Source organism: Janthinobacterium kochi (genome assembly GCF_051380715.1).
Taxonomy (GTDB): Bacteria; Pseudomonadota; Gammaproteobacteria; order Burkholderiales; family Burkholderiaceae_D; genus Janthinobacterium.
The window spans coordinates 56,397-517,769 of record NZ_JBNYXO010000003.1 but is presented as its reverse complement, the minus strand read 5'-3'; the positions used below and the strand labels follow the sequence as shown (position 1 = coordinate 517,769).

The window sequence follows — 461,373 nt, the reverse complement described above, 5'->3', positions numbered from 1 at the left end:
CAGGTTGCCGCCCAAGGCCCCGGACGGGCAGTTCGAGTACTGCGCCGCCAGTTCGCCGAAGCGTTCCGGCGCCAGTTTGAGGGCGTCGAGCACGGCTTGCGCCGTCGTGCGCAGCAGCTCCAGCGGCGCCTCGGGCGTCACCTGGAACAGGATGTGGCGCGCCTCGACCAGCGCCCCGCTGCAAAACAACTGCGGGCGCTGCGCATAAAAGGTGCGGCAAGCCGCATCGTCGGCGGGCGGCACGCGCACTTCCTGCGCAAACAGCGCTTCGATGCGGTCATCAATACTGCCGCCCTGCACGCCGAGGCGTTCGGCCTCGTCTTGCAGCAGCCGGCGCAGCACCAGCTCATGCACGGCCTGTTTCAGCGGATTGCCGGCGCTGTCGTGATGCGGCAGTTCCTGCGCGATGTCGGCATCGTCGATGTCGATGCCATTGACAGAGATTCCCATGATATTGCTCCTTTCTTAGCGGCGGCGCACCAGTTGATAAGCACGGCCAAGGTATCCGATGGCGCCAAAGCCGCTCCACACGTGCACCAGACGGGTGAACGGGAAGATGACAAACAGCGACATGCCCATGAACAGATGCAGCTTGAAGATCAGCGGTGCATCAACGATGAAGCTGGCGGCGTCAGCGCGGAAGGTGACGATGTGCTGCGCCCAGTTCATCAGCAAGACCATCATGTGGCCATCCATGTGCGAAGCCGAGACAAAGATCGACGACAGGCCCAGCAGCAAGGTCAGCAAAATCCACAGCATGACCAGCTTGTCGCCGGCCGTGGTGACGGCGCGCAGCCGGTCATTGGAAAAGCGGCGCACCAGCAGGATCAGCAGGCCGGCCAGGCACAGGCCGCCCATGATGCCGCCGGCCGCCATGGCCACGCCCTGTTTCAGGCTGTGCGTCACGCCCAGCGTATCCCACACCCAGACGGGCGTGAGCAGGCCTGCCGCATGGCCGAACAGCAAGCCAATGATGCCGATGTGGAACAGGATATTGCCCAGGCGCAGGCTGCCACGGTGCAGCAGCTGGCTGGAATCGGACTTCCACGTGTATTGCTCGCGGTCGAAGCGGATCAGGCTGCCGAGGAAAAAGATGGCCAGCGCGATGTATGGATAAATGCCATACACAAATTGATGCAAGTAATTACTCATGATGTACTCTCCTCATGCGGGCGCGCTTCAAGCGGCGCGGCGCGGCTGCGGGTGAAAATGCACGGGATGGACGCCGCCCGGGGCTTGACGCAGCAAGGGCTCGACGCCATCCGCACCGGGACCGAAGGTTTCCAGCGCTTCATCCATGTCGCGGATCGGCGGTTCGGCCAGCATTTCGGCCGCCACGGGGCTGAGGCGCTCGAGCACCGTGAAGACGGGCGCATATGGGCTGCCGTTGACCGTCAGCTTGCGGCCGATATGCGCCAGCACGTGGACCGCGTCGCCCAGCAGCGGCGCCGATGCCGCCTCGTCGAGCTGCGCCAGAAATTCCAGGAACAGCGGCACGAAGTCGGGCAAATCGTCGCCCGTCATCTGCAAGCCATGGCGCTTGTATTCCTCCATCAGGTCGACCATGGCCTGGCCCCGGTCGCGCGATTCGCCATGGATATGCTCGAACAGGTGCAGCGAATGCGACGGATTGCGGTCAAACGTGGCCACGTACTGCTGCTGCAGGTCGATCAGGCTGCTGCTTTCCAGGTGCGCCAGCAAGGGCAGCAGCAGCGCGTGCTGCTCCGGCACGGCCGCCAGCGCAGCATCGAGCTGCGGCAGGTGCGCGATCAGCTCGGGCTCCGGATACAGCAGCAGGCGCGAGAGGATTTGATAGTGATTCATAGCGTGTATCATCTCAGCTCCTTAAGCGCCTGGCGCCGTTTTGCGCGACTTCGGCATCTGCATGAAGATGGCCGAACCGTGTTTTTTCTTGCCGAACAAGGTCGGTTCACTGGTGCCGTCCGAGCAGCCGTTGCCGAAGCTGAAGCCGCACGAACCCTTCTCGTTGAAGCTGTCCTCGGCCATTTCCTTGTGGCTGCTGGGGATGACGAAGCGGTCTTCGTAATTGGCAATCGCCATGATGTGGTACATGTCCTCCACCTGCGCCTTGGTCAAGCCCACCTGTTTCAGGACCGTGAGGTTCTCAACTTTTTCGACGGTCTTGCTGCGCATATAGGCACGCATGGCCAGCATGCGGTCCAGCGCCGTGACGATGGGCGGCTGGTCGCCGGCCGTCAGCAAATTGGCCAGGTACTGCACGGGAATGCGCAGGCTTTGCGTATCCGGCAGCATGCCGTTCACACCCAGCTTGCCCGATTCGGCGGCCGCCTGGATCGGTGACAGGGGTGGCACGTACCACACCATCGGCAAGGTGCGGTATTCGGGATGCAGCGGGAACGCCACCTTCCACTCGACAGCCATCTTGTAGACGGGCGACTTGACGGCCGCTTCCAGCCAAAGGTCAGGGATGCCCTGGCGGCGCGCCTCGGCGATGATGGCCGGGTCGTGCGGGTCGAGGAACAGGTCGAGCTGCGCCTGGTACAGGTCCTGCTCTTGCGGCACGGAGGCGGCAGCCTCGATCTTGTCGGCGTCGTACAGCAGCACGCCCAGGTAGCGGATGCGGCCCACGCACGTTTCCGAGCACACGGTAGGCTGGCCAGCCTCGATGCGGGGGAAGCAGAACGTGCACTTCTCGGCCTTGCCGGACGACCAATTGTAGTAAATCTTCTTGTACGGACAACCGGAGATGCACATGCGCCAGCCGCGGCACTTGTCCTGGTCGATCAGCACGATGCCGTCATCTTCGCGCTTGTACACGGAACCGGACGGGCAAGACGCCACGCACGTCGGATTGAGGCAATGCTCGCACAGGCGCGGCAGATACATCATGAAGGTGTTTTCGAACGTGCCGTACATTTCCTTCTGCATGTTGTCGAACAGCTTGTCCTTGCTGCGGTGGGCGAACTCGCCCCCCAGGTCATCCTCCCAATTCGGACCCCATTCGATCTTTTCCATCTTCTTCCCGGTCAGCACGGAGATGGGACGGGCGGTCGGCGGCGTCTGCGACAGCGGTGCGCTTTGCAGGTGCTCGTAGTCGTAGGTGAACGGCTCGTAGTACTCGTCGATGGCCGGCAGGTTCGGGTTGGCAAAGATATTGGCCAGGATCTTCAAACGGCTGCCCTGACGCGGCTCGATCTTGCCCGCGTCCGTGCGGCGCCAGCCGCCATTCCACTTGTCCTGATTTTCCCACTGCTTCGGATAGCCGATGCCCGGTTTGGTTTCAACGTTGTTGAACCATGCGTACTCGACGCCGTCACGGCTGGTCCACACGTTCTTGCACGTGACGGAACAGGTGTGGCAACCGATGCACTTGTCCAGGTTCAGCACCATGCCGATTTGCGCTCTGATTTTCATACTATGCTCCTTCTTCCTGCAACGGGCCTTCCAGCCAATCGACCTTGTTCATTTTGCGCACCAATACGAATTCATCGCGGTTGGAGCCCACCGTGCCGTAGTAATTGAAGCCGTACGCCAGTTGCGCATAGCCGCCGATCATGTGCGTCGGCTTGGGCACGGCGCGCGTCACGGAGTTATGGATGCCGCCCCGCTTGCCCGTCATCTCCGCGCCAGGCACGTTGATGATCTTTTCCTGCGCGTGGTACATCATCGTCATGCCGGACGGGATGCGCTGGCTGACGACGGCCCGCGCCGTCAGGCTGCCGTTCACGTTGAAGACCTCGATCCAGTCGTTGTCGACGATGCCGGCCGTCTTCGCGTCGATTTCCGACAGCCACACGTGCGGTCCGCCGCGCGACAGGGTCAGCATGCGCAGGTTGTCCGAATACGTGGAGTGGATGCCCCATTTCTGGTGCGGCGTCAAAAAGTTCAGCGCCAGTTCCTTGTTGCCGTTCGGTTTTGTGCCCAGCAGCGCTTCCGTCGTCTTGGTGTTGATCGCCGGCTTGTACACGCACAGGCCTTCGCCGAAATCGCGCATCCACAGGTGATCCTGGTAAAACTGCTGGCGGCCCGTCAGCGTGCGCCATGGGATCATTTCATGCACGTTCGTATAGCCGGCCGTGTAGCTGACTTCTTCGCTTTCCAGACCCGACCAGGTGGGCGAGGAAATGATCTTGCGCGGCTGCGCCTGCACATCGCGGAAGCGGATGCTGTCATGCTCGCGCGGCTTGGCCAGATGCGTGTGCTCGCGTCCCGTGATGGCCGACAGCGCGGCCCAGGCTTTAACGGCCACGTGGCCATTCGTTTCCGGCGCCAGCGTCAGGATCATCTCGGCTGCATCGATGGCCGTGTCCAGGCGCGGCTGGCCTTTCGACACGCCGTCATCGAGCACCGTGCGGTTGATGCCGCGCAACACGTCGACTTCATGCCCCGTTTTCCAGGAAATGCCCTTGCCGCCGTTGCCGATGGTTTCCAGCAGCGGTCCGATCGAGGTGAATTTCTTGTAGACGTCGCGGTAATTGCGCTCGACCACGGTCATGTTCGGCATGGTCTTGCCTGGAATGGCGTCGCATTCGCCGGCGCGCCAATCCTTGGGATCGAAAGGCTGACCCAGTTCACCGGGCGTATCGTGCATCAGCGGCGTGAGGATGATGTCTTGCTGGGTACCCAGCAGTTCGCCGCCGATTTCCGAGAATTTCTCGGCCAGCCCTTTGTAAATTTCCCAGTCCGACTTCGATTGCCACAACGGTTGCACGGCTTCCGACAGCGGGTGGATGAAGGGATGCATGTCCGAGGTGTTCAAGTCATCTTTTTCGTACCAGGTGGCCGTCGGCAGCACCACGTCGCCGTACAGGCAGGTGGTCGACATGCGGAAGTCCAGCACCACCAGCAGATCGAGCTTGCCTTCGGCGGCAGGACGCACTTTCACCTGTTTCGGCGTGATGCAGTCATCTTCGTCGCTGAGCAAACCATTCTGCGTGCCCAGCAGGTATTTCAGGAAGTACTCGTGGCCCTTGCCCGAGCTGCCCAGGATATTCGAGCGCCAGACAAACATATTGCGCGGGAAGTTGGCCGGATTGTCCGGGTCGTCGCACGAAAACTGCAGCTGGCCCGCCTTGATCTGGTCGAGCGCATACGCGGCTGGCGCCTGCCCTGCCGCCTTGGCGGCCTTGGCCACTTCCAGCGGATTGGTTTGCAGCTGCGGTGCCGATGGCAGCCAGCCCATGCGCTCGGCCTTGGCGTTGTAGTCGAGCAGGGTCAGGTCGCCCGTGCCGCTGGCCGCCGATGGCGAGGCGATATCGCCCGTTTCCAGCTTTTCGTGGCGCCACTGACTGGTGTGCGCATAGAAGAACGAGGTGCCATTCATCTGGCGCATCGGGCGTACCCAGTCCTGGGCGAAGGCCAGCGGCGTCCAGCCCGTTTGCGGACGCAGTTTTTCCTGGCCCACGTAATGCGCCCAGCCGCCGCCGGACTGGCCGATACAGCCGCACATCATCAGCATATTGATGATGCCGCGATAGGTCATGTCCATGTGATACCAGTGATTCAGGCCGGCGCCCACGATGACCATGCTCTTGCCGCGTGTCTGGTCCGCGTTCTGCGCGAACTGGCGCGCCACGGTAATCACGTCGGCGCGTTTCACGCCCGTGTGCTTTTCCTGCCATGCGGGGGTGTACGGCACGTCGTCGTCATAGCTTTCCGCCACGTTTTCGCCGCCCAGGCCACGGTCAATGCCGTAGTTGGCCAGCGTCAGGTCAAACACGGTGGTGACCAGGGCAGTCGTGCCGTCGGCCAGGCGGATGGTTTTCACCGGTACCTTGCGCAGCAGCATGTCGGACGCATCCTTGCCGCCGAAGTAGGCGAAACCCACTTCCGTGACCGCGTCGCTGTCGTTGATCATGGACAGCATCGGCACGATGGGCACGCCGCTGCCGCCGGCCTTCTGTTCCAGGTTCCACTTGCCCGACTCACCCCAGCGGAAACCGATGGAGCCGGCCGGCGCGGTAATCGCACCCGTGGTTTCGTCGATGACCAGGGTTTTCCATTCAGGATTGTTGGTTTCGTCGAGGTTGTTGTCCAGGTGCGAAGCGCGCAGGAAGTAATCGGGCACCAGTGTGCCGTTATGCTCCTTGAGCAGCACCAGCATGGGGAAGTCCGTGTATTGGCGCGCATAGTCGCGGAAGTAGGCGCTCTGCCCTTCCGAGTGGAATTCCTTGAGAATGACGTGGCCCATGGCCAGGGCCAGCGCCGCGTCCGTGCCCTGCTTCGGGGCCAGCCAGATGTCGCCGAACTTCACCATTTCGCCATAGTCGGGCGAGATGGCCACGGTTTTCGTGCCCTTGTAGCGCACTTCCGTGTAGAAGTGGGCGTCCGGCGTACGCGTCATCGGCACGTTCGAGCCCCACACCATCAGATAGGTCGAGTTGTACCAGTCGGCCGATTCCGGCACGTCCGTCTGTTCGCCCCACACTTGCGGGCTGGCGGGCGGCAAGTCGCAATACCAGTCATAGAAGCTCAGGGCCACGCCGCCGATCAGGGACAGGTAGCGCGTGCCGGAGGCATAGCTGACCATGGACATGGCGGGAATCGGCGAAAAGCCGACAATGCGGTCCGGGCCGTATTTCTTGATCGTCAGCGCATTCGCGGCGGCGATGATTTCATTCGATTCTTCCCAGGTGGCGCGCACGAAGCCACCCAGGCCGCGGATGGACTTGTATTGCTGCGAGCGCACGGGGTCCTGGCTGATCCAGTCCCAGGCGGTGACGGGGTCCATGGTCTTGCGCGCTTCGCGCCACATTTCCATCAGGCGGCCGCGCACCATCGGATACTTCACGCGCTGGGCCGAATACACATACCAGGAATAGCTGGCGCCGCGCGGGCAGCCGCGCGGTTCGTGGTTGGGCAGGTCGGGTCGCGTGCGCGGGTAATCGGTTTGCTGGGTTTCCCAGGTGATCAGGCCATTCTTGACATACACCTTCCAGCTGCAAGAGCCGGTGCAGTTCACGCCATGCGTGGAGCGCACGATCTTGTCGTGCTGCCAGCGCTGGCGATAGGCGTTTTCCCAGGTGCGGTCTTCGTCGACCACGGTGCCATGGCCGTTCGAGAACGGCTCGGCAGGCTTGCTAAAAAATTTAAGACGGTCCAGAAAGTGACTCATGCTACCTCCACATTGCGCCGCAGGAGCGGCGCCAGGTCATAAAAACGCTGCAAGCAGGATGGCTCAAGCGTCGATACAAACAGTCTATCGATGCGCCCCGCTCGGCGGTATTGGCAAGAAGTCGGTTTCATGCGCCAGGAATGCATATACCCATAGTCACTAATGCCTATGGGCTGCGCGGGCGCGCTGCGGTATACCTACGGGTCTCGATTAAGCACCTACTTCAACTGAAACAAAGAGGACCAGCATGACCAGCACCAGCATCACCGACTTCGCCAGCCTGCTGCGCAGCGCCGGCACACAAGATCAGCCGCAACGGCTGCTGTTTACCTTCACCCAGGCCCAGGCCCAGCCAGGCGGCCAGGGCAAGTCACTTACGCCCGTGATGTGCGCCGACAAGCTGCCCGATGAACTGGACAGCTTCGAGACATTGATGGAGGAGTCGAAACAGATGCAGACGCACTGGGACGTGGTCTTCGTGGCGGGATTGGCGGGCCAGGAGGGCCAGCCGCCAGCCGCGCAGGACTGCGAGGCGCCCCTGCGCGCCATGGTAACGGCCATCGAGCAAGGGCGCATCGACGGCCTGCTGGCGTTTGATCGCAGCGGCGATCTGTTACGTTTTAGCTGAATCCGGCCAAGGGCGCTCGTGCAGATGACGCGCCCTCTCTATCGGACACACCAGCGGCAAAAACTGCTGCTGGCGCGCCGAATACGCCATCAGGGCGCCGCTGTCGATGTCGAAATACCAGCCATGCAATTTCAATAAGCCCTGCTCGACCCGGCGCTTCAGCCAAGGGTAGGTCAGCAGGTTGTCCAGCGACTGCAGGATGCTGGCCAGCTCGCACGCATGGTGCTGCTCTTCCGACGAGCGGTGCGCCAGCTCGCGCCGCACGCGCTGCGCCACCGGTTCGGCGATGCGCATCCACTGTCCCACGAAGTCCGTTTCCTGCCCTTGCGCGCGCGGCTGCGGTTCCAGCAGCGCACGGATGCCCCCGCAGCGCGCATGGCCCAGCACGATGACCCTGGCCACTTCGAGCTTGCAGACGGCAAACTCGATGGCCGAGCTGACTCCGGGCGGCGCGTCGGGCGTGCACGGCGGCACCAGGTTGGCGATATTGCGCACGACGAACATGTCACCCGGGTCGCTGCCAGTCAGCAGCATGGGGTCGACGCGCGAATCGCAGCAGCCAATCAGCAAGGTCGTGGGACGCTGCCCGTCGCGCAGGCTGTCGTACAAGGTCTGCGGCTCGCTGAAGTACTGCTGCTGAAACAGGCTGAAGCCGTTGACGAATTTTTCCAGTTCTTCCATGACATACTCTCATTTCCTCAACGTCTGGCAAGAACGACTTGCCAGACATTCCAACTTTAGCAAGGCATCGGCGCATTCTTGCGCGCATAGCACCACCAGGTGATCGCGATGCAGCTGACATAAAAGCCGATGAAGCACCACAGGGCCGCGTCGGGGCTGCCCGTCAGCGAGATCGAGGTGCCATAGCTTTTCGGAATGAAGAAGGCGCCGTAGGCCGCCACGGCCGACGTGAAGCCCAGGACTGCCGCGCCTTCCTTGTTGGCGTCGACGATGGCCTGCTCCTGCGCCGCCTTGCCCTTGCCGGCCGCCGCGCGCTGGTGCTCCGTCAAAAAGATCACGGGGATCATGCGGAAGGTCGATGCATTGCCGATGCCCGTGCCGGCGAACAGCAGCATGAACATCCAGAAGAAGCCCTTGAAACTACCGCCTAAACCCGCTTGCGGCATGAAGTACAGCACGCCCAGCACGGCGCCTATCATCAGCAGGAAGGACCACAGGGTGACGCGGGCGCCGCCCAACTTATCGGAAATCACGCCGCCGGCCACACGCGCCAGCGCACCGACCAGAGGACCGAGGAAAGCGTAATCGAGGGGATTGACGTCGGGGAACTGGATCTTGATCAGCAGCGGGAACGCGGCCGAATAACCGATGAAGGAGCCGAAGGTGCCCGTGTACAGCCAGCACATGAGCCAGTTGTGCTTGCGCTTGAAGATCACGGCCTGTTCGGAGAACGAAGCCTTGGCCGAGGCCAGGTCATTCATGCCGAACCAGGCCAGCAAGGTACTCAAGGCGATGAATGGCACCCAGATGAAGCCCGCGTTTTGCAGCCACATGTCCTTGCTCACGCCATTCTTGACCCAGGTGAGCGAATCGCCACCCCAGGCGCCGAAGACGGCGAAGGTGATCACCAGCGGCACGACGAACTGCACCACCGACACGCCCAAGTTGCCCAGGCCCGCATTCATGCCCAGCGCGAAACCCTTGCTCGCCTTCGGATAGAAAAAGCTGATATTGGCCATCGACGAAGCGAAATTGCCGCCGCCGAAGCCGCACAGCAGCGCCAGGATCAGCATGGTCGGATAGCCCGTGTTCACATCCTGCACGGCCAGACCGATGCCGATGGCGGGAATCAGCAGCGACCCCGTAGAAATGGCCGTCCAGCGGCGGCCGCCAAAGATCGGCACCATGAACGAATAAAAGATGCGCAAGGTGGCGCCGGACAGGCCCGGCAAGGCCGTCAGCCAGAACAGCTGGTTATTACTGTAGGTAAAGCCGATGTTGGGCAGGTTGACCACCACCACGCTCCACACCATCCACACGGCGAACGCCAGCAGCAGCGCGGGAATCGAAATCCACAGATTGCGCGCGGCCGTGGCCTTGCCCGTGCTTTGCCAGAAGCTCGGGGTTTCGGGCTCCCACGTATTGATCATGTAGCGGCTCATTGGTTTGCTCACAGCGTTACTCCTGCAGGTTGAGGGATAGTCGCCGCACGCAGCGGCTTGAACGAGAAATACATCCAGACGAGGGAAACGCAAACGGTGCCGTACAAGAGCATGAAGGCGCTCGAACGTACACCGGTGAAGTCCACCAGGGCGCCGAACATCACGGGCAGGATGAAGCCGCCGAGACCGCCGGCCAGGCCCACCACGCCCGAGACGGCGCCGATGTTGTCGGAAAAATCATCGCCGATGAACTTGAAGACGGAGGCCTTGCCCACGGCCATGGCGATGCCGACGATGAACAGCAGCACGGTGAACCACAGCGGCGACAGGCCGATGTGGATGGCCAGCGGCCCCGTGACGGTCTCGATCACCATCTGCGTTTGCGGATACGACAGCAGGAAGAAACACACCCAGCACACCCACATCACGGCCCAGGTGACTTTCGCCGCACCGTATTTATCGGAGATCCAGCCGCCAAATGCGCGCAGCACGCCACCCGGCAGCGAGAAGCAGGCAGCCAGCAGCGCCGCGTGCTTCAAATCAAAACCGTATTCGGCCACGTAGTACTTCGTCATCCACAGCGCCAGCGCCACATAGCCGCCAAACACCACCGAGTAGTACTGGCAGTAGCGCCACACGCGCGGATCCTTCAGCACCTTCATCTGCGCCGAGAAGCTCTCGCCAGATGGTGCCAAATGCGATTTGTCCGTGTACGAAAACAGCCAGAAGATGATGGCCGTGGCCAGCATGGCTACCGCATACACCTTGGGCAGCATTTGCCAGCCGAAGGCGGCGACGATGCCCGGCGCGACGAACTTGGTCAGCGCGGAACCGGAGTTACCGGCGCCGAAGATGCCCATCGCCAGGCCGCGGCGCTCCTTTTCATACCAGCGCGCCACATACGGCGTGCCGACGGAAAACGAGCCGCCTGCCAGGCCCACGAACATGCCCAATACGAGGAAATGCCAGTAGGCAGTGGCGTAGGAAATCAGGTAGATCGGCACCACGCTGGCCAGCATCAGCCAGAAGAAGACGCGGCGTCCGCCGTATTTGTCCGTCCAGATGCCCAGCGGCACGCGCACGAGGGAACCCGTCAGCACGGGCATGGCGGCCAGCAGGCCGAATTGTGTTTCAGTCAAGCCCAGGCTGGTCTTGATGGGGATGCCCAGCACGGCAAACATCATCCAGACCGCAAAGCAGATGGTAAATGCGAAGGTACTGCTGATCAGTACGGACGCCTGCTTGCGCCGCATGCCGGGTTCGATTGCCTTGTTACTACTGTTGTTCTTAGTGCCATCTAGGGTAGCCACAATGTTTCTCCATGAATGCACTGGCCGTCTGGCCAGCCGTCCCGACCAGCTTACGTGGCAGAGGGGAAAGGCACTATCGGCCACAGGGTGATTCTGGAAAGGCAATCTGGATAGCCGTATCGGCAAAAGTGACTAGATACAGGCACCCGGACCTAGGCTGGATGGCGGCGTTTTACAAACGCAGGTATTTTTGGCTCACTCGGCGTCTGGAGAAAAGGAGCGGCATGCAGCACAGAGACGCAACAGACGCGGTCATCACCCGCGTGGCCCAGGCTGGCGATGTGGCAGCCATGCTGGCCACCTGGCCGGCTATGTCCTCACACACGACGACTTCTTTGGCTACGGTTTTGTCTCGCTCCCGATGGCCTATGGCGCAGCGCGCCAAAGGCGGCTATGCTGGCGCCATTGTCAACGCCTGTAAAGTCACCGCATGGATTACCTGAGTCTCAAGCATTTCCACATGGGCTGCGCCGCGGCCAGCGGCTGTCTTTTCCTCTTGCGCGGCGCCTGGATGCTGCGCGCCTCGCCGCTGCTGCAACAGCGCTGGGTGAAAGTGCTGCCGCACCTGATCGACACGGCCTTGCTGGCCAGCGCCATCGCCCTGGCCGTGTGGAGCGGCCAGTCGCCGGGCAGCCAGCCCTGGCTGGCCGCCAAGCTGTGCGCGCTGGTAGCCTACATCGTGCTGGGCACCATCGCGCTCAAACGGGGCAAGACGCCGGCCGTGCGCGGCGCCGCCTTCGCGCTCGCCGTGCTGGTATTCGGTTACATCGTCGCCGTGGCCGTCACCAAACAGGCCTGGCCATTCTGATGCTTCGGTTCTGCGGAACGCGCCAACTTCCCTTTGATGGGAGTGACAATAGGTCGGCCGCTCACCTGCTATCGCGGCATCGAAGCGATGCCGCGCAAGCGACCGGGCTGAGAATCTACGCCTATTGCATCGGCAAAGCGCTTACGTCGACGGAGGGCAGCAGGCCCGTGGCCGGGCGCGTGAAGTTCTGGCCGGTTTTCACGACCTCGGCGAAGAAGCCGCCGTTACGCAGGTAGAACTTGCCGTTTTCCAGGCCGCCCGCGTAATCCATGCGCTGCGCATTGGTGGCCGTGGCGTCGCCCGTGTAGCGCCCTGCCGTCACTTCGGACCAGATGCCGGAAACGTTCCTGGCCCACTGGTTGCCGAACTGGACGCGGCGCTCCGTGTAGCCCAGGGTATCGATGAAGTTCTCGAGGAAGGAATGCACCCGCGTCAGATACGTGGAAATCGCCGGCCGCTTCCAGGTGGCGATGTAGCGCCACTTGCCCGTTTCCGGCGCAAAGAACCAGGCCGAATAGTCGCTGCCGCCCTTGCCGTCGGGCCGCACGCGCGTGATGAAGCGGTACGTGGTGCCAGCCGCCCAATTATATGAAAGGTAGGTTTGCCCACCTGTGCCCTCGCCGCCAAATGCATTGTCGATGACGCCCTCGCCCTTGCTGACCAGGGTGGTCTTCGCGCCATTCTCGGCGTCCCACACGGAAAACAGGATCCAGCGCTCGCTCGGTGACTTCACCTGGATGCCCATGTAGCCCTGGCCGAAGCCGTTGGCCATGAAGTAGGAACCGATGGTGTCCTGTCCCTTGGGGATCGTCATCTCGTTATAAAAATACTCGGTATTGGCCGGCACCGTATAGCCCATGTGCACGGACGGGCCGCGCCGCGACCAGTAGTAATTGGCCGGGTCGTTGGCATAGTTCAGCGTGGCACCGGCCGTCACCGTCAGTGCGGCGACCTCGCCGAACGTGGCCTTGGCGCGCGTCAATCCCTGCAAGTCCACCTTCACATAGCCGGCCGCCGGCACACGGACCGTACCGACGGCGTAGGTCCTGCGCGCCTTGCCGGCCAGCTTGACGTCGAACGGCTTGCCGTTGATCTTCACGCGGATGGTGCTGTTGCCGCCATCGGCCAGGCTGGCGTCGAGCGCCACCTGAACGGGACCCGCCCCGGCCACGCGGAAATACGCGCTGGCGACGGTAGCCGGATTGCTCCAGCCGGCCAGGCCATGTTCGCCGATGACGGCGCCCTTGTCTGCACTGGTGATGAAGGCATTGCCGGCCAGTTCCACGCTGGCGGGCCTCGCGCACGCCATGGGCGCGGCCACGCTGGCGGCCAGCAACAAGGGTATGGCGGGAAGGACTGCGTAGCGCAATGAACTTGTGTGTTTCATCAACGTCTCCTGGGCTGGAAAAAACCCGCTACGGCGGCAGGCGCGGTAGCGGGCGAATGGTGCTTAGTACTTGCCGTCGAGGGCGAAGATCGGCTTGCGTGATTTCCACTGACCGCCCGTGAAGTCGGGGAAGTCCAGGGTCTGGAAGTTGGCGGCGATCGATTGCTCGGACAACGGCGTGATGGCGCTCCACGTCACGGCATCGTAGATATCGATCGGCATCGGCGCATTGGCCTTGAGCGCTTCGACAAAGGCGTGGATGACGAAGAAGTCCATGCCGCCGTGGCCCGCGCCTTCGGCCTGCGCCGCATATTTGCGCCATACCGGGTGCTCATACTTGTCCTGGTAAGCCTTGAAGTCATCCCACTGGTGCGGCTTGCTGACGCCTTCGATGTGGATGGAGTTGTTCAGGTCCATCCACAGGCCGTCCGTGCCTTGCACGCGGAAGCCCAGCGAATACGGGCGCGGCAGGCTCGTATCGTGCTGCAGGATGATGGTTTCACCGTTCTCGCACGCCAGGGTCGTGGTGACGATGTCGCCCAGCTTGAATTTCACCTTGGCGTTCGCATGCTGCGCGCCGCCCGGCTGCTTGACGATGTAGTCGTGCAAGCCGCGCGCCTTGGTGGCAAAGGCGTTGATGCGCGTAAAACGGTTGCCGCGGTTGATATTCGTGTACATGGCGCACGGGCCGATGCCGTGGCTAGGATACAGTTCTCCATTGCGCTCGACCGAGTGCTGCGTGCGCCAATGGGCTTCCGACCAGCCCTTTTCGCCGAATTCCACGCCGCCGCCATAGGGCTTGGCCGGATTGCCGCTGTTGAATTTGACGGCGCGCAAATCGTGCTGGTAGCCGCCCTGCAGGTGCAGCAGTTCGCCGAACAGGCCTGCGCGCACCATCTGCAGCGCAGCCATCACGTCGCGGCGGTAGCACACATTTTCCAGCAACATGTACGGAGTGCCCGTCTTCAGCTGGGTATTCAGGACATCCCAGTGGTCTTGCAGGGTAATGCCGGCCACCACTTCGCAACCGACGGGTATCTTTGCCTGCATGGCGGCAATCGCCATCGGTGCATGAAATTCCCACGGCGTGGCGATGATTACGCCATCCAGGCCGCCCGCGTCCAGCATGCGCTTGTAGGCTTTCTGGTCGCGGTCTTCGCCATACGTACGCGGACGCGGCTTGCCGGCCTTTGCCACCTGGCCCAGCGCGTGTTTCAGCATGATCGGTTCGATATCGCACAGGGCGACCACTTCCACGTCATCGCGGCGCACCAGTTCGGCCAGCAGCACCTGGCCGCGCATGCCCGTGCCGATCAGGCCCAGGCGAATTTTGTCACGGCCGGTGGCGGTTGCGGCGTTGGCGTCGCCAGGCAGCAAGGCGCTGCCGGCCATGGCGCCACCAGCCAGCGCTGCGCTGGCGGACAGGAAATTGCGTCGATTGATTTGTGTCGTCATTGGTCTCTTCTCGCTTCCATTGGTAATGATCGTCACCGGCCCGCCGTGCAGCAGGCCGGCTGCAGTTTAATAGGTGTATTCCGCCGTAAAGCGCACGGAACGCGGTGCCGTGCGTCCATCAACCTGTTGGTAATTGCGGGAGATGGCGCCATGGTCTTCGCGCGTTTCGGTATAGCGGGTGACGGTCTGGCTGTTGAACACGTTGAACACGTCCACTTTCAGGCTCAGGCCTTTGACGGCGCCGGGAGTATAGGCCACATTCATGTCCAGCTGGGCTTGCCACGGCAGGCGGCCCTGGCTGCCGCGCGGCGCCGGCTTGCCATTGCAATAGAAGTAGGAATCATCGTAATCGTTCTCGAACTTCAGGTTATCGGGCAGCGCGCCGATGCAGTTGCGCGGCGCGCCCGAGGTCAGCGACAGGTTGGCGCCCACCGTCACGTCCGGGATGACCTGCATGAAACCGTAGGCCTTGAACGCGTGGCGGTGGTCGCCCGGCAGGTAGCCATAGGCGTTGTACATCAGTTCCTTGTGGTCGTCGCTGACCGTCAGGCCCACGTCGCCGCCGCCGATGCTGTCCGTCTGGCCTTCCATATTGCCCTTCAGGCCGGACAAGGTGTAGGTCAGCTTGCCGTACCAGCCGTTCGTGTACGGGTGCTCGACGAACATGTTCAAGGCGCGGTAAGTGCGCGATGGCAGCGGGTTACCCCACTCTGCCGCCGAAATATCCACGCGGCGCAAGCCCTTGCCATCGTCAAAGTCCACCATCAGGCTATTGTCGCGGCCCGGATTGATGATGGCGCACTGGAAGCCGCTCCAGTTAGCCGTATCGACGCTGTTGCGCGTGGCCCAGGCTTGCAGCGGACGCGCGTCACAGACGTCATCGTTGGTGTCGTTCAGCTTGCGGTACAGGACGCTGGCGCCCACCACCAGCTTCTTGCTCAGGGCACGTTCGAAGCCCAGCGAAAATTCATCCTGCGACAGCGGTTTCAGGCCGATGGCCGTCACTTCGCGCGCATCGCGGCTCTGGCCATACGCATTGTTGGCCGAATACGGCTTGCTGATCGCGTGCAGGCCCGTCGGGGCGCCCGTGACCGGATCGACGCCCGTGTAGGTGTACATCTCGCTGGTGGCCAAGAAGGGGCTGGCCATATTGCTCGACAAATTCGATGGCACGGGCAAGTGGTAGCGGCCACCGTTGGCGAAGAATTTCAGGGTGCCGTCGCCCAGGTAGTCCCAGGTGGCGCCGACGCGCGGGGCGATCATGTTGCGCTGCGAGATAAAAGCCACGCCATCGGTGCTGTAATTGGTGAACTGCTCGCGGCGCAGGCCCAGGTCCAGCAGCACCCGTTCCGTGACCTGGTAATGATCCTGGATGTACTGCGCCGACTGCACGCTGGTCGGACGCGCCAGGTTGGCATTCAGGTCCTTGCTGACGTAATAGCCTTCCTTGCCGTGGCCGCCGCCCTGGTACGGCGTTTCAAAGGCGCCGTTGATCGGCAGATTCGGATCCGTGGCCCGCAGGTAGTTCCAGCGGTAGCCGCCGGCCAGGCTCAGTCCCACTTTCGATTCCACGTCGATGCGGTCGATGCCGCCGCGCAGCGAGTGCTTGCCCAGCTTGTATTCGAGGTCCAGGCGCTTGGCCTTCTGGCGGTCTTCCGAGGAAGGATCGGTCAGGGTGCCGGTGACCGATTGCGGATTCACGTAGACGAGGCCGGGTACCTGCGTCGATTGGATGGACCTGGTTTGCGCCAGGGTCGGGTCATAGCCTTCGGGCGTGCGGCGGTGGCTGGTGCGCGACTGGCCCATCATGGCTGTCACCGTCAGGTTGTCCGTCAGGTAGCCTGTGTACTTGAAGATGTCGACATTCGCGCCTGGCGCAGCCGACGAGCCGCAGCAATTGATGGTGGTCTCGCTGCCACCGCCAGGCACGTTGTTGCGTTTCAGCGTGGCATAGTCGAAGCCATAGCTCTGGCTATCCGTAGTCGTGCGGTCATACAGCTTGGTATATTCAAAGTGATGGTCGTCCGTCAGGTTGTAGTCCAGCTTGGCCATCATGCGGTCAACCTTGCTCTTGCTCTCGCGCCAGCCGTTCGGCAGCACCTTGTCCGAGTCGTCGCGCGCACCGGCGACGGCGCCGCCGTCCGTGCGCGTCTGTTCCAGCGCCACGAAGGCGAACAGCTTGTTCTGGATCAGCGGCCCGCTGCCGTACAAACCGACGACCTTGCTGGTGCTGCCATTGTCGCGGTTCCAGTACTTCAAGGTGCCATCCGTGTCCGGATTGGCGCCCGTGTTCGGGTAATACCGGTTTTCCGTTGTCCCCCTCAGCGAACGGGGGATGATGGCGACCTTGCCGCCGAATTCGACCTTGTTGCCGCCGCTCTTGGTGGTGATGTTGATCACGCCGCCCGTGGAGCGGCCAAACTCGGAACCGTATCCGCCCGACAGCACCTGCAGGTTGGAGATCGCGCCAAACGGCAGCTCCGACGCGCCCACCTGGGTCAGGATGTTCGTGATGGGGAAGCCGTTGACGTAGAACGCGTTTTCCGACTGGCCCGAGCCGCCGATCGACGGCGCATTGCCATACACGCTGTTGGTGCCGCGCGCCACGCCCGGCGTCAGCTGCACGATGGAAGCCACGTCGTTCCCGACCGGCAACGCCTTCAACTCCTTGGCCGTGAAGATCACGCCATTATTGGTGTTCGACACGTCGATCGGATTGCGCGACGCCTTCACCACGACGGTTTGTTCCTGGCCCACGGAACCGGCCGCGCTGGCCGCACCGAAGTTCGCTTCCGCGCCGGCGCCGATCAGGGCTTCGACTTCCTGCGACGCTTCCACCGAACCGGCACGCAGCACGCGCACCGCATAGCGGCCTGGCGGCATGGAGTTGGCCACATAGCGGCCCGACGTATCGGGCGTCAAGCTGCGCCGCACGCCCGTCGCCAAGTTTTCCAGCACCACGGTGGCGCCGGCCGGCGCGCTCACTTCGCCGAAAATGGTACTCGTGGCGTTCGACTGTGCCCAGGCCTGGCCTGGCACGCCGGCCGCCAGTGCGATCACGATCGCGGCTGCGCGGCTGATGTCGCGCAATTTGAGTCCGGTGGTATGCATGCTGTCTCTCCGTCTATATCGAGGGTTATACGCGCCCTCCCCGCTCCGGGGCGGAGTCGGGGGGACGCAATTTTTATGGTGTTCGTCGGAAGGTAGCGCCAGACAGCCACACCTTTCGGGAAATCAGTCCGTATCGGCTGATTTTCGTTTTCTTGGGATTACTTTAAAAAGAAAAATAAGTATCGTCAACAAAAAGAAAGTTATAACGCGAATTTATCGCTCAACCAGGCAAATAAACGCGATTTATCTTTCGACTCAATGAGTTGTGCGGCATATAACTTTCGTTATCGTGGTGTGGCAGATACACACGTAGGCTGGGAGGTGAGCAGAAATGGTGAAACGGACCAAAAATCCGGGAAGAAAAACGCGAAAGCAGCCCTGATGGTCTGCTTTCACTTACGTTTATCTTTCGTATTGCATATTTCAAAATATTGTTTTTCTTTTCCACGGCAATACCCCAGCCCGCATAGGCGGGCCGGGGCAACATCACGCCTTAAAAGAACTTGTAGCTGGCCGAGAGCGCAAACTGGCGGCCGAACAGGTCCTGGCTATGGTTGTAGCCTTCCCAGCCATTCGGGTCGTAGTACGGCTGCTTGTTGAACGCGTTTTTCACGTTCAAGCCCACGTCCAGGTTCTTGAGCGGCTTCCAGCTGAAGGCCAGGTTCACCGTGGTGTACGACGGCGCGCCCTTGCACTGGCCGGACGGCAGCGATACCGAGGCGGCGGTGCAGTTTTCCGGCGTGTTGTCCTTGTCCCAGGGACCATACGCCCAGCGCGTCTTGCCCGAGTAGTTGACGAACACGCTGCTGACGAAGTTGCGGTAGCTCCAGTCGGCGTTGACTGTAGCGCGGTAGCGCGGCGAATCGTAGTAGCCGACGGTATTGCCCTTGATGTCGCTGCCGTCTTCGCTGTCATGGGTATCGCGCTTGCGGATGGTGGCGGCGATGCCGGTGCTCAGCTTGCCCCAGTCACCGAGCGCAAAGCGCGTGCGCGCGTCGATGTCCACGCCGTCCATCAGGGTGCGGCCGCGGTTCGAATACGAGTTGATCAAGCCGCCCAGGTTGCCCACCGAGTAGCCCGGCACGCCGCCCGCGCACACGCCCGCGTTGGCGGGGTTGGCGCACATGGCCGCCACCGCCGCCACGTTGCCCCGGTCCGTATCGGTCAGGTCGTTGCGGATGGCGTTAGGCGTGCCGGCCAGGGTCGGGCCGTACTTGTCCACCAGTTCCGTAAACAGCTCGTTGAAGTCCTGGCGCACGATTTCGTCGCGGCGGTTGATGAACCAGTAATCGATGGAGATGCTCACGTCCTTGGCCGGCTGCAGCACCAGGCCCACGGTGGAAATCTTGGCCTTTTCCGGACGCAGGTTCTGGTTCGGCGGCGTCAGGCCGCCCACCGTCGTCGAGCAATTCGAATTGAGCAGGCTCTTGCCCAGGTCCGCATCCGTCGCCACCCTGGACTTCAGCAAGGCGCGCGCCATGGCATTCGTTTCGTCGCAGCGCACCGTGTCGCGTATGCCGCCCACCTGCGCAAAGACGCCGCCCGTGCCCGATTCGGCCAGGTTGGGCGCGCGGAAGCCTTCAGAATACGTCCCGCGCAGCATCAGGTCGGGCCGCGCGCGCCAGATCACGCCCAGCTTGGGCGCCAGGTTGGCGGCGAAATGCGGATATTTGTCCAGGCGCGCGGCCGCATTGACTTCCAGCGTGTCGCTGAGCGGCACCACCACTTCGCCAAACACGGCCGCGATGGTGCGCTTGCCATCGAACCAGGAGCCGCCCTGCTGCGTGATCAAGCCATTGGCCGCATCGGCGTTGCCGGGGGTGAGAAAGCTCTCGCGCATGATGTTGGTGCCCACGGCAGCGCGCACTTCACGCTCGCCCAGCTTGAACAGGGTGCCTTCGACCTTCGCGTCCCAGGTCATCAGCTTGGTCCATGATTCGATGGCGAAGGTCGGGTAGGCGCCGCGCAGCAGCGCCGCATTGGCCGCGCTGATTTCACCGAACTTGTAGGCGGGATTGTCCGAGATGTAGGTGCGGCCGCTGATGGGGTCTTTCGTGAACGGGCCAAACGCCTGCTCGAAACCCTTGATGTTGATGTTCGCCGTCTGGAACAGGGTGGAATGGCTACCCGCCACGCTGAGCGCAGTTTCAAAATCCCAGCCGCCGCCGATGCCGCCGCGCAGGCCGACGAGCGCGCGGTAGTTTTCGTCGACATTCTTCTGGCCGAAGTGGCCTTGTGCATCCTGCAGCAGGTAATTCAAGCCGGCCGCGCCGCCCATCTTGGCCACCATGTCGGCATCGAGCTTGCCCTTCAGGTAGACGTTGTTCGGACTCAGGAAAGGCGTGGCGAAGGTGTTCAGCGTATTGCCCGTATTGCGCGCGAACCAGTTGTTCGTGCTGCCGCTGTTGAAGCTGGACGGACCATTTTCGCCGCGCATCTTGATGTGGGTGAAGGCGCCTTCCGCGAACGCTTCCATGTCGCCGCCCAGTTTCAGCCGGCCGCTCAGGTAGGCGGTGGCCCGCTCCGAGGTAGGACCCGTGTCGAGCTGGTTGGGCAGCGCATTCCACACGCAGCGGCTACCCGACGCCTCGGTGATGCTGGTGTTGCAGCCGGGCGCGGCGCGCTGGGTGCGCGCATTGTTCTTCGCCTTGTCGAAGACAAAGAAGGTCCCCGGGTTCATCACGCCCGGTTCGCTGCCGACGCCCACGCGCATGTTCGGGATGAAATTGGGATTGTTTGCATAAAAATACGAAGGACGCTTGCGCCAGGTATCGGCAAGCGCGATGCGGTCACGCTGGTAGACGTTCACGGAACCGTAGATATTGTAGCCGTCGCTGGCCAGGTCGCCCAGGCCATACAGCACGCTGGCCTGGCGCTCGCCATAGGCTTTCACACTGGGCGAAAACTCGCCGTTGGCGCGCGCTTCCAGGCCTTGATACGACTTCTTGGTAATGACGTTGATGACGCCGGCGACGGCGTCGGAGCCATACACGGCAGACGCGCCATCCGTCAGGATTTCCATGCGCTCGATGGCGGCGGCGGGAATGGCGTCGATATTGACGAACATGGTCTGGAAGCCGGCCGGCGCGCCATAGAACGACAGGCGGCGACCATTCAGCAGCACCAGCGTGCCCTGCGCACCGAGGCCGCGCAAGTTCGCCTGCGAACCGCCATCCGAGCCGGTGAACATGGAACGGAAATCCTGCTGCGCCGGACGGGCCGCGGGCAGGTTGTCGAGCACTTGCAGCAAGGTGAGCGCGCCCATGTTTTCTATCTGCTTGGCGTTGATCACCTGTACCGGTGACGCCGTTTCCGCGTTGATGCGCTTCAGGCTGGAACCCGTCACCTCGACGCGCGCCAGCTTCTCCTCCTCCGCTGCCAGCGCAGTTGAGCCCAATCCTACCGCCACCATGGCGGCCATCAGTTTTTTCAAGTGCATTCCCGACTCCCTTTTATAAGTGATTTGTTTTCGCAAGGCTGCAAGAACCCCTCCCCGGTCCGAAGAGGGGTTCGTTTTTGGTGAAATGATGAGTGTCTAGCGCGGCTTGACTGTCGCGCCTTCCGTGCCGGTCAACACGGCGTTGGCCCAGTTACCGCAGACCTGGGCCGGGTGGGCGCCGCGCGCGCCCAGGGTGCGCAAACTGAGCAGGCTCAGGCCGCGCACGTCGATTTCGGGTTTGACCACCCCGGGAGCCGTGACCAGGCCGCTGTCATACAGCAGCCGCTCACCGCTCCAGACCTGGAATTGCAAGCCGCCCGCGCTGCGGCAGCTATCGTCCACGCCCAGGTCGGCGCGCAGCAGATTCCAGTTGCCCGCCAGCTGCAAGTCGATGCGGCCGGCCGGTCCCACGCCGAGGCCCTTGCGGAACCACAGCCCGTTCATGCGCATCTCGGCCGCCTTGCCGGCTGGCCGGTCTCTCGCGATATGCTTCGGCAGCGCCAGGTCCGACAGATAGCGCTGCACCTCCTCGCCTTCGGCCACGCGGTGCTCGAGCACGCGGAACTCGGACAGGGTGACGGGCGCCACGTCGGTCGCCAGCGCCGCGTCGAAGGCGCGCGCCACCGGCGCACCTTGCGCCGCCGTCACCATCGGGTCGGTGGACGCCGCGCCGTCGCCTTCCGGATTTTGCGTGCTCATGACGCGGAAGCGCAGCAAGCGCCCGGCCGTGGCGGGGAAGTTGATCGTCTGCGCACCCTGTTCCAGTTTGAGCGTGCCGCGCGCAAGCGCCGCGCCCCAGTCGCCATTGTTGTCGCCGATATAGATCTCGTAATCGCGCACCTGGCCATGCTTCCAGTGCTGGTCGTTGCGCGGCGCCAGTTCGATGCCGTCCACCAGGCGCCGCTCCGTAAAGCCGATCACCCATTCATGCGGTCCGCTTTTCACGGACGGGCTGCGCACGGTGCGGAACCACGTCTCCGGCTTGCCATCGAAGGCGTTTTCCAGCGGGTAGCCGCTTTCCTCAAAGGGACGCGCCACCACCTGCATGGCGTCGGCCGGCAAGGCGCGGCCCGGCACGGGGGCGGCCGGCAAGTCGGCGTCGATTCTGGCCACGGCCAGCGCACCGGCGACCTGCAGCATCAAGGCCTGGCGGATGTCCTGCGCCGCCACTTTCACGTGCAGGGTGCCTTGCCGGTCGGCCGCGTCGAAATACCAGCCTTCGACCGCCTTGTCATAGGCGGCACGCTCGCCGGATGCCGCGATCAGGCGCTCGCCAGCGCGCACCGCTACCGGTGCCTGGCCCGCCAGCATGCGCAGCGCATAGCCGCGGCGCGCTTCCTGACCCTGGTACTTGCCATCGACGGCGCCGATATCGACCTGCACATCGCCGCCCGTCTGGCGCATGCGGATGACTTGCTGGCTGAAGGCGCCGCCCTGGTACTGGCGCGTGTTGCCGTCGTCTTCATACAGGATGTATTCTGAATCGCCGTGCGGGTAGATATCGAGCGTGAGCTGATCCTTCGGCTTCTGGCCGTCGTACAGCATTTCCGGATACATGGGCAGGATGGCGCCGGCGCGGACGAACACGGGCAGCTTGTCCAGCGTCACCTGCATATCCAGGTCGCGGCCCTTGGCGTCGGCCGTGGCCTGGCGGCCATCCCAGTAGTCATACCACGTGCCCTGCGGCAGGTGGATGCCCTTGCGCCAGCCGCCGCTGACGGCCTGACTGCGGTAGACGGGCGCCACCAGCACGTCGCGCCCCAGCAGGAATTGATACTTATAGGCTTCCGTGTAGGCCGCCGGGTCTTGCGGGTAATCCCACATCAGACCGCGCACCAGCGGCGCGCCCGATAGCTCCGCTTCGCGCACCAAGGTATACATATACGGCGTCAAACGCATCTTCAGCTTCAGGTAGCGGCGGTTGATGTCGCGGTACGGTTGCTCGAACCACCACGGATGCTTGCGCTCGGCCGCAGCCCAGCCGGACATGCCCATCAGGACGGGCGTAAAACTCTTCCACTGCAAATCGCGCAGATAGGTTTCCGGGCTGCCGCCGAAGATGGCGTCCACGTCGCCCGATGCATACGCCTGGCCGGACAGGCCCGAGCCGATCAGGGTCGGGATGTGCCAGCGGATGTAATCCCAGCTGGCGCTCTGGTCGCCCGTCCACGCCACGGCATAGCGCTGGATGCCGGCCCAGCCCATCACCGTCCACAAAAATGGCCGGCTGTCGGAATTGTTCAGGATGCCGTCATAGGCCGACTTGTTCGCATCCATGGCGAACTGGTAGCCCTTGCCCGTCCACGCCACGTCCAGCTTTTGCACGCGGCTGCCCGCCTGGCCCACTTCCCAGGCGATCTTGTCGACGCCATTTTCCGTCCACAGGCCCGTGCGAAAGCCATAGCCGGCCAGGCCCTTCACCGTTTCCGGCAAGTTCGTGTAGCCGCAGCCATAGCCGTCGTTGGGCAGTATCCAGCCGCCCGGCATGTCGTGTTCACGGTACTGGCGCGCCACCGTTTCCACCACGTCGGGCGTCTTGCCGGTCGGGCCATCGCTCCAGCCCTTGGGCACGGAGCCGGGCTTTTTCACATTGTCGCCATCGTTGTAGCAATCGGCGTCGCCATATTCCAGCGCCCAGCGGGGCAGCATACGCGCGCGGCCCGTCAAGTTCTTGTAGCGGGCGACGACGTCGCGCAAGTCCTTGCCGACAAAGAAATACGCATCGAAGCGGCCTTCCGCGTGCTGCAGCGAGATCTGCTCCTTATCGCGCAAGTCGTAATTCCCGTCAGACCAGGTGTTGCGCAGCATGCCCCATCCACGTGAACTCATCAAAAATGGCGCGGGATTCGGGCGGTCGCCCTCTTCCCAGCCGCCCGAATACGACACGGGCACCTGCTTGCCCTTGAATTCGAAGCGGCCATTTTGCTGGCCGCCGCCAAAGTAACGCTCGCCCGGCAGGCTCGATAGCACTTGCACGCCCTGCTTGTCGTCGAGCGACAGGGGCTGCACTTCGCGCCACAGCGGCACCGCGTCGCCCTTGCGCAGCAGGGTAAAGCGCAGCGGTTTGCGGTCGATGCGCAGGCTCAAGGCTTCGGTGCTGATCAGGATATGCCCGGCCTGCTCGCTGATGGTATAGGCCACCTGCGCGGCAGGCTGACCCACGACGATGGGCGCGGCCTTGTCGCCCGGCCCCGTCAAGCCGGCCTTGCCGCCCGCCTCGATACGCAGCACGTCTGCCTGCGGCAGGCTGACACGCAGCTGCATTCCAGTGTCACTGCGCAAGTCCCAGCCCAATGCCTCGCCCTTGGCCACGTCGGCCGCATGCATGGCGGAAATCGTCTGCAAATTGCCGATAGTCGCGGCCTGCAGGCCCGGCGCGGCCAAGGTGGCGAGGGCGGCGAGGACACAGGCGGCAAGGGCGCGACGGGGAAGCGGGAGAGGTTTCATCTGCTGGCTTTCAGAAAATCGAAGTGATGGAAATACTTTAAGAAGAAAAATAAATATCGTCAATCAAAAGAAAGTTAAAGCGACAATTTATTAATAAAATGCCTAAAATTTGCGCAACTTTCTTACGTTTCACTAAAACTATACAAAACATACTTTCGTTATCGTCGCATTTCAGCGACAAACCGCAGCAACCCTGGGTTTCATGCGGCAATGCAGCACGCTCTCAAGCCATCACCATCCTTTGAAAAACGACATTATTTCGCAAACCACCAAACAATTTACTTTCGTTTTACTTTCGTATTTGACTTTTCGAAATTTAGTATTTATGCTTTCTCCAACAAACACTTTACTGACCTCTCATGACTACCCTTCTTCAGCGTGACACTCAAACCTGGCGCGACATCGGCGGCCTGCACACGGCCGAGGAAATCGCCCACCAGCCGGCCATCTGGCGCGCGCTGGCCAGCATTTTGCGCAAGGAACAAGCCAGCCTGGCCGCCTTCCTGGGCGGCGCGCTGGCCAATCCCGCGCAGCGCGTCATCCTGACGGGCGCAGGCAGCTCGGCCTACGTGGGCGAAATCGTCGTCGACACCCTGAATGCCGCCTGGCCCGCGCAGATCCGCGCCATCGCCACCACCACCCTGCTGACGCACCATGAGTTGTACCTGGAAGCGGACGCGCCCACCCTGCTCGTCTCGTTTGCCCGCAGCGGCGACAGCCCGGAAAGCCTGGCCGCCGTGGAACTGCTGCGCCAGGTCGTGCCCGGCGCGCGCTTCCTCAACATCACCTGCAACGCGGACGGCAAGCTGGCACGCCAGGGCGCCAACGACGCCAATACGTATAACCTGCTGATGCCGGAAGGCAGCTGCGACCGCGGCTTCGCCATGACCAGCAGCTTTAGCAGCATGCTGCTGGCGGCCCTGTCGGTACTGGGCAAGGAGTCGGATCTGGCGCGCCTGGAGACCCTGGCGCAACTGGGCGAGCAAGCCTTGCGCGACTGGTCGGCGCCCGTGGCGGAGCTGGGATCAACTCCCGTGCAGCGCGTCGTCTACCTGGGCAGCGGCCCGCTGGAAGCGCTGGCCAAGGAAGCGGCCCTGAAAATCCTGGAATTGACGGGCGGCCGCGTGATGGCGATGGCAAATACCCCGCTCGGTTTCCGCCACGGCCCGAAATCGGCCGTCACCACGGAATCGCTGGTAATCCTGCTGCGCAGCAGCAAACCATTGGCGCGCCAGTATGAAGACGACCTGTTGAAAGAGCTGCAGCGCGATAGCGTGGCGCAGCGCTGCCTGACGGTGGGCATCGGCGGCGACTTTTCTGCCAACTTATCTGCCAACTTATCTGCCAACTTATCTGCCAACTTAGCGGCCGACGCGCCGGCCTGGCCCGACGCCTGGCTGGCGCCATTGTGGCTGCTGATGGCGCAGCAATATGCGCTGCACCAGTCCGCGCTGCTGCAACTGCGCCCCGACAATCCATTCGCCGGCGGCATCGTCAACCGTGTCGTGCAGGGCGTCACCATCTATGGCCATGACCAATTCTAACCACACGGCCGGCTTCCACGGCATCGACATCGGCGGCAGCAAGATGGAGCTGGTCGCCTTTGCAGACCGCGACGGCGCGCTGGCAGAGGTGTTCCGTGAGCGCGTGGCCACGCCGGGCGACGATTTTGCCGCCTTCGTGCAAGCCATCGTCGAGCTGGTGGCGCGCGGCGACGCCGCCCTGGGCACGACGGCGCCCGTCGGCATCGGCTTGCCCGGCGTGATCGACAGCGCCAGCGGACGCCAGCTCAGTTCCAACGTGCCAGCCCTGAACGGCCGGCTGGTGGCGCAAACGCTGCAGCAGGCCTTGCAGCGCCCTGTCGCCATCGGCAACGATTGCCAGTGCTTCGCCCTGTCGGAAGCGCAAGGCGGCGCGGCCGAGAATACCGCCAGCATGTTCGGCGCCATTCTCGGCACGGGCGCCGGCGGCGGCTATTGCGTGGGCGGCCAGCTGCTGCGCGGCTTTAACGGCGTGGCCGGCGAATGGGGCCACTGGAGCCTGCCCGCCACCCTGCTGACGCAACACGGCCTGGCCGAATACCCCTGCCCATGCGGCAAGGCGGGCTGCCTGGAACGCTATGTCTCCGGCCCCGCCATGAGCAAGTTATATGCGCATTTTGGCGGCGAAGGCACAGAACCGTTGGCCACGCTGGCCATTATCGGCCGCGCCAACATCGGCGATGCCGTGGCCCAGCGCACGGTGGCCGTGCACCTCGATGTGCTGGGCCATGCGCTGGCCGGCCTGGTGCTGGCCTACGACCCGCACGTCATCGTGCTCGGTGGTGGCCTGTCCAAGCTGCCGCACCTGTACGACAAGCTGCCGGCCGCCGTCAAGCGCCACCTGTTCCCCGGCGTGCACGTGCCGCCCATTTTGCCGCCCCGTTTCGGCGACGCCGGCGGCGCGCGCGGTGCGGCCCTCTTGATACGACAACATACAAAGGCGTGAACATGATGAAGCAAGTGGAAAACCCGACTTTTACCTTGTCCCCGATCCAGCAAGTGATCAAGGCGCACCGCCGCGGCGAGCGCGTGGGACTGTACGCCGTCTGCTGCAGCCACCCCAGCGTGCTGCGCGCTGCCATGCGCGTGGCCAGCGAGTACGACACCGTGCTGCTGGTCGAGGCGACCTCAAACCAGGTCGACCAGTTCGGCGGCTACACCGGCATGACACCAAACGTCTTCCGCGACACCATGCTGGCACTGGCGCGCGAACAGGGCTTCCCGATCGAGCGCCTGGTGCTGGGCGGCGACCATCTGGGCCCGAACGCCTGGCAGCACCTCGATGCAGCCACCGCCATGGCCCACGCCGAGACCCTGATCGCCGCGTATGCGTCGGCCGGTTTCCACAAGATCCACCTCGATTGCAGCATGCGCTGTTTTGATGACCCTTTGCAGCTCGACGATGAAACCGTGGCCGCCCGTTCGGCGCGCCTGTGCAGCGTCGCCGAAGCGGCCGCCGCCGCGGCCGGCTTCGCGCCGCCCGTCTACGTGATCGGCACGGAAGTGCCGATACCCGGCGGCGAAGCGTCGCTGGCGCAGGCCGGTGCCGTCACCAGCCCGCAAGCGGCGCGCCGCACCCTGGACGTGCACCGCAGCGCGTTCCTGGAAAATGACTTGCACGGCGCCTGGCGCCGCGTCATCGCCATGGTGGTGCAGCCGGGCGTCGACTTCGACCAGAGCAGCATCCAGCATTACGACGCGCCGGCCGCTGCCGATCTGTCGGCATTTGTTGCCGAGCAGCCCGGCCTGGTGTTCGAAGCCCATTCCACCGACTACCAGCGAGAAACGGCCCTGCACGCCATGGTGCGCGACCATTTCGCCATCCTGAAAGTAGGCCCGGCCGCCACCTTCGCCCTGCGCGAGGCACTGTACGCGCTGTGCCAGATCGAGGAAGAACTGCTGCCGCCGCACGCCACGTCGCAGCTGATGCAGGTGCTCGACGATGTGATGCTGGCCAAGCCGAAGAACTGGATCAAGCACTACCTGGGCACGCTTGACGAACAGCGATTGATGCGCCGCTACGGCTTGAGCGACCGTTGCCGCTATTACTGGGGCGAGCCGGAAGTGGCTGCCACCGTCGACAAGCTGCTGGCCAACCTGGACGCCCTGACGATTCCGCTGCCACTGCTGAGCCAGCATTTGCCGGAACAGTACCTGGCCGTGGTGCAGGGAAGCTTGACAGCCAAGGCGCCGGCTTTGATCGAGCACAAGATCGGCAGCTTGCTGGCGCAATATGCGCGCGCCTGCAACCGCAATGCGGCAGTCCCCGCCGTTGCCGAAGCGGCAATCTGTTAAGCTCGGTATTTTCATTTTTTACTGAGCCCGCCACCATGCGAAATACCAGCCAACGCCGTGAATCCATCCTCCACATGCTTGCCCAGCAGGGCTCGGTGCAAGTGACCGATCTGGTGGAAAAACTCGGCGTGTCCGCGGTCACCATCCGCAGCGACTTGAATGCGCTGGAAGCGCAAGGCATGGCCACACGCAGCCACGGCGGCGCGACGCTGACGCGCACGCCGCCGCTTGAACACACGATACGCCAGAAAGATGCCATCAACCACGAGCAGAAGGAGCGCATCGGCGCCTATGCCGCGCGGCTGGTGGAACCGGGCGACAACATCATCATCGACTCGGGCACCACCACCATCTCGCTGGCGCGCCATTTGCGCGATGCGACTGGCGTGACGGTGGCCACGAATGGCCTGAACATCGCATGGGAACTGGCGGATGCACCCGGCGTGGATCTGATCCTGACGGGCGGCCTGCTGCGCAAGCAGTCGCTGTCGATCCAGGGCAGCCAGGCCGAAACCTGTTTGCAAGCCTACAGCTTCGACAAGCTGTTTCTGGGCGTGGACGGCTTCGACCTGCAGTTTGGCGTCACCACCCACCACGAAGCGGAAGCGAGCCTGAACCACAAGATGGTGGAACGGGCCAAGAAAATCATCGTCCTCACGGACGCCTCCAAGTTCGGCCGCGTCAGCCTGCACCGCATCGTGCAGCTGGACCGGGTCGATACCGTCATCACCGATGCCAGCATCAGCCAGGAATACCGCGAAGGGCTGCAAAAGCTGGGCATCGAACTTTTTATAGCGGAATAACACATGCTGAGCGGCAGAATCCTTACCCCATCTGGCTGGATCACGGGCACCATCACTTTTGACCAGCGTATCGTCCAGATACAAGAAGACCCTGCCGCCGACAGCGCGCTGACCATTCTGCCCGGCTTCATCGACCTGCACGTGCACGGCGCAGCCGGCGTCGACATCATGGAAGGCGGCGAAGCGGGCGCCACCGTGGCGCAGGTACATGCGCGCCACGGCACCACGGCCCTGCTGGGCACCACCCTGACGGCCAAGGAGCCCTCGATCCTGCATGCCCTGCAAGGTTTGGCCGGGGTCATCGCCGAGCGCCCGGCCAACGGCGCGCGCATGCTGGGCGTGCACCTGGAAGGCCCTTTTTTGAACCTGCACCGCCTGGGCGCGCAGCCGCCCGACGTGGTACAAGCGAGCCTGGCGCTGGTGCAGCGCTTCCACGCCATCGCTCCCATCAAGGTGCTCACCATGGCGCCGGAAATCCCCGGCCACCTGGAATTGATCCCGCAACTGGCGGCGATGGGCATCCGCGTGCAGATCGGCCACAGCGCCGGCACGTATGACGAAGGCGTGGCAGCGCTGAAAGCCGGTGTCTCCGGTTTTACCCACCTGTACAACGGCATGACGGGCATGACGCATTACGACCCCGGCATGGTGGGCGCGGCGCTGGCGCATGCCGAGTATGCAGAAATCATCCCCGACCTGCAGCACGTGGCCAAGGGCGCCTTGCGCGCGGCCCTGCGCGCCATCCCGCGCCTGTATGGCGTGACGGACGCCACCTCGGCCACCGGCATGCCCGACGGCGAATACGGCCTGGGCACGCAGCGCGTCTACAAATGCCTGGGCTGCGTGCGCCTGGCCACGGGCTCCTTGGCCGGCAGCGTGCTGACCATGGACCAGGCGCTGCGCAATTTCGTCGAGCTGGGCCTGGACCTGGCCGACGCCTCGAACCGTTTGTCGCTGTACCCGGCCGATTACCTGGGCGAATTCGAACGGGGCCGCCTGGCGCCCGGCGCCTGGGCCGACATCGTCGTCCTCGATGCCACACTACAGCCAGTGTCCGTCTTCGTCGAAGGCGCGGCCATCGATCTTTCCACCCGCTAGACCCAGACCATCCCACCTCAACCCCGTCCCGGAGTTTTCATGCACGACACGTCACACAAGGCCCCCGTGTGGGCCATGCGCTACCTGCTATTTATTGCCGGCATGGGGGGATTGCTGTACGGCATAGACATCGGCATCATCGCCGGCGCCCTGCCCTACCTGGAATCGACGGCCTCGGTGGCCTGGAAACTGACGGCACAGCAGCTGAGCTTTATCGTCGCCGCCGTGCTCTTGGGTTCGGTCCTTTCTTCGCTGTTCGCCGGCGCCCTGGCCGACCTGCTGGGCCGGCGCTGGGTGATGTTCCTGGCCGGCGCCCTGTTCAGCGCCAGCATCCCGCTGATCGCCCTGGCCGACGGCTACACGCCGCTGCTGCTGGGCCGTCTGCTGCAAGGCATCAGCGGTGGCTTGATCGGCGTCGTCGTGCCCCTGTACCTTGCCGAATGCCTGCCCGCGCAACAGCGCGGACGGGGCGCCGCCCTGTTCCAGCTGCTGCTGACCATCGGCCTGGTGGCCGCCGCCCTGATCGGCCTGGTACAGGCGCAGACGGTGGAAACGGCCACGCAGGCGGCGCAAGCGTTGCCGGAAGCGGGCCGCAGCGCCGCCATCTTCGCGGCCAAGGACCAGGCCTGGCGCAGCATCTTCTGGGTCTGCCTGACGCCGGGCCTGGTGTTTACCGTCGGCGCCCTGCTGCTGGCCGAATCGCCGCGGTGGCTGGCGCAACGGGGCCGCATCGCGCAGGCGCGCCAGTCGCTGCTGCGCACGCGATTGCCCGCTGCCGCCGAGCTGGAACTGCGCGAGATGCAAGATACGCCAGAGAACGCGGCCAAGGCGAGTGGCAAGGCCAGGGATCCGCTGCTGAGCCGCCGCTATGTGCTGCCCTTCCTGCTCGCTTGCCTGATCCTCGCCTGCACGCAGGCGACGGGCATCAATTCCATCCTCGCCTACGTCGTCAATATTTTGAACCAGGCGGGCCTGTCGGGCGCCTCGGCCAACATGGCAGACGTGCTGCTGAAAGTACTCAATGCCGTAATGACGGTGGTGGCCGTGCTGCTGGTCGACCGCAAGGGCCGCAAGTTCCTGCTGATGCTGGGCACGGGCGGCATCGTCGTCTCGCTGCTGGCGGCCGGCCTGCTGTTCCGCACCGCCGAAGCGCACCTGGCCGACGTGCGCCCCGCCATCGCCGCGCAAGTGCAGGCCGACGGCCTGACCTTGCAGCTCGATGCGCCCACCTTGACGGCCCTGGGCGCGTCCGCCGACGGCACGCCGCAGCAGCTGACCATCGCCTATGCCTACGGCCCGTTCACCAACGTGAAAAGCCTGCGCAGCGACGACCCCGTGCTGCATCAGGTCAGCATCGCGCGCGACGACGCGGTGCAGGCAGACAGCGTGATCGGCGTCTTCTTCCGCAAGCTGCACCTGAACCCGTTCGCCGACCCGGCCGCCGGGCGCGAAGCGCCGCTGCGCATCGAGAAGGCCAGCCTGGGCCCCGTGCCCTCGTCCACGCATGGCTGGCTGGTGGCGATTGCCATCTGCGTGTTCGTTTCCAGCTTTGCCGTGGGACCGGGCGTGTGCGTGTGGCTGGCCCTGTCCGAGCTGATGCCGACCCGTATCCGCTCGAACGGCATGAGCATCGCCCTGCTGGTGAACCAGTTCGTCTCGACGGTGATCGCCGCCATCTTCCTGCCGACCGTGGGCTTGCATGGCTACTCCACCCTGTTCTTCTTTGGCGCCGGCTGCACGGTGCTGTACTTCCTGGCGGCCGCGTTTTTGCTGCCGGAGACCAAAGGTAAAACTCTGGAAGAGATCGAAGCGCACTTTGCCAGGTAACCATTTGTAGCAGTCTCCTTTCCAGCCCCGGCCCACATCCGGGGCTGTTTTTTTGCCTGCCTGGCAAGTTTACAGGGCTGGCGCGCACGGCACTGCACAGTTTTCCTTCTGGAATCTCGGCCGCCTGGGCTAAAATCTGGCTGCGTCGTGCTACTCACGAGGCGGCAATGGCGCCATGACAAAAACCACCAGGAGACACAGTGAGCTTATTTAGAACCAAGAATTTGGATGACATGATCGCCCACAGCAAGAAGCCAGGAGGTCTGGCCAAGGTGCTGGGGCCGTTCGACCTTGTCCTCATGGGCATAGGCGCCATCGTCGGCACCGGCATTTTCGTGCTCACCGGCACGGGCGCGCTGACGGCCGGCCCGGCCCTGTCGCTGTCGTTCGTCGTGGCCGCCGTCGCCTGCTGCTTCGCCGCCCTGTGCTATGCGGAATTCGCCTCCACCGTGCCGGTGGCCGGCTCCATCTACACCTACAGCTATGCCACCCTGGGCGAGCTGGCCGCCTGGATGATAGGCTGGGACTTGCTGCTCGAGTACGGCCTGGCCGCTGCCGCCGTCTCCGTCGGCTGGTCCGGCTACTTCCAGTCGCTGCTGTCGGGCTTTGGCATCGCGCTGCCCGCCGCCCTGACGGCCGCGCCGGGCGCCCTGCCCGGCGTGACGACCTTCATCAACCTGCCGGCCCTCGTCATCATGCTGCTGCTGACGGCCATGCTGGGCTGGGGCGTGCGCGAATCGGCGCGCCTGAACAACATCATGGTGGCCATCAAGGTGGGCGTGGTGCTGCTGTTCATCATCTTCGGTGCGCGCCACGTGCAGCCGGCCAACTGGCAGCCCTACATGCCGTTCGGCTACCACGGCATGCTGAGCGCCGCCGCCCTGGTCTTCTTCGCCTTCATCGGCTTTGACGCCGTCACCTCGGCCGCCGAGGAAGTCAAGAAACCGTCGCGCGACTTGCCGATCGGTATCATCGGCTCGCTGGCCGTGTGCGCCGTGCTGTACGTGGTGGTGTCGGCCATCATGACGGGCATCGTGCCGTATCAAAAATTCCTCGGCGTCGACCATCCCGTCTCGCTGGCCCTGCAATACGCGGGCGAAAACTGGATCGCCGGCTTCGTCGACCTGGGCGCCATCCTGGGCATGACTACCGTGATCCTGGTGATGGCCTTCGGCCAGACGCGCATCATCTTCGCCATGTCGCGCGACGGCCTGCTGCCAAAGCGCCTGTCGACCGTCCATCCGCGCTTCCACACGCCGTTCTTCGCCACCTGGCTGGTCGGCATCGTCTTCGGCCTGATCGCCGCCGTGATCCCGCTCAACATCCTCGCCGAGCTGATCAACATTGGTACTTTGGCCGCCTTCACCATGGTGTCGATTGCCGTGGTGGTGCTGCGCAAGAAGCGTCCCGACCTGCCGCGCGCCTTCCGCTGCCCCGGCGTGCCATATGTGCCGGCGCTGGCCGTGATCCTGTGCGTGGGCCTGATGACTTTCCTCAGCTGGGTCACCTGGGTGGCCTTTACCATCTGGCTGGTGATCGGCCTGGTCATCTACTTCGGCTACGCGCGCCGGCGTTCGCTGCTGCACCCGCCGCAGTAAAAAGTCCCCTGCAGCGACATATTCTGTCGCTGCCGCAGTTAAGATGGCGGTCTCGCAACCAACGCAGACCGTCATCCATGCAACGTTCCCCCGACCTCATCGAACAACTGGACCAGAGCGCGGACCAGCTCAAGCGCGCGCGCCTGCGCAGCATGCAGCTGCTGGCCGTCGGCTTGCTGCTGCTCGCCGCGCTGGTCTTCGCAGTGGCCCGCTCGCAGCGGGGCGGCCATCCCGCCTGGGGTTATGTGGAAGCGTTCGCCGAAGCGGCCATGGTGGGGGCGATTGCCGACTGGTTCGCCGTCGTGGCCCTGTTCCGCCACCCGCTCGGCATCCCCTTGTGGCATACGGCCATCATCCCGAACAGCAAGGCGGACATCGGCCGCAGCCTGGGCGCCTTCGTGGAAAACCATTTCATTACCGAGCAAGGCATCGCCGAGCGCATCGTGCAAGCCGATCCAGCCGCGCGCCTCGGCGCCTGGCTCAGTGACGAGCTCCACGCGCAGCAACTGGGCATGGCCAGCGCCGGCGTGGTGAAACAACTGCTGGCGGTGGCCGACCATGACAAATTGGGCCGCCTGTTGCGCGAACAGGCCAGCAACTACCTGGGCCAACTGAATCTGTCGAACGTGGCGGCCGAATGCATCGACGCGCTGATCGCCGACGGCAAGCCGCAGGAACTGCTGGACTTCCTGCTCGACCGCAGCGCCGCCTACCTGGACGACGAGGCGCACCACGCCGCCATCGGCGACTTCGTGCTGGGCGCCTTCCAGATCGAGAACGCGCTGGTCAAAAAAGCCGTGAAAGCGTATGAACCGCGCATGATCGCCTCGCTGCAAAAGTTTGCCCTCGCCGTGCGCGTCGATGCGCAGCACCCGCTGCGCCAGCGCATCGCCGGCTGGATCGCCGACAGCGCCTTGCACCTGAAGGCCGACCCGCAGTGGCAAGAGACGGTGCGCCGCTACCAGCTGCAGCTGATCGCCAGCGATACGGTGCAAGCCATGTTGGGCGAGCTGTGGAACCACATCGGCACGCGCCTGCTGGCCGACCTGCACGCCGACCAGCCCGTGCTGGCGCAAGCCATCGCCAGCCTGGCGCGCAACACGGGCCAGGTACTGGGCGAGGATACGAGCGCGCGGGAATGGCTGAACGGCGCCATCGTCGCCGGCAGCGGCACGCTGGTGCGCCGCTACCGGGGCGAAGTGGGTGCCTTCATCGCCGCCCGCCTGGACTTGTGGAGCAAGGACGAAATGAGCGAGCGCATCGAACTGGCCATCGGGCGCGACCTGCAATTCATCCGCATCAACGGCACCATCGTGGGCGGCCTGGCCGGTTTGCTCATTTACGCAGCCAGCCAGGCGTTCTAAACATCGTTACCAGCGTGGCACGGCGCTGGCCAGCGCCGCATGCGACGGAAAATGCGGCAGCACCTCTTCGGCCAGCTCCTGCAGCACGTCGATGGCCGGGCGCTGTCCATGCTGGATGCCCAGCGCCGCATGGTTGACGCCCGCCGCCCGCCATTCACCGAGCAAGTCGATCAGTCCCCTGCGCCCCGTGCGCAGCACGTAGCCGCTGCGCACGGGGGTGCGCGGATAATCTGGGTCGTCTACCAGGTCCAGCCACTCATTGCACATATGCGGGCGAAAGCCGCCATCCGGTATGCAGGCGCGCCAGGCGCGGATTTTTTCCGCCAGCCGGCGCGGCCCGTCCGGCGTATCCGTCGCTTCCGGATACGTCAGCCAGCCATCGGCATGGCGTCCTATCCATGCCAAAGGCTGGCCAGAGGAACTGGTGACGACCAGGGGAATGGCGCCCACCACGGGCTTGGGCAGCAATTCGAGGCCATCGACCCTGCCCAGCGGGCCTTTGACGCTGGCGGCACCTGCCTGCAGCAGTTGGCGAAACATGTGCACCGCCTGCGCATAGCGCTCGCCCCGCGTGGCGTATGGCACGCCATATGCGGGATACTCGCTGGCCCGGTCGCCCGACGCCGTGCCCAGCACAAGGCGCCCGCCCGATAATTGGTCGATGCTGGCGGCCGCCTTGGCCAGGTCGATGAGGTGGCGCAGGGTGAAAATGGCGCTGCCCGTGGCCAGGGCCAGCGATTGCGTGCGCGCCGCGAGGTACGCCAGGTAAGTCCACGGGTCGAACAGCTGGCCCGCATCGCCGAAACGCGGGTCAAACAGGGGAATGTCGCGCACCCAGGCGGCGGCAAAGCCTTGCCGGTCCATGGCGACGACCAGGTCGGCCTGGCCGGCCAGCGCCTGCATGTCGCCCTGGTAAAAACGCAGCGGCAGATAAATGCCGAGGGTGAGCGCGCCGGGCGCGAACATGCGGCGGTAGCCGCGGTGCAGCGTAAAGGCCTGCGACGAAGCGCCTTCTGTGATGTCTATGTTCATGTTGTTCCTTGATAGAAATCAGGCGCCCGTGGCGGGCGCGGGGAGCGTGACGCCCAGCTGCACGGCCGGGCGGGCCGCCACGCGGGCATACCAGGCGCCCACGTGCGCCCAGGCGGAAAAATCGAAGCCAACCAGCTGCGCGATATGCAGCCAGCCAAAGCTGGCGATGTCGGCGATGGAATAGTCGTCGCCGGCCAGATAGGCGTTGCCGGCCAGGCGGCCATCCATGGTGGCCAGCGCGGCCTCGCTCAACTGGCGAAAATGCGCCGTGGCGGGTGCATTCGCACCAGCGTCCGCGATCTCGAAATGCACGCGCTGGCCCAGCAGCGGCCCCATGCTGGCCGCGTGAAATTGCAGCCAGGTGATGGCGGCCCAGCGCGGCGCGGGTGCCTTGGGCAGCAGCCGCCCCGTCTTTTCGGCCAGGTACAGCAAGATGGCGGCCGATTCGAACACCGTGATGCCCGTGTCATGGTCGACCAGCACGGGGATGCGCCCGTGCGGATTGAGGGCCAGGAAGGCGGGCAGCCGGTGTTCGCCCTGTTCGATGCGCACATGACGCAGCCGGTACGGCAAACCCAGTTCGGCCAACGCAATCGTGGCCTTGAAACCGTTGGGCGAGCTGTCTGTGTACAAGTTCATCATGGCGCCGCCTTCTGGCGCGCGGCCTTGCCGGGCAGGATGGCGATGGCGCAGGCCAGGCCCGCGGCCACCAGGCAGGCGGAAACGAGGATGGCGCTGCCATAGCCTTGTGCGGCCGTGCCGCCGCCTGCCAGCACGGCGATGCTGACAGCCACACCCACGGCCAGGCCGACGGCCGAGCCGACTTCCTGCGTGGTAGTGAGCATGCCGCCCGCCAGGCCATGATCCGCTTCCGGCACGCCATCGATGCCAGCCACGGTCCAGGCGGGAAACGCCAGGCCATAGCCGATGCCGGCCAGTACCGTGCCGGGCAGGATGGAGGCGGCCCAGACAGACAGCGTCGCCAGCGAACTGCCCAGCAGGGCCAGACCGCCGATGAACAGCAGCATGCCGCCGACGATGACGGGCTTGGTGCCGCAGCGGGCGATCAGCGCCGGCCCGGCCCACGCGCTGGCCAGGGTAAAGGCGACAGCCATCGGCAGCAAACCCAGTCCGGTGCGCGTGGCGGAAAATGCCAGGACTTCCTGCATGGCCAGCGCCACCACGACAAAGGTTGGGCCCAGGGCCGTATTGGCCAGCAGGGAGACGATATTCGCGCCGCCCGTCGAGCGGCGCCAGAACACGGCCAGCGGCATCAGCGGCGCGGCCACGCGTCCCTCCACCCACACGAACAACGCCAGCAAGGCCAGCGCCAGCGCGACCAGGGCAAACGTGAACGGATGCGCCAGTCCCACATGCTCGCTATTGGCAAAGGCAAACACCAGCGTCGCCGCGCCCGACGCCACCAGCAGTGCGCCCCGCACGTCGAGCGTGCCGGAAGCCGCAGCGGTATCGGCATCGGGCCGCCCCATTGGCAAGGCTGGCGACAGGGCCAGCACCAGCAAGCCGACGGGCACATTGATCCACAACACCCAGCGCCAGCCCAGCAGGTCGGTGATGAAGCCGCCCAGGATCAGGCCCGCGACAAAGCCGCTGGCCGCCACGGCCGTCCAGGCACCGAGCGCCCGGTTGCGCTGGGACGGTTCGGGAAACACGGCCAGCAGCAGGGAGAACGCGGCCGGCGAAAACATGGCGGCGCCAAAGCCCTGCAGCGCGCGCGTGGCCACCAGCATGGCCGGGCTGTGCGCAAAGCCCCCCAGCAGGGACGCCGCCGTAAACAGGACCACACCCATGAGAAAGACGCGGCGGCGGCCGAACAGGTCGGCCGCACGCCCGCCCAGCAGCAAAAAGCCGGCAATGGCCACGCCATACGCATTGATCACCCACTGCAGGCCGCCTGGCGTAAAGCCCAGGCTGTGCTGGATGTGCGGCAAGGGGATCATGGTGATGGAAAAATCGAGCAAGGCGACGAATTGCGTGGTGCACAGCAAAACCAGGCAAAGTTGCCTATTTGAAAGTAACATGGGGGTCCTATCGATATAGTTTTACTCGACGTCAAAACAACGCCGCATACCCCTATAATGCGTTTTTTAAGAGTGAAACTGAAACGATGATTTTTCGCTCACAACTATAGAAAAACTATATCGATGACGCACCCTTTACCGCTCCAGGCGCTGCGCGCCTTTGTCGAAGTGGGCCAGCGCGGCAGCATCAAGGCGGCCGCCGAAGCGCTGCACGTGACGTCGGGCGCCGTCAGCCAGCAAATCCGCCTGCTGGAAGAGCGGGTCGGCATGCCCCTGTTTACGCGCGAACGCCAGGGCTTGCGCCTGACCGAAGCGGGCGCCATGGTCCACCCCGCCCTGCTGGGCGCCTTCGCGCAGATCGCCAGCGCCAGCCAGGCATTGGAAGACATGGGTGGGCGCCAGACGCTGACCGTCAGCACGGTGGCCACTTTTGCCGCCGCCTGGCTGGTGCCGCGGCTGGGCCGCTTCAACCAGCGCCATCCGCATATCGAGGTGCGCGTGGAAGCGACATCCGCACTGGTGGACCTGCGCCGCGACCGGGTCGATGTGGCGCTGCGCCACGGCCTGGGCGACTATCCGGGCCTGCAGGTGACGCGCCTGATGGCGCCCGTGCTGGTGCCCGTCGCCAGCCCCGCCCTGATGGCGGGCCAGCCGCCCATCGCCACGCCAGCCGATTGCCTGCACTACCCGCTGCTGCACGATACGGACCGCGCCGACTGGCCATTGTGGCTGGCTGCGCATGGCGCGCCGGACGGCAGTGCCGATGCGGCGCGGGCGCTGCGCGGCTCGGCCTTCGAAGATGATTTTCTGTTAATCCGCGCAGCCGAGGCGGGCCAGGGCCTGGCCCTGGTGCCGCAGTTGTATGCGCAGGAGGAAATCGCCGCCGGGCGCCTGGTGCAAGTGCTGGACTTGCCCTGGCCCGCGCGCTTTGCCTATTACCTGGTGGCGCGCCCCGACGCGGCCACGCGCCCTGCAGTACAGGCATTCATGGCCTGGATCAGCGAGGAAGCGCAGGCCACAGTCGCAGGCGGCTAAAGCGCCCCATCCCCGGCCGCGCACGACACCACGCCGCACACGGTGCTGAACAACATCGGCACGCCGGCGCGCCCCGTGGCGATGCAGGCCACGGCCGGTATCACAGCCAATAACAGGGCCAGGTAAACGATCGCCTTCAGACGCCGCGCGAGTGAGCTGAACACGCCCGCGCCCGGCCCTTGCGGATGGCGCACGCTGCCGGACGGCGGCAGGTCCTTGTACACCGCTTCACTACCTCTTGCCGGTATTTTCGTAAGCATGTCCGCCTCCTCCATCCACAGTGACCAGCCTGGCATGTCAGGCCGGGCGCGCCCCACGCGTGCCGAACTGCATGCATTGTATTTTGCCGAATAAATTTACCAAATACAATAAATATATCCACAAATAAAATAGTTCCCTCTATCTATAAGCAAGCAGCATGACGGAAAAATTTGCCCTAACAGAGAGCAAAAATGCTTACAACACGCTGCCGTTCCCGTCAAGAATTAAATCATTTTGTGCGAAAAACCAAATAAATCATGAAAATCATAATATTTGTTGAAATCATTTTTATTTGATGTATGATGATTTACAAGGAAATATCAAAGCGATGCAGCGGCTCTCTTTGCTTTGATCGCCCGACATCTCTGCCTTCTTTGTAGGGGACAAGCACATGAACACAATTCTGGCCTTGCGCCTGCTCGACGCCGCCGATGACGCCGCCATCATCATCGATGCCAGCTCGCGCATCCGCTATGCGAACGACGCCATGTATGCACTGAGCGGCTATGCCCCGGACAGCCTGACGGACCGGCAGCTCGAAGCGCTGCTGCCCGACTCGGTGCGCGAGCAGCATGGCGCGCAGATCGGCGCTTATCTGATAGGCGAAAAGAAGTCCACGGTGCTCGGGCACAAGCGCCATTTCGCCATACGCCACCGCGATGGTTCGATGCTGCCCATCGTGCTCAAGGCCATGGATCTGGGCAAGCTGGGCGATGAGAACTACCTTGGCGCCTTTTTCATCGACCAGCGCCACGAGCGCGCCATCGAACAGCAGAATGCGACCCGCTGGCAGCAGTTGCAGCGCATCGCCCTGAGCGATCCTCTGACCCTCCTGCCCAACCGCCGCGCCTTCGAAATCGACGCCGTGCGTGCGGCGGCGCGGGCCCGGCGCGCGGGCAGTCCGATGACCATCGGCATCGCCGACATCGATTTCTTCAAGAAGGTCAATGACCAGCATGGCCACGCGGCCGGCGACGCCGTGCTGCAAGCCATCGCTGCCGTGCTCCAGTCCCAGGCGCGGGCATCCGATGTCGTCGCCCGCGTGGGTGGCGAGGAGTTCGGCCTGCTGTTCCCCCATATGGACATGACCATGGCGCGCCAGGTGGCCGAACGCATCCGCCTGGCCGTGGCCGCAACGTGCGTCGCCTTCGAGCAAACGGCCATCACGGCAACGATCAGCATCGGCCTGGCGCCGCTTCCCCACAACGGCGACTGGAAAGCTGCTTTCATGCAAGCCGACGCCGCGCTGTACCAGGCCAAGAAGAATGGCCGCAACCGCGTCGAGGAAGCGTGAGCACCGCCTCCTTATCCGCTATTTCTTTCATCCAGCATCAAAACTGACAGGAGCAAGCACATGGAAACGACCACGACACATGCCGCAGCAGCGAGCCAGCTGGCGCAAGCGGGCGCCCGGGAATTGCTGGTCTTTGGCCTGGGCACTGAGGAATACGCCATCGACATCGGCCTGGTGCAGGAAATCCGCGGCTACGGCGCCGTGACCCGCATCGCCAATGCGCCCGCTTTCCTCAAGGGCTTCATCCACCTGCGCGGCAGCATCGTGCCGCTGGTCGACCTGCGCATCGCGCTGGGCCGCGCCGAACCCGCGTACGACGCCTCGACCGTGGTGATCATTCTCGTCTTCGCGCAGGGCGCCACCGGCATCGTGGTCGACCGCGTGGCCGATGTGGTGCCGCTGGCACCGGCACAGCTCAAACCCCCACCGCAACTGCATGGTTCGGCGATGGCCGGCCATGTAACGGCCATTGGCAGCCTGGATGAACGGCTGCTGATCGTGCTCGACATGGACAGCCTGCTGTCTGGCATGGGCATGGCCGCCACGGGAAAACTGGCTGCCTGAGGCAGCCATCGCCATTCCGCCCGCCACCTGACCGCCATCCGGAGACACCATGAGCATCCTGATCGTCGATGACAACGACACCAACCTGAGCCTGCTATCGACCTTGGCGCGCAAGGCCAGCTGCATAGCCCCCGTCTGCATGAACGACCCCATCGATGCGCTGACCTGGTGCGAGACGCATGTGCCGGACCTGGTCCTGCTCGACTACCGGATGCCCAGCCTGTCGGGCAATGAATTTCTCAGCATCTTCCGCAAGATGCGGGGCATGGCCGACATCCCCATCATCATGGTCACCACCGAGAACGACCGCGCCGTGCGCAAGCAAGCCTTTTCGCTCGGTGTCACGGAGTTTCTCACCAAGCCAGTCGACACCATCGAGTTCAGCCTGCGCGTGCGCAATCTGCTGGCCCTGCGCATGGCGCAAACCTTGCTGGCCGACCGCGCCAAGCTGCTCGAGCATGAAGTGCGCCAGGCCATCGCCAACGTCACGGCGCGCGAGATGGAACTGGTCACGCGCCTGGCGCGGGCGGCCGAATTCCGCGACCCCGAAACAGGCGCCCACATCATGCGCATGGCGCGCTATTCGGCGCTGATCGCCAGGAACCTGGGCATGGATGGGCAATGGCAGGAACTGCTGCTCAAGGCTGCACCCATGCACGACGTGGGCAAGCTGGCCACGCCCGACCATATCCTGCTCAAGCCGGGCCGGCTGGACCCCGAGGAAATGGCCATCATGCGCCAGCATGCGGAAATCGGCGGCAAGATCCTCGCCGGCAGCGATTCGCCACTGATCCAGCTGGCCGAGGAAATCGCCTGCGGCCACCACGAAAAATACGATGGCAGCGGCTATCCGCGCCACCTGGCGGGCGAACAGATACCGCTGTCGGCGCGCATCGTCGCCGTGGCCGATGTCTTCGACGCGCTCACTTCGGAACGCCCGTACAAGCCGGCCTGGCCAGTGGAACAGGCGCGCCTGTACCTGCAACAGAACAAAGGCAGCCATTTCTGCCCGCGCTGCATCGACGCCTTCCTGGGCGCCTGGGACGAGGTGCTCGATATCCGCAACAGCCTGCCCGACCCCGTCCAGCACCACGCCCACCCACTGTCAGCGAGGACCCTGCCATGCGCGTACAACAACTGATCCTGAAAAACCGAGCCCACCTCGATGCCGCGCTGGCTCCCCTGGTTGCCATGCAGCCGCAACTGGTGCTGGTCTTTGGCGCCTGCGCCTACTTTGCCACCCCCGGCTTGAGCGCGGCGCTGCGTCGCCAACTACCCGGCGCCGTCATCGCCGGCTGCTCCACGGCCGGCGAGATCGCCGGCAAGCGCGTCTACGACGACAGCTGCGTCATCACCGCCATCGGCTTCGCGCACACGGAGGTGGCCATCGCCGACGCCATCATCTGCGACATGGCGGATTCGCACGAGGCGGGCGAGCGCCTGGCGCAGGCGCTGCCGCAAGAAGGCCTGGCGGCAGTTTTCATGCTGGGTACGGGCGTGGCCATCAACGGCAGTGCCCTGATTGCCGGCCTGCAGGCGCATCTGCCCCCGGGCGTCACCATCTCCGGCGGGCTGGCCGCCGACGGCGGTGCGTTCCGCCAGACCTGGACCCTGGGTCCGCGCGGCGCGGCCGACAATACCATCGTCGCCGTCGGCCTGTACGGCGAGCATATCCGCCTCGGCTACGGCAGCCATGCGGGCTGGGAGGCGTTCGGCCCCGCGCGCAAGGTGACGCGCTGCGTCGGCAACGTGCTGTATGGCCTCGATGGCGCGCGGGCGCTGGACATCTACAAGCTGTACCTGGGCGACCATGCGCGCGATCTGCCCCGCTCGGGCCTGCTGTTTCCGTTTGAAATGCTCTCGGCGGCGCATGAAAAAAGCAATGTCTTCCGCACCATCATCGCCGTCGACGAGGAACAGGGTTCGCTGACACTGGCCGGTGACATCCTCGCCGACGGCTACCTGAAACTGATGCATTCCAGAACCAACCGGCTGATCGACGGAGCCGAAATGGCCGCGCGCGGCGTCCAACCCCACGCCGATACGCTGGGTGACCAGCTGGCCCTGCTGGTCAGTTGCGTCGGGCGCAAGCTGGTCATGGGCGACCGGGTCGAGGAAGAGGTCGAAGCGGTGGCCGACGTGCTGGGCAGCGGTGCCACCTGTATCGCCGGTTTTTACTCGAACGGCGAAATCGGCATCACGCAGCAGCATGGCGCATGCCAGTTGCATAACCAGACGATGACCGTGACGGTGCTGAGCGAAACATGAACCGCACCCTGGCACGCCAATTGAGCCGCGTCTGCGATATCGACTCGGAAAGCGCCTGCATCGCCTTGCTGGAGCAGGCGCAGGCATTGGGGGCGCAAGCGGGCACGCCGCCCGAACTGGCCGCTTTCCTGGCCGGCCTGCCGGCCCTGCTGTTGCGCATCGACAACGCCTACGAACAGTCCGAACGGGACCTGGACTTGCGCTCGCGCAGCCTGGAACTGAGTTCGAATGAACTGAGCATGACGAATGACCTGCTGCGCACGGAACTGGCCAGCCGCAACCGCGTGATCCAGTCGCTGCGCGCGGCGGCCGTGCGCCTGCTCGACAACGACGATTCCGGCCTGCGCCTGCCGCAGGAAGGCGATATCGAGGGCCTGTCGGTGCTGCTGGCCAAGCTGGTGTCGCTGCAGGAACTGCGCCGCATCGAACTGCAAAACCAGCGCTTTGCGATGGACCAGCACGCCATTATCAGTATCACCGATACCGCCGGCGTCATCATTTACGTCAACGACAAGTTCTGCGCCATCAGCGGGTACACGCGCGAAGAGCTGATCGGCAAGACGCACCGCCTGATCAATTCGCACACGCATCCGGACGCCGTCTTTGCGCAGATGTGGCAAACCATTACCGCCGGCCAGGTCTGGCACGGGGAAATCTGCAACCATGCCAAGGATGGCGGGCAATACTGGGTGGACGCCACCATCGTGCCCTTCCTCGATGCCGCCGGCAAGCCCTATCAGTACATCGCCATCCGCACGGAAATCAGCGACAGCAAGCGCATGGCAGAGACCATCGCGAAAAGCGAGCGCGAATACCGCAACGTCGTCAATAGCCTCAATGAAGTGGTCTTCCGCACCGACTTGAACGGCGCCTGGACCTTCCTGAACCCCGCCTGGCACACCATCACCGGTTTCAGCGCCGCCGACAGCCTGGGCAAGCATGTACTGCAATTCATCGATGCACGCGACCGGGAACGCGCCGCCGCCGGCCTGTCCCAGCTGCTCGGTGGCCAGGTGGACAGCATGCGCCATGAGGCGCGCTACCTGACCAGCGATGGCAACGTGCGCTGGATCGACGTGTGTGCGCGCGCCGAACGCGATGGACAGGATCGGCTGACAGGCATCACCGGCAGCCTGACCGACATCACCGAGCGGCGCCTGGCGGCGCGCGAGCTGCGGCATAACCTCAACTTTGTCGACGCGCTCATCGAGACCATTCCTATCCCTTTGTACCTGAAGGATGTACAGGGCCGCTACCTGCGCGCCAACCGCGCCTATTGCGCCTTCTTCCAGCGCGCGCAGGCGGACATCCTGGGCAAGACGGTAGCCGACATCCTGCCGCAGCAGCAGGCGCAGCAAGTGCTGCAGCGCGACCTGGAGCTGCTGCAGGACCGGGGCAACCAGACGTATGAAGACCGGCTGAGCGTCGGCACGCGGCAAGTCGATGTGCTGTTCAGCAAGGCGGCCCTGCTGAAGTCCGATGGCAGCCTGCACGGCCTGGTCGGCACCATCGTCGACATTTCCAGCCAAAAGGCGGCTGAACGGGCGCTGCTGCTGGCCAAGGAAGTGGCCGAATCGGCCAGCCGCTCGAAGAGCGAATTCCTGGCCAACATGAGCCACGAGATCCGCACGCCGATGAACGGCATCCTGGGCATGACGGATTTGGTGCTCGATTCCGAACTCGACGTCCACCAGCGAAAATACCTGGAAATCGTCAAGGCGTCGGCCGACGCCCTGCTGTGCATTATCAACGACATCCTCGATTTCTCGAAGATCGAGGCGGGTATGCTGACCCTGGAGAGCATCCCCTTCAAGCTGCGCCAGCTGATGCAGGAAACCATGCGCGCACTAGCCATACGGGCCGAGGCCAGCGGCCTGGAACTGGTGCTCGACGTCGATCCCGCGCTGCCACACACCTTGCTCGGCGACCCTGGCCGGCTGCGCCAGGTGCTGACCAACCTGGCGGGCAACGCCATCAAGTTCACGCCGCGCGGCGAAGTCACTGTCAGTGCCCGGCTGCGCGCCAGCGGCGATGGCATGGCCCAGGTGCAGCTGTGCGTGCGCGACACCGGCATCGGCATCGCCGCCGACATGCAGGAGGCCGTCTTCGACGCCTTCCAGCAGGAAGACGGCTCGACCACGCGGCGCTTCGGCGGCACGGGACTGGGCCTGTCGATCACGCGCCGCCTGGTGACGATGATGAAAGGCAGCATAGTCCTGACAAGCGAACTGGGCAAGGGCAGCAGCTTCACCGTGGACCTGGCCCTGCCCATCGGCGAGCATCAGCCTTGCCTGCCGCCGCCGGGCGCCTCGCTGGCGGGGCGGGCGATCCTGCTGGTCGACGACAATTCCAGCAGCCTGACCATCCTGCGCAAGATCTTCGAGCACAGCGGCGCCGCCGTCACCGCCTGCGAGTCGGGCGAGACGGCGCTGGAGCACTGCCGCACCGCCCTGCCGGCCGACTGCATCATCATGGATTTTGCCATGCCCGGCATGAATGGCTTCGACACGGCATCGGCCCTGGCCGCCCTGCCCCACTGGAGCCAGGTGCCCATCGTCATGCTGTCTTCCAGCGGCAGTCTGGGCGACGCGGCGCGCTGCCGCGAACTGGGTATCGACGGCTACCTGCTCAAGCCTGCCAGCCCCGAAGAACTACTGGCCATCACCTTGAGCGTGCTGGGCACCTGCCGCGGCATGCCCAACGCCAGGCCCGTGGTGACGCGCCATTCCATGCGCGAAGGCACGCCCGGCCTGGACATCCTGCTGGTCGAGGACAACGCCATGAATTGCGAACTGGCCACCGTGCTGCTGTCGAATGCGGGCCACCGGGTCACGCATGCGGCGAATGGCCGCATCGCCCTCGATTGCCATGCCGCCGGCCATTTCGACATCATCCTGATGGACCTGCAGATGCCGGAAATGGGCGGTTTCGACGCCACCGCGCAGATACGCCAGCGCGAAGCGCAAGGCATGCCGACGAGCGTCATCATCGCCATGACGGCCAGCGCCTTCGAAGGCGACCGCGAACGCTGCATCGCCGGCGGCATGGACGACTACCTGTCCAAGCCGTTCCGCACCGCCGCCTTCCACAGCCTGATCGAGCAGCATGTATTGCACATCAGCAAGCTGCCGATGCCGCCCGCCATGGCGTCGCAAGTGGCAGTGCTGGCCACCGGCAGCGCGCCGCGCTTCGACTACGGCGCCGCGCTGGCGAGCGCCGACGCCGACGTGATCGCCATCATCGGCGCCTCCTTCCTGGCCGGCTTGCCGGAGCAGCTGGCGGCCTTGCGCGCAGCCCTGCAGGCGGGCGACCGGCCCACGGCGAGCCGGCAGGCACATACCCTGGCCGGCTTGCTGGCCAACTTCCATGCCATCCCCGCCGTCGCCATCGCCGCCGCCATCGAGCGCGAGGCGGCACAGGTCCCGCAGGAGGCTTTGCTGGCGCGCCTCGCTGCGCTGGAGGAGCAGTCGCGGCTGTTCCTGCAGGAAACGGGCGCGGCCATCCAGGCAAACTTGATGTAGATCATAATTTTTTGAACAAGCTCTTGCTATCCTGTAAAAAAATGACAGGAGTCCTGAATGAGCAAGACGCAGGCGAGCAATGCGGAGCAAAACGTTGAACATGAGCGCCAGGGCAGCGCCTGGCAAGGCGTGCCGGTGCCCGACTATCCGGAGAGCGCACCGGAAGGCGCCACTCTGGACCTGCTGCTGAATGCCTGGCTGGGCAAGTTCACGGGCGGCATTTCGCCGGCGGCGCTGTGCAACGCCTATGCTGACTGGCTCAGCCACCTGGCGCTGGCGCCATCGAAGCAGCAAACCCTGCTGCAGGAAGCGTGGAAGAAAATCGGGCGCTGGCAACAGTATGCACTGCAATCTGCACTGCAGTCGGCCCAGGCCGGCAGCGCCAGCGAACCGCCGTGCATCGCGCCGCTGCCGCAGGACCGGCGCTTCGAGGACCCCGCGTGGCAGCGCTGGCCGTACAACCTGGTCTACCAGGGCTTCTTGCTGCAGCAGCAATGGTGGCACCGCGCCACCACGGGCGTGCGCGGCGTCTCGCCGCACCACGAAGATGTCGTCACGTTCACCGTGCGCCAGTGGCTCGACATGCTGGCGCCGTCGAACTTCATGCTGACCAATCCCGTGGTACAGCAGGCAACCCTGGCAAGCGGTGGCGCCAACCTGGCGAACGGCGCGCAGCACCTGGCCGACGACTGGCGCCACGCCGCCATGGGAGCCTATGCACCAGACCAGCGCACCTACAAGGCAGGCGAGAACGTGGCCGTCACGCCCGGCAAGGTGGTCTACCGCAATGACCTGATCGAGCTGCTGCAATACGCGCCGGCGACAGCGACAGTGCATGCCACGCCCCTGCTGTTCGTGCCGGCGTGGATCATGAAGTACTACATACTCGACCTGTCGCCGCACAATTCGCTGGTGCGCTACCTGGTGGAGCAGGGCCACACGGTGTTCATGATTTCATGGAAAAATCCGCGTGAAGAAGACCGCGAGCTGTCGCTGGAAGACTACCGCCAGCTGGGCGTGATGGACGCGCTCGACGCCATTGCGCGCATCACGGGCGCGCCGCAGGTTCACGCGACCGGCTACTGCCTGGGCGGCACCCTGCTGGCGATTGCTGCCGCAAGCATGGCGCGCGACGGCGATGCGCGCCTGGCCAGCCTGACCATGCTCGCTTCGCAGGTAGACTTCAAGGAACCGGGCGAACTGTCGCTGTTCATCGACGAGAGCCAGGTGAGCTTCCTGGAAGCGGCCATGTGGAAACAGGGCTACCTCGATACGAAACAGATGGCGGGCGCCTTCCAGCTGCTGCGCTCGAACGACTTGATCTGGTCGCGCCAGCTGCGCCATTACCTGCTGGGCCTCGATGACCAGGACAACGACCTGATGGCCTGGAACAGTGACGCCACGCGCATGCCCTGCCGCATGCACTCGGAATACCTGCGCCGCCTGTTCCTGCACAACGACCTAGCCGAAGGGCGCTACCGCACGGCAGGCCGGCACATCGCCCTGCCCGACATCGACGCGCCCATCTTTGCCGTGGGCACGCTGACGGACCACGTGGCGCCATGGCGCTCCGTCTACAAGCTGCAACTGCTGACCGACACGGACGTCACCTTCCTGCTCACCTCGGGCGGCCACAACGCGGGCGTAGTCTCGCCGCCGGGCCAGGCGCGCCGCAGCTACCAGCTGGCCACGCACCGCCACGACGCGCCCTACATCGACGCGGACAGCTGGCAGCGCGACGTGCCGCGCCACGACGGTTCGTGGTGGCCCGCCTGGCAAGCCTGGCTGGCAGAGCGCTCGGGCGCGCAAGTGGCGCCGCCGGCCATGGGCCCGGACCTGGGCGACGCGCCGGGCAACTATGTGCGGCAGACCTGACAACCGACAACCGACAACCAAGGAGAACGCCATGCCCTACACTACCCTGCTGGTCCACGTAGACAATTCCCACCACTGTGCCCAGCGCATCCGCCTGGCTGTGCGCCTGGCCATTGCCGAAGGCGCCCACCTGATCGGCTCGGCCATGAGCGGCATCTCGCGCTACGCGTATGGCGGCGGCGTCAACGCGCTGCAATTCGCGCCGGCGCAGATGCAGGCGCTGCGCACCCAGGCCAGCGAAGCCTTGCATGAATTCGAGCGCATTGCCCGCGAAGAAGGCCTGGGCACCTACGAAACGCGCTTCGTCGACGACGACGCGCAAGGCGCGCTGCTGCTGCAAGCGCGCTATTGCGACTTGCTGATCCTTGGCCAGACCGACGCGCAGGATACGCCATCGCGCGTCATCGCCGGCACGCCCGAATACCTGATGCTGCATTGCGGGCGGCCCGTGCTGATGGTGCCGCATGCGCCATCGGCTGCGCTAGCGGGCGGCGCGCAGCATCCCCTGCTGGCCTGGAACGGCAGTGCCGAAGCGCTGCGCGCCATCACCGATGCGCTGCCGCTGCTGCAACGGGCACGACAAGTCACCCTGGCCGTCGTCAATTCGCACGCCCAACCGGCCGCGCATGGCGAGCAGCCGGGCGCCGACCTGGCCCTGTACCTGGCGCGCCACGGCGTCAACGTCGAAGTGCTGCAGCACGACACGCCGCACGGCCAGGACGTGGGCGCGGCCCTGCTGGCCATGGCGACGCAGCGCCAGTGCGACCTGATCGTGATGGGCTGCTACGGCCACATGCGCCTGCGCGAGGCGCTGCTGGGAGGCGTCACGCGCACGGTGCTGCAGGAAATGACCTTGCCGGTGCTGGTGTCGCACTGACAGAGTTAGCCCACCGTGGTGCCAAACAGGGCGCCGATGCCCGACGCCGCCGCCATCGATAGCGCGCTCCAGAACACCACGCGCAGCACGCCCCGGCCCACGCGCGCTCCGCCTGTCCTGGCCGCCAAGCCGCCGAGCAGTGCCAGGAACAACAGCGAGGAAGCAGCGATGGCTGGCGCCAGCATGGCCATGGGCGCCAGCAGCACCACCAGCAGCGGCAGGGCCGCGCCGATGGCAAAACTGAGCGCCGAAGCCAGCGCCGCCTGCAGCGGGCGCGCGCGCATGCTCTCGGTGATGCCCAGTTCATCGCGCGCATGTGCGCCGATGGCGTCATGCGCCATCAGCGCCGTGGCCACCTGGGCGGCCAACGCTGGCGCCAGGCCGCGCTCTACATAAATGTGCGTCAGCTCGCGCAACTCGCCCTTCGGATCGTCACGCAGCTCGCCACCCTCGCGCTCCAGCGCCGCCTGCTCCGTGTCCGCCTGCGACTGCACCGAGACATATTCGCCCGTCGCCATCGACATGGCGCCCGCCACCAGGCCCGCCACGCCGGCCACAAGGATGCTGTCGTGCGTGGCATGGGCCGCCACCACCCCCAGCACCAGGCTGGCCGTCGAGACGATGCCGTCATTGGCGCCCAGCACGGCGGCACGCAGCCAGCCCACATTGTCCATTCGGTGAAACTCACGGTGTCGCAATGGCATGGTCAACTCCCTTCAGTCATGGAAATGGCGCGCTGGCGGGCGCGGGAAAACGCACCGTCACCACCAGGCCCGTACCATCGGGCCCGGCGGCCAGCTGCACGCTGGCGCCATGCGTTTCGGCGATGCGCCGCACGATCGACAAACCCAGTCCGCTGCCTGGCTGCTGCGCGCCGGCGGCGCGGAAAAAGCGTTCGAATACGCGCTCGCGCAACTGCTCTGCAATGCCGGGCCCCGTATCGCTCACGCGCAGCAGCACGCCATCGGCCTCGGTGCGGCAGGCCAGCGCCAGCGTGCCGCCAGCCGGGGTGTAGCGCATGGCATTGTCCATCAGGTTGCGTACCAGGATCAGCACATGGTCCGCCTGCAGGCGGCACGGCGCCGTGGCCAGGTCGGCCCGCAGCAGCAGATCCTGGCGCTGCGCCTGCGCCATCCAGGCGGGCAGCTGTTCGGCCAGCACGGCGGCCAGGTCCAGCACGGGCAGGTCGGGCGGCGGCTGCGACTGCGGGTCGAGCCGGGACAAGGTCAGCAACTGCCCCACCAGGCGCGTGGCGCGGTCCACGCTCAGGCCCAGGCCCGTCACGGACTCGCTGCGTTCCGCATCGCTGCGCGCGCGCTGCAATACCTGCAGGTTGGTCTTGATGGCCGCCAGCGGCGTGCGCAATTCATGCGCGGCATCGGCCGTGAAGCGCTGCTCCTGCTCGCGCGTCTGGCGCACGCGCAGGAACAGGCGGTTGATGGCCTGCAGCAGCGGCTGCACTTCCAGCGGCGCGCCAGTCACGCTGACACTGGCGAGATCGTCGGGCGTACGCTGCGCCACTTCATCGGCGGAACGGCGCAAGGCGCGAAACACGCGGTTGATGCTCCACCAGATGGCCAGCGCCGCCAGGGCGGCCATCGGCAAGCCGATGGCCAGCAGCTTGAGGGCAAACCGGCTGCTGATTTCCTGGCGGTGGCTGGCCGGTTCCGCCACCTGGATCTGCAGCTGCGCGTTGTGATTCCAGCTCGTGTAGATGCGCCACAGGCGGCCATCGTTGTCGTGCCAGCTGTAGCCGACATCGGCCGGCGCGGCGAACGCCTGGTCGGGCGCACCGGCGTTCTTGTACAGCAAGCGGTGCTGCGCATCCCACACCTGGAACAGCAGATACTGGCGGTGGTTGCGGTTCTGCGCCACCGGCATCACCAGCGACGTGCTCGCGCCATGCTCCTGCACTTCGTGTTCCGCCAGGGAGAGCAGCAAATGCCCCGTCTCGGCCAGCGACTGGTCGAACAGTTCCTGGCTTTCGCGCCCCGCTTCCAGGTACACGATGGCCGCGCTGAAGCCCCAAAGCGTGAACGTCAGTCCCAGCAGGACGGCCAGCAGCGTGCGCCGCAGCGACCATGCGCCGGCGGCGCGCGGGGTGGACGCTGTCATGGACCCGCCTGCACATCGTGCGTAGCAGGCCTGTCGATGCTGTAGCCGATCGCATGCACGGTGCGGATCAGCGCCTTGCCCAGCTTGCGCCGCAAATGGTGGATATGCACCTGCAGCGCGTTGCTGTCGACTTCCTCGCCCCAGCTGTAGACGCCCTCTTCCAGCTGCACGCGGCTCAGGATGCGCCCGCGCTGTTCGACCAGCATCAGCAGGATGCTGAATTCCTTGCCCGTCAGGGGCACCTCCACGCCAGCCTGGCGCACCTGGCGCGCGGCGACATCGATGACGATATCGCCATGCACGAGTTCTTCGTGCGTGCGCCCGGCCGCACGGCGGCAGGCGCTGCGCATGCGCGCCGCCAGCTCATCGAGATCGAAGGGCTTGACGATGAAGTCGTCCGCGCCCGCGTCCAGGCCCGCCACGCGGTCGATGATCTGGTCGCGCGCGGTGACGATCAGGATCGCTCCGTCATAGCCGCCGCGGCGCAAGGTCGCCAGCGCCTGCATCCCATCCTCGCCCGGCAGGGCCAGATCGAGCAACAAACAGCCATAGCGGTGCAGGCGCACGGCCATATGCGCGCTTTCGGCCGACTGCACCCAGTCGACCGCATAGCCGGCCTGCTCCAGCCCCATCTGCGTGGCCCGCCCCAGCTGGGGGTCGTCTTCTGTCAGCAATATGCGCATCGTGGCCTGTCCTGTCGGAGTTTCATGCTCGCAGCGTAGGCGCCGGACATTAAGAACTTCTTAACATCTGCTGGCGACCATCCTTCCATCGTCCACTTCCGGCTGCCTCCCATGCCCGCTTCCCTCCATCTTAACCGCTGCCAGCCTTGCTGGCCAATACTCGCCCTGCTCGGCTGGCCACTGCTGTCGGCCGCCGCGCCGCAGCAACTGCTGCTGAGTCCACAACAAATCAGCCGTGCCGGCATCGCCACCACGCCAGCCGTCGCGACGCTGGCCGGCAACGATACGCCGGCCGGCAACGACCTGGTCCTGTCGGGCACCGTGGTGGCGCCGCCCGGCGCAAGCGCCATGGTCAGCGCCATGCCGGGCGGCGTGGTGCAAGCCGTGCACGTGGCAACCCTGCAGCAGGTGCGGGCAGGCACGCCGCTGCTGACGCTGTTCAGCCAGTCCTGGCTGGAATGGCAGCGCGAGTATCTGGAAAAATCCAGTGCGGCCAGGCTGGCCAGCGCCAGGCTGGCGCGCGACGAGGCGCTGTACGGCGATGGCATCATCGCCCGCGCCCGGCTCGACGCCAGCCGCGATGCGGCCCAGCTGGCCGTGCTGGCGGCGCGCGAGCGCGAACAGGCGCTGCGCAGCGCCGGCCTCGATACGACGGCGCTGCGGCGCCTGCGCGACAGCCACGCGCCGTCGCCCTTGCTGACGGTGCGCGCCAGCCAGGCCGGCACCGTGCTGGAACTGCCGGTCCAGCAGGGACAGCGCGTCGAGGCGGGAGAGTTGCTGGCGCGCACGGCTGCCAGCGGCCCCCTGTGGGTGCAATTGCAAGCCTCGCGCGCGCAACTGCCGCTGCTGAGCGTGGGTGACCTGCTGCAGGTGGAAGGCTGCGCCAAGCTGCGCGTGACGGCCATCTCGCCCGTCGTCGACGCCGCCACGCAAAGTGCGCAGCTGCGCGCACAGCAAGTGGGCCAGGAGCCATGCCTGAAGGTGAATGCATTTGTCGAAGCGCGCTTGCTGCGCCCGGCGCAGAAAGCGGGTGCGGTGGGCGGCGTGGCCGTGCCGGCGGCGGCGCTGGTGCGGCGCATGGGCGAGGCGCGCCAGGAGTACGTCTTTGTCGCCAATGCCAGGGGCTTCACGGCAGTGCCCGTGCAAGCGACGCCGGCCGGCGGCGGCATGGCGTGGGTGCGCGGCGCTGTGGCGCCAGGCGACGCGGTGGCCGTGCGCGGCCTGGCGGCGCTGAAAGGCAGCTGGAGCGGCCTGGGTCCCGCCTCGGATGCACCCGTCCAGGGAGGCAAGTGATGCTGGCCCGTCTGATCGCCCTGTCGCTGTCGCAGCGCCTGCTGGTGCTGGTGTTGGCGGCGCTGATGGCTGCGGCCGGCGTGCAAGCCTTTCGCGCGCTGCCCATCGACGCCTTCCCCGATGTCTCCGGGACCCAGGTCAAGCTGATCCTGAAGGCGCCCGGCATGACGCCGGAAGAAGTCGAGGCACGCATCGTCGCCCCGGTGGAGCAGGAACTGCTGGGCATACCGCGCCAGGCGGTGCTGCGTTCGCAGTCAAAGTATGCGATCGCCGACATCACGCTGGACTTCCAGGAGGGCACCGATGTCTTCTGGGCGCGCCAGCAGGTCAGCGAACGGCTGGCCAGCGTGCTCAAGGACTTGCCCGCCTCCGTCAGCGGCGGCCTGGCGCCCATCACCACGCCGCTCGGTGAAATCTTCATGTTCACCATCGAGGGACCCTTGAGCCTGATGGAAAAGCGCACACTGCTCGAATGGACCATCCGCCCCCAGCTGCGCAACATCGCCGGCGTGGCCGACGTCAATTCGCTCGGCGGCATGGTGCGCAGCTTCGAAGTGGTGCCCGACCTGGCCGCCCTGGCCGCGCGCGGCCTGTCGCTGGCCCAGCTGCAGCAGGCGCTGGAAGCAAACAACCGCAGCGACGGCGCGGGCCGCCTGGGCAGCGGCGAGGAGGCGCTGCTGATCCGCAGCGACGCGGGCATCCGCACGCTGGCCGACGTGCGCGCCATCGGCATCGACCGGCGCGGCGGCATGGCGGTGAGCGTGGGCCAGGTGGCCACGGTGCGCATCGGCCAGCTGACGCGCTACGGCGCCGTCACCCAGGACGGGCGCGGCGAAGCCGTGCAAGCGCTGGTGCTGTCCATGCGCGGCGCGAATGCGCAGCAAGTGGTGCAGCAGGTGCGCGCGCGCCTCGACGCGCTCGGCCCCACCCTGCCCAAGGGCACCACCATCAGCACCTTTTACGACCGCGGCAAGCTGGTGGAGCGGGCCGTGGCCAGCGTCACGGGAGCGCTGGCCGAGGCGACCGTGCTGGTGATCGTGCTGCTGTATGTTTTCCTGGGCAACCTGCGCTCGGCGCTGGTGGTGGCCTGCATCCTGCCGCTGGCAGCGCTGGGCACCTTCCTGCTGATGCAGGCATATGGCCTGAGCGCCAACCTGATGTCGCTGGGCGGCCTGGCCATCGCCATCGGCATGCTGGTCGACGCGGCCGTGGTGGTGGTGGAAAACATCGAAGCCCATGGCGCCCACGCGCAACCGGGAGTGCCGCGCCTGCATCGCATCTACCGGGCCGTGCGCGAAGTGGCGCTGCCCGTCAGCGCAGGCATGCTGGTGATCATGATCGTCTTCCTGCCCCTGCTGACGCTGCAGGGCCTGGAAGGCAAGCTGTTCGCGCCCGTGGCGCTGACCATCCTCTTCGCGCTGGCCGCCTCGCTGCTGCTGTCGCTGACTGTCATTCCCGTGCTCGCCTCGCTGCTGCTGCCCGAAAGCCACGCCGGCACGCCGCGCCTGGTGCAAAAGATGGAAGCGGCCTACCTGGCCCTGCTCGGGCGCGCCCTGGGCCGCGAGCGCCTGATCGGCGGCGTGGCCGTGGCGGCCCTGCTGCTGGCCGCTGGCGTCTTCCTGCAGGTGGGCAAATCGTTCATGCCCACGCTGGACGAAGGCGACATCATCATGCAGATCGAAAAACTGCCATCCGTCAACCTGCAAGAGTCGGCGCGCCTGGACATGGCCATCCAGCGCCGCATCCTGGAACAAGTGCCCGACGTGCGCCGCATCGTGGCGCGCCTGGGATCGGACGAACTGGGACTCGATCCCATGGGCCTGAACGAAACGGACTCCTTCCTCGTGCTCAAGGCGCGCAAGCAATGGCACAGCGCGAACAAGGAAGCGCTGATCGATGCCTTGCGGGCGGCCACGGCGAGCTTTCCGGGCGTCAATATCAGCTTTACCCAGCCCATCGAGATGCGCACCTCGGAAATGCTGTCCGGCGTGCGCGGCGACGTGGCCGTCAAGATCTACGGCCCGGACAACAAGGCGCTGGGCGCGCTCGCCGCGCGCATCGTGGCCCAGCTGCACACGCTGGCCGGCAGCGAAGATGTGCTGACGACGCAAAACTCGGGCGTGCAATACCTGCAAGTCGATATCGACCGCGTGGCCGCCGCCCGCCTGGGCCTCTCCGTGGAGCAGATCCAGGGCGATTTGCGCACCCTCATCGAAGGGCGCCAGGCGGGCATCGTCATCGAAGGCGGCAAGCGGCTGCCCCTGCTGCTGCGCGGCGGCGAACAACTGCAGCTGTCGGCCGATCTGTTCGGCCAGCTGCGCCTGCCCATGGCGGACGGCCCCGCCATCGCCTTGAGCCAGGTGGCCAGCCTGCGCACGGTCGACGGCCCCGTCAAGGTGGAGCGCGAAAACGCCTCGCGCCTGGTGGTGGTGCGCGCCAATGTGCGCGGGCGCGACCTGGTCGGCTTCGTCGACGAAGCGAAGGCCCTGGTGGCGCGGCAAGTGCCGCTGCCGCCCGGCTATCGCATCGCCTGGGGCGGCCAGTTCGAAAACCAGCAGCGCGCCGCCGCACGCCTGGCGCTGGTCGTGCCCATCGCGCTGGCGCTGATCTTCATGCTGCTGTATACGACCTTGCGCAGCATCCGGCAAACCCTGCTGGTGCTGGTCAACATCCCGTTCGCGCTGACAGGCGGCGTGTATGCGCTGGCCCTGACGGGCGAATACCTGTCCGTGCCCGCCTCGGTGGGCTTCATCGCGCTGATGGGCATTGCCGTGCTCAATGGCCTGGTGATGATCACCTGCTTCAACGACCTGCATGCGCGCGGCGTGCCGGTCGGTGAGCTGGTGCTGCAAGGCGCCGTGCGGCGATTCCGCCCCGTCATGATGACGGCCTGCATCACCGGCCTGGGCCTGGTGCCGCTGTTGCTGGCCACGGGACCCGGCTCGGAAATCCAGAAGCCGCTGGCCATCGTCGTCATCGGCGGCCTGCTCAGCGCCACCGTGCTGACCCTCGTACTGTTGCCCCTGCTGTTCCGCCGCTACGGCGTGGCGCAGCCATCTGTCCCTACCATTGCCCTCACTGGAGCCCACCATGCAGCACCCTGACCGTTCCCCCTGCGACGCCATGCTGACGCTGGCCATGCCCGTAGCCCTCGAAGAGGACGTCCTCGATTTCCTGCTGCTGCACCCGGCCTGGGCTGCCGGTTTTTCCGTGCTCGAGGCGCAAGGCATGGGACCGGGCGCCGCCTACCCCTCCAGCCTGGAACAGGTGCGGGGACGGGGGCGGCGCAAGCTGGTCCTGATCGCCGGCATCGACGCCGACTTGCGCCTCCTCGTGCAGGCACTGGCGGCGCAACTGCCCAAGCCCGACATCGCTTACTGGATCAGCCCCGTGCTGTGCCACGGGAGACTGGCATGAAGGCGCGCGCCCTGGTACTGCTGCTCTTCGCGGCGGGGGCGCAGGCAGCGCCTGGCGCCCCTTCCGCGCTGCCGCCCGAAGCCGAGGTGCGGCGCGTGCTGGCCAGCCTGCCGGCGCTGCGCCAGGGGATGCTCAATACGCAACTGGCCGGCGCGGAGCGCGACAAGCTGGCCGCCGGCCCCTATGAATGGACGGTGCGCGCCGGCGCCAACCGGCGTAGCGCGCCCGGCGCGGAACGCTACCGGGAACAGGAAGTCGCGCTGGAACGGCCCCTGCGCTGGTTCGGCAAGGCCGGCCAGGATCAGGCGCTGGGCGAGCAAGGCATGACTGTCGCGCGTGCGCTGCATGGCGACGCCTGGCATGAGGCGGGGCGCGCCCTGCTGCGCGACTGGTTCGACGCGCTGCGCGAGCTGGCCGGCGTGGCGCGGCTGGAAGAGCAACTGGCCGTGACGCAGCGCTTGCAAGCGATTGCCGCGCGCCGCGTGCAGGCTGGCGACGGCGCCGCGCTCGACTTGCTGCAGGCCGACACGGAACAGCGGCGCGTGCTGGCCCTGCTGCAACAGGCACGCCAGCGCAGCGACCAAACACTCGCGCTGCTGATCATCAGCTACCCCGGCTTGCCGCGTCCGCAGGCCGAATCGCTGCCCCTGCCGCAGGCCGATGGCGAGAGCGTATCGAGCTGGACCGAGCGCATCGTGCACGACAACCACGAACTGCAGCTGGCCCAGGCGGAAGCGGACCTGTACGCCATGCGCGCCAGCCGGCTGGCCAGCGACGCCATGCCCGACCCGACGCTGGCACTGCGCGCCGCGCGCGAGCGCGACGGCCAGGAGCGGGTGTTCGGCGTCAGCCTGTCGTTTCCCCTGCCCGGCGCCGGGCGTGCAGCCGACAGGTCGGCGGCGGCCATCAAGGCCTCGATGGCGCGCGAACGGGTCGCGCAGACGCAGCTGCGCGTCGCCCTGGCGGCCCGGCGTGCCGCCAGCGACAGCGTGCATAGCCATGCGATATGGACTACCTTGCAAGAGGTACAACAACAAACCATCCGCCAGGCGGAGCTGATGCAGCGCGCCTACCAGGCAGGCGAATGCACGCTGGCCGAAGCGCTGGCCGGCAGGCGGCAGGCGCTCGACGCGGCACTGACGGCCCAGACGGCCCAGATCGAGGCGCTGGCGGCCCAGGCGCGCCTGCAGCTCGACGCGCACGCCATCTGGTCCATCGACTGAGGCGGCGCCGACACGATTCATCCACGCGACTCACCGAGAAGGAAACACCATGAACACCAAGAAATTGACGACGCAAGGCTGGCGCCATGCGGCCCCGGCACGCCTGCTGCACTGGCTGATGGCCGTGCTGATCCCCGCCATGCTGGCCCTGGGCTGGACCATGATGGAAGTCGAGGACGAGCCCGGCAGCGAGGTGTATTTCAATTTGCATAAATCGCTGGGCTTGCTGCTCCTGCTGCTGCTCGCCGCGCGCGCCGCCTGGCGCCTGAGCCACAGGCCGGCAAGCCTGCCCCTGTCCGTGGCGCCGTGGCAAGCGGGCCTGTCGCGCCTGGGCCACGCCCTGCTGTACGCGGGCATGCTGCTGGTACCGGCGACCGGCCTGGCGGGAGCGTTGCTGAGCAAGAGCGGCGTGGCCTTTTTCGGCCTGGCCCTGCCACGCTGGTTCGCGCCCGACCATGCGCTGGCCGAACAATGGTTCGAACTGCACGAACTGGCCGCCTGGACCCTGGCCGGCCTGATCGTGCTGCATGTGCTGGCGGGCCTCAAGCATCTGCTGCTGGACAAGGACGGGGTTTTCCAGCGCATGCTGTAGACGGGCGGCGTGCCATGATGGTTATGAGATAACAGCAAACGATGGCGGTCCCGGCTGGACTCCAGCCCGCGCCGTCCGCAAAGCCCGGCGCGCCGTACCGATGCCGCCGATGACGGTCTGTCCCGTCTGCGCGGCGCAATGATCGAGCGCCTGACGTAGCAAAGTGTCGACATTGCGCAGCGAAATGCCGTGGCGCGCGGCCACCTCGTCGCGCGTGGCGTCCTCCAGGCGCAGGCCGAACAGCACCTGGCGGTGACGCCGCGGTAGACACGCCACCGCCCGGTCGACGGCGGCCAGCTCGGAGCGCACTTCGGCCAGCGTGGCCGGTCCCGCCGCGCCGTCTGCCAACTGTTCTAGCACGGCTTCGGCGCCGTCCGCGTATTGCCAGGGCCGCGCCTGGCGCAGCCGGTCCACGGCCAGGTTACACGCCACGCGGCAGACGTAGGCATCCATGCTGCAGGCGGGCGGTGCAGGCTTGCCCGCCAGGCGCAGCCAGGCGTCGTGCAGGCTGTCGCTGGCCAGCTCCGCGCAGCCCAAGTAGCGCGTCAAGCGACGGTGCAGGCGCACGTAGTGCGTGGCCAGGTGTGTCTGCAGGCACGGCGACAACGCTTCCACGCTGGCCATCACAGGTCCAGCTCCTGCTGCTCCTGGCGCGTCAGGTGGGCGCGCTGAGTGGCACCCGTCCCGCCGAGGCCCAGGATGGCGACGGGGCTGTCCGGCCGGTAGCTGGCTGCCTTGCCGCGCTTGTCGCCGTCCTCGATCGGCTCGTCGCCAAAGCCCAGCACGCGCACGGAAAAGATCGATGGCAAGCTACCGCGCGCCGCAGCCCGCTCGCGCTGCAGCGCTTCCTGCGCCGCCCCCGTCGCCTGCGACGCCGCCGCACTGGCGTTGCTCAGGGCGGCCACATTCACGGCAGCAAGCACCGGCATGCCACTCGATTTCCCCTGCACCTGGATGTTCGCCGCGTTCACCACCTGCAGCGCCGCCAGGTTGATATTGCCCGAGACGCGGATGCCCGCCTCGCCCGCGTCGATGGTGCCGAGAGGAGCAATCAGGTCGATATCGCCGGCCGGCACTTCCGGAATCGGCGCCAGCGTGGCGATGCCGGCGCCCGTGCTCGGTACGTCGGACGCCAGCGTCACATTACCCCATTGGTCATACACGCGCTTGGGCGGCGTGTAGACGATGGTCGACTTCGAACCGCGCCCCGCATTGATGTCTCCCAGCGCCGACCAGCCCAGGATGGCGCCGCCGAAGGTCGTCATGATGCGGCTTTGGCCCAGCAGCATGCTGTCTTGGGCGTACAGCGCGATATCGCCAGCACCCTGCGTGAGCACGCCAGGCACCAGGCCAGGCACCGCGAGCGGTGCCTGCCCCTCCGTGCCGAAGACCTGCTTGCCGCCCGGCGCCAGCATGCTGATATCGCCGCCAAACAGGGTATTCACGCCGGACGGGCCATACAGGCTGATATCGCCCTGATAGCGGATGCGCGCGCCGTTCGCATCCTGCGCGGTGAACAGCGCCGCGATGGCGTTGCGGCCGCGCAGGTAGCTGCCGAAACGCGGACCTTGCGCATCGTTGTACTCGCGCCCGCCCGCCTTCAATTCATCGAAGAAGACCTGGCGCGCGAAGATCCGCTGCTGCTCGGGCGGCAAGGCGGCAAAGCGCGTGCGCGCCTGTTGTGGCGTGCCGGAAAAACCCTCGCGCGCCGCCAGCCAGGCGGCCAGCTCCAGCGCATAGGTCCTGGCGACCTTGCCCGCCTGTTGTGCCAATGGCACGCCAGGCTGGGCCAGGTTGGCCGGGTCCAGGTAGCGCTGCGCGAAGGCGGCGAAATCGACGCCATTGACGCCGGCTTCGCCCAGCCCCGCCTGCAGCACGATGTCGGCGCCGGGGCGTTTATCACCAGCAAGCACGGCGCCCAGGCTGACCAGCGCACCCTGCTCTTCCATGCGGATATGGCGCCCCGCCGTCAGTTCCAGCGTGCCGGGACCGGCCACGTTGAAGCTGCTATGCAGGATGTCGCGGCCGGCCGAGACGATGGACACGTCCGTGGCGCGCGCATGCACGAACAGGTTGCCCGTGCTGCCGCCATTGCCATACACATTCTCCCGGGTATTGGCGATGTCCTTCGGCAGCGCCGTCGGCTGGCCCGGCTGTGTGCCGGAGTTGACAATGTCGCGCCCGGCCCTCATCCACACGGGCGCGGCACCCTCGTACCACGTCTGTCCGGCCCGCTGGCCGTTGGCAAACGCCAGGAGCTCGCCGCTGCGCAAGCCGACGATATCGCCTTTGCCCGCGTACAGGCGCGACGGCGTGCCGGCGATGTCGCCGAGCGGCGCGGCGCTGGGGCTGCCGAACGCGAACAGGGGAAAACGCACCAAGCTCGATACGATGCCGTCAACGCTGCCATTGCCCGCCACGTAGGTGGCTGGCTGCTCATAGCCGGCGAAGGCGGGATGAACGGGCGTGGGCAGGCTGGACGCGGCGGTGCCCGAGCGGCTCACGGCATAGCCACTGGCATACAGCGAATCGCCCGCCAGCAAGTCGAGCCGGCCGTTGGCCGACGGCGCCAGCAGCATGGAATAGCCTGGCGCGTAGTAGTCTTGCCCGCCCAGCGCCGACTTGCCCAGGAAGATACTGCCGTTGGCGGCCACCGCCCCCAGCTGCGAAGGAAACAGGAAACGCCCGTCCGAATCGGCATGGTTGCCTTGGCTGGCCGGTGTCCTGCCAAAATCGACATCGCCCAGTTGCACGCTCGGCGCCAGGCTGCCGCCGGCGGAGAACAGGTCGATCGCCGTGCCGTCCGTCCACAGCGAGAACCAGCCGTAGCCGCCCTGCGCATAGGCCTTGCCATTGGCCGTGAACGCGGACGAATAAGGCGTCTTCACGCGGCCCGGATCGCCCGTGCCGGCCAGCACCAGGTCGCCCCGCGTGGACACGCGCGCCGCCGCATCGCCCAGCATCAGCGTCGCGCCGCCGGTGGCCGTGCCCAGCGTGGCGCCATAGGGATCGTAGGCGCGCTGCTCCTTGCTGTCGTGCTGCTGCGGCATGCCGCCATAGTTGAAGGCGACGCCGCCCAGGCTACCCGTCTGCAGGGCCAGGGCGCCGCGCAGATTGCTCAGCACGCCATTCAGGTTCAGGTTCTGGTTCTGGTAATCCGTCGCCGCGCCCAGCTGCATGCCAAAACCGTTGTTGACAGCCGCCCTGGACTGCAGGCCGGGATTGAGGTCGCCGCCGATGCGCACGTCCATGTCGCCGCCGCCCGTCAGCAGCAGGCCGCCGTCGGCGCCGACCCGGCCCGTGCCGGCCACGGCCAGCACCAGTCCTTCGCTGCGCGGCGACTGGTCGCCATCGGCCGAGCCGCGCCGCGCCTGCATGCCCGCATGGCCGCCCACATCGACGCTCAGGTTGCCGCCACCCAGCGTGCCCATACCCGTGAAGCCCACCAGCATGGGCAGCTTGTCGATGATCGGCTGGTCGGGCTGCAAGACGCTTGCGCCACCGGCTTCCTTGATATACGTGCCAAAATTGATCCACCAGCTGGCGGGTATGGGGTCGACGCCGGCCGTGCCGCCCGTGCCCTGGCGCCACAGCCAGTTGCCCACGTTGGCGCTGGCCGCCTGCCTGCGCAAGTCTTCCTGGCGCGCAACGCCGAACGCACTGACGATGTCGCCCGTCAGGTTGCCGCCCGCGCGCAGCAGCACATTGCCGCCAAGGTCAGGGTACCAGGCCGCATAGGCGCTGGCCGCGCCGCCATCGACCAGGGATTCATACGCCGCGCCGCCGCTGCCCAGCACCGTAGCACCATCGCCGGCGCGTCCGCGCGCCTGATTGTAGGCGGCATTGCCCATACTGGCGGTGGAGGTGCCCGCCGTATAGATGCCATATGGCGACAGGGTACTGACGTTGCCGGCCGCAATCAGGTCCAGGTCGCCCGTCCCCGTACGCAGCACACTGAAATGCTGGGTCGCAGGCGTCACGCTTTTCAGCGCGCCGATTTCCACCCGGTCCGGCGTGCCGGGAATCGCCTTGCCCAGCGGGATGCAGAGGTCCGCGTCGCACTGTCCTTCCACATCCAGCGGCACCGGCTTGCCGGCCAGCCAGGCGGGATCAAACAGGCTGGCGCTGTCGCTCCAGGCATAGTTGTAGCGGTCGCAGGCGCCTGCGTCGCACCAGTCTTCAAGATCTGGCGCTACCGGCGTGCCTGGCTCGTACCCCAGCTCGCCCCCGAACGCATTCCAGAACCAGGCACCGCCCGGCCGCGCCGGCGTGCCCGGGATGATTTTCCGGTCATACGTTTCATACAGCGCGTAATGGCTGTCGGCCAGCCGCAGGTCGCCCGCCAGCACGGGCCGGATGCTGCGCGTGTCGGCCGCGCCGGTATCGGCGCCGGACACGAGCCGCATCGACCACGACAGCGAGCCTTCCGGCAGCATGGGCGCCACCGCCCAGTTACGCCCCTGCACGCCGCCCGTGATGGCGCGCAGCGGCACGCTGAGGGCGCCGCCCGGCAACTTGACGCGGGTATCGGCGGGGATCAGCGCACCGACGCGCAAGGCCAGCGCACTGGCCAGCATGACCCCGTTCGGCTTGAGGTAGTTATCAAACTGCGCCAGGCTCGGCAGTGGCACGCCGGCCGGCCAGGTCAGGCCTTCCAGCGCGACCATCCCGGGCAACTGCGAACCGGCGCCCAGCTGCGTGCCTTTCGGCAGCAGCAGCGGCTGGCCCGCAACCAGCGTGCCGGCCGCATGCAGCAGGCGGCCGGCGCTGTCGCGCACGTCCGCGCGCAGCACCGTATCGACTGGCACTTCCAGCGCCGCCGCCAGGCTGGCCGCCACCGGCAGCACCGTGCCCACGGCCAGCGTCGCCGACTGGATGGGCAGGGCATAATTCAAGACCTTACCGGCGGGAAACAACGTTCCCTCGGCCAGCACCACGCCGTGGCCCGGCACCACCACGTCGCCGCCGTAGGCCTGGCGGCCCGGCGTCAGCACCCAGCCCTTGTCGTCCGGCGTGGCGGGCGGCGGCGCGAAACCGTCGTTGATGCTGCCAAAGATGTCGAGATTACCGCCCGCGCGCAACACCAGGCTGCCCGGTTCGCCCGAGCCGGCCACGGCGGTTGTTTTTGGCGTCTTCGCGTTCACGCCCGCATAGCGGTGCGCGGACAGGTCGATGTCGCCGCTGACCACAAGGTCGCCCTGCGTGACGATTTCCACGCCGGGCCGCACATGCAGCGCCTCGGCATGCGCGGCCGTCCGCAAGCCTACCAGCTTATTTTCCAGCAAATTGGCGTTGGCCAGCGCCGCCGCCATGAAGTCCGTGCTGTCGTCATGCTTGCTATCGAGGTAAGCCTGGTCGATGAACTGGTACGGCCGTCCACCCGCCGCCAGGTCCGCCTGCGTCAAGCCGTCCGGGCCCGGCACAACCTGGCCATTTGCATCCTTGAGCACGCCTTGTGGCGCATCGCTGTAGCGCACCGTGCCGTGCACGGCGATCTCGCGCGCGCCTTCAATGCGCAGGCCTGCGCCGGCCGCGATGGCGATGTCGCCGTGCGTAGCCGCGTCGGCGTCGTTGGCGCCACCGGCGCTGCCCAGGCGCGCTGCGTGCAAGTCCAGCGTGCCGCGCGCCTTGCCGTCATGCCGGCCCTTGCCCGCGCCGCTGGCGGCTGCCGTGCCGTGGCGCAAATCAAGCCGCGCGCCGCTGTCCAGGGCCAGCACGCCATCGCCCGCATTGATTTCGATCAACGCCCGGTTCGGCGCATCGATGATCTTGCCATAGCTGTCGACGCGCAGCGTGCTGCCATGCGCGTCGAGCACGGCCGTGCCGGCCAGCGTCACGCCATGCTTGCCAGCCAGGCGGATGGTGCCCACGCGCTCGCCGCTGGCGTCGATGGTGCCGGCCACCGTCAGGCGGCCATTATCGAGCGAAACATTGACGCTGCCCGCCCTGATCTCGTCGCCGATGGTCAGATCGCCCCGCTTGATCTGGAAACTGCGTTCGCCGTCGACCTTGCCGTCATTCAGGCGCCGGTTCAGGGCCGCGAAATCGCCCACGTCCTGCGCGCGGATATCCACGACGCCGCCCTTGTAGGGCAAGACGGTGCCACCCGCGTCATAGCGGCCGCTGGCGCCGCCCAGCAGCCGGCCCTGCAGGTCGACCTTGCCTGCGGCCGCATCGAGGGCGATGGCTTGCACCTTGCCGCCCTGGTTGTTGCGGGCCGACACATCGATGCCGGCGGCGGCGGCCTGCGCGATATTGCCGCTGCGGCTGGTCAGTATGACCTCGCCGCCCCAGCTGTATTTGTCCGCATCGTGGATGCTGACCTTGCGTCCCGCCAGGTCCAGCTGCGCGCCGTCAAGCAGGCGCACGTCATCCGTGGCGGCCAGGGTCAGTTTGCCGCTAGGCAACACCACGGCCGTATCCAGCGTCACGCTATTGCCCGCCAACAACAGTTCCGCGCCCAGCGCGTCGCTGCCGGCAAGCGCCGCCGGCCCGCCAGCGCCCGCTCCCGCGATATTGAGCGCCCCGCCTGCCGTGATGCGGTTGACGGAACCGGCTTGTCCCGTCAGCAGCGGCGTATTCAGGTACAGGTCGCCGCCGGCGTAGGCGTAGCCCTTGCCCGTCGCATAGGCGCCCTGCGACTGGTGCACGGCCAGGCTGCCCTTGTGGTTGGCCGTGATGCGCTCGCTGGCATTGAGCCTGACGTCGGCGAAGCCCAGGACCAGGCGCTGCGCGTCGGCCAGCGGGTCCGGGCGCGTGTCGGGGCCATAGCCGAACTCGATGCGCCGCGCGCGCACGTCCAGCGTGCCGCTGCCCGTGCCGGCACCGCCGGCCAGCACGGCGCCGGGCAGCGCTGCCGGGCCGGCCGTGCCGCCATTCCAGACGAGGATATCGGTGACGATGCGCGCCGCCTCGCCCGCCTTGCCGCCGCCATACATGGCCGGCGTCGTCAGCGACAACTTGTCCAGCAGCGACTTGCCGCTGGCATCCATGGTACTCAGGGTCGCGTCGCCGTAGAAATTGAGCGACTGGGCCGCCGTCAGCGACAAGGTCTGCAAGGCCGGCGCGCCCGTGCCGGCATCGCCGCGCAGCAGGCGGTCCAGGACCTCCTGGTTCAAGGTCAGCCCCGGCGGCAGGGCGCCGCGCGCGGCGGCCGCATCGAGCGCCTGCACACTGCCCACATTGATGCCGCCGACCGCCAGGGTCAGGTGACGCGTGCCGTAGCGCACGGCGTCGCCGAGCTCGAAGGCACTGCTGGTGGCAAAGGCGATCGAGCCTTCCGAATACAGCGAGGTAGCGCCAGCGCAGGTGGCTTGCGCGCAAGTGCCGATGCGGATGCTGGCCGGCGTTCCCGCACTGTCGTATTCCGGTGCCAGCATCTGCAGGCGCCCGTTGGAAACGGCCAGCACGCCGCGGTAGCCGGGCTGGTAGACGAAGCCGTCGTCGGCATCGAAGGCGGACTTGCCGCGCCCCAGCGTGCTGATGGCAGCCCCCTGCTCGACCTTGATGCCGGCGCCCTGGTTTGCCACTGTTGAGTTAGCGACGAGTAATACTTCGGCTGCCGACAGCGACGCCCCGTCACGCACGGTGATGGCGCCGGCTGCCCCGCCAGTGGAGAAGTCGAGCAGGTTGCCGCCCTGGCCGTAGCGCACCACGGGCAAGCTGCCCAGCGACAGGCGCGCCGCGCCCACGGCGTTGACGTCAGCGGCGCGCAGCGATACGGTACCGATGTCGGCGCTGGCCTGGCCAGCGGCCGCCAGCACTTCCAGATGCCCGCCGTCCATCGGGAAGGCCAGCGTGCCGCCATGTCCCTTGTCGGCGGGCTGAAAGCGGGCCTGGCCCTGGAAATGGAAATCGATGGCGTTGCCATTGCCTGGCATCAACTGAACCACCATGGTCCGCGCATCCGCTTCCAGCATGGCGCGCGGCACATCCAGCCTGGCCGCGTCGGCGCGCACGAAATCGGCATAGCTGGTTTCCCGGTACTGCGAATAACTGCGCAACACGCTGGCCGGCGTCACGATCAGCTGTCGCGACAGCGAGTCGCCGATGCCCGTGCCTGCCACGGACAGGCGGCCGCTGGCGGCCCAAGAACCATTGCGCATGGCATTCGGCGCGGCCGGCGCGATGCCGGCCTGGCCATTGAACTCGACGCGAAAGGCGCCCGGCAGCAAGGCGTAGGTCGACGGCAGCAAGGTGTAGCTGCCGGCCGGCAAACCAGGCACGCCGGCGCCTATCGTCACCTGCTGGCCCGGCACGGGCACACTGGCGCCGCGCTCGCCATCGGCGGGGGCCACCGGCGCCTGCGCGCCCGGCACAATCGCGTACAAGGGATTGCTGGCCAGTTCAGGCAGGATGAAGCCGCCGTTGGCCCGCGTCTGCACCAGCGGATGGTAGCGCGCATCGGTGGAGCCGCCGCGGCCGGCCACGAAGGCGGCGCCCAGCAACTGGCCGCCGCCCGACAGATCGAGCACGGAGCCCGGCTGCACGTCGACCGCGCGGCTCTTCATCGCCAGTCCCACCTTCAGATTGGCCGTCGTGCCATAGGTGCCGCCCGCGCCCAGCAGGCTGACATCCTGGCCATCGTAGCGCCAGCTGACGCCGTCGGCCGTGCCGCCATACGGCAGCATCAGGCCGGCGCCGCTGACCGAAGTCACGCTGCCCGGCAGGAAGCGCAAGGAACGCGTGTCCGACATGCTGGCGCCCGTACTGGCGCCCAGCACGAGGCTGCCCAGCGGGGCCAGCAACACGCCGCCCTGCTCGATCGCGGCGGCGCCCAGTGTCAGCGCGCCAAAGGCGGAAGGTGGCGGCAGCGGCGGCGCTGCGCCCTCCGTACCGGCGCGGCCTATGCGCAGCAGGCGCTGCTGCGCATAATCGCTGCCCCCGCCCAGGTAGCCGGCCCGCACGATGGCGCTGGCGCCTGTTGCCGGATAAATGCGGGCCGCCGTCAGCGACAGGTCGGCCGGCGTGTTGAGGGCGGTATTCTGGCCGCTGACGGTGGCGCCCAGGAAACGCAAGTCGCCCTGGCTGGCCAGTTCCACGCTGTCGAAGGCACGCCGGTCGAGCACCATCGGCAGTCCTTGCGCACGCTCCTTGCCGCCATGCACACCCGTCGTCAGCACGTCGCGCACGTCGAGCAGCTGCGTGGCTTCCAGGCGCAAGGTGCCTGCGGCCGGCTGCGTCGATACGCCGCCCGTCACAGTGGGACGTATCTGGCCATCGCCCGCGCCGACGGCGCCGATGCCGGCCAGGCGCATGTATGGCGCCGCCAGCAGCACGCGCGTTGCCGCTGCCGCGCCGTCGGCCAGTACCAGGGTGGGTGCGTACAGATGCAGGCTCTGGCCCAGCGACAGGGACAGGTCGCCATCGAAGCCGAGCATGCCGTTGCTGAGGATGGACAGATTGCCGAAGCCGCCAGCGGCCACCTGCGAGGCGGCCAGCGCCGCGTGGCCATACACGAACTGCGCGGCCGCCTGTTCCGGCTGGGTGGCGGCCAGCGTGCCGCCGGCCGGTTGCTGGCGCAGCATGAACTCGCGCGCCTGGCGCACGCGCGCACCGGCGGTATCGCGGTACTGCGGCGTTTCCAGCGCGAGAGCGAGCGTGCCGCCGGCCGCGCCGGCGCCGCCCGCGCCGGCTTTCATCTGGCCATCAAGATACAGGCCGTTGTTCGACGCCAGCGCAATGCTGCCGCCACGGCTGGCCACTTGCGTGGCGCCCAGGCCCGCCACGTCGAGCTGCGCCTGTGCGCCGGAAGCGTCGAGCAGCGCGCCTTCGCGCACGGCCACGAACAGGTGCGCCGCATCGGCCTTGCCCGTGGCCTGGTCGAGCGTGCCGCCCACCACGATGCTGCCGCCGTCGCGCACCAGGCCATAGCGCTGGCCGCGCGCATCGACGGCCGTGGCGGCGCGCGCCGCCGCGTCCAGCACGGCCCCGTCGCCGATCCAGATCGAGCGGCCGTGCCCGGCGCCGTTGGCCGTCTCGGCCGCCTGCACATCGCCCGCCATGCCTTCCAGCACGATCTTGCCGCCCCAGGCGTTCAGGCGGCCATCGAGCGTCAGCTGGCCGATGCCCGCTACCGTGATCGACTGGCCAGGATCGACTTCCAGCGTGGCGCCGTGGCCGATGCGCGCCTGGACGCTGGCCATGTCCGCGCCGCCGGAGACGTCCGCCACACCGGCCTGCAGCCGCAAGCTGGCGCCAAGGCGCTGCGTCAGCACGCCCTTCCTCGCGTCTTCGCGGTATACGGGCGACAGCCACGCTTCCACCTCCTGCCCGGCCATGCGCAGCAGCGGCATCGTCACCGCGACCTGCGCGCCGTCGGCCACCGTCAAGCCGCCGTTGCCGCCGATATCGTAGCGGGAAAACCCCTTGTCAAAAAAACCGCTGTCCAGCTGCAGCGTGTCGGCCGCCGCCTGCGCCGCTCCGCCGATCAGCACCTTCGCCGCGCGCACCTGCAGCGTGCCACCGCCCTCCATGCCCTGGCCCAGCAGCGCGCCGTCGAAACCCAGGCTGGCTGCACGGTCGCTACCCTGCATGCGCGTTTCCAGCGTCACGCTGCCGCCCTTGCCGCCACGTACCGCACCGCCAGCCAGCTGCGCCGCACCCGAACGCACGTCGATGCGGCTGTCCTTGCGCAGCAGCACGTCGCCGCTGCTGCGCAGCGAAACACTGCCGCCATGCCTGTATGCCAGCCTGGCGCCAGGCAATGATACTTCCTCCTGCAGGGACTGGCTCCACAAGCCGCTCGCGTCCAGCGTCACGCCGCCGGCCACCAGCACGCCGGCCTTGCCGCCGGCGGGCGCCTTCAGCACGCTGTCCTCGATGCGGTCGTTGACAGCCTGCCGCAGGATATTGCCGATCTGGATGCCGCCCGCATGCGCCGTCACGTCGGCTTTGACCGCCACGTCGCTGCCGTACAGGGTCACGTTGCCGCCGTCGGCCACGCGCACGGCGCCATTGACGGCGATCGTATCCGTGGCGGCAATGCGCAGGGCGCCCAGTTCGAAGCCATTCAGGCGTGCCGTATCGAGCACCAGGCGACCCTGGCGCGACGTTGGCAGCAGCGTGTCCAGGTCCAGGCCTGCGGCGATATCGTCCGCGCCGCCGGCCAGTTGCACGTCGCGCATGACGGCGCCCAGGCTGTCGTGCGTCAGGCCCGTGCTCTTTTCGAACATGGGCACGGAGCGGCCAACGATCAGCTGGCCGCGCGTGGCGGCGGCCTTGTGCGACTGATGGTAGCCATCGACACCGGCCTGCGCCGCCTGCTGCTGACCCGGACCCTGGACGGCGCTGGCGTCGATCAGCCCTTCCAGCACGGCCGCCTGCGTGCCAATCACCAGCTTGCCGGCATCGCGCCCCACCGTATAGCCGTTTTCCAGCCGCTGCATCGGCGCGATCAACGGACTGCGGTAGGAAGCCGTGGCAGACTCGCCCCAGCGCGCGTGCAGCTCTTCAAAGCCCCGGTACAGGCCCGTGTACAGCAGGTCGCCGGGCGCGCGCGATGCTTCGTACTGGCGGCCATCGGCCCCATTGACCCAGGTCTGGCGGATCGAGCCGCCTTCCACCCGCAAGGTGCCGCCCGACAGGTTGATGCTGGAGCCGGCCTGCGTGACGACGTCCTTGCCGTCAAAACTGAGCGTGCCGCCCTGCGCCATCCATTCTCCCACCGTGTGTCCCTGCATGCCCAGGTAGCCGCCCACCTCCAGCAAGCCGCCCGCCGTGTACCAGCGGTCGCTGTCATAGCCATTCGTTCCCTTGGGAACAAACACGAGGCTGCGCCTGTCCAGCCAGATATCGCTGCTATTGAGCCCCTTGCCATCGCGGTTGCCTGGTGCGTCGCGCTGTTCGTTGCCCTGCACGTTGACCTTGACGTTGTTGCTTTCCATGGCCAACCTGACCCCGGCCGCGCCCGCCACGTCGATCCGCGCGCCATCGCGCACCAGGCTGCGGCCGGCCGCATTGACGCTGATCTGCCCACCTGTGGCCAGCGTCAGCGACGCGTCCTGGAAATCCACCGTGCCGGCGCTGTCGATGGCGATGCGCGACTGGTCGCGCCGGTCCGCCAGCGGCAGCATGGACGCGGCGCCGGCCAAGGCCGGGGCGCGCAAGCCGTCGCGCTGGCTGTCGAGCGCCGTGGTCCTCGCATCTTCCTCGATCAGGACGGCTGTCGTGGCTCCCTGCCCCAGCACCACGGCGGCCTGCTCACCCAGCGCCTGCAGGTGCACCGTGCCGCGCGCATTGACGCTGGTGCTGGCAAGCAGCACGCCATCCTGGCGCACCTCGCGCCCGGCCAGGGTCGCATCGCCTTCGCGCGCCTGGATCAGCCCCGAATTGGCGACCTTGCCTGTCACACCCGCCACGCCGGACCGGGGCACGACCTCATTGCCACGCGTGGTGGACAGCGCATTGCCATCCGTGCCCGCGCCCTTGCGGATGACGAAGCTGTCGCCAGCGGCCAGCAGCACCTGTCCCTTCGGCGCAAGGATCTCGCCGCCGTTATGCACCTCGGCGCCCGCCAGCAGCACATAGCCGCCCCCCTCGGTGGAATTGGCGGGCGCGCGCGTGGCGAGGCGTGCGCCGCGCAGCACCTCGACCTTGCCCAGTGCATCGCTGATCGATGGCGTGCTGCCATTGCTGTAAATGCCGCGCTCGCGGAACTGCACGTCGCCGATGCCGGCGGCGGCAGCCACCAGGTTGCGCGTATCGACCTGGCTGGCGCCATGGAAGACGATGCCGTTGCGGTTGACCAGCAGCACCGTGCCGTCGCCCTCGATGCGGCCCTGGATCTGGCTGGGACGCGCCAGCGGATCATTGACCCGGTTCAGCACGGCCCAGTCCTTCTGCTGCTGGAAGGACAAAGTCGTATCCTTGCCGACATTCAACGTTTCCCAGTTCAGGATGGCCTTGTCGGCCGTCTGCCGCACCAGCACCGTCGTCTTGCCTCCCTGCACCGTCTGCACGGGCGCCTGGGCGTTGAGCCAGCCAGCCGTCAGGCTGTTGGCATCGATCTTCAGGCCGCCATTCACCAAGCCGTCGGGCACGCCGGGCGCAGCGGCCGCTGCCTGGCGCGCCTGTGCCTGCGCCGCCTGCTGCGCAGCGATGGCGCGCGCGGCCAGATTCAGGTTGTTGAGCGAACGCTGCAACTGCTCGCCAGTCTGCGGGCCAGGCGCCGCCGGCCGTCCGGCCAGCGGCACACCGCCGGGCTGCCGCCCCGTTTGCACCACTGTCGCCTGCGTCGCGCCCTTGCCGGCAAACCAGGCGCCGCTGAACGCCTGCTGCGCCTGCGCCTGCTGCACCGTGCCACCCGCCGCCAGCAGCACGGCCACGGCATAGGCGAGTGGCGTAAGCCGCATGGCCGCTTGCGGCGCAGGCACGCGCAGCGTCTGTGTCATGGTCTTGCGCCGGGCAGTGTGAAACATGGTCATGGCAATGATTTCCTGGAAAAATGAACGTGCTGGTTGGTCAGGGAAAGCGCGCTGAAAACGCGCTGCTCATGACTGGGACGCATGGTGCCCGCCTAACCCGCATTTATTTTTTCCAGAAACACTATCGAAGGCAACGCTGGGAGCATTCCCATAGTTGACGGCGAGATACGCTGTGTCCACGCCCGGCTTGATGCGCGCGCGCGTGACAGGGCCTAGCTGAGCAGGACCAGATTGCCAGGCAAGTAGGTGAGCCGGGCGCCGTACAGGTCGCGGATCAGCGCCAGGGCGACATCGAGCTTAGCGATGGAAAACTGCGCCTGGACGCGGCGCATGCCCAGCTCTTCGCTTTGCAGGAAGATCCTGCCGGGCCGGTATCGGTTGAGCTCCTCGACCACCTGCGCCAGCGGCGTGTCATTGAACAACAGCAGGCCGCGGCGCCAGGCCAGCACGGCATTGGAATCGGCGGGCGCGGCCAGGCGCAGCACGGCCGGGCCGTAGCGCAACTGCTGCGACGCGGACAAGGTGGTGCGCCGCTGCGGGTGGTCGACCTCGACCAGGCCTTCCAGGCAGCTCAATTCCACGTCGCCATCCGGAAGGCAGCGCACGTTGAAACTGGCGGCGCGCGCCTGCAGCCGCGCGCCGCCGGCCAGCACGGTACACGCCTCACGGCCACCCGTCACGATCTGCGCTTCACCGGCCAGCAATTCGATGAACGTGGCGTCATCCGCGCCGCGCAGGTTCAAGCGTGTCTGCGTATTCATGCGCACTTGTGCGCCGCCGGCCAGCGCCAGTTGGCGCTGCTCGCCCGTGCCCGTGCGATAGTCGGCGGCCAGTTCGCCCACGGACGGCCACAGGGCCAGCGGCGGACGCAAGGCCAGCAGCGCCACGCCCGTGGCCAGCGCGCCACCCAGGAAGGCGCGTCGGCCGCGCGACGGTGCGCGCATGGCCTGCTCGCGCGCCACCGCGGGCGCCGCCATGCGCAGGCCGCGCCACAGCTGTCCCAGTTCCCGCGCCGCCCGGGCATGGCCGGGACTTTGCGCACGCCAGCGGGCGAATGCGTGCGCATCGGCCTCGCTCGCCCGGCCCGAGCGCAGGCGCACCAGCCATTGCCTCGCCTGTTCCTCGATATCGCCGTCGCTGTCGTTGCTGTGTTGGGTCATGATGAAGAATCGTATCAGAAGCGGCGCGGGCCGCCACGGGCTGCCATGTCGGCCGGCGCGCCCACGTATTGCTGGCAATGTCGCAGGGCGTGCCGCAACTCTTTTTCCACCAGGCTCAGCGAAATATCCAGGCGCGCGGCGATCTCGCGATTGAGCTGGCCATCGATATGCGCCGCCAGCAGGATCTCGCGCTGGCGCGGCGTAAGCTGGCGCAGCGCCGCTTCCAGGGCAATGATCTCGCTGCGCGCCGCGACGATGCGTTCGGGATCGGCCAGTTCGTCTTCCACGTCGAACAGGGCGTCGATATCGGCATCGTTCAATTTCCGGTGTTCGCGGCGGTACTGGTCGGTGGCGACGTTGACCGCCATCTGCAGCAGATAGGCGTCGGGATTTCGCACGGCGGTATTGCCGGGCATCGACTCCAGGCGCAGCCAGGTCTCCTGCAGGGCATCGGTCGCGCGCTCCCCGGTGCCGACGATGTATTCAAGCTTGCGGCGCAGCTGGCCATAGCGCGTCACCAGCACGCCGCGCAGACGCGCGCGCAAGCTATCGGGCATCAGCCTGGTCCTCCGCGGGCGCGGGCTGGCAGGCGCCGCCAGCGTCATCCGGGCGCAGCAGAATGGTGATCGGCTGCGGCATGGCCGGCGGCGGCGGCTCGAATACCTGCACACGCAAGCTGCGCGAGATCACGGCATCGCGCAGCGGGCGTCCCGTGCTGCCCGCCTGTTTCAGCGTCGCCACGCTGCCCGACGCGGCGATGCGCAAGCGTAGCGCCAGACGGTAGCTGCCGGGGCGCGTCAGGGCCGAGCGGCACAGGACGCGCAGCAATTGCGCCTGCACGCCACTGACATAAGCGCCATAATCAGCACCGTCCGCATGCACGGCATCGATGGCGTCCAGGGCGATGGGACCGCTTTCCGGTGACAGTGGCGGCGTAGCCGGAGTATCGCCGGAAGGCAGCTGAATGATGGCGGCATTCGCCGCCGGAAAACGCGCATGCAGGCCGGTGCCCGACAGCAGGCGTTGCAGCGCCTCCGGCGCCGCAAAGCTGCCTTGCACGGCACTGCTGTAGCGCTGGCGCAAGGCGCCGCTGGGCGCCAGCACGGAAATCCCCGTGATGAGGCCATACGCCCTGAGCGCATCGGCCAGCGGCTGGGCAGGAATCTGGAACGCATACAGCGGCGGCGCGGCGTGCGCCGCTCCTGCCGCGGCGAAGCCGGCCAGCAGCAGGCATGCGGCCAGCGCCAGCACACTGAGCGACGCCGGGCTTGCTGTCATCACGCTATCGTCCTGTTCTCGAAATGGGGCTGTTGCCGACGGATACTCCATCGACAGCAGCAGGCTACACGGCAAAAGTGACACCATCGTGACACGCCGGGACCGGCCGCCGCCTTCAGCCATTGCTCACCCCATGCTCATGCCCGCCGGCGCCTGCTGCTCGGCACCGCTGCGCTGGTGGCCCTCGCCGCCTGCGGCGTTGCCAGCGTCGACCCCGGCACCTTGCGCAACTTGCTGCCATGGCTGTCGCCGAAGTCCGATCCCGAGATCGTGGCGGCCGGGCAAGCATTTTTCGATGTTTTTTGCCCGCTGCGCCTGGAATGTGGCGAGTGCCTGGCCAGCGCCCTGCCCGACCGCACCCATCTGCTCATCCGCAACGGTTTCCACAGCGATTTCTTGATCAAATAGGCATCCGCCGTGATGGGCGCCATCGAAGCCATGCGCTGGAAAAAGTAAGGCAACGGCGGCGCAGGCGCCGGAAGGTCTACAATGGATGCGCACTTGTCCGCTGCGCTATTATTCATTTACAACTGCGAGATTTCCTCCGTCTCCTTCGCCACCAGGAGTATCCGCATGAGCCAGCAAGCCACCATCGTCCTGGTCCACGGTTTCTGGGGCGGCACCGCCCACTGGAGCCGCGTCATTGTCGAATTGCGGCGCCAGGGCCACACGGCCATCCGCGCCGTCGAACTGCCATTGACCTCGCTGGCCGACGACGCCGAGCGCACGCGCAAGATGGTGGCGCAAGTCCATGGCCCGGTCTTGCTGGTAGGACATTCCTACGGCGGCGCCGTCATCAGCGTGGCCGGCAATGCGCCGAATGTGGCGGGCCTCGTGTACATCGCCGCCTTCGCGCCCGACGTGGGCGAAAGCCCGGGCAGCATCACGCAGGAACACCCGCCCCTGGGCGCGGCCAGCCTGGAAGGCGACAGCGACGGCTGTCTGTGGATCAAGCCCGAGCAATACCATGACAGTTTTTGCCAGGACCTCGATGCGGAAGAAGGCGCCGTGCGGGGCGTGATCCAGAAAGCGCCGCTGGCCAGCACCTTAGGCGATACCATCAGCGACCCGGCCTGGAAACATAAACCCAGCTGGTACCAGATTTCCACTGCCGACCACATGCTTCCCCCGTCAACCAGGAACGCATGGCAGCGCGGTGGCGGGCGCGTAAGGCGGCGGCCTACAGCCAGCCCTCGCGCTTCAGGCGCCGGTGCAGCCAGTAGCAGCCGGCGACGATGACGACGATCACGGCCGGATAGCTGCCGCGCCACTTCAGTTCCGGCATGAATTCGAAGTTCATGCCGTACAGGCTGAAGACCATGGTGGGCACGGCCAGGATGGCGGCCCAGGCGGCCAGGCGCTTGACCACCTCGTTCTGGCGGATCGAGATTTGTCCCAGCGCCACCTGCATGGCCGAATTGACCAGTTCGCGCATCTGCCCCGCCGTGTGCGTGACCCGTTTGACGTGGTCGAGAATGTCGCGGTAATAGATGCGGTTTTCCTTGGGCACGATGTCGCCATGGAAACGAATCAGCTGGGTGCAAATGTCATGCAGGGGATTGACGGCTGCGTCCAGCTTCAGCAGCTCCGTCTTGAGCTGGTAGAAATCCTGTAGCTTGTCTTCGGAGAGACTGGGCTGGAACAATTGCAGCTCGTAGTGCTGGAAGCGGGACTGCAAATGGTCGATGCAGGGCTGGTACTGGTCGACGATGAAGTCGATGATGGAATACAGCACGTAGCCGGGGCCGCTGGCCAGTTTCTCGGGCACGCTTTCCTTGCGCTCACGCAACTTCGCATAGCCTGCCGAGGCGCCATGGCGCACCGTGATGATGAAGCGGGGGCCGAGAAAGACGTGAGTTTCGCCGTACACGATGGCGTCGCCGTCCAGGGTGGCCGTGTGCATCACCATGAACAGGGTGTCGCCGTATTCTTCCAGCTTGGGTCGCTCGTGCGCGCCCTGCGCATCCTCGACGGCCAGTTCGTGCAAGCCAAACGCCGATTGCAGCGCCTGCATGGCGATGCTGTCGGGACTGGCCATGCCGATCCAGACGAAGCAATCGGGGTCGCCGAGAAAGTCGCCCACCTTGTCGATATCAAAGTGCGCGATCTTCCTGCCGTCGCGATACGCTTCGCAATTGACGACGGCGGCGTGGGTACTCAGGTCCATGGTGATTTTCGGCTAGTGGCGGCAATATTGGGGGGCCAGTATAGCGGAAAGGACGGCGCCCACTGCGGGCCGGGCGCCAAAGGCGTGCCGGGACGAACACCCGGAGTCTCGGTATGGCCCTAGCCCGTCGACATGACCGCATTCAAGGCGCGCCGCAATTCCTTCAGCCGGGGCGGCTTGCCCAGCACGCAGTCGACGTGTTCGGGATAGTCGCTGTCGGCCGCCAGGCGCTGGCCCCAGCCCGTGAGCATGATGATGGGCGTGGCCGGCGAATGCTGGCGCACCGCGCTGGCCACCTTGCGCCCGTCCACGTGGGGCATGCCCAGGTCCGTGATGACCACCGCAAAGTGTTCGTGCCGGTCGTGCGCGGCCAGGAAGCAGTCGATGCCGGCCTGGCCCCCGTCGGCGGACACCACCTCGTGACCATCGATTTCCAGGATGTCGCGCAGGGACTTGAGCACCATCGGGTCGTCGTCCACCACCAAAATGCGCAAGCGCGACGGCACGGCGTGGGCCGCCTCGGGCGCTTGCTCCCCCTCGCCCACCGCGCAGGCGGGAAAAGCCAGGCGTACCACCGTGCCCTGGCCCGGCGCCGTGACGATGTCGATGCTGGCGCCATGGCGCTCCATCATGCCATACACCATGGCCAGGCCCAGGCCCGTGCCCCGCTCGCCTTTGGTGGTGAAAAACGGTTCCAGGCAGCGGCGGCGCGTGTTCTCGTCCATGCCGACGCCCGTGTCGCCCACCTCGATGCGCACCTGCCGCGCCTCTCCCGCTGCGCCGGTACAGCTGGTGCGCACGCTCAATGTGCCGCCGTCCGGCATGGCGTCGACGGCGTTGAAGACCAGGTTGGTCAGCGCTTCGCGCAGTTCGCCCACGCTGCCAGGCAGCATGGGCAGAGCGTCCGCCAGCTCCGTGCGCAGGGCGATGACGATGCCGCGCTGCTGCGGCATGTCGCTCCAGCGCGCGCGCGTCAAGTCCAGCACCTGCTGCACCACCAGATTGGCGTTGATGGGCGACAGCGCCAGTTGCGGTTCGCGCTGGCGGTAGAATTCGCGCATGCGCGCCACGGTGGCGGCCACGTCGTCGATGGCGCGCTCGATGACTTCCAGGCAATGCCGGCCCTGTGGACTCAGGTTGGTTTCCGTCTCCAGCAAGGACTCGGTGTACAGGGCCACGGGGGAAATGGCGTTGTTGATGTCGTGCGCGATGCCGCTGGCCATCTGCCCCAGTGCGCGCAGGCGCTCCTGCTGCATCACCGACTGCTGCGTCTGGCGCAAATCGTCATATGCGCGCTGCAGCGCGCCGTAGAGCTGCGCCTGGTTGGCGGCCAGTGCCACATGCTCGCTCAGCTGGCTGAGGAATTCGCATTCGCCGCTGGTAAAGCTGTGTGCGGCATGGCGCGCCACGATCAGGATGCCGAAGACTGTGTTTTCAGCCAGCAGCGGCGCCATGACGAGGGCGCGCAGTCCCCCTTGCGCCAATCGCTGCGGAAACGGAAACGCCACCTCGGCGATATCGGCTTCATACACGAGCTTGCCCCGCACGCAGCTCGACAGGCCATTCTCGTCGATGGGAATGTGCGCGTGTTCGCTCATCATGAACGACTGCGCCAGCGCCTCGCTGCGCACGCCCACGCACGTCACCTGTAGCGCGTGCTGCGACGGTTGGTACAGGCAGATGCAGCTGAAATCGATGGGCAGCTGCTCTTCCAGGCTGCGCACCACCACCTGGAAGATGCTGCGCAAGTCCTGCCGCTCGCCGATCGAGCGCGTGATCTGCTGCAGCAGGTTCAGGCGCTCGATCTGCTCATGCACCTTGCGCTCGGCCAGCTGGCGTTCGGCGATCTGCGTTTCCAGCGCGGCATTCGTGTGGGCCAGTTCGTCGCGCGAGACGGTGGTGCGGCGCAGCTTGTCCGTCATGCCGTCGAAGGCGCGCGCCAGGTCGCCGATTTCATTCTTGGTGTGTACGCCGAGCGCAAAGTCGAGCTTGCCGGCGCCGACGATCAGCGTGCCCTGGCGCAGCTTCTCCAGCGGGCCCGTGACGCTGGTCATGGTGAAATAGATCAGGCCGGCCACCAGCGCGATGATCATGCCGCCAAACAGCAGCACGGCCACGTTGGCCCGCTGCTGCGCGTCCAGCACGCCTTGCCGGCTCAATTCGGACAGCCGCATCGCATCCGAGATCATGCCCTGCACCTTGCCCATGATCTGGCCGGACAGGCGCGACTCCAGCTCGCCCAACACCTCGCGCCGCTGCGGATCCTGCCCCAGCTCGCGGTGATTCGCCACAAACAGCTCGAACAGAGCGCCCACGCCGGCCAGGTCGCCCTGCAATTCGCGCAGCAGCGCGCGCTCCTCGGCGGCGCTGAAGGCGGGCGCGGCCAGCAGGCCCGTGGCCAGCGATTCGCTGCGCAGCTGCCACTGGGCCCGCGTGCGCGCGCCATGATGCAGCGCATATTCGATCGACAGGTAGCGCAGCGACGTGACGGCTTGCAGGATATCGGCCGCCGCCTTGTTCTTCGCCAGTTCGCGCTGCATCGCCATGGTGGTGGAGAACAGCACGGCGACGATGATGGCCACGAGCGCCACGCAAAACAGTTGGGCCAGCTTGAAACGCGTGACGATTTTCACGGTGGCCTTTTCAATGAATGACCGTCACGGCCGACGACGCCACGGCTTCCAGGCCATCGAGGTAGACGGCATCGAGGAAATTCGGCATGTCGCTGCGGCCGGCCAGCCGGTTCTTGATGGCCCAGCGCGCCTCGTCTTCCAGCGCCAGCAGCAAGCCCTGGTCGAGCACAATGCCAAACTGATAACCATGCCAGGCCGCCTGCAGGCGCGCCGCCTCGCCGGCCGATGCCGTGGTAAACAGCGCGCGCGCGGCGCCGGGCTGGTCGCGGCAAAAGCGCGCGCCGGCGATCAGCGCGCGCAGCACCTTGCGTATCGTGGCCGGGTGGCTGCGCACATACTCGCCCGTGCCAGCCACATTGAACAGGCCCGCATACACGTCCTCGCCATAGAAAATGGCCGCGTTGCCCGCGATCGCACGCGCCATGCCCGTCAGGAACGGCTCCCAGCCGGCCGCCGCATCGACCTCGCCGCGCGCCAGCGCACCGGCCAGCTGGTCCGGTGTGTAGTTGTGCAGGGTGACTTCGCCAGGCAGCAGCTTCTGGCGGTTCAGGAAGGCGTCCAGCGTGAAATGGCCGGAGGTGCCCAGGGTCACGCCGATGCGCTTGCCTTTCAGGCTGGCGGGCGTGGACACGCCGCGGTCCAGACGCCCCACGATACCGTGGTCGCGCTCGGCCTCGAAGAGGCTGGCGATGATGACGACGGACTGGTCCTTCAGTCTGGCCAGCACCACGGGAATATCGGAAACGGTGCCCAGGTCGGCACTGCCCTGCAACACGGCTTCCAGCGACGCCTTGCCGGACGAATACGGTTGCAGCAGCGCGTCGATGCCCTCGCGCGCGAAATAACCGTGCGCGCGCGCGGCCAGCATGGGGCAGCTGCCCACGTATTCCGCATTCACGGCCAGGCGCAGCACTTCCACGGGGCCGGGCGGCGCAGCGGGACGGGCATTGAGCCGCCAGATGGCCGCGGCGGCCAGCGCCAGCAACAGCGCGATGGCCGCCAGCCAGATCGCCCGCCGCACTGGCGCCGCGCCGTTCATGCGCTGCGCTGCGCCGTGGCCGACTCCAGCGCGCTGTTGATGGCCTCGGAAAACGCCTGCACGTCGATCGGCTTGGTGAGGTAGCGGTAAAAGCCCGCCGCCAGCCCCTGGCGGATATCGCCCGGCCCGGCCACGGCCGTCAGGGCGATGACGGGAATATGTGCGGTGCGGGCATCGGCGCGCAGCAGCTGCATGACTTGCGTGCCGCTGATGTCGGGCAGGTCGCTATCCATCAGTATCAGCTGAGGGACATGGCGGCGCGCCATGTCCAGGCCCGTTTGCCCGTCGCCGGCCGACAACAGGTCGAGGTCGGGTCGAAAATGGATCAGGCCCGCCACCAGGGCCAGATTCAGGGGATTGTCTTCCACGTACAGCAGCGTCTTGCGGTCCGGCAGCCGTACCGTTTCTGCGGGCCGGGCGATGGCGGACAGGCGAGAACTTTCCTGCATCGGCTGGCGCGCCGGGCAACTGGCGATATCGAGCCAGAAGGTGCTGCCGCGTCCGGGCGTGCTGGCCACGCCTATCCTGGCCTGCATGGCTTCGGCCAGGCGCTTGCTGACCACCAGCCCCAGGCCCGTACCCTCCTCGTCGCGCGCATCGCGTCCCAGACGGTTGAAGGGCTGGAACAGCGCTTCGAGCTGCGCGGCGCTCAGCCCGCCGCCCGTGTCGCGCACGGACAGGCGCAGCTGCCGCGCATCGACGGGCTGGCAATCGACGTGGATCTCGCCCTGTTCCCGGTTGTATTTGACGGCATTCGACAGCAAGTTGAGCAGTACCTGCTTGAGGCGCGTACGGTCGGCCAGCACATGCAGGCCGACCGCTTCCACGAACGTCAAGGTGATGCCGCGCTTCTTCGCCAGCGGTTCCATCATTTGCCAGCATTCGTGGTAGATGCCGGCCAGGTCCACGGCTTCCATAGCCAGCGACATATTACCCGACTCGATTTTGGCGATATCGAGGATATCGTTGATCAAAGTCAACAGGTGCCGGCCCGCGCCGAAGATGTGCGAGGCAAAGGTTTTCTTTTCCTGCGCCGTCGAGGGGATGGAGTCGGACATCAGCATCTGCGAAAAGCCCAGGATGGCGTTGAGCGGCGTGCGCAGCTCATGGCTCATGCTGGACAGGAAATTGGTCTTTTCCTGGTTCGCCCGCTCGGCCACTTCGCGTGCCAGCTGCAAATCCTTGTTCATGGCGTCGAGTTCGTCCGTGTGCTGGCGCAGCAGCAATTCCAGGCGCGCATTGGCGATGCGCAGCCGGCGCGTTTCCAGCGCGCGCGCCAGTATCAGCAGGATGCCCGATACCTTGAACGGCTTGACGACATAATCGAGCGCACCGGCCTGCATGGCCTGCACGGCCGAGGCGATCGTGCCTTCGCCCGTCATGATGATGCAAGCCAGGTCCGCATCGATCTGGTGCGCCGCTTCCACCACGGCGATGCCGTTCATGCCCGGCATCATCAGGTCGACCAGCAGCAGGTCGAACGATTCGACGGCCAGCAGCGCTAGCGCCGCCTCACCCGAAGCGAGCCCCGTCGTCTCGTAGGCCTGCCCCCGCAAGGTGTCGCACAGCGCGCGCATGTGCGCCAGCTCGTCATCGACGATGAGGATACGCGGCGGCATTGATGAGCTGTTCATGCATTCTCCTGGCGGCATGACCTTGCGGGCCGGGAACTTGCCCCGCAACATGCGTTCCGAGCATAGCACCTGAAAATTACCAAAAATACACGCATTGTCACGCGCGCAAGAAAGCAGGGGCAGCCCTGCGCGAGATTGGGCGGCCGCCATGCCGCAGATGCCCGGCTCGCCCAAGCCCTTCGCTTTCATGGACGAGGCTGACGGGCCGAATCCTACGCGTCAGTACGCGAACGAACGTTCAACCTCAGACTGCGCCTGGTCGTGCCGACGCCGCCCAGCGCCGCGTGGCCCGTGTGGCGCGCGCAATGGTCGAGCGCCTGGCGCAAGGCCGTATCGACATTGCGCAGCGACATGTCGTGCCGCTCGGCCACTTCCTGGCGGGTCAGCTCGTCCACGCGCAGCGCTTCGAGCACTTGCTGGTGGCGCCGCGGCAGCAAGTCGACGGCCTGCGCCAGCCGGCGCAGGTCGGCATGCAGCTCGGCCAGGCGTTCCGGCCCCGCCGCCGTATCGGCCAGGAAATCGACCAGGCCAGCCTCGCCATCGCCCTCGTCCGCATACAGCCAGGCGCGGTTGCGGCGCAGGCTGTCCATGGCCGCATTGCAGGCCACGCGAAACACATAGGCGACGGGGCTGTGCGCCAGCGGCGCCCCATCACCCGCCGCCAGCGTGCCCAGGCGCAGCCAGGCGTCGTGCAGGCTATCGCTGGCCAGCTCGGCGCAACCCAGGTGGCGCGTCAGACGCCGGTGCAAGCCCCGGTAATTGCTTTCCAGCACAGCCTGCATCTGCCTGCCCTGCCCCGGCAACGACGCTGGCGCCATGTCGTTGGCCGCCCGCAGACGGGGCCGGATGGCCGGCCGGTACCAGGCCATGCCTGCATGCCCCACGGCGCGCAAGGGCAAGGGTTCGGCCAAGCGGGCCATCATGGCGACAACCTGCTGCGCTCTTGCGCCGTCAACTGGCGCGTAGCCGATTCCGGCAGCGGGCCCAGGCCCAGCACGCGCACGGCGCTGCGCGGGTTGTAGTCGCCCGCCTCGATGCGTGCGCCGTCCTGCGGCATCGCTTGCGCGCTGTCAGGCGGTGCGTCGCTGCCAAAGCCCAGCACGCGCACCGTAAACACGGATGGCTGCGCCGAACGGGTGGCGGCGCGTTCGCGCTGCACCACGTCCTGCGCCGCCGCCGTCGCCTGCGTGGCGGCCGCGCTGGCGTTCGTCATGGCAGCCACGTTGACGGACGCCACCGTCGGCATGCCCTTGGCTTCTCCCTTGACCTGGATATTCGCCGCGTTCATCACCGTCAGCGCGGCCAGGTTGACGTTGCCCGAGACGCGGATGCCCGCCTCGCCCGCGTCGATGGTGCCCAGCGGCGCCAGCAAGTCGACGTCGCCGGCCGGCACTTCGGCAATCGGCGCCAGGGTGGCGATGCCGGCGCCCGTACTCGGCACGTCGGACGACAGGGTCACGTTGCCCCAGTTGTCATACACGCGCTTGGGCGGCGTGTAGACGATGGTCGACTTCGAACCACGTCCCGCGTTGATGTCGCCCTGCGAGGACCAGCCCAGGATATCGCCGCCAAACGTGGTCATGACGCGGCTCTGGCCCAGCAGGATGCTGCCGTGCGAGAACAGGTCGATATTCCCGCCACCCTTGGTGATGACACCCGAGGTCGACGGCGGCGCCTCGCCTTCGATGCCGAACACCTGCTTGCCGCCCGGCGTCAGCAGCGCGATGTCGCCGCCGAAGTTGGTGTGCACGTAGCCACTGCGGGGAACGATGCGGTCGTTTCTTCCCGAGTCCGGGTTGTAGAGACCAAACGTGCCGCGGTACATGACGATGTCGCCCGCATAGGAAATCGCCTTGCCGCTGGCGTCGGTGGCCGGCGCCAGGCCCGCGATGGCGTTGCGGCTGCGCAAAAAGCTGCCGTAGCGGGTGCTGTCCCGGTCGTTGTACTCGCGTCCGCCCGCCTTCAGTTCGGCGAAATACACCTTGCGGGAAAACACGCGCTGCTGCGGCTCGGGCAACGCCAGGTAAAAGGCCAGCGCTTCGGCGGGCGTGCCCTTGAAGCCGTAGCGCTCGACTAGCCAGGTCGCCAATTCGGTCTCGTACGATTTCACCACCTTGCCGGCCTGGTCGGCCAGCGGCACGCCCGTCTGCGCCACGTTGGATGAGTCCAGGTAGGGCTTGACGAAGCGCAGGTAATCGAGGCCGGCCGCGCCCACGCCCGCCTGCATGGCGATGCCAGCGCCCGGACGCTTGTCGCCCTGCACAATGGGACCGAGGCTGACGACGCTGCCCTTGTCCTGCATCAGGATATTGCGCCCGGCGCTGATGTCGAGCGTGCCGGGACCGGCCACGTTGAAGGAGCTGGTCAGGATATCGCGCCCGGCCGAGACCACCGACACGTCATACGCATTGTTATGCACGAACAGATTGCTGCTGTTGTTGAATAACACGTCGCTCTCGCTGCCGCCCACCCCCTCCAGCAACGCCGTGCCGCTGCTGACGATGTCGCGGCCGGCCTTCATCCAGACCGGTTGCGCGCCCTCATACCAGGTGATGCCTGCATGCTTGGCGTCGTAGAACTCGACGATGCGACCGACGTTGACGCCGAGCAAATCGCCCTTGACGGCATAGATGCGGGCCGCCTGCGTGCCGCTGTTGCCAGGGCCGGCGGCCGAATCTGGACCGAAGGCGAACAGCTGGTACACATCTGCCCTCGCCGGCACCCCCGTGCTGGACAGATTGCTGGCCAGGGGACCGGTCGACCACGAATTCGGGGTCAGGGCGAGATAGGCGGGCTTGAACGGCGTCGCCATGCTGCCCGCCGCCGCGCCGGACTGGCCGATGGTAAAACCGCCAGCATAGATGGAGTCACCGGCCAGCCACTGCAGTTGTGCATTGGGCGAAGGCGCCAGCAGCAAGGGGGCCGCATAGCTGTTGGCAGCATTGCTGTTCACGATCGCCTTGCCGTAGTACAGGCTGCCATGCGCGGCGGCAACGCGCACGATGGATGGGTAGATGGTGGCAAAGTCGGTTTCCGTGCCGATCGACGCCGTCAATGGCGTCAGATTGCCGCCGGCGGAGAACAGGTCGAGCGCCGTGTGCGGCGTCCACAGGCTGAACCAGCTGTTGCCAATGCCCAGTTCGCCCGATGGCGCAAGCGCCGATGTCGGGTTGACCATCAGTACGCGACCGGGATCGGCCACATCCTGCAGCACCTGGTCGCCCAGGGTCGCCACGCTGAACGTGGCGTCGCCCGGCACCAGCGTCATGCCACCCTGCGGCGTGGCGCGCGTGGCAGTGAAGGCATCGTAGGCGCGTGTTTCTTTCGGCGCGTGATCGGTACTTTGTGTGCCATATTGCAGCTTCAGGCTGCCCAGCTGCGCGGCCGACGTTTCCGCGTGGCCGCGCAAGTCGACCAGGGCGCCATTCATGTGGTCAGCATTCGACGTGCCTGCCGGGTTGATGGCGCCGCCCACGCGCAGGTCCAGATCACCGCCGCCCGTCAACAGCATGCTGCCATCGGCATTCACACGGCCCGTACTGCCCACGGCCAGCAGCAAGCCCTGCGAACGGGTATTGATATTGCCGTCATAGCTGCTGCCCTGCGCGAGCGCCAGCGCGCCGGCGTCACCCGCCACGTCGGCGCGCAAATTGCCGCCACCCAGGGTGCCAAAACCCGTAAAGCCCAGGACGTCGTCGGCCAGGGTGCTGCGACCCACATAGGTGCCGAAATTGACCCACCATGCCACCGGCTGTGACAGGCCGCCGATGGCGAGACCACCGCTGCCCTGGCGCCACAGCCAGTTGCCCACGGCCGTACTGTCGTAGCCCGCGTCAGCGGTAACGGGACGCAAATTGGTTGCGGCACTGCGGCCCAACAAAGAACCCGTAAGGTCGCCCGCTACCTTCAGCAGCAGATTGCCACCCTGGTCGGGGTACCAGGCGCGGTAAATGCTATCGGCGCCGCCATCGACCAGGTGTTCATGCTCGCCGTCCGGATTGTTCAATACCTTGCCGTCGGCATTGCGCGCCCGCGCCTGGTTGAACGGGTCACCTGGCAACGTCGCCGTGGACGACATGCCGGCCGTGTACACGCCATACAGGCTGTCCATGCGCAAGTCGCCGCCGCTGACCAGGTCCAGGTCGCCCGTGCCCGTGCGCAGCACGCTGTAGCGCAAGCTGGATGCCTTGTAGTCAAACGTGGGGCTGGAGGTGCCGCACCAGGTAGGATACTCCTCGCACAGGGTAGGCCAGCCTATCGCCACGGGATCGAGCAGGTCGCCCGCCTTGACGCTGGGGTCGGCATACTCTTCCGCGCCAGCCTTGGTCCACACGTAGGCTACCTTCAGCACGCACATGGTCGGGTCGCCGGCGCAGAAATCCACGATATTGGTACCGAACTGGCTGAGGAATTCGTCGGTGATAATTTCACCGGCCACGATGCCGTCGATACCCAGGTCCGCAGCTGCCTGGCTCCAGTACTGCACGCCCTTCGGCGGCACCAGCACGCCGTACATGCCGTAATGGCTGTCGGCCAGGCGCAAGGTGCCATGCTCGGGATGCGCCTGCACGCTGCGCGTGTCGGCTGCATCGAGGTCGGCGCCGGCCACCAGGCGCATACCCCACGCTTGCGAGCCTTCGGCCAGCATGGGCGCGATGGCCCACAGCTTGCCCTGGCTGCCCGCCACTTCCGGACGCAGCTCGATAGCCGCCACATTGGCCATCAGCTTGACGTCGGTGCCGGACGGGATCAATGAGCCCACGGCCAGCGCCAGGTTGCCGTTGAGCGCGAAGACCGAGCGTTCGCCCGCCACGCCAGGCAGTGGCACGCCCTTGGGCCAGGTCATGGCGCTCACTTTCACCGTTTGCTTGAGCACGCTGCCTGCGTCAAGGCGCATGCCGGCGTCCAAGGTGTGCGCCGTGGCCAGCAGGCTGCCGGCCGCATGGATGATATTGCCGGCGCTGTCGCGCACGGCGGCCGCCAGCACCGTGCCGGCCGGCAAGGTCACGGCCTGGTCCAGAGCCACGGCCACGGGCAGGCGCGTATTGGCGACCAGATTGAAGCCCTTGACGGGCAGGTCGTAATTGAGCACGGCGCCGCCCGGGAACAGGGTGCCGTCGGCCACAGTCACGCCCTGGCCCGGCACGATGACGTCACTGCCATTGATGTCGCGGCCCGGCAGCAATACCCAGCCTTTGTCATCCTTGGTGGCGGGCGGCGGCGCGAAGCCGTCATTGATGCTGCCGTAGATATTCAAGTCGCCGCCGGCGCGCAGCAGCAGGCTGCCCACCTCGCCCGAACCGCGCACGCCCGTCTGCTGGAAGCGCGGGTTCAGGCTGGCATAGCGCAGGTTTGAGAGATCCAGGTCGCCCTGCACCACCAGGTCGCCGTCCGGCGTCTTGCTGACGATATCGACGCCGGGACGCAAATGCAGCGCATCGGCATACGCGGCCGTCGTCAAGCCCGCCAGTTTGCCGTTGCGCAAGTTCGTGTTGGCCAGCGCCGCATCGATGAAGTCCGTGCTGTCGGCGTGCTTGCGGTCGAGATATGCCTGGTTGATCACCTGGTACGGGCGGCCGCTGGCCGACAGGTCTTGCACCGGCTGCCCGTTGGCACCTGGCGCCGTGGCGTAGGCCGCGTCGTCATAGCGCTGCATGGCGTTGACGGCGATCGATTTCGCGCCGCGCACGGTGAAACCGCCACCTGCCGCAATGGCGATGTCGCCAAAGGTGGCAGCGTCCGCATCCGTGCGCGTGCCGCCGCTGCCAAGGCGCGGCGCGCTCAGTTCCAGCGTACCGCGCGCGGCGCCGTCGTGTTCTCCCTTGCCCTTGCCTGCCACGGCCGATGTGCCGTGGCGCACGTCGATCTGCGCGCCGCCGGCCAGGTCCAAGGTGCCCTGGCCCGAGTTCAGTTCCACCGTGGCCCGGTTCGGGCTATCGATGATCTTGCCATAGCTGTCGACGCGCAAGACGGTGCCATGCGCATCGAGCACGGCGTTGCCGGCCAAGGTCAGGCCCTGCTTGCCGGCCAGGCGGATACTGCCCACGCGCTCGCCACTGGCGTCAATTATGCCGGCCACGGCCAGGCGGCCGTTGTCGACAGATACCTGCACTTCACCGGCCTTGAGTTCATTGCCTATCGTCAGATCGCCCTGCTTCAGCTGGAAGCTGCGCCCGCCCGTCACGCCGCCTTCGTTCAGACGCGTGTTCAGCGCGGCGAACTGGCTGTCCAGCGTGCCGCCGGTGCCCAGCGTTTGCGCGCGCACGTCCACGCTGCCTTTCTTGTACGGCACCACGGTGCCGCCCGCGTCGTAGCTGCCGCTGGCGCCGCCCAGGATCTTGCCCTGCAAGTCCACCATGCCGGCCGCGCCATCGAGCGCCACGGCCTTCAGGCTGCCGGCGCGGTTGTTCTCGGCCGACAGGTCGATCACGGCGCCGCTAGCTGCGCGGATATCGCCGGCGCGGCTATCCAGGGTGACGTCGCCGCCCCAGCTGTATTTATCCACGTCGAAGAAGGTGCTCTTGCGGCCCGCCATGTCGATGCGCGCAGCGTCGGCCAGACTGATGTCGTGCTGCGCGCTGATAGTCAGCTTACCGCTAGGCAACACCACCGCCGTGGCCACGCTCACGCTGTCGCCGTTCAAGGCCAGCTGGGCGCCCAGTCCATCGTTGTTCTTGACGGCAGCCGCTGGCGCCGCGCCGGCCGGCGCCACCACCGTCAGCGCGCCGCCCGCCGTATAGCTGTGCGCGGAACCGGCGTCGCCCGTCAACAGCGGCGTGATGATGTTCAAGTTGCCGCCGCCGTACTGGTAACCCTTGCCCGTTTCGTAGGCGCCCTGCGCCTGATAGACGGACAGGCTGCCCTTGTGATTGGCCGTGACCTGGCCCGACGCCTTCAGGTTGACGTTGGCAAAACCCAGCGCCAGGCGGTCGAACGAGGCGACGCCGGCCGGTTGCGTGAACGGGCCGAAACCGAAATCGATGCGTTCCGCTTCCAGGTTCAGGGTGCCGCTACCCGTGCCGGCGCCATGCGCAATGATATTGCCGGCTGGCGACAGCGCGCCGCCCCAGACCAGGTTAGCCGTGCGGATGGTGGCCACCGTGCCGGCATCGCCCTGGCCATACATGGCCGGCGTGGTCAGCACCAGGCGCTCCAGCGTGGATTTGCCCGTGGTCTTGTCGTAGGTATCGAGCACCACGTCGCCATAGAAATTGACGCCGTCTGCCGCACTCAGCATCAGCGCTTGCAGCGCCGGTGCGCCCGTGCTGGTATCGCCGCGCAGCAGGCGATCCAGCACGCCCTGGTTCAGGGCCAGGCCGCTGGACCGCGTGCCGCTGGCCTGCGCCGCCGCCAGCGCTTCGCTGCTGCCCATGTTGATGGCACCCACGGACAGGCTCAGGTTGCGCGTACCGTAGCGGGCCGAGTCGTCCAGCTGGAAACTGCCATTGGTCGACAGCAGCAGGGTGCCTTCCGAGTACAGGCTCGCCGTACTGGTGCCGGCGCACGCGTCGTCGCACACGCCGATGCGGATGCCGCCACGCGCCGAACCACCGACCGGCGCCACATTGAGCAAGCCGTTCGAGGCGGCCAGCACGTGCATGTCCGCGCGGGTCTTGTAGATGAAGCCGTCGTTGGCGTCATACGCGGCCTTGCCCCGTCCCAGAGTGCTGATGCCCGCGCCAGGCGCGATATCGATCACGCCATCGCCCAATTCGTAATTGCCCGGGTCCTGGGCCACCAGGAATACCTCGGGTGCCGACAGGACGGCTCCCGCGCGCAGGTAGATGGCACGCGCCGAGTTGACACTGAAGTTCACGTAATTGCCGCCCTGCCCGTATGCCACCGTCGGTGTGTTGCCCACCACAATGCGGGCCGCACCGATATTGTTCAGGCTCGAGGCGCGCACGCTGACCAGCCCGGCGCCGCTGGTGGCCGGCGCGCCATCGGCGAGAATTTCAATCTCGCCAGTGGAGACATTGCTCGATCCCAGCATCACGGTGCCGCCATAGCCGCCTTCGGCTGCGGCGAACTTGCCGGTGCCCTTGAACTGGAATGTGTCCAGGCCGCCATCTTGCGCCAGGGTCAGCTTGAGCGTCTTGGCATCGGACGGCAGCATCGCGCGGGGAATGCCGCGCGTCTGCGCATCGGCCAGGGCGAAGGCGGCATAGCCCGTTTCGTTGTACTGGGAATAGGTGCGCAAGACCTTGGCCGGCGTGAGTATCAGCTGGCTGGCCAGCGGCGCGCGGATGTCCGTGCCGGCAATCGACAGGGTACCGGGCGCGGCCCAGGAGCCGTTGCGCAGCTGCTGCGCCAGGGTGCCTGCACTACCCTGGCCCGCCAGGCCGTTCAGTTCGACGCGGAAGGCGCCCGGCAGCAAGGCATAGGTCGAGGGCATCAGCGTGTAGGTGCCGGCGGGCAAGCCCGGCACGCCGCTGCCTATCGTCACCTGCCGGCCCACGGCCGCATCGGCAGCACCCTTTTCGCCACCCACAGGCGCCTGCGGCGTTTGCACGCCCGGCACGATGGCGTACACAGGGTTGGTCGCCAGGCCCGGCAACACGAAACCGCCGTTGGCGCCCACCTGCACCAGCGGATGGGTGCGCGCGTCGGTGGAACCGCCGCGGCCGGCGATGAAACCGGCGCCCGTCAGTTCGCCGCCGCCGGACAGGTCGAGCAGCGCGCCCGGCCGCACGTCGACGGCCATGCCGGCCATTTCCACGCCGACGCGCAGGCCGCCCTGCGCACTGAAGCCGCCCACGCCCATAAGGGAGGTCAACTTGCCATCCACGTTCCAGGCCTGGCCATCGACGGTGCCGCCATACGGCATGACCAGGCCAGCACCGCTGACCGAGGTGACGCTACCAGGCAACAGATTGACCGTCAGGCTCTTGTCATTGTTATAGCCGGCCGCGCCGATCGACAGGCGGCCCAGCGGCGCGCGCACCACGCCACCCTGCTCGATATGCGCAGCGCCCAGCTCCAGCGAGCCGAAGGCGGAATACGGCATGGCCGGCACGCCATCGGTCGTGCGAGCAATGTTCAGGCTGCGCGCGGGGTCGTAGCCCATGAAGCCATTGAGCTTGGCATAGCCGGCGCGCACGGCGGCGCCGGCGCCCGTTTCCGGATACAGCTGGGCCGCACTGAGGGTCATGTCGCCCGGCGTGGACAACACCGTCGTCGCTTGATTGCCATCCCAGCCCAGCGGGGACAGCAGGAAGCGCAGGTCACCGCGGCTGGTCAGGCGCGCATCGTCGGCCAGAATATTGACCATGCCGCGCACATCGATCAGGTCGCCCGCTATGCTGATCTGGCTGGCGACCGGCGATGTTCCCGCACTGCCTGGCGTCGTATAGAAATCGCGGCCAACGGGCTTGATGCTGGCCAGGCGCACATACGGTGCCGCGATGCTGACCTTCGCGCCGGGCTTGCTGCCAGGCGCCAGCATCGGCGCACCGTACAGCTGGAAGCTTTGCTGCAGCGTCAGCGACACGTCGCCATCGAAGGAGGCGGCGCCGAGCAGAGCCAGATTGCCGAAACCGCCCGCGTCCACCTGTTCAACGGACAAGCGGCCATGGCCGTACTGCAGCGCCTGCGCCCCGTCCTGCGCACTGACGCCATCGGCCAGGTCGCTGGCGACCTGCTGCTGCGTCAACCTCAACTGGCGTCCCTGCAGCACCCTCGGCGTGGCCAGCTCCTTGCGGTATTCGGGCGTGCCCGTGGCCACGGACAGGCTGCCGCCGGCCGCACCCGCGCCGCCCGCCCGGGCCAGCAACTGGCCATCGAGGTACAAGCCATTGTTCGATGCCAGCGCGATGCTGCCGCCCGCGCTGGTCACGTCGATGGCGTCGCCGTTCACGTCCAGCACGGCGTGCGCACCGGAAGCGTCGAGCACGGCACCGTCGCGCACGACGACAAACAGGTTGGCCGCCGAGGTACTGCCCTGTGCATGGTTGATTTCGCCGCCGACGACGATGCTGCCGCCATCGACCACCTTGCCGTAGCGCCGGCCTTGCGCATCCGTGGCGCTGACGGCGCGCGACGCCACGTCCAGCACGGCATTTTCGCCGATCCACAGGGAACGGCCATGGCCGGCCGCTTCCACCGCTTCAGAAACAGGCGTCTCGACGGCCACGCCACCCAGGCTGATCTTGCCGCCCCAGGCATTCAAGCGCCCTTCCACCGTCAGCTGGCCCACGCTGGACAGTTTGATGGCCTGGCCCGCATCGACATTCACGACGGCATTCTTGCCGACCAGCAGTTCGGCGATGGCCATGTCGGCCGCGCCGGACTGGACATCGCCTACCTGCAGGGCCAGGCTGGCGCCCTTGCGCTGCGTCAAGGTACCCTTCAATGCGTTTTCCGTGTATTGCTCTGGCATCCACAGGGCCAATTTTTCATTGTCCACCACGCGCAACACGGGCATGCGCACATCGACCTGCGTGCCGTCCGCTACCGTCAAGCCCTGCTTGCCGAGCAGGCTATAGCTGGAAAAACCCTTGTCAAAAAAATCGCCGCCCAGTTGCAGGGTACCTTTCTGTGCGGCATCGGCTGGGCCGACCAGTATCTTGTTCGCCTGCAATTCCAGCTTGCCGCCGCCGGCAACGCCATGGCCGCGCACTTGGGCGCCTTCGCCCAGCAGCAAATCGGCCTGCGCGCCATAACTGGCCAGTGTCAGGTTGCCGCCCTTGCCGCCCTGCTGTTTCGCCTGCGACAGGATGGCTGCGCCCGAGCTGACGTCGATCAGGCTGCCATTGCCGATGCGCACGTCGCCATATGCCCGCAACGATACATTGCCGCCATTCAGGTAAGGCAAACCGGCAGCGGCCAGCGGGTCGCGCAGCACATTGGCCAGCAAGCCGCTGGTATCCAGGCTCACGCCCTCGGCCAGCACCAGCTTGCCCAAGGGTGCACCCGGATTGACTAAGGTGTCGTTCATCCCCAGCGCGCCGATCTGGTTCAGCACGTTGCCAGCCATGATGCTGCCGCCACGGCTGCGCAGGCTGCTATTGATGGCCACGTCCTTGCCAAACAGGGTGATATTGCCGCCGTCGGCCACCTGCAGCGCGCTGTCGACCGTGATCGAACCTTTCGCGGCGATGCGGATGGCGCCAAGCTGTTGTTCGTTCAGCAAGTTGGTGTCCAGTAGCAGCTTGCCCTGGCGCTCTACTGCCAGCACGTCCGCCACCTCGAGGCCGGCGGCGATGCCATCCTGCACGCGCGTCAGGCGCACTTCGTCCATGACGGCCGACAGCACATGCTGCAGCACGCCCGTGCGCTTGTCGAACATCGGCTGATACTGGCCAACGATCAGCTGGCCCCGCTGCGCGGCCGCCAGTTGCGACTGCTGGTAGCCGTCGAGCAGGGCCTGCGGCGCCTGCGCTTGGCGCTCGCCCTGGAAGACATCGCCCGCGATGCCCCCTTCCAGCACGGCCGACCCGGTGGCGACCACCAGCTTGCCCGCGTCGCGGCCCACCGTGTAGCCGTTTTCCAGGCGTTTTTGCGCGGCGATCAGGGGGCTGGCGTAGAAGGCGCTGGCCTCCTTGCCCCAGCGCGCGTGTTCTTCCTCGTACCCCTTGTACACGCCCGCATACTGCAGGTCGGCGGGCGCGCTGCTCGCCTCGTACAGCTTGCCATCGACGCCTTTCAGCCAGGTCTGGCGCAGCGCGCCCGTCTGCACGTCCAGCGTGCCGCCCGACAGGTTGATGCCGGAGCCGGCTTGCGTGACGACATCCTTGCCGCCGAAGCTGACGGTGCCGCCCTGCGCCATCCATACACTGACGGAATGGCCTTGCGTGCCCAGGTAGCCGGCCACTTCCAGCAAGCCGCCCGCCGTGTACCAGCGGTCGCTGTCGTAGCCGTTCGTGCCCTTCGGTACAAACACCAGCTTGCGGCGGTCCACCCAGATATTGTTATTGATCAAGGCCTTGCCGTCGCGGTTGACGGGCGCATCGCGCTGCTCGTTGCCCTGCACATTGATCTCGACATTGTTCGCCTCCATCGCTACCTTCACGCCCACGGCGCCCGAGACGTCGAGCTGGGCGCCACCGCGCAGCAGGCTGCGGCTGGCGGCGTTGACGGCGATCTGGCCGCCCGTGGCCAGGGTCAGGGAATCGCCGAGCAATTCCACGGTGCCGGCGCTGCCGATCTCGATGCGCGACTGATCGCGACGGTCGTTCACGGCGAGAATGTTTTCCGTGGACGTCACGGCCGGACCGCGCATGGCGTCGCGCTGGCTGTCGAGCGCCGTCGTCTTGCCGTCGTCCTCGACCAGGATGGCCGTGGTGGCGCCGCGTCCCACGGTGACGGCCGCGTCGCTACCCAGCGCATTCAGGTGGATCGTGCCACGCGTGGCCGTCGTGGTGGTGGCGAGCACGACGCCTTCCTGGCGCACTTCGCGGCCGGCCAGGGTGACGTCGCCTTCGCGCGCCTGGATCAGCCCCGTGTTGACGACCTTGCCCGCCGTGCTGGCGGCCGCGAACCGCGGCGTGACTTCGCTGCCGCGCGTGGTCGACAGCGGGTTGCCATCCGTGCCCACGCCTTTTTTAATGCTAAAGCTGTCGCCGGCGGCCAGCAGGGCCTGGCCCTTGGGCGTGTTGATTTCGCCCCCGTTGTGGACTTCCTTGCCCAGCAGCATCACATAACCGCCGCCTTCCGTGCTGCCCTTGGGTGCATTGCTGGCGATGCGCGCACCGGCTTGCACCTGCACCTTGCCGGCCGCATCGGCAAACGTCGTGGCGCCGGCCGTGCCGGGGCTGTAGATGCCGTCCTTCTGGAATTGTGTGTCGCTGATGCGGGCTGCGGCCGCCACCAGACTGCGCGTGTCGACCTGGCTGGTGCCATTGAAAACAATGCCGTTGCGGTTGACGAGCAGCACCGTGCCGTCAGCCTTGATCTGGCCCTGGATCTGGCTGGGTCGCGATTGCGGATCATTGACCCGGTTCAATACGGCCCAATCTTTTTGTTGCTGGAAGGTCAGGGTCGTGTCCTTGCCCACGTTAAACGTTTCCCAGTTCAGGATGGCCTTGTCCGCCGTCTGCTGCACCAGCACTGCCGTCTTGCCCGCCGCCACCGTCTGCACAGGCGCCTGGGCGTTGAGCCAGCCGGCCGTCAGGCTGTTGGTGTCGACTTGCAAGCCGCCTTTCACGAGACCATCGGCTGCGCCGGGCACGCCGGTCGCCGCCTGGCGCGCCTGCGCCTGGGATGCTTGCTGCGCGGCAATGGCGCGCGCGGCCAGGTTCAGGTTGTTGATCGAGCGCTGTAGCGGTTCATTTGCCCGCTGGCCCTCGGGCCGGCTGCCCAGCGGCAGCGGCTGGCCATTCGGCAGGCGGCCCGCCGTGGCCGCCGTATTTTGCGCCGCACCCTTGGCCGCGAACCAGCCGCCGCTGAACGCCTGCTGCGCGCGCGCCGGCGTGGTAAAGGCGCCCGCCATCAGCATGGTGGTCAGTGCGTAAGCGAGCGGCGTGAGCCGCAAGCGGCTGCCCAGCGTGGAGGACCGCTGCGCGCCCGTGTCTATGTGTGGAACTGGGCGCTGGGCAGTGTGAAGCTTGGTCATGGCAATGGTTTCCTGGCTAGAGAGTAGGGAACGGAGCCTGGCGGTGGCGCAGGCGTCCATGCCTCCATGACGTAGCTCGATGGCGGAAGGGATAATGCTTTTTGAAAAATATTTTTAAATATTTTTAAATAAGCCTGCCAAAGGGAAACCTGGAATCAGCTCAGCAAGACAATGCCGCCTGGCAAGCTGGTCATTTGCGCCCCGTACAGGTCGCGTATCATCGCCAGCGCGGCATCCGTTTGCCCGATGGAAAAGCGCATGCGCACGAGGCGGCGGCCCAGTTCGGCATTGCGCAGCAGCACCCGGCCGGGCCGGTAGCGGTTGATTTCATCGACTACCTGGGCCAGCGGTTTGCCGACAAACGACAGCGCGCCCGTGCGCCACGCGTTCGCCTCGCCCGCTGGTGCGGCCGTGGCCGCCTGCACGCCCTGCTCGTCGTACACCAGTTGCTGCCCCGCATCGAGGGTTTGGCGCCGCTGTTGCCAGAGCACGTCCACGGCGCCGGCCAGGCAGGTGACGCACACGGCATCGCCCGTGTGGCGCACATTGAAGCGGGCCGACTGCGCCAATAACCGCCCCGCGCCCGCCAGCACCGACACGGGCTGGCGCGCGCCGCTGGCAAGGATTTCCGCCTCGCCACCCAGCAGTTCGATGACTTCCGGCGCCCGCACATTGATGCGCGTCTGCGTATTCATCTGCACTGACATCTGTTGCGACAGGGCCACTTGCCGCTGCTCCCCCGTGCCCGTGCGGTAGTCGGCGGCGAACTCTTGCAGCGACGGCCAGGCGCCCAGCGGCGGGCGCAAGGCCAGCACGGCCACGCCGGCCGCCAGCGCGCCGCCGAGAAAGGCACGCCGTCCCGGCCGGAGGGGAAACGCCAGCACGTTCGCCCGCTGTGGGGCGGCGGCGCGGCTCAAGGCGGGATCGAGCGCCTGCCACAGCTGTTGCAGTTCGCGCCAGGCGCGCGCATGGTCGGCGCTACGCGCGCACCAGGCGCGCAAGGCGTCGGCGTCGGCCCGCGTAAAATCGTCGGCACGCAGGCGCGCCCACCAGGCAGCGGCTTGCTGGCCGATGGCAGTGTCGGTATGTTCTAGAGGGTCGCGTGGATCGCGGTCAGGAGCAGTCATCAGATTCATCAATATTTACGGCGGCCCGACACATCGCTGCGCTGGGCGGCATCGGCGTCGGCCATGCACGTTTTACAGTGTTGCATGGCGGCCTGCAATTCTTTTTTCACCATCGCCACGGAAATGCCGAAGCGCTCGGCGATCTCCGCGTTGAGCATGCCATCGATGCGCGCCGCCGTCAGGATGGCGCGGCGGCGCGGCGACAGGCCCGCCAGGGCAACGTCGAGCGCCTGCACATCGAGTCGCGCCGAGACGATGCGGGCCGGGTCGCTGATGTCGTCGCCAATCTCGTCGGCCATGTGCATCAGTTCTTCACGTTCGCGCTCGGTGACGATGATGCGGTCGCGGCGGTAGGCATCGGTGGCGATGTTGGCCGCCATGCGCAGCAGATAGGCGTCGGGGTTGTGGACGGGCGCGGCGGCGGGGCCAGGCGCCACCATCGCTTCGAGGCGCAGCCAGGTTTCCTGCAGTGCATCGGCCGCATTGTGCTTGCAGCCGACCACCCTTTCGAGGCGCCAGCGCAGCACGGCGTAGCGCGAGCTGAGGTGGCGTTTGAGCTTGGTGCGCAGGTCGGGCATGCTCATGGGGCGTTTCTACCCGGCGCGCTGGCGGCGCAATCGACTTCGCTACCCGGCCCTTGCGGCAGCAGCAAGATGGAGACGGGCTGCGGCATCGACGGCTGCGGCGCGGCGCCCACGCGCATGCCCAGCACCAGGCGCGCGATGGCCGTGTCGCGCGCGCGCAATCCCGTGCTGTCGAGCAAGTGCACGCGGTCCACCACGCCGGCGCGGTTCAGATACAGTTGCAGGGCCAGGCGGTAGCCGCCGGGACGCGTCTGCGCCGCGCGGCACAGCAGCCCCAACAACACATGCTGCAGCCGGCTCACATAGGCCGCATAGTCGCCGCCGCCCTGCGTGGCGCCGGGGATGTCGGCGGCGGCCACCACGGCGGCCTGCGGCAAGTCCGCCGCAGTTGCAGTTGCTGCGCCGGCCGGGGCATACACGATAACGGCTTGCGCGTCGGACAGACGCGATAGCAGCCCCGTGCCCTCCAGCAAGGCTTGCAGGGCCGCGCCCGCCGCATACGCGCCGCGCACGGCGGCCGACTGGCGCTGCGCATAGCGCTGGTCCATCAAGACGGCGATGCCCGTGCGGCGGCTGTACAGGTCGAGCGCATCGCCCAGGTTTTGCGCAGCAATATCGAACTGCAGCACGGGGCCCTCGGCCGACTGCGCCCGTACGGGTCCCACCGCGGTCAGGAAACCCAGCAGTACCAGGTATCCCGCCAGCGCAAGCACATGGACGGATGCCGGGCTGCCTGTCATATTGCAATCGAGTCGCTATCGTGTGAGGGTGGAACTGCGTGGAAACAAGGTATTGCCAAGTAACAATTCTTGTGCCAACTGCAATAGCGTACACAGAAAAAATGACGGCTTCGTGACATGCATGCCATGCATATATTTCGCCATGCGGGACGTCTGGTGCGGCGCTTATTTCGGCTACACTGGCTGTCACTTTCCCTTTCAGACGCCTGATGATCGAAAAGAATCTGCCCGAGCTAGTCATGCTGAAGCGCCTCATCGACGAGGGCGGCAGCCACCTGGAAGTGGCCGCACCCTGCAGCATCGCCATGGATGGGCGCACGTTTCCCGTGTACACGATTGCGTTGGGCAACCCCAGCCCCGACGTGCCCGTGCTGGGCTTTTTTGGCGGCATCCACGGCCTCGAACGCATCGGCACGCAAGTACTGCTGTCTTTCCTGGAAAGCCTGATCGCCCGCCTGCGCTGGGACGCCACCCTGCATCAGCAGCTGGAAAGCATGCGCCTGGTGTTCATGCCGCTGGTCAATCCGGGTGGCATGTGGCAAGCCACGCGCTGCAATCCGCGCGGCGTGGACCTGATGCGCAACGCACCGCTAAGCGCGCGCGAAAAAGTACCGTTCATGCTCGGCGGACAGCGCTACAGCGCCCGCCTGCCTTGGTACCGGGGCGCGGCCGGGGGGCCGATGGAACTGGAAAGCCAGGCTGTGTGCGACCTCGTCGAGCGCGAATTGCTGTCGCGCCAGTTCAGCATCGCCCTCGATTGCCATTCCGGTTTCGGCTTGCGCGACCGCATCTGGTTTCCCCATGCACATACCAAGGTGCCGATAGCCCACCTGGCCGAGATCGGCGCGCTGGAAGAACTGTTCAGCCAGAGCTACCCCAACCACAACTATGTGTTCGAGCCGCAAAGCCGGCAATACCGCACGCATGGCGACCTGTGGGATTATCTGTACCTGAACGGCACCAGTTACAGCGGGCGCGTGTTCCTGCCGCTGACCCTGGAGATGGGCTCGTGGCTGTGGGTCAAGAAAAACCCGCGCCAGCTGTTCAACCGGGTCAGCATCTTCAACCCCACGGCCGCGCACCGCTTGCAGCGCGTGCTGCGCCGGCACCTGGTCTGGTTCGATTTCCTCATGCGCGCCGCCAGCAGCCACGGACGCTGGATGCCGGAAGGCTTGCTGCGCAAGGCGCAGCGCCGGCGCGCCCTGGCGCAATGGTATGAGTCATGAAAGCACACACCTGGATTTTATTGCGCGGCCTGATGCGCGAACAGCGCCATTGGGGCGAGTTTCCCGCCATCCTGGCGCGCGCCCTGCCCGGCGCCAGCATTGTCACGCCCGACTTGCCCGGCAATGGCAGGCGGCACGCCATGGACAGCCCCACGCGGGTGGCCGAGATGGTGGAATTTTGCCGCCAGGATTTATCCGAACGGGGCATCGCGCCGCCCTACCGCCTGCTGGCCCTGTCGCTAGGCGGCATGGTGGCCGTGGAATGGGCTCACCGCTACCCGCAGGAAATCGCCCGCTGCGTGCTGCTCAACACCAGCATGCGGCCGTACAGTCCGTTTTACTGGCGCCTGCGCTGGCAAAACTACCGCGCCCTGCTGCGCCAGCTGCTGCTGGGTGATGCAGGCAGCCAGGAAGCGCTGATATTGCGCCTGACCAGCCGCAGGCATGCCCATGGCAATCCCGCGCTGCTGGCCGACTGGCGCGCATATCAGCAGGAATATCCGGTGAGCCGGCGCAATGCGCTGCGCCAGCTGCTGTCGGCCGCCCGCTACCGCGCCCCCCTCAGCCGCCCGGCCATGCCCGTGCTGGTGATGGCCGGCGCGCTAGACCGACTGGTCGACCACCGCTGCTCGCAGCATCTGGCGCGCGCCTGGCAAGCCGATTGCCTGATCCACCGCGATGCGGGCCATGACTTGCCGCTGGACGAGGGGGAATGGGTGGCGCAATCGGTGGCGCGCTGGCTGGGAGTGGCAACGCCAGACTATGACAAAACAGGCACAATACAGTCATCATGCAGATAACAAACCATACCGACCAGTTGGCTACACTAATCGAGGCCGGCGTGCAGGAACACATTTTTCCAGGCGCGGCCTGGGCCATGGGCACCATCCACCACAGCGTGGCCGGTGCGGCCGGGCGGCTCACGCCCGAGCCCGCCAGTGCGGCGATGCAGATCGACACCCTGTTCGATATCGCTTCCCTGACCAAGATCATCAGCGTCTGGGCGCTGACGGGCAGACTGGTGAACCAGAAACGCCTGACCCTGGACAGCCGCCTGGCCGAGGTGCTGCCCGGCACGGCAGGATACGCGCTGGCGCCCGTCACCATTTTCCAGCTGCTCACCCATACGGCCGGCTTGCCGCTGCGCGCCCGCTTGCGCGCCAGCTATGGCGAGGTGTACGACGATATCGTGCGCGGCGTGCTGCGCGAACCGCTGGAAGGCACGCCAGGCCAGGCTGTCGAATACACGGACCGCGCGGCCCTGATCCTCGGCCTGGTCATTGAACGGCTGCTGGGTCTGCCACTGGACCATGTGCTTGAAGAACACATTTTGCGCCCGCTGGGCATGGCCGCCACGCGCTTTGGCCCTTTGGCGCCCCGACACGGCCAGTTGGTCGCGCCGACCGAATATTGCGAGCAGGCGGGCGCGCACCTTTCCGGCGTGACGCATGATTTCTCGACCCGGCTGCTGGGCGGCGTGTGCGGCATCTCCGGTCTGTTTTCGAACGTACCTGACTTGCAGCGCTTCCTGCGGGCGATGCTGGCGCCGCAAGCGGACCGCCACGGCGATGTGTTCGACCCCGCCTGGGTGCGCGCCTCGCTGACGGTGCAGACAGGTGCCCTGACTCCCTCGCGCGGCCTGTTCTGGCACCCGGCGGCAGGCACCGTGCCGGAAGACGACGTCTGGTGCCATCTGGGTTTCACCGGCACCGCCCTGTGGCTCAGCCCCCGGCGCGGCAGCTATGCGGTGCTGCTGACGAACAAGCTGTACTACACGCGCGATTTCAGCAGGATCAACGCGCTGCGGGGCGACTTCATGCGCTGCGCGTTCGGTCTCTGACTTTTACAGCCGCAAACTCACAACGATGGCCAGCAGCAGCGCGCCAGCGGCCGCCAATAGCGCGCTATTAAAACTGTGCGACTGCGCATACAGGCTGCCGGCCAGCACGGGGCCGACGATCTGCCCCACTCCATACACCACCGTCATGATGGCCATCATGTTCGAGCCAAACTTAGCTGCCTTGACGGCGGCCCGCTGCGCGGCCGGCATGGCGATGGTCACCGTGCCGACAAAGGTACCGCCGACGAGGATGGCGCTGAGCAAGTAAGCCGTGGCCGAAGGCGCCAGCACGGGCAGCGCCACGCCCAGCGCCTGCAGCAGCAGATTCAGCCGCAGCGCCCGGCGCGTGCCGAGGCGCTCGTGCAGCCGGTGCCACAGGAAACACGACGGCGCCGCGCCCAGGCCGAACACGGCCCACACGTGGGCGGAATTGAGCCCGGGCAAGGCCGCTCCCACCAGCACGGGCAGATAGGTGGCAGTGACGATATAGCCGAACCCAGCCAGTCCATAGATCAGCACCAGCGGCCAGGGCGCCACCGGTGCCAAGGTCGATGCTGTGGCTTGCGACGGCGTATCCAGGGTCGCCTGGCCACTGGCGGCAATGGCGGGCGCCGCCGCCAGCCCCAGCAGCACGGTGACGCCGGCCAGCAGCAGCCACATGCCGGCGCTGTGCCAGCCCAGCCGGGCCGCCAGCACCAGCAATTCGGCCGACACGGCAATGCCCGCGCCCACGCCCGCGTACAGCAACGGCGCGCCGCGCGCATGCCGGCGCTGTTCCAGCAGCCACAAGGACGCAGCCACCATGGCCAGGGCGCTGAAGACGCCCGCCACGCCCCGCACCGTCACGATCAGCCAGACCGGCATAGTCAAGGCCAGCACGCCCAGGCACAGCGCCGTACCGGCCACCGACCACAGGCACAGCCGGTGCGCGCTGTGCGCCCGTGCGCGCATGGCCAGGATGGCCCCCAGCAAGTAACCGGCATAGTTGGCCGAGGCGGCCAGGCTGCCATCGCGCAAGCTCAAGACGCCTTCCCCGAGCATGTGCGGGTAGATGGCCGTGAAGGCAAAGCGGCCGAAGCCCATGCCGATGGCGAGGATGGCCGCCGCGGCAATGGCTGCGCGCAGCCTGGCGGCCGCGCTCATGGCGCCACCTCGCCGAGTTGCGCCAGCAAGTGCTGAAAAGCGGGTACGTCGAATCCCGCGCGCCACACCAGCAAGGTGTCCGCTTGTCCAGCGGACAGCGTCGCCAATGTAGCAGGCGCGTCGGAGAGCGCCAGCACGCTGGCCGGCAGCAGGGTCACGCAGGCGCCGGCCGCCACGCAGGCGATCATGGTGTGATACGAACTCAGCTCCTGCACCCGCCACTGCGTGATGCCGGCCACGCCCAGCAAATCTTCGGCGATGCCACGGTAGGTGCAGCCCTGCGGAAACGCCGCCAGCGAGCGCGTGCGCACATCCACGGCGCGGCGCGCCTGCGCTTCGCTGGCCGGCAGCAGCAAACACAGTTCTTCGCGCCACACGGCGGTCGATGCCAGGCCCAGCTCCGCCAATGCGGCGGCGCCGCCGAAGGCTGGCGGCAAGGCCACGAAGGCGCAGTCGAGCAAACCCGTGCGCACTTGCTCGATCAGGGGGCGCGACGGCCCCGTGCTCAGCGCCAGGCGCGTCGCCGGATAGCGGGCGTGATACGCGGCCAGCAGCGCCGGCAGGCGGCTGGCCGCCGTGCTTTCCATGCTGCCGACGCGCAAGGTGCCACCCTCGCGCCCGCCCGTAACGACATGCCGGGCCTCTTCCGCCAGCGCCAGCAGGCGCTGCGCATACTCGAGAAAGCGCTCACCCGCCGCCGTCAGGGCCATGCGCTTGTTCGTGCGCACGAACAGTTCGGCGCCGATATCGGCTTCCAGTTGCTGGATGCGCGTGGTGACGCTGGACGGCGCGCGGCCCAGCCGGGCTGCGGCCTGGGTGACGCTCAATTCACTGGCCACCGCGCAAAAAATCGTCAATGACTCCATCTCCATCACGTTCTTTCCTTTAGAATGATTATGTTATTATATTCTCAGAATAAGAATTGAATACGGCATCCTCAACTTGATGAAGGAAACATCATGACCACGTCCCAGCACTTCCTCGACCGCCTTGGCTTGCAATTGCCCATCATCCAGGCGCCGATGGCGGGCGTCTCCACGCCGCGCCTGGCCGCCGCCGTGTCGCATGCGGGCGGCCTGGGCTCTCTGGGCATCGGCGCCGGCACTGTGGCGCAGGCGCGCCAGATGATAGCCGACACGCGCGCGCTGACGAACAAACCCTTCAATGTGAATGTGTTTTGCCATGCCCCTGCGGTACGGGATGCGCGGCGCGAAGCGGCCTGGCTGGCGCATCTGGCGCCCCTGTTTGCGGAGCTGGGCGCGGCCGTGCCAGTGGAACTCGACGAGATCTATCCAACGTTTATCGGCGACGAGGCGGCATACTCCCTGTTGCTGGAATTGCGCCCTGCCGTCGTCAGCTTTCATTTCGGCTTGCCAACGGCGCAGCAGATTGCCACTCTGCGCCAGGCCGGCATCTACACCATGGCCACGGCCACCAATCTGCGTGAGGCGGCCCTGATCGAACAGGCCGGGGTCGACGCCATCGTGGCGCAGGGCGTGGAAGCGGGCGGCCATCGGGGCGTCTTCGATCCGCAAGCGCAGGATGAGCGCCACAGCACTGCCGTGCTGCTGCGCCTGCTGGCGGGCCGCACTGCCCTGCCCCTGATCGCCGCAGGCGGCATCATGGATGGAGCAGGCATCCGCGCCGCGCTGGACCTGGGCGCCGTCGCCGCCCAGCTGGGCACGGCGTTCGTGCTGTGCCCGGAATCGTCGGCCAATGCGACCTACCGCGCGAACCTGAAAAGCGCGCGGGCGGCCACCACCCGCCTGACCAGCGTGCTCTCGGGCCGGCTGGCGCGCGGCATGGTGAACCGCTTGATCGAACACGGCGAGGCGCCAGGCAGCCCGCCGCCGGCCGACTACCCGGTCGCCTACGATGCCGCCAAGCAATTGAACGCGCTAGCGAGCCAGCACGGCAACAGTGAATTTGCCGCGCAATGGGCCGGCCAGGGTGCGCCGCTGGCGCGGGAAATGGGGGCGGAGGAACTGGTGTTGACCTTGGCAAGGGAAATGGCTGCCTGATGTCAGGATGCCGCTGACATGGGACGCCGCCATGGGCACCTATGCAACAGGCGGCATGCCATCGAAAGAGAGAGAGAGGGCTTGACGCTGCGACCGCATTGTAGTGTCCGCTTTCGCCCCATCTCGGAGCTTCACGCTGTCAACCGTCAACGGGACTATTCATCGAGCACAACCTGGGGCGAAACGAAAAGCTGCGCAGGATCCGGTAGCTTTCCTGCGTCGCGTTTCCGAGGGGAAGATTACTGCTGGGCAGGCTTTTGCGGCTGTCATCGAACCAACTGCCCGGAGCAGCTCAGGGGCTGTCGTCGATGCCGTTTGCCTGGACGGCCAGACTCACGATTACTCGCTGCGACCCGAAATAAGGTTTGCATTGATCCATGATGCCACATCGGTGACAGGAAGGGTGCGGAGTTGATTGAACGTGCCGCGCTTGTCCCAGGCGACACCCCGTCCCTGAGCAAAGGCCGCACGATACTTACGCATCATGTTTTGCGGGTCGCGCGCCAGTTCGTCCAACAAATACTGCTCGCTCCACTCCGAACGCCTGAAGGGGCGGCCGAGGGCCGCTTGAAGCTTGTCGGCGACCTCCCCGTAAGTCACGGTGTCGCCAGCCAGATACACGACCTCGTTCCGGATACGGGGTTTGGCAAACACGATCTCGGCAGTCAGTACTCCGATATCGTGCGGAGTCGTCAGCGTCACAGCGGTGTCAAGGCTGCCCAGGGCGTGGACTGTGTCGTTGTGCAGGTCAACAACACCGAATTCCGGCTCAAACAGGTAACTCATGAACATCCCGGTCGAGATGATGACCCACTCAGTCTGGTGCTGACTTCGCAGCAACTCGCGCACGTCCAACTGTGCGTCGAAGATGTCCTGTGGACTGCCACGACCGATCACGTCAAAATCGACCCCGAACTGCCATGGGAAGTACCTCGGGATGCGTGCCTGCAAGGCTGCCCGCGCCAGCTTCATTGGCGTGTCGATTCCCGCGGCATAGCCTGCGCAACCGATTACTGTGTCATATCGCGCAAATACTCCGGCGAGCTCATCAATGGAGCTCTTCACAAGGTCGCCTATGACGATCTCGATCCCAAGATCTCGGATCTCAGCGATATCATGTCGCCTGCCCGATGCACTGGACTCAACGGCACTTGCGCGCAGCAGTACGCTGATCTTTGCACCGTCCACGTCCTTCGCGCGGCGCGCAAGATTGCGTAGCACCGGAAGGCCGAGTTCCCCGGCACCGAGCACGAGAATGTTTTGAGACGTGGCGTTAGGATCCGTTTGGTTCATCGGATAGCTTGGCGGCACCAGCAGTTGGCGGTCCAGATCGGACATTGTTGTTTCTCCTGTAAGTACGATGCCTGCACTGTAGCAGGTGCCGCAACGCAGAAAAAGCAGCCCAGGAGGTTTTCAGCATGCAGAAAATCCGAACAATATTGGGGTATAGTGCCGTTTCCTTAAGCGCCACACGGACAAGACATGGATCGCGTACAAGCAATGCAGGTATTCCTTCGCGTGGTCGAAAGCAAGAGTTTTGTACGCGCAGCAGAGACCTTGGGCTTGCCCGCATCGTCGGTCACCGGCATCATCAAGCGGCTGGAAAAACACTTGCAGACGCGCCTGCTGAACCGTTCCACCAGAAACCTCAGCGTGACACCGGAAGGCGAGCGCTACTTCCACCGTTGTCGCGAAATACTCGACCTGATAGCCGACACCGAATCGAGCCTGCAAGGCTCAAGCGAGCGCCCGCAAGGACGCCTGCGCGTAGATATGCCTGGCGGCATTGCCCACGCCGTGATACTGCCGCAGTTGCGGCAATTCCAGCAGCGGTACCCGGATATCTACCTGATGATCGGCGTGAATGATCGCCAGGTGGACTTGATACAGGAAGGCGTCGATTGCGTCATCCGCACCGGCAGCCTCGATGACTCGGCGCTGGTCGCGCGACGCCTGGGCGAGCTGAGCTGGATCACCTGCGCGGCGCCTTCCTACCTGGCAGAACACGGTGTTCCCGATGTCCTGGCCGATTTGCCAGGACACCGGGCGGTCCACTACTTTTCCAGCACGACGCGGCGAGGGAGCGATCTGCATTTCGTCGACGAGGGCATCAGCATTGCCGTCCCGGTGCCGGGCACGGTCGCGGTCAATGAGACTGGGCTCTACATCAAGCTGTGCCTTGATGGCCTCGGCTTGATGCAGTTAGCTGAGATTCTGGTAAGGGACCATTTGCAGGCTGGAAAATTGATCGAGGTGCTGGCCGACAGCCGGCCGGCGCCGGTGCCGGTATCATTGCTCTACCCCCATCACCGCTTTCTATCTCCGGCGATGCGAGCGTTCGCCGACTGGACGACTGAGCTGTTCAGCAACACCGAACTGAAGTGAAATCAGTTGCCACTCAACACTAAGCGTCTGCCTGCGCAGCTTTTAGCTCTTTGTGAGTGCGACAAATTCGAAACAGCTACCTGTGCTTGACGCGCGGGATTTTTATTGCGAGCTATCGTTGCCTTGAATAATCAGTCCCCAATGTCCGAAAATGGCCGGTTGCCGTCGTTTATGTGCGACAGCTTACGACTCAAAGCGGAAGTAGCCATTTCATCAGGAGCAGACTAAGGCCCGTTCAGAGTGATGCTCAACTAGGATAGTAAAGGCCGATTCGATAATTGCGTTCTCGTTCTCGCATACCCAGCAATCAAGCCCCTTCATTGCCTCCAGGTCGTGCCCATGCACATTGCCACAGACGTATTGCTGCTGAAGGTCTACTGCTTTGAGCAACGCGAGTGTGGCGAGAACACTGTCCTGACGGGCCGCTGGCGTCGCCTCATAGCACGTCCATACACCTGAACGATCCGACTGGGCCAACCATTACTGGCCGCTTGCCGCCATTGGCAGTCTTAGCCGTCAAGACTTAATGGGTACCATTCACTGTGCGACACGCACAAAATCCATAGTCCAGTTCGTTTCCCATGTTCTTCCTTGGTCCTTGGAAAAAGCTTGATCCCAACAAGGATTTTTTCCAGGTATGGCAGTCCAGGTAAAGCGCACTTTTATTGCTTGACCATCGAGTATGTCATCTGCGAAAAATACGCCGATGTGATTGGAAAATTTTCCAACAACAGGGACGTCAAGCGTTGTCGGGTTGCGTGCATCGAGCCACCAGATCGACCAAGTTTCGGATTTCATGCAAAACGAGCGCAATGCAAGGGCGCGGAAGCTGCCTTCCGGGAAGTAGAGAACGTTGTCCTCCAGGTTGCCAAAGCCACCCAGTGTCTTGACGGTCGAAGAGAGGCCGTCAAACTGCGTCCATTCCTTGCAATGGGTGAATCTGGAATTGAGCCGGCGATGTTTCACCAGCCAATCACCGATGATGAAATCAAAATCTCGGGGGGCGTTTTTCTCAGCTGGCAAGTGCATTGACGGTTTCCTGAATTGAATTTAACACGATGCTCATCCTGGCTTTTCATTGCCGGCATCTGTGAGCGCCCCGCTACGGCAGCCGGTGCCGCAAAGTCGGCTCGATATTGCGCGCATGCAGCCAGCGCACGATGTCTTCCAGCGTGGCATCCTGCAGCAGCAAGCCTGGCTGCGCAAGTGGCTGAGACATTACCGCTGGAAATGGGGCGGCGACGGGAGCGGGCACGGCATCAAGCAGCCCCGTATGTCCCTGCAACTTCGCCAGCGCCTGCGCGAACTGAGCCGCGTTGATGCTGCGCAAACTTTCCAGGAAGCCCAGCTGGGCGGCTGGCGGCGGCGCCATGTCCAGCCCCGGTTCGTCGACAAAGGCGGCACCCATGCTGGGGTGGATGAAGGCGGCCCACTTGCCCGATGGCTGCAGGCATGGCGGCAGCGCCACCTGCTCCACGTCGGCGGGTGGTGCTGCGGCGAGGATATCGGTCGAGGCGGGTAAAAAGGTCGAACGCAGCAGCTGCACGAACTGGCGCGCCTGGGCGACTGGCACGGGCGTGGCCAGCGACAACCATAACTGGAACGCCGTGCCCGAGATGCTGACGGCGGGCGCCGGCAAGTCCAGCTCGTGCTGCACGGCATTGGCGATCATGCACAGCGCGCTCCAGTGCGCTTCGCCGCCGCCCTTGCCCCCAAACTCCAGTACCAGCGCGCGCGTCAGACCGCCCTCGCTCACCAGGCGCACCGCCACCGTCTGCTCGCCCGACAGATGGCGCGCCAGCACGGCCGGCATCAAAGGCTGCGTGCCGCCCTGCGCATCGACGTAGTGCTGCTGTTCCTCGAACAGGTACAGGCGGGTGAGTTCGGAAATCAGTTTATGCATGGGCAGCCTCGTAATGACGTTGAGCAACACTTGTCAACGTGCCCAGATTATAGCCCCCCCGCCCTAAGCGCGCCCTCCCGCCCGGCGCCAAACACCAGCCAGCTGGCCACGGCAAACAGGCAGGCGGCTACGCCGCCGTACAGCATCACGGCGCCAAAGCCTTGTGCCAGCGCAAGCTTCGCCATGGCGCGCAAGGCGGACTGGATGGCTTCGACGAGGATAAAGCCCATCAGCGCGATATGCACCGACAGGCTGATCATGCGCGCTGATGTCGATGCTGGAAGCCATGCCGGCCCGTTCGCCGGGCACGGCGCCCGTCGTCGTGTGGGTGACGGGCGCGCTGGTCAACGGCAAGGGCGAACACCGGCGCGCTCCATCGCCGTGACAGACGCTACAACAGACGATGGCTGGCCCCCCACCCCGCGCTGTGCGAAAATGCCCGCCTTCGCCATTGCCGGATTCCGCCCATGCCGCACCCTGTCACTGATACCCTTTCCGAGCGCGACGCGCGACGCATCGCGCGCCATGCGCCGGCGGCCGACGCAGCGCGCTTCCTGCATCCGGCCCAGCAAGCCTTGCTGCACCGGCGTGGCTGGCTGACGATGCTGGCGCCGCGCAGCGCCGGCGGCGCCGAGCTGCCCTTGCCGCAAGCGGTGCGCCTGGAAGAAGCCGTGGCTACCGTCGACGGCAGCATGGGCTGGGTACTGACCCTGTGCGCGGGCGCGGGCTGGTTCGCGGGCTTTCTGGCGCCCGACATGGCGCGCAGCATCATCGGCACGCCCCGCGTCTGCCTGGGCGGCAGCGGCGCGGCCACCGGTTACGCCGAGGAAGAAGGCGACGGCTACCGCATCACGGGTAGCTGGGACTACGCCAGCGGCGCACCGATGTCTACCCACTTCACCCTGAACGCCCGGCTGCAGCGCGCTGGCCAGCCCCTGCTCGACGCAGATGGAAAACCGCGCATCCGCGCCTTCCTCGTGCCCGCCGCGCAGGTGCAGCTGGTGCCGTCGTGGAGCAGCATCGGCATGCGCGCCAGCGCCTCGCACAGCTACCGCATCGACGCTCAATGGATTGCCAAGGAACACGGTTTCGCCATCGATGCGACCGCCGCGACGGCCGACGGCCCCCTGTACCGCTACCCGTTTTACTCGCTGGCCTACGTGACCCTGGCAGCCAACGTGGCCGGCATGGCCGCGCATTTCATGGAATTGGCCGAGGAATGCATGCGCCACCGCCGCCATGCGCGCGCCGGCTTGCCGCTGCTGGAGGTGCCGGAAGTGGCAGCCATGCTGCAAAGCAAGAAAGACGCCTTCGCCGCCGCGCGCGCCCGTTTTTACGCCGTGCTGGACGACAGCTGGGCAACGGTGGCCGCCGGCGCGGCGCTCGATAACGACGCCATGCAGGCCGTGCAAGCCAGTTCGCTGGCCCTGGTCGCCGTGTGCCGCGCAGCCGTCGATGGCCTGTACCCGTATTGCGGCCTGTACGCGGCCCGCGAAGACAGCACCATCAACCGCGTGTGGCGCGATTTTCATACGGCCAGCCAGCATGCATTGCTGCTGCCTTGACATTGCCGACCTCGGCAACGCCGCGCAACAGCTTGCCCCCCGGGCAGGCACATGGCTGAAAAGGATGCCGGACACCATGCGGGCCGGATTGCCTGATAATATGGGGGCATTGCTACTTCACGCCCCCTATCCATGCACGTCAACACGCTCAGCAGCCTGGCGCAACTCCTGGCCAGCGCCGAAACGGAAACCCTGGCCTTTCCCACCAGCATCAATACAGCCCTGCTGCTGCAAAAGGAACTGGCCAACCCCGATTGCCATTCAGCCGACATCAGCCGGCTGCTGCTGTGCGAACCGACCTTGTCGGCGCGCGCCGTGGCGCTGGCCAATTCGGCCATGTTCGCGTCCGGCCAGGCGCCTGCCATCACCAGCGTACGCGCTGCCGTCGAACGGCTGGGCCACCGCAACCTGTATGCGCTGGCGACGGCGGCCGTCATCCGCCAGCTGAACGCAGGTATCCGCGATGAAGCCTTGCGCGACCGCGCCACCCAGCTGTGGGCGCACACCGTGCATGTGGCGGCGCTGGCGCATGCGCTGGCCGGCGCCGTCACGCACATGGATGCCGATACGGCGCTGTTCGCCGGCATCGTGCATGAAGTGGCCGGCTTTTACATGCTGGCCCAGGCCGACAAGACCCCGGGCCTGTACGCCCAGCTGGAAACGCAGATGGCGTCCACCCTGGAAGTGATCGGCCGCGCGCTGATGCGCCAGCTGGGCGTGCCGCTGCCCGTGGCCGATGCCGTCAATGCCTTGCCCGGCTCGACCATCATGCTGCCGCCCGAAGGCTTGCGCGACACCCTGTTGCTGGCCAAGGCGCTGGCCCCCGTTGCCTCGCCGCTGCCGCAGGCCAGCGTTACCGTCAGCGCGCCGCTGCAAGCCTACCTCGAGCACGATCCCGTGCTGCAGGCACTGCGCGCGCAGCCGTCGGCCGAAGCAAAAGCCCTGATCGAGGTACTGCTCAGCTGATGGCCGATCTGCTATGATGGCGCTGGCCGGGATGAACCCGGCCCGCTTTCATTGATGTAATGGCTACGGCTACTCAGTCCACTGGAAAACTGCCTTGACTACCTCCTTACGCATGCTCGGCCTGGCCGCAGCACTGACCGTGGCGTGCAACGCCAATGCCGACAGCTTCGTTTCCTCGGCCTCCAGCGCCGGCTCCCAGTCGAGCGGCAGCATTTCCGATTCGCTCAACGGTTCGAGCAACAGCTCCTCGCGCGACAACAAGGTGGCCAATGGCCCTTACCGCATCATCGACGTGGCCGCCGTGCCGGGCCGCGACGGCATGACGCGTTTGACGATGCAGGCCGACGCCACGGCAACGCCGCTGGTGCTGGACTTGCCGCAAGCGGCCCTCGACAAGCAGCAACTGGCGCAGGGCGACGTGGTGCATGCGCAAAACCGTGCCTACGGCATCGAATTTTCGCGCAACGACACGCGCGCCGCCTTCTTCCTGGTGCTGGCCGACGACTGGTACGGCGAAATGGCCACGCGTCCCGTCAGCCTTTGATTCCAGGCGTGACGCTGCGCAAACTGGCAAGACTTCTGGCCGCCTGCGCCGCACTCTGCCTGGCTGGCGCTGCCCAGGCAGGCGGCTCCTTCGCCTCCGCGCGCTTTTGCGACCGCGCGCAGGAACTCACGGCGACCGAGCAGGATCGCCTGTTGCGCTTTGCCGCCGTGGTGCGCGAGGAACTGGCCGCCAGCGAAGGCAGCGTGGCCCTGATCAGCCGCTCCGGCCTGGACCTGGCGCGCTTCGGCATCCGCTATTCGCACGCGGCCCTGGCCTGGCGCCACGACAATGACAATGGCTGGTCCGCGCGCCAGCTGTACTACGCCTGCGACGAAGGCCGCCCGCGCATCTTCGACCAGGGTACGGCCGGTTTCGCCATGGGCACGGAAAATCCATCGCTCGGCTACATCTCGCTGGTAAAACTGCCGGCGGAAACCGTGCCGCCCCTGCGCCGCGCCCTGCTCGACCCCGTGGGCGTGCAGCAATTGCTGGCGGGCCGCTACAGCGCCAATGCGTATGCATTCAGCCTGAAATACCAGAATTGCAATCAGTGGGTGGTGGAATTGCTGGCCGCCGCCTGGGGTGAACTGGCCGCGGGCGGCGACTTGCGCGCGCGTGCCCAGGACTGGCTGCGCGCCGCCCAATATGCGCCCGCCCCCGTCGACGTGGGCGCGCGCTGGCTGATGCTCGGTTCCCTCTTCGTGCCCCTGGTGCACATGGACGACCATCCGCCCGAGGCCATCGGCACGATGCAGCTGGAAGTGAGCCTGCCGGCCAGCCTGGAAGCGTTCGCGCGCCAGCACCTGCCCGCCAGCGAACGCGTGGAAATCTGCCACGACGGCAAGCAGGTGGTGGTGCACCGGGGCTGGGAAGCCATCGCCGACGGCTGCGTGCCAGGCGCAAACGACCGGGTCATCGCCCTCGACTGATCAAGTCTGCGCGTCGAGCGCCTCGCCGATCGCATAAAAGCGCCCGCCCGCGATGTAATGCAAGCTGCGCCAGGATGGATCGGCCTCCTCGAAATGCCAGTGTCCGTCGCGAAACACGCGCGTGTCGGCCCAGGCGCCCACCACTTCACCAATGAACAGGTCGTAGGCCGCCTGATTGTGCGGCTCGGGGATCAAACGACAGGCCAGCCAGGCGGAGCATCCCGCCACGAACGGCACATCAAAGCCTTCCATGTGAAACAGCTGCACGCCGGCGCGCGCCAGTTTATCGGGCTGCGCGTCGAGGCTGTGCGTGCCCACGGCGTGCGTCAGCTGCAATTGCGCCGCCGTCGGCACCTGGATGACGAACGTGCCGCTGCCTTCGACCAGCGCGCGCGTGCGCGTGGCCTTGTCCAGCACCACGGTGAGTTTCGGCGGCGCGAAATCGAGGGCGCAGGCCCAGGCGGCGGCCATTACGTTGTCGACGCCAGCATGGCGCGCCGAGACGAGGATGGATGGGCCGTGGTTGAGCAGGCGATACGCCTTTTCCAGTGGCACGACGGCGATATGGCCACGTTCAGCTTCCTTGCTTTTCAGGGACAGGACCATGTCCCACTGGTCGATGCCGGGTCCGAAGCCATCCGGCGTCACCTTCACTGGCACGAAGCCGAAGCGCGCATAAAAGCCCTGCGTATGCTGGCTGGTATTCATGCTCACGCTGGCGACTCCCGGCACGGCACGGATGGCGTCCAGGCGCGCCTGCGTCAGCGCGCGGCCCAGTCCCTGCCCGTGCACATCCTGCGCCACCATACCCCAGCACAGGCTGGCGACGGTGCCGCCCGCCTCGAGCGCATGGCCGCCGCAGGCGACGACTTTCCCGTCGCGTTCGATGACCAGATACGGCTGCGTCGAGGCTTCCAGCCAGGCGGCAAAGCCGGCGCGCTCGGACGGGTCGAAAAAGCGCGGCGTGTTGCCATCAAAAAGGGCCAGGCAGGCCTCGCGGTCACTGGCCCGGTAAGGACGTACTGTCTGCATTGATATCCTTTCAAAAACAGGAAGGGAAATTATACGGGCCTACGCTCACAGCAGCTGCTCCGACGTCACCACGTGCACGCCCGGCGCGCCGGCCAGCGCCGCTTCCAGCAGGGCTTGCGCAATGCGCGGCGCCGGATTGATACGCCAGCGGCGCGGCAGCACGGGACCCAGCACGCGCAGCAGGCGTAATGCAGCCCCCTCGCCCGCCCGCGCCACGTCGCGCGCGCCGCCAATCAGGCCCGGTCGCACGTGCGTGAGCGATGCAAAACCCAGCGCTTCCAGGTCGCGTTCCAGCTCGCCCTTGACGCGGTTGTAGAAGATGCGCGACGCGGCGTTGGCACCGGCGGCGGAATTGAGCGCATACGTGCGCGCGCCCGCCGCCCGCGCCAGGCGCGCCACGGCCAGCGGATAGTCATGGTCCACGCGTGAAAATAGTTGCCGCGTGCCGGCCACCTTCATGGTCGTGCCCAGGGTGCAGATGACGGCGTCCGCCTGCCACCAGGGTGCATCGGGCGGCAATCGATCGAAATCAACGAGGGGCGCTTGCAGTTTCGCATCGGGCGGCAAGGCCTTGCGCACGGGCGCGACGACCGTGCTGACGCGCGCGTCGGCGAGCGCCAGGCGCAGCACTTCGCGGCCCACCAGGCCGGTGGCTCCTACAAGTAGTAGTTTCATCGTTTCCCAGTAAAAAGCTGCTGTCAGCCACTACCATACACGGAACTCAGGACAGGCGCAGCGCCAGCGCCGCCAGGGTCAGCAGCAGCACGGGCACGGTCAGCACGATGCCGACGCGGAAATAGTAGCCCCAGGAAATGTGGATATTCTTGCTGTCGAGCACATGCAGCCACAGCAAGGTAGCCAGGCTGCCGATCGGCGTGATCTTCGGCCCCAGGTCGCTGCCGATGACGTTCGCGTAGATCATCGCTTCGCGCACGGCCCCCTGCGCCGTCGTCGGGTCGATGGCCAGCGCACCCACCAGCACCGTCGGCAGGTTGTTCATCACGGACGACAGCAAGGCCGTCAGCACGCCCGTGCCCATGGCCGCGCCCCACACGCCGTACTGCGCAAAGTGATTCAGCATGCCCGTCAGGTAAGCCGTCAAGCCCGCGTTGCGCAAGCCATACACGACCAGGTACATGCCCAGCGAAAAGACGACGATCTGCCACGGCGCATGGCGCAGCACGTGGCGCGTGGAAATCACGTGGCCCTTGCCTGCCACGCCCAGCAGCAGCGCGGCGCCCACGGCGGCGATCAGGCTGATGGGCACGCCCAGGTGTTCCTGCGAGAAAAATCCCACCAGCAGCAGCGCCAGCACCAGCCAACCGGCGCGGAAGGTGGGCAAGTCGCGGATGGCGGCGTCCGGGCGCTTCAGCTGCGCAATTTCATAGTCGCGGGGAATATCCTGGCGGAAAAAGAGCAGCAAGGCCGCCAAGGTGGCACCCACGGCGACGACGTTGACGGGCACCATCACGGACGCGTACTCGGCAAAGCCGATCTTGAAGAAATCGGCCGAGACGATATTCACCAGGTTCGACACCACCAGCGGCAGGCTGGCCGTGTCGGCGATGAAGCCGGCCGCCATCACGTAAGCCAGCGTGGCCCTGGCGGAAAACTTCAGCGCCCGCAGCATGGCGATGACGATGGGCGTCAAGATCAGCGCGGCGCCGTCATTGGCGAACACGGCGGAAACCAGGGCGCCCAGCAAGACCAGCAGCACGAACAGTTTTCTACCGCTGCCGCCGCCCCAGCGTGCCACGTGCAAGGCGGCCCACTCGAAAAAGCCTGCCGCGTCCAGCAGCAGGCTGATGATGATCACGGCGATGAAGGTGCCGGTGGCGTTCCACACGATATGCCAGACGACGGGGATGTCGCCCCAGTGGATCACGCCGGCCAGCAAGGCGACACCAGCGCCGATGACGGCGCTCCAGCCGATGCCCAGGCCGCGCGGCTGCCAGATGACCAGGGTTAATGTGGCGAGAAAGATCAGGAAAGCGGTCAGCATGGGGCAAGGTTCCGTTCGATGCGGCATCGCGGGCACCATGCGCCGCAGCCTGTGAATGTCAACAATAATTCCATAATACTGGAATTATTGAATGAATGCAAAAACCGCTGCGGAACTGCCCCTGTTTCAGCGCGATGGCGACGGCGGAAACGGGTAGCAGTTAGGTAAATGGCAAGGATGGCAGCGGGGGCATGAGCGTGACTGCGCCAAGTGAGTGAATGAGTCTATGGAAGTGCCGCCCAAGCCGCTATTGCAGCGGCGCAAAAAAAATATTCCCGCCGCCGTTTGCGATTGTCTTTAAGCAACTTAATCGGTGTATAGTCGCAGGCACGATTCAAACAGGGATCAGGACAAGTGGCGCGCATCTATCAGACCAACAACATGGGCGAAGCGGACGTGCGGGTGGCCATCGCGCAGCGCGGCAACGCCGACTTGCTCGTGCACCGCGCAGCCAGCTGGGACCTGGCGCATGGCGATGCGCAATGGTTCATCACCCGTGAGCGCCAGAATGCCACGGCCGGCGTGTATTTCACCTCGCAAGGTTTTGCGCAGCTGAGCATCTGTTTTGTCGACCACACCAGCGAGGCTGGCTGGACCCGGCCACATCGGCTCAAGGGCTGCCTGTCGCAAGGCGGCGCCTGACATCAAGCGGAGGAGCGCATCATGGATTTGATTTTGCTGGAACCCGGCAACCCTGAACTCGTGTTCGGCAAGACGCCGGACGGTGGCAAGGCCGGCATCGACGCCATCTGGCGCGACGCCGCTGCGCTGCAGGGCATGGGCCAGTGCATCGAGCTGGTGTCATTACATCAAGGCATGAAGCAGCAAGTGACGACCGACGTCAGCAATTCGGCGCGCAACTCCGGGCGGCCCATGATCACGGACTTTACCTGTGTCAAATATGTCGACCAGACGTCCGTCAAGCTGTATGAACTGTGCCTGCGGGCGCAGCCGCTGGGCAGCGGTGCGGACCAGCCGACAAAACTGTACATCGCCCGCAACTCGGGCGACAAGACAGCCAACATCATCACCATTGCCCTGCGCGACGCCCTGATCACCGAAATGCAGCTGCAAACCCATCCCGACGACGTGCCCACCGAGCAGTTCAAGCTGAGCTTTACGGAAATCCTCTGGACCTACAGCCTGCAGCAGGCGGACGGCCAGCCTGGCCCCCGGAACACCGTCGCGCGCAAGCGGCCGATCGGCGCCTTTACGGGCTAAGCCCGCAAGGCGGCTACTCTTCCAGCCCTCCCCCCAGCGCCTTGTACAGCGCCACGGCAGACTTGAACTGGTCGCGCCGCGCGTCGAGCAGGGTTTGCTGGGCCACATACGACTGGCGCTGCGCGTCGAGCAATTCCAGGCGGCTGTCCTGGCCCGCGTCGTAGCGCAGCTGCGACAGCCGCTGGCGCTGCTGCGCCGCCGTCACCACGCGTTCTTGCGCGGCGATCTGCTGCGCATACGTGGCGCTGCCGGCCAGGCCGTCGCGCACTTCACGAAACGCCGCCTGGATCGCTTGCTCGTACTGCAGCACGGCCACGTCCTTACGCAGGCGCGAGAGCTGCAGTTCCGCGCGCAGCTGGCCGCCCTGGAACAGCGGCTGCGTCACTTGCGGCGCGAACGACCAGCTGCGCGCGCTGCCGCGGAACAAATCGCCAAGTTCCGGACTGGCCAAGCCCAGCTGCGCCGTCAGCGACAGACGGGGGAAGAAGGCGGCGCGGGCGGCGCCGATTTCCGCATTCGCCGCCACCAGCGCATATTCGGCCTGCAAAATATCGGGACGGCGCGCCAGCAAGTCCGACGGCAGGCCGGGCGGCAGCTGCGTCAGCACGGGCTGGCCATCGAGCGGCCGGCCAGCGGGCAAGTCGGTTGGCAGCGGCGCGCCCAGCAGCAATTCCAGGTTGTTGCGCGCCAGTAAGCTGGCCCGTTCGCGCGCCTGCACGTCCGCTTCCGCCGTGGCAGCCTGCCCTTCCGCTTGCGCCACGTCCAGGCCGCTGCCCTGCTGCGCGCCGTGCAGACGCTGCGTCAGCAGCAAGGCCTGGCGCCAGTCGGCCAGGGTTTGCCGCGCCAGCGCCAGCTGCGCCTCGGCCAGCCGCTGTTCCAGATACGCATCGGCCACGCCGCCGATCAGGGCCATGTGCGCGGCGCGCTGGCCCTGCTGCGTGGCCAGGTAGCGGGCAAACGCAGCATCCGACAGCGAGCGCAGGCGGCCAAACAGGTCGAGCTCGAACGCGCTCATGGCGATGCCGGCCGTGAACGTGTTTTGAACAGTAGCGTCGGCGCCGCGCTGGCGCACGCCGCCCGCATGGGCGCCGATGGCCGGGTAGCGGCCCGCATCCTGGATCTGGTACTGGGCCCGCACGGCATCCACGTTGAGGGACGCCACGCGCAAGTCGCGGTTGTTTTCCAGCGCCAGGCTTACCAGGCGCTGCAGGCGCGCATCGAGCAGCATCTGGCGCCAGCCCAGGCCCGCTGCAGTGTCGGCCGTGGCTGACGCGGCGACCTCGGCATAGGCAGCAGGGATGGGCGGCGCCGGCTTGACCAGCGGCGGCGTCAATGAACACGCCGACAAGACCAGCGCGGCCAGCGGCGTGATAAAGATCAAACGCATTACAACTCCCCTTCCACCGCCTTGACGGCGGTGCGATTACTGCGTTTACTAAAGTAACTGCCCATCTTGTCGACGGCGCCCAGCACCACGACAAAGAACACGGGCACGAAAAACACGGCCAGCACGGTGGCGGTGATCATGCCGCCAAACACGCCCGTGCCGATCGCGTGCTGCGTTTCGGCGCTGGCGCCCGTGGCCAGCATCAGCGGCACCACGCCCAGCGCGAAGGCCAATGACGTCATCAGGATCGGACGCAGGCGCAAGCGTGCCGCCTCCACAGTCGCCTCGACCAGGCCACGCCCTTGCGCCTGCAACTGGCGCGCATATTCGACGATCAGGATCGCGTTCTTCGCCGACAGGCCGATGATCGTGATCATGCCCACCTTGAAGAACACATCGTTCGGCATGCCGCGCAACATCACGGCCAGCACGGCGCCCAATAGCCCCAGCGGCACCACCAGCATCACGGAGACGGGAATCGACCAGCTTTCATACAGGGCGGCCAGCACGAGGAAGACCACCAGCATCGACAGCGCCATCAGCATGGGCGCTTGCGACGCCGATTCCTTCTCTTGCAGCGACTGCCCCGTCCACGCCAGCGCGAAGCCGGGCGGCAATTGCTTCACCAGCCGTTCCATTTCCAGCATGGCGTCGCCGCTGGACACGCCGGGCGCCGCGCTGCCGGAAATGCGCGCCGCCGGATAACCCTGGTAGCGCACCAGTTGCAGCGGCGATTCGCTCCACACGGGGCGCACCAGCTCGCCCAAGGCCACCATGCCGCCCGCGTTATTGCGGATGCGCAAGGCCAGCACGTCGTTCAGTTGCATGCGCGACGGCGCATCGGCCTGGATGATCACTTGCTGCATACGGCCCGCGTTCGGAAAATCGTTGACATAGGTCGAACCCATGGCCGCCGTCAGCATGTCGGCAATGGCCGTAAACGACACGCCCAGCGCCTCGGCCTTGGTGCGGTCGATATCGAGGCGCACGCTGGCGCCGGGCGGCAAGCCGTCCGGATACACGCCCGCCACCTTGGCGCTTTGCGCGGCCAGGCCCAGCAACTGGTTCTGCGCCGCCTGCAAAGCGTTGACACCCTGGTTGGCGCGGTCTTGCAGGCGCATGGAAAAGCCGGACGAATTGCCCAGTTCATCGATGGCGGGCGGCATCAGGCTCATGATCACGCCCTCCTTCGCCTGCGCCATGGCAGCCTGCGCCAGCGCCACTTCTTCCTGCGCCGTGGCGCCGTTGCGCTCTTTCCAGTCCTTCAGCATGGTGAACGCCAGGCCCGCATTCGGCCCCGCGCCGGAAAAACTGAAGCCGAGGATCGATTGATTCACTTCGATGCCGGGCCGCGTTGCCACGTGCTGCTCGTACAATTTGACGACATCGAGCGTGCGCTCCATGGTGGCGTCGGACGGCAGCTGGATCGAGGTGATGAAGTAGCCCTGGTCTTCTTCTGGCAAGAAGGCCGATGGCAACTGCATGAAGGCCACGCCCAGCGCCGCGACGATGGCGCCGTACACGACCATCGAGCGGCCCGCGCGTTTCAGCATCGCCACCACGCCCTTTTCATAGCGCGCCGTCATGCGGTCAAAACAACGGTCGAACCACAGGAAGAAACCCTTCTTGTCATGATCGTGCGGGCCGATGGGTTTCAACATGGTGGCGCACAGGGCCGGCGTCAGGGTCAGCGCCAGAAAGGCCGAGAACAAAATCGACACGGCCATGGCCAGCGTGAACTGGCGGTAGATGGCCCCCACGGAACCGCTGGCCAGGGCCATCGGGATGAACACGGCCGTCAGCACCAGCGTGATGCCCACGACCGCACCGGTGATTTCGCGCATCGCTTTCGACGTCGCTTCCTTCGGCGACAAGCCTTCGGTGGCCATCAGGCGCTCGACCGCTTCGACCACCACGATGGCGTCATCGACGATGATGCCGATGGCCAGCACCATGCCGAACATGGTCAGCACGTTGACGGAATAGCCGGCCAGCAGCATCACCGTGAAGGTGCCCATCAGGGCTATCGGCGCGACGATGGCGGGTATCAGCGTATAGCGTATCTTTTGCAGGAACAGGTACATGACGAGGAACACCAGCACCATCGCTTCCAACAAGGTGACGATGACCTTCTCGATCGAGATTTTCACGAACGGCGCCGTATCGAACGGCACCGAATACTTGATCCCGGACGGCATGGTGTGCGCCAGTTCGGCCATGCGTGCGCGCACGGCGGCCGCCGTCTGCACGGCGTTGGCGCCCGGCGACAGCATGATGGCGGCGCCGGAAGCCGCTTGCCCATTTTCGCGGATGCTGAAGTTGAAGCTTTGCGCCCCCAGCGCCACTTTCGCCACGTCGCCAATCGTCACTTTCGAGCCATCCGCATTCGCGCGCAGCACGATGGCGGCAAATTCGGCCGGCGTTTGCAGCTGGCCCTGCACCGTCAGCGGGATGGTCACGCGCTGGCCTTCGACGGCGGGCGAATCGCCCAGGCGACCCGGCGCAATCTGCGCATTTTGCTGCGCGATGGCGGCCGTCAGCTCGCCCATGGCGATGTTGTACGATACCAGTTTGGCCGGATCGACCCAGATGCGCATGGCCCGCTCGGAGCCGAACAGCTGCACCTTGCCCACGCCGGGAATGCGGCGCAGTTCTTCCGTCACGTTGCGCGCCAGGTAGTCGCCCAGCGCCACTTCATCGTGCTGGCCATTCTCGGAAATCAAACTGACGATCATCAAAAAGCCGGACGACGCCGACTCCACCGTCAAGCCATTTTGCCGCACGGCTTGCGGCAGGCGCGGCTCGATGGCTTTGAGGCGGTTCTGCACATCCACCTGCGCCATTTCCGGATTCGTGCCGGGCTGGAAGGTGACGCTGATCGAGGCCGAACCCGAGGTATCGGTGGACGACTCGAAATACAGCAAGTGCTTGACGCCCGACAGTTCGCGTTCGATCAGGCCCACCACGGAATCATTCATGGTTTGCGGCGTGGCGCCTGGGTAGTTGGCGCTGATGCTGACGCTGGGCGGCGCCACGGAAGGGAAGCGCGCAATCGGCAATTGCGGTATGGCGATCAGTCCGAACAGGACGATGAAGACCGCCACCACCCACGCAAAGACGGGGCGGTTGATGAAAAATTGAGGCATGTGCTTAGGCTTTCATTGTATTCAAAGTGTGCATCAACGGGCCTTGGCGGCAGCCGCCGTTGCCACGACAGCTGGCTTCCACGGTTGCGGCGCGGCCGTGGCGCCCGGCTGCAAGCGTTCCTGGCCTTCGATGACGACGGTGTCGCCCGCCTTCAAGCCGCCGTTGACCACGTACTGGTGCTCGACCACGTCGCCCACGGCAATCGGGGTCAAGCTGGCTTTGTGCGTGCCATCGAGCACCCAGGCCTGGGCCTGGCCATCGCTGCTGCGCAAGACGGCTTGCTGCGGCAAGAGCACGGCATGCGCTTGCATGGCGCGGGCAATGCGGGCGCGCACGAACATGCCGGGCAAGAGCTGGCGCTGCGGATTGTCGACCAGCACGCGGATGACGGCGTCGCCCGTGCCCGCATCGACGCTGATGCCCGAGAACAGGATGCGCCCCGTGACGGGATGCGGCTGGCCGTCGGCGCCCAAAATGGTCACGGGCAGCTTGTCCGCGCCTCCGTTGCTGTCCGAACCGGAGGCTTGCAGCGCAGCCAGCGCGGCGGCCGGCTGGCGCACGTCGACATACACCTTGTCGATCTGCTGGATGCGCGCCATCGGCGTGGCATCGGCCAGGCCCACCAGCGCGCCTTCCGTCACCAGTTCGGAGCCGATGCGCCCGGCAATCGGCGCCTCGATGCTGGCAAAGGCCAGGTCCAGGCGGCGCCGCGCCAGAGCGGCACGCGCCTGCGCCACGGTGGCCACGGCTTGCTCGCGCTGGGCCACGGCATCGTCATACGCCTGGCGGCTGATGGCGTCCGCTTCCACCAGCGGTTTTAACCTGTCGGCCTGGCTGCTGGCGCGCTTCGCCGTGGCCACCGCATGCTGCAGCGCGGCGGCGGCCGAATCGACGTCCGCCTGGAATGGCGCCGGGTTGAGCTGGAACAGCTTCTGCCCCGCCTGCACCTCGGCGCCCTGCTCGAACTGGCGGCGCAGCACGATGCCGCCCACCTGCGGGCGGATGTCGGCCGTGCGGAAAGCCGCCACCCTGCCCGGCAATTCATCACTGAGGACAATGGGCGCCGCTTGCAGCTTGAGCACAGTGACCGCAACGGCGGCGGCAGCCGGTGGCGTGGCAGCTTCCTTTGGCGCGGGTCTGGAACAGGCGGCAAGGCTGAGCAGTGCCGCGGCGATCAACGTGTTTTTGCTGGTGAAGTACTTGACTGGCATGACTCTCTCTATGACTGATCCCAACCGGCGGTCCGGTCGACAGATACGCGCAGCCTAAAAGGATTGCGTGGATATTTCGTCAAAGAAATGTGGAGATTCGATGGAGAGAAAGAAGAATGCTAGACTATTTATATGAACTATCATCACAGCGCCAGCCAGCCCTCCTTCCTTGCCACCACGCCGCCCTCCGCCCTCATCCTGATTGCCGAAGATGAACCGCAAATCGCCCGCATCCTCGCCGGTTACCTGGAGCGCGACGGCTACCGCACCGCCTTCGCCCTCGATGGCCAGGAGGCGCTGCAGCAGCACCTGGCGCTGGCGCCGGACCTGCTGCTGCTCGATGTGCAAATGCCCAGGGTCGACGGCTGGGGCGTGCTGACGGAAGTGCGGCGGCGCGGCGAAACGCCCGTCATCATGCTGACGGCGCGCGACCAGGATGCGGACAAGCTGGCTGCACTGCGCGTGGGTGCCGACGACTACATCATCAAGCCTTTCAATCCGGCCGAAGTGGTGGCGCGCGTAGCGGCCGTGCTGCGCCGCTCGCGCGTGCGCCACCACCCGGTGGGCGGCCAGCGCCTGCGCTGTGGCCCCATCGAGATCGACCAGGAAACGTATGTGGCCAGCGTGCTGCGCGACGGCGCGCCCGTGCCTTTGAGCCTGACCTTGACGGAGTTCCGCCTGCTGGCGCACCTGGCGCGCACACCGCGGCGCGTCTGCAGCCGCCTGGAATTGCTGGAGTCGTGCATGCCCGAGAGCAATTCGATGGAACGCACGGTGGACAGTCATGTCAGCAAGCTGCGCAAGAAGCTCGAGGAAGCGGGTGTGATGAACATGCCGGCCAGCCTGCGCGGCGTGGGCTACCGTCTGGAAAGCGACGCCTGATGCGCTTCACAGGCCTGAACCGGCAGATCGTGCTGTCGATGTCCGTGCTGATGGTCAGCAGCATCCTGATCATCTGGATGGGCTCCTGGATCTTCTTTGCCGTCGCCTTCAAGATCGACCCCGGCATGCTGTCCGAGCCCGACGACTGGTCGCCCAGCACCGTCGAGTGGCTGTGGATCTTCGCCATCACCATCTTCGGCTTGCTGCTGGCCGCGTTTTTCGCCATCAAGCTGGCCGCGCGCATCTTGAAGCCGATCAATTCCGTGATGGACAGCGTGCGCCGCGTGGCGCATGGCGACCTGTCCGCGCGCGCCTTCGCAGGCGACCGCAGCCTGGGCGAGACGGCCATGCTGGTCGATGACTTCAACAGCATGGCCGAGCGCCTGCAGCGGGCGGCCAAGGAAAGCGAAACGTGGAATGCGGCCATCGCGCACGAACTGCGCACGCCCGTGACGATCCTGCGCGGCACCTTGCAAGGCGTCGTCGATGGCGTCTTCAAGCCCGAGGAAGTGCCGTTTACCAGCCTGCTGTCGCAAGTCGAGGACCTGGGACGCCTGATCGAGGACTTGCGCACCCTGAGCCTGGCCGACAGCGGCTACATGCAGCTGCGCATGGCGTGGACGGACCTGACCCTGGAAATCGAGGAAGTGGGCCGCCTGCTGGCGCCGGACATGGAAGCGGCCGGCTTTGCCCTGCAATTGCACCTGTCCGACCATCCCGTCTGCTGCGACGCGGCGCGCATCCGGCAAATCGTGCTGGCCCTGCTCGACAACGCGCGCCGCTATGCGCATCCTGGCCTGCTGCGCGTGCGCACGCGCGTGCAGGCCGGCCAGTACTTCCTCAGCGTCGAGGATGCAGGCCCCGGCATTTCCGACGAACTGGCGGCGCACGTATTCGAAGCGTTTCGCCGCGGCGACAGCGCGCGCGTCGACCTGAACGCGGGCAGCGGTCTGGGACTGGCCGTGGTCGAAGCCATCGCGCGCGCGCATGGCGGCAGCGCGCTCTGCACGCGTGGCAAGGCCGGCGGCAGCCTCTTTACGGTGAAATGGCCGGTGGAGCATGGCGCGTTGCCGGCCGCTGGCTGACTATATCGCCGGCGCGCGCAGCATGTCGACGAAAGCGCGCAAGACGGCCGGCATCTGCCGCCGGCTCGGGTAGTACAGGAAGTAACGGGACGGCGGCGGCAAGCAGCGCTGCAGCACGCGCGCCAGACGCCCCGCCGCAATATCGGCGCGCGCATCGGCCTCGTACACATACGCCAGTCCAGCGCCATCGCGCGCCGCGCGCAGCATCAGTGCATCGTCGTCGAACACCAGCGGGCCGTTGACGGCGATGCTGACGGCGTCCCCCTCATGCTCGAACTCCCACGCATACTGGCGTCCGCTGGGAAAACGCCGGACCATGCAGGCATGCTTCAGCAAATCGCGCGGCGTGGCTGGCGCGCCATGCGCCGCTAGGTAGACGGGCGACGCCACCACCACGAACGGTTGCGGCGCACCCACGGGCACGGCAATCATGTCGGCCGCCACCTGCTCGCCAAAGCGGATGCCCGCATCAAAACCGTCGCGCACGATATCGATCATGCCGTCATCGGTCACCACTTCCACCTGCACGCGCGGATAGAGGGCAACAAAATTGGCCAGCATGGGCGCCAGCAGCAGCCGCGCGGCCGGACGGGGCGCGTTCAGGCGCAGCTTGCCTGCAGGCACATCCTGCAAGGTGCTCAGGTCGAGCAAGGCATCATCGATTTCGCGCATGGCCGGCGCGAGGCGCGCCAATAGCTGCTGCCCCGCCTCGGTCGGCGTGACGCTGCGCGTGGTGCGGTTCAGCAGGCGCACGCCCAGGCGCTCTTCCAGCGCGCGCAGCGCATGGCTGAGGGCAGAGGCGGACACGCCCCGTTCGAGGGCCGCCTGGCGAAAGCTGCGCAAGCGGGCAACGGCGGCAAAGGCCGTCAATTCGTTGAGGTCAGCCATTGTTGAGGAAAAGATTCATGAGCCATATTCAGTAATTCATGCAGGATTAGCGATCTTATCGCATGCCGTTGCTTCACCCATACTCCTCGCATCTTTTTTTTTGACGAGGAGTGAAAAATGGAACACAGAACACTGGGCAAGTCCGGCTTGCGCGTTGCCCCCATCGGCCTGGGCTGCATGGGCATGAGCTTTGCCTACGGCGGCGCCGACGAGGCTGCCTCGCTGCGCGTGCTGCACCGCGCCGTGGAACTGGGCGTGACCCTGATCGATACGGCGGAAGTCTACGGGCCCTACGCCAACGAGGAACTGGTAGGCCGCGCCCTGAAGCAGTTGCGCGGCAAGGTCAATATCGCCACCAAGTTCGGCTTCAAGATCCTGCCCCACGGCCAGGGTGTGGAACGCATGGCGGGGGTGGACAGCCGCCCGGAGCACATCGTACAGGCCGTGGAAGGTTCGCTGTCCAGGCTCGGTATCGATTGCATCGACCTGCTGTACCAGCACCGCGTGGACCCCGCCGTGCCCATCGAAGACGTCGTCGGCGCCATGGCGAATCTGGTGCGGGCGGGCAAAGTACGCCACCTGGGGCTGTCGGAAGTGTCGGCCGCCACCCTGCGCCGCGCCCACGCCGTGCACCCGATTGCGGCCGTGCAGTCCGAGTATTCGCTGTGGAGCCGTGACGTGGAAGCCGAGGTGCTGCACGCCTGCCGCGCGCTCGGTATCGGTTTCGTGCCCTACAGCCCGCTGGGCCGGGGCTTCCTGACGGGCCAGCTCACGTCCAGCGCCGCGCTGGCACCGGATGATTACCGCCACAGCCTGCCCCGTTTTCAGCCGCAGGCGATGGCGGCCAACGCGAACATGGTGGCCGAACTGCAAGGCCTGGCGGCCGCGCGCGGCGCCACGGCGGCCCAGCTGGCCCTGGCCTGGCTGCTGGCGCAAGGCGACGATATCGTGCCGATTCCCGGCGCCCGCAGCCTGGCGCACCTGGAAGAAAATGTCGCCGCCGCGCAGATCAAGCTCAGCGAAAGCGATCTGGCTGCCATCGGCGCCGCCATCGCGCCCGCCAGCGTGCAGGGCGCGCGCTACCCACAGCATGAGCTTGCCATGCTTGGCCTGTAGACAACAACACCTGAGTGCGCTAATTTGAGTACGATAAACAGGTTCTTTGCCGCTTTGCACTTGAAATGCCTGAATCCGCTATCATTTCCAATCTGAACTATTCATTATGAAAGAAATTTATATGTCCGATTTGCTCGAAACACTGCAATGGCGCTACGCCACCAAGAAGATGGACCCGACGAAAACGGTGCCGCAAGACAAGGTCGAGCGCATCCTGGAAGCCGTGCGCCTGACGGCCAGCTCCAGCGGACTGCATCCTTACGAAGTGTTCGTCGTAACGAATCCGGCCCTGCGCGAGCAGATCAAGCCGCATGCATGGAACCAGTCGCAAGTGACGGACGCCTCGCATCTGCTGGTGTTTGCTGCCTGGGACAATTACACGGTCGAACGCATCAACAAGATGTTTGACCTGGTCAATACCGTACGCGGCTTCAAAAATGAAGGCTGGGAAGCGTACCGCCAGCAAATCCTGGCCACGTATCCGCAGCGCGACGCGGAAACCAACTACCAGCACGCGGCGCGCCAGGCGTATATCGGCGTGGGCACAGCCCTGATCGCCGCAGCGCAGGAAAAAGTCGATTCGACGCCGATGGAAGGTTTTGATCCGGCCAAGGTCGATGAAATCCTGAACCTGCGCGAAAAAGGCTTGCGTTCCGTCGTCATGCTGCCGCTCGGCTATCGCGCCGACGAAGGCGACTGGCTGGTGGACTTGAAAAAAGTGCGCCCTGCGCGCGAGCAATTCATCACCGAGCTGGCGTAAGCGCTTCGCCCGTGACTGAAAAGCGGATGCCGGCGACGGCAGCCGCTTTTTTTTTGCTGTCAGGCGGGCTGCGGGAAGCGCACCGTTACCAGCAGGCCCCGCCCCGCTTCCCCTTCGGCCAGCGCGATATCGGCCTGATGGTGCTCGGCGATATGGCGCACGATGGACAGGCCCAGACCACAGCCCCAGGCGTCGTTGCCGTCGGGGCGGAAGAAGCGGTCGAACAGGCGTGCATGGTGCTGCTGCGGCACGCCGGGACCGTTGTCGGACACGCGCAGCAAGGGCCTGCCCTCTTCCACCGCCGCCTGCAAGTCGACCCTGCCGCCTTGCTGCGTGTAGCGCAAGGCGTTGTCGATCAGGTTATTCAGCAACACTTGCAAACCGTCGGGATCGGCCTGCACCAGCACCCTGGCCGGCGCCGTTTCCACCAAGCCCAGGTCGATTTCGCGGCTGTCGGCCAGCGCGCTGTGGTCGGCCACGGCCGCTTCGAGCAACTGTCCCAGGTCCACCGTGTGCAGCTGGCTGGCCGTCAGCGCCGTTTCATGGCGCGCCAGGCTGAGCAGCTGACGTACCAGGTGCGTGCTGCGGTCCAGCCGTTCATGCAGCCGCGCCAGCGCCACGCGGCGTTCTTCCTCGCTACCGGCGCGTTCAGCCACCTGCAGCTGCAGTTTCAATGCCGTCAACGGCGAGCGCAATTCATGCGCGGCATCGGCGACAAAGGTGCGCTGCGCCGTCAGCGCCGCCTCGAACTGCCGCATCAAGCTGTTGAGCGCCAGCGCCACGGGCCGCAGTTCGGGCGGCATCTGCTGCGCCTCCAGCGGCGTCAGGGCGTCCGGCGAACGGCCCGCCACCGATTCGGCCAGCCGGTGCAGGGGCGCCAGCGCGCGCCCCACCACGACGACAATCAGCAGCGCCAGGATCAGCGCGAACACCAGCAGGGGTGCGCCGGCCCGCATGGTCATCTGCCAGGCCAGCTGGTCGCGCACGGCCTGCGCCTGCGCCACCTGCACGTAACGGCCACGCCGCGTCTCGCCGTACAGACGCCAGTCCTCGCCGCGCAACGTGACATCGGCAAAGCCGGCCAGCGCATAGCGCGGCAATGCTGGCTGGCCCTGCAGGACGGGCAATGGCTGGCCGTCCTCGTCCCACGCCTGCAGCACGAACGCTTCTTCCGGCTCTTGCGCGGCGGCCAGGCCCGCCTGCGGCTCGAACTCGTCGGGCAAGGCCACGGCCAGCTGACGCAACTGCAAATCGGCCAGTTCATTGGCTTCTTCCAACAGCGAGCGGAACAGCGAAATGCCCGCGCCGAGCACGCACAGCAAGGTGGCTGCCAGCAAACCGAGCAGCAACTGGCGGCGGATGGTCAGCAAGATGCCACCCGCATCTTGTAGCCCACGCCGCGCACGGTCTGGATGCTGTCCGCGCCGAACTTCTTGCGCAGCTGGTACACGTACACGTCGACGGTATTGCTTTCCACTTCGCTATCCCAGCCGTACAGCTTTTCGCTCAGTTGCCGCTTCGACACCACCTTGCCAGGATGGTCTAGCAAGGCGCGCAGCACGGAAAACTCGCGCGGCGGCAGCTTGATCTGCTCGCCCTCGAACGTGACGTCGTGGCTGGCCAGGTCCAGGGTCAGCGCGCCATGCTCGATGACGGAGCGCGAACGGCTGACCCTGCGGCGCAGCAGTGCGCGTATGCGCGCCAGCAATTCATCGAGGTCGAACGGTTTCACCAGGTAATCGTCGGCGCCACTGTCGAGCCCCTCGACGCGGGCCCGCGTGCCATCGCGCGCCGTGATGATCAGCACGGGCAAGTCGGCGCCCCGCGCACGCATGGTGCGCAACACGTCCATGCCCTCCTTGCCGGGCAAGCCCAGGTCCAGCAGCATCAGGTCGTAGGCGAAACCGGCCAGCGCCAGCTCCGCATCATGGCCGTCGCGCACCCAGTCCACGGCATAGCACTCGCCGCGCAAGCCCTCGACCAGGCTTTCCCCGATCATCGGATCGTCTTCCACCAGCAACACGCGCACCCGGGCCCTCACAATCGCACAAAATAGCGATATCTTACCTTGGCTGGCGCAAGCCGGCTTGGCGCTGGCTGCGCGGCCGCGGCCATCCCCGCCAGGTGGCAAGGATTGCCAGTGTTCCTGTACGCCTGAGCAGCCTCCCGCGGATAATTGACGTCAGCCAAAGCCGGCGCCGCAGTCAATGTCTTACAGATCCTGGTTGCGGTTCAAGGTCACGTCCCCTTCGGGGGCAGTGGCTGGCACCACGGACTGCGTCGTGGCCGAGTACGCATCGACATATTGCATGTTCACGACGGGCCTGGCGTTGACGTACCAGTTGCTGTCGAACTGGATAAAGGGATTGGTCCTGGGGATCACGCCGCCCTGCTGCGGCGTCAGACTGGCCTGTGGTGGCTGTGACTGGCGCTCCGGCGTCATCTTCATGTCATCACCGGCGCCATGGCTGCGCATGTCGAGCGCGATTTGATGGTCGTAGACGAATGATTCGATGGGGCCAGGCACGCCCTTCAACGCTTGCCAGGCAGGATTGCGGTAATTGCTCTGCGGGTTCTGCGGTTTCTGGAACACCAGCGCGGTCTTGCCTCGCATTTCGTCCGATTCCACGTTGTAGCTGATGTTAATTTGCGTAACCATCGTTTGCTCCCTGCTCTGGCTCTGCCCGGACTCAAGAAAAACAGCGCCGGACGACGAGTCCGTGATTTCCTCTGGCGCTGGTCATCACTGCAAACGATGCGGCGGCGCTCGCCTGGCACTGCCCGCAACAGGCCCTGGCGGATGCAGGGCCTGCGCGGCAGCTTACCGGACGATTACTGCGCCAGGTAGCGTTCCGAACGTGGGCCGTACAGCAAGCCGTTCGGCACGCCGGCCGACAGCAGCCGCGCATTTGCCGTGCCGGCGATAGGATGGCTGGCATCGGTGCTGGTGTTGATGATTTGCTTGACCGCAGCCGTCACCAGGGCGCCGATCAGGCCGCCGCCACCGCTGTTATTGCCTTCATTGCTCGAAGCGCTGGCCGCGCCCTGCCACAGCAAGGTACCCGTCTTCAGGTCGACCAGCTTGGCATCGACCGACACCACCGTCACGCTGTCGATCACGGCGTAGGTCGTACCGTACTTGGAGATCGTCACATACAGGCCCGCATCGGCGCCAAAGATCTCGTTGAGCTTTTTCGCATCGACACCGTGGATATCGGCGGCATTCGTCAAGCCGTTCTGCTTGAAGGTTTCACCGACCACGGCTACCGGCAGCACGTAGTAGCCCGCTTCGGCCAGCGGATAGGTCACTTGCGCGTAGACGCTGTTGCCGGCATTGACTTCCGGCGAGTTGTTCAAGGGCGGCAAGACCACGATGGAACGCGGCTTGGCCGCCTTGAAGGCCGTATAGTCATACGCGGCCTGCTTGGTGGCGCAGCCGACCATAAAGATGGCAGGAGCCAGGCACAGGGCCATTTTCAACATGCGCGACATCATAATTTCTCGCCTTTTTTCAATTTACCCAACAAGAAATCCATATACGGCGTCGATTCCGGGAAGAGTTTTTTCTCGTCTTCGAACTGCGCGGCAACCTGCTCCGGCTTGCCGGCAATCGAGTACAGCATGCCCAGGTGGGCATGGTAGCCCGGCGGCGCGTGATTGCCCTTCGCGCCAATCACTTGCAAGTCTTTTTCCATGGCGGCGATCTGCTGCTCCGGGCTTTCACCTTTCAGGTATTCGTACACTTGCGGCTGGTAACCTTCCCATTGATACAGGGTCTTCGATTGCGTGGCGCAACCGGTCAGGGCGGCACAGGCGAGCAGCGCCAGCAGGGCAGCGCCCTTGTTCATCATTGTCTGTTTCATGGGATACCTTATTGTTTGCGCAGTGCGCCCGCTTCGACGCCCGCCACCAGGCGCTCGACGGCTTCGCGCATGGCCAGGTCCAGGACTTTGCCGTTGAGGGTGGCGTCATAGCTGGCGGTGCCGCCAAAGCCCAGTACTTCGCGGTTCGACAGGCTGTATTCGCCGGCGCCCGAGCTCGAATACACGACTTCCGAGGTGGCGATGTTGACAACGTTCAAGGTGACTTTGGCATACGCCACTTGCGTCTTGCCGCGGCCCATGATGCCGAACAATTGCTTGTCGCCCACTTCCTTGCGGCCAAACTCGGTCACGTCGCCAGTGACGACGAAATCCGCACCCTTGATGTTCTGGCCCTGCTTCTTGAATTCGGCTTCTTGCTTGAGCTCGGCCATGTTGTCGCGGTCGAGCACGTTGAAACGGTTGGACGTCTGCAGGTGCGCAATCAGGATCGTTTTCGACTGGCTGCCCAAGCGGTCGACGCCATCGGAAAAGATGCCGCGCATGAAGTTCGAGCGGTTGTCGAATTTACCGACAGCGATCAGGGTGCGTGGACCAACGTAGGGACGGGCTGCGCTGGCAACCGTGGGGACAGCCAGGGCTTGCGACGATTCGGAAGCGCAGCCAGCCAAAGCCGCGCCAATCAGCGCTGCAATCAACAACGCGCCGGGTTTATTCTTGTTCATAGTGCCCTTATGATATGGAGGATCAGGAGCAACCTGCGAAATTGATTTTAGGCAAGTTAATTTCCTAATTGCAATTATATGGTATTGCATGTCTCACAATTCTCTCCAAAAGTAACGATGGCAAGGATTGCATGATTGCCAGCGCCATGCATGCTTGACTTCCCGGGGCCGATTCGTTAACTTGGTAGTAAAAAAGCGTGTCGTCAGCGCCCTATGCCACTGTCCCTCACAGACCTCGCCCGCCGGCCTGTTCCACCCCGGCGCCAACGCCACGCTTTTCACATAGACGGATCCCAAGGCCATGCCGACACACGATCATTCCCCGGCCCATCCGCTGGCCACGGCGCTGGCGCTGTCGCTGGGCGCAGCCGTCGCCCTGGGGCTGTCGCGCTTTTCGTATGGCTTGCTGCTGCCGCCCATGCGCGACGACCTGGACTGGTCCTACCTGCTGGCCGGGGCCATGAACACTTTCAATGCCCTCGGCTATTTTCTGGGCGCCCTGGCCACGCCAGCGCTGATGCGCCGCCTGGGCGTGTGGCGATTGCTGATCGCCGGTTCCGTGCTGGCCAGCATCTTCATGCTGATGTCGGGCCTGGTCAGCGATACGACCGCCCTGTTCCTGCAACGCGTGTGCGCGGGCGTGGCCAGCGCCTTCATATTCATCGCCGGCGGCGTGCTGGCGGCGCGCCTCGGTTCCATGCATAGCCAGCACGCCGGCTTCTACATAGGCCTGTATTACGGCGGCACGGGCTTCGGCATCGCGCTGTCGGCCCTGCTGGTGCCGGCGGCGCTGGCCGCCGCACAGGAGCATGGCGCCGCGCACGCCTGGCAATGGCCCTGGCTGGCACTGGGCATCGCCTGCCTGGCCGCCACCGCCATCATGGCCGTGCCGGCGAAGGCGATCGGCGAAGCGCCGCGCGCCCTCGACACGCCGCGGCGCTTCGCCTGGCGCGATTTCGCCCCCAGCCTGGCCGGCTATTTCATGTTTGGCGTCGGCTACATCGGCTACATGACCTTCGTCATCGCCCTGCTCAAGCAGCAAGGCATGCCACCCACCCTGATCACCGTGTTCTACACTTTATTGGGTCTGGCGGTGGTGGCGTCGTCGCGCATCTGGGCGCGCATGCTGGACCGCTACAGGGGCGGCGAATCACTGGCGATCCTGAATGGCGTGCTGGGCATAGTGACCATCCTGCCCGCGCTGACGAGCTTTGTACCCGTCGTGTTCCTGTCCGGCCTGGTCTTCGGCGCCGTATTCCTGTCGGTGGTGGCCTCGACCACGGCCCTCGTGCGGCATAACCTGCCGCAGCAATCCTGGACGGCCGGCATCAGCGCTTACACGACAGTATTCGCGCTGGGCCAGATCGTCGGCCCCATCGTGGTCGGCTGGATCGCCGATGGACCGGCTGGGCTGGAGCGGGGATTGATCGCCTCGGCCATCGCCCTCTTCATCGGCGGCGCGCTGGCCGCGCGGCAAAAAGCGCTGGCGCCGGCCGCATAGTAGACTACAGGCATGGCCCACCTTCGCGGAAAGCACACGATGAACACCGATGCACGAAAAATCCCGGCAACAATGGATGCCGAAACGCTGGAATTCATCCAGGGCCTGTTTGCCCTCGTGCGCGAAGGCGATACGCAGCAACTGGGCGCCATGCTCGCGCACGGCGTGCCAGTGAACTTCCGCAACGAAAAAAGCGACAGCCTGATCATGCTGGCCAGCTACCATGGCCACCTGGAAACATCGCGCCTGCTGCTAGCTGCGGGCGCCGACGCCAACGTCCCCAACGACCAGGGCCAGACGCCGCTGGCCGGCGTGGCCTACAAGGGTTACCTGGGCATCGCCGAACTGCTGCTCCAGCACGGCGCCAGCGTGGAAGGCAACAGTCCCGATGGCAAGACCCCCTTGATGATGGCCGCCATGTTCAACCGCCTGGCCATCCTCGAGCTGCTGCTGCAACACGGCGCCCGCATCGATGCCGTGGACAGCCGCGGCATGACCGCCGTTTCACTGGCCAAGAGCATGAATGCGCAGGAAACCCTGGGCCGCCTGGTCAGTTTGGGGCAGACGACATAGCCAACGCTGACATCACCGACAGCTTGCCGGTGTCGTTGAGCCGGCGTTAGCTGACGCTGACGAATGAACAATTATTCCCACTCGATGGTCGCTGGCGGCTTGCCCGAGATATCGTAGACGACGCGGTTGATGCCGCGCACTTCATTGATGATGCGGTTCGACACCTTGCCCAGCAGGCTGTGCGGCAGGTGCGCCCAATGGGCCGTCATGAAGTCTTGCGTTTGCACGGCGCGCAAGGCCACCACGTATTCGTAGGTGCGGCCATCGCCCATCACGCCCACCGATTTGACGGGCAGGAAGACGGCGAAAGCCTGGCTGGTCGCTTCATACCAGTTCGCTGGCAGCGCGTCCGGGTCAACGGCCTGGCCGGCGACGAATTCATATGGCGTGTTGCGCAGCTCTTCGATGAAGATGGCGTCGGCGCGGCGCAGCAGGTCGGCGTAGTCTTTCTTGACTTCGCCGAGGATGCGCACGCCCAGGCCAGGGCCCGGGAACGGGTGGCGGTAGACCATGTCATGCGGCAAGCCCAAGGCCACGCCCAGTTTGCGCACTTCATCCTTGAACAGTTCGCGCAAGGGTTCGAGCAACTTGAGCTTCATGGTGTCCGGCAAGCCGCCCACGTTGTGGTGGCTCTTGATGGTCTGGCCTTTCTTGCCTTTGCCGGCCGATTCGATCACGTCCGGGTAAATCGTGCCTTGCGCCAGCCATTTGGCGTTGACCAGCTTGCCCGATTCGACCTGGAACACTTCGACAAATTCGCGGCCGATGATCTTGCGCTTTTGCTCGGGGTCGGTGACGCCGGCCAGGTGGCCCATGAACTGGTCTTCCGCATCGACGCGGATGACTTTCACGCCCAGGTTCTTGGCGAACATGTCCATCACCATCTGGCCTTCGTCCAGGCGCAGCAGGCCGTGGTCAACGAAGACGCAGGTCAGCTGGTCGCCGATGGCGCGGTGGATCAGGGCAGCGGCCACGGAGGAATCGACGCCGCCGGACAGGCCCAGGATGACATCGTCGGTACCGACTTGCGCGCGGATTTTTTCCACTGCTTCGCTGATGTAGTCGGGCATGTTCCAGTCCGATTTGCAGCCGCAGATTTCATGCACGAAACGGCCGATCATGGCCTTGCCCTGCACCGTGTGCGTCACTTCCGGGTGGAATTGCACGCCGTAGAACTGGCGTTCTTCGTCAGCCATGGCGGCGATCGGGCAGCTCGGGGTGTTGCCCATCAGCTTGAAACCTGGCGGCATTTCCAGCACTTTGTCGCCGTGGCTCATCCACACTTTCAGCATGCCGTGGCCTTCGTCGGTGACAAAGTCGGCAATACCGTTGAGCAACTTGGTGTGGCTGCGGGCGCGCACTTCAGCGTAGCCGAATTCGCGCACCAGGCCGTTTTCCACCTTGCCGCCCAGCTGGGCCGCCATGGTTTGCATGCCGTAGCAGATGCCCAGCACGGGCACGCCCAGTTCGAACACGGCTTGCGGCGCGCGCGGCGAATCGCCGTCCAGGGTGGAATTGTGGCTACCCGACAGGATCACGCCGGCGGCGCCATAGTTGCGCACGAATTCGTCGCTGACGTCATACGGGAAGACTTCGGAAAACACGCCGGAATCGCGCACGCGGCGGGCGATCAACTGGGTGACTTGGGAACCGAAATCGAGAATGAGGATTTTAGAATGCATGATGGGGACTTTATCTGGAGGCTATTGCAAAACCGGCGCCGGGGTGTTTCACCCTTGCGCCGGTCTGGACTTTCCTTACCGCTTACTCGGAGCGATAATTTGGCGCTTCTTTCGTGATCTGCACATCATGGACATGCGACTCGCGCATGCCGGCCGAGGTGATTTCCACGAATTCCGCCTTTTCGCGCAGTTCGTCGATGGTGGCGCAACCGCAGTAACCCATCGATTGACGCACGCCGCCCACCAACTGGAAGATGATCGCCAGCACGCTGCCTTTGTAGGCCACGCGGCCTTCGATACCTTCAGGCACGAACTTGTCGGCCTTCATGGTGGCGTCCTGGAAGTAACGATCTGCCGAACCATCGGACATCGCACCCAGCGAACCCATGCCGCGGTACGATTTGTAGCTGCGGCCCTGGTACAGGATCACTTCGCCTGGCGCTTCTTCCGTGCCGGCAAACATGGAACCCATCATCACGGTGGAGGCGCCAGCGGCCAGCGCTTTGGAAATATCACCCGAGAAGCGGATACCGCCGTCGGCGATACATGGCACGCCCGTGCCTTCCAGTGCTTCGGCGACATTCGAGATGGCTGTGATTTGCGGCACGCCCACACCGGCGACGATACGCGTGGTGCAGATCGAGCCAGGACCGATGCCGACCTTGACCGCATCGGCGCCGTATTCCACCAGCGCCTTGGCGGCGGCGGCGGTGGCGATATTGCCGCCAATTACTTCCACTTGCGGGTATTTGGTCTTGATCCAGCGTACGCGGTCCAGGATGCCCTGCGAGTGGCCGTGGGCCGTGTCGACCACCAGCACGTCGACGCCAGCGGCGACCAGCAGGTCGATGCGCTCTTCATCCTTGGCACCGACGCCGACGGCAGCGCCGACCAGCAGCTTGCCCTGGCTGTCTTTCGACGCGAACGGGTGGGAAGTCGATTTCTGGATATCCTTGACGGTGATCAGGCCGCGCAATTCGAAGGCGTCGTTGACGACCAGCACGCGCTCGAGGCGGTGCTTGTTCATCAGGCGCTTGGCTTCGGCCGTATCGGCATCTTCATTGACGACCACGAGTTTTTCGCGCGGGGTCATCTTGGCGGAGGCTTCAGCGTCGAGTTCCTTTTCAAAGCGCAAATCGCGGTTGGTGATGATGCCGACGACTTCCTTGCCCTTGACGACGGGGAAACCGCTGATGCCGTATTGTTCCGTCAGCGCGATGACGTCGCGGATTTTCATTTCTGGTGGAATCGTGATCGGATCACGCAGCACGCCAGCTTCGAAACGTTTTACGCGGGCCACTTCACGTGCCTGGTCCTTCGGATTCAAATTCTTGTGGATAATGCCGATGCCACCTTCCTGGGCCATCGCAATCGCCAGGCGGGCTTCCGTCACCGTATCCATGGCTGCGGACAGCAAGGGAATATTCAGTGTGATATTGCGGGTCAGGCGAGTTTTGAGGGACGTATCGGCGGGCAGAACGTTGGAGTAGGCTGGGACGAGCAGCACATCATCGAATGTGAGTGCTTTTTGAAGTAGACGCATAGCATTTCCTATTGGCGCAAAAGCAGATTATACAGAAAAAAGTACCTTCCGTCCTTGCAGCATAGAAAAGATATTTGAAAATAGCAAAAAATGGCGTGCACCAGACAGCGCCCGCGCCGCCGCCCTGCCCGCTCAGCCCTTCGCCGACTTGCCGCTGGCACGGCGCCGGCGCGCCTCCTTCGGGTCCGCCTGCAAGGGGCGGTACACTTCCACCCGGTCATGCTCATGCAATACGGTATCGAGCGGCTTCCTCTTGCCATAGATGCCCACCATATGGATGGCAAGGTCGATGCCGGGGATGGCTTGCAGCAAGCCGCTCTGCGCCACAGCCTGTTCGATGGTGGTACCTGCAGGCACGCGCAAGGCGCGCAGGAAGGTGCTGTCCGGCAGCGCGTGGCAAACCTGCACCGTGATATCCGCTTCAGCCATACACCGTCTCCGCGCGCTTGCAGAAGGAATCGACCATGCTGTTGGCGATCATGCCGAAGACGGGACCGATAATCTGTTCGAGCACGCGGCTGGAAAACTCGTAGTGCAGGTCCAGTTCGATCTTGCACGCATCTTCGCGCAGAGCCTTGAAGGTCCACACCCCGTCTAGGGTCTTGAAAGGACCGTCCACCAGCTTCATTTTGATGGAAGTCGGCGGCACGTTCTCGTTGGACGTGGTGAAGCTTTGGCGCACGCCGTGGTAATGTATGCCCACGCTGGCGACAACCGTGTTCTCGCCGCGCTCGCGAACCTCGACAGCACCGCACCAGGGCAGGAATTTGGGATAATCCTCCACCGCCGCCACCAGCGCGAACATTTGTTCGGCGCTATAGCCGAGAAAAACTGATTTATGTACTACTGCCATTGAAGAACCATTTGCTATGATGTTGGATATAGTGATTTTATCGCGCTTGCGCGAGACAGTAGTTTAACCGACCCGCGCACATTTACCATCTCATGACCATAGCAGACAACAGAAAAGCCTTCCACGACTACTTTATCGAGGATCGCTACGAAGCGGGCATCGTGCTGGAAGGCTGGGAAGTCAAAGCCATCCGCGACGCTCGCGTACAAATCAAGGAAGCCTACGTTGTCGTCCGCGGCGACGAACTCTTCCTGTTCGGCGCGCATATCAGCGCCCTGCCGACCGCCTCCACCCATATCCATCCGGAAGCCGTACGCACGCGCAAGCTGCTGCTGCACCGTACGGAAATGGATAAGCTGATCGGCAAGGTGGAGCGCTCCGGCTATACGCTGGTGCCGCTCAACCTGCACTACAAGGGAGGCCGCGTGAAATGCGAAATCGGCTTGGCCAAGGGCAAGAAGCAGCACGACAAGCGAGCCGCAGAGCGCGACCGCGATGGCGCGCGCGAAGTCCAGGCGGCAATGAAGTCGCACCGCCGCTGATCCTCCATTACGCGCAGGGTGCTGCGTCCACATCCACAAACCCGGCTATATGCCGGGTTTTATTTTGCCACTATCTGCGGCAAGCGGAAAAAAGCTCGGCGCGACGGGATGAAAACAGGGAAAGCAAGAGATACGGCGGGAATAAGACGAGTATTAGGGAAAATACCGTGGAGATAAGCGATGTGAATCAGCTTTGCCTGTCTGGCCAAAGACGATAAATCAGGAAAGTTCCGGATGCTTGCATGCTGCCTTGTACTACACCTGTACCACTCCACAGGACAAGCATCCGAATGAACGGTTTTTTAAACCTTCAGGATTACACCTTCAGCAGATCGCGCGACTTGCCCGAATCGGTCCACTCTTTGACCCATTTCGGTTGACGGCCACGGCCAGTCCATTGCTGCGTCGCATCGTCCGGATTGCGATAACGCACTGCGACCGTGCCCGTTTTAGCGCGAATCCCTGTACCAACCAGGTCTTTTACCGAAACGCCGACGCTCTGGGCAATGGCCAGGATTTGCTCGCGCGCTTTGGACATATCATCCTGTTCGCGTTTCTTCATTTGCTTCTTGATGTCGTCCTGCAAGGTGCGCAGTTCGGACAGGGATAAGCTCGACAGATCCATGATATTTCCTTGTGTGAGTTGAAAAATATAACTGAACAGTTAAATTCTATCCAATTGTAACGCGACTGAGGTGATTTTTCTTAAGATTTGATTGTTTTTTACAATTCTTTTACCAAAAAACCTGTTTCCCTGGCTTTCAAGCACTGCAAGCCTCCAATCAAGGGGAGCGGGCATCACGCGTGGACCGTCTACGCAAGCGCCGCTGCTTTGTGCGGCTGCGATTCAATACAGCGCCATCGGCAGTATTTATTTTGCAGTACTTTTTGTTTCATTGCAATTTATAGTAATTATAAATTGCAATTCAAAATATACACGGGTCCAATACTATCGCCAATCGCGTATCGCCGGCAAATGCCACCCGGGATCCTGCGCGGAAGATGTTACGCCAAACAAAGAAATAAGCGCCGCATGACAGCACATAATCCCGAAAGTGCGCATAGCATAGCATGAAGAAAATATTTTCAACGTAATTCATTCAGCCGCCGATACTCTCGCCCTGTCTCCAGCAGATAATCGGAACGGCGCAAATGCAAACTGCCCGCTATGCAGCGGGCAGTATTGACGAGACCTTGCTACGGGCTTGCTATTCACCCAGCCAGTCAGGTAATCAGGGCATCGCCACGCTGCCTTTCGGCTTCTGCGTTTTCACCACCTGCATCGCCGTGGCGATCAAACCACTCATATCACCCAGATTGGCCGGCACGATAATCGAATTATTCGTTTTCGCCAATTGCGCGAACGCGCCCACATACTGCTCGGCTACCTTCAGGTTGACGGCATCTTCACCGCCCGGCTCGCGGATGGCGGCGCCCACCTGGCGCAGCGCTTCGGCACTGGCTTGCGCCAGCGCAACGATGGCCGTAGCCTGGCCTTCGGCACGGTTGATCGATGCCTGCTTCTCGCCTTCCGAACGGGCAATCGCCGCTTCCCGCTCGCCAGTGGCGATATTGATCTGCTCCTGCTTGCGCCCCTCCGATGCAGCAATCAGGGCGCGCTTCTCGCGCTCGGCCGTAATCTGCGCCTGCATCGCATGCAAAATTTCCTTCGGCGGCGTCAAATCCTTGATTTCATAACGCAATACCTTGACACCCCAATTCGCCGCCGATTCATCGATGGCATTCACGATGGCCGTATTAATATGGTCGCGTTCTTCAAATGTCTTGTCGAGTTCCATTTTACCGATCACCGAACGCAAGGTCGTCTGCGCCAGTTGCGTAATGGCGGCAATATAATTCGACGAACCATACGAAGCACGCATGGCATCGGTAATCTGGAAATACAGAATGCCATCGACCTGTAATTGCGTATTGTCACGCGTAATGCACACCTGCGGCGGCACGTCGAGTGGAATTTCCTTGAGCACGTGCTTGTAAGCGATGCGGTCAACGAAAGGCACAACGATATTCAGGCCAGGACCCAATACCGCATGGAACTTGCCCAGGCGCTCCACCACCCAGGCATGCTGCTGCGGCACCACATTGACCGTCTTGAAGACAAATACCAATGCCAGCAATAACAAGATCAGCGACATGCTTCCGATGCTTACTTCCATAATTTATTCTCCAGGTTATCCAACAATCAAACGGCTGCCACGCACGGCACGTATGGTGTAATGGCCAGCTTGCGCGTCGCTGCCGGGAATCAGTTCCACATCCCACAAGGCGCCGCGATACATGACGCGCGCCGTGCCATCGACCCAATGCGCTACCGCCACGCTTTGACCGATATCGAGATTGACATTCGGGTCTTGCGCCGCATCGCGCCGCGCCGCCTTGCCAAAACGGCTGCGCCGCAATAACAGCGTGGCCGCCACGCCGACAATGGCGGCCGTCACGGCCTGCCAGCTACCATTGCCGCCCGCCAGCGCCACCAGCCCTCCGGCACTGATACCGATGGCGATCATCAGCAAATAAAACGTACCCGTAAACAGTTCCAGGATCAATACCGCGCCAGCTGCCACGAACCAGCCTATCCATTCAGCCATGATGCCTCCACCCTTGCGATTCCAAAAATAAAAAACCCCGCAGCCTATATAAGCGACGGGGTTTAATGCGCAGTGCTGCCTGATATTCTTCTTGCCAAACACCTATATGCAAGCAGTCTAACGCAATTCCTGATGGCGTCAATAGCCGGGGGCGAATTAGCGCCGCCGGTCCGGCATTTATTCTTCCAGCAGACTGCGCAGCATCCACGCCGTCTTTTCATGCAAATCGAGGCGCTGCGTGATCAGGTCGGCCGTCGGCTGGTCATTGGCTTTTTCCAGCAGCGGGAACAAACGACGCGCCGTGCGCGCAGTCGCTTCCTGCGCCGATACCAGGTGGCTGACCATGTCCAGCGCCGGCGGCACGCCGTCGATTTCCTTGATCGAGGCCAGCTTGACGAATTCCTTGTAAGTGCCCGGCGCCGGATAGCCGAGGGCGCGGATGCGCTCGGCGATCAGGTCCAGCGCACCCCACTGCTCCGTATATTGGGTCATGAACATCAGGTGCAGGGTGTTGAACATCGGCCCCTTGACGTTCCAATGAAAATTATGGGTCATCAGGTACAAGGTGTAGCTGTCGGCCAGCAGGCCGGACAGGCCTTCCGCGATCTTCGCGCGGTCCGCTTCGGAAATGCCGATGTCGATCTTTGCCACTTTGCTCGGTTTCTTGCTTGCCATGAGAACTCCCGTTTCAATGTATTGGTGGAATCATTTTAGCTGATCTGGCGCAAGCCCATCAAATACTGCCGTGCGCCGCATGGCGGGCGTAAAAAAACCCGCTGCCAGGTGAGCGGCAGCGGGTTTTCAGAGGGCAGATGCTTACGCTTTCAGCGCAGCGAGCTTTTGCCAGGTGTCGATCACCGAGTCGGGATTGAGGGACATCGATTCGATGCCCTGCTCCATCAGCCAGACGGCGAAGTCCGGATGGTCGGAAGGACCCTGGCCGCAGATGCCGATGTACTTGCCGCGTGCCAGGCAAGCCTTGATGGCCAGCGACAGCAGGGCTTTCACGGCGGGATCGCGCTCGTCGAAGTCGGCCGCCAGCAATTCCATGCCGGAATCGCGGTCCAGGCCCAGGGTCAGCTGGGTCAGGTCGTTCGAACCGATCGAGAAACCATCGAAATGGTCGAGGAACTGGTCGGCCAGGATGGCGTTCGACGGCACTTCGCACATCATGATGACGCGCAGGTCGTTCTCGCCGCGCTTCAAGCCGTTTTTCGCCAGCAGGTCGATGACTTTCTCGGCCTGGCCCAGGGTGCGCACGAATGGCACCATGATTTCCACGTTCGTCAGGCCCATGTCATTGCGCACGCGCTTCATCGCTTCGCATTCCATGTTGAACGCTTCGGAGAAGTCGGCCGACAGGTAGCGCGCCGCGCCGCGGAAGCCCAGCATCGGGTTTTCCTCGTCAGGCTCGTAGCGCGAACCGCCGATCAGCTTCTTGTACTCGTTCGACTTGAAGTCGGACAGGCGCACGATGACTTTTTTCGGCCAGAACGCGGCAGCGATGGTGGCGATGCCTTCGGCCAGCTTGTCGATGTAAAACGCTTTTGGCGAAGCGTGACCGCGCGCCACCGATTCCACGGCCTTTTTCAGGTCGGCATCGATGTTCGGGTATTCCAGGATCGCGCGCGGATGCACACCAATATTGTTATTGATGATGAATTCCAGGCGCGCCAGGCCCACGCCGGCATTCGGCACGGACTGGAAGTCGAACGCCAGCTGCGGATTGCCCACGTTGAGCATGATCTTGGTGTCGAGCTTCGGCAATTCGCCGCGCGACACTTCCGACACTTCCGTTTCCAGCAAGCCATCGTAGATCTTGCCTTCGTCGCCTTCGGAGCACACCACGGTGACAAAGGTGCCGTCTTTCAGCACGTCGGTGGCGTTGCCGCAGCCGACGACGGCAGGCACGCCAAGTTCACGCGCAATAATTGCTGCATGGCAAGTACGACCGCCGCGGTTGGTGACGATGGCCGAAGCGCGCTTCATGACCGGTTCCCAGTTCGGGTCCGTCATGTCGGCAACGAGCACGTCGCCTGGCTGCACGCGTTCCATGTCGGCCGGGTCGTGAATCACGCGCACGGGGCCGGCGCCGATCTTCTGGCCGATGGCGCGGCCGGACGTCAGCACGGTGCCCGTGCTTTTCAGCTTGAAGCGTTCCTGCACGTCGGTCGCCTTTTGCTGCGACTTGACGGTTTCAGGACGCGCTTGCAGGATGTACAGCTTGCCGTCGCGGCCATCCTTGCCCCACTCGATGTCCATAGCACGGCCGTAGTGGTTCTCGATGATGACGGCGTATTTGGCCAATTCCACCACTTCGCTGTCGTTCAGCGAGTAGCGATTGCGCATTTCGACGGGCACGTCGACGGTTTTCACGGAACGGCCGGCTTTCGCTTCGTTCGTAAATTCCATTTTCAGCAGTTTCGAGCCGATATTGCGGCGGATCACAGGCGACTTGCCTTTTTCCAGCATCGGCTTGTGCACATAGAATTCGTCGGGATTGACGGCGCCCTGCACCACGGTTTCGCCCAGACCATAGCTGGAGGTGACGAAGACCACGTCCTTGAAGCCCGATTCGGTATCGATGGTAAACATCACGCCGGCCGCGCCCAGGTCGGAACGCACCATGCGCTGCACGCCGGCCGACAAGGCCACTTCAGCGTGCGTAAAACCCTTGTGCACGCGGTACGAGATGGCGCGGTCGTTGTACAGCGATGCGAACACCTGTTTCATGGCGTCGAGCACGTTGTCGATGCCGACCACGTTGAGGAAGGTTTCTTGCTGACCAGCAAAAGACGCGTCCGGCAAGTCTTCCGCCGTGGCCGAGGAACGCACGGCAAACGACATTTCGGTATCGGAATCGGCTACCAATTTGGCGTAGAACTGGTCGATTTCGGCGGCCAGGCGTGGCTGGAATGGCGTTTCCACGATCCATTGACGGATCTCGGCACCGGCTTGCGCCAGCGAGCGCACGTCATCGATGTTTAGGCCTTCGAGGCGCTGGGCGATGCGTTCGGCCAGCGGCAAGCCGCCATTGGCGCTATACGACAGGAAATCGCGGAATGCCTGCGCCGTGGTGGCAAAGCCACCGGGCACGCGCACGCCGGCTTCCGCCAGTTGGCTGATCATTTCGCCCAGGGAGGCGTTCTTGCCGCCGACGGATTCAACATCCGTCATGCGCAAATGCTCGAACGAGGCAACATACACCGCGTCCTTGTCTTCCTGCTGTTGCGATACTGCGTTGGTCATAATGACACCCTTACTGATGATAGAAATCTTTACGCGCGGCGCACAGACAGTCTTCTTGTTATTCTTGGCGTCGTGCAGCACAATCATACCGTTGCAGCCATTTTACCTTGTGCGGCGCAAATTGACGACGCACAATCTTGATCCGAAAACCCATGACACAAGATCCACGCCCCCATCTGCCCTCCGCGGCCCGCACCGTCTTCTTCGTTTCCGACGGCACCGGCATCACCGCCGAGACCTTCGGCCACTCGGTGCTGACGCAGTTCGATCTGCGTTTCCGCCAGATCCGCCTGCCCTTCATCGATACCATGGACAAGGCCTACGAGGCGGCGCGCAAGATCAACGAAGCCTTCGCTGCCGATGGCCAGCGCCCGATCATTTTCTCCACCCTGGTGAAGAACGACCTGTCGGCCGTGATCCGCAAGTCCAGCGGCATGCACATGGACCTGATCCAGACCTTTGTCGCCCCGCTGGAGCAGGAACTGGGCGTGATGTCGACCCACACCATCGGACGCTCGCACAATATCGTCGACAGCGAGGAGTACAAGAACCGCATCGAAGCGATCAACTATTCGCTGGCGCACGACGACGGCCAGTCGCACAAGAACCTGTCCTCGGCCGATGTCATTCTGGTGGGTGTTTCGCGCTCTGGCAAGACCCCGACCAGCCTGTATCTGGCCATGCAATACGGCATCAAGGCGGCCAACTATCCGCTGATTCCCGACGATTTCGAGCGCGACAAGCTGCCTTCCGCCCTGCTGGAATTTAAGAATAAAATTTTCGGATTAAGCATTACGCCCGAACGTTTGTCGGAAATACGCAACGAAAGACGCGCTGGAAGCAAGTATGCGGCCATCGAAAATTGCCGGTACGAGGTCAACGAGGCGGAAAAAATGATGAAACGCGAAGGTATCCGCTGGCTCTCCTCGACCACCAAGTCGATCGAAGAGATCTCCACGACGATCCTGCAAGAGATCAAACCTAACCGCCGCGATTACTAGAACACCTGACCAGACCTGCTGCGCGTCCGCTCGCTACGGTTTTGTCAGGCGTTCGCGTCGCAGGAATTCGCCTCGCTGGACAGCACTGTCAATGCCGCCACCAGCTGATCCAGTTCGCTGGTCTGCGTCGTGATGGCCACCGTGGCGCGCACGATATCGGTGTCGCCGATATTGCGTTCCACCGTGAAGATGTTAAAGCGCTGCAGCAAGGCCTGTTGCAGCGTGCGCGCGCTCATGCCGTTGACGGCAAACGCCACCAGCGCCGTGCCGCGCACCGCGTCCTGCGGCGACAGCAAGCGTACGCCTGGCAGTTGCGCGGCGCGGCTGACCCAGTAATTGCGCAGCCAAGCCAGACGTTCGTTCTTGGCTGGCGTGCCGCCCAGACGTTCATGAAAGTCGAGCGCAGCAGGCGCGGCCAGGATGGCGCCGATCGGCGGCATGCCCATGTGCAGGCGGCTGCGGATATCGTCCAGCGGATAATCATCGTCGCCAAAATGCGGCTCGATCTTGTGCAGTTGGGATGCGCGGATATACACGACACCCAGTCCCGCCGGCGCCCCCAGCCATTTGTGCAGATTGAAACCGGCGAAATCAACACCCATGGCCTGCACGTCCACGTCGACCTGCCCCAGCGCATGGGCGCTGTCGAGCAGCACATCGATGCCGTGGTCGCGCGCCAGCGCCATGATGTCCTTCAGCGGCAGTTGCTGGCCATTGGCCGGCGTCACCTGCGACAGCAGCAGCAATTTGGGCTTGACGGCCTGGCGCATGGCTTGCGCGTAACTGGCGATGATCTCGTCATCGCTGATGGGCAAGCTCAGTTTGACTTGCGTGCTGGTGACGCCACGGCGCTGCGCCAGCCAGCGCATGGCCGTGCGCGTGGCCGGATAATCGAGATTACTCCACAACACGGTATCGCCGGGCGCCAGGCCGTGGTATTGCGTGATCAGCACCTGCATAGCCTCGGTGCCGCTGCGCGTGAGCAGGATCTCGTGCGGCTGCGCATGGATCAGCGTAGCGACGCGCTGGCGCAGGATATCCACATGCGTGCGCGTGAACTCGCCGCGCACGAACGGACTCAGCTGTTCATTCGTGTAGCGCACGGCCTGTTCGAAGGCCGCTTGCACGGGCGCGGCCATGGCGCCGAAATAGCCGTGTTCGAGATTGACGATGGCGTCCGGCGGCGCAGGATAAAACGCGGCCACCTGGCGCCACCAGGCTTCGTCACGCGTGGCGCCGTCGGCGAGCGGAGGGAAAGACATGGCTACCCGGTTCAGGACTGGCCCTGGCGCAGCTGCTCGAAGAAGCAGACGGCGGCGCAGGCGGCCACGTTCAGCGATTCGATCTGGCCCAGGTGGGGAATGACCACCTGGTGCGTCGCCATCGAAAGCAGGTCGCCGGCCACGCCCTGCCCTTCATGGCCAAACAGCCAGGCAACGGGCTGGCGCAGGTCGACATCGTACAATCGCTGCGTGGCGTAGCCGCTGGTGGCGAGGGTGGCCACCTTGGCGCCGGCAACCAGCGCGGCCAGGTCGACGTTCTCAAAGATGTCGAGCACGAAGTGCGCGCCCATGGCCGCGCGCAGCACCTTAGGCGACCAGCAAAAGGCCGTGCCGGCGCTGCAGTACACCTGCGTGATGCCGGCGGCGGCCGCACTGCGCAGGATGGAGCCCACGTTGCCCGGGTCTTGCAGGTTATCGAGCAGCACGGCCGACACGCTCAGCGGTGCGGTGACGGCCCGTTCCGGCGTCTCGACGAGGAACATCACGCCCACGCCGTGTTCGACCTGGCTCACGGCGTTATACAGCGCATCGGGCAAGCCCAGAACGTGTGCGCGCTGGCTTTCCAACTGGCCGACGATGTCCGCCACTTCCGGGTTCTGCAAGGCGCTTTCGCTGACGATGCACTGCTCCGGCATGCCGCGCAGTGCCAGGAAAGACTGGCACAGGTGCACGCCGTCGAGCAAGGTACGGCCCGACTTGCGGCGCGCCTGCGAACTGCCCGCCAGTTTCAGCAGCTCCTTGTATTGCGCATTGTCGCGCGAGCTAATCGTCTTCATGCCACCACCTCCTGCGCGCCGAACAGGGCGATCACATTGCGCACTGGTGCGAACGAACGGCGGTGCACGGGCGAGGCGCCGTGCAGATGCAAGCGCTCCAGGTGCAGCTTGGTGCCGTAGCCCTTGTGCTGGTCGAAGCAGTACTCGGGATAAGCCGCATGCAGGTGCACCAGGGCTGCGTCGCGCGCCGTTTTGGCCAGGATCGAGGCGGCGGAAATCGAATCGACCTTGTCGTCGCCGCCGATGATGGCCATGCCGCGTATCGGCATCACGGGGCAGCGGTTGCCGTCGATCAGGGCCAGGGTCGGCACGGTGGCCAAAGCCTCGACGGCGCGGCGCATGGCCAGCATCGACGCCTGCAAAATGTTCAGGCGGTCGATTTCCTCTTCCGACGCTTCGGCGATGGCCCAGGCCAGGGCCTTGGCCTTGATCTGCGGCGCCAGCAGGTCGCGCCTGGCCTCGGTGAGTTTTTTTGAGTCGCGCAAGCCGTCGATCGGCTGGTGAGGGTCGAGGATCACGGCAGCGGCGAACACGGGGCCGGCCAGCGGACCGCGTCCTGCCTCGTCGACGCCGCAGATGATTTCATCGAGCGAGAATGGCAAGTCGTCAAACAGGCCGGGATAGATATTTTTCACGTTGAATCTTTGGTTGGTACTGCGGTTGAAGCGGTGATCGGGGCTTACTTGCGGTTGGCGGCAATGACTTGCATGACGGCGTTGGCGCTCTCGCGCGCGCTGTCGCGCAGCAGGCTGTGGTGCATGTCCGTGAAGCGCTGCACCAGGCGCAGGCGCCCCGGCACGTCGCTCAGCTGCTGCCACATGGCCTCGGCCAGGGCCTCGGGACTGGCCGCGTTTTGCAGCAACTCGGGCACCAGGTAGTCGCGCGCCAGGATGTTCGGCAGGCCGATCCACGGCTGGTAGCCCATGTGGCGCATGATTTCCCACGAGGCGCGCATCATCTTGTATGCGATGACCATGGGCTTCTTGTACAGCGCCACTTCCAGCGACGCCGTGCCGGATGCCACCAATACCGCATCGGCAGCGCAGATGGCCGTGTGCGAACCGCCATCAGTGAGCAAAATCTCGACGTCCTGCAAGCCTGCTTCGCGGATCAGCTGCAGGAAGTACTGGCGCTGCTTCTCGCCGGCCATGGGCGCGACAAAACGCAGCGAGCGGTCGCGCGCCAGCAGCAATTTGCAGGCGGCCACGAAGGCCACCGCATTGTATTTGAGTTCACCCATGCGGCTGCCCGGCATCAGGGTCACGACATTCGCGTCTTGCGGCAAGCCCAGATTGCGGCGCGCGGCCGCTTCGTCGGGCTGCAGGGGAATCATTTCAGCCAGCGGATGGCCGACATAGGTGACGGGCACGCCCGCCTTGCGGTAGATCTCTTCCTCGAACGGGAAGATCACCAGCATGTGCGAGACGGCCTTGATGATTTTCTTGATGCGTCCACCGCGCCAGGCCCAGATCTGCGGCCCGATGTAGTGCACGGTGGGGATGCCGCCCGCCTTCAGTTGCTGCTCCAGCCCCAGGTTGAAGCCGGGATAATCGGCGCCGATGAAGACGGCGGGCCGCTCCGCCAGTAGCTGGTCGCGCAGCGCGTTCTGGATGCCCTTGATTTCGCGGTAGCGGGGAATGATCTCGAACAGGCCGCGCACGGTCAGCTTGTCGAGCGGCCAGTCGGAAACGAAACCCTGCTGGGCCATGTGCTCGCCGCCGATGCCGTGGAATCGCGCGCCGGGCAGCTGCGGCACCAGGCCGGACAGCAGCCGGCTGGCCAGCAGGTCGCCCGACACCTCGCCGGCGACGATGGCGACATTGGCGACCGGCAGGCCGCTGGCCTGATCAGCGGACGATGCCACGCGACGCCACGCCCAAAAATTCGCGCATGGCGCGAATGTGTTGCGCCACCTCGGGCGACGACGCCGCTTCTTCTTCGAACAGGGCTGCCTTGGCTTCTTCCAGGGTCAGTCCCGAGCGATAGATGAGTTTATACGCGATGCGGATGCCGTTGATCTGCTCGCGCGTAAAGCCGCGGCGTTTCAAGCCCTCGATATTGACGCCATGCGCCTGCGCCGGATTGCCATTCAACAGAACAAAAGGCGGCACGTCCTGCGTCAGGCTGGTACTCATGCCGACAAAGGCGTGCGCGCCGATCTTGCAGAACTGGTGCACATTGGCGAAACCGCTCATGATGACCCAGTCGCCGATCTCTACATGGCCCGCCAGCTGGGCATTATTCGAAAAAATCGTGTTGTTGCCCACCTGGCAGTCGTGCGCCAGGTGCACATACGCCGAGATCCAGTTGTCATTGCCCAGGCGCGTCACGCCGCCGCCTTGCACGGTGCCCGTGTTGAAGGTACAGAATTCGCGGATGGTGTTGCGGTCGCCGATTTCCAGGCGCGTCGCCTCGCCCGCCCATTTTTTATCCTGCGGCTGCGCGCCGATGGAGGAAAACTGGAACAGGTGATTGTCGCTGCCGATCGTCGTGTGGCCGTCGATGACCACGTGCGGGCCGACCCTGGTGCCAGCACCGATGCGCACGTGCGGACCGATGATGGTGTACGGACCCACCTCGACCGAGCTGTCGAGCTCAGCCTTCGGGTCGATCACTGCCGTCGAGTGGATGGCCGCCATCACTGCCCCGCTGGCTGGCTCGCAGACTGGCTTGCATCCTGCGCGCTGCGGATGGTGCACATCAGTTCCGCTTCCAGCGCCAACTTGCCGTCGACCGTACCGACAGCCTTGTATTTCCAGATGCCGCGCGAGACGCGCAGGATTTCCACATCCATCTTTAGCTGGTCGCCTGGTTCGACAGGACGCTTGAAGCGCGCATTGTCGATGCCGACAAAGTACACCACCGAATTTTCGTCGGGCTTGACGCCCATCGACAGGAACGACAGCAAGGCCGCCGTCTGCGCCAGCGCTTCGATCATCAGCACGCCGGGCATGACCGGCTTGTGCGGGAAATGGCCCTGGAAGAACTCTTCGTTGACCGTCACGTTCTTGATGGCGGTGATGGTTTTGTTCGCTTCCCAGTCCAGCACGCGGTCAACCAGCAGCAGCGGGTAGCGGTGCGGCAGCAGCGATTTGATGGCGAGGATGTCGAGGGTCTTTTTTTCAGTAGTCATTTTTCGTCTTGCGTGGTCAGTGTTTTAATTGTTTTTTCAAGCGCGCGGATCTTCTCGCGCATGCTTGACAGGTTGCGCACGATGGCGGCGCTCTTTTCCCAGTCGGCGTTCTTGGCCAGCGGATAAAAACCCGTGTACTGGCCTGCTTCGAGAATCGAACGCGAGACCATGCTGCCCGAGCCCACGTGGACGCGGTCGGCAATGGTCAGGTGGCCCAGCACCATGGCGGCGCCGCCAAAGGTGCAATACTTGCCGATGATGGCGCTGCCGGCCACGCCGACGCAGCCGGCCATGGCCGTATGCGCGCCGATGTGGCAGTTGTGGCCAATCTGGATCTGGTTATCGAGCTTGACGCCATCTTCGATGATGGTGTCGGCCAGTGCGCCACGGTCGATGGTGGTGTTGGCGCCGATATCGACATCGTCACCGATCACCACCCTGCCCGTCTGCGGAATCTTGATATACACGCCGCCTTCATTGGCGAAGCCGAATCCATCGGTGCCGATCACGGCGCCCGAATGAATGATGCCGCGCTGGCCGATCACGCAGCGCGCGTGGAAGGTCACGTTGGCGAGCAATTGCGTGCCCGCGCCGATGACGGCGTCGCGGCCCACCACGCAGCCAGGGCCGATGACGCAGCCGGCGCCAATGACGGCGCCCGCTTCGATCACCGCATGCACGCCGACAGAGGCGCTGGCATCGACCTGCGCGCTGGCGTCGACAAAGGCGCCCGGATGAATGCCGATTGGTGCCTTGATCTCGTGCAGGGCGGCGAAATACTGCGCCGCGCGCGCGAAATAGACATAGGGATTCGGAGTGACGATGCGCGCACCGGCATACTCGGCACCGATCAGCGCATAGTCAGCCGGCGTAAGGATCAGCGCGGCAGCGCCGCTCTGCGCCGCCTGTGCGCGGAATTTGCTATTACTGAGAAAACTGATGTGCGAAGCGCCGGCATCGGCCAGCGGTGCGATCCCTGTGACTTCCAGGTTGGGATCGCCCGCCAACTGTCCACCGAAGCGTTCGACCAAATCTCCTAGTCGAGTGCCCATCGATATACCCTTATAAAAACGCCTGACTATGCCTACTGCGCGGCGCGATTTGCAGTCTCCGATGCTCACTGTGCTTTAGCACAGCTCCGCTTCTCAACCACAACTCACCTCCGCTCGCTACGGCACTGTCAGGCGTAAAACTATTACAGTTACTTGTCCAGCGCCTTCAAGACCTTGTCGGTAATGTCGATGCGCGGGCTGGCCCACAGGGCTTCCTGCAGCACAATGTCATATCCTTCGATATGCGCCATCTGCTGGATGATGGTGTTGGCTTTTTCCGCGATGGCGCTGCGCTCTTCGTTCGTGCGCTGGCTCAAGTCTTCGCGAAATTCGCGCTGGCGGCGTTGCAGCTCCTTGTCCAGCTCGAAAAACTCGCGCTGGCGCTTGGCGCGCTCGGCCTCGCTCAGGGTGGGCATGTCCTTTTCCAGGGCTTCGTTGGCCACCTTGAAGCGGCTGCCCAGTTCCTGCACGGCTTTTTCGCGCGAGCGGAACTCTTCGGCCAGCTTGGCGCTGGCCGCTTTGGCCAGCCTCGATTCGTTATAGATACGTTCGCTGCTGATCCAGGCGATCTTCGACTCCTGAGCCTGCGCCTGCACCGGCAACAGCGAACTCCAGCACAATGCGATCACGGCAAGGGACTTGGGCAGGGTAGCGGATGCGGTGTTCATGATACTCCATGGTCAAAAGGTAAAAGCTGTCGCCCCGGTTCAGATGGCCGGTCAGAAACCGGTGCCCATCTGGAACTGGAAGCGCTCCAGGCGGTCCGTCGGCTTGGCGTTCAACGGCTTGGCATAGCTCAGCTTGAGCGGGCCCACCGGTGAAATCCAGCTGATCCCCAAGCCAGCAGAATAGCGCAATTGCGAAATACGCATTTTTTCGCCTTCCTGGTAGACCTGGCCGCCGTCAAGGAAACCGAACCAGCGCAAGCTGCGGTCATTGCCCGAACCGGGGAATGGCATCTGCAACTCGGCGTTACCGATCAGGCGCGAAGCGCCGCCCAAGGCATCGTTGGTGCTCGGTTCGACCGCGCCCAGCGAGGAACTCAGGTAGCCGCGCACGGAACCGATGCCGCCGCCGTAGAAGTTCTTGAAGACCGGATACACGTGCTTGCCGATGCCATGGCCGTAATCGATCTCGCCCTTCAGCGCCAGGGTGACTTTGCTGAACAGGGGACGGAAATACTGGTGCTCATAAATGGCACGGAAGTATTTCTGGTCGCCGATCACGTCAGCCTCCAGGTTGACGCGCTGGTAGCGGCCGATCGATGGCGTCAGGGCGCTGTCGCGGCTGTCGCGTTGCCATGCCGCCGTCAGCGGAATGGAGTTCGTGGTGGCCGAACCGATACCGTCCGACGGGCCGCCATTGTCGACCACATACTGCTTGAAGCGGACCGGGCTGGTGAGGTCGGTTTCGATGCGCGAGCGCTCGGCGCCGATGCCGAAGAAGACGGTGTCGACTTCCGAGAATGGCACGCCGAAACTGACGCGGCCACCGGTTTGCTTGATCTTGTAGCTGCCAATGTTCAGCGCCGGCGGTTCCGTCGTACGCAGGTAAACTTCAAAGCTGCGCGAAATGCCATCGTCCGTAAAGTACGGATTGGTTTGCGAAAACGCAATCGTGCGACTGTAATGACTGGTATTGAGCTCGATGCCGACCGTGTTGCCGCTACCGGCGAAGTTGGCCTGCGAAATCGATGCCGACAGGGTGAACTTCTCCGATTGCGAGAAGGCGCCACCGATCAGGAAGTTGCCCGTTGGTTTTTCCACCACCGTCACGTTGACGTCGACCTGGTCGGTCGTGCCCTGCGCTTCCGGCGTGTCGATGGTCACGTCCTTGAAGTAACCCAGGCGGTCGACGCGGTCGCGCGACAGCTTGATCTTGTTGCTGTCATACCAGGACGATTCGAACTGGCGGAATTCGCGGCGGATGACTTCATCGCGCGTGGTGGTGTTGCCGGCGATATTCATGTGGCGCACGTACACGCGCTTGCCCGGATCGATGAAGAAAGTAAAACCCACTTCATGCTTTTCACGGTTGATTTCCGGGTTGGCGTTGACGTTGGCGAAGGCATAGCCAAACGTGGCCAGGCGGTCCTGGATGCGTTTATTCGTGGCCGTCAGGCGCGCGCCAGAGTAAATCTCGCCTTCGCGCATCAGGTTCAGGGCCTTCAGCTCTTCTTCGCGGCCGAACATCTCGCCTTCGAACTTGGTGCCGGCGATCTTGTACTTTTCACCTTCGGTGATATTGATCGTCAGGTAGATGTCTTTTTTATCGGGCGTGATCGACACTTGCGTGGAATCGACCTGCATCTCGATATAGCCGCGGTCCAGGTAGTAGGACTTGAGCGACTCGATGTCGCCCGTCAGCTTGGTCTTCGAATACTGATCGGCCTTGGTGTACCAGCTGAACCAGCCGCCCGTGTTCAGGGCCAGCTGTTCGCGCAGTTCCTTGTCGCTGAAGGCCTTGTTGCCGACGATGTTGATCTGCTTGATGCGGGCCACGTCACCCTCGTCGACGGCGAACACCACGTTGACGCGGTTACGCTCGATCGGCGTGACGGTGGTGGTGATCTTCACGCCGTACAGGCCATGCGACAGGTACTGGCGCTTGAGTTCCTGTTCCGCGCGGTCAACGGATGCCTTGTCGAAAATCTTGGCTTCACCCACGCCGATTTCCTTCAATGCCTTGACCAGCACATCTTTCTCAAATTCCTTGGTGCCCGTGAATGTCACCGCGGCGATGGCCGGGCGTTCCTCGACCAGCACCACCAGCACGTCGCCATCGACTTCCAGGCGCACATCCTTGAAAAAACCCGTCGCGTACAGGGCTTTGATGGCGGCGATACTCTTCTCGTCGGAGAACGTTTCGCCGACGCGCACTGGCAGGTAGCTGAAAACAGTACCCGCTTCAGTACGCTGGATCCCTTCGACCCGGATATCCTTGACAGTAAATGGCTGGACGGCCAGCGCATGGCCGGCACACAAGGCCATGACGGCGGCGCCGATCAGGCTGCGACGAAAGGAAGGCAAGGCAAAACGAGCAGAATGTAATTTCATTGGGGTTATTCAATGGGTAAATCAATGGACAACATACACAAAAGATTGCTTGTGCGACTCACGCAATGGCATCAACCACCGCCCTAATTCAGCAATCGCAACACGTCATTAAAGACGGCAAGCACCATCAAGGTCAGCAACAAACCGATCCCCAGGCGCTGGGCAATCTCGCCTACGCGCTCCGGCAAGGGGCGTCCGGTCAAAACTTCCAGCGAATAATACAGCAAATGCCCGCCATCCAGAACAGGAATGGGTAGCAAATTCATCACGCCCAGACTGATACTGATGAAGGCGATGAAGCTAAGGTAGCTTACCAGGCCGATGCGCGCCGTCTGGCCCGCGTAATCGGCGATGGTAATGGGCCCCGTCACATTCTTCAGCGAAACCTGACCGGTGATCATTTTACCCAGCATTTTCAGGCTCATGACGCTGGTATCCCAGACCTTGGCGGACGCCTTTCCCACAGCAGAGAACGGTCCGGAGGCCACGGTGATCATATCCGGCACCTGCCCAAGCTTTGCCTGGATCTTACCAACTGTTACAGCTCCCTCGGTCCCGGCGCCCGGCACGGCGTCCGGCGTAATGGGCAAGGTCAGGTCCTGGCCCTGGCGCAACAGTTGCAACTGCAAGGTCCGGCCAGGCGCCTGACTCAGGGTGGCGATGACCGCCGCCACATCGTGCACGGGCTGCTCGTCAATGGCCAGAATCTGGTCGTTTTTCTGCAGGCCGGCGCGCGCGGCGGCGCCGCCAGGCATGATTTCCATCAGGGTGGGCGCGGAACGGGCCAGGGTCAAGCCCAGCTTGCCCAGCACGTCGCCTTCCAGGTCCGTTTCCGTCAGGCTCGCTGTCGGCAAGGTCGCTTCCTGCTGGCCACGGTCGGGACGGCGCACTTCGATGCGTGCCGGCTGCTTGTCGAGGGTGGCCTGGATCAGTTCCCAGCGCAACTCGGACCAGCTGGCCACGGTTTTGCCATTCACCGTTTCAACCGTATCGCCGCTGCGCAAGCCAGCCGCATAGGCGGCCGTCTGCTCGGCCACGGGACCGAGCTTGCTCGACGGCTCTTCGATGCCATGCATGAACAGACCCGCGTACAGCACGATGGCGACGAGGAAATTGGCCAGCGGGCCGGCGGCTACGATGGCGATGCGGCGCCACACGCTCTGGCGCGTGAATTCACGGCGCAATTCGCTTTCCGGCAAGTCGCTGAGGTCTTGCGCGCGGCTGTCGAGCATGCTGACATAGCCGCCCAGCGGCAGCGCGGAAATCGCCCATTCCGTCTGGTCCTTGCCAAACTTGCGCGAATACACCACTTTTCCCATGCCGATCGAGAAACGCAGCACTTTCACGCCGCACCAGCGCGCCACCAGATAGTGGCCCAGCTCGTGCAAGGTAATCAGTGAACCGAGCGCGACAATAAAGGCCAGCAAGGTGGTAATGAGCGTCATGCGGCCAGCCTTTGGGCGATATACGCGTGTGCGGCCACTCTGGCCAGGCGGTCCTGCTCCATCACGGCCTCGATGCTGGAGGCGGCGCCATGCGGCACCGTCTCGATCACATGCGCGATGACGCGGTCGATCTGGCGGAAGCCGATCTGCTCATCGAGGAAGGCTTGCACGGCCACTTCATTGGCCGCGTTCAGCAGGGCCGGCGCCGTGCCGCCCGCGCGCAAGGCGTCGAACGCCAGCGCCAGGCAGGGGAAACGGCGGAAATCGGGACGTTCAAACTGCAGGGTGGCCACTTGCGCCAAATCGAGCTGCGCCACGCCGGAAGCGATACGCTGCGGATAGGCCAGCGCATGCGCGATCGGCGTGCGCATGTCCGGATTGCCCAGCTGGGCCAGCACGGAACCGTCGACATACGACACCATCGAATGGATCACGCTTTGCGGATGGATCAGCACTTCGATCTGCTCGGCCGGCGCGCCGAACAGCCAGTGCGCCTCGATCACTTCCAGACCCTTGTTCATCATGGTGGCCGAATCGACGGAAATCTTGCGTCCCATGGCCCAGGTCGGATGCTTGCACGCCTGATCCGGCGTGACCGCGTCGAGCGTCTCGACGTCGCGCGTGAGGAAAGGGCCGCCGGAAGCCGTCAGCACGATTTTTGCCACGCCCGCGGCGCCTGGCGCGCGGCCATGCGCGTGCGGCAGGCATTGGAAGATGGCGTTGTGTTCGCTGTCGATGGGCAGCAGCACGGCGCCGTTATCGTGCACGGCATCGATGAACAGCTGGCCGGACATGACCAGCGCTTCTTTATTTGCCAGCAATACTTTCTTGCCAGCACGCGCCGCCGCCAGGGTGGGCGCCAGGCCGGCCGCGCCGACGATGGCAGCCATCACGCCCGTCACTTGCGGCGCGCTGGCGATGGCGCACAGGGCTTCCACGCCGTACTCGATTTGCGTATCGACGCCCTGCCCGCGCAGCAGGCGCGTCAGTTCAAGGGCGGCATCCGCCGTGCCGACGACGGCGCGCTGCGGACGGAATTGCAGGCACTGCGCGGCCAGTTCGGCCACGCGGCTATGCGCGCTCAGCGCATACACGCTGTATTGCTCGGGATGACGCGCGAGCACGTCCAGGGTGGACACGCCGATCGAGCCGGTCGCGCCGAGGATGGTGATGTATTGCATGGGTTTCCTTAAAGCCAGCTGGCCACGAGGGCGGCAAATGGCAGGACCGGGATCAGCGCGTCGATACGGTCGAGTACGCCGCCATGGCCAGGCAGCAGCTTGCTGCTGTCCTTGATGCCGGCGCGGCGCTTCAATTGCGATTCGAACAGGTCGCCGACGATGCTGGCGGCGACGATCAGCAGCAGCACCAGCAAGGCCACCATCCAGCCGCGGCGCAATTGCAGCTGCACGGCGAAGGTATCTTGCAGCACCGGCAGCGATGGCGCGGCAACGATGGTGATGGCGGCGATGAGCAGCACGGCGATCCCGCCGCCGATGGCGCCTTCCCAGGATTTCCCAGGAGAAATACTTGGCGCCAGCTTGCGCTTGCCGAAAGCCTTGCCCGAGAAATACGCACCGATATCGGCGATCCACACGAGAGCCATGACGGACAGCAGGTACAAGGGGCTATGCAGGAACAAGGCGATCATGGCGACGAAGCAGCCGACGATGGTCACCGGGTACACCAGGCTGAGCAGGGTATTGCCCAGGCCTTCGGTGGGCGGCAAGCCCGTCGCCAGCGAGGGCACGAAACGGATCAGCCAGATGGCCACGCACAGGGCAAACCAGAAATTGAGCTGCGCCATGCCGTTACCGACAAAAAACGTATACGCGAAGGCGGCAGTCCAGACGGCAGCAATCAAGAGCGCCTGGCGATTTTTAAAAATGCGGAAACTTTCCCAGACGGCGGCGCCAAAGAACGCCGTGGCGATCACGGCGAAGGCGGGGAAATAATTCAGATACAGAACCGGCAGCAAGACCGCCAAGAGGACCAGGGCGGTGATTATCCGTGTTTTCAGCATCAGTTTGTCTTTTCAGTTAATTGCGCGCTGGTGCGGCCAAAGCGCCGCTCGCGCTGCTGGTAAGACGCGATTGCCGCGTCGAGGCACTCGTCATTGAAGTCGGGCCAGAAAGTCTCGGTAAAAAACAGCTCAGTGTACGCCAGTTGCCACAGCAGGAAATTGGAAATGCGCTGCTCGCCGCCCGTGCGGATGAACAGATCAGGCTCCGGCGCATAGGCCATGGCCAGGTGCGGCGCCAGTTGTTCTTCCGTGTAAGCCTGTCCGGCAGGCTGGCCGTTGGCGGCAGCCTCGAGCGTCATTTTGTTGACTGCCTGCATGATGTCCCAGCGGCCGCCGTAATTGGCGCAAATCGTCACCGTCAGACGCGTGTTGCGCGCCGTCTTGCGTTCCGCATTGGCGATCAGGGTTTGCAGCTGCTCATTGAAGCGCGACAGGTCGCCCACCACCTTCAGGCGGATGTCGTTGGCATGCATCTTGACCACTTCGCGTTCCAGCATGGTGACGAACAGGCGCATCAGCATCGACACCTCTTCTTCCGGGCGGCGCCAGTTTTCCGAGCTGAAGGCAAACAGGGTCAGGTATTCGACGCCCCGTTCGAGGCAGGTCTCGACGACACCGCGCACGGCGTCAGCGCCCTTGACGTGGCCAGCCACGCGCGGCAGGAAGCGTTTGGTTGCCCAGCGGCCATTGCCATCCATAATGATTGCCACATGGCGCGGCACCGTGCCCACCTCAGGTACTGCCGTTGTCGAACTCGAATAGATCATGAAAACACGAATACCAAAAATAAAAGATAACTATTATGCGCCAAATAGCACTGCCCGGAAAAGCCATGCTTTCCCGGGCAGCGTCAAAAGGACTGAAAACTAGACCGTCAGCACTTCTTTTTCTTTGTCGACCACCATTTTGTCGATGTCGGCAATAAACTTGTCCGTCAGCTTCTGCACTTCTTCCGACGAGCGGCGCTCATCGTCCTCGGAGCAGGCTTTTTCCTTGACCAGTTTCTTCAGCGACTCGTTCGCATCGCGGCGAATGTTACGCACGGCAATCTTCGCGTCTTCCGCTTCGGTCTTGACCAGCTTGACCATTTCCTTGCGACGCTCTTCCGTCAGCGGCGGCGTCGGGACGCGGATCAGGTCGCCCTGCGCCGATGGATTCAAGCCCAGGTCGGCGTCGCGGATGGCTTTTTCGATGGTGTTGGCCATCTTTTTTTCGTACGGCTGCACACCGATGGTGCGCGCGTCGATCAGGGTCACGTTGGCGACCTGGGTCAGCGCCGTCGGCGAACCGTAGTAATCGACCATCACGTGGTCCAGGATACCCGTATGGGCGCGACCGGTACGCACTTTGGCCAGATCGGCCCGCAGTGTTTCCAGCGACTTCGTCATGCGTTCCTGGGTGTTCTTTTTAACGTCTGCTAAGGACATTACTGTACTCCTTGTCTTGATAATAATGAATATTCTATTGCGCTTGCGGGTTGAATGCTACCGCAGCCGGGAGTGCCGAAAACCGTTCAGGGCAAGGCGCGGCGCCGAAGACAGTACTTAACGTACGGCGAGGCGCTGCAACGCAGCCATGGACGGTTTCTCGGTGCTCCGCTTCCCTTATACGTGAACCAGGGTGCCTTCGTCTTCGCCCATGATGACACGCATCAGCGCGCCTGGTTTCGTGATCGAAAACACCTTGATCGGCAGTTTCTGGTCGCGGCACAGGGCGAATGCGGTGGCATCCATCACTTGCAGGTGCTTGGCGATGGCGTCGTCGAAGGTAATCGTGTGGAACAGGGTAGCGTTCGGATCCTTCTTCGGATCGGCCGTGTAGACGCCGTCGACCTTGGTGGCCTTCAGGACGATCTCGGCACTGATCTCGGAACCGCGCAGGGCGGCTGCCGTATCGGTGGTGAAGAACGGATTGCCGGTGCCGGCGGCGAAGACAACCACTTTGCCTTCTTCCAGGTATTGCAGGGCTTTCGGACGGACGTACGGCTCGACAACTTGCTCGATGCCGATGGCCGACATGACGCGCGCGACGATGCCGACGTGGCGCATGGCATCGGCCAGGGCCAGTGCATTCATCACGGTGGCAAGCATGCCCATGTAATCGGCGGTGGCACGGTCCATGCCTTGCGCGCCAGGCGCGACGCCGCGGAAGATATTGCCGCCGCCAATCACGATTGCCAGTTCCACACCCAACTTCGCCACCTCGGCCACATCGGCCACCATGCGCTCGATCGTGGCGCGGTTGATGCCATAGGGATCATCGCCCATCAGGGCTTCGCCGGACAACTTGAGGAGGACGCGCTTGTAGGCTGGTTTTGACATGAGCTGGGGCTCCATAAATGAGGTTATTCGAGTATGACATGGCGCAGCGCCTTGCAGCGCCGGATAGGCGCGCGGGGCTGCCCATGCCGCCGCCCGGCACGACAGGTGCGGGCGGGCCAAAAAAACGGGCCTCTCGGCCCGCTTTACTTACGCTCCCTGGGAGGCAGCCATCTGTGCTGCGACTTCTGCTGCGAAGTCGTCTTGCTTCTTCTCGATGCCCTCGCCTACCACGTACATGGCAAAACCTTTGACGCTGGTATTAGCCGCCTTCAGCATTTGCTCAACCGACAGCTTGTCGTTTTTCACGAAAGCCTGGTTCAGCAGCGATACTTCTTTCAGGAACTTCTGTACGGAACCTTCCAGGCGCTTGGCCAGAATTTCCGGCGATTGCGCTGGCTTGCCTTCGGCGGCCGCTTTGACTGCGTCTTCTTCGGCTTTCAGTTGTGCAACCGAACGCTCTTTTTCGATCAGTTCCGCAGGAACTTCGTTCGAAGACAGCGACACTGGCTTCATGGCAGCGATGTGCATGGCCACGTCTTTGCCTACTTGCTCATCGGCACCGTCGAATTCGACGATCACGCCAATGCGCGCACCGTGCAGGTACGACGCCAGCTTGTTGCTGGTTTCGAAACGCTGGAAGCGGCGGATGGTCATGTTTTCGCCGATTTTACCGATCAGGGCAGCGCGCACTTCGTCCAGGGTCTTGCCATCGAGTGGCAGGGCCAGCAGGGCAGCTACGTCAGCCGGGTTGTGTTCTGCTACCAGACGAGCAGCGTTGTTGGCCAGTGCCAGGAAATCATCGTTTTTCGCAACGAAGTCGGTTTCCGAGTTCACTTCGACCAGGGCGCCGACGCCATTGGCGATGTAGGTTGCCACAACGCCTTCAGCGGTGATGCGTGCCGATGCTTTCGATGCCTTGCCGCCCAGTTTGACGCGCAGGATCTCTTCCGCACGCGCCATGTCGCCGTCGGCTTCGGTCAGTGCTTTTTTGCATTCCATCATTGGTGCGTCGGTTTTGCCGCGCAATTCGCCTACCATCGCTGCTGTAATCGCTGCCATGTGTTTCTCCTGATTCGGTGAGTCGATAGTCGCGGCCGGGCATGCATGCCTCGCCAGCGGTCACTATCGTTTTTTTGTTAAAAAAAAGGGGGAGCTGCTGCCACCCCTTTTCCCTTACTGCTGTGCTTACAAACGGCTATCTCGCGATAGCCTGGCCATTAAGCCTGTTCGTTTACTTCGACGAATTCGTCGCCAGCGGCTGCTTTAACCATTTCAACAACTTCGTTACCGGCAGCTGCACGGCCTTCGATGATTGCATCAGCAACACCGCGAGCGTACAACATGATGGCTTTCGAGGAGTCATCGTTACCTGGGATCACGAAGTCCACGCCTTCTGGGGAGTGGTTGGTATCGACAACGCCGATGACCGGAATACCCAGTTTAGCTGCTTCGGTGATCGCACCTTTGTGGTAACCGACGTCCACGACGAAGATTGCGTCAGGAATGCCGCCCATGTCCTTGATGCCGCCGATCGATTTTTGCAGCTTGATCATTTCGCGGGAGAACATCAGCGCTTCTTTTTTCGACAGCTTCTCGATCGAACCGTCTTCAACCATGACTTCCATGTCTTTCAGACGCTTGATCGAGGTTTTGATCGTTTTGAAGTTGGTCAGCATGCCGCCCAACCAACGTTGATCAACGAAAGGCACACCAGCGCGTTGTGCTTCAGCAGCGATGATTTCGCGAGCTTGACGCTTGGTGCCAACCATCAGGATGGTGCCACGGTTTGCAGCCAGTTGACGCACGTGCTTCATTGCGTCCTGGTACATCGCCATGGTTTTTTCCAGGTTGATGATGTGGATCTTGTTGCGATGGCCGAAGATGAACGGTGCCATTTTTGGATTCCAAAAACGGGTTTGGTGACCAAAGTGGACACCGGCTTCCAGCATTTCGCGCATTGTTACGGACATTATTAACTCCAGGGTTGGGTCTGGAATCCGATCAGTCACCATACAGGCACCCTTGTCGACCGGATTCGCGTGTTTATATAAATTAAAGACACTGTTTTACTGCATTGCTCAAAAGAGAATTCAAGCAACCCAGGATTCTACACCGAAATGACCGCCGCATCAAGTCCGCACTGCAAATCGCGCGCCCTGCGGAAACGCCCAATGCACCACTCTGGTGCAAGGCGTGGCGGCGCCGCCGCTTCATCCCCATTTCCCCACAAATCCCTGCCCGGCCATAGGAAGGAGGCGGCGGATTCAGGGCGCCTCGTTTATAATTTCGACATATTTGCAGACTTTTCCCCGTACCGCAGGACTCGTCTGTGCTTTTCACCCGTGCTTTTTTCAGCCGACTATCTTGCAGATTGCGAATTACACCATGCCTACCATCCGTATCAATAGCGCCGCCGACATCGAAGGCATGCGCGTTGCCGGCAAGCTCGGCGCCGAAGTACTCGACTACATCACTCCCTTCGTCAAGGTCGGCGTCACGACCGGCGAACTGGATCGCCTGTGTCACGAATACATGGTCAATGTGCAGGGCACCATTCCTGCCCCGCTGAACTATTGCCCACCAGGCTACACGCCTTATCCAAAGGCCATCTGCACTTCCGTCAACGACGTCATCTGTCATGGCATTCCCGGCGACAAGGTGCTCAAGAGCGGCGATACCGTCAACCTCGACATCACCGTCATCAAGGATGGCTACCACGGCGACAACAGCCGCATGTTCCTGGTTGGCACGCCCACCATCCTGGCCAAGCGCCTGTCGGAAATCACCTATGAATGCATGTGGCTGGGAATCGACCAGATCAAGCCGGGCGCCCACCTGGGCGATATCGGCCATGCCATCCAGCAGCACGCGGAAAAAGCCGGCTACAGCGTGGTGCGCGAATTCTGCGGCCACGGCATCGGCAAGGTGTTCCATGAAGAGCCGCAGGTGTTGCATTACGGCAAACCAGGCACCCTGGAACGCCTGGAAGCGGGCATGATTTTCACGGTCGAGCCGATGATCAACGCCGGCCGCCGCGAAATCCGCGAAATGAACGATGGCTGGACCATCAAGACCAAGGATCGCAGCCACTCGGCGCAATGGGAACACACGGTGCTGGTGACGGAAACCGGTTATGAAGTGCTGACCGTCTCTCCCGGCATGCCGCCACCGCCGGACTTCATCACGAACAAAGCCTGATCCCGCCATCCAGCCAGCCAAACGCACCGCCACCCCAGGGCCCAGATGAAAAAGCAAGTTCGGGAACAGCTGAAACAGCAACTGAAAGCCGACCGCCAGGTCGTCATTGCGGCCTTCCACGCCGACGGCAAGCCTGAAAAACTCTTGCGCAGCCTTCGCCACAGCGTCGATGGGGTGCTGGCGCGCGCCTGGCAGGAAGCGGGACTGCCGCCCGGCACGGCTCTGGTGGGCGTGGGTGGCTACGGCCGCGGCGAACTGTTTCCGTATTCCGACGTCGACCTGCTGATCCTGCTGCAGCAGGCGCCGGACGCGGCGACGCAGGGAAAACTCGAGGAACTGGTGCAGCTGCTGTGGGACCTGGGCCTGGAAATCGGCCACAGTATCCGCACGGTCGAGGAATGCATGGTCGAATCGAAAGCCGACATCACCGTGCAAACCAGCCTGCTCGAAGCGCGCCTCGTGTGCGGCAACGCGGACTTGTTCGCGCAATTGCAGCAGCGCTACGAGGCGGCAATGGACCCGCAGGCGTTTTTCCAGGCGAAAACGGCGGAAATGCGCCAGCGCCATGCCAAATACGAAGACACGGCCTTCAGCCTGGAACCGAATTGCAAGGAAAGCCCGGGCGGCCTGCGCGACCTGCAGGTCATCCTGTGGGTGGCCAAGGCGGCCGGCCTGGCCAATTCCTGGCGCACCCTCGCCACAGGCGGCCTGATCACCCTGACGGAAGCGCGCCAGTTGATGGAAAAGGAGCGCGCCTTCAAGGATATCCGCGTGCGCCTGCACCTGCATGCGGGCCGGCGCGAAGACCGCCTGGTGTTCGACGTACAAACGGCGATCGCTGAATCGCTGGGCTTGCAAGCCACGGGTAGCGGGCCGCACATGCGCCGCGCCAGCGAATTCCTCATGCAGCGCTACTACTGGGCCGCCAAGACGGTGACCCAGCTCAACACGATTCTGCTGCAAAACATCGAAGCACGGCTGTTTCCGCAAGACGATGTGGCCGTGCCCATCAACGAACGCTTCAATGAAGTCAACAGCCTGATCGACATCAGCGCCGACGACACGTTCGAGCAATATCCGTCAGCCGTGCTGGAAATCTTTGTCTTGATGACGGAGCGCCCGGCCCTGAAAGGCATGACGTCGCGCGCCACGCGGGCCCTGTGGCACGCGCGCTTCAAGATCGATGCCGCCTTCCGCCAGGACCCCGTCAACCGCGCCCTCTTCCTGCGCATCATGCGGGCGCCCGTGGGTATCATCCACGCGCTGCGGCGCATGAACGAGATGAGCATCCTGGGGCGCTACCTGCCGAACTTCCGCCGCATCGTGGGCCAGATGCAGCATGACCTGTTCCACGTGTACACGGTCGACCAGCATATTTTGATGGTGGTGCGCAACATGCGCCGCTTCACGATGAGCGAACACGCGCACGAATACCCGTTCTGCAGCCAGCTGATGGCCGATTTCTCGCAGTCGTGGCTGCTATACGTGGCGGCCCTGTTCCACGACATCGCCAAGGGCCGCGGCGGCGACCATTCGAAGCTGGGCGTGGCCGACGCCACCCAGTTCTGCCAGGACCACGGCCTGTCGGACGAGGATACGGAACTCATCGCTTTCCTGGTGGAAAATCACCTGACCATGTCGCAAGTGGCGCAAAAGCAGGACCTGTCCGACCCCGACGTCATCGCCGCCTTTGCGAAAGTGGTCAAGGACGAGCGCCACCTGACGGGTTTGTACCTGCTGACGGTGGCCGACATCCGCGGCACCAGCCCGAAAGTGTGGAATGCCTGGAAGGGCAAGCTGCTGGAAGACCTGTACAAGATCACCCTGCGCGTGCTGGGTGGCGAGCCGCACACGGCCGACCGCGAGCTGAAAAACCGCCAGCAGGAAGCGCTGGCCACCCTGCGCCTGTACGGTTTGCCGCCAGACGCGCACCTGAAACTGTGGCAGCAGCTGGACGTGGCGTATTTCCTGCGCCACGACGCTTCCGACATCGCCTGGCAGACGCGCTCGCTGTATGACAAGCTCGACAGCAAGTTGCCGGTGGTAAAATGCCGTCTGGCGCCCATCGGCGAAGGCTTGCAGGTGGCCGTGTACATTCCCGACCAGCCCGACCTGTTCGCGCGCATCTGCAGCTATTTCGACCGCAAGAATTTCAGCATTCTCGACGCGAAGATCCACACGACCAGGAATGGTTATGCGCTCGACACTTTTCTTGTCACCGAGCAGAACTTTGCCAAGAGCTACCGCGACATCATCAGCCTGATCGAGCATGAACTGGGCGAACTGCTGCAGTCGCAAACGCCGCTGCCGCCGCCGGGCAAGGGACGGCTGTCGCGCCTGTCGCGCACCTTTCCCTTCCAGCCGACCGTGGATTTGCGGCCCGATGAAAAGGGCCAGTACTACTTGCTGTCGGTGGCCGCCAACGACCGCACGGGCCTGCTGTATGCGATCGCCAACGTGCTGACCAAGTACCGCATTAACTTGCACACGGCCAAGATCATGACCCTGGGCGAGCGGGTCGAAGACGTCTTCCTCGTCGACGGTCCCGCGCTCAATAATGCCCGCAACCAGATATTGCTGGAAACCGATTTACTCGATGCGCTGAAAGTGTAACGACCTCCGCGCAGCGCCTACCCTTACTGAAACTGAAACAACATGACCGAAGAATTATTACGCTTGTCCAAACGCATGTCCGAACTGGGCCTGTGCTCGCGCCGCGAAGCCGATGAGTGGATCGCGCGCGGCTGGGTCCGCGTCGACGGCAAGGTGGTATCCGAGCTGGGCAGCAAGGTTTACCCGAGCCAGAGAGTCACCGTGGAACGCCAGGCAGCGGCCGAACAGTCGAAACGGGTTACCGTGCTGATCAACAAGCCAATGGGCTATGTCAGCGGCCAGGCCGAAGATGGCTACACGCCTGCCGTGGCCTTGATCAAGGCCGAGAACCGCTGGGCGGAAGACCGCAGCCCAGAACAGTTCCACCCGACCCAACTGCGCAGCCTGGTGGCGGCCGGCCGCCTGGACATCGATTCCGTCGGCTTGCTGGTCTTGACGCAGGATGGGCGCGTGGCCAAGCAGCTGATCGGCCACGATACCGATATCGACAAGGAATACCTGGTGCGCGTGAGCTACACCAAGGGCGACACCCTGCCCGACAGCGAGCTGAAAAAGCTTAACCACGGCCTGTGGCTCGACGGCAAACCGCTGCTGCCGGCCAAGGTGCGCTGGCAAAATGAAGACCAGCTGAGCTTTACCCTGCGCGAAGGCAAAAAACGCCAGATCCGTCGCATGTGCGAAGCCGTCGGCCTGAAGGTGCTGGGACTGAAACGCGTGCGCATTGGCAAGGTCAAGCTGGGCGACTTGCCGACGGGCCAATGGCGCTATCTGAGCGCGGACGAACAATTTTAAGCAGCGACAGCAGGATGGCATGCCGCGCGGCATGCCATCCTGCATAAGCAACAGGAATACAGTGATATAAAATCAATTATTGTGATTTACTTAGTAAATATTGCCTTAAACCTATACACTATTCCCCATCAGAACAAAAGAGATACGCTGTCGTGAACGATCCCATTCCCAATCCCCTGCGCAAAGGCGCGCCCAGCCTGGCCGACGTAGCCGAGCCGATGGAGCCAGGCACCAAGCCGCACCATATGAGCGATCCGTGGGATATCGGCGAAACCCTGTGCAGCCTGGCTGATAACGGCGATGCCATTTCCATCTACCCGACGGGTGGCGAAGACGTCATCATGGCGCGCATCTTGTCCGTCGACGACGACTTGCCGCAATTCGTGCTGGAACTCAATGAAGGTGCCACCCTGCCCGAAGGCGGCGCCACGTTTGTGTCGTGGGTGCAGAGCGCCAAGCTGCAATTTACCCTCAATGGCGAATGGGAGGCCTATCCCGAGCGGCCAAACGTCTACCTGACGAACTTCCCCAGCCATTGCCTGGTACTGGAACGGCGCGAATCGACGCGCCTGGAAACGCCGCTGGGTGTGTACTACCTGGCCGCCTTCGTGCTCGAGGGTCGTCCGTATGAACTGCAGCTGTATGATTTCTCGGCCGGCGGCATCGGCATGCGCGCCCACCCGCGCGATACGGTCGGCCTGTACGTGGGGCGCAAGCTGTCGCGCGTGCGCCTGGAACTGGGACCGGACAAGGTCATGATCGCCGACCTGGAAATCCGCCTGTCGCGCACCTTCCGCTCTTTCCTGCTGGGCGAGCAAGTGCAGATCGGCTGCCGCTTCCTGAACCTGACGGATGCCATGCAGGATGAATTAAAAGCCTTGCTCGATAACCTGGGCAGCAGCCGGAAGGTGCGCTAGGTTTGCTTCACGTATAAAAAGTGGCCGCCCAGCTCATGCTGCGCGGCCATTTTTTGTTTAACAGCCAAAGTCACGAGGCGCCTGAAAAACGTTCAGGGTAAGGCGCATTGCCGAAGACAGTACGAATAGTACGGCGAGGCAATGCAACGCCGCCATGGATGTTTTCTCAGGCGCGGATCAATCGTCGTCGTTCGGATCCAGGTCGGGAAACATGACTTCCGTGTAGCCAAACTGCGTAAAATCAACGATACGCATCGGATACAAAATGCCGTGCAAATGGTCCACTTCATGCTGCACCACGCGCGCATGGAAGCCGTCGCAGTCGCGGCTGATGGGCTGGCCGAACTGATCCACGCCTTCATAGTGCAACTCGCTCCAGCGCGGCACGCTGCCGCGCAGGCCCGGCACGGACAGGCAGCCCTCGAAGCCCTCTTCCTTGCGTTCCGACAGCGGCGTCAGCACCGGGTTGATCAACACGGTTTCCGGCACTTGCGGCGCATCGGGATAGCGCAGGTTCTGCTTGAAGCCGTAGATCACCAACTGCAGGTTGACGCCGATCTGCGGCGCCGCCAGGCCTGCGCCATTGGCGGCATACATGGTGTCGAACATGTCGGTGATCAAGGCATGCAATTCGGGCGTATCGAATTCACGCACGGGCTCTGCCATGCGCAGCAAGCGCGGATCGCCCATTTTCAGAATTTCACGTACCGTCATTTTGCTTCCAGTGTCAATTGCAGTTCTTGCAGGTAAGCGCGGAAGGCAGCGCCCGTTTCCGGATGTTTCATGCCCATCGCCGTCATTGCCTTCAGATAACCAAGCTTGGAGCCGCAATCATAACGCTGCCCCTGGTAGCGGTAAGCCAGCACGCGCTCTTCGCGCATCAGAGCGGCGATGCCGTCCGTCAACTGGATTTCGCCGCCGGCGCCCGTGCCGATATTTTCCAGGTGGTTAAAGATACGGCTGGTCAACACATAACGGCCCACCACGGCCAGGGTCGACGGTGCCTCTTCGGGCGCGGGCTTTTCCACGATGGCCGAGACCAATTCCAGGTCGGGCTGATAATTCTTTGCCGACACGATACCGTACTGCCTGGTTTCCGCGCGCGGCACATCCTGCACCGCCAGCAGCGAGCAATTTTCATACTGGAAGACATCGGTCATCTGCGCCAGCACGGGGCGCACGCCCTCTTCCACATCCATGAAATCGTCGGCCAGCAAGACGGCAAACGGTTCGTCGCCGATCACGGGACGGGCGCACAGCACGGCATGCCCCAGACCCAGCGGCGCCGACTGGCGGATGTAAATGCAATTGATGTGCTTGGGAATGACGTTTTGCACCATGTCGAGCAACTGGCGCTTGCCGGCCGCTTCCAGTTCCGACTCCAGCTCATAAGCCGTATCGAAATGATCTTCAATGGCGCGTTTGTTGCGTCCCGTGATGAAGATCATTTCCGTGATGCCCGCCGCCACCGCTTCTTCCACTGCGTACTGGATCAATGGCTTGTCGACGATGGGTAGCATTTCCTTCGGTTGCGCCTTGGTCGCAGGCAAGAAACGGCTGCCCAGGCCGGCGACGGGAAAGACTGCTTTTCTGATTTTTTTCATGGGTCTTCTATAATATTTTAATGATTAGTCTTGCGCGAGCAAGGCCAGCAAACCAGCCTCGTCAAGGATGGCCACGCCCAGTTCCTGCGCCTTGGCCAGCTTGCTGCCTGCGTCCGAACCGGCCACGACGTAGCCCGTCTTCTTCGACACGGAACCGCTGACCTTGCCACCGGCTGCCTCGATCAGCTCCGCGGCCTCGTCGCGGCTCATATTGGGCAAGGTGCCCGTCAAGACGAAAGTCTTGCCGTCCAACTTGCCGCCAGCGGCTGACATTTCAGGCAATTGTGACAGTAATTCATTGCGCAGGGCGTCCAGTTGAGCCAGCAGCTTGACATTGCCCTCATCGGCCAGCCATTGCGCCAGCGCTTCGGCCACGGCGGCGGGCAAACCCGCGTGGAAGCTGGCGCCTTGCGCCGCCAGGCTGGCCAGGGTCACGCCCCGTTCCACCAGCTGCTTGCTGCGCGGTTCCGTCAGCTTGGGGATGCCGATGGCCGCCAGCAGCGTGGTTTGCTCCAGCTGCGTGCGCAGCTTGGCGCTGGGTGCGTGTTCGCCCTGCGGCGTGACGCCAGCGTCCAGCAATGCCTGCAGCGCCTGCTGGTTCTTTTCTTCGGCAAAGAAATCGGCAATCGACACGGCCACGGTACCGCCGATGTCGGGCAGCACGCGCAGCAAAGCCGCCGGCGCGCGGCGCACATAGTCCAGGCTACCCAGCCATTCGGCCAAGGTCTTGGCCGTCGATTCACCCACGTGGCGGATGCCCAGCGCAAACAGGAAACGCTCGAGCGGCGGGCGCTTGCTCGCTTCTATGCCAGCCAGCAAGTTTTCCGCCCATTTGGTTGGAATCTTGCCTTGTTGCACTGTTTCCGGCGTGGAACCATCGCGCTCGTCGGCGCGCACTTTCATTTCCAGCAATTTATCGAGGGTCAAGCTGTACAGGTCAGCCAGGCCATGCACGTATTCGAGTTCGACCAGAGTGTCGATATAACGTTCCCCAAGGCCTTCGATATCCATCATGCGGCGGCCTGCAAAATGGCGGAACGCTTCCTTGCGCTGCGCCGAGCAGAACAGGCCACCCGAGCAGCGGGCGATCGCCTCGCCCTCTTCGCGCACCACGTGCGAGTCGCAGACCGGGCAGCGCTCCAGCATCTTGAACGGCAGCGGCGCCGGTTCCGGCCGTTTTTCCAGCACCACGGACAGCACTTCGGGAATCACGTCGCCGGCGCGGCGCACGACGACGGTATCGCCCACGCGCACATCCTTGCGCAGCACTTCGTCTTCATTGTGCAAGGTGGCATTGGTCACTGTCACGCCGCCGACGGACACGGGCGCCAGGCGCGCCACGGGCGTCATGGCGCCCGTGCGGCCTACCTGGATGTCGATGCCCAGCACCACCGTCAGCGCCTCTTCGGCGGGGAACTTGTGCGCGAGAGCAAAACGGGGGGCGCGCGACACGAAGCCCAGCTCCTGCTGGTCTTGCGTCGCGTTCACCTTGTAGACCACGCCGTCGATTTCATAGGGCAAAGCGGGGCGGCGCGCGCCGATATCGGCGTAGTATGCCAACAAGCCCCGGGCGCCCTGCACCACCTGGCGTTCCTTCGACACGGGTATGCCCAGCGTTTCATACCAGTCCAGCAAGGCCGAATGCGAGGCCGGCATGGCGGCGCCATCGAGGGCGCCGATGCCGTAGGCATAGAAACGCAGCTTGCGCTGCGCCGTGATGCGCGAATCGAGCTGGCGCAGGCTGCCGGCCGCCGCATTGCGCGGGTTGGCGAATTCCTTGTGCCCTGCTTCGCGCTGGCGTTCGTTCAGGCGGGCAAAATCGGCCTTGAACATCATCACTTCGCCGCGGACATCGAGCACGGCGGGAATCTTGTCGCCATGCAGGCGCAAAGGGATGCCGGAAATGGTGCGGATATTCGCCGTCACGTCTTCCCCCGTAGCGCCGTCGCCGCGCGTGGCCGCCTGCACGAACAGGCCATTTTCATAGCGCAGGTTGATGGCCAGGCCGTCGAATTTCACTTCGGCCGCATACGCGACTTCCTGCGTATCAAGGTCCAGGCCTTCACGCACGCGGCGGTCGAAATTGACGATATCATCGTCGGAGAAACCATTGTTCAGCGACAACATCGGCACCGTGTGCGTGACTTGCTCGAATTGCGGCAAGGGCGCCGCGCCCACGCGCAAGGTGGGCGAGTCGGGCATGCGCAGTGCAGGATGGGCAGCTTCCAGCGCCTGCAGTTCGACAAACAGCTTGTCGTACTCGGCGTCGGGAATGGTGGGATTGTCGAGCACGTGGTAAGCGTGCAAATGCCGATTGAGTTCGGCAGTGAGTGCCAGGACGCGTGCAGTCGCGTCCTGGTTGATCGGATCAGTCATTGTTGCGGGATTCTTCAGCTAAATAAACGCAGGGCGCGGGTGGAGCCGGCCGGAATGTCGGCCGCGTCCATTTCCTGGTAAAACTCTTGCACCTGGCCGGCGATCTCGGCCAGCGCCGCGTCCGACAGGGCCTGATTGTAATCGTCGACGATGGTGGCGTCGAGGCGGCCCACCAGCGCTTTGGCACAAGCGACCATGGCGCCAAAACCATCACGCGCGGGCGCCACGCATGGCACGTCCAGCAGCAGGGTCAAGCGGGGCGTCGTTTCCTCGGCCAGCGTGACATTCGTCGACAGCGAGAACAGATAACTGCCATCGCCGTCCGGCATGACGAAACGGCCGTCCGGACGCACGTCAAAGCCTTGTTTTTCCAGCGCGAACAGCAAGGTGGAAATGGCCCATGGCGCACCGTTCGTATGCAGGTTGACGCCCAGCTGGGCATCGTGGCCGGCGACAAAGCGGTGCAGATTGCGCGCTTCGGCCATTACTTCCATCATGTCGGGCACTTCCGGCTCGGCACCGATCTCGTCGGCCACGCCACGCAGGCGCGTGACCAATTCCGAGTATTCGAGTTCATTCAAGGCCGTGCTGCGGCTGGCCAGCTGCACGCCGCCCTGCATCTTGGTATAGACACCGCCATGCGTGATCGGTTCCCAGTCGCCATTCACGTGCAAGCCGATGAAGTGCACGGGCTTGTTGCCCACCAGGCGCAGGGTTTGCAGCACGGGCAGGATCTTGTCGCCGCGCACGGGCGCTTCCAGCGACAGGGGCAACAGGCAATCGATCAGCGGGTCGACCAGGCTGGTCGCCTGCTCGCTGGCGGCACTCACTTCTTGCACGGGTTCGGCGGCTGGTGCAGGGACTGGCTCGGCAGGGGTATCCCCCAGCGACGGTTCCGCATGCACGGGGGCGTCGGACACGGGCGCCGCTGGCGGCGCGCCGAACGACGGTTCGGCCTTGGCGGCAGGCGCGGCATCAAAGCGCGGCTCCTGGCGCAAGACGGGTTCCTGGACATCCGCCACGGGGGCGTCACCCTCACGCATCAGCACGTCGTCATGGTCGGTGGAAAAGGCCCGCTCCACGCTTTTCTTGGCCTTGTATTCCTGCCATTTGTTGTACGAGAAAACGCCGACAATAAAGACGCCGCCGGCGCCGAACAAGGTAATTTGAAGGTCTGTCATGCTGCTTGTGCCTCGGTTGCAAAATTTGCGGCGGACTCCATGTCCACCGCCACGATGCGCGATACGCCCTGCTCCTGCATCGTCACACCGATCAATTGATGGGCCATTTCCATCGCAATCTTGTTATGCGAAATGAAAAGGAATTGGGTCTGGTCGGACATGCGCTTGACCATGCGGCAGAAGCGTTCCGTGTTCGAATCGTCCAGCGGTGCATCGACTTCGTCGAGCAGACAGAACGGCGCCGGATTCAGGCGGAACATGGAAAACACCAATGCGGTCGCGGTCAGCGCCTTCTCTCCACCGGACAACAGGTGGATGGTGGCATTTTTCTTGCCAGGAGGCTGCGCCATGACTTGTACACCGGAATCAAGAATCTCGTCGCCCGTCATGGTCAGCTTTGCCTGGCCGCCGCCAAACAGGATGGGGAACAGCTCGGAAAAGTGGTGGTTGACCTTGTCGAACGTGTCTTGCAGCAAGTCGCGCGTTTCCTTGTCGATCTTGTGGATCGCGTCTTCCAGCGTATTGATCGCTTCCGTCAAGTCGGCATTCTGGGCGTCGAGGAAATTCTTGCGCTCGGACGCCTGCGCCAGTTCGTCCAGCGCGGCCAGGTTGACGGCGCCCAGCGACGTGATGGCATTCGTCAAACGCGTCACTTCGCCCTGCAGATACGATGGACGCATGTCCGGATGCAGCTTTTCGCTCAAGACAGCCTCGTCGGCGCCAGATTCCAGCAATTGCTGGGCGAATTGCTCCTGGTTCAGCCGCGCGGCCTGTTCCTTGAGCTGCATTTCCATGATCTTGTCGCGCTGCGGCTGCAAGCTGCGCTCCGATTGCGTGCGCGCATCCTCGGACAGACGCAGCTGCTGCGTGATCTGGTCCAGTTCATGGCGCGCGTCCGCCAGCGCCCGCTCCTGCGTGGTGCGGCGCTCGAGCAAGTCCTGCAAGCCGTCGGCGGCCGCGCCGCTTTCCAGGTTGGCCAGTTCCAGTTCGCCAGCCTGCAGGCTGGCCGTCACTTGCTGGGCCTGCGTGCTGGCCGTGGCGATGTTGCGGCGCAATTCCTCGATCTTCGCGCGGTGTGCTTTTTCCGCATATTCCGTATCCTTGGCGGCCCGCTCCAGGTCGCGCAAAGCTTCGCGTGCCTCGGCCAGACGCTGTTCCTTCAGCAGGAAATCGGTATGACCGTCTTCGTGCGCTTCCTGCAAGTTGCCCAGTTCCATGTCCAGCTGTTCGAATTTTTCTTCCGACTCCAGCTTGGTCTGCATCTGTTCCGCTTCCTGCGCGGCGATCTCCGCCAGGTCGGCACCGATCTGCGTGCTGCGCTGGTTGAAACGCGCTTCGACTTCCGACAATTTCACCACATCCAGTTGCAAGGTATGCACGGACGACGTCAGTTGCTGTATGCGCAGGCGCAAATCGGACAGATTGCGCGTCAAGGTCCCCACGGCCGCATCGGCCCGCACGGAACGGGCACGCGCTTCTTCGGCCAGCAATTGCTGGGCGCGCAACTGTTTGCCGATATTCTCGATTTCCTGCTGGCGGCCCAGCATGCCTTCCTGCTCCGAATCGGCCGCATAGAAGCGCACGCTGGTGGCCGTGACCACGTGGCCAAGCCGCGTGACGAAATAGCCGCCCGGCGGCAACTTGCTACGCTCGGCCAGCGCTTCGGCCGCGTCTTCCACGGCGTAGGCGTTGTACAGCCAATCCTGCAGCAAGCCGCGCAAACCGGGATCATTGAGTTTCAACAAGTTCAGGAACGGCTTCAGGCCTGGCACGTCCGGCAGGGGCAGCGGCGCCACGGTGGACGGCGCGTACAGGGCCAGCTTGGCTGGCGGCGCGTCGGCAAAGAATGCCTTGGCCCAGTCGATATTCGACAGTTGCAGGGCCGACGTACGCTCGCGCAGGATCGATTCCATGGCCGCTTCCCAGCCCGCTTCGATCTGCAGCTTTTGCCACAGGCGCGGCAAGGTGTCGAGCTCGTGCTTTTTCAGCCACGGCTGGACCTTGCCCTGCGTCTGTACCCGCTCCTGCAATTGTTTCAAAGCGGAAAGACGCGCCTCCAGCTGGGCGTTGGCGGCCGTTTCGGCATTGACTTGCGCCTGCGCCTCCATCCGTTCCTGCTCCAGCTTGGGCTGTTGTTCCAGCGCTTCTTCCAGGTAAAAACCCTGCTCTTCCAGCGTCTGCTGCTTTTCTTCCAGCTGCAGTTTCAGGTTTTCCAGGTGACTGCTGTCGGGCAGGCTCAGACTGTTCTTTTCCTGCTGCAGACGTTCGCGGCGCGTCAAGAGGCTGGCCAGGATGTTCGAAGCGTTGCGCTGGTGCGCCGATTCCAGTTCCAGCTGCTGCTGGGCCTGCATAATCCGCGCGCGCGATTCCGTGCTCTTGTTTTGCGCGGCGCGCCAGGCGGCGTCCAGTTCGGGCAATTGCTCGCCCTTCTGCTCGGCCATCATTTGCGATTGCTCAACCTTGGCGGCCAGTTCCTCGAGGTGGAATTCCGCCTCTTCGATCTGTTCCTGGTACTCGCCGCCTTGGCTGTTCCACTGGTCGCGCTGGGCCGTCAAGGTGGCCAGCTGGGCCTGCAGGCGGGCGCGCGATTCGATGACGAACTTGATCTGCGCTTCCAGGCTGCCGATTTCCGCATTCGTCTGGTACAGATGGCCTTGCGCCGTATGCAAACGGTCGCCCACGGCAAAGTGCGCCTGGCGCATCTGTTCCAGGGTCAGTTCCACGTTGCGCAGCTTGGCCGTCTGCTCTTCCAGGTCGGTCTGCGCCTGTTCCACTTCGCGGAAATAGCGCGTCTGCTCGTTTTGCGCCTCGTTCTTGCGCAGCAGCCACAACAGTTTCTGCTTTTCTTCCTGGTCCGCCTGCAAGGCGTGGAAACGCGTGGCCACGGCCGCCTGCGCTTCCAGCTTTTCCAGGTTGGCATTGAGTTCGCGCAAGATGTCTTCCACGCGCAGCAAATTTTCGCGCGTGTCCTGCAAGCGGTTTTCCGTCTCGCGGCGGCGTTCCTTGTATTTCGACACGCCGGCCGCTTCTTCGAGGAAGACGCGCAATTCTTCGGGACGCGATTCGATGATGCGCGAAATCATGCCCTGGCCGATGATGGCGTAGGCGCGTGGCCCAAGGCCGGTGCCAAGGAAAATATCCTGGATGTCGCGCCGGCGCACGGGCTGGCCGTTGATGTAATAGGTGGACGTGCCGTCGCGCGTCAGGGTGCGCTTGACGGCGATCTCGGCGTACTGACCCCACTGGCCGGACGCCTTGCCGTCATTATTGTCGAACACCAGTTCCACGGAAGCGCGCCCGGCGGGCTTGCGGTGGGTGGAGCCGTTGAAAATGACGTCCTGCATCGACTCGCCGCGCAGTTCCGACGCTTTCGATTCGCCCAGCACCCAGCGCACGGCGTCGATGATGTTCGACTTGCCGCAGCCATTCGGCCCGACCACGCCCACGAGCTGGCCTGGCACCTGAAAATTGGTGGGATCGACGAAAGACTTAAATCCCGACAACTTGATGGAAGAGAGACGCACGTGTTTTAGAGTTCCTGGCCTATGCTGGCGGTTGAGATCGGCGAACCCGGTTCGTATTCAGTTCAGATACACCATGGCGACGGCAGTCTGGCCGCTCACCGCAAAAAAGTGGTCCATCATACCATTTCCCGATGCTTTTCTGGCCAAAAAACAGCAGCATCAAGTGCTGGCCAGCGCCATTTTAACGGGCTGGGTGTCCATCCTGCGCCAGTTTCCAGTCTTCACGGGAGAAAACGCGCTCATGGCCGGACAGCACCATGGCCAATTTTTGCAGCCACTGCTCGGTCGGCATGGGTTCCGCCTTGAAGCTGAGCACTACCATCAGCACCAGGCTGGCCAGGGCCAGCGCATGGCTGACGGCGAAATTGACGGCGCCACGGGCATTCCACATGAAGCCCAGCGCCAACGCCAGGCCCAGCACGCAGCCGCTGACCGCTTCCGACACGCTGTGCGCATGCACGACGACACGCGATATGGCTACCAGCACGGCAAATGCCACGCCGACGAGCACGCCGGCATGGCGCCAGTGCGGTGCGGCCCGCTGCAGCAGCACATACATCAGCACGGGAAATACGGCGCCGGCACGCATGGCGTGGCCGCTGAAACCCGTAAAATCGAGCGCGCTGCTGCCCACGCCCCAGCTCATGAAAGCCAGCTTCGACAGCACTACGAGCGCCAGGCCGCCGCCGTACCACATGCTCCAGCTGAGCACCAGGCGCCACTGGCGCGACACGAGCAGCCACAGGGCAATCGCTACGCCAGCCGGCCCCATGACGGACATGTCGGCCGCAAAAGAAATTCCATTCCACCAAGTCATCGTACGTGCGCTTATTTCATGATCAGCGTGCACTATGCCACGACTCTGTCCTGTTCCGCGCGGCTTTTGCTGTGCTGCAGCGAAGAATTACATTCCATTACAAAATTCCCGCGCAAAAACCATCCGCCTGGAAAGAGCCGGAGCGTCAGATATTCGTCAGACGCTTGCCTTTGGGCGGAGCAAAGTCGCGGATCGATTCGATCATGCCCACCTCCAGCGCCTGATCGGCCGTCAGGTGCAGGTCGGAATACGCATGCACCTGCCATTGCTCTTGCGTCAGGTTGACCTGGCCGCGCAGGATGCGCTCGGTACGCATGTCGTCGGCGCGCAAGCCCTCGACGATGATGCTGAGCGCATCGGGCCGCGAACCGGGCGAAGCCGTCGCATGCGATTTGTGCACCATGAAGCGGGCCGTGTCGCTGGCATAACGGTGCCGCCCCGCCAGGAACAAGGTGACGGCGATGGACGCCACGGCGCCTGCGTTGTAGGTAATGATGTCGAGCGGCAACTTGCTGAGGAAGTTGTACAGGCAGATGCCATCGCTGACATAGCCGCCGTTGGACTGGATCAAAATGTGCGCGGTGGTGAGCTTGTCTTCCGTGATATCGGCCACGACATTGAAGACGCGCCGCACCATGTCGCTGTTGACGTCGCCCGAGAGGGTGAAATAACCGTGCTGCTCGGTGTTGTTTTGTGTCTCGTGTTGTGTCTCGTGCTGTATCCCGCTCTGTGTCGTGTTCATGGCAGCCGCCCGCAAGAAAGCCAGAATTTCATCATAGCGCATTCGCGCGCGGTGCAGCGCCCTCTTGCGCTGGAACGCAGCGCCTTCCCGCCCGGCAAACTGCGGCTTTTGCTGCAATTTGGCAACGTCTTTTCAGATTGACAGAAACACCCTGCTGGCATATATTCCTTCCACTTGATCGGGAGAGGGCAACCCAGCGTTGCCGCCGAAGGGGCACTACCCAAAAACTCTCAGGCAAAAGGACCGATCAGGCGGACTGAAGATGTTGCTTACGCAACATTTTTAGCTCAACTCTGGAGAGCGGCCGCGGCTATTGCCGGCGGCCCACCGAAGGGGCGCACGGGGCAAGCCCCCGTAATCTCTCAGGTACAAAGGACAGGGGGGTCAGTGATCACGATGGAGTGCCGTTTTGGCTCTCTGTATTGCGTGTTCTGTTAACTTCCCCTTTACCTTCGTCCCGAGGAATCCATGACGCTCAAAGCGACCCCACTCAACAACGCCCACCGTGCCCTCGGCGCCCGCATGGTCGATTTCGGCGGCTGGGACATGCCCGTCAACTACGGCTCGCAAATCGAAGAGCACAACGCCGTGCGCAGCGATGCCGGCATGTTCGACGTGTCGCATATGTGCGTGGTCGATATCGAAGGCCCGAACGTGCGCGCCTTTTTGCGCGGTCTGCTGGCCAATAACGTCGACAAGCTGCAAGTATCGGGCAAGGCGCTGTATTCGTGCATGTTGAATGCCGAAGGTACCGTCATCGATGACCTGATCGTCTACTTCTTCAATGAAAACTGGTTCCGCCTGGTCGTCAACGCGGGCACGGCGGAAAAAGACGTGGCCTGGATGCAGCAGCAAAATACAGCCACCAACAGCGGCCTGACGATTACCGAACGCCGCAATGCCAACGAGCCGATGGCCCTGGTGGCCGTGCAAGGCCCGAACGCGCGCGCCAAGGTATGGCAAGTGCTGCCGGAAACGCAAGCGGCGTCCGAAGCCATCAAGCCGTTCAACGTCGTCATCGTCAAGGACACCGCGTTTGGCGAAGTCATGCTGGCGCGCACCGGCTACACGGGCGAAGACGGCTTTGAAATCGGCGTGGCCGCCACCCAGGTGGAAGCGCTGTGGAACGCCCTGATCGCCGCCGGCGTCAAGCCGGCCGGCCTGGGTGCGCGCGACACCCTGCGCCTGGAAGCGGGCATGAATTTGTATGGCCAAGACATGGACGAAAGCGTCAACCCGCTCGACGCGGGCCTGGCGTGGACCATCGACCTGGTCAGCGAGCGTGACTTCATCGGCAAGGCCGCCCTGCTGGCCAAAGGCCAGAACGCGCAATTCGTGGGCCTGATCCTGCGCGAAAAAGGCGGCGTGCTGCGCGCCCATCAAAAAGTCATCATCGCCGGCAACGACGCCACGGGCGAAATCACCAGCGGCACCTTCAGCCCCACCATGCAGGAAGCGATTGCCCTGGCGCGCGTGCCCAACGGCGTGAACGTGGGCGACAGCGTGCACGTGGAAATCCGCGGCAAGCAACTGGCCGCCTCCGTCGTCAAGCTGCCTTTCGTGCGTAACGGTAAAATCCTGGTTGCGTAAGCGATTCGCGATAGAGAGCCACCGCCCGCAAGACCGAACAACCATCATCAATAACGAACACTTACCATCTGGAGCCACACATGAACATTCCTGCAGACCTGAAGTACACCGCCTCCCACGAATGGGTACGCCTTGAAGGCGACGGCACCGTCACCGTCGGCATCACCGAGTACGCGCAGGACGCCCTGGGCGACATCGTCTTCGTCGAACTGCCAAGCGTGGGCAATACCTATGGCGCCGGCGACGACGCCGCCGTGGTGGAATCGGTCAAGGCAGCGAGCGACATCTACGCGCCGATCGCCGGCGAAGTCGTGGCCGTCAACGACGACGTGGTCAACTCGCCAGAGTCGATCAACGCCGACGCCTACGCCAACTGGCTGTTCAAGATCAAGCCAGCCGACGTGTCGGCCCTGGACGGCTTGCTCGACGCTGCCGCCTATGGCGCCACCACCAGCGCGTAATCGCGTCTGACTCACGGGCCGCGTTTGCGGCCCGTTTGCTTTGGTTGCAATAAATTACCGCAGCGCCCGCGCGCCGCCTCCCGGTTTTTCAGTCTTTTTTGGCCTCTATATCATGACCCGCACCAGCCTGACCCAACTCGAAGCACGCGATGCCTTCATCGCCCGCCACATCGGCCCTTCTTCCACCGAACAGCAAGCCATGCTGGCGACCCTCGGCTATCCATCGCGCGCCGCGCTGATCGACGCCCTGGTGCCGGCCAACATCCGCAACAAGGGCGCCCTGCCCCTGGGCGCCTACTCGCAGCCGATGCCGGAACAGGAAGCCTTGTCGCGCCTGAAAGCCATCGCCGGCAAGAACCAGGTATTGAAATCCCTGATCGGCCAGGGCTATTACAACACCTTCACGCCAGGCGTCGTGTTGCGCAACATCTTTGAAAACCCGGCCTGGTACACGGCCTACACGCCTTACCAGCCAGAGATTTCGCAAGGCCGCCTGGAAGCGATTCTGAATTTCCAGCAAGTGATCACCGACCTGACCGGCATGGGTATCTCGAACGCCTCGATGCTGGACGAAGGCACGGCCGCCGCCGAAGCGATGACCCTGATCCAGCGCGTGGGCAAGTCGAAGTCGAACGTGCTGTACGTCGCCAGCGACGTGCTGCCGCAAACGCTGGAAGTGGTGCAGACGCGCGCACAGCCGATCGGCATCGAGGTGCGAACTTTCGATCCGGCGGAAATCGAGTCGCTGGACGCGTGCTTCGGCGTGCTGCTGCAATACCCTGGCGTCAACGGTGTCGTGCGCGACTACCGCGCCGGCGTGGAAAAACTGCACGCGAATGGCGCCATGGTCATCGTCGCAGCCGACCTGCTGGCCTTGACCATGCTCACGCCTCCTGGCGAATGGGGCGCCGACGTCGTCGTCGGCAACAGCCAGCGCTTCGGCGTGCCGCTCGGTTTCGGCGGCCCGCACGCCGGCTACCTGTCCACGCGCGATGAATTCAAGCGCAATATGTCGGGCCGCCTGGTGGGCGTGACCGTCGATGCGCAAGGCAACAAGGCGTATCGTCTGGCCCTGCAAACGCGCGAACAGCATATCCGCCGCGAAAAAGCCACGTCCAACATCTGCACGGCGCAAGTGCTGCTGGCCGTGATGGCGTCGATGTACGCCGTCTACCACGGCCCTGCCGGCCTGCTGCAGATCGCCCGGCGTGTGCACCGTTACACGGGCGTGCTGGCCGCCAACCTGAAGACCCTCGGTTATGGCGTCGTCAACGCGACCTACTTCGACACCCTGACCATCAACGTCGCCGATGCAGCGCAACTGCACGCGACCGCCATCCACCACGGCGTCAATCTGCGCAAGATCGACAACACCCATGTGGGCGTGTCGCTCGATGAAACCACCACGCGCGACGATATCGCGCTGCTGTGGAAGGTGTTCGCGCACGGCCTGGTCAACGCGCCTGCCGCCCCTGACCTGGACAGCGTGGAAGCAAGTGTGACCAGCGCCCTGCCGGCCAACCTGGTGCGCGAGAGCGCCTACCTGACCCACCCCGTCTTCAACAGCTACCATTCGGAACACGAGATGCTGCGCTACCTGCGCAGCCTGGCCGACAAGGACCTGGCGCTGGACCGCACCATGATACCGCTCGGTTCGTGCACCATGAAGCTGAACGCGACGAGCGAAATGATTCCCGTCACCTGGCCCGAGTTCTCCAACATCCACCCGTTCGCGCCGGATGCGCAAACGGTCGGCTACCGCGAAATGATCGCGCAGCTGGAAGAAATGCTGTGTGCGCTGACGGGCTATGCCGCCGTCTCGCTGCAGCCGAACGCCGGCTCGCAAGGCGAATACGCGGGTCTGCTGGTGATCAAGGCCTACCACGAATCGCGCGGCGAAGGCCACCGCAACATCTGTTTGATTCCTTCGTCGGCGCACGGCACCAACCCCGCATCGGCCAACATGGTCGGCATGCAGGTGGTCGTCACCAGCTGCGACGCCAACGGCAACGTGGACCTGGTCGACCTGAAGGCGAAAGCGGAAAAGCACAGTGCCAACCTGGCTTGCGTGATGGTCACCTACCCGTCCACCCACGGCGTGTTTGAAGAAGGCATCCAGGAACTGTGCGAAATCATCCATTCGCACGGCGGCCAGGTCTACATCGACGGCGCCAACATGAACGCACTGGTCGGCGTGGCCGCTCCCGGCTCGTTCGGCGGCGACGTCTCGCACCTGAACCTGCACAAGACCTTCTGCATCCCGCACGGCGGTGGCGGACCAGGCGTCGGACCGATCGGCGTCGGCGCGCACCTGGCGAAATTCCTGCCGAACCAGCGTTCGTCGGGCTACCAGCGCGACGCTGCGGGCATCGGCGCCGTCAGCGCCGCGCCATTCGGCTCGGCCAGCATCCTGCCGATTTCGTGGATGTACATCGCGATGATGGGCGCGGAAGGCTTGACGGCCGCGACCGAGACGGCGATTCTGGCGGCGAACTACATCGCGCGCCGCCTGGCGCCGCACTACCCGGTGCTGTACTCGGGCCACGACGGCCTGGTCGCGCACGAGTGCATCCTCGACCTGCGCCCGATCACGGACGCCACCGGCATCAGCAACGAAGACGTGGCCAAGCGCCTGATGGACTTCGGTTTCCATGCGCCGACCATGAGCTTCCCCGTACCGGGCACCCTGATGATCGAGCCGACGGAAAGCGAATCGAAAGTGGAGATCGACCGCTTCATCGACGCCATGATCGCCATCCGCGCGGAAATCGCCAAGGTCGCCAGCGGTGAATTCGACCACGACGACAACCCTTTGAGGAACGCGCCGCACACGGCGCAGGTGCTGATGTCGGACAACTGGGAACGCAAGTACAGCCGCGAAATCGCCGCCTACCCCGTCGCTTCCTTGCGCCAGCGCAAATACTGGCCACCGGTCGGCCGCGCCGACAACGTGTACGGCGACCGCAACCTGTTCTGCGGTTGCGCGCCAATCAGTTCGTACGAAGAAGAGTAAACGCCACGCGCCCGCTTCCGCGGGCGTGCCGACGACAAGAAGGCAGGCCAGACGGCCTGCCTTTTTTCATCGTAGGTCGGATTAGGCCCGGAGGGCAGTAATCCGACAACATGGTTGGCGTGTGTGGTGACGTCGGATTACGCTCCGCTAATCCGACCTACGCAACCGGCAACGCCAGCAAGACCGCACCCGGCAAGCCCAGCACGGTGCCCAGTATCGTCAGGCACACGACATCGCGCCGCTCGCAGCGGGCGCGGTACGAGCTCCAGGCGGCAAACAGCAGCGCGACGGCTACGCCGCTGAGCGAAATTCCCACTTCCGTCATGCCAGTTCTCCCGTCATTGTTTCGTTCTTCATTGCTCTCATCCCTTTCAAATTATTGAACAAGCTACCTACCGGTAGGCAGTAAGTGTACAATAAAAAACACGGTGGCGTCCATGCCCCGGTTTTTTGACGATACGAAGGAAATGCAATGCAGCAGCAAACCACTCTCCCCGCCGCCAGTCCTGGGCTGGCGGCTTCCCTGGCCCTGGTGGCCGTGCTCGGTCCAGCCGGCATCGACATGTACCTGGCCTCGATGCCCGCCATGGCGCGCGAACTGCACACCTCGTATGCGAATGTACAGCTGAGCCTGACCGTTTTCCTGCTGGCGCTGGGCGCAGGGCAACTGCTGTGCGGGCCCCTGACGGACATGCTGGGCCGGCGCCGTCCGCTGCTGGCCGGCATCGCCGTCTACATCGTGGCGGCCGTGTGGGCGTCGCAGGCGGATCAACTGGCCACCCTGCTGCTGGCGCGCACCTTGCAGGGCCTGGGCGCGGCGCTGACCTTGGTCGTGGTGATGAGCATGGTGCGCGACGTGGCCGATGGGGTTAAAGCGGCGCAGCTGTTTGCCCTGTTGATGACCATCGTGGGCCTGGCGCCCATGCTGGCACCCGCCGTGGGCGGCTTGCTCGATGCGCACTACGGCTGGCGCGCCGTGATGCTGTCCCTGGCCGCGCTGGGCGCCTTGACCCTGCTCAATAGCGCGCTGTTTCTGCCGGAAACGCTTCCCCACGCCCGCCGCGTCTCGCCGCGCGGCCTGCACCGCACGTATGCGCGCATCGCGCTGGACCGTGCATTCCTGCTGCCCGCGCTGGCCCTGTCCGCCACTTTCTTTTTCCTGTTTGCGTATATCGGCGGGGCGTCGCTGGTGTATCAGCGCGATTTCGGTCTGTCCGCCGGCAGTTTCGGCCTGGTGTTCGGCGCCACGGGCATAGCCGTGCTGCTGGGCGCGATGGCCAGCGGCCGCCTGGTGGAAAAGCACGGCGTGGCGCGCCTCTGCTTGGCGGGCAGCGCCGCCATGCTGGGCGGCGCCGTGCTGGCCCTGCTGAGTGCCTGGGCGGGAGGGGGAATAGCGGCCGTCGTGCCAGGCATGTTCGTGGCCCTGTTTGGCCTGGGCATCGCGGAAGCGGCGCTGATGGCCATGGCCATGGGTTCGCAACAGCGTGCGCTCGGTTCCACGGCGGCATTACTGGGCGCCATCCAGATGACCTTGTCGTCGCTGGCCACGCCGCTGGCGGCCAGCCTGTCCGAACGGGGGCCGCTGCCCTGGCTGCTGTTCTTGACGGCGGCCGGCCTGCTGGTATCATGGCTGACCCTGGCCACTGCGCGCATCCATCCGGCACACGCCACCAGCCTGGGGGCGCACTGACGCCCGACCCAACCACTACCCTCATATGAAGAAACGCTCGGCCTCGGCCGATAACATCTGTGCTGTCGCCGTCGTGCACTTTTCCGAACACGGCTACGATGCCTCGTCCCTCAGCGACATCGCCGCGCAAGCCGGCATGCGCAAGGCGTCGCTGTACTCGCACTTCGCCGGCAAGGACGCCCTGTTCCTCGACGTGTTTGCCGACGCGCTGGCCGAAGAGCAAGCCTTCATGGATGCCTGCTTCGTCGATGAAGCGGCGCTGGCGGCGCCCGGCGGCCAGCGAGCTGGCGCCCTGTACTGCGACCGCATGGCACAGCGTTACGGGGATTCGGCCCATCTGCGCTTTTTGCTACGCACGGCTTACCTGCCGCCTGCCGCCCTGCGCATCGAAGTCGGCACGGGATACGAAGCCTTGCTGGCACAGTTGCAGCAGCATTACGTGGCCAGCCTGGGCCGCATGGCGCCCACTCTGGCGCCGCAGCGTATCGACCTGTATGCGCAAGCCTACCTGGGCATCGTCGACAGCCTGCACGTGGAACTGATCTACGCGGGCGGCGCCGCCCTGCAGCAGCGCCACGCGGCCCTGTGGCAAATCCTCTCCGATTCGCTGGCGATGGCGGCACAATCGGCCTGATGCGGCATAGCTTACCGCCACACTGTGCACCGACGAACAGGTCTGACACAGGCCGCTATCGACTCTTCGAAAACGCCGGTTTGCCACATTCAAATGTCGTACGGCTCGCTGCCGGATTTTTCGCATGCGAAGTTCCGCTTGCCCCAAAGCAGTCACTGCAAGAACATAAAGCGAATTCTTCACCAATTGCAACCCTTGCGAGAGTGCTTCACCACTCTTCCTGGAAACCGTAAATACATACAAAGCCACCGATTTATGCGCAGAGAACTTCCGAGCTGGCAAGCGTACAGCCACGCCCCTGCGACTTGGCTTTGTAGAGGGCGACGTCGGCACGCTGAAGCATATTCTCTATGGTGTCGGTATTGTGCATGCGCATGGCGATGCCTCCGCTGTAAGAGAGTTCAAAACCCAGTTCCTTGAGCGAATGCCGCGCCAGCCACTGCCGCATGCGTTCGTCGTAAGCTACGATCGAGGTGCAGTCAGCACAGTTGAGTAGCACGCAGAATTCCTCGCCGCCGTAGCGGCAGAACATATCTCCGACACGGCTCACAGCCCTTAGACCAGTGACGAAAACTTGCAACGCCCTGTCGCCACCTGCATGGCCGTGCTTGTCGTTGATTTGCTTGAAATAGTCGAGATCAAGCATCAACACACCCAGTGGCTGCTTGCATCGCAAACTTCTGGCCAGGTCGATTTCGGACTGTAGTACCCAAGCGCGGCGGTTCAAAGCGCCGGTCAGACCGTCTAGCGTAGCCAAACGTTCCAGTTCCCGGGCTGCCTCGTCGCGGTGCGCAAGGAGAATGGCCACCACCGACATCATCATCATCGAGTTCGATGACAAGGCAAACACTCGGTTGACCAGGTACGGACCAAAAAAATTCGGAAACTCAGCGGTGTAGAACACACCCAGCACGGCGCGGCCGGCAAGTACTGCCATCTGAACTGTAAGGCATATGATTAATAACCAACGCCAGCGTCCGACTGCCACCTGTGGCGCGCGGCACAGGGGAACTATGATGCTTGCAATCTGCAATGCCAGCAGGCCATTCGCCCAGCCTACCCGGAACGGATAGTCGGAAAAGCCGATGCAGTAGCCGACTGTCATCAGTACGGCTATGGCGGCTGGCGTGCGAGCACTCGCCTTACGGCCGTACCACAATTGAAAGGCCATGGCATTGAATACCATGCCGCCCGAGACGCTACCCATTGCCATCGTTGACAATAGGTGGTCGGCCCAGCCGCCCCGTTCGAAGGTGCTTGACCACAGCAGGAAAATCCAACCCACCGTTTGCAGTATGATGCCGGCTTGTGCATACCGCGCAGCACGGTTCACCCGCCCCATGAAATAGGGCAGCGCCACGGCCATGATCGACAGGTTAAGTGTCATGCCAAAGAATAGGGTCGATACGTCCGTTATAGCCACTATCGCACTTTCAAAATAAGCCAAGGGGCCGCATTATCCCAATAAACCCGCATTCCCATAAAGAATCGGCAATAATTTACATGAAGAAACTTTAGTTTGGTCTCTCTCTTTTGGGGGCCAACTGAATTCGTGGTTAGCGTGCGTAAGCTGTTTCTCGGTGATAAAGCGACCGTATGCTCTTGGCCGGGCGCTGACGTCACGTCAACTGGGTAATATTTCTCGGCTGCGTCAACGTCGAGTTTGTCGTTCATGATCAATGCAGAAATACCGTTGCGAGTGAACGATCACCGACTGCCTGGAGGTCTGAGACCTTCCGAAATTATTACCGCTCAGCTTATTCAACGCAATAGGCCGAAAGACATTCGTCGCTGCCAATAGTGCTCGCCGTAAAACAGTCACCCGCCGGTTTCCAGACATACTGAGCAGCAACATCGTAGAAGCTGGAAAGGGATGAGAGGTTTGTGGCCAAGCGCAGCACGCCAGAAATGGATCAGGCATACGCGTACACCAGTAGAAAGCCAGCCAACGGAACGACGGCAAGCAGCACAACAACGCCAAGGCATCCTGATTTGGATCCAGATCTGGAACCGGCAGGAGAAGTGCTACGCGCACGCTCTCGTGGCGCCCTCGCATGTACCCATTGGATATGACAGGACTGGCAAAAGAATGTGGTTTTGTTGTTACGCCAAGCGTCAATGGTTCGATCAGTATGGCGTGCAACCGTGCCGCAACGGGCACATTCGAAATGTGTTTCTTTGGGTAGTTTTTTAGAAAAGTGCTTGCCGACAAAGAACATGACAACAAGTCCGGCTATTATTGCCCCAACGATCAATTCCATAGACATTTGTTTTTCTGTATATGCATGGCGTTTGGCATGGCTATTTCTAGCCAATCAGCGTACCCGAGCATAACGGATTGCCAAGCTGCAAAAAATCACACATTGTCACATCAACGCGAATGGCCGCTCCTGACCAAAGCAAAAGTCCCACGATCATGACCACCCGCACTACGTGCATCAACCTTTACTATTTGGCATCTTACGTTCATATTCACCCACACCCACATTACACTTTGGAAACCTAAGATTTCTTCCGTTGACACCCTTGCAGCCCATCCATAAGATGCCCTCATTATTCATTTACGGAGTCCCACGTGGGTACTTGTTCTAGTGACAGTAGCCGATCTTGTCTCGGTGATTGCCTCGGCAGCTAAACAGCAAGCAACGCGGAACTTCCTTTCCTCCGTGCCTTGCTGAGCAAGGTGCGGTGTCTCGCGCGGCCAAGTGGCCGTGCGCCTCTCCCCCCTCTTTCCGATCGCGACCGGCTACTGACCCGGATTGCCCGCCAGCACTATTGTGTCTTGGCGGCACGCAAGTCTTGCCTGCGGCTGCGCCGCCCGTCAACACCTCGTCGTGAAAGGAAGAGCCATGAATCTCTTCACCCGCTTATTCGAATCATTCCTGCGCAAGCGCCATACGGCCGGCCATTTCCGCCGCCGCGCGATGCCGCTGGAAAACAGCACGGCCCGCCCCGTGCCCGATCATCTGGCGCGCCAGTTGCTGTCCGCCGCCCATGAAGACCTGGACAGCGCCCTGAACCGCCTGCATACGCGCCTGGAAGGCTTGCGCGATGCCGAGGCGCAAGTCATCGGCGCGCAAACGGGGCCAAACGAGGTCGAGCATGAAAAACCGCTGGCCTGGTATCAGCACCTGTGGCTGTGCTACAAGAATCCGTTCAACCTGCTGCTCACCGTGCTGGCGATTGTTTCCTACCTGACGGAAGACCCGAAGGCCACCATCGTCATCGGCACCATGGTGATTTTGTCGACCCTGCTGCGCTTCGTTCAGGAAGGCCGCTCGAACCGCGCCGCCGAGCGCCTGAAAGCCATGGTCAGCAATACAGCCACTGTGCTGCGCAATGGCCAGCAGTCCGAGCTGCCCATCCGCCAGCTGGTGCAGGGCGACATCATCGTGCTGTCGGCCGGCGACATGATCCCCGCCGATTGCCGCCTGCTTTCCGCGAAAGACCTGTTCGTCAGCCAGGCCGCCATGACGGGCGAATCCTTGCCCGTGGAAAAGATGGCCGAACTGGCCGATGCCGCCGGCCGCGACCCCATGGAGCTGACCAATTTGCTGTTCATGGGCACGAACGTGATCTCGGGTGCGGCCACGGCGCTGGTCTTGGCGACCGGCAACCGCACCTATTTCGGCACCATCGCCACGCGCGTGACGGCCACCGAGCGCACGCCGACGGCATTCGAGGCGGGCGTGAACAGCGTCAGCTGGCTGCTGATCCGCTTCGCCCTCGTGATGGCGCCGCTGGTGTTCCTGATCAATGGCTGGACCAAGGGCGACTGGATGGAAGCGTTCCTGTTTGCCCTGTCCGTGGCCGTGGGCCTGACGCCGGAAATGCTGCCCATGATCGTCACCAGCACCCTGGCCAAGGGCGCCGTAAAACTGTCGAAAAAGAAAGTCGTCGTGAAACGCCTGGATGCCATCCAGAACTTCGGCGCCATGGACGTGCTCTGCACGGACAAGACGGGCACCTTGACGCAGGACAAGATCGTGCTCGAGCGCCATACGGACGTGTTTGGCCAGCCCTCCGATGAAGTGCTGCAATTCGCTTACCTGAACAGCCATTACCAGACGGGCCTGAAAAACCTGCTGGACCGCGCCGTGCTCGACCATGTGGAATTGCAGACGGAAATGCAGCTGGCGCGCGATTATGTGAAAGTCGATGAAATCCCGTTTGACTTCGTGCGCCGCCGCATGTCCGTCGTCGTTTCCGAAAAGAATGACCACCATGAGCTGATCTGCAAGGGCGCCGTCGAGGAAATCCTCGCCGCCTGCAGCCATTTGCGCCTGGGCGGCGTGAATATTGCACTCGACGCCGCCCTGCTGGCGAAAGTGCTGGAAACCACGCATGGTTTGAACGCGGAAGGCTTGCGCGTGGTGGCCGTGGCCGTCAAGGAAGTGCCGCCGCATAAAACCGTGTACGGCGTGGCCGATGAAACGGCGCTGACCCTGATCGGTTACGTGGCCTTCCTCGACCCGCCGAAGGAATCGACGGCGCCAGCCCTGCGCGCGCTGGCGGAACATGGCGTCACCGTGAAAGTCTTGACGGGGGACAACCACCTGGTGACGGCGAAGATTTGCCGCGAAGTGGGCCTGGCCGTGCATGGCGTGCTGCAAGGCCCGCAACTGGACGACATGGACGACGCCACCTTGGCCCGCGCGGCCGAAGAGCACACGGTGTTTGCCAAGCTCAGCCCGCTGCACAAGGAACGCCTGGTGCGCGCCCTGCGCGGCAACGGCCACATCGTCGGCTTCATGGGCGACGGCATCAATGACGCGCCCGCCCTGCGCGCGGCCGACATCGGCATTTCCGTCGATTCGGCCGTGGATATCGCCAAGGAGGCGGCCGACATCATCCTGCTGGAAAAAAGCCTGATGGTGCTGGAAGAAGGCGTGCTGGAAGGCCGTCGCACCTTCAGCAACATGCTCAAATACATCCGCATGACGGCCAGCTCGAACTTCGGCAACGTGTTTTCCGTGCTGGTGGCCAGCGCCTTCCTGCCGTTTTTGCCGATGCTGCCGCTGCACTTGCTGGTGCAAAACCTGCTGTACGACGTGTCGCAGATCGCCATTCCCTTCGACAATGTCGACGCCGAACTGATCCAGCAGCCACTGAGCTGGAACCCGCGCGACATCGGCCGCTTCATGGTGTTCTTCGGCCCCATCAGCTCGATCTTCGACATCAGCACCTTTATCTTGATGTGGCATGTGTTCGGCGCGAATACCCCGGAACAGCAGACCCTGTTCCAGTCCGGCTGGTTCGTCGTGGGCTTGCTGACGCAAACCCTGATCGTGCACCTGATCCGCACGCCCAAGCTGCCCTTCATCGACAGCATCGCGTCCTTGCCCCTGCTGGTGGCCACCACCGCCATCATGGCCGTGGGCGTGTTCCTGCCGATGGGACCGCTGGCGACCTACTTCAAGCTGCAAGCCTTGCCCTTAGGCTATTTCCCCTGGCTGCTGGGCATCCTCGTCTGCTACACCGTGCTGACGACGTTCATGAAACGCGTGTACCTGCGCAAATTCGGCTGGCAATAGTATGATGGAACGCTCTTTCTCCCCACAAAGGCACGCATGAGCGGTTCCCCCCTTTCCAAACGCACACAAGCCCTGCTGCTGTCCGCCCTGGTGTTTCCCGGCAGCGGGCATTTCGTACTCGGGCGCAAGGCGCGCGGCTGCCTGTTCCTCGTGCCGGCACTGGTCGCGCTGGTGCTCGTATTGCGCCAGATCATGGCACGTTTGGACCAAGTTATGGCACAGATTGACAGTGGCGCCCTGCCCCTCGACGTGCAGTTGATCGTGGAAAAAGTCGATTCGCTGTCCGCCAATGACGGCCCCGCCATGACGCTGGCCGTGAGCGTGCTGGTGGCCTGCTGGATAGGCAGCCTGATCGATACCTGGCTCATCAAGCCATGACGGCGGAAGCGCAGGCGCGCAAACAGCGCAAGGAAGCAAAGATGCAGGCGCGCCGCGCGCAGCTGGCGCTCAGCCGCCAGGACCACGGCGGCCCGCAGGCCTGGCGCGGCTGGTTCGACGGTTCCGCCCATCCGAACCCGGGCAAGCTGGGCATAGGCGCCCTGCTGCTGGGGCCGGACGGCGAGCGCATCGAAGTGTGTCAGGCGGCGGGTTATGGCAGCAGCAGCGACGCGGAATATGCGGCCCTGACGGCCGTGCTGCAGGCGGCACTCAGCGTACGCCCGCAGCCCGTGCAACTGCTGCTGTACGGTGACAGTCAGGTGGTGATCAATGATGTGCTGGGAACGACGCCGGTCGGCGCCAAGGGGCTGGAAACGCAGCGGGCCACCGTAGTGGCCCTGCTGGAACAATTCAATGACGTAAGCTTGCGCTGGCTGCCACGCCACAGGAATGGCGAGGCGGACCGGCTATCGCAGCTGGCGATCGCCGGCTTCACCCCAGAGGCTTAAATACCGGGGTAAGCAACTTAAGCGGCGCGGCCAATCCGCAAGGCATCTTGCGGAGTTTTGGCCGCCGGGCGTTGCATCCCCTTCAAACCGCTGACCGTGGCCTGCTGACCATTCAATTTAAAGACGCTGACCACTTGCGCCAGGTTGTGCGCCTGATGCTGCATCGATTCGGCAGCCGCCGCAGACTCTTCCACCAGAGCCGCATTTTGTTGCGTCACGGCATCCATCTGGCCGATGGCGCGGTTGATCTCGTCGATGCCCACGCTTTGCTCACTGCTGGCCGCCGTGATTTCCGTGATGATGTCGCTCACGCGCTGCACGCTGTCGACGATATCGTTCATGGTCGAACCGGCTTGCGCCACCAGCATGCTGCCAGCATTGACTTGCTCCACCGACGCGCCGATCAGGGTCTTGATCTCTTTTGCCGCCGAAGCCGAGCGCTGCGCCAGATTGCGCACTTCGGATGCCACCACGGCAAAGCCACGGCCCTGCTCGCCCGCGCGCGCCGCTTCCACTGCCGCATTCAGTGCCAAAATGTTGGTCTGGAAGGCAATGCCATCGATGACGGAAATGATGTCGACGATCTTGTTCGACGACGTATTGATCGATTCCATCGTGCCCACCACCTGCGCCACCACTGCGCCACCCTTGACGGCCACTTGCGCCGCCGACGCCGCCAACTGGTTCGCCTGGCGCGCATTGTCCGCATTCTGCTTCACGGTCGACGTCAGCTCTTCCATCGACGAGGCTGTTTCTTCCAGGGAACCAGCCTGCTCTTCCGTGCGGGAAGACAAATCCTGGTTGCCGGCGGCAATCTGCGTCGAGGAGGTGGCGATGCTGTCCGTGCCGCTGCGCACTTCGCCCACGATGTTGAGCAAGCTGGTGTTCATGTCTTTCAGGGCCAGCAGCAATTGCCCGGTTTCATCCTTGGCGCTGGCGTCGATCTGCGCCGTCAAATCGCCATCGGCCACCTTGCGGGCGATGTCCACGGCCGTGCGCAGGGGACGCACGATGCCCATCGTCAACAACCAGGCGCACACTACGCCAAAGGCCAGCGCCAGCAGAGCCAGAGTCAGCAGCAAGTTGCGGCTCGTCTTGGCGACTTCGTCGATCTCGCGTGCCGTCTTGTCGATGCTGGCGCGCTGGTGCTGCAGCATGTCGTTGACCACTTTCAGGTATTTCGTCGAGCCGGGCACGAAGATGCCCTGGAAAGCCTGTTCCGCTTCCGCTTCCTGTCCATCCGCCTTGAGCTTCGACACTTGCGCGCGCGAGTCAAGGTACACCTTGCGCTGTTCGCTCACCAGGCGGAACATTTCCTTTTCTTCCGGGCTGGAAATCAAGGCTTCGATCTTCTTTTGCAGTTCGCCCGACACGACGGACGATTGCTTAGCTTCTTCCGCAAAATACGCGCCCAGTGTCGTGTCGCTGCTGCGCGCGATGGCCGTGGTGCGGCGCACGCCGCTATCGATTTTCGCGTACCAGTCGGAAATATAGCGTTCCTTCGCCAGCGGCAATTCCATCATGGTGCGCGTGGCCATGGCCACGTCATGCAAGCGCCACACGCTGATGCCGGTGATGAGCATGGAAAACAGCAAGATCACGGCAAAACCCAGACCGAGACGCACACCAATACTGACGTTTCTTAACAAATTCATATGAATATCCTAAAAAAAGCGGAACCAGACTATATAAAAAAGGGGACAGCAAAAGGGGGACAGCAGAAAGCGGCTGCTCGGGGCAGCCGCGGCGCGATCAGCGTGTGCCGATACGCAAGGTGATGTGCGGCGCTGCCGGGCGTTTCAGCGCCTGCTGGCCATTCAGTTTAAAAACGCTGACGACCTGCGCCAGGTTATGCGCCTGGTGCTGCATCGATTCGGCAGCCGCCGCAGACTCTTCCACCAAGGCCGCATTTTGCTGCGTCACGGCATCCATCTGGCCGATGGCGCGGTTGATCTCGTCGATGCCCACGCTTTGCTCACTGCTCGCTGCCGTGATTTCCGTGATGATGTCGCTCACGCGCTGCACGCTGTCGACGATATCGTTCATGGTCGAACCGGCTTGCGCCACCAGCATGCTGCCAGCATTGACTTGCTCCACCGACGCGCCGATCAGGGTCTTGATCTCTTTTGCCGCCGAAGCCGAGCGCTGCGCCAGATTGCGCACTTCGGATGCCACCACGGCAAAGCCACGGCCCTGCTCGCCCGCGCGCGCCGCTTCCACTGCCGCATTCAGTGCCAAAATGTTGGTCTGGAAGGCGATGCCATCGATGACGGAAATGATGTCGACGATCTTGTTCGACGAAGCGTTGATCGATTCCATCGTGCCCACCACCTGCGCCACCACTGCGCCACCCTTGACGGCAACTTGCGCCGCCGAGGCCGCCAACTGGTTGGCCTGGCGCGCATTGTCCGCATTCTGCTTCACGGTGCTGGTCAATTCTTCCATCGACGAGGCTGTTTCTTCCAGGGAACCAGCCTGCTCTTCCGTGCGGCTCGACAAATCCTGGTTGCCGGCGGCAATCTGCGTCGACGAGGTGGCGATGCTGTCCGTGCCGCTGCGCACTTCGCCCACGATGTTGAGCAAGCTGGTGTTCATGTCCTTCAGGGCGAGCAGCAATTGCCCGGTTTCATCCTTGGCGCTGGCGTCGATCTGCGCCGTCAAGTCGCCATCGGCCACCTTGCGGGCAATGTCCACGGCCGTGCGCAGGGGGCGCACGATGCCCATCGTCAAGACCCAGGCGCACACGACGCCAAAAGCCAGTGCCAGCGCAGCCAGCACCAGCATCAGGTTGCGGCTGGTATTGGCGACGGCGTCGATTTCGCGCGCCGTCGTGTCGATGCTGGCGCGCTGGTGTTCCAGCAAGTCCAGCACCATCTTCTGGTATTTCGCGGCGGCCGGCACGAAGGTCTTTTCGAACACCTCATTGGCGGCATCGACTTGCGCTTCGCCCTTCAGCTTGTAGACCTGGTCACGCGAGCTGATGTACACCTTGCGCTGTTCCAGCAAGCCCGCGAACATGGCTTTTTCCGCCGGCTTGTCGATCAACGCCTCGATCTTCTTTTGCAGTTCGGCCGAGCTGGACGAGGAGACTTTCGATTCTTCGGCGAAATAGCTACTGAGCGAGGTATCGCTGCTGCGGGCGATGGCGATGGTGCGGCGCACGGCGCTGTCGATACGGCCATACCAGTCGGAAATGTAGCGTTCCTTGGCCAGCGGCTGCTCCATCATGACGCGCGTGGCGCTGGCCACGTCGTGCAGGCGCCAGACGCTGATGCCCGTAATGAGCATGGAAAACAGCAAAATCACGGCAAAACCGAGTCCAAGGCGGACACCGATGCTGACGTTGCGTAATAAATTCATGTGACTATCCTAAAGAACGCCGATGCCATGGCGACCTGGCTGGCGGTTTCGCGCCGGTGCAGGTTGGCTGCCGTGGCGAAACGGGCGTAAAAGTGAAACTGAAGTGAAACTGGCGCACGGTTCAGCTGAACCGTGCGCCAGGAAATGCGCCAGCGTGCGCCTTGCAGAAGAACCAGGCAATGCCGAGAGTCAATTGTTTCCGACAAACTTGGCCGACTGACCTTCAGCAAGAACTTAGGCGGCAAGCTTCTCGATGAGGCCCATATCGGCGCTCGACATCAGCTGGTCAATATCGACCAGAATCAGCATGCGCTCGTCGATGGTGCCCAGGCCGATCACGTATTCCGTGTTGATCGAACGGCCCATATCCGGCGCCGGCTTGATCTGTTCCGGCAGCAAGGTAGTGACGTCGGACACGCGGTCCACGACCATGCCGACGACGCGGTTGCCGATATTGAGGATGATGACGACGGTAAATTGGTCATAGCTGGGCGTGCCCAGGTTGAACTTGATGCGCATGTCGACGATCGGCACGATGATGCCGCGCAAGTTGACCACGCCCTTGACGAACTCGGGCGCGTTGGCGATGCGGGTCGGCGTTTCATAGCTGCGGATTTCGCTGACTTTCTGGATGTCGATGCCGTACTCTTCCTGGCCCAGGGTAAAGGCCAGGTATTCGGCAGCCTTGGCAACGCTTGCGCCAGTATCGCTGGAATTGGTGTTCATGATAATCCTTTCGTTAATTCGCCTGGGGCGCAGGCCAAGGCACGCTGCATGCAGGCCCTGGACGTGACGAGCCATGCACGATGGAATGGCCGCCACTTGTATGTTTTGCAAATACTTTCTCGCAATTAGCTTATGCTTCTAATTTCCGTGTGGCAATGTTACCTCATGTAAATTTTACATGCACTAAAAAAGAGCAATCGGTGGGCTGATACTTTCCTAAAACATAATCCATGTGGCAAATACGGCACGCCGGAGTGCCGGACAGCCCGCCGCATGCGGCGGCGTTTTATGCCACACTGGCGGCCCCTGCTTTTTAGGACTTTGCACCATGCACTCTTTGCTTTCTCAATGGCAACCACGCCTGCTGGCACTGGCCACGGCCGGCCTGGGCGATGACAGCGCCCACGACATCAACCACTTGCAGCGTGTCTGGCGCAATGCCAGCGTCTTGCTGCAAGACCATGCGCAAGCCGACGCTCTCACCGTCATGGCCGCCTGCTATCTGCACGACTTGGTCAACTTGCCGAAAAACCACCCCGAGCGCCACCTGGCTTCGCGCCAGGCGGCAACCCTGGCTTGCCGCCAGCTGGCGGAGCGCGATTTTCCGGCAGAAAAATTGGCGGGCGTGGCCCACGCCATCGAGACCCACAGTTTTTCCGCCAATCTGCTGCCGCACACCATTGAAGCGCAAATCGTGCAGGATGCCGACCGCATCGATGCGCTGGGGGCCGTGGGACTGGCACGCCTGTTCTATACGGCGGCGCGCATGGACAGCGCGCTGGCGCATGGCAGCGATCCGCTGGCCGAACATCGCGCACTCGACGACAAGGCCTACGCGCTCGACCATATCGTCACCAAGCTCGACAAACTGCCCGGCAAGATGCAGACGGCGGCGGGCCGCGCCTTGGCGCAACAGCGCCTGGCCATGCTGACGGATTTCCGCGCCGCCTTTGCCGGCGAATGGGGAAGTGCCGGCTAGCATGGTGGCGATAGCCAGCATGGCCCATGCTGTCTATAATGCAAGGCTCAGCTATCGCGCCGCGCGTCAGCAGGAAGCTGCAACGCACCGGCGCAACGCCAACGCGCCGAAAGCATGCATGTCCGATAAAACCAACCCCGACAGCCATTCCCCGTCGTCCCCCGCCACGCCCGCGCGCACCGGCAACCTCAATTTCATCCTCGTCTGCGTCTTCATCGACATGCTGGGCATCGGCTTGGTGGTGCCCGTGCTGCCCATCCTGATCGGCGACTTTGTCAGCGGCAAGGAGGCGCAAGCGTTCTGGTACGGCATCATGGCGGCCGTCTTCGGCTTGCTTCAGTTCATCTTCATGCCCATGCTGGGCGCCATCAGCGACCGCGTGGGACGCCGTCCCGTGCTGCTGTATTCGATGGCCGGCATGGCCGTCAATTTTCTTGCCACGGGCTGGGCGCCGAACCTGGCCTGCCTGTTCATCGGCCGCATCATCGGCGGCGTCTCGTCGGCCAGCATGTCGGTCGCGTCCGCCTATGCCTCCGACATTTCCACGCCGGACAACCGCGCCAAGAGCTTCGGCAAGATCGGCGCCGCCTTCGGCCTGGGCTTCATTTGCGGCCCCATGCTGGGTGGCCTGCTGGGCGAGATCAATCTGCACCTGCCGTTTTACGTGGCGGCGGGCCTGTCGGCAGCCAATTTCATCTACGGCTATTTCTGCGTGCCCGAATCGCTGCAGCCGGGTGCGCGCGCGCCATTTACTTTGGCGCGCATCAATCCGTTTGCCGCCCTGCTGAAACTGGTGCGCCGCGTGGAAATCCGCGGCCTGGTGCTGGCCTTCGGCCTGATGACGTTTGCGCAAATGATGCTCAATACCACCTGGGTGCTGTACACGCATTTCCGCTTCGACTGGACGCCGCGCCAGAACGGCATCGCCCTGTTCTGCGTGGGCCTGTGCGCGGCCGTCGTGCAGGCAGGCTTGCTGGGCATTTTGATCAAGCGTTTGGGCGAAGTGCGTCTGTCGCTGCTGGGCATGGCCTCGGGCGCCCTCACCTACCTGCTGTACGGCCTGGCAACGCAAGGCTGGATGATGTATGCCTTGATTATGTGCAACCTGCTGGCCTTTGCCGCCGGCCCCGCCCTGCAAGGCATCATTTCGAAGGCGTCCGCCGCCAACGAGCAGGGAGAACTGATGGGTTCCCTGCAATCGATCAGCAGCCTCGGCATCATCATCATGCCCTTGCTCGGCAGCATGATCCTCGGCGAAGTGAGCCACTTGCCGCCACAGGATTGGCGCATCGGCAGCACCTTTTATCTGTGCGCCATCATGCAAACCCTGGCCATCCTGGTGGCCTGGCGCTACTTCAAGGCGCAACGCCAGACAAGACTTGCGGTTTCCACCACAAAGTAGTCGGTGGGATAATATTGTATTTGAGAAATAAATAGGCGAGAATGGGGTAATCAACCGCGCGTTACCGACGCCCGGCATTCGATGGTGAGCAAGGATGGGTATGACTGACTTTTATTCCAGCGCCTGGCGCCGAACCGTGGCCATGCTGGCGCTGGCACTGCCGTCCCTGGCCGGCGCGCAATGCTCGCGCGACATCCAGGTACCCATCTCGGCCATCGGCGCCAGCGTGGTGGTGAATGGCGCCAGCATCGGCGGAATCTATCCGGACTTGCTGCGCAGCTTGGGTGCCAAGCTCGGCTGCAACTTCATCTTCACGGCCGTGCCCCGCGCGCGACTGGAGGCGATGTTCGAGACGGGCAAGGCCGACCTGCTAATCCCGGCCAGCAGCACCTTGCGGCGCGATCAGCATGGCCTGTTCATCCCCATGCTGGGCAGCCGCCCCCTGCTGATCTCGCTGCAAGGCGCGCGCGCGCCCATCAACACCATGCAGGAATTGATCGAGCGGCGCGAATTGCGCGTGGCGCTGGTGCGCGGCTATGACTATGGCGCATCATACCAGGCGCTGGCGAAGGAACTGAGCAGCCAGGGACGCCTGTTCTACGAAGTCGATGCGCTCTCCGTGGCACGCCTGATGCAAAGCGGCTTCATCGACGCCACCATCATGGCGCCCACCATCCTGGCAGGCGTGGCGCAAAACGATGCGCGCGTGTACGGCCTGGCCGACCGCTTGCGCCTGGAAGCGCTGCCTGAATTGCCGTGGGGTATGAGCGGCGTCTACCTGTCGCGCAAGTCGCTGACCGCGGAAGATCAGGCGACCCTGCGCGAACTGCTGGACAAGGCGGGCCGCTCGGGTTCCCTGATGGAGAGTTTCCAGCGCCATCACCGCCAGGAACTGTTGTCGCTCAGCATACGTCCGCGCTAAGGACACTGGCATGTCGGGGCTGGTCGTCGCCGTCGTTCTGTTTGCCGCCCTGTTGCACGCCAGCTGGAATGCCATCGTCAAGTCGGGCAAGGATACCTTTCTCAGCACGGTGCTGGTGTCCGTGGGCGCGGCCCTGATCTCGCTGGCCGTGCTGCCGTTCATCGATGCTCCCGCGCCCGCCAGCTGGCCCTACCTGGCCGCCTCGGCCGTGGCACAGCTGGCCTACTATTCTCTGCTGGCGGCCGCCTACCAGGCGGGCGACATGAGCCATGCCTATCCGCTGATGCGCGGCAGCGCGCCATTGATCGTGGCGCTGGCCAGCTGGCCGCTGATCGGAGAACGCCTGTCTGCCATGCAGATGGCTGCCGTCGCCTGCATCTGCGCGGGCATCTTCGGCCTGTACTTCGCCGCCCGCCTGCCCGCCACGGCCAGCATCGCGAAAAGCACAGGACACGCCACCGCCTTTGCGCTGGGCAACGCCTGCGTCATCGCCAGCTATACCCTGATCGATGGCATCGGCGTGCGCCTGTCCGGCGCGCCGGCCGCCTACACCATGTGGATTTTTGTCTTGAATGGCGCGGGACTGCTGCTGTGGACAGCATTGCGCCGCCCTGCCGACTTGCTGGCGTATGCGCAAACGCAATGGCGTCTGGCCGCCTTGGGCGGTTTTGGCACCCTCGCTTCGTATGGCCTGGCCTTGTGGGCCATGACACAGGCGCCCGTGGCCGCCATCGCGGCCCTGCGCGAGACGTCGATTCTGTTCGCCATCGCCATTGCCGCCCTGTTCCTGCGCGAAAAAATCAGCCCCCGCCGCTACCTGGCCATCACCCTGATCGCGGCGGGTGCGGTGCTGATGCGCGCCGGCTAGCGCGCGTCGAGCGGCGCTATCGGCAACTCGATCGCGCTGGCCGCCCCTGCCGCGTGATACACGCGCTGCGTGGCCTTCTTGTAATCGCCAGGCTGGGCCAGGAAGATGTTCGGCACGAAGGTTTGCGGGTTGCGGTCGTACAGGGGGAACCAGCTCGACTGGATTTGCACGGCGATGCGATGGCCAGGCAGGAAGACGTGGTTGGCGTTCGGCAAGGCGAAACGGTAGCGCTCGACCTTGCCGGCAGGAATGGCCGTCGGATGTTCGCGGCTGTCCCGATAACGGCCGCGGAAAATATCCATCGCCACGCCCAGCTGGTAGCCGCCCATGGCCGGCTGCGACGGCACTTCGTCCGGATACACGTCGATCAGTTTCACCACCCAGTCGGCATCCGTGCCGCTGGTGGCGGCGAACAGCTTGACCATCGGCGCGCCGGCGATGCGCACGGCCGTCTTCAACGGTTCGGAAACATAGCTGAGCACGTCCGTGCGGTCGGCATAGCCGCGCTGGTCGCTGACCAGCCATGGCTTCCATTGGTCGCCATCGCCGAGGCGCACGGGACGCGCCACGAAGGGTACGGGTTTCGCGGGATCGGCCACGTATTCATCGAAGGCGCCGCTGGCAGAGTCTGACGCCGCTTGCGCTGGCGCAAAGCCCAGCTTGTAGCCATCCTGCAGGTAGATCGGCGTCAGCATGGTCTCGCAAGTGTCGCAAGCCAGCGGCCACTGCGACAAGCGCTGCCACTGGTTCGTGCCGCTCTGGTACGACACCACGGGCGCCGTGTTCGCGTCCGGCGCGCCATCCTTCAGGTATTGATTGAGGAATGGCTGCATGACTTTTTCACGGAACTGGCGCGCCGTGTCGCCGTCAAACTTCAGGGCGCCCAGGCTGGAACCGTCGTAGTTGACGCCGCTGTGGCGCCACGGGCCAATGGCCAGGTAATTGAGGTTGTTGCGCTTGTCGCGCCCCTCCATCGCCGTGTAAGTGGCATAGGGGCCATAGATATCTTCCTGGTCCCACTGCCCCACCACGTGCATGGTGGGCACGATCAGCTGGCGCTTGGCGAGGATCTTGTCGAGCGCTTGTTCCTGCCAGTAACTGTCGTAAGCCGGGTGTTCAAACAGCTTTTTCGTGTAGGTCAGCTTGTCGATGCCGAACTTTTTCGCGTAGTCGGCGGCCGAGCCTATGCGCAGATACGCGTCGTAGTCGTCGTAGACGCCCGTCACGGGCGCCTCGCCGCTGCCGCGCACACTCGTCTGCCACGCCAGGTAAGACAAGCTCGGCATGCGGAAGGCGCCGTTATGGAACCAGTCGTCGCCGCGCCAGCCATCGACCATGGCGCTCATGGGGATGGCCACCTTCAGCGCCGGATGCGGGTCGACCAGGGCCATCAGCACCGTATGCCCCTCGTACGAGGAACCCAGCATGCCCACCTTGCCATTGCTTTCCGGCACGTTCTTCACCAGCCAGTCTATGGTGTCCCAGGCATCCGTGACATTGTCGACCTTGGTATTGTTGAGCGGACCGCGCACGGGGCGCGTCATCACATAGTCGCCTTCGGAGCCATGCTTGCCGCGCACATCCTGGAACACGCGGATATAGCCGTTCTCCACCAGGGTATCGTCGCCCTGCGGCAAGGTGGCCAGCATGCTGGGACTGGCGGCGCGCTGGGCGCGACGGGCCGCATTGTAGGGCGTGCGCGTGAGCATGATGGGCGCTTTTTGGGCGCCTTTCGGCACGACGATCACCGTGTACAGCTTGACGCCGTCGCGCATGGGGATCATCACCACGCGCTTGACGTAGTCATTCAGGTCGGGCATCACCAGCTTGGCGCCGATATCGGGCGTCATCGGCGGCGTTTGCGCCAGCACGGGTGCAGCAAACAGGGAACTAATAACAAGGGCCAGGCCGGTGAGCCGGACGGGGGACGACACGCGCATACTGTTCTCCAATGATTCATGCCACGCAAAAGTGGCCGAACGGCAATAGTACCCGGAAAGCAAGTTCCACAGTAGGCCAGCCTCTGACGCGGTGCAGCAGATATATCGGCACGCAACTTGACAGAACGCGCACGAACTGCAACCATAACGCCATGAAATTTATCCCGTCACAACACGCCTGCTTGAATTGGTGGTCCCGCTCACTTTCGCGCGGCCACTCTATAGTGATGTGAATTTGATCCACGCCGCCTCGATCGGTGGCGTAACAGGCTCAGCCTGGATCATCCCCGATGCAGGCGGCTCAAAAGGAAACTTGATGAGCTTGCCTAATACTCCCGATACTCCCGACACCGACAACACCCCGGCAGCACCGCTGTCCGCTGCCGCCATCGCTTCGCAATCCGTGATCCTGACGGGCGACCGCCCGACCGGCCCCTTGCACCTGGGCCACTACGTGGGCAGCCTGCGCGACCGCGTGCGCTACCAGAACAGCTACAAGCAATTCATCATGCTGGCCGACGCGCAGGCGCTGACGGACAATATGGATGACATCGACAAGGTGCACCGCAACGTCGTCGAAGTGGCGCTCGATTACCTGGCCGTCGGTATCGACCCGACGAAAACCACGGTGTTCATCCAGTCGCAAATCCCGGAACTGGCCGAGCTGACCTTTTACTACCTGAACATCGTCACCGTGGCGCGCCTCGAGCGCAACCCCACCGTCAAGGAAGAAATCCGCCTGCGCGGCTTCGAGCGCGACATTCCGGCGGGCTTTTTGACCTACCCGGCCAGCCAGGCGGCCGACATCACGGCCTTCAAGGCGGGCGTGGTACCCGTGGGCGAAGACCAGATCCCGATGATCGAGCAAACGAATGAAATCGTGCGCCGCTTCAACCGCATGTACAACCGCGAAGTGCTGATGGAATGCAAGGCGCTGGTGCCGGACATCGGCCGCCTGCCCGGCATCGATGGCAAGGCCAAGATGAGCAAGTCGCTGGGCAACACCATCAACCTGGGCGCGACCTCGGCTGAAATCACGGCCGCCGTGAAAAAAGTCTATACCGACCCGCTGCACCTGCGCGTGGAAGACCCGGGCCACCTGGAAGGCAACATCGCCTTCACGTACCTGGATGCGTTCGACCCGGAAAAAGCGGCGCTGGCCGAAATGAAAGCCCATTACGTGCGCGGCGGCCTGGGCGACAGCATCGTCAAGAAGCGCCTGGACCTGGTCTTGCAGGAAATGCTGGCGCCGATCCGCGCCCGCCGCGAAGAGTTTGCCAAGGACAAGGGCCAAGTCATCCAGATGCTGAAAGAAGGCACGTTCCGCGCACGCGAAGTGGCGGCCCGCACGGCCGATGAAGTCAAGTCGGCGCTGGGCCTGAATTACTTCTAATTACCACCCCCGATAGCAAACTGATGCGCCCTGCCGGAGTCGGGTAGAATCCCGTCTCCGCCGGGCCATTTTTTTGCTTAACCCAACAGCAGAGTCTGGGGTCGGACCCTAAGGGTCCGACCCCGGCACTTGTCTTAGTGTCACCATATATTGAAACATAGCTAATGACCGACTCCGCTATCGAACAGCTGCTGCAGCAGCATTTTTCCATCGATGCGCTACAGCAAGCACCAGCGCCCCTGCAGCAGGCGCTGCGCATGCTGGGCGGCTGGCTGGCCGCCGAACGCGACACGCCGTACCCGCACGTGCCGTATGCTGAACTGCTGACGCAACTGTCCGATACCTGCCTGCCCGCGCACGGCATGCCCGTGGCGGCATTCCTGCAAGAACTCGATACTACCGTGCTGGCCAATACGGCCCAGCTGAACCATCCCCAATACATCGGCCACATGACGCAGGCCCTGCCCTGGATCAGCGTGCTGGCCGAAGCGTTTACAGCCACCCTGAACCAGAACCAGGTCAAGATCGAAACGGCGTATGTCTCGACCCTGATCGAAAAGCAGATCCTCGGCTGGCTGCATCGCCAGGTATACCAGCAGCCCGAACATGTCTACACGCAAGCGATGGGCGCCACCAGCGGCGCGCTGGGCAATGTCGTCAATGGCGGCACCATGGGCAACTTGACGGCCCTGGCCGTGGCGCTGGAACAGCAGCTGCCCGGCACGCGCAAGCGTGGTTTGTTTGCCGTCATGCAGGACTCCCCTTACGCGGGGCTGGCCGTCATCGGCTCGGCCCGCAGCCATTATTCCGTGAAAAAGGCGCTGGCGACCCTGGGGCTCGGTGAAAACGCCCTGCACCTGGTGGCCGTCGACCGCGACAACCGCATCGATGTCGCCGCGCTGGAAGCGACCATTGCCGATTTAAAACAGCGCAAGATCAAGGTCGTTGCCATGATCGGCATTGCCGGCACGACGGAAACGGGCGCCATCGACCCGCTGGCCGCCATGGCGGCGATTGCCGCGCGCGAATCCATCTGGTTCCATGTGGACGCGGCTTGGGGCGGCGCCCTGCTGATCGCGGAACAGTACCGCGCGCTGTACGACGGCATCTCCCTGGCCGACTCCGTCGTCATCGACGGGCATAAGCTGCTGTGGGTGCCGATGGCGCAAAGCATGGTGCTGTTCAAGGACAGCGCCAGCCTGAACTTGCTGAAACATAACGCCAACTACATCTTGCGCGACAATTCGGGCGACCTGGGACAGACGTCGCTGGAAGGCTCGCGCCGCTTCGACGCCTTGAAGCTGTGGACTTCGTTCAAGGTGCTGGGCGTGTCCGGCTACACCACCTTGCTGCGGCAGGCGGCCACGCTGAGTGGCCAGTTGCAGGACTTGCTGGCCGACCAGCAGGACTTCGAACTCGTCACGCGCTCCGACACCTTCATTCTGACTTACCGCTACGTGCCCGCGCACATGCGCCAGCGCATGGAAAGCTTGCTGGCCAGCGGCCAGCTCGATGCGGCGACGGAACTGAACCAGCAGCTGAACACCTTGAACGCCAAGCTGCAAAACCGGCAAAAGGCGCAAGGCCACAGTTTTGTCTCGCGCACCGTATTGGAATCGACGCGCTACCCAGGCCCGACCAATGTGCTGCGCGTGGTCATGACGAATGTCAAGACGCGCCCCCACCACCTGCGCGTCATCCTCGCCGAACAGCGGGCCATCGGCCAGGCGCTGGTAGCGGAACTGGGCTGGTAGAACCGGGAAGTGGTGACCTGGCTGCATCGAAACACGGCCTTCGCGATGCGCAGGCCGATGTCAATCGGTCAGCGCTTCCACACCCGCCATTTATTCATGCCCATGCGCTTTTCGGCTTCCCATTTCAGCAGGGTAAACAAGGTACAGGAACTGGCAAAGTCACCGCTCAGGCAACCGGCGGTAAACTGATGGCAATTTTCCAGCAAGAGGTGATACTTCCTGCTTTCACCGATACTCTTACGCGCGCGTTCGGCAACGGCAAGACTCCCCACCGGATTGCCATCACGGCACGAAACATAGATTGATATGGCGGAGTTCCACCCTCCGAGGCGCGCCAGGAACGTGGCGGAGCTAACTGCTTCAATGTCACCGGAACCGTCCAGATGCACGATGGTGTCGTCGCCGATGTACACACCCGAATGCTCTGCCTGGCCAAGCACCAATTCGCAGAAGACTACGCTGCCGATTGCAGGCCTGTCGACGGTATCGCGGATGACATTGTCGATAAAGCTGCTGGCCGCGTTGCTGATTGGGCTGGTCAATATCGAAACAGGATTCAAGAGGATGTCGAACAGTCCCATAAGGTCCTTGGTCATGTTTCCAGGCCGCCGCGCGGCAAGCCATGAAATTAGTGATTAAAAGAAATATTTTACTTCAATCAATGCGATATCCAATGTTTCTGTCAATGCCAGCAGCACATTCCATCCCAAATGATGTCAGCGATGCTAAAATTTCCCTTGGAGATGGCATTCCTCCCGCGCAAGACTTCGTGAACCGCCTTCGGGCTGATGATGCCTGCACGCTTTCCTGGATGATCGGAAAGATGCAGGCGCACACCCGGCGCCCAGACATCGCCCTTCGCCTGTCCAGGTTCTATCCACGCCAAACTGGACACGCATGATGAGCCGCCTTACCGCTTTCACTGAACTATTACAGCACCTGTTGAAATGGCTGCTGCTGGCCTTTGTCGTGGCCGTGCTGGCAGGGTCGGCCTCGGCCGGCTTTCTGTTCGCCCTGGACTGGGCCACGCGCACGCGCCTGGCGCACGCCTGGCTGACCTGGCTGTTGCCCGTGGCGGGCTTTGCTGTCGGCTGGCTGTATCTGCGTTATGGCAGCTCGGTGGAAGGCGGCGCGAATCTGCTCATCGATGAAATCCACGACCCGAAAAAAATCATCCCGCTGCGCATGGCGCCGCTGGTTCTGGGCGGCACCATCATCTCGCATTTGTTCGGCGCTTCTGTCGGGCGCGAAGGCACGGCCGTGCAAATGGGCGGCGCGCTGGCCGACCAGCTGACGCGCATGTTTTGTTTGAACAATGAAGACCGCCGCATCATCCTGATGGCAGGCATCAGCGCCGGCTTTGCCTCCGTCTTCGGCACGCCGCTGGCGGGCGCCATCTTCGGCCTGGAAGTGCTGGCCATTGGCCGCCTGCGCTATGAAGCGATGCTGCCCTGCCTGGCCGCCGCCGTCATCGCCGACCAGGTGGGCTTGCTGTGGGGGCAGTTATTGAACATTCACCACACGCATTACGCCGTGCCTTTGACCCCCGCCATTTCCGCCTGGACCCTGGGCGCCATGGTGATCGCGGGCGTGCTGTTCGGCGTGACCGGTAAAATTTTTACACAAGCCACGCACGGCTTGAGCGGGCTGATGAAGCGCTGCATCAGCTATGCCCCGCTGCGCCCACTGGCGGGCGGCCTCGTCGTCGCCATCGCCGTGTGGCTGCTGGGCACGGACAAGTACATCGGCCTGGGCATCCCCACCATCGTCGATGCCCTCAAGGAGCCGCTGCCCGCCTGGGATTTTCTCGGCAAGCTGGCGTTTACCATCGTCTCGCTGGGCACCGGTTTCAAGGGCGGCGAAGTGACGCCCCTGTTCTTCATCGGGGCGACCCTGGGCAATGCGCTGGGCCCGCTGCTGCACCAACCCGTCACCCTGCTGGCCGCTATCGGTTTTGTCGCCGTGTTTGCGGGCGCCGCCAACACGCCCATCGCCTCGACCCTGATGGCGATGGAACTGTTCGGCGCCGAGATCGGCGTGTATGCGGCCATTGCCTGCGTCGTGGCGTATCTGTTTTCCGGCCACGCGGGCATTTACCGGGCGCAACGCAGCGGCCACGTCAAGCGCACGGCCCCCAAGGATGCAGACACATGACACAGAATATCTATGACAACGACGCCTTCTTTACCGGCTACAGCCAGCTGCCCCGCTCCATAGGCGGCCTCGACAGCGCACCCGAATGGCCGGCCCTGCGCGCCATGCTGCCCGCACTGCAAGGAAAAAGCGTGCTCGACCTTGGTTGCGGCGATGGCTGGTTCTGTCGCTGGGCGGCTGACGCTGGCGCGGGGCGGGTGCTGGGCGTGGATGTGTCGGAAAAGATGCTGGCGCAGGCGAATGCCATGGGGATGCACGCGGCCTGATCAAGCAGCACAGCGCCCTGGGCACGACCTTGAACGCCTTGCTACACGCCGGTTTCCAGCTGGAACATGTGGAGGAATGGGGACCGACAGACGAACAGGTCGCGCGGCAGGCGGCCCTGGCGGAAGAGCACAAGCGGCCGATGCTGTTGCTGGTGGGGTGCGGCCTGCCCTAGGCCCGGGTCCGTTCAAACAATTTTTCCGCCAACTCTTCGATATCGCTGCGCATGGCCAGCGCATTCAGCCACGCCGGTGGAATTGCCAGGGCGCCATAATACGCGCCGGCAAGCTGACCGACGATGGCGCCGGTGGTATCGGCATCTTCGCCCAGGTTGACGGCGCGCAGCACGGCGTCTTCCAGGCTGTCCGTATTGAAGAAGCACCAGAGCGCCGCTTCCAGCGACTCCACGCAATAGCCCGTGCCGCGTATCTGCTGCTCCGTTTTGGCGACGAAACTGCCGCTTGCCAGCTCCACCAGCCTGGGTTCGGCAGGCCGGTACGCGATACTGCCGATCAGCTCTTCTTTCGGCGTGCCCGCCAGCGCGCTGCACAGCAAGGCGGCAAACAACTGGCAGCTGTCGACCGCTTCCGCTGCCGCATGGGTCGTGCGCGAGCTATCGGCGGCGTAGGCCACGGCCGCCCTCACATCCGGATAGGCAAACAGCACGACGGGAGCCAGCCGCATGAGCGAGCCATTGCCGGCTGAATCCGGCGCGGTGGAACCACTCCAGGGATTGCCAGTTTCCTGGAAACTGGCCAGCGCGGCTCTTACCGTGGCGCCAATATCGAAGCAGGCGCCGGTGGAGCTCAGATAGCCCCATTGCCACCAGTTCAGATACCGTGCCATCTGGTCTTCCGGCGCGAACGCCCCTTTGAGTACCAGGCTCTCGGCCAGGCACAGCGCCATCGAAGTATCGTCCGTCCATTGTCCCGGCTGCAGACCGAACGGGCCGCCACCAGTCATGCCCGTCACCGGCGCGAAGCTGCCGCGCGGAGAAAACTCCACGCTCGTGCCGATGGCATCGCCACAGGCCAGCGCCAGCATGGCGCCCATATAACGATTGTGCAAGCTGGTGGTGATCATTGCTCTCCATGGCGATGCGGTTGCGGACGAGGAGACATAATAGCAAGCGGGACGATAATGCCCCGCACTGTCTGCAAGCCGATGGCAAGGCCATCGCGCCATCCGATTACGCCACGGTACGCCGCAGCGCCGCCCCGCCATGCAGGGCCAGCGGCACAGCCCTGGCCCAGCGGTTCGAGGATAGCGAAAACGTCAGCGCGCGCACCTGGTGATACCAGCCGGCGGGCACGTACAGCATGTCGCCCGGCTCGACGATGCATTCGATCATGCTGGCCTGGCGCGCCAAAGGGAAACGCTCGAAATCGGGCGCTTCCGGGTCGAACGGCGAGCCGAAGAGGATGGCGTTCGCTTCGCTGGGATACAAAAAGGCATCATGGTGCGGCGGCGACAGAAAGATGCGCTTGCGGCCCCACACTTGCGCGAAAATATTGTCGTCGTAATCGCAATGCAAAGGCGTGACCGTGCCAGCCGGCCCCACCCAGAAGCGTGGCGGGCCCATCTTGTCGAAATACGTGGGCCAGTGACACAGGCGGTTCAATTCGCGCAATTCCAGGTTGCCCAGGTAAGGCGGCAACGCGTACTTGCCCTCCGCTACCAGGTCCAGGTATTGCCCCATCGACATATCCTGCATGGCGCGGTCGGCCGCAAACGCCGTGTTAATGTAGTCGCCCACCCGCGCGCGCACGGGCACATGGCTGAATTGTTCGCGCAAGACGTCGGGCTCCAGCCGGGACAAGGGCCAGCGCTGCACCAGCCCGCGCATCAGGAAGGGCAAGCCCAGCGCGGCGCGCGCGCGGAAGGCGGCCGCGTCCAGCATGCCCAGGCGCGGCACTTCGGTGATGGCAGGCAAGTCACGCGCCGCCTGCTTGATGGCCTCGCGCATGGCATCGATGGACGTGACGCCGCGCACCTGCGCATCCTTGTCTTCACGTGCTTGCTTGCGCGCAAGCGCCGCTTCGGGCGAACTGCATTCTGCTGGCGGCCTGGGCGGCAAGGCGCGCGGCGAGATGGGGGTGGCCGCAAGCTCGGGCGGCACTTTTTTTTCTACGAACATAAACCTTCTTTGCGATCAAGGCGTCGGGGGGCATGGCGCGACGGTGCGCCATTTTAAGCCAGCAAGGCCCGTTCAGCACGCATGACAGATTCCCTACGACGCATCGACACCTGACAAAACCGTCGCGAGCGGCAGTGATTTGTGGCTAAGAAGCGCAACCGTACTTCAGTACGGTGAGCATCGCAGGCCGCAAAGCGCGACGCGCAGCAGGTTTGGGCAGGTGTTCCTACACAGGGGTTTTGAAGATGGGATCGACGATGAACTGCTGCGCCTTGATGCGCAAGGTGCGCTCTTCGTCCAGCTCGGCGCGCGTTTCGCCCAGCTCTTCGCGTTCCGCTTCCAGTTCCAGGCGCGCGGCCGCCAGTTCCGTTTCCACGCGCGTCAAGCTTTCCAGTTTCAGCTGGGCCTGGATCAATTCAGCGCGCGCCGCTTCGGCAGCCTCTTCCAGGCGGGGAATGCCTTCGAGCTTGAATTGCGCCTTGGCCAGGTCCATGCGCGCCTGTTCGGCTGCCTCTTCCAGACGCGGCAAGCCTTCCAGGCGCAACTGCGCCTTGGCCAGGTCCGTACGTGCCTGGTTGGCCACTTGCCGCTCGCGTTCGAGTTCCTCGCGCAAGGTTTCCAGCTCGCCCGCCTGCAAGTCGAGCAACTCTTGCTGGCGCTCGTTCTCGCTGGCCAGGTCCATCAATTCCTGTTGATTGTCGTTCATCTCGGCTTCATGCGCGCTGTGGCTCGCGCTTAATTCCTGTCCTACATAATCGAGGATGGCTTGCTGCAGCACGGGCGACAGTTCGGCGGCGGCAGCGATCTGGCGCTGCGCACCCGCCTTGCGGCGCAGCAGCAGCTTGCTGACGGTGCCCAGGCAGGCGCCGTTGCCCAGCCGTTCGCGCAAGGCGCGCACCGTGATGGCCTGGCCTTCGCCCGCCATCGCTTCCATTGCCGCATTGATCTGTTCCGCGCTTACTTTTGCCATTGTCGTGTACTCTTGAATGTTGCTCAGGGCAATCTTGCCCAAGGGCATTATCTTATGCCAGCGGCGGCAAAGCGTAAAGTATTTCTCAATAGAAATTGCAATTGCACAACGGAACGTTGTGTAAACATGCGGCCTGGGATGTTTTACTCTTCGAGTAGACCATTTTCCGTGAGCATGTCCTGCACCAGCTCCAGGCGCAGCACGGGATTGTCCTGACTGAGCAGCAATTGCTTTTGCATGGCGCTCAAGGACAGCAGTTCGCACCAGCGGTTCGCCACCCAGCCGCTCTCGTCGAGCCGGTATGGCGGCTGCAGGGGCATTTGTTCGGGCGGAATCTTTTGCTCCTGCAAGGTGCGGATCAGGGCGCCGAGCGCGTCGGCCACGTTCTGCTGCTCTTGCGGGATGGGAATGGTTTTATCGGGCGGCAAGGTTTCAATCTGCGCCATCCACAAGCCGTGCTTGAGCTGCTCGCTGGAAAGGATATGAAAGCGCTGCATGCCCATGCATTTGATTTGCAGCAAGCCCGACAGGGGAGCGGCCCAGTCGATGACGCGCGCCAGGGTGCCCACGGGCGCCAGGGTGCCCACGGGCGCCAGGATTTCGTGCTGGCCCGGCTTGCGTACTTCTGCACCGTCCCGCAGCTGCACCACGCCAAACGGCTGTTCGCCCATGATGCATTTACGTATCATGTCCAGATAGCGTACCTCGAAGATCTGCAAGGGCAGATAGCCATCGGGATACAGCACCGTATTGAGCGGGAACAAAGGTATCGAGGTCATAGCCGCATGATGGCACGAATGCCATATCCTTGCAGCGCGCCTTGCACCTCCAATTATGTATAAAAACGGCGCTTCTTGGCCCGCTCGGCCGCCTTCGGCGCCAGCACCTTGACGGCCTTTTTCTGGATGGTGCCGCCGGCGGACGTGCCCGGCACGCGGTGTTCCGCCTCGAAACCGGGTTCTTCGCCGCGTTTGAGGGTTTGCCGGGTCAGCGCTTCGACGGCCGACAGCAACTCCACTTCATCGGCGCAGACGAGCGAAATGGCGACACCCGAGGCGCCCGCGCGGCCCGTGCGGCCGATGCGGTGGATATAGTCTTCCGCCACGGTGGGCAAGTCGAAATTGACGACGACGGGCAATTGATCGATATCGAGGCCGCGGGCGGCCACGTCGGTGGCCACCAGCACCTGCACCTCGGCAGATTTGAAACGGGCCAGCGCGCGCAGACGATTCGGCTGCGTCTTGTCGCCGTGGATGGAATCGGCGCGCACGCCCTGCTCCAGCAAGGTGTTCACCAGTAACTCGACGCCCTTGCGCGTCTTGACGAAGACCAGGACCTGGCCCCAGCGCTTTTTCTTCAGCAGGTGCAGCAATAGTTCCGGCTTGCGTTTCTTGTCGCACACGATGACCGACTGTTTCACGGCCTTGACCGTACTGTTGCGCGCGCTCACTTCCACCGAGACGGGGTCCTTCAACATGGTTTTGGCCATGGCGCGGATGGCGTCCGAGAAGGTGGCCGAGAACAGCAGGGTCTGGCGTTGCTTGGGCATCGTCATCAGCAATATATCGAGCTCGCGCTCGAAGCCCAGGTCCAGCATGCGGTCCGCCTCGTCCAGCACCAGCGTCTGCACCTGCTCGAACTTGACGGCGCCCTGCGTTTGCAAGTCCAGCAAGCGGCCCGGCGTGGCCACCAGCACATCGAGGCCCTTGCGCAGCTTGCTGATCTGCGGCTCGATGGGCACGCCGCCGTAGGCGACAAAGCTGCGCAGCGGCAAGTTGCCGCCATAGCTGCGGAAGCTGGCATAGACTTGCTCGGCCAGTTCGCGCGTGGGCACCAGCACCAGCACGCGCACGCACTGGGGCGCCACCACGCCTTCCAAAGTCAGGCGCTGCAGCAGGGGCACGGCAAAGCCGGCCGTCTTGCCCGTGCCCGTCTGGGCGGCGGCCATCAGGTCGCGCCCGGCCAGCACGGCAGGAATCGCCTGCGCCTGCACGGGGGTCGGCTTGGCATAGCCGAGCTCGTCAAGTTTGCGGACCAGGGGGTCGATCAAGCCGAGGGAGGAAAACGTCATGGGGAAAGCAATCTTGGCAAAGTAAAAGGTGGCGCGCACGGACTGGCCGTGCGCGCGATTGCCGAGATTATAGGCCAGCGGGGATACCGGCCGGGGTTTCACCGCGAAAGTAGCAAGTAAGCAGACCCGTCAGAACTTCATTTCCAGGGTCGCGCGCGCCTGCGGTGAACTCGGTGAAATGCTGTTGCGGGCTATCGTGCCGCTGGCATCCGCATACGTGGTGGTGCTCTCGAAGTCTTGCGCCAGCAAGTTCGACACGGCCAGGCGCAGCTGGTTCTTCGCATCGAATTTCCACAGTGCATAGATGTCGAGGTCGCGCCGCGGCGACGTATAGGCGCTCTGGCGTTCGGTGATACGCACCGGGCCGCCATTGCGGAAATTGAAGCTGCCGCCAGTCGTCAGCATGCCATCGGCCGTCTTGTAGTCAAGACCGACATTGCCGCTGACGGGGGTTTGCTGGTCGAGCCGGTTGTTTGGCCCCGGTACCTGCTCCACTTGCGACCAGTTGCGGCTGACGCTGGCGCGCAAGTCGATGGCCGGCACGGGCGTGGACAATACGGCGCGCAGCGGGAACTTCGCTTCCAGTTCCAGTGTCTGCGTATTCGCGCGGCCATCGTTGACGGGCGTGGACACCCAGCGGTCATTGATGAACAGCAAACCCTGGCGCGTGTAGCCGTCGATGCGGCGGGCCGAGGCGCGCGCGCTGAGCAAGGCGCCTTCGGCCCAGTAGTGCTCGTATGAGGCATCGATACCCAGCGCCAGCTCCGGCTTCAGGTAGGGATTGCCTTCGCGGTCGGGGTCGGTCTGGCTATTGTTGGTCGAGGTATTGCGGCGTGGAATCAAGCTTGACGTGGGCTGCGCCTTGTAGGTGCGCGTCAGGGCCAGGCGTACCTGGTCGCCCTTGGTATCAGGCAGCTTCCACAAGGTTTGCAGCAGCGGGCTCCACACGCTGGTGCGCTGCTGCACTTCCTCGTAGGTATCGCCCGCGCTGCGCGTATCGATGCCTTCCCAGCGCACGCCCGCATACATCGACCAGCGCGGCGTGATTTCCCAGTCGTCCTGCACGTACAGGGCCAGGCGCTCGATAGTGGCGTCGAAACCTTCGTCGCTGTTGAGGGGCGGGCGTGCACCCAACGCGCCCAGGGCCGCTTCGCGCTGCTGGCGCGATTCCTCGCGCTCGGTGCGCGCGCCATCCCAGCCCATCGACAGGGCATGGCCGGGCAGCAAGGGCGTGGAATACTTGCCGGTGGAGCTGACGCCGTTTTCCGTCGCCCTCACGCCCACCTTGCGCTCGAGCGCCAGGCCGCTGCCATCGACAAAGCCTTGCTGCAGGCTGTCAGACGTATTGCGGGCGGCCGAGGCGCCAATTTTCAGCTCCAGCCTGGCGCCGCCGGCCAGCTTGTGCATCCACGTCAGGTCGCTGCGGCCAAAGGCATTGTGGTTGCAGGAGCTACCCGTATTGGTGTCGTAATCGGGGCGCAAGCCCTGCTCCGTCTCGGCGCGGCTAACATTGCGGTGGTTCGAGCGCCCGCCATTGAAAAAGAATTGCGCCGTCACATTGTCGCCGCCGGCCAGCACCCAGTTCAGGCGCGGCGACAGATTGATGCCTTCCGGACGCCCATCGCCGGTGCCATTCGTGCGGCGCAGCAGGTTTTGCCGGCCATCGGGCGCGTAGCCCAGTTCCAGTCCCGGATTGTCGTAATGGTAGTCATAGCGGAACAGCGAGGCGGCCAGCGAATACGAGAAATTGCCGTCGCGGTCGGACAGTTGCACGTTGACACTGGGTGAAAAGCTCACGTCGCTGCCCTGCACGCCCAGCTTGAGCTCGCGCTGTGCTGTTTTGACGGCCTTTTTCAGCACCACGTTGATGGTGCCGGCGATCGACTGCGTGCTGTACTCGGCGCTGGCCGCGTGCAAAATCTCGATGCGTTCGATCACGTCGGGCGACAGGGTGTCGAGCGAAAAACCGGCCGGGGCCCGTTCGCCGTTGAGCAAGATCTGCGTATACCCGCTGCCCAGGCCGCGCATGCGGATTTCGCCGCCCGAGCGCCCGGCCGCGCCGGACACGGTAATGCCGGGCAAGCGCTTGAGCACGTCGGTGACATTGCTGTCGCCATACTTGAGGATTTCTTCGCTGCTGACGACCATCTTGCTGGCCGTATCGTCACGGCGCGGATCATAGCCGCTACCCTTGACTTCGACGGTTTGCATGGCAGGCGCGGCGGGCTTTTCTGCCTTCAGCGGCGCGCCAGCGGCCTCAAAGGCCGGCGCTTCGGATTGCTGGGCCTGGGCATTCCAGGCAAACACAACAGCGGAACAAACAACGGTAAGACGAAGGCAACGGCGTGGCATCATGACCTGGCTGAAAAAAGTTGGCTAAATAAAAATGGCTAAAAGCTAAAAAACAGGCCATTGTATTGTGCTGCAATTTTTTCCGACTGGCACAGTTTCCTGAAAATATTTCCCACAGCAAATTAAATTCGGTGACAGGCAGCGATACGCACGCTTGCATACGGCGCATATCATTGCGCACCACATCGCCGCTATAATGCGTTTTCGCCATTATTCTCATCACCCCCGTCAAAGGCTTCCCATCGTGTCTGACCGTCTTGCCGTTTTGCCTCAATACCTGCTGCCCAAGGGAGCGTTGACCAATTTTGCCGGCCGTGTCGCCGGCGCCAAAGGCGGCGCCATGACCACGCGTTTGATCCGCTGGTTCGTCGGTCGCTACAACGTCAACATGGATGAGGCACTAGACCCGGATATCACGCACTACACGAGCTTCAACGACTTTTTCACGCGCGCGCTGCGCCCCGATGCCCGTCCGCTGGCCAAGGCCGACTACGTCTGTCCCGTCGATGGCCGCATCAGCCAGTTCGGCAGCATCGACAAGGACCAGATCTTCCAGGCCAAGGGCCACAACTTCAGCACCACGGCCCTGGTGGGCGGCGATGCGGCCCTGGCGGCGCAGTTCGAACACGGCAGCTTCGCCAATCTGTACCTGAGCCCGCGCGACTACCACCGCATCCACATGCCGTGCGACGGCCGCTTGACGCGCATGATTTATGTCCCTGGTGAATTGTTCTCCGTCAACCCGACGACGGCGCGCGGCATTCCCGGCTTGTTCGCCCGCAACGAGCGCGTCGTCTGCGTGTTCGACACGGCCAACGGCCCCTTCGTCATGACACTGGTGGGCGCCACCATCGTCGGCAGCATGGCCACCGTCTGGCACGGCGTCGTCAACCCGCCCCGCACGGGCCAGGTGCGCGACTGGAGCTATGCCAACGACAATGTGGTGCTGAAACAGGGCGAAGAGCTGGGCCGCTTCCTGCTCGGCTCCACCGTCGTCATGCTGTTCCCGAAAGACACCGTCAAGTTCAATGCCAGCTGGCAACCGGCCGGTCCCGTGCAGCTGGGTGAAGTCATGGGCAACGTGCCCAAGTAAGACAGCAAGACGCGCTCCTACACGGGCGCGTCCGTTTTGTACATCTCTTCCATCAAGTCCAGGAATGCGCGCGTCTTGGCCGGCATCAATCGCCGGCCGGGAAACACGGCCCAGCCCGTGACCAACGGGAAACTCCATTCGGGCAACACGCGCACCAGTTCCCCCGTCGCCACATACGCCTTGGCAAAGCGGTCCGTGCTGGCCGCGATGCCCACGCCCGTGCAGGCCATACGCACCAGCAATTCCGGCGAGTTCGCCACCAGACGCACGGGCAAGTCGCGCTCCCACGTCGTCTTGCCGCGCATCAAAGTCCAGTGCACGAGGCCATGCACGGCCCGTGGCAAGCTGAGCAAATCGTGGCCATATAAATCGTCGGGATGCTCGGGCAAGCCGTGCACGCTCGTGTATTGCGGCGAGGCATACAGGGCCAGCGTACTGAAGGCCACGCGGCGGGCCGCCAGGCTGGCATCGTCGGGCAAGTTGCCCATGCGGATGGCCAGGTCAAAATTTTCTTCCAGCAAATCCACGCGGCGCGCCGACAAATCCAGTTCCAGCGAAATGGCCGGATAGCGGCGCACGAACTCGGCCAGCACCTGGCGCATCAGGGCGTCGCCGAAGTCGGCTGGCATGGAAATGCGCAGCAAGCCGCTGGGCCCCGCCTGGCGGTGCTGCGCCAGCGCGCCGGCCGCTTCCGTTTCCTCGACCACCTTGCGCGCATGTTCGAGCAGGCTGGCGCCAAATTCTGTCAGCGCCAGCTTGCGCGTGGTGCGCAGCAGCAGCCGTTCGCCCAATTTCGCTTCCAGCAGCGAGATGCGGCGCGACAGGGTCGACTTGGGCAAGTCCACACGCACGGCGGCGCGACTGAAACTGCCGCACTCGACGACGCGCGCAAACAGCAGCAAATCTCCGGGATCGATATCCATATGCCTTCATTGTTCCATGAGTGGATTAATGTTATCCATTTTAACGGCTTCCGCATCAATTTTGGAATTGCTATAGTTCATCCATCGCAAGACACCTCACACGGAGAAACAAGATGAACATCCTGCAGATCAATTCCAGCGCCCGCAGCACCGGTTCCGCCTCGACCCGTTTGGCTGACGCCATCGTTGCCCGCGTACAAGCGGCCAACCCCGGCGCCGCCCTGACGCGCCGCGACCTGGCCGCCGCACCGCACCCCGTGCTCGACGAGCCGACCCTGCAAGCGCTGTTCACGCCAGCCGACAAGCGCACGCCGGAACAAGCGGCCCGCATCGCCCTGGACGATGCGCTGATTGCGCAAGTGCAAGCGGCTGACGTGATCGTCATCGGCGCGCCCATGTACAACTTCGGCATCACCGTGCAACTGAAAAGCTGGTTCGACGCGATTGCCCGCGCCAACGTCACCTTCAAGTACACGGAAAACGGCCCGGTGGGCCTCTTGACCGGCAAGAAAGTCTACGTGGGCCTGTCCCGCGGCGGTTTGCACCGCGATAGCGCCAACGATAGCCAGGTGCCGTACCTGAACACCATGTTCGGTTTCCTGGGCCTGACGGACGTGCAATACGTGTATTCGGAAGGCATGGGTATGGGCCCGGAAGCCGTGGCCAAGGCCCAGGCGCAAGCGGACGCCGAGATCAACGCCATCCTGGTGTAATGCACGTACCAAACTGGGGTCAAACGGAGACGCCGAGTTCCGCCGGGTCTGACCCCAAACAGGAGAGAACAATGAGCGACATCACCACCGTCAACAAGCCACGCGGCGTCGAGCGCGTGATTGCCGGCCAGGCCGTCATGGATGGCGCCGGCGTGAAGATCAACCGGGTGCTGACGCAGCAGTTGCAGCGTCGCCTCGACCCGTTCTTGATGCTCGACAATTTTGCCAGCGACAAGCCGAACGACTATATCGCCGGCTTCCCCGAGCATCCGCACCGCGGTTTTGAAACCGTGTCGTACATGATTACGGGGCGCATGCGCCACAAGGACAGCGCGGGCCACGAAGGCTTGCTGACCTCGGGCGGCGTGCAATGGATGACGGCCGGCAGCGGCGTGATCCACTCGGAAATGCCGGAACAGGAAGAAGGCGTGATGGAAGGCTTTCAGCTATGGCTGAACCTGCCTGCGCGCGACAAGATGCGCACGCCGTGGTACCGCGACTTTACGAGCGATGAAATCCCCCGCTACACGACGGACGACGGCGTGGCAGTGCAAGTGATCGCCGGCGAGAGCCATGGCGTGACGGGCGCGGTGCAGCGCGAGCTGACGCAACCGCTGTACCTCGATATCGACTTGCCGGCCGGCAGCAGCTTCGAGCAGCCATTGCCGCCGGGCCATAACGCTTTCATCTACACTTTCCGTGGCGAAGTGCAGGTGGACGGCAAAGCCGTGCCCGCCCTGCGCATGGCGATCTTCTCCAACACGCCGGGCAGCGACGGCGTGCGCATCGAAGCGCCGCAAGGCGGCCGCGTGATCCTCGTCGCCGGCCGGCCCTTGAACGAGCCCATCGCGCAGTACGGCCCGTTTGTCATGAATACCCAGGCGGAAGTGTTCCAGGCCGTGCAGGATTTCCGCGAAGGCAAGTTTGGCGAGACGGCGGCACAGTAAAAATGTTTGCTTAAGGAAAAACCTGCAGTGCCTCATGGCCTGCAGGTTTTTTTACGCGCCGACTATGTTGTTGCTTTTCAATTACACTGACGGCAACCTCATTCCACAAAGCATTCCATGCCGCCGACGCACACCGAACACGACGCCACCCATTTGCACGCCCACCTGAAGGGCGACGCCGAGCACACCCATTCGTTCGAAGGGCGTAGCCAGAGCATCCTCGCGTGGGCGCTGGGGCTGACCCTGTCGTTTGCCGGCATCGAAGTGGCGGCCGGCTTCCTGTCCAATTCGCTGGCGCTGATTTCCGATGCGGGCCACATGGTCACGGATGCAGCCGCGCTGGGCCTGGCCCTGCTGGCGCAACTGATCGCGCGCCGCCCTCCTTCGCCGCGCCACTCGTTCGGCTTTGGCCGCGCCGAGGCACTGGCCGCCTTCGTCAACGGCCTGGCCATGCTGTGCGTGGTGGGCTGGATCTGCTATGAAGCCGTGCAGCGCTTTTCCGCCCCGCAACCCGTCAAGGGGGGCATGGTCTTCATCGTCGCCTTCATCGGCCTGGCGATCAACGTGGTGGTGGCGTGGGTATTGTCGAAAGACAAGCAAAGCGTCAACACGCGCGCCGCCCTCGTGCATGTGATGGGCGATTTGCTCGGTTCGGTCGCCGCCATCATCGCCGGCGCCGTGATTTACTTTACGGGCTGGATGCAGATCGACCCGCTGTTGTCCGTGCTGGTGTCCCTGCTGATCCTGAAATCCACCTTCGGGGTATTGAAAGAGTCGTATCACTTCCTGATGGAAGGCGTGCCCATGCACATCGACTATATCGCCGTGGGCACCGACGTGGAGCAAGTGGACGGCGTGATTGCCGTGCACGATTTGCATGTGTGGGACATGTCACCGGGCCAGCCAGCCCTGATCGGCCACGTGGAAATCGAGCACCTCGACCATTGGCCGAAGGTCTTGCGGGCGATCAAGAAGATGTTGTTGGTCAAGCATGGGATTGATCACATCACATTGCAGCCTGAGACGGCGGCGATGGCGGGCTTGCATCAGGGTGACAAAACCCACTAGCAAGGACTTGGGTCAGACCCTCGGCCATGTCAGCGCAGAGCTCTGCGTTAACGGGCTTGGGGGTCTGACCCCAAGATACGCTAACTTCTGCGCGCCTCAAGCACGCCGCTGACGTCCTTGATCACATTTAATGCCTTCAACAGCTGCGCTGTCGAGCTGATCTCGGCCGTAAAGGTCATGCGGGCCTGGCCCTTGGCGCTTTGGGTGTTGACGCCGATGACATTGATTTTCTCGCGCGAGAAAACTTCGGAGATGTCACGCAGCAAACCCTGGCGGTCGCCGGCGAGAATGAAGACATCGACCGGATATACCGTGTCGTGGCCGCCCGTGCTGCCCCACTCGGTGAAGATCACCCGTTCAGGCGACTTGGCGCGCATTTCCTCGAAATTCTTGCAGGTGGCGCGGTGGATCGAGACACCCTTGCCGCGCGTGACGAAACCGACGATGCTGTCCGGCGGCGCCGGTTTGCAGCACTTGGCCAGCACCGTCATGAGGCCTTCCGTGCCCACCACCAGCACGCCGGACTTGGCGCCCTGCTCCACGCTGGAAGCGCGGCTCTTGCCGACCAGCACGGCGTCTTCCGGCACCACCACTTCGCCATTGTCGTGCAGCGCCTGCTCCACGTGACGCAGGCTGAATTCATCCTTGCCGACCGACAGGAACAGTTCGTCGACTTTCGCAAAGCCCAGCTTTTGTGCCAGCGCCTCGAGGTTGACGGCCGTCTTGCCTTCGCGCTGCAAGGATTTCTCCACCAGCGCGCGGCCGTGGGCCAGGGTTTCCTGCATGTCGATGGCATGGAACCACGCGCGAATTTTGGAACGCGTGCGCGTGCTGACGGCATAGCCGGCTCCCAGCCAGTCGCGCGACGGCCCGGCCGTGCCCGGCGCGCCCTTGGCGGTGATGATTTCGCAGGTCTGGCCGTTTTTCAGCTGGGTATTCAGGGGCACCATGATGCCGTCGACCTTGGCGCCGCGGCAGCGGTGGCCCACGTCCGTGTGCAGGTGATACGCAAAATCGACGGGCGTGGCGCCGACGGGCAATTCCAACACCCGGGCCTGCGGCGTCATGACGAAGATGCGGTCGTCCAGCGTGGCCGATTTGAGCTTTTCCACCCATTCGCGCTGGATTTCTTCCTGGCCCACGACAGCATCGGCCACTTCGGTCTTCCAGGCCAGCAACTGGCGCAGCCAGGCGATCTTTTCGTCGTATTTCTGGCCGGCAAAGTTTGAGCCGCCCTCTTCCTTGTAGCGCCAGTGCGCGGCCACGCCGTATTCGGCAAAGCTGTGCATTTCATTCGTGCGGATTTGCACTTCCAGCGGGCGGCCATCCTCGGCCGTCACCACCGTGTGCAGCGACTGGTAACCGTTGGGTTTCGGCCGCGAAATGTAATCGTCGAATTCTTTCGGGATGGGGGTCCAGATATTGTGGACCACGCCCAGTACCGTGTAGCAAGTTTTCACGTCGGAAACGATGACGCGGAAGGCGCGCACATCGTACAGGGCCGTGAAATCGAGTTCCTTGCCGCGCATCTTGTTCCAGATGCTGTAAATGTGTTTCGGACGGCCAAACACTTCCGCCGGGATGCCAGCCGAAGCCAGTTCCGTCTGCAGGCGCAGAATCGCCGAGGAAACAAAGCCCTCGCGCATCATGCGCTTTTCTTCCAGCATCTTGGCGATGCGTTTATACGCTTCCGGTTCGATGAAGCGGAACGACAAATCTTCCAGTTCCCACTTCAGTTGCCAGATGCCGAGGCGGTTGGCCAGCGGCGCGTACAAATCCAGCGTTTCCTTGCCATATTCACGCGTCATTTCGTTGAACAATTTTAGTTCGGCAAAGTAACGCAAGGTCGTCACGCAAGCGGCCAGGCGCACCAGCACGACGCGCATGTCGGACGCCATCGCCAGCAGCATCTTGCGCAAGGTTTCCACCTGGGCCACGGCTTGCTGAGCCGCATTCTTGCCACGACCGGCAGCGCTGCCGTGCTGTGCCTGGGTCAGCGCGCGCAGGCGGATCAGCTGGCGCACGCCTGTCGCCAGGTCGCACACCTGCTTGCCGAAGCGCGGCTCGATATCGGCCGCCGTATCCGGGTCCAGCAAGGTCAGCTCGAACATCAGGCCAGCAATGCGCGTTTCCGCATCGCTGCGCAGGAAAGCCAGGGTGGTGGCCACGCCGATGGCGAATTCCAGCGCAGAACGGCCGGCAAAGGTCTGCTTGTCGCCATACGCTTCGGTGGCATACGCGAGCGCGTCCAGCACGCGCGCGCTGTCCGGCGCACTCAAGCCCTCTACCAGTTGTTCCGAGGTGACGCTATTCGGGGCCGAGATGGAAACCATGTGATGCCTTATAAACTGAAAAACTAAATAACTGAATAACCTAGCGCTCTGCAGCGATGATGACGATTTCAACCAGGCATGCCGGATTGGCCAGTTTCGCCTCCACGGTGGCGCGCGGCGGCGTGTGCCCGGACGCGACCCAGTCATCCCACACTTCATTCATGCCGGGGAAGTCTTTCATGTCGGCGATGTAGATCTGGCACGACAGGATGCAGGTCTTGTCGCTGCCCGCTTCCATCAGCAGGCGGTCGACGTGAGCGAGCACTTCGCGCGTCTGGCCGACGATGTCTTGCGTGGTGTCTTCGGCAATCTGGCCAGCCAGGTAGATGGTGTTGTTATGTATCGCTACTTCGGAGAGGCGTTTGCCTACGTGCAGTCGTGTAATTTCCATGCTTCTTCTTTCGGTTGTTTCAAAATCTGTACAGCGTTATTACTTACCACTACTTACTTGCCCAGCAAAAACTTGCGCGCGATGGCGATCTGGTCGTCGTGCACGAAGGTGGGCGCATGGCCCACGCCGGCGATTTCCACCAGCTGCGCCTTTGGGCCGCGGCCCAGCATACTTTGCGCCGTCGCGTGCGACAGCAGGTCGGACTCCGACCCGCGCACCAGCAAGGTGGGGCAGCGCACGGCATCATACGCGGCCCACAGCATGGCTTCGTCGCTGGCCGCCGATTCCGGCGTGGCCGAGCGGAACGGCATGGCCAATCCCATATCATAGTGGCGGCGCCAATGGCCATCCTTATCCTGGCGCAACACGTCCACTGCCAGTTTATGCCATTCCGCGTCCGTATGCGGGCCGAAGCTGGCGGACACATCGCGCACAAATTTGGCGCCCTGCTCGAACGTCTCGAAACGCAAGTCCTGGCCGATGTAGTCGCCGATGCGCTGCAAGGCTTCGGGCGCCAGGGTCGGGCCGATATCGTTCAGGACCAGCTTGCTGATCGGGCTGTTTGGCAACGATGCCAGGCCCAGGCCGATCAAGCCGCCCATCGAGGTGCCGAACCAGTCCACCGTCTGACGCTCGCCGTTGGCCAGCACGCGCGCCAGCAGGGTCACCATGTCGCTCACATATTGCGGTACGCGGTAGAACTGCGGATTGGCCAGCCAGCCCGACCGCCCGCGTCCGACCACGTCGGGGCAGATGACGCGGTAATCGCTGGCCATGGCGCGCGCCAGGTTGTCGAAGTCGTCGGCCACGCGCGTCACGCCGTGGACGCAGACGAGAACGTTCGGATTGTCGGGCGCGCCCCACTCTTTATACGACATGCGGTGCAAGCCCGCCGGCGAGATGCATTGCACTGACTTGATGCTGGCTTCGATCATGCGATTTCCTTATTTGATATAAAAAGAGCACCGCTTTCTGCCTGCCAAGGGGTGTCCCGCGCGCGACGCTACGGCAGTGTAGCGCAGCGCGGGCAATGCTCCAAGCGCACGGCTGAAATGCTGCGCCGCAGCATAGCGCTGGCACCTTCGCCATGGCGCAATACCCGATATAGCGAAAGTGCATATCTGCGGTTATCCACAATTGAGCCGGCCCGGCAATGGGCGGATGATCGCAGCATCAACCCGCAAGAGGAGACCACTCGTGAAAAAACCGTTCTATAAAATCCTGTACGTGCAGGTGCTGTTCGCCATCGTGGCAGGCGTGCTGCTGGGGGTGTTCTACCCCTCGAACGCCGTCGACATGAAACCGCTGGGTGACGGCTTTATCAAACTGATCAAAATGATCATCGCCCCGGTGATCTTCTGCACCGTGGTCTCCGGCATTGCCGGCATGCAGGACGTCAAGAAAATCGGCAGAGTGGGCGGCAAGGCGCTGCTGTACTTTGAAGTGGTCTCCACCTTCGCGCTGGCCATCGGTTTGCTGGTTGCCAATATCCTCAAACCGGGCGCCGGCTTCAACGCCGATCCAGCCCACCTCGACGCCAAGTCGATTGCGCAATACACGCACGCCGAAGGCTTGACCACCGTCGACTTCCTGATGAACATCATCCCGAAGACCTTCGTCGACGCTTTCGCCAAGGGCGACATCCTGCAAGTGCTGCTGATCGCCATCCTGTTCGGCTTCTCGCTGTCCCTGCTGGGCGAGCGCGGCCGTCCGGTCACCAAGCTGATCGATGAACTGTCGCATGCCATCTTCGGCATGGTCAACATCATCATGAAAGTCGCTCCCATCGGCGCGTTCGGCGCGATGGCCTTCACCATCGGCAAATACGGCCTGGCTTCGCTGATCCCGCTGGCTAAACTGATGGGTTCGTTCTACCTGACCTGCTTCCTGTTCGTCTTCGTCGTGCTGGGCCTGATCGCCAAGTACACGGGCTTCTCCATCGGCCGCTTCTTGCTGTACATCAAGGAAGAACTGCTGATCGTGCTGGGCACGAGCTCGTCGGAATCGGCCCTGCCGGCCCTGATGAAAAAACTCGAGCGCCTGGGCTGCTCGAAACCGGTGGTCGGCCTGGTCGTGCCTACCGGCTACTCGTTCAACCTGGACGGCACCAATATCTACATGACCATGGCGGCCCTGTTCGTGGCACAAGCGACCAACACGGAACTGACCATCTGGCAGGAACTGACCATCCTGGGCGTGGCGATGCTGACCTCGAAAGGCGCCTCCGGTATCACGGGCGCCGGCTTCATCACCCTGGCCGCCACCCTGGCCGTGGTGCCGACGATCCCCGTGGCCGGCATGGCGCTGATCCTGGGCATCGACCGCTTCATGAGCGAATGCCGTGCGCTGACCAACTTCGTCGGCAACGGCGTGGCCACCATCGTCGTGTCGAAATGGGAAAAAGAACTGGACATGGACAAGCTGCACAGCGAGCTGGCCAATCCCACCCACCCTGCCGACGACGCCCACGTTGCACCGGCCGTGAGTATCGTCAAGTAAGCCGACCTCTCCATTGGAAAGCCCCGCAGAGCGGTCTGCGGGGCTTTTTGCATTAAGCGCAAGCTTCATCATCAACCAACAGTAAATCATGCATCAATATTTATCATGATGATCAACGAATCAAAAACCATTACAGTGCTGTCACTTGTTCGCCGCCAGGCTCGCGCATAATGACATTGCGTTAATGCAAGCCTGACACCGAGCCATCCACCTTTTTGAATGGAGTACGTCATGTCCCTCTCGCCCGCCTTCTACGCCACCTGGAACCCACGCCTGCTGGGCCTGCTGCGCATCATCCTCGGCTTTCTCTTCCTGCAGCACGGCACCGCAAAACTGTTCGGCGCGCCGCATGTGGCCATGTTCGATGGCCTGCAACTGTTGTCCGTGATGGGCGCGGCCGGTGTCATCGAACTGGTGGGCGGCAGCTTGCTGCTGGTCGGCCTGTTCACGCGCCCCGTCGCCTTCATCCTGTCGGGCCAGATGGCGGTGGCTTATTTCATGATGCACGCACCAAACGGCTTCCTGCCGATCCTGAACGGCGGCGAAATGGCCGTGATGTACTGCTTCACCTTCCTGTACTTCGCTGCGGCGGGTGCCGGCGCCTACAGCCTCGACGGCTTGCGCGGCAAGGCGGGCGCATAAAAAAAAGCGGACATCGCTGTCCGCCCTGCTTCAATACGACGATCCGCTTATATTCCGCTTACACAGCCGATACGTCCAGCTCAGCGCCCGTGGCCGCCTGCACTTGTTCCTTGGTCACGCCCGGCGCCAGTTCCACCAGCTTCAAGCCGTTTTCCGTCACGTCGATGACGCCCAGGTCACTGATGATGACGTCGACCACGCCCACGCCCGTCAGCGGCAAGTCGCACTGTTTCAGCAGCTTGTGCGAGGTCGTGCCATCCTTGGCCGTGGCCAAGTGTTCCATCAGCACCACGACACGCTTGACGCCGGCGACCAGGTCCATGGCGCCGCCCATGCCCTTGACCATCTTGCCTGGGATCATCCAGTTTGCCAGGTCGCCCTTTTCCGACACTTGCATGGCGCCCAGGATGGCCAGGTTGATCTTGCCGCCACGGATCATGCCGAACGAGTCAGCCGAGCTGAAGTAGGCGGCGCCGGGCAAGGCCGTCACCGTCTGCTTGCCGGCGTTGATCAGGTCGGCATCGACTTCCGCGTCGGTGGGGAACGGGCCGATGCCCAATAAGCCGTTTTCCGACTGCAAAAACACTTCCATATTGTCCGGCACATAGTTCGCCACCAGGGTCGGCAAGCCGATACCCAGGTTCACATAAAAGCCATCCTGCAGCTCTTTCGCCGCGCGCGCGGCCATTTCATCACGTGTCCAAGCCATAATCATCTCCCAATCTTGTATTTAGTCGGCGCGCACGGTGCGCTGCTCGATGCGTTTTTCCGGGTTCGCGTTGACCACGATGCGGTGCACGAAGATGCTCGGCGTATGCACCTGGTCCGGGTCGATCTCGCCCACTTCGACCAGTTTTTCCACTTCGACGATGGTGATCTTGCCGGCCATGGCCACGTTCGGGTTGAAATTGCGCGCCGTCTTGCGGTAAACCAAATTGCCCGCGCGATCGGCCATGTAGGCTTTCACCAGCGACACATCGGCCACCAGGCTGCGTTCCATCACGTATTGTTCGCCGTCGAATTCGCGCAGCTCCTTGCCGTCGGCAACGATGGTGCCCACGCCCGTCTTGGTGAAGAAAGCGGGGATGCCGGCGCCGCCGGCACGCAGTTTCTCGGCCAGGGTGCCTTGCGGCGTGAATTCCAGTTCCAGTTCGCCGGCCAGGTACTGGCGCGCGAATTCCTTGTTTTCGCCCACATAGGAGGCGATCATTTTCTTGATCTGGCGTGTGGTCAAGAGCTGGCCCAGGCCGAAGCCGTCCACGCCGGCGTTGTTGGAAATGGCCGTCAGGCCCGTCACGCCCGAGTCGCGCAAGGCAGCGATCAGTGCTTCGGGAATGCCGCACAGGCCGAAGCCGCCGACGGCGATGGTCTGGCCATCTTGAACGATACCGGCCAGCGCCGAGGCGGCGTCAGGATAAACTTTATTCATGAGTGTCCCTCTATCTTTTGTTAAGCTTTGGTCTTGAGTCCATAACTCAGGCAGCTCCTCAGCATAAAATACGCGAGTGGAAAGTACAATACCGTAGAACTACCGGCGCCGTGCCAGCAATCCCACTGTGAGAGTGATACGTATCAGATGAACGCCGCGTCAGCCATCGATTATGAAAGCATCTTCCTGCACGCGCCCGTGGGCATGTGCATGTCGGAAAACCGCATCATGCGCAGCTGCAACGAGGCGCTGGCAGCCATGTTCGGCTATGCCCGCGCCCAGCTCGACGACCAGTCCTTCGAAGTACTCTACCCCACGCACGACGAATTCCTGCGCACGGGTGAGCGCATCATCCCCATCATGAACACCAAGGGCCGCTATTCGGACGAGCGCATCATGCGCCGCAGTAATGGTGAATTGTTCTGGTGTCATGTCACGGGCCACGCCATGCTGCCGGGCCAGCCACTGGGAGCGGGCATCTGGACGTTCGAGGATGTCAGCGAGAAACGCCCCGTGACGGCCCAGTTGACCCCGCGCGAGCGCGAAATCGCCGCCCTGCTGGTGGAAGGCAAGACCAGCAAGGTCATCGCCCGCCAGATCGACCTCAGCCCCCGCACGGTGGAAATGCACCGCGCCAAGCTGATGCGCAAGTTTGCGGCCGCCACCTCGTCCGAACTGGTGCACAAGCTGGTGGGACTGCAGCTGCAGCGCTAGGGGGCGCAGCTGCCGGTTTCATCGCGGGGCTTAAAACGTGCTCATGCCGCCATCGGCAGAAATAATCGCGCCATTGATGAAGTGCGAATCCTCGCCCGCCAGCAACAGCAGCAGGCCGTCGAGGTCTTCCGGCTTGCCCGGGCGCTTGTTCGGCAGCATTTCGATCAACTTCTTGCCCTGCTCGGTGGCAAAGTAATCTTCGTTGATCTCGGTGGAAATGTAGCCGGGGCAGATGGCGTTGGTGTTGATGCCATACTTGCCCCACTCCACGGCCATGGCGCGCGTCATGTGCACCATGCCGGCCTTGCTCATGCAATACACGCCGATCTGCGGCAGCACCTGCAAGCCCGCCATCGAGGCGATATTGATGATGCGGTGCTGTTTCTTCGGGTCGCCCTTGGCGCGCGCGATCATGCGCTTGGCCGTCTGCTGGGCCACGAAGAACGAGCCGCGCAGGTTGGTGTCCATCACGAACGAGTAATCCTCGGGCGTGACGTCGACCAGGCGTTGCGTGGTGGAGACACCGGAATTGTTGACGAGGATATCGATGGGGCCCGCTTCCGTTTCCGCATGCGCGATGGCCGACTTGATGCTGGCGAAGTCAGTTACATCGAGCGACACCACGTGCGCGGCGCCGCCATCGGCTTCGATTTCGGCGCGCAATTCCTTCAGGCGTTCGGTGCGGCGCGACGCCAGCACGACCTGCGCGCCCGCCTGGGCCAGCACTTTCGCAAAGCGCGCGCCGAGGCCGCTCGATGCGCCGGTAATCAGGGCAATCTTGCCCTCGAAATTGACTTCTATGCCCACGAGCTACTCCTGTTTTATTTTAGACAACACTTTACACCGTGCCACTGGCACAGGGGCAAAATACCCTGCGTCACACTTGAGCAAAGGTAAACGCCATCATTACACAAAATGGCCGGATTTAGATTGCGGCGAGGGGCAATGTCACGCAAAATGGCGCCAAAGTTGCAATCCTCGCCAAAAACAAGCACACTCGTGCTTAAATTTATTCGAAGATTCCTCACCCACCCATTTAGTGACTAACAATCGAGACCATGACACAGCCTAATAACTTAGTTGAACAGTACGGACCGCGCGAGACCATGGAGTATGACGTGGTGATCGTCGGCGGTGGCCCCGCAGGCTTGGCGGCGGCCATCCGCCTGAAGCAGCTGGCCGCTGAAAAGAGCCAGGAAGTGTCCGTCTGCGTGCTGGAAAAAGGCGGCGAACTGGGCGCGCATATCCTGTCCGGCGCCATCATGGACCCGAAAGCGTTGAGCGAATTGATTCCGAACTGGAAAGAACTGGGCGCGCCCCTGAACACGGCAGTGACGGAAGACCGCATCCTGTTCCTGACGGAAACCAAAGCGTATAAAACGCCGAACTTCGCCGTGCCGGCCTGCTTTGAAAATCACGGCAACTACATCGTCTCGCTGGGCAATGTGGTGCGCTGGATGGGCCAGCAGGCGGAAAACCTGGGCGTGGAAATCTTCCCCGGCTTCCCTGCCGCGGAAATCCTCTACAACGACGATGGCTCCGTCAAAGGCGTGGCAACCGGCAATATGGGTGTCAAGCGCGACGGCGAACCGGGTCCCGACTTCCAGCTGGGCATGGAATTGCACGCCAAGTACACCCTGTTCGCCGAAGGCGCGCGCGGCCACCTGGGCAAGCAATTGATGGCCAAGTATGACTTGAACGCCGGCAAGGACCCGCAATCGTACGGCATCGGCATCAAGGAATTGTGGGAAATCGACCCGGCGCTGCACCAGCCGGGCCTGGTGATCCACTCGACGGGCTGGCCGCTGGACGCGAAAACCTACGGCGGCTCCTTCCTGTACCACCTGGAAAACAACCAGGTGATGGTCGGTTATGTGGTGGGCCTGAACTACGAGAACCCGTACCTGTCGCCCTACGAGGAATTCCAGCGTTATAAAACGCATCCGGAAATCCGCAAGTTCTTCGAAGGCGGCAAGCGCATTTCGTACGGCGCGCGCGCGATCACGGCCGGCGGCCTGCAATCGTTGCCGAAACTGGTGTTCGCCGGCGGCGCGCTGATCGGCTGCGATGCGGGCTTTTTGAACATGAGCCGCATCAAGGGCAGCCACGCAGCCATCAAGAGCGGCATGCTGGCGGCGGACGCGGCCTTCGGCGCCCTGGGCGAACAGCGCCAGCACGACGAACTGACGAGCTACCCCGTTGCGTTTGAACAATCCTGGCTGCATGAAGAGCTGCACGTGGCGCGCAACGTCAAGCCTTGGCTGTCGAAGGGCCTGTACCTGGGCAGCCTGATGACGGGCATCGACCAGATCCTCTTCCGCGGCAAGGCGCCCTGGACCCTGCATCACACGCATGGCGACCATGAATGCCTGAAGCCGGCAGCCCAGTCGAAAAAGATCGTGTATCCGAAACCCGATGGCAAGCTGACCTTCGACAAGATGTCGTCCGTCTTCATCTCGAACACGAACCACGCGGAAGACCAGCCCATCCACCTGACGTTGAAAAACGCCAGCGTGCCCGTCGACGTCAACCTGGCCACGTATGCGGGCCCGGAAGCGCGTTACTGTCCCGCCGGCGTGTACGAGTTCGTGAAAAACGACGACGGCGCCGAACGCCTGCAGATCAATGCGCAAAACTGCGTGCACTGCAAGACCTGCGACATCAAGGACCCAACGCAGAATATCGTGTGGGTGACGCCGGAAGGTGGTGGTGGGCCGAATTATCCGAACATGTAATTGACTGCGACAAACGCAGCAGCCCGATACAACAGCGAACAGCGCGCTCTCACCAGCGCGCTGTTTTTTCATCAAATACATCACAATTTTCAAGCTTTGACCCAACAACAACGACATGTTTGCATTACGACAGCATGAACATAAAAATTCCACTTGGAAAGTTTCTCATAAGCACTTCTAACAGTTACAATCCCCATTGATAAACATTTCCACTCCCTTCCTGCCATGCATGCGAACGTTCCTCCAGCCGTCCTCCTCGATACCGAACTGCAGCAAGCCATCGCCGAGCATCAGGCGGGCAATTATTCAAATGCTGAAGAGCTTTATCTGACAATTTTACGGACACACCCCTATCACGCCATTACCAATCATAATTTGGGTTTATTGGCAGGACAACAAGGGAAATATGAAGCAGGACTGCCTTTCCTGCGCACGGCGCTGTCGGCCGCCCCCGACGAAGGCCAGTTCTGGCTTTCCTATGCAAATGGCTTGCTGCAAGCAAGGCAGCTCCAGGAGGCGCTCGACATCATGGACACGGCGATTGCTCGCGGACTCGATAACGAACAATCACAGAATCTACGCCTGCTGATAACAAAGGAAATTGCTTTGGCAGCCCAGTCGCCATCGCAGCATGACGTCGATCAGATCGTGGCACTGTATCAGCGCGGTGAATACTTGGAGATGGAGGCGGCTTGCCGCCAATTGTTGCAACAATTTCCAGAAGCACCATTTGCCTGGAGCGTATTGGGCACAGCCCTGCAGGTGCAAGGCAAAGATGCCTTGCCTGTGCTAAAAAGAACCGCAGAACTGACGCCAGATGATGCTCAGGCACATGGCAACCTGGGCAATGCCTGGCAAGCAGCAGGCAAGCTTGACAATGCCTTGGACAGCTATCTGCGCGCACTGGAAATCGACCCGTCGTTCGCGGAGGCACACAACAATCTGGGAAGCGTACTGCGCCTGATGGATCGCCAAGATGAAGCCAAGGCCTGTTTCCACAAGGCGATTGCCTTACGTCCCGACTATGCCAAAGCCATGTTTAATCTGGCCAATGTTCTGAAGGAATTAAAGGAATATCCACTAGCGGTGGAACAATATCGTGCCGTGAGCCTGCTGATACCAGAGGATGCGGAAGTCCAGAATAGCCTGGGCTCTGCGCTGCGCCTGGACAAGAACTATAGCGAAGCCATCGAATCTTTCAAGCAAGCCATCTTGTTGAAACCCGACTACGCCGATGCGCACTTTAATCTGGGCACGACCTTGTTGGCGGCAGGGCGCGACGCCGAAGCAGTCATCAGTCTGGAGCAGGCGCTGGAGAATGAGCCCGATAACAATGAGCTTCATTTTTATCTGGGCAATGCGCTGAGAAACAGCAGCCACCCGGAAAAAGCCTTGGAAAGCTTCCGCAAGGCCCTGTCACTGAAACCAGATTTCCACGCGGCTGAAATCAATTTATGTTCACTGCTACAGGTGCATGGCGCCATCGACGAGGCCATCGCCAGCGCCTATCGGGCTCGCGACATGGCCCCTGCCCTAATGGTCAGCCATACTAATTTGCTGTTTTGCTTAAGCCATAGCGTCGAAGTGGATGCCGCAACAATGTTTGCCGAACATTGCGCATTTGGAGAACAATTCGAACGCCTGAGTCGGCCCAACTGGCCAAAGCATGGTAACGACCGCGACCCGCAGCGCTGCCTGCGCATCGGCTTCGTCTCGGGCGACTTCAATGAACACGTCGTGTCCAATTTTGTCATGCCAGTACTAGCCAAGCTGGCCAACAGCCCTCGCTTATCTTTGTACGGCTATTACAACAACAACCGCAATGACAGTAGCACCGAACGTTTGAAGCAATATCTGACCCATTGGAATGACGTGATGGAACTGTCCGACGCAGAGCTATCAGAGAAGATACAGCAAGATAAAATCGATATCCTGATCGATCTTTCCGGGCATACGGCTTACAATCGTCTACAAACATTTGCTACAAAACCAGCACCGATTCAGGCAAGCTGGATAGGCTACCCTGGCACTACAGGGCTGCAAGCGATGGACTATTACATATCGGATCGTTTTCTGACACCGCCCGAGATCGTCGGAAAATACATGACTGAAAAGCTGGCGCTGCTACCTGCGTGCCTGCCTTTCCTGCCATCCGCTCTTGCACCGGCAATACAACAAACGCCCGCTCTCTCAAATGGATACCTGACATTCGGAAGCTTTAACCGGTTAAGCAAACTGAATCGCAAAGTGATCGCTCGCTGGGCAAAATTACTACACGGAGTACCTACAGCCAAAATGCGTTTGGCTGCCATGCACAAGCAGTCGGATCACACCACGCTGGCGCAATGGTTTAAAGATGAAGGCATCGCCGAAGAACGGCTGAGCTTTTACCAACGAACACATCTGGGGGATTACCTGGAAATGCATCAGCATATCGACGTATGTCTCGATACCTATCCTTACACGGGCGGCACGACCACCATGCACGCGCTCTGGATGGGCGTACCGACATTGACATTGGCCGGCGATACAGTTGCCAGCCGGGCTGGGGCCTGCATCATGGAACACGTCGGACTCAACGCCTTCGTTGCCCTCGATGACGAGGATTTCGTTCAAAAAGGTATTTTCTTATCAAATAATATAGTTCAGTTGGCCGCCTTGCGCGCCACCATGCGCCAACGCCTTGAGGAATCTGCAATCGGTCAATCTGGCCTGATCGCTGAAGGATTCGAACATGCTCTGCGTGCTATGTGGCAACGCTGGTGTGCGGAACTGCCCCCAGAGACGTTTGAAGTTGAACGCTACGATTGCGATATGCAAATGGAAGGAAGTACTTCATGACGCCAGCCAAATTGCCACACCCCATCTACGTCACCCAGCCATTGTTGCCAGAGCTAAAGGATTTTCTCCCTTATCTCGAAACGATCTGGGAGAATAAAATTCTCACTAATGGCGGCCCGTTCCACCAACAGCTCGAACAGGCGCTGTGCGAGTACTTGGGCGTCAAGCACATTTGCCTGTTTACAAATGGTACGCTGGCGCTGATGACAGCCCTGCAGGCGCTGCGCATCACCGGTGAAGTGATCACCACGCCCTACTCTTTCGTGGCCACCGCCCATTCCCTGCTGTGGAACGGTATCAAGCCCGTCTTCGTCGACATCGACCCCAACAGCATGAACATGGACCCGGCCAATATCGAGGCGGCCATCACGCCGCAAACGACCGCCATTATGCCTGTCCATTGCTACGGGCGACCTTGCGACGTTGAACGCATCGAAAAGATTGCCGACAATTATGGTTTGAAAGTCATCTACGACGCGGCGCACGCATTCGGCGTGCGTCACAACGGGGGTAGCGTACTGAACTATGGCGATCTGTCCGTGCTGAGCTTTCACGCCACGAAGATTTTCAACACTTTCGAAGGCGGTGCGATTATCTGCCCCGATGGCAAAACCAAACAGCGCATCGATCATCTGAAAAATTTCGGTTTCGTCGACGAAGTGACGGTAGTAGCCCCCGGCATCAACGGCAAGATGAGCGAAATCAATGCCGCCTTCGGCCTGCTGCAATTAAAAGGCATCGACGCCGCGCTGCTGCAGCGACGCGCCATTGATGCGCGCTACCGCAAGAACCTGGCGGGGATCGCCGGTATCGCCTGCCTACCGGCATGCGAAGAGCAGATGACGAACCATGCCTACTTCCCCATCCTGGTGCGGCCGGAATACGGCGTGCGGCGCGATGAGCTGTACCAGGTGCTGCGCGACCACGATATCTTTGCGCGCCGCTATTTCTATCCTCTGATCAGCGATTTCCCCATGTATCGCGGCATGCCATCGGCGGCGCCCGCCAATCTGCCGCAAGCGCGCCAGGCAGCGGACCAAGTGATCTGCCTGCCCATCTACCCCGGACTGAGCGACGAACAAATCGACACTATCAGTGCCGTCATCGCCCATACCGCCGCCAGCTGACCCCTATTTACCCACGTTTTGCCCATGATTATTTCCACCGGCCACGATTTCGCTAGCACCAACGATACTCATCCATGGGCAGCACAATTACCGTGCAGAGTCAGTCTGATCCTCCCAGATTTTTTCCGCACCTGACGCGACCAGGCTGTCGAACATTGTAATTTTCACTTTGGGCGCCAACAGGCAGTGGGTATCGGCTCCATCGTCAAATACGACAGCCCCACGCAATCGCCGCGTAGCGGAAGACGGCTGCGTCAGCGCCACGCCTTCGGTCTGGCCTCCCAACTTCCACTCCAAACCCGATGGCATACACGCGGGACAGCCGAAAAAATCGGTCCGTTTCCGCTTCTCAGAGGCCGTCCGCGCAGTGCTGGTCGAACAAGCCTGGCGGGGCATGCCCCTGAGATGGACATGACAACAATGATGCATTCCTGCAAGACCTGACGACCAACGAGCCAACCGCAAATACTCCGAGGCGGAAAATGCGGCCACCTGACTTCACGGCCAGCGGCCGGTGGCCACGCCCTTCCTACAAATATTTATCACCGGCAACACGGCTGCGGATAACCCTGGCAGGCGCGCCATAACTGACACACATATCGGGGACGCTCCGCGTCACCACGGCGCCAGCGCCGACCACGCTATGCGCTCCGATCCGCAGGCGCTGCAGCAACAAGCCGCCCATACCGAGGGCACTGCAACTGCCGAGATGACAATTGCCGCCCGTAGCGGCCGCCGGCGCCAGACTGGAAAAAGCGTCCATCACGCTATCGTGATCCAACGATGCGCGCGTATTGACAATGCAGCCGGGTCCCATTTCACATCCCGGATTGACTACAGCACCGGCCATCATCACGCTGCCGGCGCCAATGCGCACCCCCCTGGCCACGCTGGCTTGCGGATGCACGGCGGTAATGAACCGCAGGTCCGGGCACAAGGCGGCCACGCCAGCTGTCACCCTTGCCCGCACATGGTTGTCGCCGATCGCCACCAGGACGCCACCCAAGGCATGCTGTTCAGCCAGTACAGGCAAATCCGTCTCGGCACCCAGCACGCGATAGCCCATGGTTTCCTCCCCATGCGCCCGAAAGGCATCGATCAGGCCAACGATGTGGTGCTCGCCTTGCCGTTCGACGACATCGATGACCACCTTGGCGTGGCCCGACGAACCAATAATTACAATATTCATTTTCATATCAAAAAATCAGGCTTGGTGCAATCTCTGCGATACGTGGCAGTATGCAGCATCTCCCTATTGCCGCACCAGCGGCGCGCCCGAGCCTTCGCATAAATTTAATGCACCTAGTATAACAGTCGTCTTTGTCCAGTACGGAAAACCATTCCAGACGGATTCCGGATAGATTGAAGCGAGCCGACTGACATCATACAAAATCATCTTGCAAAAAAGAGGGGGCATAGATTTTTTTGGAGCGGCGGTAAAAAATTTCCACAAAGAATTTAATAATGAAACCTGCCTGGTCGTCTTGTACTGATGAGGGCAACAATGCCACTCAACGAATTTACCTTACAGGAGCACCATATGCTGAGCCTTCACACCAACAACGCATCGCTGTCCGCACAGAACTCGATCGCCAAGACACAATCGCAACTGTCGACTTCGATGACCCGCCTGAGCACCGGCTACCGCATCAACTCGGCCATGGATGACGCTGCCGGCCTGCAGATCGCCACCCGCCTGAAAGCCCAGACCAGCGGCATGACCGTTGCCATGAGCAATACGCAAAACAGCACCTCGCTGCTGCAAACGGCTGAAGGCGCGTTCGGTGAAGTCACCAACATGCTGGTACGCATGAAAGACCTGGCCACGCAAGCTGCCGATGCTTCGTCGAACGGCTCCGACAAAACCGCCATGCAGGCGGAATTTGATGCCTTGGGCCTGGAACTGAAAAACGTCATGAACAACACCACTTTCGGCGGCGAACCACTGCTGAAGGGCGGAACGCTTTCCAGTACCATGACGTTCCAGATCGGCGCTGCAAAGTCGGAAACCATGAGCATCAATCTGTCGGCAGGGATGAGCGCCATCAGCACCGCCCTGGGATCGGCAACCGCCAATTTCGCTGGCGTAGCCGGCGGTACCGAACTGACAAGCGCTGCCAATGCGGCGATTGGCAGCCTGGTGTCTGCCATCGAGAGCGTTAGCACCGTGCGCTCCGCCTTGGGCGCCGCCGCCAACCGCCTTGACCACGTCAACAGCAACCTGTCGAACATCGCCACCAACACCAAGGCTGCTACCGGCCGCATCATGGATGTCGACTTCGCTACCGAAAGCTCGAACATGACCTCGTCGCAAATGCTGCTGCAAGCTGGCACCGCGATGCTGAAACAAAGCAACAGCATGTCCTCGATGGTCATGTCCTTGCTGCAATAAGATCGAACGCCACAGGCGAACGAACAGGCCCCGGCAAGCGATTGCCGGGGTTTTTTTATGGTTACAAAAAATTTCCACAAAGAATTTAATAGTGGAACCTGTCTGGTCGTCTTGTACTATTGAGGGCAAGAATGCCACTCAACGAATTTACCTTACAGGAGCAACACATGCTGAGTCTTCATACCAACAATGCATCGCTGTCCGCACAGAACTCGATCGCCAAGACGCAATCGCAACTGTCGACCTCGATGACCCGCCTGAGCACCGGCTACCGCATCAATTCGGCCATGGACGACGCTGCAGGCCTGCAGATCGCCACCCGCCTGAAAGCCCAGACCAGCGGCATGACGGTCGCAATGGCCAACACCCAGAACAGCACCTCGATGCTGCAGACGGCCGAAGGCGCCTTCGCCGAAGTGACCAACATGCTGGTACGCATGAAGGATCTGGCCACGCAAGCTGCCGATGCATCGTCGAACGGCTCCGACAAAACCGCCATGCAGGCAGAGTATGATGCACTGGGTCTGGAATTGTCGAACGTGATGAAAAACACCACTTTTGGTGGCGAAACACTGCTCGCCAGCGGCACCGTTTCCAAGAGCATGACCTTCCAGATCGGTGCTGCGAGCTCGGAAACCATGAGCATCAATCTGAGCACCGCCATGAGCAGCATCGGCTCTGCCTTGAGCTCGGCAGCTACCAACTACAGCACCGCTACTGTTGGCACGGAACTGACCGCCAACGCCAACGTGGCCATCGGCAGCCTGGTGTCGGCCATCGAAAGCATCAGCGTTGTACGCTCCGCCCTGGGCGCCGCCGCCAACCGCCTCGATCACGTCAACAGCAACCTGTCGAACATCGCCACCAACACCAAGGCCGCTACCGGCCGCATCATGGACGTTGACTTCGCTACGGAAAGCTCGAACATGACGTCGTCGCAAATGCTGCTGCAAGCCGGCACAGCGATGCTGAAACAAAGCAACAGCATGTCCTCGATGGTCATGTCCCTGCTGCAATAATCACTGGCGCTTCACCCAGCAAAGCCCCGGCAAGCGATTGCCGGGGCTAATGAGATGGCCACCCTCCACCCTATAAGTTACTAAACTTATAGGGTGTTTTCATTTCTGAAGGAGGCCATCATGGAAAACGTTATGCTCATCGGCATCGATCTCGGCAAACACAGCTTTCATGTCCACGGACAGGATCGCCAAGGTAAAACACTGCTGCGCAAGAAGTTCAGCCGCCCACAACTGATCGCGTTTGTCGCCACTTTTCATCCCTGCACCATCGTCATGGAGGCCTGTGCCGGAGCGCACTTCATAGCCCGGCAACTGGCCGGCTTTGGCCATGAGGCCAAGCTGATCTCGCCGCAGTTCGTGCGCCCCTTCGTCAAGAGCAATAAGAACGACTTCATCGATGCCGAAGCAATTTGCGAGGCGGCCAGCCGTCCCGCCATGCGTTTTGTCACGCCCAAGAACGAGGCTCAACAGACGCTTTCGGCACTGCACCGCGTGCGCGAATCGCTGGTACGCGAGCGTATCAAGGCGAGCAACCAAATCCACGGCTTTCTGCTGGAGTTCGGTATCAGCTTGCCCGTCGGCCACGCCGCGATCAAACGCTTGCCTTCCGTGCTGGCAGAACAGCGCCTGCCAGCACGGCTGGTACAAGTGCTGGAGCGACTGTATGCCATTTCAAGTACCTCGACCAGCAGATCGCCGAGATCGAGAAGGACCTGACCCGGCAAGTCACTGAAGATGATCTGGGCCAGCGGCTCATGACGGTACCGGGTATCGGACCGATCACCGCCAGCGTGCTGGCCGCCGAAGTCGGTGACGGCAAGCACTACCGCTGCGGCCGTAACTTCGCCGCCGCCGTCGGGCTGGTGCCACGCCAGTACAGTACCGGCGGCAAAAACAAGTTGCTGGGCATCAGCAAGCGCGGCGACAAGAATCTGCGGCGCCTGCTGGTGCAGTGCGCGCGGGCCTACATGCAGAGACTGGAGCGACAACGCGGACAGCTGGCGCAATGGGTCCGCTCCATGCTCACGCGTCGCCACTCGAATGTGGTGGCGTGCGCCCTGGCCAACAAACTGGCGCGCATGGCATGGGCCATCGCGGCCCACCATACCGAATTTGAAATAAAAGAGGCCCCCATGACAACATGAGGGCCTCCCAGACTCACTGTTTTACAGCACACCTACCTGGTTTTGCGACTGCTGACATTGGATGACGTGAACGGCACACCGGCCTGATGGATAACCTGGCAAAAAAATCGGCTATGCAAGGCCGAGGGGCTTTTCAGGACCGACAGGCGCGACTCTCATCGTGGCGCGGAGAACTTTCTCCAATCAGACGCCGGACAGATTTAAGCGAGCCTACTGACATCATACAAAATCAGCTTGCAAAAAGGAGGGTGACCATAGATTTTTCATGGCGGCGCGCCAGATAAAAAATTTCCATGTGGAATTTAATTAAATGCGCGCCCATGTCGCCTTGTAGGGGTGAGGGCAAGAAATTACCTGCCGCTCGACGAATTCATTTACCAGGAGCAATACAATGCTGAGCCTTCACACCAACAACGCATCGCTGTCCGCACAGAACTCGATCGCCAAGACACAATCGCAACTGTCGACTTCGATGACCCGCCTGAGCACCGGCTACCGCATCAATTCGGCCATGGATGACGCTGCCGGCCTGCAGATCGCCACCCGCCTGAAAGCCCAGACCAGCGGCATGACCGTTGCCATGAGCAATACGCAAAACAGCACCTCGCTGCTGCAAACGGCCGAAGGCGCGTTTGGCGAAGTGACCAACATGCTGGTACGCATGAAGGATCTGGCTACGCAAGCTGCCGATGCATCGTCGAACGCCTCCGACAAGACCGCCATGCAAGCGGAATACGATGCACTGAGCCTGGAACTGTACAACGTCATGACGAACACCACGTTCGGCGGCGAAAAATTGCTGGGCAAAGGCACGGCTGGTAATGGCACCCTGTCGGAAACCAAGATGACCTTCCAGATCGGCGCCGCCAAGTCGGAAACCATGGACTTCACCGTGCAAACCGACATGCTTGCACTGGATGGCTTGCTGGTCGGTCTTTCGGCGACCAACTACAAGGCTGTTGCTGGCGCCGTAGGCACCGAACTCACGGGCGCGGGCGCAGCAAATACTACCATTGACGCTCTGTCCACTGCCATTGGCAAGGTCGGCACCATCCGTTCGGCTTTGGGCGCCGCCGCCAACCGCCTCGACCACGTCAACAGCAACCTGTCGAACATCGCCACCAACACCAAGGCCGCTACCGGCCGCATCATGGACGTTGACTTCGCCACCGAAAGCTCGAACATGACCTCGTCGCAAATGCTGCTGCAAGCTGGCACCGCGATGCTGAAACAAAGCAACAGCATGTCCTCGATGGTCATGTCCTTGCTGCAATAATATTTGCCTGGCCGCTTGCGGCCAGCGACGCCAAGCCAGACTGCGGTCTGGCTTTTTTTATGTGCGAAACGTATTAATTTGACTATATTGCCTTTCGATTTAACAATGCCGGCGCCACAGTCGCCTATACAAGGTAGACCCGTTTCACCCTCACCGCCCACCGGAGCCGCCACGTGCTGAGCATTCACACCAATATCGCCGCACTGTACGCCCAGAACGCCGCTGCCGGCGCGCAAAGGCGGCTATCGACGTCTATGCAGCGCCTCTCCACCGGCTTTCGCATCAACTCGGCCATGGACGACGCTGCGGGCCTGCAGATCGCCACGCGCCTCAGTGCCCAGGTGAGCGGCATGACGGTGGCCATGCGCAATACGCAGAACAGCACCTCGATGCTGCAGACGGCCGAAGGCGCGTTCGGCGAAGTGACCAACATGCTGGTACGCATGAAAGACCTGGCCACGCAGGCGGCCGACGCTTCGGCCAACCAGACCGACCGCGACGCCATGCAGTCCGAATACGATGCGCTGGGGCTCGAGCTGTACAACGTCATGACGAATACCACCTATGGCGGCAGCCTGTTGCTGGGCAACGGTAGTGCCGGCAAGGGCACGCTGTCGGAGGCGATGACCTTCCAGATCGGCGCCAGCAGCAGCGAAACCATGAAGTTCGACGTGTCAGGCAAGATGGGCGGCCTGGACACGATACTACAAGCCATTTCGGCCAACTTTGCCGCCACCGGCACGGCCGGCAGCGAAATCGGCACGAATGGCGGCGCCAACAGCATGATCGACCAGCTCGCGGCGGCGCTCGACCAGGTCGGCGGCGTGCGCTCGGCCCTGGGCGCGGCGGCCAACCGCCTCGACCACGTGCACAGCAACCTTGCCAATATGGTCACCAATACCAAGGCCGCCATCGGCCGCATCATGGATGTCGACTACGCGGCGGAAAGCGCCAACATGGTGTCGGCGCAAATGCTGCTGCAAGCCAGCACGGCCATGCTCAAGCAAAGCCAGAGCATGCAGAAAATGATACTGTCCCTGCTGCAGCCATGATAGCTGATGCAGCCTGATTCACCCGCTCGTATAGACTCTCTTCCGGACATAGTGGCATGGCGATAGACCGCATTTCATCGGGCAACCCGGTGCCCCTGATTACCCAACGCTTTGACGTCAGCCCCGCGACGCCGATGGTGCCGGGCGTGGTCCAGCCGCTGGTGCCCATCGGCCCCTACATGGCGCCCGCGCCCGACGCCGGCACCCTGCCCGCCCAGCTGCAGCAGAAGGGGCAGGACAGCCTGGCGTCCCTCATCAAGCCGAATGCCGACGGTACGGGCGGCGCCATGCCGCGCGACAGCAGCGCGATGCAGGTTAATCAGCTGTTCTTCACGCGCCAGCTGGTCTGGCAGCCGCCCGACGCGGCGCAGCTGGCCGCCTCGTGGCGCGTGATGGTCAAGACCTATGGCGAGCAATATGCGGCCCTGCAGGAACAGGCGCGTGGCCAGCACGTGCCAGGCAATCTGTTCATGGCCGAGCAGCAACCTGCCCTGCTGCGCGAAGGCGCCCGTCCGCCACTGACGGTGGACAGCGAAGCGTGGCGCTTTGCCGTGTATGGCTGGGGCGGCCAGCGACTGCTGCTGCGCGTGCTGGCCAGCGACGAGGACGAGGAGGCCCCGCCCAGACGGCGCGGCAAGGTGGCGCTGCGCGTCGAACTGATCATCATCGGTATCGGCCGGGTCGTGATCCAGATGGAACCGGCCGGCGACGGCGTGCTGCTGGAGCTCGCTGCCGACGAGGAAGCCGCATTGCGCCATTTGCGCCTGGCCCTGCCCGAGATCGCCGACGCCGTGCGGCGCGCCGGCCTGCGCGTAGTGCGCTGCCGCCTGAACCGCCAGTTGCATGCACAGCGCGTGCACGGCAATTACCCGATGCAGGCGGGTGCCGCCGCGCTGTCGCTGGCCCTGTTCCGCGCCATGGCCGAAGTGGCACTGCTGCTGACGCAGCCGGAAGCGGAAGTGGCCGCCGATCCCGACGCGCCCGCAGCTCCCCCGGCCCAAGCCGAAGAGGAAACCATCATCGTCTCGAAGGAAGTGGCGGCGCCGCTCGGTTACGACTATGGCGATGAAGAAGAAACGGCGCAAGGCAGCACCGTGCTACTGCTGGCCGATGGCCAGCAGCACGACCTGTTGCCGCCCATCGACGAGCAGGATTGACGCTGCATAAAAAACGGCGCCCGAAGCGCCGTTTTTGTTATTTATCCTACCGTTTACCCCACTGTGCCGATAATGCTCACTTCGCGGTTTTCCGGGATTTCGTTATACGACAGCACATGCAGGCCCGGTGCGAACAGGCGCGCATAGCGGGCCAGCAGCGGACGAATCTGCGGCAGCACCAGCAGCAGCGGCGGCGTGGCTTGCTGTTTCATCTGCTCGCGCGCCACCGGCATGTTCACCTGCAACTGCGACAGCAGATGCGGGTCGATCGGGTAATTATCCAGGGTCACCTTGCCCGACTGGCGCGCCTGGTTCAGCGAACCGAGCAGCATATTTTCCAGCTCGCCACCCAGGTTAAACGCCTGCATTTCCATCTTCTGGCCAAACAGGCCGCTGACGATCTGGCGCCGCAGCGCGCAGCGCACTTCGGCCGCCAGCAGGATCGGGTCCTTGGTCGTTTCCGAACTGTCGAGCAAGGTGGTAGCGATGGGCACGATATCCTTCAGTGACACGTTTTCTGCCAGCAAGACGCGGAACACGCGCAACAGCTGCGTGTGCGTCAGAGCCTTGTCGAGCGCGCCGGCCAGCTTGGGCGACAGGGCCGTCAGGCGTTCCATCATGTTCGAGACGTCTTCGTGGCGGAACAGCTCCGGCAAGTATTCGCGCACCATCTTCGACAAGTGCGTGGCGATCACGCTGGGCGCCTCGATGACCTGGTAACCGAGACCCAGCGCATGCGCCTTTTCACTCGGTTCGATCCAGGTGACGGGCATGCCGTACGCCGGTTCGATGCCGGGAATGCCATCGAGCTGGCCATACACGTTCGGTGACGGGATCGCCATCAGGCGGTCGGCCTGCACTTCCGCCTGCGCCACCACGGTGCCCGACAGCACGATCGCGTACTGCGACGGTTTCAGGGCCAGGTCGTCGCGCACGCCGATGTTCGGCAGCAGTAAGCCCATGGCTTCGGACAGACTCTGGCGCACACCCTTGACGCGCTTGGTCAAGGGTTCGCCTTGGGTTTTATCCACCATGCCGACCAGTTTATAGCCGAGCATCACCATCAATGGCTGCACGGCGGGCAGTTGCTGCCACTCCAGTTCGGCCGGGCGCTCGTCGCGCAAGGCCGCCTCGATGGCCGCCATGCCGGCCGCATCGGGCCCCTTCACGCGCTTGGTCAGGCGCCAGGCCACGAAGGCCAGCACGCCCGCAAAGGTCATGAACATGAACCACGGCATGCCCGGGATCAAGGCCAGTGCCACCATCATGCCGGACGCGCTGTAGATCACCGTTGGCGAAGTCAGTACCTGGCCCGCCACTTGCTGTTCGAAGTCGCCCGAATCGCTGATGCGGGTGACGAGAATGGCGGCCGCAGCCGACAGCAGCAGCGCCGGAATCTGCGCCACCAGGCCATCACCGATGGTCAGCAGTGCATATTGACGGAAAGCATCGCCAAACGACAGGTCGTGCATCAGCGAGCCGATGGCCACACCGCCGACCATATTGATGATCAGGATCAGGATACTGGCGACGGCATCGCCGCGCACGAACTTCGACGCGCCATCCATGGCGCCATAGAAATCGGCTTCAGCGGCCACATCCTTGCGGCGGATCTGGGCTTTTTCCTGGTTGATCAGGCCGGCGTTCAGGTCGGCATCGATGGCCATCTGCTTGCCTGGCAAGGCATCGAGGGTAAAGCGCGCGGATACTTCCGAGATGCGCTCGGCACCCTTGGTGACGACGGCGAAGTTGATGATCATCAAGATCACGAAAACCACGATACCGACGACGAAGTTACCACCGATCACCACGTTACCAAACGCCTCGATCACTTTACCGGCCGCGTCCGCGCCCGTATGGCCGTGCAGCAACACCACGCGCGTGGACGCCACGTTCAACGTCAGCCTGAGCATGGTGGTGGCCAGGATCACCGTTGGGAAGACGGAGAAATCGAGCGGCCGCTTGGCCGACACGCTGACCAAAATGACGATCAGAGCCAGCACAATATTGAAAGTGAACAAGATATCGAGCAGCACCGGCGGCAGCGGCAGGATGATCATCGCCAGGATCACCAGCAGGAACAGCGGCGTGGCGAACTTGTGGCGGCGCATTTCGGCAACCACGCGGTTCAGGAAATTCATGAAGGTACTACCTCGCTCAAATGAGATGGCACGACCACCTCGGTGGGAAATGGGGGCTGGGCGGCACGCTGCCCAGTACGGAATGCTTTCAGCTGCAGTATGTAGTTGAGCACCTGCGACACGGCCTGGTACAGCTGCACGGGAATCTGCTGCTGCACCTGGCTGGTGTTGTAGATGGCGCGTGCCAGCGGCGGCAACTCCAGCGTTTCAATATTGTGTTCCTTCGCCACTTGCCGGATATACAGCGCCATTTCGTCGACGCCCTTGGCAACGACAAACGGCGCCTCGGCGCGGTCCTGGTCATACTTCAGCGCGACGGCGTAATGCTCGGGATTGACGATCACCACGTCGGCGTCGGGCACAGTCTTGCGCACGCTGCGCCGGCCGATCTGCTGCTGCAGCTGGCGGATGCGCTGGCGCACTTCGGGCCGGCCTTCGCTGCTCTTGTGCTCTTCCTTGACATCCTGTTTGCTCATGCGCTGGTTGCGGGCAAAGAAAAACGCCTGCGCCGGCACGTCGATGATGGCAAACAGGACGAAGACGGAAATGAGGGCCATCAAGCCGTCGAGCATCAGCGCGGAACCATCGAGCATGGCTTGCTGCAGCGGCCGGTGTTGCAAGTCCACATACTGCCTCAGGCTGGAACGGCTGACATGCACGAGCACCATGCCCAGCACGGCGGCCTTGGCGATGGACAAGCCGAATTCAAAGCCATGCTTGGGCGCAAACAGACGGCCCAGGTTCTTGGCCGGGCTCAGGCGCTCCATCTTCGGCATCCAGTTCTTCGTGCTGATGACCCAGCCGCCGGGGATCAAGGAACCGAGCACGACGAACAGGGGCACGCAAAACAGCGGCACGATCATCTTGATCAGCAAGCCCACCGACGTCGTAAACGCCATCGACATGGCATTTTCCAGCGCGCCCTTGCTGTCGAGCGGCATGAAGGCCATGGCGAACAGCTCGCGAAAGCTTTGCAGATAGCCCGGCAGCAGATAAATGAAGACCTTCATGCTGATCAGGATGCCCAGCGCCGTCGACAGGTCGCGCGAACGCACCACCTGTCCTTCCTGGCGCGATTTCTTCAGCTTTTGCTGTGACGCCTTCTCTGTCTTGTCGCCAGTGCTGCTATCCGCCATGGGCCACCCGCATCTGTTCGGAGAGCATGTCGAGCACCCGGTTGGTCATGGCGATATAGTGCTCCGGGATAAAGCGCACGATCTGTATCAGCATCAGCAGGCCGAACATGGTGATCATGGAAAAGCCCAGTGAAAACAGGTTCAGCGACGGCGCCACGCGGTTCAGAAAGCCGAAACCCAGTTGCACCACCATGGTGGAAAAGACGATGGGCAAGGCCAGCAGCATGGCGGCGGCGAAGATCCACGCCACGTTATAGGCCACCGTCTGCAGCAGCAGCGGTCCGTAGCCCTGCCCTACGGGCCAGGCCGTGAAACTGGCGCCTATCACACCCGTCAGCACGAGGTGGCCGTCGATGGCGAAAAACACGATCATGCACATGATGGTGAGTAAACCCGTGATCACGTCCGACGAGGTGCCGTTGAGCGGATCGTTCATGACGGCCATGGAAAAGCCCACCTGGCTCGACACCAGGTAACCGAGCACCGACATGACCGACATGGCAAAGTGGAAGGCCAGGCCGAGGACGAAGCCGATGATGGCCTGCTCCAGGGTGGCGACGACGGCGTGCAGGGAAAACGGATCGATTTTCAACAAGTCCTGCGAGATGCCCGACGCCTGCATCACGGGCAGCATCAGGATCGCCAGCACCAGCGACAGCAGCACCCGCACGGGGACGGGCACCATGGCGTCGCCGATCACGGGCGAGGCGCTGAGCATGGCCAGGATGCGGCAGAACGGCCACCACACGGCCAGCAGAAACGGCAGCACCTGATTGAAAATCTGATCCATGGGCGCGCGGCGCTATCCGACCAGGGTGGCCGCGCGCTGAAAAATGGACACGCAATAATCCATCAGGTAACCGGCCATCCAGCGTCCGGCCAGGATCAGCGCCAACAGGGTGACCAGCAGGCGCGGCAGGAAACTCATGGTCTGTTCATTGATCGAGGTGGCCGCCTGCACCAGCGCGACCAGCAGGCCCATGAGCAAACCTGGCACGACCAGAATCACCACCAGCAGCATGACGACATGCAGCGCTTCGATGATCAGGTCGACGGCGACTTCAGGCGTAAACATGGATCAATAGCCCTGTATGCTGGTAACTAAAGTGTTGACGGTCAGGGTCCAGCCGTCGACCAGCACGAACAGCAGCAGCTTGAACGGCAACGATATCACCAGCGGCGAGAGCATCATCATGCCCATGGCCATCAGCACGGACGCCACCACCAGGTCGATGATGAGGAACGGTATGAACAGCATGCAGCCGATCTGGAACGCCGTCTTGAGTTCGGACAACACAAACGCCGCCAGCTTGACCGTGAAACTGTGGTCTTGCGGGCGCATGCTCGACGGCTCGCCAGCCAGGTGCGCGATCTGCGCCAGCGCAGCCTTGCTCGTCTGCGCCAGCATGAAGCGCGAAATCGGCACTTCGGCGATCTTCAGCGCTTCCTGCATGCCGATCTGGTCGCGGTCGTAGGGCACGAACGCGTCTTTCCACACCTGGTCGCCGATGGGGCGCATGACCAGCAAGGTGAGGATCAGGGCGATGCCCGTGACGATGCGGTTGGGCAAGCCCTGCTGCAGGCCCAGGGCCTGGCGCAGCAGGGACAGCACGATGACGAAGCGGGTAAAGCTGGTCATCATCATGACCATCACGGGCAGCAGCCCGAGCAGGGTCATGACGACGAGGATCTGCATCTTCACCGACAGGTCGGTCTTCGCGCCCGGCACCACGCCGGACAACAAATCCTGCGCCCCGGCGGCGCTGCAACACAGCATCAGAACAGGGACAGCCAGCGCGGCAGCCAGCGCGCCGCGGCGCCGGCTCAAACCGGGGACCGCCAGCTTCATGCTGTCATCAGGTCGAGATTGAGGCCGTCGAGGTCGATGACTTTCAGGCCATAGTTCTCGCCGGCCACCACCACTTCGGCACGGCCGATCGGCGTGCCGTTGACCTTGATCACCAGCGGTTCGCCGGCCAGCATGTCGAGTTCGATCACGCTTTCCGGGCCGATGGCCATCAGCTCTTCCAGCGAAATGCGGGCCGAACCCACTTCCAGCGTCAGGGTAACGGGAATCTTGCGCATCATCTGCGGAATATCGCGGCGCGCGCGGGTGCTGGCCACGTCGGACACGTCGCCCTGGTCGATGATCATGTCATCGCCCAGGTCTTCCAGCAGGGTTTCGCTCTGGTTGGTATCGGTGATATTCATATTATTCGACATCTTCAAATGAGGTTAAACAGAGCTTGCCCTTGTGTTCGGAAACAGCCGCGGTAAATAAACGGGAGTCGTCCAGCATGACGTCGGTGCGGCTCAGGCTGACGGGAATCACGTCACCCACGCGCAGGTCGAACAAGGCGCCCAGCTGCATCTGCTTGCTGACCAGCCTGCCTTCCAGGGTCACTTGCAGGCGCGAAGCGAGCGGGCGCACGCTGCGCAGCGCCTTCTTCGCTTGCGCGCGCTCGGGCAGCAGGCCGCGCAGCACGTCGACCATCAGGCGCTTGTCCAGCGAGAACCAGAAGTGGCCGCTCTGCCCTGCCGCGACGTCGCTGAGCGCCACGGTGACGATCCAGCTGCCGCGCGGCGGGTGCACGCCGGACTGCACGGCGACCTCGGCACTGGTGTCGATGTCGCTGCTCTTGCCCAGCGTTTGCAGGTTCTTGTGGACGCGGGAGAACAAACTGTTCACCAACTGTTGTCCCAGCACCACAGCGAGACGCTCTTCCGTGGCCGTCACGCGCACCTGCGCCGGATCGGGCAGCGCACCCTTGGCGCCGGCACTACCGTAGCGATAGTTCAGCACGCTCAAGAGTATCTGCCGTTCGAGCGTAAAGCCCGACTGGCCGGCCGGCGTGGAAAAACTCAGCCAGCGATTCACGCTGTCCTCGTTTTCTACGCGCGACAAAGTCACGCCGTCGATCTGGAAATTACCCCAGTAGCGGCGGCTCATAGGTTGGCGCAGGGCCACAGCCAGGTCGTCGCGCAGCTGGGCGCCGAATACATGCAGCAAATGGACAGGACGTCCAAGCAGACAGGAATCGAGGACTTGATGGCGCACAGTTTGATCTGTCTTGGTAATGATTGTCATGTAGTGGTCATGTCGGTATTGCGGTGGCAGAACAAATTATACGGATCGCCCGAAATTAAATACAGCATCATCTTGGCTTTCCCCACAGGTCCGCAAGCAAACGATTGCACATCGTATCGCATGCTAGATGACTACGGTGCTGAACAATACATGAAAAAGCTAAATATTGCCATGTATCAATATTCCTTGAGCCAATCCTCTCTTTACTTTATAGTTGCCTCGAGGTAAGCTTATAGCGACAAAATAGTGATTTGCAGTGCGCCATTCCGCTTACCTGATTCCGGTTTTTATGGCAGTTTTCAGTCCGTTTTATTGCCACCAGCAGAAACTTTTATCAGATAAATATTAGTTGTCATGGCCATGTAAATCATGTCGGCGTGGGTTTGTTTGATTCTGCTTGAGCGGATGGTGTGGCAACTGATAAAACTGATGGGTCCTGCGGATCGGGCCGGGCGGGATGGCATTCACATGCACGACTGCCGGATTGGCAACACCAGTAATTCTGATTGATACGTCACCGCATATTGAAAGTAGAGGGCAAGATGAGCAACGAACTCGCAGGTCTGATCAAGGCCGATCTGGCAGCACTGAGCAATGACGCGCACGCCCTGGGCACCAGCATCGCGCCCGCCGCCCAGTTCGGCGCGCCGGAACAATCCGGCTTTTCCTTCGCGCAAAGCATGCAAGACGCCATCGGCAAGGTCAATGGCGACGACCGCATGGCCGCGCAGAAAATGAGCGACGTCGACAGCGGCAAGAGTGACGACATGGTCGGCGCCATGCTGGCCAGCCAGGAAGCAAGCCTGTCCTTCTCCATGTTGATGCAAGTGCGCAACAAGGTCATGGGCGCCGTCGATGAGCTCATCAAGTTGCCTCTGTAATCTTCACGTCCTGATCCACGCCCAGCCTCCCAGCGAAAGTTACCCCAAGTGATTACCCCCATGAAGTCCGCATTTGCGCGCTGGCGCCTTGGTGCCCAGCCCGCCATCCCGCCCGCCCTGCTGAAAAACCTGGTTCCCATCATCGTGCTGGCCATCGGCATCACCGCCATGGTGACCATGTATGCCTGGCGCGACCAGGCCAACTACAAGCCGGTGTTTGGCGCGCGCGAAAAAGTGGCCGTGACGGACATGATGGCAACCCTGGACGCCGAGCACATTCCCTACCGTTTGCATCCGGACAGCGGCCAGGTGCTGGTGCCCGACGCCATGCTGGGCAAGGTGCGCATGCTGCTCGCCTCAAAAGGCGTGACGGCGCAACTGCCGGCAGGCCTGGAACTGATGGACAAGAATGACCCGCTGGGTGTATCGCAATTCGTGCAGGACGTGCGCTTCCGCCGCGGCCTGGAAGGCGAGTTGGCGCAAAGCATCATGACGATGGACGCGATCGCTTCGGCGCGCGTCCATCTGTCGATTGCCAAGTCGACCTCGTTTGTCGCCAGCGACGGCGACAAATCGTCCGCCTCCGTGGTGGTGGCGCTGAAGCCGGGCCGCACCCTGGCGCCGGAACAGATCGCCGCCGTCATCAACATGGTGGCCGGCAGCGTCGCCAGCCTGGCGCCTACGCGCGTGAGCCTGGTCGACCAGGGCGGCAACCTGCTGTCCTCGCACGTCGACCTGACGGACGGTTTCGACGCCTCGGCCGCCGGCAATGAAGGTGCGAAACGTTTCCAGGATGAAATCCGCCGCAATGTCACGGGCTTGCTGGGACCCGTCATCGGCGAAGACAACTTCAAGCTCAGCGTAACGGCCGCCGTGAATAACGACCGCGTGGACGAAACGCTGGAAAAATACGGCGAAGCCCCGAAAGTGACCAGCGAAGCGATGCGCGAAGAGCAGGAACGCAACCGCACCGTGGCCGGCATTCCCGGCAGCCTGTCGAACCGGCCGCCAGCAGCGGCCGTGCCGGCACCGGCCGACGCCGCTGGCGCCGCACCGGCCGATGGCGCACCGAAGCCGTCCGACGATGGCACGGCCCGCAAGAACGCCACCACGCGCCAATACGCGTATGACCGCAGCATCACGCAGATCAAGCGCAGCCGTGGCCGCCTGGAAAAACTCAGCGTGGCCGTCGTCCTCAACAGCGCCGCCGCACCGAATCCAAAAACGGGCTGGACACCTGCCGAACTGGGCAATATTGAAAAAATGCTCAACAGCGGCCTGGGCATCAACGCCCAGCGCGGCGACACCCTGAGCCTGACGGCGCTGGCCTTCCCTGCCAAGCCGCCCGTGGCGCAGTGGTGGGAAGAGCGCGACACCGTCGTCGATTTCAGCAGCTGGCTGCTGTACGCCCTGGGCGCCGTGCTCGGCTACTTCCTGATCCTGCGTCCGCTGCTGCGCCTGCTAACCACGCGCCTGGCGCCACCGGCACTGAAACAGCTCGATCCTGCCATGGCACTGGGCGCCGGCAGCAGCGCCGGCGCGAATGGCGCAGCGGCCGCCGGCGCGCCAGCCCTGGGCGCGAATGGCAGCCCACTGGCGCTCGAAGGCGAGGCCGGCGCTGGCAACATGCCGGTCGTGCCCCTGCTGGAAAACTATGACTTGCCACCACCAGGCTCGGCGGTCGACGTGATGGTCGATCACCTGAAAGTGCTGGCTGAAAAAGAACCCGAGCGTGTCGCCGAAGTCGTCAAACAATGGATGCAGAAAAATGGCCGAACTCAACAACAATAATTCCTCCGACGGCGCTGAGTACGAAAGCGTCAGCCTGAATCCCGTGGAACAAGCCGCCATCGTGCTGCTGAGCATAGGCGAAGAGCAGGCAGCCAACGTGCTGCGCTGCCTGTCGCGCGAAGAATTGCTGGAAGTCACGCAAGTGATGTCGCGCATGAGCGGCATCAAGGTCGAGTCCGTGAAAGCGGCCATGCAGACCTTCTTCGACGACTACCGCCAGCAAAGCGGCGTGCACGGCGCCTCGCGCAGCTACCTGAAACGCTCGCTGGACATGGCGCTGGGTAGCGATATCGCGAATAGTGTGCTGAACAACATTTATGGCGACGCCATCCGTCCGAAAATGGCGCGCCTGCAGTGGGCCTCGCCAAAATGGCTGGCCGAATACATCGTCAACGAGCATGTGCAGATGCAAGCCGTGTTCCTGGCCTTTTTGCCGCCCGCGCTGGCGGGCCAGATCCTCGATGCCCTGCCCGTCGAAGGCCGCGACCTGGTCTTGCTGAACCTGGCGCGCCTGGACGAGATCGACCGCGACCTGCTGGTCGAGCTCGACGAACTGGTGGGCCGCTGCCTGGGCACGCTCGACACGCAAAGCACTAGCGTGGAAGGCATCCGCCAGGCTGCCGAGATTCTCAACCGCATGCCGGGCAACCGCGCCGCGCTGGTCGAGCTGCTGCGCGCACACGACCCGGATGTGGTTTCGGAAATCGAACTGAGCATGTACGACTTCCTGATTCTGTCCACGCAGAGCGATGTCACGCTCACGCGCATCCTGGAAGACGTGCCGATGGAACAGTGGGCCATCGCCCTGAAGGGCGCGGAACCGGCTATCCGCGACGCCGTGCTGAAAACCATGCCACGCCGCCAGGCACAAAGCTTCGAAGACATGATGCGCCGTTCCGGCCCCGTGCCACTCTCCCGTATCGAACAAACGCGCCAGGAAATCATGGCCACCGTCAAGGGCCTCGCCGATGCGGGCGAGATCGAAGTGCAATTGTTTGCTGAAGCGGTGATCGAATGAAACACTTCCGCTCGTATCGTTTCCCGCCCCTGTCGCAATTCATCGCCGCCGGCCAGCGCGCCTCCAACGAGGATACGGATGGCCAGTGGCAGGCATCCGTCTCGGAAGGTTTCGAGCAGGGCCAGCGCGACGGCTACGAAGTGGGCCTGGTGCAAGGCCAGCAGGACGGCTACGACACCGGACGCAGCGATGGCATGGCGCAGGGCCGCGAAGAAGGCCGCAATGAAACGCTGGTGGCGCTGGACCGCCTGGCGCGCCCCGTCGACGCTATCCTGCGCGACCTGAAAAAGGTGCGCGCCGATTATCGCGAAGCGCAGCGCAAGGAAGTGGTCGACCTGGTGGCCAAGGTGGCGCGCCAGGTGATTCGCGCCGAACTGGCGCTGCAACCGGTGCAATTGCTGGCCCTGGTCGACGAGACCCTGGCCTCGATGCCGCCCACGCGCGAAGAAATCGATGTCTTCCTCAATCCGGAAGAACTGAAACGCATCAGCGAACTCGATCCGAAGCGCGCCAAGCGCTGGAACCTGATCGCCGACGCCAGGCTCGACGCAGGCGAATGCCGCATCAAGGCGGGCGACAATGAAGTCGACGCGGGCTGCCATCAGCGCCTGTCGGCCTGCATGGAACAGGTCAGCAGCCACCTGGCGCTGGCCGCCGAACACGCGGACCAGGGCGCGCCTGCATGATCGCCGACACGCTGCGCAGCTTCGAGATCGGCGATATCCCGGTCGCGACACCCACCGGCCGCCTGGTCGGCGCGTCCGGTTTGCTGCTGGAAAGCGCCGGCTGCCGCCTGCACACGGGCCAGCGTTGTCAAATTGAAACTGTGAGCGGCGAGTGGCTCGATGCGCAAGTCGTGGGTTTTCGCGAAAAACTGTCCTACCTGATGCCGTTCAAGAAGGCGACAGGACTGACCACCGGCGCGCGCGTGTTACCCCTGCCCGACAAGGCCAGCCTGCAGATCGGCCCGTCGTGGCTGGGCCGCATGGTGAATGGCCTGGGCGAGCCGATCGATGACCTGGGCCGTCTCGGTGGCGAACACATCCTGGAAGTCACGCCACCGAAGATCAATCCGCTGAAGAAACAACCGGTGGTCGAGCCACTGGACGTGGGTGTGCGGGCGATTAACAGCATGCTGACCCTGGGCAAGGGCCAGCGCGTGGGCCTGATGGCCGGTTCCGGCGTGGGAAAAAGCGTGCTGCTGGGCCTGATCACGCGCCAGACAGTGGCCGATGTCGTCGTCGTCGGCCTAATCGGCGAACGGGGCCGCGAAGTGCGCGAATTCGTCGAAAAGTCGCTCGGTGCCGAGGGCTTGAAGAAAGCGGTGCTGGTGATTGCGCCAGCCGATGAATCACCGTTGATGCGCATCATGGCCACCGAGCTGTGCCACTCGATTGCCGCGCATTACCGTGACCAGGGCAAGCATGTGCTGCTGCTGGTCGACTCGCTGACGCGCTATGCGATGGCCTTGCGCGAAGTGGCGCTGGCCCTGGGCGAGCCGCCGGCCACGCGCGGCTATCCGCCGTCTGTCTTTTCGAACCTGCCGCAACTGGTGGAAAGCGCCGGCAATGGTGCCCACCCTGACGGCAGCATGAGCGCCATCTATACGGTCTTGGCCGAAGGCGACGACCAGCAAGACCCGGTGGTCGACACGGCGCGCGCGATTCTCGACGGCCACATCGTGCTCACGCGCGAACTGGCCGAGCGGGGCCACTACCCCGCCATCGACATCGCCGCCTCGATCAGCCGCTGCATGGCGCAAGTGATCACGCCCGAGCACATGCAGGCGGCGCGCGCGCTGAAAGCGTCGATGGCGCGCCATGCGCGCGTGCGCGACCTGATCCCGCTGGGCGCCTACGTACCCGGCGCCGACCCGATTACCGACCGCGCCGTCCAGCTGCACACCCCCATCGAAGCCTTCCTGTGCCAGGGCACCAAGGAAGAGGCGCCGATGGGGCCGTGCATAGCACAACTTGAACAGATCATGGCCTAGGAGCATATGTGAGCGACGCGCATACCATCCGCAACCTGACCACCCTGGTCGGCCTGCGCAGCACCGAAGTGGAACGCCTGCAAGGCGAAATGGCGGCGCAGACGGCCGTGCGCGAGCGCTACCAGAAAAACCTGGAACGCTTGACGGGCCTGTACACGGACAGCGGCCCCAGCGGCGCCCTGCCCCTGGCCCTGTCCGTCAATTGCGGCAACTTCAAGCAGGCGGTCATGCAGATGGCCGACCAGCACCGTACCGACCTGCACCTGCACGAGGCCAACATGGCGGTCTCGCAGCGAGCCCTGAATACGGCCTGGGCCAAGCGCGAAGTACTGGACCAGGTGCTGACGCAAAAACAAAAACATGTTGCAAATGAGCAACAACGTGTCGATGCCAAGCGGCAAGATGAGTTGGCGACGCAATTCTGGTTCCGCGGACAGGTAAAATGAGGCTTGTGTAAGTTTCTTTCAGGAAAACTTCACGAAACGGGAATAGGGGTCGCCTTGTACCGGTATATCCCTTTATTCAGGAGTCTGGCATGGCAAGCGTAATTACCTCACCGCAATACGATCCGATCCCAACGGCTGAAAAACTGGCGACCAAGGCAGTTGCCGGTCAGAAAGCTGCCCTGGCGGCGCAAACGGCGCTGGCCAATAACACCAGCACGGCGCTGGGCAACCTGAAGTCGGCCATCTCGACCTTCCAGAGCGCCATGTCGGCCATGACCAGCAGCAAATCGGTGCTGAGCCAGTCCGCCACCTTCCCGGCCGCCGGCTACGGTTCTGCCACGGCCGGCATCAATGCGACGCCGGGCACCTATTCCTTTTTTGTTGAAAAACTGGCCACTGCCAGCCAGATGTCGTATGGCGGTCTGAGCAGCGTCAATACCGCCGATGGCACGGGTACGCTGAAAGTGAAAATTGGCGATGGCGTGGGCGACAACACGCTCGACATCGACCTGGCCGCCTCCGACAAGGATGGCAACGGCACAGTGACCCCACAGGAAATCGCTGCCGCCATCAATGGCAACAGCAAGAACAATTCGCGCGTAACCGCGTCCATCGTCACCATCGACGGCACTGCGCAAATGGTCCTGACGTCGAATGCGACGGGCATTGCAAACGCTGCCACGCTCGACGCCAGCGGCGTCACCAACGTCGCGCTGAAAGGCGCGCTGATCGCTCCGGCCAACATCAAGGAAGTCGTCAAGGCTGACGATGCCATCGTCTGGCTGGGCGGCAAACCCGGCGGCACGGCCATCACGCAAGCATCGAATACCTTCACCAACGTGCAGGATGTGAAAATTACGTTCACCCGCGCCATGACGGCTGCCGAAGCACCCGTGACGCTGACCGTCGCCACCGACAGCAGCGGCACCGCCGCCAACGTGCAAGCGTTCGTCGATGCCTATAACAAGCTGAAAACCCTGATGGATGGCCTGGCCAGTCCCGGCAACCCGGAAAAGAACATCGCCGCAGGCATCTTTGCCCATGATTCCGGTCTGAATGCCTTGCGCAGCAGCATGGGCGACGCCCTGCGCCTGAACGTCAATGGCATATCGCTCGTGTCCTACGGCATTACGGCCCAGCGCGACGGCACCATCAGCCTGAATACGGCCAAGCTGACGGCCAAGCTGGCCGACAACCCGACAGGCCTCGACAAGCTTTTTGGCAACAACAGCCTGTCCGCCCCTGCCGGTGTGCTCGGTGGGCTGGACAAGGTGCTGGGCCAGTGGGGCAATATCACCAAGGGTCAGATCACCCAGCGCCAGGCCGCCACGGAGAAGCTGCAGAAAAGCCTGGTCAAGAGCGGCGAGCGCCTCACGGCCCAATATGACACGGCATACAAACGTTTCCTCGATCAATTTACACGCCTGCAAGTATTGCAGGAACAAATGAGCAAGACGTCCGATATGTTCGATGCCATGTTTAGCAACAACAAATCCTAAGGCGGATGCGTCTGCCGCGCCGCCCCACGTTAACATAGCGAGAAGATAATAATGTTAAACAATGAAGCTTACGGCAATTACCACGCCGTCAACCTGGATTCCCAGACCGCCCGCGCTACACCGGTCGAGCTGGTACTGGTGCTGACGGACGGCCTGCTGGAAGAACTGGCGCGCGCGCGCGGGCATATCGTGGGCAAGCGCTACGAGCAAAAGGCTGTCAGCCTGGATAAATGCACGCAAATCATCAACGGTCTGTCGAGCTCGCTCGATTTCGACAATGGCGGCGAAGTGGTGGTCAACCTGGCGCGCCTGTACGACTACTGCGTGGCGCGTCTGTACACGGCCGGCATCAAGCTGGACCCGACGCTGATCGATGAAGTGTCGACCTTGATGACCACCATCAAGCGTGGCTGGGTGGGCGTCCAGGCGAACAATGCCTAGGCGCGCTGCGCTGCAGCTGCTGAGCCGGCAATTGAGCGCGGCCGTCGCGCAGCCGGACTGGGATGCGATGGAAAAACTCTCGGCCAGCCTGGCGAAAAACATCCCGCTACTGGCTGAACGGGGCGCATGGACTGCGCTGGAACAAACAGAATTGTTGGAATTGCGCAAAATTCACGCGCAAGCGGTTAAAATTTGCTCTGAGGAAAAAGAACGCCTGGGCTTACACCTGGGTGCATTACAGGCAAATAAGGAAGGTTGGGTCGCCTACGCCGCGCTCGGCGAATACGACTCGGACGGGAATCAAGCATGATCATGAACTTCAACACGGCACCGGCCGCTCCGGCACCGGCGGCTACTGCGGCGCCAGCGCCGGCGCCGGCACCAGCACCGGCTCAGACGACCACCTTGCCCGGCACACCGGGCTATGGCAGCAGTACGCCCGCCGCCACCAATGGCGCCGTGCCCGCTGCCCTGCCCCTGTTTGCGCAGGTGCTCGATGGCGCAGGCGAGCCGACGACCGAAGCCGTTATGGCTGAACCTGCCAAAGAGAGCGATAGCCAGGGCGACAGCAGCCTGCCAGCCATGGCTGCCCCCGTCCTCGGTTTGCCCGTGGCGATGCTGCCACCAACGGACGCTGCCTTCGCGGAGACACGCGCCGCCGCACAGGCGCAAGTACAGACACAAATGCAGGCGAATGTGGCGCAGGCGAACCCGGCACTCAACATCAGCCTGCATCCGGCGGCCATCACCCTCACCGCGCAAGCAACGGCGCAACCGGCAGGGCGCGACATGCGCGAACCGCTGGTTGCAGCCAACCCGGCAACGGCTGCCAAAGGCAGCGTGCCGACACAGCCTTTCGAATCGCTGCTGCAGCAAAGCACGCCGGCAACAGCCGTCGCCGCCCCAGCCGTTGCCGCGCGCGAAGGCGAACGTGGCGCCGCGACGCCGGCGCCCAACCTGGGCCTGACGGGCGCGGTCGGCAATACCGCCATGGCGGCCCCGGCCGGCGATACCATCAAACTCAACGGCCCTGCCCAGCAATGGCAGGAGCCGCTGCGCGAAGCGCTGGGCGAACGCCTGCAGACGCAGATCGGCCGCAACAGCGAACACGCGACAATCCGCCTCGATCCGCCCATGCTGGGCCGCATTGAAATTTCCATCCGCCACACGGCCGGGGCGCTGCAGGTGAACGTCACGGCGTCGAACTCGGAAGTCTTGCGCCAGTTGCAAGGCATCGGCGAAAACATGCGCAGCGACCTGGCACAGCGTCAGTACACCGACGTGGCAGTGAATATCAGCGCCACCCCGCGCAGCCCTGCCGCCCAAGCGTTTGCCGAAGGCGATGCGCGCGGCCAGCGTCAACCGGGCCGCCAGCAGGACGATGCCGAGCCGGGCCGCGCTCTGTCCGACGGCAGCACTGCCGCTACCACTTATGCCATGCACGAGCGAGAGACTGCCTGATGAATATGAAAATGAAACTGATCGCCGGCTTTATCGCCGTGGCAGTGCTGGCCGCCGGTGCGGCTGGCGGCGCCATGTGGTACCTGGCCAAGCCGGTCGCCGGCCATGCCGAGGTTGCCGAAGCAAAAGCCCCGCCACCGCCTGCCACGGGCAAGAAGGCCCGCAAGTTCCTCACGCTGGACAAGGTCATCGTGATGCTGCGCCGCGGCCCCGGCGAAGCTGAGACGCATTACCTGTCGGCCGACCTGGTGATCGCCACCACCGAGGAAAAGGAAAAGCTGACCAAGGACCACTTGCCGCTGATGCGCTCGATCGCCGTCAGCACCCTGTCGAGCTTCCCCATGGATAAGGCACAATCCATGACGGTGGAGCAATACGCCGAGCAGCTCAACAAGGCCTTCAATCTCAGCTACGAACGTGAACAGATAGAAAAACCCTACACCGAAGTCATGGTCGGCAAGCTGATCATTGAATAAGCCAACACGCCAGCCGACCTAGTGGGAGATCCCGTGGCCTATGTAGAGCAATACCAGGAAGCGTATGGCGCCGGCGAATACGCCGCTGCCAGCGCTTGCGCGGCCGTGCTCAGCGTTGCTGAAGAGCAACAACATCTGGTGGCGTATGCCCCTTTGGTGAAGCGCATCGTGCGCCAGCTCAATTCGCAGGTATCGGGCGCCATCGACCGCGACGACATGGAACAGATCGGCCTGATGGGCTTGCTCGAAGCGCTGCGCCGCTACGGCGTGCCGGACCAGTCTTTCGGCAGCTATGCCAGCCTGCGCATCCGTGGCGCCATCCTCGATGAATTGCGGCGCCAGGACTGGCGCCCGCGCGCGGTGCGCCAGGAAAGCCATCGCCTGCGCGACAGTGTGCGCGCCCTGACCCGGCGCCTGGGGCGCGAGCCGCTGGAAGCGGAAATCATGGCCGCCCTGAAGCTGACGCCGGAAGCCTTCCAGGAATACCAGTTGGCGGAAAATGCCGAGCTGATCGTCAGTTTCGACGAAGTGCTGCAGGAAAGCCTGGGGCAGGCCGACAGCGCACCGAGCCCGGAAGAGCAATTGATGGTGCGGCGCAGCCTGGAGCAAGCCCTGCGCGCGCTCGACGAACGCGAGCAGCGCGTGATTCAGATGTATTACGAATTCGAACTGAGCTATAAAGAAATTGCCGCCGTGCTGGACCTGAGCGACGCCCGCGTCTGCCAGCTGAACAAGACGGCGCTGGGCAAGATGAAAGCCATGCTGCAAGACGCATAAGTATCAAGCACTATCCATCAAATTGACGCAGCACAATGACGCAGAAAGGCAGTTGACATGGTAATTATCGGTATCTTAATCGTGATGGGGTGTGTATTCGGAGGCTTCGCCCTGATGGGCGGCACCGTCCACGCGATCTGGCAACCGGTCGAGTTGATCATCATCATCGGCGCCGCCGTCGGCGCCTTGGTGCTGGGCAACCCCAAGCATGTACTCGGGGAAATGCTGCACCAGATGCGCAAGATCGTCACGCACAAGAAGCAAGGCTCGGAATTCCAGCGCCAGTTGCTGCTGCTGATGTATGAACTGCTGCAAACGGCGGCCGGCGGCCTGAAGGCGCTCGACGCCCACGTCGAGGCACCGCGTGAAAGCGCCTTGTTCCAGCGCTATCCGCTGGTGCTGGAAGAGCCGAAGCTGCTGGCCTTCATCGTCGACAACTTCCGTTTGATGGCGATGGGCAAGATCAACGCGCATGAGCTCGAAGGCGTGCTGGAACAGGAACTCGAAGCCATCCACGACGAATTGCTGCAACCGTCGAAATCCCTGCACAAGATCGCCGAAGCCATGCCCGGTTTCGGTATCCTGGCCGCCGTTCTGGGCATCGTGATGGCCATGAATTCCGTGGCCGACGGCGCCGATGCGGCGGAAATTTCGGAAAAAGTGGGCGCCGCCATGGTCGGTACCTTCATCGGTATCTTCTTTTGCTACGGCGTACTCGATCCGATGTGCAACATGATGAAACAGCTGGTGGGCGAGGAAGGCTCGACCATGGAATGCGTGAAGGTCGTGCTGGTCACGCACGTGGCGGGCAAGCCGCCCCTGCTGGCCATCGATGCGGGCCGCCGCCTGGTGCAACTGAACATCAAGCCGAGCTTCGCCCAGCTGGAAAGCTGGATCAATGCGCTCGAAGCTGGCGGCGCCGAACAAGAGCAGGGCCAAGGCCGGGGAGGCCGCCGTGCTAAAGCCGCATGAGAAACATGAACAGGCCATCATCAAGCGTGCTGGTCGCAAGCATGACGACGATGGCCACGGCGGCGCCTGGAAAGTAGCGTTCGCCGACTTTTGCCTGGCCCTGCTGTCGCTCTTCCTCGTGCTGTGGCTGATGGCCGCGCGCGAGCAGCAGGCGATGAAGGAAATCATGATGGACGCGTCGGCCAGCAGCCGCCAGGGCGAAGGCCAGGGCGTCATGCCGGAACAGAGTGGCGGTCCGCGTGGCAGCCTGATCGAGCGCTTCCCCATGCCCCGCAAGGGTTCAGGCGACACGCGCACGGAAGGCAAGCAGACGCAGGACGGCAAGGCCGGCGCGGCGCCGCAAAACCAGACCAAGGTCAGCTACCAGTCGCCGGAAGACCTGCTGTCGCTGTCGCGCGCGCTCGACAAGCTCAGCGACGAAGCGGGCTTGAAGAGCAATCTGCAATCGGTGATCACGCCGTACGGCTTGCGCGTCATGCTGCACGATACGGACAAGCAAGGCATGTTCGTGCGCGGCAGCGCCGTGCCAACCGACCGTTTCCGCAAGCTGCTGCGCCAGATGGGTCCCGTCTTCGCGCAGATGGACAACCAGATGCTGATCGTCGGCCACACAGACTCGATGCAATACGCCAATAACGGCTATGAAGGCTATTCGAACTGGACCCTGTCGGCCAACCGCGCCATGTCGGCGCGCGCGCAATTGTTGATCGGCAGCATGAATCCGGAAAGCGTGCTGCAAGTGGTGGGCATGGCCGACCGCGCGCCGCTGGACGTGAAAAATGCCAGCGCCGGCATCAACCGCCGCATCGAACTGTTAATATTGACGCGTGGACAGGCAGACAGCATCGCCGCCATGTTCGGCATGGCCGGGCAAAAGGCACAAGGCGAAGAGCTGCAGGTGGGCGAACCGGACGCGGGAACGTTGCAACGCCTGCGCGAAAAACTGGGCCTGCCCGCAAAGAAGGAGCGCGATGAGCATGCAAATTAAGGGCAAGGGACAACGTATGAAAATCTCCTCCGGCAATACCGGCGCTGCCGTACGCAGCAGCGCCATCGTGCCGGCCGAGGCGATCGCCGAGAACGCGGGCGCCGCCGGCGCCATGGGTGGCTCGTCGGCCGGGGCAGAATTGCAATCGGCCGTGCTGCAGCCGGCCATGGCCGCCCTGCGCGCCATGCCCGAGATCGACCACGAGCGCGTGGCCATGCTGCGCGATGCGCTGGCCAAGGGCGAATTGCCATTCGATCCAGCGAAACTGGCTGGCCTGATCCAGCGTTTCCACGGCGGTGAATCGTGACCGCGCCGCGCAAGGGCATCACGCGCCAGGAAGCCATGCGCCGTATACTGCAAGGCATGACTGACGACAACGTCGGCTACGCCGTCCTGAAAACATTATTGGAAGAGCAATTCCAGGCCACCTTGCACCACCAGAGCGCGCAGCTGACGGCGCTGGCCGACCAGGTCATCGCCGCCGTCGAGCCACTCGATGCGCGCCGCCGCCAGCGCGTCTGCCTCGTCACTGCCCTGCTGGGCCAACAAGGCGATATGGCGCAGTTGTTTGCGTTGTTGCAAGAAGACGCGCGCAACAAGGCCGAGGCCGACTGGGCCGCGCTGGAGCAGATGGTGCTGGAATGCAAGCGATTGAATACCCGCAACAGTGATTTATTAACAGAGCAGTACAGCATCATGCAGCGCGTGCTGCATGGCGAGGAAGATACGTATGCGCCAGGCTGATTTCCCCACACCCCGCGCCACGGCGGCGACACCATCGACGGCGGCAACGCATGCCGTGCAAAGCAATATGCGCGCCACTGACGCCACCAGCTCGAGCGGCAATTTCAGCAGCGTGTTCCGGCAAGTACAGGGCGAGGTGGCCCGCTTCATCGAACAGGGTGGCGGCAACGCCACCAGCCTGAGTCCGCAAGGACGCGCCTACCTGGAGCAGAGCCAGCCCGTCAATGTGCTGGGAAGCATCAACCAGGGCGGCGAGATCGGCGAAACGCAGCAGCAGTTCCTCGCCTCGATCAAGCCGTGGACGCAAGAAACGGGCGCGCGCCTGGGCGTGGCGCCGGAAATTGTCGCCGCCCACGCCGCGCTGGAATCGGGCTGGGGCCAGCGTCCGCTGCGCCAGGGCACGGGTGCGGACACGAATAATCTGTTTGGCATCAAGGCCGGCGGCAAATGGCAGGGCGACGTGGCCAGCAATGTCACCACCGAATACGAGGCGGGCAGCGGCACGGCGCTGAAGAAAACCGAGCGTTTCCGCAGCTACCCGGACCAGGCCAGCGCCTTCCGCGACTATGCCCAGGTATTGCTCGACAACCCACGCTACCGCGCTGCCCTGAACACGGGTACCGACGCGGGCGCCTTCGCGCAAGGCCTGGCGCGCGGCGGCTATGCTACCGATCCCCACTACGCCACCAAGCTGACACAGCTGGCGACGCGCTTGCAGCGCACGGCCGCCGCAGACTGACCTTCCTTAACGGCCGGCCATATCGGCCGGTTCGACCACGCCCGCATCGACCACCCTGGCACGTATCACCGTGCCGCTGGTGGCGTTGCGCACGCGAATCACCTGCCCCAGCGCTCCCGGGTCCATCGCTTCGCCGGCCATGCTCACTTCCACCTGCTCCTTGCGCGCCACGATATTTACCGCACTACCCCGCTTGATCAGCATGGGCGCAGCCAGCTGCCCCTGGCGCAGCACTTCGCCGGCGCGCAGGCTGCGCCGGCTTGACAGGCCGACGGCGCCGGGCAAGGAAGAAATACTATCCGGCACCATCGTCACGTCGCGCCGCGCCAGCGTCACGTCGTCCGCCTGCAACGGCGTATTCGCCGTGACGGGTGCGCTGGTGACGGCGACCTGGGCCGTGATGCTGCCGCGCGCCAACATTTCGTAACGCCAACCGTTGCTTCCAGGACACACTGCGACAAAGCGCATGCGCTGCGCCGAACGGCTGTCCGCCGTTTCCAGCGCGACAGGCGCCGCGCAAGCCGGCATGGGGCGCGTGCTTTTCACCACGGCCACCTGAAACTGCGGTTCCAGCAACCCTGCCGTGGCTGCCTGCTGCGCCAATTGCTCTCGCGCTAACTGTTCCACACGCGAAAATATATTGTCGGCTGGCAATTCTGCGCGACCTGCACTACTATATAGGCTGGTCAGTAAAATTAGGCCAGAAAGCAGTATCTGACGACATGGCGCCTTGTTCGACATCATGGAATAGTTCTCAAAGTAAATCATTGCTAACCTTAATCAAAGATACTGAAGCGGCATGACCATACCATGCGTCAACATGACCAGGCTGGCATTTTACCTCTGCACCACCTATTTTCTGGCCCGAACCGCAAAAAGCACGAACGAATTCAACACAAAGGATGACCATGGGGATTAATTTCAAGGATGCGCTGGGCGTGCACGCCGATGCACTCGCGCTGCGTGCCGACCGTACACGCGTACTGGCCGCCAACATCGCCAATGAAAACACGCCCGGCTTCCAGGCCATGGACATGGATTTCGGCAGCGCCCTGCAGCAGCTGCAGGACAACGAGGCCGGTCTGCTGTCGACCGACGACGATGCCAGTGCCCTGTACCGCGTCCCCTACCACCCTAGCCGCGACGGCAACACCGTCGAAATCGGCGTCGAGCAGGCGGCGTTCTCGCAGAATGCCACCGACTTCCAGACCAGCCTGACTTTCGTCAACATGAAACTGAAGGGTCTATCCAAGGCCATTTCCGGACAATAAGGATCAGCATGAGCTTCCAGGATATTTCCAAGATCGCCGGTTCGGCGATGGCGGCGCAAACCGTGCGCCTCAATACCATCGCCAGCAACCTGGCCAATGCCGATTCCGTTGCCGGTTCCGAAGGCGAAACCTATCGTGCGCGCAAACCCGTGTTTGCGGCCGTGATGGATGGTCCCGGAGCGAGCGGCGCCGGTGGACGCGTGCAGGTACTCGACGTGGTACAAAGCGACGAGCCGCTGCGCAAGGTGTATGAACCGGGCCACCCGATGGCCAATGCCGATGGCATGGTGTTCTACCCCAACGTCAACCAGGTAGCCGAGATGACCGACATGATGTCGGCTTCACGCGCGTTTGAAACAAATGTCGAAGTTCTGGGCCGCATCAAGTCGATGCAGCAATCGCTCCTCAAATTAGGTGAAGCATAATCCATGGAAACCAATCTCTTTACAAATAACAACAGCGGCAGCAACAGCAACAGCAATGCCGTCAAGTCGCAAGGCAATGCCACCCAGGATATGTTCACCAAGTTGCTGGTCGCGCAGATCAAGAACCAGGATCCCCTCGCGCCGACCGATCCGAGCCAGTTCGTCAATCAATTGACGCAGCAGGCGCAGACGGAAGCGATGCAAAACCTGTCGGCGCTGACCAGCGCCAATGCCAGCGTGCTGCAGTCGATGCAAGTGCTGGCCCTGGGCGCGCAAGTGGGCTCCGAAGTGATGGTCAACAGCGAAACCGTCCAGCTCGACAAGAGCAAGGTCAGCGGCAGCATCGCGCTGGCCGCCAGCACCACCAAGACCACCGTGACCCTGAAAGGGCAGGACGACAAGGAATACAAGATCGAACTGGGCGCCAAGTCGCCCGGCACGGTGCCGTTTACCATCGATCCCGTGGCCCTTGGCTTACCTGCCGGCACCTACAGCATGAAGGTCAGCACCAGCGGCACTGAAAAACCGACGGTCGACATCGCAGGCAAGCTCAACAGCGTGCGCCTGTCGTCCGGCGGCAGCATGATACTGAGCGTGTCGAACCTGGGCGAAGTCAACCCTGGCGCGATCACCGGCTTTAACGGCAAGACGGCCTGATCCGCTCGCCCCTTCGTTTCCTGCACACTAATCTCGTCCTTCACTAAAGGAAGTCAACATGAGTTTCGACATCGCCCTGTCCGGTATCCAGTCCATCAACCAACAGTTGAACAGCACCAGTAACAATATCGCCAATGCCGGCACCTACGGCTTCAAGAGCAGCCGCGCCAACTTCTCGGCCATGTATGCCGGTTCGCGCGCCACGGGTACGGAAATCGGTTCGATCACGCAAAGCATGTCGCTCAATGGCGGCGTGCTGAACACGGGCCGCGCGCTCGACGCGGCCATCGACGGCCGCGGCTATTTCGTCGCGCGCGATGCGCAAAACACCATGAGCTACAGCCGCGTCGGCATCTTTTCGGCCAGCAATGACGGCAAGCTGATCGACTCGAACGGTCGCCTGGTGCAGGGTTATGCCGCCGTCAAAGGCAGCACCACCCTGGGCACCATGGGCGACATGCTCATTCCGACGGGCCAGATTCCCGCCGTGGCGTCGACCAAGCTGGCGTATGCCGCCAACATGTCGTCCGAATGGACCATCAAGGCTGTGCCCTTCAACAAGACCAATGAACTGAGCTACAACAGCGCCAAGTCGTCGATCGTCTACGATTCGCTGGGTGCCAAGCACTCGCTGGGCCAGTACTTCGTCAAGACGGCAACGGGCGTGGACGTGCACTACACCTTGGACAACGCCGATCTGGCGCCAGTGACGAGCATGGCCTTCGACACGAACGGCAAGCTGACGATGACCGCGCCGGTCCCGCTGGCACTGGGCACGCCGACCGGCGCCGCGCCGCTGTCGATCGCCATCGATTACACGGGCACGACCCAGTTCGCCGGCGAAGCGACCACCTCGACCGACCGCGCCGACGGCTATGCCTCGGGCACCTACACGGGCGTGGAACTGGCCGATGACGGCTCCGTCGTCGCGAAATACACGAATGGCCAGAAGCAAAGCATCGGCGTGATCGCCCTGGCCACCTTCCCCGACGAAGGCGCCTTGACGGCCGTCAACGATACCAGCTGGGTCGCCTCGACCACGTCCGGCACCGCCATCTATGACCGTCCGGGCGTCGGCATGGCCGGCAAACTGGTGACGAGCTCGCTGGAACAGTCGAACGTCGACATCACCTCCGAACTGGTGGGCCTGATGACGTCGCAGCGTAACTACCAGGCGAACTCGAAGGTCATCTCGACCGAGAACGCCATGCTGCAATCGCTGATGCAAGCGCTGTAATCCACGATACGCAAAGGTAAAGAGCAATGGATGCGCTGATTTATACCGCCATGAGCGGGGCCGACCGTGCCCTGCGGGCACAGCAGGTACACGCCAACAACCTGGCCAATATCGAGACGGGCGGCTTTCGCGCCAACCTGGAAGTGTCCACTGCCCAGCCGTTACAAAACGGCTATGGCTACGACGACCGCCACATGACGCAGACGCAATCGAGCGCCATCGGCACGCGCACGGGCGCCATCAAGGAAACGGGACGCGAGCTCGACGTTGCCATCACGGGCCCCGGCTTTCTCGCGGTGCAGTGGCAGAACGGCGAAGCCTACACGCGCGCCGGCGCCATGGACCTCGATGAAACGGGCGCACTGACCCTCAACGGCCGGCCCGTGCTGGGCGAAGGCGGTCCCATCACGATTCCCGAGCACACCAGCCTGTCGATCGGCGCCGATGGCACGATTTCCATCCAGGTGCCGGGCACCGCGCAAATGCAGACCGTCGACAAGCTCAAGCTGGTCAACGCCGAAGGCGGCGAACTGACCAAGAACGAGGCGGGCCTGATCGTGGCGCGCAGCGGCGAAGACTTGCAGGCTGACCCGACGGTACGCCTGCGCGACCGTCACCTGGAAGGCAGCAACGTCTCGGCCGTCGAGGAAATGGTCGCCACCATGAGCCTGAACCGCAGTTTCGAGATGCAGATGAAAGTATTCAAGGCCAGCGATTCCATGACCGAGTCCGGCAACCGCCTGCTGGGCGCTTAAGCCCAACGCCAATCAATTACTAGGAGCAACACATGAATCCAGCAATGTGGATCAGCAAGACCGGCGTGCAGGCACAAGATGCCAAACTGCAAGCCATCGCGAATAACCTGGCCAACGTCAACACCGTCGGTTTCAAGCGCGACCGCGTCGTCTTCGAAGACCTGTTTTACCAGGTCGAGCAGCAGCCGGGCACGCAGCGCGCCGACAACACCCTCTCGCCATCGGGCGTACAGCTGGGTAACGGTACGCATATGGTGGGCACGCAAAAGGTGTTTACCACCGGCAGCCTGCAAACGACGAGCCGTGAATTCGACGTCGCCATCACCGGCAACGGCTTTTTGCAAGTGCTGCGCCCGAACGGCGAAGCTGCCTACACGCGCGCCGGCCAGTTGAGCCTGAATGAAAATGGCGTGATGGTCAACGCCCAGGGCTTGCCCCTGGTGCCGCAGATCACCGTGCCGAACAATGCGACGGCGATCACCATCGGCGAAAACGGCATGGTCACGGCCACTGTGCCGGGCAATGTAACCGGCACTCAGCTGGGTCAGCTGAACCTCTCCAGCTTTGTCAACCCGACCGGCTTGCTGGCGCTCGGTGAAAACCTGTTCCAGGAAACGGCATCGAGCGGCACGCCGACGGAAGGCCGTCCCGGCGAAGGCGCACTGGGCAAGCTGAAACAGTATGCGCTGGAAGGCTCGAACGTGCAGGTGGTCGAAGAGATGGTCGACATGATCGCTGCCCAGCGCACCTATGAAATGAACACCAAGGTGCTGTCGGCAGCCGACAATATGCTGCAATACCTGGCGCAAGCGGCGCGCTGATGACAGTCGCCATGAAAGCCACGGCGGCCCTGCTGCTGGTGTTGATGGCCGGTTGCGCCAGCCAGCCGGCCGCGCCGGTGGCGCCCAGCTTTTCCGACACGCCGCTGCCCGTGGCGCCGCGCAGTGCGGCGCGCGGCGGCGTGGGCGGCGGCGTGTTCAATCCCGATGCGGGCCTGGACCTGATCTCGGACAGCCGCGCCTTCCGCGTGGGCGACGTCGTCACGGTGGCCCTGCAGGAAACCACACAGGCCAGCAAGAAGGCCGGCACCTCGTTCAACAAGGGCTCGTCCGTCGGCGTTCAGGCTGCCAACATCCTGGGCAAGACCTTCCCCAAGACGGGCATCGACCTGTCGGCCGACCGCAACTTCGCCGGCGACTCGACCAGCACGCAGCAAAATGCGTTGTCCGGCGCCATCACCGTGATCGTGCAGGAAGTGCTGCCGAACGGCTTGCTGCGCGTGCAGGGCGAGAAAACGCTGACCCTGAACCAGGGCGAGGAATTCGTGCGCCTGCGCGGCTACCTGCGCGCGGCCGACATCGATTCCAACAACCAGGTGTCTTCGTTGCGCATCGCCAATGCACAGATCGCCTATTCCGGCCAGGGCACCCTGGCCGAAGCCAATACACCAGGCTGGCTGACGCGCTTTTTCGTCGGCCCATGGATGCCGTTTTAAGGTGAACTCATGAAATTTCGTTCCGCCCTGCCCCTGGCAGCCATGCTGGCCGTACTCTCCGGCTTTGCCCTGCCCGCCAGCGCCGCGCAAGTGCTGCGCAACCTGGTCAGCATCGAGGGCGTGCGCGACAACCCGCTGGTCGGCTACGGCCTCGTCGTGGGCCTGAACGGCAGCGGCGACACCACCCAGGTGAAGTTTTCCAGCCAATCCGTAGTCAACATGCTCAAGCAGTTCGGCGTGAAGATGCCGGACGGCGCCGAAGCGAAAAGCAAGAACGTGGCCACCGTCATGGTCAGCGCCGTATTTCCACCTGGATACCGCCGTGGCCAGGCCATCGACGTCACCGTCTCGTCCCTGGGCGATGCGAAAAGCTTGCGCGGCGGCACCTTGCTGCTGACGCAATTGCGCGCCGCCGACAATGAAACGTATGCGCTGGCGCAAGGCAACGTGGTCGTCGGCGGCTTGAACGCCACCGGCAAGAGCGGCTCGTCCGTCACCGTCAACACGCCCACCTCGGGCCGCATTCCCAACGGCGCCAACATCGAGCGCGAGATTATCAGCGACTTTTCCACCAAACCTTCCGTTACCCTGAACTTGCGCCACCCGCATTTCGAGACGGCCATCAATATCGTCGAAGCCGTCAACCGCCGCTTTGGCGCCGTCGCCACCACGCGCGACGCCACCAGCGTGGACGTGCTGGCGCCGGAAAACCCGACCCAGCGCGTGGCGTTCATGGCCAAGCTGGAAGCCTTGAGCGTCGATGTGGGCGTCGACACGCCGAAAGTGGTCTTCAATTCGCGCACCGGCACCGTGGTCATCGCCGAAGGCTTGCGCGTCAAGGCGGCCGCCGTCACGCACGGCTCGCTGAAAGTGGTCATTTCCGAAAGTTCCAACGTCAGCCAGCCGGCACCGTTCGGCCGCGGCCAGACCACCGTGACGCCGCAATCGAAAGTGTCCGTCGACCAGGGCAATGGCAATATGTTCAAATGGCCGGCCGGCGCCAAGCTGCAGTCCATCATCGACGTGGTCAACAGCCTGGGCGCCTCGCCCGATGACATCATGGCAATCTTGCAAGCCCTCGACCAGGCTGGGGCTATCGAAGGCGAACTGGTGGTCATCTGATGCTTAATGTAAACGACAGCAGCAGCGCCCTGCCCTCGGCGCTCGACGACAAGACTCCCGCCGCGGCCACGCCGGCCGATCCGCGCTACGCGGCCAAGGCCACCGAAGCGGCCGTCAAGTTCGAAGCCTTCTTCATCTCGCACATGCTGCGCCAGATGCGTTCGGGCACGCGCGAGATGGCGGGCGAGGACAGCGTCTTCAAGGACCCGATCAACAGCGACATGCTGGAAATGGCCGACAACCTGGTGGCCGACAAGATGGCCGGCCAGCGCGCCTTCGGCATCGCCGACGCCATCCTGCGCCAGTTGCTGCCGGCCGCTGGCGCCCCCGTGGCCGCCAGCAGCGCTGTCAAGAGCGACAATATTGCGGCGCCGCTTAATAAATCTGTCTGAAGCGTCGCCTGTACAAGGTAAGAACGATTCAATGCCTGCCCACCCGCACGCGCCACACTCTTCACGAAAGAAACTTGCCCAATGAGCATCATCAGCAATGCATTGTCAGGCAGCATCGCCGCCCAGGCCGCACTCAATGCGGCCAGCCAGAACATCGCCAACCTGCAAACGGCAGGCTACACGCGCCAGGGCGTGCTGCTGTCCTCGCTGGGCGCCACCGCCGGCGTGCGCTCGGCCGGCAATGGCGTGGAAGTGTCCGCCTTGCTGCGCTTTGCCGATGCGTATAAAAGCCAGCAAATGTGGCGCGCAGCGTCCGACCAGGGCGCCCGTTCGCAGACCCAGCCTTACCTGACCCAGCTCGAGCGCGTGATGGGTGACGATGCCTCCAGCATCAGCAACGGCATCGACGGCTTTTTCGCCGCCCTCAACGCGGCCGCCGTTGACCCGACCTCGACACCGCTGCGCCAGCAGATTGTCACTTCCGCCGACGCCATGGCGCAGCGCTTCAACAGCATCAGCACCGTCATGGCCAACCAGTTGCTGTCGGTGCAGCAGCAACGCGCAGCGATCGTGCCACAAGCCAATACCACCCTGGCCAATATCGCCGCGCTGAACCAGCGTATCAGCACCTCCACGGCCTCAGGCACGAACGTGTCGTCGCTGATGGATGCGCGCGATCAGCTGATCGATGGCCTGGCCTCGCAAATGGGCATCGACGTCCTCGACCAGCCGGACGGCTCGCGCAATATCGCGCTGAAGTCGGGCCAGCCGCTGGTCATCGGCAGCCTGGCCGGCACGCTGACCAGCGGCATGACGAACACGGGCGACCAAACCCTGAGCCTCGATTTCGCCAAGTCCTCGTACAACCTCGATATGGCAGCCATCGGCGGCCAGATGGGTGGCCTGGGCGAATTCGAGAAAAATACCCTGAAACCGCTGCAACAGTCGCTGCAAGACGTGGCCACGCAGTTGACCAGCCAGGTCAATGCGCAGCTGGCCCTGGGCAAGACCATGGCTGGCGCCGCCGGCGGCCCCCTGCTGGCCTACGCGAACGGCAAGCTGAGCATTACCCCCGGCTTCAACGCCAAGGACCTGGCCCTGTCGCTGACGGGCGCGGCTGGCGACAGTGGCAACTTGCAGGAATTGATCAATATCAAGAATAAACCGATCACCGTCAGCTGGGTTGGCTCCGTCCTGATGAGCGACGCCGACACGCAGCTCGTCGGCAAGCTGGCCATCTATAGCCAGCAGAACCAGTCCTTGCTGAAGACGTCCAACACGGTGCGCGCGCAAGCGATCGATGACTGGAAGTCCACCAGCGGCGTAAACAAGGACGAGGAAGCGATGAACCTGGTCGAATTCCAGAATATGTATCAGGCAAACATGAAAGTCATTTCCGTGGCGAATACCTTGTTTGATGCCACTTTGCAAATGATGGGTTAAGGAGAAGAGCATGCGTGTCGCCAGCAGCCAGTACCAATCGCTGATCAATATATCGCTTCAGCAAAATCAGGAACGCATCAACTTCCTGACCCAGCAAATGTCTTCCGGCTTGCGCATCCAGCTGCCATCGGACGATCCGATCGGCAACGTGCGCATTTCGCGCCTGACGCGCGAGCAAGCCATGGTCACGCAATACCAGGACAATATCGCCACGGTGAAAGTGCGCCTGCTGAAAAACGAAAACTACCTGTCGAGCATGGTCACCGACATGGGCCAGGCGCGCGACCTGCTGGTGTGGGCCGCCGACGGCGGCAATGCGCCGGACGACCTGAATGCGATGACGCAATCGCTGATCGCCATGCGCGACAGCGTGCTGTACACGGCCAACCTGAAGGACCAGGAAGGCCGCTACATGTTTTCCGGCACGGATACGGACAAGCCAGCCATCGCGTTCAATTCCGCCGCGCTCCCCGGCTTGCGCTACACTTATAACGGCAACACTGCCACGCAGACCGTGGTGGTAGGCAATGGTGTGACACAGGCGGCCAACGTCGACGTGAAGAACCTGGAAGTGTGGTTGAACAAGATCGACCAGGCCATCGACACGCTGGGCAAGCCTGGCGTCAGCCCGAACGATCCGGCCGTGCGCAGCGTGGTTGGCGCGGCGCTCGATGGCACCGATGACGGCATGGATTTACTCTCTGGCAAGATCGCCATCTTCGGCGGCGCGCAAAACATCCTCACCACGCTCTCCGGCAACCTCTCCAATGTGTCGCTGTCGAACAATTCTGCCCTGCTGGACCTGAAAAAGACCGACATGGGCGCGGCGGCCATTGAACTGACCGGCTACCAGACGGCCCTGCAGGCAACCTATAAAGCCTACGCCAAGGTTGGCACCATTTCCCTGTTTGATCTTCTCTGACCATCATGCAAATCGTTCAGACCTCCTCCTCTTCCGGCGTCAATGCCAAAGGCGCCGGCACAGCCCGCGTCGTCGATGACGCGTCCGCCGCGGTCAAAGGCAGCGCCAGCGCGCGCAGCGAGGCGCCGGCAGCGAGGAGTTCGACGGCGAGCCTGCAGCGTGGCCTGAGCAACTGGGATCACCAGTTGCAGGGGGAAATTTCTAACGCACAACAAACCCTCGACTACCTGGAACGCAGCAGCAGCCAGTTGCAAGCGCTGAAAAGCGAGTTGGCGGCCAAGCTGGCCGCGCGCCAGGGCCGCGAAGGGCAAGTCGAGGCGAGAGTACGCCAGTTCAGCAATACCTGGCGCCAGCGCGCCAGCGCTTCGGGCGGCACGCTCGATGCACAGCTCAGCTATACCAGCCCGCAAGCGGCACAGCAAAACTTCAGCATCCGCGGCCTGACCATGGCCAGCCTGCAGGAAGGACCGCAGGAAGTGCTGGCGTTTTCCGTCGGCGGCGCGAACCAGACCTTGCGCTCGGTGAATATTGAACCTGGCCTGAGCCAGAGTGAAATCGTATCCCGCTTCGACCGCGCATTCATGCCGTCAGGCATCGGCGTCAAGCTGGGCGAGAATGGCGAGCTGGTATTCAGCACGTCGGAAGCCGGCTGGGCCAACGTGCGCGACAGCCTTTCCGTGCGCGGCAGTGGCATCCGCTATCCGACCGGCCAGATGAGCCGTGTGCGCACGGATGCCGAACCGGCCGCCATCGCCCCGGAAGAATGGCATACCGGCGACGTGGAAGCCTTGCGCGCCACCTTGCAGCAAGTGGTGCAGGCGCTGGCGCAGTTGCAGGCGGCACGCAGTTCCGTCAGCCTCGCCCTGGCGCAAGCGACGGGCCGGGTCGCCCGCGCACAACCGGTGCAAGTGAGCGTCAGCATGGATACGCTGGCGGAAAACTTCACGGAAAAGGCCAGCCAGCCCGGCTATGAATCGCTGCTGGCGATCAGCTCGGCGCTCGTCGGCATCAGCCGTGAGCGGGTCGTCGCCCTGCTGGGTCTGGAATAAGCCCCCTCCCGCGTGCGCTGCCCTGGCGCACGCGGCACTAAATGGGGCATAGCCCCTGGCTCAGGACGGTGGACATCCGCAAGATGCTGCTGTTGCTGGCCTATTACCCCATACGCCAGCGCATTGCGTCATCCACTTCCGTAGTTACCTTGATAGGAAGCGCCGTCCGGCTGGCCAGGCCTGCCCCAGGTCAGCGCCGCCGCGACTCTGGCTGGCGTGGAACAGCTGATGGAAGGCGACAGGCAGGCGCAGGCGACCGGTCAGGCAGCCGGCTGAGCCGCCAGCAGGCGGTCCATCTGCCCTGCCGGCAACGCGCGGGAAAAGAAATACCCCTGCGCATAATCGCAGCCGGCAGCCCGTAGCAGATCGCGCTGCGACGCCGTCTCCACGCCTTCGGCCACGACTTTCAGACCCAGCCGCTGCGCCAGCGCGATGAGCGCCATGCACAGGCTCTGCCCGGCATCATCGCGCCCCAGTTCGCCTACCAGCGAACGGTCGATCTTGAGAAAGTCGATATCGGCCGTTTTCAGGCACGCGAGCGACACCTGGCCGCGGCCGAAATCGTCGAGCGCCAGCGCCAGGCCCATGGCGCGGAACTGGCGCAGGCGGTCAACCACCTGGCGCGCCTCGTCGAGCAGCACCGCTTCTGTTGTTTCGATGATGATGGCGCCCGGCGCCAGGCCCTGACGCGCCAGGTGCCCGCCCCAATCCTGGTACAGCGCGGCGTCGCAGCAGAATTCCACGGCCGACTTGTTGATGCTGATCTGGAACGCGGCGCCATGCTCATCTTGCCACTGCCGCGCCTGGCGCACGACTTGGCGAAACACCCACTCGCCGATATCGATGATCAAGCCGTTCGCCTCCGCAAAAGCGATGAAATCGGCGGGCAGCAGCAAGCCGCGCAGCGGATGACGCCAGCGCAGCAGTGCCTCGGCCCGCTCGATGGCGCCATCGCGCAGGCGGATAATGGGCTGGTAATGCACTTCGAACTGGTCCTGCGCCAGTGCCAGACGCAACTCGCGCACGGTATTGCGGCGCACTTCGGCCGCTTGCTGCAAGGCCGGCGTGAAATAGCTGTAGCCGTTGCGCCCCGCACTCTTGGCCGCATACATGGCTTGATCGGCATGCCGCAACAAGGCATCCGGCGCCTCGGCATCGGCCGGATATAGCGCCACGCCCACGCTGGCTGACACTTGCACCGTGTCGCCGTCGAGCATGAAAGGCAGGGCCAGCGCCGCCGTCAGTTCCTGCAGCACGCGCTCGATGCCGCCCAGCTGCCCCACGCCGGCCAGGATGACGGTGAACTCGTCGCCACCCAGGCGCGCTACCGTATCGGTGGCGCGCACGCGTTCGCTGATGCGCAGCGCCGCCTGGCGCAGCAACATGTCGCCCTTCTCGTGGCCCAGGCGGTCATTCACCTGCTTGAAATGGTCGAGGTCGATGAACAACAGGGCCAGGCAAGCGCCTTCGCGCCTGGCGTGGTGCGCCTCGTGCTGCAGCCGGTCGAGAAACATGTGGCGGTTCGGCAACCCCGTCAGCTGATCGAAATTGGCTTGCCGCCAGATGCGCTCGGACGCTGCCCGCTGCACCGTGATGTCGCTGACCAGCGCCAGCGCACCCAGGTAGGTGCCGCCAGAGTCGAAGATGGGATTGGTGGCCAGCGTGGCCCACAGGGTGCTGCCGTCACGCCGCAGAAACTTGAATTCGTGGCGTTCGGCAATGCCATCCTGGCGCCGCGCAATGTTGCGCTCCAGAATGGCGCGTCCCTCGTCATCCATGAAGGCCGCCAGCGGCTGGCCCAGCATATCCTCGATCTGGCAGCCCAGCATCTGCGCCATCTTCGGATTGACAAAGCTGGTCAGCGCCTGCGCATCGATTTCCCAGATACCCTCCTCGGCGCTGTGTACGATGCGCCGGAAGCGTTCTTCGCTGCGTTCAAGCGCGGCCAGCTTGCCCTCGGCCTGTTCCAGCACCAGGCGCAGCGCCTGGCCGTTCGGGTCGGCGCTGCCCAGCAGGCTGACGGGCAAGCCGGCCTCGCGCGCGCCGGGATGCAGCCGCACCTGCAGCTGGATGCGCTCGGGCTCGCTGCTATTGAGCACGCGCTGCACGAACTGCTCGTAATCGTGGCGGAACGCCTCGTGCACATAGGCGCGGAACAGCACATGGCCGGGCCGTTCCCGCGGCAGGCCGAACAGCTCGGCCGCCACCAGGTTGACTTGCAGGATCACGCCATCGAGGCCCAGCACGAAATAGGCGACGGGCGCCAGCAGGTATAAATCGTTGAAATAGGCTTGCTCGCGTTCAGCCTTCACCCGCTCCGGGCTGAAGACGCCATCGTCAAGCAGGGGCGCGGCATGCTGCGGCATGCCGTCGTGGCAGCGTGGAGAGGAATCCGGAGCAGGTACCGCTTGCGGTGGTGTATGCATGGCTATCCTTTGCACTGCCGCCCTGGCAACCAGGTGGGTGCAGTACCGAGACTAGCATGCGCGATGCGCAGTGTCGAGCGATGCATGCCGGTATGCCACTTTCACCACAAGCGCGCCCCGGCGCACCGCCGTCAGGACAGCCGTGCTGGCAGCGCAGCGGCGCGCGAGTGGCCACGCGTGAGCGCAAGCCAGCCGGCGCGCAAGGCAAGCAGGCAGGCGTCGGCGACCATGGCGGCGCCACCGTTGAGGCGCCGGCGCAATACGCGTGCCGTCATCCGGTAGCGGCCGGAGCGATACAGCTGCTTGATCAGCCCGCGCACGGCTGGCGCATGCATTATGGCATCGTCGCACAGGAGCAGGTAGCCGGTCAGTTCCGCGTCATCCAGCACCCGGCCAAAGTTGAAAAATCCATGGAAGCCGAACGTGGGAGCGGTGGGCACAATGCCCTCGAAGGCAAAGCTGGACGCCAGGCCGGCGTCGGCAAAGCGCACGCCGAAATCCTCGCGCAGCTGGCCGCCATGCAACTCACAGATCGCATAGTCCTCGGGATGGGGCTGCTCGATGGAGAGCTGTGGCAAGACCTCGTACAGGCGCCGCGATCGCAGCGAAAAGCCGCCATTGCCGACGGCCACCGGGCGATGCGACCACGGTGCGCCTATGTAATCACAGTCCAGGAAAGCGCTCTGCCATTGACGCGCATCGACGATGAAACTGTCCCACTGCATGATGAGCACATGCGTGCCGCTGAAATGGGCGCCCAGCTCATGCACCATGAATGCCGAATACGCCTCCACGCTCTCGATGGGAGCAATCAGCACCTGGCGTATATGCGGGGGCAAGTCATGCAGGCGGGAAGTGAACAGCAGGCATTCCTTGAAATCGGCACCGGCCAGGCAGCGCTCGATGGCAAAGCTGGCCAGCGCGGGGTAACGCGTTTCCACGCACACCAGGCTGATGTTGCGGAGGTCGAGCTTGTCATTATGCATCGCAGGCTTTTCATCGGAGTGTACAACGGAAGGCATGCCATGCGCGGGCATGGCATATTTTGCAACGCACACATCATACAGCGCAAACCGGAGCCGGACAAGGGGCATGGCCGCCCGGCACCACCACCGTCCGAACGGTTCAGCGGCCCATGCTGCGCCGGCGCAATCCGAAATCATGGCCCGCCACCAGCAAGGTGCTGGCCACCAGGCTGGACAGACCCACGATCAGCTGGATCAGTTTGTCGTCAGGCAAGATCCACAACGACGAGTCCGGCGCCTCGCAGCCCGTCGCCGCACTGATGAGGGGCGAGACCCAGGCCGCGTCCGGCGTCACGTCGAGCACGACGGCGCCGTCGGCGCTGGTCTGCATATAAATGTCACCCCCTTCGGCCAGGGTAAAACAGATGCCCACGCCCGTTTCCGTGGCGCGGATATTGTCCTGCATGCTGCGGTTATGCTCCTCGATCCACACTTCCACGTCGTACGGCGTTTCCAGGTGCTCCCAAGGACGGGGGCGAAAACGGGGACGTTCGTCCGGGCTGGCGGGGGTGTCGGGGATGTTGCTGTCTGCTGCGCCTTGCATGCTCGTTGACCTCTTCTGCGGTGATGCGGCGGGACCGGTTGCCCGCCAGCCGCCATTATCCACCGTTCACGGGCAGCCTGGTATTGCTGGCGCACATTCATCAGAAAAACTGATGACTATTAACTTTTAACATCAGCGTGCCTGACTTAAAATGGCCGCCATCTCTTCTTTACGGGCTTTACATGCAAGGTATCAAACGCAAAATCGTCTACGTCAGCGCCTTTGAAATCATCGGCATGGCCATTTCCACGGCCTGGCTGACCCTGCTTTCGGGCGAATCGCCCACCAGCACGGGCCCGCTGGCGATCATGATTACCACCATCGCCGTGATCTGGAACCTGCTCTACAACACGGCCTTCGAGTACTGGGAAATCCGCCAAGTGTCGCGCACGCGCACCGTCTGGCGCCGCATCCTGCATGCGATCGGCTTCCAGATCACCCTGGTCATCTACCTGATCCCGCTGATCGCCTGGTGGCTCAACATCAGCCTGTGGCAAGCCTTCGTACTGGACTTCGCCCTGATGCTGATCATCCCGTGCTATAGCTTCATCTTCAACTACTTCTTCGATAGCCTGTTCGGCGTGCCCCTGTCTGCCCAGCAGCCGAAGGAAGAGCCGGCCGGACTTCAGGGTGCCTCTGCCGGCACCTCGGTCAGCAACTGAAGAAAGGACCGTGCCGCCATGCCCAACGGCCGGTCCTTCATCCACACCAGATGGATGGGCACGACCAGACCATTGCCCGTATTCTTGAATGCCACGCGGCGCACCCTTCCTGCCGCCAGCGAGTGGGCGATGGCCGAGGCGGCAAAGTTGCCCCAGCCCAGTCCGGCCTCCACCATCGCCAGCGCCATCGGCAAACTGTCCGTGCGCCAGTAGGACAAGCCCACCACGGGGCGCGCATCGGCCAGGTCGAGTTCGCGGCTGGCCACGATGATCTGGCGCAAATTCACCAATTCCTCGATATACAGGGGCCGGCCCGCCGCGCTGGGCGGATGCTGGGTGGAAATAATCGCCAGCAAGGCGTCGCTGCCCACCAGCTGGAACTGTTCCTCGTGATTGATGCGTCCGCCAGCGAAGGCCATGCAGGCGCTGATGCGGCCCCGGTGCAGCATGTCGAGCACATCGTCCTGCGGTGCCGTCAGCACCTCGATGTCGAGCAGCGGATGGCGCTGCGACAGTGCGCGCACCGCTGCCAGGAAGGGCGCATGGTCGAGCTCGGCCGCGATGCCCAGCGAAATGCGGCTTTCCAGTCCCTGCGACAATTCCTGCACGTGCAGGTGCAACTGCTTTAACTGCTCGGCGATCAGGCGCGCGTGGGGAATCAGCGCCATCGCGGCCGGCGTGGGCACCGCTTCGCGCGCGCCACGGTCGAACAGGGCGATGCCCAGTTCCGCCTCGATGTTGGCCATCGCCATGCTGACGGCTGACGGCGCCCGCCGCAGGGCGCGCGCGGCGGCCGAGAACGAGCCGCCGTCGACGACGGCCAGGAACAGTTCGATGTTATGGCTGGAGAGTTTCATGGAGTGGAAAAGGATGGCACTTTTTGACGCGCCGGCGGTCAAATCGGCAATGACCGAAGTCAACATGCCTCATCCACTGCCCTACCGCGACGGCGGCTATATAGCACCTGCCTGGCGTGGGCGTTTACCCCTTCCAGGTGCGCTGCAAGCCCGTATCCGCATGGATCCAGCCGCCACGCGGGCCAGAGCGGTAATAGAAGCCCACGCCGCCCTGCTTGAAGCTGCGCACCAGGGAACCGAGCACTTCCGCGTTCAGGTTGGCCACGCGGATGTCGGCGGCGCGGCCCGAGATATGCAGCGACTGGCGCGCAGCTGGCACGCCCGCTTCGCGCAGGCGGCTGTTCGATTCGGCCGTGCGGTAGCCCGACAAAATCTCCAGCGGCTGCTCGATGCCGTAGCGGGCCACGAATGCTTGCGTGCCCCACAGGGTTTCCAGCAGTTTCGGGTCGATGGGTGCCGTCTTCTTGCCGTTCACGTCGCGCAGCAAGTGGCACAGTTCCTGGTAAGCCGAATCGATGACTTCGCCATCTTTCCAGTACAGCAGCCTGGCCTTTTCATTGCTGGCCGGGCGCACCACTTCCAGGGTGCGGGGCTTGAGCCAGAATTCCAGGTCCAGCGCCTGCGCGTCGAAGATGTCGGGAGGCGGTTCCAGCTCCGTGATGACCTGGCGCGACTGCGACGTGATCGAGCGGTCGACGCTGGCCAGTTGCGTCGGCTGCGGCGGCACGCCCGTGCGCGGCGCACGCGGCTTGGCGCTGGCCGAAGCCGAGGCGGGAGCAGCCGTGCGCGAGGCGCAGCCGATGAGCGGGGTGACAACCAGGCCCAGCGCGGCCAGGCCCATACCGTGATGTAGAAAATTTCTGCGCGATGCCATAGTCAGTCCAATTTAGCGATGGGAATACTATAGCGTATTGTGCCGCGAAGAAAAACCCTCAATGCCTATCGTGTCGCCCTCATTTCAGCATCTGGCGCCCTACGCGGCGGCGGCGCTGGCCGCGACCTCCCAGTTTTCCTGCGCCAGCGCCGTCAAGGGCTTGTCCTGCAAATAGCCCTGGGCCACGATGGGCAAGCCCGTGAGGACGGCGACGCGCTGCAGCGCGGACAGCGCGGTCGGCGTGTCGAGGCGCTTGAAGATGACGCGAATTTTCGCCGCATGGCATAGGGTGACGAAGCTGGCAACGGCCTGCTCGTCGCTGAGGTTGCCCGCGTCGAGCTTGAACGCATGCGGGTGCAAGCGCTCCAGCATGCCGCTTGCCTCGTGCACGCTGGCCACGTTGATGGCCAGGCGGAAACCGTTGCGCCGGTAATTGTCGGCCACGTAATTGAGCAGCCAGCCCTGGTTCGGCGTCACCGCCGGCAATTGCAGCACGATGCGCTCGATGGGCAAGCCCAGCGCATCGAGGATGCGATGGAAGGCGTGGCCGTGATTGCTGCTGACAGCACTCAGCAGGCGGTCATGCACGTTCAGGTACAGGTCGGACCGCTCCGCTTCGCTCTGGCGGAAAAAATTGATCGCATGCAACATGCGGCACAAACGGTCCAGCTCCACCGATTCATCGTCGCTGGCCGCATGGTCGAGCAGGCGCCACAGCGACAAGCCCTCGTCCGCCTTCGACACGCTGCGCGCCAGGCCCTCGAACGCCACCAGCTTGCCGCTGCCCAGTTCGCGCAGCGGCTGGAAGGCGCTCGTCATGGTGCAATTGAAAAAGCGTCCCAGCGCCCTGCCCTCCCCGTCGAGCCAGACGCTGGTGCCGGCCTGGGTTTGATGCGACAGGCGGGCCAGGTAATTATTCAGGACGGGAAATGGCATACGTGCTCCTTCATCGGGCTGCGCCAGCGTCCCGCATGGAGAAGATGGCGCCAAAGTGTGCAGAGTAAGGCAGCGCCATGCAAAGGAGAACGAATGGTTTCGCCATTTGATATGCCCCCAGCAAATAAGAACACCGCAATGGACAGCGCATAACGATAGTCGGAAACATTCCTTCCAGCGACCTGCCCCGGCCTTTACTGTGGGCATGTGCCGACACCATCAGGAAGGGCCGCCATGTGCCAGTTACTCGCAATGAACAGCAGCAAGCCAGCAGCGCTGGGATTTTCCTTTGCCGGTCTTGCCGAACGGGGCGGACGCACGGACGAGCACCGCGACGGCTGGGGCATCGCCTATCATTCCAGTAGTGGCTGCACCTTGCTGACGGACCACCTGGCGGCCGTCGATTCGCCGCTGGCCGCCACCGTGCAGCAGCATCCCGTGAAGGCGAAAAACATCGTCGCGCACATCCGCAAGGCCACGCAGGGCCGCATCGCGCCGGAAAACACCCACCCGTTCGCCCGCGAACTGTGGGGCAAGACCTGGTCCTTCGCCCACAATGGCGACCTGAAAACCTGGCGCCCGCCCGCCAATGCCTACTACCGCGCCAGCGGCGACACGGACAGCGAACAGGCCTTCTGCCACCTGCTGGCCCGCTTGCGCACGCAGTTTCCCGCAGGTGAACCCACGCGCGCCGCGTTGCGCGCCGCCATCGGCGACGTGGCGCGCGAGCTTGCCATGCACGGCAGCTTCAATTTCATCCTGTCGGATGGCGAACTGCTGTTTGCCCACTGTTCCACGCATTTGCACTATGTAATACGCGAATACCCGTTTTCCGTGGCGCAACTGATCGACTGCGAGCGCAGCATCGACTTTCGCCAGCACAACCACCTGGACGACCGCATCGCCGTCATCGCCACGCATCCGCTGACGCAAAACGAGGATTGGCTGGCGTTCGCGCCCGGCGAACTGAAACTGTTTGCCGGCGGCACCTTGCTGCCAGCAAACGAAAGCGCACAGCCGGGCGTGTATATCCAGATCAGTTACTGAAGGGAAATAGTCAAAGTAAGGGAAAAGCCCGCCGCCGGATGGGCGGGCTGAAGTGCAGGTTAGCCGTCAGGCCGAATTGCAGTTGCAAAAGCGCTTGCGCTTGGGGTCGCCACTAGCGATACCTGCGGGATCAATCTGTTTCCAGCAAAAAACCGTTTCCACGCCATACGGCGAACGCACATTGCCCGCCTCGAGATACCCCTGCTTGACGAAAAAGGCCTGGCTGCTGGCCGTGCTGTGCAATTGCAGGGCCTTGATGCCCCACTCGCGCGCCTGCGCTTCCAGTTGCTCCACCAACTCCTTGCCGGCGCCGCGGCCTTGCGCCTCGGGCAGCAGGTAGCACAGGGCCAGCTTGCCGGCGCGCGTCAGCAAGCCGACGCCGACGACGGCGCCCTGCTCGACTGCGACCAGCGAAAAATTGGTAGGCGACGCAAACCAGCACGCCACCATCTGCGGTGTTTTATTGCCCAGCCAGGCTTCCAGGATGGCCGGATCGTCCCGATGATCGAGGCTGCAACATTCGACGATGGAGCGTCGTAATACGTTGCATGCCTCGAAAGCGTCGGTCGATGTTGCAATACGAATTTCAAGACTCATGTACGCTCACAAAATATTCCAGTTGCCGATGCAGACGGTTTTACCCCTGTATCGCGCCGTTCGACTATACACCAAGCAGCGCGATCGGGTTTTTTCGCGCCACGCCACAGGATGGTTTCGCCTATGACGGAACCCTTGCAGGCTAAGCCTTGACTGTCGTCTTGCCCACGAATCATTTCAAAAATCGATATCTGTTTTTCAGCAGAAACGGGAATCGGATCTAAGCATATTACGAAAAATTCGTTTCTTTTCCGGCCGGAATTTTAGACTATGCCTGTCTATTCTCACAACAAGAGTTCAACATGACCCATTCCAAGGCCGTATCGACTGGCGCAGCGACGCTCACCCAACGCTCGCGCCGCTGGTTCCTGGCCAGCGCCCTGGCCGCTTCGGCTACCGCCATGAGCCTGCCGATGGTCGCCAATGCGGCCGAACCCGTGGTCTTGCTGAACGCCTCGTACGACGTAATGCGCGAATTGTTCAAGGACGTGAATCCTGCATTTGTTGCTGATTGGAAAGCCAAAACGGGCGAAACCATCACCATCAAGCAATCACACGGCGGTTCCAGCAAGCAGGCACGCTCCGTCGCCGATGGCCTGGAAGCGTCCGTCGTGACCATGAACCAGGCCAATGACATCGATATCCTCGTCGACCGCGGCCTGGTGGTGGCCGACTGGGCCAAGAAATTCCCGAACAATGCGGCCCCGTTTTACTCGACCATGGTGTATCTGGTGCGCAAAGGTAACCCGAAACACATCAAGGATTGGGACGATCTGGCCAAGCCCGGCATCAAGGTCATCGTGCCGAATCCGAAAACCTCGGGCAATGGCCGCTACACCTACTTGGCAGCCTGGGGCTATGCTGTGAAAAAGGGGGGCAGCGAAGCGCAGGCGCGCGAGCTGGTGACCAAGCTGTTCAAGAACGTGCCCGTGCTCGACGGCGGCGGCCGCGGCGCCACCACCACCTTCACGCAGCGTGAAATCGGCGACGTGCTGGTGACGTTTGAAAATGAAGTGCAACTGGTGCGCGCGGAATTCGGCGACAACTTCGAAGTGGTGTATCCAAGCATCTCCATCCTGGCCGAGTCTCCAGTGGCCGTCGTCGACAAGGTCGTCGACCGCCGCGGCATCCGCAAGCAAGCCACGGCCTACCTGCAATACCTGTACTCGGAAGCAGGCCAGGAACTGGTCGCCAAACACTACCTGCGCCCCCGTTCAGCCACGGTAGCGAAGAAATACGCGGCCAGCTTCAAGCCGATCACCCTGTTTACCATCGATGACGTCTTTGGCGGCTGGAAACAGGCGCAAAAGAAACACTTTGACGATGGTGGCGAATTCGACAAAATTTATCAGAAGTAATCTGATCTGCATCAACCAACAACCGGGACTTGTCCCGGTTTTTTTATGGCGGTGCGCCAGCGTCCCACTCCAGTGCGCTAAACAGGCTGGCGATCTCGCTGCTGCGGCGTGTGCCCGTCTTGGCCAGGATCGCCTGGATCTGGCTGCGAACGGTACTGATGCACACGCCCTTGCGCTGCGCGTACTCGGCAGGCTCCACGCCGTCCGCCAGCGCCAGCGCCAGCGTCCACTCGGCGCCCGTCAAACCGCATGGGCGCTCGGCCGTGCCCGGCCAGTGCCGCCGCCCTGCGCGGAACAATGGCCGCAGGGACAGCATGACCATCGCCGCCCCATCGCCGGCACCGTCCTGTCCTATGCGCACGGGCAATGGCAGGACGCCAATTTCCAGCGCCGGCCGTCCATCCTCATCGCAGGCATACAAGGGAGCGGGACGGTGGCAGGCCAGCCCTGCGCACGCTTGCCGCACGCGTTGCGCCAGTTGCTGCTGCAGCTGGCTTGCGCGCACGTCCACGCTGCCGCCGCGCAAGGCAAGCAGCGGGCGCGTCGGGGGCATGGCGGCCAGCAGGCGCTGCGCCGCCTGGTTCATGAAGGCCAGCCGCAAACCCGCATCAACGAGCAAGATGGCGCGCGGCAAGGCATCAAGCCCCTCCCAGGCCAGCGCGCCATGCGCCTGGGCTTGCTGTGCCGTATCGCGCAGGCGAAACACCTGCGGCAAATGATCGAGCACGCGCTGCAACTGGCCGCGCGTGTTCCGATCATAGGGACCTTGGCCGGCGGCGCGGTGCGCCGACAGGATGGTGAGCGCGCCGTTGTCGCGCACGACGCCGCTGCATGAAAAGCGCACGCCCGCGCGCAAATAGAAATCCTGGAAATACTCGCTGCGCGCCACGGCCTGGTCGCTGAAATAGTCTTGCATCAAGTGCATGCGCCCAGGCGGCCTCTGGGTGAGGACCACATAGCCGGGATCGAGCGCGTGATAGTAGCGGCGGTAACCGTCCTCCCAGGCACTTTGGTCCAGCCCGGTCACATAGCCGCGCGACGGCACCGCGCCCGTTTCCGCCTTCAGGAAACAGCAGGCGACTTCACCGCCCGCCAGCCGGGCGAACGCGCGCATCGCCACGCTCCACTGCAGCGGTTCCAATGCCGCCCGGTAAAAGGCGGCGATGACAGGATCGGCGCCTTCTGTATTCACGCCCCCCTCCCAATAGCACCACATCCTTCATATGAAGGATGTGTACGCGCACCAAGCCATGCACCATGTTGTCAATGGCGGCGGCCTGCGGCGCTGTCGCCAGCCGATCAATGCAACCATCAACGTTCAAGGAGTCAGATCATGCCCGCCATACACACCAGCGTTTCCGACAATACTGTGTCGGCTCGCCTCACCCATACCTCTTGGCGCCTGGCAGTGAGCAGCGCGGTAATGCTGTCGCTCTCGGCCTGCGCCAATTTCAACACCATCGATCGCACTACGGCACTGCCCAAGCATGGCACTGCGATACATCTAGATGCGCCGCAACGCCTGGCATATGCCGATGCCGAAGGCGTGATCTGTGCCGAGCCTACCCCCGACGCCTTGCAAGCCTATATTTCATCGCTAGGCGCATCTGTCAGCACCGAAGGCAACGCAGCTTCGGTATCGAATGCGTTGCAGGCCAATTCGCAAAGTATCGGCCTGCATTCGCAATCGATCACCTTGATGCGCGAGCATCTATTCCGTATCTGCGCATACGCACAAAACAATTGGCTTTCCGACGGCGATGTAATGATGCTCATGGCGCGCTCGCAGGATCTCACATTGGGAGTATTGGCCATCGAGCAATTAACGGGCGTGATGACTCCGCGCAAGACAGCCAAATTGCCGCTTTCAGACACGGAGGCCACCAAGCAATTGCAAAACACACTCGAACAGGCAAAACTTGATCTCAACGACAAGAAAACAGCTCTGACACAATTGAACGACACGGCAGGCACGCAAAACGCGCGTACCGGCGATCACCCCGACAGAGCGGCGCTTCTTGAACATCAGACCAAAGACGGCAAGAACAGTTCCGCGCCGACTGAGGTAATAGCCGCGCGACTGGCGGTGGTATCTGCCCAGGACAAGGTATCGTTACTGGAACGACAAGTCGAAGCAAGCAAGGTACAAGCCGGGTTTATGACCTTGCCCGATGAGAGCGGTAATCAGCTTTCTCCAACAGCAGCAGAGCATATCGCTAAGGCCACGGCGCATATCGTTGAGCAGATTTTGCAGAAAAATCATCTGACTGACATGTGCATCAATATGCTCAACCGCTTCAGTCGCAACAAGCAGCTGCCCGACAAATATATGGACATGATGGCGCGATGTGACCTCGTCCTTAAGAACGCGATCACGCACCTTGCTGCTACGCCTTGACGCACTTCCACATGAACCTTTTCGCATATCGATATGCGCATCGATTCGTGGTCAAAAGCGCGCGCGCGCCGTACTCTGGCCTTGTCGCGCCGCATGGCGTATTACAGGCACAAAGGAAACATCATGGCTATCTCGGAAGTGAATGTACGCAACCAGTTCAGCGGCAAGATCAAGGAAATCATCTTTGGCCCCGTGGTGTCGGAAGTGGACGTGGAAACGCCGCACGGCATCGTCACATCGGTGATCACCTCGCGCTCGATCAAGGACCTGGACTTGAAAGTGGGCAGCGAAGTCATCGCACTGGTCAAGTCGACGGAAGTGTCGATCGCCAAGATCCAGTAAGCGTTGTCCACCCACTGACGCCGCGCCCCTTGCCATCCGGCAGCGGCGCGGCGTTTGCATTGCAGGCTAATCGCGAAACAGATATGTAAACGTGCGGCTGACGGGCAGCTTTTCCGTGCTGCCACGCAGCAGGACCTGCATGCGCTCGGCATTGATGCGCTCGGCCGCCTCGATGGCTTTCACGTTGACCATGGTGCCGCGGTGGATTTGCCAGAATTGGTCGGGATCCAGGCCGCCCAGCAAATCCTTCAGCGGCGTGCGCACCAGCGCTTCCGAACCGGCCAGCACCACGCGCGTGTACTTGGTGTCAGCCTGAAAGAACAGCACGTCATCGATGTCGATCAGACGGATCTGCTTGCCCACGCTGGCCCTGATCCATTTCAACTTGTCGCGCGGCGGCGCTGGCAAGGCAGCGCGCAGCGAATGCAATAGATTGGCCATATCGGCTGGCTGCGCGCCCAGCTTGTCGCGCAGGCGGGCCAGCGTCCGCTGCAGCCGCTCGGCCTGCACGGGTTTCAACAGGTAGTCGACGGCACCGGCGTCAAACGCGTCAACGGCGTACTGGTCGTAGGCCGTGACAAACACCACGTGGGCGCGCTTGCCGATGCGCTCGGCCACTTCCAGACCCGACAGGCCAGGCATGCGGATGTCGAGGAAGACCACGTCCGGCTCGTGCTCGAGGAAACCGTCCCAGGCGTCGTTGCCGTTTTCCGCCACCAGCACGATGCGCGCCTCGGGCCAGGCCAGCGCCAGCATCGTCTGCAGGCGCTCGCGCATCAGCGGCTCGTCTTCGGCGATCAGGATGGTGGAGTTCATGCGGCAGGCTCCTTCAGGCTGGATGCAATTTTAATGGGCAACAATATGTCAGCGATCACGCCGCCCTCCTCTCCATCGCACACGGTCAGGCTGGCGGACGGATCGGACAACAGCAGCCGGCTGCGCACGTTTTCCAGGCCCAGGCCGCCTCCCGGCGCGCTGCCCGCGTCGCTTTCCGGCAAGCCCATGCCCGTATCTTGCACGCGCAGGCGCAGCATGCCGTCCACCCGCAACGCCGACAGACTGATCTCGCCACCGCGCAAGGACGGTTCAATACCGTGTTTGATGGCATTTTCCGCCAAGGTCAGCAAAATCATGCTGGGAATCGTCGCGTGTGCAAATTCGGCCGGCAAGTCCAGTGCATAGCGCAGGCGGGAGCCCATGCGCGCCTGCATCACGCGCAAATACGCGGCCACCATGTCGAACTCGCTTTGCAGCGGCACTTGCTCGCAGCGCATCTCGGCCAGGCTGGCGCGCAGGAAAGCGATCAGGTCGGCAGTCAGCGCCGCAGCCCTGGGCGCTCCCTGCTCGGCCAGCTGCTGCACCGCGCCCAGGGTATTGAACAGGAAATGCGGTTCGATCTGCGCGCGCAGCAGGCGCAGCTGCGACTCGCTCAATTCGCGCGCCAGGCGGTCGCGCTCGGCATCTTGCTGCAACTGCAGGGTCAGCGCTTCGTATTGCCGGTTGCGCCAAGTGGTCACGATCGCCAGCGGCACCATGTAAAACAAGCCTGCCACCAGCAAGGCGATGCCACCCACGCGCAGCAAGCGCTCGAAGGCCATGCCCATGGAACCGGTATCGCTCAAGCCGGCCAGCAGCACGCCGGTTGCCACCCCTGCCGCGCAGGTAGACACGATCAGCAAGAGTTTCTTGAACTTGTAGCGCACGGACCTGCGGTAATTGAACCAGACGCCCACCAGGCCCCACGCCAGCGCAAAACCCAAGCCGTTGCTGAAGACAAGGGCCTTGAGCAACTCGAACCTGGCCGGCAGCAGCAGGTGCAGGGCGACGCCGATGGCGCTGAACAGCAGCATCAGCTTGAACGCGGCAATGTAAAACCCGGCGCCACGGTACTTGAGCAGGAAACCGTGCAGCTGCTGGCGCTCGATCGGCGTCAGCCTGGCCAGCTTCATGGCGATGTAGCGGCGCGCGCGGCCCTGGACCTGCACCGCCATTTCGGGGTGTTTCAGCACCAGCAGCGATTCTTCGTCGATGCTGCGGTACCAGTCCGTATATTTTTTTAACACGATGCGTTCTCCGTGGTCTGTAATTCAGGCATGAACGCAGTCTACGGTGCCCCTGTTGCAGAGCATAGCGCCGGGCGACGAAGCACGAAGGGGCAGGCATCAACGACGAAGCGCACGCGGCCTGCCAGACCATCGCTGCTCATCTTGCTGAAATAATACGAAGTTTCCATAACGAAATCAATAAATACGCAACAATTTTCACTACGGCAAGATTAGCCATTTTTATTTGCCAAATTGGCTGCAACACCGCTTGTCACGGGCCTGTACCGTAGACATCGTTTGATCTTTAATGGTATTGTTTAAGCTTGGCAAATATTGCCTCCGAGATACACGCCGCGTCCCCGCGCGGCCCGCTTCCGGATTTGCGCGCAGCGCCCTTGATGGCGCCCCAAAACTGCTTTTCCACATACGATCCCATGCTCAAAAAAATGTTCGCCGCAGTGCTGATGACGCTTTCGACAGCGGCCATCGCCGTGCCCTTCGGTTCCCAGTCGATCCTGGTAGTCGAAGATGGCACAGGCAAAGTCTTGCTTGAAAAAAATTCCAACGTGGTGGTGCCCATCGCCTCGCTGACCAAACTCATGACGGCCATGGTCGTGCTCGACTCCAAGGCCAACATGCAGGAAGAGATCAGCATCGACCGCGAGGATGTCGACACCTTGAAACACAGCACCTCGCGCGTGCCCGTCGGCGCCACCCTGAGCCGCCACGACGTGCTGCAATTGGCGCTGATGTCGTCCGACAACCGCGCCGCCGCCTCGCTGGCGCGCACCTTCCCCGGCGGCCCGACGGCGTTTGCCGTGGCCGTCAACGCCAAGATCAAGGCGCTGGGCATGCGCCAGACCGTCATCGAGGAGCCGACGGGCCTGTCGCCGAACAACCAGTCGACGGCAGCGGATCTGGTCAAGATGGCCGTGGCCGCCTCGCGCTACCCGGAAATCAGCCGCATCACCACCGATTCGAAGGACGTGATCCAGATCAAGGGCCGCGACGTGGAATACCACAACACGAACCGCCTGGTGGGCGCCAAGGGCTGGGACATCGGCCTGTCGAAGACGGGCTACACGAATGAGGCGGGCCGTTGCCTGATCATGCGCATCAAGTCGGCCGGCAAGTTCGCCACCATGATCTTGCTCAATGCGCGCGCCAATTCCGTGCGCGCCATGGACGCCGTCAACATCCGCCGTCTGCTGGCGGCAGAGAACGGCATCGAAGAGCCGAAAGTGATGCGCGCGTCCGTCAGCCGGCACAAGAAGGCGCCGGTGAAACCATCGAAACGCCGCCGCGCCCGCTGAGCTATAAGTTAACCCCAGAGCTATTTCGCTTGCCGGTTGGTCATCACCACGCCGGCTATCGTCACCGCGCCGCCCACCAGCATCGAGACCAGCACCGGTTCGCCCAAGAGCGTCGCCGCCAGCACGATGCCGAACACGGGCACGAGGTTGTTGAACACGGCCGTACGCGATGGTCCCAGCGCTTTCACGCCTTCGTAATACCAGACAAAGCCGATCACCGTGCCGAACACGCCCAGGTAACCGATGGCGGCCCACACTTGCCAGCCAAAGCTGTGCCATGGCACGGTGGGGAATTCCACCACCGCCCCCACCAGCAAAAAGGCCAGGCCCCACATCGCCGCATACGTGGTTGCGGCAATCGGGCTCAAGCCCTTCAGCGCGACGCGGCCGATCAGCGTATAGGCGGCCCAGCTGGAAATGCCGCAAAACATGAACACTTCACCCATGCCGATGCCGCCGCCCGTACCATGCAACACGCCAGCGAGATCGCCGCGCGTGATGACGATGGCAGTGCCGCAAAACGCCAGCATGATGCCCAGCCACTTGAAGGAACCGAGCCGTTCGCGAAACAGCATGGCCGAGGCGAGTGCCGTGACGATGGGGTTCAGGGCCACGAACAGGGCCGTGCGCCCCGCCGGCATGCGCGACAGGGCCGCCAGGAAGCACAGGTTGTATAGAAAAATGCCCGTCAGGCCCAGCGCCGCCGTCGTCATCAATTGCTTACGATCCAGGCGCGGCAAGCCGCCTTCGAGTTTCCAGGCCAGCACGACGAGCAGCAGCACGGCCACGCCGAAGCGTCCGCTGGCAGCCGTCATGGGCGGCATCTGCTGCGCCAGCACGCGACCGGCGATAAAGGTGCCGCCCCAGAACAGGGCGACGAAAATCAGTTTGAGGTAGACGAGCGGCGATTGCACGGCAGGCAAGGCGGCGGAAGGTACGGCGGAAGTACGCATGGAAAGTCCTATGATGTCGCTTGTGCAGCGGACGCTGCACATATATATTAATACTAATATCAACTCATTAAATAATGAGTAAATACTCATACCATAGGAAAGCCACACCATGACCTTCACGCAACTGGAAATCTTTACCCTGGTGGCCGAACTGCACGGCTTTTCCGCCGCCGCCGCGCAGCTGGGCATCAGCCAGTCGGCCGTCTCGCATGCCTTGAAGGCGCTGGAAAAGGAAATGGGCGTGGACCTCATCGTGCGCCACCAGGCCTCGGCCGAGCTGACTGACGTGGGCCGCCAGTTGCTGGTGCGCGCGCGCGAAATCCTGGGGCTATCCGAAGCCATGCGCCAGGAAGCGGCCGATGTGCTGGGGCAGCGCCAGGGCAGCTTGCGCATCGGCTCGTTTGGCCCTACCTCGTCGTTGAATCTGCTGCCGGCCATCACGGCGCAATTCCGCCTGCGCTATCCGGGCATCACCCTGCGCATCGATGAAGGCGCCGACCATGAAGTGGTGCAATGGATACGCGAGCGCAGGGTTGACGTGGGCTTCGTCGTGCTGCCCGACGAGCGCTTCGACACGGCGCCGCTGGTGGAAGACCAGATGATGGCGCTGGTGCCGCGCAGCCATGCGCTGGCCAGCGAAACGGCCATCACCCTGGCGCAATTGTGCGAAGGTCCGTTCATCATGTCCGAGGCGGGCTGCGCCTGCCTGATCGAACCTCTGTTCGCCAACGCGGGACTGCAGCCGCACGTGCCCTACCGCATCAGCCAGGTGATCACCATCCTCGACATGGTCAGCCGCGGCGACGGCCTGTCCATCGTGGCTGAGCTGGCCCTGCCGCAGCGCTTGCGCGAGCAGTATCCGGAGCTGGTGGCCCTGCCGCTCAATCCGCCCGTCAGCCGAAAAGTGGGCCTGGCCGTGCGCGACCGGCGCCAGAACACGCCGGCCACCAACGCTTTTTTTGAGGTGGCGAAGCAGATGGCGCCGACCCTGGCGCCCCGCCGCGCTTGAACGCTGCTTAGAAAGTCTCCCACTCCTCGCTGCGTTCCGCCGTCTTGCGGCCGGCCGCTTTGGTGACCGGGCGGCTGGCGATGCGCGGCGCGATGGGCGCGCGCACCACGGGCCTGGCCAGCTGCGATGCTGGCGCCTGCCCGTCATCGAGCTTGAACACGCCCACCACCTGCGCCAGAGTGCTGGCTTGGTCTTGCAGGCTTTCGGCGGCCGCCGCCGCCTCTTCCACCAGGGCCGCATTCTGCTGCGTCACCTGGTCCATTTGCGCGATCGCCTGGTTCACCTGTTCGATGCCGGAACTTTGTTCGACGCTGGCGGCCGTGATCTCGCCCATGATGTCGGTCACGCGGCGCACGCTGTCGACGATTTCCTGCATCGTCGCACCGGCCTCGTCGACCAGGCGCGCGCCCGAATCGACCTTGCCCACCGAATCATCGATCAGCAGCTTGATTTCCTTCGCTGCGCCAGCGGATCTTTGCGCCAGATTACGCACTTCCGTCGCCACCACGGCAAAGCCGCGTCCCTGTTCGCCCGCGCGCGCCGCTTCCACGGCCGCATTCAAGGCCAGGATATTGGTCTGGAAGGCGATGCCATCGATGACGCTGATGATGTCGACGATCTTCTTCGATGAGTCGTTGATCGAGGCCATGGTATCGACCACCTGCGCCACCACTTGCCCGCCCTTGCTGGCCACGCCGGATGCCGATTGCGCCATCTGGTTGGCCTGGCGCGCATTGTCCGCATTCTGTTTCACCGTGCTGGTCAGCTCTTCCATCGAGGCGGCCGTCTCTTCCAGCGAGCTCGCTTGCTGCTCCGTGCGCGACGACAGGTCCTGGTTGCCGGCGGCGATTTCCGACGACGAGACTTTCACCGATTCGCTGGCCGTGCGGATTTTCACGAGCACGGCGGCGATCTTGTCGATGAAGCGGTTGAAGGCGCCGGCGATCTGCGCCAGTTCATCGACACCGGAAGCGTCGAGGCGGCGCGTCAAATCGCCTTCTCCGGAAGCGATATCGTCGAGCGCATCGCGCACCAGCTCCAGGCGCTTGAGCATCTTGAACACCAGCAGCGACAGCAGCAGCGCCGCCAGTCCGGTCAGCAGCGCGGCCGTGACGGTTGCCGTCGTCAGCATCGTCTGCAAGGCTTGCATGGCTTCCTGCTGATCGAGCACCACGGCCAGCAGCCAGTCAGTGCCCGCCACGCGCGTGACGTACAGCATGCCGTCGCGGTCATTCAGACGCACGGCCTCGCTTGTGCGCGTGCCTTCCAATCGGTTGACCTGCGCGGCCGACAGCGCCGCATCGATTTTTCCCACCGGCTGCAGGCTCAGGTCCTTGTTGGCATGGGCGATGATGGTGCCGCCCTGGTCGACCAGGAAGGCAAAACTGTGCGGCGTCGGCTTGATCGCCACCACGTTGGCGATCACCGTATCGAGCAGCACGTCCGCGCCCGCCACGCCAACCAGCGCCTCTTTTGGCCCCACGGGCCCCGTGAACGACACCACCAGCTTGTGGCTGGCCGCGTCCACATACGGCGGCGTCAGCATGGGCACGCCCGCCTTGATGGTGTCCGTGTACCAGGCACGCGCCGTGGGATCGAAGTCGGCCGGGCGCCCCGGATGGGTAAACACGGAGCGCTTGTCCGCGTAGCCGATGAACACTTCGGCAAAATCGCCGGCCTTTTCCGCGATCTGGAAGGCGCGCAGCGGATCGGGCGTCTCGGCCGACATCACGACGGATGCCATGACCTTTTTCTTGCCATCGACCCATTGCGCCAGCACGGCCGACTGGCTCTGCAGCAGTTGCTGCATCTGCTGGTCGGACGACGCCAGCATGCTGCTGCGCGTGGTGAGGTAATTGGCGACCGACAAGGCCAGCATGGACAGCACGACGATGGAAACGCAAATGAGCACCAGACGCGTGCGCAACGATGAAAACATGGTGTACTCCTTTGTGGTGATTTTTATGGTGTGAAGCAGAGGCCTTGCCACGCACACTCCGGCTCCATTCTCACACAAAAATCGGAACAATTTCACTCAATATTCGGAATACAACACATATATTTCCATGCGGAAACCTACCACCTCCTATCAATCCATCAGCCGAGCAGCCGCCTCAAGCCGCTGGCGCGCTGCGTGCGGCGCAGAATCGCGTCGAACAGCACGGCTTGCGTGGGCGAGACGAGGGTAAAAAAGTCGCGCGCGCGCGTGATGCCCGTGTAGACCAGTTCACGCGCCAGCATGGCGCCGCCTTCCTGCGGCAGCACCAGCGCCGTGTGGCGAAACTCCGAGCCTTGCGATTTATGCACCGTCATGGCGAACGCCGTCTCCACGTGGCGCAGGCGCGTGGCCAGCACGCTGCGCACGTTCTCGCCTTCCAGGAAATACACGCGCAGGGAGCCGGGCCGCGCAGGGTCGCGCAGGGTCAGTCCGATGTCGCCATTGAACACGCCCGTGCCATAGTCGTTGCGCGTGACCATCACGGGGCGTCCCACATACCACTCGCTGCGGCGTATGAGTCCATCCTTTTCCAGCCGCAGCTCGATGGCCGTGTTCAAGCCCGCCACGCCCCACTCGCCTTCGCGCACGGCGCACAGGATGCGGAACGATTCAAAGCTGTGCAGCACGGCGCGCACCCAGTCGTCATGCTGCCCATACGCTGCTTCACCGGCATTCACCAGTTCCAGGTAGGGCTGATAACCGCCCGGCGCCTCCGCACGTCCGCGCAAGGCCAGGCGCAGCACGTCCTCCTGTTGCGCCGGCACCGTCCACGCCAGTTGGCCGCCGCTATCGCTGACGAAACACGCCTTGACCAGATCGGGCCTGCCGCCATTTACGGCCAAGGCCAGCTCGCCGATCGGGCCGCTGAAACGGTGGCTGTGGCGCAGCATCACCGTCTGCTGCGCCAGCGCGCCGGCCGCTCCCGCGAAGGCGGGCGGAATGGCCACGCCGCTGGCCGCCTGCGCATACGCGATGGTGGCGTCCGTGTAGCCGCCAGCCTGCGCGTCGTGGCACAAGTCGCCCAGCACGGCGCCCGCTTCCACCGATGCCAGTTGATCCTTGTCGCCGAGCAGTATCAATATCGCCGCCGGCGGCAAGGCATCGAGCACCGAGGCCATCATTTCCAGGTGCACCATCGACGCTTCATCGACGATCAGCACGTCGACGTCGAGTGGATTGCCCGCGTGGTGGGCAAAGGCGCGCGTATCGGGCCGCGCGCCCAGCAAGCTATGCAGGGTGCGCGCGGCACCCATGCGCCGCGCCAGTTCCAGCAGGGGCAACGCATCGCCGGCCTTCGCCGCCAGCCCTTCGAGCGCCTTGTCGATCGACTGCTTCAGGCGCGCGGCCGCCTTGCCGGTCGGTGCGGCCAGCGCGATGCGCAGCTGCTCCGGCTGCGGCGAGACGGCAAACAGCAAGGTCAACAGGCTCGCCACCGTGTACGTCTTGCCCGTGCCGGGACCGCCCGTGATGATGGCGACCTTGCCGCGCAGGGCGATGGCGCACGCCACCTTTTGCCAGTCCGGGCCACCGTCTTTGGTCGGCTGATCGAACAGGATATCGAGCCATTGCCGCACCTGCGCCAGCGGCGGATTAGTCAAACTCAGCGCGCGCACGGCGATTTTCTCGCCGACCAGGGTTTCGTCACGCCAGTAGCGGCGCAAGTAAAGGCGGTCGCCCTCGAGTACCAGCGGCTGGCGCACATCGGCCGCGCCCACCTGCCACACCTGCGGCGCGCCGGCCAGCAGCGCGCGCCAGCCATCGACGCTGCCCGGCAGCGGACCGGAAACGGCCAGCACGCCATGCCACAGTTCCTCGCTCCAGCCCAGCAGTTGCGACGGTTCGTTGGCCAGCTCAAACAGCATCAAACAACTGTGCCCCCGCCCTTCCAGTTCGGACAGCACCACGCAGGCCACGGCCACGGCGGCGGCATTCGGCGCCTCCTCGTCCAGGCTGGCGATAAAACGGGCAAAAGCGGCGCTCAGGCGGCGCAGATGGCCCGCCTCGGCGAGGCCGTCGACATGGGTAAACAAAGCGTTCATCTGCTCATCAGGCTGCATGGTGTTCCGTTTCTTCTAACAGTTGATCGAGACCGTCCAGCAGTTCCAGTTGCGGCGCCAGCCAGTAGCAGCCATGCGTGTCCGCGTTCGCGATACCGCGCAGGAACAGGAAGATGGCGCCGCCCAGGTGCTCGGCCGGGTCGTACGCATCACCGAGCCGGCTTTTCAGCAGCCGGTGCAGGGCCAGCATATAGATGGCGCCCTGGATATCATAGCGGTGCTGCGCCATGCCGGCCGCCAGCGCTTGCGTGTGGTAGGCGGCGTCGTTGGCGCCCAGCGCATTCGACTTGTAGTCGAGCACCCAGTAGCGGCCATCCTTTTCGATGACCAGGTCGGCAAAACCTTTCAGCATGCCGTGCAGCTGGCGTCGCGGCAGCACGGGGCGCGGCGCGCCATCAAGCAGCAAGCGCGTGCACAGCTGGTCGAGCGCCCCCGTGGACAAATGCTCGCTGGGGAACCAGAACTCCATCTCGGACAGAGTGCTGCCCAACTGCGACAGCGAGGCATCGAGCAGCGGCAGCGGCGTGATGGCGATTTCCCTGAGCCAGGCGATGGCGTCTTCCTGGCGGTGGCCCCAACCCGCCCGCTCGCAGCGCGCAGCCAGGCGCGTAGTGAAATTGTCGTCGTGGACGCTGTCAAAACCTTCGCCGCCCATCCACTCGAGCTGCTCGTGCAGGAAATTGCCGGGCACGGAGCCGCGCGGGAAGCGGTGCCATGGCGCGTCGCCCATTTGCAGCGGCGAGGAAACTGGCACGCCTGCACCATCTTCCAGCAAGGTTTCTTCCAGCGCCCGCTGCGGCACGTGCGCGGCCGCCACGGCGCCGATCTGGCGCGTCAGCGAAGTAAAGCTGCCCACCGACCAGTCGCGCTCGAATTCGCCCACGAACACGGGCGCGGGCCGCAATGCGGGACGGCGCTCGATGCGATCCAGCACCGTGCAGGCGTCGGGCTGCGCCAGCGCGCTGACATAGATGGCGTCGCAGCTGCCCGCCACCTGCTGCCAGCGCAGCAAAAGCTGCTCCGCCGGCAGCTTGTCGCCGCCCGTCAGCATGTAGCCGAGCGCCGATTCGTGCAAGGTATTCTCACCCGCCTTGCGCGCCGCCTGGGCGGCCACACCCAACCACAGGAAATGGCGCGCGCGCGTCAGCGCCACGTACAGCAGGCGCAAGTCTTCATCGATGCGCGCTTCTTCGACCGCCGCCATGGCCTCGTCGGACAGCGACAAGTCGAGGCGGCGTTCGCCATCCTTGCCCGCATAGTCGAAGAAGCTGCGGTTGCGTTTATCCACCTTGCGCGCCGTCACGGCGAACGGCAGATACACGAGCGGGTATTCGAGGCCCTTGGACTTGTGCACGGTGATGACTTTGACCAGCTCTGCATCGCTTTCCAGGCGCAGCACGCGCTCGTCGCCACCCTCGCCTTCGCCGGCGATCTGCTCGGCCAGCCAGCGTATCAGCGCCTGCTCGCCATCGAGCTGGCGACTGGCCGATTGCAACAGTTCGGCCAGATGCAGCAGATTCGTTAAACGCCGCTCGCCGCCCGTTTGCTGCAGCAGCATGGCCGGCAGCTGCAATTCGTGGATGAAGCGGCGCAGCATGGCCAGCACGCCCTGGCGCTGCCAGATCAAATGCAGGGTCTTCAGTTGCTCGACGCGGCGCTCCCATTCCAGCTCGTCGCTCGACAGGCGCGCCAGCTCGCCCAGCGACAGGCCGATGGTACGTGTGGCAAACGCGGCGCGCGCCAGGCCCCCGTCGAGCGGATTGGCCAGCGCCGCCAGCCAGCGCAGCACGTCTTGCGCCTCCTCGCTGTCGACGACGGAATCCTTGTCGGACAGGTAGACGCTGGCGACCCGGCGGCGCGCCAGCGCGCGGCGGATGGCTGCCGCTTCCTTGCGGTCGCGCACGAGGATGGCGACGTCGGCCGGCTGCAGCCGCACGAAGCCATCGGGGCCAGCGAAACCGGCTTGCGCATCGCCCAGCATGGCGACGATGTGCTCGGCGCAATGCTGCGCGAAATACTCGCGGTAGCTGTCGCCGCGCAGTCCGTCATCGCTGGCGCAGGCGGCCAGCAGCGCCGGCAGCGGGCCGCTGGCGTTCACCAGGTGCTCGGCGCGGCCCTTGGCATCGACGGCTTCGAACGGCAGCGGGTTCTCGCCCTCTTTCCGGTAGCGGAAGGCACCAAACGGCACTTCCTCGCGCTCGGCATGCAGGAACAGCTGGTTGACGGCCGCCACCAGAGGCGCCGTCGAGCGGTAATTGGTGCCCAGCTGGTAGTGGCGTCCTGCCGTGGCGCGCCGCGCCGCCAGGTAGCTCTGGATGTCGGCGCCGCGAAAGCCGTAGATCGACTGTTTCGGGTCGCCGATCAGGAACAGACCCAGCGCCGGATCGTTGTCGGCAATGCGGTACAGCAGGTTGAAGATCTGGTACTGCGCCGGTGCCGTATCCTGGAATTCATCGACCATCGCCAGCGGATACTGGTCGACGATGCGCTGGCGCAGGGCCGCGCCGTTGTCGCCCGCCAGCGCGTCGTGCAGGCGCTGCAGCATGTCGGCAAAGCCGAACTGGCGCGACTGGCGTTTTAACTGATCCATGCGCCGCGCGATGGCCGCCGCCGCATGCAGGTGCAGCGTGTGCGCCAGCGGCGTCAAGGCCGCCAGGGCGATCCCCAGCGCCTCGGTATGCGCGAAGCACTCGGGCACCTGGGCCGTGAAACTCTTGGCAAACGCATCCTCGATGCCAAACGGCGTCAAGCGTTCCCACGCCTTGGCCGTGATGGCCGGCTGCAGCAAGAGCGGATCCTGCGCCCAGCGGCGCAAGCCGTCGAACCATTTTGCCAGGTTCTCCGGCTTCATCTTGACGCCGTTAAAACACTTGGGATTGGCGGCGCGGTGGTCGTTGATCCACGCGGCCATCCGGTCCACGCGCTCGACCCAGCCCGCCTTCAGGGAGGCCAGCTGCGCGGCCAGCGCCCGCTGTTCGCGCGCGATCAGCGCGGACAATGGTTCCTCGTGCGCCATGCCCATGATGTCCGCGCGGCGCGCCAGCTCGCGCGCGCCTTTCTTCAGCGCCCCCACGTCGGGCCAGCAGGCCAGCAGCACGTCGAGCGCCTGCGGCGGCAAGGGATAGACTTGCTGGCGCCAGTAATCGTGGGCCGCATCCTCGAACAGGGCTTGCTCGTCGCTGACCAGTTCTTCGTCGAACAGGCTGCCGCTGTCGAACGCATGCTCGCGCAGCATGCGCTGGCACCACGCGTCGATGGTGAAGATGGCCGCTTCATCCATCGTCTCGGCGGCCAGCATCAGCCGGTGCGCGGCCTTTTGCCGTTCGCTCTCGTCCGGATAGGATACCAGCAAGGCGTCGAGAAACGGGTCGCCGCCGCCGAACTCGTGGCGGAACTCATTGCGAAAATAAGCGGCCGCCTCGATCAGGCGCTCGCGCACGCGGTTCGACAATTCGCGCGTGGCGGCGCGCGTAAACGTCATCACCAAAATGTCGGCCGGCAGCAGCGGACGCGTAAAGCGGCTGTCGTCGTCGCCGTGTCCCAGCACGAGGCGCACGTACAACGCGGCGATGGTCCAGGTTTTACCGGTGCCGGCCGAGGCTTCGATCAGGCGCGAGCCGTGCAGCGGGAACGCCAGGGGGTTGAGCAGATGGCTCGTCATTGTTCTTCTCCCGCGCCATCATTGGGCGCGCTGATCGGGTCGATCGTGATGTGTTGTTGCAGCCAGTCGGCCAGCGGCCCATACAGCTCGCGCGTGCAGTCTTCCCATGCTTCCTCAAGAGCCAGCGCGGAAAACTCGGGCCACAGACGCGCCAGGCACAGTTCATCGCGCTCGCCCGAAATGTCGAAGCCGCCGTCATACACGGCGCGCGGGTCGCCCTGCTGCACCAGCGCCAGGCCAGTCTTGCACGCCGTGGGCAGCGGATGGTTCATGCCTTCGCGCCACAGCGCCAGCAAGGTGGCCAGCGCATCGCGCGACGTGGCGGGATCGAGCGGCGCCATGCTGACGATGGCGTCGCGCGCCACCAGATAGCCGGTGACGGGAAAGCCGAGGGCGGCGGCGGCCAGCTGGCGCAGCCACATCAGCATCAGCTTGTCGCCGCGCGCCAGGCCGCTCTTGTCCGTCACCTTCGAGGAAATCTGCATCAGCCAGGCCGTCTCCTGCCCGTTGCTGCACAATTTGTCGAGCCAGTCGTCGATCTGCAGCTCACCGAACGGCAAGGTGATGGCGCGCTTGTCGGCCGCCAGCGGGAAGGAGGCGCGCAGCGACAGCCACGCGCTGCGCACGGGCACCAGCGCCTCGACCAGCTGCGCCTGCACCTGCTGGCCGATCAGGCCGATGGGCAGCACGCCTTCGCGCGCCAGCTTCTGCGCGCGCGCTTGCAGGCTGGTACGCACGTCGTCCAGCGCTTCGACGGCGCCGCCGTCGTCGAGCATGGTGTCTTCCAGCAGATAGCGTTCGAGCGCATTCAGGCCGAACGGCTCTTCATCCTCGCCCAGCATGGCCGCGTCGGCAAAATACACGCTCAGGCGGCGGCGGAAAAAGTACTTGACGGGCTGGCGCAAAAAGCTGGCCAGCTCGCCCAGTTTCAAGCGCGTGCCGGGATCGAGTTCGTAGGGGCCCAGCGGCAGCGCGGCGGCCTGCGCCGCCGCATCGGCCGCATCGGCATGCGCCACGCGCCATTCGCGCGCGTAGGTCAGCAAGCCATCGGCCTCGAAATAGCGGCGGCTGAACGGCTGCAGCGCGTGCTCGGTCGTCAGGCTTGCCAAATGCCGGTCCAGCGACCAGCCGGCCGCCAGGTAATCGCGCAACTGCGACACCAGCACGGACGGCGGCTGCTCGGAATTGTCGCGCACATTGCGCCCCACCCAGCTCACATACAGTTTGTCGCGCGCGGCCAGCAAGGCTTCGAGCATCAGGTAGCGGTCATCGTCGCGGCGCGAACGGTCGCCCGGGCGCGCCATGCCTGGCAGCGCCAGCAAGTCGAAATCGGCCTTTTGCGCGCGGCGCGGAAAATCGCCATCGTTCATGCCCAGCAGGCACACGACGCGGAACGGCACGGCGCGCATCGGCATCAGCGTGCAGAAGGTGACGCCGCCGGAGACAAATTGATGGTTCAGGGTCGGCTCGTCCAGCGCGCCCAGCCACGCCACGCGCAGCACGGACAGCGGCACCTGCTCGACAAAGCCCGCATGCTCGCAGGTTTCCAGCCAGCCCTGCAAGGCGCCTTCCAGCTGCGCCAGGGTCAAACGGTCGCCTTCGTCGTCGGCATCAAAGAAGGCGGCCAGCAGCGCGCGCGCCTGCACACCCCATTCGGCTGGCGCGCGCGCGTTGGCCAGCACGCTGCGCCAGTGCAGCAGGGCCTCGACCAGCTGCGCCAGCGAGCCCGCCAGCGCCGCATCGAGGCCGCCCACTTCCGCATACGGCTCGATGCCGCCAAAGCTGGCGCCACTGCCGCTGGCATAGCCGAGCAGCATGCGCCGCACGCCGAAAATCCACGCATTCTGTTCCCCGGCCGCGCCCAGCCCCAGGCCGGCGCGGTGCGCCTGGTCCAGGCCCCAGCGCACGCCCGCCCCTTCGATCCAGGCGCCCAGGGTGGCCAGGTCGTCCGGCTGCAGGCCGAAGCGCGCCGCCAGCGCCGGCACGTCGAGCAGGTCGCGCACTTCGCTCTGGCGGCAGCGCTGCTGCGGCAGCTGCAGCAGCCATTCGAGCGCGACGAGCAGCGGATTGACGCTGCGGTCCTTCACGTCGCCGATCTCGAACGGGATGAAACGCTCGTCATTGCGCCGGTACTGGCCGAAGACAGCGTGGATGGCGGCCGTGAACGTGTCGATGTCGGGCACCATCACTACCACGTCGCGCGGACGCAAGCCCGTCTCGGCGCTGTGCGCGAACATGGCCAGCAGCTGGTCATGCAGCACTTCCACTTCGCGCTGCACGCTGTGCGCCACGTGAAATTCAATCGAGCGGTCGCCGGCCTCGGGCGGCGTTTGTTCGTGTTCCGCCAGCGGACGCAGTTCGCGGATGGCCACCTGCACCTGCTGCAACAGAGTCTCGCCCGTTTCCTCGCCAAACAGGTCGATGCGCAGGCTGTCGTCGCGCCCCTCGGCTTGCGCGTGCTCGTCGAATTCGTCGAGCATGCGGATGAAGTCGCGTCCTTGCCTGCCCCAGCTGGCCAGCAGCGGGTGGCTGTGCGCATGCAGTGCTTCCAGCGGAATCTGCGCCAGGTCGGTGCCATTGCGCTGCCGCTGGCGCTTGTTTTGCGCGCGCAGCAAGTCGCGCCCGTCGATGATGTCGCCCCAGTAAAACTGGCACGGGTTGGGCACGGCCAGCACCACCTGAGTGTGGCGCGCCAGCGCGGCCAGCGCCTGCAAGGTCTGGTACGGCAAGGCCGACACGCCAAACAGCACCACGCGACGCGGCAGCTTGCCGGCAGGCCGCTCGCCAGCGGCGATCGCCGCCAGGAAGGCGTCGTGGATGTCGGCGCGGCCCGTGGCGCGCTCAAACGGTTCCACGTCGGCAGCCACGGCGCGCCACAACTGCGCCTGCCAGCGCTGGTCTTCCTTCAAGGCGATGGAGTCGCCGCGCGCCGTGCGCAGCTGGTCGCGCCCAGCGGCCCAGTCGGCCAGCCAGTCGGCGCGGTAGACCTGGTACTGGTCGAACAAATCAGCCAGGCGCTCGGCCAGTTGCAGCCGGCGTTCGCTATCGCCATCGGCAAGGAAGTAGCGCAGCGGCGCAAACACCGGGTCGGCCAGCAAAGACGGTAAAAGACGCATCAAACGCCAGGTCAGCGGGGATTTATCGAACGGCGACACGCGCGGGACCCGCTCGCGCCCCAGCATGCCCCGGTAGCTTTCCCACAGCAGGCGCGCCGGCAGGGCGATGCGCGTGGCGGCGCACACTTTCATCTCCTCGGCCAGGGCGATCTTCAGCCATTCGGCCACGCCGTTTGACTGCACCAGGAAGATATCCGTTTCCAGGGGCGCCAGCGGATGCTGGCGCAGCCACTGGAAAACGGCGGCGCGCAGCTGTTCCAGCTGGTTGCCATGCAGGATGAGGAGGCCGGGCGTGACGGGAGTATGCATGCTGATCCGATGGGTTGCCGCATCCCCTGCCGTGTGGCCGGGGATGCAATACACGTATAAACGCGTATTATCGCCGCTGCCTGCGTCAGGGGGCGTCGCTGGCGGCAAATTCCAGTGAAATTTGTTCTGCCACCTGCGCCAGCGCCGGCTCCAGCGCCGCCAGCAAGGCGCGCGCCTGCGGCAGGTCGCCGCCCAGGCGCAAGCGTTCGATCGACGTGCACAGGCCGGCAAAAGCATGCGCGCCCACGGCCAGCGCCGACGATTTGCTGCGGTGCCCCAGGTCGGCCAGGCGGCCCAGGTCTTCCAGCGCCATGGCCTGCTCCATTTCAGCGATGCCGTCGCGCGCCGTATCGAGAAACAGCTGGGTGTATTTGCGCATCTTCACGGCGTCATTGCTGAACGTAAGCGCCAGCGTGGCCAGGTCGAGGATGGCCGTGTCGCGCAACTCCAGCAAGGCAGCCGATGGCGGCGCTTTCGGCACTGCCACCAGCCTGTCGCCCGCATGCGCACGGCCGATGCTGCCGATGCCGCCAATGCCTCCACGCAGGCGGAACCATTTCGCCAGCAGGTGAAACAGCAGATTCGGGGCGATCGGCTTGGTCACGAATTCATCCATGCCCGCCGCCAGGCAGCGGGCACGGTCTTCGCTGCCCGCATTGGCCGTCATGGCGATCACCAGCAGGCCGCTGAGCTTCGGGTCGGCGCGGATGCGGCGCGTCGCCTCGAAGCCGTCCATCTCCGGCATCTGCACATCCATCAGCACGCAGTCGTAGCGCTGGTGGGCCAGCAATTCCAGCGCTTCGCGGCCATTGCAGGCGACGCAGACGGTGGCGCCGGCATCCTCCAGCAATTCGCAGCCCACCTGCTGGCTGAAGACGTTATCTTCCACCAGCAGGATGGATGCGCCGCGGATCACGCCCAATACTTCGGGCTCCACTTCGGCGATAAGCTCGTCGCCCGCTTGCGCGCTTTTCTCCAGGCGCGCCGTGAACCAGAAGGTGCTGCCCTGGCCCGGCTGGCTGTACACGCCCACCTTGCCATCCATGAGTTCAACCAGCTGCTTGCTGATCACCAGCCCCAGGCCGCTGCCGCCATACTTGCGCGTGGTCGAGGGGTCGGCCTGGTGGAAGGAGCGGAACAGTTGCGCAACCTCTTCCTGCTTCATGCCGATGCCCCGGTCCTGCACCTCGAAGCGCAGCATGGCGTGGCTGCCGCGCTCCTCTGACTGGCGCACGCGCACGAAGATGCTGCCATTATCGGAAAACTTGATGGCGTTGCTGGTCAGGTTCAGCAAGACCTGCTCCAGGCGCAGCGGATCGCCGCGCCAGCGCTGCGGCAGCTCGGCCGCGATATCGAACTGCAGCGCCAATCCCTTGACGGCGGCCGCATCACCAAGCTGGCTGGCAATATTCGCCAGCAGGGTGTCGAGACGGAAGTCCAGTACTTCCAGTTCCAGCTTGCCCGCCTCGATCTTGGAAAAATCGAGAATGTCGTTGATCAGGCCCAGCAAATGCTGGCCCGAATGGAAGATTTTTTGCAGATAGTCACGCTGGCGCGCATCAGCCACCGATTTCAGCGCCAGGTGCGCCATGCCGATGATGCTGTTCATCGGCGTGCGGATTTCATGGCTCATGTTCGACAGGAAGTCGCTCTTGGCCTGACTGGCCGCGTCGGCCTGCTCCTTCAGGCGATGCAGTTCCGTCACGTCGGTGGACAGGCCGATCAGGCCCGTGACGGGACCAGGCAAGCCCAGCGGCACCTTCACGCTCCACAGGTGGTGCACCTGGCCCTGCGCATCGACGAAGCGCTCTTCGCCGACGAACTTGGCGCCGCTGTCGAACACCTGGCGCTCGGTCAGCTGCGCGGCGGCAGCTGCATCGCCGAGCATCAACTCGCCATCCTGGCGGCCGATCAACTGCTCCGCCGAGCGGCCCAGTATCTTCGCCGTGCGCGCATTCACGTAGCGGTAGCGCAGGTCGGCATCCTTCATGTAAACATAGGCATCGACGCTGTCGAGTACCGTATCGAGCAGGGTGCGCTGCGCCACCGCGTTGCGGCGCGAACGGTACAGGGTAAAGATATAGCCATAAATGAGCAGGGTGCCGGCCACGCCGACGGCCAGCGCCAGCCACGGAAAATAGCGGTCGAAGCTGCTGTACAGCTCCACCTTGCGCACGCGGAAATGGGCTTTCCATACGCCGCCCTGGTAGGCCACCGGCAGCACCTGGTCGAAATAAGCGGCATCGCTGCCCGGTTGCGGCGCCGCCGCCGCCAGGTCGCCGCCATCGTTGAACAGCAGGCGGTCCTGCGGCGTGATGCGCCATGCGCCATCGGCAGGCCGAGGTTCGGCCGCGCTGTACAGGGTCAGGTGCAGCGGCGCCAGGGCGCTGCGTTCGAGCGCGCTGTGCACCAGCTGCGCCACGCCAAAGCCGATGCCCACTGACCCCTGGTAGGCGGCGCGGCGCTCGGCCACGCTGCCTTGCGGCATGCCATTGCGGTACACGGGCAAGCGCATGCCCAGGCCCACATGCGCGGGCGGTCCCTTGATCATGATCACCTGGCCCGAGGCACTGACCTTGCCGGTGTCGCGCGCCTGCGCCAGGGCCTGCGCCACCAGCGGGTTGGCGCCGATATCGATGCCCATGCGTTCGCTCAGCAGGGAATCGGGCTCCAGGTAAGTGAGCACCGTGTATTCCGGCCGCTCGCCGGGCGGGCGGATGGTGAAGGCGGGATACCCTCCCGGCGCCAGGCTGGTGTCACGGCGTACATCGGCGACATAGGCCGCGCGCTGCGCCTGCGTCAGCGCCACCGCATAATTGAGCGATTCGATGGCGGGGAACTGGCGCACGATATCGAGGCCGGCTACATAATCGTGGAACTGGCGGCGCGTCAGCTGCTCGCTGGTGCGAAACAGCGCTTCGAGGCCACGCAGCAAGTCGGAATAGCTTTTTACGCGCGTGGCCAGACTATGCTGGGCGCCATGCGTGAGATTATCGAAACGCTGTTCGGCATCGTCATTGACCGTGCGCGCCGCGCCCGCATACAGGGCGCCGCCCACCGCCAAGGCCAGCAACAGGCCGCCTGCCCAAATTCTGATGCCTGATCCCGCCCCGCCCTTGCTCAAAGTGTGCATTGTCGATCGCTTATTCCGGTTTCCTCGAATGTGCGGCACTCCGGCCACCCAGCAAGCACGAGGATACTATCAAAGCTCACGCCCGACGCGCTTGTGCAAGAAAAAAAGCGCGCACCATGGTTGCACTGGAAAACACCTGGTGCTTAAGCCTCCCGCAGCACGCCTGCCAGTAAGGTGCCCGCGCCATGGTTATCCCAGGCATCGGCGCAGCGCACTACCTCACCCACGACGATGATGCTGGGACTGCCCAGGCCGCTGGCCAGCAAATCGTGCGGCAAGGCGTGCAAGGTACTCAGCAACTGGCGCTGCGCCGGCAGGCTGGCCGATTGCACCACGGCCACGGGCGTGCCGGGCGCCATGCCGCCGGCCAGCAATCCCGCCTGGATGGCAGCCACCCGGGCCACGCCCATGTAGATGACGAGCGTGAGCTTGCTCTGCGCCAGCGCCGCCCAGTTCGGTTCCGAGGCGCTATCCTTGCCATGCCCCGTGACGAAAATGGCGCCCTGGCTCCAGCCGCGGTGCGTCAGCGGCACGCCGATGCCGGCCGGCGCGGCCAGGCCGCTGCTGATGCCGGGGATCACTTCGACGGCCACGCCGTGGCTGCGCAGATAGGCGCGCTCTTCGCCGCCGCGCCCGAACAGATAAGGGTCGCCCCCTTTCAGGCGCACCACATGCAAGCCGGCGCGCGCCTCGGCCAGCATCAGGCGCTCGATGAAGGCTTGCGGCGTGGACGCGCAGCCGCCCCGCTTGCCCACCTCGACCACGCGCACGCCAGGCGCCGCATGCGCGAGGATGGCCGGGTTGACGAGGTCGTCGATCAGCACCACGTCGGCCCGTGCGATGGCCTTTGCTGCCTTGATGGTCAGCAGGTCCGGATCGCCGGGACCGGCGCCGACCAGGGTAACGCTTCCAAGTTGCGCCATGATGCAGTCTCCAGTCAGAAATTCAATCAAAAACACTGGCCGATGGCAAACGATGCCGCGTAGGCTTCCGGCGCGCTGCCGTCCCACACCACGCCGTCGCACAGGGTGGAACTACGCATCGGTGATGCGGGCAAGGGCGTGGCCGTCATTTCCGCCGCCTGGCGGTACAGGTCGATACGGCTGACTTGCCGCGCCACTGCCAGGTAATCGGGTTCATCGCGCAGCAAGCCCCAGCGCCGGTGCTGGGTCATGAACCACATGCCGTCGGACAGGTAGGGGAAATTGACGGCGCCGCCGTGGTAAAACTTCAAACCGTGCGCCTCGTCCCAGGTCTTGCCCAGGCCATCCTGGTAATGGCCGAGAATGCGCGGCACCAGCATTTCCTGCGGCGCATTCAAATAAGCGGGCTCGGCCAAGGTAGCCGCCATGGCCAGCCGGTTGGCATCGCTGGCGTCGATCCAGCGCCCCGCCTCCAGCACGGCCGCGATCAGGGCGCGGCAGGTATTCGGATGCTGGCGCGCAAACGCGGCGCTGGTGCCCAGCACCTTGCCAGGATGGTCGGGCCAGATGGCGCCGCTGGTGGTAGCCGTCACGCCCACGCCATCGACGATGGCCTTGTAGCCCCACGGTTCGCCCGCGCAAAAGCCATCCATCTGGCCAGCGCGCAAGGCTGCCACCATCTGCGATGGCGGCACCGTCATCACGCGCGCGTCGCGCAGCGGATCGATGCCATGCGCGGCCAGCCAGTATTGCAGCAGCATCGCGTGGTTGCCGGTCGGGAAAGTATGCGCAAACGCAAATGGCCGCGCCGCGCCGCGCATGTACCGCGCCAAGGAGGGGCCATCGTGGGCGCCCTCGCGCGCCAGCGCCGCCGACAGGGTGACGGCCTGGCCGCTGTGGTTGAGGTTCATCAGCACGGCCATGTCGTGCTGATGACCGCCAATACCCATCTGCACGCCATACACGAGACCGTACAACACGTGGGCCGCATCGAGTTCACCGTTATTCAATTTGTCGCGCACGCCGGCCCAAGACATCTCCCGGCTCAGTTCGATCTTGATGCCATATTTCTCGTCCAGGCCCAGCTTGGAGGCCATCACCAGCGAGGCACAATCGGTCAGCGGCAGATAGCCGATGCGTATCGTCTGTTTTTCCGGCTGTACTGATCGCATCACCTGGGCGCTGCGTTCTGCCTGCCTGCCCGCTTGCTCTGTCATACCATTCCTTGCTGATAAATACTGTTTTGCCGCGCCGATATGAGCAAGGCCATGCCCATCCTGCAGCAAGGACCGTGCCTGAGCAGTCCCTGTTCGAGGCCGCTGGAAATGCACTGGAATGGTGCGCTGCACCAGCATGTGTCAGGAAATGTGCTATTCATCCCAGCAAGTCCTCCACGTCGAGGATGCGCTGGGCAATTTCCGCCAGTTTCAGTTTCTTGTTCATTGCCATGCTGCGCAAGCGCTGGTAAGCCTGGTCTTCCGTCAAGCCGTGATGCGTCATCAACAGGCCCTTGGCCCGTTCGATCACCTTGCGCTCAAACAGCTTGTGCCGCGTGTCGAGCAATTCGGCGCGCAGTTTTTCTTCCTGGCGAAAGCGCGCCAGCGCCACGTTCAGCACGGGCAAGATGCGCTCGGCCTGCAAGCCGGCGACGATATAGGCGGACACGCCGGCCGCCATGGCCGCGTCAATGCTCGCCGTGGCGCCGTCTTCGGTAAACAGGACGATGGGGCGGCGCTCGTCGCGCGTGGCAATGACGATGTGCTCGAGCACGTCGCGCGCGTCCGATTCGGCATCGATGATGATGAGGTCAGGCTGCAGTTGCGCGATGCGCTCGGGAAGGTAGAGGTCGGCTGGCAGCGAGGCGACGATGTCGAAACCCGATTCCAGCAAGCCGATGCGCAAGGCATTGCCGCGCTGCACTTGGGCAGCCAAGGCCGCATTCGCGTGCACGCCGTGCTCGACAATAGTGTTGACGACAACGATGCGCAAAGGCTGGGTACGGCTGGACGTCATGGGAGCGATCTGCAATGGCTAAACGATTAGCCATTGCAGTAAGCAAGAAACGAACCAGATCGCTTTACTTCAGGGTCGGCATGGCAAATTCGGCCCCGGCAGCCGTCGAGGCGGGCCAGCGCTGCGTGACGGCCTTCTGTTTCGTGTAGAAGCGCACGGATTCCGGGCCATGCGCGTGATGATCGCCGAACAGGCTGCGCTTCCAGCCGCCGAAGCTGTGGAAAGCCATCGGCACGGGAATCGGTACGTTCACGCCCACCATCCCGACCTGCACCCGGTGCGTGTATTCGCGCGCCGTGTTGCCATCGCGCGTATAGATCGCCGTGCCGTTGCCGTACTCATGCGCGTTGACGAGGTCCAGCGCCGTCGTAAAATCGGGCACGCGCACGATACACAGGACTGGCCCGAAAATCTCTTCCTTGTAGATCGTCATTTCCGGCGTGACATGGTCGAACAGGCTGCCGCCAAGGAAAAAGCCGTTTTCATGGCCGGGCAAGACGAAACCGCGCCCGTCGGCCACCAGCTTGGCGCCTTCCTTGACGCCCGTGGCGATGTAGCCGGCGATCTTCTCCTTGTGCACCTGCGTGACGATGGGTCCCATTTCCGCGCTTAAGTCCATGCCTTGCGTGATCTTTAACGCCGCGATACGCGGCACCAGCGCTTCGACCAATTGATCCGCCACATTGCCGACCGCCACGACGACAGAAATGGCCATGCAGCGCTCGCCCGCCGAGCCAAACGCCGCACCCATCAGGGCGTCCACCGTTTGCGGGATATCCGCGTCCGGCATGACGACCATGTGGTTTTTCGCGCCGCCCAGCGCTTGCACGCGCTTGCCCTGCGCGCAGCCGGTGGCGTAGATGTATTCGGCGATCGGCGTGGAACCGACAAAGCTGACGGCGCGCACGTCCGGGTGATGCAGCAAGCCATCGACAGCTTCCTTGTCACCCTGCACCACGTTGAAGACGCCGTCGGGCAAGCCCGCGTCCGTCAACAGTTGCGCCAGCAACAGGCTGGCCGACGGGTCGCGCTCCGACGGTTTGAGTACGAATGTATTGCCGCAGGCAATCGCCATCGGGAACATCCACATGGGCACCATGACAGGGAAGTTGAAGGGCGTGATGCCGACGCAAACACCGAGCGCCTGGCGGATGGACCAGGCGTCGATACCGCCGGCCACCTGTTCCGAATATTCACCTTTCATCATTTGCGGGATGCCGCAGGCAAACTCCACCACTTCGATGCCGCGCGTGACTTCCCCTTTCGCGTCCGTGAAGACTTTGCCATGTTCCGCCGTGATCAGGGCAGCCAATTGATCAGCATGTTCTTCCAGCAACTCCTTGAACTTGAACATCACGCGGGCGCGGCGCAGCGGCGAGGTCTGCGACCAGGCGGGAAAGGCCGCATGGGCGGCGGCCACGGCCGCGTTCAGCTCGGAAGGCGTGGCCAGCGCCACCTTGGCCGTCACGGCGCCCGTGGCGGGATTAAACACATCGCTCGTGCGCTCGGAGCGCGAAGCCATCGGGTTGCCACCAATAAAGTGGCCAATCATCGGGGTAGTCATCTCTTGTCCTTGGTTATTTCGTCATCAGCCACTCATGGGCCGGGTCGTTTTTAAAATGCCACACGCGTTGCGGGCCGGCCATCACGTTCAGGTAATAGCCGTCATAGCCATACGGCACGGTGACGGGGTGGTAGCCCCTGGGCACCATCACCACGTCGTGGTTTTCCACGGCCATGGCTTCGTCGATGGAACGGTCATCCGTATAGACTCTTTGAAAGGCAAAGCCCTGTTCGGGATTGAGGCGGTGGTAGTACGTTTCCTCGAGCGAACTCTCCAGCGGGATATTGTCGCTGTCGTGCTTGTGCGGCGGATAGCTCGATGAATGGCCGGACGGCGTCACCACCTCCACCACCAGCAAGCCATCGGCCTCTTGCGTCTGCGGCAGGATGTCGCACACATAGCGGGTATTGGCGCCCTTGCCGCGCACGGAGCGCGTCATGCTGGCCGGTTCGATCAGGCGCGCCGGACGATGCGTGGTGGCCGGCGCGCTGCACAGGGCCACTTCGGCAGCGCTTAGCGCCGTAATGCTGACTTTCGTATCCAGTGGGACATACACGGCATACGGCGAGCAGTCCTCGAAGACGCTTTGGCGATTGCCGATATGTTCCCAGGTCTGCCCGCCCGCCTGGACGGTGACCGTGCCCGTCAACACGACGATGCACAGTTCGCGGCTGCCCGTCTCCAGGCTGATGTGCTCGCCAGCTGCCAGGCGGTGGGCGGCAAAGCCCACATACGTCCAGCCGGCCGACTCGGGCGTGACTTCGACGATCGTGGAGCCAGGCCGGGCCTTGACCAGCAGCGGGCTCATGCCGCCTCCCGGCCCAGGCGCGGAATGGTATCGACGAGGTGAGCCAGGTAATCGTGGCCCATCTTTGCATACTGGTAACTGGGCGCCACGGCCGGGTCTTGCTCCGCTTCCACCACCAGCCAGCCTTCGTAGCCGTGCAGATACAAACGCGTCAGGATCGCTGGAAAATCGATGCTGCCATCGCCGGGCACGCTGAAGGCGCCATTGATGACGGCCTGCAGGAAGCTCCAGTGGCCATTGCGGGCCAGTTTCACCACGTTGGCGCGCACGTCCTTGCAATGTACGTGGCAAATCCTGTCGATATGATGATTGAGCACCGCCAGGGCATCGCCGCCGGCAAAGGTGATGTGACCCGTGTCGAACAGCAAGCCCACTTCAGATCCCGTCAAGGCCATCAACTGGTCTACGTCCGCCGGGGTTTCCACGTAGGCGCCCATGTGATGGTGGTACGCCAGCCGTACACCGTGCGCCAGCAGGTGCTTGGCAAACGCCGTCAATTTGTCTGCGTATGTCTGCCATTGCTGCTGGGTCTGGAAGCGGGGGCGTTTGTACAAGGGGCGCGCTTCGCCCTGGATGGCGTCGGCCACTTCGCCGTAGACCATGACGGTGGCGCCGCTGTCGGCAAGCAGACGCAAGTGCGATGCCACGGAGGCGATTTCTTCTTCCACAGACCGATGGGCCAGCCGTCCCGAATACCAGCCGGAGACACACGCCAGGCCATACTTGCCCAGCACAGCGTTCAGGGCAGGGGCGTCCTTGGGAAACTTGTTGCCCAGCTCGAAACCCACGTAGCCGATCTCGGCGCCCTCTTTCAGCGCTGTCTCCAGGGGCGTCTCGCCGCCCAGGCTCGGCAAATCGTCGTTCATCCACGAGATCGGGTTGATGCCGATCTTCACATTCCAGCTTGGTGCGTTCATTTTTGTTGTCCTTGGCGGTCAAGTTCATAACGGATGCGGGCAGCTTGCACGCCGGCTTGCGTGGAGACCTCGGGCACGGCCACTTCCCACCAGCACCCCCCCTCTTCTGTCGTGCGCGTGTCGTCCGTGTCGATGCAGATCAGATACGTACGCGGTGCGGCCCGGGCGCGCAGCATGGCTTGCTCCAGTTCGGAGATATTGCCAACGTGCTCGGAGAGCGCGCCCAGCGACTGCGCATGCAGCGCAAAGTCGATCACGGGGGCGCTATCGGGCAACATATTGTTGAACGAGGCATTGCCGCAGGCCTGCTGCAATCGGTTGATGCAGCCGTAACCGCGATTATCGAGCACGACGATGATGAGTTTTTTGCCCAGCATGACGGAAGTGGCGATTTCCGAATTCATCATCAGATAGCTGCCATCGCCCACCATGACGATGACTTCCGATGCCGGTTTCGCCATCTTGACACCGAGGCCGCCGGCGATCTCGTAACCCATGCACGAGTAGCCGTATTCCATGTGGTAGCCGCCCGGTGTTTCCGTGCGCCACAGTTTATGCAGTTCGGCTGGCAAGGTGCCGGCCGCGCAGACGACGATGTCGCGGGTGGTGGAGTCCTTGGATGAACGCTGCACGGCGCCGATGACTTCGCCGTCGTACGGCAAGCCGGCCACGTCGCGCCGGCCGGTGATGGACGCCACCGTCGCGCACCAGGCATTGCCCGCCTGCTGCGCCCGGTCCAGCCAGTGGCCCGCGCTGTTCCAGTTGCCCAGCAGCGGCGACAGGCCCTGCAAGCCGAGTGTCGCGTCCGCCTGCAGGCCCAGGCCGCGGCGTTTCAGCGCGTCAAAGGCATTCACGTTCAGGCTGACCAGTTGCGCCTGCGCAAACAGGGAATTCGAGCCGGTCGTAAAATCCTGCAGGCGCGTGCCGATGGCCAGCACCACGTCCGCCTCCGCCGCCAGCGCATTCGCAGCGGGCGAGCCCGTCACGCCGATGGCGCCCAGCTGCAAAGGGTGGTTCCATGGCAAGGCACTCTTGCCCGCCTGGGTTTCCGCCACGGGAATGCCGTGCCGTTCGGCAAACGCCTGCAAGGCGGCGCTGGCCTTGCCGTACAACACGCCGCCACCGGCCACGATCAGCGGCTGTTTCGCGTTGTTCAACAGCGCGGCCGCTTCTTCCAGCTCCTGCTCGACGGGCGGCACGGCGCGGAAGCGCACGATGCGCGGTTCAAAGAAATCGGCCGGATAGTCATACGCCATGGTTTGCACGTCTTGCGGCAAGGACAAGGTCACGGGACCGCAGGCGGCCGGGTCCGTCAAGGCGGCAATGGCGCGTGGCAAGGCGGTGAGCAATTGTTCCGGATACACGATGCGGTCAAAGTAACGCGACAGCGGCTTGAATGCATCGTTCACCGAGACGCTGCCGTCGCTGGCGTCTTCCAGTTGCTGAAGCACCGGGTCCGGCGCGCGCGACACGAACACGTCGCCGGGCAACAGCAGTACCGGCAAGCGGTTCACGTGCGCCAGCGCGGCGGCCGTCAGCAGATTGGTGGCGCCCGGGCCGATGGAACTGGTGACGGCCATCATGCGCCGGCGCATATGCGCTTTCGCGTAGGCAATGGCTGAGTGCGCCATCGCCTGCTCGTTGTGTGCGCGGTACGTGGAAAAGCTGTCCCGGTACTGGTACAGCGCTTCGCCCAGGCCAGCCACGTTGCCGTGGCCAAAGATGGCGAAGGCGCCGCCAAATAAAGGTTCCCCCCCTTCCACCCGCAAGGCCGCCAGGTAGCGGACCAAGGCTTGCGCCATGGTCAATCTGATCGTGGCGCTCATGCTGCACGCTCCAGGTGCTTGCGCGTGCGTTGCCACAAGCTAATGAGTTGTTCGAAGTTGGCGCGCACGGCGGCAATCAGGCCCGCATCGTCCAGGTCTCCGGCCAGCCAGCGGCGGCTCGGTTCCTGGAAGATGGTGCGGCCCACCATGAAGCCGCGGCACGTCGTGCTGGCACTGGCTTCTTCAAAACTGGCAGCCAGTTTCTCGATCGGGGCATTCAGGCCCAGCAAGACAACGCCACGGCAATACGGATCGCGCTCGTGCACGAGGGCATCGATGGCTTGCCATTGCTTGGCCGACATGCTTTCCAGCTTCCACCATTCCGGATAGATGCCCAGGTTGTACAGACGTTTCACAGCGCGCAAGACCGTGTCGTCACTTTGCGGCAGGGATTCCGACGGTATGACTTCGAGCAACAGTTCGTGACCGCTCACTTGCGCCGCGTCATACAGGGCCTTGATCTGCGCTTCCTGTTCCAGCCGGTTTTCCACGGCGTCGTCCGGATGCAGCTGCACCAGGCATTTGATCACGTGTTCCTTTGGCCAGCTGAGCAGATGCGAGCCGATGGAGCGGCCCCAATCGAATTGCAGCGGGTTCGAGCCCGGCAATTCCACGGGACGGCCTATCCACCAGCCTCGCCCCGTCGCATCATTGAGCGCATCGACGCCATAGCGGCCATCGATCAGCACGCCCGTCTTGCCGGCCAGCTGCAAGGCCGTTTCCGTCTGCACCACGGCTTGCACCATCAATTGCTTCAAGGCCGAGATACGCGATTCGGCTGCGCCCGTTTGTTGCGCCAGCTCAAAGAACTGCGTGCGGTGATCAAAAGCAAACACGCACAGCTCGTCCCATTGCTGGCGCGCGACCGTCGTGCGGTGCAAGCGTGACAAGGTGGCGTCCTGGTCCGGCTGCGTCAGCTTTGTCGTATTGGCTAGGAAATAGTCGAGCTCGACGGGCGACGGCATGGCCGGCGCGCAGCCGTGGCGCGACACGACCAGGGCGCCGCAGCCATTCGCATAGCGGCAGCACGCTTCGTAATCCTCGCCGCGCAGCCAGCCTTTCAGGAAGCCGGACAGAAAGGCGTCGCCTGCGCCCAGCACGTTGAGCACTTCCACGCGCACGCCACGGTAGTTATACGCGTCATCTAAACTGGCCGGCACCACATTGTCGATGACAGCGCTGCCCAGCGGGCCCCGCTTGACGACCAGCGTGGCGCCGCTCACTACCCGCACGGCGCGCAGGGACGCCATGATGTCCGCGCCGCCGCCGGCGATCATGAATTCCTCTTCCGTGCCGACGATCAGGTCGAATTGCGGCAGGATCGCTTGCAAATGGCTGGTCACGCCGTCGTTCGAGACGAAACGCGTTTCGCCGTCCGCCTTGCCCGACAAGCCCCACAGCACGGGCCGGTAATCGATGTCGAGCACGGTGCGCACCTTGTTGGCACGCGCCAGCTTGAGCGCCTGCATGCTGACGGCGTACATGGCGGACGTGGAAAAATGCGTGCCGGTGATCAAGAGCGCTTTGCTTGAGGCAATGAAGGCAGCATCCACCGACGACGCTTCGATGGCCATGTCGGCGCAATTTTCACGATAAAAGATCAGGGGGAAGGTGTTCTTATCCTTGATGCCCAGCATGACGAGGGCGGTGAGCCTCTCGCGGTCGATGCCAACGTGGCTGACGTCGCAGCCTTCTTTCGACAAGGTATCCGTCAAGAAACGGCCCATGTGGTCGTCGCCCACTTTCGACAGCATGGCCGATTTCAAGCCCAATCTAGCCGTGCCGAAGGCGATGTTCGCCGACGAGCCCCCCAGGTACTTGGCGAAACTCGTCGCATCTTCCAGCGGGCTGCCGATTTGCTGCGCATACAGGTCCACCGCCAGGCGGCCCAGGCAAATCACGTCGAGCGCGCGCCCCTGGGCAAATTGTGTCGGGTTATTCATGGTTATCCTTAAATCGTGACACCGTCGAGTTCAGCCATCAGCGTTTGCATTTCCGCACCGCCCGCCATCATGTCGAGTACTTCATCCTTGGAAACGGTTTCCTTGGTGTAAGTGCCCAGCGACTTGCCCCGGTTCAAGAGGGTGAACGAGTCGCCCACGGGGTAGGCATGGTGCACATTGTGAGTAATAAAGATCACGGACAAGCCCCGTTCGCGCGCCTTGTAGATCAGTTTCAGCACATTGAACGATTGTTTTACGCCCAGCGCGGCCGTCGGCTCGTCGAGGATCAGCACGCGCGCGCCGAAGTGGATGGCGCGGGCAATCGCCAGGCATTGGCGTTCGCCGCCCGACATGGTGCCTACTGCCTGGTGCGGGTCGCGCACCATGATGCCCATTTCGGCCAGCTTGTCGCGCGCCGTGGTGGCGGCGTACTCCATATCCATCACGGGCAGCATGCCAAACATTTTCCTGATCGGCTCGCGGCCCATGAAGAAATTGCGCGCGACCGACAGCAATGGCACCAGCGCCAGATCCTGGTAGACGGTGGCCACGCCCAGGTCGAGCGCCTCTTTCGGCGAATTGAAGCTGACGCTCTGGCCGTCGACCAGATATTGCCCGCTGGTAGGCCGGTGCACGCCGGCCAGGGTCTTGATCAGGGTCGACTTGCCGGCGCCGTTGTCGCCCAGCAGGCAATGCACTTCGCCCGGTTTCAAACGCAAGGTGACGTTTTGCAGGGCGATGACGGAGCCGAAACGTTTGCTGATGTTTTCCAGCGCAAGGATGTATTGGCTCATGGCTTATCTCGCTTCCGTGACACGCGCACGGACAAAGTTGTTGAACAGTACCGCGATCAGCAGCATGACGCCGAGGAAGACGCGGAACCAGTCCGAATTGATATTCGTATAAGTAATGCCGATCTGCACCACGCCGAAGATCAGCGCGCCGAAGCAGGCGCCGACGACAGAACCGTAGCCGCCCGTCAGCAAGGCGCCGCCGATGACGGCCGCGATGATGGCTTCGAATTCCTTTTGCATGCCGCGGTCAGCGGCAGCCGAACCCACGTCAAATACTTGCAGCGTGGCAAACAGGCAGGCGCAGAAGGCGGTGAAGACAAACAGCGATACCTTGATGGTTTTCACGGGCACGCCCACGTTCTTGGCCGCGTTGGCGTCGCCGCCGACGGCGAAGATCCAGTTGCCGATGCGGGTGCGGGCCAGCACGAAGCCGGACACCAGCGCCAGGCCGGCCCACCAGACGATGACCTTGGGGATGCCCTTGACCAGCGGCGCGCCGCTGTCGAGCGCCGTGATCCAGCCGGCCTTGGCCATCCAGGCGAACAGCGAGGTGCCCACTTCGCCATGGAACAGGGTCATGGCCAGCCAGTCGTCGGCGGCCAGCGCGCCGATGCCGCTGACGATGGTGCGGTTGGCAAACATGATGGACAGGGCCAGGGTCAGGCCGCGCAGGATGAACAAAAAGGCCAGGGTGACGATAAACGACGGCAGGCGCGTCTTGATGACCAGGTAGCCGTTGAGCCAGCCCAGCGCCATCGAACCGGCAAAGGCGAACAGGATGGCGGCCCACACGGGCCAGTGGAAATACACGGAAGGGATGGCGATCATCATGCCGGAAAAGCCGATCATGGAGCCGATCGACAGGTCGAATTCACCGGCGATCATCAGGACGCAGGCGCCGATGGCGATGATGCCCAGGTAGGCGGCCACTTGCGCCCAATTGACCACGCCGTCGAGGTTGAACATGCCAGAGTCGCCGGCCGTCAGGATGAAGAAGGCGAACACCAGGATGGCGCCCGAGATCGAGGCGAATTCCGGACGGCTGAACAGCCGCTTGACCCAACTGACCTGCCCCACGCGCTCATCAAAGCCCTGCTTTTGCGGCGGCGTGCCCGAGGCGGCCATGGCACCCTGTTCCACGCTAAATTTCACGGTACTCATGCTATGTCTCCCTTGTTTTATAGCAACCTGCCAGCCTCGACAACAATTCCGGGGCGGCAGGACCCGCTCGCCGGCAAGCTTGGCATGCGCGCGGGGACAACGACTAAGGTATTGATTGAATTGAAAAGCGGGTGCTTAACGGAACTGGCCGGCGTATTTCTCTACCTTGCCGATATTGTCCTTGGTCACATACCCAGGACCGGAACCGATATGGCGCGGGCCATACGATGGTGCCAGGCCGTACTCGGCCAGGCGCGCCTTGAACTTGGCGTTATTGATCAGCTTTTCGCGTACCTTGGCCAGGTCCGTGGTCTTGTCCTGCTTCATGATGGCCAGCACGGCAACAGGGATATAGCCTTGCAGGTAGGGTTGCTGGTCGATGGCGAACTGGATGCTGCCATCCTTGATCGCTTTCGAGATGTCATCGGACAGGTCAAACGTGGCAAACCACATCTTGCCCTTCAAGCCCATTTTTTCCAGGGCCTTCAGCGAAGCGTGGGCCGAGGTGGGACCCAGCGCCAGCACGGCTTGCGTCTTCGGATTGTTGCGCAGGTAGGCGCTCAGCTTGCTTTCGATGGTGGTCGGATCTTCGCCCGCATCCAGGGTGGCGGCCTTGAAATCGACACCGATGGCTTCGGCAAAGCCGCGGCAGCGCTCGAACGACGACGGGTTCGTCGCGTAATGGTTGACGCACACGAAGGACTTGATGCCGGCGGCCTTGGCTTTTTCGCCAGCGCCCTTGCCTGCCTCGTATTCAGGCTGGCCCACATGCATCACGGCGCCCAGCTGCTCGCTTTGCGCCAGGGTGCCGGAATTAATCGTCACAAACGGAATCTTCTTGGCAGCAACCAGGCCCAGCGGTTTTTGCAGCACGCTGAAGTCGGCGATGCTGACAATCACGCCGTCGTAGTTGCGGGCGGCCGATTGCTCGACCAGGCGCGCCATGTCGGCCAGGTCGCCATTCGGCGGATTGCGGTAATCGACGCTGACATTGAAGTCTTCGCCTGCTTGCTTGACGGAATTCTTGATCGTATTCCACCAGGAATCGGAATCAGGCGCATGGCTGATCAACACGAATTTCTCGCCCGCCGCGTGGCTGGCGCTCATGCCCAGACCCAGTCCCAGGCCGAGGCCCAGCATGGCCAGGCTCTTCAGAAATCCCTTACGCTTATTGCTTTGCATGAATGTCTCCTTGAAGGATTAATTTTTATAGTTGCCAGCTTTTGTCGCGTGTCAGCGGGGAACCGGAAAACCGGCAAGACCCGATGCACTGCGCACAGCTTAGGCCACAAAAAAGACAAATGCAATAAAATTTTCAATATAAATATAAATAGAAAATCATTTCTATTTTCTGGATTCACTCCTATAATTCTCGCCAGAACCAGCCGTAGCAATCACGCGGCCCAGCAAGCACACAGAGGAAAAAAACCATGGCAGCCACCGCCCCCATCGAACAGCTGATGCAGCATATTGCCGCCGAGTACGACAATCTGTCGCGCCAGTTGAAAGTCATCGCCCAATACATTGAAAAGCACCGCGCCAGCCTGATGCTTGAGCGCATCAGCGACATCGCCACCGCTTGCGACGTGCAACCATCGGCCATCGTGCGCTTCGCGCAGCGTTTCGGCTACACGGGCTTTTCCGAAATGCAAGATGTGTTCCGCCAGGCGTACACGGACCAGGCCGGCGCCACGCCCGACTACCAGCAGCGCATCCGCAAGCTCATTTCCACGCGCGACGCCGCTCTGAGCGCAGGCGACCTGACGCGTGAATTCGTCGGTGCCAGCCGTGCCGGCCTCGACGACCTGGCCGCCGGTCTCGACGACGCGCAGCTGGAAGCGGCCGTCAACCTGCTGTTGAAAGCGGAGAATATCTATGTGATCGGCGTGCGCCGGTCCTTCCCGATCGCCTCCTACATCGCCTACGCGCTCGAACACACGGACAAGCGCGTGCACCTGATCAGCGGACTGGGCGGCATGCACCGCGAACAGATGCGCAGCGTGCGCGAACGCGATGTGGCGATCGCCATCAGTTTCTCGCCTTACGGCAAGGAAACCCAGCAGTGCATCAAGGCGGCGCAAGACAAGGGCGCCAAGGTCCTGGTGATTACCGACAGCAAGCTGGCGCCGCTCGCGCGGGCCGCCGACGCGCTGCTCACCGTCACCGAGGGTAGCGCCTTCGCCTTCCGCTCGCTGACCAGCACCATCTGCCTGTGCCAGGCGCTGTTCATCGCGCTGGCATACAAATTAGAGCTCGACATCGAAGAAATCCACACCCCAGGAGAACATGATGATTGAAGTAGCATTGTTTGGCGCCGGACGCATCGGCAAAATCCACGCGGCCAACCTGGCCGCGCAACCCGGCGTGCAGTTCAAGTACGTGGTCGACGTCAACCAGGAAGCGGCCGCCGCGCTGGCCGACTTGCATGGTGGCAGCAGCGCCACGGTGGAAGCGGCGCTGGCCGACCCGGCCATCAAGGCCGTCGTCATCGCCTCCAGCACGGACACGCACGCGGACCTGATCCTGCGCTCGGCCACCGCCGGCAAGGCCATCTTTTGCGAAAAACCTGTCGACCTGACGCTGGAGCGGGCGCGCGCCTGCGCCGCCGCCGTCAAGGAAGCCAGGGTCATGTGCATGCTGGGTTTCCAGCGCCGCTACGATCCCACCTTCAATGCCGTCAAGACACGGATTGAGGCGGGCGAAATCGGCACGCCGGAGTTGCTCATTGTCACCAGCCGCGATCCGGGCCCGCCACCCGTCAGCTACATCAAGGTCTCGGGCGGCATCTTCAAGGATATGCTGATCCACGATTTCGACATCTTCCGCTGGATACTCGACGATGAAGCCGTCAGCGTGCACGCCACGGGCAGCTGCCTGGTCGATCCGGCCATCGGCGAGGCGGGCGACCTGGACACGGCCGTCGTCACCATCCGCACGGCCAAGGGACGCTTGTGCCAGATCAATGCCTCGCGCCGCGCCGCGTATGGCTACGACCAGCGCTTCGAAGTGCTGGGCAGCGCAGGCATGCTGCAAGCGGGCAACCACAAGCCGACGGAAGTGACGGCGTATGGGTCTGTGAACGTCAGCGTGGACAAGCCGGAAGACTTTTTCCTGGAACGCTATCGCGTAGCGTACGCGCAGGAAATGGCGCACTTTTTTGATGCCCTCAGCCACGGCACGCCGCTGCGCACCACCGTCCACGATGGCTTGAAGGCGTTGGAACTGGCCGAGGCGGCGACGCTGTCGTGGCGCGAAAGTCGTGTTGTAAACCTCGTGTCGTGACCCTGGCGTCGTAACTTTATAAACAACAATAAAAAATATGGAGACAGCATGTCATCCCCAACATTAAAAGTCGGCATCGTCGGCCTGGGCAGGCTGGGCCAGCGCCATGCCATCAACCTGGCGCAGCGCGTGCCGAATGCCGAAGTCGTGGCCGCCTGCAGCCCCGTGGCGGCCGAACTGGACTGGGCTGCCAGCCAGCTGGGCATCACCACCGGCTATGCCGACTACGACGCCCTGCTGACCCATCCGGGCCTGGACGCCGTGTTCCTCGTCACGCCCACCTCGCTGCATGCGGACCAGATCATCGCCGCCCTGCGCGCCGGCAAGCACGTATTTTGCGAAAAACCGCTGTCGCTGGACCTGGCCGACTGCCTGAAAGTGGAAGCGGAAGCGGCGCGCCACCCGCAGCTGACCATCATGATCGGCTTCGTGCGGCGTTTCGATGCCAGCTACCATGACGCGCAGCAAAAGATCGCCCAAGGTTGCATCGGCAAGCCGTATCTGGTGCGTTCGCAAACCTGCGACCAGAACGACCCCAGCGGCGCCTTCATGCGCTTCGCCCCCACCAGCGGCGGCATCTTCCTCGATTGCAGCGTGCACGATATCGACCTGGCGCGCTGGCTGCTGGGCAACCCCGTACCCAGGCGCGTGTATGCGAGCGGCACCAACGCCATTCACACGGGCTTGCAGGCGTTCGGCGACGTCGACAATGGCCTGGCCACGGTGGAATTCCTCGATGGCAGCATGGCCAGCTTCATGGCCTCGCGCACCATGGCGCACGGCCATGAAACCCTGACGGAAGTGTTCGGCACGGCCGGCCGCCTGGCCGTGGGCAGCAATCCGCGCCTGAACCGCGTGGAAATTTCGGATGCGCACGGCGTGCGCAATGAATGCACGCCGGACTTCTATGCCCGCTTCGCCGATGCCTTCTTGATCGAGGCGCAGGAATTCACGGATGCGGCACTGGGCCGGCGCACCTTGTCGCTGACCTTGCACGATGCGACGGAAGCGACGCGCATCGGCCTGGCCATGACGCAAGCGATGCGCGAAGCGCGGCCTATCGAGTTTTAAGCGCCGGCGCCGGCGTGCCTATACGCCGGCGCCATTTTCCGGCAGCAGGCGCCAGCCTGTCTGCAGTTTTATCATGCCACCTGCACCCCTTGGCCAGACGTACCAAACCGCTGCCGCTGGCCAACGATTTCCCTGACAATAGTGATAATTGCATGCGCGCGCAATGGAATCGCGCTTGCTATACAAAAATTTCTGGTGTGAAATGCCCGCAAGAATATTTTTTTATTAACTACGCTACCGGGAATGTTGCTGCGAGGAACGTTACTTGCCGTGCTGACACACTTGTTATCTGGCCTGGCCATACGCAGGCGTATCGGCTACTACTGGCGAGCGCCCCCTCGGACCCGAGCAACTGCTGGAAGCAGACCAGAAAACAGTAAGCCGGAGCCCAAGCCATGAGCCAGAATCTTGTCGACGAGATTGTCGAATTTTTCAAGGACCTGATCCTGGGCGACTTCGAGGATGACCAGGGCAAGGCCGCCATGATCGTCGGCGGCGCCATTTCCCTGATCCCCGTGGTTGACTAGGTGATGGACGTGCGCGATGTCTCGGGCATGATCTACCGCGTCGGCAGGAAAGGCGTGTCTCGCGCGACCCGCGATGACTGGGTCGACATGGCGCTGGCGGCGTTCGGCTGCATTCCGGAAGTCGGCAGCCTGTTCAAGACCATCATCAAGCCTTTGCGCAAGTACCGCAAAGAGGTCGGCGCGGCCGCCGCTGGCGGCAATGTCATGATCGAAGCGATGCTGGGCAAGAGCAAGGGCGCCGCGATCAAATTCCTGAAAACCTTCCAGTGGGCGCAAAACACCCAGCTGGCAATCAGCACGGCGATGAGCGCACTGGACAATTGCGTGCAATTGCTCGGCTACCTGTCGACCAGCCATTGGTGGCTGCCGTCGGACTTGCAGCATCTGGCGCGCGACATGAAGCCGCAAGTCGAAGCGGTGCGTGGCCCGCTCAAGGCCGGCATTGCGCAAGGCGCCAAGGCGCTGCAGGACTTGATCGAGGACATGCTGGGCGAAGACGCATTATGGGCGGCAAAAAAAATCGCTGTAGCGGCCGGCACCGGCGCCAATACGGCAGCCAGGCACAATCACAAGCCAGGCAACACGCATCCGCACAGCGCCAACGCCCAGTTTAAATCGTCCACGACAAGCTCAGATAAAAAGTCCAAGGGCGTGGATGCCAAAGCAAAAACCAAAGAACGGGACTCGCCGGGCAAGGGCAAGGAACACAAACCCGTGGACGACTCGCACCGCCAGAGCAGCGACGGTGGCACCGCGCCGGTGAAGAATACGTCGCGGCCGATTCGCGAATTGCTGTCTGAAATCAAATTTGGGCCGCGGGGACTGGTCGGTGAGCATATGGCCGACTACTACCATATGGATCATGTGCTCAAGAAAACAGGTGACTGGCCACACGACAACATCCACGGTAAATGGCGCAGCAAATATCCGCGCATTGTCGGACCAGACAGCAAACACAAGCGCCCCACCGAACTGGTGCCGGAGGACCTGGCCAAGGTGACCTTGTCCGGCGTCGATACCATCTGGCAGACCGATGCCACGACCTACCAGTTTATCGAGGCGAAGTTCAGCGAGAGCATTTATAGCCTGCATGCGCGACTGAAAAGAAATACAGGAAACGGCACAATCCCGAAGGCGCCGGCGTCACTGAACGACAGGCAATTGATGCTGTGGACGTTGCTGGGAGAGCCGAAAAAAGGGACGCAGATGAGTAAAGAATGGATTACCAACAGCGTCAAGGACAAAACCATGCAAAATCCGGCCAATTTGAAAAATCGATGGGTTTATCTTATGCTGGGTACCCCTGCTGCCTCAAACCCGTTCGTGACAAAAACCCACCCGCAAAGTAACCTCAAGCTCACGGCTGCACCCGGTGTGATGGATCATCTTGAAGCAATCCTGGAGCTTATCGGCTCAGGTGACCATTACAACATTAAATTACATGACAAACACAAGCCCACACATGGCATCACTGATACTTTCGACCGTTTTGAAATAGATAAGATAGAGACTGGCAGAAAACTTGCGCTCACCTCGCAGCCCAAAAAAACCGGGGCCGAAAAAGATGAAAAACCCAAGACTTCCCCTTCCCCGAGAGCAAAGGCAGAAAAAAGAAAAGGCACCTGAGAATGAGCCATCCCTCATTTCACGAAAAAAGAAGGCAACAATTTCTCTATGAAGAGCTGTATATAAAAACGAGGGAAAATCAACTGGCTTTAATCGAAGGACAACAGGAAAACAAGGACATTGCTGAAACAGCACAAGATGCAGCGCTGGCTTACCATTTTTTATATCTGGAAACATTCTGGCTATGGATGCTCGACTACACCGCCGGAGTGGAGATCGACGAACTGGCGCCGCGTATTTCCGGCATTGTCGATCTATTTGAAAAATGGAATGAAGTTGATCAGGTTTACCGGCAGCAAGCTGTGCTTGAATACCCGGAATATGGCCCCTATGAATATGAGGGCGCACCTCAGTTTTCCATTCTCTCCGATTATGAAAACACCTTGCAATTACTCAGCATTGCAATATTGCTGCGTGACCGACGATCAGTCATGCGGCTGGTTGATATGCTGCGTAGCCATCGCGGCCTTGACGGACTGTACGAGCAATTGATTGGCGGGTATGTAGACAACGAAATGGCGCTCGACACGTGTATCTTGGGCAAGCCCTACGATACCCTGCTACAAGTGTTTTACGAGGAAGACGAGCAAGAGACACTGCACTTGCTGAAACAGTACCTGAAACAATGGTATCCCGCGATGAAAGATCATCCGCGCTGGCACGACGAGCATTTGAAGATCAGCGACGAAGGCTACGCTGGGTATTATGGCTATTGGGCATTTGAAGCAGGTGCGGCGGTATTTTTACTTGATCTCAACGACAGCGGGATAGACCATATGGTCTATCCGAAAGACTTGGTGGATTACGCTCGTAAACTACGTACGGAAAATCGCCATACCAGTCTTGATGCTGCCCTTGTAGCCGATGGGGGGCGCATCGAAGGTGGTCAGCCATGTCCGAAAGCGGGCTTCTGGGAAACACCGGCCAGCTTGCATGGCCGTCGCTATTTCGAGCATGGCGAAGTGATGCCAGCGTTCGAAGATGCCGCGTATGGTCAGACAATCTGGCAGTGGAGTGCCAAGCAATAAAGCGTTGCGAGCCCGTGCCTGACAATCAGGCACGGGCTTCATTGATCACGCTGATTCAGCGCTGCTTAGCCTGGTCACAGCCATATTTCCAACGCCGCGGGACTGCTATACTGCTTCTTCGATTCCCTTCTTCCTGCCGCCATGCCCGCTTTCCTGTCCGATATTGCAGAACGCTATGTGCATCTGGTGCTGGCCATCGGCCAGCATGACGCCTCCTACGTGGACGCGTATTACGGCCCGCCCGAATGGCAAGCGGCGGCGGCGACTGCGCCCTTGCCGCTCACACGGATCAGCCAAGACATCGCAGCAGCGCTTGCGCTGCTGGTGCAGCGACCATTGGCCACTGACCAGGAAACGCAGCTGCGCGCGCGCAGCCTGCGCAGGCAATTGCTGGCAATGCAAACGAAGGTGGCGATGCTCGGCGGCGAGAAACTTGGCTTTGACGAAGAAAGTACGCAGCTCTACGACGCCGTTTCTCCCCATCACACCCGCGCCTGGTATGAAGCCATCGTTGCGCAAGTGGCCGACCTGTTGCCCGGCAAACAAGCGGTGAGCGAACGTGTGCAGCAATTTCGCAGCCAGTTCATCATTCCGCCAGAGCGATTGCAGGACGTCATGCAGGCCGCCATCAGGGATGGCAGGGAACGCACCTTGCAGTACATCACCCTGCCCGACGGCGAAGATTTTGTGCTGGAATTCGTCACCGGCAAACCGTGGAGCGGCTACAACTGGTACAAGGGTAACTACCAGAGCGTGATCCAGATCAATACGGACTTGCCCGTGTACATCGATCGCGCCGTCGACCTCGGTTGCCACGAAGCGTATCCGGGGCACCATGTCTACAACGTGCTGCTCGAACGCGACCTGGTGCGCGGCAAGGGCTGGGTGGAATACTGCATCTATCCGCTGTATTCGCCGCAATCCTTGATCGCCGAAGGCACGGCCAATTACGGCATCGAACTGAGTTTCACGGATGAAGAACGGCTGGCTTTCGAACAGCAGGTGCTGTACCCGCTGGCCGGTCTGGACCCTGCGCTGGCACCCCGCTATGCGCAACTCAACGCGCTGCTGGCCAGACTCGGTTATGCCGACAACGACATCGCGCGCCAGTACCTCGAAGGCGGCCTGAGCCGCGAAGAAGCGCTGGAATGGCTGGTCAACGTGCGCCTGTACCCAGCCGAAAAATCCGCGCAGCGCCTGCAGTTCTACGATGCCATGGGCGCCTATGTCATCAACTACAACCTGGGCCAGGACATGGCGAAAGCCTATGTCGAACGCCAGGGCAGTACGCGCGCCGAGCACTGGGCCGCCTTCCGCGATTTGATGTCCTCGCCGCGCGTGCCCAGCGCGCTGCTGGCATGAGGCGCACACGATAAAGGAGAGTCGCATGCACATCACGCACACCACCAGCGCCCTGCTGCTGGCCCTGTCCTTCAGCCATGCGGCGTGGGCCAGGGATGCCGCCGTCGCCACGGCGCCCGCGCTGAGTGCGCGCCAGCAGGCGCTGATGGCCACCGTCGTGGGCAGCGCCGCCCATCCGCGCATCCTGCAGGTACACCTCGATGAACTGCATCCGACCCAGCCAGCCATCGGCTACGACCAGGTGTACTACAAGCTGGGACGCTATGCGGCCGAAGAAAAGCACGTCGCCGACATCGCCAAGCCGAAGAAATATGCCGACCTGTGTGAATCCAATGGCCAGGGCGACGTCTTGCCCAACACGGCCAATGTGGCCGGCGCCAGCCTGGCCGCGCCACCGGCCGGCTACCGCTGCAAGGCGGCCGTGGGCAGCCGTCCGGACGACATGAAGAGCGTCGTCATCGGTCCGCGCGGTGTCGTGTACCTGACCGATGGCCACCACACGTTTTCCACTTTCTGGGAGGCCGACGGCGGGCGCAATCATCAATTGAAAGTGTGGGTCAAGGTCAGCGACAATTTCAGCGCGCTGGGCGAAGCGGCGTTCTGGACGCGCATGCGCGCAGAAAACAAGGTGTGGCTGAAAAATGGCAGGAACCAGGCCATCACGCCGCAGCAACTGCCACCCGCCATCGGCCGGGCGGCGCTGGGCGACGACCCGTACCGCTCGCTCGTCTACTTTACGCGCGAGATCGGCTACAAGCCGCCCGCGCAGGCCACGGAATTTCTCGAATTTTACTGGGCCGGCTGGCTGCGCGACAAACCGGCGCTGGACCTGGCGCGCATCGACCTGCTCGATCGCGCCGCGTATGCCAGCGTCATCCTGCAAGCGGCGCAGGCCATGGTGGCGCTGCGGCCTGATGACATCGTCAGCGGCGGCAAGCGCGCCGCCGACCTGGGTGCACTGGACAAGGTCGACCGCGAAACGCTGGAAGAATTGACGCAGAACAAAGGCAAGCTGAGCTACGCCATCGCGTACAGGAAATCGCTGGCGCAGTAAGCGCGGCGACGTAAACGACAACGGCCCGCCTGTCAGCTGACAGGCGGGCCGTTTTCTATTGCGGGTGCCGCTTACGCGATGCGTTCGCCGTTGGCCGGATCAAACAGCGCCGCTTTCGACAGGTTGAACGACAACTGCATGGTCTGCCCCGGCAGCACCGCTTCGCGCGGGTGCGTGCGGCAAGTCACAGCAGCGCCGTTCAAGCGCGTCGTCAGCAAGGTATCGGGGCCGGTCGGCTCGACCAGGTCGATCAGGCAGCCCAGTTCCTGGCCCACGTCGCCGTGCGCGCTGCTCATGTCCGTAATCTGTTCCGGGCGCACGCCCAGGATCACGTCGCGGCCCGAATAGCTGCGCAGCTTCTCGGCGTCGAAAGGCAAGGCCAGGCGCATGCTCTTGCCCGCGTTTTCGATGGCGACCAACACCGCGCCGCCCTCGATGACAGGCTTGACGGTGATGAAGTTCATCGATGGCGAACCGATGAAGCCGGCCACGAACAGATTCGCCGGATTGTCATAGATTTCCTGCGGCGTGCCCAGTTGCTGCACCACCCCATCCTTCATGACGGCGATCAAATCGCCCATGGTCATCGCCTCGATCTGGTCATGCGTGACGTAGACGATGGTGGCCTTCAGGCGCTGGTGCAGCAGCTTGATCTCGGCGCGCATTTCCACACGCAGCTTGGCGTCCAGGTTCGACAGCGGTTCGTCGAACAGGAACAATGACGGCTTGCGCGAAATGGCGCGGCCCATGGCGACGCGCTGGCGCTGGCCGCCCGACAGCTGCGCCGGACGGCGGTCCAGCAAGTGCGTGATTTGCAGGGTTTCGGCGACGCGGGCGACGATTTCCTCCTGCTCGGCCTTCGGCACTTTTTTCACGTTCAGGCCAAAGGCGATGTTTTCGCGCACCGTCATCGACGGATACAGCGCGTAGGACTGGAACACCATGGCGATGTCGCGGTCCTTCGGCGGCAAGTCGTTGACGACCTTGCCATCGATGAGGATTTCGCCCGAGGTGACGCTTTCCAGGCCGGCCACCATGTTGAGCAAGGTCGATTTTCCGGAGCCGGAGCCGCCGACGAGGATCAGGAACTGGCCATCCTTGATCTCGATGTCGATGCCCTTGAGGACTTCGACGCCATTCGTGTACACCTTGCGGATACCGCGTATCGATAAACTGGACATATTATTTCCTTAACCTTTGACTGCGCCTGCGGTCAGACCGCGCACAAAATAACGGCCTGCGACCAGATAGACCAGCAGGGTAGGCAGCGCGGCAATCACCGCGGCCGCCATGTTGACGTTGTATTCCTTCACGCCCGTGGACGTGTTGACCAAGTTGTTCAAGCCCACCGTAATCGGCTGCGAATCGCCGCTGGCGAAGACGATGCCGAACAGGAAGTCGTTCCAGATCTGCGTAAATTGCCAGATGACGCAGACGACGAAAATCGGACCCGAAATCGGCAGCACGATCTTGCGGAAGATCAGGAAGAAGCCGGCACCGTCGATGCGCGCCGCCTTGATCAATTCTTCCGGCACGCCGATGTAGTAGTTACGGAAGAACAGAGTCGTGAAGGCCGTGCCATACACCACGTGGACGAAGACCAGGCCGGTAGTGGTATTGGCCAGGCCAAATTCGCCCAGCAAGCGCGCCATCGGCAGGATCACTACCTGGAACGGAATGAAGCAGCCCACCAGCAAGGCGGCAAACAGCATTTCCGAACCACGGAAGCGCCAGTGCGCGAACACGTAGCCGTTGAAGGCGCCCAGGAAGGTCGAGATCAGCACGGCGGGTATCACCATCTTGATCGAGTTCCAGAAGAACGGCTGCATGCCGTCGCAAGTGACGCCCGTGCAGGCGGAAGACCAGGCCTTGGACCAGGAATCGAACTGCCACACCTGCGGCAAGGCCAGCAGGTTGCCGCTGCGGATCTCGTCGAGCGACTTGAACGACGTCGACAGGGTCACGTACAGGGGCACGATGTAATACACCGCGAACAGAATCAGCAGCAGGTAAAGCACCACCCGTCCCAGGGTGAGGCTGTTGTTACGTGTAGGAGTGTGTGTCATCTCATCGCCTTTGCGCTGCGCGTTTCCAGGTACATCAGCGGCACGAGCACGGCCACGATGGTGGCCAGCATCATCATGGCTGATGCCGAGCCCAGGCCCAACTGGCCGCGGGTGAAGGAAAACTGGTACATGAAGATGGCCGGCACGGACGACGAGTTGCCAGGTCCGCCAGCCGTCAATGCGATGACCAGGTCGAAGCTCTTGATGGCGATGTGCGCCAGGATCAGCAGCACGCTGAAGAACACGGGACGCATGGCGGGAATCACGATGCGCCAGTAGATCGTCGGCAGGGATGCGCCATCGACTTGGGCCGCCTTGATGATTTCATCATCGATGCCGCGCAGGCCGGCCAGGAACAGCGCCATGACGAAGCCCGACGATTGCCACACGCCGGCGATGACCACCGTGTAGATAGCCATGTCGGAGTTCACCAACCAGTCGAAGGTAAACGACGTCCAGCCCCAGTCGTGCATGACCTTTTCCAGACCCAGGCTGGGATTGAGCATCCATTTCCAGGCCGTGCCGGTGACGATGAAGGACAAGGCCATCGGGTACAGGTAAATGGCGCGCAACGCGCCTTCGGCGCGGATTTTCTGGTCCAGCAGGATCGCCAGGAACAGGCCGATGGCGATGCTGCAACCGATGAACAGGACACCAAAGATGCCGAGGTTCTTGAGCGAGGTCCACCAGCGCTCATTGTCGAACAGCTCGACGTATTGCACCAGGCCGGCGAACTCGTAGTTCGGCATCAGCCGCGATTCGGTCAGCGACAGCCAACCGGTCAAAAAGATAAAACCATAGACGAACAGCAGACTGGCGATGAGCGTGGGGCCCAGCACCATCTGCGGTATCCATCGGTCGAATTGCTTGCGTATGGACATAGGAGAGCCGTAGAGAGAACTGCGTGTGGCGCCCGCCTGGGCGGGAGCCTGCGGTGCATGCGATGCAGCGGGCGCCGGCGGGGAAGCCGGCGCCGTCTTGATTACTTCACTTTTGCCGCTTTGGCCAGCGCTGCAACCGCGTCTTTCGAGCTCATGTTGGTATTCATGAACTTGGCGATGACGTCGGTGACGGCGCCTTGCGTGGCCGATGCCAACGCCATGCCGTGCGCGAACGATGGCACCAGGCCGCCGGTCTTGTTGGTGGCGTCCATGTCTTCCATCGATTTCAGGGCGCAAGCGTCAAACTTGTCCTTGGAAACGCCGGAACGCACGGGGATGGAACCCTTGTTCAAGTTGAAGATCGACTGGAACTTCGGATTCATGATGGCGTTGGCCAGAGCGATCTGACCTTTCTTCGCATTCGCATCCTTTTGCGTGAACATGGCAAACGAATCGATGTTGAAGGTGTAAGCCTTGTCGGTGCCAGGCGCCGCCACGCACAGGTAATCCTTGCCCGGCACTTTGCCGGCGGCCGTGAATTCGCCCTTGGCCCAGTCGCCCATGAACTGGAAGCCGGCCTTGTTGTTGATGACCATGGCGGTCGCCAGATTCCAGTCGCGGCCAGCCGCATCCTTGTCGATGTAGGTCTTCACCTTGCCCAGGGTATCGAACACCTTGAGCATCGTCGGGCCGGTCAATTCCTTCTGGTCCAGCTTGAGGATGGCCTTCTTGTAGAATTCGGTGCCGCCCACGCCCAGCGCGACCGATTCAAACACGGTGGCGTCCTGCCATGGCTGGCCGCCGTGGGCAATCGCGATGCCGCCCGATTTCTTGATTTTCTCGGCCGCGACGAAGAACGCATCCCAGGTGGTCGGGGTGGTGGCCACGCCGGCTTTTTTCAGCACTTCCGGATTGACCCACATCCAGTTGACGCGATGGACGTTGACCGGAGCGGCAACGTAGTGGCCCTTGTACTTCATGATGTCGGCGACCACTTTCGGCAGCACGGCATCCCATTTGCCTGGGATGGCGGCATCGTCGATATTGGCCAGCACGCCTTCCGCGCCCCACTCCTGAATCGATGGGCCCTTGATCTGGGCGGCCGTTGGCGGGTTGCCGGAAATGACGCGGGTTTTCAATGCGGTCGCGGCGTTTTCGCCAGCGCCGCCAGCCACGGCGAAGTCTTTCCAGCCGAAGCCGCTTTCTTTCACGATTTGCTGCAACTGGCCCACGGACTTCGCTTCGCCGCCGGAGGTCCAGTAGTGCAACACTTCCACGTCGGTCGCAAAGGCGCTGCCGGCAAATGCCAGGGTGGTCAACGCGGCCAGTTGGGTAATCTTGAATTTCAGTTTCATCTCCACATTCCTTTTTTGATCAAGCTTTTAGGGGGCTTCGGCATACGGGGGCCGAAAAAGGTGATAGTGCGCCTGTACCGACGCTCTTGTGCTCAGACCCGCTTGCAAACGGGCATCATCTTCAGTGAAAAGACGGCGCCGTGATCCATGACATGCTTACATTGTATTTATATCACGGGACGGCGCCAAAAACGCATCCGCGAAGGATGCGCCAGGTTGATCTAGACTGACAACGCCTGCAAACTTAGAACCAGGTTTCCACTTGGAAACCATACGACGTGCCGCTGGTATTGTTGTTGTAGATCGGGCCACTGTTGTTCGACGCATTGACCGAGGCGGTGGCCGCATCGTTCCATTTGCCGTAGGTCACAAAAGCGCGCAATTCAGGGCGCGACCACAGGCCAGGACCGGCGGAGATCGTCGGTGCAATGGTCAGCTTGGTCAAACGCTTGGCCGGCAGGCCGCCCGCTTGCGTCACGCGGTCTGTGCCCAGTTCGCCCACCAGCTTGAAGTTGTCGGTGAAGGCGTACACGGGACGCACGCCAACCGAGGTCCAGGTAGAGGAACCGGTGGCATTCGACTCGTCTTTTTGCCACAGGGCGACGAATTCCATGCCGAAGTTGGCCATCGGCTGGATCGCCATGTCATTGAAGACGCGCGTGCGCTTGCGGTCCGAACCGTCGCCGGTGTCGCCCGAGGCGCCGAACTGGCCGTTGCCCGCGCCACCGACACCAGGACCGACGCCGTACTGCACGCCGAAGGTGTTGCCGCCGCCGAAGACTTTCGCTTGACGGTGGAAGGCCGACAGCTGCCAGCCGTTATTGCGCTTGCCCAGGATGGCGTCATCCTTGCCTTCGCCGATGATGTAGGTCGCGGCCAGGTCCAGCGTGCCGTTGTTGTTGACAGGAATTTCACCGTAGATGAAGTTCTGGCGCACGGCCGATTTGGTGCCCAGGTAAGCACCCGGTACGCCGCTGCGCGTGCCTTTGTCGTCATCGCGCTGGGTCTTATCGTTGTCCTTGAAGAAGGCATACGAGAATTTACCCGGGCCCGCAGGAATGCGGTCCAGGCCGGCGCCCGTGCCGTTCATGTTGATGTATTGCAGATCCAGCATGTGGATGTCAGGACGGTAGTAGAAGCGTTTACCGATCCAGGCCGTGCCGCCGTTCAGGAAATCGAGTCCCTGCGCTTCGACGTAGGCCTTGACGATGCCCAGCTTGTTGTCGCCGAAATCGGAATTTGGCGCGTAGGCGTTGACCCAGATGGTGGCCATGTAGTTCACGCCGCCGGACTTGGCGACGGACTTGGTGTAGCCGAATTCCGTGTAGGCGTCGCACTCATTGCCCAGACGGTATTTCATGGTATTGCCGCCCAGACCGAAGCAGCCTTGCGAGCCGCCGTCGCCCGACGTATTGCTGCCGGCGCCGGCGCGCAGGTAGCCATGGAAGCCTTCGGAGTCACTTGGGTACATGGGGTCGGCAGCAGCGGAACCGCTGGCGATGGCTAAGACGATGGCAGCTGGCAGCGTTTTCAACACGGCCTTGAACATGGTGCGATGCAGCATGGTAAGTCTCCTCAGTAGTTATTTTTTATCTAGTCATTCGTGGCCGAATGTACTGGCCAGAATTCTTTCCAGCAGGGACATAGTAACTATACTACGAACAAATATCAACATATTATGTTGTAATCCTACGACTACTCTGCGACACTTTATTTGCGTACCAATGGGTGAGTTGAAGCCCTGTTTTTTCCGCTGGCGCCAGCGTTTCCGGCACTGGGGACAAGCATTTGCGCAGGCACCCTGCATTTTTCGGCACGCGGCACGTATACGAATTAAAATCCTTGGTTTTCGCCCATAACGACAGTGCGCCGCCACGACCGCGCACGCAAACGAGACTCAGCACCGCCATGAAAATTGATGAAAAAATGGAAGTAGCAGGCAGCGATCCGGCGGAGCGTTTCAGTGAAGGGCCGCGCCTGCTGGCAGACATCGGCGGCACCAATGCCCGCTTCGTGCTCGAAACGCGCCAGGGCCACCTGGAAGCGGTGGCCGTGCTGCCCTGCGACGACTACGCTTCGCTGCTCGACGCCATCACCGCCTATATGGATAGCAGCGAGGCGCGCGCCGCCGGTTCGGCGCGCGTGCGCCATGCGGCCATCGCCATCGCCAATCCCATCGACGACGACAATATCCGCATGATGAACCATCACTGGTTCTTCTCGATAGAAGCGATGCGCGCCGCGCTGGGCCTCGACACGCTGCTGGTGGTGAATGACTTCACGGCGCTGGCCATGGCCCTGCCCTATCTGCGGCCCGACCAGCGCCTGCAGATCGGCGGCGGCATGGCGCGCGCCGACAGCGTCATCGGCCTGCTCGGTTCGGGCACGGGCCTGGGCGTGTCGGGCATGATCCCCGCCGAAGACCGCTGGATTGCGCTGGGCAGCGAAGGCGGCCACGTCAGCTTCGCGCCCTGCGACCAGCGCGAAATGGATGTGCTGTCCTTCGCCTGGCGCGAACTGTCGCACGTCTCGGCCGAACGCCTCGCATCCGGGCGCGGCCTGGAACTGATCTATCGCGCCCTGTCCGACCGCGCTGGCCGGCATGACGTGCAGCCGCTGCTGGCGGCCGACATCACCAGCCGCGCCCTGAACAATGAATGCGACGTGTGCATCGAAGCGGTGGACTGCTTCTGCGCCATCCTCGGCTCCATCGCCGGCAATGTGGCCATGACCCTCGGCGCGCTGGGTGGCATCTATATAGGTGGCGGCATCGTGCCGCGCCTGGGCCCCCTGTTCGAGCAATCGCAGTTCCGCGCGCGCTTCGAACAAAAGGGCCGCCTGAACGAGTACCTGGCGCAGATTCCCACCTTTTTGATCACGGCCGAACTGCCTACTTTTCTGGGCATCGCCGCCATCCTGGCGCAAAAGCTCAAGCGCGCCCATTCCGGCGCGCCCGTGCTCGAATCGGTGCGCCAGGCGCGCGGGCGCATGAGCCCCTCGGAATGCAAGGTAGCCGACTGGGTCTTGAAAGAGCCGAACGCCATGCTGACCCTGCCGATCGCGGAAATCGCCCAAAGGGTCGGCGTCAGCCAGCCGACCGTGATGCGCTTTTGCCGCTCGATCGGGGTGCAGGGCCTGGCCGATTTCAAATTGAAGCTCGCTTCCGGCCTGACGGGCGGCGCCATCACGGTGGCGCACTGCCACGTGGAGATTTCAGACTCCGACGCCGAACTGGCGCGCAAGGTGCTGGGCAATAACGCCTCGGCAGCGCTGGCCCTGCGCGACATGCTCGACGTGAAAGCGCTGACGGCCGCCATCGAACTGCTGCGCGGCGCGCAGCGCGTGGAATTGCTGGCCGTGGGCAGCGCCCGCGTGGTGGCCGACGACATGCAGCACAAGCTGCTCAACCTGGGCATCGTCAGCAGCTTCTTTGCCGATCCGCAGGCGCAGGAAATGAGCGCCGCCATGCTCAAACCGGGCGACGTCGCGCTGGTGATTTCACGCTCGGGCGCCCTGCCCGAGCTGCTGCGCACCGTCAAGGTGGCGCAGGGCTGCGGCGCGCGCGTGCTGGCCATTACGGCCAGCGGTTCGCCACTGGCCAAGCTGGCCGACGTGCTGCTGACATTGAACCACCCGGAAGGCAACCTCAATTTCGTGCCCATGATCGTGCGCCTGCTGCAGTTGATGATGCTCGATATCCTGTCGGTGGGGCTGGCCCGGCGCGACACTGCGCAGCGCACCAGCGCCGCCGAACTGGAAGAAGGTCAATTGCACGGCATGCGCATCAGCGGCAAGCTGAAATTCGGTGGCCACCTCGAATAAGGCGGCGCCCGCCGCCCACGCCCCCGATACGGCCAGCGGCGCCACCGTGCATGACGTGGCGCGCGTGGCCGGCGTGTCGGCCATGACGGTATCGCGCGTGATCAACGGGCGCGCCAGCGTCAGCACGGCCACGCGCGACAAGGTCGCGGCGGCGATCGCCAGCCTGCACTATCAGCCCAATCTGGCGGCCAGGGCGGCCCGCACGGGCACCCTGCGCATCGGCTTGCTGTACAGCAACCCCAGCGCCGCCTTTCTCAGCGAATTCCTGGTCGGCGCCATGGACCAATGCCGCCAGGGCGGCGGCCAGCTGCTGCTCGAACGCTGCGAAGACCTCGACAGCCAGCGCGCCGGCATCGATTGCCTGGTGGCGGCCGGCGTGGACGGCATCCTGGTGCCGCCACCCCTGTGCGATTCGCCGGAAGTGCTGGCGCAACTGAATCAGATGGGCATCCCCGCCATCGCCGTGGCCACGGCACGCCCCTCGCCCGATGTGTCGGCCGTGCGCATCGACGACTACGAAGGCGCACTGGCCATGACGCGCCATCTGCTCGCGCTGGGCCACCGCGACATCGGCTTCATCGAAGGCGATCCGGCGCACACGCCCGCCCTGCTACGCCGCCAGGCCTTCGAGGACGCCATGCGGGAAGCGGGCTTGCCGGTGCCGCCGCACAGGGTGGCGCAAGGCTACTTTACGTATCGTTCGGGTCTCGACGCGGCGCGCCAGTTGCTGGCGCAGAAACCGCACCCGAGCGCCATCTTCGCCAGCAACGACGACATGGCCGCCGCCACCCTGGCCGTGGCGCACGGCATGGGCTTGCACGTACCGGCGCAATTGAGCGTATGCGGCTTCGACGACACCCCCGTCGCCACCACTGTCTGGCCCGAGCTGACCACCATCCACCAGCCCATCGCCGACATGGCGCGCGCCGCCGTCAATCTCGTCATCGACGAAATCCGCCAGCGCCGCGCCGGAGAGACGGCGCCCGCCACGCATCACCTGATGGCGTTTACCTTGATGGAGCGGGCGTCGACGGGGCCCGTTACATGGGAGCAGACCCCGCATTTTCCGCTCGATTGATACTGCTACCGCACCACCGTGCGCTGCGCCAGCGACTCCACCAGCTCCACCGACGGCGGTGATCCACCCGCCGCCAGGCAGGCGCCCGCGCCCGCCGCGACGGCAAAGCGCAAGTGCTGGCCACCGTCGGCATCTGGCCGGTACATCAGGCTGTACAGCAAGCCGCCGATGCTGGCGTCGCCCGCCCCCACCGAGTCGACCACCTCGATGACGGGCGGCGCCGCCTGCCATGTTTCCTCGCCCCGATACAGCGCCGCGCCCTGCGCACCACGCGTATATAAATAGGTGGCTTGCCGATTCCAGCTGCGCAGCGTGGCAAACGCGCCATCGATGTCGTCGTGGCGGAACAGGCCCGCCAGGTCTTCGTCCGACACTTTCACCACGTCAGCCAGTTCCACCATGCGGCGCAGGGTGGCATCGTAGCGTTCATCCATCATGATGCGGAAATTCGGGTCGTAACTGATGTTGACGCCGGCCGCTTTCAATTCCTGCGCCAGCGCCACCAGCTTGCCCGCCAGCGGTTCGCGCGCCAGGCTGATGCCGCCGAAATGCACCCATTGCGCCCCCTGCATCCAGCCGCTGGGCAGCTGCGCCGCGTCAAAATGCAGGTCGGCGCTGTCGTCGCCGATGAAGTAATAGGTGGGCGGATGCAGTTCATGCACGATGGCCAGCAGCGGCGACTTTGCATGGCGCTGCAAAAAGCGCATGTCCAGGCCGGCCGCCTCGGTGGCAGCGGCCAGCGCGTCGCCGAAGACGTCGAGGCTGACGGCGCCGGCAAAGGCGCTGGGCACGCCCAGGCGCGCCATCACGCGCGCCACGTTCCAGGTCGAGCCGCCCACCTGGCTGCTCCAGGAGTCCGCGCCCGTGCGCAGCATGTCCGTCAGCGCTTCGCCGGCCGACACAAAGCGTGGGAAATTGGCGGCGCTCATGCGGCACCGCCAAGCACGTTCAGCACTTCATAGCAGGCGCCCATGGTGTGGTAATCGGTCTTGCCGGCCGGGCTTTTCTCGTTGCTGATCTTCTGGTTTTCCGGTGTAAGGATGCGGTACCAGGCGCCGTGCTCGTGGTCGACAAAGTGCGTCCAGCTGTAGTCCCATATCTTGTCGTAGCTGCGCCAATAGGCGTCGTCGCCCGTGCGCGCGGCCAGCACGGCGGCCGCCGCAAAGCTTTCCGCCTGCACCCAGAAGTATTTGTCGCCGTCGCAGATTTCATCGTGCGGGCCGAAACCGTAATGGATGCCGCCATGCGCGCCATCCCAGGCCTTGGCCAGGGCTGTGTCGTACAGGGCGCGCGCACGCGGCAGCAGCCAGTCGGACGGACCTGCCATGAACTTGGCGTGGCGCTCCATGATCAAGAGCAGCTTGGCCCATTCCGTGAAGTGGCCCGGCTGATAACCCCACGGACGGAAGATATTGCTCTTGTCGTCCAGGTTGTAATCCCAGTCTATCGACCAGTCAGGCGTGTAGTGTTCCCATATCATGCCGTTCGCCAGACCCGCCTGGCGCACGGTGATATTGTGCGCCAGTGTCTCCGCGCGGTGCAGGTAGCGCGCCTCGCCCGTCGCCTCGAACGCGGCCAGCATGGCTTCGCAGGCATGCATGTTGGCGTTCTGGCCCCGGTAGCCGTCAAGCGTCGCCCAGTCGGCGCTGGCCACGTCCGCATACAAGCCGTGTTCGGGCAGCCAGAAGCGCTGCTCCATCAACTCAAACGTCTCGTCCAGATACGCGCGCGCTTCCGCCATTCCCGCCTGCAAGGCGTGGGCATAGGCGAGCAGCACGAAAGCCAGGCCGTAGCAGTGGTTGGCGCCGTCCTCCATCGTCTTGACGCCGTCTTGCCATTTCAATTGCCAGGCGTAGCCGCCAGTGGCCGGGTCGCGGTGTACGTCGCGTAAAAAGGCCACACCGTGGCGCAGCGCCGCCTGGTAATCGTCGTCGCCGAAATGGCGGTAAGCCATGGCGTAATTGAAGATGAAGCGCGTGCTGCTGACCAGATGGCGCGTGCTGGCGTCGTAGACGGTGCCGTCATCGCGGAAGAAGTGATAAAAACCGCCGCTCGCATCGATGGCGCGCGGGTGATAAAAGTGCATCGTGTGCAGGATATGCTTTTCGAGCATTGCCCTGGAGCGGAAATCGGGATTCATGGGTCTCTCATGATATTGTTATCGATAACAATGATGATAGCATGCCGCCTCCACGCCGTCATGCCCAGTCAGCGGGTCTTGGCCAGACTGAGCTTTTCGCGCCACAGTGCCGCTTGCGCGGGGTCGGCTGCCTGTTCCAGCTCGCCCTTATCGTACACCTTGACCAAGCGTTCGATCGCGTCCACGTCGCCCTGCTTCGCCGCCAGCAGGTACAGCGCGAAGGGCTTGGGCGCCGGCCCTTGCCGGGTTGGGCCGCCACGGCCCTGCTCCAGCAGGCGCGCAAAACCCGTCTGCCCCGGCGGGCTTTTGGCGATGGCAGCCATCTCGTACCAGCCCAGGGCCGCCTCGTCGCTCTGCGGCACGCCCTGCCCCACTTCATACGAGTGCGCGACATTGTTCAAGCCGGGCGGATCGAGCACCTTGGCCGACTTCATGTACCAGGTGAACGCTTCCTTGCGCTGCGCCTCGTCCTTGGCCGTCATCATCAGCCGGTAGCCGATTTCATTGTAGGCGTAAATAAAGCCGTTTTCCGCATAAAACTTCAGCCAGTGCAGCGCATGCGCCTGTTCTTCCGCGCTGCTGTGGATATTCTCAAAGTGCATGGCAACCGTGAAGTTGGCCAGTTCCACGCCTTGCGCGGCGCCCTTGCGCGACCAGTATTCACCCAGCTTGCGGTCGATGGCCATGCCCTGGCCCAGCGTGTAGGCCACGCCAAGGAAAGCCTGCGCCGGGCCATAGCCGCCTTCGGCCGATTTCTTCATCCACGCCAGGCCGGCGTCGACATCGCGCGGCGTGCCTACGCCGCCGTGCAGCATCTGCGACAGCTCCAGCTGGGCGGCCGTGTCGCCCCCTTCTGCGGCGCGGCGTGTCTTCCCGAAGGCGGCGACCTTGTCTGGCGACAGGTCGGCCGGGCGGTTGATCACGGCCTGCACGCGCGCGCGCATGTCATCGAGGCCTGACATATCGAATTCGGCCAGCGCCGGATGCTGGCGCGGTTCCTTGGCGGACGCTGGCTGCGCCAGCACGGGCTGCGCCAAGGCCAGGCTCAAGATGAACACGAGGGTCTTCATTTCTTTTCCTTTTCAGCCAGCTTGCCGCGCCATTCGGCCGCGTCGTCGGCATTCGCCTGTTGTCCCAGTTCGCCTTTGACATACACGTCAAGCATGCGCCGCATGGCGGGCAAGTCGCCGCTCCATCCGGCCCGCTCGTACCAGATCAGGGCCCACTTGTCCGACTGTTTCGCGCCCAGGCCCAGCTCATAGGCATGGGCCAGGTTGCGCATGCCGGCCGGCTCCTTTTCACGCGCCGATCTTTGATACCAGGCGAAGGCCTCGTTGCGCTGTGCATCGTCCGTGGCCGCCTGCATCAGGCGTTCGCCCAGCGCGTTATAGGCAGGAACAAAGTGCTGCTCTGCCGCCGCCTCCAGCCATTTGATGGCCAGCGCCTGCTCTTCGCCACTGCTGTCGCCGTTGATGAATTCCAGCGCCAAAATGGTTTGCGCCAGTACGTCGCCTTGCGCCACGCCCTGGCGCAGCCAGTACTCGCCCTGTGCCCGGTCGACCGGCACCTTGCCGCCTACGGTATAGGCCAGTCCCAGGTCTCCCTGCGCCGGCGCATAGCCGCCTTCGGCCGACTTGCGCAGCCAGGCCATCGACTGCGCCGTGCTTTGCGGCGCGCCGACGCCCAGCTGCAGCTTGCGCGCCAGTTCCAGCTGCGCCACCACATCGCCCGCTTCGGCAGCACGCCGTGTCTCGGCAAATGCGGCGATATTGGCCGGGTCCCTGGCCGGCGCATCGGCACGCGCTTCGATGGCCAGCAACTGCAGGTCGAGCAAAGTGGGCGAGGTTTGCGCCAGAATGGATAGCGGCAGCAGAAAAGGGATCAGCAAGAGGAATTTCCTGGGCATGCGATGGTGTCGGGAAGAAGAAAACACGCATGGTAGCCGATGCTACGCCAGACAGGCGCGCACCGTACGGGAAGTTTGACAGGGCACGCCGGCGGGCTTACATTGCACCAACTAAACCAAGCTGCCCAGGAACGCCATGAATTGCCTATCGAAAACCGCGTTGACCTTGCTCGTCGCCCTCGCCGCCAGCACCACTGCCAGCGCCGCCGAGACCCAGCTGGCCGGCTGCGCCGCCAAGCGCGAAAGCATCCGCAGCGAATTGCGCCAGGCCCAGGAACAGGGCCTGTCCGACAAGGTCGCGGGCCTCACGCGCGCGCTCGACGAAGTCAACGCCCACTGCCGCGACAGCAACCTGGTCGAACGCCACAACAAGAAGATCGTCAAGGCGCAGGCCAAGGTAAACCAGACGGAGCGCTCGCTGCGCCTGGCCCAGGAAGCGAACAAGCAGCCGAAGAAAATCGCCAAGCTGGAAGGCAAGCTGGAAAAAGCCAGGGCGGAACTGGCCGCCCTGCAGTCTCAAACGCCTTAAGCCTTCTCCCCCAGCAGTTGATAAATGCTGGAAAAATCCAGCGCGCCCGAGCCCGCCTTGCTGTGCAAACTATATAAATTGCGCGACAGGGCCCCCAGCGGCACGGCCGCGCCGCTGGCCAAGGCGCTTTCCACGGCCAGGCCCAGGTCTTTCAGCATCAGATCGACGCCGAAGCCGCCCGTGTAACCGCGCGACGCGGGCACGTTCTCGGCCACGCCCGGACACGGGTTGTACACGTCCAGGGTCCAGTTGCGGCCCGAACTTTTCGCCATCACGTCCGACACCACCTTCGGGTCCAGGCCATTGGCCACGCCCAGGCGTATCGCTTCGCTGGTGCCGATCATGAGTATGCCCAGCAGCATGTTGTTGCAGATCTTGACCGTCTGGCCGCAACCCGAGCCGCCTGCATGGAAAATCGCCTTGCCCATGATCTCCAGGTAAGGCCGCGCCGCCGCCAGCGCCGCCTCTTCGCCGCCCACCATGAAGGTCAGGGTGCCGTTGGTGGCGCCCGCCGTGCCGCCCGAGACGGGCGCGTCCAGCATGGGCATGCCCTTCTCCTGCGCCGCGCGGCCCACCTGGCGCGCCGCTTCGGTGGAAATCGTCGAACAGTCGATCAGCAGGGTGCCGGGCCGTGCCTGCGCCAGGATGCCAGTCTCGCCCAAAGGGTTACCCAAATAAGCACCAAGAACGTGGCGGCTGGCCGGCAGCATGGTAATGACGATGTCGGCCGCCTGGATCGCCGCCGCCTGGTCATCGGACACCAGGCCGCCGCCCTCGGAAAACTGCCGCACGCTGGCCGGCAGCAAGTCAAAACCTGTCACCGCATGGCCGGCGCGCACCAGGTTTTGCGCCATGGGCAGTCCCATGTTACCCAGGCCGATGAAAACGATATTGGAGCTCATCGTCGCCTCCTTATTTCATCGAGATGGTGGTATTGACGCCGCTGCCGCCATCGTCCGGGGCGAACCAGCGCGCCGTGACGGTCTTGGTTTGCGTCCAGAAGTACAAGGCTTGCTTGCCGTTTGGGCCCAGGTCGCCCAGCTTCGACGCGCGCGATCCGGTAAAACTGAAATAGGCGACGGGCACGGGAATGGCCACGTTGATGCCCACTTGCCCCACGTCGATCTCGTTCTGGAACTTGCGCCCCGCCCAGCCGGACGAGGTGAAGATCGAGGTGCCGTTGCCGTTCGGGTTGGCGTTGATGAAGGCGATGGCCTGGTCCAGCGTGTCCGTCTCGACCACGCACATGGCGGGGCCGAAAATTTCCTGCGTGTAGACGGAGTTCGATGCTGCCACCTTCGAGAAAATCGTCGGTCCCATGAAGTTGCCGCCCTCGTAACCCGCCACCTTGTGGCCGCGGCCATCGAGCAGCAGTTGCGCGCCTTCGTCCACGCCAGCCTGGATCAGCTTTTCCGCGCGCTGCATGGCCGCTTTCGAGACCATCGGCCCCAAGTCGGCCGTGCGGTCGCTGCCAGGCCCCACTTTCAGCGCCTGCGAGCGGGCGACGATTTCCGGCAGCCAGGAACGCGCCTCGCCCACCAGCACGACCACGGAATTGGCCATGCAGCGCTGGCCGGCCGCGCCGAACGCCGCGCCGATCAGGTTATTGATCGCCTGTTCCTTGTTGGCGTCAGCCAGCACCACGCAATGGTTTTTCGCGCCCATCATCGATTGCGCGCGCTTGCCCGATTCGCTGGCGCGGCGGTACACATGCGTGCCCACGTGGGTGGAGCCGATGAAGGAGACGGCCTTGATGTCGGGATGGTCGCACAGCATGTTGACGACGTCGGCGCCGCCATGCACGACGTTCAGCACACCGGCCGGCAAGCCCGCCTGGTACATCAGTTCGACCAGGTACATGGTCGACGACGGGTCTTGCTCCGACGGTTTCAATACGAACGTATTGCCGCAGGCGATGGCAATCGGGAACATGAAGCACGGCAGCATGACGGGGAAATTGAACGCCGTGATGCCGGCGCCCACGCCCAGCGGCTGGTAGATATTGTAGACATCGACGCCCGTGGCCGCGTTTTCCGCGATCTCGCCCAGCTGCAGGGTGGCGATCGAACACGCGTGCTCCACCACTTCCAGGCCGCGCATCACCTCCCCTTCCGCGTCCGGCAGGGTCTTGCCGTGTTCGCGCGTGATCAGTTCGGCCAAAGCACCAATGTTTTCGCGTATCAGGTGCTGGTACTTGAGCATGATGCGCATGCGCGCCGCCAGCGGCGTATTGCGCCAGGTTTTAAACGCTTCCTTGGCCGTGGCAACGGCCAGGTTGACTTCATCCGGCGTGGAAAACGGCACCTTGGCGACGAGTTCCTGCGTGGCCGGGTTGACGACGTCGCGCCACTCGCTACTGATTGAAGCGTGGTGCTTGCCGCCGATATGCAGCGGGATGGAAGGGATTTGAGTGAGGGCTTGGTTCATGGTTTGATGCTCCGTGATTATTTTTTAACGAGATTGCACGCGGCCGCGTCCATAGTCTTGAAGGCCTGGTCGGCGGGGATGGTGGACAGCACTTTCAGGTAATCCCACGGTCCCTTCGATTCGGCCGGGGTCTTCACCTGCACCAGATACATGTCGTGAATGACGCGGCCATCGGGACGGATCGAGGCGTTGTTCATCACAGAGTCCTTGATGGGCAACTCGCGCATTTTTTCGGCGACGATTTTCGAGTCGTCGCTTTTGGCGGCCGCCACCGATTTCAGGTAGTGGTAAACACTGGAATACACGCCCGCTTGCACCATGGTCGGCTTGGCGCCCTTGTTGAGCGCTTCAAAGCGTTTCGCGAAGGCGCGGCTGCGGTCATCGAAATCCCAGTAAAAGCCGTCCGCGTAGACCAGGCCCTGGGCCGTTTCCAGCCCCAGCGCATGCACGTCGGAGAGGAACACGAGCAAGGCGGCCAGGCGCTGGTCCTTGCCGCTGCCGATGCGAAATTCGCGCGCCTGCTTGATGGCCGAGACGACATCTGCGCCGCCATTGGCCAGGCCGATCACCTGCGCTTTCGAGCCTTGCGCCTGCACCAGGAAGGACGAGAAGTCGGAGGCATTCAGCGGGTGGCGCACGGCACCCAGCACCGTGCCGCCATTGCGCTTGACGACTTCGCTGGCATCCTTTTCCAGCGAATGGCCGAACGCATAATCGACGGTGACGAAGTACCACGATTTCTGCCCCAGCTTGGTCAATGCCGCCGCCGTGCCGGCCGCCTGCGAATAGGTGTCGAACATCCAGTGGAAGCCGTTCGGCGAGCAATCCTCGTTCGTCAGTCGCCCCGTGGCGGGGCCGCTGAACATGGCGATGCCGCCCTTCTCTTTCATCAGCTTTTGCACGGACAGGGCCACCGAGGAATTGGTGAGATCGGCGATGGCGTCGACCTTGTCGCGGTCTATCCATTCGCGCGCCTTGGAGGCGGCGATGTCGGCCTTGTTCAAGTGGTCGGCCGAGAGAATCTCGATCTTCATGCCCTTGCATTCGGCTTTCAGGCAATCCTCGACGGCCATCTGGCTGGCGACGACGGAGCCGCGCCCGCCCATGGCCGAATACGGGCCGGACATGTCGGTGAGGATGCCGACCTTGACGACGCCATCGGAAATTTGCGCGTGCGCGCCGCCAAAGGAAAGGGTGAGCGCCAGCGCGCCCATGGCCAGAACGGTTTTTTTCATGCGTGTCTCCAGGTGGATGGGTTTTCTTATAGGTGTAGGTGCATTCTGCATGTGTAAAAATATGCACTCAAGTGAAATTAATGCATAATTCCTTTGCAAAAATGCACAAGGAGGGGTTGCCATGCTCGATTGGGACAATGTACGGGTCTTCCTGGAACTGACGCGCAGCGCCGGCCTCGTCGATGCGGCGAAAAAGCTGGGCATCGACCATTCCACCGTGTCGCGGCGCATGCGCAAGTTCGAGGAGCAGGTGGGTACGCAGCTGTTCGACCGCAATTACGTGGGCTACCAGCTGACGCCCGAGGGCCACCGCCTGATGGAATACGCGGAAAGCATGGAAAGCACGGTGTTTGCCGCCACCGAGGAGCTGGGCGAACATAACCGCCTGCTGTCGGGCCAGGTGCGCCTGGGCGCCACGGAAGGCTTCGGCGCCATCGTGCTGGCGCCCCACCTGGCGCAGTTTTGCGGGCGTTACCCGCACATCAGCGTGGACCTGATCGCCGTGCCGCGTTTCGTCAGCCTGTCCAAGCGCGAGGCGGACGTGGCCATTTCCATCGAGCGCCCCCTGTCCGGCCCGTATGTCGTGACGAAGCTGTCCGACTACCGCCTGAAGCTGTACGCCACACCAGGCTACCTGGCGCGCCACGCACCGATCACCAGCGTGGCGCAGCTGGCGCAGCACCCGATCATCGGCTACGTGGACGACCTGGTCTTCAGCGCGGAGCTGCGCTACATGGACAACGTGGCGCCCGATTCCCTGCGCGCGTTTCGCAGCACCAGCGTGATCGCGCAATACCATGCGGCGCGCGCGGGCCAGGCGCTGGCGATCCTGCCCTGCTTCGTGGCCCAGCAGTCGAATGAACTGGTGCCCGTGCTCGACGGCGAGATCGACCTGCTGCGCGCCTTCTGGATGATCTCGCCCAGCGAGCGGCGCAATATCGCCCGCGTCAGCGCCCTGTGGAACTACCTGCGCACCGCCATCGATTTGAATCACGCCTACCTGATGGGCGAGACGGCCACGCCCAGCTGGCCCGCTTAAGCAAGCCGCAGCGCGCTACACTGTCGTCACATACTAATAAGGAGAACACCATGTTGATGGATGCAAGCCAGGCCGTACTGGTCATTGTCGACCTGCAATGCCGTTTGATGCCGGCCATCCACGATGCCGGCCTGGTGCTGGCGCAAAACCTGCGCCTGGCAAAGATCGCCCGCCTGCTCGACGTGCCCGTGCTGGGCACGGAACAGAACCGCCAGGGACTGGGGCCGAATGTGGAGGAAATCGCCGCGCTGTGCGAACGGACCTTGCACAAGACGCATTTCGGCGCCTGTTTTGATGGCTTGCAGGACATGCTGCCCGTCGGGCGCAAACAGATCGTCGTCACCGGCTGCGAAGCCCATGTGTGCATGTTGCAGACGGCCATCGGCCTGCTGCAGCTGGGGTATGAAGTCATCATCGCCATCGACGCCGTCGGCTCGCGCCAGGGGGCCAGCCGCGACGCAGCGCTGGCCCGCCTGGACAAGCTGGGCGCGCAACTGGTGACGGTGGAAATGCTGGCCTTCGAATGGTTGCGCGACTGCAAGCACCCACGTTTCCGCGAAGTATTGGCGCTGATTAAATAGAACGCAGGTTTAAGCCAGATCAATCCTGACGGCCTCTCATTTGCTAGCTTGGTAACAGCGCCGCCACTCCGAGCGGCGCGCCTTCCACATCAGCAAGGGAACCATCATGGCCTATATCCTGCGGGGCAAACTGTGCGGCTTGATCTGTGCCGAGTGTCCTGAAGCCTTGTCGCACGTCATCGTGCGCCTGTACCGCCCGCGCGCGTCGCAAAATGTCACGGCGCTGGCCGTGGCCAGCGCCAAGGAAACCTTCGCCATCCTCACCGACGAGGAAGTGCAAGCCAAGGCGCCGTTCCTGCTGGCCGAGGCGCGCACGGATGACGATGGCAATTACAGCTTTACCCTGGACGACAAGGAACAGTACCAGGGCGAGGCCGTGGAAGTGGACGTGTTATGTCCCAGCGTGCCGCACCTGAAACCGGGGCCGAAAGACCCCGTGCCGCTGCAGTTTTCCATCACCACCGTCCAGCCGCGCTGGCGCCAGGTCGACAATGATTTCCTCGCCGTCTGGGACTATTGCCTGCCGCAGCGCTTCTGGTGCCTGGTACGCGCCCGCTTCGGCGCCTGGACCATCTGCGGCCGGCTGCGCACCTGCGATGCGCCGCACACGCCGATCGCCGGCGCCACCGTGCGCGCGTTTGATGCGGACTGGCTGCAGGACGATGCGCTGGGCGTGGCCGTGACCGATGCCAGCGGGCGCTTCCGCATCGATTACCTGACGTCGGACTTTACGCTGACACCGCTTTCTCCGTTCATCAACCTCGAGTTCGCCAGCGGCCCCGACGTGTATTTCACGGCGCAGTTGGGCAGCGTGACCATCCTGTCGGAAACGCAGGCGAACGGGCGCCAGCCGGGCCGTGAAAACGTGGGTCACTGTTTCTGCGTCGAATTGTGCTCGAAAGACGTCTTGCCGCCCGATGTGGAAGGCGTGCCCCACTGGCAGCAGGTGGAAATCTTCGACATCCACCCGTTTCCCTCGCTGGCCGGCTTTTCCGCGCAAGGCTATGCGGGCGGCGCCGGCGCCTCGTACGTGTTCGCCGGCGGTGTCACATTGAAAGGCAATTGCCCGCTGCGCAACAGCGCCATCCCCGCCCATCCGCTCGAATACCGTTTCCTGATCGGCGAATGGACGTGGCCGGGCGGCAGCGACGACCCGGCAGCCATCCCCACGGTAGCGCCCGCCAGCCTGGCACCTTTGAGCCAAATCCTCGGCACGCATGTCGGCTATGTGTTTTATACGAACGGGCTGGGCCTCGGCGATTCGGCGCCCGTCATCATCGACGCGGGCGACTTGCAACCGGGCGGCTGGATACGGGTCGATGGCAAGAGCGTCACCGTGGACATGCGCGATGGCACGACGGCCATCGTCAACGTGGCGCCCAATATCTTCCTGCGCACGTTTGACTTGCTTACCGTGAATACGCCCGCCATCACCAGCCTGCATCCGGCCAAGCTGCCGGGCGGCTTGCCCATCCTCGATGCGGGCCGCAGCCTGACAGCCGCCGAGAGCGAGCCGATACGCCGCTACCGCCTGGGCTTCGAAGTGCGCGACGGCATCAGCCTGGCGCTGGTGGCCACGGACGGGCTCGACTCCATCGTCTTCGACAACTCGCCCGTCATCGTGGCGCTGGACCTGGAAGAGTTGCGCAGCAATGCCTGCAATCCCATCGAGGGCGGCCTCGTGCATATCCTGTACACGATCGACCATCCGCATCTGCGCTTTTTCACTATCACGATTTCCAACAACAACGGCATCACGCACCCGCCGCCACCGCTGCCGGCCGCCAGTTTTACGCCGCCACCACCGCCCAGCAACTATCTGTTCCGCGGCGGCGCGGGCGGGCCGCACTTATCGGGCAACAACGGCGGTTTCCCTGTCAACGTGACACTCGATCCGCCGTGCGCCTACCGCGTGGCCATCGGTTGGCAGACGCGGCATTACCTGGCGTCGTCGCACAGCATTGATCGCCTCTACTGCAAGTAGGCGAGCTTAAAAGTAGCGTACCCACGCCTGCTTCGACGTGCGCTTGTAATTGGCAAATGCGCGGCAGGGAAAGTACAACACGGGCATCAGGGCCAGCGCGATCAGCCACACTTGCCAGACATGTTCGACGCCATAGCGGTCACCGTGGTTGGCGCCCAGCACGGCCGTGAGCGTCCTGCCGATGATCAACAGCAGATACAAATGCAGCAGATAGTAAAACATGGGCGCGCCGCCAAAGGTGGCGCAGGCCCGCGTAAACCAGTTGTCGACGCTTTCCAGCCAGGCAAGGCCCAGCAAGCCCAGGCCCAGGGTGAACAGCAAAAAGCCCAGCGATGGCGGATATTTCGTGAAGTTCAGCACGCTCATGGCCGTGCGCAGGGTTGTCTCGCCGGCCACCCACGGCAGGGTTTCGCCATACAGATTGAAGCCGCGCAAGACGGCCAGCAGCAGCAAGCTGCCCGCGCCCAGCGCCAGCAGCAAGCGCCGACGCCCCTCCGGCGAACGGCTGCGTGCGTACAGCGGCCCGGCCGCATAACCGAGCACGATCACGCCTATCCATGGCAGCAACGGGTAGCTGACCTTGATCTTCATGGCCCCATCGGCCACCAGGTAACCACGCTGCAGCAGCACCGTCAGCAGATAGTAGCCAGGGCTGCCCTCTTCCGCGTGCAGCCAGGTAAACAAGTGCTGGCCCGCGATGATCGCCACGCCCAGCAACGCCAGCACTTTCAAAGGGAGTTTATGCAGCACGGCCAGCGCCATCATGGCCAGGCCGATGACCCAGATCACCTGCAGATACAGGATCGCGGGCGTGAAAGTGCCCATCCAGGCAAAATTGACGAACACCAGTTCCAGCACCACCAGCAGCAAGCCCCGCTTGAACAGGAAACCGGTGGCGCTACGGGGTCCGGCGGCCGGATGCGCGTACAGCCAGGCGGACAGGCCCGTCAGGAATACGAACATGGGCGCGCACACGTGGGCGGCCATGCGCGTGAAGAACAGGGCCGGATCGACGCCGGCAGCATCCATCGGGTCGCCGACCTGGTGGTGCAGGAAGACGGTTTCACGCACATGGTCGAACAGCATGATCAGCATGACGAGGCCGCGCAGTACATCGATGACGGCGATGCGGGTGCGCAGGGTGGCGGGGGAATTTAGGGATGTGGAAACAGTCATTAGTTTATGTCTATGTATTGGTGCGTTGGTGCGTTGGTGCGTTGGTGCGTTGGTGCGTTGGTTCGTTGGTTCGTTGGTTCGTTGGTTCGTTGGTTCGTTGGTTCGTTGGAGTGTCGCAGGCGTCACTGGCCGCACAGGCAAAAATCAGGGGTCAGTTCCTTCAGAATCGGAATCTGCCCCATCGGGGCATATTCCCCCGTCGGGTCTGACCCCAGCTTTATGCTGCTGGTTCTAAACAATGCCCCGGCATTTAGCAAATCAAAACCTGTAATGCGCATTCAGAGTCACCGTACGCTCGGCCCCCGGCGCCACCCACAGCTGGCTGTAGGAACTCGCATAGTAGCTGCGGTTGAAAAGGTTTTCCACGCTCAAAGCCAGGCGCAGTTTCGCCGTCGGCGAATACGACGCCAGCAATCTGGCCGTCGTGTAGGCCGGCAGGGTAAAGCTGCTGCTGACGGCCACGTCGCCCAGGCGCTCGCCCACATAGTGCACACTGCCGCCCACGCTGGCCGTGCCCGTAGCCAGCGCAAATTGCTGCATGACCAGCAGGTTGGCACTGTGGCGCGGCACGTTGGCGAAGCGGCTGCCCGTCACTATCGTAGTGTCGCCGCGCGTGACGCTGGCGTCCGTATAAGCATACGCGCCCGAGAGGCGCAAGCCGCGCGCCACTTCGCCCGAGACGTCCAGTTCCAGGCCCCGGCTGCCCACCTCGCCCGCCGCGATGGCGAAGTCCGTGTTGGCGGGATTCGTCGTCAGCACATTACTCTTGCGGATGTCATACACGGCCAGAGTGCCCGTCAGCTTGCCCGTTTGCAGCTTCGCACCCAACTCATACGAGCGGCTGCGCTCGGCCGGAAACGCCTGGTTGGCTATGCTGATGCCGCTGTTGGGGCGGAAGCCCCTGGCCGCGCTCGCATACAGCGACCACATTTTCGACGGCTGGTAGACGAGTCCCGCGCGGGGGCTGGTGGCCGACAGCGACTGGCGGTTGCTCACGTTCAGGCGATTGTTCGTCACGTCCTGCGTGTACGTATCGTGGCGCACGCCAACCAGCGCCTTCCATTGCGCGCCCAGGTCAACCTGGTCCTGCGCATACAGGCCACGCGCCTTTTGCCCTTCCTGCGTGTCGATGGACAGGGCCAGCGGATCGGCCTTGCCGCCATACACGGGATTGAAAATGTCGATGGCATAGGCATTCGCGGCGGAGGGATTGCGGCGCAACTGCACCCGGTGGTCGTCGAAGTGATAGGCGTCGACACCGGCCAGCACTTCGTGCGCCAGCGCGCCCGTCCTGAACTTGCCCAGCACTTCAACGCGGGCCGAGACGTCGGTGGCCGAAAAATCGCGGTGGCGGCGCTGGCGGTTCAGGGTACGGCCATCGGCCAGCAGCTTGTTCGCCTCGGTCGAATAACCGCTCAATTCGCTGTCGCGGTAAGAAACGCCCGCCTGCAGCGTCCAGTCCTCAGATAGCGCGTGGTGGATAAATAACTGCTGGCCCAGCGACTTGACCGTCATGGGGCCGTCGCCCGGTTCGCCCAGGAAGCGCGACACTGGCACGGCCCCCAGCTGGCCATTCACGGCGACCACACCCCGGTCGAACGGCGCGCGCTGCCGCACCGCTTCGATTTCATACGACACGGTCGTGTGCTCACCGGCCAGCCAGAGGATGGACGGAGAAAACAGGCTGCGTTCAACTTTCACCGTATCGCGGAAGCTGTGCCCTGCTTCATGCGCCGCGTTCAGGCGGTAGGCGATGCTGTCGCTCAGTGGTCCCGTCAAATCGACGGCGGCGCGGCGCGTCTGAAAACTGCCGAGGGAAACATCGGCGCCGTACTCCGGCGCGAACTTCGGCTTCCTGGTGGTGATATTCACCGTGCCGCCAGGCTCGCCCCGGCCGTACAAGGCCGAAGCGGGGCCTTTCAACACTTCCACGTTCTGCGTATTGCCGCCGTCACGCATACCGTTGTAGCCGCGGCTGGAACTGAAACCGTTGACCATGTAGTCGGAACCGAAATTCGGGTCGCCCGTAAAGCCGCGCATGGCATAGCTGTCCCACAGACCGCCCAGCGGGCTTTGCTTCGCGATGCCGCTGGCCAGGTCCAGCGCGCCGGCCAGGGTCGTCACGCCCGCGTCGCGCAGCAGGTCGCCGGTCAGCACGCGCACGCTTTGCGGCAAATCCATCAGCAAGGCATCCGTCTTGGTGGCGCCCGTGGCGGACAGGCTGCGGTAATGCTGGCGCTCGGCCTTGACGGTGACGACGTCCTGCGCGTCGGGCTTGTCGGCGGCAGGATCGAAGGCGAGCGCCAGGGGACTGGCGGCGGCAAGCAAGAGCGCCACGGGGTGGCGTAAAAACACGGACATGGGATTCCTGACAATAGGCAACTCAATGCAATAGGCTTGCATTATAATTGATAATCAATTCTCATTAAAGCCCGTTCTCAACAATCTGCGCCAGAAACCCCACGCGCGCGTGGCCAACCCGGCGCATCCTTGTTTTACGGCGACTCAAGCGTTAATATGCAAGAATACACTTGCATATTAATGGAGCCGGGAATGGAAGAGCCGACGATGCGTGAAAAACTGGAAAAACTGCTGGCGCAGGGACGCGACAGCGCCCTGCTGCGCTTTGGCCTGGGAGATGTTTGCCTGAAAGAGCATGACGCCGAGCAAGCGGCCATCCACCTGGCGCAGGCGACGCAACAGCAAGCGGGTTATTCGGCCGCATGGAAGCTGCTGGGCAAGGCTTTGCACCAGCTGGGCCGGCTGGACGAAGCGCAGGCCGCCTGGACAACCGGTATGACGGTGGCCCAGCAGCAAGGCGATCTGCAAGCCGTCAAGGAAATGACGGTGTTCCTGAAACGCCTGCAAAAACAGCAGCAGGCGGCAGAGTAAAGCCGTTTAATGCGCGTGCGCGGCCCCCTTGGCCTCAAGAGGTGCCGCCTCACCCCGTTCCTTCGCCAGGCGCTTGGCCAGCAAGCCGCCCGCTTCGGCCGCATAGGCGCGGCAGGCGTTGGCGTCGATCAGGGGATTGTCCGTACCGCTGCGCCTAGCCGCCTTGCCCAGCACATCCGTCGTGCCCGGATGCACGGGGATGATGATGTCGCATGGCAAAGCGGACACCTTGGCGATGCTCGCTTCGAACGAGGCCGAAATGTCCGGCGTGCCGCCTTTGCCCGCGCCTTTTCCCGTATAAGTAAAATCGCCGCTGGCATACGGGTTCAGGCTGTCCGCATACACCACGTTCAGGCAGCGCGCGCCTTCGCACGAGGTCCAGGTCCACGTCGTGCCGCCGGGCGTGTGGCCAGGCGTCATGTGGGCCGTCAGCACCAAAGGACCCAGCTTGACGGTATCGCCCTCGCCCACCACCTTGACCTTGGCGACTTTCGCCACATGCACGACTGGGTCGGCCTGGTACTGCGGATCATCCTTGCCATTGGTGCCGCTTTGCAGCCCCAGAGCGCCCGAGGCGCTGGCCACCACCGTGGCGCCGCTGGCACGTTGCAGCGCGGCAATACCACCCGCATGGTCCCAATGGGCATGCGAATTGAGAATATATTTCACATCCTCGATGCGAAAACCCAGCGCCTTGATGCTGGCGATGATCAACGGCGCCGATTGCGGCAGCGCACCGTCGAGCAGGATATGGCCCTGCGGACTCGTCACCAGCACGGCGGACAGGCCGGCGGTGCCCACATACCAGCTATTGCCATACACATTGAACGGCTTGACGGGCGCGTTCCATTCCTTGCAATTGTCGCAATTGACAGGTTTATTTTGTATCGGTGCCGGCGTTTTTGCCTGCACCGTGCCAGCCGCCATGGTCGCAACCGTCGCCAGCATCAACTTCGCCAATAGTGTCATCTTCATCTCCAGAGTGTAAAAAAGGGCGCCCTCAGCGGCGCGCCCGGGGGGGGTATCAATGCATGCGGCCAGTCCTGTGGGCCAGGATGTCGCGGATGTGGCCGGCGTCGAGCGAGCGCCGCTGCGCGCCGTTGGCGTCCAGCAGCACCACGGTGACGTGCTTGCCGCCGCTGCGCATGCGCATGGTCAGGCAGCTGCCAGCCTCGTGGCTGCTACCCGTCTTGGACAGCAAGATGTCCCAGCCCTTGCCGCCCACCAGCGGGTTGGTGTTGTGCAGGGTACGGACCTTGCCATTGACGGCCACGCTGGCTTGCGGATGGCTGGTGATGCGCGCGATGTCCGGATAGCGCGCCGCCGCCGCGACGATCTTCGCCACCTCGCTGGCCGTGGACGTATTCGCCGGTGAACTGCCGACGGGGTCCGTCAGGGTGGTGCGGTTCAAGCCCAGGCGGCGGATCTTCGCCTGCAGTGCCTGATGAAACGCCGCGCTGCCGCCGGGATAGGTGCGCGCCAGCGCGGCGGCGGCGCGGTTTTCGGACGGCAGCAGCGCCAGTTGCAACAGCGCGCCGCGCGACACGGCCACGCCATCGGCCAGCAGGCTGTGGCGCTGCAGCGACGCATCGCCATCGGCGCGCACGATGCGCAGCTGTTCATCAGGATCGAGTCCCGCGTCCAGCACCACCATGGCCGTCATCAGTTTGGTGATGGAGGCGATGGGCACGACGGCGTCGGCATCCTTCGCCATCAGCACCTGGCCGGTGCTGTCGTCAAATACCAGCATGTGTTTCGCGCTGACGGGCAAGGCCAGCATGCCCGCAGCAGCCTCGGCCAAGGTTGCCCCGTTGACGGCAGGCTTGTCCTGCACCTGCAACAGCAAGGTGGCGCAGGCCAGCAGCAAGGCGGGCACGGCCAGTTTCCAGCCGGCCGTATCAATGCCGGGCGCCATCAGCCGTTCGATGCGCGTGAGCAATGCCCCGCCCTGGGCCGACATCAGCAAGCCGGAGTGTTGCGGCACGGCCGTGTGCAGGGACAAGGCATGCAGCGCCGTGGCCAGCCGCTGCGGGTCCTGCAGCGCTTGCGCTGCCAGCGCGTCGGCTACCTGTTCCCGTTCGGCCCGCATGCGCGCCGACAGCCACCAGACGACGGGGTGGAAAAACAGCAGCGCCTCGGCCACGCTTTGCAACAGATTGACCAGGTAATCCCAGCGCCGCACGTGCGCCAGTTCATGCGCCAGCAACGCTTCGAGCAAGGCAACGGGCATGCCGCTCAGCAAGGCGGCCGGCAGCAGGATGACGGGACGCCAGAAGCCCACCGTCACGGGGCTGCTCAGTCCCGCATGCAGCTTCAGCGGTGGCCGCCTGTGCAAGCCCATGCGCAGCGCCAGCGCATCGAGGCGCGCCTGCCAGATGGCGGGGGCAGCTACGGCCTGGCGGCGCAGCTTGCCGACCCAGGCCAGGCCCAGGCACAGGCGTAAGCTCATCAAGCCAACGCCCGCGCTCCAGGCCAGCACCAGGGCCGGCATCCACGCTTGCAGCGCGGCGCGCCAGGCAGGCGGCGCGGCCATCGGCAGCTGGGCCAGTGAAGTGCCGGACAGCAGAGACAGCAGATGGACGGTGGGAATGCATAGGCACAGCAGCAGCGCCAGCGCGCAAACGGCATAGCGCCAGCGCGCGCTGGCGTGGCGCAGCAGCCAGAGCAGGACAGCGGAGCCGGCGCCGACGATCACGCCCTGCCAGACAAAATACAGCAAGACCCAGCCCAGCGCCGGGACGACGTTGCCCAACTCTATGCCCAAGCGCATGTCCAGGTTCATGGCGCCTTGCCATCCTTGCTGCGCAGGATCTTTTCAATTTCCAGGCGCTCCGCGTCGCTCACGTGCTCGCGCAGCGCCGTCAGCACCAGCGCCTTGCCGGAACCGGAAAATACCTTGCCGATCAAGTCCTTGAGCAAGCTCGTTTGCAACTTTTCCTGCGCTTCGACGGCCGCATACAGCTGCGGCCGCTGGCTTTCATCGCGGCTCAGCAAGCCCTTGCCATGCATCAGTTGCAACTGGCGCAGCACGGTGGCGTAACTGGCATCGGCACGCTCTGCGGCCAGCGCGTCATACACGGCGCGCGCATCGGACGGACCGCGCTGCCACAGGATGCGCAGCAGGTCCAGTTCGGCGGCCGTGGGATGGGGAGTGGAGGTATTTTTTAACATGCCGCCAGAATACCGATTCTAGAACTCAATGTCTAGAACTTTTTTTCTATCTCGTGAAAAAACTAAAATTCACGCAAGCGGTCGAACAAGTCCAGCAAGGCCGACTCATCGACGAGTGCCGCGCCCTGCTCGCCCAATTGCTGCCGCAGCTGCGCCAGCAGTTCCGCCAGCGCCGTGTAGATTTCCTCGCGTTCGACCGTCTCGATGATGCTGGTCCGCCGCTCGATCTTGTTGAATGCATCGACATAGGCGGTGACCATCGCTTCCAACGCAGCGGCTGCGGCCGTCACCTCCATGGCGCTATCGATGCCGCGCGTCACGGCCAGCATGTTCTTGTAGGCCAGCGCCGACTTTTTCGCATACGCGGGGGAAATATGCTCGCGGCCATCCCAGTCGCGGAACGGATTGAGCAGGTTGTCCGCCAGCCACTCCGGCTTGCGCGCCTTGGTCACCGATAAGTCCAGTCCCAGCGCCGCCGCTTTCTTGTAGCCGGCCTTGATGGCCTTGGCGGCATCGGCGGGCAAGCTGGTCAGCCACAAGGCCGACAGCTGCGGCAATTGCGTGGCCGATGGAAACTCCTGCGCCGTGAAACCGAACAGATCATAGGCGGTAAACATCCGCAACTGGGCCAGTTGCGCCAGGCTGGCCATCTGCGACGCCAACCCCGGCTTGCCCCAGATGCGCAAGGCCGTCAGATGGGGAAAGCGCCGCCCCACTTGCGCCAGGTCGACTTCTTTCATGCTCACCAGCGACAGGCCGCCCAGCTGGTCGAGACCGTGGAACGGCGGCAGCGTGTGCTTGCACTGCAGTGTCAGGTGGCGGCCATCGGCGCCATCGTCGATGTGCAGCGCCGGCGATGGCGCGCCGCGCAGCGCGAGCAGGCCCAAGCCTTCATTCAAGACTAGGCTGCTGACGCCATCGGGCTGCAGGATCAGACGTTCCAGGCCGCTGCCGCTGAAATCGAGCGCATGCACCGTCGAGGATTGCCAGTGCAGCTCATTGATGAAGGGATTGCCCTGAATAAACTCCATCAATGCCTGCGTGCCGTCGCCAGTCTCGATGGACATCAGGCAAGGCAGTTGCTCCAGCTCGGACAGGTCATCCAGCACCTGCAAGACGCTGTCATTGATTTTCGTCGCATCCTGGCGGAAGACCTGGCCGCCGAGCGTCACTTCACGCTCGTCCGACGCGGCCTTGAACTGCTGGCGCCGCAGCGGATCGATGCGTTCCCAGTTGCGCTGGCGCAGCACGCTGTCGCCCACGTTCCAGCCGCTGCGGTAGCTGTTGACTTCCACATCCAGCAGCGGCGCGATATTGCCAACGAAGGTATGGCCAGGCGGCACATTCGCCGTGGCATAGCAGTGATCGTAACGATTATTCCAGAAGAAATAGTCGCACAGCAGAGGCCGCATGGCTTGCACGGCCGCCGCATCGGGCAAGGCGTCGCCGGTCCAGTCCAGCTCCAGCACGGCAGCTACCGGCCTGGACGAGGAAGCATCCTTGATGCGGGTGACTTGGCAAGCCACATACTGCTGCAGCTCGGACGAAAACACGCTGTAAACATCGCCAACATTCGGTAACACGCAACTTCCTCTCAAAACACCTGACGGTCGAATGTTGAAAGATAGCAAAAATGATAGCGCAGTGTCGTCCTGTTCAGTCCGTGTGCAGCTTGTGATGCATGCGGCGCAAGCCCAGCCAGACGGCCGCCGCCACGAAGGGCACCAGCGCGCCGACGAGGATTTCCGGATTCACGGGTAAACCCATCACCTTGGCCGCCTTGCCCGTGTAGCTGAACAGGCCGATCACGTAATACGAAATGGCCGCCACGGACAAGCCCTCCACCGCTTGCTGCAGCTGCAGCTGCTGCGCCGCGCGGGCGTTCATCGATTGCAGGATTTGCCGGTTTTGCAATTCCTGCACGATGCCCACGCGCGTGCGCAGCAAGTCATTCGTGTTGGCGATGCGCTGCGCCATTGCTTCCTGGCGGCTGGCCATCGCTTCGCAGGTATTCATGGCGGGCGTCAAACGGCGGTCCATGAATTCCTCGACCGTGGGAATGCCCTCGATGCGCACCTCGCGCAACTCCTCGATGCGCGCCTTGACCAGACCCATGTAGGCTTTCGAGGCGGAAAAGCGGTAGCTATTGTCGAGCGACAATTTTTCAATACGGGCCGCCAGGCGCGTGATGCGGTCAAGCAAGGCTTGCTCGGCAACGCCCTCGTCGGCCTTGGCCAGGCCTGGCGCGTCATCCGTGTCGACCATGGCGGCGGCCAGGGTCGCCAATTCATTCTCGATGGCATTGAGCGACGGCGCCGCCTGCATGGCGTAGGGCAAGCCCAGCAAGGCCATCATGCGGTAGGTTTCGATTTCCAGCACGCGCTGCACCAGGCGGCCCGACTGCTGCGAGCGCATGCCCGCGTCGCGGATGACAAAACGGCTGAAGCCGTCTGACTGGATCGTAAAATCCGTCCACAATTCGCCGCCCTGCAGCACCTTGCTGCCGGCCAGGGTATTGCCCTCGAACACGCGCGACAAGCCCTGCATGAAAATCTCGGCCGGTTCGGTTGCCTGCTCGAGCACCACGTGCGCGGCCACCATCAGCTTGCCCTTCAAGCCCGCCAGCCATTGCTGCGGCAACTGTTCCAGGGGCATGCGCTCGAACGCCTGCGCCAAAGGCAGGGCAGTGGCCGGGCGCTCGGCAAAGGTAAACGTGGCAAATTCCGTATGGCATTCCCATTTCAGGCGGAAGCGGCCAAAGTCGTAATAGAAATACTTGGCTTCGGCAGCCGGGGGCGTAACGCCGAAATGCGTGCACAGGGCCGCCAACGTGGCGTGCTGGGCCGCCATATTCGACGCGCCCGCCGCCGCGCTGTCATCCTTGTACACGGCCAGATGGGTGATCAGCTCGGGGGCATCGAGTTGCAAAAACGGCCGCGAGTGGATTTCCGCAGCCAGCGGCACGCGCAAGGCGTGGTTCAAACTGGAGTTAATCAAGTGCATGATAGCCAAAGGTAAAGTTGCAAAACTGCTTAGACCCGCGCCGCCTGCGGCCGGGTCTGATTGTCACAGTGTAACAAAGCAGGAAGCATGCCACTCTTTTCAATGGCCTGTCATGTTGTTTTGATAATGCCGGTCGCACCCTGCCCCGCCCCTTGGCGGCTGCCCAGCCACCAGAATACGGCGGCCAGCACCACGGCCGAAGCCTGTCCCAGCGCCAGCTTGAAGGCACTGTCGAACAGCAACGGTGCGACAAAACCGGACACCAGCGCAAACACCAGCATTTGCACAAAGTTTTGCAAGGAGGCGGCCAAGCCCCGCATCTGCGGAAAAATGTCGAGCGTCGACATGGTCATGCCCGGCAAGGCCAGCGACATGCCGAACGCGTACAGCATCACGGGCACGACGGCGAACGGGATGCCGGCCGCGAACCAATGGTTATAGGCAATGTTAATCGCCCCCGTGGCCGCCATGACCAGCAAGCCCCAGCGCACCAGCACGGCGCTTTTCACCGCATGGGCCAGCTTGCCCGACAGCGCCGAGCCCAGTACCAGGCCGGCCACCATGGGGATGAACATCCAGCCGAACGCCGTTTCCGGCAGGTGCAGCAATTCCAAAATGAAGTGCGGGGCCGACGCGATGTACAGGGCGAAGCCGCCAAAGGCGAAGGCCACGGCCAGCGAACGCAAGAGGAATGCCCGGTGGCGCAAAGCCAGCCAGTAATTGCGCGCGATGTTGCCTGGGTGAAAAGGCTGGCGTTGCTCGACGGCTAAACTTTCCGGCAAGCCTTTCAGGCAGGCCAGCGCCAGCAACACGGTGACGGAAAACGTGAAGACGAACGTCGATTGCCAGCCGTAGGCCACATGCAGCCAGCCGCCGATGATGGGGGCGATGGCCGGTGCGATGCCAAACACCATCATGATATTGGCCAGCATCTTTTGCGCGGCCGCGCCCGACAGGCTGTCGCGCACGATGGCTTGGCCGATCACCCTGCCCGCTCCCGCCGAGGCGCCCTGCATGCCGCGGAAAAACAGCAGCCAGCCAAAGCTGGGCGCGAAGGCAGCGCCGATGGAGCCCACGGCAAAGATCAGCAGGGATGCCAGGATCACCGGACGGCGGCCAAACGAGTCGGACAAGGTGCCGTAGAACAAGGTCATGAAGGCATAGGCGGCCAGGTAAACGCTCAGGGTTTGCTGCACCAGCACGCTGCTGACGTCGAAATGCGTGCCGATCGCGGGAAACGATGGCAAGAAAGTATCGGTGGCGAACGGACCCAGCATGGCCAAGCCGGCCAGCACCAGGGTCAGGTTACGCGCCTTCATGCGCCCACCTGTGCAGCATACTGGCGGCGCAAGCCGTCCAGGGCCGCCAGCGAGAATTGCGACACATGGCGCGCGATGCTGGCAATGCCCGCCTCGTCATACGTGATTTCCGGCGCCACCAGTTCATGCACGATGCGCGAACGGGCATAGAACACGGCCTGGCCGATCACGCTGAACACGCATTTCTGCACCACGTCGTCCGGCATGGCCGCCCCCACCACACCACGGATCAAGCCCGTGAACAAGGCGTGCTGGGGACGCACATTGCGTTCGGCCAGCTTGTGGATGGCGGCCGTCGGCTCGATCAGTTCGCGCGCCACCAGGCGGCTGAACAGCGATGCCGGCCCCGAGCGCAGCATGTCGGACACGAGTGCCTCGATAGCCAGGCGCAACTGTTCCACAGGCGGCAGCTGCGCCCGCGCGCTGGCGGCGGCCACGTCGGCGGCCGAGGCCCGCGCCAGTTCGCGCGCATGGTCGAAGGCCGCCAGGTGCAGCTCTTCCTTGCTATGAAAATAGTAATTGACCATCGCCACATTGACTTTCGCCGCCTCGCAGATCCTGCGCACGGAGGTGGCCTTGTAGCCCTCGTCGGCAAACAGGTCCGCCGCCGCCTGCAGGATGCGCGCGCGCGCCGGTTCGCCTTCTTTCTGTTCTGTCATGCCAATCCCATCATTTAAACAACCGTTTAATATTCTTCGATATTTTATCAAACAGCTGTTTAATTTTCAAATGAACGTAAAAAAACCCGGCGAACCGGGCTTTTCAAGACGTAGCGGGAAGCTTAGTGCTTCATCGCCGGCATTGGCGCCGAGGTGGCGCCCAGCGGACGCGCCACGGCGGTCACTTCGATGGTTTCGCGGCGCTTGTCTTCGCCCTCGACGACGAGCGTCAGCGCAATCTTGTCGCCCGCCTTCACTTGTCCCTTGAGGTCCAGCAGCATCACGTGGTAGCCGCCCGGCTTCAGTTCGACGGCTTTGCCGGCTGGCAAGGCGAGTTCCTTGATCTGGCGCATGCGCATCATATTGTCCGTCATGCTCATTTCATGGATTTCCGCCACGCCCGCCACGGGCGAGCGCACTTCCAGCAGGCGCATGGCTTTCGGCGCCGTGATCTGCATGAAGGCGCCCGTGGCTTTTTGCTGCGGCACGGTGGCGCGTACCCACGGGTCGGAAATCTTCACGGAAGTCTGGGCAGCAGCGGAGAAGGACAGTACGGTCAGGGCCGTAGCCAGCAGGGTTTTCAAATGGGTCATGATCATTTCCTCGGTAGTTATAAGGTGTATTTCGATTTCATCAGGGTCTTGATGTCTTGCACGCACTCGTCGCCCGTCAACTGGTGCTTCAAGCCCAGGCGCATGCGTCCCTCGGTATCGAGCACATAGCTGATGGCCGTGTGGTCCATCGTGTACGAGCTGCCGCTGGGCACGCGACGGTAGAAGACCTTGTAGTTGAAGGCCGTCTGCGCCGTCGCCTGCGGGTCCGTGCGCAAGCCCAGGAAACTGGGGTCAAAGGCGCGCATGTACTCGCCCAGCAACTCGGGCGTGTCGCGCTCGGGATCGATGCTGATGAAGATCACTTGCAGTTTATCCCCATCGGGGCCCAGTTTCTGGCGGATTTCCAGCGCGCGCGACAGGGCCGTCGGGCACACGTCCGGGCATTGCGTAAAGCCAAAGAAGACCATCACATACTTACCCTTGAAATCGGCCAGGGTGTAGACCTTGCCGTCGGGGCCGCTCAATTTGAAGTCGGGCTTGTAATCGCCTCCCGTCAAGTCCAGACTGTTGTAATGGGGCTTCGGTGCTTGTTCGCAAGCGGCAAGCGTGAGCAATCCCGCCGTGCCGGCGAGAAGGAAAAGACGACGTTTCATGGTAATTCCAGCCCGATGGGCGTAGTTGAGACAAGTTGGGACGTAGAAGGTGTGACTGGTGCGTTCAGGCAGCCAAAGGGGGACCGCGCGGGCTGGCGCCCAGCCACGCAAACTGGGGCCGCGGCGCCCGGTAAAACAATGGCGGATAGTGGTCATGGCCCGTGATGACGGCCAGCGGCGAGGATGATGACGGTGGCAAGGCCACACTGCCCGCATGGCTCATGCAAAACGGGCAATGCTCGATGTGGTGCAGTACGGAATCGGTGGTGGACTTGACGGCCGGCGCCAGGTCCGCTTGCGTGTAGACGGCGCCGCTGGCCGAGCAAATGTCGGCGGCGGCATTGTTCGCGTTCGCGTGCAGCGAGGCAAATGCATATGACAGGGACGGCGACAGCGCATTGAGCAGTATCGCCAGGCAGGCGAACCACATATGCCACTGTTTGCGCTTGAAGAAAGATCCCATGCCGCCGATTATAGCGGAGTATGGCTTTCGCGTTGCGCAAACGCGCCCGCCTGGCCGCGCAGGAACAGGCTGGGGCGCACGCCGGCCACGTCCACGCAGGCATCGCAAAACGCAGGGATCGAGGCAAAGCCGGAGCCGGCCGCCACTTGCGCCAGGTCGCGCTCGCCGTCTTCCCCATCGGCGCCCGCTTGCGCCGCTGTGTGCAGCGCATGCGCCAAACGCTGTTCGCGCACCAGGCTGAGCAATGCCTCGCCCTCGGCAAACAGGCGCGCCCTGGCCTTGTGCGGCGTCACTTGCCACAGGGTCGCCAGGCGCGCCGCCGTCCATTTGCCTTGCGGCGTATCAAAGATGTGCTGCGCCAGCGCCTGGCTCCAGCGTTTGCCGCCGCCGTGGCCGCTATCCGGCTCGTCGCCTTCCAGCGCCAGGGTGAACACGGCCGGCTTGCCCCGCCCTGGCATCACATCGCAGGCGAAGCGCAAAAAAGCGGGCACGACAAAACTGTCGCCGCTGGCCAGCTTCTTGGTCGTGATTTCATTATGCAAAGTCACAAAACCCTGGCGCACGGTGACGCGCAGCCTGAGCGGAAAGCGCAAGCCCAGCAAGTGCAAGGGATGATCGGAAACGAGGGCCATGCGTCAGGTCAATGTGGTGAACGAGCCGCCAGCATGCCACACATCGCGCAAACAGTTTGTCATCACAGCGACGCCACGCCATAGCGGCGCAAGCCGTCCAGGTCCACCACGCGGATGGATTGATAGGCGATGCTGATCAGTTTCAGTTCGGCGAGGCGGCCCAGGGCCAGGTTCACCCGCTGGCGCGAAATGCCGGTCAGCAAGCCAATTTCTTCCTGCGACAGCTCAAGCACGCTGGAAGTGCGCGGATATAACATGGGATGGAACAGCTGCGCGATGGCTTGCGCCACTTGCGCGTCGACGGCCAGCAGGCGCTGGTTCTGGATGGTGGCGATGAATTGCCCCATGCGCTCGTTCAGCTGGCGGATGACGAAGGCATTGAAGGAGAGGCTCTCGGCCAGCAGCAGATGAAACAGGTCCACCGGCACCAGGATGATGTCTGCGGCGCGCACGGCCACCACGTCGTAGCGGCGCAGTTCGCGCTTGAGCACGCTGCCCTCGCCGCACCAGCCGCCCGCCGGCACGCCGGAAAACGTGGCGCCGCGCCCATCGGCGTTGTAGACGGCCAGCTTGATCAAGCCCGTGTGCACGCCGAGCCAGTGCAGCGACGGTTCGCCGCGCCGCGTGATGAAGGCGCCCGCCTCATAATGACGGAGCACGCTGCCGGCCCGCAACAGAGCCTGATGCCCGGCATCGAGGGCCGTGAACCAGTCGTGGCTATCGAATTCGGGCACCGCACGGTCTACACTATCGTTGCTATCCATTCCATCTTTCAGACCTGTCACTAAGATGACAGTGATTTTCAAGCGCCGGTGCTATGCTAGCCGGTATCAATCCCGAAACAGGGAGCTAGAGATTTTTTTACCAGGAGACAAGCATGACACCTGATTTCAACACCGGCCTCGGCAAAAACAGCGCCAACTACGCCGCCCTCACCCCGCTCGACTATATCGCCAGGGCAGCCGCAGTATATGGCAATCGCCTGGCAATTGCACATGGCGCCGTGCGCCAGAGCTGGCGCGAAACGTATGCGCGCACGCGCCGGCTGGCCTCCGGCCTCGTCAAACTGGGCGTGGGCACGGGCGACACGGTGGCCGTGATGCTGCCGAACACGCCCGCCATGGTGGAAGCGAGCTTTGGCGTACCCATGGCCGGCGCCGTCCTCAACGCCCTGAACATCCGCCTGGACCTGGCGGCGCTGACCTTCATGCTGCGCCACGGCCACGCAAAAGTCTTGCTGGCCGACACCGAATTTGCCGAACTGGCGCGCCAGATGGCGGCGCAGATTCCCGGCTTGCGCGTGATCCAGGTCAACGACGTGCTGGGACCGGAAGTGGACGCTTTTTCCGACCTCGACTACGAAAGCTTGTTGGCCAGCGGCGACCCCGACTACGACTGGCAGCCGCCAGCGGACGAATGGGATGCCATCGCCCTCAACTACACGTCCGGCACCACGGGCGACCCGAAAGGCGTGGTCTACCACCACCGAGGCGCGGCCCTGAATGCCCTGTCGAACATCCTGGAATGGGACATGCCCAAGCATGCTGTCTACCTGTGGACCTTGCCCATGTTTCACTGCAATGGCTGGTGCTTCCCGTGGACCATCGCCGCGCGTGCCGGCGTCAACGTGTGCCTGCGCAAGTTCGAGCCGAAGCTGGTGTTCGACCTGATGCGCGCATTGCGCATCACCCACTATTGCGCGGCGCCCATCGTGCACGCGGCCCTGGCCAACGCGCCCGCCAGCTGGCGCGAGGGAATCGACTGGACCGTGCGAGGCATGGTGGCCGGCGCGCCGCCACCGGCCGCCATGGTGGCGAAGATCGAAGCCATGGGCTTTGACTTGATTCACTCGTATGGCTTGACGGAAGTGTACGGCCCGGCCGCCATCTGCGCCGAGCAGGACGAGTGGGCGGCCTTGAGCCAGGAAGAACGCGCCGTGCTCAAATCGCGCCAGGGCGTGCGCTACCACTTGCAAAGCGCCGTCGCCGTGATCGACCCGGAAACCATGCAGCATGTGGCAGCCGACGGCGAACAGATCGGCGAGATCATGTTCCGAGGCAACATCTGCATGAAGGGTTATTTAAAGAATGAAAGGGCGACGCAGGAAGCGTTCGCCGGCGGCTGGTTCCACACGGGCGACCTCGGCGTGATGTATCCGGACGGCTATATCAAGCTGAAAGACCGCAGCAAGGACATCATCATTTCCGGTGGCGAGAATATTTCCAGCGTGGAAGTCGAAGACGCCTTGTACCACCACCCGCAAGTGCTGGCCGCCGCCGTCATCGCCCAGCCGGACGAGAAATGGGGCGAGACGCCATGCGCGTTTGTCGAACTGCGCGAAGGGGCCACGGTGACGGAAGCGGAATTGATCGCCTTCTGCAAGAACAACCTGGCTGGTTTCAAGGTGCCGAAAGCCATTTATTTCGGCCCCCTGCCCCGCACGTCGACAGGCAAGATCCAGAAGTTCGAATTGCGCAAGCGCATGCAGTCGGACAAGGCCATCGACGTCTAAGCGATACCAGTCAGTCGCGCTTGCCCGCCAGCCACGCCGGCTGCGCCACCACCAGGCGCGAAAAGCTGGCGATGCTGGCCACGGCGGCGAACCCTGCCGCCAAGCATAGCGCATACGTCGTGCCCCGGCTGGCGGAAACGGTGAAGCAGTAGGCGACCAGCGCCGCCCCCGTGGCTTGCCCGATCAGCCGCGAGGTGGCCACCACGCCGCTGGCGCCGCCGGCCCGCTCGGGCGGCGCGCTGCCCATGATGGCTTTCAAATTGGGCGCCTGGAAAAAGCCGAAACCGATGCCGCACAGCGCCATGCGCCAGCCGATATCGAAGGCGCTGGGGTGCGCCGGTATCCAGATCAATGTCAGCAAGCCGCCGGCCAGCGCCGCCAGGCCGATGCCACCCAGCACGCCCGGTGAATAACGGTCGCTCAAACGCCCGGCCACGGGCGCCATCACGGCCACCAGCACGGCCCACGGCGTCATCAAAAAACCGGTCTCGACGGGTGAGCGGCCCAGAGTGACTTCAAAATAGAATGGCAGCGAGACGAACGCCAGGCCTTGCGCGGCAAACGTGCAGATGGCCGTCAGCGAGGACAGCAAAAACAGGGGGCGGCGAAACAGGTCGATCGGCAGCATGGGCGCAGCATGTCCCGCCTGGCGGCGCAGCAGCAAGATAAAGAAGATCACCACGGCTACCAGTTCCGCCAGCAGGACGGCGCCGGACGCGTGATGGGCCGCGTCGCCGAACAGCAAAATGAGCAAGCCGAAGGCGCCCACGTTGTACAGCGCCGTGCGCGTATCGAGTGTGTGACCGGACAATTTGGTGGCCGGCAGCATGCGGCTGGCGAGGAAGAAGCCCGCCACGCCCAGCGGCACATTGATGGCGAACAGCCACGGCCACGACGCCGTCGCCAGGATCAGCGACGCGGCCGTGGGCCCGATGGCGAACGCGACAGCCACCACCAGCGCATTGTTGCCGAACGCGCGGCCCAGCAAATGCTTGGGATACAGGGCGCGCAACAGCGCCGTATTGACGCTCATCATGGCACTGGCGCCGACGCCCTGGAACAAGCGCGCCACCACCAGCGACGGCAAGGACCACGCCAGTGCGCACGCGAGCGACGCCAGGGTAAATAAAAACATGCCGGAGATAAACACGCGGCGGTAGCCGGCGATTTCGCCGAGGGCGGAAAATGGCAGCAGGGTCGCCACCATGGCCAGCTGGTACACATTCACGATCCAGACGGAGGCGGCCGGCGTCGTGTGCAGCTCGCTGGCGATGGCCGGCAAGGCCGTGTTGGCGATCGCCGTATCGAGCGAGGCCATGCCCACGCCGATGGCCAGCGCCAGCATGGCCCATACACGGGCGCCGGGCGGCAAGCCGTCCTCGCCCACCATGACGGGTTGCGTTTGCCGCTGCATAAACTGCTGCATAAATACACTACCTGTTCATCTCGCTGATCCGGACAATACACTAGCATGTATGAGGGAAACCTGCAGGAGCGGCAAGCTTACTTCTGGCAGTCGATGACCTTGAAATCTTTCGAGTAGCAGATGCGCAACTCTCCCGAGTGCTTTTCATAGCCGAGCCAGCGGCCCTTCAGCTGCGGGTTGTGCTGCTTCATCCACTGGAACAGCTCATTCTTCGGCATGGTGGAGTCCGGCAATTTCAAGGCATGGAACAGTTCGCGCTCCTTCTCGAAATACTCCCTGGCCGTATCGAAATCGCAGGCGCCATGCTTTTCCCACTCGCCTTGCAGCAAGGCTTCGCCCGGCTGCATGCACATGTAGGGCAAGATGTCGGACGGCGCCAGCTTCGGCAGATTGCCCTTGCAATAGCGCGGGTGCAAGTCCGTCTTGCGCGGCGGCGTCACGGAAATATCGTCACACGTGGCGGGGTTGCTCGACTGCGCCCACAGGCCATGCACGATCCAGCCGAACTGGTTGCTCTCGGCGCACTGGAAGGCGGCTTTTTTCGACACTGCGCCACGGCGGCGCTGGCTGTCGCAAAAGCCTGGCGACCACGACAATGCCAGCATGAAGTAATCGGTGGGTACGGTGGTGCTTTGCTTGTAGCAGGTGTTTTTCTCATCCGACGGCTTGACGTCGTAGTCGACATAGCTGACGTTGCGCGGAATGGCGCAGCTGGCGTCGGCCGCATGGACGGCACCAAAGGACAGGCTGAGGAAAACGGCAGCCAGCGCGGGCAAGACAGTTCTCAATTGCATCGGGTTTCCCTTTCAGAATATAAAACGCCGGCAACTGCGTGCCGGCGCGGTATCAATCCAACAAACTGATTAACAAACCTTGTGCATCCAACCGTGGGTATCCGGTGCCGTGCCATGCTGCAAACCCAGCAGCGCTTCGCGCAGGGCCAGGGTGACGGCGCCGTTTTCATTGTTGTTGATGGTCATTTCAAAGCCGTTGGCCTTGGCCACGCCGACTGGCGTGATGACGGCGGCCGTGCCGCAGGCGAACACTTCGGTCATGCGGCCCGAGGCGATGTCGTCGCGCCATTGCTGGACCGACAATTTACGCTCTTGCGTAGCATAGCCGAGGTCTTTCGCCATTTCCAGCAGGCTGCGGCGGGTAATGCCTGGCAGCAAGGTGCCCGTCAGTTCCGGCGTCACGACGGTGACTTTCTCGCCATCCTTGTAGACGAAGAACAAGTTCATGCCACCCATTTCTTCGATGAATTCGCGGTGCACGGCATCGAGCCAGACGACCTGGTCGCAGCCCTTTTCTTGCGCTTGCGACTGGGCCATCAGGCTGGCCGCGTAGTTGCCTGCACATTTGGCTTCGCCCGTGCCGCCCGGCGCGGCGCGCACGAAGTCTTCGCTGATCCACACGGTGACGGGCTTCACGCCTTTCGGGAAGTAGGCGCCAGCCGGCGAGGCGAACAGCACGAACAGATATTCTTCCGAAGGACGCACGCCCAGGTACGGGTCGGTGGCGATCATCAGCGGACGCATGTACAGGCTCTCGCCCGTGTTCTTCGGCACCCAGTTGCGGTCTTGCGCAATCAGCGCATCACCCGCTTCCAGGAACAGCTCGACAGGAATGGCCGGCATGGCCAGGCGCGCGGCGCTGCGGTTGAAGCGCTCGGCATTTTGTTCCGGACGGAAAGTCTTGATACTGCCATCGGGCTGGGCAAACGCCTTGTAACCTTCGAAGATGGCCTGGCCGTAGTGCAGCGACGAGGCGGACGGGTCCAGCGTCAAAGGGCCATAGGCCTTCAATTCGCCCTGCTGCCACTTGCCGTCGCGGTAAGGAATCACCACCATGTGGTCGGTGAAGATGCGGCCAAAGGCGGGATTGACCATGCGCGCGGCGCGCTCGGCGTCGGACAGGGGGTGGGCGGATGGAGTGACGACGAGATTCGGTGTGGAAGTGGTCATGGCAGCAATGGGAACTAGTGAACAGTATCCCTATTGTAGCGCCTATGGCGCCCAATCAGGCAAACGAGGATAGCCCCCGCCACGCGAAAACAGGGCACGATCATTTGCGAATGATTCTCGTTTGCGTTAAAATATCAGCCTTCCTTCTTCCCGCCATGCTTGACGCCCTGCATGGCGGCGCCATCGAAAGCCGCCATGACGACCTCCTCCCTGCCACACCCCCTGCCGCGCGCCAGCGCCGACGAAGCGCCGGAGTCCCGCCAGCAGCGCCGCCAGCAGCACCAGCGTGCCGCCGCCCCGCAACAAAGGCGCTGGCACTGGAGCTGGAAGCAGGTCTGGTTTCAATTGCATTGGTTCATCGGCATCACGGCCGGCACGGTGCTGGTGATCATCGGCCTGAGCGGCGCCACCCTGGCCTTCAAGGATGAATTGCTCGATGTCATGAACCCCGGCGTGCGCCATGTCCTCGTGGAAACACGCGCGCCGCTGACACCGGCCCAGCTGAGCAACATTGCCGCCGCCGAACACGGCCAGCGCGTGGCGTCCATCACCATGTATGCAGAAGCGGGCGCGGCGCCCCGTTTGTTCTTCGCGCCCAAGAATGGCCAGCGGCGCGGCGAATCGATTTATGTGCACCCGTACACGGGCGCCACCCAGCCCGCGTTGATGGGAGCGGGCTTTTTCGAGTGGACGGAGTCATTGCACCGCTGGCTGCTGCTGCCCCGCGATCCGGGCCGCCAGGTGGCGGGCGCGCTGGCCCTGTGCCTGCTGGGCCTGGCACTCTCGGGCCTGTACCTGCGCTGGCCCCGCCGTCCGCTGGACTGGCGCACCTGGCTGACCTTCGATCCTGCATTAAAAGGCCGCTCGTTTTTGTGGAATTTGCACGCCGTGGCCGGCACCTGGTGTCTGGTGGTGTACGTGGCGCTGACTCTGACGGGCATTTACTGGAGCTATGACGTGGTGCGCGACAATATCGATGCCTGGGCCGGCAAGCCCCCAAGGATGGCACAGGCGCCCATGAAAAAGGGGACGGGCAAGGAGAAGGAGGCGCCGGCCGTCGACATCGGCCTGGCCTGGAGCAGCTTCCAGCAACACGCCCCCGGCTGGACCCTGGCCAGCGTGCGCCTGCCCGTGCGCGCCGACGAAGCCGTGCAATTCACGTGGCTGGCCAGCGAGGCGCCGCACGAACGGGCGCGCAGCCGCATGAGCATTGCACCGGCCGACGGCACGCTCACGGAAAATGAACCGTACCGCCAGCAGGGACTGGGCGCGCGCCTCGTCAACATCATTTATCCGCTGCACATGGGCACGTATTTTGGCTTGCCGGGCCGCATCATCGTCACCCTGGCCAGCCTGGGCCTGCCCCTGTTCGCCATCACGGGCTGGATGCTGTACCTGGGCCGCCGCAAGGCAAAACGGGCTGGGCAGGCGCAGCGCGCCATGCTGGCCGGCACTCCCGGCAATATGGCTACTGGCTTGCCCACGCTGGTGGCCTACGCCAGCCAGTCGGGCCAGGCCGAGCGCCTGGCCCTGGAAAGCGCACGCGCCCTGCAGCAGGCGGGCGTGGCCGTCGATGTGCAGTCGCTGGACCGGTTTGATCCCGCGCAATTGCGCCAGTATGAACGGGTCCTGGTCGTTGCCAGCACCTTTGGCGAAGGCGAAGCGCCGGACGGCACGCGCCGCTTCGCGCGCCTGTTGCAGCAAACGGCGGGCACGCCGCTGGCAAGCCTGGAATTCGGCGTGCTGGCCTTGGGCGACCGCCATTACAGCGACTTCTGCGGCTTCGGCCATGCGCTGGAGCGCCAATTGCGCGCGCTGGGTGCCACGCCCCTGTTCCCCCTGATCGAAGTGGACAAGCACGACCCAGCCGCCCTGGCCGAGTGGTCGCAGGCATTGGCGCGCTGCAGCGGCAGCGCCATCGACGCCATCGGCGTGCAGGAAGAATCGTCCTATGCCGAATGGCGTTTGGTGCGCCGCGTGCTGCTCAACCCGGGCAGCCTGGGCGGCGAACTGCATGAAATCACGTTGACGGGCCCGGCCGGCGCCACTTGGGAAGCGGGCGCGCTGGCGGAAATCATCGGGTGCAATGCGGACGGCAGCGATGGCGACGCGCAGGGTACGCAGCATGCGCCGCGCAGCTACTCGCTCGCTTCGCTGCCATCGGATGGCGAAGTGCAGTTGCTGGTGCGCCAGGAACGCCATGCAGGCGGCGACAACCTGGGCTATGGCATCTGTTCCGGTTGGCTCACGCGCTTCGCCCCGCTGGACGGCGGCATCCGCCTGCGCCTGCAAGCCAATCCCGCCTTCGCGCCAACCCTGGTCGACGTGCCCTGCATTTATATCGGCAACGGTTCCGGCCTGGCCGGCCTGCGCGCGCACCTGCGCGCGCGCCAGCGGGCGGGGCTGGCACGCAACTGGCTGCTGTTCGGCGAGCGCCAGCAAGCTTTTGACAGCGTCTGCGGTGAAGAGTTGCAAGGCTGGCTCAATGCTGGCCACCTGGCGCGCCTGGACCGCGTCTTTTCGCGCGATGGTGAAACACGGCAATATGTGCAGGACCGCTTGCGCGAGCATGCCGTCGAACTGCGCGACTGGCTGGCGCAAGGCGCCATCGTGTACGTGTGCGGCAGCCTGCACGGCATGGCGGCAGGAATCGATGCTGTACTGCAAGAAGTGCTGGGGCAGGATGGCCTCGATGCCCTGCTGGCGGCCGGACGCTACCGCCGCGACGTATATTGATCTACATCAGTCCGCCCCCGGCGCCGCGCCGCTATGTGGGCAGGCGCACAGTCAGGGCCAGCCATCGGACTAAAGTGGCGACATGGCGGCATGATCGCCGCCCCACTCACTGTCTACGAGGCTAGCCATGAAAAACCCCTGGATGAGCATGTACCTGAGCGCCGCCAACCGCATCGCCAACACGGCGCGCGGCCACGCCACGGCCGCCGTCAAGCGCGAAGCGGCGAAAAATACGCGCCAATTGACGCAAGTGTGGTTCGATTCCTTCCTGCCCGCGGCAGGCAAGCCGCGGCGCAACCGCAAGGCCAAATAAGCCCCTGGCAACATTCGAACTGGTGCGGTGCATCACAGCAATAAGTTGAAGTTTCAATCAACTGAGCTACACTGCAAGCATGGTAGTAAAGATAATGCGTACGCGAATGAAGTGACCGGCAGGCCCCGCATCCCCGCGCCGCCACCGGCTCATCAGGAGACGACCATGTTGACGCTCAAAGTGCTGACCTGCCTTGCCTTGTCGGCCTTGCTGCTCGCTCCCCTCGTGCTGAGGGATACCATGCAGTTGTCGGCCGGGCAACAGTTGCAGGTGCCAAATGTCGATGCGCATGCCATGTGGCGCCACTGGCCCAGGCAATAAATAATACGCGCGGCTGAGAAAACGTCGCTGGCTGCGTTGCTTTGACTTGCCGTACTAGCATACTGTCTGCGACTTTATTGCGGATGGGAATTTGTTCTCTTCGCCGATGGCCTTCCTGATCCCCTCTTCACCATATTTTTTGATCCAGGTCATGGATTTCCCCCTTAGCTGCGTCCACACTCGAACAGTCCGCTTCGCATCGCGACGGACTTAACCGGGAGCATCGGCATGGGTAAATCGGACTGGAAGGATGAGATGGCGCTGGGCGTTCCCGCCATCGACGAGGCGCATGAGGCACTGTTTCAGGAGCTGGCGCGGCTGGGACAGTTGAGCGACCAGCATTTCAGCGTGGCGTTTCGCGAGCTGATTGCAGCCGTCGAACGCGATTTCCGCGAGGAAGAGGATTTGATGGAACAAATCGCCTTCCCCTCGCTGGCCAACCACCGCGAACAGCATGCGCGCGTGCTCAGCGGCTTGCACCATGCCTGGGCCGCCGTCGATGAAGGCGACCTGGAGCAGGGACGCCATGCGCTCTCGCTCTTGCCGCAATGGCTGATCTTTCACCAGGCCACCATGGACCTGGCCTTGGCGGCAGCGCTGGAGTTGGTGCAACGCCAGCCCACCTAGATCTACAGCAGCAGCACCGTCGCTTGCTCGGGCAAGACCACGCGGTAGTGTCCCGGGTATTTGTCTTCGCCGTCGAAAATCTTGCAAAACACGGGCTGGCTGATGTCGTTGACGGCTGGCTCGTTCATGGGCAAGGTGGCGATCAGTTGCTCGCCATCCATCAACTGCAAGGCGCTGCCCCGCTCGACCGCGCAAAAGGCCAGCGATTGCACATCGTTGGCGAACGGCCGCTTGTACCATGGCGTGATGGCCCGCACGGCGCGCCGCGCGTCGTGCAAGACTTGCCCCACGCGCGTGACGTTCCACGCATCGCGCGCCACCGATGGCTGGAGCACGATATTTGCCGTCAGCTCGCCCCGGCCCTTGTTCACCAGGAACGTGCCATCCTGCGCGGCAATGTCATCGTTGAGCGGCACGACAAACACGCCGCCGTCGGACACCTTGATCGGCACGGGGGCGCCATTGCCTTGCAAGGCCACGCGCACGTCGTCGATGGTGGCGCTCAACTTGGCCGGAATCAGGCGCAGGGCCATGACCACGCTGCCGCTCGACACTTGCCACACTTTCCTGGCCGTCAGATAACTCTCGCGGTAAGCCGTGAAACGGATGCGCGGCGCCTTGGCGTCGCTAGTGGCCGTGATCGTCACCGTTTGCGAGGGCGAGGCGTCCTCCGCTGGCGCAGTGGGTGCGGCCGGCCCAACGGGTGGCGGCACAAGGGGTGGCGACACAACGGCGGCGGCGGGCGGCACGCTGGCGCTTTGCAGCGGCGCGGGAACGACCGGCGGCGGCACGTGCTCCTGGGCCTGGCCCAGCGACACGACACACAACCATCCGGCACAAGCGATCCATATACGCATGCATTTCTTTCAATGAGGAAAATATTTTGTCAGCCCCCGCATTATCGCAGAAGGCCCGCCTGTGCGCCGCTCCTGGCCTGTCTGCACTCCGGTCTGCACTCTGTTGGTGCGCGCGCTTGATTATTTGGCAAATAGCATCTATATTGATAATGATTCTTATTCACGGAAGTGGGAGGAATCGCGCGCCCTTCTTTTCCACTGCCCGACCGCGCCGGGCCTTGCGGTGGAACTGCTATCCAAGCCAGACCACGGGCCAGCGTCACGCCATCCCCCAGCTACTGTGCAACTCGCCAGACGAGATAGGAACACTCACGACTAAAAATATTCCGGGAAAATGATGCAATCGACTACCGTACTCTCTTCTTCGCGCCAGCCCGCCTTGCGCCCCCTCCCCCGCCTGTTACACATCGCCCTGCTCAGCCTTGCCGCCGGCGTGGTCTTGCCTGCCCAGGCGGCCGATGCCGCCGCGGCCGACGTCACCATGCCGGCCGTCACCGTGCTAGGCCAGTCGATGGCCACCACGGAAGGCACGCAATCGTACACGGCAAGCGAAACGCGCAGTGCCACGCGCATGGACCTGTCCTTGCGCGAGACGCCGCAATCGGTCAGCGTCATCACGCGCCAGTTGCTCGACGACCTGGGCGCCGTGCGCCTGGACCAGGCGCTGGCGCAGACGACGGGCATCCAGGTGGGCCAGAACGATACGGAGCGCACGACCTTTTATGCGCGCGGCTTCGGCATCAACAATATTCAGATCGACGGCATGGCGCGCGGCGGCAATGCGCCGCTGCAAGACACGATTCTGTACGACCGCATCGAGGTGGTGCGCGGCGCCACTGGCTTGATGGGCGGCACGGGCGACCCGTCGGCCACCATCAACATGATACGCAAGCGTCCCACGAAAACCTTCCAGGCCAGCGCCGGCCTGATCATGGGCCGCTGGGATGACCAGCGCGTCGAAGCCGACCTCTCCACGCCGCTGAACGCGGAGGGCAGCGTGCGCGCACGCACGGCACTGGCGTGGCAGAAACGCGATTCCTACCTGGACATGTATCACGAGCGCAAGACGGTCGGCATGCTCATCGTCGAGGCGGACGTGCGTCCCGGCACCCTGCTGACGGCCGGTGTCGACTTCCAGGACAACAAGCCCACAGGCGCCACCTGGGGCGCCGTGCCCTACTGGAACGCGGACGGCAGCCTAGCCAACTTGCCGCGCAACACCAGCTGGACGGCGCCATGGAGCACCTGGGCCAACAAGCAGCACACGGTATTCACGTCGCTGGACCAGCACCTGCCCGGCAACTGGAATCTGCACCTGGGCTATGCGCGCACGGAAAGCACGAACCGCACCACCGTTCTCTATGCGGGCAAGGGTTATCCCGATCCCGCCACGGGCAAAGGCATGGAACTGTGGACGGGCGCCTGGGGCGCAGGCAAGAAGACGGGCGACAATTTCGACGCGTATGCCAGCGGTCCCTTCACCTTGCTGGGGCGCAAGCATACGGCCATCGTCGGCTGGAACGGCGGCAACCAGCGCTCGCGCTCACTGGGCGGCAAAGCGGAAATCAATTACTCGAAAATCCTCCCCGATTACCGCAGCTGGACAGGCAATATCCCCCGCCCCGTGTTCCACCCGGACGGCTCGCACACGGAAACCGTCACGCGCCTGGCAGGTGGCTATGTGGCCACGCGTTTGAGCCTGGCCGACCCGCTGCACCTGATCATCGGCGCGCGCAGCAGCACTTACCGCACGGATACGCGCAACTACAACACGCAAGGCGTGTACACGGGCAGCGGCGACTTCGTGGAAACGCGCAATGAAGTCACGCCCTATGTCGGCGCCGTGTTCGACATCAACAAGCAATATTCGGCCTACGCCAGCTTCACGCAGCTGTTCAACCCGCAATCGAGCAAGGACCGCAACGACAAGTTCCTGGCGCCGGAAACGGGCGACAATGCCGAGTTGGGCATCAAGGGCGAGTTTTATGAAGGCAAGCTGAACGCGTCGGCCGCCCTGTTCCACACGAAGAAAAAGAATCTGGCGGAACTCGACCGCACGGTACCGCCCGGCTTTTTGCTGCCCGACGGCAGCCAGGCCATGATGGCCAATGGCGCCGGCGTGACGGCCAAGGGCGTCGAGTTCGACATTTCCGGCCAGTTGACTTCCGGCTGGGAAGCGAGCGGCGGCTATACCTATCTGCACGCAGCCGAGGCCGATGGCCGCCGCGCCTCCACCACGCAGCCGCGCCATTTGCTGCGCCTGGCCACCAGCTACCGCTTCGACGGCCGCCTGGCAGGCCTGAAAGCGGGCGCCAGCATGACGGCGCAAAGCGCCATCTACAGCGAATCGTGGTATGGCCGCCCGCCGTCGAACGAGATGACGAATATCCCGCAAGCGGGCTATGCACTGGTCAACGCCATGGCCAGCTATGCCATCAACCGCCACGCCAGCGTGCAGCTGAACGTGAATAACTTGCTCGATAAAAAGTACTACCGCAACGTGGGCTTCTACGATGGCGTGTTCTGGGGCGAACCGCGCAACATCAGCCTGGCCGTGCGCACGGCGTTTTAAGCGCGCCAGTGCGCCGGCGCCGGCAGGGCAAAGCCATCGAGCAAGGGGCCGCCCACGGGCGCCAGCACGGCGGCGGCGACCTGCTCGAAGGCGCGCTGACCGGCCGGCAAGTCGGCCGCGACCAGGCGCAGCGCGCCGTCGAGCTGCCCGGCAATATCGGCGTCGAACGCCTGCAGGCGGCGGAACAGATGCTTGCCCCCGCCGCTCCACTGGCCCGCCGCGCGCAAGCGCAGGTCGGCCAGCGCTTCATACAGCTGACAGGCAACGGCCAGCGCCTCGCCCGGGTGCCGGCTGTCGACCAGGTCTTCCAGCGCGGTGGTGATGGCGTAGCGGCGCCGCTGCAGATTGTCCACGTCGAGCACGGGCGGCCCGGCGGCGGCGAATGCTTGCGCCAGCGCCAGCAGTTGCGCGTGCTGCGGTCCTGGCGCGGCGATGTTCTCGCCTTCGACCACCATCATCGCCAGCGGCACCGTGCCGCCCGGTGCATCGATTTCCTTGCAAAAATACGTGAACGTGGCCACGTCGTGCGCGAACAGTTCCACTGTGCGCCCTTCGGCCACGATGGTCGAGCGCCAAGCGCAGTCGACGTGCTCGAACAGCAGCAGCAAATCGATATCGGAACTGGGCGTCTGCCGGCCCGTGGCAAACGAGCCGCCGATGATGGCCGCCACGGCCGTGGGATAGCGTTCACGCACCAGCCGCGCGGCAATCGCGCGGATGGCGTCATAGGTGGAAAGGTTTGTCACAGCCAGTGCTCCGTGCGGAAAAGCACTATCCTACACGGGATCCTGCACACGACATGCACGCTGCCGCCATCCTGCTACACTGGCGCTATCTGATCAAGGAAACAACATGGAATACGACTGCATCGTGCTGCCCTCGCCCGTGGGCGAGCTGACCCTGGTGGCGCGCGGCGCGGCGCTGGCCGCCATCCTGTGGGAAAACGACAAGCCGAACCGCGTGCGTCTGGGCGCGATGCGCGTCGATGACAGTTGCGCCGTGCTGCAGGAAACGGCGCGCCAGCTAGGGGAATATTTCGCCGGCACGCGCCAGCGTTTTGACGTGCCGCTCGATTTTGCCGGCACGCCATTCCAGCAGGAAGTCTGGCGCGCGCTGCTGACGATACCGTACGGGCAGACGCGCAGCTATGGCGAGATCGCGCGCCAGATCGGCCGTCCCGCCGCCGTGCGGGCGGTGGGCGCCGCCAACGGCAAGAATCCCATTTCCATCATCGCCCCCTGCCACCGGGTGATCGGTGCCACGGGCGAATTGACGGGCTTTGCGGGCGGCCTGCATGCCAAGGAAACCTTGCTGGCGCTGGAAGGCATCGCCCTGTCCAGCGACCGCGAAGCACTCAAGACAGGCCACGCCCGCCGCCGCGCCGTGCACATCGATACGGCGCAAGGCTGTTTGTTTTAGGCTGCTGCATCGCTCCCCGTGTGGGATACTCATGCCCCCGCTCAAGCCACCACATCCTATGCCCTACCTTGTCATCCTGTTCTTTGTCGTTCTGTATTTACTGGCCACGTTCTTTTTCCACATCCCCGCCCTGGTCGCCCTCGTGTATGGCGTGCTGAGCCTGAGCTGTTTCGTCGCCTATGCGATCGACAAATCGGCCGCCAAACAGGGGCGCTGGCGCACCTCGGAGCGCACCTTGCTGCTATTGGGACTGCTGTGCGGCTGGCCGGGCGCCGTGCTGGCCCAGCAATGGCTGCGCCACAAGTCCAGCAAGCGTTCGTTCCGCGTGCTGTTCTGGATCACGGTCGCCCTCAATATCGGCGCTTTCGTGTATTTCAGCATGCATTACGCGGCGCCCGATATCGGCACCGAGGTCGCGCCCATCGAGTTGTAAGCTCACTCGCCCAGCAAGCGCAGCGATTCCAGCCAGTCCGCCTTCCATTCGCGCAGCAAGGGCTGCGTGGCGAACGCCTTCTTCAGGTGCGCCATCGGCACGCGGTGCACATCGTGCAAGCCGAATGCCAACGTCACCGGATGCCACAGGTGGCTGTTCTTGCCGCCGCGCGAATTCTTGCGCACGCGCGCACCATCGTCGCCAAAGATGCCCACGCCGCTGGCCATGCCTTTGTCCAGGTCGATCTTGCCCACGCCGGCAAAGGCGATCAGAATTTGCTCGCGCCCCAGGCCCTTCAAGGCACTGGGCAAGACAAACGGCGCTGCGTTGTCAGCTCCGGCTTCCGGCTCGGCCGGCTGCGGATGCTGCAACTCCTTGAGCAAACGCAACAGATCGCGCTCCTGGAAGTGCAAGCCGTCCACCGGCACGCGCAAGCCCGGCGCCTTGAGTTCGATAGAAATATTACTGGAGTCGCGCGTAAAACGCAGCCAGACATCCTCGGAGCCGGTAGCCAGATACTGCTTGTCGCCGATGAACACGACGGGCGCCGCATAGCGCGTCACGCCATCATGGAACAGCTCGGCCCAGGCGTCGCTGTAATCGAGCCAGACATACGGCAAGCCGCCCTGCTCCAGCAGGCGCGCCAGGGTCCACGGCGTGCCCGTCTGTTGCGCCAGCCAGGCGCAGGCTTGGGTGGCGGTGGCGCGGTACGGCAGGGAGTTGGAAGTCATGGCAGTTCCGTCGATGAAAGTGGAGCGCAGTGTAGCAGACGCCGCCCTCCGTCCCTTGGGCAGGCGCAGCGGGCGCGCTTTTTTTACGCGATGTGCTAGGCTGGAAACATCAGCACGCGCCACGGCCATTCCGGCCGCGTGGCACACCACCGCAAGGGGATGACCATGCATTCGAGCACCAACGCCGCCACCACGCCCGCCCCGCCACCGGAACGCGATTCGCCCACGCCGGCCAGCGAAAGCCATGCCGAAGAGGCGCTTGATGAGGCGCTCAAGGAAAGCTTTCCCGCCAGCGACCCGATCGCCATTGCCACCCCAAAACCAGCCGGCAAGAGAGCATCCTGACGCAAGCCCCAGCAGCCACCCTTGCGGTGGCTTTTTTTTCCTGAACTGAATCCAGGCGCTCCATCCCCGCGTACATGGCTATGCCATGACCGAAGCGGAGAGGAATCGCCATGCAGCATTACAGCAAAAAGACGGATCCCATGGATCAGCGCCTGTACCTGGCCCAGCGCATCGACCGGGCCGATGCGCGCTTGCGACGGCTGAACGAGGCGCTGGCCGATGCGGCGGCGCGCGAACTCTGTGCGCGCTGGATCACGGCCTGGGCCGTGGCGGCGGGCGCCGACGCCCCGCGCGGCATGAAGCTGCGCATCCGCGGCGAGTTCATTTTGCTTTGATCCAAAGTAAAAGCCCCGCCCGATGCATGCGCACGGGGCGGGGCCAGTCAAGCCGACATGCGCCTACTTCGGCGTGTCACGGTATTGCTCGGGCGTCGTGTCGCCATCGGCGACTTCATACCACATCGCATTGAGCACGGCGAACGTCGCCGCCAGCGGAAGACCCAGTATCCAGGCGAAATACCACATAATTATTTCCTTTCCTTAATTCTTAGTAAGCGTGACCGGTTTCGTCTTCGATGGCTTTGCCGTCAACCTTACCCCACAGTACTTTATATACCCAGGTCGTGTACGCCACGATGAGGGGGATGAAGACAGCCGTGACGACCAGCATGATGAACAGGGTCATGTGGCTGGACGAGGAATCCCACACCGTCAGGCTGGCGCGCGGATCGATCGACGATGGCAGGATGAACGGGAACATGGCCGCTCCCACGCTGAGGATGATGCCGGCGATGCTGGCCGCGCTGGCCAGCAAGGCAGGCACTTCGCGGCGCGCGCGCAGGAAGGCGAACGCCAGCAGGGGGCCAAGCAAGCCGAAGGCCGGGGCGATCCAGGTCCAGGGATGGGCGGCAAAATTGAGGAACCAGGCGCCCACGTGCACCTCCGCCGTTTTCAGCATGGGGTTCGACGGGCCATCGACGACGACGGCGCTGGTGACGCGATAGCCATCGACCCACAGCCACAGGGCCACGCCGGCCAGTGCATACAGCACGACGGTGGCAATCGCCGCCACGCTGCCGTAGCGGCGCGAACGGTCAGCCACCGCGCCGTCCGTTTTCACTTGCAGCCAGGTGGCGCCGTGCATCACCAGCATGGACACCGAAACGAGGCCGCACAGCAAGGCAAACGGGTTGAGCAGCGCAAAGAACGTGCCGTCGTAGAAGATATGCATGTCCGGCGAGAAACGGAACGGCACGCCCTGCAGCACATTGCCGATGGCCACGCCGCAGATCAGGGCCGGCACGAAGCCGCCCACGAACAGGGCCGCGTCCCAGCGCGCGCGCCAGCGGGGGTCTTCGCGCTTGCTGCGGAACTTGAAGGCCACGGGACGCACGATCAGCGCCACCAGGATGACGAACATGGCCAGGTAAAAGCCCGAGAACGAGACGGCATACAGTTGCGGCCAGGCGGCAAAGATGGCGCCGCCGCCGAGGATCAGCCACACCTGGTTGCCTTCCCACACGGGACCGATACTGTTGATGACGACGCGGCGTTCCAGGTCCGTCTTGCCAACGAAGGGCAGCAAAATACCCGTGCCCAGGTCGAAACCGTCGGTGATGGCAAAGCCCACCAGCAAGATGCCGATCAGCAGCCACCAGATCAGGCGCAGTGTTTCGTAAGAAATCATTTCATGCAAAATCATGGTCTGGCCCTCCTTAGGCGCGTTGAGTATGAATGGCTGCGGCCGCTGGCACGGGGGCCGGCGCCGTCTCTTCCGGCCCCTTGCGGATGGCCTTGAGCATGAGCTTCATTTCGATAATCAACAGCACGGTGTATATGGCGGCAAAGCCGGCAATGGTGATGAGCAAGGTGGTCGCGCCCAGGTTGGAGACGGCCACGGCCGTCGGCAGCACGCCTTCGATGACCCACGGCTGCCGGCCCACTTCGGCCACGATCCAGCCCGCCTCAATCGCCACCCACGGCAGCGGGATGGCGAACACGGCCAGCTTCAGCAGCCAGCGGTGCTTATCCAGCGTACGGCGCGTCGACAGGATGAAGAAAGTACCGGTGAGCAAGATAAAGAACATGCCCAGGCCCACCATCACGCGGAAGGACCAGAACAAGGGCGCCACGGGCGGCACGGTGTCGAGCGCGGCCTTGCGGATCTGCTCGGGCGTCGCCTGGCGCGGGTCGTCGACGTAGCGTTTCAGCAGCAAGGCATAGCCCAGGGACTGGCCTTTCGACTCGAACATGTCCTTCGCCTCTTGCGGCACGGGCGCGCCCGGCGCCACGCTGCGGATGGTTTGTAGCGCGTCATACGCCTTGATGCCATCCTTGATCAGCAGCTCGCCCCGGTCGACCAATTGCTCGATGCCGGGGATTTCCGTCGTCAGCGAACGCGTGCCGATCAGGCCCATCACCATCGGGATATGCACGGCGTAATGCGTCTCGCGCGCTTTCTCGTCGGGGAAGCCGAAGGCCGTGAAGGCGGCGGGCGCCGGCTCCGTGGTCCACATGGCTTCGATGGCGGCCAGCTTCATCTTTTGATGTTCGGACGACAGGTAGCCGCTTTCATCACCGAGTACCACCACCGACAAGGTGGCGGCCAGGCCAAACGAGGCGGCCACCGTCATCGAGCGCTTGGCCAGCTGCACGTGGCGGCCTTTCAGCAGATACCAGGCGGAAATACCCAGCACGAAGATGGCAGCGGCCGTATAGCCGGCCGACACCGTATGCACGAATTTCGCCTGTGCCACAGGATTCGTCAGCACGGCGCCGAAATCCGTCACTTCCATGCGCATGGTCTGCGGATTGAAGGCCGCGCCGACGGGATTTTGCATCCAGCCGTTGGCGATCAGAATCCACAGGGCCGAAAAGTTCGAACCGATGGCCACCAGCCAGGTCGTGACCAGGTGGCCCCGCTTCGACAGCTTGTCCCAGCCGAAGAAGAACAGGCCGACGAAGGTCGCTTCCAGGAAGAAAGCCATCAGCCCCTCGATGGCCAGCGGCGCGCCGAAAATGTCGCCCACATAATGGCTGTAGTAGCTCCAGTTCATGCCGAACTGGAATTCCATGACGATACCCGTCGCCACGCCCATGGCGAAGTTGATGCCGAACAAGACACCCCAGAACTTGGTCATGTCGCGCCAGATGGTGCGGCCCGTCATCACGTAGACCGTCTCCATGATGGCGAGGATCACTGACAGGCCGAGCGTCAGCGGAACGAATATAAAATGATACAGAGCTGTCAGCGCGAACTGCAGTCTGGATAAAGCGACAATATCGAAGTCCATATGATTTCCTTGGTGGTTCCCTAGCGTAATTGTAAACTTGGTATCTATCTGATGCTGCTTCGCTTGGCGCCGTTGTTGCAAAGCTGTCAGGCAGCGCCGCCTGTATCTCCCCTATTCTTCGTCAATCGCCGCGCAAGCGGGCCAGCGCCGTCTCGAAGGCGGGTGTGCCCCGGCGCGCGTCGCCCACGATGCGGCCATCGCGCAGGCTGACCAGCCGGTCTGCCAGCGCCGCTTCGCGCCGCAAGTGGGTGGCGATCAGCAAGGTACGTCCTTCGCTGCGCGCGCGCAGGCGCTGCAGGACATCGATTGCCGCCTGCGCATTGAGCGCCTCGGTGGCTTCGTCCAGCAGCCACAAGGTCGATTCGTGCAGGAACAACCGCGCCAGCGCCAAGCGCCGCGCCTGACCGCCCGACAAGCCCAGGCCGCCCTCGCCCAGCATGGTGTCCAAGCCGCCCGCGAAGGCCCGCACCTCGTCATCCAGGCCGGCCGATTGCAGCGCCGCCCACAGCTGCGCATCGCTGGCGGACGGATCCGCCAGGCGCAGGTTGTCGCGCAAGCTGTCCTGGAACAGTTCCGTCTTCTGAGTGAACAAACAGGCACGCGGCGCGGCCACCTTGCCCGACAGCGGCGCCAGCTCGCGCGCGGCGATGGCCAGCAAGGTCGACTTGCCCGCGCCGCTGGGGCCGATCAAGGCCACGCGCTCACCCGCGGCGATGTACAGGGAAATATCATGCAAAATTGCAACATGGCTGCCCGCATGCGCGCCGCTGACGTGTTCCAGGCGCAAGCCCGGTGCAGAGTCGGCACGCGGCAGCGCCACATCTGGTCCATCGAGGCGCGGCGCCAGGCGGCGCATGGCCAGCAGCATGCGCCCCGCTTCCAGCGCGCCGCGGCGCACGCCCGCAAATGGCTCCACGGCCGTCAAGGCAATCAGCAGGGCCAGCGCCGCCAGCGGCACATTCAGCGCCTGCTGCTGCACCAGCGCGGCCACGGCCAGCAGCACGCCAGCCAGGGTCGCGCTGCCGGCCACGCCATACGCGGCGCCGGCAGCCGTGTCCAGGCGCTGCAGGGCGAAGTCGGCTTGCGCCAGCGAGCGGTCGATCTGGCCCAGCGCGGCGCATTGCGCGTCGATGCGGCCCGCCATCACCAGGTCCGTCTGGCCCGCCACCAGGTCGATGGTGCCGGAACGCAGTTTCTCGATGGCGCGCGAGCGCACGATGGCGGGACGGCGGGCACGCTGCGCCACGACCCAGCTGATGCCGCCGCCAGCGGCCAGCAGCCATGCGGCCAGGCCCAGGCCCAGCTGCCACTGCATCACGCCCAGCGCCACGCCGGCCAGCAAGGCGACGCACAGTGCCGTGAAGGCTGGCACCAGCAGGCGCAAGTACAGCGCTTCGAGCGCATCGATATCGGCAGTCAGGCGGAACAGCAGTTTGGCTGGCTGGCGCAGCAAGCGGCTGGCCGCTTCCGGGCGCGTCCAGCCGCGAAACAGTTGCACGCGGATGCTGGCCAGCGCGGCGAATGTGGCGTCGTGCGTGACGAGGCGTTCCGCATAGCGCGAACCCGTACGGCCGATGGCCAGCAAACGGATGCCGGCCGACGGGCCGAACACGTCGAACAGGATGGCCGTCGAGGCATGCAGGCCGGCAATCGAGGTGGCGGTAATAAACCAGCCGGACAAGCCCAACAAGGCCATGCCGGACACCGCCGTCAGGGCCGCCAGCAAGGCCCCCCCGATCAGCTTGCCGGGCTGGGCCAGCAGCAATTGCCGCAGGACGGGATTCGATATGAGAGAAGTTTTCATGCCCGCGCCTCTTCCTTCTGCGCCTGCGCCTGCGCATCGACCAGTATCGTGCGCTGCAGCCTGCCTGCCAGCACGGGGTCGTGCGTGGCGACGATCATCGTCTTACCCTTGGCCAATGCCAGCAAGGCGTCCGTCACGCGCGCAGCCGTTTCGCTGTCAAGGTGGGCCGTCGGTTCATCGACCAGCAGCAGGTCGGCATGCGGATGCAGGGCTACGCGGGCCAGGGCCAGGCGCACGGCTTCGCCGCCGGACAAGCCCTGGCCGCCATCGCTGAGCATGACGGCCGGCTGCGCCTGCGCCACGCTAGCCAGGTCGGCCAGGTGCAACGCCTGTGTCACCTGCGCGGCGTTCGCACCGAGGCGGCCCAAAGTCACATTCTGGCTGACGGACGCGGCAAACACGTGGGGACGCTGGCCCATCCAGGCCATGCGCTGGCGCAAGGTATTGACGGTACTGTCGGTCAGGCGCACGCCGCCGATGCGGATCTCACCGCCGCTGGCGGGCAGCAGGCCGGCCAGCAGGGACAGCAAGGTGGTCTTGCCGGCGCCGCTGGCGCCCAGCAGGGCTACGTGCTCGCCGGCGCGCACGGTCAGGTCGAAGCGCTCGAATACGGGCGCTTCGCCGGGATGGGCAAAGCGCAGTCCACGGATGTCGACGGCTGGTGGTGGTGCCACCGCCATGGCGGCGGCGGAAACAGCAGCCACTGCCACACCGAAGCCAGGCAGGGGCACGCCATCGGCCGCCAGGTCGTGCAGGCCGGCCAGGCCCGCTTCGCCGGCCGCCTTGTCGTGCCAGACGGCGGCCAGTTCGCGCAGAGGCTCGAAGAAGGCGGGCGCCAGCAGCAGGATGAACAAACCCTGCCCCAGGCTCAGTTCGCGGCCCCAGGTGCCGAAATTGATGCTGCCCAACAAGGAGAAACCAATAAACGCCGCCACCATGGCCACGCCCAGCGCAGAAAACAGTTCCAGCACGGCGGACGACAAAAAGGCGATGCGCAGCACCACCATCGTGCGCCGGCGCACGGATTGCGACGATGCATCCAGCCGTTCGGCCGTGGCGTCGACGGCGTCGAGCGCGCGCAAGGTGGCCAGGCCGCGCAGGCGGTCCAATAGAAAAGCATTCATGCTGCCCATTTCCACCATCTGCGCGCGGCTGGCCGCCTGCGCGCCCATGCCCACCAGGGCCATGAAGACGGGAATCAAAGGGGCGGCGATGAGCAGGATCAGTGCGGCGATCCACGACAGCGGCGTCACCACGGCGAGGATCACCAGCGGCACGGTGAGCACCTTCCAGCGCGCGGGTTTGTAGCGCACCAGATACGGCACGATGGCTTCGGCCTGCTCGGCGATGACGCTGGCCGCCTGGCCCGACTGCGCGCGCTGGCGGTCCAGCGGCGAACGGCGCGCCAGCGCTTGTGCCACTTGGGCGCGCAAGGTGGAAAGGTGCTCGCGCGCGGCCGCATACATGCGCCGCGCGCCCCACGCTTCGCAGCCGGCGCGCAGCACCCCCAGCAGCAGCACGCCAGCGGCCGGCAGCAGGGCCGCGCGCCATGGCGCACCGCCCAGCATGGCTTGCACGGCCCAGGCCAGCAAGGCCGCTTGCGGCAGCCACAGCAAGGCGGCACCACCCTGTGCCAGGCTGGCGGCACGGGGAAGAATAAAGCGGGGCAAGGACAGTGGCGTGGTCGGCATCTCTATACTTTTTGAGTTTCCAGAATTTTCTGTAAATTCGATTTTTTGTATAATACTGCGAAAACTGACATATATCAATTGACCCTGAGGGTGTGGCGTGAAAAAATTCAGACAATTATGAAAACTCAACATATCCAAATGACGCCGCTGATCCTGACCTTCGTCAGCCATTTCGGCGAGATGGGCAGCCGCTGGGGCTTTAATCGTACGGTGGGACAAGTGTACGCCTTGTTGTTTGTCGCGGAGCACCCATTGCACGCGGATGAAATCGCGGAACACCTGAGTTTTTCACGCTCGAACGTGAGCATCGGCTTGAAAGAATTGCAGGGCTGGGGCTTGATCCGCCAGTCGCGCATCCCCGGCGACCGGCGCGAGTATTTTTCCTCGCTGGGCGATGTGTGGCAAATCTTCCGCGTGGTGGCCGCCGAGCGCCGCCGCCGTGAAGTGGCGCCTACCCTGACAGTGCTGCGCGAATCGCTGCTGGCGCCGGCCACGGAACCCGTGGACCAATATGCGCAGGAGCGCATGCGCGAAATGTATGAACTGGTCGACCTGGCCAACACCTGGTTCGACGACTTGCAGCGCCTGTCGCCCGAATCGATGGCGCAACTGATGAAAATGGGCGCCAAGGTGCAAAAATTGCTCAACGCCAAGGATCGCCTGTTTGGCAAGAGTCCCGACGACAGCGAGAGATAAGCCCCACCTGCGCCGGCTGCGGCGCCGCGTTTACACTGTACATACGCGCCGCACCTGACTATTTACGCCGTCTTTATGCCGCTCTCGCTATGCTGGTTGGCACCACCGCCACCCTTGCGAAGGAGCCTCCATGCATGAATCCCCATTCCAGTCGCGCACGCGTAGCGTGCTGCGCCAGCATTTGCCTGTACGCGAACGGCTGCGGCTGGCACGTCTGGCGAGCAAGAAAATGCTGTCGGTATTGTCTGCGCTGCTGTGCGCGGTGCCGCTGCTGTATTTACTGAGCGTGGTGCTGTTTGCGCAGCCTTAGGGCCGCGTGCGGAGAGACAGGAAAGAGAAGAATGCGGCTGCATGGCGCAAGCCGTGGCCAGCATGAGCTGGTCCGCCCAGAGGGAATCGAACCCCCATTCACGGTTTAGAAGACCGTTGTCCTATCCGTTGAACGATGGGCGGAAAGGTGCAGTATTTTAGTCCATGCGCGCCAGCAATGAAATGCCTGCGCGGAATAGAAAACGGGCTGTCATTTCTGACAGCCCGCTTATGACTTTGGTCGGAGTACAAGGATTCGAACCTTGGACCCCCTGGTCCCAAACCAGGTGCGCTACCGGGCTGCGCCACACTCCGAAGACAAGATAATAACGCCCCCATCCAATTTCGTCAATTGCCCTAGGCGAATTAGATGGAAATAACTATCGGCGCCTACCTTTAAACGCCGACCTTGTCGGCGATGCGGCGCGCCATCGATTCGGCCTGCTCTTTATCTTTCGCCTCGACCATCACGCGGATCAGCGGTTCCGTGCCCGAAGCACGGATCAGCACGCGGCCCGTGTCGCCCAGTTCAGCCTCGACCAGTTCTTTCTCGGCCACCATGGCGGCATTTTTTTGCCAGTCGAAACCGGGCGCCACGCGCAGGTTGATCAGGGTTTGCGGGAACAGCACCAGTTCGGCCAGGCATTGCTGCAGACTCTGGCCGCTGCGCTTGAGCGCGGACAATACTTGTAACGCGGAAACGATGCCGTCGCCCGTCGTATGGCGGTCCAGGCACAGCAAATGGCCGGAACCCTCGCCGCCCAGTATCCAGCCCTTTTCCTTCATGACTTCCAGCACATAACGGTCGCCCACCTTGGCGCGGGCAAAACCGATGCCCTGCTGCTTGAACAGCACTTCCAGCGCCATGTTGGTCATCAACGTTCCTACGGCGCCAGCCACGGGGCCCGTCGCCAGGCGATCCTTCACCATGACATACAACAACTCGTCACCGTTATACAGCCGCCCCGTGGCATCGCACATGATCAGGCGGTCGGCATCGCCGTCGAGAGCGATGCCCAGATCCGCGCCGTGCTCGATGACGGCGGCAGCCATGGCCTTTGTTGCCGTGGCGCCAAAGCCCGCATTGATGTTGAAGCCATCGGGCTTGTTGCCGATGGCGATGACTTCCGCGCCCAGCTCATGGAACACGTGCGGGGCGATATGGTAGGCGGCGCCATGCGCGCAGTCGACGACGATCTTCAGGCCGCGCAAGTCCAGCTCGTTCGGGAAGGTGCTCTTGCAAAATTCGATGTAACGGCCCTGGGCATCGTCCAGGCGCTTGGCGCGCCCCAGCTTGTCCGACGGCACGCAAGCCATGGGCTCGTCGAGCGCCGCTTCGATTTCCAGTTCCACGCTGTCGGGCAGCTTGGTGCCCTGGCCGGAAAAGAACTTGATGCCATTGTCATGGTAGGGATTGTGTGAGGCGGAAATGACCACCCCGGCCGACAGGCGCAGCGCCCGCGTCAGGTAGGCAATCGCCGGCGTCGGCATGGGCCCGGCCAGCATCACATCCACACCGGCCGCCGACAGGCCCGCTTCCAGCGCCGCTTCCAGCATGTAGCCGGAAATGCGCGTGTCCTTGCCGATCAGCACCGTCGGGCGTGCCTTGCCGCCTTGCGACTTGGCCAGCACCTTGCCGGCCGCATAGCCGAGGCGCATGACGAAATCGGGGGTGATCGGAGCCGTGCCCACCAGGCCGCGGATGCCATCGGTGCCAAAATATTTACGCGTCATATATTTCTCTTTTTGTTGTTTATAATGAATCTTACAGGCTCAGTGCGCCATGCGCCAGACCTTCAGCGCATCGACCGTCTCCGCCACATCATGCACACGGATAATTTCTGCACCTTGCGCTACCGCAGCAAGCGCACCGGCAACACTGCCGGCCAGGCGCTGTTCGACGGGACGTCCCGTCACGGCGCCTATCATCGACTTGCGCGACAGGCCGGCCAGCACGGGCAGGTCCAGTTCGCTGCGCAACTGGCGCGTGGCGCGCAGCAAGGCATAGTTATGTTCCACCGTCTTGCCAAAGCCAAAGCCGGGATCGACGCACAGGCGCTCGCGGGCGATGCCGGCCGCCGTCAGGGTGTCGATACGCTGGCGCAGGAAGTCGATGACTTCGCGCACCACATCCTCGTACTGGGGTTGATACTGCATGGTTTGCGGCACGCTTTGCATGTGCATGATGCACAGCGCGCAATCGCTGTCCTGCACGGCCTCGATGGCGCCTGGCGCGCAGAAACCGTTGATGTCGTTGATCATGTCGGCACCCGCCAGGATGGCTTCGCGCATCACTTCGGGTTTGTACGTGTCGACGGACAGGGGCTTGCCGCAGTCGCGCAAGGCGTACAGCACAGGCATGACGCGCTGCAACTCGTCCTGTAGCGGCAGTGGCGGCGCGCCGGGACGGCTTGATTCGCCGCCGATATCGATGATGTCGACACCGCCGACTATCATCTGCTCGGCGCGCGAAATGGCAAATTCCAGGTGTTGATACTGGCCCGCATCGGAAAACGAGTCGGGCGTGATGTTCAGGATGCCCATCACCAGCGCCTGCGTGCCCTGCAGGTTGAAGCCGAAGCGGCCGAATTGCAAATAGTGTCGCATGTGAATCTTTGTAGTCGTCAGGAAAAAACTGCCGCGGCAACGAAAAAGGGCAAGGATTGCTCCTTACCCTTTCATACAGCACGCCACCGATCAAGGGGCTGCCGCTATCAGGCTGGCGCCGTCACGTTTGGCGAGATGCCGCCTGTGCCGCTATCACCGCCCGCATTGCGGCGTGGCGGGATGACTTTCGGCGGACGCGGCTCCAGGCCTGCCATGATGTCATTGATTTGCTCTGCATCAATGGTTTCCCATTCCAGCAAGGCTTTGGTCATCATTTCGACCTTGTCGCGATTGCTTTCCAGCAAGGTACGCGCCAAAGCATATTGCTTGTCGAGAATGTTGCGAATTTCAGCATCGACCTTTTGCTGGGTCGCTTCCGAGATCGTTTTGGTGGCACCACCGAAGAAACCTTCGTTTTCGCTATCTTCGTAGACCATCACGCCCATGCTGTCGGACATGCCGAAACGGGTCACCATGGAACGGGCCAGCTTGGTAGCACGCGAGAAGTCATTCGACGCGCCCGTGGACATTTGCCCCACGAAAATCTCTTCGGCGATACGGCCACCGAACAGGATGGAAATTTCTTCCAGCATCTTGTCCTTGTAGGCGGACAAGTTGTCGTGTTCCGGCAACTGCCAGGTCAGGCCCAGGGCCCAGCCCCGCGGCATGATCGTCACTTTATGCACGGGATCAGCCTTCGGCAGCAACTTGGCCACCACCGCATGACCAGACTCATGGTAAGCCGTATTGCGACGCTCTTCCTCGCGGATGATCATCGATTTACGCTCTGGACCCATGTAGATCTTGTCTTTCGCATCTTCGAAGTCAGCCATTTCCACCAGACGCTTGCTGCGGCGGGCGGCAAACAGGGCTGCCTCATTGACCAGGTTGGCCAGGTCCGCGCCCGAGAAACCAGGGGTGCCGCGGGCCAGGATATCGGCTTTCACGTCAGTACTGATAGGTACTTTACGCATGTGCACGTTCAAGATCTGCTCGCGGCCACGGATATCGGGCAAGCCGACGGAGACCTGGCGGTCGAAACGGCCCGGACGCAACAGCGCTTTATCGAGCACGTCGGCGCGGTTGGTGGCGGCCACGACGATCACGCCGGAGTTCGCTTCAAAACCGTCCATCTCGACCAGCAACTGGTTCAGGGTCTGTTCGCGCTCGTCATTGCCGCCGCCCATGCCGGCACCGCGGTGACGACCGACAGCGTCGATCTCATCGATGAAGATGATGCATGGCGAATGCTTTTTCGCGTTTTCAAACATGTCGCGCACGCGGGAAGCACCGACGCCGACGAACATTTCCACGAAGTCGGAACCGGAAATCGAGAAGAACGGTACCTTGGCTTCGCCGGCGATGGCGCGTGCCAGCAGGGTTTTACCCGTGCCTGGAGGACCGACCATCAGCACGCCGCGGGGAATGCGGCCGCCCAGTTTCTGGAATTTGCTCGGGTCCTTGAGGAAGTCGACCACTTCGTTGACTTCTTCTTTCGCTTCGTCGCAACCGGCGACATCGGCGAAGGTGACGGTGTTGCTGGCTTCATCCATCATGCGCGCCTTCGACTTGCCGAACGAGAATGCCCCGCCCTTGCCGCCGCCTTGCATCTGACGCATGAAGAAGACCCAGACGCCGATCAACAGCAGCATGGGGAACCAGGATACAAAAATAGTTTGCAGGAACGACGCTTCCTCAGGCGGGCGCACATCGAAATGCACGCCATTGTCGCGCAGGTCGCCGATGAGACCCTTGTCGAGGCTGGTGGCGGTGGTACGCACCTTGGTATCGTCCATCAGCTTGGCGGTGATCGACGAACCTTCGATCACGACATCCTTGACGCGCTTGGCTTTGACTTCATCCAGCAAATCGGAATAAGCGATGGCCTTGCTGCCGCCTGTGGCGCCATGACTGTCGAATTGCTTGAACAGCATGAACAACAGCAGCAATACGACTACCCAGATGGCAGATTTGGAAAACATGTTATTCACGAAGACTCCTTGGATGCAGTGCGCATCTCTTTACCAATAGCTAGAAACACGATTTTACTCGCAATAAGCGGGCCGTGCCAAAGCCCGCCGATCCGTGCGCGCGAAAAAACCGCGTTCACGCAAAAAAATGCAGTATAAACAATTTAGGCTTTTATACCATCAGACGCTACTGCACTTCTCGTTCCCATGTGCGGATTCCCGCTTAAATATCAAGGGCGGAATCATCTTCTTGCACGGCATTTTTCAGCGGATTCTTGAGACCACGCCCCATCAGGAAGATTTCTGACGATTTATCGCGGCTGGCCTTGGGTTTTTTCTGCACCACGACCTTGAACTCGGCGCGGAATTTCTCCACGATCTGGCTGAAACCCATGTCCTTGAAACATTTCACCAGCAGCACGCCCGATGGTTTCAAATGCAATTGCGAAAATTCGATGGCCAGGTCGATCAGATGCTCCATGCGCGCGGCGTCCGCCGTGGCGATGCCCGACAGATTCGGTGCCATATCCGACAGAACCACATCGACCTTGCGTCCTTGCAACACCACTTCCAGCTGGCGCAGCACGCGCGCTTCGCGGAAGTCACCCTGGATGAAGTGGAAATCGGCGATCGGCTCCATTTCCAGCATGTCCAGGCCAATCAGGGTACCATTGACCCCGCCGCCGTCCTTGCCGGCCAGCTTGCGCCGCAGATACTGGGCCCAGCTGCCAGGAGTGCACCCAAGGTCGACAATTACCTGTCCATGCTTGATCAGTTTTTCGTCTTCATCTATTTCTTTGAGCTTGTATGCTGCCCGGGCGCGGTAGCCCTCTTTTTGCGCCAACTTCACATAAGGATCATTTATGTGGTCGTGCAACCAGTTTTTGTTTAATTTCTTCTTTGCCATTCGCGTAGAATACTGCTTTTAAGGGAATTACTAAATATTATTATGCTAAAACTTACACCCGTAGAGCGCAGCGCACTGCGCGCCGAAGCACACGCGCTGAAGCCTATCGTCATCATTGGCGAAGCGGGCTTGACACCTGCTGTCCTCAAAGAGATCGACCTTGGCCTGGATTCGCACGGTCTGATTAAAGTCCGCGTGTTCGGCGACGACCGCGAAGCCCGCGTCGGAATGTACGATACGATTTGCGGCAATCTCGGCGCCGCCCCGGTACAACATATTGGCAAACTGCTGGTAATCTACCGTCCGAAAAAAGAAGTGGTTAAGGAGAAGGTCAGCGCCGGCAAAGGCATGCGCGAAGTGACCATCGTCAAGGCCAGCGCCAGCGGCACCAAGCGCCCGAGCGTGACGAAAGTCATGATCAAGGGCAATGAGCGCGTTACCGAAGGCGGTTCCATCAAGCGTGCCAAGCCACGTCAGAAAAGCGCCAAGAAAAGCGCACTGGGCAGCAAGTAAGCCTGTTCACCCGGCAACCGCAAGGCTGCCGGGCTTGAAACAAGAAGCGGAGCACGGGATATCCCCTGCTCCGCTTTTTTTATTGCCGCTGCGGCGTCGGATTACGCGTGGCCTACGGCCTCGCTAATCCGACCTACGTGTTGTCATGTAGGTCGGATTAGCGCGCAGCGCGTAATCCGACAAACAGCAGCAATTATTGCTGTTTCCAGATCAATACGCCCGCCAGCAAGCTCTGCACGGCAAAGATCAGGGTCGACACGCCATGCAGCATGCCGAAGCGGCTGCGCATGGCCTCGTCCATGATGCCCGACGGCGCCTGCGCCTTGAGTTCGGCCATCAGGGGCGAAATGCCGAAATGGCTGACCAGCGCGCACACCAGCATAGCCAGCACCAGTGCCCCCAAGAGGCGCCGGCGTTTCAGTTCCAGCGCGCCGGGGCTCCATTGCAGCAAGGCCAGCAGTATCAAAGCACAGGCGATGGACAACCAGGCCTCGGCACGGAACATGCTGCCGGCGATATTGCCTGCCAGCACGCGGTCACTCAATGTCCCGAACAAGGTGGGCGCCACGATGAAACCGATGGTCCACAGGCTGCCCGCCCACAGGGTGGCAACGAGGAGGCGCACGCGGGCGAGCATCAGATGTACAGTACTTCCAGGATTTCGTACTCGCGCGGGCCGGACGGCGCCTGCACTTCCACCACGTCGCCGGCATACTTGCCGATCAGCGCGCGGGCGATCGGGGACGTCACGGATACTTTGTTCTTTTTCAGGTCGGCTTCATCGAGGCCCACGATCTGGTACGTGACTTTCTGGCCCGATTCCAGGTCTTCCAGGTTCACGGTCGAGGCAAAGACCACGCGGCCTTCCGCGTCGAGCGCGGTCGGGTCGATGATTTGCGCTGCGCCCAGTTTGCCTTCGAGTTCGGCGATGCGGCCTTCCACGAACGCCTGGCGCTCCTTGGCGGCGTCGTACTCGGCGTTTTCCGACAGGTCGCCGTGCGAACGCGCTTCGGCGATCGCATCGATGACGATGCGGCGTTCCTTGGTCTTCAAATGATGCAGCTCTTCTTTCAGAAGTTCTGCACCGTATGTGGTCAATGGGACTGAGGTCATGTTATCTCTACTATCTGCTAGTTATCGGCGCCGTTGTCCGTGTTTTGTCACGGTTAACGGGTGCACCAAGTGAAAACCACAGAGGCCGCGCGCTGCTCTGCACGGAACTCTGTGGTTGATAAGCATGCAGTGTACCGCCTAACGGCGGCCACTGCAAATAACACGCTTAGTTCAAGGTCTTGTGCAGGCCTTGCAGATCGTACACGCGCAATTCATCCAGATGACGGATGCCTTCGACGGCCGCTTCCGCGCCCGCGATGGTGGTGTAGGTCGTCACGCGCGACGCCAGGGCCGAGGTGCGGATGGCCCGCGAATCGACGATGGCGCTGCGTTTTTCTTCCACGGTGTTAATCACCAGCACGATTTCATGGTTCTTGATCATGTCGACGATGTGCGGACGGCCTTCGATCACCTTGTTCACTGGCGTGACGGCGATGCCGGCAGCAGCGATCACGGCGGCGGTGCCCTTGGTGGCGACCACAGTGAAACCGGACTCGACCAGGTCGCGCGCCACTTGCACGGCGCGCGGCTTGTCCGACGCTTTCACGCTGATGAAGACCTTGCCCGATTTTGGCAGGTTCACGCCGGCGCCCAGTTGCGACTTCACAAACGCTTCGCCGAAGGTCAGGCCAACGCCCATGACTTCGCCCGTCGATTTCATTTCAGGGCCCAGGATGGTGTCCACGCCAGGGAACTTGACGAACGGGAACACGGCTTCCTTGACGCTGAAGTAAGGCGGCACGACTTCCTGCGTGATGCCTTGCGAGGCCAGCGATTGGCCGACCATGCAGCGGGCAGCGATCTTCGCCAGTTGCAAGCCCGTGGCTTTCGAAACGAAAGGCACGGTACGCGAAGCGCGCGGATTGACTTCCAGCACGAAGACGACATCTTTCATTTCGCCGTCGATTTCCTGCTTCTGGATGGCGAACTGCACATTCATCAGGCCGACCACATTCAAACCCTTGGCCATCAGCGCCGTCTGGCGTTTCAGTTCATCAATGGTTTCTTGCGACAGCGAGTACGGTGGCAAGGAGCAAGCCGAGTCGCCCGAGTGCACGCCTGCCTGTTCGATGTGTTCCATCACGCCGCCGATAAACGTCGTTTCGCCGTCGGAGATGCAATCGACGTCGCACTCGATGGCGTCGTTCAGGAAGCGGTCCAGCAGCACTGGGGAATCGTGCGACACCTTGACGGCTTCACGCATGTAGCGCTCGAGGTCGCGTTGCTCGTGGACGATTTCCATGGCGCGGCCACCCAGCACGTACGATGGACGCACGACCAGCGGGTAACCGATTTCCTGCGCCAGCGCCAGGGCGTCCGCTTCCGTGCGCGCGGTGCGGTTAGGCGGCTGGCGCAGTTCCAGCTTGTGCAGCATTTGCTGGAAACGCTCGCGGTCTTCGGCCGCATCGATCATGTCGGGCGAAGTGCCGATGATCGGCACGCCATTCGCTTCCAGGTCCAGCGCCAGTTTTAATGGCGTCTGGCCGCCGTACTGCACGATCACACCGACCGGTTTTTCGATGGCGACGATTTCCAGCACGTCTTCCAGCGTCAAGGACTCAAAGTACAGGCGGTCCGAGGTATCGTAGTCGGTCGACACGGTTTCAGGATTGCAATTGACCATGATGGTTTCGTAGCCGTCTTCGCGCATGGCGAGGGCCGCGTGGACGCAGCAATAGTCAAATTCGATACCCTGGCCGATACGGTTCGGGCCACCGCCCAAGACCATGATCTTTTTCTTGTCGGTCGGATTCGATTCGCACTCTTCGTCGTACGTGGAATACATGTACGCCGTGTCGGTCGAAAATTCCGCCGCGCAAGTATCGACGCGCTTGTAGACGGGACGGATGTTCAGCGCATGGCGCTGCTGGCGCACGGCCGTGTCGGTCGTCTGCAACAGGAAGCCCAGGCGGCGGTCCGAGAAGCCTTTCTGTTTCAACTTGTACAGGGTGTTCTTGTCCAGGTTTTCCAGCTTCTGCGTGTCCAGCCACAGTTCCAGGTCGACGATTTCCTTGATCTGGATCAGGAACCATGGGTCGATCTTGGTCAGGTTGTGCACTTCTTCCAAAGTAAAGCCCTGGGCAAACGCGTCGCCCACGTACCAGATGCGCTCAGGACCAGGCTCGCCCAGTTCTTCTTCGATCTTTTCGCGGTCCTTGGTTTTTTCGTTCATGCCGTCCACGCCCACTTCCAGGCCGCGCAAGGCTTTCTGGAACGATTCCTGGAAGGTACGGCCAATCGCCATCACTTCGCCGACGGATTTCATCTGCGTCGTCAAGTGGTGGTCGGCGGTCGGGAACTTTTCGAACGTGAAGCGGGGGATCTTCGTGACGACGTAATCGATCGACGGCTCGAACGAGGCCGGCGTGGCGCCGCCCGTGATTTCATTGCGCAGCTCGTCCAGGGTGTAACCGACGGCCAGCTTGGCGGCGATTTTTGCAATCGGGAAACCCGTCGCTTTCGACGCCAGGGCCGACGAACGCGATACGCGCGGATTCATCTCGATGACAATCATGCGGCCATCGACGGGGTTGATCGAAAATTGCACGTTCGAGCCACCGGTGTCGACACCGATCTCGCGCAGCACTGCCAGGGAGGCATTGCGCATGATCTGGTATTCCTTGTCCGTCAGCGTTTGCGCTGGCGCTACCGTGATGGAGTCGCCCGTGTGCACGCCCATCGGGTCGAGGTTTTCGATCGAGCAAATGATGATGCAGTTGTCCGCTTTGTCGCGCACCACTTCCATCTCGTACTCTTTCCAGCCCAGCAACGATTCTTCGATCAGCAACTCTTTCGTCGGCGAGGCTTCCAGGCCGCGCTTGCAGATGGTTTCGAATTCTTCTTCGTTGTAGGCGATGCCGCCGCCGGAGCCGCCCATGGTGAACGATGGACGGATGATGGTCGGGAAACCCAAGGTGCGCTGCACGGCCCACGACTCTTCCATCGAGTGCGCCACGCCGGAACGGGCCGAACCGAGGCCGATCTTGGTCATCGCGTCCTTGAACTTGGATCGGTCTTCCGCCTTGTCGATGGCTTCCGGCGAAGCGCCGATCAGCTCGACGTTGTATTTCGCCAGCACGCCATTGTTGAACAGGTCCAGCGCGCAGTTCAGCGCCGTCTGGCCACCCATCGTCGGCAGGATGGCGTCAGGACGCTCCTTGGCGATGATGCGTTCAACAACCGACCAGGTGATCGGCTCGATATACGTCACGTCGGCCATTTCCGGGTCCGTCATGATGGTCGCAGGATTGCTGTTGACCAGGATGACTTTGTAGCCCTCTTCGCGCAGGGCCTTGCACGCTTGCGCGCCGGAATAATCGAATTCGCAGGCCTGGCCGATCACGATCGGGCCAGCGCCAATAATCAGAATACTTTTAATATCTAAACGTTTAGGCATTTTTCTTTTTCTCCTCCGCAGCCATCAAGTTGATGAAGCGGTCAAACAGGTAAGCAACATCCATCGGGCCCGGCGACGCTTCAGGGTGGCCCTGGAAGCAGAAGGCCGGCTTGTCCGTGCGGGCAAAGCCCTGCAGGGAGCCGTCGAACAGCGATTCATGGGTCACGCGGCAATTCGCGGGCAAGGTTGCCGCGTCGACGGCGAAACCGTGGTTTTGCGAGGTAATCAAGACTTGCTTGGTTTCCAGGTCTTGTACCGGGTGGTTGGCACCGTGGTGGCCGAACTTCATCTTCAGGGTCTTCGCACCGGAAGCGATCGCCATGATCTGGTGACCGAGGCAGATGCCGAAGGTCGGGATGCCCTTCTCGATCAGTTCGCGGGTAGCAGCGATGGCGTAATCGCACGGTTCCGGGTCGCCGGGGCCGTTCGACAGGAAGATGCCGTCCGGATTGAGTGCCAATGCGTCGGCAGCGGTGGCTTGCGCCGGCAGCACGGTGACCTTGCAGCCGCGCGCCGTCAGCATGCGCAGGATATTGCGCTTGACGCCGTAGTCGAAGGCGACCACGTGGTATTTCGCGTCAGCATCAAGCAGTTGGCCATAGCCTACACCCAGCGTCCATTCCGTTTCGCGGTACTCGTAGGCAGCCTTGCTCGATACCACCTTGGCCAGGTCCATGCCGGCCAGGCCGGGGAAGGAACGGGCCAGTTCCAGCGCTTGCGCGGCGGATGGCTCATTGCCTTGCGTGCCGACCAGGATGGCGCCGCCCTGTGCACCTTTTTCACGCAGGATGCGCGTGAGCTTGCGTGTATCGATGCCGGCGATGGCGACGATATTTTCAGCTTTCAGGTAGTCGGACAGGGAGAGCGTGGAACGGAAATTGGATGCCAGCAATGGCAGATCGCGGATGATGAGGCCAGCGGCGTGTACCTTGGAAGATTCGACATCTTCCGGATTGACGCCCGTATTGCCGATATGCGGATAGGTCAGGGTGACCATCTGGCGGCAATAGCTTGGGTCGGTAAGGATTTCCTGATACCCGGTCATCGAGGTATTGAAAACAACCTCGCCCGTGGTATGACCGGCGGCACCGATCGAAAAACCTTTAAAGATCGTTCCATCAGCAAGCGCTAATATGGCTGGAACGGCAGGGCCAGAAAAAAATGGCGGCAAGGGCAACTCCTGATAAAGTTACCGTAGCTGCGCCACGTCAGACCGACCGCCTAGATACCCGAGCCAGATGCACTCAGGGTGTTTCAACGGTCATTTTGAATGAGGGGATGGGTAGTCGCTACGGTATATGTGTGATTGGCTAAACCTTTGAATTATAACCAAAAGGAAGCTTTTCCACAAGGAAGAAAATACAGAAGGCCCGGCATTTTTTTGCGCAGCAGCATAAATCCTGCGCCCCATGAAAAAAGCCGCCCGGCTTGCGCGGAGCGGCTTGAAAGGCAATATCGGTTACTACTTAGGCTGTCAAAGCCGCGATACCCGCTTTGGCGATTTGCGCATCTTCCGCCGATTTGACGCCCGAGACGCCGACGGCACCCACGTAGTGGCCGTCGAACACGATGGGCACGCCGCCTTCGAGCAAGCCGTCGATTTCCGGCGCGCTCAGGAACGATACGCGGCCACCGTTGATCATCTCTTCATAGATGCGCGATTCGCGGCGGCCCAGTGCGGCCGTCTTGGCTTTCGATGGGGCGATGTGCGACGAGATCGGCGCCACGCCGTCCATGCGCTGCAGCCACAGCAGGTGGCCGCCGTCGTCGACGATGGCGATCGTGACCGCCCAGTTATTCTTGACCGCTTCCGCTTCGGCGGCGGCAGCGATTTTCTTTACGTCGTCCAGGGTCAAAATCGGTTTCGATTGCATGGTGCATCCTTGTTATGTTGAGTCAAAATTGTATACGAAATGCGCAGCGGCGCGATCGCTTACTGATCGCTTACTGCTCGCGCTTGGCTTTCAGCTTTTGCTTGAGCTGCGCCATGACGGCAAAGGTCGCCTGCTCGCCCGCCAGGATCGCCTGGTTGCGGCTGTTGAAATCGTTGCCCTTCATGGTGCCCAGGCTGGGCTGGATCACCACGTCCGCATCCTTCAGCTCGAACTGGTTGATGCGCTGGCCCATGATGGCGAAGGTCTGCATCAGCACTTCCATCGAACTGATGGCCTTTTGCGTATCCGTTTGCGACGAGATATTCACGGCGATGATGAAATCGGCGCCCATGTCGCGCGCAAAGCGCACGGGCACGGGAGCGACGAGGCCGCCATCGACATAGGTGTGGCCGGCAATGGTTACAGGCTGGAACACGCCCGGCACGGCCGACGAGGCGCGCACGGCCATGCCGGTGTTGCCGCGCTGGAACAGGATCGGCTGGCCATTTTTCAAATCGGTCGCCACCACGCCAAACGGAATCTTCAGCTTTTCCAGCGGCACGCCGCCGACAGCCTTGTTGACATAGCTTTGCAGCGCCTCGCCCTTGAGCACGCCGGACGACTTGCCGAACAGGGGCAAGGCCCAGTCCGAAATGGCCGCCTCGTCCATGTCGAAGGCCATCTTTTGCAGGGCGAAGCCGGAGTTGCCCGCCGCATACATCGCGCCCACCACGCTGCCGGCGCTGGTGCCGGTGACGATGTCGGCGTGGATGCCCTGCGATTCGAGCGCCTTGATCACGCCGATATGCGCGAAGCCGCGCGCCGCGCCACCACCCAGCGCCAGGCCGATCTTGATCTTGCGCGGCGTAACGACGATGGGTTCCGGTGGCGTCAATACTTGTATCGGTTTCGGGGCGGTGGTATCGCAGCCGGCCAGCGCAAAGGCGGCCAGGGCAAGCAGGGTCAGGCGTTTAGGGAACATAGTGGCAGAAGAGAACCGCGCGCGGCAGTGGCAACAAAGGAGAGCCGATTGTAGCGCAAGCGGGGCCGCTGGCACTGAAGGCAGTCTTAAATGTTTATGGTGACAAGGTTCGTGCGCACCTGCCCTGCTGCCAGGCTGGACTTTATCGAGCGCCTGACAGAGACCGTCTGTTACGCAGTCTGCATGGATAAAGTCCAGCCAAGGATCGTACGATCTATCTGCTGCCACGCAGGCCAAGCGTCAATGCCGTTGAGTCAGCGCGGCTGGGACGGCAATCGCAATTAAAATGGCATATGTCCGTGACAAAGTGTCTCGGACACTGTTGTTTTGTTGTATTATATATTACGTATGAATAACTTCGATTATGTTAAAGCGGTAGACCTCGAAAGGGAAACCGGCCTCGGCAAGGACCTGCTGCGCAAATGGCGCGCGCGCTACGGCTTTCCCACCCCCATCAAGCGGGAGGACGGCGGTCTTGCTTACCCGCGTGAGCAAATCCGGCAGCTTAGCTTGATCAAGAGGCTGCTGGACACCGGTTTCAGGCCAGTTCAGGTGGTGGGCAAGTCTATTGTTGAACTCACGCGCTTGGAGCGCGCCATAGCCGATCTGGCTGCAGAGTGTCAGCCAGATCCGCTGATCGGCGGCGCCATCGAACTGTTGCGTGGCCATCAGCTCGACGCGCTGGACGAACTGCTCCAGCGCGATTTCGCGCAGCGCGGACCGGCCAGCTTCGCTATGGAGATGGCGGTGCCGCTCATGCAGGCCATAGGTAGCGCCTGGGCTAGAGGAGAACTGGAGACTTATCAGGAGCACGCCTGCAGCGCGATCGTGGCGCGTATCCTGGCGGCCAGCGGCAACGCACACAAGCCTGCGCCGGACGCACCGAGAATACTATTTGGGACGCCACCTGAAGAACTGCATGTGCTGGGCTTGCTCATGATCAGGGCCGTGCTGAGAGAGCGTGGCGCCTATTGCATTGACATCGGGCCACAGGTATCCATCAACGAGGCTGACATGGCCGCGCGCGCCTACCGGGCTGACATCGTTTGTTTTTCTTTCAGCGCGGCCTATCCAGAGCGGCGTGTTCGGCCTTTCTTGATGGAACTGCGGGCACGCCTGCCCGGATCAATACTGATCTGGGCAGGCGGTGCCGGTACCTCCCACATTAAACGGGCCCCGGCTGGGGTTCGCCTGTTTTCCGATCTGGATGTGCCGTCGGCTGCCATGTCGGAATTAATTGCGTCGCCCCCCGCTGGCTGGCGCGATAACTCACTTGATCGTCAGATATGAACAACTTAGAAAATTCAGTGGTGGCCAACGCCGCCAGGCTCTCGTGTCGGCAGATTTTGCGGCAGGCGACGCATGGCGCGCATGTCAGCCTGAACCATCATCCTCTGCTTGCAGGCATCGTCCGGCCTGCGTACACCCTGACGACTTATGCCAGAGTGCTGGTCGCCTATTTCCACCTCTATCGTTCACTGGAAACGGCGATTACGGACTTTATGGACGACGCGGCGCTCACATTCGATTATGCTGCGCGCTGCAAAACGCCATTGTTAGCCGCGGACTTGCGCGTGCTCGGCATCGATGCGGATGATCCGGCCTGGCGGCCGCCACAGCCACTGGGCGCGGTCCCGATTCTGAACGCAGCGCAACTGGTCGGTGTACTCTATACGATTGAAGGAGCCACTCTCGGCGGGCAGGTGATTACGCGTCACATCGAAGCCAATCTGGGACTGGCCATCGATTCCGGCGCACGGTTTTTCAACGGCTACGGCATCCGCACAGAGGCGCACTGGAGCCAGTTCGAGGCGTTCATGGAGTCGGCCTGCGGCAGCGCCGATGAGCGTGCCTGCGCGGCGCTCTCTGCGCGCGCCACGTTTGCCGCCATGGAAGGGGTGCTCAATGACTATGCAGTCTGATGCAATCGCCGTCGCCGAACACCAGCGCACTGTCAGCGAGGCACTGGCCAACTGCGCGCGCGAACCGATACACCTGATCGGCAGCATCCAGCCAGTCGGCGTCTTGCTCGCCGTTGACGTCGAACAATTGCTGATCCATGCGGCCAGCGCCAATCTCGATACCATATTTCCACTCGATGCTGCCGAGGCGATCGGCAAGTCCCTTTTGGATCTGATCGGTGCCGAACAGCTGGCGTGGCTGGAGGAGTTGCGCCGCCAGCCGGACCTGGTCGAGCCGAAGCTGTGGTCGCTGGTTCTGAAGCGGGCCGGGCAGCTGCTGCATTACGATGCGCAGGTATTCCGCTCCGAGGGCTCGTTCGTGATCGAGGTCGAGCAATGGCAGGCGCCGTCCGGCGACGTTTTCCACGAGCTCTTCATCCCGTTGCGCGACGCCTTATGCAGACTGGACCAGGAAACCGACCTCGAGCAGTACGCGAGGGAAACGGTTAGCCAAGTACGCACTTTGAGCGGCTTTGATCGTGTCATGATGTATCGTTTCGACACCAACTGGGATGGCGAAGTGATCGCCGAGAGCAAGATCGAGAACGCCGCCTCATACCTGGGCAACCGCTTTCCCGCCTCTGACATCCCGGCCCAGGCGCGCGCGCTATACACCACCAATCTAGTACGCCTCATCGCTGACGTCGATGCCTCACCGGTTCCGTTACTGCGTCCGGCCTACGCTGCTCCGATCGATCTCAGCCACTCCTGGCTGCGCAACCTGTCGCCCATGCACGTGCAATATTTGCGTAACATGGGCGTCCGCGCCAGCCTGAGTATTTCACTGGTCCAGAACGGCCGTTTGTGGGGACTGATCGCTTGCCACCACTTTACGCCCAAATACGTCGGTCTGCGCGAGCGCGGGCTTGACGAGTTCATCGGCCGCTCGGTTTCCCTCAAGCTGAACAGTCTCGACAAGGACGAGCGCGATGCGCTCAGTGCGCGCATCCGCAATCTGCTGCATGAACTTACGACCTTGATACGCTGCTCTGACGATCTGGATCACGTGATTCATCTGCTCAAGAACCAGTTGCTTGGTCTGGTTCGCGCAGCCGGCGCCATCATCGTGATGGACGGCATGCGTCATGTGCTGGGCGATACGCCGCCATCGGAGGTAGTGTTGCGCCTGTTCACGGCCTTGCAAGAGCGCCCACTGGCACCGGTATTCCATACCGACGACCTGCGCCAGTTGATCGGTGCCGACGGCACGGCGGTGGCCGAATCGGGTGGCGGCGTGATGGTCGCACCGCTGGGCCCCGGCGGCGACAATTACGTGATGTGGTTCCGTCCTGGCATCTTACGCACGCTGCATTGGGCGGGCGCACCCAACAAGGAGGTCGAGTACGGTGCTGATGGCGTGCATATTTCGCCGCGGCGCTCCTTTGACACCTGGGTCGAAACGTACCACGACAAGTCGCTAGCCTGGTCGCAGGTCGAAATCGACGCGGCCGGCGCGCTGTCGCACGCGATGATTGAGGTGTTGGCACAAAAGGCGCTGAAGACCAGCGAGGAGAGCTATCGGCTGCTGGCCGACAACTCGACTGACATGATTGCACGGCTAGGCCCGGACGGTTGCTTCCGTTTCGCCTCGCCAGCGTGCCGTGAGTTGTTGGGTCTGGATAGCGAACAGATCGTTGGGCACGCGCTGGCCGAGGTACTCGACCCCGGTGCTAACGGTGTGGCGCTGATGCTGGCCGCCATACCAGGCGCGGGCGACGCCGTCACCAAGGTGCTGCGCGGTACGCGCCCTGACGGGCGGCCGCTGTGGATTGAAGCGACCTTGCGCCACATGCATGGCGGTCTAGAACGTAACGAAATCGTCCTGAACGCGCGTGACGTGACGCAGCGCCACATCTACCAACTGGCGATTGAGGAGGTGCACCGGCGCCAGGCGCTGATTCTGGAGGCGGCCGGAGAAGGCCTTGTGAGCCTGGACGGACGCGGCTACATTGCTTACGCCAACGAGCAGGCGACCAGAATACTGGCACGTGAAGAGCACGATCTGCTCGGGATGCATTGTTGCGACATTTTTTGCGCGACCAGTGAGGGCGAGGGCAGCTGTAGCAGTGGCTGCCCCTTCCTGGCCACCGTGCGCGACGGTGCGATACGGCAGGGGCGGCAATGTCTGAGCGAGACTGCCGGCAGGACAGATGTCTGGGTCGAATATGTCTGCACTCCGCTGCTGGAGGGGCACGGCCTGGCCGGCTGCGTGATTGTACTCAGTGTTTCGGAGGCCCCGGCTTTGCCGACGCACAGTGTCGCCACCGAAGTCATTCTCGACCAAGCCATCGAGGCGGTGATGGTGACCGACCGTAATAGACGTATCACTTCGGTCAACCGGGCATTCACCGAAATCACCGGCTTCAGCGCCGTCGAGGCAATCGGCAAGACGCCAGCCATCCTCAAATCGGGTGTCCATACCCACCATTTCTACGAAGAACTCTGGTGCCAGCTCAAGGAGAAGCGGCGCTGGGCTGGCGAGATATGGAATCACCGCAAGAACGGCGAGATATATCCTCAGTGGGGGAGCATTTCGGCAATCGGCGACGTCGGCGGCGAAGTGCAGAGTTATGTGGCGGTGTTTTCCGACATCTCCAAGGTCAAGCAGGCGGAGGAAAGGCTGCAGCATCTGGCCAACCACGATACCCTGACCGGTTTACCCAATCGTATGAGCTTCACCGACAGTCTGGCGCGCATGCTCGAACGCAGCAAGCGTACCGGGACCGGCGTCGCTGTGGTGTTCATCGACCTCGACCGTTTCAAGATCATCAATGACACGCTTGGGCATGCAATTGGTGACAATTACCTGACGATGGTGACCGAACGCCTGCTCTCGGCGACCCGCAAGGTCGATATGCTGGCGCGCTGGGGCGGCGATGAGTTCGTGCTGGCGATGGAGGACGTGATCGACCGTAACGCCATCGGCGAGATGCTGGGTCGCATGCTGAAACAATTAGCTCAGCCGATTTACCTGGCGGGACACGAGCTGATTCCGACGGCCAGCATAGGTGTCAGCCTGTTCCCCGGTGACGGGCTTGATGGGGCCGATCTGATCAAGGCGGCCGACACGGCCATGTACCGTGCCAAGGAAAAGCGCAACTGTTTCGAGTTTTACGCCGAGGCGATGTCGGATGGTTTCGATGCCAAGCTGGTGCTCACCAGCGAGTTGCGTCATGCGCTGATGCTTGAGCAGTTCTTTCTGGTGTACCAACCGCAAATCGACCCGCGCGACAGCACCATACACGGCGTCGAGGCGCTGGTGCGTTGGCGTCATCCTGTGCGCGGCGTGCAGCCGCCGTCGACCTTCCTGCCTCTGATGGAGGAGCTGGGCTTGCTGGAGGAACTGGGCAACTGGGTACTGACCGCTGCCTGTCGCCAAATGCGGTTGTGGAGCGAACAAAACGTGCCGATTCCCCGCGTGGCCGTCAATGTGGCACCGTGTCAGATCAAGGAATCATTTATCAAACGCATAGCCTATGTCATCGAAACAAGCGAGATATCGCCACAGCAACTGGAAATCGAGATCACTGAGGGCGCGCTCAAATCCGATGAGCTGGCCGGCCACATCATGCACGGCTTGCGTGCGCTCGGCGTCTGGCTTTCGATCGATGATTTTGGCACCGGCTACTCCTCGCTGTCGCATCTGAAGACCTTCCCCATCACCTGCTTCAAAATCGACAAGTCGTTCATCGACGGTATCCCAGCCAACGAGAACGATGTTGCCATCGTGCGCACCATTCTTGCGCTTGGTAACATTTTCAAAGTGGAGGTTGTGGCAGAAGGGGTGGAAACGGTTGAGCAAATGGAATTCCTGCGTGCCGAGGGGGTGAGCAATATACAGGGCTTCTACTTTGCGCGGCCGATGACGCCCGCTCAAATCGATACTTGGGTCAGTGCAAGGGTAATCCCCCCCCCCCCATTTTTAGATTGCGCTAAAAGTAGAGGTTAAGCGACCAGGGCAAGCTTCTGTTTTGGTGTGATGCCGCCAAGTGCCATGTTGGGCCGGTCGTGATTGCAAGTCCACAACCAGCGGGTTGAAAAATCCTGGATCTCATCGAGTGTTTCAAACAGATGATGGGCCAGCCAGTCGTAGCGCACCGTGCGGTTATAGCGCTCGACATAAGCATTCTGCTGCGGCTGGCCAGGCTGGATGACGTCGATGCGAATGCCGCGTTTGGCGGCCCAGGCCAGCGTCACGGCGCTGATGTACTCGGGGCCGTTATCGCAGCGAATGACCTGGGGTTGCCACGCCATTCGATGATCCTGTCGAGGAAGCGGATGACGCATTCGGATGGCAAGGAGAAATCGACCTCGATGCCGAGTCCCTCACGGTTGTAGTCGTCGACCACGTTGAACAAGCGGATGGGACGTCTTCATGCAGAACTTTCAAAAATCTGAGTTTGGAAAATTCTACTTTTGAACGCGATCATTTGGCGGGGGGATTACCCTGTTGCCAGTCAGACGCAGTGCACCGGCGACGCCGGAATAGCGCGCAGCGAACTCCTGCTGATGCGTACGTTGCATATCCAGTTCCAGTTCATAGTACTTCAGCAACGATTCCTTGCCGGCGGCTCCAAAGCAGGACGGGCGAGACGGAAACTGCATTATTCAATAATGATAGAAAAGTAAGTTGCGCAGGAACAATAAATCGAGCTGCGGCATGGCAGCGGCATCGTTCCCTGCCGAAATATGCTTGACAGCCCTGCCCCACTTCCCTTACATTAAGTGCATGTCCTCCTTCAAACATTCCTCCCCTTCCCTGCTGTCGCTATCGCGACTACTGCTAGCACGCGCATAAGTTTGCCGCATTGCTTCGCCTGGTCACACGCCGGCGTGTTTCAAAAACCCTGGAAGGTTTGATGATGTTTGCACCATCCCCCGCTACACCCGTAATTTCTGACGCGACCGCCACCGCTGGCGCCGTTGCCCTGATTTGCCTGCTAAAACTACCGATCGCTTGCCTGGCCTAGTGTTGCGTGGCCGCCCGGCAAGCTTGCGCCACAACCATTGATTTCCCCCTATCTTCAGGAGTACCCGATCATGATGTTGCAAAACCCAGCTTCCAAATACCGCGCTTTTCCTCCCGTCAAATTGACCGACCGTCAATGGCCGAACCAGATCATCAGCAAACCGCCTATCTGGATGAGCACCGACTTGCGCGACGGCAACCAGTCCTTGATCGAGCCGATGAGCGCGGAAAAGAAGCTGCGCTTCTTCGAGATGCTGATCGCTATCGGCCTGAAGGAAATCGAAGTGGGCTTCCCATCGGCATCGCAGACGGATTTCGATTTCGTGCGCAAGCTCGTCGATGAAGGCCGCATCCCGGACGACGTCACCATCATCGTGCTGACGCAGTCGCGTGAAGAATTGATACGCCGCACGGTGGAGTCGGTCGTCGGCGCCAAGCGCGCCATCGTCCACCTGTACAACTCCGTGGCGCCCGTATTCCGCAAGGTGGTGTTCGGCATGTCGCGCGAGGAAATCACGCAGATCGCCACCGCCGGCACCACCCTGGTCAAACAGCTGGTGGCGCAGCATCCGGAAACGCAATGGGGCTTTGAATACACGCCGGAATCGTTTTCCACCACGGAACTCGATTTCTCCAAGCATATCTGCGACGCCGTCAGCGCCATCTGGAAGCCGACGCCCGCCAACAAGATGATCGTCAACCTGCCGTCGACCGTGGAATGCAGCACGCCCAACGTGTATGCGGACCAGATCGAATGGATGTCGCGCAAGCTGGCGCGCCGCGATTCCATCATCATCAGCGTGCACCCGCATAACGACCGCGGCACGGCCGTCGCGTCGGCCGAGCTGGCCGTGATGGCAGGCGCCGACCGCGTCGAAGGCTGCTTGTTCGGCAATGGCGAGCGCACCGGCAACGTCGATCTCGTCACCCTGGCGATGAACTTGTACACGCAAGGCGTGCACCCGGGCCTGGATTTCTCCGACATCGACACCGTGCGCAAATGCGTGGAAGAGTGCAACCAGTTGCCCGTCCACCCGCGCCACCCGTATGCGGGCGACCTGGTCTTCACGGCATTCTCCGGCTCGCACCAGGATGCCATCAAGAAGGGTTTCGCCAAGCAACAACCGGACAGCATCTGGGAAGTGCCGTACTTGCCGATCGATCCGGCCGACCTGGGCCGCAGCTATGACGCCGTGATCCGCGTCAATAGCCAGTCCGGCAAGGGCGGCATGGCATATTTGCTGGAACAGGAATATGGCCTGGTCTTGCCGCGCCGCCTGCAGATCGAATTCTCGCGCGCCGTGCAAGCCGTGGCCGACGCCACGGGCCGCGAAATCGCCGCGCAGGATATCCACGACATCTTCCAGAAGGAATACCTGCAGCAGACGGCACCGTACGCCTACGCCGCGCACCGCATGGTGGAAGACACCAGCAGCGATGAATCCGTGCAGATCGACATCAGCCTGTCGCACCGCCAGACGCCGCTGGCCCTGCAAGGCGGCGGTAACGGCCCCATCGATGCCTTCGTCAATGCGCTGGGGCTGGACATCAAATTGATGGATTACCATGAGCACTCGATCGGCTCGGGCGCCAACGCGCAAGCGGCTTGCTACGTGGAATTGCGCCTCGACAATGGCCCGACCCTGTTCGGCGCCGCCATCGACAGCAATATCGTCACCGCCTCGTTCAAGGCCGTGCTGTCGGCCGTGAACCGCCGCATCGGGCAGACGGATGCGGAAAAAACAACAGCGGCCGACGTGGCGGCCAGCGCCGCCTGAGCCCGACTCGGACATCCCTCATAGGGAGAAAAAGCGGTACGGCTTGATCGCCGTGCCGTTTTTTCATTTCTGTTGGGCAATTAGTAGTGCAAATCAGGTATCGCCAACCGTATAATCGTTTCATAACAAGACCACCGGAGACAGATCATTAGCTACCGAGGGAATCAGTATGAAATTGACGGATATGAAGATAGGCGTGCGCCTGGGCGCCGGTTTTGGCGTGGTGCTGCTGCTGATGGCAGTACTGGTAGGCACAGGGCTGTTGCGCCTGGATAAAATCGGCGCGCTCAGCGAGTCCATCATCGAAAAGGACTGGGCCAAGGCCGACGCCATCGCCACCATCCGCAGCACCACGCGCTCGAACGCGGCGCTGGTGCTGGAACTGTTCATCCATGAAGATCCGGCCCGCGCCAACGCCATCCACGGCGAAATCGACGCCAACAAGGCCACCATCAGCGATGCGCTGGCCATCCTCGACCGCCTGATCGTGCTGCCTGAAGGCAAGGAACTGCTGGCCACCCTGAAGCAGCAGCGCAAGGCCTATGTGGTCTCGTTCAGCCAGGCCGACAAGCTGCTGGTGGGGGGACAGCGGGCGGAAGCGGCCATGCACGTGCGCGACGACACCTTGCCCGCCCTGAATCAGTTGCAAAAAACGGTGAACCGTCTGAATGAAATCCAGCGCGCAGTGGTCGTGCATGGCGGCCAGCAAATCCAGCAGAATATTTCAGCGGCGAATGTGCTGATGGCCAGCCTGGGTACGGCCGCCCTGCTGTTGGGCGTGCTCTTTGCCTGGTGGGTCACGCGCTCGATCACCACGCCCATCGCGTATGCGCTGCGCGTGGCGCAAGCCGTGGCCGCAGGCGACCTGAGCAGTAAAATCGTGGCCGACGGCAAGGATGAAACGGGGCAGTTGCTGCAGGCGCTGCGCGACATGAATACCAACCTGGCTACGCTGGTGGGGCAAGTACGCGGCGGCACGGGCACGATTGCCGTGGCGTCGAGCCAGATCGCCAGCGGCAATGCCGACCTGTCGGCCCGCACGGAAGCGCAGGCCAGCGCGCTGGAAGAAACCGCCTCGTCGATGATCGAACTGACGGGCACTGTGCGCAGCAACAGCGACAATGCGCGCCAGGCCGACAGCCTGGCCCGCTCGGCATCAAACATCGCGCAGCGCGGCGGCACGGCCATGGCGGAAGTGATCGGCACCATGGACGCCATCAATGCTTCCTCGCGCAAGATCGTCGACATCATCGCCGTCATCGACGGCATCGCCTTCCAGACAAATATCCTGGCCCTGAACGCGGCCGTGGAAGCGGCCCGTGCGGGCGAACAGGGACGCGGCTTTGCCGTGGTGGCGTCCGAAGTGCGCAACCTGGCGCAGCGCTCGGCAGCGGCCGCCAAGGAAATCAAGGAACTCATTGCCGACTCCGTCAACCGGGTCGGACAAGGCGCGCAGCTGGTCAGCCAGGCGGGCACCACGATGGAAGAAGTGGTGGCCAGCGTGGGCCGGGTCAGCGCCATCGTCGGTGAAATCAGCGTCGCCAACCACGAGCAGAGCGAAGGCATCGAGCAAATCAATGCCGCCATCATGCAGATGGATCAGACGACGCAGCAGAACGCGGCACTGGTCGAGGAGGCGGCAGCAGCAGCCGCGGCCATGCATGAACAGGCGAGCGAACTGGAAACCCTCGTCAGCCAGTTCAAGCTGGAACCGAACACCAGCGCCAAGGCGCCGTCCCGCCCTGATGCGCCCGACGCCCCGCGCCTGCACTAAGTTGCTTATTCCACCTGGCGCGCCAGGCGGATGCCGGAAAATTGCCAGCGCGCACCGGCCGGGAAGAAATTGCGGTAGCTGACGCGCGCATGGCCGGCCGGCGTGGCGCACGACGAGCCGCGCAGCACATACTGGTTCAGCATGAACTTGCCGTTGTACTCGCCCAGCGCCCCGGGCGCCGTGCGGTAGCCTGGATACGGCGCGTAGCTGCTGCTGGTCCACTGCCAGCAGTGGCCAAACATTTGCCGCAATCCCGCTCCCGGCGCACCGGCGGCCGGATGCAGCTGGCCGACTTGCATCACGACACCTTGCGCCGCCACTTCCCACTCCGCTTCCGTCGGCAGACGCGCGCCAGCCCAGTGTGCATAAGCATCCGCCTCGAACAGCGACAAGTGGGTGGCCGGCGCCTGCACGTCGAGCGGGCGCAGCCCGAACAAGGTGAATTCCTGCCAGCGGCCCGCCGCGTCGCGCTGCCAGTACAACGGGCATTCCAGCTGCGCGCTGCGCACCCAGTCCCAGCCTTCGGCCAGCCACCACTGCGCCGTGCGGTAGCCGCCCGCCTCGATGAAGGCCAGATATTCCCCATTCGTCACCAGAGCACTGGCCAGCTGAAACGGCGCCACGTATTGCGGATGGCGCGGCAATTCATTGTCGAAGCAAAAACCGTCGCCCGCATGACCGATCTGCGCCAGGCCGCCCTCAAACGCGAGCCAGGCGGTGGGCTGTGCGTGTTCTTGCGCTGGCGCAACCGCGCTGTCCCGGCAAGCGGGATCCAGGTAAGCGGGAAACAGGGCGCTCTGCGCCAGCAAGTGTTTCACGTCCGTCAACAGCAATTCCTGGTGCTGCTGCTCGTGTTCAAGGCCCAGCGCCAACAGCATGGTCAGCCGTTCACGCTCGGGACGCGCCAGTTCGCCGGCCAGCAGGCGGCCGATGCGCGCATCGACATCGGCCCGGTAGGCGCGCACCTGCGCCATGCCGGGGCGCGTCAGCAAGCCACGCTGGGCGCGCGGATGCTTCTCGCCCACGCCGTTGTAATAGGAATTGAACAGCACGCGAAAGGCGGGGTGGAATGGTGCAAACGCCGCCTCCATGCTTTCCAGGATAAACGTTTCGAAAAACCAGGTGGTATGCGCGAGATGCCATTTCACGGGACTGGCGTCCGGCATCGATTGGGCGCCGCAATCCTCGTCGGACAAGGGTTCGGCCAAGCGCAGCGAGTGCTGGCGCACTGTATTGTAATGATCGATCAGCATCGTCGCCTTTTAGTCTCTGATGACGCGCGCATAGATAACGGCAAACCACTGCTGCGGGTCTGTCCAGACTTGCACGGTGGAAAACCCCGCCTGCTCCAGCAAGCCGACGAAGCTTGCGCGCGTGTACTTGTAGCTGTCTTCTGTATGGATGCGCTCGCCTTTCGCGAAACGCCGCTGGCCGCCTTTCCAATGGACAACTTGCTCGCTGCGCGCTTCGAGATGCATTTCGACGCGGCGCTCGTCGGCCTTGAAAAAGCCATGGTGCTGCCAGGCGCGCACGTCGAAGTCCGCGCCGATCAGCCCGTTCACGTGGCGCAGCATGTTCAGGTTGAAGGCGGCCGTGACGCCCAGCGCATCGTCATAAGCCGCGTCGAGGATGGCGTCATCCTTGATCAGGTCAACACCGATCAGCAGGCCGCCATCGCCGTCCGCATTGGCGCGCAGGCGGCGCAGGAAGGCGGTCGCTTGCTCAGGAGCAAAATTGCCGATCGACGAACCGGGATAGAAGAACAGGCGCCGCGCCTCGCGCACGCTGTCGGGCAAGTCCAGGCGGCTGGAGAAATCCAGGCCCAGGCCCGTCATCTCGATGTGCGGAAAGCGCTGCTGCAGCCGGCTTAGCGATTCACTGAGGAAATCATAGGAAATATCCACGGCCACATACTGGACCGGGTGCAGCAGGGGAAACAGGCTGGCGGCCTTGGCACAATTGCCCGCCCCCAGGTCGATCAGGGTGCTGCCCGGCCCCACGGCGTGCGCGATCTCGGCGCCGTGACGGGCAAAGATGGCGGCCTCGGTGCGCGTCGGATAATACTCGGGCAAGGCGCAAATGGCTTCGAAAAGTTTCGAGCCCAGCGCGTCGTACAGGTACTTGGGCGAGGTCCAGGCCTCGCGCGCCAGCAGGCCGCTGCTGATCTCGACTATCGTGGCAGGAGTGGCGCTGGCCACTTGGACGTTGCTGGCGGGAGACAAATCTGACTGATGTTGCGCAAGTGGCATGGTCATGGGCTGGCGTCGTTAATGTTAGGTTCACGAAGGGCTTGCACGGTCAGCCACCGGGCGCGCCGCCCCTGTCATAGCGGTTTGCGGGCGCCTTTTCCGATGACTTTTTCCATCATAGCGGAATCCGCACAAGCCAGCCGTGCGACAGGTAACGTAAGATCAAACTAGCAGTACTCACACAAAATGGGTATTGCCCAGCAAAAATGATAAGCCTGTCGTATACTACACATTGCCGGCCAAACAATCCGCGCCCCTTTGCAGTTCCCAGGCCCCCCTCTCCCCCGCGTGCCTCCCTTTACGATAGCCGTTAACACCATGCTCGAATTGCGCCATCTGTCGAAGTCCTATGCCCATGCCCGTCCCGTGCTGGCCAACATTTCCTGCCGTTTCAATGCGGGGGAATTCATCGCCATCATGGGTGACTCGGGCGTCGGCAAGTCGACCTTGCTGAACCTGATCGCCGGCCTCGATACGCCCGATGCGGGTGCCGAAGCGCACCCTATCCTGGTGGACGGCATAGCCATGTCCAGCCTCGATGACGCCGCCGCCACCCGGCTGCGTCGCGCCCGCATGGGCTTTATATTTCAGGCGTTCCACGTCTTGCCGCACCTGACCCTGCTGCAAAACGTGGCCCTGCCGCTGCTGCTCAACGGACTGCCCCAGGAGCGTGCCACCAGCATGCTCGAAGCGGTCGGCCTGGGCGGACGCGGCGGCGACTTTCCGCAACAACTGTCCGGCGGCGAAATGCAGCGCGTGGCCATTGCCCGCGCGCTCGTGCACAAGCCGGCGCTGGTGCTGGCCGATGAGCCGACCGGCAACCTCGATCCCGATACGGCGCACAGCATTCTGCAATTGCTGCGCGCCGAAATCAAGGCCAACGGCAGTTGCGCGATCATGGTCACGCATTCGCTGGCCGCCGCCGAAATGGCGGACAGAACCATGATCCTGACGAAAAACGGCTTACAAAATACAACAATCGTCGACCAAATTGATCAAACAATCAGTTAATTTAACTGACCATCTTTCACAAGTTTTGTTATCGTAGTATTATTGAAAACACTTGCCTGGTTATCAATGTTGTAACGCGAATGGTATCACGTCACCCGGAGAGCCGTACTGCGATGACGAACTATAGCTGGGGCCACATACAGTGGTCTCGTCCCTTGCATAACCTGAAGGAGGAGTAAATGAACGTTCGGCAAAAGAAGCTGGAAATGATTGAGGCGATGAACCGGGCGCGTGCGCTCGAACCATCGAGTTTTGTGCCCAACAAGCTGCTCGATACCCTGATCGAGAAGATGAACCTGAAAAATGATGCGGAACTGTGCCGTGTTCTGGAAGTCCAGCCCCCCATCATCAGCAAGATTCGTCACGGCAAACTGTCGGTCGGTGCAACGATTTTATTGCGCATGCATGAAAAATCGGACATCACCATCCGCGAACTGAAGGAACTGTCCGCCACGCCAGTCCACTGAGATACACGCTGTTGTAATGCCATGCCAGGCACCCAGGTCCCCGGCGCCATGAACTTTTGCCATACAATTCGCGCAGTTCGCTCACGATAGCGAAGAGACCCAGCCCAAACCATGCTGTCCGTTTCTCTGCCCGTCCGCTCCAGCGCCATACCCTCCCGCTTTCACTCCGCATTACCCCCTGCCAGCCAGCATTTCCACTCAAACTTGATCTGACACAACACGCACAGTCCGCGCAGGCATCAAGGTCAGCTCTGAACCAGTGATCTCAACCGCAGCCCAGCGATGCACCTGGGCGACATGTGCCCGGACGCCATCGCGCCGTGGCCGAAACTGGCCGCCATCCTCGCCACGGCCTTCATTGAAATGGGCTCGCAAGCATCCATCGCAGCGCGCTGGCGCATAGTGCGGAACTGGAGATACGCCAGGGCGACGCGCTGTGTGGCATCGATGCGGGCGCCGGCATCGACATGCCGGCCGTACCTGACCCGGCGCAGGGATGGCAACTGCTGCACGGCGCCACGGCAGCATCGGCGAACCCGAAGCGATCACGCTGGCGCTGCGCTGCCTGCTTGAACTGCCGCCGCCCGACAGCGTGGAGACCGGCTTGCGCAGCGCCGTGCAGACGCTGGCCAGCCAGCTGCTGGCGTCGCCGCCCGGCATGCACCTGAATTGCCTTAGCCAGGCACCACTCCGTAATGGCGCGCATAGCGCTCGTCCAGATTCGCCAACGGCATCATCATGAACATGTCGGCGCTTTCGAAGTCAGGGTCCCAGGCCGGTTCGCCGCAAATCCAGGCGCCCGAACGCAGATAGCCCTTGATCAGCGGCGGCACCTGCGGCTTGTGCGCCGCTTCCACCTGGTGGATGGGAAAAGGCAGGTGCGGCGTGACGCGGTATTCGCTTGGGGCCATGTGCTTTTCCGCCAGCGCCTGGTACACGGCGACGGCGTTATGCCCGCCATCGGCCAGGCTGATGCTGGCGCAGCCGACCAGGTAGTCGCAGCGCTCGCGGCGCATGTACTCGGCCAGCCCCGACCACAACAGCATGATCACGCTGCCGCCCCGGTATTTCGGGTGGATGCAGGCGCGGCCCGCTTCGACCATGCGTCCGCGCAGGTTCTTCAGGCGGCTCAGGTCGAACTCGTTTTCCGCATACAGACGGCCGATCTTGGCCGCCTTGGCCGCGCTCAGCACGCGGTAGGTGCCCACCACTTTCAAGGTATCGGCGTCGCGCACGATCAAATGGTCGCAATGCGCGTCGAATTCATCGCTGTCGAGGCCATCGGCATTGGCCAGCGACGTCAGGCCCATGGTCTCGATAAACACCTTGTAACGCAAACGCTGGACTTCGCGCACTTCCGCCGCTGTCGTGGCCTGGCTCAGCACCAGTTGGACCGGCCGGGCCTTGGCTTCGTTTGACGTGCTTATGTTTTGCATGGTTTCATCCCCCTGTGATCAAGACGACTCCAGCGTACTTGTCTAATATGTCAGGAAAATGACAGCCAAATGTCATTTCCATGACGCAAGTCAATGTCATGCGGGGATCGTGCATAATTACCACACTCACCCGGCAGGAAGACAGGATGAAAGACCAGGACGCACCGCACATCACGCCCTACACCAAGCCGGCCGCCGGCTGGGATGCCTTGAAACACGTGGCCATCAGCCTGCGCCTGGAACGGGTGGCGCCCGGCAATCTGAAAGCCCTGCTGGCGCAAAACCAGCCGGACGGCTTCGATTGCCCCGGCTGCGCCTGGCCAGACCGCAACCACGCTTCCACGTTTGCCTTTTGCGAAAACGGCGCCAAGGCCGTCGCCGCCGAAGCGACCAGCCGCCGCGCCGGCTCGGAACTGTTTGCCAGCCATAGCGTCACGCAGTTGCTGGAACAATCCGACTACGCGCTGGAACAGCACGGCCGCCTGACCGAACCGATGGTCTACGACGCTGCCAGCGACCGCTATGTGCCGATCTCCTGGAACGACGCCTTTGCCCTCGTGGGCCGCCACCTGCGCACCCTGCCCGACCCGAACCAGGCCGCGTTTTACACCTCGGGACGGGCCAGCAACGAAGCCGCTTTTTTGTACCAGCTGATGGCGCGCCTGTACGGCACGAATAACTTCCCCGATTGCTCGAACATGTGCCACGAAGCGACCAGCCGCGGCTTGCCGGCCACGGTGGGCATCGGCAAGGGCACGGTGACACTGGACGACTTCGAACTGACCGACACCATCCTCATCTTCGGCCAGAATCCCGCCACCAACCACCCGCGCATGCTGGGCGAACTGCGCGACTGCGCGCGCCGCGACGGCAGCATCGTCTCCATCAATCCCCTGCGCGAACAGGGCTTGCAGCGCTTCATGGACCCGCAAAGCGCACTGGAAATGGCGACCCTGGGCAGCACGCGCCTGGCCGGCCTGTTCGTGCAGCCGACCCTGGGCGGCGACTTCGCCCTGATCAAGGCCGTCGCCAAGCGCGTCGTCGAGCATGACGATGCGGCGCAGGCCAGCGGCGCCCCGGCCGTCATCGATCACGCTTTCATCGCGCAGCATTGCAGCGGATTCGACGCCTTCCGCGACGACCTGCGCGCAGAGAATTGGCAACTGCTGCTGCAGGAGTCGGGCGTGGCGCGCGCCCAGATCGAGGCATTGACGGACATCTTCGTCAAGGGCCAGCGCATCATCGCCACCTGGGGCATGGGCTTGACGCAGCACAAGCACAGCGTGGCAGCCATCCGCATGCTGTCGAACCTGATGATGCTGCGCGGCCAGATCGGCAAGCCCGGTGCCGGCCTGTGTCCCGTGCGTGGCCACTCCAACGTGCAGGGCGACCGCACGGTGGGCATCGAGGAAAAGCCCACGACGGCCTTCCTCGACCGCCTGGGCCAGGTGTATGGCTTCGAACCACCGCGCGCGCATGGCCACGACGTAGTGGCCACCATCGACGCCATGCGGCGCGGCGAGGTCAAGGTGTTCATCGCGCTGGGCGGCAATTTCGCCGCCGCCACGCCCGACACGGTGCTGACCGTTGCTGCGCTGCGCCAGTGCGCGCTGACGGTGCAGGTGGCCACCAAGCTCAATCGCAGCCACCTGGTCATCGGCAAGGAAGCCTTGCTGCTGCCCACGCTGGGGCGCACGGAGATCGATCTGCAGGGCGGCGTGGCGCAGGGCGTGACGGTGGAAGACTCGATGAGCATGGTGCATATCTCGTACGGCCGCAATGCGCCCGCGTCGCCGCAGCTGCGCTCGGAAGTGGCCATCGTTGCCGGCATGGCCGAAGCGACCGTGGGCAGCAGCCAGGTCGACTGGCGCGCGTATGCGGCCGACTATGCGCGCATCCGCGACGACATCGAAAAGGTGTTTGACGATTTTTACGACTACAACGCCAGGGTGGCCATTCCAGGCGGCTTTCATCTGACGGTGGCCTCGCGCGAGCGCGTGTGGAAAACGGCCAGCGACAAGGCCTGTTTCCTCGTCGCCCCGCTGCCGCTGGACACGCCACTTCACCGCGCCCGTGCGCGCTATGGCGAACGCCTGATGGTCTTGATGAGTACGCGCTCGCACGACCAGTACAACACCACCATCTACGGCATGGATGACCGCTACCGCGGCGTGTACGGCACGCGCAAGGTCATCTTCGCCAACAAGGAAGATATCGCCATGCTGGGCTTTGCCGATGGTGATCTGGTGGATATGATCGGCGCCTGGGACGATGGCGTGGCGCGCCGCTCCGACGGCTTCCGCCTGGTCGCCTATGACATCCCGCGCGGCTGCCTGGGCGCGTATTACCCGGAAACGAACGCGCTGGTGCCGCTGGCCAGCACGGCCGACGGTGCCGGCACGCCCACGTCGAAGTCCGTCCCCGTGCTACTGCAGCGCAGTGCTGCTTAAATACTGATCCCGGGCGTGTAATCGACGTACGCATCCTGGCGGCAAAAACCCACCAGCTTCATGCCCGCCTGCGTGGCGATGGAAATGGCCAGCGAACTGGGGGCGGAAATCGTCGCCAGCAGCGGAATCTGCATGCGCGCCGCCTTGCGCGCCAGCTCGTAGCTGCCGCGGCTGGACAGGAAGACGAAGCCGCGCCGCATGTCGATATCGTGCAGCGCCAGGTGCCCAATCAATTTATCGAGGCCGTTATGCCGGCCGATATCCTCGAATACGCGCACGATATCGCCGTCGGGCGTGCACCACGCGGCCGCATGCACGCCGCCCGTTTCCCGCATCAGCGCCTGGTGTTCGCGCAAGCCGGCGGACGCGCGCGCCAGCGCGGCCGGCAAGTCGACGTGGATCAGCGCCGGCGGCAGCGCGGCGGGCTGCAAGTCGAGCATGTCGATGCTGTCGATGCCGCACACGCCGCAGCCCGTGCGGCCCGTGAGTTGGCGGCGCCGGTCCTTCAGGCGCACGAAATCCTCCTGCGCAATGGTCAGTGCCACTTCGGCGGAATCAGAGCGCAGGAATACTTCACAGTCGAAGATGGCGCCGGCAGAAGCGACCACGCCTTCCGTCAGCGCGAAGCCGTAGGCAAACGCTTCCAGGTCACGCGGCGTGGCCATCATGACGACATGGGAAATGCCATTGAAGACCAGCGCGACGGGAATTTCCTCGGCGACGTGGTCGATGGCGGCAGTGGAGTCGCCCGCGCGGTGGCGGACGATGGCGCGCTCGACGAAGCCGGCGCGTTCAATACTGGTTTCTTCTGACATGGCAACCATGGGGGAACTATCACAGGCCCCATGGTAAACCAGAATGGGCAAGCGGGGGGCGGCCCTCCGCTCGCGCCATCAATCCTTCTTCGGACGGCCCGTTTTCAGCTGCGGCAAGCCGGCCAGCACGTTTTGCAGGGTCGCCAGGTCGATCTGGCTGATCAGCGCCACGCCAATGCGCAGCAATTCGCTTTTCTTGATCTCGAAACCGGCCTTCAGGCAAGCTTTCTTTACCTGGCCCAGAACTTCATACTCCGCTTCCGGCATGGTGAAGCTGTCGCGTACCAGTTTCGGCTTGCGGGCTTTTTCCTTGACGGCGGCGACCTTGGCGACCGGCGCTTTTTTCGCTGGCGCAGGCTTGGCGGCGGCCTTGGCTACCGGTTTGACGGCGGCCTTGGCGACCGGCTTCGCAGCAACCTTGGCCGCCGGCTTGGCAGCGGCTTTGGCGACTGGCTTGGCCACAACTGGTTTGGCCACGACGGCCTTGGCCGCAGGCTTGGCGGCGGGCGCCTTGGCAACGGCAGGCTTGGCAGCGACAGGCTTTGCGGCTGCCGGCTTCGCTGCGGCGGGCTTGGCGGCCACTGGCTTGGCGGCGGCTTTTGCCACTGGTTTGGCTGCCGGCTTGGCTACCGGTTTCGCGGCAGGTTTGGCGGCAGGTTTGGCGGCCGGTACGGCCTTGGCCGAGGCAGCATTGATCGAGGCGCTGGTGGGGAACATCGATACGGGCGCGCTGTCGGCTTTTTTCACTGGAACGGTTTTGGTCATGGATTCTCCAATCTAATAAATAATATAAACAATATATACTCTTTTTTGAAATCTTGCTTGCTGCACATCAAGTCATGCGCGCGGCATGACCTCCTAGGCGCTGGCGCGGATGGTGAAATCGACCCCGACCTCGTCCCAGAATTCCTGCTCCTTCTCGATCCAGAACGACACGGTGGGATGGTGCGCCACCCAGCCGCGCTTGATGTCGAGTTCGATGCGGCTCTTCATGCGCAGGCGCAGTTCGCTGAAATCGGCTTCGATGCGCGCATGCATGAGCAGAATCGACAGGCGCAGCGCCAGCACGGCCTTGGCGAAATCAGGGTCGGACAGCACTTCACCGATCTTGCGCAAATTGCCCTTCTGCGCCAGGATCAGCCGGCTCATGGTCTTCTGTTCGCGCGTGGTAAAACCGGGCAAGTCCGCGTTTTCCACGATATAGGAGGCGTGCTTGTGGTAGCCCGTCTGCGAAACGGCCAGCCCCACTTCGTGCAGCAGGCTGCTCCAGCGCAGGCATTTCACCAGGGCATCGGACGTGGGCTTGAGCTGCGCGTACATGGTCAGTGCCTGCTCGGCCACCCGGCCGGCGCGCTGCTGGTCGATATGGAATTTCTCCATGCAGCCCTGCACCGACTGTTCGCGGCGGTCGCGCTTGGTCGAACGCAGGTACAGGTCCCACATCACGCCCATGCGCAAGCCTGCCTCGATCGGCGTCATGACGGGAATGGCCAGTTCGCGGAACAGGCCGATCAAGATGGCCAGGCCGCCGACAATGGTGCTGGCGCGGTCGGGGCGCAGGCCGGGCATGTCGATGCGGCTGGTGTGGCCCAGCTCGATGAAGCGCCGCGCCAGCGCATCGAGGCTGGCGCTGGTGAGCAAGCCATCGCCGAGCTTGTTGCGGGCGATGATGTCGGCGATCGTGCGGATGGTGCCGGAAGAGCCGTAGGCCGTCTTCCAGTACTGCGGACCGTATGGTGGCGCACCATCCTCGAAATGGCTGCGCGCCGACAGGATGGCCGCCTCGAACGACGGCGCGTCGATGCGCCCGCCGATGAAGAACGACAGGCTTTGCTTGACGGTGCCCAGGCTGAACGACTCGACGCGCTCGATATCGTTGCCGCGCCCCAGTATCAGTTCGGTCGAGCCGCCGCCGATATCCATCACCAGCCGGCGTTCGCCGGGAATGGCCAGCGCATTGGCCACGCCCATGTAGATCAGGCGCCCCTCTTCCTCGCCCGAAATGATCTCGATCGGGTAGCCGATGGCTTGCTCGGCCAGCGGCAGGAAGACGGCGCCGTTACGCGCCACGCGCATGGCCGACGTGGCCACCACGCGCACGGCATCGAGTTCATAGCCGGCGAGGATGGCGCGAAAGCGCTGCAAGCAGGCCAGCGCCCCCTGCATGGCTGCCTCGGTCAGGTCGCCATTGGCATCGAGGCCGGCGGCCAGGCGGATCGGGTCACGCACGCTCTTGACCACGCGGATAGTGTCGCCATCATGCTTGCCGACGTGTAAACGAAAACTGTTGGACCCCAGGTCCACCGCTGCATACATACTGGCCTCTTGTCATGTCATTGCTGTACCAAGCGCCAAAAAAATTGGCAAATTCAATTGGTAAATTATATAAATCATTTAAACGATTTAAAAATCCTACCACACTACCCCCATCGTATGACAGCGGCGTGACAGGATTGTGACAAGAAGTCGCGCGGCGACGACGCTTAGGGCACGATGGTCGTAAACAAATAAACAGCAAAAATCACCAGGTGGACGGTGCCCTGCATCACCGTGGTGCGGCCTGTACCCAGCGACAGTGTGGCTACCATCAGCGACAGCAGCAACAGCACAGTCGACTTGATATCGAGTCCCAGCGTAATCGTCAGACCGGTGGCCAGCGACACCACCACCACGGCGGGAATCGTCAGGCCGATGCTGGCCAGTGCGGAGCCAAGCGCCAGGTTCAAGCTCGTTTGCAAACGGTTGGCACGCGCAGCGCGCACGGCGGCCAGGCCTTCGGGCAGCAGCACGATGGCGGCGATGACGATACCAACCAGGGTTTTTGGCGCGCCCATGGCGGCAATCGCCGTCTCCAGCGCGGGCGCCAGCGACTTGGCCAGCAGCACCACGGCGCCCAGGCACACCAGCAGCGCGCCGGCACTGACCCAGGCGACGGTGGGCGTGGGCGGCGTCGCATGCACCTCTTCGTCGCCGACGGCTTCCTTGGGCAGGAAGTAGTCGCGGTGGCGCACCGTCTGCACCAGCACGAAGGTGCCGTACAGGACCAGCGAGATGACGGCGATGAAAATGAGCTGGCTGGAGTTGTAATATGGTCCAGCGGCGCTGGAGGTGTAATTTGGCAGCACCAGCGTCAGGATGGCGATGGCCGCCAGGGTGGCCAGCGACGCGCTCACGCCCAACAGGCCGAAGGTCTGCTCGCGGTGGCGCCCGGCGCCCAGCAGCAGGCAGATGCCGACGATGCCGTTCAAAATGATCATGATGGCGGCAAACACGGTGTCGCGCGCCAGTCCCGTCGTTTCCGGTCCGCCGGCCAGCATCAGCGAGACGATCAGCGCCACCTCGATCAGGGTCACGGCCAGCGCCAGCACCAGGGTGCCATACGGTTCGCCGATGCGGTGCGCCACCACTTCCGCGTGGTACACGGCGGCCAGCACGCTGCCGATCAGGCCAGCCACCAGCAGGATCTGGTAGGCGCCGCCGACATTGAAGGTAGAACCGAACAGTAACAGCCAACCGGCAAGGGGGGCGGCAAGCGGCCATACAGGCAGGGATTTGAGCATTTTCATTATGGGCCTGGCAAGAGTAAAAAAGGGGAACTGCGGTGCGGACGACAAGCGGGGCCGAGCGTGCACCCCACAGGATAACTTGCTTAGCTTAAATGAAAGTTAGGGAATGCACATGTTCGGCGTACCGGCGTCCAGCATGGCCTGTCTGGTAACATACCGTTGCAATTTTCTTGTCTTTTTGCTTGCTGCCGCCGTCATACTGCAGAGTACGCCCTCCCGGCAACGACCAAGGACAGACCATGATTTCAATAAACAACACGGCCATGCGCACCTTTTTCTTCGCGGGCAGCGTATTTTGCGCCGCCGCATACGCGGACACGCCGCCAGCGCGCGAAGCGCAGGTTGACGCGAACTGGGCCACCCCGCCTGCGCCTGCCGCTGAGTCAAAGTGGCAAGACAGCCTGCCGCCCGCGCCACCGGTGGCGCCGCGCGAAGAAAAGATCCTGCCCAAAAGCGAATGGCTCACCGTCGAGCCAATGAAGGCGCCTGACCGGCGCTGCGATCCCGGCCTCGACGCCCTGTTCCTGAGCAAGGAATGCGGCAAGGAACCCAGCTGGCTGGGCTCGCGCAAAAAGTAAGCCGATTTAAATATCCAGCGTGGTGGCGCCCTGCGCCTCGACCACCCTGTTGCGGCCCGCCTGCTTGGCCGCCTGCAGCGCCTCGTCGGCCCGCTTGAACAGGCTGACGGTGCTGTCTTCGGCGCGGATGGTGGTCACGCCCAGGCTGGCCGTCAGCTGCAGCACGGCGCGCTCTGTCTTGACGGGCAGCACTTCGACGGCAGCGCGGATGCGCTCGGCCACCATCAGCGCATCGGCCAGGGTCGTGCGTGGCAGCTGGATGGCGAATTCGGCGCCGCCCAGGCGACCCATCAGGTCGCTGTCGCGCAGCTGCTGGCGGCAAGTGTCGACGATGGCTTTCAGTACCACGTCGCCCACCGGATGGCCATAGCTGTCGTTGACCCGCTTGAAATGGTCGATATTGAGTACCACCAGCGCCGTCGGCAAGCCGGGCCGGCGCGCCAGCGCCATCCACGGCGCCAGTGCCTGATAAAAACCGCGCCGGTTCGGCACCCCCGTGGCCGCATCGATCACTTCCAGGCGCGCCAGTTCGCCGCCCAGTTTTTCACGCGACAGCAGCAGGTAGCCGAAGGCGTTCGTCAGCATCATCAGGTACAGGGCGCCAAAACCGGCCAGCTGCAGCAGCTCGACGTCCAAAGCGGGGATGGCGGCGGCGAGCACGCCGCGCGCGGCGATCAGCAGCGACAGCAGGCCCATGCTGACGACGAGGAAGCGGCGCAGCATGCTCGCCTCGCGCCATTTCAGGCACAGCGCGGCCACGCCGGCGAGGAAGAAGCCGGCCACGATCAGCGAACCGCCGGCGCTGCGCAACAGCGGCGCCACGTCGAACAGATAGCAGGCGGCAAACAGCGCCACCGACAACCCCAGCGCCGGCAATACATAGCGGCGCCAGCCGCTGCGCCCGGCCGCCTGCCACAGCGCGCCCGCGTCGAGCGCCATGCCGGCAAACAGCAGGCTGTTACCCAGCAAGATGGAGAGGAAATCAGGCAGCACGCCACGGAAATACAGCAAGCACCAGGCCACGGCCTGGCACTGCTTGGCTACCGCCCAGGTAGACATGCTGAGCGACTTCTTGCGCTCGTACTCGAAGAAGAACAGGGCTGCGCACAGGCTCAGGTTGCCGAGTGCCAGGGCCAGTACCAGGGTCTTGATATCCATGGGCTACGCTATCGATGCGCAGGCGCGGCGCGCCAGGTCAGATTTCGTGTTCGACATTCGTGCTGCCGTCGCCGACCTTGCTGGCCCACGCCTGCACGAAATACTGCTTTTCCACTTCGCTGGGCGCCTCATGCCAGAATACGATGAGGGTGCCCTTGTGATCGTGGATCTGCGCCACTTTTTCAATGAATCCGACATTGTCGGCCACGTCGGCCAGCGCCGCCGCGTAACCGTACACGCGCGTCAGCCGCTCGATGCGGTCAGGCTCGGTAAAACTGTTCGTCGCCGTAATGATGGGGTGATCCAAAAACATGCTTGTCTCCATGGTGCCCGACTGCGCGGCCGGGCCGCCGCGTGCCATTACACATGCTCGGCGCGGATTAATCGGGTATGCTCACGGGAGCTTATCAGATTTCTCTGAATGCAACAAAGCATCTCCCCCTGTCTACTCAGCGAAGTCGCCCTATGTCGGATAGCAAATTACCTCCCGCGTGCGCGCCCCAGGTGCATACCTGCGGCGACCGGCGTCGCCTGGAATTCCAGCCAGGCATGATCCAGAGCGAAATGCTGCTGTCGCGCCCCGACCATCTGCTGCTGCGCTACGCGCGCGCCATGATGTGCTTCACCCTGTTCGTGCCGCGTCCCCGGCACATCCTGATGGTGGGACTGGGCGGCGGCTCGCTGCTGAAGTTCTGCCACCGCTACCTGCCCGAGGCGCGCATCACTGTGCTGGAATTGCGCGCCGACGTGATCGCCCTGCGCGAGCAGTTCATGCTGCCGCCCGACGACGCGCGCCTACGCATCATCGAAACGGACGCCGTCAGCTATATCCGCCAGCATCCGGGCTGCGCCGACGTGCTGCTGCTCGATGGCTACGACGAAACGGGCCTGCCGCCCGCATTGGGCAGCGCGCGTTTCTATGCCGATTGCCTGCGCACCCTGCTGCCCGGCGGCGTGCTGGTGGCCAATCTGTTCAGTTATGACGAGCACTACCCCGCCATGCTGGCGCGCCTGCTGCTCACCTTCCGCGGCGCCGTGTGCCACTTCGACGGCATCGCCGGCAACAACCGCATCGTCTTCGCCGCCAAGCCGGAACAAGGCGCTGACGGCCGCGCCGTGCGCGTGGTGCGCCTGGTGCGCTGGCGGCGGGTGTGCGGCCTGGCGTTTCTGAACCGCCTGCTGCCCGTATGGCAGTTGTGGCGGGTACGCCTGCAGTCTGGCGCGGGCAGCAACTGAAAGTCGTCTTCGCCGATCATAGATGTTGTTGCTTATTGGCAGTGATTTGGTGCAAAATTCGCATGATGGATGTGGTTTATGACAAACTACGGCCTGCGTGGGGCCGGCAGGCGCCGCCGAATCCAAGTATCCCTGAAGTGAGATAGGAAAAACCATGCTGCGTGGCCGCCTGCCATTGTCGATTTCCACTGCGGCCGCGCTGACCTTTGCCTGCGGCGTCAGCATCACCACCGTGCTGTTCGCCGCCATCAGCCAGCTCGAATACGACAAGATGAGCCTGAGCCTGCAGCAGCGCGCCAGCGCACGCGTGGCCGCCATCGAGCAGGGACTCGACGACGCGGTCGAGGTGCTGACCACGACCAACCAGCTGTTTGCTGCCGTCGTGCCCGTCACGCGCGAGCAGTTCCACGACTTCACCACGCCGCTGCTGCAGCGCCACCCATTCATCCAGGCCTTCAATTTCCACCGCATCGTGCCGCATGCGCAGCGCGCGGCCTTCGAGACGGGGCTGCAGCGCATCGTGCCCGATTACGCCATGACGGAAATGCGCGACGGCGTCGTCGTCCCCGCCACGACGCGCGCCAGCTACTTGGTGGTGGACTACCTCGTACCCTTGCAAGGCAACCGCCCCGCCTTCGGCCTGAACGTCAGCCCGAACGGCGTGCTGGCGCGCGCGCTGGAACAGGCCATCATCAGCGGCCAGACCACCGCCACCGGCTTGCTGGCCCTGGCGCAAGGGCCGCAGCAGGGCTTCGTCATCGTGCGCCCCGTGTACCGCCACGGCATGCCCCTGCAAACGGTGCAGCAGCGGCGCGCGGCGCTGATCGGCGATACGGCGGTCATCGTCCGCGCCGCGGAACTGGTACAGAAAATCCTTGCCGGCGCCGACCTGCTGGGCGACCCGCAGCTTGAACTGAGCGTCTACGCGGACGCTGGCGCCGACCAGCGCCAACTGATCTTCCGGCATGGCCAGGCACCTGCCGACGAAGCGGGCCGCGCCTGGGAATCGCTGCCACGCTGGCTGCAGTTTGCCTATCACAGCCATTATGACCGGACCTTTGCCTCCGCCGGCCGGCCATGGCATGTACGCGTGGTGGCCCATCCGCGCCCCTTCCTGGTCGAGCACCTGGGCTCCCTGTTTACCCTGATCACGGGCTTGCTGTTCAGCTTATTGACGGCCGCCTTCGTGCAGTCGCTGACGCAGCGCTCGCGCCGCGTGCAGCTGCTGGTGGAACAGCGCACGGCCGACCTCAAGCGCAGCAATGAGCTGCTCAGCGCCGACGTGCGGGCGCGCCAGCGCACGGAACGCGCCTTGCAGGAAAGCGAGAAACGCTTCCGCCGCCTGCTGGCCCTGTCCTCGGACTGGTACTGGGAACAGGATGCCAACTTCTGCTTCACCCACATCACCAGCGGTTTCACGGACAAGTCGAACATGCCGCTGGAACGCTTCATCGGCATGACGCGCTGGGACAACAACCCGGAGATGCGCAATTCGCGCTGGGGCAAGCAGCATATCGCCAACCTGGCAGCGCACCTGCCTTTTTCCAACCTCGAATATGCGATGAAAGACCGCGATGGCCAGCTGCGCTGGTTCAGCATCAACGGCGAACCGCTGTTCAACGAGTTGGGCGAATTTCGCGGCTACCGGGGCACGGGGTCCGAAATCACGGAGCGCAAGCTGGCCGAGCAGCAAATCCAGCACATCGCCCACCACGACGTGCTGACGGGCTTGCCCAACCGCGCCCTGCTGCGCGACCGCCTGGCGCAAGCGATGGCCCTGTCGCGCCGCAAGAACCGCGCGCTGTGGGTGCTGTTGATCGACCTCGACCGTTTCAAGTTCGTCAATGACAGCCTGGGCCACAAGGCCGGCGACCTGCTGTTGAAAACCATTGCCGCGCGCCTGCAGGCCAGCCTGCGCGAAAGCGACACGGTGGCGCGCCTGTCGGGCGATGAATTCGTCGCCATCCTGTGCGAACAGGCCGACGAAGTGCTCAGCGGCGCCATCGTGCAGCGCGTGATGGATACTGTGGCCCAGCCGGTATTGCTCGACGGCAAGGAATTCTTCGTCACCTGCAGCATCGGCGTGGCCGTCTACGACATGTCGCGCTACGACGCTCCCGGCGACGTGACCTTGAATGGCGAGACGCAGAACCTGATCGAACAGGCAGACATCGCCATGTACTGCGCCAAGAAACAGGGCCGCAACAACATCAAGTTCTACACGACGGCCATGAACCAGGCCACCCTGGAGCGCCTGCGCATCGAGACGGCGCTGCGCAATGCGCTGGAGCGCGAACAGTTCGTACTGCATTACCAGCCGCAGCTGGACCTGGCCAGCGGGCGCATCGTCGGCGTGGAAGCGCTGCTGCGCTGGCAGCACCCGGACCTGGGCATGGTGGCGCCGCAACGCTTCATCGCGCTGGCAGAAGATACGGGCCTGATCGTGCCGATCGGCGCCTGGGTCATGCGCCAGGCATGCGCGCAGATGCAGGCCTGGCATGCGGCTGGGCTGGGCCAGCTGCGCCTGGCCGTGAACCTGTCGGCGCGCCAGTTCAACGAGCCGAACCTCGTCGCCTCGATAGGCGAAGTGCTGCTTGAAACGGGCCTGCCGCCCGCCTGCCTGGAACTGGAGCTGACGGAAAGCCTGTTCATGCACGACGTGGCGCTGGCCGTCAGCCAGCTGCACGACATGAAGGCACTGGGGGTACAGCTGTCGATCGACGACTTCGGCACCGGCTATTCCAGTTTCGCCTACCTGCGCACCTTCCCCATCGACGTGCTGAAGATCGACCGCAGTTTCGTCGGCGACGTGGCGCGCGACGCGGACGATGCTGCCATCGTCGTCTCCATCATCGCCCTGGCGCACAATTTGAAGCTGCGCGTGGTGGCCGAAGGCGTGGAAACGGCGGAACAGCTGGACTACCTGCGCCAGCACGGCTGCGACGAAGCGCAAGGCTATTACTTCAGCCACCCGCTGCCCGCGCACGAGGTGGAACTGCTGCTGCGGGCGGCCATTCACGATACCGGCGCCCTGGCCTGAGCAGGCGGCGCCTGCCTACAGCTTGTGCTGCAAAAATTCGAGGAAGCAGCTGATGCGCTGCGCCAGCTGCGTATTGCGGTAGTAGACGGCGTGGATCTGCTGGCGGTAGCCCGTGTAGAACGGCTGCAGCACCTGCACCAGGCGGCCGGCCGCGATGTCGTCCTTCGTCATGAAGTCGGACAGGCAGACGATGCCCTGGTCGTGCAGCGCCAGCTGGCGCAAGGTTTCGCCGCTGGAGGCGGCCAGCGCGGGCACGATCTGCAGGCTGTTACCCGCCTCGTGGCGCAGCGGCCAGTTGTTGCCCAGTTCATATTGCGCAAAACCCAGCAGCACATGGCCGGACAGCGCTTCCGGCGTGTCTGGCACGCCGTGGCGCGCCAGGTAGGCGGGTGTGGCCAGCACGTGCAGCGGACTGGCACTCAGCGGGCGCGCATGCAGGGTCGAGTCGACCAGAGCGCCGATGCGGATGGCGATATCGGTGCGGTGCTCGAGCAGGTCGGCGATCTGGTCGTTGCTGGTCAGCTCCAGGCGGATGTCCGGGTACATGGCGCGAAACTCGGCCACGTGGGGCACCACGCAATGCAGCATGAAGGGCGAGGCGGCATCCACGGACAAACGCCCGGCCGGCTTCTGGCGGCGGATGCGGATCGATTCCTCCACGTCTTCCATCGAGGCGAGGATGGCGCGCGCCTTGTCCAGGAACAGCTGCCCCTCTTCCGTCAGCTCCATGCGCCGCGTGGTGCGCGTCAGCAGCGAGGTGGCCAGCTTGTCTTCCAGGCGCGACAGGGCGCGGCTGACGCCCGAGGTGGTTTGTCCCAGGTGCACGGCAGCCGCGCTCAGGGTGCCGCTGTCGATGACGGTGATGAAGATTTTCAGGTCGTCCGAATTGATATCCATTGTTGCCTTATTATTGCCGCATTGTTGCGCGATTTTCACATATCGCAGCATTATAATGGAATCATGGCAACAGTGATGGCAGCAGACTACGTCAGGCAACGTAAAACAAAATGGCGATAAAATGACAGCTACTACCGGCCAGCACGAACAGGTGCCAGATGCCGTGGCCATGACGCAGCTTGTGGTCGGTGGCGTAAAAGACGATGCCGCCCGTATAGCACAGCCCGCCGGCCACCAGCCACAGGAAGCCGTTCCACTCGAGCGCCGCCAGCAGCGGTTTGATGCCGATGACGACCAGCCAGCCCATGGCCACGTAAATCACCAGCGACAAGATGCGCGCGCCTTTCGCATACATATATTCCTGCACGATGCCAAGCAGGGCCAGGCCCCAGACGATGCCGAGCAGCGACCAGCCCCATGGCCCGCGCAGGGTCACCAGCATGAAGGGCGTATAGGTTCCCGCGATGAGCAGATAGATGGCGCAGTGGTCGAGCCGCTGCAGCACGGCCTTGGCCTTGCCGCGCACGCTGTGGTACAGGGTGGAAGTGAGGTACAGGGTCAGCAGCATCGCCGCATACACGCTGCAGCTGACGATTTTCCAGGGGTCGCCCGTGCGGGCCGCCGCGACGATCAGGATGACGCCGCCGATGGCCGCCAGCGCGGCGCCCACCGTATGGGAAATGCTGTTGAACCGTTCACCGTGGTACATGCTTGACCGCCCGCTGCGTTAAAAACAGGCTCATGGTACACGCTCGGGGAGATCGGGGTGCGCGGTTTGCGCAAGGCAGGGCCTGGAAAAGCCGGGGCGCATGCGCTTGCCGCCCCGCTTATTGCTGCTCAGACTATCAAGCTTCTTCGGCCTTCTTGCGCGCGGGACGGCGCGCCGGGGTCTTGCGCGGCGCCTTGGCCGGCTTGTCTTCCGCCACGACGGCCACTTCCACCGGCGCCGCTGCGACGACAGGCGCCGCTTCCAGCACGGCGTCGACCGCCTTCTTGGCCGGCTTTTTCGATGCTGCCGCCTTGCGGGCCGGCGTGCGCGGCTTGGCCTTGGGCTTCGCTTCGGCGACGGTTTCCGCGACCACCTCGGCTACCGGCTCGGGCGTTGGTGCCACCTCGACCGCCTCGGCGCGCGCTTCACGGGCGCCATCGCCATTCTTGCGGCCACCACGGCCATTGCGGCGCGAACCGCGCTTGGCGTTGCCCTCGGCCACCGCTTCCACGGCTTCGGCCACCTCGTGCACGACCTCCGGCTGCGGCGCCGGCGCATACTGCTCGATGACGGCGACGACAGATTCAGCCTCGGCCACCGGCACGAAGGCCTGTGGCGCTTCACCGCGGCGTTGTTCGTTCTGCTTGCGGCCGCCACGGCCATTGCGGCGCGAATCGCGGCGGCTGCCGCCTTCGCGGCTGTTGCCCTCCTCCGCCGTCGCGCCGGTCTCGCCACTGGCGATAGTCTCGCTGGCGGCGTCCGCGTTCACTGGGGCAGGTACAGCCACCAGGCCGCTGCTGCGGTAGACATAGGCGCCCGATTTCTCGTCGCGGCCAAATTCCAGCAAGCCGCGCGTCTGCGCCTCTTCCAGCAGGTTGCCGAAGGTGCGGAAACCGTAATACGATTCGCTGAAGTCCGGCTTGCGGCGCTTGATCGCTTCCTTCAGCATCGAGGCCCAGATCTTGCCGCTGTCGCCGCGCTCGGAAACCAGCGCGTCGAAGGTTTCGACGGCCATTTCGATCGCTTCCGTCTTGCGCGACTCGTATTTTTCCTTGCGGCGCAGTTCTTCATCGGGCGAGCGCTTGGCAGCCGCAGCCGGGCTTTCGCGCGCGTCGCGCTTGGCGGCCGTGCGGCGGCTCTCGCGCACCAGGTCATCGTAGAAAATGAATTCGTCGCAGTTGGCCACCAGCAGGTCGGAAGTCGACTGCTTGACGCCCACGCCGATCACCTGCTTGGCGTTTTCGCGCAGCTTCGACACCAGCGGCGAAAAGTCGGAATCGCCGCTGATGATGACGAAGGTGTTGACGTGGGCCTTGGTGTAGCACAGGTCGAGCGCATCGACCACCAGGCGGATATCGGCCGAATTCTTGCCGGACTGGCGCACGTGGGGAATTTCGATCAGCTCGAAGTTCGCCTCATGCATGGTGCCCTTGAAACTTTTATAACGGTCCCAGTCGCAATATGCCTTCTTGACAACGATGCTGCCCTTGAGCAACAAGCGTTCGAGGATGGGCTTGATATCGAATTTTTCGTAATTTGCATCTCGCACGCCGAGCGCGACGTTCTCGAAGTCGCAAAACACGGCCATGCTGAGGTTTTCTGGGGATGACGCCATAAGGATGAATTCTCGCTGGATGATAAGGGCGGACGGGAAGCGCAACGCCTCCCTTTTTGCTTAGTATATTCGCCCATCCCCCGTTTCGGCGACAACTATCGTGCGCGGTAGCCTATTGTGCACCGCCGACGGCACTGGTGCCCGGCCAAACCACGCTTTCATCGACCGAATAAGCTGGCACGGCATGCTGATGCGCCGCTGGCAGAGGCCAGCGGCGCAGATCAGGACTTTCGCCCTCCTCGGCCCAGGCCCAAGCGCCGCTGGCCGGCACAAGTTGAGCAGCACCCCTCCGGAGCATAAAACGATGCAGGCAGGAAGTGGCGGACTCGGCGGAAGACTTCAGTGCCACTCCAGGCAGTGAAATGCCACAGGACAATATGAAAATGTACGTGATGCACCCATTTTTTTGTGGCAACCATCTGCCAGAAAAAATTTGTTGCCTTGCAGCACCGCACTTTTCCCGCTGGCGGGAGTAAACTAGGTGCATTCTGAAGGAGTTGCCATGTCCATATCCGCCCTCACCACCGGTACCTCGGGGCTGACCGCCAACCAGCGCGCGCTGGATGTGTCCGCCAACAATATCGCCAACGCGAATACGCCAGGTTTCCAGCCGCAGAAAGCCGCGTTCCAGGAGTCCAGTCCGGCCGGCACGGGCGTGACGCTCTCAGTCGAAGGGCGCAAGCTGGCCGCCAGCGAAAGCGTCAGCGGCGCCAATGCGACTGCGGCCAAGGCGGCTGAAAGCCGGCCGAACGGCGTTGGCCTGGCGTCCGAACTGACGGACAACCTGGTCTACAAGGCTGGTTTCAACCTGTCGGCGAATGTCATCAAGGCGGCCGACCAGGCCTTGGGCAGCCTGATCGACGTCAAGACTTGAAGCCCTGAGACTATCTACATCATAGCCAGCGCCAGCGGCGCCATGGCAGGCGCAATCAGCGCCAGCAGCCGTTCGGCCGGAATGCCGTCGCGCGCCTGCACCGACAGGCCATGCAGCAGCGCCGCATAATAATCGCCCAACGCCTGCACGTCCGCTCCCCCTGATAACTCTCCCGCCAGCTGCGCCGCGCGCAAGCGCTCGATGACGGCTTGCGTGCGCGCGCGGCGGTGCTGCGCCAGCCAGTCGGCGATGCCGGCGTTTTCCGCGCTGGTGTTCGTGGCGGCCGTAACCACCATGCAGCCTTGCGGCTGGCCGCTGCGCGTGTACAGCAGCACGGCTTCTTCCAGCATGCGCGCCACCGCGTCGCGCACATTCAGACTGGCGGCCAGCGCATGCACGGCAAAGGCGCCCTCGCCCGACTCGTACAGCTCCACGGCTTCGCGGAACAGTTGCTCTTTCGAACCAAACGCCGCATAGATGCGCGCCGAGGCGATGCCCAGCGCCGCCACCAGGTCGGCCATCGACACACCCTCGTAGCCGCGCGTCCAGAATGCGTCGCGCGCTTTTTCCAGCGCCAGCGCGCGGTCGAATTCCCTCGGTCTTCCTGCCATTTTGATCCTCTGCTTGCAAACTGGCGGCCAGTATAACGCCTGGAGCCCGCAGCGCATTCGCGATTTATTTTGCATCAGCGTCTTGACCTCGCCAACAATTTCACCTATTCTTTGTCGATCGACAAACAATAGGAGCCGATATGAAAACCATCCAAGGACCGAGCCTGCACCTGGCCCAATTCGCCGCCGATACGGCGCCCTTCAACACCCTGCCCGCCATCGCCGAGTGGGCGGCCGGCATGGGCTTCAAGGCTTTGCAGATTCCCGCCTGGGATGCGCGCCTGTTCGACGTGGCGCAAGCGGCCCACAGCCAGCAATACTGCGACGAGCTGGTCGCCATGCTGGCGGGCCATGGCCTCGTCATCAGCGAACTGACGACCCACATCCTCGGCCAGCTGGTGGCCGTGCACCCGGCCTACGACGCGCTGTGCGACAGCTTCGCGCCGGCCCACCTGCACGGCCAGCCGGCCGCGCGCACCGAGTGGGCCATCGAGCAGGTGAAACTGGCGGCCATGGCCTCGAAACGCCTGGGCCTGGCGGACATGGGCACGTTTTCCGGCTCGTTCGCCTGGCCGTACCTGTTCCCGTTCCCGCAACGCCCGCCCGGCCTGATCGAGGCGGCCTTCGACGAACTGGCGCGCCGCTGGCTGCCCATCCTCGACGTGTGCGAGGAACAGGGCATCAACCTGTGCTACGAAATCCACCCGAGCGAAGACCTGCATGACGGCATCAGCTTCGAGATGTTTTATGAACGCGTGGGCCGCCACCCGCGCTGCAAGATGCTGTTCGACCCCAGCCACTTCGTGCTGCAGCAGCTCAATTACCTGGAATTCATCGACATCTACAAGGACCATATCCGCATGTTCCATGTGAAGGATGCGGAATTCAATCCGACGGGACGGCAAGGCATCTACGGCGGCTACCAGTCGTGGGAAAACCGCGCCGGGCGCTTCCGCTCGCTCGGTGATGGCCAGGTCGATTTCAAGGCGATCTTCTCGAAGATGGCGCAGAACGACTACGCGGGCTGGGCCACCTTGGAATGGGAGTGCTGCCTGAAGGACCAGGAAGTGGGTGCGCGCGAAGGCGTCGCTTTCATCAATGCCCACATCATTGCCGTCACGGACAAGATCTTCGACGACTTCGCCGGCGCCCCCGTCAGCGCGCAGCAGATCCATCAATTGCTGGGCATCGAGCACAACTAATCAAGGAAACCATATGAACGACTTCATTCACGACTACGTCCGCATCGACGGCCAGCGCCTGCATTGCGTCATTGCGGGCGAAGGCAAACCCGTGCTCCTGATCCCCGGCTGGCCGCAAACCTGGTATGCCTGGCGCCACGTGATGGCGGCGCTGGCCGCCAACGGTTACCAGGCGATCGCCATCGACCCGCCCGGCAGCGGCCATTCAAGCCGCCCGGCCGATGGCTACGACACGGGCGCCGTGGCCGCCACCCTGCACCGCGCCATGCTGGCCCTGGGCCACGCGCAGTACGACGTGGTCGGTCACGACATCGGCATGTGGGTCGGCTATGCGCTGGCCAGCGATTTCCCGCAGGCCGTGACGAAACTGGCGCTGACGGAAGCGGTCATTCCCGGCCTGGCGCCGGCGCCGCCCATCTTCGTCGCGCCGTCCGACAACATCTTCCTGTGGCACTTCATGTTCAACCAGGTGCTCGATTTGCCGGAAATGCTCACGGCGGGCAAGGAGCGCGAATATATCCGCTTCATTTTCGACCGCTGGTCGTACCGCCGCGACAAGGTGGCCGTCGACGTGTATGCGGAAGCGTATGCCACGCCGGGCGCCCTGCGCGCCGGCTTCGCCTACTACCGCGCCATTCCCGAAACCATCCGGCAAAACCTGGAGCGGGCAAAACACAGCCTGCCGATGCCCGTGCTGGCCATCGGCGCCGACCACGCGACGAATGACGCGCCCCTTCTGACCATGCAGGGCAAGGCCGATATTTTACAAGGCGCCATCGTCGCCGAATGCGGCCACTTCATCATGGAAGAACAGCCGGAAGCGTTCATCGCCCACCTGCTGCCCTTCCTGGCGGGAGAAAAGTCAGGAAACAACGCATGAGCCTTGATCCACTGATCGCCGCCTGGCTGGAACAGACAAGGGATGCGCCGCCGCCCGACTCGCTGGCAGACCTGCGCGCCGCCACGGAAACGGGGCTGCGCCAGCTGCACGGACCATTGGAAGACGTCGCCTCGATCAAGGACTACGTGCTGCCGGGCGAACATGCGCTGACCGTGCGCGCCTACGTGCCGGCTGGCGCGGATACGAGTTCCCCCCTGCCCGCCATCGTCTTTGCGCATGGCAGCGGCTGGTGTCTGTGCTCGCTGGACCTGTACGACAATCCGTGCCGCGCGCTGGCCAACGCCACCGGCTGCGTGATCTTTTCCGTCGACTACCGGCTGGCGCCCGAACACAAGTTCCCCGTGCCGCTGGACGACTTTTACGGCGCGCTGTGCTGGGTCGCCCAGCATGCCGCAGTGCTGGGCATCGATGTGAAGCGCCTGGCCGTGGGCGGCGACAGTGCGGGCGGCAACCTGGCTGCGGCAGCGGCACTGATGGCGCGCGACCAGGCCGGCCCCGCGCTGGCGCACCAGCTGCTGCTGTACCCGGCGCTCGATTTTGCCTTCGACACGCCATCCTACCAGCGCTATGCGGATGGTCATTCGCTGACGCGCGAAGCCATGCGCTTTTACTGGTCGGCGTACCTGAACGAGCCGGCCGATGGCACACAGCCCTATGCGGCGCCCCTGCGGGCCGCATCGCTCAAGGACTTGCCGCCGGCGACGGTGCTGGTGTGCGAATTCGACCCGCTGCATGACGAAGGCGCGGCGTATGCGCGGCGTTTGCGCGATGACGGCGTGGCGGCGCAATGCGTGCAGCTCGACGGCATGATCCATGCATCGATGCACATGCTGGGCTTGACACCAAAGGCACGGGGATTGTTCGACGTGGCGGGACTGGCGATGCGAAAAGCGCTGGGAAGGTAAGCAGGGAAGGTAAAAAAATCGGCCGCCGGGGATGGCTCCACGGCGGCCGACCTCTCCACCTCATTACTCCACCAGCTTGCGCACCTCGATGCCATTCAGCCATTTCACATGGCGCGGCCCCGTGCGGATATCCTTCGCCGAGATGAGGGCGATCTCGCCATCGTTGTCGTCGAGCGCCTTGCCGTTTTTTTCGTAGTAGACGATCACGCCCTCGCCGGCCGGCGCGTTATACAGCTCGCCCCAGGAAAACACTACCGCATAGCCATCGGTCGCCGTGGCGATGATGGCGAGCTTCTTGACGTCGTTATGGCCGGGCGCATCGAGCACCGCCTTGTCGAGGATGTCGCGCAGGCGCACTCCACGATAACTGGTGATGGTTTCGGCCTTGTCGCCGTTATGGCGCGTGACGGCAATTTCCCCGCCATTCGCCGGCGGTAGCTGGCGCAGGTCGGCCACCTTCAGGGTCAAGGGCGTTTCCACCATGCCCGTCACGGCGAGGGCATGGCTCATGTTGTCGCGCGCGCCAGCGGGTGCCGACCACGCGGCCGGTGCCGCCGCCAGCAACGACGCCGCTGTACAAGCAGCAAATATTTTCTTGAACATGCTGTGTCCTTTCATTGAACAGTCAAAAAATCAGAACTGGACCTGTGCATTGGCCAGCCAGGTGCGCCCGGCGCCGGGGAAGCCGTCGGACAGCGCGTAATTGCGGTCACCCAGGTTCGCCACGCCCGCTTCCAGCGTCCATGCCGGCAAGGGGCGGTACACGGCCTTCAGGTTCAGCGTCGTAACACCGCCAAGTTCCAGGGTGTTCGAGACCCAGCGCCCGCTGTTCACTTCCGCGATGGCCACCACGTCGACCTGGCGCGCCGCGTGCAGCACGGCGTGCGCCGTCAGCTTGTGGCGCGGCACGTCCGTCAGGCGCATCGCGCGGTCGCTGACGTTCTTCATCTCCGTATACGTGTAGTTGCCGCCGACATCGAGCCAGGCGCCGGCGCGGCCGCGCAAGCCCAGCTCCACGCCGCTGATATGCGCCCTGCCCGCGTTGCGCATCTGCGCGCGCACGCCCGAGACATTCGCCACGCTCTGGATCTTGTCCTTCACGTCGCTGTAGAACAGCGCCGCCTCCAGCGCCAGGCCTTGCGCATTGCCTTGATAGCCCAGCTCATAGTTCATCGCCTCCTCCGCGCGCAAGGCCGGGTTTTCGATATACGTGCCCAGGCGCTGCGAGTAGCGGTCCTTCAGGGTCGGCAGGCGCGACTTGCGCGCCACGGTGGCGTACACGCGCGCATCAAGACCGATCTTGCGGAACAGGCCCGCCTGCAGGTCGGTGGCCGATTGATTCTCCGGCAAGGTATACGCATTGCCGGCGCTGTAGACGGTGTCCGGGCGCAGTGCATTGCGCGACACGCCCAGCGACAGTTCCGTCGCCGCATCGAGGGCGAGGCTGTCTTCCGCGCCCAGGGTCCACAGGGCATCCTTGTACCAGGTGGTGCGCACGCCCTTGGCGTCGAGCTCCTGGTGCTCGTCGGCCTTGACACTGGCGACAAAACGCAGGCTGTGCGCGGCCAGGCGGAACGATTCGAGTTCCACCGCACCGCCGTTCGTGCGGTCGTTATAGATGCTGCGCCCGCCGCTGACACTGCCCTGGCCGCTGGTTTTCAGGGTCGCGTAGCTGCCGTTCGTGTAGGAGGTGATTTCATTGTCGTAGCTGTCGTGGTACAGCCGCAGTTTCAGGCGTTCGACCTCGCCGAGGCGCGTCTGCGAGACGACATACACGCTTTCCTTGTTCCAGTACGGCCATTGCCAGTAGCGCGCGCCGACGGGGTTGGTCGATGGCGGCTGGCCCTTTTCGCCATGCTGCTTGTAGTAGCTGAGTGCATACTCGTCGCCCGCCTGCGCGCCATCGGGCGTGTAGCCCACCTTGAACGACAGCTTATGATCCTTGCGGTAGGCATTGTTGCGCGTGCCGCCGTCTTGCGTGGCCGTGGGACGGAAGTCGGAGGACAGGGGGAAACCGTCGCTGTCGATATACGACACGCCCGCCTGCAAATACCACAGGCCCTGCTTGGTGCCCACGTTGGCCGATACCTGGCGCTCGCTGCCCGAGCCGAAACCGACGGAGGTGTCGCCCTCAAGGCGCGCCGCGGGTTTGCGCGAGATCAGGTTGATGGCGCCGCCCAGGGTATTGGCGCCATACGCGACGGAACTGAAACCCTTGGCCACCTGGATGGCGGCCAGGTCGGCCGTCGTGAAGCGATTGAAATCAACATAGCCGTCATACGGCACGTAGACGGGAATGCCATCGATGTACAGCGGCACCTGGCGCGCATCGAAACCGCGGATGGCGACGGTTTTTTCGTTGCGCGAATTGGTCGACAGCGACACGCCCGACAGCAAATTGAGGGCGTCGCCCACATTGTCGCGGTTAAAACGGCGCATCTCGGCGCGGCTCACTTGCGAACCCACTTGCTGCTCGCCTACTTGCCCCAGCTGATCGCGCTGACCGATCACCGTCACCGTGCCCAGCACGAACGGCGCCGCCGCATCCACGTCTTCCTTGCCAGCAGCCTGCTGCGCCATCGCCAGCAGTACGGCGCCTGCCATTAGCTGTTTCACCATCGTCATGTTGTTCTCTTCCGTTATATATCGTTTTATATAGCGATATACAAAAAAGTACAAAAAAGTACAAAAAAAGCGGCCACTGCTGCGGCGGCCGTCATCCAACAGCGCAATATACAGACGTATATTGCGCTGTTCAAGCGACAAGACCGGAAACAGCTGCGCAGGTCAATTTTCCGAGAAAAATTCATGCACCGCAGCATTTCGCTGTGCGAACGAATGTTTCACAAAACGGTTGACACGTCGAATTTGGCTAGGCAAACTGATTTTCAGGGAGTCAGAAAATGAAAGCACATATGACCAATACTCAGGCCGCAGCCGATCCGGAGCTCATCGTTTTCAGCGATGACGAAGAAGGCAAGGACCGCCAGTTCGTCAACGCGCTGGCGCGCGGACTGGAAGTGCTCCGGTGCTTCCGTCCCGGCGAAGTCTTCCTGTCGAACGCGGACATGGCCAAGCGCACGGGCATCCCGAAACCCACGATTTCGCGCCTCACCTACACCCTCACCAAACTGGGCTACCTGAATTACTCCGACAGCCTGGGCAAGTACCAGTTGGGCGCCGGCGTACTGGCCCTTGGCTACCGCATGCTGTCGAACCTCGACGTGCGCAAGATGGCGCGCCCGCTGATGGAAGAACTGGCCGAACATGCGCAGGCTTCCGTGTCGCTGGGCACGCGCGACCGCCTCAGCATGGTCTACGTGGAAACCTGCCGCAGCAGCGCCAACGTCACCCTGCGCCTCGACGTCGGCTCGCGCATTCCCCTGATGACGACGGCCATGGGCAAGGCCCTGATGTGCATCCTGCCGCAGGCCGAACGCGACTACCTGATGGACCATGCGCGCGTGCACGAGACGGAACGCTGGCCGCGCATCAAGGCCGGCATCGAGCAAGGCTTCAAGGATTACCAGGACCGCGGCTTTTGCATCTCGGCCGGCGAGTGGCAGAACGATGTGCATGCGGTGGGCGTGCCCATGCTGGGTGCCGACGGCGAACAGGTCATGGCCTTCAATTGCGGCGGCCCCGCCTTTTTGCTGTCGCGTGAAAAACTCGAAGCGGACCTGGGACCGCGCCTGGTCGCCCTGGTCAAGACAGTGGAAAAAAACCTGGGCCGCGGTTAGACTGCGCGCCCCCTCTCAACGACAGTTCAAATCAAAGCGCCGAGGAAACCGATGATACGCGACGAAGAAACCCTGAACATCCTGCTCGACAGCATCGCCCGTTTCGTGCGCGAAGTGCTGGTGCCGAACGAGGCGCTGGTGGCCGAAACGGACACGATACCGCCCGCCATCGTGGCGCAGATGCGTGAACTGGGCCTGTTCGGCCTGTCCATCCCGGAAGCCTATGGCGGCCTGGAACTGAGCATGGAAGAGGAAGTGCGGGTCGCGTTTGAAATCGCCCGCACTTCGCCCGCCTTCCGCTCGCTGATCGGCACGAACAACGGCATCGGCTCGCAAGGCATCGTCATCGACGGCACGGAAGCGCAAAAACAATACTATCTGCCCAAGCTGGCGGCCGGCGAAATCATCGGCTCGTTCGCCCTGACGGAAGCAGGATCAGGCTCCGACGCGGCGTCCCTGCGCACGAGCGCCGTGCGTGATGGCGACTTCTATGTCCTCAACGGCAGCAAGCGCTATATCACCAATGCACCCGAGGCCAGCATCTTCACAGTGATGGCGCGCACGGACCCCGTCAAGCGGGGCGCCTCGGCCATCTCCGCCTTCATCGTGGAAAAGGATACGCCAGGCCTTTCTTTAGGCAAGATCGATAAGAAGATGGGCCAGCAAGGCGCGCATACCTGCGACGTCATCTTCGAAAACTGCCGTGTGCCGGCCGCGAACATCATCGGCGGCAAGGAAGGCGTGGGTTTTAAAACGGCCATGAAGGTGCTCGACAAAGGCCGTTTGCACATCGCTGCCGTCTGCGTGGGCGCGGCCGAACGCATGCTGGCCGACGCCCTGGCGTACGCGATGGAGCGCCAGCAATTTGGCCAGCCCATCGCGGAATTCCAGCTGATCCAGGCCATGCTGGCCGACAGCAAGGCCGAGATTTACGCCGCGCGCAGCATGGTGCTCGATTGCGCGCGCCGGCGCGACAACAAGGAAGACATCTCGACGGAAGCGTCGTGCTGCAAGCTGTTCGCCTCCGAAATGTGCGGCAGAGTCGCTGACCGCTCCGTGCAAATTCACGGCGGCGCCGGCTACATCAGCGAATACGCGGCCGAGCGCTTCTACCGCGACGTACGCCTGTTCCGCATCTATGAGGGCACGACGCAGATCCAGCAGATCGTCATCGCCCGCAACATGATCAAGGCAGCACAAAAGTGAAGGAGGCCGCGATGGACATTCCAGCCTTGCTGGCCGGCCTGCCGGCCCGCCTGTCGGCCATCCCAGCCCACTGGGCGGCGCGCGCGCCCGACGCACCGGCGCTGCATGAAGCTGGCCGCAGCTGGACCTATGCGCAGCTGCAGCACAGTGTGGAAAATGCAGCGCAGTTGTTGCGCCAGCTGGACGTGCGCGCCGGCGACCGCCTGATGGTGGTGGGCGAGAACGGCGCGCTGCAAGTGGCGCTGATCTTCGCTTGCGCCAGCATCGATGTGTGGATCGTCAACGTCAATGCGCGCCTGTCGGCACGCGAGATCGACACGATCGCCGAGCATTCCAGAGCGCGGCGGCTGCTGTTCCTGGCCGGCACCTCGCCGGAAGCGGCCGCGCATGCTGCACGTCTGGGCGCGGCCAGCGCCAAGGTTGACGGCATGGGAGAGCTGCTGGCGGGCAGCTTGAACGAGGCCGCCGTCGCGGAAGCCTGCGTGCCCGGCAACGAACAGGTGGCCGCGCTGATCTACACGACGGGCACCACGGGACAGTCGAAAGGCGTGATGCTGACGCACCGCAACCTGCTGTTCATCGCCGCCGTCTCCAGCACATTGCGGGGCTTGACGCGCAGCGACCGCGCCTACGGCGTGCTGCCCATTTCGCACGTGTATGGTCTGGCCTCTGTTGCCCTGGGCACCCTGTATGCGGGCGCCGCGCTTTACCTGGTGCCGCGCTTTTCCGTCGATGGCCTGCTGGCCGCGCTGAAAGACGATGAATTGACCATCGTGCAGGGCGTGCCCGCCATGTACGCCAAGCTGCTGCAAACCCTGGGCGGCGCCGATACGCCGCTGCCCACACGGCTGCGCTTTGCGTATGCGGGCGGCTCGCCGCTGGCGCCGTCGCTCAAGCGCGACGTGGAAAAGCTGCTGGGTACCGCGCTGCACAATGGCTACGGCATGACGGAAAGCGCGCCCACCATCAGCCAGACGCGGCTCGATGCGCCGCGCCAGGACAGTTCTGTCGGCACGCCGATCCCCGGCGTCGAAGTGCGCGTGGTGAACGTCGCCGGCGCGGACGTGGCGCCGGGCGAAGCGGGCGAACTGTGGATACGCGGGCCAAACGTCATGGCAGGCTACTACCGCGAGCCGGCCATGACGGCGGCGACCATGCGCGACGGCGGCTGGCTCAATACGGGCGACATGGCGCGCCAGGAACCGGACGGCGCGCTGTTCATCGTCGGGCGCACCAAGGAGCTGATCATCCGCTCCGGCTTCAACGTGTATCCGCTGGAAGTGGAAACGGCCCTCAACGCCCACCCATCCGTGGTGCAGTCGGCCGTGGTGGGACGCACCCTGGACGATGGCAATGAGGACGTCATCGCCTATGTGGAACTGGATCCGCGCCAGCCCGCCAGCGTGGCACAATTGCAGGCCTGGCTGGCGCAGACCCTGTCGCCGTACAAGTGCCCGTCGGCCATCATCGTCATGGAAGCGCTGCCAGCGGCCGCCACGGGCAAGATTTTAAAAGGGCAACTGCGGCACATGGCGCAGAATGCCCGATAAGTTGACCATGTAGTACCAGACTTGAGAATAAAACCAAGCCACATCACCGGAGGAGACACGATGAAACGCACCTACACACGCATCGCCATGGCAGCGCTGGTTGCCAGCGCCTGGATGGCGCAGGCCAGCGCCGACGAATTCCTGGTCGGCGCGGAAATCCCCCTGACGGGCAACCTGGCGCGGGTCGGCGCCGGCATGCAGGAAGGGATCATGGTCGCAGCCGAGGTCTTCAACAAGACCAACGGCAAGCACACCATCAAGATCATCACCGTCGACGACGAATCGGCGCCCGCCAAGGCCATCGCCGCCGTGGAAAAGCTGGCCAGCCAGGGCGTGGTGGCCATCACGGGCGGCTACGGCTCGAACAATATCTCGCCCGCCTCGGACACGGCGAACAAACTGGGCCTCGTCTACATCACTTCGGGCGGCGTGGACGACAGCCTGGTAGCCAGCGGACGCAAGAATTTTTTCCGCATCAATAACACGGCCGGCTACGAAAAAGCCATGCTGGGACTGCTGCAGGACGTGGGCGCCAAGTCCGTCTCCATCGTGTATTCGACCAAGGACGCCACCACGGGCCTGGCGAAAGACGTGGAAAAAGCCCTGGCCGCCAGGGGCGTGAAAGTGACGACACACTCGTTCGACCCGGCCATTACGGACTTCAAGCCCATCATCAACAAGATCAGGCTGCAGGATAAATCCGAAGTCGTCGCCATGGTCGGCTACGAAAATGATTACGTGGGCATCATCCGCGCCGCCCGCGTGCTCAAACCAAAGATCAAGGCCATGGTGGGCGTATGGTCGCTGGCCACGCCGAAAATGGCGACCGACTTCCCCGACCTGATGCCGAACGTATTCGGCACGGCCCTGCTGCCCTTCCCCACCGAATTCAAGACAGCCGATGGCAAGGCCTTCAGCGACGCCTACAAGCAGCTGTACAAGAAGGAACCGGACTACCTGGGCCAGTTCGGTTACGTGCAATCGATGCTGCTGTTCGAAGCGATCGCGCGCGCGGCCGACAAGGGCACACTGAAGAAAGGCGGCGTGGCCGAGGAAATGCGCAAGACGGACCGCGAAACCCTGATCGGCCGGGTGCAGTTCGCCGCGAATGGCGACAACCAGAACTTCGTGCACCGCATGGCGCAGCACCAGGACAAAAAAGTGGTGATCGTCTGGCCGAAGGAACACGCCACGGGCAAGCTGGCCTACCCGGCCCTGCCCTGGTAGCAGCAGCCTCCCCCCTGCACACGCGCGTGTCCGCCAGGGCGCGCACCGATGAACGGCAGTCCTGGCCCGCGCCAGGGCTGCCTGACGGGATGACGACATGACAGAATTAATCTTGCAAGCCCTGTATTCAGGCTTGCTGCAGGGCGGCTCCTACGCCCTGATCGCACTGGGACTGGCGCTGGTCTTCGGCACCATGAAAGTGATCAACCTGGCGCACGGCGAGCTGGTGCTGCTGGCCGCATACATCGCCTACAGCGTGGAGTCAAGCCTGGGCCTCGGTCCCATGTTCGCCATTCCCATCGCGCTGGTGATCGTCAGCCTGACGTCCGTGGGCGTGTATCTGATCGTCAGCCGCATCAAGAAAGACCGCGAAATCAATTCGCTGATCCTCACCTACGGCATCGGCGTCATTCTCACCAATTTCATACTGCTGGTATGGAAGGCGGACATCCGCTCGACCTCGTCGAGCTGGCTGCAGGAAGGTTTTGAAATCGGCCCCTTCTTCAGCATGCGCAGCGAAGTGATTTTCTTCGGCGTCAGCCTGGTGCTGATGGCGGCCCTGTGGCGCTGGCTGGCCACCAGTTGGTATGGCCGCGCCGTGCGCGCCGTCTCCAGCAACCGCGATGCGGCCAAGCTGATGGGCATCGACCCGGGCCGCACGGAAATGGTCTCCTTTTTAGTCGCCGGCATCCTGGCCGCCTTCGCCGGTGTCGCCCTGTTCAGCTATGGCGTGATCCAGCCTGCCTACGGCGGCGCGCTGACGGTGAAAGCCTTCATCATCACAGTCTTGGCCGGCATCGGCTCGATCCCCGGCGTGCTGATCGCCGCCGTGCTGCTGGGCGTGGCCGAAGCGCTGACCGTCACCCTGGCCAGCTCCGCGCTGCAGGAATTGTCCGGCATGGTGCTGTTCCTGCTAGTGTTGTTCATCATGCCGAATGGCCTGTTCGGCGCACAACGGAGGCGCGGATGAAGCGCTCAACACTGATTTCAACGGCCGGTTTGCTGCTGGCCGCGTATATCGCCGTGCCGCTGGCCCTCGGCGGCAACCAGTATGTGATGAGCATGGTGGTGGCGGCCCTGATCATCGGCGGCGTGGCCATGTCCTGGGCCCTGCTCGGTAATTTGGGCGGCATGGTCAGCTTCGGCCATGCTGCGTTCTTTGGCGTGGGCGCGTATGTCTCCGCGCTGACCACCGTGAAACTGGGCTTGCCCGTGTTTTCCGCCATGTTGCTCGGCGGCGCGGGGGCGGCCATCGCCGCCGTCATCATGCTGCCCGTGCTGCGCCTGCGCGGGCCGTATTTTGCGCTGGCCATCCTCGCCTACGCCCACATCTTCCGCATCCTGGCCACGGAATGGAGCTCGGTGACGGGCGGCGCCGGCGGCATCAACAATATTCCCACCTTGCCCACCGTCTTCGGCTTTGATTTGGCCAGCAAGACGGGCGCCTACCTGGTGGTGCTGACCCTGGTGGTGGCGTGCGCCTTCGCCTACAGCCGCATCCGCGCCAGCCATTACGGCATCGCCCTGCGCGCCATGCACGACAGCGAAGACGCCACGCGCGTCGTCGGCGTCAACAGCACCTTGCTGAAAGGCGCCATGCTGCTGGTGTCGGCCTTCATGGCGGGCCTGTTCGGCGCCTTCAACGCCCACTACATCAACTTCCTGGAGCCAGACTACGCCTTCAACAGCCTGTGGGTGACCTTGCCGATCGTGGCGGCCATCTTCGGCGGCTACCGCACGATACTCGGGCCCGTGCTGGGCGCCGTGGTGGTCTACCTGGTCGATCAGCTGATTTTCAAGTCGCTGATTCCCACGGGCCACCAGTTGGTGCTGGGGGTGCTGCTGGTGGCGATGATCGTCTTCAGCCCGAACGGCTTGCTGCCGCTGCTACGCAAAATGTTCAAAGCGAAGGAGAAACAACATGCTTGAACTCGATAATGTGTCCGTGCGCTTCGGCGGCCTGACGGCCGTCGATTCCGTCACGTTGAAAGTGGCCAGCCACGACGTGATCGGCCTCGTGGGCGCCAACGGCGCCGGCAAGACCACCCTGTTCAATGCGATTTCCGGCCTGGTGCGCCCCACCAGTGGCGGCATCCGCTTCGAGGGACGCGACATCATGGCCACGCCCATGTACCAGCGCGCCCGCCTGGGGCTGGGCCGCACTTTCCAGATTCCGCAACCGATGCATGAATTGACGGTGCGCGAAAATCTCGTCGTGGCGCAGCGCTTCGGCACCGGCAAGGTGGACATGCGCAAGATCGATGATATCCTCGATTTCACCAGCCTGCTTGACAAGGCCGGGCGCGATGCGGCCAGCGAACTGGCGCTGACGGAATTGAAAGCGCTGGAAGTGGCCAAGGCCCTGGCCACCAATCCGAAACTGCTGCTGCTCGACGAAGTGCTGGCCGGCCTGGAAACGAACGGCAAGCGCCGCTTCATGGGCATGCTGAAGGACTTGCATGCGGCCTTTGGCGTGGGCATCGTCATGATCGAGCACGACATCGAAACCATCAGCAACCTGTGCCAGCGTGTGGCTGTGCTCAATTTTGGCCAGCTGATCGCCGATGGCACGCCGGACGTCGTGTTCCGCGATCCGGCCGTCATCGAAAGCTATACGGGAGCCGCCCATGCTTGAAACCATGCCTGAAACGATGCTTGAGATAGAAAACCTGCGCGCCGGCTATGGCGCCATCAATGTGCTGTGGGACGTGTCGCTGTCGATCCAGAAGGGCAAGCTGACCACCATCATCGGCCCGAACGGGGCCGGCAAGACCACCCTGCTGCGCGCCATCATGGGTCTGCTGCCCGTGGACGCGGGCAGCATCGCGCTCGATGGCGTGGGGATCAATGGCACACCCACGTGGAAAATGAGCGATGCGAGGGTCACCATGATCCCCGAAGGCCGCATGACGTTTCGTGACATGAGCGTGGAAGAAAACCTGATCATGGGCGCGTTTCCGAAGGAGCACCGCAGCCACATGCCGGCGCGCCTGGCAGAAGCCTACGCCATGTTCCCGCGCCTGCAAGAACGGCGCAAGCAGCTGGCCGGCTCACTCTCCGGCGGCGAGGCGCAGATGCTGGCCATGGCGCGGGGATTGATGTCGGACCCGTCGCTGCTGATCATCGACGAGCCTTCGCTGGGCCTGGCGCCGCTGGTGGTCAACGAGCTGTTCGATATCCTCGCGCACCTGAACGATGGCAAGCGCACCATCATCCTCGTCGAGCAGAACACGGCGCGCGCCGTCGGCGTGGCCGATCACGTGTACCTGATGCAAAGCGGCAAAGTGGCGCTGTCGCAGGCGGCCGTTGATGTCGACCTCGAGCACCTGCATGAACTCTATTTCGCGCGCTGAGTGATATCAGTTGCACGCGGTTGCCATCAGTCTTCGTCGTCGGCCAGTTTGCCAAACGCCAGCAGGGCATTCTTGTCGAGTCCGGTCGTCACGAAAGGATCGTCGGCGGGGAAGCGGCCTGTATCGGCCAGCATGCGCAGCTTGCTCAAGCGTTCGCCCAGCGCCAGCGCTTGCGCCTGCGGATCGGCATCGGCCTGCCCTACTTGTTCGATAGCGCGGGTCACGGACTGGGGAAACTCCCACAATTCGGCGATCCGCACCGACAGGATGCGCGCTTGCGCAAACACCTGGGCAATGAAGGCGTCCGATTGTGGAAAGACATCGGGCGCATGCATCTGGTCGATCAACCGGAACGCCACCACCAGGCCGACATTGGCCATCAATCCCGCGAGATAGGCATCGAAGGCGTTGGCATGCATGGCCGGCGCGACCAGGCTGGCCGCCAGCGCACATTTCTCGGACTGGCGCCAGATCAGCGGCGCCGTGCGCACGGTCAGCCCGCCGCTTTGCATGCTGACGATGGGACGGAAGGCGACGCGGGCGAGCAGCATGCGCATGCCGTTTTGCCCGAGCAGCATGATGGCGCCTTCCATGTTGCTGATCGACGGGCTGGCGTTATAGCGCGACTGGTAGCAGGGCCGGTTCGCTTCGCGGTAGACCTCGGCGACCAGCAGCACGTCCTGGGCCAGCTGGGCCGACAGCTTGGCCGCGCTCATGTTTTCATCTTGCAAGGTACGCATCAACTGCGGAATGATGGCCGGAATGCGCGGCACCAGCGCAGCGCCAGCGATCGGTTCACGGGCCAGGCGCGCCAATTCGTCCAGAATCTGCTGTTCGGTCTGCTCCGGAGCCTGCGCCGGACCGGCAGCCGCCAGCCAGCGGTAGTACATGGCATCGATTTCGGCGATGGTGGCTGGCTGCCGTGTCGCCTCGGGAGCCGCCGCTGCCGTGACTGGCGCAGGCTTGCTTTTTTCGTCGCCGCCGTTCAGTAATTTTCCTATCCAACCCATTTTGCTGTCCAAGCCCTGTATGCATCATTATCGCGAAGTTCGCTCCGTGATTTTACTTGATGACGGCAGTACTGGTGCGGCAGGCGTGAGCGCTTTGTCCACCTGCCGCAACATGCTAAAGTGGCACGACATGCACCCTGCCCCGCTCGACAAGCAACCCATCATGAACAATCCACTTGTACACTACATCACCACCCAGGCGTATAACAACGCCTGGGCCAACCACCGCCTGCTGAAGGCTTGCGGGCAGTTGACCCGGGCCGAATTCCAGGCCACGCGCGTCAGCTTTTTCCCCACCATCCAGTTTACCCTGAATCACATCCTCACATGCGACTGGTTTTATCTCGATGCGCTCGAACGCGAACTGCGCGGCGAAGCGCCCCATGCTGACTGCTATGTCTTTTTTGAACAGGATGAACCGTTCACCGATGGCGCGGCCCTGCGCGCGGCACAGCGCGCGTCGGACCTGCGCCTGATCGCCCATTGCCGCAGCCTGTGCGATGCGGATCTGGCGCGGCCCGTGACGATCCTGCGCGACACGCCGCAAGTCGACACGCGCCAGCGCATGCTGGCGCATTTGTTCCAGCACCAAATCCATCACCGGGGGCAAGTGCACGCCATGCTGGCCGGCACACGCATCGCGCCGCCCCAGCTCGACGAGTTCTATTGCGCTGGCGAAGCTGGCGAACGGGCACAGGATTTCCTGGAACTGGGCTGGACGGAAGACGACGTCTGGGGAGCGCGCTGAGTCATTCTTCGGCGTGGCAGCAGACGCACAGCTTGTTGCCGTCGAGGTCGCGGAAATAGGCACCATAGTAATGAGCGTGGTAATGGGGGCGCAAGCCGGGCGGCCCTTCGCACACGGCGCCCAGCGCCAGCACGGCCTGGTAACTGCGGTCCACCTGGGCGCGGCTGACCGCCAGCCAGGCCGTCATCTGGCCATTGCCGGGAGTCGCCGGCAAGCCATCATGCGGCGCCGTCAGCACGAACAGGGGGCGCGGCGCCTCCCGCGCCATCCAGCCCGCCCAGGGTTTAGCCGGGTCATGAAATTTCTCGATCAAATCGAGTTCTCCCAGCAAGGCCGTGTAGAAAGCGTAGGCGCGTGGAAAGTCGTTAGTGCCGAGGCAGAGATGGGACAGCATGCTGCTCCTTCATGAATTCAAGCATGTGCGGCGAAATGCGCCAGCTGATTATAATGGCGCATCGCTTTCCGACACGATCCCATGCCAGACCTCGACCGCCTTCAGTTACTCCCACCCTCCAGCGCCGACCTTCCCGCCTTGCTGGCCTTCGAACTGGAAAACCGCGCGTATTTTGAAAGCTGGGTCACGGCGCGCGCACCGTCCTATTACCACCAGGAAGCCATCGCCGCCGCCATCGAGCAGGCGCGGCGCGAGCGCCAGCAAGACCTCGCTTACCAGTATCTGGCCAAGCTGGATGGGCAAATCATCGGCAGGGTCAACCTGACAGCCGTCACACGCCCCTACTTCAACAAGGCGACGCTCGGTTATCGCATCGGCGAACGGTTCGGCGGACGCGGCTACGCCACGCGCGTGGTCGCCCTGCTGCTGGAAGAAGCGTTCGGCGCACTGGAACTGTGGCGCGTGGAAGCGACGGCGCGGCCGCAAAACCTGGGTTCGGTCACTGTCATGCAGCGCAACGGCTTTCACCAATATGGCCACTCGGAAAAAGCCATGCGCTTCCAGGATGCCTGGTCGGATTTGCTGTACTTTGAACGACGCAAAGAACACGCTGGCGCCTGACGGAAACCGAACGAACGCTCTATTTATCAGCCGCCCCGCCCCCTGACGTTGTAAAATAGGCAAATATGGCATGGCATTGGCCGTGCCGCTTGCAAGCCTTTCGCGCACGCGGATGCGCTCACATTCAGGGGAAAACCATGACCAATATAGACAAAAAAGCCTACCTCGTCGGCGGCGGCATCGGCTCACTGGCTGCGGCCGCCTTCATGATACGCGACGGCGGCATGCAAGGCAGCAACATCACCATCTTCGAAACATCGCCCGTGACCGGGGGCAGCCTCGATGGCGGCGGCAATGCCGAGGATGGCTACACCTTGCGCGGCGGGCGCATGCTGACCACCGATAATTACGAGTGCACCTGGGACTTGTTCAAGAGCATCCCTTCGCTCGAACATGCGGGCCAGAGCGTCTACGATGAAACCATCGCCTTCAATGCACAGCACATTCCCCACTCGCGTGCGCGCCTGGTCGACCGCAACCGTTTCAAGGTCGATGTCAGCAGCATGGGCTTTTCCATGCAGGACAGGCTGGAACTGCTGAAGCTGACGGAAGCGGACGAAGACACGCTGGGCAGCAGCGCCATCACGGATTGGCTCTCGCCCGAATTTTTCGACACCAAGTTCTGGTATATGTGGGCCACCACGTTTGCCTTCCAGCCCTGGCATAGCGCCGTCGAGTTCAAGCGCTATCTGCACCGCTTCATGATGGAGTTTTCGCGCATCGAAACCCTGGCCGGTGTCAAGCGTACCGTCTACAACCAGTACGATTCGCTGGTGCGCCCGCTGGTCGCGTGGCTGCAGGAACAAGGCGTGAACATCATCATGGATTGCACGGTGACCGATATCGAGGTACAGGAACCCGAAGGCCGCCTGACTGCCACCGCCCTGCACTGCCAGCGGCGCGGCCTGGCCGACGTGATTCCCGTCGGCGCCGGCGACCTGGTGTTTTTCCAGAACGCCTCGATGACGGATGCCTCCAGCTATGGCAGCATGCACAGCGCACCGGCCAAGCGCACGAAAACCGACAGCCAGGGTTGGCTTCTGTGGGAAAAACTGGCCGAAGGCCGCCCGGCGCTGGGCCGTCCAGCCGCCTTCAACAGCAGCATCCCCGAATCGTACTGGGCCTCGTACACGGTCACCTTGAAAGACAGCGCCTTCTTTGACAGGATGGAGCAATTCACGGGCAACAGCGCGGGCACGGGCGGCCTCGTCACCTTCAAGGACAGCAACTGGTTCATGTCCATCGTGCTGGCGCACCAGCCCCATTTCGCCGGCCAGCCCCAGGGAGTGCAAGTATTCTGGGGCTATGCGCTGCACCCTGACCGCATCGGCAACTTCGTCGCCAAGCCCATGTCCGAATGCAGCGGCGAAGAGATCCTGCGCGAGCTGTGCGGTCACCTGAACTTCGACCTCGACATCATGGCCACGGCCAACTGCATTCCCTGCCGCATGCCCTACATCACCAGCATGTTCATGCCCCGCGCAAAGAGCGACCGCCCGCTGCCCGTGCCGGCCAACTCCGTCAACCTTGCCTTCGTCAGCCAGTTCGTGGAGCTCGCCGACGATGTCGTCTTCACCGTGGAATACTCGGTGCGCGCGGCGCAGACGGCCGTCTACCAGCTGCTCGGCGTGCAGCGCGACGTGCCGGCCATCGAGGCGCACGACAAGTCGCTCAAGGTCAAGCTCGATGCCGTCATCAAGGCGTTCAAATAGCCTCGTTGCTGACGCTTGCACGCAACATCGGCCGCGCAGGCGCCTGATTTAAGACTGGCTTCAGCCTCGCCGTGCATCGTGGATAGGGCGCCAGCAGCATGGCGCCTCCCCTCACACTCACGGGCACGGCCCAGCGAAAGAGCCAACATGACAACATGGATGCGCGCCAACAAAGGTTTTTTGATGTTTCTGCTGCTGTTCGGCGTGTTCCGCACGGCCGTGGCGGACTGGAATCCGATACCGTCGGCATCCATGCGCCCCAACCTGCTCGAAGGCGACGTGGTCTTCGTCAACCGCCTCGCCTTCAACCTGAAAGTACCGCTCACCGATATCGTGCTGCAGCGCCTGGGCGACCCGCAGCGGGGCGACATCGTCACTTTTTCCTCGCCGAAAGACGGCACGCGCCTGATCAAGCGCATCATCGCCCTGCCCGGCGACACGGTGGAAATGCGCAATGAAGAGCTGGTCATCAATGGCCAGCCCGCCCGGTACACGGCGCTCGACACGGCGCCTGAAACCATCGCCCACGTGGGCCAGCTGACGGCGCAGCGCATCAGCGAGCGCAACGCGACCGAGCAGCACCGCATCCAGGTCTTGCCGCAAATCGCGGGCGCTGCGCGCAGCTTTGCCCCCGTGACGGTGCCGGCCGACCACTTCATGATGCTGGGCGATAACCGCGACAACAGCGCCGACTCGCGCTATTTCGGCTTCGTGCCACGCGCATTGCTGATCGGCAAGGCCGAGCGCATCCTGGTCTCGGCCAATATCGACGAGCATTGGCAGCCGCGGCTGCAGCGTTTCGGCATGAAGCTGGAGTAAACGTGGCCCTTGCAACGGCGCCGTGCTTTTCGGTTAGCATGGGGCATCATGCAAATTTTTCCCCGAGCTAGCCAGCAAGGCGCCAGCGACGATCCTGCCCTCGATCAACTGGCGCATTTCCTGCAGCGCCATCCCGACGTGCTGCTGCTGACGGGCGCCGGCATCAGTACGGCGTCCGGCATTCCCGCTTACCGCGACACGGACGGCGTGCGGCATGGCAACGCCCCGGTGCAAGGCCCCGATTTTCGCCGCCAGGAAGCCGTACGCCGCCGCTACTGGGCGCGCAGCATGGTCGGCTGGCCCACCCTCGCGCGCGCCATGCCAAACGCCGGTCACCTGGCCATCGCGCATTTGGCTCAACGTCAGAGAATAGGCGGCCTGGTCACGCAAAACGTCGATGGCTTGCATCAGCAGGCAGGCAGCGCCACCGTCACGGAGTTGCACGGCAGCATACACGGCGTGGTATGCCTCGATTGCCAGGCCCGCCACACGCGCCGCCTGATCCAGGATCAGCTTGAACGCGACAATCCACAGATGCTGGGCGCCACGGCCACGCCGGCGCCCGATGGCGACGCCTTGCTGGAGCCGTCCCAGCTGGCCACCTTCCACCTGCCCGTCTGTCCCCGCTGCGGCGGCACCCTGCAGCCGGACGTGGTGTTCTTTGGCGATGGCGTGCCCGCCGCCTGCGCGGCCGAGGCCGAAAGCAAGATGCACGCCGCCAGTGCCCTGCTGGTGGTGGGCTCGTCCGTCATGGTGTATTCCAGCTTTCGCCTGTGCCGCATGGCGGCCGAGACGGGCAAGCCAGTGGCCGCCATCAACATGGGCAAGACGCGCGCCGACCATTTGCTGGCATTCAAGACCGAAGCGCCGGCACAGGACATCTTGCCAGCATTAGCGGCCATGCTGGGCTGATCCCGTCTCAGCGGTGCGCCACTCTGGCTATACTGTGGGATTGACGAGGAGAATTCATGCTGGAACTGTTGAGTGAACACGCCTGTTTTGGCGGCGTACAACGCTTTTATCGCCACGACGCGCACGCCATCGGCTTGCCCATGCGTTTCTCGGCCTTCATTCCCGACACGGCGCCAGGCAGCGTGGTCAGCACCAAACGCCCCGCCCTGTTTTACCTGGCGGGCCTGACGTGCACGGAAGAAACCTTCATGATCAAGGGTGGCGCGCAGCGCGTGGCGGCCGAGGAAGGCTTGATCCTGATCGCGCCCGACACCAGCCCCCGTGGCGCCAACATCGCGGGCGAGAGCGCATCCTGGGATTTCGGCGTGGGCGCCGGCTTTTACGTGGACGCCACCGAGGCGCCGTGGAGCAGCCATTTTCGGATGTATAGCTACCTGCTGGGATTGCGTGCGCTGCTGGAACAGGAACTGGCGATCGATGCGCAACGCACGGGCATTTTCGGTCACTCGATGGGCGGCCACGGCGCGCTGGTGCTGGCCTTGCGCAATCCTGAGCTGTTCCGCTCCGTGTCCGCCTTCGCCCCCATCGCCGCACCGAGCCAGTGTCCGTGGGGCAAGAAGGCGTTTTCGGGCTACCTGGGCAGCGACGAAGCCAGCTGGCAGCAATACGACGCCAGCGCGCTGATGCGTACTCTGCAGGGCCAGCCGGCACTGTTTCCCGATGGCATCTTGATCGACCAGGGCCTGGCCGACAAGTTTCTGCCCGAGCAACTGTTCCCCGACGTCTTCGAAGCGGCCTGCCGCGACGCCGGCCAGCCATTACGGCTACGCCGCCATGCCGGCTATGACCACGGCTATTACTTCATCGCCAGCTTCATGGAAGAGCATGTGCGCTTCCATGCGAAGAACCTGCGCGCCCTCGCCTGACGCCCTTGCCAGATTGAGCTATTGCGCCGTACTGGTATGCCCGTTGAAATGGCGCGTGTACCAGTCCGTAGCCAGCAAGGCGGCCTGGTGGCGCGTGTCGGGGCCGCCAGGCGCGGCGATCTGTTCCAGCTGCTTGTCGCAGCGCAAGGTGGCAAACGCCATGCGGTTCAGGCCAGCCACGTCGGGGTCGCGCCCGCCCACGATCAGCAGCGATGGCACTCGCACGGTTTCCAGCGCCGCCTTGCCCGCCATTTCCACCTGGCCATCGCAGACAACCAGCGCGGCGATTTCCGCGCTGCGCCAGGCTGCCAGTTGCATCACCACGGCGGCGCTGGTGCCATAGCCATACAGACCGCAGGGCAAACGCCGCGTGGACGGGTCGACCTGCAGCCAGCCCAGGGCTTTTTCCAGTTGACGCGCCAGCAGCACAATATCGCTGCGCACGAAATAAGCGTGGCCATTGCTGCCGCCACCGGGCCCGACACCGCCCTGGTTGAAGCGCAGAGTGGCGATGCCCGCTCGCAAAAAATCCTGGGAAGTGGCGTGGCTGGAAGCGCCAAGGTAGTCGCTATCGGCGCCCGCGCCATGGGCAAACAGGACGATGCCCACGGGCCGCTCGGGCATTTCAAGCACGCCGTCCATTTGAAGTTCATCGGCCGTGATGCTGACAAATTGTTCTTGCATGGCTGCCTCCGCTATCGAGCTGTAATTAAGCTGACATCGCGCTGATTTTGCTCTGATTTTGCCGGACCGGGCGCCGCCTGCGCGCACTGAGCGGCAAGCTTCAGTGTACCAGCCTGCGCCCGTTCACGCGCGGCGCACGTCATTTTGCCATGCGCCCGCATCAGACGGCGCCGTGCCGGTCCAGCCCCTTCAACACGGCTTCCGGGCGAATCGGCAAATGCCGCACGCGCGAGGCCACGGCGGCAAAGATGGCGTTGGCTATCGCTGGCGCCACGGCCGTCGTGGGCGGCTCGCCCAAGCCCGTCGCCGTTTGCGTGCTGGCAACAAATTCGATGTCGAGCTCGGGCACGTCGGCCATGCGCAGGGGCGTGTAGGTATTCAGGTTGATATCCTTCACTTCGCCGTTGAGGAATGCCGTGCCTTCGTGCAAGGCCATGCTCACGCCCCACAGCGCGCCCCCTTCCGCCTGCGCCAGCGCGCCATCGGGGTCGACGATGCTGCCCGCGTCGATCACCATGAACAGCTTTTCGACTGTCACCATGCAAGTGCTGCGGTCCACTTTCACCCGGGCGACGCAAGCCGTCCAGGTGGGCATGTCGCGCTCCTGGCCGAACGTGGCGGCGATGCCCAGGCCCGTGTCGGGCGGCATGGACGTGCCCCAGCCCGCCTTGTCCGCCACCCGCTGCAGCACGTGGGCCAGGCGCGCGGCGCCGCCGACGGCATTCGGCGCGCTGCCCGCGTTGCGCCCCGTCGCCTGCAACAGCGACAAACGGAACGCCAGCGGATCGACCTTGGCCGCCTGCGCCGCCTCGTCCATGAAACTTTCCACGGCCCAATTCGTCCAGCCCGGCCCCACGGAGCGCAGCCAGCCGGGGCGAAAACTGCTGTTGGCCAGGTCGTTCGACACGGCCCGCACGCGTTGCGCGCCCACCGTGTACCAGTGATCGGCGCCAGCGATGGCGAACGGGTCGTACGGATGGCCCTGCGTATCCTTGGACAAAAAAGCGGGAATCATGGCTTGCGTGGGCCAGCCCGCGCTGGCCTCGTGCACCATCGCCGAGACCTTGCCGGCATCGTCGAACGCCATGCGCACATGCTGCACGGATGGCGAACGGGGCGAATCGAAACGCGCATCGTCGGACCGCGTGCAAATCATCTTGACGGGGCGTCCCACGGCTTGCGCCGCCAGCGCGGCTGGCACGCAATAATCGCCATTCAAACGCCGCCCGAAGCCGCCACCCAGCAGATACGTGTGCAGCATGACCTTGCTCTCCGGCACCTTCAACGCCTGCGCCAGCACGGGCAAGATCAACGATTGCCACTGATTGCCCGCATGGATATGCCAGACGCCGTCGATTTCCTGTGCCAGCGCATTCACCGGTTCCAGCTGGAAATGCAGCACGGTGCTGGTCGTGTAGTGGCGTTCCAGCTGCAGGCTGGCATCCTTGAACGCCTGCTCCACGCCATCATCATCGACCACGCGGGCGCCCAGGCTGGCATCGGCCAGTTGCTTGGTAGCATAGTTGACGATATCCTGCTCCGACACGTGGGCCGCCGCGCCGGCCCGCCATTTCACCTGCACCAGGTCGGCCGCGCGCATGGCGGCCGCATAGGTGTCGGCCACCACCATGACCCAGCCGGGCACCGTGCCGCTGGGGTCCTGCAAGGCGAACGAACGCAGGTAGCCCTTCACCTTTTTCGCGGCCGTATCAACGATGGAGACGACCTTCGAGCCGTAGCGCGTGGGCGGGATCTTCGGGCGCGCATACAGCATGCCCTCGATTTCCGCATCGATGCCGTACACGGCCGTGCCATTGATTTTCGCGGGGATGTCGAGCGCCTGCACCTGCTGGCCGATCAGGCTGCGCTGCCGCGGCGTTTTCAGCACGATGGCCTGCAATTGCTCCGGCGTGTACTGGCGCGCCAGCTTGCCACGGCGCACGATTTCGCCGTAGCTGATCGAGCGCCCACGGCCATGCACGACGCCCAGTCGGGCGTGACAAGCGGACACGGGCACGCGCAACAGGCGCGCGCCCTCTTCGACCAGCGCGATGCGCCCGGCCGCGCCGGCACGGCTGAGGGGGTCGAAATTCTGCCAGACCGACCAGCTGCCGCCAGTCACCATCAAGCCCCATTTCGGGTCCGTGTCGACGTAATGCAGGCGCACCTTGCTCCAGTCCGCCTCCAGCTCCTCGGCCACGATGCGCGCCAGGGCCGTGCCGATATGCTGGCCCATTTCCGCCTTGGCGATGTTGACGGTGACGATGCCATCGCGGCCGATCTGAAACCAGATGCTGGGATCGAACACGGGTGCAGCGCTTTGTTTTGGTGGCGCGGGCGCCGTCTTGCCAGCGGCCAATGAGCTGTCGGCGCGCAAAAAGGCCAGGGTAAACCCCGTGCCGGCGGCGGCGATCAGGAAACCGCGCCGTCCCAGCGAGCTGGGGCGGGCAGCAGAATTTTCTTTCGGCAACTTAAACACCGGGCGCCTCCTGCATGCCGGCCGCCAGCTTGATCGCCTTGCGGATGCGCACATACGCCATGCAGCGGCACAGGTTGCCGCTCATGACGGCATCGATATTCGCATCCGTCGGCTGTGGATAGTCGCGCAGCAAGGTGGCCGCCTGCATGATCTGGCCCGACTGGCAATAGCCACACTGCGGCGCCTGCGTGGCAAGCCAGGCCCGCTGCAGCGGGTGCGTGCCATCGGGCGAGAGGCCTTCGATGGTGGTGATGGCGCAACCGGTGACGGCGGCAATCGGCGTGATGCACGCGCGCATGGCGCGGCCATCGACATGCACGGTGCAGGCGCCGCACATGCCGATGCCGCAGCCAAACTTCGTGCCTTTCAGATGAGCTTCGTCGCGCAGCACCCACAGCAGCGGTGTCTCGGCGTCGGCCTCGGTGCCGAAGGGTTGGCCATTCACAGTCATGTTATACATTAGAAACTTTCAAGAATTACTTGCCGGCGCGCGCGCGTACCACGGCCGCTTCCAGGTTCGTCCAGGCCGACTGGTGACTGCGGCTGCGGCGCAGATAGGCGGCCAGCTGGGCCACATCGTTGTCCGTCAGCGAGGCGGCAAAGCCGGGCATCAGCACGCCGGGCATGGCTTCGTCCTTGCTGATGCCGTGCAATATCACCTGGATCAGGTTGGCGGGATCGGGCGCGCTGACGGCGCTGTTCAGGCTCAGTTCCGGACGCAGGGCCATGGGCTGGGCATCGCTGTTCGAATGGCACGACGCGCAGGCGGCCACGTACAGGCTGGCGCCACGGTCATTGTCGACCAGGCTGACACGCTGCGAGCGGGCGATGCCGGTTTTTATCACGGCATCCGCATCCACCTTGCGCTCGGCAACATCGGCCACACCGGCAAAATACACGGACAGCGCGCGGACATCGCTATCGGGCGACGCGCCCATGCCTTCGTGCACGACAGCCGACATGGGCCCGGCCGCCACGCCGTGCAGGGCCGTCGCTCCCGTGCGCAGGAAAGTATACAGTTCATCCTGCGTCCACGGCAGCGGAGCCGTGTTGGCGCTGGTCAGGGCCGGCGCATACCAGTCATCGATGGCCGCGCCCAGATACGCTGAACCGGCAAGCTCGGCGCCCAGCGCATTGCGCGGCGTGTGGCAGGCGGCGCAATGCGCCAGGCCTTCGGCCAGGTAGCGGCCCCGGTTCCAGTCCAGCCCTTGCGCAGTATCCAGCTGGAAAGTCACTGGCTTGAAAAACAGCAGCTTCCAGCCCGCCTGCAAGGGGCGCAGGTTCAGGGGGAAAGGCACGCTATTGGCCGGCGCGACTGCGTACACGGGCGGGC

381 protein-coding genes, 2 tRNA genes, 6 pseudogenes and 3 riboswitches (2 of these 392 running past the window's edge) are annotated in these 461,373 nt (G+C 63.3%); of the genes and pseudogenes, 173 read left to right on the top strand and 216 right to left on the bottom strand.

Translation table 11 applies throughout. From position 1 onward, the window contains the following. The 5 genes in view from ACQ4WL_RS09880 to ACQ4WL_RS09860 are tightly spaced (at most 27 nt apart) and all read right to left on the bottom strand, a layout consistent with a single transcriptional unit that may run on beyond the window. A protein-coding gene (locus ACQ4WL_RS09880; protein ID WP_436509543.1) for a peptidylprolyl isomerase crosses the window boundary here: on the bottom strand, positions 1–450 show its 5' portion. The gene continues 312 nt to the left of window position 1, outside the view; 450 of the gene's 762 nt are visible here — the first part of the coding sequence; it begins with the start codon at positions 448–450; its stop codon lies off the left edge, out of view. Between the two features lie 15 nt (positions 451–465). Next, complete coding sequence (narI, locus tag ACQ4WL_RS09875) at positions 466–1,152, bottom strand: respiratory nitrate reductase subunit gamma (RefSeq protein WP_436509542.1); 687 nt, start codon at positions 1,150–1,152, stop codon at positions 466–468. 27 nt (positions 1,153–1,179) lie between these two features. Continuing rightward, positions 1,180–1,824 (bottom strand): nitrate reductase molybdenum cofactor assembly chaperone, encoded by a 645-nt coding sequence (gene narJ / locus ACQ4WL_RS09870; protein WP_436509541.1) that lies wholly within the window; start codon positions 1,822–1,824, stop codon positions 1,180–1,182. 21 nt (positions 1,825–1,845) lie between these two features. Then, on the bottom strand, positions 1,846–3,396 hold the full coding sequence (gene narH, locus ACQ4WL_RS09865) for a nitrate reductase subunit beta (RefSeq protein ID WP_436509540.1): 1,551 nt from the start codon (positions 3,394–3,396) through the stop codon (positions 1,846–1,848). 1 nt (position 3,397) lies between these two features. Then, the gene (locus tag ACQ4WL_RS09860; protein ID WP_436509539.1) at positions 3,398–7,096 is read right to left on the bottom strand and encodes a nitrate reductase subunit alpha; all 3,699 of its coding nucleotides are present in this window, start codon (positions 7,094–7,096) and stop codon (positions 3,398–3,400) included. Between the two features lie 247 nt (positions 7,097–7,343). On the opposite strand from ACQ4WL_RS09860, the gene ACQ4WL_RS09855 reads away from it, so the two are divergent. Beyond that, the gene (locus tag ACQ4WL_RS09855; protein ID WP_436509538.1) at positions 7,344–7,724 is read left to right on the top strand and encodes a ribonucleotide reductase subunit alpha; all 381 of its coding nucleotides are present in this window, start codon (positions 7,344–7,346) and stop codon (positions 7,722–7,724) included. Here the strand turns inward: ACQ4WL_RS09855 and ACQ4WL_RS09850 are convergent. Genes ACQ4WL_RS09850 through ACQ4WL_RS09840 form a run of 3 tightly spaced genes read right to left on the bottom strand, consistent with a single transcriptional unit; the run spans position 7,710 to position 11,100 of the window. Next, a complete protein-coding gene (locus ACQ4WL_RS09850) occupies positions 7,710–8,405 on the bottom strand; it encodes a carbonic anhydrase (protein ID WP_436509537.1) in 696 nt (231 codons plus the stop codon). The genes ACQ4WL_RS09855 and ACQ4WL_RS09850 overlap by 15 nt on opposite strands. A gap of 56 nt (positions 8,406–8,461) precedes the next feature. Beyond that, on the bottom strand, positions 8,462–9,847 hold the full coding sequence (locus ACQ4WL_RS09845) for a NarK family nitrate/nitrite MFS transporter (protein WP_436509653.1): 1,386 nt from the start codon (positions 9,845–9,847) through the stop codon (positions 8,462–8,464). A gap of 8 nt (positions 9,848–9,855) precedes the next feature. Further along, positions 9,856–11,100 carry an MFS transporter gene (locus ACQ4WL_RS09840; protein ID WP_436509652.1) on the bottom strand — a complete coding sequence of 415 codons (1,245 nt, stop codon included), beginning with the start codon at positions 11,098–11,100 and terminating at the stop codon, positions 9,856–9,858. 487 nt (positions 11,101–11,587) lie between these two features. On the opposite strand from ACQ4WL_RS09840, the gene ACQ4WL_RS09835 reads away from it, so the two are divergent. Next, a complete protein-coding gene (locus tag ACQ4WL_RS09835) occupies positions 11,588–11,965 on the top strand; it encodes a SirB2 family protein (protein WP_436509536.1) in 378 nt (125 codons plus the stop codon). A 121-nt stretch (positions 11,966–12,086) separates the two neighbouring features. Here the strand turns inward: ACQ4WL_RS09835 and ACQ4WL_RS09830 are convergent, their stop codons facing one another. The 5 genes from ACQ4WL_RS09830 to ACQ4WL_RS09810 form a co-directional block, all read right to left on the bottom strand. Next, positions 12,087–13,352 carry a DUF3472 domain-containing protein gene (locus ACQ4WL_RS09830; protein ID WP_436509535.1) on the bottom strand — a complete coding sequence of 422 codons (1,266 nt, stop codon included), beginning with the start codon at positions 13,350–13,352 and terminating at the stop codon, positions 12,087–12,089. 63 nt (positions 13,353–13,415) lie between these two features. Then, complete coding sequence (locus ACQ4WL_RS09825; protein ID WP_436509534.1) at positions 13,416–14,807, bottom strand: Gfo/Idh/MocA family protein; 1,392 nt, start codon at positions 14,805–14,807, stop codon at positions 13,416–13,418. A gap of 66 nt (positions 14,808–14,873) precedes the next feature. Beyond that, entirely contained in the window at positions 14,874–17,918 is a 3,045-nt protein-coding gene (locus ACQ4WL_RS09820) for a TonB-dependent receptor (RefSeq protein WP_436509533.1), read from the bottom strand. A 493-nt stretch (positions 17,919–18,411) separates the two neighbouring features. Beyond that, positions 18,412–21,357: a TonB-dependent receptor plug domain-containing protein gene (locus ACQ4WL_RS09815; protein WP_436509532.1), complete on the bottom strand. Its 2,946-nt coding sequence runs from the start codon at positions 21,355–21,357 to the stop codon at positions 18,412–18,414. A gap of 96 nt (positions 21,358–21,453) precedes the next feature. Then, positions 21,454–24,804, bottom strand: coding sequence for a TIM-barrel domain-containing protein (locus tag ACQ4WL_RS09810; RefSeq protein ID WP_436509531.1), 3,351 nt, complete (start codon positions 24,802–24,804; stop codon positions 21,454–21,456). A gap of 359 nt (positions 24,805–25,163) precedes the next feature. Between ACQ4WL_RS09810 and ACQ4WL_RS09805 the strand changes: the two genes are divergently transcribed. The 8 genes from ACQ4WL_RS09805 (at position 25,164) to ACQ4WL_RS09770 (ending at position 35,330) form a co-directional block, all read left to right on the top strand. Continuing rightward, complete coding sequence (locus ACQ4WL_RS09805; protein ID WP_436509530.1) at positions 25,164–26,348, top strand: AgaS family sugar isomerase; 1,185 nt, start codon at positions 25,164–25,166, stop codon at positions 26,346–26,348. Next, positions 26,335–27,291 carry an ROK family protein gene (locus ACQ4WL_RS09800; RefSeq protein WP_436509529.1) on the top strand — a complete coding sequence of 319 codons (957 nt, stop codon included), beginning with the start codon at positions 26,335–26,337 and terminating at the stop codon, positions 27,289–27,291. Before ACQ4WL_RS09805 ends, ACQ4WL_RS09800 begins: the two co-directional genes overlap by 14 nt. Positions 27,292–27,296: 5 nt before the next feature. After that, positions 27,297–28,640 carry a D-tagatose-bisphosphate aldolase, class II, non-catalytic subunit gene (locus ACQ4WL_RS09795; protein WP_436509651.1) on the top strand — a complete coding sequence of 448 codons (1,344 nt, stop codon included), beginning with the start codon at positions 27,297–27,299 and terminating at the stop codon, positions 28,638–28,640. Between the two features lie 35 nt (positions 28,641–28,675). Further along, entirely contained in the window at positions 28,676–29,443 is a 768-nt protein-coding gene (locus ACQ4WL_RS09790) for a DeoR family transcriptional regulator (protein ID WP_436509528.1), read from the top strand. Between the two features lie 3 nt (positions 29,444–29,446). Next, entirely contained in the window at positions 29,447–30,541 is a 1,095-nt protein-coding gene (locus ACQ4WL_RS09785; RefSeq protein ID WP_436509527.1) for an N-acetylglucosamine-6-phosphate deacetylase, read from the top strand. A 39-nt stretch (positions 30,542–30,580) separates the two neighbouring features. Continuing rightward, complete coding sequence (locus tag ACQ4WL_RS09780) at positions 30,581–32,368, top strand: MFS transporter (RefSeq protein WP_436509526.1); 1,788 nt, start codon at positions 30,581–30,583, stop codon at positions 32,366–32,368. A 200-nt stretch (positions 32,369–32,568) separates the two neighbouring features. Next, positions 32,569–33,966, top strand: a complete 1,398-nt coding sequence (gene bcaP / locus ACQ4WL_RS09775; protein ID WP_436509525.1) for a branched-chain amino acid transporter BcaP — start codon at positions 32,569–32,571, stop codon at positions 33,964–33,966. A gap of 77 nt (positions 33,967–34,043) precedes the next feature. Beyond that, positions 34,044–35,330, top strand: coding sequence for a DUF445 domain-containing protein (locus tag ACQ4WL_RS09770; RefSeq protein WP_436509524.1), 1,287 nt, complete (start codon positions 34,044–34,046; stop codon positions 35,328–35,330). Between the two features lie 6 nt (positions 35,331–35,336). On the opposite strand, the gene ACQ4WL_RS09765 is transcribed toward ACQ4WL_RS09770, so the two are convergent. The 3 genes from ACQ4WL_RS09765 to ACQ4WL_RS09755 are packed head-to-tail and all read right to left on the bottom strand — an operon-like array spanning position 35,337 to position 38,404. Beyond that, positions 35,337–36,362: an LLM class oxidoreductase gene (locus ACQ4WL_RS09765; RefSeq protein WP_436509523.1), complete on the bottom strand. Its 1,026-nt coding sequence runs from the start codon at positions 36,360–36,362 to the stop codon at positions 35,337–35,339. Positions 36,363–36,380: 18 nt separating this feature from the next. Further along, on the bottom strand, positions 36,381–37,004 hold the full coding sequence (locus ACQ4WL_RS09760) for a glutathione S-transferase family protein (protein ID WP_436509522.1): 624 nt from the start codon (positions 37,002–37,004) through the stop codon (positions 36,381–36,383). Next, positions 37,001–38,404, bottom strand: a complete 1,404-nt coding sequence (locus ACQ4WL_RS09755) for an MFS transporter (protein ID WP_436509521.1) — start codon at positions 38,402–38,404, stop codon at positions 37,001–37,003. Before ACQ4WL_RS09755 ends, ACQ4WL_RS09760 begins: the two co-directional genes overlap by 4 nt. Before the next feature lie 123 nt (positions 38,405–38,527). Here ACQ4WL_RS09755 and gcvA point away from each other — a divergent pair, with 123 nt between their 5' ends. Continuing rightward, positions 38,528–39,439 (top strand): transcriptional regulator GcvA, encoded by a 912-nt coding sequence (gene gcvA / locus ACQ4WL_RS09750; RefSeq protein ID WP_436509520.1) that lies wholly within the window; start codon positions 38,528–38,530, stop codon positions 39,437–39,439. Here the strand turns inward: gcvA and ACQ4WL_RS09745 are convergent. Beyond that, positions 39,436–39,699, bottom strand: a complete 264-nt coding sequence (locus ACQ4WL_RS09745; protein ID WP_436509519.1) for a hypothetical protein — start codon at positions 39,697–39,699, stop codon at positions 39,436–39,438. The two genes, gcvA and ACQ4WL_RS09745, sit on opposite strands and share 4 nt — an antisense overlap. A 392-nt stretch (positions 39,700–40,091) precedes the next feature. On the opposite strand from ACQ4WL_RS09745, the gene ACQ4WL_RS09740 reads away from it, so the two are divergent. From ACQ4WL_RS09740 to ACQ4WL_RS09710, 7 genes are read left to right on the top strand one after another with little or no spacing between them, the layout of a single operon-like run. Further along, positions 40,092–40,994: a GGDEF domain-containing protein gene (locus tag ACQ4WL_RS09740; RefSeq protein WP_436509518.1), complete on the top strand. Its 903-nt coding sequence runs from the start codon at positions 40,092–40,094 to the stop codon at positions 40,992–40,994. 60 nt (positions 40,995–41,054) lie between these two features. Then, complete coding sequence (locus ACQ4WL_RS09735; protein WP_436509517.1) at positions 41,055–41,558, top strand: chemotaxis protein CheW; 504 nt, start codon at positions 41,055–41,057, stop codon at positions 41,556–41,558. A gap of 49 nt (positions 41,559–41,607) precedes the next feature. Beyond that, positions 41,608–42,699, top strand: a complete 1,092-nt coding sequence (locus ACQ4WL_RS09730; protein WP_436509516.1) for an HD domain-containing phosphohydrolase — start codon at positions 41,608–41,610, stop codon at positions 42,697–42,699. After that, a complete protein-coding gene (locus ACQ4WL_RS09725; protein ID WP_436509515.1) occupies positions 42,681–43,826 on the top strand; it encodes an FIST signal transduction protein in 1,146 nt (381 codons plus the stop codon). Before ACQ4WL_RS09730 ends, ACQ4WL_RS09725 begins: the two co-directional genes overlap by 19 nt. Next, positions 43,823–47,347: a PAS domain S-box protein gene (locus ACQ4WL_RS09720; protein ID WP_436509514.1), complete on the top strand. Its 3,525-nt coding sequence runs from the start codon at positions 43,823–43,825 to the stop codon at positions 47,345–47,347. Before ACQ4WL_RS09725 ends, ACQ4WL_RS09720 begins: the two co-directional genes overlap by 4 nt. A gap of 57 nt (positions 47,348–47,404) precedes the next feature. Continuing rightward, a complete protein-coding gene (locus ACQ4WL_RS09715) occupies positions 47,405–49,222 on the top strand; it encodes a PHA/PHB synthase family protein (protein WP_436509513.1) in 1,818 nt (605 codons plus the stop codon). A gap of 31 nt (positions 49,223–49,253) precedes the next feature. Next, positions 49,254–50,099, top strand: coding sequence for a universal stress protein (locus ACQ4WL_RS09710; protein ID WP_436509512.1), 846 nt, complete (start codon positions 49,254–49,256; stop codon positions 50,097–50,099). A gap of 5 nt (positions 50,100–50,104) precedes the next feature. Here the strand turns inward: ACQ4WL_RS09710 and ACQ4WL_RS09705 are convergent, their stop codons facing one another. From ACQ4WL_RS09705 to ACQ4WL_RS09695, 3 genes are read right to left on the bottom strand one after another with little or no spacing between them, the layout of a single operon-like run. After that, positions 50,105–50,803: a VIT1/CCC1 transporter family protein gene (locus tag ACQ4WL_RS09705; RefSeq protein WP_436509511.1), complete on the bottom strand. Its 699-nt coding sequence runs from the start codon at positions 50,801–50,803 to the stop codon at positions 50,105–50,107. A gap of 16 nt (positions 50,804–50,819) precedes the next feature. Further along, positions 50,820–52,214, bottom strand: coding sequence for an ATP-binding protein (locus tag ACQ4WL_RS09700; protein WP_436509510.1), 1,395 nt, complete (start codon positions 52,212–52,214; stop codon positions 50,820–50,822). Then, complete coding sequence (locus ACQ4WL_RS09695) at positions 52,211–52,897, bottom strand: response regulator (RefSeq protein WP_436509509.1); 687 nt, start codon at positions 52,895–52,897, stop codon at positions 52,211–52,213. Before ACQ4WL_RS09695 ends, ACQ4WL_RS09700 begins: the two co-directional genes overlap by 4 nt. A gap of 111 nt (positions 52,898–53,008) precedes the next feature. Here ACQ4WL_RS09695 and ACQ4WL_RS09690 point away from each other — a divergent pair, with 111 nt between their 5' ends. From ACQ4WL_RS09690 to ACQ4WL_RS09670, 5 genes are read left to right on the top strand one after another with little or no spacing between them, the layout of a single operon-like run. After that, positions 53,009–54,190, top strand: a complete 1,182-nt coding sequence (locus ACQ4WL_RS09690) for an efflux RND transporter periplasmic adaptor subunit (RefSeq protein WP_436509508.1) — start codon at positions 53,009–53,011, stop codon at positions 54,188–54,190. Continuing rightward, positions 54,190–57,294: an efflux RND transporter permease subunit gene (locus tag ACQ4WL_RS09685; RefSeq protein ID WP_436509507.1), complete on the top strand. Its 3,105-nt coding sequence runs from the start codon at positions 54,190–54,192 to the stop codon at positions 57,292–57,294. The genes ACQ4WL_RS09690 and ACQ4WL_RS09685 overlap by 1 nt, the downstream gene beginning before the upstream one ends. Then, positions 57,281–57,607, top strand: coding sequence for a DUF3240 family protein (locus ACQ4WL_RS09680; RefSeq protein WP_436509506.1), 327 nt, complete (start codon positions 57,281–57,283; stop codon positions 57,605–57,607). The genes ACQ4WL_RS09685 and ACQ4WL_RS09680 overlap by 14 nt, the downstream gene beginning before the upstream one ends. Next, positions 57,604–58,830 carry a TolC family protein gene (locus ACQ4WL_RS09675; RefSeq protein WP_436509505.1) on the top strand — a complete coding sequence of 409 codons (1,227 nt, stop codon included), beginning with the start codon at positions 57,604–57,606 and terminating at the stop codon, positions 58,828–58,830. The genes ACQ4WL_RS09680 and ACQ4WL_RS09675 overlap by 4 nt, the downstream gene beginning before the upstream one ends. Positions 58,831–58,879: 49 nt before the next feature. Continuing rightward, positions 58,880–59,422 (top strand): cytochrome b, encoded by a 543-nt coding sequence (locus ACQ4WL_RS09670; RefSeq protein WP_436509504.1) that lies wholly within the window; start codon positions 58,880–58,882, stop codon positions 59,420–59,422. 21 nt (positions 59,423–59,443) lie between these two features. On the opposite strand, the gene ACQ4WL_RS09665 is transcribed toward ACQ4WL_RS09670, so the two are convergent. The 5 genes from ACQ4WL_RS09665 to ACQ4WL_RS09645 all read right to left on the bottom strand — a co-directional run bounded on the left by ACQ4WL_RS09665 (position 59,444) and on the right by ACQ4WL_RS09645 (position 75,287). Continuing rightward, entirely contained in the window at positions 59,444–60,046 is a 603-nt protein-coding gene (locus tag ACQ4WL_RS09665; RefSeq protein WP_436509650.1) for an RNA polymerase sigma factor, read from the bottom strand. After that, a complete protein-coding gene (locus tag ACQ4WL_RS09660) occupies positions 60,046–72,846 on the bottom strand; it encodes a putative filamentous hemagglutinin family protein (RefSeq protein WP_436509503.1) in 12,801 nt (4,266 codons plus the stop codon). The genes ACQ4WL_RS09665 and ACQ4WL_RS09660 overlap by 1 nt, the downstream gene beginning before the upstream one ends. A 212-nt stretch (positions 72,847–73,058) precedes the next feature. Beyond that, a complete protein-coding gene (locus ACQ4WL_RS09655) occupies positions 73,059–74,006 on the bottom strand; it encodes a FecR family protein (protein ID WP_436509502.1) in 948 nt (315 codons plus the stop codon). Positions 74,007–74,020: 14 nt separating this feature from the next. Next, positions 74,021–74,563, bottom strand: coding sequence for an RNA polymerase sigma factor (locus ACQ4WL_RS09650; protein WP_131688790.1), 543 nt, complete (start codon positions 74,561–74,563; stop codon positions 74,021–74,023). Then, positions 74,553–75,287, bottom strand: coding sequence for an STN domain-containing protein (locus ACQ4WL_RS09645; protein ID WP_131688789.1), 735 nt, complete (start codon positions 75,285–75,287; stop codon positions 74,553–74,555). The genes ACQ4WL_RS09650 and ACQ4WL_RS09645 overlap by 11 nt, the downstream gene beginning before the upstream one ends. Before the next feature lie 174 nt (positions 75,288–75,461). Between ACQ4WL_RS09645 and ACQ4WL_RS09640 the strand changes: the two genes are divergently transcribed. Then, on the top strand, positions 75,462–75,692 hold the full coding sequence (locus tag ACQ4WL_RS09640) for a hypothetical protein (protein WP_436509501.1): 231 nt from the start codon (positions 75,462–75,464) through the stop codon (positions 75,690–75,692). 165 nt (positions 75,693–75,857) lie between these two features. Beyond that, a pseudogene (locus tag ACQ4WL_RS09635) lies at positions 75,858–76,456 on the top strand (alpha/beta hydrolase); the annotation flags it as partial. Between the two features lie 8 nt (positions 76,457–76,464). On the opposite strand, the gene ACQ4WL_RS09630 reads toward ACQ4WL_RS09635, so the two are convergent. The 9 genes from ACQ4WL_RS09630 to ACQ4WL_RS09590 form a co-directional block, all read right to left on the bottom strand. Beyond that, positions 76,465–77,451: a magnesium and cobalt transport protein CorA gene (locus ACQ4WL_RS09630; RefSeq protein WP_436509500.1), complete on the bottom strand. Its 987-nt coding sequence runs from the start codon at positions 77,449–77,451 to the stop codon at positions 76,465–76,467. A gap of 119 nt (positions 77,452–77,570) precedes the next feature. Next, positions 77,571–80,084: an ATP-binding protein gene (locus ACQ4WL_RS09625; RefSeq protein WP_436509499.1), complete on the bottom strand. Its 2,514-nt coding sequence runs from the start codon at positions 80,082–80,084 to the stop codon at positions 77,571–77,573. 10 nt (positions 80,085–80,094) lie between these two features. Continuing rightward, the gene (locus ACQ4WL_RS09620; RefSeq protein ID WP_436509498.1) at positions 80,095–81,123 is read right to left on the bottom strand and encodes an ABC transporter substrate-binding protein; all 1,029 of its coding nucleotides are present in this window, start codon (positions 81,121–81,123) and stop codon (positions 80,095–80,097) included. After that, the gene (locus ACQ4WL_RS09615; RefSeq protein WP_436509497.1) at positions 81,120–82,757 is read right to left on the bottom strand and encodes a response regulator; all 1,638 of its coding nucleotides are present in this window, start codon (positions 82,755–82,757) and stop codon (positions 81,120–81,122) included. The genes ACQ4WL_RS09620 and ACQ4WL_RS09615 overlap by 4 nt, the downstream gene beginning before the upstream one ends. Before the next feature lie 212 nt (positions 82,758–82,969). Beyond that, positions 82,970–83,680 carry a sigma-70 family RNA polymerase sigma factor gene (locus ACQ4WL_RS09610; RefSeq protein ID WP_436509496.1) on the bottom strand — a complete coding sequence of 237 codons (711 nt, stop codon included), beginning with the start codon at positions 83,678–83,680 and terminating at the stop codon, positions 82,970–82,972. Then, positions 83,677–96,309: a filamentous hemagglutinin family protein gene (locus ACQ4WL_RS09605; protein ID WP_436509495.1), complete on the bottom strand. Its 12,633-nt coding sequence runs from the start codon at positions 96,307–96,309 to the stop codon at positions 83,677–83,679. Before ACQ4WL_RS09605 ends, ACQ4WL_RS09610 begins: the two co-directional genes overlap by 4 nt. Before the next feature lie 155 nt (positions 96,310–96,464). Beyond that, positions 96,465–97,436, bottom strand: a complete 972-nt coding sequence (locus ACQ4WL_RS09600; RefSeq protein WP_436509494.1) for a FecR family protein — start codon at positions 97,434–97,436, stop codon at positions 96,465–96,467. A gap of 8 nt (positions 97,437–97,444) precedes the next feature. Continuing rightward, positions 97,445–98,020: an RNA polymerase sigma factor gene (locus ACQ4WL_RS09595; protein WP_436509493.1), complete on the bottom strand. Its 576-nt coding sequence runs from the start codon at positions 98,018–98,020 to the stop codon at positions 97,445–97,447. Then, positions 98,017–98,760, bottom strand: a complete 744-nt coding sequence (locus ACQ4WL_RS09590) for a hypothetical protein (RefSeq protein ID WP_436509492.1) — start codon at positions 98,758–98,760, stop codon at positions 98,017–98,019. Before ACQ4WL_RS09590 ends, ACQ4WL_RS09595 begins: the two co-directional genes overlap by 4 nt. A gap of 209 nt (positions 98,761–98,969) precedes the next feature. On the opposite strand from ACQ4WL_RS09590, the gene ACQ4WL_RS09585 reads away from it, so the two are divergent. Genes ACQ4WL_RS09585 through ACQ4WL_RS09575 form a run of 3 tightly spaced genes read left to right on the top strand, consistent with a single transcriptional unit; the run spans position 98,970 to position 101,826 of the window. Then, on the top strand, positions 98,970–99,986 hold the full coding sequence (locus ACQ4WL_RS09585; RefSeq protein ID WP_436509491.1) for a M14 family zinc carboxypeptidase: 1,017 nt from the start codon (positions 98,970–98,972) through the stop codon (positions 99,984–99,986). Beyond that, positions 99,983–100,786 carry an alpha/beta fold hydrolase gene (locus ACQ4WL_RS09580; RefSeq protein WP_436509490.1) on the top strand — a complete coding sequence of 268 codons (804 nt, stop codon included), beginning with the start codon at positions 99,983–99,985 and terminating at the stop codon, positions 100,784–100,786. Before ACQ4WL_RS09585 ends, ACQ4WL_RS09580 begins: the two co-directional genes overlap by 4 nt. Beyond that, positions 100,777–101,826, top strand: coding sequence for a serine hydrolase domain-containing protein (locus ACQ4WL_RS09575; protein ID WP_436509489.1), 1,050 nt, complete (start codon positions 100,777–100,779; stop codon positions 101,824–101,826). Before ACQ4WL_RS09580 ends, ACQ4WL_RS09575 begins: the two co-directional genes overlap by 10 nt. Before the next feature lie 3 nt (positions 101,827–101,829). Here the strand turns inward: ACQ4WL_RS09575 and ACQ4WL_RS09570 are convergent, their stop codons facing one another. Together ACQ4WL_RS09570 and ACQ4WL_RS09565 are read right to left on the bottom strand one after the other, a co-directional pair. After that, positions 101,830–102,969: a YbfB/YjiJ family MFS transporter gene (locus ACQ4WL_RS09570; RefSeq protein WP_436509488.1), complete on the bottom strand. Its 1,140-nt coding sequence runs from the start codon at positions 102,967–102,969 to the stop codon at positions 101,830–101,832. Continuing rightward, the gene (locus tag ACQ4WL_RS09565) at positions 102,966–103,841 is read right to left on the bottom strand and encodes a LysR substrate-binding domain-containing protein (protein WP_436509649.1); all 876 of its coding nucleotides are present in this window, start codon (positions 103,839–103,841) and stop codon (positions 102,966–102,968) included. Before ACQ4WL_RS09565 ends, ACQ4WL_RS09570 begins: the two co-directional genes overlap by 4 nt. Positions 103,842–103,928: 87 nt before the next feature. Between ACQ4WL_RS09565 and ACQ4WL_RS09560 the strand changes: the two genes are divergently transcribed. Then, complete coding sequence (locus tag ACQ4WL_RS09560; protein WP_436509487.1) at positions 103,929–104,990, top strand: NAD(P)H-dependent flavin oxidoreductase; 1,062 nt, start codon at positions 103,929–103,931, stop codon at positions 104,988–104,990. Between the two features lie 339 nt (positions 104,991–105,329). Here the strand turns inward: ACQ4WL_RS09560 and ACQ4WL_RS09555 are convergent, their stop codons facing one another. After that, on the bottom strand, positions 105,330–106,283 hold the full coding sequence (locus tag ACQ4WL_RS09555; RefSeq protein WP_436509648.1) for an aromatic alcohol reductase: 954 nt from the start codon (positions 106,281–106,283) through the stop codon (positions 105,330–105,332). A gap of 189 nt (positions 106,284–106,472) precedes the next feature. On the opposite strand from ACQ4WL_RS09555, the gene ACQ4WL_RS09550 reads away from it, so the two are divergent. Beyond that, a complete protein-coding gene (locus ACQ4WL_RS09550) occupies positions 106,473–107,375 on the top strand; it encodes a LysR family transcriptional regulator (protein ID WP_436509486.1) in 903 nt (300 codons plus the stop codon). Between the two features lie 537 nt (positions 107,376–107,912). Here ACQ4WL_RS09550 and ACQ4WL_RS09545 read toward each other — a convergent pair. The 3 genes from ACQ4WL_RS09545 to ACQ4WL_RS09535 all read right to left on the bottom strand — a co-directional run bounded on the left by ACQ4WL_RS09545 (position 107,913) and on the right by ACQ4WL_RS09535 (position 109,538). Continuing rightward, positions 107,913–108,404: a DUF1579 domain-containing protein gene (locus tag ACQ4WL_RS09545; RefSeq protein WP_436509485.1), complete on the bottom strand. Its 492-nt coding sequence runs from the start codon at positions 108,402–108,404 to the stop codon at positions 107,913–107,915. Between the two features lie 73 nt (positions 108,405–108,477). Beyond that, on the bottom strand, positions 108,478–109,278 hold the full coding sequence (locus ACQ4WL_RS09540; RefSeq protein ID WP_436509484.1) for a TOTE conflict system archaeo-eukaryotic primase domain-containing protein: 801 nt from the start codon (positions 109,276–109,278) through the stop codon (positions 108,478–108,480). A gap of 47 nt (positions 109,279–109,325) precedes the next feature. After that, positions 109,326–109,538, bottom strand: coding sequence for a hypothetical protein (locus tag ACQ4WL_RS09535; protein ID WP_436509483.1), 213 nt, complete (start codon positions 109,536–109,538; stop codon positions 109,326–109,328). A 207-nt stretch (positions 109,539–109,745) separates the two neighbouring features. Here ACQ4WL_RS09535 and ACQ4WL_RS09530 point away from each other — a divergent pair, with 207 nt between their 5' ends. The 4 genes from ACQ4WL_RS09530 (at position 109,746) to ACQ4WL_RS09515 (ending at position 113,282) form a co-directional block, all read left to right on the top strand. Continuing rightward, positions 109,746–110,843, top strand: a complete 1,098-nt coding sequence (locus tag ACQ4WL_RS09530; RefSeq protein ID WP_436509482.1) for an acyl-CoA dehydrogenase family protein — start codon at positions 109,746–109,748, stop codon at positions 110,841–110,843. Between the two features lie 132 nt (positions 110,844–110,975). Continuing rightward, on the top strand, positions 110,976–111,809 hold the full coding sequence (locus ACQ4WL_RS09525) for an HDOD domain-containing protein (protein WP_436509481.1): 834 nt from the start codon (positions 110,976–110,978) through the stop codon (positions 111,807–111,809). A 112-nt stretch (positions 111,810–111,921) separates the two neighbouring features. After that, positions 111,922–112,353, top strand: coding sequence for a hypothetical protein (locus ACQ4WL_RS09520; RefSeq protein ID WP_436509647.1), 432 nt, complete (start codon positions 111,922–111,924; stop codon positions 112,351–112,353). 8 nt (positions 112,354–112,361) lie between these two features. Then, the gene (locus ACQ4WL_RS09515) at positions 112,362–113,282 is read left to right on the top strand and encodes a DUF2145 domain-containing protein (protein ID WP_436509480.1); all 921 of its coding nucleotides are present in this window, start codon (positions 112,362–112,364) and stop codon (positions 113,280–113,282) included. Here the strand turns inward: ACQ4WL_RS09515 and ACQ4WL_RS09510 are convergent, their stop codons facing one another. From ACQ4WL_RS09510 to ACQ4WL_RS09495, 4 genes and pseudogenes are all read right to left on the bottom strand, one after another. After that, the gene (locus tag ACQ4WL_RS09510; RefSeq protein WP_436509646.1) at positions 113,283–113,888 is read right to left on the bottom strand and encodes a flavin reductase family protein; all 606 of its coding nucleotides are present in this window, start codon (positions 113,886–113,888) and stop codon (positions 113,283–113,285) included. Continuing rightward, positions 113,889–114,314: pseudogene (locus tag ACQ4WL_RS09505) on the bottom strand (GNAT family N-acetyltransferase); the annotation flags it as partial. Positions 114,315–114,359: 45 nt separating this feature from the next. Next, positions 114,360–114,989: a Rossmann-fold NAD(P)-binding domain-containing protein gene (locus tag ACQ4WL_RS09500; RefSeq protein ID WP_436509479.1), complete on the bottom strand. Its 630-nt coding sequence runs from the start codon at positions 114,987–114,989 to the stop codon at positions 114,360–114,362. A 46-nt stretch (positions 114,990–115,035) separates the two neighbouring features. Then, positions 115,036–116,316, bottom strand: a complete 1,281-nt coding sequence (locus ACQ4WL_RS09495; RefSeq protein ID WP_436509478.1) for an arsenic transporter — start codon at positions 116,314–116,316, stop codon at positions 115,036–115,038. Positions 116,317–116,670: 354 nt separating this feature from the next. Here ACQ4WL_RS09495 and ACQ4WL_RS09490 point away from each other — a divergent pair, with 354 nt between their 5' ends. Both ACQ4WL_RS09490 and ACQ4WL_RS09485 read left to right on the top strand, forming a co-directional pair. Then, positions 116,671–116,958, top strand: coding sequence for a 7(1) septoil knot domain-containing protein (locus ACQ4WL_RS09490; RefSeq protein WP_436509477.1), 288 nt, complete (start codon positions 116,671–116,673; stop codon positions 116,956–116,958). 21 nt (positions 116,959–116,979) lie between these two features. Further along, on the top strand, positions 116,980–117,537 hold the full coding sequence (locus ACQ4WL_RS09485) for a type VI secretion system tube protein Hcp (RefSeq protein ID WP_436509476.1): 558 nt from the start codon (positions 116,980–116,982) through the stop codon (positions 117,535–117,537). Positions 117,538–117,550: 13 nt separating this feature from the next. Here ACQ4WL_RS09485 and ACQ4WL_RS09480 read toward each other — a convergent pair whose 3' ends face one another. From ACQ4WL_RS09480 to ACQ4WL_RS09470, 3 genes are read right to left on the bottom strand one after another with little or no spacing between them, the layout of a single operon-like run. Then, positions 117,551–118,924: an efflux transporter outer membrane subunit gene (locus ACQ4WL_RS09480; protein ID WP_436509475.1), complete on the bottom strand. Its 1,374-nt coding sequence runs from the start codon at positions 118,922–118,924 to the stop codon at positions 117,551–117,553. Beyond that, the gene (locus tag ACQ4WL_RS09475; RefSeq protein WP_436509474.1) at positions 118,924–122,070 is read right to left on the bottom strand and encodes a multidrug efflux RND transporter permease subunit; all 3,147 of its coding nucleotides are present in this window, start codon (positions 122,068–122,070) and stop codon (positions 118,924–118,926) included. Before ACQ4WL_RS09475 ends, ACQ4WL_RS09480 begins: the two co-directional genes overlap by 1 nt. 33 nt (positions 122,071–122,103) lie before the next feature. After that, on the bottom strand, positions 122,104–123,282 hold the full coding sequence (locus tag ACQ4WL_RS09470; RefSeq protein WP_436509473.1) for an efflux RND transporter periplasmic adaptor subunit: 1,179 nt from the start codon (positions 123,280–123,282) through the stop codon (positions 122,104–122,106). A gap of 132 nt (positions 123,283–123,414) precedes the next feature. Here ACQ4WL_RS09470 and ACQ4WL_RS09465 point away from each other — a divergent pair, with 132 nt between their 5' ends. Next, positions 123,415–124,164 carry a response regulator gene (locus ACQ4WL_RS09465; RefSeq protein ID WP_436509472.1) on the top strand — a complete coding sequence of 250 codons (750 nt, stop codon included), beginning with the start codon at positions 123,415–123,417 and terminating at the stop codon, positions 124,162–124,164. After that, positions 124,164–125,249, top strand: coding sequence for an ATP-binding protein (locus ACQ4WL_RS09460; protein WP_436509471.1), 1,086 nt, complete (start codon positions 124,164–124,166; stop codon positions 125,247–125,249). The genes ACQ4WL_RS09465 and ACQ4WL_RS09460 overlap by 1 nt, the downstream gene beginning before the upstream one ends. Here the strand turns inward: ACQ4WL_RS09460 and ACQ4WL_RS09455 are convergent, their stop codons facing one another. Further along, positions 125,250–126,137, bottom strand: a complete 888-nt coding sequence (locus ACQ4WL_RS09455; RefSeq protein ID WP_436509470.1) for a LysR family transcriptional regulator — start codon at positions 126,135–126,137, stop codon at positions 125,250–125,252. A gap of 117 nt (positions 126,138–126,254) precedes the next feature. Between ACQ4WL_RS09455 and ACQ4WL_RS09450 the strand changes: the two genes are divergently transcribed. Together ACQ4WL_RS09450 and ACQ4WL_RS09445 are read left to right on the top strand one after the other, a co-directional pair. Then, complete coding sequence (locus ACQ4WL_RS09450) at positions 126,255–127,253, top strand: aldo/keto reductase (protein WP_436509469.1); 999 nt, start codon at positions 126,255–126,257, stop codon at positions 127,251–127,253. A 121-nt stretch (positions 127,254–127,374) separates the two neighbouring features. Further along, positions 127,375–128,013, top strand: a complete 639-nt coding sequence (locus tag ACQ4WL_RS09445; RefSeq protein ID WP_353657524.1) for an NAD(P)H-dependent oxidoreductase — start codon at positions 127,375–127,377, stop codon at positions 128,011–128,013. Between the two features lie 59 nt (positions 128,014–128,072). On the opposite strand, the gene ACQ4WL_RS09440 is transcribed toward ACQ4WL_RS09445, so the two are convergent. From ACQ4WL_RS09440 to ACQ4WL_RS09415, 6 genes are all read right to left on the bottom strand, one after another. After that, positions 128,073–129,383, bottom strand: coding sequence for an ATP-binding protein (locus ACQ4WL_RS09440; RefSeq protein ID WP_436509468.1), 1,311 nt, complete (start codon positions 129,381–129,383; stop codon positions 128,073–128,075). Then, positions 129,377–130,042 carry a response regulator gene (locus ACQ4WL_RS09435; RefSeq protein WP_436509467.1) on the bottom strand — a complete coding sequence of 222 codons (666 nt, stop codon included), beginning with the start codon at positions 130,040–130,042 and terminating at the stop codon, positions 129,377–129,379. Before ACQ4WL_RS09435 ends, ACQ4WL_RS09440 begins: the two co-directional genes overlap by 7 nt. Positions 130,043–130,225: 183 nt before the next feature. Further along, positions 130,226–130,672, bottom strand: a complete 447-nt coding sequence (locus ACQ4WL_RS09430) for a hypothetical protein (protein ID WP_436509466.1) — start codon at positions 130,670–130,672, stop codon at positions 130,226–130,228. A gap of 173 nt (positions 130,673–130,845) precedes the next feature. After that, positions 130,846–131,508 carry a DUF799 domain-containing protein gene (locus ACQ4WL_RS09425; protein WP_436509465.1) on the bottom strand — a complete coding sequence of 221 codons (663 nt, stop codon included), beginning with the start codon at positions 131,506–131,508 and terminating at the stop codon, positions 130,846–130,848. Next, entirely contained in the window at positions 131,505–131,876 is a 372-nt protein-coding gene (locus ACQ4WL_RS09420) for a DUF4810 domain-containing protein (RefSeq protein ID WP_436509464.1), read from the bottom strand. Before ACQ4WL_RS09420 ends, ACQ4WL_RS09425 begins: the two co-directional genes overlap by 4 nt. A gap of 8 nt (positions 131,877–131,884) precedes the next feature. After that, positions 131,885–132,559: a CsgG/HfaB family protein gene (locus tag ACQ4WL_RS09415; protein WP_289948277.1), complete on the bottom strand. Its 675-nt coding sequence runs from the start codon at positions 132,557–132,559 to the stop codon at positions 131,885–131,887. 301 nt (positions 132,560–132,860) lie between these two features. Between ACQ4WL_RS09415 and ACQ4WL_RS09410 the strand changes: the two genes are divergently transcribed. Continuing rightward, positions 132,861–134,060, top strand: a complete 1,200-nt coding sequence (locus tag ACQ4WL_RS09410) for a YbfB/YjiJ family MFS transporter (protein WP_436509463.1) — start codon at positions 132,861–132,863, stop codon at positions 134,058–134,060. Positions 134,061–134,099: 39 nt separating this feature from the next. Beyond that, positions 134,100–134,633: an ankyrin repeat domain-containing protein gene (locus ACQ4WL_RS09405; protein ID WP_436509462.1), complete on the top strand. Its 534-nt coding sequence runs from the start codon at positions 134,100–134,102 to the stop codon at positions 134,631–134,633. A gap of 71 nt (positions 134,634–134,704) precedes the next feature. On the opposite strand, the gene guaA is transcribed toward ACQ4WL_RS09405, so the two are convergent. The 4 genes from guaA to ACQ4WL_RS09385 all read right to left on the bottom strand — a co-directional run bounded on the left by guaA (position 134,705) and on the right by ACQ4WL_RS09385 (position 138,711). Beyond that, positions 134,705–136,315, bottom strand: a complete 1,611-nt coding sequence (gene guaA / locus ACQ4WL_RS09400; protein ID WP_436509461.1) for a glutamine-hydrolyzing GMP synthase — start codon at positions 136,313–136,315, stop codon at positions 134,705–134,707. Positions 136,316–136,397: 82 nt separating this feature from the next. Continuing rightward, positions 136,398–137,858, bottom strand: coding sequence for an IMP dehydrogenase (gene guaB / locus ACQ4WL_RS09395; RefSeq protein WP_099377100.1), 1,461 nt, complete (start codon positions 137,856–137,858; stop codon positions 136,398–136,400). A 132-nt stretch (positions 137,859–137,990) separates the two neighbouring features. Continuing rightward, positions 137,991–138,287: an RnfH family protein gene (locus ACQ4WL_RS09390; protein ID WP_436509460.1), complete on the bottom strand. Its 297-nt coding sequence runs from the start codon at positions 138,285–138,287 to the stop codon at positions 137,991–137,993. Next, positions 138,280–138,711 carry a type II toxin-antitoxin system RatA family toxin gene (locus tag ACQ4WL_RS09385; RefSeq protein WP_071077738.1) on the bottom strand — a complete coding sequence of 144 codons (432 nt, stop codon included), beginning with the start codon at positions 138,709–138,711 and terminating at the stop codon, positions 138,280–138,282. Before ACQ4WL_RS09385 ends, ACQ4WL_RS09390 begins: the two co-directional genes overlap by 8 nt. A 92-nt stretch (positions 138,712–138,803) precedes the next feature. Between ACQ4WL_RS09385 and smpB the strand changes: the two genes are divergently transcribed. Beyond that, the gene (gene smpB / locus ACQ4WL_RS09380; RefSeq protein WP_034752217.1) at positions 138,804–139,253 is read left to right on the top strand and encodes an SsrA-binding protein SmpB; all 450 of its coding nucleotides are present in this window, start codon (positions 138,804–138,806) and stop codon (positions 139,251–139,253) included. 316 nt (positions 139,254–139,569) lie between these two features. Here smpB and ACQ4WL_RS09375 read toward each other — a convergent pair whose 3' ends face one another. The 5 genes from ACQ4WL_RS09375 to ppsA all read right to left on the bottom strand — a co-directional run bounded on the left by ACQ4WL_RS09375 (position 139,570) and on the right by ppsA (position 145,111). After that, positions 139,570–139,878, bottom strand: a complete 309-nt coding sequence (locus ACQ4WL_RS09375; protein WP_102122137.1) for an H-NS histone family protein — start codon at positions 139,876–139,878, stop codon at positions 139,570–139,572. Between the two features lie 607 nt (positions 139,879–140,485). Further along, positions 140,486–141,430: an SPFH domain-containing protein gene (locus ACQ4WL_RS09370; protein ID WP_436509459.1), complete on the bottom strand. Its 945-nt coding sequence runs from the start codon at positions 141,428–141,430 to the stop codon at positions 140,486–140,488. A 15-nt stretch (positions 141,431–141,445) separates the two neighbouring features. After that, complete coding sequence (locus ACQ4WL_RS09365; RefSeq protein WP_436509458.1) at positions 141,446–141,862, bottom strand: NfeD family protein; 417 nt, start codon at positions 141,860–141,862, stop codon at positions 141,446–141,448. A gap of 177 nt (positions 141,863–142,039) precedes the next feature. Then, complete coding sequence (locus tag ACQ4WL_RS09360) at positions 142,040–142,537, bottom strand: Dps family protein (RefSeq protein WP_426072865.1); 498 nt, start codon at positions 142,535–142,537, stop codon at positions 142,040–142,042. A gap of 141 nt (positions 142,538–142,678) precedes the next feature. Then, positions 142,679–145,111, bottom strand: a complete 2,433-nt coding sequence (gene ppsA, locus ACQ4WL_RS09355) for a phosphoenolpyruvate synthase (protein WP_101484488.1) — start codon at positions 145,109–145,111, stop codon at positions 142,679–142,681. A gap of 152 nt (positions 145,112–145,263) precedes the next feature. Between ppsA and ppsR the strand changes: the two genes are divergently transcribed. After that, positions 145,264–146,112: a posphoenolpyruvate synthetase regulatory kinase/phosphorylase PpsR gene (gene ppsR / locus ACQ4WL_RS09350; RefSeq protein WP_436509457.1), complete on the top strand. Its 849-nt coding sequence runs from the start codon at positions 145,264–145,266 to the stop codon at positions 146,110–146,112. Between the two features lie 44 nt (positions 146,113–146,156). Here ppsR and ACQ4WL_RS09345 read toward each other — a convergent pair whose 3' ends face one another. From ACQ4WL_RS09345 to rpsB, 17 genes are all read right to left on the bottom strand, one after another. Next, positions 146,157–147,374, bottom strand: a complete 1,218-nt coding sequence (locus ACQ4WL_RS09345; protein ID WP_436509456.1) for an aminotransferase class V-fold PLP-dependent enzyme — start codon at positions 147,372–147,374, stop codon at positions 146,157–146,159. An 11-nt stretch (positions 147,375–147,385) separates the two neighbouring features. Then, positions 147,386–148,171 carry a TrmH family RNA methyltransferase gene (locus tag ACQ4WL_RS09340; RefSeq protein WP_436509455.1) on the bottom strand — a complete coding sequence of 262 codons (786 nt, stop codon included), beginning with the start codon at positions 148,169–148,171 and terminating at the stop codon, positions 147,386–147,388. Then, complete coding sequence (rnhB, locus tag ACQ4WL_RS09335) at positions 148,168–148,806, bottom strand: ribonuclease HII (protein WP_436509454.1); 639 nt, start codon at positions 148,804–148,806, stop codon at positions 148,168–148,170. Before rnhB ends, ACQ4WL_RS09340 begins: the two co-directional genes overlap by 4 nt. 44 nt (positions 148,807–148,850) lie before the next feature. Next, positions 148,851–150,035 carry a lipid-A-disaccharide synthase gene (lpxB, locus tag ACQ4WL_RS09330; RefSeq protein WP_436509453.1) on the bottom strand — a complete coding sequence of 395 codons (1,185 nt, stop codon included), beginning with the start codon at positions 150,033–150,035 and terminating at the stop codon, positions 148,851–148,853. Further along, positions 150,019–150,810, bottom strand: coding sequence for an acyl-ACP--UDP-N-acetylglucosamine O-acyltransferase (lpxA, locus tag ACQ4WL_RS09325; protein WP_436509452.1), 792 nt, complete (start codon positions 150,808–150,810; stop codon positions 150,019–150,021). The genes lpxB and lpxA overlap by 17 nt, the downstream gene beginning before the upstream one ends. Beyond that, positions 150,810–151,304 (bottom strand): 3-hydroxyacyl-ACP dehydratase FabZ, encoded by a 495-nt coding sequence (fabZ, locus tag ACQ4WL_RS09320; RefSeq protein WP_436509451.1) that lies wholly within the window; start codon positions 151,302–151,304, stop codon positions 150,810–150,812. Before fabZ ends, lpxA begins: the two co-directional genes overlap by 1 nt. Beyond that, positions 151,301–152,356, bottom strand: a complete 1,056-nt coding sequence (gene lpxD, locus ACQ4WL_RS09315) for a UDP-3-O-(3-hydroxymyristoyl)glucosamine N-acyltransferase (RefSeq protein WP_436509450.1) — start codon at positions 152,354–152,356, stop codon at positions 151,301–151,303. The genes fabZ and lpxD overlap by 4 nt, the downstream gene beginning before the upstream one ends. A gap of 149 nt (positions 152,357–152,505) precedes the next feature. After that, positions 152,506–153,024 (bottom strand): OmpH/Skp family outer membrane protein, encoded by a 519-nt coding sequence (locus tag ACQ4WL_RS09310; protein ID WP_071077751.1) that lies wholly within the window; start codon positions 153,022–153,024, stop codon positions 152,506–152,508. 51 nt (positions 153,025–153,075) lie between these two features. Continuing rightward, a complete protein-coding gene (bamA, locus tag ACQ4WL_RS09305; protein ID WP_436509449.1) occupies positions 153,076–155,412 on the bottom strand; it encodes an outer membrane protein assembly factor BamA in 2,337 nt (778 codons plus the stop codon). Between the two features lie 83 nt (positions 155,413–155,495). Next, positions 155,496–156,857 (bottom strand): RIP metalloprotease RseP, encoded by a 1,362-nt coding sequence (gene rseP, locus ACQ4WL_RS09300; RefSeq protein WP_436509448.1) that lies wholly within the window; start codon positions 156,855–156,857, stop codon positions 155,496–155,498. Beyond that, positions 156,854–158,038: a 1-deoxy-D-xylulose-5-phosphate reductoisomerase gene (gene ispC / locus ACQ4WL_RS09295; RefSeq protein ID WP_436509447.1), complete on the bottom strand. Its 1,185-nt coding sequence runs from the start codon at positions 158,036–158,038 to the stop codon at positions 156,854–156,856. Before ispC ends, rseP begins: the two co-directional genes overlap by 4 nt. Positions 158,039–158,046: 8 nt before the next feature. Then, positions 158,047–158,880 carry a phosphatidate cytidylyltransferase gene (locus tag ACQ4WL_RS09290; RefSeq protein WP_436509446.1) on the bottom strand — a complete coding sequence of 278 codons (834 nt, stop codon included), beginning with the start codon at positions 158,878–158,880 and terminating at the stop codon, positions 158,047–158,049. Then, positions 158,880–159,647, bottom strand: a complete 768-nt coding sequence (uppS, locus tag ACQ4WL_RS09285) for a polyprenyl diphosphate synthase (protein ID WP_436509445.1) — start codon at positions 159,645–159,647, stop codon at positions 158,880–158,882. Before uppS ends, ACQ4WL_RS09290 begins: the two co-directional genes overlap by 1 nt. A gap of 99 nt (positions 159,648–159,746) precedes the next feature. Continuing rightward, positions 159,747–160,307: a ribosome recycling factor gene (gene frr, locus ACQ4WL_RS09280; protein ID WP_102122155.1), complete on the bottom strand. Its 561-nt coding sequence runs from the start codon at positions 160,305–160,307 to the stop codon at positions 159,747–159,749. A 177-nt stretch (positions 160,308–160,484) separates the two neighbouring features. Beyond that, positions 160,485–161,201: a UMP kinase gene (gene pyrH / locus ACQ4WL_RS09275; protein ID WP_071077758.1), complete on the bottom strand. Its 717-nt coding sequence runs from the start codon at positions 161,199–161,201 to the stop codon at positions 160,485–160,487. Positions 161,202–161,348: 147 nt separating this feature from the next. Beyond that, entirely contained in the window at positions 161,349–162,260 is a 912-nt protein-coding gene (gene tsf / locus ACQ4WL_RS09270; RefSeq protein WP_071077759.1) for a translation elongation factor Ts, read from the bottom strand. A 158-nt stretch (positions 162,261–162,418) separates the two neighbouring features. Beyond that, complete coding sequence (rpsB, locus tag ACQ4WL_RS09265; protein ID WP_436509444.1) at positions 162,419–163,171, bottom strand: 30S ribosomal protein S2; 753 nt, start codon at positions 163,169–163,171, stop codon at positions 162,419–162,421. A 415-nt stretch (positions 163,172–163,586) separates the two neighbouring features. Between rpsB and map the strand changes: the two genes are divergently transcribed. The 4 genes from map to ACQ4WL_RS09245 all read left to right on the top strand — a co-directional run bounded on the left by map (position 163,587) and on the right by ACQ4WL_RS09245 (position 168,721). After that, positions 163,587–164,399 carry a type I methionyl aminopeptidase gene (map, locus tag ACQ4WL_RS09260; protein WP_436509443.1) on the top strand — a complete coding sequence of 271 codons (813 nt, stop codon included), beginning with the start codon at positions 163,587–163,589 and terminating at the stop codon, positions 164,397–164,399. A 45-nt stretch (positions 164,400–164,444) separates the two neighbouring features. Next, entirely contained in the window at positions 164,445–167,012 is a 2,568-nt protein-coding gene (locus tag ACQ4WL_RS09255; RefSeq protein ID WP_436509442.1) for a [protein-PII] uridylyltransferase, read from the top strand. Positions 167,013–167,054: 42 nt separating this feature from the next. Next, entirely contained in the window at positions 167,055–167,804 is a 750-nt protein-coding gene (locus tag ACQ4WL_RS09250; protein ID WP_436509441.1) for a pseudouridine synthase, read from the top strand. A gap of 152 nt (positions 167,805–167,956) precedes the next feature. Then, entirely contained in the window at positions 167,957–168,721 is a 765-nt protein-coding gene (locus ACQ4WL_RS09245; RefSeq protein WP_436509440.1) for a flagellar brake protein, read from the top strand. Positions 168,722–168,898: 177 nt separating this feature from the next. Here ACQ4WL_RS09245 and def read toward each other — a convergent pair whose 3' ends face one another. The 7 genes and pseudogenes from def to ACQ4WL_RS09210 all read right to left on the bottom strand — a co-directional run bounded on the left by def (position 168,899) and on the right by ACQ4WL_RS09210 (position 178,965). Beyond that, positions 168,899–169,435: a peptide deformylase gene (gene def / locus ACQ4WL_RS09240; protein WP_436509439.1), complete on the bottom strand. Its 537-nt coding sequence runs from the start codon at positions 169,433–169,435 to the stop codon at positions 168,899–168,901. Further along, positions 169,432–170,325: a UTP--glucose-1-phosphate uridylyltransferase GalU gene (gene galU / locus ACQ4WL_RS09235; protein WP_436509438.1), complete on the bottom strand. Its 894-nt coding sequence runs from the start codon at positions 170,323–170,325 to the stop codon at positions 169,432–169,434. The genes def and galU overlap by 4 nt, the downstream gene beginning before the upstream one ends. Before the next feature lie 24 nt (positions 170,326–170,349). Further along, positions 170,350–172,701: an NAD-dependent DNA ligase LigA gene (gene ligA / locus ACQ4WL_RS09230; RefSeq protein WP_436509437.1), complete on the bottom strand. Its 2,352-nt coding sequence runs from the start codon at positions 172,699–172,701 to the stop codon at positions 170,350–170,352. A 14-nt stretch (positions 172,702–172,715) separates the two neighbouring features. Next, positions 172,716–173,882 (bottom strand): cell division protein ZipA C-terminal FtsZ-binding domain-containing protein, encoded by a 1,167-nt coding sequence (locus ACQ4WL_RS09225; RefSeq protein ID WP_436509436.1) that lies wholly within the window; start codon positions 173,880–173,882, stop codon positions 172,716–172,718. Then, entirely contained in the window at positions 173,879–177,406 is a 3,528-nt protein-coding gene (smc, locus tag ACQ4WL_RS09220) for a chromosome segregation protein SMC (protein WP_436509435.1), read from the bottom strand. Before smc ends, ACQ4WL_RS09225 begins: the two co-directional genes overlap by 4 nt. 397 nt (positions 177,407–177,803) lie before the next feature. Beyond that, positions 177,804–178,052 (bottom strand): annotated as a pseudogene (locus ACQ4WL_RS09215) (phosphatase PAP2 family protein); the annotation flags it as partial. A gap of 316 nt (positions 178,053–178,368) precedes the next feature. After that, entirely contained in the window at positions 178,369–178,965 is a 597-nt protein-coding gene (locus ACQ4WL_RS09210) for an ATP-dependent Clp protease proteolytic subunit (RefSeq protein WP_436509434.1), read from the bottom strand. A 169-nt stretch (positions 178,966–179,134) separates the two neighbouring features. Continuing rightward, positions 179,135–179,221: riboswitch (glycine riboswitch) on the top strand. Between the two features lie 27 nt (positions 179,222–179,248). Next, a riboswitch (glycine riboswitch) is annotated at positions 179,249–179,354 on the top strand. A 79-nt stretch (positions 179,355–179,433) separates the two neighbouring features. Here ACQ4WL_RS09210 and gcvT point away from each other — a divergent pair. The 3 genes from gcvT to gcvP all read left to right on the top strand — a co-directional run bounded on the left by gcvT (position 179,434) and on the right by gcvP (position 184,029). Continuing rightward, complete coding sequence (gcvT, locus tag ACQ4WL_RS09205) at positions 179,434–180,555, top strand: glycine cleavage system aminomethyltransferase GcvT (RefSeq protein WP_436509433.1); 1,122 nt, start codon at positions 179,434–179,436, stop codon at positions 180,553–180,555. A gap of 80 nt (positions 180,556–180,635) precedes the next feature. Further along, on the top strand, positions 180,636–181,016 hold the full coding sequence (gene gcvH, locus ACQ4WL_RS09200) for a glycine cleavage system protein GcvH (protein ID WP_071077771.1): 381 nt from the start codon (positions 180,636–180,638) through the stop codon (positions 181,014–181,016). A 112-nt stretch (positions 181,017–181,128) separates the two neighbouring features. Continuing rightward, a complete protein-coding gene (gcvP, locus tag ACQ4WL_RS09195; RefSeq protein ID WP_436509432.1) occupies positions 181,129–184,029 on the top strand; it encodes an aminomethyl-transferring glycine dehydrogenase in 2,901 nt (966 codons plus the stop codon). Between the two features lie 157 nt (positions 184,030–184,186). Here gcvP and ACQ4WL_RS09190 read toward each other — a convergent pair whose 3' ends face one another. Further along, positions 184,187–184,354, bottom strand: a complete 168-nt coding sequence (locus ACQ4WL_RS09190; protein WP_436509431.1) for a hypothetical protein — start codon at positions 184,352–184,354, stop codon at positions 184,187–184,189. Between the two features lie 147 nt (positions 184,355–184,501). Between ACQ4WL_RS09190 and ACQ4WL_RS09185 the strand changes: the two genes are divergently transcribed. Together ACQ4WL_RS09185 and ACQ4WL_RS09180 are read left to right on the top strand one after the other, a co-directional pair. Next, positions 184,502–185,719: a Bcr/CflA family efflux MFS transporter gene (locus tag ACQ4WL_RS09185; RefSeq protein ID WP_436509430.1), complete on the top strand. Its 1,218-nt coding sequence runs from the start codon at positions 184,502–184,504 to the stop codon at positions 185,717–185,719. Between the two features lie 25 nt (positions 185,720–185,744). Then, positions 185,745–186,353 (top strand): TetR/AcrR family transcriptional regulator, encoded by a 609-nt coding sequence (locus tag ACQ4WL_RS09180; RefSeq protein ID WP_436509429.1) that lies wholly within the window; start codon positions 185,745–185,747, stop codon positions 186,351–186,353. Between the two features lie 253 nt (positions 186,354–186,606). On the opposite strand, the gene ACQ4WL_RS09175 is transcribed toward ACQ4WL_RS09180, so the two are convergent. Beyond that, complete coding sequence (locus ACQ4WL_RS09175; protein ID WP_436509428.1) at positions 186,607–187,800, bottom strand: GGDEF domain-containing protein; 1,194 nt, start codon at positions 187,798–187,800, stop codon at positions 186,607–186,609. A 1,402-nt stretch (positions 187,801–189,202) separates the two neighbouring features. On the opposite strand from ACQ4WL_RS09175, the gene mgtA reads away from it, so the two are divergent. From mgtA to ACQ4WL_RS09160, 3 genes are read left to right on the top strand one after another with little or no spacing between them, the layout of a single operon-like run. Continuing rightward, a complete protein-coding gene (gene mgtA / locus ACQ4WL_RS09170) occupies positions 189,203–191,887 on the top strand; it encodes a magnesium-translocating P-type ATPase (protein WP_436509427.1) in 2,685 nt (894 codons plus the stop codon). Between the two features lie 36 nt (positions 191,888–191,923). Next, on the top strand, positions 191,924–192,265 hold the full coding sequence (locus ACQ4WL_RS09165; protein ID WP_436509426.1) for a hypothetical protein: 342 nt from the start codon (positions 191,924–191,926) through the stop codon (positions 192,263–192,265). After that, the gene (locus ACQ4WL_RS09160; protein ID WP_436509425.1) at positions 192,262–192,774 is read left to right on the top strand and encodes a ribonuclease HI family protein; all 513 of its coding nucleotides are present in this window, start codon (positions 192,262–192,264) and stop codon (positions 192,772–192,774) included. The genes ACQ4WL_RS09165 and ACQ4WL_RS09160 overlap by 4 nt, the downstream gene beginning before the upstream one ends. Before the next feature lie 17 nt (positions 192,775–192,791). On the opposite strand, the gene ACQ4WL_RS09155 is transcribed toward ACQ4WL_RS09160, so the two are convergent. From ACQ4WL_RS09155 to ACQ4WL_RS09145, 3 genes are all read right to left on the bottom strand, one after another. Next, positions 192,792–194,429: a methyl-accepting chemotaxis protein gene (locus tag ACQ4WL_RS09155; protein WP_436509424.1), complete on the bottom strand. Its 1,638-nt coding sequence runs from the start codon at positions 194,427–194,429 to the stop codon at positions 192,792–192,794. Positions 194,430–194,526: 97 nt separating this feature from the next. Continuing rightward, positions 194,527–196,134: a methyl-accepting chemotaxis protein gene (locus ACQ4WL_RS09150; protein WP_436509423.1), complete on the bottom strand. Its 1,608-nt coding sequence runs from the start codon at positions 196,132–196,134 to the stop codon at positions 194,527–194,529. A gap of 234 nt (positions 196,135–196,368) precedes the next feature. Further along, positions 196,369–196,860 (bottom strand): chemotaxis protein CheW, encoded by a 492-nt coding sequence (locus ACQ4WL_RS09145; protein WP_436509422.1) that lies wholly within the window; start codon positions 196,858–196,860, stop codon positions 196,369–196,371. A 328-nt stretch (positions 196,861–197,188) separates the two neighbouring features. Here ACQ4WL_RS09145 and ACQ4WL_RS09140 point away from each other — a divergent pair, with 328 nt between their 5' ends. From ACQ4WL_RS09140 to ACQ4WL_RS09125, 4 genes are all read left to right on the top strand, one after another. Continuing rightward, the gene (locus tag ACQ4WL_RS09140) at positions 197,189–197,839 is read left to right on the top strand and encodes an HD domain-containing protein (RefSeq protein ID WP_436509421.1); all 651 of its coding nucleotides are present in this window, start codon (positions 197,189–197,191) and stop codon (positions 197,837–197,839) included. 118 nt (positions 197,840–197,957) lie between these two features. Next, the gene (locus tag ACQ4WL_RS09135) at positions 197,958–199,241 is read left to right on the top strand and encodes a TCR/Tet family MFS transporter (protein WP_436509420.1); all 1,284 of its coding nucleotides are present in this window, start codon (positions 197,958–197,960) and stop codon (positions 199,239–199,241) included. Between the two features lie 100 nt (positions 199,242–199,341). Further along, a complete protein-coding gene (locus ACQ4WL_RS09130) occupies positions 199,342–200,163 on the top strand; it encodes a substrate-binding periplasmic protein (RefSeq protein WP_436509419.1) in 822 nt (273 codons plus the stop codon). Between the two features lie 10 nt (positions 200,164–200,173). After that, positions 200,174–201,031, top strand: a complete 858-nt coding sequence (locus ACQ4WL_RS09125) for an EamA family transporter (protein WP_436509418.1) — start codon at positions 200,174–200,176, stop codon at positions 201,029–201,031. On the opposite strand, the gene ACQ4WL_RS09120 is transcribed toward ACQ4WL_RS09125, so the two are convergent. Beyond that, positions 201,028–202,971, bottom strand: coding sequence for a CocE/NonD family hydrolase (locus ACQ4WL_RS09120; protein ID WP_436509417.1), 1,944 nt, complete (start codon positions 202,969–202,971; stop codon positions 201,028–201,030). The two genes, ACQ4WL_RS09125 and ACQ4WL_RS09120, sit on opposite strands and share 4 nt — an antisense overlap. Positions 202,972–203,287: 316 nt before the next feature. Here ACQ4WL_RS09120 and trpS point away from each other — a divergent pair, with 316 nt between their 5' ends. Both trpS and ACQ4WL_RS09110 read left to right on the top strand, forming a co-directional pair. After that, on the top strand, positions 203,288–204,364 hold the full coding sequence (trpS, locus tag ACQ4WL_RS09115) for a tryptophan--tRNA ligase (protein ID WP_436509416.1): 1,077 nt from the start codon (positions 203,288–203,290) through the stop codon (positions 204,362–204,364). 164 nt (positions 204,365–204,528) lie between these two features. Next, positions 204,529–206,118: a pyridoxal-dependent decarboxylase gene (locus ACQ4WL_RS09110; RefSeq protein WP_436509415.1), complete on the top strand. Its 1,590-nt coding sequence runs from the start codon at positions 204,529–204,531 to the stop codon at positions 206,116–206,118. A 68-nt stretch (positions 206,119–206,186) separates the two neighbouring features. Here ACQ4WL_RS09110 and ACQ4WL_RS09105 read toward each other — a convergent pair whose 3' ends face one another. Then, entirely contained in the window at positions 206,187–206,714 is a 528-nt protein-coding gene (locus ACQ4WL_RS09105; protein ID WP_436509414.1) for a lecithin retinol acyltransferase family protein, read from the bottom strand. A 134-nt stretch (positions 206,715–206,848) separates the two neighbouring features. After that, a riboswitch (Fluoride riboswitch) is annotated at positions 206,849–206,923 on the top strand. Positions 206,924–207,018: 95 nt separating this feature from the next. Between ACQ4WL_RS09105 and ACQ4WL_RS09100 the strand changes: the two genes are divergently transcribed. Continuing rightward, positions 207,019–208,272: a voltage-gated chloride channel family protein gene (locus ACQ4WL_RS09100; RefSeq protein WP_436509645.1), complete on the top strand. Its 1,254-nt coding sequence runs from the start codon at positions 207,019–207,021 to the stop codon at positions 208,270–208,272. Further along, a pseudogene (locus tag ACQ4WL_RS09095) lies at positions 208,269–208,711 on the top strand (class I SAM-dependent methyltransferase). Before ACQ4WL_RS09100 ends, ACQ4WL_RS09095 begins: the two are co-directional and overlap by 4 nt. Here ACQ4WL_RS09095 and ACQ4WL_RS09090 read toward each other — a convergent pair. From ACQ4WL_RS09090 to ACQ4WL_RS09060, 7 genes are all read right to left on the bottom strand, one after another. Then, on the bottom strand, positions 208,708–209,619 hold the full coding sequence (locus ACQ4WL_RS09090) for an ADP-ribosylglycohydrolase family protein (protein WP_436509413.1): 912 nt from the start codon (positions 209,617–209,619) through the stop codon (positions 208,708–208,710). The pseudogene ACQ4WL_RS09095 and the gene ACQ4WL_RS09090 overlap by 4 nt on opposite strands. A gap of 106 nt (positions 209,620–209,725) precedes the next feature. Continuing rightward, positions 209,726–210,673: a cupin-like domain-containing protein gene (locus tag ACQ4WL_RS09085; RefSeq protein ID WP_436509412.1), complete on the bottom strand. Its 948-nt coding sequence runs from the start codon at positions 210,671–210,673 to the stop codon at positions 209,726–209,728. A 226-nt stretch (positions 210,674–210,899) separates the two neighbouring features. Beyond that, positions 210,900–211,643, bottom strand: coding sequence for a DNA-binding protein (locus tag ACQ4WL_RS09080; RefSeq protein WP_436509411.1), 744 nt, complete (start codon positions 211,641–211,643; stop codon positions 210,900–210,902). A 143-nt stretch (positions 211,644–211,786) separates the two neighbouring features. Further along, positions 211,787–212,422, bottom strand: coding sequence for an LON peptidase substrate-binding domain-containing protein (locus ACQ4WL_RS09075; RefSeq protein WP_436509410.1), 636 nt, complete (start codon positions 212,420–212,422; stop codon positions 211,787–211,789). Positions 212,423–212,475: 53 nt separating this feature from the next. Next, the gene (locus ACQ4WL_RS09070; protein ID WP_436509409.1) at positions 212,476–213,714 is read right to left on the bottom strand and encodes a DEAD/DEAH box helicase; all 1,239 of its coding nucleotides are present in this window, start codon (positions 213,712–213,714) and stop codon (positions 212,476–212,478) included. Between the two features lie 129 nt (positions 213,715–213,843). Then, entirely contained in the window at positions 213,844–215,925 is a 2,082-nt protein-coding gene (locus ACQ4WL_RS09065; RefSeq protein ID WP_436509408.1) for a TonB-dependent receptor plug domain-containing protein, read from the bottom strand. A gap of 46 nt (positions 215,926–215,971) precedes the next feature. Beyond that, positions 215,972–216,277: a hypothetical protein gene (locus ACQ4WL_RS09060; protein WP_436509407.1), complete on the bottom strand. Its 306-nt coding sequence runs from the start codon at positions 216,275–216,277 to the stop codon at positions 215,972–215,974. A gap of 33 nt (positions 216,278–216,310) precedes the next feature. Between ACQ4WL_RS09060 and asd the strand changes: the two genes are divergently transcribed. Beyond that, positions 216,311–217,159, top strand: a complete 849-nt coding sequence (gene asd, locus ACQ4WL_RS09055) for an archaetidylserine decarboxylase (RefSeq protein WP_436509406.1) — start codon at positions 216,311–216,313, stop codon at positions 217,157–217,159. A gap of 17 nt (positions 217,160–217,176) precedes the next feature. Here asd and ACQ4WL_RS09050 read toward each other — a convergent pair whose 3' ends face one another. Beyond that, positions 217,177–218,082 (bottom strand): LysR family transcriptional regulator, encoded by a 906-nt coding sequence (locus tag ACQ4WL_RS09050; RefSeq protein ID WP_436509405.1) that lies wholly within the window; start codon positions 218,080–218,082, stop codon positions 217,177–217,179. Between the two features lie 113 nt (positions 218,083–218,195). Here ACQ4WL_RS09050 and ACQ4WL_RS09045 point away from each other — a divergent pair, with 113 nt between their 5' ends. The 3 genes from ACQ4WL_RS09045 (at position 218,196) to ACQ4WL_RS09035 (ending at position 220,810) form a co-directional block, all read left to right on the top strand. Next, entirely contained in the window at positions 218,196–218,795 is a 600-nt protein-coding gene (locus ACQ4WL_RS09045) for an FMN-dependent NADH-azoreductase (protein WP_436509404.1), read from the top strand. Between the two features lie 71 nt (positions 218,796–218,866). Then, positions 218,867–219,742: a pirin family protein gene (locus ACQ4WL_RS09040; RefSeq protein WP_436509403.1), complete on the top strand. Its 876-nt coding sequence runs from the start codon at positions 218,867–218,869 to the stop codon at positions 219,740–219,742. A gap of 117 nt (positions 219,743–219,859) precedes the next feature. Then, a complete protein-coding gene (locus tag ACQ4WL_RS09035; RefSeq protein WP_436509402.1) occupies positions 219,860–220,810 on the top strand; it encodes a cation diffusion facilitator family transporter in 951 nt (316 codons plus the stop codon). Positions 220,811–220,890: 80 nt separating this feature from the next. Here ACQ4WL_RS09035 and ACQ4WL_RS09030 read toward each other — a convergent pair whose 3' ends face one another. Genes ACQ4WL_RS09030 through ACQ4WL_RS09020 form a run of 3 tightly spaced genes read right to left on the bottom strand, consistent with a single transcriptional unit; the run spans position 220,891 to position 224,469 of the window. Beyond that, positions 220,891–223,143: a RelA/SpoT family protein gene (locus ACQ4WL_RS09030; protein ID WP_436509401.1), complete on the bottom strand. Its 2,253-nt coding sequence runs from the start codon at positions 223,141–223,143 to the stop codon at positions 220,891–220,893. A 40-nt stretch (positions 223,144–223,183) separates the two neighbouring features. Further along, a complete protein-coding gene (locus tag ACQ4WL_RS09025; protein ID WP_426072924.1) occupies positions 223,184–223,534 on the bottom strand; it encodes a RidA family protein in 351 nt (116 codons plus the stop codon). Between the two features lie 53 nt (positions 223,535–223,587). Continuing rightward, complete coding sequence (locus tag ACQ4WL_RS09020) at positions 223,588–224,469, bottom strand: alpha/beta fold hydrolase (protein ID WP_436509400.1); 882 nt, start codon at positions 224,467–224,469, stop codon at positions 223,588–223,590. A gap of 226 nt (positions 224,470–224,695) precedes the next feature. On the opposite strand from ACQ4WL_RS09020, the gene ACQ4WL_RS09015 reads away from it, so the two are divergent. Next, entirely contained in the window at positions 224,696–226,033 is a 1,338-nt protein-coding gene (locus ACQ4WL_RS09015) for a dicarboxylate/amino acid:cation symporter (RefSeq protein ID WP_436509399.1), read from the top strand. A 231-nt stretch (positions 226,034–226,264) separates the two neighbouring features. Then, entirely contained in the window at positions 226,265–226,675 is a 411-nt protein-coding gene (locus tag ACQ4WL_RS09010; RefSeq protein ID WP_436509398.1) for a DoxX family protein, read from the top strand. 58 nt (positions 226,676–226,733) lie between these two features. Here ACQ4WL_RS09010 and ACQ4WL_RS09005 read toward each other — a convergent pair whose 3' ends face one another. Together ACQ4WL_RS09005 and ACQ4WL_RS09000 are read right to left on the bottom strand one after the other, a co-directional pair. Continuing rightward, positions 226,734–227,384 carry a CoA transferase subunit B gene (locus tag ACQ4WL_RS09005; RefSeq protein WP_436509397.1) on the bottom strand — a complete coding sequence of 217 codons (651 nt, stop codon included), beginning with the start codon at positions 227,382–227,384 and terminating at the stop codon, positions 226,734–226,736. 21 nt (positions 227,385–227,405) lie between these two features. Continuing rightward, positions 227,406–228,104 carry a CoA transferase subunit A gene (locus ACQ4WL_RS09000; protein WP_099759548.1) on the bottom strand — a complete coding sequence of 233 codons (699 nt, stop codon included), beginning with the start codon at positions 228,102–228,104 and terminating at the stop codon, positions 227,406–227,408. A gap of 147 nt (positions 228,105–228,251) precedes the next feature. Here ACQ4WL_RS09000 and ACQ4WL_RS08995 point away from each other — a divergent pair, with 147 nt between their 5' ends. Next, positions 228,252–228,818: a LuxR C-terminal-related transcriptional regulator gene (locus ACQ4WL_RS08995; protein WP_436509396.1), complete on the top strand. Its 567-nt coding sequence runs from the start codon at positions 228,252–228,254 to the stop codon at positions 228,816–228,818. A 30-nt stretch (positions 228,819–228,848) separates the two neighbouring features. Here ACQ4WL_RS08995 and ACQ4WL_RS08990 read toward each other — a convergent pair whose 3' ends face one another. Then, complete coding sequence (locus ACQ4WL_RS08990) at positions 228,849–229,625, bottom strand: SDR family oxidoreductase (RefSeq protein ID WP_034752351.1); 777 nt, start codon at positions 229,623–229,625, stop codon at positions 228,849–228,851. A 251-nt stretch (positions 229,626–229,876) separates the two neighbouring features. Here ACQ4WL_RS08990 and ACQ4WL_RS08985 point away from each other — a divergent pair, with 251 nt between their 5' ends. The 3 genes from ACQ4WL_RS08985 (at position 229,877) to vioA (ending at position 235,521) form a co-directional block, all read left to right on the top strand. Further along, complete coding sequence (locus tag ACQ4WL_RS08985; RefSeq protein WP_436509395.1) at positions 229,877–231,553, top strand: electron transfer flavoprotein-ubiquinone oxidoreductase; 1,677 nt, start codon at positions 229,877–229,879, stop codon at positions 231,551–231,553. Between the two features lie 225 nt (positions 231,554–231,778). Continuing rightward, positions 231,779–234,394, top strand: a complete 2,616-nt coding sequence (locus ACQ4WL_RS08980) for a tetratricopeptide repeat protein (RefSeq protein ID WP_436509394.1) — start codon at positions 231,779–231,781, stop codon at positions 234,392–234,394. Then, entirely contained in the window at positions 234,391–235,521 is a 1,131-nt protein-coding gene (vioA, locus tag ACQ4WL_RS08975) for a dTDP-4-amino-4,6-dideoxy-D-glucose aminotransferase VioA (RefSeq protein ID WP_436509393.1), read from the top strand. The genes ACQ4WL_RS08980 and vioA overlap by 4 nt, the downstream gene beginning before the upstream one ends. A gap of 529 nt (positions 235,522–236,050) precedes the next feature. On the opposite strand, the gene ACQ4WL_RS08970 is transcribed toward vioA, so the two are convergent. Then, entirely contained in the window at positions 236,051–236,710 is a 660-nt protein-coding gene (locus ACQ4WL_RS08970) for an acetyltransferase (RefSeq protein ID WP_436509392.1), read from the bottom strand. 351 nt (positions 236,711–237,061) lie between these two features. Here ACQ4WL_RS08970 and ACQ4WL_RS08965 point away from each other — a divergent pair, with 351 nt between their 5' ends. The 6 genes and pseudogenes from ACQ4WL_RS08965 (at position 237,062) to ACQ4WL_RS08940 (ending at position 243,562) form a co-directional block, all read left to right on the top strand. Further along, positions 237,062–237,913, top strand: coding sequence for a flagellin N-terminal helical domain-containing protein (locus ACQ4WL_RS08965; protein WP_436509391.1), 852 nt, complete (start codon positions 237,062–237,064; stop codon positions 237,911–237,913). Positions 237,914–238,080: 167 nt separating this feature from the next. Further along, the gene (locus ACQ4WL_RS08960) at positions 238,081–238,932 is read left to right on the top strand and encodes a flagellin N-terminal helical domain-containing protein (RefSeq protein WP_436509390.1); all 852 of its coding nucleotides are present in this window, start codon (positions 238,081–238,083) and stop codon (positions 238,930–238,932) included. 120 nt (positions 238,933–239,052) lie between these two features. Further along, a pseudogene (locus tag ACQ4WL_RS08955) lies at positions 239,053–240,077 on the top strand (IS110 family RNA-guided transposase). Between the two features lie 391 nt (positions 240,078–240,468). After that, positions 240,469–241,353 carry a flagellin N-terminal helical domain-containing protein gene (locus ACQ4WL_RS08950; RefSeq protein ID WP_436509389.1) on the top strand — a complete coding sequence of 295 codons (885 nt, stop codon included), beginning with the start codon at positions 240,469–240,471 and terminating at the stop codon, positions 241,351–241,353. Between the two features lie 173 nt (positions 241,354–241,526). Continuing rightward, positions 241,527–242,405, top strand: coding sequence for a flagellin N-terminal helical domain-containing protein (locus ACQ4WL_RS08945; protein WP_436509388.1), 879 nt, complete (start codon positions 241,527–241,529; stop codon positions 242,403–242,405). A gap of 56 nt (positions 242,406–242,461) precedes the next feature. Then, positions 242,462–243,562, top strand: coding sequence for a hypothetical protein (locus ACQ4WL_RS08940; RefSeq protein WP_436509387.1), 1,101 nt, complete (start codon positions 242,462–242,464; stop codon positions 243,560–243,562). A gap of 53 nt (positions 243,563–243,615) precedes the next feature. Here the strand turns inward: ACQ4WL_RS08940 and ACQ4WL_RS08935 are convergent, their stop codons facing one another. The 7 genes from ACQ4WL_RS08935 to ACQ4WL_RS08905 are packed head-to-tail and all read right to left on the bottom strand — an operon-like array spanning position 243,616 to position 249,927. Beyond that, a complete protein-coding gene (locus ACQ4WL_RS08935) occupies positions 243,616–245,703 on the bottom strand; it encodes a flagellar biosynthesis protein FlhA (RefSeq protein ID WP_436509386.1) in 2,088 nt (695 codons plus the stop codon). Further along, positions 245,700–246,839, bottom strand: coding sequence for an EscU/YscU/HrcU family type III secretion system export apparatus switch protein (locus ACQ4WL_RS08930; protein ID WP_436509385.1), 1,140 nt, complete (start codon positions 246,837–246,839; stop codon positions 245,700–245,702). Before ACQ4WL_RS08930 ends, ACQ4WL_RS08935 begins: the two co-directional genes overlap by 4 nt. After that, positions 246,829–247,629 (bottom strand): flagellar biosynthetic protein FliR, encoded by an 801-nt coding sequence (locus ACQ4WL_RS08925; RefSeq protein ID WP_436509384.1) that lies wholly within the window; start codon positions 247,627–247,629, stop codon positions 246,829–246,831. The genes ACQ4WL_RS08930 and ACQ4WL_RS08925 overlap by 11 nt, the downstream gene beginning before the upstream one ends. A 12-nt stretch (positions 247,630–247,641) precedes the next feature. Continuing rightward, positions 247,642–247,914: a flagellar biosynthetic protein FliQ gene (locus ACQ4WL_RS08920; protein ID WP_034757874.1), complete on the bottom strand. Its 273-nt coding sequence runs from the start codon at positions 247,912–247,914 to the stop codon at positions 247,642–247,644. A gap of 3 nt (positions 247,915–247,917) precedes the next feature. Continuing rightward, positions 247,918–248,688, bottom strand: coding sequence for a flagellar type III secretion system pore protein FliP (gene fliP / locus ACQ4WL_RS08915; protein WP_071077825.1), 771 nt, complete (start codon positions 248,686–248,688; stop codon positions 247,918–247,920). Beyond that, positions 248,685–249,050, bottom strand: coding sequence for a FliM/FliN family flagellar motor switch protein (locus tag ACQ4WL_RS08910; protein ID WP_034757866.1), 366 nt, complete (start codon positions 249,048–249,050; stop codon positions 248,685–248,687). The genes fliP and ACQ4WL_RS08910 overlap by 4 nt, the downstream gene beginning before the upstream one ends. 1 nt (position 249,051) lies before the next feature. Continuing rightward, positions 249,052–249,927: a FliM/FliN family flagellar motor switch protein gene (locus ACQ4WL_RS08905; RefSeq protein ID WP_436509383.1), complete on the bottom strand. Its 876-nt coding sequence runs from the start codon at positions 249,925–249,927 to the stop codon at positions 249,052–249,054. A 542-nt stretch (positions 249,928–250,469) separates the two neighbouring features. On the opposite strand from ACQ4WL_RS08905, the gene fliE reads away from it, so the two are divergent. The 17 genes from fliE (at position 250,470) to ACQ4WL_RS08820 (ending at position 264,153) form a co-directional block, all read left to right on the top strand. Then, a complete protein-coding gene (gene fliE, locus ACQ4WL_RS08900) occupies positions 250,470–250,808 on the top strand; it encodes a flagellar hook-basal body complex protein FliE (RefSeq protein WP_436509382.1) in 339 nt (112 codons plus the stop codon). Between the two features lie 60 nt (positions 250,809–250,868). After that, a complete protein-coding gene (gene fliF / locus ACQ4WL_RS08895) occupies positions 250,869–252,599 on the top strand; it encodes a flagellar basal-body MS-ring/collar protein FliF (RefSeq protein ID WP_436509381.1) in 1,731 nt (576 codons plus the stop codon). Then, positions 252,577–253,617 carry a flagellar motor switch protein FliG gene (locus tag ACQ4WL_RS08890; RefSeq protein WP_436509380.1) on the top strand — a complete coding sequence of 347 codons (1,041 nt, stop codon included), beginning with the start codon at positions 252,577–252,579 and terminating at the stop codon, positions 253,615–253,617. Before fliF ends, ACQ4WL_RS08890 begins: the two co-directional genes overlap by 23 nt. Beyond that, on the top strand, positions 253,614–254,303 hold the full coding sequence (gene fliH, locus ACQ4WL_RS08885) for a flagellar assembly protein FliH (RefSeq protein WP_152283210.1): 690 nt from the start codon (positions 253,614–253,616) through the stop codon (positions 254,301–254,303). The genes ACQ4WL_RS08890 and fliH overlap by 4 nt, the downstream gene beginning before the upstream one ends. Next, the gene (gene fliI / locus ACQ4WL_RS08880) at positions 254,300–255,610 is read left to right on the top strand and encodes a flagellar protein export ATPase FliI (protein ID WP_436509379.1); all 1,311 of its coding nucleotides are present in this window, start codon (positions 254,300–254,302) and stop codon (positions 255,608–255,610) included. The genes fliH and fliI overlap by 4 nt, the downstream gene beginning before the upstream one ends. Positions 255,611–255,618: 8 nt before the next feature. Then, positions 255,619–256,056 (top strand): flagellar export protein FliJ, encoded by a 438-nt coding sequence (locus tag ACQ4WL_RS08875; RefSeq protein ID WP_070289072.1) that lies wholly within the window; start codon positions 255,619–255,621, stop codon positions 256,054–256,056. A gap of 89 nt (positions 256,057–256,145) precedes the next feature. Continuing rightward, positions 256,146–257,555, top strand: a complete 1,410-nt coding sequence (gene fliD, locus ACQ4WL_RS08870) for a flagellar filament capping protein FliD (RefSeq protein WP_436509378.1) — start codon at positions 256,146–256,148, stop codon at positions 257,553–257,555. 51 nt (positions 257,556–257,606) lie between these two features. Beyond that, positions 257,607–257,996 carry a flagellar export chaperone FliS gene (gene fliS, locus ACQ4WL_RS08865; protein WP_436509377.1) on the top strand — a complete coding sequence of 130 codons (390 nt, stop codon included), beginning with the start codon at positions 257,607–257,609 and terminating at the stop codon, positions 257,994–257,996. A gap of 31 nt (positions 257,997–258,027) precedes the next feature. Then, positions 258,028–258,306: a hypothetical protein gene (locus tag ACQ4WL_RS08860; protein ID WP_436509376.1), complete on the top strand. Its 279-nt coding sequence runs from the start codon at positions 258,028–258,030 to the stop codon at positions 258,304–258,306. Further along, complete coding sequence (locus tag ACQ4WL_RS08855; protein WP_436509375.1) at positions 258,303–259,457, top strand: flagellar hook-length control protein FliK; 1,155 nt, start codon at positions 258,303–258,305, stop codon at positions 259,455–259,457. Before ACQ4WL_RS08860 ends, ACQ4WL_RS08855 begins: the two co-directional genes overlap by 4 nt. 11 nt (positions 259,458–259,468) lie before the next feature. Next, a complete protein-coding gene (locus ACQ4WL_RS08850) occupies positions 259,469–259,933 on the top strand; it encodes a flagellar basal body-associated FliL family protein (RefSeq protein WP_436509374.1) in 465 nt (154 codons plus the stop codon). Positions 259,934–259,966: 33 nt separating this feature from the next. After that, on the top strand, positions 259,967–260,710 hold the full coding sequence (locus ACQ4WL_RS08845; protein ID WP_436509373.1) for a FliA/WhiG family RNA polymerase sigma factor: 744 nt from the start codon (positions 259,967–259,969) through the stop codon (positions 260,708–260,710). A 57-nt stretch (positions 260,711–260,767) separates the two neighbouring features. Beyond that, a complete protein-coding gene (gene motA, locus ACQ4WL_RS08840; RefSeq protein ID WP_436509372.1) occupies positions 260,768–261,682 on the top strand; it encodes a flagellar motor stator protein MotA in 915 nt (304 codons plus the stop codon). Beyond that, the gene (locus ACQ4WL_RS08835; protein ID WP_436509371.1) at positions 261,609–262,670 is read left to right on the top strand and encodes a flagellar motor protein MotB; all 1,062 of its coding nucleotides are present in this window, start codon (positions 261,609–261,611) and stop codon (positions 262,668–262,670) included. The genes motA and ACQ4WL_RS08835 overlap by 74 nt, the downstream gene beginning before the upstream one ends. Before the next feature lie 16 nt (positions 262,671–262,686). Continuing rightward, complete coding sequence (flgM, locus tag ACQ4WL_RS08830) at positions 262,687–262,977, top strand: flagellar biosynthesis anti-sigma factor FlgM (RefSeq protein ID WP_436509370.1); 291 nt, start codon at positions 262,687–262,689, stop codon at positions 262,975–262,977. Further along, positions 262,974–263,414 (top strand): flagellar export chaperone FlgN, encoded by a 441-nt coding sequence (gene flgN, locus ACQ4WL_RS08825; protein ID WP_436509369.1) that lies wholly within the window; start codon positions 262,974–262,976, stop codon positions 263,412–263,414. The genes flgM and flgN overlap by 4 nt, the downstream gene beginning before the upstream one ends. Continuing rightward, positions 263,401–264,153 carry a glycoside hydrolase family 73 protein gene (locus ACQ4WL_RS08820; RefSeq protein WP_436509368.1) on the top strand — a complete coding sequence of 251 codons (753 nt, stop codon included), beginning with the start codon at positions 263,401–263,403 and terminating at the stop codon, positions 264,151–264,153. Before flgN ends, ACQ4WL_RS08820 begins: the two co-directional genes overlap by 14 nt. A 6-nt stretch (positions 264,154–264,159) precedes the next feature. Here ACQ4WL_RS08820 and flgA read toward each other — a convergent pair whose 3' ends face one another. Beyond that, entirely contained in the window at positions 264,160–264,756 is a 597-nt protein-coding gene (gene flgA, locus ACQ4WL_RS08815; RefSeq protein ID WP_436509367.1) for a flagellar basal body P-ring formation chaperone FlgA, read from the bottom strand. Between the two features lie 305 nt (positions 264,757–265,061). Between flgA and flgB the strand changes: the two genes are divergently transcribed. From flgB to ACQ4WL_RS08755, 12 genes are all read left to right on the top strand, one after another. Then, complete coding sequence (gene flgB / locus ACQ4WL_RS08810; protein WP_034758109.1) at positions 265,062–265,424, top strand: flagellar basal body rod protein FlgB; 363 nt, start codon at positions 265,062–265,064, stop codon at positions 265,422–265,424. A gap of 8 nt (positions 265,425–265,432) precedes the next feature. Beyond that, positions 265,433–265,849: a flagellar basal body rod protein FlgC gene (flgC, locus tag ACQ4WL_RS08805; protein ID WP_034757795.1), complete on the top strand. Its 417-nt coding sequence runs from the start codon at positions 265,433–265,435 to the stop codon at positions 265,847–265,849. A 3-nt stretch (positions 265,850–265,852) separates the two neighbouring features. Then, positions 265,853–266,506 carry a flagellar hook capping FlgD N-terminal domain-containing protein gene (locus tag ACQ4WL_RS08800; protein ID WP_436509366.1) on the top strand — a complete coding sequence of 218 codons (654 nt, stop codon included), beginning with the start codon at positions 265,853–265,855 and terminating at the stop codon, positions 266,504–266,506. A 58-nt stretch (positions 266,507–266,564) separates the two neighbouring features. Next, positions 266,565–267,743, top strand: a complete 1,179-nt coding sequence (locus ACQ4WL_RS08795; RefSeq protein WP_436509365.1) for a flagellar hook protein FlgE — start codon at positions 266,565–266,567, stop codon at positions 267,741–267,743. 26 nt (positions 267,744–267,769) lie between these two features. Next, the gene (locus tag ACQ4WL_RS08790; protein ID WP_436509364.1) at positions 267,770–268,498 is read left to right on the top strand and encodes a flagellar basal body rod protein FlgF; all 729 of its coding nucleotides are present in this window, start codon (positions 267,770–267,772) and stop codon (positions 268,496–268,498) included. Between the two features lie 32 nt (positions 268,499–268,530). Further along, positions 268,531–269,319: a flagellar basal-body rod protein FlgG gene (gene flgG / locus ACQ4WL_RS08785; protein ID WP_436509363.1), complete on the top strand. Its 789-nt coding sequence runs from the start codon at positions 268,531–268,533 to the stop codon at positions 269,317–269,319. Next, positions 269,319–269,993 (top strand): flagellar basal body L-ring protein FlgH, encoded by a 675-nt coding sequence (gene flgH / locus ACQ4WL_RS08780; protein ID WP_436509362.1) that lies wholly within the window; start codon positions 269,319–269,321, stop codon positions 269,991–269,993. The genes flgG and flgH overlap by 1 nt, the downstream gene beginning before the upstream one ends. A 9-nt stretch (positions 269,994–270,002) precedes the next feature. Beyond that, the gene (locus ACQ4WL_RS08775) at positions 270,003–271,115 is read left to right on the top strand and encodes a flagellar basal body P-ring protein FlgI (protein ID WP_436509361.1); all 1,113 of its coding nucleotides are present in this window, start codon (positions 270,003–270,005) and stop codon (positions 271,113–271,115) included. Next, positions 271,115–271,507: a rod-binding protein gene (locus ACQ4WL_RS08770; RefSeq protein WP_436509360.1), complete on the top strand. Its 393-nt coding sequence runs from the start codon at positions 271,115–271,117 to the stop codon at positions 271,505–271,507. Before ACQ4WL_RS08775 ends, ACQ4WL_RS08770 begins: the two co-directional genes overlap by 1 nt. Positions 271,508–271,588: 81 nt before the next feature. Next, a complete protein-coding gene (flgK, locus tag ACQ4WL_RS08765; protein WP_436509359.1) occupies positions 271,589–272,950 on the top strand; it encodes a flagellar hook-associated protein FlgK in 1,362 nt (453 codons plus the stop codon). A 10-nt stretch (positions 272,951–272,960) separates the two neighbouring features. Further along, entirely contained in the window at positions 272,961–273,872 is a 912-nt protein-coding gene (gene flgL, locus ACQ4WL_RS08760) for a flagellar hook-associated protein FlgL (RefSeq protein ID WP_436509358.1), read from the top strand. Between the two features lie 5 nt (positions 273,873–273,877). Beyond that, the gene (locus tag ACQ4WL_RS08755; protein WP_436509357.1) at positions 273,878–274,921 is read left to right on the top strand and encodes a hypothetical protein; all 1,044 of its coding nucleotides are present in this window, start codon (positions 273,878–273,880) and stop codon (positions 274,919–274,921) included. 260 nt (positions 274,922–275,181) lie between these two features. Here ACQ4WL_RS08755 and ACQ4WL_RS08750 read toward each other — a convergent pair whose 3' ends face one another. From ACQ4WL_RS08750 to ACQ4WL_RS08740, 3 genes are all read right to left on the bottom strand, one after another. Next, entirely contained in the window at positions 275,182–277,347 is a 2,166-nt protein-coding gene (locus ACQ4WL_RS08750) for a putative bifunctional diguanylate cyclase/phosphodiesterase (protein WP_436509356.1), read from the bottom strand. Between the two features lie 131 nt (positions 277,348–277,478). Continuing rightward, positions 277,479–278,333, bottom strand: coding sequence for a DUF5672 family protein (locus ACQ4WL_RS08745; RefSeq protein WP_436509355.1), 855 nt, complete (start codon positions 278,331–278,333; stop codon positions 277,479–277,481). A gap of 139 nt (positions 278,334–278,472) precedes the next feature. After that, entirely contained in the window at positions 278,473–278,916 is a 444-nt protein-coding gene (locus ACQ4WL_RS08740) for a hypothetical protein (protein WP_436509354.1), read from the bottom strand. A gap of 182 nt (positions 278,917–279,098) precedes the next feature. Between ACQ4WL_RS08740 and ACQ4WL_RS08735 the strand changes: the two genes are divergently transcribed. Then, a complete protein-coding gene (locus ACQ4WL_RS08735; protein ID WP_436509353.1) occupies positions 279,099–279,578 on the top strand; it encodes a PACE efflux transporter in 480 nt (159 codons plus the stop codon). Here the strand turns inward: ACQ4WL_RS08735 and ACQ4WL_RS08730 are convergent. The 3 genes from ACQ4WL_RS08730 to ACQ4WL_RS08720 form a co-directional block, all read right to left on the bottom strand. Continuing rightward, complete coding sequence (locus ACQ4WL_RS08730) at positions 279,542–280,501, bottom strand: LysR family transcriptional regulator (RefSeq protein WP_436509352.1); 960 nt, start codon at positions 280,499–280,501, stop codon at positions 279,542–279,544. The two genes, ACQ4WL_RS08735 and ACQ4WL_RS08730, sit on opposite strands and share 37 nt — an antisense overlap. Positions 280,502–280,559: 58 nt before the next feature. Next, on the bottom strand, positions 280,560–281,309 hold the full coding sequence (locus tag ACQ4WL_RS08725) for a YcbK family protein (RefSeq protein WP_436509351.1): 750 nt from the start codon (positions 281,307–281,309) through the stop codon (positions 280,560–280,562). 99 nt (positions 281,310–281,408) lie between these two features. After that, positions 281,409–282,245 (bottom strand): EAL domain-containing protein, encoded by an 837-nt coding sequence (locus ACQ4WL_RS08720; protein ID WP_436509350.1) that lies wholly within the window; start codon positions 282,243–282,245, stop codon positions 281,409–281,411. A 234-nt stretch (positions 282,246–282,479) separates the two neighbouring features. On the opposite strand from ACQ4WL_RS08720, the gene ACQ4WL_RS08715 reads away from it, so the two are divergent. Further along, positions 282,480–283,292, top strand: coding sequence for a class II glutamine amidotransferase (locus ACQ4WL_RS08715; protein WP_436509349.1), 813 nt, complete (start codon positions 282,480–282,482; stop codon positions 283,290–283,292). Between the two features lie 66 nt (positions 283,293–283,358). On the opposite strand, the gene ACQ4WL_RS08710 is transcribed toward ACQ4WL_RS08715, so the two are convergent. Then, entirely contained in the window at positions 283,359–283,889 is a 531-nt protein-coding gene (locus tag ACQ4WL_RS08710; protein ID WP_436509348.1) for a GNAT family N-acetyltransferase, read from the bottom strand. A gap of 302 nt (positions 283,890–284,191) precedes the next feature. On the opposite strand from ACQ4WL_RS08710, the gene ACQ4WL_RS08705 reads away from it, so the two are divergent. Further along, positions 284,192–285,247 (top strand): sulfate ABC transporter substrate-binding protein, encoded by a 1,056-nt coding sequence (locus tag ACQ4WL_RS08705; RefSeq protein WP_436509347.1) that lies wholly within the window; start codon positions 284,192–284,194, stop codon positions 285,245–285,247. Positions 285,248–285,290: 43 nt separating this feature from the next. Here the strand turns inward: ACQ4WL_RS08705 and ACQ4WL_RS08700 are convergent, their stop codons facing one another. Continuing rightward, entirely contained in the window at positions 285,291–286,439 is a 1,149-nt protein-coding gene (locus ACQ4WL_RS08700) for a helix-turn-helix transcriptional regulator (protein WP_436509346.1), read from the bottom strand. 141 nt (positions 286,440–286,580) lie between these two features. Here ACQ4WL_RS08700 and ACQ4WL_RS08695 point away from each other — a divergent pair, with 141 nt between their 5' ends. Together ACQ4WL_RS08695 and ACQ4WL_RS08690 are read left to right on the top strand one after the other, a co-directional pair. Next, positions 286,581–287,645, top strand: coding sequence for a hypothetical protein (locus ACQ4WL_RS08695; RefSeq protein ID WP_436509345.1), 1,065 nt, complete (start codon positions 286,581–286,583; stop codon positions 287,643–287,645). A gap of 123 nt (positions 287,646–287,768) precedes the next feature. Then, a complete protein-coding gene (locus tag ACQ4WL_RS08690) occupies positions 287,769–287,987 on the top strand; it encodes a TOBE domain-containing protein (protein WP_099759594.1) in 219 nt (72 codons plus the stop codon). 66 nt (positions 287,988–288,053) lie between these two features. On the opposite strand, the gene ACQ4WL_RS08685 is transcribed toward ACQ4WL_RS08690, so the two are convergent. Further along, positions 288,054–288,803, bottom strand: coding sequence for a LytR/AlgR family response regulator transcription factor (locus ACQ4WL_RS08685; RefSeq protein WP_436509344.1), 750 nt, complete (start codon positions 288,801–288,803; stop codon positions 288,054–288,056). Further along, positions 288,800–290,050: a sensor histidine kinase gene (locus ACQ4WL_RS08680; protein ID WP_436509343.1), complete on the bottom strand. Its 1,251-nt coding sequence runs from the start codon at positions 290,048–290,050 to the stop codon at positions 288,800–288,802. Before ACQ4WL_RS08680 ends, ACQ4WL_RS08685 begins: the two co-directional genes overlap by 4 nt. Before the next feature lie 416 nt (positions 290,051–290,466). Between ACQ4WL_RS08680 and ACQ4WL_RS08675 the strand changes: the two genes are divergently transcribed. Then, on the top strand, positions 290,467–291,345 hold the full coding sequence (locus ACQ4WL_RS08675; RefSeq protein WP_436509342.1) for a serine hydrolase: 879 nt from the start codon (positions 290,467–290,469) through the stop codon (positions 291,343–291,345). 20 nt (positions 291,346–291,365) lie between these two features. Here ACQ4WL_RS08675 and ACQ4WL_RS08670 read toward each other — a convergent pair whose 3' ends face one another. Continuing rightward, on the bottom strand, positions 291,366–292,298 hold the full coding sequence (locus ACQ4WL_RS08670; protein WP_436509341.1) for a DMT family transporter: 933 nt from the start codon (positions 292,296–292,298) through the stop codon (positions 291,366–291,368). A 109-nt stretch (positions 292,299–292,407) separates the two neighbouring features. On the opposite strand from ACQ4WL_RS08670, the gene ACQ4WL_RS08665 reads away from it, so the two are divergent. Continuing rightward, complete coding sequence (locus ACQ4WL_RS08665) at positions 292,408–293,307, top strand: LysR family transcriptional regulator (RefSeq protein WP_436509340.1); 900 nt, start codon at positions 292,408–292,410, stop codon at positions 293,305–293,307. Between the two features lie 7 nt (positions 293,308–293,314). Here ACQ4WL_RS08665 and ACQ4WL_RS08660 read toward each other — a convergent pair whose 3' ends face one another. From ACQ4WL_RS08660 to ACQ4WL_RS08585, 16 genes are all read right to left on the bottom strand, one after another. Next, positions 293,315–295,246, bottom strand: a complete 1,932-nt coding sequence (locus ACQ4WL_RS08660) for a methyl-accepting chemotaxis protein (RefSeq protein ID WP_436509339.1) — start codon at positions 295,244–295,246, stop codon at positions 293,315–293,317. A gap of 158 nt (positions 295,247–295,404) precedes the next feature. Then, positions 295,405–297,363 (bottom strand): exodeoxyribonuclease V subunit alpha, encoded by a 1,959-nt coding sequence (recD, locus tag ACQ4WL_RS08655; RefSeq protein ID WP_436509338.1) that lies wholly within the window; start codon positions 297,361–297,363, stop codon positions 295,405–295,407. Next, the gene (gene recB, locus ACQ4WL_RS08650) at positions 297,353–301,024 is read right to left on the bottom strand and encodes an exodeoxyribonuclease V subunit beta (protein WP_436509337.1); all 3,672 of its coding nucleotides are present in this window, start codon (positions 301,022–301,024) and stop codon (positions 297,353–297,355) included. The genes recD and recB overlap by 11 nt, the downstream gene beginning before the upstream one ends. Continuing rightward, entirely contained in the window at positions 301,021–304,449 is a 3,429-nt protein-coding gene (recC, locus tag ACQ4WL_RS08645; RefSeq protein WP_436509336.1) for an exodeoxyribonuclease V subunit gamma, read from the bottom strand. The genes recB and recC overlap by 4 nt, the downstream gene beginning before the upstream one ends. 85 nt (positions 304,450–304,534) lie before the next feature. Continuing rightward, positions 304,535–307,522 (bottom strand): CHASE domain-containing protein, encoded by a 2,988-nt coding sequence (locus ACQ4WL_RS08640; RefSeq protein WP_436509335.1) that lies wholly within the window; start codon positions 307,520–307,522, stop codon positions 304,535–304,537. A 203-nt stretch (positions 307,523–307,725) separates the two neighbouring features. Further along, on the bottom strand, positions 307,726–308,505 hold the full coding sequence (gene cobA / locus ACQ4WL_RS08635) for a uroporphyrinogen-III C-methyltransferase (RefSeq protein WP_436509334.1): 780 nt from the start codon (positions 308,503–308,505) through the stop codon (positions 307,726–307,728). Positions 308,506–308,531: 26 nt separating this feature from the next. Then, a complete protein-coding gene (locus ACQ4WL_RS08630; RefSeq protein WP_436509333.1) occupies positions 308,532–309,722 on the bottom strand; it encodes a CmpA/NrtA family ABC transporter substrate-binding protein in 1,191 nt (396 codons plus the stop codon). A 157-nt stretch (positions 309,723–309,879) separates the two neighbouring features. Beyond that, a complete protein-coding gene (locus ACQ4WL_RS08625) occupies positions 309,880–310,518 on the bottom strand; it encodes an ANTAR domain-containing response regulator (protein ID WP_436509332.1) in 639 nt (212 codons plus the stop codon). Positions 310,519–310,582: 64 nt separating this feature from the next. Beyond that, the gene (locus ACQ4WL_RS08620) at positions 310,583–312,082 is read right to left on the bottom strand and encodes a CoA-acylating methylmalonate-semialdehyde dehydrogenase (RefSeq protein WP_436509331.1); all 1,500 of its coding nucleotides are present in this window, start codon (positions 312,080–312,082) and stop codon (positions 310,583–310,585) included. Positions 312,083–312,095: 13 nt separating this feature from the next. Beyond that, the gene (gene iolB, locus ACQ4WL_RS08615; RefSeq protein ID WP_436509330.1) at positions 312,096–312,890 is read right to left on the bottom strand and encodes a 5-deoxy-glucuronate isomerase; all 795 of its coding nucleotides are present in this window, start codon (positions 312,888–312,890) and stop codon (positions 312,096–312,098) included. Next, entirely contained in the window at positions 312,887–313,807 is a 921-nt protein-coding gene (gene iolE / locus ACQ4WL_RS08610; protein WP_436509329.1) for a myo-inosose-2 dehydratase, read from the bottom strand. The genes iolB and iolE overlap by 4 nt, the downstream gene beginning before the upstream one ends. Further along, entirely contained in the window at positions 313,804–315,633 is a 1,830-nt protein-coding gene (gene iolD, locus ACQ4WL_RS08605) for a 3D-(3,5/4)-trihydroxycyclohexane-1,2-dione acylhydrolase (decyclizing) (protein WP_436509328.1), read from the bottom strand. Before iolD ends, iolE begins: the two co-directional genes overlap by 4 nt. Next, a complete protein-coding gene (locus ACQ4WL_RS08600) occupies positions 315,630–317,576 on the bottom strand; it encodes a bifunctional 5-dehydro-2-deoxygluconokinase/5-dehydro-2-deoxyphosphogluconate aldolase (RefSeq protein WP_436509327.1) in 1,947 nt (648 codons plus the stop codon). Before ACQ4WL_RS08600 ends, iolD begins: the two co-directional genes overlap by 4 nt. Before the next feature lie 8 nt (positions 317,577–317,584). Beyond that, positions 317,585–318,370, bottom strand: coding sequence for an ATP-binding cassette domain-containing protein (locus tag ACQ4WL_RS08595; protein ID WP_436509326.1), 786 nt, complete (start codon positions 318,368–318,370; stop codon positions 317,585–317,587). Between the two features lie 3 nt (positions 318,371–318,373). Further along, the gene (locus tag ACQ4WL_RS08590; RefSeq protein ID WP_436509644.1) at positions 318,374–319,495 is read right to left on the bottom strand and encodes an ABC transporter permease; all 1,122 of its coding nucleotides are present in this window, start codon (positions 319,493–319,495) and stop codon (positions 318,374–318,376) included. A gap of 171 nt (positions 319,496–319,666) precedes the next feature. Further along, positions 319,667–320,671: a sugar ABC transporter substrate-binding protein gene (locus ACQ4WL_RS08585; RefSeq protein WP_436509643.1), complete on the bottom strand. Its 1,005-nt coding sequence runs from the start codon at positions 320,669–320,671 to the stop codon at positions 319,667–319,669. 290 nt (positions 320,672–320,961) lie between these two features. On the opposite strand from ACQ4WL_RS08585, the gene ACQ4WL_RS08580 reads away from it, so the two are divergent. The 8 genes from ACQ4WL_RS08580 to ACQ4WL_RS08545 all read left to right on the top strand — a co-directional run bounded on the left by ACQ4WL_RS08580 (position 320,962) and on the right by ACQ4WL_RS08545 (position 329,481). After that, the gene (locus ACQ4WL_RS08580; protein ID WP_071077880.1) at positions 320,962–321,828 is read left to right on the top strand and encodes a MurR/RpiR family transcriptional regulator; all 867 of its coding nucleotides are present in this window, start codon (positions 320,962–320,964) and stop codon (positions 321,826–321,828) included. Then, entirely contained in the window at positions 321,821–322,813 is a 993-nt protein-coding gene (gene iolG / locus ACQ4WL_RS08575; RefSeq protein WP_436509642.1) for an inositol 2-dehydrogenase, read from the top strand. Before ACQ4WL_RS08580 ends, iolG begins: the two co-directional genes overlap by 8 nt. A gap of 48 nt (positions 322,814–322,861) precedes the next feature. Next, positions 322,862–323,884 (top strand): Gfo/Idh/MocA family oxidoreductase, encoded by a 1,023-nt coding sequence (locus ACQ4WL_RS08570; RefSeq protein ID WP_436509325.1) that lies wholly within the window; start codon positions 322,862–322,864, stop codon positions 323,882–323,884. A 395-nt stretch (positions 323,885–324,279) separates the two neighbouring features. Then, positions 324,280–324,411 carry a hypothetical protein gene (locus tag ACQ4WL_RS08565; protein WP_436509324.1) on the top strand — a complete coding sequence of 44 codons (132 nt, stop codon included), beginning with the start codon at positions 324,280–324,282 and terminating at the stop codon, positions 324,409–324,411. A 3-nt stretch (positions 324,412–324,414) separates the two neighbouring features. Then, positions 324,415–326,037 carry a hypothetical protein gene (locus tag ACQ4WL_RS08560; protein WP_436509323.1) on the top strand — a complete coding sequence of 541 codons (1,623 nt, stop codon included), beginning with the start codon at positions 324,415–324,417 and terminating at the stop codon, positions 326,035–326,037. A 2-nt stretch (positions 326,038–326,039) separates the two neighbouring features. Then, positions 326,040–327,065 (top strand): PoNe immunity protein domain-containing protein, encoded by a 1,026-nt coding sequence (locus tag ACQ4WL_RS08555; RefSeq protein ID WP_436509322.1) that lies wholly within the window; start codon positions 326,040–326,042, stop codon positions 327,063–327,065. A 141-nt stretch (positions 327,066–327,206) separates the two neighbouring features. After that, positions 327,207–328,427 carry a hypothetical protein gene (locus ACQ4WL_RS08550; protein WP_436509321.1) on the top strand — a complete coding sequence of 407 codons (1,221 nt, stop codon included), beginning with the start codon at positions 327,207–327,209 and terminating at the stop codon, positions 328,425–328,427. Between the two features lie 25 nt (positions 328,428–328,452). After that, on the top strand, positions 328,453–329,481 hold the full coding sequence (locus ACQ4WL_RS08545) for a ParB/Srx family N-terminal domain-containing protein (RefSeq protein ID WP_436509320.1): 1,029 nt from the start codon (positions 328,453–328,455) through the stop codon (positions 329,479–329,481). Between the two features lie 71 nt (positions 329,482–329,552). On the opposite strand, the gene ACQ4WL_RS08540 is transcribed toward ACQ4WL_RS08545, so the two are convergent. The 5 genes from ACQ4WL_RS08540 to ACQ4WL_RS08520 all read right to left on the bottom strand — a co-directional run bounded on the left by ACQ4WL_RS08540 (position 329,553) and on the right by ACQ4WL_RS08520 (position 335,347). Then, positions 329,553–330,662, bottom strand: coding sequence for an ABC transporter ATP-binding protein (locus ACQ4WL_RS08540; RefSeq protein ID WP_436509319.1), 1,110 nt, complete (start codon positions 330,660–330,662; stop codon positions 329,553–329,555). A 9-nt stretch (positions 330,663–330,671) separates the two neighbouring features. After that, complete coding sequence (locus ACQ4WL_RS08535) at positions 330,672–331,547, bottom strand: carbohydrate ABC transporter permease (protein ID WP_436509318.1); 876 nt, start codon at positions 331,545–331,547, stop codon at positions 330,672–330,674. Further along, a complete protein-coding gene (locus ACQ4WL_RS08530; protein ID WP_071077887.1) occupies positions 331,544–332,428 on the bottom strand; it encodes a carbohydrate ABC transporter permease in 885 nt (294 codons plus the stop codon). The genes ACQ4WL_RS08535 and ACQ4WL_RS08530 overlap by 4 nt, the downstream gene beginning before the upstream one ends. Positions 332,429–332,529: 101 nt before the next feature. Beyond that, complete coding sequence (locus ACQ4WL_RS08525; protein WP_436509317.1) at positions 332,530–333,783, bottom strand: ABC transporter substrate-binding protein; 1,254 nt, start codon at positions 333,781–333,783, stop codon at positions 332,530–332,532. 244 nt (positions 333,784–334,027) lie between these two features. Next, entirely contained in the window at positions 334,028–335,347 is a 1,320-nt protein-coding gene (locus ACQ4WL_RS08520; protein ID WP_436509316.1) for a maltoporin, read from the bottom strand. A gap of 344 nt (positions 335,348–335,691) precedes the next feature. On the opposite strand from ACQ4WL_RS08520, the gene ACQ4WL_RS08515 reads away from it, so the two are divergent. Next, positions 335,692–337,605 (top strand): glucokinase, encoded by a 1,914-nt coding sequence (locus ACQ4WL_RS08515; RefSeq protein WP_436509315.1) that lies wholly within the window; start codon positions 335,692–335,694, stop codon positions 337,603–337,605. Next, positions 337,589–338,683 carry a LacI family DNA-binding transcriptional regulator gene (locus tag ACQ4WL_RS08510; RefSeq protein ID WP_436509314.1) on the top strand — a complete coding sequence of 365 codons (1,095 nt, stop codon included), beginning with the start codon at positions 337,589–337,591 and terminating at the stop codon, positions 338,681–338,683. The genes ACQ4WL_RS08515 and ACQ4WL_RS08510 overlap by 17 nt, the downstream gene beginning before the upstream one ends. A 5-nt stretch (positions 338,684–338,688) precedes the next feature. Here the strand turns inward: ACQ4WL_RS08510 and ACQ4WL_RS08505 are convergent, their stop codons facing one another. The 4 genes from ACQ4WL_RS08505 to ACQ4WL_RS08490 all read right to left on the bottom strand — a co-directional run bounded on the left by ACQ4WL_RS08505 (position 338,689) and on the right by ACQ4WL_RS08490 (position 342,711). Continuing rightward, positions 338,689–339,612, bottom strand: a complete 924-nt coding sequence (locus tag ACQ4WL_RS08505; protein WP_436509313.1) for a carbohydrate kinase family protein — start codon at positions 339,610–339,612, stop codon at positions 338,689–338,691. After that, a complete protein-coding gene (locus ACQ4WL_RS08500; protein ID WP_436509312.1) occupies positions 339,609–340,823 on the bottom strand; it encodes an AGE family epimerase/isomerase in 1,215 nt (404 codons plus the stop codon). The genes ACQ4WL_RS08505 and ACQ4WL_RS08500 overlap by 4 nt, the downstream gene beginning before the upstream one ends. 68 nt (positions 340,824–340,891) lie before the next feature. Further along, positions 340,892–341,893 (bottom strand): tetratricopeptide repeat protein, encoded by a 1,002-nt coding sequence (locus ACQ4WL_RS08495; protein ID WP_436509311.1) that lies wholly within the window; start codon positions 341,891–341,893, stop codon positions 340,892–340,894. Further along, positions 341,890–342,711 (bottom strand): tetratricopeptide repeat protein, encoded by an 822-nt coding sequence (locus ACQ4WL_RS08490; RefSeq protein WP_436509310.1) that lies wholly within the window; start codon positions 342,709–342,711, stop codon positions 341,890–341,892. Before ACQ4WL_RS08490 ends, ACQ4WL_RS08495 begins: the two co-directional genes overlap by 4 nt. A gap of 154 nt (positions 342,712–342,865) precedes the next feature. Between ACQ4WL_RS08490 and ACQ4WL_RS08485 the strand changes: the two genes are divergently transcribed. Beyond that, positions 342,866–343,258: a DUF1090 family protein gene (locus tag ACQ4WL_RS08485; protein ID WP_436509309.1), complete on the top strand. Its 393-nt coding sequence runs from the start codon at positions 342,866–342,868 to the stop codon at positions 343,256–343,258. Here ACQ4WL_RS08485 and mmsB read toward each other — a convergent pair. Genes mmsB through ACQ4WL_RS08470 form a run of 3 tightly spaced genes read right to left on the bottom strand, consistent with a single transcriptional unit; the run spans position 343,255 to position 346,920 of the window. Then, positions 343,255–344,160 carry a 3-hydroxyisobutyrate dehydrogenase gene (mmsB, locus tag ACQ4WL_RS08480; RefSeq protein ID WP_436509308.1) on the bottom strand — a complete coding sequence of 302 codons (906 nt, stop codon included), beginning with the start codon at positions 344,158–344,160 and terminating at the stop codon, positions 343,255–343,257. The genes ACQ4WL_RS08485 and mmsB overlap by 4 nt on opposite strands. 10 nt (positions 344,161–344,170) lie before the next feature. Further along, a complete protein-coding gene (locus ACQ4WL_RS08475; protein WP_436509307.1) occupies positions 344,171–345,685 on the bottom strand; it encodes a CoA-acylating methylmalonate-semialdehyde dehydrogenase in 1,515 nt (504 codons plus the stop codon). 17 nt (positions 345,686–345,702) lie between these two features. After that, positions 345,703–346,920 (bottom strand): ABC transporter substrate-binding protein, encoded by a 1,218-nt coding sequence (locus tag ACQ4WL_RS08470; RefSeq protein WP_436509306.1) that lies wholly within the window; start codon positions 346,918–346,920, stop codon positions 345,703–345,705. 121 nt (positions 346,921–347,041) lie between these two features. Here ACQ4WL_RS08470 and ACQ4WL_RS08465 point away from each other — a divergent pair, with 121 nt between their 5' ends. The 3 genes from ACQ4WL_RS08465 to ACQ4WL_RS08455 all read left to right on the top strand — a co-directional run bounded on the left by ACQ4WL_RS08465 (position 347,042) and on the right by ACQ4WL_RS08455 (position 350,524). Continuing rightward, positions 347,042–347,959 (top strand): LysR family transcriptional regulator, encoded by a 918-nt coding sequence (locus ACQ4WL_RS08465; RefSeq protein ID WP_436509305.1) that lies wholly within the window; start codon positions 347,042–347,044, stop codon positions 347,957–347,959. A 50-nt stretch (positions 347,960–348,009) separates the two neighbouring features. Then, positions 348,010–348,540, top strand: coding sequence for an isochorismatase family protein (locus ACQ4WL_RS08460; protein WP_436509304.1), 531 nt, complete (start codon positions 348,010–348,012; stop codon positions 348,538–348,540). 106 nt (positions 348,541–348,646) lie between these two features. Then, on the top strand, positions 348,647–350,524 hold the full coding sequence (locus ACQ4WL_RS08455) for a carboxypeptidase-like regulatory domain-containing protein (protein WP_436509303.1): 1,878 nt from the start codon (positions 348,647–348,649) through the stop codon (positions 350,522–350,524). Between the two features lie 6 nt (positions 350,525–350,530). On the opposite strand, the gene ACQ4WL_RS08450 is transcribed toward ACQ4WL_RS08455, so the two are convergent. After that, on the bottom strand, positions 350,531–351,700 hold the full coding sequence (locus tag ACQ4WL_RS08450) for an acetyltransferase domain-containing protein (protein WP_436509302.1): 1,170 nt from the start codon (positions 351,698–351,700) through the stop codon (positions 350,531–350,533). Between the two features lie 258 nt (positions 351,701–351,958). Continuing rightward, entirely contained in the window at positions 351,959–354,061 is a 2,103-nt protein-coding gene (locus tag ACQ4WL_RS08445) for a TonB-dependent siderophore receptor (protein ID WP_436509301.1), read from the bottom strand. A gap of 192 nt (positions 354,062–354,253) precedes the next feature. On the opposite strand from ACQ4WL_RS08445, the gene ACQ4WL_RS08440 reads away from it, so the two are divergent. Then, positions 354,254–354,592 carry a tetratricopeptide repeat protein gene (locus ACQ4WL_RS08440; protein WP_436509300.1) on the top strand — a complete coding sequence of 113 codons (339 nt, stop codon included), beginning with the start codon at positions 354,254–354,256 and terminating at the stop codon, positions 354,590–354,592. Positions 354,593–354,598: 6 nt separating this feature from the next. On the opposite strand, the gene bla is transcribed toward ACQ4WL_RS08440, so the two are convergent. The 12 genes from bla to ACQ4WL_RS08380 all read right to left on the bottom strand — a co-directional run bounded on the left by bla (position 354,599) and on the right by ACQ4WL_RS08380 (position 365,810). Further along, the gene (bla, locus tag ACQ4WL_RS08435) at positions 354,599–355,561 is read right to left on the bottom strand and encodes a subclass B3 metallo-beta-lactamase (RefSeq protein ID WP_436509299.1); all 963 of its coding nucleotides are present in this window, start codon (positions 355,559–355,561) and stop codon (positions 354,599–354,601) included. A gap of 55 nt (positions 355,562–355,616) precedes the next feature. Beyond that, on the bottom strand, positions 355,617–357,374 hold the full coding sequence (locus tag ACQ4WL_RS08430; protein ID WP_436509298.1) for a M56 family metallopeptidase: 1,758 nt from the start codon (positions 357,372–357,374) through the stop codon (positions 355,617–355,619). Further along, positions 357,371–357,763, bottom strand: a complete 393-nt coding sequence (locus ACQ4WL_RS08425; RefSeq protein ID WP_152252364.1) for a BlaI/MecI/CopY family transcriptional regulator — start codon at positions 357,761–357,763, stop codon at positions 357,371–357,373. The genes ACQ4WL_RS08430 and ACQ4WL_RS08425 overlap by 4 nt, the downstream gene beginning before the upstream one ends. Before the next feature lie 62 nt (positions 357,764–357,825). Next, on the bottom strand, positions 357,826–359,346 hold the full coding sequence (locus ACQ4WL_RS08420) for a hypothetical protein (RefSeq protein WP_436509297.1): 1,521 nt from the start codon (positions 359,344–359,346) through the stop codon (positions 357,826–357,828). A gap of 73 nt (positions 359,347–359,419) precedes the next feature. Continuing rightward, on the bottom strand, positions 359,420–360,766 hold the full coding sequence (locus tag ACQ4WL_RS08415; RefSeq protein ID WP_436509296.1) for a DUF3422 family protein: 1,347 nt from the start codon (positions 360,764–360,766) through the stop codon (positions 359,420–359,422). Positions 360,767–360,876: 110 nt separating this feature from the next. Continuing rightward, the gene (locus ACQ4WL_RS08410; protein ID WP_436509295.1) at positions 360,877–362,085 is read right to left on the bottom strand and encodes a multidrug effflux MFS transporter; all 1,209 of its coding nucleotides are present in this window, start codon (positions 362,083–362,085) and stop codon (positions 360,877–360,879) included. Then, a complete protein-coding gene (locus tag ACQ4WL_RS08405) occupies positions 362,082–362,744 on the bottom strand; it encodes a CerR family C-terminal domain-containing protein (RefSeq protein ID WP_436509294.1) in 663 nt (220 codons plus the stop codon). The genes ACQ4WL_RS08410 and ACQ4WL_RS08405 overlap by 4 nt, the downstream gene beginning before the upstream one ends. 122 nt (positions 362,745–362,866) lie before the next feature. Further along, the gene (locus ACQ4WL_RS08400; protein ID WP_436509293.1) at positions 362,867–363,337 is read right to left on the bottom strand and encodes a copper chaperone PCu(A)C; all 471 of its coding nucleotides are present in this window, start codon (positions 363,335–363,337) and stop codon (positions 362,867–362,869) included. A 17-nt stretch (positions 363,338–363,354) separates the two neighbouring features. Continuing rightward, complete coding sequence (locus ACQ4WL_RS08395) at positions 363,355–363,951, bottom strand: SCO family protein (protein WP_436509292.1); 597 nt, start codon at positions 363,949–363,951, stop codon at positions 363,355–363,357. A gap of 64 nt (positions 363,952–364,015) precedes the next feature. Next, positions 364,016–364,414, bottom strand: coding sequence for a DUF2946 domain-containing protein (locus ACQ4WL_RS08390; protein ID WP_436509291.1), 399 nt, complete (start codon positions 364,412–364,414; stop codon positions 364,016–364,018). Positions 364,415–364,422: 8 nt separating this feature from the next. Next, positions 364,423–365,046, bottom strand: coding sequence for a helix-turn-helix domain-containing protein (locus tag ACQ4WL_RS08385; protein ID WP_436509290.1), 624 nt, complete (start codon positions 365,044–365,046; stop codon positions 364,423–364,425). Positions 365,047–365,108: 62 nt separating this feature from the next. After that, positions 365,109–365,810: a Crp/Fnr family transcriptional regulator gene (locus ACQ4WL_RS08380; RefSeq protein ID WP_436509289.1), complete on the bottom strand. Its 702-nt coding sequence runs from the start codon at positions 365,808–365,810 to the stop codon at positions 365,109–365,111. Positions 365,811–365,923: 113 nt separating this feature from the next. Here ACQ4WL_RS08380 and ACQ4WL_RS08375 point away from each other — a divergent pair, with 113 nt between their 5' ends. After that, complete coding sequence (locus ACQ4WL_RS08375; protein WP_436509288.1) at positions 365,924–367,558, top strand: acyl-CoA synthetase; 1,635 nt, start codon at positions 365,924–365,926, stop codon at positions 367,556–367,558. Between the two features lie 10 nt (positions 367,559–367,568). On the opposite strand, the gene ACQ4WL_RS08370 is transcribed toward ACQ4WL_RS08375, so the two are convergent. From ACQ4WL_RS08370 to ACQ4WL_RS08360, 3 genes are all read right to left on the bottom strand, one after another. Next, positions 367,569–368,984, bottom strand: coding sequence for an MFS transporter (locus ACQ4WL_RS08370; RefSeq protein ID WP_436509287.1), 1,416 nt, complete (start codon positions 368,982–368,984; stop codon positions 367,569–367,571). 77 nt (positions 368,985–369,061) lie between these two features. Continuing rightward, positions 369,062–369,778 (bottom strand): ribonuclease T2 family protein, encoded by a 717-nt coding sequence (locus ACQ4WL_RS08365; protein WP_436509286.1) that lies wholly within the window; start codon positions 369,776–369,778, stop codon positions 369,062–369,064. 69 nt (positions 369,779–369,847) lie between these two features. Beyond that, positions 369,848–370,948, bottom strand: coding sequence for a branched-chain amino acid aminotransferase (locus ACQ4WL_RS08360; RefSeq protein ID WP_436509285.1), 1,101 nt, complete (start codon positions 370,946–370,948; stop codon positions 369,848–369,850). 195 nt (positions 370,949–371,143) lie between these two features. Between ACQ4WL_RS08360 and ACQ4WL_RS08355 the strand changes: the two genes are divergently transcribed. From ACQ4WL_RS08355 to ACQ4WL_RS08340, 4 genes are all read left to right on the top strand, one after another. Next, the gene (locus tag ACQ4WL_RS08355) at positions 371,144–373,684 is read left to right on the top strand and encodes a PepSY domain-containing protein (RefSeq protein ID WP_436509284.1); all 2,541 of its coding nucleotides are present in this window, start codon (positions 371,144–371,146) and stop codon (positions 373,682–373,684) included. Between the two features lie 127 nt (positions 373,685–373,811). Further along, positions 373,812–373,997, top strand: a complete 186-nt coding sequence (locus ACQ4WL_RS08350; RefSeq protein ID WP_436509283.1) for a hypothetical protein — start codon at positions 373,812–373,814, stop codon at positions 373,995–373,997. A gap of 165 nt (positions 373,998–374,162) precedes the next feature. Beyond that, entirely contained in the window at positions 374,163–374,318 is a 156-nt protein-coding gene (locus ACQ4WL_RS08345; protein ID WP_436509282.1) for a hypothetical protein, read from the top strand. Between the two features lie 228 nt (positions 374,319–374,546). Further along, positions 374,547–374,945, top strand: coding sequence for a bacteriohemerythrin (locus ACQ4WL_RS08340; RefSeq protein ID WP_436509281.1), 399 nt, complete (start codon positions 374,547–374,549; stop codon positions 374,943–374,945). Between the two features lie 2 nt (positions 374,946–374,947). Here ACQ4WL_RS08340 and ACQ4WL_RS08335 read toward each other — a convergent pair whose 3' ends face one another. Next, positions 374,948–375,802 carry a hypothetical protein gene (locus ACQ4WL_RS08335; RefSeq protein WP_436509280.1) on the bottom strand — a complete coding sequence of 285 codons (855 nt, stop codon included), beginning with the start codon at positions 375,800–375,802 and terminating at the stop codon, positions 374,948–374,950. Between the two features lie 337 nt (positions 375,803–376,139). Between ACQ4WL_RS08335 and ACQ4WL_RS08330 the strand changes: the two genes are divergently transcribed. Continuing rightward, positions 376,140–378,374 (top strand): TonB-dependent siderophore receptor, encoded by a 2,235-nt coding sequence (locus tag ACQ4WL_RS08330; RefSeq protein ID WP_436509279.1) that lies wholly within the window; start codon positions 376,140–376,142, stop codon positions 378,372–378,374. On the opposite strand, the gene ACQ4WL_RS08325 is transcribed toward ACQ4WL_RS08330, so the two are convergent. After that, positions 378,371–379,120, bottom strand: a complete 750-nt coding sequence (locus ACQ4WL_RS08325) for a nucleotidyltransferase domain-containing protein (protein WP_436509278.1) — start codon at positions 379,118–379,120, stop codon at positions 378,371–378,373. The two genes, ACQ4WL_RS08330 and ACQ4WL_RS08325, sit on opposite strands and share 4 nt — an antisense overlap. A 106-nt stretch (positions 379,121–379,226) precedes the next feature. On the opposite strand from ACQ4WL_RS08325, the gene ACQ4WL_RS08320 reads away from it, so the two are divergent. Both ACQ4WL_RS08320 and ACQ4WL_RS08315 read left to right on the top strand, forming a co-directional pair. After that, positions 379,227–379,793 carry a methylated-DNA--[protein]-cysteine S-methyltransferase gene (locus ACQ4WL_RS08320; RefSeq protein WP_436509277.1) on the top strand — a complete coding sequence of 189 codons (567 nt, stop codon included), beginning with the start codon at positions 379,227–379,229 and terminating at the stop codon, positions 379,791–379,793. A 58-nt stretch (positions 379,794–379,851) separates the two neighbouring features. Then, positions 379,852–380,226, top strand: a complete 375-nt coding sequence (locus ACQ4WL_RS08315) for a DUF1294 domain-containing protein (protein ID WP_096234951.1) — start codon at positions 379,852–379,854, stop codon at positions 380,224–380,226. Between the two features lie 2 nt (positions 380,227–380,228). Here the strand turns inward: ACQ4WL_RS08315 and ACQ4WL_RS08310 are convergent, their stop codons facing one another. Continuing rightward, on the bottom strand, positions 380,229–380,957 hold the full coding sequence (locus tag ACQ4WL_RS08310) for a hypothetical protein (protein ID WP_436509276.1): 729 nt from the start codon (positions 380,955–380,957) through the stop codon (positions 380,229–380,231). A gap of 165 nt (positions 380,958–381,122) precedes the next feature. Here ACQ4WL_RS08310 and ACQ4WL_RS08305 point away from each other — a divergent pair, with 165 nt between their 5' ends. Then, entirely contained in the window at positions 381,123–381,302 is a 180-nt protein-coding gene (locus tag ACQ4WL_RS08305) for a hypothetical protein (protein ID WP_436509275.1), read from the top strand. Positions 381,303–381,412: 110 nt separating this feature from the next. Beyond that, on the top strand, positions 381,413–381,637 hold the full coding sequence (locus tag ACQ4WL_RS08300) for a hypothetical protein (RefSeq protein WP_436509274.1): 225 nt from the start codon (positions 381,413–381,415) through the stop codon (positions 381,635–381,637). 63 nt (positions 381,638–381,700) lie between these two features. On the opposite strand, the gene cydX is transcribed toward ACQ4WL_RS08300, so the two are convergent. From cydX to cydD, 5 genes are all read right to left on the bottom strand, one after another. Next, positions 381,701–381,826, bottom strand: coding sequence for a cytochrome bd-I oxidase subunit CydX (gene cydX, locus ACQ4WL_RS08295; protein WP_076570210.1), 126 nt, complete (start codon positions 381,824–381,826; stop codon positions 381,701–381,703). Between the two features lie 22 nt (positions 381,827–381,848). After that, entirely contained in the window at positions 381,849–383,003 is a 1,155-nt protein-coding gene (cydB, locus tag ACQ4WL_RS08290; protein ID WP_436509273.1) for a cytochrome d ubiquinol oxidase subunit II, read from the bottom strand. A 13-nt stretch (positions 383,004–383,016) separates the two neighbouring features. Then, positions 383,017–384,594 (bottom strand): cytochrome ubiquinol oxidase subunit I, encoded by a 1,578-nt coding sequence (locus ACQ4WL_RS08285; protein ID WP_436509271.1) that lies wholly within the window; start codon positions 384,592–384,594, stop codon positions 383,017–383,019. A 121-nt stretch (positions 384,595–384,715) separates the two neighbouring features. Next, on the bottom strand, positions 384,716–386,398 hold the full coding sequence (locus tag ACQ4WL_RS08280; protein WP_436509269.1) for an amino acid ABC transporter ATP-binding/permease protein: 1,683 nt from the start codon (positions 386,396–386,398) through the stop codon (positions 384,716–384,718). Further along, positions 386,395–388,089, bottom strand: coding sequence for a thiol reductant ABC exporter subunit CydD (gene cydD / locus ACQ4WL_RS08275; protein WP_436509267.1), 1,695 nt, complete (start codon positions 388,087–388,089; stop codon positions 386,395–386,397). The genes ACQ4WL_RS08280 and cydD overlap by 4 nt, the downstream gene beginning before the upstream one ends. A 138-nt stretch (positions 388,090–388,227) precedes the next feature. Here cydD and ACQ4WL_RS08270 point away from each other — a divergent pair, with 138 nt between their 5' ends. Together ACQ4WL_RS08270 and ACQ4WL_RS08265 are read left to right on the top strand one after the other, a co-directional pair. Next, complete coding sequence (locus ACQ4WL_RS08270; protein WP_436509266.1) at positions 388,228–388,785, top strand: GbsR/MarR family transcriptional regulator; 558 nt, start codon at positions 388,228–388,230, stop codon at positions 388,783–388,785. 130 nt (positions 388,786–388,915) lie between these two features. Continuing rightward, the gene (locus ACQ4WL_RS08265; protein WP_426073054.1) at positions 388,916–389,095 is read left to right on the top strand and encodes a hypothetical protein; all 180 of its coding nucleotides are present in this window, start codon (positions 388,916–388,918) and stop codon (positions 389,093–389,095) included. A 68-nt stretch (positions 389,096–389,163) separates the two neighbouring features. On the opposite strand, the gene ACQ4WL_RS08260 is transcribed toward ACQ4WL_RS08265, so the two are convergent. From ACQ4WL_RS08260 to ACQ4WL_RS08235, 6 genes are all read right to left on the bottom strand, one after another. Next, positions 389,164–389,238 (bottom strand) — tRNA-Arg (locus ACQ4WL_RS08260). Between the two features lie 94 nt (positions 389,239–389,332). Continuing rightward, a tRNA-Pro gene (locus ACQ4WL_RS08255) sits at positions 389,333–389,409 on the bottom strand. Positions 389,410–389,490: 81 nt separating this feature from the next. Then, a complete protein-coding gene (gene glmM / locus ACQ4WL_RS08250; RefSeq protein ID WP_436509264.1) occupies positions 389,491–390,828 on the bottom strand; it encodes a phosphoglucosamine mutase in 1,338 nt (445 codons plus the stop codon). Between the two features lie 39 nt (positions 390,829–390,867). Continuing rightward, positions 390,868–391,701, bottom strand: a complete 834-nt coding sequence (folP, locus tag ACQ4WL_RS08245; protein WP_436509262.1) for a dihydropteroate synthase — start codon at positions 391,699–391,701, stop codon at positions 390,868–390,870. A gap of 107 nt (positions 391,702–391,808) precedes the next feature. Further along, entirely contained in the window at positions 391,809–393,692 is a 1,884-nt protein-coding gene (gene ftsH / locus ACQ4WL_RS08240) for an ATP-dependent zinc metalloprotease FtsH (RefSeq protein ID WP_071077941.1), read from the bottom strand. 202 nt (positions 393,693–393,894) lie between these two features. Beyond that, positions 393,895–394,578: an RlmE family RNA methyltransferase gene (locus ACQ4WL_RS08235; protein WP_096234939.1), complete on the bottom strand. Its 684-nt coding sequence runs from the start codon at positions 394,576–394,578 to the stop codon at positions 393,895–393,897. A gap of 42 nt (positions 394,579–394,620) precedes the next feature. On the opposite strand from ACQ4WL_RS08235, the gene ACQ4WL_RS08230 reads away from it, so the two are divergent. After that, entirely contained in the window at positions 394,621–395,091 is a 471-nt protein-coding gene (locus ACQ4WL_RS08230) for a YhbY family RNA-binding protein (RefSeq protein ID WP_010397237.1), read from the top strand. Positions 395,092–395,284: 193 nt separating this feature from the next. Here the strand turns inward: ACQ4WL_RS08230 and ACQ4WL_RS08225 are convergent, their stop codons facing one another. The 6 genes from ACQ4WL_RS08225 to ACQ4WL_RS08200 form a co-directional block, all read right to left on the bottom strand. Next, positions 395,285–395,728, bottom strand: coding sequence for a DUF4149 domain-containing protein (locus ACQ4WL_RS08225; RefSeq protein ID WP_436509260.1), 444 nt, complete (start codon positions 395,726–395,728; stop codon positions 395,285–395,287). Further along, complete coding sequence (gene greA / locus ACQ4WL_RS08220) at positions 395,728–396,204, bottom strand: transcription elongation factor GreA (protein WP_426073060.1); 477 nt, start codon at positions 396,202–396,204, stop codon at positions 395,728–395,730. The genes ACQ4WL_RS08225 and greA overlap by 1 nt, the downstream gene beginning before the upstream one ends. Before the next feature lie 166 nt (positions 396,205–396,370). Beyond that, positions 396,371–399,601 carry a carbamoyl-phosphate synthase large subunit gene (gene carB, locus ACQ4WL_RS08215; RefSeq protein WP_436509259.1) on the bottom strand — a complete coding sequence of 1,077 codons (3,231 nt, stop codon included), beginning with the start codon at positions 399,599–399,601 and terminating at the stop codon, positions 396,371–396,373. Then, the gene (gene carA / locus ACQ4WL_RS08210) at positions 399,594–400,772 is read right to left on the bottom strand and encodes a glutamine-hydrolyzing carbamoyl-phosphate synthase small subunit (RefSeq protein WP_436509257.1); all 1,179 of its coding nucleotides are present in this window, start codon (positions 400,770–400,772) and stop codon (positions 399,594–399,596) included. Before carA ends, carB begins: the two co-directional genes overlap by 8 nt. A 295-nt stretch (positions 400,773–401,067) precedes the next feature. Continuing rightward, on the bottom strand, positions 401,068–401,475 hold the full coding sequence (locus ACQ4WL_RS08205; RefSeq protein ID WP_034786036.1) for a GlcG/HbpS family heme-binding protein: 408 nt from the start codon (positions 401,473–401,475) through the stop codon (positions 401,068–401,070). 70 nt (positions 401,476–401,545) lie between these two features. Then, positions 401,546–402,457, bottom strand: a complete 912-nt coding sequence (locus tag ACQ4WL_RS08200; protein WP_099759670.1) for a patatin-like phospholipase family protein — start codon at positions 402,455–402,457, stop codon at positions 401,546–401,548. Between the two features lie 348 nt (positions 402,458–402,805). Here ACQ4WL_RS08200 and ACQ4WL_RS08195 point away from each other — a divergent pair, with 348 nt between their 5' ends. Genes ACQ4WL_RS08195 through ACQ4WL_RS08185 form a run of 3 tightly spaced genes read left to right on the top strand, consistent with a single transcriptional unit; the run spans position 402,806 to position 408,367 of the window. Then, entirely contained in the window at positions 402,806–403,747 is a 942-nt protein-coding gene (locus ACQ4WL_RS08195; protein WP_436509256.1) for a MerR family transcriptional regulator, read from the top strand. Further along, positions 403,744–404,379 (top strand): biliverdin-producing heme oxygenase, encoded by a 636-nt coding sequence (locus ACQ4WL_RS08190; RefSeq protein ID WP_436509255.1) that lies wholly within the window; start codon positions 403,744–403,746, stop codon positions 404,377–404,379. Before ACQ4WL_RS08195 ends, ACQ4WL_RS08190 begins: the two co-directional genes overlap by 4 nt. Further along, positions 404,363–408,367: an EAL domain-containing protein gene (locus ACQ4WL_RS08185; protein WP_436509254.1), complete on the top strand. Its 4,005-nt coding sequence runs from the start codon at positions 404,363–404,365 to the stop codon at positions 408,365–408,367. The genes ACQ4WL_RS08190 and ACQ4WL_RS08185 overlap by 17 nt, the downstream gene beginning before the upstream one ends. Here ACQ4WL_RS08185 and ACQ4WL_RS08180 read toward each other — a convergent pair. Further along, positions 408,364–408,788: pseudogene (locus ACQ4WL_RS08180) on the bottom strand (integrase core domain-containing protein); the annotation flags it as partial. The gene ACQ4WL_RS08185 and the pseudogene ACQ4WL_RS08180 overlap by 4 nt on opposite strands. A 40-nt stretch (positions 408,789–408,828) precedes the next feature. Continuing rightward, positions 408,829–409,023, bottom strand: a complete 195-nt coding sequence (locus tag ACQ4WL_RS08175) for a type VI secretion system baseplate subunit TssF (protein ID WP_436509253.1) — start codon at positions 409,021–409,023, stop codon at positions 408,829–408,831. Between the two features lie 435 nt (positions 409,024–409,458). Here ACQ4WL_RS08175 and leuA point away from each other — a divergent pair, with 435 nt between their 5' ends. Then, a complete protein-coding gene (leuA, locus tag ACQ4WL_RS08170; RefSeq protein ID WP_436509252.1) occupies positions 409,459–411,165 on the top strand; it encodes a 2-isopropylmalate synthase in 1,707 nt (568 codons plus the stop codon). A 169-nt stretch (positions 411,166–411,334) separates the two neighbouring features. Then, a complete protein-coding gene (locus tag ACQ4WL_RS08165) occupies positions 411,335–412,939 on the top strand; it encodes a methyl-accepting chemotaxis protein (RefSeq protein WP_436509251.1) in 1,605 nt (534 codons plus the stop codon). A 5-nt stretch (positions 412,940–412,944) separates the two neighbouring features. Here ACQ4WL_RS08165 and egtB read toward each other — a convergent pair whose 3' ends face one another. Together egtB and egtD are read right to left on the bottom strand one after the other, a co-directional pair. Then, the gene (egtB, locus tag ACQ4WL_RS08160) at positions 412,945–414,192 is read right to left on the bottom strand and encodes an ergothioneine biosynthesis protein EgtB (RefSeq protein WP_436509250.1); all 1,248 of its coding nucleotides are present in this window, start codon (positions 414,190–414,192) and stop codon (positions 412,945–412,947) included. A gap of 9 nt (positions 414,193–414,201) precedes the next feature. After that, positions 414,202–415,194, bottom strand: a complete 993-nt coding sequence (gene egtD / locus ACQ4WL_RS08155; RefSeq protein WP_436509248.1) for an L-histidine N(alpha)-methyltransferase — start codon at positions 415,192–415,194, stop codon at positions 414,202–414,204. Positions 415,195–415,506: 312 nt separating this feature from the next. Here egtD and ACQ4WL_RS08150 point away from each other — a divergent pair, with 312 nt between their 5' ends. Both ACQ4WL_RS08150 and ACQ4WL_RS08145 read left to right on the top strand, forming a co-directional pair. Beyond that, positions 415,507–416,199 (top strand): ABC transporter ATP-binding protein, encoded by a 693-nt coding sequence (locus ACQ4WL_RS08150; protein ID WP_436509246.1) that lies wholly within the window; start codon positions 415,507–415,509, stop codon positions 416,197–416,199. A 179-nt stretch (positions 416,200–416,378) separates the two neighbouring features. Next, the gene (locus tag ACQ4WL_RS08145; protein WP_034786045.1) at positions 416,379–416,666 is read left to right on the top strand and encodes a hypothetical protein; all 288 of its coding nucleotides are present in this window, start codon (positions 416,379–416,381) and stop codon (positions 416,664–416,666) included. Between the two features lie 674 nt (positions 416,667–417,340). On the opposite strand, the gene ACQ4WL_RS08140 is transcribed toward ACQ4WL_RS08145, so the two are convergent. Further along, positions 417,341–418,102, bottom strand: coding sequence for a GNAT family N-acetyltransferase (locus ACQ4WL_RS08140; protein WP_436509245.1), 762 nt, complete (start codon positions 418,100–418,102; stop codon positions 417,341–417,343). A gap of 146 nt (positions 418,103–418,248) precedes the next feature. Between ACQ4WL_RS08140 and ACQ4WL_RS08135 the strand changes: the two genes are divergently transcribed. Beyond that, positions 418,249–420,552, top strand: coding sequence for an FdhF/YdeP family oxidoreductase (locus ACQ4WL_RS08135; RefSeq protein WP_436509244.1), 2,304 nt, complete (start codon positions 418,249–418,251; stop codon positions 420,550–420,552). Here the strand turns inward: ACQ4WL_RS08135 and fdhD are convergent. The 4 genes from fdhD to ACQ4WL_RS08115 all read right to left on the bottom strand — a co-directional run bounded on the left by fdhD (position 420,549) and on the right by ACQ4WL_RS08115 (position 424,933). Next, positions 420,549–421,367, bottom strand: a complete 819-nt coding sequence (gene fdhD, locus ACQ4WL_RS08130) for a formate dehydrogenase accessory sulfurtransferase FdhD (RefSeq protein WP_436509641.1) — start codon at positions 421,365–421,367, stop codon at positions 420,549–420,551. The two genes, ACQ4WL_RS08135 and fdhD, sit on opposite strands and share 4 nt — an antisense overlap. A 78-nt stretch (positions 421,368–421,445) precedes the next feature. Next, positions 421,446–422,132: a hypothetical protein gene (locus ACQ4WL_RS08125; RefSeq protein WP_436509243.1), complete on the bottom strand. Its 687-nt coding sequence runs from the start codon at positions 422,130–422,132 to the stop codon at positions 421,446–421,448. 93 nt (positions 422,133–422,225) lie between these two features. Continuing rightward, positions 422,226–423,683 carry a Ppx/GppA phosphatase family protein gene (locus ACQ4WL_RS08120; protein ID WP_436509242.1) on the bottom strand — a complete coding sequence of 486 codons (1,458 nt, stop codon included), beginning with the start codon at positions 423,681–423,683 and terminating at the stop codon, positions 422,226–422,228. Between the two features lie 167 nt (positions 423,684–423,850). Continuing rightward, on the bottom strand, positions 423,851–424,933 hold the full coding sequence (locus ACQ4WL_RS08115) for a calcium:cation antiporter (protein WP_436509241.1): 1,083 nt from the start codon (positions 424,931–424,933) through the stop codon (positions 423,851–423,853). Between the two features lie 239 nt (positions 424,934–425,172). On the opposite strand from ACQ4WL_RS08115, the gene ACQ4WL_RS08110 reads away from it, so the two are divergent. Then, the gene (locus ACQ4WL_RS08110) at positions 425,173–425,511 is read left to right on the top strand and encodes a hypothetical protein (RefSeq protein WP_436509240.1); all 339 of its coding nucleotides are present in this window, start codon (positions 425,173–425,175) and stop codon (positions 425,509–425,511) included. A 6-nt stretch (positions 425,512–425,517) separates the two neighbouring features. On the opposite strand, the gene ACQ4WL_RS08105 is transcribed toward ACQ4WL_RS08110, so the two are convergent. Next, complete coding sequence (locus ACQ4WL_RS08105; protein ID WP_436509238.1) at positions 425,518–426,669, bottom strand: GGDEF domain-containing protein; 1,152 nt, start codon at positions 426,667–426,669, stop codon at positions 425,518–425,520. 37 nt (positions 426,670–426,706) lie between these two features. Then, on the bottom strand, positions 426,707–426,982 hold the full coding sequence (locus ACQ4WL_RS08100) for a hypothetical protein (RefSeq protein WP_436509237.1): 276 nt from the start codon (positions 426,980–426,982) through the stop codon (positions 426,707–426,709). A gap of 152 nt (positions 426,983–427,134) precedes the next feature. Between ACQ4WL_RS08100 and ACQ4WL_RS08095 the strand changes: the two genes are divergently transcribed. Beyond that, positions 427,135–427,905: a spermine/spermidine synthase domain-containing protein gene (locus tag ACQ4WL_RS08095; protein ID WP_436509235.1), complete on the top strand. Its 771-nt coding sequence runs from the start codon at positions 427,135–427,137 to the stop codon at positions 427,903–427,905. A gap of 154 nt (positions 427,906–428,059) precedes the next feature. Further along, entirely contained in the window at positions 428,060–430,945 is a 2,886-nt protein-coding gene (locus tag ACQ4WL_RS08090; protein ID WP_436509233.1) for a bifunctional diguanylate cyclase/phosphodiesterase, read from the top strand. 15 nt (positions 430,946–430,960) lie between these two features. On the opposite strand, the gene ACQ4WL_RS08085 is transcribed toward ACQ4WL_RS08090, so the two are convergent. From ACQ4WL_RS08085 to ACQ4WL_RS08075, 3 genes are all read right to left on the bottom strand, one after another. Beyond that, on the bottom strand, positions 430,961–431,842 hold the full coding sequence (locus ACQ4WL_RS08085) for a LysR substrate-binding domain-containing protein (RefSeq protein WP_436509231.1): 882 nt from the start codon (positions 431,840–431,842) through the stop codon (positions 430,961–430,963). Between the two features lie 91 nt (positions 431,843–431,933). After that, positions 431,934–432,551 (bottom strand): PAQR family membrane homeostasis protein TrhA, encoded by a 618-nt coding sequence (gene trhA, locus ACQ4WL_RS08080; RefSeq protein ID WP_436509229.1) that lies wholly within the window; start codon positions 432,549–432,551, stop codon positions 431,934–431,936. A 136-nt stretch (positions 432,552–432,687) separates the two neighbouring features. Continuing rightward, positions 432,688–434,166, bottom strand: coding sequence for an NYN domain-containing protein (locus ACQ4WL_RS08075; RefSeq protein ID WP_436509227.1), 1,479 nt, complete (start codon positions 434,164–434,166; stop codon positions 432,688–432,690). Positions 434,167–434,668: 502 nt separating this feature from the next. Here ACQ4WL_RS08075 and ACQ4WL_RS08070 point away from each other — a divergent pair. Further along, the gene (locus ACQ4WL_RS08070) at positions 434,669–435,040 is read left to right on the top strand and encodes a flagellar basal body protein (RefSeq protein ID WP_436509226.1); all 372 of its coding nucleotides are present in this window, start codon (positions 434,669–434,671) and stop codon (positions 435,038–435,040) included. Positions 435,041–435,054: 14 nt separating this feature from the next. Here the strand turns inward: ACQ4WL_RS08070 and ACQ4WL_RS08065 are convergent, their stop codons facing one another. Continuing rightward, positions 435,055–435,651 (bottom strand): TetR/AcrR family transcriptional regulator, encoded by a 597-nt coding sequence (locus ACQ4WL_RS08065; protein WP_436509225.1) that lies wholly within the window; start codon positions 435,649–435,651, stop codon positions 435,055–435,057. A gap of 140 nt (positions 435,652–435,791) precedes the next feature. Here ACQ4WL_RS08065 and ACQ4WL_RS08060 point away from each other — a divergent pair, with 140 nt between their 5' ends. From ACQ4WL_RS08060 to ACQ4WL_RS08050, 3 genes are read left to right on the top strand one after another with little or no spacing between them, the layout of a single operon-like run. Beyond that, a complete protein-coding gene (locus ACQ4WL_RS08060) occupies positions 435,792–436,853 on the top strand; it encodes a sugar phosphate isomerase/epimerase family protein (RefSeq protein ID WP_436509223.1) in 1,062 nt (353 codons plus the stop codon). Between the two features lie 13 nt (positions 436,854–436,866). Further along, a complete protein-coding gene (locus ACQ4WL_RS08055) occupies positions 436,867–437,733 on the top strand; it encodes an alpha/beta fold hydrolase (RefSeq protein ID WP_436509222.1) in 867 nt (288 codons plus the stop codon). Further along, positions 437,730–438,659 carry an alpha/beta hydrolase gene (locus ACQ4WL_RS08050; RefSeq protein WP_436509220.1) on the top strand — a complete coding sequence of 310 codons (930 nt, stop codon included), beginning with the start codon at positions 437,730–437,732 and terminating at the stop codon, positions 438,657–438,659. Before ACQ4WL_RS08055 ends, ACQ4WL_RS08050 begins: the two co-directional genes overlap by 4 nt. Before the next feature lie 63 nt (positions 438,660–438,722). Here ACQ4WL_RS08050 and ACQ4WL_RS08045 read toward each other — a convergent pair whose 3' ends face one another. Both ACQ4WL_RS08045 and ACQ4WL_RS08040 read right to left on the bottom strand, forming a co-directional pair. After that, positions 438,723–439,262 carry a molybdopterin-dependent oxidoreductase gene (locus tag ACQ4WL_RS08045; protein ID WP_436509219.1) on the bottom strand — a complete coding sequence of 180 codons (540 nt, stop codon included), beginning with the start codon at positions 439,260–439,262 and terminating at the stop codon, positions 438,723–438,725. 30 nt (positions 439,263–439,292) lie between these two features. Next, positions 439,293–441,284 carry a TonB-dependent receptor plug domain-containing protein gene (locus tag ACQ4WL_RS08040; protein WP_436509218.1) on the bottom strand — a complete coding sequence of 664 codons (1,992 nt, stop codon included), beginning with the start codon at positions 441,282–441,284 and terminating at the stop codon, positions 439,293–439,295. Between the two features lie 290 nt (positions 441,285–441,574). On the opposite strand from ACQ4WL_RS08040, the gene ACQ4WL_RS08035 reads away from it, so the two are divergent. The 8 genes from ACQ4WL_RS08035 (at position 441,575) to ACQ4WL_RS08000 (ending at position 449,735) form a co-directional block, all read left to right on the top strand. Further along, positions 441,575–442,399, top strand: a complete 825-nt coding sequence (locus ACQ4WL_RS08035; RefSeq protein ID WP_436509216.1) for an IclR family transcriptional regulator — start codon at positions 441,575–441,577, stop codon at positions 442,397–442,399. Between the two features lie 51 nt (positions 442,400–442,450). Beyond that, positions 442,451–443,605: an acyl-CoA dehydrogenase family protein gene (locus ACQ4WL_RS08030; protein ID WP_436509214.1), complete on the top strand. Its 1,155-nt coding sequence runs from the start codon at positions 442,451–442,453 to the stop codon at positions 443,603–443,605. An 11-nt stretch (positions 443,606–443,616) separates the two neighbouring features. Then, positions 443,617–445,155 (top strand): class I adenylate-forming enzyme family protein, encoded by a 1,539-nt coding sequence (locus ACQ4WL_RS08025; RefSeq protein ID WP_436509212.1) that lies wholly within the window; start codon positions 443,617–443,619, stop codon positions 445,153–445,155. 60 nt (positions 445,156–445,215) lie between these two features. After that, positions 445,216–446,382 carry an ABC transporter substrate-binding protein gene (locus ACQ4WL_RS08020; RefSeq protein WP_436509210.1) on the top strand — a complete coding sequence of 389 codons (1,167 nt, stop codon included), beginning with the start codon at positions 445,216–445,218 and terminating at the stop codon, positions 446,380–446,382. A gap of 97 nt (positions 446,383–446,479) precedes the next feature. Beyond that, on the top strand, positions 446,480–447,352 hold the full coding sequence (locus ACQ4WL_RS08015) for a branched-chain amino acid ABC transporter permease (protein WP_436509209.1): 873 nt from the start codon (positions 446,480–446,482) through the stop codon (positions 447,350–447,352). Beyond that, positions 447,349–448,311 (top strand): branched-chain amino acid ABC transporter permease, encoded by a 963-nt coding sequence (locus ACQ4WL_RS08010; protein WP_436509208.1) that lies wholly within the window; start codon positions 447,349–447,351, stop codon positions 448,309–448,311. The genes ACQ4WL_RS08015 and ACQ4WL_RS08010 overlap by 4 nt, the downstream gene beginning before the upstream one ends. Further along, a complete protein-coding gene (locus tag ACQ4WL_RS08005; protein ID WP_436509207.1) occupies positions 448,304–449,017 on the top strand; it encodes an ABC transporter ATP-binding protein in 714 nt (237 codons plus the stop codon). Before ACQ4WL_RS08010 ends, ACQ4WL_RS08005 begins: the two co-directional genes overlap by 8 nt. Positions 449,018–449,033: 16 nt before the next feature. Next, complete coding sequence (locus ACQ4WL_RS08000; protein WP_436509640.1) at positions 449,034–449,735, top strand: ABC transporter ATP-binding protein; 702 nt, start codon at positions 449,034–449,036, stop codon at positions 449,733–449,735. Positions 449,736–449,761: 26 nt separating this feature from the next. On the opposite strand, the gene ACQ4WL_RS07995 is transcribed toward ACQ4WL_RS08000, so the two are convergent. After that, the gene (locus tag ACQ4WL_RS07995) at positions 449,762–450,745 is read right to left on the bottom strand and encodes an HDOD domain-containing protein (RefSeq protein ID WP_436509206.1); all 984 of its coding nucleotides are present in this window, start codon (positions 450,743–450,745) and stop codon (positions 449,762–449,764) included. Positions 450,746–450,908: 163 nt separating this feature from the next. Here ACQ4WL_RS07995 and ACQ4WL_RS07990 point away from each other — a divergent pair, with 163 nt between their 5' ends. Then, on the top strand, positions 450,909–451,493 hold the full coding sequence (locus ACQ4WL_RS07990) for a DinB family protein (protein WP_436509204.1): 585 nt from the start codon (positions 450,909–450,911) through the stop codon (positions 451,491–451,493). A gap of 1 nt (position 451,494) precedes the next feature. Here the strand turns inward: ACQ4WL_RS07990 and ACQ4WL_RS07985 are convergent, their stop codons facing one another. Next, the gene (locus tag ACQ4WL_RS07985; RefSeq protein WP_436509203.1) at positions 451,495–451,887 is read right to left on the bottom strand and encodes a VOC family protein; all 393 of its coding nucleotides are present in this window, start codon (positions 451,885–451,887) and stop codon (positions 451,495–451,497) included. An 81-nt stretch (positions 451,888–451,968) separates the two neighbouring features. On the opposite strand from ACQ4WL_RS07985, the gene ACQ4WL_RS07980 reads away from it, so the two are divergent. The 5 genes from ACQ4WL_RS07980 to fghA all read left to right on the top strand — a co-directional run bounded on the left by ACQ4WL_RS07980 (position 451,969) and on the right by fghA (position 456,877). Then, a complete protein-coding gene (locus ACQ4WL_RS07980) occupies positions 451,969–452,508 on the top strand; it encodes a GNAT family N-acetyltransferase (protein WP_436509201.1) in 540 nt (179 codons plus the stop codon). A 137-nt stretch (positions 452,509–452,645) separates the two neighbouring features. Beyond that, positions 452,646–454,220 carry an oleate hydratase gene (locus tag ACQ4WL_RS07975; RefSeq protein ID WP_436509200.1) on the top strand — a complete coding sequence of 525 codons (1,575 nt, stop codon included), beginning with the start codon at positions 452,646–452,648 and terminating at the stop codon, positions 454,218–454,220. A 147-nt stretch (positions 454,221–454,367) separates the two neighbouring features. After that, positions 454,368–455,039, top strand: coding sequence for a signal peptidase I (lepB, locus tag ACQ4WL_RS07970; protein WP_436509199.1), 672 nt, complete (start codon positions 454,368–454,370; stop codon positions 455,037–455,039). A 48-nt stretch (positions 455,040–455,087) separates the two neighbouring features. Next, the gene (locus ACQ4WL_RS07965) at positions 455,088–455,951 is read left to right on the top strand and encodes an NAD-dependent protein deacetylase (RefSeq protein WP_436509197.1); all 864 of its coding nucleotides are present in this window, start codon (positions 455,088–455,090) and stop codon (positions 455,949–455,951) included. 56 nt (positions 455,952–456,007) lie between these two features. Further along, the gene (fghA, locus tag ACQ4WL_RS07960; protein ID WP_436509196.1) at positions 456,008–456,877 is read left to right on the top strand and encodes an S-formylglutathione hydrolase; all 870 of its coding nucleotides are present in this window, start codon (positions 456,008–456,010) and stop codon (positions 456,875–456,877) included. Positions 456,878–456,895: 18 nt separating this feature from the next. On the opposite strand, the gene ACQ4WL_RS07955 is transcribed toward fghA, so the two are convergent. The 4 genes from ACQ4WL_RS07955 to ACQ4WL_RS07940 form a co-directional block, all read right to left on the bottom strand. After that, entirely contained in the window at positions 456,896–457,561 is a 666-nt protein-coding gene (locus ACQ4WL_RS07955; protein WP_436509194.1) for a dienelactone hydrolase family protein, read from the bottom strand. Positions 457,562–457,721: 160 nt separating this feature from the next. Further along, entirely contained in the window at positions 457,722–460,040 is a 2,319-nt protein-coding gene (locus ACQ4WL_RS07950; RefSeq protein WP_436509193.1) for a xanthine dehydrogenase family protein molybdopterin-binding subunit, read from the bottom strand. Next, complete coding sequence (locus ACQ4WL_RS07945; RefSeq protein WP_436509192.1) at positions 460,033–460,500, bottom strand: (2Fe-2S)-binding protein; 468 nt, start codon at positions 460,498–460,500, stop codon at positions 460,033–460,035. The genes ACQ4WL_RS07950 and ACQ4WL_RS07945 overlap by 8 nt, the downstream gene beginning before the upstream one ends. A 16-nt stretch (positions 460,501–460,516) precedes the next feature. Beyond that, a protein-coding gene (locus ACQ4WL_RS07940; protein ID WP_436509191.1) for a cytochrome c crosses the window boundary here: on the bottom strand, positions 460,517–461,373 show its 3' portion. The gene runs 442 nt beyond the window's last position; 857 of the gene's 1,299 nt are visible here — the last part of the coding sequence; the start codon falls outside the window, past its right edge; its stop codon occupies positions 460,517–460,519.

Coding starts and splice junctions, on each gene's coding strand:
- narI (WP_436509542.1), bottom strand. CDS start 1,152: ATGAGTAATTACTTGCATCAATTTGTGTATGGCATTTATCCATACATC.
- narJ (WP_436509541.1), bottom strand. CDS start 1,824: ATGAATCACTATCAAATCCTCTCGCGCCTGCTGCTGTATCCGGAGCCC.
- narH (WP_436509540.1), bottom strand. CDS start 3,396: ATGAAAATCAGAGCGCAAATCGGCATGGTGCTGAACCTGGACAAGTGC.
- ACQ4WL_RS09860 (WP_436509539.1), bottom strand. CDS start 7,096: ATGAGTCACTTTCTGGACCGTCTTAAATTTTTTAGCAAGCCTGCCGAG.
- ACQ4WL_RS09855 (WP_436509538.1), top strand. CDS start 7,344: ATGACCAGCACCAGCATCACCGACTTCGCCAGCCTGCTGCGCAGCGCC.
- ACQ4WL_RS09850 (WP_436509537.1), bottom strand. CDS start 8,405: ATGGAAGAACTGGAAAAATTCGTCAACGGCTTCAGCCTGTTTCAGCAG.
- ACQ4WL_RS09845 (WP_436509653.1), bottom strand. CDS start 9,847: ATGAGCCGCTACATGATCAATACGTGGGAGCCCGAAACCCCGAGCTTC.
- ACQ4WL_RS09840 (WP_436509652.1), bottom strand. CDS start 11,100: ATGCGGCGCAAGCAGGCGTCCGTACTGATCAGCAGTACCTTCGCATTT.
- ACQ4WL_RS09835 (WP_436509536.1), top strand. CDS start 11,588: ATGGATTACCTGAGTCTCAAGCATTTCCACATGGGCTGCGCCGCGGCC.
- ACQ4WL_RS09830 (WP_436509535.1), bottom strand. CDS start 13,352: ATGAAACACACAAGTTCATTGCGCTACGCAGTCCTTCCCGCCATACCC.
- ACQ4WL_RS09825 (WP_436509534.1), bottom strand. CDS start 14,807: ATGACGACACAAATCAATCGACGCAATTTCCTGTCCGCCAGCGCAGCG.
- ACQ4WL_RS09820 (WP_436509533.1), bottom strand. CDS start 17,918: ATGCATACCACCGGACTCAAATTGCGCGACATCAGCCGCGCAGCCGCG.
- ACQ4WL_RS09815 (WP_436509532.1), bottom strand. CDS start 21,357: ATGCACTTGAAAAAACTGATGGCCGCCATGGTGGCGGTAGGATTGGGC.
- ACQ4WL_RS09810 (WP_436509531.1), bottom strand. CDS start 24,804: ATGAAACCTCTCCCGCTTCCCCGTCGCGCCCTTGCCGCCTGTGTCCTC.
- ACQ4WL_RS09805 (WP_436509530.1), top strand. CDS start 25,164: ATGACTACCCTTCTTCAGCGTGACACTCAAACCTGGCGCGACATCGGC.
- ACQ4WL_RS09800 (WP_436509529.1), top strand. CDS start 26,335: ATGACCAATTCTAACCACACGGCCGGCTTCCACGGCATCGACATCGGC.
- ACQ4WL_RS09795 (WP_436509651.1), top strand. CDS start 27,297: ATGAAGCAAGTGGAAAACCCGACTTTTACCTTGTCCCCGATCCAGCAA.
- ACQ4WL_RS09790 (WP_436509528.1), top strand. CDS start 28,676: ATGCGAAATACCAGCCAACGCCGTGAATCCATCCTCCACATGCTTGCC.
- ACQ4WL_RS09785 (WP_436509527.1), top strand. CDS start 29,447: ATGCTGAGCGGCAGAATCCTTACCCCATCTGGCTGGATCACGGGCACC.
- ACQ4WL_RS09780 (WP_436509526.1), top strand. CDS start 30,581: ATGCACGACACGTCACACAAGGCCCCCGTGTGGGCCATGCGCTACCTG.
- ACQ4WL_RS09770 (WP_436509524.1), top strand. CDS start 34,044: ATGCAACGTTCCCCCGACCTCATCGAACAACTGGACCAGAGCGCGGAC.
- ACQ4WL_RS09765 (WP_436509523.1), bottom strand. CDS start 36,362: ATGAACATAGACATCACAGAAGGCGCTTCGTCGCAGGCCTTTACGCTG.
- ACQ4WL_RS09760 (WP_436509522.1), bottom strand. CDS start 37,004: ATGATGAACTTGTACACAGACAGCTCGCCCAACGGTTTCAAGGCCACG.
- ACQ4WL_RS09755 (WP_436509521.1), bottom strand. CDS start 38,404: ATGTTACTTTCAAATAGGCAACTTTGCCTGGTTTTGCTGTGCACCACG.
- gcvA (WP_436509520.1), top strand. CDS start 38,528: ATGACGCACCCTTTACCGCTCCAGGCGCTGCGCGCCTTTGTCGAAGTG.
- ACQ4WL_RS09745 (WP_436509519.1), bottom strand. CDS start 39,699: ATGCTTACGAAAATACCGGCAAGAGGTAGTGAAGCGGTGTACAAGGAC.
- ACQ4WL_RS09740 (WP_436509518.1), top strand. CDS start 40,092: ATGAACACAATTCTGGCCTTGCGCCTGCTCGACGCCGCCGATGACGCC.
- ACQ4WL_RS09735 (WP_436509517.1), top strand. CDS start 41,055: ATGGAAACGACCACGACACATGCCGCAGCAGCGAGCCAGCTGGCGCAA.
- ACQ4WL_RS09730 (WP_436509516.1), top strand. CDS start 41,608: ATGAGCATCCTGATCGTCGATGACAACGACACCAACCTGAGCCTGCTA.
- ACQ4WL_RS09725 (WP_436509515.1), top strand. CDS start 42,681: ATGCGCGTACAACAACTGATCCTGAAAAACCGAGCCCACCTCGATGCC.
- ACQ4WL_RS09720 (WP_436509514.1), top strand. CDS start 43,823: ATGAACCGCACCCTGGCACGCCAATTGAGCCGCGTCTGCGATATCGAC.
- ACQ4WL_RS09715 (WP_436509513.1), top strand. CDS start 47,405: ATGAGCAAGACGCAGGCGAGCAATGCGGAGCAAAACGTTGAACATGAG.
- ACQ4WL_RS09710 (WP_436509512.1), top strand. CDS start 49,254: ATGCCCTACACTACCCTGCTGGTCCACGTAGACAATTCCCACCACTGT.
- ACQ4WL_RS09705 (WP_436509511.1), bottom strand. CDS start 50,803: ATGCCATTGCGACACCGTGAGTTTCACCGAATGGACAATGTGGGCTGG.
- ACQ4WL_RS09700 (WP_436509510.1), bottom strand. CDS start 52,214: ATGACAGCGTCCACCCCGCGCGCCGCCGGCGCATGGTCGCTGCGGCGC.
- ACQ4WL_RS09695 (WP_436509509.1), bottom strand. CDS start 52,897: ATGCGCATATTGCTGACAGAAGACGACCCCCAGCTGGGGCGGGCCACG.
- ACQ4WL_RS09690 (WP_436509508.1), top strand. CDS start 53,009: ATGCCCGCTTCCCTCCATCTTAACCGCTGCCAGCCTTGCTGGCCAATA.
- ACQ4WL_RS09685 (WP_436509507.1), top strand. CDS start 54,190: ATGCTGGCCCGTCTGATCGCCCTGTCGCTGTCGCAGCGCCTGCTGGTG.
- ACQ4WL_RS09680 (WP_436509506.1), top strand. CDS start 57,281: ATGCAGCACCCTGACCGTTCCCCCTGCGACGCCATGCTGACGCTGGCC.
- ACQ4WL_RS09675 (WP_436509505.1), top strand. CDS start 57,604: ATGAAGGCGCGCGCCCTGGTACTGCTGCTCTTCGCGGCGGGGGCGCAG.
- ACQ4WL_RS09670 (WP_436509504.1), top strand. CDS start 58,880: ATGAACACCAAGAAATTGACGACGCAAGGCTGGCGCCATGCGGCCCCG.
- ACQ4WL_RS09665 (WP_436509650.1), bottom strand. CDS start 60,046: ATGGCCAGCGTGGAAGCGTTGTCGCCGTGCCTGCAGACACACCTGGCC.
- ACQ4WL_RS09660 (WP_436509503.1), bottom strand. CDS start 72,846: ATGACCATGTTTCACACTGCCCGGCGCAAGACCATGACACAGACGCTG.
- ACQ4WL_RS09655 (WP_436509502.1), bottom strand. CDS start 74,006: ATGACCCAACACAGCAACGACAGCGACGGCGATATCGAGGAACAGGCG.
- ACQ4WL_RS09650 (WP_131688790.1), bottom strand. CDS start 74,563: ATGCCCGATAGCTTGCGCGCGCGTCTGCGCGGCGTGCTGGTGACGCGC.
- ACQ4WL_RS09630 (WP_436509500.1), bottom strand. CDS start 77,451: ATGGACCTGAGTACCCACGCCGCCGTCGTCAATTGCGAAGCGTATCGC.
- ACQ4WL_RS09620 (WP_436509498.1), bottom strand. CDS start 81,123: ATGAACGGCGCGGCGCCAGTGCGGCGGGCGATCTGGCTGGCGGCCATC.
- ACQ4WL_RS09615 (WP_436509497.1), bottom strand. CDS start 82,757: ATGAACAGCTCATCAATGCCGCCGCGTATCCTCATCGTCGATGACGAG.
- ACQ4WL_RS09610 (WP_436509496.1), bottom strand. CDS start 83,680: ATGATGGCCCGCTTGGCCGAACCCTTGCCCTTGCGCGCCGTGGGGCAT.
- ACQ4WL_RS09605 (WP_436509495.1), bottom strand. CDS start 96,309: ATGACCAAGCTTCACACTGCCCAGCGCCCAGTTCCACACATAGACACG.
- ACQ4WL_RS09600 (WP_436509494.1), bottom strand. CDS start 97,436: ATGACTGCTCCTGACCGCGATCCACGCGACCCTCTAGAACATACCGAC.
- ACQ4WL_RS09595 (WP_436509493.1), bottom strand. CDS start 98,020: ATGAGCATGCCCGACCTGCGCACCAAGCTCAAACGCCACCTCAGCTCG.
- ACQ4WL_RS09590 (WP_436509492.1), bottom strand. CDS start 98,760: ATGACAGGCAGCCCGGCATCCGTCCATGTGCTTGCGCTGGCGGGATAC.
- ACQ4WL_RS09585 (WP_436509491.1), top strand. CDS start 98,970: ATGATCGAAAAGAATCTGCCCGAGCTAGTCATGCTGAAGCGCCTCATC.
- ACQ4WL_RS09580 (WP_436509490.1), top strand. CDS start 99,983: ATGAAAGCACACACCTGGATTTTATTGCGCGGCCTGATGCGCGAACAG.
- ACQ4WL_RS09575 (WP_436509489.1), top strand. CDS start 100,777: ATGCAGATAACAAACCATACCGACCAGTTGGCTACACTAATCGAGGCC.
- ACQ4WL_RS09570 (WP_436509488.1), bottom strand. CDS start 102,969: ATGAGCGCGGCCGCCAGGCTGCGCGCAGCCATTGCCGCGGCGGCCATC.
- ACQ4WL_RS09565 (WP_436509649.1), bottom strand. CDS start 103,841: ATGGAGATGGAGTCATTGACGATTTTTTGCGCGGTGGCCAGTGAATTG.
- ACQ4WL_RS09560 (WP_436509487.1), top strand. CDS start 103,929: ATGACCACGTCCCAGCACTTCCTCGACCGCCTTGGCTTGCAATTGCCC.
- ACQ4WL_RS09555 (WP_436509648.1), bottom strand. CDS start 106,283: ATGAACCAAACGGATCCTAACGCCACGTCTCAAAACATTCTCGTGCTC.
- ACQ4WL_RS09550 (WP_436509486.1), top strand. CDS start 106,473: ATGGATCGCGTACAAGCAATGCAGGTATTCCTTCGCGTGGTCGAAAGC.
- ACQ4WL_RS09545 (WP_436509485.1), bottom strand. CDS start 108,404: ATGCACTTGCCAGCTGAGAAAAACGCCCCCCGAGATTTTGATTTCATC.
- ACQ4WL_RS09540 (WP_436509484.1), bottom strand. CDS start 109,278: ATGCATAAACTGATTTCCGAACTCACCCGCCTGTACCTGTTCGAGGAA.
- ACQ4WL_RS09535 (WP_436509483.1), bottom strand. CDS start 109,538: ATGATCAGCCTGTCGGTGCATATCGCGCTGATGGGCTTTATCCTCGTC.
- ACQ4WL_RS09530 (WP_436509482.1), top strand. CDS start 109,746: ATGCCGCACCCTGTCACTGATACCCTTTCCGAGCGCGACGCGCGACGC.
- ACQ4WL_RS09525 (WP_436509481.1), top strand. CDS start 110,976: ATGCACGTCAACACGCTCAGCAGCCTGGCGCAACTCCTGGCCAGCGCC.
- ACQ4WL_RS09520 (WP_436509647.1), top strand. CDS start 111,922: ATGCTCGGCCTGGCCGCAGCACTGACCGTGGCGTGCAACGCCAATGCC.
- ACQ4WL_RS09510 (WP_436509646.1), bottom strand. CDS start 113,888: ATGGTCCTGTCCCTGAAAAGCAAGGAAGCTGAACGTGGCCATATCGCC.
- ACQ4WL_RS09500 (WP_436509479.1), bottom strand. CDS start 114,989: ATGAAACTACTACTTGTAGGAGCCACCGGCCTGGTGGGCCGCGAAGTG.
- ACQ4WL_RS09495 (WP_436509478.1), bottom strand. CDS start 116,316: ATGCTGACCGCTTTCCTGATCTTTCTCGCCACATTAACCCTGGTCATC.
- ACQ4WL_RS09485 (WP_436509476.1), top strand. CDS start 116,980: ATGGATTTGATTTTGCTGGAACCCGGCAACCCTGAACTCGTGTTCGGC.
- ACQ4WL_RS09480 (WP_436509475.1), bottom strand. CDS start 118,924: ATGCGTTTGATCTTTATCACGCCGCTGGCCGCGCTGGTCTTGTCGGCG.
- ACQ4WL_RS09475 (WP_436509474.1), bottom strand. CDS start 122,070: ATGCCTCAATTTTTCATCAACCGCCCCGTCTTTGCGTGGGTGGTGGCG.
- ACQ4WL_RS09470 (WP_436509473.1), bottom strand. CDS start 123,282: ATGCCAGTCAAGTACTTCACCAGCAAAAACACGTTGATCGCCGCGGCA.
- ACQ4WL_RS09465 (WP_436509472.1), top strand. CDS start 123,415: ATGAACTATCATCACAGCGCCAGCCAGCCCTCCTTCCTTGCCACCACG.
- ACQ4WL_RS09460 (WP_436509471.1), top strand. CDS start 124,164: ATGCGCTTCACAGGCCTGAACCGGCAGATCGTGCTGTCGATGTCCGTG.
- ACQ4WL_RS09455 (WP_436509470.1), bottom strand. CDS start 126,137: ATGGCTGACCTCAACGAATTGACGGCCTTTGCCGCCGTTGCCCGCTTG.
- ACQ4WL_RS09450 (WP_436509469.1), top strand. CDS start 126,255: ATGGAACACAGAACACTGGGCAAGTCCGGCTTGCGCGTTGCCCCCATC.
- ACQ4WL_RS09445 (WP_353657524.1), top strand. CDS start 127,375: ATGTCCGATTTGCTCGAAACACTGCAATGGCGCTACGCCACCAAGAAG.
- ACQ4WL_RS09430 (WP_436509466.1), bottom strand. CDS start 130,672: ATGGTTACGCAAATTAACATCAGCTACAACGTGGAATCGGACGAAATG.
- ACQ4WL_RS09425 (WP_436509465.1), bottom strand. CDS start 131,508: ATGATGTCGCGCATGTTGAAAATGGCCCTGTGCCTGGCTCCTGCCATC.
- ACQ4WL_RS09420 (WP_436509464.1), bottom strand. CDS start 131,876: ATGAAACAGACAATGATGAACAAGGGCGCTGCCCTGCTGGCGCTGCTC.
- ACQ4WL_RS09415 (WP_289948277.1), bottom strand. CDS start 132,559: ATGAACAAGAATAAACCCGGCGCGTTGTTGATTGCAGCGCTGATTGGC.
- ACQ4WL_RS09410 (WP_436509463.1), top strand. CDS start 132,861: ATGCCGACACACGATCATTCCCCGGCCCATCCGCTGGCCACGGCGCTG.
- ACQ4WL_RS09405 (WP_436509462.1), top strand. CDS start 134,100: ATGAACACCGATGCACGAAAAATCCCGGCAACAATGGATGCCGAAACG.
- guaA (WP_436509461.1), bottom strand. CDS start 136,315: ATGCATTCTAAAATCCTCATTCTCGATTTCGGTTCCCAAGTCACCCAG.
- guaB (WP_099377100.1), bottom strand. CDS start 137,858: ATGCGTCTACTTCAAAAAGCACTCACATTCGATGATGTGCTGCTCGTC.
- ACQ4WL_RS09390 (WP_436509460.1), bottom strand. CDS start 138,287: ATGGCTGAAGCGGATATCACGGTGCAGGTTTGCCACGCGCTGCCGGAC.
- ACQ4WL_RS09385 (WP_071077738.1), bottom strand. CDS start 138,711: ATGGCAGTAGTACATAAATCAGTTTTTCTCGGCTATAGCGCCGAACAA.
- smpB (WP_034752217.1), top strand. CDS start 138,804: ATGACCATAGCAGACAACAGAAAAGCCTTCCACGACTACTTTATCGAG.
- ACQ4WL_RS09375 (WP_102122137.1), bottom strand. CDS start 139,878: ATGGATCTGTCGAGCTTATCCCTGTCCGAACTGCGCACCTTGCAGGAC.
- ACQ4WL_RS09370 (WP_436509459.1), bottom strand. CDS start 141,430: ATGGAAGTAAGCATCGGAAGCATGTCGCTGATCTTGTTATTGCTGGCA.
- ACQ4WL_RS09365 (WP_436509458.1), bottom strand. CDS start 141,862: ATGGCTGAATGGATAGGCTGGTTCGTGGCAGCTGGCGCGGTATTGATC.
- ACQ4WL_RS09360 (WP_426072865.1), bottom strand. CDS start 142,537: ATGGCAAGCAAGAAACCGAGCAAAGTGGCAAAGATCGACATCGGCATT.
- ppsA (WP_101484488.1), bottom strand. CDS start 145,111: ATGACCAACGCAGTATCGCAACAGCAGGAAGACAAGGACGCGGTGTAT.
- ppsR (WP_436509457.1), top strand. CDS start 145,264: ATGACACAAGATCCACGCCCCCATCTGCCCTCCGCGGCCCGCACCGTC.
- ACQ4WL_RS09345 (WP_436509456.1), bottom strand. CDS start 147,374: ATGTCTTTCCCTCCGCTCGCCGACGGCGCCACGCGTGACGAAGCCTGG.
- ACQ4WL_RS09340 (WP_436509455.1), bottom strand. CDS start 148,171: ATGAAGACGATTAGCTCGCGCGACAATGCGCAATACAAGGAGCTGCTG.
- lpxA (WP_436509452.1), bottom strand. CDS start 150,810: ATGGCGGCCATCCACTCGACGGCAGTGATCGACCCGAAGGCTGAGCTC.
- fabZ (WP_436509451.1), bottom strand. CDS start 151,304: ATGACTACTGAAAAAAAGACCCTCGACATCCTCGCCATCAAATCGCTG.
- lpxD (WP_436509450.1), bottom strand. CDS start 152,356: ATGGGCACTCGACTAGGAGATTTGGTCGAACGCTTCGGTGGACAGTTG.
- ACQ4WL_RS09310 (WP_071077751.1), bottom strand. CDS start 153,024: ATGAACACCGCATCCGCTACCCTGCCCAAGTCCCTTGCCGTGATCGCA.
- bamA (WP_436509449.1), bottom strand. CDS start 155,412: ATGAAATTACATTCTGCTCGTTTTGCCTTGCCTTCCTTTCGTCGCAGC.
- rseP (WP_436509448.1), bottom strand. CDS start 156,857: ATGACGCTCATTACCACCTTGCTGGCCTTTATTGTCGCGCTCGGTTCA.
- ispC (WP_436509447.1), bottom strand. CDS start 158,038: ATGCAATACATCACCATCCTCGGCGCGACCGGCTCGATCGGCGTGTCC.
- ACQ4WL_RS09290 (WP_436509446.1), bottom strand. CDS start 158,880: ATGCTGAAAACACGGATAATCACCGCCCTGGTCCTCTTGGCGGTCTTG.
- uppS (WP_436509445.1), bottom strand. CDS start 159,647: ATGATCTATTCGAGTTCGACAACGGCAGTACCTGAGGTGGGCACGGTG.
- frr (WP_102122155.1), bottom strand. CDS start 160,307: ATGTCCTTAGCAGACGTTAAAAAGAACACCCAGGAACGCATGACGAAG.
- pyrH (WP_071077758.1), bottom strand. CDS start 161,201: ATGTCAAAACCAGCCTACAAGCGCGTCCTCCTCAAGTTGTCCGGCGAA.
- tsf (WP_071077759.1), bottom strand. CDS start 162,260: ATGGCAGCGATTACAGCAGCGATGGTAGGCGAATTGCGCGGCAAAACC.
- rpsB (WP_436509444.1), bottom strand. CDS start 163,171: ATGTCCGTAACAATGCGCGAAATGCTGGAAGCCGGTGTCCACTTTGGT.
- map (WP_436509443.1), top strand. CDS start 163,587: ATGCCTACCATCCGTATCAATAGCGCCGCCGACATCGAAGGCATGCGC.
- ACQ4WL_RS09255 (WP_436509442.1), top strand. CDS start 164,445: ATGAAAAAGCAAGTTCGGGAACAGCTGAAACAGCAACTGAAAGCCGAC.
- ACQ4WL_RS09250 (WP_436509441.1), top strand. CDS start 167,055: ATGACCGAAGAATTATTACGCTTGTCCAAACGCATGTCCGAACTGGGC.
- def (WP_436509439.1), bottom strand. CDS start 169,435: ATGACGGTACGTGAAATTCTGAAAATGGGCGATCCGCGCTTGCTGCGC.
- galU (WP_436509438.1), bottom strand. CDS start 170,325: ATGAAAAAAATCAGAAAAGCAGTCTTTCCCGTCGCCGGCCTGGGCAGC.
- ligA (WP_436509437.1), bottom strand. CDS start 172,701: ATGACTGATCCGATCAACCAGGACGCGACTGCACGCGTCCTGGCACTC.
- ACQ4WL_RS09225 (WP_436509436.1), bottom strand. CDS start 173,882: ATGACAGACCTTCAAATTACCTTGTTCGGCGCCGGCGGCGTCTTTATT.
- ACQ4WL_RS09210 (WP_436509434.1), bottom strand. CDS start 178,965: ATGAACACGACACAGAGCGGGATACAGCACGAGACACAACACGAGACA.
- gcvT (WP_436509433.1), top strand. CDS start 179,434: ATGACGCTCAAAGCGACCCCACTCAACAACGCCCACCGTGCCCTCGGC.
- gcvH (WP_071077771.1), top strand. CDS start 180,636: ATGAACATTCCTGCAGACCTGAAGTACACCGCCTCCCACGAATGGGTA.
- gcvP (WP_436509432.1), top strand. CDS start 181,129: ATGACCCGCACCAGCCTGACCCAACTCGAAGCACGCGATGCCTTCATC.
- ACQ4WL_RS09190 (WP_436509431.1), bottom strand. CDS start 184,354: ATGACGGAAGTGGGAATTTCGCTCAGCGGCGTAGCCGTCGCGCTGCTG.
- ACQ4WL_RS09185 (WP_436509430.1), top strand. CDS start 184,502: ATGCAGCAGCAAACCACTCTCCCCGCCGCCAGTCCTGGGCTGGCGGCT.
- ACQ4WL_RS09180 (WP_436509429.1), top strand. CDS start 185,745: ATGAAGAAACGCTCGGCCTCGGCCGATAACATCTGTGCTGTCGCCGTC.
- mgtA (WP_436509427.1), top strand. CDS start 189,203: ATGAATCTCTTCACCCGCTTATTCGAATCATTCCTGCGCAAGCGCCAT.
- ACQ4WL_RS09165 (WP_436509426.1), top strand. CDS start 191,924: ATGAGCGGTTCCCCCCTTTCCAAACGCACACAAGCCCTGCTGCTGTCC.
- ACQ4WL_RS09160 (WP_436509425.1), top strand. CDS start 192,262: ATGACGGCGGAAGCGCAGGCGCGCAAACAGCGCAAGGAAGCAAAGATG.
- ACQ4WL_RS09155 (WP_436509424.1), bottom strand. CDS start 194,429: ATGAATTTGTTAAGAAACGTCAGTATTGGTGTGCGTCTCGGTCTGGGT.
- ACQ4WL_RS09150 (WP_436509423.1), bottom strand. CDS start 196,134: ATGAATTTATTACGCAACGTCAGCATCGGTGTCCGCCTTGGACTCGGT.
- ACQ4WL_RS09145 (WP_436509422.1), bottom strand. CDS start 196,860: ATGAACACCAATTCCAGCGATACTGGCGCAAGCGTTGCCAAGGCTGCC.
- ACQ4WL_RS09140 (WP_436509421.1), top strand. CDS start 197,189: ATGCACTCTTTGCTTTCTCAATGGCAACCACGCCTGCTGGCACTGGCC.
- ACQ4WL_RS09135 (WP_436509420.1), top strand. CDS start 197,958: ATGTCCGATAAAACCAACCCCGACAGCCATTCCCCGTCGTCCCCCGCC.
- ACQ4WL_RS09130 (WP_436509419.1), top strand. CDS start 199,342: ATGACTGACTTTTATTCCAGCGCCTGGCGCCGAACCGTGGCCATGCTG.
- ACQ4WL_RS09125 (WP_436509418.1), top strand. CDS start 200,174: ATGTCGGGGCTGGTCGTCGCCGTCGTTCTGTTTGCCGCCCTGTTGCAC.
- ACQ4WL_RS09120 (WP_436509417.1), bottom strand. CDS start 202,971: ATGCGCGTGTCGTCCCCCGTCCGGCTCACCGGCCTGGCCCTTGTTATT.
- trpS (WP_436509416.1), top strand. CDS start 203,288: ATGAGCTTGCCTAATACTCCCGATACTCCCGACACCGACAACACCCCG.
- ACQ4WL_RS09110 (WP_436509415.1), top strand. CDS start 204,529: ATGACCGACTCCGCTATCGAACAGCTGCTGCAGCAGCATTTTTCCATC.
- ACQ4WL_RS09105 (WP_436509414.1), bottom strand. CDS start 206,714: ATGACCAAGGACCTTATGGGACTGTTCGACATCCTCTTGAATCCTGTT.
- ACQ4WL_RS09100 (WP_436509645.1), top strand. CDS start 207,019: ATGAGCCGCCTTACCGCTTTCACTGAACTATTACAGCACCTGTTGAAA.
- ACQ4WL_RS09090 (WP_436509413.1), bottom strand. CDS start 209,619: ATGATCACCACCAGCTTGCACAATCGTTATATGGGCGCCATGCTGGCG.
- ACQ4WL_RS09085 (WP_436509412.1), bottom strand. CDS start 210,673: ATGTTCGTAGAAAAAAAAGTGCCGCCCGAGCTTGCGGCCACCCCCATC.
- ACQ4WL_RS09080 (WP_436509411.1), bottom strand. CDS start 211,643: ATGGCAAAAGTAAGCGCGGAACAGATCAATGCGGCAATGGAAGCGATG.
- ACQ4WL_RS09075 (WP_436509410.1), bottom strand. CDS start 212,422: ATGACCTCGATACCTTTGTTCCCGCTCAATACGGTGCTGTATCCCGAT.
- ACQ4WL_RS09070 (WP_436509409.1), bottom strand. CDS start 213,714: ATGACGTTTTCCTCCCTCGGCTTGATCGACCCCCTGGTCCGCAAACTT.
- ACQ4WL_RS09065 (WP_436509408.1), bottom strand. CDS start 215,925: ATGCAAACCGTCGAAGTCAAGGGTAGCGGCTATGATCCGCGCCGTGAC.
- ACQ4WL_RS09060 (WP_436509407.1), bottom strand. CDS start 216,277: ATGGCGAAAACGCATTATAGCGGCGATGTGGTGCGCAATGATATGCGC.
- ACQ4WL_RS09050 (WP_436509405.1), bottom strand. CDS start 218,082: ATGGATATCGATCCCGGAGATTTGCTGCTGTTTGCGCGCGTCGTCGAG.
- ACQ4WL_RS09045 (WP_436509404.1), top strand. CDS start 218,196: ATGAACATCCTGCAGATCAATTCCAGCGCCCGCAGCACCGGTTCCGCC.
- ACQ4WL_RS09040 (WP_436509403.1), top strand. CDS start 218,867: ATGAGCGACATCACCACCGTCAACAAGCCACGCGGCGTCGAGCGCGTG.
- ACQ4WL_RS09035 (WP_436509402.1), top strand. CDS start 219,860: ATGCCGCCGACGCACACCGAACACGACGCCACCCATTTGCACGCCCAC.
- ACQ4WL_RS09030 (WP_436509401.1), bottom strand. CDS start 223,143: ATGGTTTCCATCTCGGCCCCGAATAGCGTCACCTCGGAACAACTGGTA.
- ACQ4WL_RS09025 (WP_426072924.1), bottom strand. CDS start 223,534: ATGGAAATTACACGACTGCACGTAGGCAAACGCCTCTCCGAAGTAGCG.
- ACQ4WL_RS09020 (WP_436509400.1), bottom strand. CDS start 224,469: ATGATCGAAGCCAGCATCAAGTCAGTGCAATGCATCTCGCCGGCGGGC.
- ACQ4WL_RS09015 (WP_436509399.1), top strand. CDS start 224,696: ATGATCGCAGCATCAACCCGCAAGAGGAGACCACTCGTGAAAAAACCG.
- ACQ4WL_RS09010 (WP_436509398.1), top strand. CDS start 226,265: ATGTCCCTCTCGCCCGCCTTCTACGCCACCTGGAACCCACGCCTGCTG.
- ACQ4WL_RS09005 (WP_436509397.1), bottom strand. CDS start 227,384: ATGGCTTGGACACGTGATGAAATGGCCGCGCGCGCGGCGAAAGAGCTG.
- ACQ4WL_RS09000 (WP_099759548.1), bottom strand. CDS start 228,104: ATGAATAAAGTTTATCCTGACGCCGCCTCGGCGCTGGCCGGTATCGTT.
- ACQ4WL_RS08995 (WP_436509396.1), top strand. CDS start 228,252: ATGAACGCCGCGTCAGCCATCGATTATGAAAGCATCTTCCTGCACGCG.
- ACQ4WL_RS08985 (WP_436509395.1), top strand. CDS start 229,877: ATGACACAGCCTAATAACTTAGTTGAACAGTACGGACCGCGCGAGACC.
- ACQ4WL_RS08980 (WP_436509394.1), top strand. CDS start 231,779: ATGCATGCGAACGTTCCTCCAGCCGTCCTCCTCGATACCGAACTGCAG.
- vioA (WP_436509393.1), top strand. CDS start 234,391: ATGACGCCAGCCAAATTGCCACACCCCATCTACGTCACCCAGCCATTG.
- ACQ4WL_RS08970 (WP_436509392.1), bottom strand. CDS start 236,710: ATGAATATTGTAATTATTGGTTCGTCGGGCCACGCCAAGGTGGTCATC.
- ACQ4WL_RS08965 (WP_436509391.1), top strand. CDS start 237,062: ATGCTGAGCCTTCACACCAACAACGCATCGCTGTCCGCACAGAACTCG.
- ACQ4WL_RS08960 (WP_436509390.1), top strand. CDS start 238,081: ATGCTGAGTCTTCATACCAACAATGCATCGCTGTCCGCACAGAACTCG.
- ACQ4WL_RS08950 (WP_436509389.1), top strand. CDS start 240,469: ATGCTGAGCCTTCACACCAACAACGCATCGCTGTCCGCACAGAACTCG.
- ACQ4WL_RS08940 (WP_436509387.1), top strand. CDS start 242,462: ATGGCGATAGACCGCATTTCATCGGGCAACCCGGTGCCCCTGATTACC.
- ACQ4WL_RS08935 (WP_436509386.1), bottom strand. CDS start 245,703: ATGAATTTCCTGAACCGCGTGGTTGCCGAAATGCGCCGCCACAAGTTC.
- ACQ4WL_RS08930 (WP_436509385.1), bottom strand. CDS start 246,839: ATGGCGGATAGCAGCACTGGCGACAAGACAGAGAAGGCGTCACAGCAA.
- ACQ4WL_RS08925 (WP_436509384.1), bottom strand. CDS start 247,629: ATGGATCAGATTTTCAATCAGGTGCTGCCGTTTCTGCTGGCCGTGTGG.
- ACQ4WL_RS08920 (WP_034757874.1), bottom strand. CDS start 247,914: ATGTTTACGCCTGAAGTCGCCGTCGACCTGATCATCGAAGCGCTGCAT.
- fliP (WP_071077825.1), bottom strand. CDS start 248,688: ATGAAGCTGGCGGTCCCCGGTTTGAGCCGGCGCCGCGGCGCGCTGGCT.
- ACQ4WL_RS08910 (WP_034757866.1), bottom strand. CDS start 249,050: ATGAATATCACCGATACCAACCAGAGCGAAACCCTGCTGGAAGACCTG.
- ACQ4WL_RS08905 (WP_436509383.1), bottom strand. CDS start 249,927: ATGACAATCATTACCAAGACAGATCAAACTGTGCGCCATCAAGTCCTC.
- fliE (WP_436509382.1), top strand. CDS start 250,470: ATGAGCAACGAACTCGCAGGTCTGATCAAGGCCGATCTGGCAGCACTG.
- fliF (WP_436509381.1), top strand. CDS start 250,869: ATGAAGTCCGCATTTGCGCGCTGGCGCCTTGGTGCCCAGCCCGCCATC.
- ACQ4WL_RS08890 (WP_436509380.1), top strand. CDS start 252,577: ATGGCCGAACTCAACAACAATAATTCCTCCGACGGCGCTGAGTACGAA.
- fliH (WP_152283210.1), top strand. CDS start 253,614: ATGAAACACTTCCGCTCGTATCGTTTCCCGCCCCTGTCGCAATTCATC.
- fliI (WP_436509379.1), top strand. CDS start 254,300: ATGATCGCCGACACGCTGCGCAGCTTCGAGATCGGCGATATCCCGGTC.
- fliD (WP_436509378.1), top strand. CDS start 256,146: ATGGCAAGCGTAATTACCTCACCGCAATACGATCCGATCCCAACGGCT.
- fliS (WP_436509377.1), top strand. CDS start 257,607: ATGTTAAACAATGAAGCTTACGGCAATTACCACGCCGTCAACCTGGAT.
- ACQ4WL_RS08855 (WP_436509375.1), top strand. CDS start 258,303: ATGATCATGAACTTCAACACGGCACCGGCCGCTCCGGCACCGGCGGCT.
- ACQ4WL_RS08850 (WP_436509374.1), top strand. CDS start 259,469: ATGAAACTGATCGCCGGCTTTATCGCCGTGGCAGTGCTGGCCGCCGGT.
- motA (WP_436509372.1), top strand. CDS start 260,768: ATGGTAATTATCGGTATCTTAATCGTGATGGGGTGTGTATTCGGAGGC.
- ACQ4WL_RS08835 (WP_436509371.1), top strand. CDS start 261,609: ATGCGCTCGAAGCTGGCGGCGCCGAACAAGAGCAGGGCCAAGGCCGGG.
- flgM (WP_436509370.1), top strand. CDS start 262,687: ATGAAAATCTCCTCCGGCAATACCGGCGCTGCCGTACGCAGCAGCGCC.
- ACQ4WL_RS08820 (WP_436509368.1), top strand. CDS start 263,401: ATGCGCCAGGCTGATTTCCCCACACCCCGCGCCACGGCGGCGACACCA.
- flgB (WP_034758109.1), top strand. CDS start 265,062: ATGGGGATTAATTTCAAGGATGCGCTGGGCGTGCACGCCGATGCACTC.
- flgC (WP_034757795.1), top strand. CDS start 265,433: ATGAGCTTCCAGGATATTTCCAAGATCGCCGGTTCGGCGATGGCGGCG.
- ACQ4WL_RS08800 (WP_436509366.1), top strand. CDS start 265,853: ATGGAAACCAATCTCTTTACAAATAACAACAGCGGCAGCAACAGCAAC.
- ACQ4WL_RS08795 (WP_436509365.1), top strand. CDS start 266,565: ATGAGTTTCGACATCGCCCTGTCCGGTATCCAGTCCATCAACCAACAG.
- ACQ4WL_RS08790 (WP_436509364.1), top strand. CDS start 267,770: ATGGATGCGCTGATTTATACCGCCATGAGCGGGGCCGACCGTGCCCTG.
- flgG (WP_436509363.1), top strand. CDS start 268,531: ATGAATCCAGCAATGTGGATCAGCAAGACCGGCGTGCAGGCACAAGAT.
- flgH (WP_436509362.1), top strand. CDS start 269,319: ATGACAGTCGCCATGAAAGCCACGGCGGCCCTGCTGCTGGTGTTGATG.
- ACQ4WL_RS08775 (WP_436509361.1), top strand. CDS start 270,003: ATGAAATTTCGTTCCGCCCTGCCCCTGGCAGCCATGCTGGCCGTACTC.
- ACQ4WL_RS08770 (WP_436509360.1), top strand. CDS start 271,115: ATGCTTAATGTAAACGACAGCAGCAGCGCCCTGCCCTCGGCGCTCGAC.
- flgK (WP_436509359.1), top strand. CDS start 271,589: ATGAGCATCATCAGCAATGCATTGTCAGGCAGCATCGCCGCCCAGGCC.
- flgL (WP_436509358.1), top strand. CDS start 272,961: ATGCGTGTCGCCAGCAGCCAGTACCAATCGCTGATCAATATATCGCTT.
- ACQ4WL_RS08755 (WP_436509357.1), top strand. CDS start 273,878: ATGCAAATCGTTCAGACCTCCTCCTCTTCCGGCGTCAATGCCAAAGGC.
- ACQ4WL_RS08750 (WP_436509356.1), bottom strand. CDS start 277,347: ATGCATACACCACCGCAAGCGGTACCTGCTCCGGATTCCTCTCCACGC.
- ACQ4WL_RS08745 (WP_436509355.1), bottom strand. CDS start 278,333: ATGCATAATGACAAGCTCGACCTCCGCAACATCAGCCTGGTGTGCGTG.
- ACQ4WL_RS08740 (WP_436509354.1), bottom strand. CDS start 278,916: ATGCAAGGCGCAGCAGACAGCAACATCCCCGACACCCCCGCCAGCCCG.
- ACQ4WL_RS08735 (WP_436509353.1), top strand. CDS start 279,099: ATGCAAGGTATCAAACGCAAAATCGTCTACGTCAGCGCCTTTGAAATC.
- ACQ4WL_RS08730 (WP_436509352.1), bottom strand. CDS start 280,501: ATGTTGACTTCGGTCATTGCCGATTTGACCGCCGGCGCGTCAAAAAGT.
- ACQ4WL_RS08725 (WP_436509351.1), bottom strand. CDS start 281,309: ATGGCATCGCGCAGAAATTTTCTACATCACGGTATGGGCCTGGCCGCG.
- ACQ4WL_RS08720 (WP_436509350.1), bottom strand. CDS start 282,245: ATGCCATTTCCCGTCCTGAATAATTACCTGGCCCGCCTGTCGCATCAA.
- ACQ4WL_RS08715 (WP_436509349.1), top strand. CDS start 282,480: ATGTGCCAGTTACTCGCAATGAACAGCAGCAAGCCAGCAGCGCTGGGA.
- ACQ4WL_RS08710 (WP_436509348.1), bottom strand. CDS start 283,889: ATGAGTCTTGAAATTCGTATTGCAACATCGACCGACGCTTTCGAGGCA.
- ACQ4WL_RS08705 (WP_436509347.1), top strand. CDS start 284,192: ATGACCCATTCCAAGGCCGTATCGACTGGCGCAGCGACGCTCACCCAA.
- ACQ4WL_RS08695 (WP_436509345.1), top strand. CDS start 286,581: ATGCCCGCCATACACACCAGCGTTTCCGACAATACTGTGTCGGCTCGC.
- ACQ4WL_RS08690 (WP_099759594.1), top strand. CDS start 287,769: ATGGCTATCTCGGAAGTGAATGTACGCAACCAGTTCAGCGGCAAGATC.
- ACQ4WL_RS08685 (WP_436509344.1), bottom strand. CDS start 288,803: ATGAACTCCACCATCCTGATCGCCGAAGACGAGCCGCTGATGCGCGAG.
- ACQ4WL_RS08675 (WP_436509342.1), top strand. CDS start 290,467: ATGCTCAAAAAAATGTTCGCCGCAGTGCTGATGACGCTTTCGACAGCG.
- ACQ4WL_RS08670 (WP_436509341.1), bottom strand. CDS start 292,298: ATGCGTACTTCCGCCGTACCTTCCGCCGCCTTGCCTGCCGTGCAATCG.
- ACQ4WL_RS08665 (WP_436509340.1), top strand. CDS start 292,408: ATGACCTTCACGCAACTGGAAATCTTTACCCTGGTGGCCGAACTGCAC.
- ACQ4WL_RS08660 (WP_436509339.1), bottom strand. CDS start 295,246: ATGTTTTCATCGTTGCGCACGCGTCTGGTGCTCATTTGCGTTTCCATC.
- recD (WP_436509338.1), bottom strand. CDS start 297,363: ATGCAGCCTGATGAGCAGATGAACGCTTTGTTTACCCATGTCGACGGC.
- recB (WP_436509337.1), bottom strand. CDS start 301,024: ATGACGAGCCATCTGCTCAACCCCCTGGCGTTCCCGCTGCACGGCTCG.
- recC (WP_436509336.1), bottom strand. CDS start 304,449: ATGCATACTCCCGTCACGCCCGGCCTCCTCATCCTGCATGGCAACCAG.
- cobA (WP_436509334.1), bottom strand. CDS start 308,505: ATGGCGCAACTTGGAAGCGTTACCCTGGTCGGCGCCGGTCCCGGCGAT.
- ACQ4WL_RS08630 (WP_436509333.1), bottom strand. CDS start 309,722: ATGACAGAGCAAGCGGGCAGGCAGGCAGAACGCAGCGCCCAGGTGATG.
- ACQ4WL_RS08625 (WP_436509332.1), bottom strand. CDS start 310,518: ATGACGTCCAGCCGTACCCAGCCTTTGCGCATCGTTGTCGTCAACACT.
- ACQ4WL_RS08620 (WP_436509331.1), bottom strand. CDS start 312,082: ATGACTACCCCGATGATTGGCCACTTTATTGGTGGCAACCCGATGGCT.
- iolB (WP_436509330.1), bottom strand. CDS start 312,890: ATGAGCCCGCTGCTGGTCAAGGCCCGGCCTGGCTCCACGATCGTCGAA.
- iolE (WP_436509329.1), bottom strand. CDS start 313,807: ATGAACGCACCAAGCTGGAATGTGAAGATCGGCATCAACCCGATCTCG.
- iolD (WP_436509328.1), bottom strand. CDS start 315,633: ATGAGCGCCACGATCAGATTGACCATGGCGCAAGCCTTGGTCCGCTAC.
- ACQ4WL_RS08600 (WP_436509327.1), bottom strand. CDS start 317,576: ATGAATAACCCGACACAATTTGCCCAGGGGCGCGCGCTCGACGTGATT.
- ACQ4WL_RS08595 (WP_436509326.1), bottom strand. CDS start 318,370: ATGAGCCAATACATCCTTGCGCTGGAAAACATCAGCAAACGTTTCGGC.
- ACQ4WL_RS08590 (WP_436509644.1), bottom strand. CDS start 319,495: ATGGCCGCCTCGGGCACGCCGCCGCAAAAGCAGGGCTTTGATGAGCGC.
- ACQ4WL_RS08585 (WP_436509643.1), bottom strand. CDS start 320,671: ATGCTGGGCCTCGGCCTGGGACTGGGTCTGGGCATGAGCGCCAGCCAC.
- ACQ4WL_RS08580 (WP_071077880.1), top strand. CDS start 320,962: ATGGCAGCCACCGCCCCCATCGAACAGCTGATGCAGCATATTGCCGCC.
- iolG (WP_436509642.1), top strand. CDS start 321,821: ATGATTGAAGTAGCATTGTTTGGCGCCGGACGCATCGGCAAAATCCAC.
- ACQ4WL_RS08570 (WP_436509325.1), top strand. CDS start 322,862: ATGTCATCCCCAACATTAAAAGTCGGCATCGTCGGCCTGGGCAGGCTG.
- ACQ4WL_RS08565 (WP_436509324.1), top strand. CDS start 324,280: ATGAGCCAGAATCTTGTCGACGAGATTGTCGAATTTTTCAAGGACCTG.
- ACQ4WL_RS08560 (WP_436509323.1), top strand. CDS start 324,415: ATGGACGTGCGCGATGTCTCGGGCATGATCTACCGCGTCGGCAGGAAA.
- ACQ4WL_RS08555 (WP_436509322.1), top strand. CDS start 326,040: ATGAGCCATCCCTCATTTCACGAAAAAAGAAGGCAACAATTTCTCTAT.
- ACQ4WL_RS08550 (WP_436509321.1), top strand. CDS start 327,207: ATGCCCGCTTTCCTGTCCGATATTGCAGAACGCTATGTGCATCTGGTG.
- ACQ4WL_RS08545 (WP_436509320.1), top strand. CDS start 328,453: ATGCACATCACGCACACCACCAGCGCCCTGCTGCTGGCCCTGTCCTTC.
- ACQ4WL_RS08540 (WP_436509319.1), bottom strand. CDS start 330,662: ATGTCCAGTTTATCGATACGCGGTATCCGCAAGGTGTACACGAATGGC.
- ACQ4WL_RS08535 (WP_436509318.1), bottom strand. CDS start 331,547: ATGACACACACTCCTACACGTAACAACAGCCTCACCCTGGGACGGGTG.
- ACQ4WL_RS08530 (WP_071077887.1), bottom strand. CDS start 332,428: ATGTCCATACGCAAGCAATTCGACCGATGGATACCGCAGATGGTGCTG.
- ACQ4WL_RS08525 (WP_436509317.1), bottom strand. CDS start 333,783: ATGAAACTGAAATTCAAGATTACCCAACTGGCCGCGTTGACCACCCTG.
- ACQ4WL_RS08520 (WP_436509316.1), bottom strand. CDS start 335,347: ATGCTGCATCGCACCATGTTCAAGGCCGTGTTGAAAACGCTGCCAGCT.
- ACQ4WL_RS08515 (WP_436509315.1), top strand. CDS start 335,692: ATGAAAATTGATGAAAAAATGGAAGTAGCAGGCAGCGATCCGGCGGAG.
- ACQ4WL_RS08505 (WP_436509313.1), bottom strand. CDS start 339,612: ATGAGCGCCGCCAATTTCCCACGCTTTGTGTCGGCCGGCGAAGCGCTG.
- ACQ4WL_RS08500 (WP_436509312.1), bottom strand. CDS start 340,823: ATGAATCCCGATTTCCGCTCCAGGGCAATGCTCGAAAAGCATATCCTG.
- ACQ4WL_RS08495 (WP_436509311.1), bottom strand. CDS start 341,893: ATGAAGACCCTCGTGTTCATCTTGAGCCTGGCCTTGGCGCAGCCCGTG.
- ACQ4WL_RS08485 (WP_436509309.1), top strand. CDS start 342,866: ATGAATTGCCTATCGAAAACCGCGTTGACCTTGCTCGTCGCCCTCGCC.
- mmsB (WP_436509308.1), bottom strand. CDS start 344,160: ATGAGCTCCAATATCGTTTTCATCGGCCTGGGTAACATGGGACTGCCC.
- ACQ4WL_RS08475 (WP_436509307.1), bottom strand. CDS start 345,685: ATGAACCAAGCCCTCACTCAAATCCCTTCCATCCCGCTGCATATCGGC.
- ACQ4WL_RS08470 (WP_436509306.1), bottom strand. CDS start 346,920: ATGAAAAAAACCGTTCTGGCCATGGGCGCGCTGGCGCTCACCCTTTCC.
- ACQ4WL_RS08465 (WP_436509305.1), top strand. CDS start 347,042: ATGCTCGATTGGGACAATGTACGGGTCTTCCTGGAACTGACGCGCAGC.
- ACQ4WL_RS08460 (WP_436509304.1), top strand. CDS start 348,010: ATGTTGATGGATGCAAGCCAGGCCGTACTGGTCATTGTCGACCTGCAA.
- ACQ4WL_RS08455 (WP_436509303.1), top strand. CDS start 348,647: ATGGCCTATATCCTGCGGGGCAAACTGTGCGGCTTGATCTGTGCCGAG.
- ACQ4WL_RS08450 (WP_436509302.1), bottom strand. CDS start 351,700: ATGACTGTTTCCACATCCCTAAATTCCCCCGCCACCCTGCGCACCCGC.
- ACQ4WL_RS08445 (WP_436509301.1), bottom strand. CDS start 354,061: ATGTCCGTGTTTTTACGCCACCCCGTGGCGCTCTTGCTTGCCGCCGCC.
- ACQ4WL_RS08440 (WP_436509300.1), top strand. CDS start 354,254: ATGGAAGAGCCGACGATGCGTGAAAAACTGGAAAAACTGCTGGCGCAG.
- bla (WP_436509299.1), bottom strand. CDS start 355,561: ATGACACTATTGGCGAAGTTGATGCTGGCGACGGTTGCGACCATGGCG.
- ACQ4WL_RS08430 (WP_436509298.1), bottom strand. CDS start 357,374: ATGAACCTGGACATGCGCTTGGGCATAGAGTTGGGCAACGTCGTCCCG.
- ACQ4WL_RS08425 (WP_152252364.1), bottom strand. CDS start 357,763: ATGTTAAAAAATACCTCCACTCCCCATCCCACGGCCGCCGAACTGGAC.
- ACQ4WL_RS08415 (WP_436509296.1), bottom strand. CDS start 360,766: ATGCACTTGATTAACTCCAGTTTGAACCACGCCTTGCGCGTGCCGCTG.
- ACQ4WL_RS08410 (WP_436509295.1), bottom strand. CDS start 362,085: ATGAAGGCGCGTAACCTGACCCTGGTGCTGGCCGGCTTGGCCATGCTG.
- ACQ4WL_RS08405 (WP_436509294.1), bottom strand. CDS start 362,744: ATGACAGAACAGAAAGAAGGCGAACCGGCGCGCGCGCGCATCCTGCAG.
- ACQ4WL_RS08400 (WP_436509293.1), bottom strand. CDS start 363,337: ATGACCCATTTGAAAACCCTGCTGGCTACGGCCCTGACCGTACTGTCC.
- ACQ4WL_RS08395 (WP_436509292.1), bottom strand. CDS start 363,951: ATGAAACGTCGTCTTTTCCTTCTCGCCGGCACGGCGGGATTGCTCACG.
- ACQ4WL_RS08390 (WP_436509291.1), bottom strand. CDS start 364,414: ATGGGATCTTTCTTCAAGCGCAAACAGTGGCATATGTGGTTCGCCTGC.
- ACQ4WL_RS08385 (WP_436509290.1), bottom strand. CDS start 365,046: ATGGCCCTCGTTTCCGATCATCCCTTGCACTTGCTGGGCTTGCGCTTT.
- ACQ4WL_RS08380 (WP_436509289.1), bottom strand. CDS start 365,810: ATGGATAGCAACGATAGTGTAGACCGTGCGGTGCCCGAATTCGATAGC.
- ACQ4WL_RS08375 (WP_436509288.1), top strand. CDS start 365,924: ATGACACCTGATTTCAACACCGGCCTCGGCAAAAACAGCGCCAACTAC.
- ACQ4WL_RS08370 (WP_436509287.1), bottom strand. CDS start 368,984: ATGCAGCAGTTTATGCAGCGGCAAACGCAACCCGTCATGGTGGGCGAG.
- ACQ4WL_RS08365 (WP_436509286.1), bottom strand. CDS start 369,778: ATGCAATTGAGAACTGTCTTGCCCGCGCTGGCTGCCGTTTTCCTCAGC.
- ACQ4WL_RS08360 (WP_436509285.1), bottom strand. CDS start 370,948: ATGACCACTTCCACACCGAATCTCGTCGTCACTCCATCCGCCCACCCC.
- ACQ4WL_RS08355 (WP_436509284.1), top strand. CDS start 371,144: ATGACGACCTCCTCCCTGCCACACCCCCTGCCGCGCGCCAGCGCCGAC.
- ACQ4WL_RS08350 (WP_436509283.1), top strand. CDS start 373,812: ATGAAAAACCCCTGGATGAGCATGTACCTGAGCGCCGCCAACCGCATC.
- ACQ4WL_RS08345 (WP_436509282.1), top strand. CDS start 374,163: ATGTTGACGCTCAAAGTGCTGACCTGCCTTGCCTTGTCGGCCTTGCTG.
- ACQ4WL_RS08340 (WP_436509281.1), top strand. CDS start 374,547: ATGGGTAAATCGGACTGGAAGGATGAGATGGCGCTGGGCGTTCCCGCC.
- ACQ4WL_RS08335 (WP_436509280.1), bottom strand. CDS start 375,802: ATGCGTATATGGATCGCTTGTGCCGGATGGTTGTGTGTCGTGTCGCTG.
- ACQ4WL_RS08330 (WP_436509279.1), top strand. CDS start 376,140: ATGCAATCGACTACCGTACTCTCTTCTTCGCGCCAGCCCGCCTTGCGC.
- ACQ4WL_RS08320 (WP_436509277.1), top strand. CDS start 379,227: ATGGAATACGACTGCATCGTGCTGCCCTCGCCCGTGGGCGAGCTGACC.
- ACQ4WL_RS08315 (WP_096234951.1), top strand. CDS start 379,852: ATGCCCTACCTTGTCATCCTGTTCTTTGTCGTTCTGTATTTACTGGCC.
- ACQ4WL_RS08310 (WP_436509276.1), bottom strand. CDS start 380,957: ATGACTTCCAACTCCCTGCCGTACCGCGCCACCGCCACCCAAGCCTGC.
- ACQ4WL_RS08305 (WP_436509275.1), top strand. CDS start 381,123: ATGCATTCGAGCACCAACGCCGCCACCACGCCCGCCCCGCCACCGGAA.
- ACQ4WL_RS08300 (WP_436509274.1), top strand. CDS start 381,413: ATGCAGCATTACAGCAAAAAGACGGATCCCATGGATCAGCGCCTGTAC.
- cydX (WP_076570210.1), bottom strand. CDS start 381,826: ATGTGGTATTTCGCCTGGATACTGGGTCTTCCGCTGGCGGCGACGTTC.
- cydB (WP_436509273.1), bottom strand. CDS start 383,003: ATGATTTTGCATGAAATGATTTCTTACGAAACACTGCGCCTGATCTGG.
- ACQ4WL_RS08285 (WP_436509271.1), bottom strand. CDS start 384,594: ATGGACTTCGATATTGTCGCTTTATCCAGACTGCAGTTCGCGCTGACA.
- ACQ4WL_RS08280 (WP_436509269.1), bottom strand. CDS start 386,398: ATGAAAACTTCTCTCATATCGAATCCCGTCCTGCGGCAATTGCTGCTG.
- cydD (WP_436509267.1), bottom strand. CDS start 388,089: ATGCCGACCACGCCACTGTCCTTGCCCCGCTTTATTCTTCCCCGTGCC.
- ACQ4WL_RS08270 (WP_436509266.1), top strand. CDS start 388,228: ATGACGCCGCTGATCCTGACCTTCGTCAGCCATTTCGGCGAGATGGGC.
- ACQ4WL_RS08265 (WP_426073054.1), top strand. CDS start 388,916: ATGCATGAATCCCCATTCCAGTCGCGCACGCGTAGCGTGCTGCGCCAG.
- glmM (WP_436509264.1), bottom strand. CDS start 390,828: ATGACGCGTAAATATTTTGGCACCGATGGCATCCGCGGCCTGGTGGGC.
- folP (WP_436509262.1), bottom strand. CDS start 391,701: ATGCGACACTATTTGCAATTCGGCCGCTTCGGCTTCAACCTGCAGGGC.
- ACQ4WL_RS08235 (WP_096234939.1), bottom strand. CDS start 394,578: ATGGCAAAGAAGAAATTAAACAAAAACTGGTTGCACGACCACATAAAT.
- ACQ4WL_RS08230 (WP_010397237.1), top strand. CDS start 394,621: ATGCTAAAACTTACACCCGTAGAGCGCAGCGCACTGCGCGCCGAAGCA.
- ACQ4WL_RS08225 (WP_436509260.1), bottom strand. CDS start 395,728: ATGCTCGCCCGCGTGCGCCTCCTCGTTGCCACCCTGTGGGCGGGCAGC.
- greA (WP_426073060.1), bottom strand. CDS start 396,204: ATGACCTCAGTCCCATTGACCACATACGGTGCAGAACTTCTGAAAGAA.
- carB (WP_436509259.1), bottom strand. CDS start 399,601: ATGCCTAAACGTTTAGATATTAAAAGTATTCTGATTATTGGCGCTGGC.
- ACQ4WL_RS08205 (WP_034786036.1), bottom strand. CDS start 401,475: ATGCAATCGAAACCGATTTTGACCCTGGACGACGTAAAGAAAATCGCT.
- ACQ4WL_RS08200 (WP_099759670.1), bottom strand. CDS start 402,457: ATGTTCCCTAAACGCCTGACCCTGCTTGCCCTGGCCGCCTTTGCGCTG.
- ACQ4WL_RS08195 (WP_436509256.1), top strand. CDS start 402,806: ATGAATAACTTCGATTATGTTAAAGCGGTAGACCTCGAAAGGGAAACC.
- ACQ4WL_RS08190 (WP_436509255.1), top strand. CDS start 403,744: ATGAACAACTTAGAAAATTCAGTGGTGGCCAACGCCGCCAGGCTCTCG.
- ACQ4WL_RS08185 (WP_436509254.1), top strand. CDS start 404,363: ATGACTATGCAGTCTGATGCAATCGCCGTCGCCGAACACCAGCGCACT.
- ACQ4WL_RS08175 (WP_436509253.1), bottom strand. CDS start 409,023: ATGCAGTTTCCGTCTCGCCCGTCCTGCTTTGGAGCCGCCGGCAAGGAA.
- leuA (WP_436509252.1), top strand. CDS start 409,459: ATGATGTTGCAAAACCCAGCTTCCAAATACCGCGCTTTTCCTCCCGTC.
- ACQ4WL_RS08165 (WP_436509251.1), top strand. CDS start 411,335: ATGAAATTGACGGATATGAAGATAGGCGTGCGCCTGGGCGCCGGTTTT.
- egtB (WP_436509250.1), bottom strand. CDS start 414,192: ATGCTGATCGATCATTACAATACAGTGCGCCAGCACTCGCTGCGCTTG.
- egtD (WP_436509248.1), bottom strand. CDS start 415,194: ATGACCATGCCACTTGCGCAACATCAGTCAGATTTGTCTCCCGCCAGC.
- ACQ4WL_RS08150 (WP_436509246.1), top strand. CDS start 415,507: ATGCTCGAATTGCGCCATCTGTCGAAGTCCTATGCCCATGCCCGTCCC.
- ACQ4WL_RS08145 (WP_034786045.1), top strand. CDS start 416,379: ATGAACGTTCGGCAAAAGAAGCTGGAAATGATTGAGGCGATGAACCGG.
- ACQ4WL_RS08140 (WP_436509245.1), bottom strand. CDS start 418,102: ATGCAAAACATAAGCACGTCAAACGAAGCCAAGGCCCGGCCGGTCCAA.
- ACQ4WL_RS08135 (WP_436509244.1), top strand. CDS start 418,249: ATGAAAGACCAGGACGCACCGCACATCACGCCCTACACCAAGCCGGCC.
- fdhD (WP_436509641.1), bottom strand. CDS start 421,367: ATGTCAGAAGAAACCAGTATTGAACGCGCCGGCTTCGTCGAGCGCGCC.
- ACQ4WL_RS08125 (WP_436509243.1), bottom strand. CDS start 422,132: ATGACCAAAACCGTTCCAGTGAAAAAAGCCGACAGCGCGCCCGTATCG.
- ACQ4WL_RS08120 (WP_436509242.1), bottom strand. CDS start 423,683: ATGTATGCAGCGGTGGACCTGGGGTCCAACAGTTTTCGTTTACACGTC.
- ACQ4WL_RS08115 (WP_436509241.1), bottom strand. CDS start 424,933: ATGAAAATGCTCAAATCCCTGCCTGTATGGCCGCTTGCCGCCCCCCTT.
- ACQ4WL_RS08110 (WP_436509240.1), top strand. CDS start 425,173: ATGATTTCAATAAACAACACGGCCATGCGCACCTTTTTCTTCGCGGGC.
- ACQ4WL_RS08105 (WP_436509238.1), bottom strand. CDS start 426,669: ATGGATATCAAGACCCTGGTACTGGCCCTGGCACTCGGCAACCTGAGC.
- ACQ4WL_RS08100 (WP_436509237.1), bottom strand. CDS start 426,982: ATGTTTTTGGATCACCCCATCATTACGGCGACGAACAGTTTTACCGAG.
- ACQ4WL_RS08095 (WP_436509235.1), top strand. CDS start 427,135: ATGTCGGATAGCAAATTACCTCCCGCGTGCGCGCCCCAGGTGCATACC.
- ACQ4WL_RS08090 (WP_436509233.1), top strand. CDS start 428,060: ATGCTGCGTGGCCGCCTGCCATTGTCGATTTCCACTGCGGCCGCGCTG.
- ACQ4WL_RS08085 (WP_436509231.1), bottom strand. CDS start 431,842: ATGGATATCAATTCGGACGACCTGAAAATCTTCATCACCGTCATCGAC.
- trhA (WP_436509229.1), bottom strand. CDS start 432,551: ATGTACCACGGTGAACGGTTCAACAGCATTTCCCATACGGTGGGCGCC.
- ACQ4WL_RS08075 (WP_436509227.1), bottom strand. CDS start 434,166: ATGGCGTCATCCCCAGAAAACCTCAGCATGGCCGTGTTTTGCGACTTC.
- ACQ4WL_RS08070 (WP_436509226.1), top strand. CDS start 434,669: ATGTCCATATCCGCCCTCACCACCGGTACCTCGGGGCTGACCGCCAAC.
- ACQ4WL_RS08065 (WP_436509225.1), bottom strand. CDS start 435,651: ATGGCAGGAAGACCGAGGGAATTCGACCGCGCGCTGGCGCTGGAAAAA.
- ACQ4WL_RS08060 (WP_436509223.1), top strand. CDS start 435,792: ATGAAAACCATCCAAGGACCGAGCCTGCACCTGGCCCAATTCGCCGCC.
- ACQ4WL_RS08055 (WP_436509222.1), top strand. CDS start 436,867: ATGAACGACTTCATTCACGACTACGTCCGCATCGACGGCCAGCGCCTG.
- ACQ4WL_RS08050 (WP_436509220.1), top strand. CDS start 437,730: ATGAGCCTTGATCCACTGATCGCCGCCTGGCTGGAACAGACAAGGGAT.
- ACQ4WL_RS08045 (WP_436509219.1), bottom strand. CDS start 439,262: ATGTTCAAGAAAATATTTGCTGCTTGTACAGCGGCGTCGTTGCTGGCG.
- ACQ4WL_RS08040 (WP_436509218.1), bottom strand. CDS start 441,284: ATGACGATGGTGAAACAGCTAATGGCAGGCGCCGTACTGCTGGCGATG.
- ACQ4WL_RS08035 (WP_436509216.1), top strand. CDS start 441,575: ATGACCAATACTCAGGCCGCAGCCGATCCGGAGCTCATCGTTTTCAGC.
- ACQ4WL_RS08030 (WP_436509214.1), top strand. CDS start 442,451: ATGATACGCGACGAAGAAACCCTGAACATCCTGCTCGACAGCATCGCC.
- ACQ4WL_RS08025 (WP_436509212.1), top strand. CDS start 443,617: ATGGACATTCCAGCCTTGCTGGCCGGCCTGCCGGCCCGCCTGTCGGCC.
- ACQ4WL_RS08020 (WP_436509210.1), top strand. CDS start 445,216: ATGAAACGCACCTACACACGCATCGCCATGGCAGCGCTGGTTGCCAGC.
- ACQ4WL_RS08015 (WP_436509209.1), top strand. CDS start 446,480: ATGACAGAATTAATCTTGCAAGCCCTGTATTCAGGCTTGCTGCAGGGC.
- ACQ4WL_RS08010 (WP_436509208.1), top strand. CDS start 447,349: ATGAAGCGCTCAACACTGATTTCAACGGCCGGTTTGCTGCTGGCCGCG.
- ACQ4WL_RS08005 (WP_436509207.1), top strand. CDS start 448,304: ATGCTTGAACTCGATAATGTGTCCGTGCGCTTCGGCGGCCTGACGGCC.
- ACQ4WL_RS08000 (WP_436509640.1), top strand. CDS start 449,034: ATGCTTGAGATAGAAAACCTGCGCGCCGGCTATGGCGCCATCAATGTG.
- ACQ4WL_RS07995 (WP_436509206.1), bottom strand. CDS start 450,745: ATGGGTTGGATAGGAAAATTACTGAACGGCGGCGACGAAAAAAGCAAG.
- ACQ4WL_RS07990 (WP_436509204.1), top strand. CDS start 450,909: ATGAACAATCCACTTGTACACTACATCACCACCCAGGCGTATAACAAC.
- ACQ4WL_RS07985 (WP_436509203.1), bottom strand. CDS start 451,887: ATGCTGTCCCATCTCTGCCTCGGCACTAACGACTTTCCACGCGCCTAC.
- ACQ4WL_RS07980 (WP_436509201.1), top strand. CDS start 451,969: ATGCCAGACCTCGACCGCCTTCAGTTACTCCCACCCTCCAGCGCCGAC.
- ACQ4WL_RS07975 (WP_436509200.1), top strand. CDS start 452,646: ATGACCAATATAGACAAAAAAGCCTACCTCGTCGGCGGCGGCATCGGC.
- lepB (WP_436509199.1), top strand. CDS start 454,368: ATGACAACATGGATGCGCGCCAACAAAGGTTTTTTGATGTTTCTGCTG.
- ACQ4WL_RS07965 (WP_436509197.1), top strand. CDS start 455,088: ATGCAAATTTTTCCCCGAGCTAGCCAGCAAGGCGCCAGCGACGATCCT.
- fghA (WP_436509196.1), top strand. CDS start 456,008: ATGCTGGAACTGTTGAGTGAACACGCCTGTTTTGGCGGCGTACAACGC.
- ACQ4WL_RS07955 (WP_436509194.1), bottom strand. CDS start 457,561: ATGCAAGAACAATTTGTCAGCATCACGGCCGATGAACTTCAAATGGAC.
- ACQ4WL_RS07945 (WP_436509192.1), bottom strand. CDS start 460,500: ATGTATAACATGACTGTGAATGGCCAACCCTTCGGCACCGAGGCCGAC.